The following is a 441,374-nucleotide window of genomic DNA, read 5'->3' on the forward strand; positions in this document are numbered from 1 at the left end:
AGTTTTTCATTGCCGCCCAAGCGGGGAGGGCGCACGGTGGTTTTCCAGCCCTGTGCCAGGTTTTGGTGAAAGCTGAACAGTAGCCACAGATGGGAATACTGCTCCAGCCCGCGTACGGCGTCCAGATGATTGTAAGGCGGCACCAACTCCACATGGCCGCGGACAAAGTCCACCAGCCCCGGCTGCCTTGGAATGCCAAACTTCTGTTTATAGGGCGTATGGCAAACTGCAACGGCTTCAATACGACTGTGAAACTGCATCAATGTGGCTCAGTCCTGTACCTGTAAGCGGATGGCTTGCCCTACGCAAACGGCACTACTGTAGCAACCGGCTTCCGGTTCTTTCAACTGGGTGCAGCTTTTGATAATCAAGCCGTTGGCCTTGATGTCGGCCGCTTTGCGACGGGCATCGGTGCGGGCATTTGCCAGCGAGGCCGGGGTGCTGTTGGCCACGCTCTGACAGGCAGTGCCCTGCACCAGCCCCAGCACATCATAGGGCACGGTTGGCTGTGTGTGGTCAAACAGTTTGACTTCTGAGGGTTTGAAGTATTCCTTGAATGCCTTTTTATTCAGGTTGGAGTTAAACGTGTAGTTGCTGCCACAAGCGCCAAGCAGTACGGCCAGTGGTAAAAAAACCAGATGTTTCATGGTTGTACCTTATGAATGATGAAGGCTGATAGCGCCCCGCGACCTTGCGGGGCCAAGTGTTGATTCTATCGCTTGAGGTACTTTTGATAAAGCTGACGGTGGCGATTATTCAGATCCACTTGCCGTCCATCAATATATACCGCTTCTATTTTAGTGGTTAGCGGATCCAGGATATCTCCGCTGCTGATGACCAAGCTGGCATCAAACCCCACGGCAATGGCTCCCAGCCCCGGAGCGCCGATAATTTGTGCCGCATCATAGGTAATGGCCTTGAGGGCCTCTTGTGGGGTTAATCCCCAAGCCACGGTTTGGGCGGCAGCCAAGGGTAAATTGCGGCTGTTCCAATCGCTGCTGAATCCCAGTGCAAAGGGAATGCCTGCCTGCTTTAACAAGGCGGGGATCCGAAAAGCCTGCCCGATGGGCTCATCCCCGCGCAGGGGCAGATCCAGGGTGTGGGTATAAATGACTGCGGCATTTTGCTCGTTCAATACGTCTGCCAGACGCCAGGCATCGTAACCGCCCACAATCACCAGCGGTAATTTGTGCGCTCTTGCCAGCGCCGCGGCTTCTTCTATGGCTTGTTGGGTGTCGGCATGGACAAAGAGTTTTCCCTCGCCCCGTAACAGCGGTAACAGTGCCTGCCAGCGGATATCTTCCTTGATGTGCTGTTGGCTGTCCGCCCCGAGGCGATAGCGCTGGGCCGCGGTGAAATAGTCCTCGATGCGTGCAACGGCCTGTTGATAGCGACTGCGGGCCTTGGCGGTTTTTTCTTTATCCGCGTAACGCTTTGGCAGGGTGGGCCAGTACAGATGAAACTGGCGGCTGGCAGGATGGGCGGCATCCTCAACGGTCCAGGCATCCAGGGATACCAACAGCGATTGCCCGGCCAATCCCTTGCCGCGGGGAGTGCTTTGGGCATGGGTAATGCCATGCACCCGCACGGTGGGCAGTAGCTCCGAGTCCGGGTTATAAGCGGTGCTGGCCTGTAATTGGGGGTTATCGTCACCCACATCCCGGGTATCGTTGGTGGCGCGGACCATGGAAATCTCCGTCAGCCCCAGGGTGGTGTCCAATGCAATCAGCCCCGGATACAGGTGTTTGCCGCTAAGGTCGATGATGTTGGCATCAGCATGGGTCAATTTAGGCCCGATTGCCGTGATTTTGCCCTGTTCCAGCAGCACATCGGTGTGGGGTTGTACCCCATGCAATACGGAATGCACGGTGGCATTTTGCAATAAGATGGCGCCGGTTTGCTGCGGGGCAGGGATCATGTCATGGGCGCGGGCGGCACCGGTGCCGATAAGCAGTCCTAACAATAACATTAAGCGAAGATGGCTCACTGTGAGATCTCCTTATGGCTCCAGGCATTGTAGTGGGTGTCGCAGTGCCACATGGGCTCTGGTGTTACGCTGAGGGGTTCGCCTTGCTGGCGCTTGGCGCTGCTGCGCAGTATTTTCTGAATGAGTGCTTGCCGTTCATTGGCAATGGCCTGTGTTTTCTTGGCATCCAGCGTACGATCAAAATAACGCTTGCCCTTGATCCATACCGCTTCGGTTTTGGCATAGGCCGATAACGGGTTTTGATCCCACAGCACTAAATCCGCCTGCTTGCCCGGTTCAATGGAACCGGTGATGGCATCCACCCCCAGCTGCTTGGCAGGATTGATGGTTATCATGTTCCAGGCATCCTGCTGGCTCATGTCACAGTACTGCACTGATTTGGCAGCTTCCTGATTCAATCGCCGCTGCATTTCATAGTCATCAGAATTGATGGAGGTTAATACCCCGTGTTGCTGCATCAAACAGGCGTTTTGCGCAATGGCATCGTAAACCTCAAATTTATAGGCCCACCAATCGGCAAAGGTCGAGGCGCCGGCCCCGTGCGCGGCCAGCTCGGGGGCCACCTTGTAGCCTTCCAGTACATGGGTAAAGGTTTTAACCTGAAAATCATAGGCTTCTGCCAAGCGCAAAAACATCAGGATTTCTGATTGCACATAGGAATGAATATGCACATCGCGCTCACCCTTGACCACTTGTGCGACAGCATCCAGGCGGTAATCCGGCCGTGGTTCCGGGGTGCGGCGTTTATTGCGCGAGCGCAGTTCGGCATACTCCTGGCGCTGGTTGTCATATTCCAGTGCGGCATTGAAGGTGTCGGCAAACAGGGCTTTCACCCCCATGCGGCTTTGGGGAAAGCGTTGTTTGAAGTTGTCCCCCCAGTTGCTCTGTTTGACATTTTCGCCCAAGGCAAATTTTATTCCGGGATTGGCTTCCTTGAATTTCAGGCCGTCGGCGGTTTCGCCCCAACGCAGCTGGATTACCTGGGCCTGGCCACCAATGGGATTGGCACTGCCATGGAGCAGGTTGGCGGTAGTTACGCCGCCAGCCAAAGAGCGATAAATTTCAACGGCATCCGGGTTGATGACATCCCCAATGCGCACCTCGGCGGTGACGGCTTCAGTGCCTTCATTCACGCCGCCATTAATGGCAATGTGAGAGTGTTCATCAATAATGCCGGCCGTCAGGTACTTGCCCTTGGCATCAATCACCTGATAGCCGGAGGGCGTGCTGAGCTGTTGGCCGATGCGGGTGATTTTACCGTTGGCAATCAGCACATCCGTATCCGGCAGGTTGCCTGAACTGGCTGAGGTCCAGACCATGGCGTTTTTGATGTGCAGCTTTTCCGTGGCGGGTAGCGTTGCCACCCCAAAAGCCTGCTGGGGGGTGACCTGCTGGCTGATATAGGTGTTTGGGGGAGCAGTTGACGCCTCAGCCTGATGGTCAACAGGGGCTATGCTGACGCCATTGACCGGCTCAATGCGGCCGTCGGCCAGCAACAAGCGGCCGCGCAGGCCTTCATCATCGCGCCATAACGTAAAGCGGCTGATACCTGCAATGCCGGCAGCGCTGAGCTCCGCACTGAAGTGAATGCGTTTTTTATCGGCGCTGATATTGGTAATGGCGACTTCATCATCGCCACTATTAAAGGTGCCGTGAGGCTCACCATCCGTGCCAGTGGCCATTTTCAGTGACAAATCAAGTTCAAGCTGGGCAAAATTGAGCTTGTAGTCACCTTGCCAGACATGATTTTCAGGGCGCAATTGATGGGCTTTGCCTTGCAGCCAGACGCCGACGATTTCACCGTTGGTGAACGGGCTGCCTTTGGTTATCACCAGGTCAGCCATGTACCCGGGGGCTAATTTGCCCGCCATGTGGCTGATGCCTGCCAGCTCTGCTGCTTGGGTGGTCAGTGCGGTTAATGCCTGTTGTTCACTCAACCCGGCGCTAACGGCCATTTTCAATCGGGGCCAGAACGCTTTGGCATCAATACCGTATTGGGTCAGCGCAAAGGGAATTTGCTGCCGGGCCACCACCGCCGGATTGCCCGGTGCGCGCTCCCAGTGACGCAGTTGTGACAGGGAAACATTGGCGGCATCCGCTTCATTATCTACTGCTGGTGCGGCAGGATAATTCAAGGGCAAAATGAGCTGAGGATGGTATTGGGCCAACTCATCGATACGGGCATATTCATGGCCGGTTCCTAATAACTGTACCGACAGTCCTTGTTGTTTCAATAACTTGGCTGCACGTAATTCATTATTAAGATTGTCAGTATTAAAGATAACCCCTTGAGCTTTAATATCCTTTAAACGTTCCAGGGCAATATTAAATTCGGGTTTCGACACGGTTTCCGGATAATCGGCAGCCTTGCTGATGGTGTCATTATACCAACGGGCATCGCTGAAAGTTTGCCGAATAAGTGCCATGCTCCCCATGAGGGAAGTGGGATAATCTTGTACGGAACTGCCTTTATTAAAAGACATAAACTGTTTGCCACGGGATTTATAAATGATGTCGTTGGCTTTTTTATCCGCGAGCGATAATGTCACGGATGTCCCTTGGAATATTCCGTCCATATGGGCGCTTTGTACGCTGGTAAATCCGTTCTTTATCCATTTCTGCGCACTTTTGCTATCGGGTGATACCTGAGAAAACCATTCTTTTTCTGCGTGAATGGCACCATTGGCAGCATTTCCACCGATACGGTCAATTTTATATACCGGTGGTTTTTTAGTGTTAACTTTAGCTTGTTCTGTTATTGCGTATTCAGCGTAAGGGTCGATAAAACCGGCATAAACGCGATAGCCTTCCAGATTTATCTCATAAGCATCTTGCGGAATATTACCGTGGCTGATGATTTCCAGAATTTTATTATTTTCTATCACCAGCGTGGCATTGGGTAATGTCTTTTCCGGCGACAGAACCAAGGTGGCATGGGTAAGTGCGGTTTTGCGCGGCGTGTTGTCTGTCAGCTGGCTTTCGCCGGCCTGAATGCTGAAACAGGCCAAGGTCAGGAAACCTGCGGTGAAAGTCTGCAATTTCATAAACGGATGAACCTTTCTTGAGCTGAAGGGCAAAACTAACGGTATCGCAGATAGAGTGTAAATACCAATAATGAATTGTAAGTAAGGTTGGAAAGTTATGTTTCTGACAATTTGCTGACAGAAACAAAACAGCCCTGTTAAAAAACAGGGCTGTTAAAAATGACTCCGGGCTTACTCGATAAGGAAGTCATCCATGGAGCTGCCATTTTCCACTGCATTTTTAAATACAGTGGGCATGCGACCCTGGCCTGTCCAAGTGATGGTTTCACCATTTACTTCAATTTTGTATTTGGGTGGACGTGGCGCACGTTTTTTAGTCGGCTTAGGTGCAACTACTGCGCCCAAGTCTTCAACAGACAGGCCAACAGATTCCATCTGTTGACGGATCTCTTCAATTTTAGCCAAGCGTTCTTTTTGTGCCTGTGCTTCCTCTGCGGCTTCCTCTTCGCGTTCAGCCACAATCTTTTCAAGTTTATTTAATATATCGCGCAGCTCTTCCACGCTTAAATCTTTGATAGCAGCCTTAAAGCGACGGGCGTGAGTCAATATTTCGAGAAATTCGCTCATATTATTTTGATTCCAGTCTCTATATATAACTTTGGTTTAAAATAATGTTCCCACGAATAATAGAAACATTATTTATCCGGATCAAATGAAATTCACTTTATCCGCGTTTTTTTTATTTTTAAGCAAACTTAATCAAGCCTAGGACCCTTTTTTATGGGCAACAGTTCCCTTTATATAAAACTTTAGGCAAACGCTCGTTTAAAAAGTTTGACGTGAACGTAAACGTAGCTTAGAGTTGCTTCGAGTACAACACCTTGCTGGTGAGTGCCGCAAGTTCTGATTTCTGTTACGAGTGCAGCGAAGGAAGCCCTATGAAAGTATTAGTGCCCGTTAAAAGGGTGGTGGATGCCAACGTCAAAATTCGTGTCAACGCAGAGCACTCTGCCGTGGACACTGCCAATCTCAAGATGGCACTGAACCCGTTTTGTGAAATTGCCGTGGAAGAAGCGGTCAGATTGAAAGAAGCCGGTAAAGCCACTGAAATCGTTGTGGTAAGCATTGGTCCCAAAGTCGCCCAGGAGCAATTGCGCACGGCAATGGCGCTAGGTGCTGATCGCGCGATTCTGGTGGAAACCGATGATGCGTTGCCCCCACTTTCCATTGCAAAAATCCTGCAAGCGGTACAAGCACGAGAGCAGGCGCAGCTGATTTTGATGGGTAAGCAATCCATTGATGGCGATAACAATCAGACAGGACAGATGTTGGCGGCACTGACCGACATGCCCCAGGCCACTTTTGCTTCAGCCGTGGATATTGACGGAGAAAAACTGTTGGTCACACGGGAAGTGGACGGTGGTTTGCAGCAGCTGAGCATGTCACTGCCAGCGGTTGTCACTACGGATTTACGCCTGAATGAACCCCGCTATGCCTCATTGCCCAATATCATGAAGGCCAAACGCAAGCCACTTGAGACGCTCACGCTGGCAGAGCTGGAGGTAAGCCTGAAACCCCATCAGCAGATATTGTCGGTAACGCCGCCCGCGGAGCGTCAGGGCGGGGTAATGGTATCTTCTATCGAAGAGCTGGTGGATAAACTGAAAAATGAAGCAAAGGTGATCTGACATGGCCGTTTTAGTAATCGCAGAACATGATAATGTCAGCCTGAAGGCTGAAACCGCTAAGGTAGTGGCTGCTGCAGCGAGCATGAACGATAACATTGACGTGCTGGTGGCCGGCAGTGATTGCGCCGCTGTGGCGCAAGCCGCGCAGCAGTTGCACGGTGTCAAGCAGGTCCTGCTGGCCGACAATGCCGTATACCAGGGGCAACTGGCAGACAACCTGGCCAAGCTGGTGGTGAGTGTGGCCTCGGACTATAGCCACATTGTGGCCGCGGCATCTTCAGCGGGGAAAGACTTGTTACCCAGGGTTGCCGCCTTGCTGGATGTGGCCATGGTGTCTGAAATTGTCTCGGTGGTGGATGCGGATACCTTTGTACACCCCATTTATGCCGGTAATGCGCTGGAAACCGTGAAAACGCTGGATGACGTGAAAGTTGCCACTGTGCGCGCCAGTGCTTTTGACGGCGTGGCGAATGACGGCAACGGGGCAATTATTTCGCTGGATGCGGTAATCCCTTCCGCATGCACTGAAGTGTCTCATACGGTTGTGGCATCCGAGCGGCCGGAGCTGGGCAGTGCCCGCGTGGTTATCTCCGGTGGCCGGGCATTGGGTAGCGCCGAGAATTTTGCCTTGTTGGAAACACTGGCAGATAAGCTGGGCGGCGCCGTGGGCGCGTCGCGGGCAGCCGTGGATGCCGGTTATATCAGCAACGACCTGCAGGTGGGACAGACCGGAAAAATCGTGGCTCCGGAACTTTATATCGCCGTGGGCATATCCGGTGCCATCCAACATCTGGCAGGCATGAAAGATTCCAAAGTGATTGTTGCCATTAATAAAGATCCGCAAGCGCCCATTTTTCAGGTGGCAGATTATGGCCTGGAAGCGGATTTGTTTGAAGCATTACCGCAGTTGGCAGAGTTGATTTAATTCGGCAACTGCGTCAGGATAGGCAGCAACGGGCAGCACCCTTGCTGCCTTTTTTGTTTTCTGCCTCACGCCATATGGTGTTCTGAGAAGTAGAGGCGCACCTGATATGAGTAACGACAAGCAGGGTGATACCGTTTGATGTGTCGTGAAAGGATCCGGTGCCGAAGTAGCTGAAACCATCAATTTCGCTGCTGGGGCTGTTCCCGAATAGGGGCAGCACTGCCATGGTAGGCTAGCAATAGCCAGGTTAACTGCCGTGGAGCGCTACTGAAAGACGTCGGTCTGTCATGATCGGCTGGCATCACGGGACGTTGTGTCTCTTGTATGCCGTTTTATGCCTCCCGCCGGTCACATTAGAATATATTAAAAATGACAGTACTTAGTTATGCCGATTCGGCACTTTCATTATTGCCACCCGTAGTGGCTATCCTGCTCGCCATTGTTACCCGCAAGGTGTTGTTGTCCCTTGGGGTGGGCATTCTTATGGGTACCCTGTTACTGAATCAGTGGTCTGTCACGGATTCGGCATGGTATCTGGGCAGCCGTATTACCGCACTTGTGTGGGACGATGGCGCGCCCAATGCCTGGAACCTGTATATCCTGGGCTTTTTGATGCTACTGGGGATGATCACCGCATTAATCACCGTCAGCGGCTCCGCCCGTGCTTTTGCTGATTGGGCCAGACAGCATATCCGCAACCGGCGGGATGCAAAATTGCTTACCATGTTCCTGGGATGTGTGGTCTTTATCGATGACTATTTCAACAGCCTGGTGGTGGGCAGCATTGCCCGGCCGCTAACCGACCGTTATTACATTTCCCGCGCAAAACTGGCCTATTTGCTGGACTCCACCGCCGCTCCGGTGTGCGTGATCTCGCCCATTTCCAGTTGGGGGGCCTATATCATCGCCCTGATTGGCGGGATCCTTACCAGTCACGGGATGAGTGATGGCGGTCATCTCAATGCGTTCATGCAGATGATCCCGATGAACTTCTATGCCATTTTTGCCCTGCTGTTGCTGCTGTGCGTGGCATTTATGGAACTGGACATCGGGGCCATGCGGCGCCATGAGCTCAGTGCCCGTAAAGGCCATCTTTATGATGATGCCAAGGGGTTGCCGCCTGGTGCCAACGGGGATTTGCCGGAAGCGGAAAGCGGGCAGGTGCGAGGCCTGTTTTTACCGATTACCAGTTTGGTGATTGCCACTTTTTATTTCATGGTCGACAGTGGCGCTAAGGCACTGGCCCAGGAGCAACTGCCGTTTAGCCTGATTGGTGCCTTTGAAAAAACCGATGTGGGTTCGTCATTGTTTTTCGGTGCGCTGGTAGGACTAGGGGTGACACTGCTGTTGGCCTTTACCCAAAAAATTGCCCCAGAGATGATCCTCAAGGCGCTTACCGCCGGGGCCCGCTCCATGTTACCGGCCATCTACATCTTGATGTTTGCCTGGACCATCGCCGGCATTATCGGCGCACTGGAAACCGGCAAGTTCATGGCCAGTTTGGCAACCGGTAACATTCCGTTTGCGTTGTTGCCGGCGGTGCTGTTCATTTTGGCGGGGTTAACGGCATTTTCCACCGGCACCAGTTGGGGCACTTTCGGCATCATGCTGCCCATTGCTGCCGACATGGCCATGGGCAGTCATCAGGGCATGATGTTGCCCATGCTGGCGTCCGTGTTGGCGGGGGCGGTATTTGGCGATCATTGCTCGCCGATTTCAGATACCACCATCCTGTCGTCCACCGGTGCCAGCTGCCATCATATTGACCATGTGTTGACCCAGTTGCCTTATGCGGTGCTGGTGGCGCTTATCTCTTTGGGCGGTTACGTGGTGCTGGGCTTTACCGAATCCGTGTGGTTGGGATTGCTGGCCAGTACCTTGTTGTTCCTTTGCGGCTTGTTGTGGTTGAAATGGCAACAGGCCCGTTATCGGGCGGCGTGAGACACACTATAAACAAAAGCGTTGACATTCAACGCTTTTTTATTGCCTATACTGTATTGGCCATCTGTTTTCGGAGCTAATATCACAGTGAATATCCCGGAAAAATATCGTATAGAAGTGCGGGAACGTTTCCTGAAAGATTTGCGTTGGCGCATGATGTCCGGCTCGGTGGTCTATCTGTTTTGCTGGGTGTTTTTTCTGATCCCTTTCAATGGCTTGTTAGCCATGCCCATTGAACAGGGCAAAATGTGGCAAGGGGCGTTGCTGTTATGGGTGGCCGCGGGTGCCCGGGCGCTGGGAATTTGGCATTTTATGGCGCAGGCACTCAAGACACAATCATTGTCGGTGGTGGCGCCTATTGACTGGCGTATTGCGCTCGGGTTGGCGTTGAATGCCTTGAGCTGGTCATTTTTGATGGCGATGATTTTGCACGTGGAAGAATTTGCGGTATTGCGAGAACCCGCCTTAATGATTTGCGGCATTCTTTACGCCTTTATCAGCATTTCCCTCTCGATTGATTTACAGCAGCTACGACTGTTTTTAATGACTTTTACCCTGCCCATCGGCCTGGCAATTGTGACTCAGTGGCGGCCTCATGACATATTGGCGGGCGGATTGCTGGTGATATCACTCTATCCGGTTTATCGCTTTTGTCGTTTGCATCATCGGGAATACTGGCGGCAGTTATTGACCCGCTTCCAGCTGAAAGACTCCGCCGAACGTCTGGATCTGATGAGCCGCACCGATGTGTTAACCGGATTGTTTAATCGTCGCCATTTCAATCTTCAGCTGCAGCGGTTACGTTTACAGGGCCCTTTGGGGATCTTATTGCTGGATTTGGATCACTTTAAACAAATCAATGATAAACAGGGACATCCAGCGGGTGATTTGTGTCTGACCCGCATAGGGCAATTGCTGCAAAGCTGTTTGCCTTCATGGGCATTTGCTGCCCGTTATGGTGGCGAAGAGTTTGCCATTTTGTTGCCAGAGGCCGATGTTGAACAAACTCTGGCAATCGCCCAGCGCATACGGGGGGAGGTAGAAGAATTACGTCTGGTGTATCAGAACCAGTCCTTTGGAGTGACGGTCAGTATCGGGGCAAGCTGGTGTCTTGCCGGTGAATTATCGGCAGCTGAAATATTGCAACAGGTGGATGGTGCATTGTATGTGGCCAAAGCGCAAGGGCGTAACTGCATCCGTTTGGTGACAAAAGACAACCAGCGCGACGCAGCCAGTGAACACGGGTGTTCGCAGCCAGGTGACCTCCATCCTGATACCAATAAAAAGGCCTCTTTGCCATTGGGCTAAGAGGCCTGACTGTTGGTTCGTTACATGGACAAGGCTGGTGCCTTTTGCCATGTCATCCCATTTTTACAGCAAACCGCGGCGTTTCAGCAGCGCATCCGTGGTGGGTTCTTTTCCGCGGAAATTACGGTAGGCCTCCATGGGGGGCACGCTGTTGCCCACTTCGCGGATGGCCTTGCGAAACTTCATGCCAATATCCCGCTCCAGCCCGCCTTGGGTTTGCACATAGGCAAAGGCATCGGCCGCCAAGATTTCACTCCACATGTAGGCGTAGTAGCTGGCGCTATAGCCGCCGGGAAAAGCATGGGCAAAATAGCTGGAACGGTAACGTGGTGCCACTGCCGCCAAATTCACGCCATGCTTTGCCAGCGCGCTGGCCTCAAATTGCGCCACATTTTGTAACGGGGCATCGGCGCTCAAGCTGTGCCATTCCAAATCCAGCAGGGCGGCAGACATGTATTCCAAGGTATCAAACCCCATGTTGAAACTGCGTGAGCGCAGTAACTTGTCGAGCATGTCTGCCGGCAGTGGCTCACCGGTTTTATAGTGCTTGGCATAGTTTGCCAGCACTTTGGGATGGGCTGCCCAGTCTTCTTCGAAAGTGGAGGGAAATTCAACAAAATCCCGGGATACGGCAGTGCCTGACAGGCTGGGGTAGGTGACTTTGGAGAACATGCCATGGGTGCCGTGTCCCAGCTCGTGGAACATGGTGGTGACCTGATCATAGCTGACAAACGTGGGTTCACCGTCCGGAGCTTTTTGGATGTTCATCACATTGACCACCACGGGCTTTTGCTCGAGCAGGCCACTTTGGCGCACGAATGAGTTCATCCAGGCTCCGCCGCGTTTGCCTTCACGGGCAAAATAGTCACCGTAAAAAATGGCCAGGCTGCTGCCATCGGCATCAAATACTTCCCAGGCCTTGACGTCCGGGTGATATACCGGCAGATCCGGGCGCGGCTTAAAGGTGACACCATAGAGCTGGTTCAGGGTATAAAAGACACCGTCTTGCAGCACCCGGTTGAATTCGAAATAGGGCTTGAGGCTGCTCTCATCCAGATTGTACTGTTGCTGGCGGACTTTTTCGGCGTAGTAAGCCCAGTCCCAGGGTTGCAGTTTGAAGTCAGCGCCGGTTTTGCGGATCATGGCCTGGATGGCATCGGCTTCTTTTTTGGTATTGGCCACCACGGCTGGCACCATGGAGCTGAACATTTCAAAAACGGCTTCTGGCGTTTTGGCCATTTGTGGTGCCAAACGGTAGCTGGCCCAGTTATCAAACCCCAGCAGTTTGGCTTTTTCTGCCCGCAACTGAGCCAGGCGGGCCACCAATGAGACGGTTTCATCATCGCCACTCAAGCCGCGGTTGGCCGAAGCCTGCCAAATTTTCTGGCGCAGTTCCCGGTTATGCAGTTGGGCCAGCACTGGCTGACGGGTGGTATTGGTGATGCTGATTAAGAATTTACCGGCATGACCGGCAGCGGTGGCCGCATTGGCGGCCGTGCGAATGGCCGACTCGGAAAGGCCGCTGAGCTGGGCAATATCATCCACCATGACAGCGCTGGATTTGCTCAGGCGCATCAGCCGCTGCTGGAATTCATTGGTGAGTTTGGATTGTTCTTCATTCAGCAGCCGGATTTGGGCTTTTTGGGCATCGTTGAGCTTGGCACCTGCCAATACAAAGCGCTGGTGATACACTTCAATCAGTCGGATTTGCTCTGGGTTGAGCCCTAACTGCTGGCGTTGCTGATACAGTTTGTCGATACGGGCAAACAACTTGGCATTGAGATTGATGTTGTCGGTATGCGCCGCCATTTTGGGTGCCATCTCACTTTGAATGCGGCGGATGTCCCCGTTGCTGTTAGCACTGCTGAGGTTATAAAACACGGATGAGGCGCGGCTAAGCAGAGCGCCTGATTTTTCCAGTGCCACAATGGTGTTGTCAAACGTTGGCGCCGCCCATTGGCTGGCAATGGCCTGGATCTCTTTGTCGTGGGCCTTGATGCCCGCTTCCAGTGCCGGCTGGAAGTGTTCTGTGCGGATAATGCTGAAATCCGGTGCCTGATACTGTAACCGACTTACGTGAAACAGCGGGTTTTGCTGTGTGGCCTGTGCGGTGGTGTCTGTTACTGACAGGTTATCGGTGCCGGTACAACCTGTCAGTAACAGAGCTTGCCCTAGTGCTATGGCTAAAAAAGTCTTTCTCATATTGTTATTCTTCCGTAGTCGTTTGCAGGTAAACGCCGCACGCTAACAATCGCCACTTAATCGAAACTGAAAAAGGGCGTTGCGCCGAGGCATAAAAACGGATCAAATTGTAACAAGTTGATTGCATTTAAGCTGCAATGGCAACGTCATAGAGTGATGCATGACCGCTGATTTTTGCCGGTAAATGCAGTAATATGCCGCCATTCATATTCAGGGAGCGGCAGTTTTGGCTCAGCTTTACTTTTACTATTCGGCAATGAACGCCGGAAAATCCACCTCGTTACTCCAGTCTTCCTATAACTATCGTGAACGGGGCATGAATACCCTGGTCATGACACCTGCGATAGATGACAGATTCGGCACCGGTAAAGTGGCTTCCCGCATAGGGCTGGAAAGTGAAGCGCTGATTTTTCATGAACAGGACAACCTGACAACCATTATTGATGCCGAGCGCCAGCGGCACCCCCTTCATTGCGTATTGGTGGATGAATCCCAGTTCCTCAGTAAGGAACAGGTGAAGCAGCTGGCGTTTGTGGTGGATAAGTGGGACATCCCGGTGCTGTGCTACGGTTTGCGCACGGATTTTCAAGGGGAGCTGTTTTGTGGCAGTCAGTACCTGTTGGCCTGGGCCGATAAATTAGTGGAGCTGAAAACCATCTGTTTTTGCGGCCGCAAAGCCAATATGGTCATTCGGCGAGACAGCGAGGGGCGGCCGGTGCGCCAAGGGGCACAGGTGGCCATTGGTGGCAATGAAAGTTACGAGTCTGTCTGTCGCAAGCATTTTCGGGAGCTTATTTGGGATTAACCCACATTTTCCCTGAAGCACGCCTGATGGCGTGCTTTTATCAGTCCGAATGCCAAACCTTGCATGCCTTCGCCCGGTTTAGGCGTTTGAGGGTGGCTGCTTGACGTTTTTTTCCTTAATGGCCTTATGCAGCAAAAATTGCCGCCGTTCGTAGGCTTTTTCCAAACGGTCGAATTGTTCATTGATGGCCAGCAGGGCCAATGCCAGTTGGTAAATCAGCCAGCTGTAACCGTTATGGGCAAAATGCTGATAGGCCGCCAATTCATCATCCAGGGTGGGCAGCGGCTGCTGCTCTGACAACAACTGCTGTTGCAGTTGTTGATCCAGTTTTTCCGGCAACTGGGGACGTTCGCAGGTGTTGCCGGTGACATAATCCGCCAAAATGGCAAAATCCTGTTGCAAGTGCACCGCTACCCGTTTTATGCGGTCGTAGGCTTCATTTTCTTCCTCTTTCCAGCGGGTCATCAGCAGCAGTTCCAGCAGGGTTATCACCCGGATTTGCCCATTGGCCAACTCGGTTAGAATTTGCGGATGCTTTTTCAGGGTCTGGCTTTCCCACTCCAGCGAGAAAAACAGTTTCTTTTGTGCCAGCACGGCTTTCATGGCGTTTTCCAGCTTGACCCGTTCGCAGGGCAACTGGGTATCGGACGAAGCCTGGACATGATTGCCGAGCACTTCAGACATCAGGGAAAAGGATTTGCCCAGCTGGGCGCGCCAGTCCTGCTTGGCCTTGATGGGCAAGACACACAGGGATACCAGCATGGCGATAATGCAGCCCATCAGGATGTTGGCACTGCGCCACAGTGCTTCTGAGGTGTCATGATCCGCATCACCAATGACAATGATCATGGTGAACCCGGTCACAAGGTAGGCATAGCTGTAACGGCCGGCGTTAAGCAATACCACCACGCAGACCCCTAAAATCAACAACCCCATAAGGCCCCAGTAGCTGTCCATGAAAATCACCAGACAAACGCCATAGGCCGAACCTATCAGGGTGCCCACCGCCCGCTGCAAAGACTTTTCAATGGCGCCGCCTACCTGCGGTAGCCCCATCATGATGATGACAATGGTGACCATGGCCCAGATGAAGTGCGGCACCGGCCATATGGCATTTAACAGCGCCACGATATAGAGCGCCAGGGCGATTTTCAGCGTATGAATGGTGCGGGCGTTACGATATATGAAACTGGCAAAAATACCGGGTTTTGCAAATAAGGGGATCATTTGGCCTGAATTTAAAACTTATGTCACTGAAACGAATTATCGCAGAATTTAGGGGGGCGCTTGTTGCCCCTGAGGCATAAAAGCTGAAAAATGCGATGTTTGTGGTGATTTTACTACAGCCAGGATGATAAAGCTCACAAATAAGTTTGTGACGCATTGGAAGCCGTGCAATCCCTTTCGATTAACCGCCAATGGGCACGTGGCGACGGCGGCTTGTTTGGCGGGTTTATTATTCGGGGAATTGCAGTTGAGGTGATTGTTTGGCAATCACGCCATTATTTTTATATAACAATACAAATAAGAGTCTTTATTATCACTATTTGTTGTTCCAGGTTTTATATCAAGATGGATTTTTTGTGATTCAAAACTTTTTTATTAATGTTTAACAGTGAGATAAAACACAATTGTTGTGTCATGGATAGGCGTTTCAGTATTTCAGACAAATGGCTTTTTTACCCATAAACGTGAATTGCCTTGGCACCAAAAAGGTCATTCTTGTATTGCGCTTCTATATCATGGCCATTACGGCAGTAGCGTTATCAGGCGGCTATTTGCCAGCCAGCTTTGTGGCGGTTTTGAAATAAGGCTCGCGGTTTTTGCCATGTGCTGAACATTTTTTCTTTGATGATGATTTTACAATTTTACCGGTTGTGATGTGTCGAGAAAGCTGCTAGGGATAATTGCTCACAACTATTTGATTTGTATGCCCTGTTATGAAGAGAGGTCGTACCAATGACCAACAGGGTTAGACCATGTTTCATGGCGTTACGATGTTTTTTTTCATCACTTTCCTTATTTTTTATAACGTGTGTCCCATTTTTAAAAACCATCTAATAAAAAATGTGCTATGCGTCCCGACTATGTGCCTTAGCCACGGCTATATTAGGGGCGGAATTTATTAAAGGAGAGTTGGGCTCGTTATGAATATAGAATTAATGCAACAGCGAGCAGACCAGGCGGTCGTATTGCTGAAGGCAATTGCCAATGAGAGGCGCTTATTTATTTTGTGTTATCTCTTGAATGAAGGGGAAATGTGCGTCGGGGACATGAACAAAAAACTCGGGTTGAGTCAGTCGGCACTGTCGCAACACCTGGCTTGGTTGCGCAAAGACAATCTGGTGGCAACCCGTAAGGAAGCCCAGACCGTTTACTATTCCTTGAAAAGTGAAGAAGTCAAAGAGATTATCCGGTTACTCGATAATATCTATTGTCATTAAATGCTCATCATGTGATGAGTTGGCAGGCACATGTGGCTGGTGATCGCTAAGGTTGCCTGGCACGGATGTGCGTGGCAATGCTGCCTGTAGTAAACATACTGTGATTGTGACGAGTTGTACTCTTTTAGATGGACTTGACTCTGTTGTTATTGGGTAGCGGATTGCTACCCTTTTTTATTTGCCGTTACATGGCATGCTGAACTGCCGCGCCATGAAAATGAGGCAATAAAAAACCGGCTTTCGCCGGTTTTTTTCATAAGTGCTGAATTAGGCAGCCAATGCTTTGATGCGGGCGTTCAGACGAGCCTTATGACGTGCAGCCTTGTTCTTGTGGATCAGGCCTTTGGTTGCCATACGATCAAGAATAGGCTGTGCTGCAGCGAATGCTTCAACAGCAGCTTTATGGTCACCAGCGCGGATAGCGGCGATAACTTTTTTAACATAAGTACGCATCATAGAGCGACGGCTTGCATTGTGTTGACGGCGCTTTTCAGACTGTAGCGCGCGTTTCTTTGCAGTCTTGCTATTAGCCAAGGTGCAACTCCTAAAAACTGGGAATTAAGACTTTTAAAGGCCGAGGAGGATGCCCGTTTTTTACCTTTTTGTCAACGACAATGATGGAATATCCGCCACAAAAGCAAATAAATCCCAGGCGATTTGGCTTTCCTCAACCCAACTCGTGTAAGATGGGGCGCATTCTAACAGTTATTGCCGCTATGTGACAGGGCTCCTATGGAAATTTTGAGAGTTGTCCCGCTTGCCGGTCTTTGGCTTTCGGGGGAGTCTGATTGAGCAGAAAATTGGTGCGTTCAGGGTTGATTGTCAGTGTTATGACCCTGATGTCGCGTATTTTGGGATTAATCCGGGATGTGGTGGTTGCCAACCTGATGGGCGCTGGGGTCAGTGCCGACGTGTTTTTCTTTGCCAATAAAATTCCCAATTTTTTAAGGCGGCTGTTTGCCGAGGGCGCATTTGCCCAGGCTTTTGTACCGGTACTGACCGAGTATCAGGAGACCAAAACTGATGACGAGGTGCGGCAACTGCTGGCAAAAGTGGCAGGCACCTTGGGCGTGGTGGTGACGTGTGTGACCCTTATCGGGGTGGTGGCATCGCCGCTGCTGACGGCATTGTTCGGTGCGGGCTGGTTTGTGGCTTGGCTGAATCAGGAGCCCGATGGCGCCAAATTCGAGCAGGCATCGCTGATGCTTAAAATCACCTTTCCCTATTTGTGGTTCATCACCTTTACCGCGTTATCCGGTTCCATTTTGAATACCCGCGGCCGTTTTGCCGTATCTGCATTTACGCCGGTATTTTTGAATGTGGCGATTATTGCGGCGGCCATCTGGCTGAGTCCACAACTGGCACGGCCGGAAATCGGGTTGGCTTGGGGGGTGTTTGCCGGCGGCATTATCCAGTTTTTGTTTCAAATTCCGTTTTTGTGGCGTGAGCGGGTGTTGGTCAGGCCCCGCTGGGGCTGGCATGAACCGGGCGTGAGCAAAATTCGCAAATTGATGCTGCCAGCGCTGTTCGGGGTGTCGGTATCACAAATCAACCTGTTGCTGGATACCTTTATTGCCAGTTTCTTGATGACGGGCTCCATCAGTTGGCTGTATTACTCTGACCGGTTACTGGAATTTCCACTGGGATTGTTTGGCATTGCCATTGCCACGGTGATCCTCCCCACGCTTTCCCGCAAGCATGTGAATGCACAAAGTGCCGAATTCAGTCACACCATGGACTGGGGCATTCGCGCGGTGATTTTATTGGGGGTTCCGGCCATGGCCGGATTGATTGTGCTGGCCAAACCCATGTTGATGGTGCTGTTCATGCGGGGGGCGTTTGATATTGAGGATGTCAACATGGCCTCGGTCTCTTTGGTGGCTTACGGCTGCGGTTTACTGAGTTTCATGCTGATTAAGGTGCTGGCACCTGGGTATTATGCCCGGCAAGACACCAAAACGCCGGTCAAAATCGGCATCATCGCCATGGTGAGCAATATGGGGTTCAACATCATCCTGGCGTTTCCCTTCGGTTATGTGGGGCTGGCCATTGCCACCTCCATGTCGGCCCTGTTGAATGCGGGCTTGCTGTACCGCGGATTGCACTTGGCCGGAGTGTACCGGGTAACCCGTCAGACGCTGGTATTCCTGCTCAAGGTGTTATTTGCCGTTGCGCTGATGGTGCTGCTGTTAGTGTGGTTTTCTCCAACCATTGACACCTGGCAGCAATGGTCGCTGCATCTTCGGGTGTGGCATTTGCTGCAACTCATTGCAGGCGGCGCCGGCAGTTATTTTCTGGTAATTTTATTGCTGGCCGGCAAGGTATGGCGTAAACCGGCGTTCAAGGGCTGATTATGCACGGCAGCTGGTATATAATCCGCCAATTTCCTTGTGTGCAGTTATTTGATTGATGGAACTGATTCGCGGAATACATAACATTCAGCCACGCCATCGCGGTTGTGTGCTGACTATCGGCAACTTTGACGGTGTTCATCGCGGGCATGCCGAAGTCATTGGCAATCTGGTCAAAAAAGCCCGGCAACTGGGGCTGCCAGCTACCTTGATGACTTTCGAGCCTCAGCCCCAAGAGCTGTTTGCCGGGCAAAACGCACCTGCACGGCTGAGTTTGCTGCGGGATAAAATCGCCTTGTTGGCTGAGCTGGGGGTGGATCGTCTGTTATGTGTGCGCTTCAACAAGCACTTTGCCCAGTTGCCGCCGGAACAGTTTATTGAATCCCTGCTGGTCAATAAACTGGGGGTTCGCTATCTGGTGGTGGGCGATGATTTCCGTTTCGGCCAGCAGCGCCGGGGCAACTTTGACATGTTGCGAGATGCCGGCTTGCACCATGGCTTTGCGGTGGTGAATACCGAAAGTTTTCTGGTGGGCGATCAGCGGGTCAGCTCCACCATGGTGCGTGAGGCGTTGTCCAAGGGTAACCTGGTGCTTGCCAGACGCCTGCTGGGACATCCGTGCACCTTGTCGGGACGGGTGGTGCACGGTCAGCAATTGGGGCGCACGCTTGGATTTCCCACTGCCAACATCTTGCTCAAACGTCAGGTCGTACCGGTTCGCGGGGTGTTTGCGGTCAGGCTGTGGTGGCAAGGCAGCGAAAAATATGATGGGGTGGCCAATATCGGGTTTCGCCCTACGGTAAAAGGTCAAAACTGCCTGTTGGAAGTCAATCTGTTTGATTTTTCCGCAGACATTTACGGGCTGAGAGTGGATGTGGAACTGGTGGCAAAAATCCGGGACGAAAAACCGTTTCAGTCTCTGGATGCACTGCAAAAACAAATTATGAATGATGCTGACGAAGCAAGAGCTTTACTCAGCAATGATGCGGGCTGAGTTATCAGCCAAACGAATGGTAAAGGATCAATGAGCGACTATAAATCAACTTTGAATCTGCCGGAAACTGAGTTTCCGATGCGCGGGAATCTGGCCAACCGTGAGCCACAGATGCTGAAACGCTGGAGTGATGACCAGTTGTACCAGCAGATCCGTAACAGCCGTAGTGGCCGTGACATGTTTATTCTGCACGATGGCCCTCCTTATGCGAACGGCAGCATTCATATTGGTCACTCAGTCAATAAGATTCTCAAGGACATTATCATCAAGTCCAAAACCCTGTCGGGTTTTGATGCACCCTACGTGCCGGGGTGGGACTGCCACGGTTTGCCCATTGAACTGAAAGTCGAACAGAAAGTGGGCAAGCCCGGGAAAAAGATTTCCGCTGCCGAATTTCGTGAAAAATGCCGTCAGTATGCGGCCACCCAAGTGGATGGACAGCGGCAGGACTTTATCCGGTTGGGGGTTCTGGGCGACTGGTTCAATCCTTACCTCACCATGAACTATCACACTGAAGCCAACATTGTCCGTTCATTGGCGAAAGTGATCAGCAATGGTCACCTGCAAAAAGGGGTCAAGCCGGTGCACTGGTGTACCGACTGTGGCTCGGCGCTGGCAGAAGCCGAAGTGGAATATGAAGACCGCACTTCACCGGCCATTGACGTGGCATTTACCGCTGCCGAACCTGCCAAAGTGGCTGCAGCCTTTGGGGTAAGTGATGGAACCGGTGCTGCCATGGTCATCTGGACCACCACGCCTTGGACCATGCCCGCCAACCGCGCTTTGTGCGTCAGTCCAGAGCTTGAGTACGTGCTGGTGGCGGCAGAGTTGCCACAGGGCAAGCAAACACTGGTACTGGCCGAAGCGCTTTATGAAGAATGTCTGCAACGTTACGGCGCCACCTCCTTTAGCGTGCTCGGTCGCTGCAAGGGCGAAGCACTGGAGCTTATCCGTTTCCAGCATCCGTTTTATGATTTCACTGTGCCGGTGGTACTGGGCGACCATGTGACCACTGATTCGGGTACTGGTGTGGTGCATACCGCGCCTGGCCATGGTCAGGACGACTTTGTTGTCGGCCAGAAATATGGCCTGGAAGTGGCCAACCCGGTAGGGGATAACGGCGTTTATAAAGACGACACGCCACTGTTTGCCGGCAAACACGTATTCAAAGCCAACGATGATGTGGTGGCCGAGCTGCAAGCGCGCGGTGCCTTGTTGCATCATGAGGCTTATCGTCACAGCTATCCGCACTGCTGGCGCCATAAAACGCCCATTATCTTCCGGGCCACACCTCAGTGGTTTATCTCCATGGATAATAATGGCTTGCGTCAGGATGCCCTGCACGAAATCGAACGCACCCAGTGGATCCCTGACTGGGGTGAAGGCCGTATTGAGAAAATGGTGGCCAACCGTCCTGACTGGTGTATTTCCCGCCAGCGTACCTGGGGCGTGCCCATTACCCTGTTTGTACATAAAGATACCGATGAACTGCACCCTGACAGTGTGGCGCTGATGGAAAAAGTGGCAGAGCGCATTGAGCAGCACGGCATTCAGGCATGGTGGGATCTGGACGTGGCCGAGCTGCTGGGCGCGGATGCGGACAACTACCGTAAAGTGTCTGACACCCTGGATGTGTGGTATGACTCTGGCTCCACTTTTTCCACTGTGGTGGCCACTCGTCCAGAGTTTCATGGTCAGGCGGCGGACTTGTACCTGGAAGGGTCAGATCAACACCGCGGCTGGTTCATGTCATCCCTGATGTTATCTACCGCCATGAATGGCAAGGCCCCTTACAAACAGGTGCTGACCCATGGTTTTACCGTCGATGCCAAAGGCCGCAAGATGTCCAAGTCCTTGGGCAATGTGGTCGCGCCCATGGAAGTGATTAACAAACTGGGGGCGGACATTTTACGGCTGTGGGTAGCCTCTACCGATTACAGTGGTGAGATGACCGTTTCTGACGAAATTCTCAAACGCAGTGCTGATGCCTATCGCCGCATTCGCAATACCGCCCGCTTCCTGCTGGCCAACCTCAACGGCTTTGATCCGAAAACCGATACCATCGCCATTGAAGACATGGTGGCACTGGATCGCTGGGTGGTTCGCCGGGCCAGTGCACTGCAGCAGGAGTTGCTGGAAGCCTACAACAGTTACAGTTTCCATGTGGTGGTACAAAAACTGATGCAGTTCTGCTCTGTAGAACTGGGCAGTTTCTATCTGGACATCATCAAGGATCGCCAATACACCGCCAAGGGCGATGGTCATGCCCGTCGCAGTTGTCAGTCGGCCCTGTTCCTGATTGCCGAAGCCATGGTGCGCTGGATTGCGCCAATCCTCAGCTTTACCGCCGATGAAATCTGGCAGTTGTTGCCGGGTGAACGTGACACTTATGTCTTTACCCAAGAGTGGTATGAAGGTTTACGTGCCGTCACGCTGGAAAATGATCTCAGCGACAGCTACTGGCAACAGTTGCAGCAGGTGCGTAATGAAGTGAACAAGGCTCTGGAGCAGGCGCGTCGCGAGCAGCTGATTGGCGGTGCCTTGGAAGCCGAAGTGGTGCTGTTTGCCGATGAAGCCCTGCAGGCTGCGCTGACAACCCTTGGGGATGAACTGCGCTTCGTGCTGCTGACATCCACCGCTAGCGTGCAGCCGCTTGCCGATGCACCAACAGATGCCAGCGAGACTGAATTGGCCGCCCTGAAACTGCAGGTGCGTAAATCCGCTGCCGAAAAATGTGAACGTTGCTGGCATCATCGTGAAGATGTTGGCGTAAATCCTGCGCATCCCCATCTTTGTGGGCGTTGTGTCACTAACATTGAAGGAGAAGGCGAACAACGTCAGTTCGCTTAAGGTCTTCTATGCCTGCAGACTGGAAACAGAGCGGCCTGCGCTGGTACTGGATAGTTGTGTTGGCCTTTGTGGCTGACCAACTGTCCAAACAGTGGGTATTGGCTAATTTTGAGTTATACGAATCGGTGCAGTTACTGCCGTTTTTCAACCTCACCTATGTGCGCAATTACGGCGCGGCATTCAGCTTCTTGCATGATGCCGGCGGTTGGCAGCGCTGGCTGTTCACCCTGATAGCCGTGGGTTTTAGCATCGTGCTCACCGTATGGCTGCGGCGTTTGTCTGCCAACGAGCGGCGTTTGTCAGCGGCCTATACCCTGGTTATCGGCGGCGCGCTGGGTAATCTGGTGGATAGACTGGTTCATGGCTTTGTGGTGGATTTTTTGGATTTTCACTGGCAAGGCAGCCACTATCCGGCGTTTAACATTGCGGACTCTGCCATTTGTGTCGGAGCGGTGCTCATTGTTTGGGCCGCCTTTACAGAAGATAAGGCGCAGGAAAAGCCAACCCGGAATTAAGGAATAACATGCGATCTCTTTTGTGTCATATGCTGATCCAGTTACAGGATGGATCAACCGCGGAAAATACCCGTGCCAGCAATAAACCTGTGCGACTGAATCTGGGTGATAACAGTTTGAGCCCGGCTTTTGAGGCGCAATTGGCCGACTTGAAAAGCGGGGATAAACACAGCTTTACCTTGGCGCCACAGGATGCCTTCGGTGAGGTGAATCCTGACAATGTCTACCATATGGACAGGGCACGCTTTCCGGCGGATATGACACTGGAACCCGGCGTTATCGTGGGGTTCTCCGGTGCCAATGGGACAGAAATCCCCGGCATCGTGCGGGAGGTGGCCGGAGACTCGGTAACCGTGGACATGAACCATCCGCTGGCCGGGCAAACACTGACTTTTCAACTGGAAGTGCTGCAGGAGCTTGCTGATGACTGATAAAACCCCGCCATCTGGCTTACAAATTCTGTTGGCCAATCCCCGCGGTTTTTGTGCCGGTGTTGACCGGGCCATCAGTATTGTGGAGCGGGCGCTGGAACTGTTTTCTCCGCCAATCTACGTGCGCCATGAAGTGGTGCACAACCGTTACGTGGTGGAAGACTTGAAAAGCCGTGGTGCCATTTTCGTGGATGAGCTGGATCAGGTCCCGGATGACAGCATTGTGATTTTTAGCGCTCATGGCGTTTCGCAAGCGGTGCGCAGCGAAGCCAAACAGCGGGGCTTGAAGGTGTTTGATGCCACCTGTCCCTTGGTGACCAAAGTGCACCTGCAAGTCACCAGAGCCAGCCGTAAAGGGGTTGAATGCATCCTGGTGGGCCATGCCGGGCACCCGGAAGTGGAAGGCACCATGGGGCAGTACAACAACCCTGAAGGCGGTGTGTATTTGGTGGAGTCGGTGGAAGATGTGGCCAAACTGCAGGTAAAACATCCCGACAAGCTGTGTTTCGTTACCCAGACGACCCTGTCGGTGGATGACACCATCAATATCATTGCCGCACTGCAACAGCGTTTCCCTTGCATTGAAGGCCCTCGCAAAGACGATATCTGTTATGCCACACAGAACCGTCAGGATGCGGTACGAAAAATGGCCTCGGACGTGGAACTGTTGATTGTGGTGGGTTCCCGTAACAGCTCCAACTCCAACCGGCTTAAAGAACTGGCGCAGAAATCCGGCACCCGTGCTTACCTGCTGGATAATGCGGATGACATTGATACCGCCTGGTTTGATGGCGTGAGCAAGGTAGCCGTTAGCGCAGGCGCATCAGCTCCGGAAGTGCTGGTACAGCAGGTAGTTGAAGCCATTGCCAAACTGGCCCCCAGTGTGGTGACAGAAGTGGCAGGGCGTGAAGAAGACACGGTATTTGCCGTGCCTGCGGAATTGCGCTGATTGTTGACAAGCCTAACGTTATGCCCGGACACGCCCCATGTGCTGGGCAACAAAAAAGGCCAGGGGATTAACCTTGGCCTTTCTTTTTCAGCATACTAAATCAGGAGTGTATCCAGGTCGGCATCAAAGCTGCTGTCGATTTCCTTAAGCTCCCGCATCAAGCGGTGTTTTTCCTTTAACGCTTCAATTTCCCGCCATTTGCGTTTTTTGGAACCACGAGAACGGCTGGGTCTTTCTTCCACTTGCTCAAGCGCACTACCATAATCCAAATGATCCATGGCAACCTCCCGTTTTGTATGTTTTGTCAGCATTTAAATAACATATTTGCTAAACAGGGTGCAAGTTTAATGTTTCATCCTTGTTAAATAGACAAGACGGTTAAGTTACAAAAAAGCGGAGGCCATCATGAAAAAACCGGCCAAAGGCCGGTTGGATTTCAGGATGATGCGCCGTTATAGGCGGCCTTTGCGGAACAGGTTTATCAGGGCGTTACTGGAGCTGTCCAGTGCGTTGCATTCCTGCTCGGCCGCAAGCCTTGAGAGCACATCATTTCCCAAGGTTTTACCCAGCTCCACGCCCCATTGATCGAAGGAGTTGATGTCCCATATGGCGCCTTGCACAAAGGTTCGGTGCTCATACAGGGCAATGAGCGCTCCAAGGCTGGTGGGGGTCAGCTGCTCCATCAGGATGGTGTTGCTGGGCTTGTTGCCTTCCATCACCTTGTGGCGGGCAATGCGTTGTTGCTCCTCGGGGCTGAGCTTGCAGCCTGCCAGCTCAGCCAAGGCCTCGTCATAGGTGCGGCCCTGCATTAAGGCCTGGGTTTGCCCGAAACAATTGGAGGCCAGTTGGGCATGATGTTGTCCCAGTGGATTATGGCTTTGGAGTGGCAGGATAAAGTCCGCCGGAATAAGCGCGGTGCCCTGGTGCAGCAGTTGATGGTAAGCATGTTGGCCATTGGTGCCTTCTCCGCCCCAGATCACCGGCCCCGTGGTGTAATCCACGGGGTTCCCCTCTTGGGTAACGGATTTGCCGTTACTTTCCATGTCCAGCTGCTGAATGTAAGCCGGAAGTCCCCTCAGATAGTGATCATAGGTCAGGATCACATGGGATTGGGCACCTTGAAAATTGTTATACAAAAGTGACAGTAGCCCCATGATGACCGGCATGTTTTGCGCCAGCGGAGCCGATGCAAAATGTTGGTCCATGGCGTGAGCCCCCTGCAAAAGGGCGTGGAAATTATCCATGCCTATCAGCAGGGCAATGGGTAAGCCGATGGCGGACCACAGCGAATAACGGCCGCCGACCCAATCCCACATGGGGAAAATGTTGGCGGGGTTAATGCCAAACTCGGTTGCCTTGGCCACATTGGAGGTAATGGCGGCAAAGTGTTGTGCCACATCGGCTTGGGTATGGCCATGGGCCAAAAACCATGCCTTGGCCGAGAGGGTGTTGCTCAGGGTTTCCTGGGTGCCAAAGGATTTGGACGACATCAGGAACAGCGTGGTTTCCGGCTGCAGCGTTTTCAGTTTGTCACTCAGGCTGCTGCCATCCACATTGGCCACAAAATGGCAGTTAAGCTTACCGTTCCAGTAGGGTTTCAGTGCTTCCGAGATGATTTTGGGGCCAAGGAACGAACCACCAATGCCAATGGCAACCACATCGGTAATGGTTTTTCCGGTGCAGCCGCGCCATTGCCCCTGATATAAGGCCTCTACAAAGTGGCGCATTTGGGCCAATGTCTCATGGACTTTTGGCACCACATTGACGCCGTCTACATTAATGACTGCATCGGCCGGAGCCCTGAGCGCGGTATGCAGCACGGCACGCTGCTCGGTGGTGTTAATCGCCTCGCCGGCAAACATGGCGGCAATTTTGGCGGGTAAACCGGTTTCCTGTGCCAGTTGCAGCAACTGCTGCATTAGCGGTTCGTTCACACGGTTTTTGGAATAATCCAGCAGCAGGCCACATTGTTTGATGGAAAACTTGTTAAAACGCAGGGGGTCGGCGGCAAATAACTGCCTCATATGGGGCAGTTGCCCGCTGACGTCTGCCAGCGCTTGCCACGTGGGTGATTGTGTCAGTTTGCTCATGCTAACCTTATAATCCTTTATCGGGTTTTCAGCCGAGTCTTGCACTCAGGAGTTGTTCAAGCTTGCGTTGATCCACGGCAAAATTACGAATGCCTTCAGCGAGTTTTTCCACTGCCATGGGATCTTCATTCAATGCCCAGCGAAATTCCGCTTCCGTCATTGGCGCTGGCGCCGGCAGGATTGTGGTCTCTGGTTGCAGCTTGCGTGAAATCTGCTGATCACTGTGGCTCAGTTCTTCCAGTAGTGATGGCCCGATGGTCAGGCGGTCACATCCTGCCAATGCCAGAATTTCGCCAATATTGCGAAAGCTGGCTCCCATGACCACAGTGCTATAGCCGTGGGTTTTGTAGTATTGATAAATCTTGCTGACAGACAATACGCCCGGATCGTCACTGGCCTGATACTCTTGCCCTGTATGGTTTTTATACCAGTCCAGAATGCGTCCGACAAAGGGGGAAATCAGAAATACCCCGGCTTCAGCACAAGCGCGGGCCTGGGCAAAATTGAACAACAAGGTGAGGTTACAGTTAATGCCCTGTTGTTCCAGTTCTCTTGCAGCGCAGATGCCTTCCCAGGTGGCTGCCAGCTTGATGAGAATGCGGGATTTATCAATGCCGGCATCCTGATACAGCTGAATTAAACGCTGGGCTTTTTTGACGGAGGCTACCTGGTCAAAGGACAAGCGGGCATCCACTTCGGTAGAGATGCGCCCGGGGATAAGTTTCAATACCTCAAGCCCGATATTGACGGCCAGTTTGTCGGCGGCATCAGTCAGTTGGCTGGCCGGGTCTTGGCTCTGCTGTTTTGCCCAGAGGATGGCATTATCAATCAGGCTGGCATACTCAGGAATTTGTGCGGCTTTGAGGATCAGCGACGGATTGGTGGTGGCGTCTTCGGGGTGATAGCGTTTTATGGCCGTGATATCGCCGGTATCTGCAACTATGGTGGTCATGGATTTCAGTTGCTCAAGTGTATTTCCCATAGGTAACGTCCTTTACTCCGTGTTTTGCCCTTATTCGCGTATTACCTATTAGAAGTGATTTTGCGGCATCTTGCCAATTGCACAATGAAAAATCATTGCTTGTTGGTTAAATATTAATCAATGGTTGCAATAATATGTCAATTTAATGGGAGTCGGGGATGATTTTTAGCGGATATGTAATAAAAAAAGCCGCTGACTTCAGCGGCTTTAATCAACACCAGACTTATTTCAGCATGGGTTGCTTGTCTTTGAAGGTGATTTTGGCTTCAATGCGGCGGTTGGCAGCATTGGCTTCTGCAGAACTGCCTTGCATCAGCGGCTGAGATTCACCATAGCCCTTGGCGGTAATGCGGGAAGCTGAAATGCCGTATTTGTCAACCAGCATGTTAGCTACGGTATCCGCACGTTTCTGGGACAACCATTGGTTGTAACTGGCTTTGCCTGGCAATGAGGCGTGGCCGGAAATTTCCAGATCGGCATTAGGATACTTGTTCATGTAGTGTGCCACTTTTTCCACATCTTCCAGAGAGTGGGATGTCAACATGGAAGAGTTGTTGTTGAACTGGGTGGCAATTTCCAGGGTTTCCATTTTTTCCATGTAAACGGAACAACCGTTTGCATCAACTTTGTGATCTGCCGGAGTGTTCGGGCATTGATCCATATCGTCGTTAACACCGTCCATATCACTGTCAACGGGTGCCATGACAGGTTCCGGTGCCGGTGTGGCAACCATTGGCTTGCTATGACCGAAGCGATAGCTCAGTTCCAGCCCCCAATAGTTGCTTTCCATGTTGAGGGTATTCCACTTTTCCTCATCCAGGTTTTCGTAACGGCGATATTTGGCCTGCAGTTTCAGGTTTTCAGTGAGGTTATAACCCACACCCATACCCAAATAAGGGGCATATCCCTTGTCACTGTAGTAGTTGGTGCCCCATTGGCGTTTGTTGGAAATCAGGTAGTTCATTGCACCAGCTTCAGCAGACAGGCTCCAGTCCTGGGCAAAAGGCCAAAAGCCTACCAGCCCCAGAGTGGCACCACGCACGCCTGCGTCATTCTGAATGTCGTTATAGTCAGTCCATTGGGCGCGGCCCAGATTGCGATAACCCAGTTCTACGCCAAAGTAATCATTAAACATGTAACCACCGAAGACATCCCATGCATATGGGTCATCATCGCCACAGGTTTTCATGGTTTTCTGATCACAGTTGGGTTGGTAGTTGTTGATGCCAACACCGGCACCTACATACCAGGGGGTCAGCTCCTGTTCTGTAGCAGCAGCAGTTAATGGCAGCGCTGACAGCAGTAACAAAGAAGTTAATTTTGCGTTCATCATTTTCTCCACGTCCTTTGAAGTTGTTGGCCGTATGGCTCAGCCTTAGAAGAGATCTTCCTATAGCTATCTAACTATAAGCATTATCTAACTTAGGAAAGGAACTTTCCACTAATACCATAAAAACCCTCATGTTTGTGGTTAGTATGTTTAGCAGAAGTAAATATAGAGTAAATTCAAAAGATGTGTTGAGTTAATTTCATCCATGATCCCGCGCAATAAATCTCAGGAAAATTATCCCATTAAAAAGAAATGCGGATAACCGCTTATTTTTGGGAAATGTCACGGGGACGACAATGTTTTAAATCCAGAACTGTATGTGGGGTACAGGTCTTGTTGTTGCCAATATGTTGCTTATATATTAATCATTATGATGTTATGGATTATCTCTATATTTTCGGTTTAATACCTGATGAAAATTCATAATAACTGTTATTTCCTTGATGATTAATCATAAAGATGATATTGATCTGTAATATGCCTTTAACAGGTTTGTATTAAGGCGTTTGTTTCGGTTAGATTGGGGAGTCTGCCTAATAGGGTAGTTGATGGTAAATCGCCCGTTTTTACATGCAAACAGTGGTGATTTCGTGCCATCTACAAACGAAATGGAAATTTGTACATACAAGTAAAATTATAAGAAAAACAATAAGGTGGTTGCGATGCTGCTGAGCCTTGTGTCGGCGTGGGTTACTGGAACCCCACTGCGCTGTCGCGAGTATTGTCGATAATTCGCACCCGTTGTCTATTTTGTGTTTATTGGGAGGGATCTTTGGTTGCGTCGGTGGTGTTCGTTTGGAATGCTTGCTGTTGTCGCCATTGAGTTACACTCATGGTTGAAACTATTGTTAATTTCCTAAATTCCCTGCTGTGGGGAAAATTATTGGTATATGCGCTGGTAGGCGCGGGTCTGTATTTCACGGTCAGATTACTGTTTATTCAAATCACGCATTTTGGTCATTCCGCCAAACTTATGGTGACCAGCCGTGAAGGTTGTGAAAGTGGTTTGTCTTCATTTCAGGTATTTTGCACCAGTATGGCGGCCCGTGTGGGTGCGGGCAATATGGCCGGTGTGGCAGTGGCGGTAAGCACGGCAGGGCCGGGCGCTGTTTTCTGGATGTGGGTCATTGCGCTGCTGGGGATGGCGACCGCCATGGTTGAATCCACCCTGGCACAGGTCTATAAGGTGCGGGACAAGGACGGTCAGTTCCGTGGTGGTCCCTCTTATTACATGGAAAAGGGATTGGGACAACGCTGGATGGGCGTGCTGTTTGCCATTTTCCTTATCATCTCTTTCGGGCTGGTCTTTAATGCGGTGCAGGCCAATACCATTACCGGCGCGTTTAGCGGTGTGTTTGGTTGGCAGCCAGAATGGATTGGCGTTTTCCTGGTGGTTGCCAGTGCGTTGGTGATCATGGGGGGCTTGCGTAAAGTGGCCCGGGTATCAGAAGTGATTGTGCCCATTATGGCGCTGGCCTACATTGCGATAGCCTTTGTGGTGGTCGCCATGAACATCAGCCAATTGCCCGGCATTATTGTCTTGATTGTCAAAAGCGCTTTCGGCTGGCAAGAAGTGGCGGCGGGCGGCGTGGCCTATACTGCCTCCCAGGCATTGCAGGCGGGGATTGCCAGAGGCTTGTTTTCCAATGAAGCCGGCATGGGCAGTGCGGCCAACGTGGCCGCCAGTGCCTCTCCCACCCCCAATCATCCGGCATCCCAAGGGTTTGTGCAGATGGTAGGCGTGTTCATGGATACCATTGTCATCTGTAGTGCCACTGCGGCCATCATTCTGCTTTCGGGGGAATGGGGCACGGCCACGTCTGAAGACGGCATTCAACTGACCATTAGCGCCTTGACCCATCATGTGGGCACTTGGGGCGGATTGTTTGTTGCTGGCTCCATTTTGCTGTTTTGCTTTACCTCCATCATTGCCAACTACTCTTACGCGGAAACCAACGTGCTGTTCCTTACCGGTAACAGCCGCAAAGCCATTTTGATCTTCAAATTGCTGGTGTTGTGCATGGTGATGTTTGGCGCGGTGGCCAAGATTTCCGTGGTTTGGCACCTGGCCGACTTGTCCATGGGCTTGATGGCGCTGGTGAACATTCTGGCGCTGGTATTGTTGTCCGGTGTGGCCATGCGGGTAATTAATGATTACCGCGAGCAGCTCTATGCCGGTGTGACGCCGGTATTTGATAAGCGCAAGTTTCCAGATCTGCAGGCGCAGATTGCTGAAGACATCTGGAACGGTGAACCGGCAAAAACAGTGGAAGAGGCCGTACCGGTTAAAGCCAACATCTGAAACCGTTTAACCCCATCGAAAAAACCACGCGTTTAGTGCGTGGTTTTTTTATTATGGATCAGTATTATAGTTGGCAAATAATCCATATGGAGTCGCTGATGTTAATTCTGATCTCCCCTGCAAAAACCCTCGACTTTGAACAGCCTGCAGCAGTGACTGATTATTCCCAGCCGGAATATCTGACCTATAGCGAAGCCCTGATGGCGGTATGTCGCAAGCTTACACCGGCAGACATCGCCTCGTTGATGAAAGTGAGCGATAAAATTGCCGGGCTCAATGCCGCAAGGTTTGCCCAGTGGCGGCCGCCGTTTTCCCTGTCGAATGCAAAACAGGCGTTATATGCCTTTCGTGGTGACGTTTACACAGGGCTTGATGCCGATGGCATGTCTGCCGAGGTAGTGCAGGCGGCACAGCAGCATTTGCGCATATTGTCAGGGCTTTACGGAATATTAAGGCCGCTTGACTTGATGCAGCCCTACCGCCTGGAAATGGGGCGGCCATTGGTGACGGACAAGGGGGCAAATCTGTATCAATTCTGGGGGGATGTGATTACGGATGGCATCAATCAGGCTTTGGCCGCGCAAGAGGATGACTTGCTGATAAACCTGGCATCCAATGAGTATTTCAAGGCGGTGCGCCCAGCCAAGCTGCAGGGGCGCTTGGTGTCTCCCGTGTTCAAGGATGAAAAAAACGGCCAATACAAAATCATCAGTTTTTATGCAAAAAAAGCCCGGGGCATGATGGCGCGTTATTTGCTCGAACATAACATCACCACGCTGGATGGCGTATTGCAGTTCAATGAAGCCGGCTATTACTATTGTGCTGAGCAGTCCACCGCAAAGGCGCCGGTCTTTTTGCGTGATGCACAATAAGCGTTCGTCACGAAAACTCCTTAGCGGAAACCGGGGGCAAGGTTAGCAGCCGGAAAAGTCTTCGGTAAGCACCGGCGGGGTATTGGCATCCACGGCCTGCAGGTAAGCCACATAACAACGACTGGGCGTTGGCGTACCCTTGGGGGATATTTTGACTTTGTCCGTACCTGTATGGCTGATCACATCCTCATATTGCAGGTGGTACTCATCGGGTTTTATGCCCGCCAGTACAATAATGCCAGGCCGGTCTCTGGCATTGTTTCTGACATGGGGATAGCCCCAGTGATTCCAGTAGCCAACGCCATCAAGGGCTAGCGGTACAGATTGTTTTTCAATGCCCAGTGTTAGCGTTTTGCTGTGGAACAGCTGCATGGTGGTCACAACGGCCGCCCGTGCCTGTTTTAAACTGGCAATGTGCGCCTCACGGGACAACCCCATAAAGCGCGGGGTTGCAATGACGGCCAGTAGCCCGATGATAATCATCACCATGACCAGTTCCAGCAGTGTGAATCCACGGTGTTTGCGTAAGGTCGTCATCAGTGGCAGGCCATCTTCACATCAGGTTTTGGCTTAAGGGCGTCGTTGGTTCTGGCAGTGTAAATAGCGCGGCGGGATACAGTCAACACCATGATTTACCAACATGATGATGTTGATAAATCATTCCGTACTTGGCTGCCTTCGTCATGGCGCGAGTGTTTCAACGCCATTGGGTATCGGTTTTCTCATATTTAACAATTTGATATATCGCAATATTTTGCATACTGAGCAATTTTGCAATGTCCGGCACGCACTGTATGGGTAAATCCAGTTCATAACCAAAAGGCAAGGTAACGATGCGTTTGGCATGGTGGCTGCCCACAAACGCACTGATAATCCCCAGGGCTTTTCCCTGAAATTCCCCCACTTCAAAATAAAAACGGTAGGTTTGCTCACTGTAATCCCTGGGCGTTCCTTCATGAGGGATGGCATTATCGCGGGTGTCATGGGTCATGAGTGGCTCCTTGAATGGTTGCCTCAGGGTGAGGTTAAACGGTCGCTATAAGCCCCATCAGTCCGTTTTCAAAACCGATGGGGCAAAAATATCACAATCCGGCGAAGGTGAACGGTTTGGCATCGTTAAATTGTGCCAGTGCATTGCCTGCGTACACGCTCTTGTGATTAACCACCAGCTTTTTAACGGGTTGCCCTTGGCTGAAGTCGATGTCTTTCATCTCCACCCAGAAGGTGTTGGGGGTTAATGCGGTTTCAAAATAATACACCAGATGCTTGTGATCCGAGACCGTGCGCCAGCGAGTTGACGAGATGTTGGGCTCGGTGGCTGATGAAATGCCAAATGGCACGGAAGCGTTACGGATCACGCTAAAGGCACTGGCAACCGCAATGCGGGTGTCGGCGGTTTTGGGAATGGCATCCATGTAAAAGGAGGCTCTCACAAAACGGTCGGCGGCGCGGTTGGTGCCGGGTAGCATGGTAAGACCGCCAATCTGTTGCCAGTAATCATCCAGCGCCAACTGCTTTTCAAAAATGGGAGAGTTGGTCATCACTCGGTATTCAGGACTGTGATGGATGACCAGCTTGCCGTCAATGTATTCAAAAATGGCGCTATCACCACTGGCATCGGAAATGGACAGATGCAAGGTGGCAAAACGGTCTGTACCCGGAATGTTGGCGGAAACCACCACAAACGGCTCATCACGCATCGCCTCTACCGCTTCGGTGACGGTGGCAAAGTTATCCAGCACATACTGCACCCAGGCGGCAACCGACAGCCCCTTTTGGGCACCGGTGTACGCCGGATAACGGGATTCGGCCAACCACAACAGATTGGCCACCAAGCCCTTTTCATTCATGCCATCGGTGCTGGCAATATCAAAAGCGCTGGTCACCAGGCTGCCGTAGCGGGAGGTCCAGGTAACGGAGTTGTCACCTACCGCACCGTGGCGCTGCATCCCTCTGGGGAACAGCCACAGGTTTGCCGGAATTTCATCGCGCCAGTCCATGGAGCGAGCGGTGAGCACCAGTTGTTGCTCACCCACATACACCGCTCTGGTGCAGGCTTGTGCCGCATTGGCGAGCAGCACCATGACGAGTGCGCTGATTAACACAATGACTTTATGATTCATAATCACATCCTTGTTTACAACTCGGGCGGATTAATCGCGCCCCATTATTGATGTTGGGTTATTTGAATTCACAGCGGGCGGCGGGTGGAAACAAAATCACCATCATCCCAGACCAGTGCCCGGTAACAGGGCGCAACGGTATCGCTGCATTGGGAAAAGTAGACCGACAGCAGCAATATGGGTTGCTTGTCCATGTGTACCACTTTCCAGCGTTGGGCCAAAAACTGATGGGCTTTGCCATCCACTATGACCCACAATGGCGAGCCACCGCTGCCTCGCCACATGATGGCGCTGGAGCAGGAAAACTGTGAACCGTCCACAAACTCTTCCGGGCGGCCATCGCCGGTAATGTCATGGAGGGTGATGGTGTGTTCCGAGGTGGCAAACTGGCCGTTATTGATGGCTGCACACTCAGCTTTGGCTTGTTGTACCAACTGGGTGGCCAGCGGCATCGGATTGGCGGCCTCCGTTACCGGCGCTGCTGCCATGGCAGGTTGCAACATGGCACTGGATAATACCATTCCCAGCCATGGCAAAATTTTGCTCCGGCAGCGCGGCTGACACAACGTCATAAAAGTCATGGGCATCTCTCCTATATCAATCAGGGTGCGCAGGCTATGGGCTCTCGCCGGCGCGGTATTTTCAATGCCTTATTGCTGTTTTGCCAAACGGTAATGGGCAGCCAGATTGCCCTCAATGCGCTGGCCGTTTTGATCCAGCATAAACAGCTGGTTTTCGCCCACCATAAATTGGCTGCCGTCCATCAAGGTGATTTTACTGCCACTGGCATCCCAACGGATATTGCCAACATCCTGGTGAGCCGGTTGCTCCCGTCCCAGGTAGCGTTGCTGCAATTGATAACTGCCATCAAGATTCAAGGTCAGGCTGGTTTCAATGCCTTCACAGTCCGCACAGGGCAGTGTGCCCTGATAGCGGCCGTTCCAGTCCAGTGCATTTTGGCTGGTATCCCCGCTGGCTATCGGTGCTGCGGTTTTTTCAACCTCGGCTTGGGCCGATGTATCAGCAGGTTTGTTACAGGCACTGACGCCCAAGCTGAGCAGGGCGGCCATTAACAGCGGGAAACAATTGGTTTTTTTCATCATCTTTTCATCCTTGCAGACGTGAGCGGCATGCAGTGCCAGATGAACCATGGCGGCAATGCATATAAAATCTTTAAAAAAGGTGCCGAGCAATCAAATAGATAACGCAACAATGCCAGCTATGTGTGACATCAGTTCGCGTCATCATACACCCAATCACCTGTTTCAACTGCCGTATATTGGCGCAGGCTCCCTGTACTTTAGCTGTATCGGTAGTTATCAGCCTAATCAATGACATGATACAGCACAAGGCGCACTGTGGCGGTATGGAAACAGCCGTTGCATGGGGTATGATGGGGCATGACGGCCGGGGATTGTCAGCCGCAGCGCACTACCCGCTGCGGCCTTAACCGGGGAGGTTGCAGCTTATAACTGCATTTCCGGCACCTGCTCTGGGATGATGAGCTTGCCTGCGGTTTTGGCCACAATCTCCTCAACGCTTACTCCAGGCGCCCGTTCCAGCAGGTGAAAGGCACCGTCTTTTATCTCGATAAAGGCCAAGTCTGTCAATACCCGCTTGATGCAGCCATAACCGGTAAGCGGCAATTCGCATTTGCTCAGCAGCTTGGAGTTGCCCTGCTTGTCGGCGTGCATCATGGTGACAATGATGTTATCGGCTCCGGCCACCAAATCCATGGCGCCGCCCATGCCTTTAATCAATTTCCCGGGCACCATCCAGGAGGCGATGGAGCCTTCAACATCCACCTCAAAAGCGCCCAGTACGGTAAGATCCACATGGCCGCCGCGGATCATGGCAAAACTCTCGGCGCTGGAGAAGAAAGATGCGCCTTTCACCGCGGTAACGGTCTGTTTGCCGGCATTGATGAGATCCGGATCCAGCGTCTCCTCGGTGGGAAACTCGCCCATGCCCAAAAGGCCGTTTTCCGATTGCAGCATTACCTGCATGCCCTCGGGGATGTAGTTGGCCACCAGTGTGGGAATGCCGATGCCCAGATTCACGTAGTAACCGTCTTTCAGTTCCTTGGCGACCCGCTGGGCCAGTTGTTCTCTTGAAAGTGCCATGTTGCTCTCCTGCCTTTAGGCCTGTTTGACGGTGCGTTGCTCGATACGTTTTTCGAACACGCCCTTGATGACCCTGTCCACATAAATGCCCGGTGTATGGATGTCATTGGGGTCCAGCGCTCCCGGCTCGACTATCTCTTCCACCTCGGCCACGGTGATTTTACCGGCGGTGGCCATCATGGGGTTGAAGTTGGCGGCGGTCTTGCGAAATATCAGGTTGCCCATGGTATCGGCCTTCCAGGCGCGGATCAGGGCAAAATCCGCCGTCAGGGATTCTTCCAGCACATAGTGGCGGCCATGGATTTCCCGGGTTTCCTTGCCTTCAGCCACTGGCGTACCGTAACCGGTAGCGGTGAAAAAGGCCGGAATGCCGGCGCCGCCAGCACGGATTTTCTCGGCCAGCGTGCCCTGGGGGGTCAGGATCACATTGAGCTCGCCAGAGATCATCTGCCGCTCAAAGGTGGCATTTTCGCCCACGTAAGAGGCTATCATGGTGCCGATTTGCCGGTGTTGTAGCAGCAGCCCCAGACCGAAATCGTCCACCCCGGCATTATTGGAAATGGCGGTCAGCCCGCTAACGCCCATTTTGACCATGTGCGCGATAAGTCCTTCGGGAATGCCGCACAGGCCAAAACCGCCCACCATGATGGTCATGTTGCTGGTGAGCCCGGCCAGTGCCGCCTCGTAACTGCCGACGACTTTATTGAGTCCTGCCATTGTGATGTCCTTGTGGTGATTGATGGTTACCTGTTTGGCTTGTGCCGCCGGGCACCAAGCCACCAAGCCTGGCGGGCGGTTAAAAGCCCATGGCACAGGCCACCCTGGAAGCGGTTGTGCGGCCAAGGGCCCGGTTTATCTGCTGTCCGGCACTGGCGAGTTTTCTAAGGTCTATGCCGGTACTGATGCCCATGCCGTGCAACATGTAAACAAGGTCTTCACTGGCCAGATTGCCCGAAGCGCCCTTGGCATAGGGGCAACCGCCAAGGCCTGCCACCGAGGTGTCTATCACGCGCACGCCGGCCTCCAGGCAGGCAAGGATGTTGGCCAGTGCCTGACCATAAGTGTTGTGAAAATGCAGGGCCAGTTGCGGCATCGGTACCCGCTGTGCCACGGTTTCCAGCATCTGGCGCGCTTTGATGGGGGTGCCTACGCCTATGGTGTCGCCAAGGGAAATTTCATAACAGCCCAACTGGTGCAGGATTTCGGCAACCCGCGCCACTTCGCTCGGGGCAATGTCGCCATCATAAGGGCACCCCAGCACGCAGGACACATAGCCACGCACCCGTACACCGGCTTTTTTTGCCCGGTTCAGCAAGGGTTCAAAGCGGGCAATGGACTCATCAATGGAGCAGTTGATGTTCTTCTGGCTGAAACCTTCCGAGGCAGCCGCAAATACCGCCACTTCATCGGCGCCAGCTTCCAGCGCCAGCTCCAACCCCTTGATGTTGGGGGTCAGGGCGCTGTAACGCACCCCCGGTCGGCGGTCAATGCCCCGCAGCACCTCGCCGGAATCCGCCATTTGCGGCACCCATTTGGGGGACACAAAACTGGCCGCTTCGATGCGGCTCACTCCCGCATCTGCCAGCGCATCAATCAAGGCTATTTTGGCTTCGGTGCTGACCGGTTGCTCATTTTGCAGACCATCCCTTGGCCCCACTTCAAACAGGCTTACACTGGTTGGCAACATGATTAAGCCTCCGTCGCTTGAATGAGCTCTAGCAACTGCACGCCATCGCTGACCAGTTCCCCTGGATGGAAGAAAAATTCACTCACGGTGCCATCAAAAGGCGCCGCTATGGTGTATTCCATCTTCATGGCTTCCATCACCATCAGCCCCTGACCTGCCTGGACGTTGTCGCCTACGGCCACCAGATGGGTGACGATGGTGCCGTTCATCGGTGCCTTGAGCTGGTCTGCATAGTTGCCTTGTTCCTCTTCCAGTTCATGCTGCAGGGCGCGAAAATGACAGGCGCGAAGCTCGCCGGAGTGGCCAAACAGGGTAAAATCCCCGTCTTGCCGGCTGACAAATTGGGTACTGACATGGCCTTGCACCACACTGCACAGTGTGTCGCCACCTGCTTCATCGCAGCTCAACTTGCCGTCAAGCACCAGGGTTTGGCCATTCAGCGTCAGTTGCCAGCCCTCGGCATTGGCACGTTCGGTCAGTTGCAGGTGGTGCACCTGATGTTCATCGTCCATCAGGGCGATATCATGGCGCTTGGCGCCGTTAAGGCGAAAACCGTTGGCGCTGCCCCAGGGGGAGGTGGGGTCAATGCTTGTTGCCTGCTGGCGGATTGACTCGCGTTTGCGCCACAGCATCTCGTAGAGGGCCGCTTGTGCCAGCAGCGGCAAGGGCAGGGCGCTGTTTTTGACCTGAGACAGCAGTTGCCCTTGATAACGCTCGATAAAATCGGTGCTGAAATCAGCCTTGGTAAAGGCCGGATGGGCGGCGATTTTGCCAAGAAAGCCGATATTGTGCTTCAGGCCCGTGAGTTGATACTCCTCCAGCGCCCGCTGTAAGCGTTGCAGTGCCCGAGGGCGCGATACATCCCAAACAATCAGCTTGGCGATCATGGGGTCGTAAAAATTGGAAATTTCATCCCCCTCACGCACCCCAGAGTCGATGCGTACATGGGCTGACGGCTTGGGCTCCCGCAGGAAATTGAGTCTGCCGCTAGCGGGCAGGAAGTCGTTATCCGGGTCTTCGGCGTAAATCCGCGCTTCAAAGGCATGACCGGCAATACTTACTTGCTCTTGCGTCTGTGGCAGTGGCTCACCGGCGGCCACCAGCAACTGCCAGTGCACCAGATCCGTCCCGGTCACCAGTTCGGTAACCGGATGCTCCACCTGCAAGCGGGTATTCATCTCCATAAAAAAGAAGCTGCCATCTTCCGCTGTTGCCTGGGTGTCCAGCAAAAACTCCACCGTGCCGGCGCCCACATAATCGATGGCGCGGGCAGCGGCCACGGCAGCTTCCCCCATGCGGCGGCGCAAGGCGTCACCAAGGCCCGGGGCCGGGGCCTCTTCCACCACTTTTTGATGGCGACGCTGAATGGAGCAGTCCCGGTCTGACAGATAGATGGTGTTGCCATGGGTATCGGCAAATACTTGCACTTCCACATGGCGCGGCTGCTCCAGATAGCGCTCCAGCAACAGTTTGTCGTTGCCAAAACTGGAAGCGGCTTCGCGGCGGGCCGAGTGGATGGCCGATTTGACCTCTGCCATCTGGCGGACAATGCGCATGCCTTTGCCGCCGCCGCCGAAAGCGGCCTTGATGAGCAGCGGAAAACCGATTTTTTCCGCTTCACTGAGCAGCACTTCATCGCTTTGCTCATCGCCGTGATAACCCGGCACCAGCGGCACGCCGGCATTACCCATGATGATTTTGGCGGCGCTCTTGCTGCCCATGGCTTCAATGGCGTGCGCCTTTGGGCCAATAAACACAATGCCTGCCTGTTCACAGGCAGCGGCAAAAGCGGCGTTTTCCGACAGAAAGCCGTAACCGGGATGAATCGCCTTGGCACCACATTGTTTGGCAATCCCAATGATGACGTCGCCCTTAAGGTAGGAGTCAGCGGGTGCCGAACCGCCCAGATAAAAGGCTTCATCGGCCATGGCAACATGGGCGGCGTGGCGGTCGGCATCGGAATAAAGTGCCACGGTACGCACGCCGAGCTTGTTGGCGCTGCGGATGATGCGACAGGCAATTTCGCCGCGGTTGGCTATCAGGATTTTGTTAAACATCTTGCGTCCTTCCTTGGTCACGGCTTTGGGGGCGGTCATGGGCGGTGCTGGCATCATGTGCCTGCTGCCAGCCGGGTTGGCGTTTTTCGAAAAAGGCATTCAGTCCTTCCTGGCCCTCTTCCGATACCCGAATGCGGGCGATGGCGCGACTGGTGAGGGTTTGGGTGCCTTCATCGGTCAGCCCGTGGCGAATTTCCCCCAGCAGCTGCTTGCAGCAGCCCAGTGCCTGAGGGCTGTTTGCCAGCAGGGCATCCACAAGCGGGGCGGCCGCGGCATCCAGGTTGTCTGTTACCTCATGGACAACCTGCAGTGCCTTGGCCGTATGGGCATCAAAACGCTCGGCGGTGAGCATGTAGCGCCGTGCCTGACGCTCCCCCATGGCGCGGCGCACATAGGGGCTGATAACTGCCGGAATGAGGCCAATTTTTACCTCCGACAGGCAAAAACTGGCATTGGGGGTTGCCATGGCAATATCGCAGCAGCACACCAACCCCAGCGCACCGCCAAAAGCGGCACCTTGCACCAGTGCCAGTGACGGCTTGGGAAATTTGTCCAGGGTGGCCATCAGCCGCGCCAGCTCGGCGGCATCCCTGAGGTTGTCATCCACATTCATTGCGGCTTGTTTGCGCATCCAGTTAAGATCGGCGCCGGCACTGAAATGCTTGCCGCTGGCTTTCAGCAGCAGCACCCGGCAAGCGGGGTCCCGGCCAAGGGACTCCAGCGCATGGATAAGCTCGGCAATCATCACCTCATCAAAGGCATTGGCCAGTTGCGGGCGATTCATGACCAGGGATGACACGCCACGGGTATCGGTTGTTACTGTCAGGTATTGATAATCCATAGTTGCCATCCTTACATGCGGAACACGCCAAAGCGGGTGTCTTCGATGGGGGCGTTCAATGCGGCTGACAGTGCCAGCCCCACCACATCCCGGGTCTGGGCCGGGTCGATAATGCCGTCATCCCACAAGCGGGCACTGGCATGATAGGGGTGCCCCTCTTTGTCGTACTGGGCAATCACGGGAGCCTTGAAGGCGGCTTCCTCTTCGGCGCTCATGGTTTGCCCCTTGCGGGCGAGGCCATCTTTACGCACCGTGGCCAGTACGCCTGCAGCCTGTTCGCCGCCCATCACGGAGATGCGGGCATTGGGCCACATCCACATCATGGTGGGGTCAAAGGCGCGGCCGCACATGCCATAGTTGCCGGCGCCGTAAGAGCCGCCAATCAACACGGTGAATTTGGGCACGGTGGCGCAAGAGACGGCGGTGACCATCTTGGCGCCGTGTTTGGCAATGCCTTCGTGCTCGTATTTTTTGCCCACCATGAAGCCGGTGATGTTCTGCAAAAACAGCAGCGGGATTTTGCGTTGGCAGCAAAGCTCGATAAAGTGCGCGCCTTTTTGCGCCGACTCGGAAAACAGGATGCCATTGTTGGCCACTATTCCCACCGGGTAGCCATGAATACGGGCAAAGCCGCACACCAGCGTGGCACCGTAACCGGCCTTGAATTCGTCGAAATCGGAATCATCCACAAGGCGGGCAATCACCTCTTTGACATCGAAGGGCTTTTTCAAATCGGTGCCGACAATGCCGTAGATCTCCTGAATGTCGTACTTGGGCGGCTTTGCCTGGCTCAGGTGCTGGGCAATCTGTTTTTGGTGGTTGAGGCGGGCGACGGCATTGCGGGCCAGCGTCAGTGCATGCTCATCGTTTTGCGCCAGGTGATCGGCCACCCCGCTGATTTTGGTGTGCACCTCGGCGCCGCCGAGCTCTTCGGCACTGACCTCTTCCCCGGTGGCGGCTTTCACCAGTGGCGGGCCGGCCAGAAAAATCGTGCCCTGTTCGCGGACGATAATCGATTCATCCGCCATGGCCGGGACATAGGCGCCTCCGGCGGTGCAAAGCCCCATGACCACGGCAATCTGCGGAATGCCCTTGGCAGACATGCGCGCCTGGTTAAAGAAAATACGGCCAAAATGCTCCCGGTCAGGGAAGACTTCATCCTGGCGCGGCAGGTTGGCACCGCCCGAGTCCACCAGATAGATGCAGGGCAGGTGGCAGCGCTCGGCTATCTCCTGGGCCCGCAGGTGTTTTTTTACCGTCAGTGGGTAGTAAGTGCCGCCTTTGACCGTGGCGTCGTTGGCGATAATCATGCACTCAACGCCGCTAACCCGGCCGATGCCGGCGATGATACCGGCGGCAGGCACATCTTCGCCATAAACCTCAAAGGCAGCAAACTGGCTCAGTTCCAGAAATGGCGAACCCGGGTCCAGCAGTTTTTCCACCCGGCTGCGCGGGGCCAGTTTGTTGCGGGCCAGATGGCGCTCCATGGCCAGTGCGCCACCGCCTTGGGTGATCTCGGCAAGTTTTTGTTGCAAATCGGCCACAAGTGCTGCCATGGCCGTGTGTTTTTGGCGAAACTCATCGCTGCGAGCATTGATTTTACTGTTAATTTGAGGCACGGCTTGTCATCCTTTTCAACGGGGTGCAACAGGCAAGCGCAAGGCTTCCTGCGGTTGCCTTACTTGGTTTCGTTAAACAGCTCGCGGCCGATGAGCATGCGGCGGATTTCCGAGGTGCCAGCGCCGATTTCATAGAGCTTGGCATCCCGCAGCAGGCGGCCGGTGGCGTACTCGTTGATGTAACCGTTGCCGCCCAGCAGCTGAATGGCATCCAGCGCCATTTTGGTGGCCAGCTCAGCGCTGTAAAGGATGGCGCCCGCTGCATCTTTGCGGGTGGTTTCACCGCGATCGCAGGCTTTGGCCACATTGTAGATGTAGGATTTGGCGGCATTCATGGCGGTATACATGTCGGCCAGTTTGCCCTGTACCAGCTGGAATTCGCCGATGGATTTGCCAAATTGCACCCGCTCGTGCATATAAGGCAGCACAATGTCCATGCAGGCACTCATAATCCCCAACGGGCCGCCGCTGAGCACCACCCGTTCATAGTCAAGGCCGCTCATCAGCACTTTCACGCCTTGATTGAGGCCACCCAGAATATTTTCCTCCGGTACTTCACAGTCTTCAAATACCAGTTCACAGGTGTTGGAGCCGCGCATTCCCAGCTTGTCGAGTTTTTGCGCTTGGGAAAACCCCTTGAAGCCGCGCTCCACAATAAAGGCGGTGATCCCGTGAGGCCCCTTGTCCAAGTCGGTTTTGGCATAAATCACATAGGTGTGGGCATCCGGGCCATTGGTGATCCACATCTTGTTGCCATTTAGGATGTAACGGTCACCTTCCTTGCGGGCGTGCAGTTTCATGGAGACCACATCCGAGCCGGCATTGGGCTCACTCATGGCCAGCGCCCCGATGTGTTCGCCGCTGACCAGCTTTGGCAGGTATTTCTCTTTTTGGGCCTGGTTGCCGTTACGGTTGATCTGGTTAACGCACAGGTTGGAGTGGGCCCCATAGGACAGGCCAATGGAGGCGGAGGCACGGGACAGCTCTTCCATGGCCACAACATGCGCCAGATACCCCATGTTCGCACCGCCAAACGCTTCACTGATGGTGATCCCCAGTAGCCCCATGTGGCCAAAACGGGGCCAGAGCTGATTGGGAAAGGCGTTGTCTTTGTCCACCTGGGCAGCAATGGGGGCAATTTCGTTGTCGGCAAAAGCAGACACTGCATCCCGCAGCATTTCAATGTCTTCACCTAGGCCAAAATTGAGACTGGAATAGCATGGGTTCATGGGGTTGATATCCTTATGGTTGATGAATCGTTATCAGGATGACGTGGGCGACAGCTCTGCGTGTTCCTGAGCCATCTCCTCCAGCGCCTGATGACACTGCACTTCAGCGGAGTTCAGTTCCATCAGCACCACCTTGATGTCGTCCATTTGCTGTTGCAGTGAGGTTTTTTTCTCTTCAATCAATGCCAGCATGGTATTGAGCTGGGCTCGGCTGCTTTTGTCGGCATCGTACAGTTCAAACAGGCGCCGGGTTTCCGCCAGTGAGAACCCCAAACGCTTGCCGCGCAGGATGAGTTTCAGTCGCACCTTGTCTTTCAAGCTGTAGATGCGGGTTTGCCCACGGCGCTTGGGCTTGAGCAGCCCCTGATCCTCATAGAAGCGGATGCTACGGGTGGTAATGTCAAATTCACGTGATAAATCACTGATGGAATAAGTGGTTTGGGGGGTTGGTCGAATCGTCATTGGGTAACACTCAGTTAGCATTGATAACAGCAAGATATATGAAGTTTACGTAAAGGTAAAGTTATCAAATGTGTGAAGTTGAACAAATTTTAAGGGGTGAAATGGTGAAAATATGGCCAAACGGTTAGGCGCAACCTAGGGCTAAACCGCAGTGGCAGCGTGGTTTTAGGCTAACGTCTAATAGGGTCAGATTATAAAAGGGTCTATTAATGAAAACAGAAGGAAGGGGAGTGTAATGCCGAGAGGCGGTCCTTGGGGAGGACAGTTAGATGACAGAACCGGGTTTAGCCCTGTACCAGAAGTCGATTGAAGATAAAGCGACGTTCTGGGGAGAATGTGCCAACGCCATTGACTGGTATCAGCCGTGGGAACAGGTACTGGACGAAAGTAATGCGCCATTCTACCGGTGGTTCAGTAAAGGAACGCTGAATACATGCTATAACGCGGTGGACCGCCACGTAGAAGCGGGCAGAGGGGAACAATTTGCAATCCGTTATTTCAGCCCGGTGACCGACACCGAATACGGGGTGACTTATGCGGAGTTACAGGCTCAGGTGAGCCGGCTTGCAGGCTACATGGCCTCGATAGGTATCACCAAAGGCGACCGGGTGGTCATTTACATGCCCATGGTGCCGGAAACCTTGTACGCCATGTTGGCCTGTGCCCGTCTTGGGGCCATTCACTCGGTGGTGTTTGGCGGTTTTGCCGCCAATGAGCTGGCCACCCGCATCAACGATGCCAAGCCCAAGCTGGTGCTGAGCGCATCTTGTGGCGTGGAGCCATCACGGGTAGTGCCTTACAAGCCGCTGCTGGATAAAGCGCTAGAACAATCAAATCATAAAGTCGAAAGTTGCCTCATCTTGGGGCGCAGCCAATATGCGGCCCAATTGCAGGAAGGGCGTGATTACGACTGGCAACAGGCCATCAAGGATGCCGAACCCGCGCCATGCGTGCCGGTAGAAGCCACCGATCCGTTATACATTCTGTATACCTCGGGCACTACCGGGCAACCCAAAGGGGTTGTCAGGGATAACGGCGGCCATGCAGTGGCTTTGGCCTGGTCCATGAAGCACATCTATAACGTGGAACCCGGCGATGTGTTCTGGGCCGCATCCGATGTGGGTTGGGTGGTTGGGCACTCTTATATTGTCTATGCCCCATTGCTGGTGGGTGCCACCACCGTGCTGTATGAAGGCAAGCCCGTGGGCACACCGGATCCCGGCATTTTCTGGCGCACCATTAAGAAGTATGACGTGAAGTGCTTCTTTACCGCACCTACGGCCATTCGCGCCATCAAGCGTGAAGATCCCAATGGTGATTACATCAACGGGGTGGATTTAAGCGGACTTGAAACCGTCTTCCTTGCCGGGGAGCGTTGCGATCCCGATACCCTGCAATGGGCTGGTAGCCATCTGCAAAAACCGGTGATTGATCACTGGTGGCAGACCGAAACCGGCTGGGCCATTGCCGCCAACCTGATGGGGGTTCAGCCATTACCCATCAAGGCCGGTTCACCCGCACGGGCCGTGCCGGGGTTTCAGGTGGAGGTCGTGGATGAGGCCGGCGAGCAGGTGCCTGCCGGGCAGTCCGGTAACGTGGTGATCAAACTGCCTTTGCCACCGGGTACCCTGACCACCTTGTGGCAGAACGATCAGCGCTACAAGGACAGTTATCTGAGCATGTATCCCGGCTACTATCTGTCAGGTGATGCGGGCTATATGGATGAAGACGGTTATCTGTACATCATGAGCCGTATTGACGACATCATCAATGTGGCAGGACACCGCTTGTCCACCGGCCGCTTTGAAGAGGTGTTGTGCCAGCATCCGGCAGTGGCAGAAGCCGCGGTTATCGGGGTGGATGACAAACTCAAAGGGCAGGTGCCGCTGGGGCTGGTAGTGCTGAAAAACGGCATTGATATCAGTGAGCAGCAGCTGCACGCCGAGCTGGTAACCAAAGTCCGTCAGGAAATTGGCCCGGTGGGAGCATTCAAGCTGGTCAGTGCAGTGCCCAAGCTGCCCAAGACCCGTTCCGGTAAAATTTTGCGGGGCACCATGCGCAAAATTGCCGATAACCAGTCTTACACGCCACCAGCCACGATTGAAGATCCCCAGACACTGGATCTGGTGCGTGATGCCCTGACCCGCATGGGGTATGCAGATGCCTTGCTGCTGCGCCATGCCTGACATCGGCAAATAACGTGTTAACAAAGCCCACAGTAATGTGGGCTTTTTTGTTTTTAAATTTCATTATTTTCAAAAATTTGCGCCAGCTTTCGCTATCTTAATGACAGTTTGTTGGAAAAAAACAACAAAATCTCAGTATAATAGGCCAAATTATGGTGATGAGTCGTGCGCTGACAAAAAGCTCAAGCGCGGTAATTGGTGAGAGTAATGAAGAATTTTGCTGATATTGGGGTTATCGGCCTGGGGGTAATGGGTAAAAACCTGGCCCTCAATATTGTGGATAACGGCTACAAGGTGGCCGCGTTTGATCTGGATGCTGAAAAGGTCAGCGCCGCTGAGCAGCAGGCCCTGAACGAAGTGCCTGCACGGGAGCAGATGCTGCAGGGTCATGATTCCATGCAGGGATTGTTGCAGTCGTTAAGCAAACCCCGGCTGTTGCTGCTGTCCGTGCCGGCGGGCAAGCCCGTGGACGGGGTTTGCCAAGCGCTGATTGAGGCGGGCATTGAGGCGGATGACATTGTCATCGACACCGGCAACAGTTTATGGACCGATACCATTGCCCGGGAGCAGCACTACCGCGGGCAGTTCGTTTTCTTCAGCTCTGCCGTGTCCGGCGGAGAAGTCGGCGCCCGCTTCGGGCCGTCGCTCATGCCCAGTGGCGACCGGGCCGCTTGGGATCATATCGCCCCCATCTGGCAAGCCATTGCCGCCAAAGTGGACAGTCACAGCGGGCAACCCCTTGAGCGCTCGCAACCGGGAGAGATTAATACCGCCGGCGAGCCTTGCACCACTTATATCGGGCCTGCGGGCTCGGGCCATTACGTTAAAATGGTGCACAACGGCATTGAATACGCCGACATGCAGTTAATTTGCGAGGCCTACCAGATTTTGCATCAGGGGCTGGGGCTTGCCGAAAACGAGATAGCAGCGGTTTTTGAGCGCTGGAACCAAGGCGAGCTCAACAGCTACCTGATGGAGATCAGTGCCGAAGTGTTGCGCCAGCATGATCCATTGACCGGCAAGCCGCTGGTTAGCATGATCCTGGACAAGGCCGGACAAAAAGGCACCGGCCTGTGGACTGCGGTCAGCAGTTTGCAAATGGGCTGTCCCGCCCCCACCATTGCCGAGGCGGTGTATGCCCGGGCCATGAGTACGCAAAAAGGTTTGCGCATGCAATTGAGCGGGCAACTGGCAGGCCCTGAAATCCAGGTGGATGACGTCACCCGCAGCGAACTGATTGATGGGCTGGAAGCGGCGCTTTATTGTGCCAAGGTATCGGCTTATGCCCAGGGGTTCCAGCTGATGGCCATGACGGCCAAAGAGCAGGGGTGGCAACTGGACTTTGCCGCCATTGCCCGCATTTGGCGCGCTGGCTGCATTATCCGGGCCGGGTTCCTGCAGACCATTACCGACGCCTATCATGCGGCGCCGGCGCTGGATAACCTGTTGCAGGATAAACACTTTGCCGATGCATTGTCCCAGCAGCAGCCCAAGTGGCGTAAGGTGGTGGCGGTGGCGGTGCTCAATGGCATTTCCGTGCCCTGTATCAGCTCGGCACTGGCCTATTACGATGGCTTTCGCACTAAGGTATTGCCGGCCAACCTGTTGCAGGGGCAACGGGATTTCTTTGGCGCTCACACCTTTGAGCGCACCGACAAGCCCACCGGAGAAAAATATCACCTGAACTGGAGCCTGCCGCAACGCAGCCTGATTAAGGTGGGGTGAAACCCAATAAGGGGCGTGTCATGGCTCATGCCCCTTTTCGGGCAGGCATTGTTAACGCCGTGGCGCTAGACCCATTGCCTGGCAAGAAAAAAGGCTTATCGCGTAAAAAGCGGTAAGCCTTTTTCATTACGGATGGCACAAGCGGCGAGCGCGTTAATGAAGCCCTTTTAGCTGATAACCAATAACACCCTGGCTAACCAATGCGCCTTTGCGGCATTTGATGTCACCTTGGGATGTTCTCTGCAGGCGTTAGAACATCAAACCCACACTGAAAAGGGCGCTGAACATCATGGTCAGTTTGGCCGTTTTGCCCAGTAGCGGGTTAAGGGCTGCGCCGGACTCCTGATAAAAATCAGAGGATAACTTGCGCGCCATAATCAGCGACAAGCCCGCCAGCAATACCGGAAATCCCGGCAGTTGTCCCAGCAGGAAACCGGCAATAATCAACCCGAAAGGGATGTACAGCAGCGCCTGGTACAGCACCCGTGCCTGGGCTTCACCAATGCGTACCGCCAGGGTTTTTTTCCCGGCTTTGGTATCGGTGCGGATATCGCGGGTATTGTTTACCAGCATGATGGCGGCATTCAGCAGCCCCACCGCACAGCCCAGCAGCCAAGCGGCAGTGGTGGTATCGCCGGCCTGCAGATAATAACTGCCCACCACGGCCACCAAACCGAAAAACACAAAGGCGGCCAGTTCGCCAAGACCGTGGGAAGCCAGCGGGTAAGGGCCGCCGCTGTAACCCAATGCGGCCAACATGGACGCGGCAGCCAGCAAGCCGATGGGCCAGCCACCGTGCCCGATAAGATAGGCGCCAACGGCCAGAGACAACAACAGGCATAACGTCATGGCGTTACGCACTTTCACCGGGGAGAGCATGCCGCTTTGGGTAACCCGGGTCGGCCCTACTCGCTCTGGCGTATCAATGCCGTTTTTGAAATCAAAATAATCATTTGCCAGATTAACGGCAATTTGCAGCAACAGTGCGCAGGCCATGGAGGCAATGGCCACTGGCCAACTGAATTTTTCCAGAGGCAGTGCCAGCATATTGCCAACCAACAAGGGACCGGCTGCAGCGGGCAGCGTCCGGGGGCGTATAGCCAGAAACCAAGGATTCATTTTTATCGTTCACATCAACAGACTTACTACTGTTTATAGAATACCAAGAAGCAGTGGCAAAGTTAGCACAATCGGATTAATGCATGTAAAAGAGTTTGAAATAGCGCACATTTGTTGGCCGCCCTTCCAAGAAAAATAGAGTCATAGTAAATCTAGGATGGATGCAAACTAAGTACAACCACGCCGTAAATCTATCCAGGCATCAACATGCTGAGGAGATTGACATGATGCGTTTCCAACATAAGACCGCTGTAGTGACCGGAGGGGCCTCGGGAATAGGCCGGGCTTTTGCCATCGCTCTGGCACAACGTGGGGCAAGGATCATCTTAATTGACAATCGGGATTGTCGGGAAACCGCTGCTGCCATTGCCGCCATGGGGGCAGACGTCAAACATTACCATTGTGATGTGGCTGACGCCGGGCAGGTCACCGATGTATGCACGCAAATTCTGGGGGCATTTCCCAAGGTGGATTTTTTGCTGCTGTGCGCCAATAGGCACCACTCAGCACCACTGGAAAAAATAACCCTGGATGACTGGCAGCGGCAAATGGCGGTCAATGTCACCGGCAGCTTTCTGTTTTGTCAGGCGTTCTGGCCAGTGATGCGTCAGCAGGCCTTCGGCAGGGTGTTAATGCTGACCTGCGCCAGCGGCCTGTTTGGCGATCAGTTTGAAGCGGCCTGTGCCAGCAGCAAGATGGCGTTAATCGGTTTGGTGAACAGCCTGAGCCTGGAAGGGCAGAGCTATAACATCTGTGTCAACAGCCTGTGTACCCAGGTTTCCAATGGCATGGCAGAGTGCCATCTGGCGGATGATGTGGGGGCGCTGTTCTCCATTGAAATGCCGGTAGCCGCCGCCATTTACCTTTTGGGAGACAAAGCGCCATCAGGCCAGCATGTGTTGGCCGCCGCCGGTAGCATCAGTTGCTTGCGGCTGGCCGAAACCCATCCCTGTTACTTTTCGGCCGAAGACTGCACCCCTGAGTCGGTCAGTAAAAACTGGCCAAAATTCAGTCGTGGCCGCCCGCTAAGTTTTCAGAAAAGCGGTGAGGAACAAATGGTTAAGTGGGCCCGTAACGCCAGTCGCGAACACGGCGTGCTACTGGAATAATCCGCTGGCTACTGTATTTACCCTTGGCTCTGGGTTACTCTTGGACGTTACCGATTCACAGTCAATGGGATGATATGAGCCAGGTATTGGATGAACTGTTATCTCTGTTAACGCTGGAACCCATTGAAATGGGGTTATTCCGGGGACAGAGTCAGGATTTGGGTTTTGGGCATGTGTTCGGGGGCCAGGTGATGGGGCAGGCGCTCAGCGCTGCCAGACAAACGGTTCCCCTTGAGCGGCAAGTGCATTCGTTGCATTCCTATTTCTTGCGCGCCGGCGATGAAACCTTGCCGATTGTTTATGATGTGGAAAACATGCGCGACGGTGGCAGTTTTAGCGCCCGTCGGGTAAAAGCCATTCAAAAGGGGCGGCCGATTTTTTATATGGCGTGCTCGTTTCAGGAGCCGGAAGACGGCTTTGATCACCAGGCACTGATGCCTGACGTACCGGGCCCCGAAGGGTTGATGAACCAACAGGCGCTGGCCATGACCATGCGCGACAAGGTACCGGCAAAAATTCTGGAAAAGTTTCTTGCCGATGCCCCCATTGAAATGCGCATGGTCAATCCCTTGAATCCGCTATCGCCCAACGCCAGCGACCCTACCCGTTACATCTGGATCCGGGCCAATGGTGCCTTACCGCCCCAGCATTGCATGCACGATTACCTGTTGGCCTATGCGTCTGATTTTAATTTTCTGGTTACGGCGGTTCAGCCTCATGGGGTTTCGTTCTTGACCCCGGGCATTCGCATGGCCACCATCGATCATTCCATGTGGTTTCACCGGCCGGTGGATCTCAATGAATGGATATTGTATGCGGTGGATAGTCCCAATGCCTACGGTGCCCGTGGTTATGTGCGGGGACAGTTTTTTAATCAACAGGGCACGCTGATAGCGTCAGCCGCGCAGGAAGGGCTGATCCGCATGACCTCGGTGAAAAAGGAAAATTAATGCATGCGAATATGGAATAAATTGCTGATAGCCGCCGGATTCCTGGGGCTGGCAGGGTGTGTGACGGTAGAGCCGGCCACGCCTGTGGTGGTCAATGGCGCGGCGTCCTATCGTGAACGGATAATGTTGCCCGAAGGCTGCCGCATTACCATGGCGATTATTGATTTGGATACGCCCGGTGCCATTGTGGCCCAAAAATCTTTTAATGTTGCCAGGGTGCCGGTGCCTTTCAAGTTCATTCTGCCGGCAGAAAGCATCAATGACAAAATCAATTACGGTGTGGTGGCCATGATCCAGTATCAGGGGCGGGTGATTTTCCAGACCTATGACCGCTACCCGGTGATCAATAACGGCAAACAGACCACGGAAGTGATCATGAAAGCGGTGCCGTTGGAGAACCTGCAACGTTAATCCCGATGTGCACGCACTTAGTGTTACATGACTGGGTTAATCATCATGGGCGAAGCTCGTGGATAGCGCCCGTGGATAAAAATGGTAGAGAACGTGCGTAGGTAACATTTGCGGGTTCAGCCCAGTGATAAGGTTGAGAAATAAAAAAGAGGTGCCAGCTGGCACCTCTTTTTTTATCCGGGGCAATGCTTACCTGCATCATGTGTTGTCTGCATCATTGCCGGGCAGGGGCTTGATGGCCTCTTGCTTGCCCGGCGGCACTTTTGCCTGCGTTTTCAAAGGTGGTTACACCCGGAACACTTCAATTTGCTGTTTCAGGGCGGCGGCCACATCCGCCAGCTCTTTGGCGGCATTAACCGTGTCATTGGCACGGATATCGCCCTCTTTTGCCAGCTCGGTTATCTGATGCAGGTTGCGGGTGACCTCTTCTGCCACGGCGCTTTGCTGCTCGGTGGCGCTGGCAATGCTGCTCACCGAGATGGCCAACGCGGCGATGCGATCGGTAATGGCACTAAGCTGCTCGTTGGCGGCATCCCCTTGCTCGGCAGAGCTGCACCCCAACTGATGGCTTTGGGTCATGCGCTCTGTGGTGTCTTTCACTTTTGCCTGCAGGTGTACAATGGTCTGGCTGATTTCGGAAATGGAGGCCTGGGTGCGGCTGGCCAGGGTGCGCACTTCATCGGCCACCACCGCAAAGCCACGGCCTTGTTCACCGGCGCGGGCGGCTTCAATGGCGGCGTTAAGGGCCAGCAGGTTGGTTTGCTCGGCAATGCTGTTAATCACATCGGTAACGGTATTAATGGCTTCGCTTTCTTTGGCCACCTCTTCTACCGCTTGCTGGCTTTGGCTGAGCTGTTGCTCCAATGTATTGAGGCTGTTGACCACTGCCAGCAGTTGCTGGTGGCCTTCCCGTGAGGCGTTATCCACTTCGTTGCTTTGCTCGGCACTTTGCCCTGCGTGGTTGGCCACATCCCGGATGGAGGTGGACATCTCTTCAATGGCGGTGGCAATCTGATCGGTCTGCCCCATCAGCGCTTTGGCTTCCTCGCCGTTGAGCTGGGCTATCTGCTGCGCTTGCTCGGCCTGATAATCCAGCGCCTTGACCGAGTTCAGCAGTTCGGTGATTAAGGTGCGCAGGTTCAGCGTCATCTGGTGCACGCTGGCGGTGATGCGGCTCACTTCATTCTGACTGTGGGCATCGGTAGCCGGCGGGTCAATGCTCAAATCGCCTTGTCCCAGTTGCTGCATGTGTTGCTGCAGGCGGCGCAGGGGCTTGACCGTATTCACCAACACCATGGATAACAGCGCGGTAATGGCAATGATGCTGACAACCGAAATGGCCACATTGATTTGTAGCAGCGTGTTACTTTCCTCGTTCAGCTCTGCCGCATCCACCTTGCCTACCAACAACCAGTCCCAGCCGGGGATGTCATCGCTGAGCGCCACCATATTCGTGCCGTCATTTTGCTGGTAGTGCTCAAAGTCGTGATGGGTTTTCATGCTGTCAAGCGGCATGCCGGCCAACTGGGCAGCGCTGGGGATGGTGCCGGGGGCGAGGGCCTTGTCGGCCACCACCGAAAGATCGCGCAGTTTGAGCAGCATGTAACTGCCGGTTTCTTCAATGCTCAGGTGGTTAACGGTTTGCTGGATTTTTTTCATGGCTTCGCTGATATCAAAGCCGATATAGAGGATCCCGACCACATTTCCCTGAGGGTCTTTCAGCGGGTTATATACCGTCATGTAGTCGCTGCCGAACAAGGTGGCATAGCCTTCGTAGGTTTCGCCCCGGAGCAGTTTTTGGTAGCCGGGATGGTTTTTGCCAAGATAGGTGCCCAGCGCCCGTTTGCCGTCGGCCTTTTTCAGCGAGGTGGAAATACGCAGGAAATCATCGCCATCTTTCACAAATACCGTGGCGGTACCGCCGGAGAGCTTGGCAAAGCGGTCCACTTTGCTGATGGATGAGTTGATCATCTCAGACTCATGTTTCAGTGCCGGGGTAGCGTTCCCGAGCACGGTAACCGTTTGCCCTTCGGGTTTGTAAAATTTGCCTGGATACATGGCCCGGAATACCTGGGCGTTACGCTGGGCAATCACCAGCAGTGACTGGTATTGCAATGCCAGTAACTCGTTGACACTGTGCATCTGCTTGGTCATGGCCGACAAAGCCTTATCTTTCAGCGCGGTGGCGGCGGTGTGATAGGAGATGGTGCCCACTATGCCAAGCACCAGCACCGTGAGTATGAATGCCAGTGTCCCAATCTGTTTTGCTATAGGCCAGTTGCGATAGTTCATCTTGTTATCTCTAGTTATGGATAGTAATGGCCCACTTTAATTTCCCCGATGCACATTACTGAATGTAATGCATTAAAGCGGGTGGTTGCTCAAGAACGAAAACAATACCGTTATAATTGTTATCGGCGATATTTTTATTTTCTTGGATCAAAAAATGCAAAATTATTGTTAATTGATAATTTAATGGGCAGATTTTATGGATTTATGAAATGGAACTGAATATTGAATGTATAACATTAAATTGGCAGTACGTCGGTTAATTGACGCTGCAAGCACGATAGAGGATGACTGATGGGCGGGAGTTAACACCAGGCGTATCACGGTCATGCCGGGGCACGCCTGGTGTTCACTTTCTTTTATGGCGCGATTATTGGCCGAGCAGTTGTTGTTTCAGGCTGTTCTGCGCCGGATGCTGCCCAAGCCAGATATTCAATAACGCTGCACGAAAGGCTTCGCCCTTGATGGGGGCGCTGGCCACGCCATTTTTGTAGGCGGTAACCCCTTGCTGTTTGTCTGCCACCAGTAAAAAGGTGTCGCCCACCTGGATTTCGGCATCAAACAACCCGATGAAATGCTGGATGTCAGCGGCAATTTCCTGGGTGTGGCCGTCAGTGGCATCTTCAAACCCTTCCTCAATGGTGCTGCGCATTTTTTCTGCGGTGATAAGGCCTGAGAGAATGTGCAAACTGACCACGGCCACATCTTGCTGTAGTACCTTCGCCGTTGTGCTGGCGGGGCGTGGCAGGTACAACGCGCCTACATACAAGTCCATGAAAAACTTGCTGCGAACACCGGCGCCATTGAGCTGTAGCGGTGGTTGCGACAGGGTTAACTGGTCGGGAACATCCACCCCGGCAACCTCTTTGGCCGCTGCGTTGCCGCTAAACAATAAAAACAGTGCTAACCAGATAAAATGCTTCATATTCATTCCTGATGTTTAACCTCTGAGTCCCAGGCGATAGTTGCCATCCTGAGTGAACCATATGGCCTGTCGATGCTTGGCGTGAATTAACATAGGGCCATCATCGCAGAACAGAAAACATTTCCAGTGTTGCTTGAATATGCCCCAGCGGGTTTCGAGAATGTCGTACTTTTCAATGCAGAAAAACACCGGTTCGTCATCATCCCAGCCGATAAATTCGCTGATGGGGAGGGGCAGCTCGGGAGCATCGCTGTCCCAGGCATTTTGCCAGTTGTCGGTGAGGTGCCAGCTGGCACTGCGGATGGCCCAATCGCCTTTGGTAAACTCCTCGGCGCAGCTGCTTTTGTTGCTAATCCAGCGATTCCAGACTTCCATGGCGCTTTTGGCGCTCAGTGGGTGGATGTGGGCTTTGTCCTCATCCGCAACCGGCATTTCGTGGTGATTGAACATCCACTGGCGACGATAGTCGCTAAGGGGCATATAACGATAAGACAAACAATTTCTCCGGCGCACCACAATGAAGGCAAGGATTATAACCTTGCCGTTGCCGTTAAACCAACTCCGGGGCACAGGCGTGGACTCCGGGCGACAATCCTGAGGTCAAAGGGCGCGAGGCGATATCTGGCTGGCGGCGTTTACGGCAAGGATGGTTAAGGTTTTTGGGGGAGCGAATTTGGCGCTGGCTCGCGCTGGTTGAGAGTGGTTGGTTGCTTGATGACGATTTTCAAGGGTTGGCAATGAAGGGGTAAGCGGCCTTGAGGGAGCATCAAGGCCGCAGATTTAACAGACTTTGGCGATATTAAAACAGGTAGCGGTAAATCAGCTGGGCGGTGCGCGGTGCGCCCAATGTGGGAATGGGGTATTCCGCCTTGTGCCCGTGCTTGAAGATGGAGCTGGTATTGTCGCTGTCAAACAGGTTATCCACCCTGAGGGTCAGTTGCTGATCCTGGCTGTTTGACAACCACCACTGCACGCCCAGACTGGTCACCACGTAGTCACCGGCCTTCATGTCATAATCGGTAAATTCACCAATATAGCGGCCTTGCAGCCACAGGTTGACGCTGTTGCTGGCATCCCAGGCCACTTTGGCAAAGCCCATGTATTCGGGAATGCGTTCAATCTGTTCATCCTGGCCCTTTTCCCGTGAGCGGTTATAGCTGCCGGACAACTCCAGATGCCAGTCTTTTACCGGCTGCACCTGATATTGCACGTCTACGCCCTGACTGCGAACCTTGCCGTCCAGATTGGCGTATTGCCATACGTTGGTGCTTATCTCACGCTTGTCTACCAGGTTGTCGGTTTCGCGCCAGTAGGCTTCAATGCTGAGGGTTGAGTCACCTTGATAAAACAGGGTCAGGTTGGTGTTGATGCTTTGCTCGCTTTCCAGATCAGGGTTCCCAAGCGTACCTACTTTGGCCCACAATTCGGCGGCGGTGGGTTGTCTGAAACCGTTACCCACCGCGGCTTTCAGTTGCCATTGCTGGTTGAGTTGCTGCTCCAGCCCCAGCGATGCCACCCATTTGTTTTCGCCGTTAGCCAGATGGTTATACCTTACCCCCAGCGCCAGTGCGGTATCCGGCAGTGCGGTAAAACGGGGTTTGTATTGCACAAAGGCGGCTTGGGTTTCATCTGTGGGCGCAACCAGCTCCATCACCTCATCGGCGCCATAATAACTTTGCCACTCCACCCCGGATAACAGGGTGTCGCCCTCGGCCGATTCATAATGGGCGCTGATGCGGGCGCCTTTGTCGGTAAAGCCCCAGTATGCGTCACGATAGGGAAGGGCGGTGGTGCCGTCCGCTTCTTGGGTCACTTCCGAATAGTAAGAGTCCCAGTTTTGATAGTGCACCCGGGTATCCAGTGTCAGGCGCTCGCTCAGCTGGTAGTTCCAGCCAAGCCATGCCAGTGTCTGTTTGCGTTCGTTTTCCGACACAATGGCGCTGTACGCCAACGGACGCTCCAGCACGCCGTTGTTGTACTGGGTAAACAGGGTGAATTTGTGCTGTTCACTGGGGCGCCAGTTGATTTTGCCCCCCAGGTTCATCATGCGGTAGCCCCGGTCTTTGTCCATGGCGGCTACCGGTGAGTATTCTTCATCATCCCAGAAGGCGTATCCCTGAGACTGGCTGCTGCTGCCGCTCAGACTGTAGTTGAGCTCGTCATTGCCGCCACTGAGCCAGGTGCCCAAATCGTAACTGGAGAGGGTATCTGCCGACAGGTTGATTTCACCGGCCGCTTCATTGCGGCTGTCCCGGGTGATGATGTTGACCACCCCGGCAATGGCATCCGAGCCATAAATCAGCCCTTGTGCCCCTTTAATCACCTCAATGCGCTCAATCATCATGGGGTTGATGCTGTCGGTATAGGTGGAGCCATACAGGCGATTGTTCAGGCGGTTGCCATCCACCAGCCAGAGAATGTCCACCGGGCGGCTTCCTTGCAGGGAGTAATCCGTATCCGTATGGCGGCCATTGCGGCCATTGGCATAAAGGCCCGGCACAAACTGATTGAGGATCTCGTTAATGTCCACCGCACCGGCTTCCACAATCATGTCGTGACTTATCACTGTCAGGCTTTGGCCGGTATGACTGCCTGCCACAATGGAGTCATCCTGATAACGGTTGCCGTTAATGGAGATGATTTCCATGGCCTCATCGGCGAAAACGGCAGGGGTGCTCATGGTGCCAAGAATAATGGCAATGGTGCTCACCAGTTTGTGGTTGGCATGCTGCACTGTGCAGTGGCTTTGGCCCATCTCGTAAGTTCCTTTATGCTGCGTATCCATTTGAATTTAAATGGATAAATAAATATTCAGAGGGTGTGAACAGAACGCTGAGTCACCCATGGGTTACCATGTCTTTTCAGAATGGTGGCTTCAGAAAGTGGGCAGATTATAAAAATCCCGCAGATGATTTTGGTGAGGGAGATCAAAGTTTTGCTGATCAGTATGAAAAAATTAAAATTCGTAATACTTGTGGGTGTGGATGTGACAATGAAAATCGTGCGCATGGTGGGCGGTGGTTTCAGCCCGCATGACTTGGGCATGATTTGGGCATGATTTTGGGGTGGCTTTGAGGTGTTAGGGGCACAACACTTGCTGGCAACCGGTAGTGTGCATCCCAAGATTGTTAACAAAAAATGCTGAGATAACAAAGAGAAAACATCTTTACATACCGATAATGAAAAGGCGGAGTCCATCCCTTAACATGTGCATGCAACCTTGCGTGATCCAGTGCAAGTTTTATCGGTGTGATGTGCTTTGGCGCTGTTTTTCATCCGGGGTCTCAGGTAGTATTACGCAAAATTTATTAGTAATACTCTTGCCGTGTCTCATTCTTCGACGTTACTCCATGTACTGCTGATGCCGCTCAGGCAGTTGGTGTCTTACAAACCGCAAACCTTTACAGGCGGGCGCCAGTGGCTGACCGCTGCGTTACTGGGGCTGCTGCTGATACCGGGCGCGGCCAGTGCCACCGATGCCTCTTCCCAACTGGTGATGGTATTGGGGGCGGAGCCTGACGGCGGCTTTGACCCCATTATGGGCTGGGGCAAATACAACCATCCGTTAATTCAGTCCACACTGCTTAAACGGGGCCGTGACAGCCGCATGATTGGCGATTTGGCCACCAGTTGGCAATTAAGTGACAACCGGCGCCAGTGGCACGTTACCCTGCGCAGCGGCGTGCGTTTTAGCGACGGTAGCCCCCTTACCAGTGCGGATGTGGCCTTTACCTTCAATACCGCCAAAAAGGCCGCAGGTGTGCAGGATTTGTCAAACCTGCAGCAGGTGAGCGTAGTGTCGGACACCGAGCTGGTATTTACCTTGGCGCAGCCGGATTTGGGATTTTTAGATACCTTGGCGGAACTGGGCATTGTGCCCCGCCACGGTTACGGCCCCAGGTACGGCCAGCATCCCGTGGGCTCGGGCCCCTTCAAGCTGGTGCGCTGGGATAAAGGACAGCAACTGGTACTGGAAGCCAACCCTTATTACCGCAGCGCAGATGCCGGGCAGTCCTTGCTGAAAACGCCTTTTTTCAAGCGCTTGGTGATTGTGTTTGCCGATGAAGACAGCCGTTTTGCCCTGCTGCGCACCGGGCAACTGCAACTGGCGGCGCTGGCCCCCCGCTATGCCAGTGGTGTGGAGCAACTGGGGCAATATCGTTTATGGCCGCTGCAGAGCGTGGATAATCGCGGCATTGCCTGGCCCATGGCACCACAACGTAACGAGATAACCGCCGAGCCGGTGGTGAGGCAGGCGTTTGACTTGGCGCTGGACCGGCAACAGCTGGTGCAGGCGCTGTTGGGCGGTTTCGCTTCCTCCGCCTGGTCGATTGCCGACGGTTTGCCCTGGGGCGGCGTAGCACCTGATTGGGCGGCCATGCCCATGGCAGAGCGTTATGTCAAGGCGAAGCAGTTGCTGGCACAACAGGGCTGGCAGATGGCCGCTGATGGCGTGCGTTACAAAAAGGGTACGGCGCTGCGTTTTTCGCTTTATTATCTGGCGGGTGACAGCATTCGCGAGCAGTTGGCACTGGCCTGTGCCCAAATGGTGCGCCCCTTGGGATTTGACGTGCAGGTGCATGGCGACAGCTGGGAAAACATCTACAAGGTGATGCACCACTCGCCGGTGCTGTTCGGTTTTGGCAGTTTGTCGGCCAACGAGCTGCGCCTTACCCACCTTGGCGCCCAGGGCGGCAAGGGCTATTTCAATTCGGGCTATTACGCCAACCCCTTGGTGGACAAAGCGCTGGCGCAAGCCCGTGAAGCCGTATCCGTTGCGGATGCCAAGCCCTATTGGCAACAGGCACAAATGCTGATTGCCCAAGATCGCCCATGGAGCTGGCTGGTGAATTTGCAGCACCTTTATGCCACCGCCCCCTGCCTGGATTTGGGCAAACCGCTGATAGAACCCCACGGGCATGGCTGGCCCATCACCAATAACATCAGTGAGTGGCGTTGGCAGTGCCGGTAACGTCCCCATTGGCCGTGCCATCGCCACGGTTGCGCGTTTTGCTGGGGCATTCGGGCCGGTTGGCGTTATTGCTGTTGCTGTCCTGCGTGCTGGCCTTTGGCCTGTTGTCCCTGTCGCCCCTTGACCCCATTATTCATTATCTTGGGGGAAACCTGCTGTCGGTGTCGGAGCAGCAACGGCTGCAGATGGCACGGGAGCTGGGGCTGGATGCGGGCTTTACCGAGCAGTTGCTGAACTATTTGCAAAGCCTTGCCAACGGTGAACTGGGGCAAAGCCTGGTGTATCGCCAGCCGGTGTCAGAGGTGATTGCCGAGCGCTTGCCGCTGTCGCTGATGTTGATGGGCGCCTCATGGGTACTGGCCATGATACTGGGGTACGTGCTGGGCGTGATGGCGGCGCTTAACCCCCATTCTTGGTTGGATAATGGCATTCGCCGCAGCGCCTGGGTGCTGGCAAGCATGCCGCCGTTCTGGCTGGCCATGCTGTTAATCAGCGTGTTTTCCGTCAGTTTGAGCTTAACTCCCGTATGCTGCGCCGCGCCGCTGGGGCAGGGGTTTTGGCAGCAATCTTTTGGCAGCATGCTGCAGCATCTGCTGCTGCCGGTGTGTACCCTTACCCTGAGCCAGTTGCCGCCGTTAATCCTGCATACCCGGGAAAAGGTGCTGGACATTCTGCAAAGTGATTATGTGACCTACGCCCGCTTGCATCATCGCAGCGGTTATCAGATTTTTGCCAAGCATGTGTTTGGCAATAGCCTCAAGCCAGTATTGATTTTGCATTTTGCCTCTTTTGCCGAGCTGTTTGGCGGTTCAGTACTGGCAGAAACCGTGTTTAATTTTCCGGGGCTTGGCAGTGCGCTGGTGAAAGCCGGATTGGGCAATGATGCCCCGTTAATGATGGGTATCACGCTGTTTTCCGCCCTGTTTGTGTTTGTGGGCAATGTACTGGCCGAGGTGGGCAGCCAGTATCTGCAGCAGGGGCGGCTCAGCGCCACAAAAGGAGCGGCCCATTGATGGCATGGCATAACCGGCGCTTTTGGTGGCCATTATCAGGCTTGTTGCTGCTGAGCCTTTATTGTCTTTGGCAGGGGAGTTTGCCCATTTCGCTGGATTTGCTGGCAAAAAGCCAGGCACCCTCATGGGCGCATTGGTTGGGCACCGACTGGCTGGGGCGGGACATGGCTCGGCGCAGTGCAGCGGCCATGCTGAAAAGTTTATGGGTGGGCATTTTTGCCGTGGTGCTAAGCAGCACCTTGGCCCTGTGTCTGGCCTTGTTGGCACAACTTGGCAAGCAGGGGCGCCGCTGGGTACTACTGGCGTGCGATTTGTGCATGTCTTTGCCCCACTTGTTGCTGCTGATTTTACTGGCGCTGGCCTTTGGCGGGCAGGCCTGGGGAGTGATTGCGGCGCTGAGCCTTACTCACTGGCCACGTTTGACCCGGCTGTTGCTGTTTGAAATGGAAGAAGTGCTGGCACAGCCTTATGTCACCACGGCATTGTCTTTTGGCGGCAATCCGCTGCTATGCCGCCTGCGGCATTTGTGGCCCCATGTGCTACCCCAATGGTTTATCGGCACGCTGAGCATGTTTCCTCATGCCTTGCTGCATGTGGCGGCGCTGAGCTTTTTGGGCTTCGGCCTCGACAGCCAGTCGCCCTCCATGGGAGAACTGCTGGCAGAAGCCAACCGTTACCTGTTATTGGGACAATGGTGGCTGGCGCTGTTTCCCGGGCTGTTGTTGGTGTTGTATGTGCTGCTGTTTTCCGCCTTGGCAGAATGCCTGATAGACAAGCAACGCCCGCACCCATGCCGGTTTTCAGCACCGGATGAGGCCCCAGCGGTGGCCTCAGTGGCCAATGATGCTGAAAAAACCTCTGCGCCTTTGGCGGTGATTGAAGATCTCACCCTCACGGATGCAACGGGGCAACCGCTGATTGAGCATCTGCAGCTGACCCTCAACCCGGGCAAGATGTATTGCCTGCTGGGCGAGAGCGGCGGCGGTAAGAGTTTGTTGGCGCTGGCCATGCTGGGCGCGGTGCCCCAAGGGCTCAAATTGTGTTGCAAGCGGCGCCTGTTGCCACCTGGCACCGTGCTCTGCCCCCAAAGCGGTAGCTCGCTGGATGCCAATTTAACCGTTGGCGCGGTACTGGACTGGTACTGCGCGGCAGCGCTCAAACCCCATAAGTCGCGGATATTGCAGCAGCTTGGCCTAAGTGCCTTACTGCATCACTATCCGCCCATGCTCTCTGGCGGGCAAACCAAACGGGTATTGCTGGCACTGGCACTGTTGCAAGAGCCTCGCTTGCTGGTGGCCGATGAACCCTGCTGCGGGCTGGATGAAACCGCAGCAAGGGAGGTTTATCATCTGCTGCAGGCCTTTGCCACCGGCGACTGGCAACGGCAATGGCAACCGTCCAAGGCGGGCTCACGGGGCATGAGCCATGATGACCCCGGCCATGAGCCGCATCATGATAACCGTAGCGTGCTGGTTATCAGCCACAACCTGCAGGCAGTGCTGGCCACTCACAGCCAGGTGTTATTCATGCACTCGGGGCGGATTAAAGAGCAATGCCCAGCACACCGGTTAAACGCTGCCCCTGAGGGCAGTTACGCCCGCTTGCTGTATCAGGCGCTGCCCGATAACTGGCCGTTGGCCGAAGAGGGCTTATCCTCCACACAAGCGCCCCGGGAGCGGCAATGTCAATCCATGTAACCCCATTGCAGGCCGTGCCTGCCACATTGAAAGCCGAGCCGCCCGTATTGCTGCAACTGCAAGCGGCCAGTGTGCGCCGGGGTCGGCAAACCATCACATTGCCGGATATCACCCTGTACCAAGGGCAACGGCTGGGGCTGTTCGGCCCCAGTGGTTGCGGCAAATCCACCTTGGCAAGCGTGTTGGCAGGGCAGCAACCCTTGGCAAGCGGCCAACTGCAACTGGCAACGGAATTGCAACGCAAACCAGGGCACAGCAACCCGGTGCAGTGGATTATCCAGCAGCCGGAACTGGCCTTTAACCCCAGGCTGACAATGGCGGATGCATTGGCAGAAAGCTGGCGCGGCCGGGATTTTTCAGCGCTGTTGCCGTTACTTGGGGTTCCGGCCAAAGAAATATCACGCTGGTATCACTCCCGCCCCGGCAATCTTTCCGGCGGCGAGCTGCAGCGGCTTAACATCCTGCGGGCACTGGTGCCAGAAACCCGGTTGCTCATTTGCGATGAAATTACCGCCCAGCTGGACATGCTGACCCAGCAAAGCGTGTGGCAGGAACTGCGCCACTGCGCCAGCCAGCAAGGGTTAACACTGCTGGTGATTTCCCACGACCGTCACCTGCTGCAACAACTCTGCGACCCTATCCTGCAGTTTTAAATCTCATTGGCAGAACGTTCAGGCAGGTACAACTTTTGGCGCCAGCATTACTGCAAACGCAGGTCTGTGCGGTGGCAGGTGGCGGTGATTGTGTATCTTGAGACAGACAACCATTTACACAGATTTTTTACACTCTCTAGTGGGGGCAACTACAGGTATTTATGGCTAACGCCCGGCTTTGGGGCTGACTTGTAGCTGCGAAGCAGCGGAAAGGCAGTCCCAGCCACGTAGTGGCGACAACAGCCGCTTGTTATACGATGCTTCAAATTGGGCCTTGCAGAGCATTAAAAAACACACCGTTCTTCTTGTCTATTATTCCGAGATCCAGCCCGTCAAGATGCCACTCTAGTTTGAATTTATTTGGCCTAGATAATTTACCTTGGTCGTAAATATCATTAACGAATTCTCTCTTCTCTAACTGCGGATCAGTATTCTTCACAACATCTGCATAGTGATCTGCCATTCTTATAAGATACATTGGATGGCCAGAACTCATTATCATATTGCTCATGTATGCTGTTCCGGGCTCCATACCAATCGTCACATGCTTCTCATGAATCTTCCACATTCGCTCTCGCTCATCATTCAGGCTGCCACCGTCACTAGCGGATTCGAATACAGAGTGATTAAATATGCCAACAGCATGAAAAGAATCCCGTGTTACATAAGCAAATAAAACATCATCAGTGCGCTTAGAAAGACCTGACGCTTCGAGCTCCATGTCGAGATGAAAGTGATGGAAACCCTTGGTGTTCAGAATTTGATCTTTGTCATCCCATGCATCGGCTTCGCCATCAACTATGCGCTGCCTAGGCGTATAGCCATTCTTGTGTGCTCGTTTAGACAAATATGGTGATAAGTCTTCACCATTACGAACCTTGTCGAGAAGACTGTTAATATTTCCTTTTAAATCTTTCCATCTACGATCAGATGTAACTTCGGGAGCGATTTGAACACTCCTTACTCTTGTTGGAACCTGCCTTGTTTTCCAGTGCAAGTAATGTATGAGCACATTATTTAGATCCTGACTCTTGAGTTCTTCAAGCGTTTCTTTTTCGTTTGGGAAAAATGGCAGCTCTTTTATCAGGTTATCCTTGAGCCTTTTAATTCTTCCTGATATTTCCATGAATATATAGACCAACTCAGATTATTAGTTCGTATAACGCCTGCTTCAGGGGTGCCGCAGCGCGGCGTCCCGTGGAGGGAGAAGCCCGGAACAAACTTAAAGCACTTGTTATGCGCGTTTGAATTCAATAAATTCTTTTAGAACTTTTAAAATATTACTCCCAAAATCTAATATTGCCTTCGCTAGACTATGCACACTAATATATGATGTTGCAGCCCAAGTTCCATACCCAGAGTTTACATTAGAAAAGTCCGCATATTTTTTGAAGTCATATTGCTTCATTACATCTAGAAATGAATCGCTAACGCTTTCGAGAATGTGTTCATAAACTTTTTCGTTAACAGGCTTTGCGAACCTCAGTTCTCTTTCATCTATATGGGGAAATACATTTTCTCCAAAAAACTTTCTCAATGTGCCGCCTACGTGAGCACCTCTGGTTACTTTACGAGTTGCATAAAGAGTTGTGATTACAGCAATGATAGAGCAGATTGTATCCTTATCCCTCACCACTGATGTATTAATGGCCAAAGTGATACTTTCTACAGTAGTTCGCCTGTTAATTTTCCCTCTCTTTTCTTGTAGCCAGTCATCAATATTTTGGGCACCTTCAAGAATTGAGCTTCTCAACTCTTGATTTTTAGCAATTTCTTCTAAAGCTCTCTCCATCAAAGAAATGATGAGAAGCGCAAGTTTAATTTCTGCTTCCATAGCACATCACTACCTATAAAGCGGATTACTTTACGAGTTTTCAAATAATTACCGCAAGCGTATAACGCCCAAAGCAGCGGCGCGCGTTAGCGCGTCCAGCCCGCAGGGAGTTGCTGCCTTTGTTTGTTATGTTTATTTTCCTGTGGTGCGCTCAATTTTCTGCTTGCCGCTATAAATACACATTGCACTGTTGTAGTCGTTGTAAGCAATTTCATAATTAAAATCACAAAAATATGCAGGATGCTTAGTTGCAATAGCATCTCCTGCTTTACATTTATCTTGCATCCCCTCTACTAGCGAATCATTGTTGGCCCCCAAGCATGCCTGCCCTGTTGTTCCGTCTTTACAGCCTGACAAAGCTAATAGAGCAAGCAATGTTAAAGATATTTTTTTCATATTTATATTCCCTTATAGGTTTGAGTGATGAGTAAACATAACGCAAAGCATACGGGCGACGAGCCGCGCAAGCGGGTTGGCGTCTCAGCGGCCATAGGCCGCGAGTGATGCGTATTGTTAGCCATTATTTGTTTACACCGACGATGTACTATTTATTAATTCTAGAGTAAGCATCTAAATCTATCAGACTTATTAAGAGGTTATCGATTACAGCTGTGCCATTGCGATCAATATTGATTGACTCATCGTCAACATAAACTTTTACGATTGGCATCTTGGTCTTCTCATCAATTGATGTATTAAATTTGACTTCAATCTCTTTCCCGTCTGAACGCTGATATGTCTTTGCGGCGCTTCCGTTAAAACTTTCAAAATCCTCAGATAGCTGAGACTTTATTTCGTAGACATAAAAGGAAATATCCTTTTGTTCTAGACTGTTTAATTTAGGGCCACTATCGCCTATGTAATTAAGGGCATAGCCTATGAAAATCCCTGCTATCAATATCACTGAATGTAAAATGAACTTCTTCATTGTATTTCTCCTTGTGAATGGCTAACGCCTTGCTCACCGGTAAATTAGGAGCGCAGCGAGTAATTTATCCGTGTGCAGCAACTTGTTAAATTTTACTGAGCGCACTACTCCATTTCTCTCAAATATTTCTCGGTGAGCAGTTCATTTAGTATCCAAGCGGCGGTCAGACGTAGGAGAACTTTTAAGTCACTAAGATCCTTCTCTTCCCATTTTCGAACATAGTGGGTTTCGTCGTTTCCTATCCATGCTGCCCGAGATGCACACGCTTTTACATTGGCGTCGCTGCAGTATTCGTTAATACAGGCACCAAGCATTTTCTTTTTAATAGCGCTAGCATCATCTGGATGCTTATGCATTGCATAGTCTTTTATCAGAAATTCTAGAGCCTTACGAAAACCACAACCAGCGATTTGATCAAGCTGAAAACCCTCTGCGGCGGAGCTTTGAGCCAAAACTTTATGATAACTGGGGGACAATTCCTTTAGCTCATCAGCTGTATCTGGCTCAACCGACTTGCGCGGAAGACAGCTTCTTAGGTAGTAGTCCCCTTGAGGGTAATGGGTCCGATAATCTCTATTTTGAGTATAAGATGCGATGAAAGCCCACTGACATTCATTGCGGGGGCAGGAATAGAGAATCTGAAGAGTGTTTCCTCCATCAAGATCAGATCTTGAAATCAGATTACTCCCTATATTTGAGGGACTTACACCGTGGTGGCATATCGGGCACTCGTCAGGATCCCGATCATATGTGAAAGACTGTTCAAATATCTGTATCCGCGGCATTCCTTCTCCCTTTAACATTTGTATATTGAGACCCTGCAAGGTAGCTTACCTTGCAAGCTTGATCTACCTTCTAAGGAAGGAGGTGTTTTCATGTATCGGCGAAGCAAGAAGTACCAACAGCAGGTTGCTTATTTGGCTGCTGTGCGGGCCGACAGAGAACGAAAGCAGCTCGATGTTGCCATTCCCGTTGTTCAAACAAACCTCCCTGAACTTAGACGGATCATCGAGATCACTGACTTCGATTCAGGCACCCCGGTGACTCATCGCATAGAACTGTACCGGAGTGACCGAATCGATTGTTATAACGTCAACATCGATGGCCAACCGTGGATGCAGCGTATGGGGTGGAGCCGTATCTTAGCGGCGCTTAGAAAGGCCCTTCCCCGACTCAGGCAGTTTGATTGAGCCTCGCTATAAGCTGTTATTGCTATAGGACTGACAGATGCGAGTCGCTTCCCTTCAGGGCAAGATTTGCTTCATTTTTGGCAGTTGATTACGTTGCTTTTGCAAACGCTACCGATTATTCCGCACATCCTGTGTTTCACCCTTCGGGACAGCTAAAGCTGTTCAAAAATGTTCCCGACATTTTGTCGCGTGGCGGGCCAGACGCCTTTCGGCTCCTGCTAAGAGACAGAAATTGTTCTGTCTCTTGTCCTTCGGACACGCTACCGCCCATGGATTTAGGATTCCAGCGTTCCTTCTGTCCCCTAAGGGTCTGATTGTATAGGACAAGTGTTCCTCTTAGCTCGAACGTACCGCAGCACTTTTAGATCATCTGTAGGACTTTTGCTCTTTCTTACAAAAAGTTGCGTTTGCTCAACTAACTAGTTGGCGGACATCTCGTTGTCCGATTACCACCGTGCCAAATTGTCCTCTTCCGTTACTTTGCCTCAGCACAGATTTTATCTCGGCGTTTAGCCAATTCAGGGCTGCTATCCTGCATCGGTTTTAGTATGAGCTGATTGCATTCCTTCTCCTTAATCTGCTGCTCTGTTTGACGTACGGGTTCGCCTCCGGTGCCTGTTTTTGGTTCGAACAGAAATGATTTCCCAATCTTTGCGCTCGGTTCGCCTATTTGGGCTCTCACGGGTTTGTAATTTAGGGATGCATTGCAATACATTCGCAATAAGCTGCGGCCTTTTGAGTTCAGGTTTTTCATGCTGGATAGCTGATTGCACAAATCTGTGAACATGGCTTTGGCTTGTTGGGTGCACTTGGAATAAGACGCTGCTTGCTGCTTAAGGTTTGCACAGATACTTTCTTGCTTTACCTTCCATAGAAAGTGCTGGAATCGAATGTCGGTGCCCTTGTAGGTGAGCGTTTGGGCTGTGACAGTGGTGTTTGTCGCATCAACATAGGCGCTAGTGATGTTATTGCTCACCATTTCCAGATAGGCGGCGAACAGTTGCGACAATGGATCCATGACTCATCCTTAAGTAACTGGCTGGGTTCCCTTTAGTTAGTCAAAGATATTACCGTCTTTCATCTGGCTTTTAAATGGTTTGTGTCACCGCTGATTTTTGGTTTTTATATGGTCTGTACACTTATTGACAGAAATCCAAGTTAGAGCGGTCGGTGCCAACTGAACGCGATAGTGTCCATTCGTGGGTGCGGGTGATCACTTGAACCCCAAAGCTCACGATCCCTTTGATCCTAGTTAGTACTTCATCGCCGTAGCGGTTGGTTTTGTGCTGACGGAACTTGCCGGAATGTTCGCAAAGGCTGGTGGCAATTTTGCTGCATTTGCTTGCCAGCGTTTAAAGCGCTTGAGTGGAGGATGAGTGAGAACGGCTGAGCATGGCATTTGCCGATGTGAGGCACGGTAAATGGAATGGTCTCCCCACAGGGACTCGAACCCCGATCGGTCGCTTAGGAGGCGACTGCTCTATCCTGTTGAGCTATGAGGAGACGGCAGTGATTATACTGGATTTTGCTCCCAATAAAAGATTTGAAATCTAACCGCTTATTTCTTAATCGCTATATCGTTCAACTGGATGTTAATGGCGGCGTTTTCACCATCAAGCAGGGCGGTGGCGGTATGTTCAGATAGCTGATCGATTGTCACCTTGGCTGGTGTCAGGTTGGCAATGGCATGGGGCTTGTTGAGTTTGTCGGCAATGTTGCGTTGCAGCACAATGACAAAGGTATCACCTTTTTTAACGCCATTCTGGCGGCCGATATTAAGGATGATGCGGTTGTTGTCGCGGGCGATAATCTGGGCCAGTAGCGGGCGGCGGTTAAGGGCTTTATCCATGTCGCTGACGGCTTGTGTCAGCACTTGGGTAATGTGCTTACCGTAAGCGGATTGCCAGAAACTGTCAGAGGCCGGATTGACCATGGCGGTTTTGTCAAATTCCCACTCGGCGCTGCCGTTGTAATCCTGCTGCCAGATGATTTCGCCGCTGATGCCATGATACAGGGTTAGCCGCAGCTGAAACTGGCGCTCGGGTGTATTGGCCCACATGCCGAGCATGGAGGCGGTTGCTGGGGCGACCGAAACATCCATGAGTTCGGGTAGCAGCAAATACTGGCTGTTGGTCATTTCGCTGACAACAGCAGGAACGCTGTTGCCAGTGGTGGTCAGTTGCGGTACCTGCAGCGATTGCGTTGCCAGTAATACGGGAAAGCCGGATACGGCTTGTTGCAGGTGCTGGGCAAGGTGCTGCGACAGCACTTGTGGCAGCTTGTCCAGGCGCCCGTAGCGCAGTTGGCTGCGATCGCCAATAAGGGTTTGCGGAACGAGCACCGCCGCTTTCAGGCCTTGGGCGGCGTTATCGAATGCCGTGGTACTGGCCTGAACATCGGCGCGAATGGTGACGCTCAGGCGATTGCCCTGGCGTTGTTCGTTCAGCAGCTCCACAGCGGCAATATGGCTGGCGGCAGACAACGCCAGTTGTGATGTGAGGTTGCCGTTATTGACGGTTTGGCTGGCCTGAAAATTGCCGCCGTTTTGCAGTAATACCATGCTGATTGCATTGTTGATGGCACTTTCGCGAGCCTTGCTTGTATCACCGTTGATGATGGTGGCTTCACCACTTGCTTCTAGCCACTGAGCCTGGCAAGAAAAGCTAAGGCCTAGTAATGCTAATACGCCAAGCAGTTGTTTCATGGTGATGTTTCCCAATGCTGAAATTGCCAAAAATCCGTTGAGCCAAAAATCCGTCTGGATAGGGTGGCGCTTGAAGAAACATTCAAATTTTATGCCATGGCTACGGATGTATCCGCCCGCATAGCAATGCGTTCATGTCACTGGGGGATGCCAAGCCGCAGGCATGCAATGGCTATATGCCGTATCTTGCAAGTTCATTTTAAACGGGCGATACGGCATAGCCTCTTTTATCGCGGTATTGACGGTAAAACCGCTTAAGTGTGGCGGCATCATGCCGATAAAAAGAAAAGTGAATGCAAATGCTGGCGGATGCCAACTGCCGTGGGGCAGGCGGGTTGCGCCAATGGGATTGATATGAAACTTGCCATCATGTTTTCGATGATACTGTTAGCCGGTTGCAGCCATTCGATGGCCTCGGCGCCGGCCCCATCAACGCCTGCCATCGATAACGCCCTCAGCAATGACCATGGCGTTATCGGTATGAGTGGCTTGTTGGCTCAGCAACTGGTGCAAAGCGGTGATGATGCCAATCGGCAGCTGCCTTTGTTGGTGGCAACGCCGGTAATGGTGGAAGACCTGCAAAGCAGCGACAAACTGGCGGCGCAATTGCAACAGGGGTTGATGACCCAAATGCAGCAGGCCGGGTTTACCTTGGTGGATTTGAATGTGGCCGATGCGGTGCGGGTAACGCCAACAGGGGATTTTTTGCTGAGCCGTGACTGGCAAAAAGTGCCGGCCAATATTGAGGTGGCGCAGGTATTGGTGTCCACGGTGAGCAAATCCCGCACGGGGTTGTTGATTAACAGCCGCATTGTGCTGTTATCGGGCAATCAGGTGGTGGCCAGTGCCCAGCTGTATGTGTCCCAGCAAGCGTTGCCTGAGTATGTGGCCTTGTCACCCCGGGTGGTTTCCCAAAATGGGCTGCTGTACCGCAACGATGCTGCAGGTAAAGGCCAGGTACAGGTACTGGGAGAGATGAAATGAAACTATGGAGCATATTGGCGCTATTGGTGTTGCTTGGCGGGTGCAGTACCCGCGACCGTTACGTTACCTGGGAAACCGTAGCGCCCGAATCCTTCCCGAAAATCACCGCCATTGGTTACGCGCCGCTGGCAACCCAACCGGCCAAGGATGCTGCCGGGCGGGTATTGATGGCCATGCAGGCATCAAAAATTGCCGCCTACCGGGAGCTGGCAGAGCAGGTGTATGGCCAGCAGCTATCGGCCAGCAGCAATGTGAACGACTGGATGATGAAATCCGATGAGGTGAAGGTGTCGGTATCTGGGGTTATCCGTGGTGCCAAAGTGGTGCGCAGCTACCCGGCAGGCGATCATTACGTTACCGAGCTGGAGCTGGATTTTGCCCATGTATGGCAGTTATACCAGCAGCAACATCGCCCGCAACGGGTAAAAGAGATCACCTATTTTTAAGTGCCGATGCAGATGCGCTGGCAGCGCTTGATCCATGCCGGCGCCATGTATTTTATCCGAGGCGGTTTGCCTGAGCGTCATTCTCCTAATCCCTTGAGGGCTTTTAAGCGGTAATGTGCTGAGCGCCGCTTGGGTTTGTTTCCCTCCACCCTTACATGCCCGTATATCACCTGGCTCCCGTTTATTTGGCGTGTGCGTTTTCGGGCGTGTCTGCCGCTGGTGGTTGCAGCATTTGTTGTCGTCGGTTTCAGTGGCTGTTTTGCTGGCAGTTTTGTTGCAGTGGCAGATGTAAGGCAATGAGGTGCATGGTAATGGATGCAGCTTTAGCGGGGTGTAGTTGAATGTTTTAGCCGGGTTTTATGGGTAACGGATGGGAACTTGCAACTATAAAGAGACAATAAGCAGCCGTTATCAGGCTTCCACGTCATTACCCAGAGTGGAAATGGTGGAGGTTTTTCCTTTGCCGTCGTAAGTGAGGCTGCTGGCATTGCGGCTCACCTGCAGTGCTTGCGCCAGGCGGTTAACGCTGGCCGCGCACAACTCGATGAGTTTGCCGTTGGACTGGTTTTTTAATTGGCACTGCGCTAGCAGCTGCTGTGCCTGACTCACCTGTTCAGCCAAGGGCGGCGCTTTTAGCTGCGCTTTTTGCGGATGCTGGGACAATAGCTTGTCTGTTTGGGCAAGTTGCTGCAGCAATTGCTGTTTGTCTCCGGCCAGTTGCAGCAAGGTGTCGGCATTACGCTCCACCAGGGCGGTTGTTTCCTGTTCGATTAAGGCCAACAGTTGCCCCAGGGTGCCCTGTTGCTGTTGCAGCAGTTGTGACAGTGCTTGCTCTTGCGCGTGCGGCATTAAGACTCCTGGGTGAGATCTGCCATGGCGTTTTCAAACAGGCTGATGTTATTGGCCAGTTTTTCCGGATCCACTTTATAGCGACCTTCAGAAATCGCCTGTTTTATTTCAGCAATCTTTTGCATATCCATATCTGGCATGGATGCAATCCGATTTTGCATCCCCTGTAATTGTTTGGCCTGGGCGGACACAACAATGGAATCATCATCATGGGTAACAGTGGCGGCATCTGCCTGTTTGGCGGCTTTACCGTTACTCTGATTCACCGAGGCCGTTGTTTGTATCCGAGGCTGATTTTGCAGTTGTTTTATGTCCATAGCCGTATGGCTCCAGCACAGGTGTATAAGTATCTACTACTGATATCGGCAAGTTGCAGGCAGGCTTGAGCCTTTTTTTACATTTTTACCCGCACTTCTCCCACTTTGGTGATGGTGGCTTCTATCATTTTGTTTGAACGGGTGTTTTTTACCCGGATCTGTTCGCCAAGGTTACCATCTTCTGTTGCCTCACCAACAGTTTTTATCTGAAATTTTTCAGTGCGGGCAATAATGGACACCGCATCGCCCTTGCACACAAAACAGATGTTACTGCCAAAAATGGGGTAATCCTTGGGCACCCGCCGTTTTAACCGGGTGCCTATCAATTGGGCTGTGGCGTCAAACTGCTCGCCGTTTACGCTGTACTGGTCCACGTAACGCACCGCCATTTGAGCGGCAGACAGCAAAGTGCCCGGTGCCAGGGTTTCCCTGGCCACCACCACGGGATAACTGATGCTGACCCGCACCGACAAATAAAGCTGCCAAGGGTAGTCAAGATCGGGGCTTGTGCAACTCACGCGCACGGTGTTGTTGCGGCTTATCTCTCGCTCGGAGGCCAGCGCTGCTGTGAGTGGCGAGCTGCAACGGGGGATCACCAAGCGGTTGTCCAGCGTTTGCGGAATGATGCTCACTCGGGCATTGGGTGCGGGCTGAATTTTTTTTGCAACTGTCTCTTTAGCCAGGGTTTCTATGGCCGATATATCAGGAGCTACAGGTTCCTGCGCCATGGATGCGGCTGACCACAACCCTAATGTAAGATAAAAAATGTATGCTAAATTGGGTTTCATCATTTGCACGCTGGTTTGATTTGCCTATTTACACTTATACTTCAGCAGTCCAGACAGGTTGAACGAATCATGGTTGTCCGGCGTCAGAAGTTTGACTGATATGCCATATGCACAACCTCCAGCAAGTTATATGCCTTTCCGCCAAAACGAGAGGTACGTTTATTTTCCCAAGATACATAAGGCAGGCTTATGTCAGGCATTCTTGAATCAGTTAACAAGAGAACCCAACTGGTAGGGCAAAACCGCCTTGAATTGTTGTTATTCAAATTAAACGGGCGTCAGCGGTTTGGCATTAACGTGTTTAAGGTGAAAGAGGTATTGCAGTGCCCGCCGTTAACCTCGCTGCCAAAGCTCAACCCCTATGTGCGGGGTGTAGCGCACATCCGGGGCACCACCATCTCCATCATCGATTTAAGCGCAGCTACCGGCGGTCAGCCCATTGAGGATCTGAAAAACTGTTTCATTATCATCTCTGAATATAACCGCAGCATTCAGGGCTTTTTGGTGCAGTCGGTGGAACGCATCATCAACATGAACTGGTCTGCCATCATGCCACCGCCCCAGGGGGCTGGCCGATACTCCTACCTGACGGCAGTGACCGAAATTGACAATGAACTGGTGGAAATTCTCGATGTGGAGAAAATCCTCGATGAGATTTCTCCGGCCAAAACCGAAATCAGCAAAGAAGTGGACAGCGCCATCAACATCGACCGGGAGCAGAATTTCCATATCATGGTGGTGGATGATTCCGCCGTGGCCCGCAAGCAGATAGTCCGCGCCCTGTCATCACTGAACCTGCAGATTGATACCGCTAAAAATGGCAAAGAGGCGCTGGATAAACTGAAAGTCATGGCCTCAGAGGTGGATAATGTGGCTTCGGAGTTGTCGTTGATCATCTCGGATATTGAAATGCCGGAAATGGACGGTTACACCCTGACGGCAGAAATTCGTGATGATCCCAAACTGAAAGACATCAAAGTGGTCTTGCATACCTCGTTAAGCGGGGTGTTTAATCAGGCCATGGTGCAAAAAGTGGGCGCCAATGATTTTATTGCCAAATTCAATCCGGATGAGCTGGCAGCTGTTGTAGATAAATACCTGACGCTTTAATCGGTTAGGTTAAGTACAAATAATACAAAGAGAGTTGTCAGGTGACTTGTGTTGCCGGCAACGCTGAGGTATAACGCAGCGTTTGTGTGTTTATAGCGCGTGGTTATACGGCAGTATGTTTGATGGAAAACGGGATACCAAGGTGCTAGATAAATCTCTTGCAGAAACCGAGTACAATCAGTTCCGCCTATTTCTGGAACAACATAGCGGCATTGTGCTGGGAGAGAACAAGCAATATCTGGTACGCAGTCGCCTGGCGCCTTTGATGGGCAAACACGGACTGCCGTCGTTATCTGAAGTGGTAAAGCAGTCAATGCGCCCCACGGAGCGACAGTTGCGGGCAGAAGTGATAGATGCCATGACCACCAACGAAACCCTGTGGTTTCGCGATCGTTACCCCTTTGAATTGCTCTATGGCAATATCCTGCCGCAGTATAACCGCTTGGGGCGGCCGCTTAAAATCTGGTCGGCTGCCTGCTCCTCCGGTCAGGAGCCGTACTCACTGGCCATGACCATCTTGGAATACCAGCAGCGCCGTTTGGGCGCGTTGGCCGATGGCGCGTCCATTTTGGCGACCGATTTGTCTCCTTCCATGCTGGAGCGCTGCAAGCAGGCGGAGTATGACAGCCTTGCCCTTGGCCGCGGCTTGTCTGATGAGCGCAAGCGTCAGTTTTTTGATGCCCTGCCCAACGGCAATATGCGGGTGAAGGATAATGTGAAACGGTTGGTGAACTTCAGGGCGCACAATTTGCTGGAAAGCTACAGCCTGCTGGGCAAGTTTGACATCATCTTTTGCCGCAACGTGCTGATTTATTTCTCACCGGAAGCCAAAACCAAAATCCTGCGGCAATTTGCTGCCGCCCTTAACCCCAAAGGCATCCTGTTTTTGGGGGCGTCAGAGTCCATTGCCGGGCTGTCTGATGATTTTGACATGGTGCGTTGCAACCCGGGCATTTATTTCCAGCGTAAAAATTAAAAATAACATACTGATTATCAAACAATTAAAAATGCCAGCTTTTAATGCTGGCATTTTTATTGCCTGTGTTTTGCCAAATGCCGTTGGGGGTTCCGGCTTGAGGCAATATCCACAAATAGTTGACTCTTATTTGGCACATAGTTTGCTTTGTTTTGACAAACCATCCGGCGAGAGGCGTTTTTATGGCGATAAGTTTTGACAAGGCGTTGGGGATCCACCAATACACGTTAGGCATTCGGGCCCAGCGTGCAGAGGTGCTGTCCGGCAATATTGCCAATGCCGACACCCCGAATTATCGCGCTAAGGATGTGGATTTTTCCGCCGCACTGCAAAGTGCCCGAAGCCAGCAGCAGGGACGGCAAATGGTGACCACCTCGGAAAAACATTTCGATATGAAATCCCTGGTGCAGGAAAACGTCAAGTTTCGCATCCCCAATCAACCGGATACCGGCGATGGCAACACGGTGGACATGCAGGAAGAGCAACAGGCCTTCATGCAAAATGCGCTGGAGTACCAGATGTCGCTCGGGTTTCTCAGCGGTAAGTTTTCCGGCATGAAAAAAGCCATCAGAGGAGATTGATAATGGGATTATTCAATATCTTTAACATTGCCGGCTCCGGCATGTCGGCCCAGTCTGTGCGGCTTAACACCACCGCCAGCAACATTGCCAATGCCGATGCGGTATCCAGCAGCGTTGATAAAACCTACAAGGCGCGCCATCCCGTTTTTGAAGCGGAGCTGGCCAAGGCAACCAGTGGCCAGCAGCAGCCCGAAAGCGCTGCGGTCAGAGTTGCGGGAATTGTGGAAAGTGATAAACCGTTGGTGAAGGAATATGCCCCGGATCATCCGCTGGCCGATAACGACGGTTACATCTACAAGCCCAATGTTAACGTGGTGGAAGAGATGGCCGACATGATTTCCGCCTCCCGCTCCTACCAGATGAACGTGCAGGTGGCTGATGCCACCAAGTCCATGCTGCAGCAAACGCTGCGCCTTGGCGAATAAGAGGAGATAGGCAGTGGCCATAGGTTCTGTAACATCATCCACAACTGATACCAGCAGTACCAGTGCTACAGACAGTACTGCAAAGAAAACCAATAACAACTCACTGAGCCAGGAAGATTTCTTTGCCTTATTGAGTGCCCAGTTGTCCATGCAGGATCCGTCCAATCCGGTGGATAACGACCAGATGATTTCCCAGATGGCCTCGTTTTCCACAGTGGATGGCATTAATAAGCTCAATGATGAAATCACCAACCTCAATACGGTGATGACCTCCAGCCAGGCATTGCAGGCATCAGGCCTTATTGGCCAGAAAGTGCTGGTGCCCTCGGGCAGCGCGTACATTTCGGCCACCGAGCCTACCGTGCGCGGGGTGATAAGTACCACCGAACCCATTAACGCCATCAAGATGTCGGTGGAGGATGCCAGTGGCCAGGTGGTGCGTACCTTTACCGTAGACGGCAGCAATGGCGGCAATATCGACGTGGAATGGGATGGCCTGGATGATAGTGGCAATACCATGGCACCGGGCACGTACACCCTTAAAGCCAACGGGGTGGTGGACGGGGTTTCTGAAGATCTTTACGTGAGCACTTACGGCCATGTCAGCAGTGTGTCGCTGAATTCGACTACGGGCGCCGTGGTGAACATTCGGGGAATTGGTGGCGTATCGCTGTCGGATGTTTTAGCCGTTTCTGAAAGTTAAGTTTTGCGCCGGGTCAGGCCGGACAACAGTATTTATAAAAGAGGTGGATTATGTCTTTCAATATTGCTCTGAGTGGGATCAATGCGGCGCAAAAAGATCTCAATACAACCGCAAATAACATCGCGAACGTCAATACCGTGGGCTTTAAGGAGTCTCGGGCCGAGTTTGCCGATGTGTATGCCAGCTCTATTTTCTCCAACAGCAAAACCGCCGTGGGTGGCGGGGTGACCACCACCCAGGTGGCACAGCAGTTCCATGAGGGCAATCTTAAGTCCACCAGCAATGCGCTGGACATGGCCATTAGCGGCAACGGTTTTTTTGTCACCTCATCATCCATTGATGCCCAGGATTTCTCCTTTACCCGTGCCGGTGCCTTCAAGCGCGACCCCAACGGCTTTTTGGTTGACTCCCAGGACAACTATCTGCAGTGTTTTCAGGTGGATTCAGACGGTAATTCCGCATCGGTGAGCCTGAGTACCACCAAACCCGTACAGGTGCCGGATACCGCCGGTAGCCCGCAGGCAACCCAGAATGTGGCCATGAGCATGAACCTGAACTCCAACGCTGACGCGCTGGACCCGGCCGCGTTTAATCCGGCAGATTCTTCCACCTTCAATAACTCCACTGCGGTGACCATTTATGATTCGCTGGGTGAGTCCCATACCCTGACGTCCTATTTTGTGAAACCCGAAAATGGTGCCTATACCGGCGAAAGCAACTGGGTGGTGTTTTACGCGGTGGATGGCAAACAGGTGGATCTGGACGGCAGCGCCGGAACTTATCAGACCGACACCGACGGTGACGGTACTCCGGATAACAGCGGTACGGCGCAAACCACCGGCGGTTGGGTGGGCTCGGTGCTGACCTTTGATGCCACCGGTGCTTATAAGGGGTCTGATCCGGCCATACTGACCACTGCCCAGTTGGGGATTGGCGGTGCCAACGTGTTGAGCGCTTCGGCAGACGGCTCCCAGCAAATTTCCATCAGCTTTAACAAGCCCACCCAGTATGCGGAAAGTTTTGGCACCACGGAAATGACTCAAGACGGCATTACCGTTGGGCGCCTGACCAATGTGGAAGTGGGCAGCGATGGCTTGATATCCGCCAAATACAGTAACGGTTCCACCGTGCCATTGGCCCGGGTGGCGCTGGTGCGTTTTGCCAACGAGCAGGGGCTTACCCAGGTGGGCAACACCTCCTGGAAAGCCAGTCTGGAATCCGGCGAAGCCCTGGCCGGTGAAGCCAACAGCGGCGTATTCGGCTCCATCAAATCCTCCTATCTGGAAGGCTCCAACGTGGATTTGACCACCGAGCTGGTGGATCTTATCTCTGCCCAGCGTAACTTCCAGGCCAACTCCCGAACTCTGGAAGTGAACAATACCCTGCAACAGACCGTATTGCAGATCCGTTAATGGGTTTCACCCAACGGTAAAGCTTGGTTTAAAGCGGCAACTTCTTGCCGCTTTTCTTTTGTTGTTTCCCCAATCACCTGTTTTCCCTGCCGTTCTTTTTCCATGGAGCAGAAAATCTGCTGGCATGGAGTTTGCTTAATTGAGCATAAGCGCATTTTTTGACGGGGCAACTGGTGGACAAATTCCTCTACATCGCAATGACCGGCGCCAAGCAGAACATGGATGCACTGGCGGTACGGGCAAATAACCTGGCCAATGCCAATACCGATGGTTTCAAGGCGGATATGGCGCAGGCCCGCTCCATGCAGGCTTTTGGCGAAGGGTTGCCCTCTCGGGTATTTGCCATGACCGAACTGCCATCATCGGATTTCTCCTCCGGAGCATTGCATACCACCGGGCGGGATCTGGACATTGCTGTTAAAGACCAGGGCTGGATTGCGGTGCAGGCAGATGATGGCCGCGAGGCCTATACCCGCGCCGGGAGCCTGAATATTGACGTTAACGGCATGCTGCGTAACAGCAGCGGCCATGCGGTGATGGGGGATAACGGCCCCATTGTGTTACCGCTGCCCATTGAAAAACTGGAGATTGCCGCCAACGGTACCATTTCCGTGAGGCCCCAAGGTGCCACGCCGGAAGTGATTGAAGAGGTGGGGCGGATAAAACTGGTCAATCCCGGCAATAACAATTTGATGCGCGGCGAAGACGGGCTGTTTCACACCCTTTATGGGGAGCCCGCTGCTGCCGATGCCGACGTTAATGTGGTCAGCGGCGCGGTGGAGAGCAGTAACGTTAGCGCCGTGGATGAGATGGTCAACATGATCAGCTTGCAACGCCAGTTTGAACTGCAAGTAAAAATGATGAAAACCGCAGAAGACAACGACAAGTCTGCTGCTGCATTGGTACGCATTAGCTAGGAGTAACGATTATGCATCCTGCTTTATGGATTAGTAAAACCGGGCTCGACGCCCAGCAGACCGACATATCGGTAATTTCCAACAATATCGCTAATGCCAGCACCGTGGGTTACAAAAAATCCCGGGCAGTGTTTGAAGATTTGCTGTACCAGACGGTGAATCAGGCCGGGGGCATCAGTGCATCCAACACCAAACTGCCCAACGGGCTGAATCTGGGGGCGGGCACCAAAGTGGTATCCACCCAGAAGCTGTTTTCCCAGGGCAATATGGAAACTACCGATAACGCGCTGGACTTGATGATCCAGGGCCCGGGCTTTTTTGAAATTCAGATGCCGGATGGCACTACCGCCTATACCCGCAACGGCCAGTTCACTATGGATGACAGCGGCCAGATGGTAACCTCCGGTGAAGGCTATGTGCTGCAACCCGGCATTACCCTGCCAGCCAATGCCACCTCGATTACCGTGTCTTCCGAAGGGGAAGTGTCAGTGAAAATGCCCGGCGAAGCTGAAAATCAGGTGGTAGGACAGTTAACCATGTCTGACTTCATCAATCCGTCCGGTCTTGACCCCATTGGCCAGAATCTCTATCTGGAAACCGGTGCCAGTGGCGCACCGGTGCAGGGCACGCCAGCGCTGGATGGTATGGGCAGTATCCGTCAGGGTTCTTTGGAAACTTCCAACGTCAACGTGACCGAAGAGCTGGTCAATCTGATTGAAAGCCAGCGGGTATACGAGATGAATTCCAAGGTCATCTCGGCGGTGGATCAGATGCTGAGTTATGTAAACCAGAATCTGTAACGGGGTAAGGTTATGAAGGTATTACTGACACTATTGCCGCTTTTGTTCCTGGGGGCCTGTGCCTCCAGTCAGCACAAGCCGATTGCCGACGATCCTTACTATGCGCCTGTATATCCGGATGACAGCAGCGAAACCGCGCTGGTGCCCACCGGCTCCATTTACACCAATAACCGGGCCACGGCGCTGTTTTCCGATCTTAAAGCCCATCGGGTTGGGGACATTGTCACCATTGAACTGGTGGAATCCACCCAAGCGAAAAAAAGCGCGGGCAACCAGATTTCCAAAGGTTCCAACCTGTCGGTAAATCCACTGATGGCCGCCGGGCGCAATGTCACCATTAACGGCAACTCGCTGGATGTGGGATATAGCGACAGCATGGATACCGCCCGTTCGGCGGATACGGACCAAAGCAACAGCTTGTCCGGCGAGATTTCCGCCAACGTCATTCAGGTGCTGGGCAACGGCAACCTGGTGGTGCGGGGAGAAAAATGGATCACCATCAATAACGGTGACGAGTTCATCCGCATTACCGGCATTGTGCGACCTCAGGACATTACCACCGAAAATACCGTGCAATCCCCCCGTGTGGCCAACGCCCGCATCCAGTACAGCGGTACCGGTACCTTTGCCGACTCGCAAAAAGTGGGCTGGCTCAGCAAATTCTTTATGTCTGACTGGTGGCCGTTTTAAGGAGTCATGATGATGAAAACCCAATGGTGGCTATTGCTGGGACTGTTAATGTGCCTGCCCGCACAGGCTGAACGCATCAAGGATATTGCCGATGTGCAGGGGGTGCGTGAAAACCAGCTGATTGGTTACGGGCTGGTGGTGGGCTTGCCGGGCACCGGGGAAAAAACCCGTTATACCGAACAAACCTTTAAAACCATGCTGAAGAATTTTGGCATCAATTTGCCGGACAGCGTGCGTCCCAAGATTAAAAACAGCGCCGTGGTGGCCGTGCATGCCGAAATGCCCGCATTCATTAAGCCGGGGCAGACCATGGATGTTACCGTGTCGAGCCTGGGGGAAGCCAAAAGCCTGCGGGGCGGCAGTTTGTTGCAAACCTTTTTGCGCGGGGTTGATGGCAACGTGTATGCCATTGCCCAGGGCAGCCTGGTGGTGAGCGGTTTCAGCGCCGATGGCATGGACGGCTCCAAAGTGATTAACAACACGCCCACCGTGGGGCGCATTCCCAATGGCGCGATTGTGGAGCGGGAAGTGGCAAACCCCTTTGCCCGCGGCGATTATTTGACATTCAACTTGCGAAGCGCCGATTTTGACACGGCCAAAAGAACCGCCGATGCCATCAACAACCTGCTGGGCCCCGGCATGGCAAGGCCGCTGGATGCGGCGTCCATTCAGGTAAATGCCCCGCGGGATCCGGCGCAGCGGGTATCGTTTTTGGCCACACTGGAGAACATTCAGGTGGAGCCTGCCAGCGAATCTGCCAAAGTCATCGTGAACTCCCGTACCGGCACCATTGTGGTAGGTAAAGATGTGCGCTTGCTGCCTGCTGCCATTACCCATGGCGGCCTGACCGTCACCATTGCCGAAAACCCGCAGGTGTCCCAGCCCAACCCGTTGGCCGGGGGCAATACGGTGGTGGTGCCCAACAGCAGCATTGATGTGACTCAGGAAAACCGCCGCATGTTCCTGTTCAACCCCGGCACCACGCTGGATGAACTGGTACGGGCGGTCAATATGGTCGGGGCGGCACCATCGGATGTACTGGCTATTCTGGAAGCGTTAAAAGTGGCCGGTGCTTTGCATGGTGAGCTTATCGTGATCTGATTTATGACGGTTACAGGTAGCACCATGGATCAACTTGCAAATTCTTCCCATTTTCTGGACTTGGCCGGTTTGGATAACCTGCGCGCCAAGGCCCAGACCGATCAAAAAGCCGCGCTTAAAGAAGTGGCACGGCAATTTGAAGGGATTTTTGTGCAGATGTTGATGAAAAGCATGCGTGATGCCAATCAGGCCTTTGAAGCGGATAGCCCGCTGAATTCCCAGTACACCAAGTTTTACGAGCAGATGCACGATCAGCAGCTGTCGGTGGATTTGTCCAAAAAAGGCATGTTGGGCTTGGCAGACTTGATGGTGCAACAGCTGGACCCACAGCATTCCGGCATAACCCCCGCCTCCGTGATGCGCAGCGACTCTGCCATGGCATTTGTGGCGCCAAGGGGTGCTGGTGTAACCCCTGCGGCAGCTCCGGCAACGGATGACAGCGCCGATGCGCCTTATGCCCCATTGCCGCTGGAGAATCCGGCGGCCGTTAATGGGCCGTTAACTGCGGCAGATGCAACGGCGGCATCCAATGGCCACCGTCATGACGCCCGCTTGCCCATGAGTGATTACGACACCCTGGACAGCATATTGAGCGGCCAGGTATTGCCGCAGGATGCCGGCAACATCGGTTCACCGGAAGATTTTGTCAAAGTGCTTTACCCCTACGCCAAAGAGGCGGCCGCCCAATTGGGCACCTCGGCAGAGGTGCTGCTGGCACAATCCGCACTGGAAACCGGCTGGGGACAGAAAATGATCAAGACCAGCGATGGCCGCCCCAGCAACAACCTTTTTAACATCAAGGCGGACAAACGTTGGCAAGGTGGCAGTACCACGGTTGGCACCACCGAATATGAACAAGGCCGTGCGGTGCGGGAAAACGCGGCGTTCAGAGTGTACGACAACCTGAAAGACAGCTTTAACGACTATGTGGCACTGATTTCGCAGAGTGAACGTTATCAGCATGCCCGTCAGGTTGCCGCTGAACCGGCGCAGTACGTGCGCGGTTTGGCCCAGGCCGGTTATGCCACCGATCCTCAGTATGCCAATAAGGTGATGCGAGTGCTGCAAAGCATCAAGCAGGATTTCGGACAATTCTTACAAGGGGCCGGCGGCCGATAACTGCCGCCTTACAGGAGCTTGAATTATGTCGGTTGATTTATTGAATATTGCCCGCACCGGTGTGCAGGCCGCCCAATCCCAGATTGGGGTGACCGGTAATAATATCAGCAATGTCAATACCGAAGGATACAACCGGCAGGTGGCAATTCAGGCCAGTCAGGATTCCTATTACCTGGGGGGCAACTATTATGGCACCGGCACTTACGTGACGGATGTCAAACGCATTTACAACGATTTTGCGGCGCGGGAGCTGCGCATCGGCCAGACCAACTTAAGCAGCGCCGAGACCCGCTATAACAAACTCAGTGGCTTGGATGAACTGTTGTCCAATACCGGCAGCACCTTGACATCGTCACTGGATTCGTTTTTCTCCAGCATGAACAATCTGGCAAACGCCCCGTCCGACAGCGGCATCCGCCAAACCGTGTTGAGCTCGGCCCAGCAACTGGCGGCCAATTTTAACCAGATGGACAGTTATCTGGATAACCAGATGCGCCAGACCAATGACGAAATCAGCGGCATTACCGATCGCATCAACGAGATCGGCAGTGAAATGGCCAACATCAACAAGGCGTTGATGTCCACCAACGCCCCGGATGCCCAGCTGCTTGACAAGCAGGATGCCCTGATTAATGAACTGAGCCAGTACGCCCAGGTGAATGTGGTGCCGCTGGACAACGGCAGTCGCAGCATCATGATGGGCAGCGCCTTCATGCTGGTCTCAGGCGAGGTGGCCATGACCATGGGCACCACCACCGGCGATCCTTACCCCACCGAGGTGGATCTTACCTATACCGTTGGAGATACCACGTTAAAAGTTGACCCGGCCAAATTGGGGGGCCAGCTTGGCGCCCTTTATGACTACCGGGATAACACCTTGCAACCGGCCTCCATGCAACTGGGGCAGATGGCATTGGGCGTGGCGGATGCGTTCAACCGCCAACAGGCACAAGGCTTTGATTTGAAAGGGCAGGTGGGGCAAAACATTTTTACCGACATCAACAGCGCCGCCATGGTTCAGGGACGCGTGGGTGCCTATGACAGCAATGGCGGCACCGCCACATTGAGTGCCAGGATAACGGATGTAGGTGCGCTCACCGGCGACAGTTATCAGCTGCGTTACACCACCGCGGGCACCTATGAGCTGACCAACAACCAGACCGGCAACGTCACCTCGTTGGCACTCAATGGCACCACGCTGGAAGGCGCTGATGGTTTCACCCTCAATATCGATGCCGGTGCCATGGCGGCAGGGGATCGTTTTGACATTCGTCCAAGCGCCAATGCTGCCGGCAGTTTGCAGTTGACCATGACAGAGCCTCACGGCCTGGCGGCAGCCTCGGCGCACATTACGGCAGCAGGCAGTAACAGTGGCAATGCCGGGATGACGCTGGTCAGTGTTGATAACCGCGCGGCAGCCAATTTCCCGGTAACCGGCAGTGAGCTTACCTACACCATTGATTCTTCCGTGGTGCCGCCCACTTATCAGGCAACGGATGGCGACGGCAATGTGGTCAGCAGCGGCAATGTTAGCGGCAATCCGCCCCAAATAAGCGATAACGGTTTTACCGTGCGTCTGGATGCGCTTTCCGGCGGCAGTGACGTGTTCACCCTGGATTTGAGTTTTGCCGTGGGCGACAACAGCAATGCGGTGGCCATGGCCGATTTGGCCGACAGCAAAATCATGGAAGGCGGCAAAGCCACACTGGCGGACGTGTTTGCACAAACCAAGCTGCAGGTGGGCAGCCAGACCAAAGCCGCCGAAGTCAGCATGAATTCCGCCCAGAGCGTTTATAACCAGGCTTATAACCGGGTGCAGTCAGAGTCTGGGGTCAACCTTGATGAAGAAGCCGCCAATTTGATCAAGTTTCAACAGGCGTACATGGCATCGGCCAGGATTATGACTACCGCCAACAGTGTTTTTGACACCTTATTCAATGCCGTTCGATAGGAGTGATGCACATGCGTATTTCCACCGCACAGATGTTCAACCAAAACATCACTAGCCTTAATCGTGGTCAGGCACAAAAAAGCAATTTGCTGGAGCAGCTCTCCAGTGGCAAGCGGGTCAATACCGCAGGTGACGATCCGGTCGCGGCGGTGGGCATTGACAATCTTAACCAGCAAAATGCCCTGATTGAGCAGTTTCAGAAAAACATCAATGATGCCACCGGCCATCTGTCGCTGGCCGAAAGTCAACTCGGTGCAGCAGAAACCCTGGCCATGTCCATACGTGACCGGATGCTGGCGGCGGTAAACGGCACCTATACCGACGACGAGCGGCAAAGTATTGCCGATGAATTGCGCAACAGCCTGGAACAGCTGCAAAGCATTGCCAACTATCGCGACAGTGCCGGCAGCTATATTTTTGCCGGCACCAATATCGATACCGAGCCTTTTGTGACCGACGCCAGTGGCAATGTGCATTATCAGGGCAATAGCGGTGTGCGTACTGCACTGGTGGCGGCGGGTGTTGCCATGGCCACCAATGTGGCAGGGAATGCGGCATTCATGAATGCTCCCAACGCCATGGGGGATTTTGGCGTCAATTATTCGGCGGCGCAAAGCGGTGATTTTTCCGTCAGCAGCGCCAAAATCACCGACCCGTCAACCTATGTGCCCGGGGATTATCAGTTCAACTTCATGGATGACGGTAGTGGCGGGCTGGAATTGCAGATCCTGGATGCCAGCAACACATTAGTAACTACCGTTACACCGGTGGATACATCAAACCCAATATCTTTCAATGGGATAGAGGTTTCTCTTGATGGTACGCCTGCTGCTGGCGACAGTTTTTCCATCACGCCTCAGGCATCTGCCGGCATTTTTGATACCGTCGGGCAAACCATTGCCCTCTTTGAAAATGGTAATGCCATTAATACTCCCGCCGGACAGGCACAGTTGGCACAGCTCTTGAATAATTTCGATAGTGGCGTGGATCAGATCCGCATCGGCCGCAGTGAAACCGGCACCAGCCTCAGCAGCCTGGACAATTACACCAGCAATCATGGGGATGTGGCGTTAGTGAATAACACTGCCCTGTCGCTGCTGCAGGATCTGGATTATACCTCGGCGGTCTCTGAGTACCAGAAACAGCAACTGGCGATGAATGCGGTATCCACACTGTTTGGTCAGGTGGGCACAGTGTCATTGTTTGATTATTTATAAAGCGCATCGCCAGCGTGGCTGAACAAGTAAGCATGCAGCACTGGCAAATTGAACACCACAAAGACAGCACGAATTAACAAAGCTAGCCAAGCTCCGAGTCTTGGCGTGAAAACTAGGAAGAGGAACTTGACATGGCTATTACTGTTAATACCAATGTGACCTCACTGAAGTCACAGAAAAACCTGAACGGCGCCAACAATGCACTGCAAACTTCCATGGAGCGTTTGTCTTCTGGCCTGCGCATCAACAGCGCCAAGGATGATGCCGCCGGGCTGCAGATTTCCAACCGCATGACCAGTCAGATTAACGGCTTGGACGTAGCCCAGCGCAACGCCAACGACGGCATCTCCATGGCCCAGACCGCAGAAGGTGCCATGCAGGAGTCCACCAACATCCTGCAGCGCATGCGTGACTTGTCATTGCGGTCTGCCAACGGCTCCAACTCCGCTGATGACCGTGCCTCCATGCAGAAAGAAATTGCATCCCTGCAATCTGAGTTGACCCGTATTGCCGATACCACCTCTTTTGGCGGCCAGAAGCTGATCAACGGTTCTTTTGGCACTAAATCATTCCAGGTGGGTGCCAACGCCAATGAAACCATTGACGTGAGCATTTCAGACGTGTCATCCGCAGCCATTGGCCGTACTTATCAGAGCTTTGATGACAATGGCACCGTGACCACCAAAATCACCAAAGGCACTGAAGCCGCTGCCGGTTCTACCACCATCAAGGTGGGTGACAACTCTTATAATATCGCCCTGAATGCGGATATGAGCGGAGCGGATGTTCAGGCCAAGATCAATAACATTGATGGCCTGAGTGGTGTTACCGTCAAAGAAAACAACCAGGTCACCTTGAGTGATTTCACCGGGCTGGTAGAAGACACCACCCATACCGTCAAGCTGTCGGGTTATACAGCGGCCTCCGATGCCAATGAAACCATGACGTTAAGCATTGGGGGTAATGATGTTGTCATTACGGGCGCAGCGGATTTGTCCGAAGTGGCCGATTTGATTAACAACGATGCGACCGTAGGGGCGGATTATACCGCCACGTATGATGCGGATGCTGGTGAAGTGTCCATCAGCAGTAATGCCGGCACGACATTCAACGTCAAAGCAACGGGGGGAAATGGTACAGGTACTACTACAGCTGGGGATGCTGATACAGGTGCCATTACTGTAGGTGCCACTGGCTATACCAACTTGGCTGACACAACAGGTGCCGGTACCGCCGATGTAGCCTCTACCGCGGGGACTGACACCGAAACCATGACCTTGACGCTGGGGAGTCAAACCTTAACGCTGAATAAGGATAATGCTAAAGATATCAGCACCCTAGTAGGGACCATTGATGGAGTGGATGGTTTCTCCGCCGAATTGAATGATGACGGTGATAAAATCATCATCACCAGTGATGACGGCAAGGAATTTGAGGTGGGAGCCAGTGGCACTAACGCTACCGGCACCATGACAGGCGCTCTGACCCTGACTGCAGGCGCAAACACCCTGACCGTGGAAGATGGCGCGCTGACACCAACTGAGACCTTTAACTCTGCCTCTACCGACTACACCGTAGACTTTACCAATGCCCAGCTGGATGAAGGCTTGGGTGCGGTATCGGTGGCAGATGGCAGCGCTGATGCGGTAGAAATGAGCAAGGCGGCAGGTACCACCTTCAAGTCGGTGGCCGGGATTGACATCAGCACCGCCGATGGCGCCCAGTCTGCCATCAACATCATTGATGCAGCCATTGCCGGTATTGATGAGCAGCGCTCGGATCTGGGGGCCATTCAGAACCGCATGAGCTTTACCATCAACAACCTGAACAATATCTCCACCAATATGTCGGATGCCCGCAGCCGCATTCAGGATGTGGACTTTGCCAAGGAAACCGCCACCATGACCAAACAGCAGATTTTGTCGCAGACGTCATCGTCCATGCTGGCACAGGCCAACCAGCTGCCTCAGGTGGCATTGCAATTATTGCAGGGTTGATATTCAAAACTCTCGTAACAGCGCTCATTAAGGCGTCTTTTCACTCACAAACGGGTCGGCATTAGCCGGCCCGTTTGCGGTATTGGCCTGTGTTTTTACGGCATGTTTTACCCGGTTTCCCTCGCTGCCAAAAATTTTAAAAATTAGCCTAAAGTTTACCTTCCCCACGCCGTTACAGTGAGTGTATTAGAAAAGCTCCGCCTGGCTGGATGGCTCAGGCAGCAGTCAACCAGGTAATAATGAGGAATCCAACATGGCTATTACTGTAAATACCAACGTGACCTCCTTGAGTTCACAAAAGAACCTGAACAAAGCAAACAGTGCTCTGCAGACCTCAATGGAGCGTTTGTCCTCTGGCCTGCGCATCAACAGCGCCAAGGATGATGCCGCCGGGTTGCAGATTTCCAACCGCTTGACCAGTCAGATTAACGGCTTGGACGTAGCCCAGCGCAACGCCAACGACGGCATCTCCATGGCCCAGACCGCAGAAGGTGCCATGCAGGAGTCCACCAACATCCTGCAGCGCATGCGTGACTTGTCATTGCGGTCTGCCAACGGCTCCAACTCCGCCGATGACCGCGCCTCCATGCAGAAAGAAATTGCATCCCTGCAATCTGAGTTGACCCGTATTGCCGATACCACCTCTTTTGGTGGCCAGAAGCTGATCAACGGTTCTTTTGGCACTAAATCATTCCAGGTGGGTGCCAACGCCAATGAAACCATTGACGTGAGCATTTCAGACGTGTCATCCGCTGCCATTGGCCGTACTTATCAGAGCTTTGATGACAATGGCACCGTGACCACCAAAATCACCAAAGGCACTGAAGCTGCTGCCGGTTCTACCACCATCAAGGTGGGTGAAAACTCTTACAATATTGCCCTGAATGCGGATATGAGCGGGGCGGATGTTCAGGCCAAGATCAATAACATTGATGGCCTGAGCGGTGTTACCGTCAAAGAAAACAACCAGGTCACCTTGAGTGATTTCACCGGGTTGGTAGAAGACACCACCAATACCGTCAAGCTGTCGGGTTATACAGCGGCCTCTGATGCCAATGAAGAAATGACGTTAACGGTTGGTGCGACGAATATTGACATTACCAGTGCGGCAGATCTGTCTGCAGTGGCCGATTTGATTAACAACGATGCGACCGTAGGGGCAAGTTATACCGCCACGTATGATGCGGATGCCGGTGAAGTGTCCATCACCAGTAATGACGGCTCGTCATTCAACGTCAAAGCGCTGGCGACTAATGGTGATGGTGCTTCAGGTGGGGCAGCCGGGGATTCTGATACAGCTAAAATTACCGTTGGTACCACTACCTATGATAACTCGGCTGACAGTGCTACTGCCGGTACTGCTATCGATGTAGCCTCTACCGCGGGGACTGAAACCGAAACCATGACCTTGACGCTGGGGAGTCAAACCTTAACGCTGAACAAGGATAATGCTAAAGATATCAGCACCCTAGTAGGGACCATTGATGGATTGGATGGTTTCTCCGCCGAATTGAATGATGACGGTGATAAAATCATCATTACCAGCGATGACGGCAAGGAATTTGACGTGGGAGCCAGTGGCACCAACGCTACCGACACCATGACAGGCGCTCTGACCCTGACTGCAGGCGCAAACACCCTGACCGTGGAAGATAACGCGCTGACACCGGGTAACAGTTTTAAATCTGCCTCTATCGATTACACCGTAGACTTTACCAATGCTCAGCTGGATGAAGGCTTGGGTGCGGTATCGGTGGCAGATGGCAGCGCTGATGCAGTAGAAATGAGCAAGGCGGCAGGCACCACCTTCAAGTCGGTGGCTGGGATTGATATCAGCACCGCCGATGGCGCCCAGTCTGCGGTTAGCATCATTGATGCGGCCATTGCCACCATCGACAGCAACCGTGCTGACCTTGGTGCGGTGCAAAACCGTATGGACTTTACCATCAGCAACTTGAGCAACATCTCCACTAACGTGTCTGATGCCCGTAGCCGGGTACAGGATGTGGACTTTGCCAAGGAAACCGCCACCATGACCAAACAGCAGATTTTGTCGCAGACGTCATCTGCCATGCTGGCTCAGGCGAACCAGTTGCCACAGGTGGCCCTGTCCTTGCTGTAATGCCCGTGGATACGGCTAACTTAGAATGAGCAAAGGGGAGGCGCATTTGATGCACTCCCCTTTATTGCTTAAGCTGATGTTAAACATGAGTATCCAAGTCATGGAATGCTTGGGTATGCAAAAGTGGGACGCAGACGAATGAACAGTGAATTATCATTTAATGCAGCGCCGGGCTTGCAGGCAACTGCGGGTATGGCCAACAATAAGGCCCCACAGACAGAAGTCCTGTCAGGTAATGATAACGGGGTGGCTACCGCCGTTAACGTTACTCATGGCATGGTTGTTGCTGGGAATGAAACCACTGTGTTACCGGCGTCAGAATCACCGGTAACCGGGAATGAAGATGAACAAAATCCGGATACGCTGCAACAGGTAACCGAAGAACTGACCGCCACGATGACCATGATGCGTAAAGGGTTGCAGTTTCGGGTGGATGAACAGGCCGGCCTGCCGGTGGTGAGTGTCATAGATGTGGACTCTGGTGATCTCATCAGACAGATCCCGTCCCAGGATGCGTTGGAACTGGCGGAGAAAATGTCAGAAATTGCCGGATTATTGATGAAAACGGAAGCCTGATACAGGCTTTTGTGCGCCTGTGTTAACCGGCATACGGTTAACACAGGCATATGGTTAACCAACCGGAGGTAACAATGGCGAGTTTAACGGCCAATGGTCTGGGGTCAGGGCTTGATATCAGCAGTATTGTCACTGCATTGGTCAATGCGGAAAAGTCCCCCAAAACGACGGCACTGAATGCGGATGAAGCGGTAATCACCGCCAAAGTCTCCGCCATTGGCTCCTTGAAAAGTGCCATCTCCGAGTTTGTGGACAAATTATCCCCGCTGACAAAAGCCACGACCTTTAACGGCTATACAACCAAGTTGTCCAACAGCGATTTTATGAGTGCCACTGTGGCTGATGATGCAGTTGCGGGCAGTTATAAAGTGGTGGTGGAGCAACTGGCTGAAAGCCAGAAATTGGGCAGCAGCGCCGTTCAGGATGCAACGGCAGGCATAGGCAGCGGCACATTGGCGCTCACCGTAAACGACGACAGCTTTAATGTGGATGTGGCAGCTGACGACTCGCTGCAGGATATTGTCAAGAAAATCAATGCTGCAAAAGATAACGTCGGGGTGACGGCCACCATCATTAACAGTGATGAGGGCGCCAGGCTGGTGCTTACCTCCGATGACACGGGCACGGACAACCAAATCCAGCTCACCGCCACCGACAACAGTGGCAGCGCACTGGCTGACACCTTCACCATGACCGAATTGCAAGCCGCCAAGGATGCGGTTATCACGGTGGATGGCCTTAAAATCACCTCTGGCGCCAACAAGGTGGAAGATGCCATTGCCGGGGTGACGCTCAATCTCACCGATGCGGATGTGGACAAGTCCACCATGCTCACCGTGGCCCAGGATACCGCCAAGCCTAAAAATGCCATCAAGGCGTTTGTTTCGGCTTACAACACCATGATGTCCACCGTTGGCAGTCTGTCCAGTTATAACGCCGAAACCGAAACCGCCGCCGTGTTGTTGGGGGATGCCACCGTGCGCAGCATCCAGTCCCAGTTCCGTACTGCCATCTCCTCCATGTTTGATGCCGGGGACGGCAACAGTACCGCGCTGACCAATTTGGGCATTAGCACCACCCGGGAAGGCACTCTGGAAATTGACGATGACAAGCTGTCTGCCGCACTGGCCAATAATTCAACCCAGGTGAAAGCCTTCTTTACCACCGAAGACACCGGCTTTGCGGCAAAACTGCAAAGCATTGGTAAATCCTATACGCAGGCTGGCGGCATTCTGGATAGTCGCAATGACTCGTTGAGCAATCAACTGGAACGCATCGATGCCCAGCGGGAGCAGCTGGAAACCCGCATGCAGGCTTATCAGGCGCGTTTGACCAAACAATACAACGCCATGGATTTGCTGGTGGGGCAGCTTAATTCCCAAAGCACCATGATCACTGAACGTATCGAGTCGTTACCCGGTCTGGTATCGTCCAGCAAAAAATAATGTACGCTAGCCGTGGATGAGCCCGTGGATAAACAACAGCTATACACCGCACTGGACAGTGTTAACCGGCAAATTGACACCAACTTGCAGCAGCTCAAGCTACAGGTGCGTGAGGATTTAACCGGTGCTGAAAACCTGGTGCAGATTTTGCAAAACCTGTTACTGCAGCGTCAAAATCTGTTGCAGCCCTGGTTGTTACTGACCTCAAGCGAAGACGGTAAACAACTGCAAACGCAACAGCAACTGACGCAAGATTACGCGCGCCGGATGGTCGCTTTCAGGCAATATTACGGGGATTCCCTGGTGACCAGAAAACGTAACGAGCGCAAATTGGATGTATATAAAACTCTGGATGCACAAAGGTAGGGTCACAAAATGAGAGGCTCCATACAGTCTTACCGCAAAGTATCACTTGAAAGCCAGTTGGCAGATGCTTCTCCCCATAAAATCACACAGATGTTATTTAACGGGGCGCTGGAGCGTATTGCCCAGTCAAAGGCCGCAATGGAACAGCGCAACTATGCCCAGAAAGGGATTTTAATCGGCAAGGCCATTGGCATTATTCAAGGGCTCAATAATTCTCTGGTGATGGAAGAGGGCGGCGACATTGCGGCAAATTTGCGGCAATTGTACGACTTCATGCTGCGGCGCATTACCGAGGCCAACATCAATAACGATGTTCAGGCACTGGATGATGTTTCCTCGCTGCTGCGGGAGATTAAAGAAGCGTGGGATGCCATACCGGCAGAACAACACTACCTGACAGGCAATCAAGAGTAGTTGCAGCTTCATTGACAGTCATCATACAGGCGCCAAATTGGGCGCCTGTATTCTAACATCCGTCATGATTTTGACGCTTATCCGGTAAGCATGACAAATTTGATCTAAAATCTTCCTGTTTGAGACATAAAATCACTCACGGGGTTGCTTATGCCCGGCCGATAATACAATATTCTGCATGGCTGTGGCTTTTGTTATAAACGTGAATAATAAGTGCTGTTTCGTGCCGTTTTTTGGACAAACAAAAACAATTAGATTAAATAATTAAACGATAATTATCAGACCGTAGCGGCCTACTGAATGATGCAAATAGATCAACGAATTTTACTTGTCGGCAATCCATCCGAACGTGCTAACCGCCTTGCCTGTGTCCTGGAGTTCATTGGGGAACAGGTGGAGTTTGTTGCGGTTGAGGCAGCGGAAAAACTGACCCCTGAGTTACGTTGCAGAGCTTTGATCTTACTGCCCGAGTGTCTGATTGCACCACAGATACAACCCCTGATTAGCCGGCTTCCCTGGCAACCCATTCTCAGTTGCGGCAGACTCGATAACAGCGCTTCCAATGTGCTGGGGCATATTGACGAGCCGTTAAATTATGCGCAGGTCACTGAACTGCTGCACTACTGCCAGGTTTTTGGTCAAATCAAACGGCCACAGGTACCTACCAGTGCCAATCAAACCAAACTGTTTCGCAGCCTGGTGGGGCGCAGCGAAGGCATTGCCCATGTGCGCCATTTAATCAATCAAGTGGCAGAATCCGGTGCCACCGTACTGGTTACCGGCCCCTCCGGTACCGGCAAAGAGGTGGTGGCGCGCAATATCCATTATTTGTCCGATCGCCGTGAAGGCCCGTTCATTCCGGTCAACTGTGGCGCCATTCCGGCAGAACTGCTGGAAAGTGAACTGTTCGGCCATGAAAAAGGCTCGTTTACCGGTGCCATCAGCGCCCGTAAGGGCCGTTTTGAATTGGCGGAAGGCGGCACCCTGTTTCTGGATGAAATCGGCGACATGCCGTTGCAGATGCAGGTGAAATTATTGCGTGTTCTGCAAGAGCGGGTGTTTGAACGGGTAGGGGGCACCAAGGCCATTCAGTCCAATGTGCGGGTGATTGCCGCCACCCACCGTAATCTGGAAACCATGATTGACGCTGGCGACTTCCGGGAAGATCTCTTCTACCGTCTGAACGTTTTCCCCATCGAGATGCCGCCCCTGACCGAACGGCGGGATGACATCCCCTTGCTGCTGCAAGAGCTGGTAAGCCGGGTCTTTAATGAAGGCAAGGGCCGGGTGCGCTTTACCCAGCGGGCCATTGATTCATTGAAGGAACACAGCTGGGCCGGAAACGTGCGGGAGCTGTCCAATCTGGTGGAGCGCCTGACCATCCTTTATCCGGGCGGTTTGGTGGATGTGAACGACCTGCCGGTGAAATATCGCCATATTGACGTGCCTGAGTATTCGCTGGATATCAGCGAAGAGATGCAGGAGCGCGATGCGCTGGCCTCCATCTTCAGTGACGACGAGCCGGTGGAAATCCCTGAAACCCGCTTCCCAAGCGAATTGCCACCAGAAGGGGTTAACCTTAAAGACTTGCTGGCGGAGCTGGAGATTGACATGATCCGCCAGGCGCTGGACCAACAGGATAACGTGGTGGCTCGTGCCGCCGAGATGCTGGGCATTCGCCGCACCACACTGGTGGAAAAAATGCGCAAGTATGGCATGAACAAAGATTAACCTTCATTTACTTGATTCTTAAAGAAAATCTTTTGGCATAAAATCTGCTTTATCCCCGTCAAGGCTATTTTTTTGACGGGGTGTTCATGGCGGCGCAATCTCTTGCTCAGCTGGAAACCATTTCACATCGCGGGCATCAGTGGATTCAGGTTAAAGAAGCCGCCAACATGTCCAATCGCATGGAGCACATTCTGCAGGCCATGCCATCCGGGGTGGTGATCCTCAACGGTGATGGCATGGTGACCGATGCCAATCCGGTTGCAGAATCACTGCTGGATGTACCGCTGGTGGGCGAACGTTGGCTGCATATCATCAACCGCGCCTTTGCTCCCCGCAAGGATGACGGCCATGAGGTTTCCTTGCGTAACGGTCGCCGGGTGAAACTGGCCATTACCCCGCTGACGCCGGAACCCGGGCAACTCATCATGCTCACCGATCTTACCGAAACCCGCTTGCTGCAGCAAAACCTTTCCCATTTGCAGCGGTTGTCTGCACTGGGCAAAATGGTGGCCAATCTGGCACACCAAATTCGTACCCCCCTCTCTGCCGCATTGCTGTATGCCGCCAATCTGGGCAATCCTCGCTTGGCGGCACCGGCCCGTCAGCGTTTTCAGGATAAATTGCTGGAGCGCTTGGGTGAACTGGAGCGGCAGGTGAACGATATGCTGCTGATTGCCAAAGGGCGCCAGGAGCAGGTGGGCGAGCGCATATTGATGTCTGAGGTGGTGCGGCAGGTCATCATTAATTGCGATGCCCTCTGTGAAAAAAGGCAGGTACGGCTGGAGATGCAGCTTGTGGCTGACGGCATGGTGTTTGCCAATCTTCATGGCTTGAGCTCGGCCATCAACAATCTGGTAATGAACAGCGCAGAAGCCCAGGCGAGCCACATAGTGCTGCGATTGACCCGGGAGGCGCAGCAGATGGTGCTTACCGTCAGTGACAATGGCCACGGACTGGATGAAAAACAGCAGCAACAGGTGCTGGAGCCTTTTTATACCACCAAACCCCATGGCACCGGCCTGGGCTTGGCCGTGGTGCAGTCAGTGGTCAACAGCCATGGCGGCCAGTTGTCCCTTGACTGCATGGTGGGCAAGGGCTGCTGCATTACACTGAAATTGCCCATGGTAGCGCAGCCTGCTGGCGCCGGAGAGCATGACCTATGAACGATATCAGGATTTTGTTGGTCGAGGACGATGCGTCTTTGCGAGAGGCGCTGCTCGACACCTTGCTGCTTGCCAGCTACCAGTGTGTGGATGTGGCCAACGGGGAAGAAGCCATTGTGGCGCTGAAAAAATGCCAGTTCGACATGGTGATAAGTGATGTGCAGATGCCCGGCATCGGTGGCATGGGGCTGCTGGATTACCTCAAGCAGCAGCATCCCCAGTTGCCGGTGCTGCTGATGACCGCATACGCCACCATTGACAGTGCCGTGAGTGCCATCAAGCTGGGAGCGGTGGATTATCTGGCCAAACCGTTTTCGCCTGAAGTGCTGCTCAATCAGGTCAGCCGTTATTTGCGGCCAAAAGCCAATACGGGGGCTCCGGTCGTAGCTGATGAGAAAAGCATCGCGTTGCTGGAACTTGCCGAACGGGTGGCCGCATCAGAAGCCTCAGTAATGATTTTAGGCCCCAGCGGCTCCGGTAAAGAGGTGCTGGCGCGTTATATCCATCAAAAAAGCCCGCGATTGCATGGGCCATTCATTGCCATCAACTGTGCCGCCATTCCGGAAAACATGCTGGAAGCCACCCTGTTCGGCTATGAAAAAGGCGCGTTTACTGGCGCTTATCAGGCTTGTCCGGGGAAATTTGAACAGGCCCAAACCGGCACCTTGCTGCTGGATGAAATCTCTGAAATGGACTTGGCACTGCAGGCTAAACTGCTGCGGGTGCTGCAGGAGCGGGAGGTGGAACGCTTAGGGGGCCGCAAAACCATCAAGCTGGATGTGCGGGTGCTGGCAACCTCCAACCGGGATCTCAAGGAGATGGTGGCCCAAGGGGATTTCCGTGAAGACCTATACTACCGTATCAATGTGTTCCCGCTGGCCTGGCCGGCACTTTGCCAGCGTCCGGGCGACATCATTCCCCTGGCTCGGCACCTGTTACGCCGTCATGCCGATAACAGCGGCATTCACCCGGTACCTGAACTGTCTGACAGTGCCGTGCGTCGCTTACTGGGCCATTCCTGGCCCGGCAATGTGCGTGAGCTGGACAACGTTATCCAGCGGGCGCTGATTTTGCACCGCAACCAACGGATTGATGCCAACGATATCGTGATTGATTTGCAGGATGTGGCCCTCAGCCGGGAGGCACCTGCAGTGCAACCCACGGAAGGCTTGGGGGATGAGCTGAAAGCCCAGGAACACATGATCATTCTGGAAACCCTTAACCAGTGTAACGGCAGCCGCAAGCAAGTGGCCGAGAAACTGGGGATCAGCGCCAGAACCTTGCGCTACAAAATGGCCAAAATGCGGGAAATGGGCATTGAACTGCCTGCATGATGTTTTTTGAGTGACATCCCTTTGTTGCACCTGCCCGTTATCTTGTGCCGTAAAATCTACTGGCGATAACGGGCAGGCCCATCACCTTTCATCCCAACCCTTATGGCTCCGTCATTCATGACGGCATAAATCTTTGGCAACCTTTTTGCATTACCCTGTTTATCGATGATTATGCGTCAAACCGCTGACGATGGGAGATAACACTATGCAGATTAATGGCAATCCGTTGCTGCAGGAATTGCAGGCACTGAAAGGTGAAATCACCCCCAATGCCATATCCTCCTCGCCTTTACGCCAGGTGAACAACACCAGCGGCGCTGATTTTTCCCAGTTACTGACCCAGGCTATCGGCCAGGTGAGCGAGCTGCAATCAACCTCCGCCAATCTGGCCACCCGGCTGGAAATGGGCGACACCAGCGTGACGCTGTCAGATACCGTCATTGCCCGGGAAAAAGCCAGTGTCGCCTTTGATGCCACCATTCAGGTGCGCAACAAGCTGGTTGAGGCATACAAAGAAATCATGAGCATGCCGGTATAACTTAACATCAGCACGATAGCGGGAATTTAACGTGAGTACAGAATTAGTTGCAGAAAACGGCGGCACACTCGCTTCTTCAGCCAATGGCACCCAGCAGGAAAACAAGTCCGGCGTCATGGGCATGCTTGGCAGTGTGGATATGTTGCGGCAGGTCAGCATGATCCTGGTGCTGGCCATCTGTCTGGCGCTGGCGGTGTTCATCATGATCTGGGCCCAGGAGCCCGAATACCGACCCTTGGGAAAAATGGACACGGATCAGCAGGTGCAGGTGCTGGATGTGCTGGACAAAAGCCGCATTCCCTACAAGCTGGATGTGGATGTGATCAAGGTGCCCGAAGATCAGTACCAACAGGTGAAGTTGCTACTCAGCCGCGCCGGGGTCTCTACCAGTGCCGAATCCAAGGATTTTCTCAATCAGGACTCGGGCTTCGGGGTGAGCCAGCGCATGGAGCAGGCACGCCTGAAGCAAAGCCAGGAAATGAACCTGGCCCGGGCCATTGAAGAGCTTAACAGTGTCAGCCGCGCCAAGGTGATTTTGGCGTTGCCAAAAGAAAACGTGTTTGCCCGCACCCGCTCGGCCCCCAGTGCCACCGTGGTGGTGACCACCCGCAAAGGCGGATTGGGGCAGGAGGAAGTGGATGCCATTGTGGATATTGTGGCCTCTGCCGTGCATGGCATGGAACCTGGCAAGGTAACCGTCACCGATGCCAATGGCCGCTTGCTCAACTCCGGCAGTCAGGATGCCGTCTCTGCCAGAGCCCGCCGTGAAATTGAAATCGTGCAGCAAAAAGAGCAGGAATACCGTAACAAGATTGACTCCATACTCATCCCCATCCTCGGCCCGGAAAACTTCACCTCCCAGGTGGATGTGAATATGGACTTTACTGCCGTGGAGCAAACCGCCAAGCGCTTTAATCCCGATTTGCCGGCACTGCGCAGTGAAATGGTGGTGGACAATAAATCGGTCAATGGCAGCAGCAATGGCGGCGTGCCGGGCGCGTTGAGCAATCAGCCGCCCATGGCAGCCAACATCCCGCAGCAGGCCACGGGCGATAGTGGCGACAAAACCATGGCCAGCAGCAGCCACAACGAAGCCACCCGCAACTATGAACTGGACACCACCATCAGCCACACCAAGCAGCAGGTGGGCAATGTGCGGCGGGTGAGCGTATCGGTGGCCGTTGATTTCAAATCCGGTGCGGCAGGTGCCGATGGGCAAACCACCCGGGTGCCGCGCACCGAAGAGGAGATGGCCAATATCCGCCGGTTGCTGGAAGGCGCCATAGGCTTTAATACCCAGCGGGGCGATGTAATTGAAGTGGTTACCGTACCCTTTATGGATCAACTGCTTGAAGAGTTGCCACCCACCCCCATGTGGGAGCAGGAGTGGTTCTGGCGCGCCGTGAAAATGATCCTTGCCGGACTGGCCATATTGCTGCTGGTGCTGTTTGTGGTCAAACCCGTGGTGAAACGGCTGATTTTCCCCGAAGAAGCCAAAATGCCCGATGAACCGCAACTGGGGCATGAATTGGCGGATATTGAAGATCAATACGCTGCTGACACCCTGGGGATGCTGCACAAACATGATGCGGAATACAGCTATGCTGAAGACGGCTCAATCCTCATCCCCACGCTGCACAAAGATGATGATATGATTAAAGCCATCCGTGCCCTGGTGGCTAACGAACCCGAACTCTCCACGCAAGTCGTGAAAAACTGGTTACAAGACGATGGCAAATAACGAAGAGGCCAAAGCGCCGGCTAATAATTTTGATGTCAGCTCCCTCAGCGGGGTGGAAAAAACCGCCATCTTGCTGCTGAGCCTGAGCGAAGCTGATGCGGCATCCATCCTCAAGCACCTGGAACCCAAGCAGGTGCAAAAGGTGGGGATGACCATGGCCAGCATGCAGGAGTTCGGCCAGGAGCGGGTTACCGCCGTGCACAAGCTGTTTCTGGATGACATACAGAAGTTTTCCTCCATTGGCTTTAACAGTCAGGAGTTTATCCGCAAAGCCCTGACCACCGCGCTGGGGGAAGACAAAGCCGGCAACCTGATTGAGCAGATTGTGATGGGCAGCGGCGCCAAGGGGCTCGATTCGCTGAAATGGATGGATGCCCGTCAGGTGGCCAGCATCATCCAGAATGAACATCCCCAAATTCAAACCATTGTCCTGTCTTACCTGGAGCCGGATCAGGCCGCGCAGATTTTTGCCCAGTTTCCGGAAAACACCCGTCTTGACCTGATGATGCGCATTGCCAACCTGGAAGAGGTGCAACCGGCGGCGCTGCAGGAACTCAACGACATCATGGAAAAACAGTTTGCCGGTCAGGGCGGTGCCCAAGCGGCGAAAATGGGCGGCCTGAAAGCCGCAGCCAATATCATGAACTACCTGGATACCTCCGTGGAAAGCCAATTGATGGAAACCCTGCGGGAATCTGACGAAGAAATGGCGCAGCAAATCCAGGACTTGATGTTCGTCTTTGAAAATCTTATCGATGTGGACGATCGCGGCATACAGAGCTTGCTGCGTGAAGTGCAGCAGGATGTATTGATGAAGGCCCTCAAGGGGGCGGACGATCAGCTGCGTGAAAAAATCTTTGCCAACATGTCCAAACGGGCGGCAGAGCTGATGCGCGATGATCTGGAAGCCATGGGGCCCATCCGCGTCAGCGAAGTGGAAGTGGCACAAAAAGAGATCCTGTCCATTGCCCGTCGCCTGTCGGATGCCGGCGAAATCATGCTGGGCGGTGGTGGCAGCGAAGAATTCTTGTAAAAGCATCGTAAGAGCATCGCCCTATGGCTGAACATATCACCTCAAAAAACATCATTCCTCCGGAAGATGCCACCGCCTTTGACGAGTGGGCGCTGCCAGATGTGAGTGCTTCCTTACCGCCTCGGCAGGAAACCAACCTGTTCGGGCATAAAAATCCCGAGCCGCAAAAAACCGTGGCCCCCCAGCCGGTGGTGGCGCCGCCCACCATGGCGGAGATTGAAGCCATCAGGGCGGATGCCGAGCGGGAAGGTTTTGAAGAGGGCAACGCCGCAGGTTTTAAAGAGGGCATGGAAAAAGGCCGTCAGGAAGGGATTAAACAAGGACATGCTGAAGGACTGGCCCAAGGGCAGGCGCAGGGCAAAAGCCAGGGATTAACACAGGCCAAGGCCCTGCTCGACAGATTTGAGCGGTTAATGGCGCAGTTTTGCCAGCCGCTGGCATTGCTGGATGTGGAAATAGAACAATCACTGCTGGCAGTGGTGGAGCAACTCAGCCGTAGCGTAATAGGCCATGAGCTGCAGACCCATCCGGAGCAGATCCTGGCAGCGCTGCGTCAGGGCATTGACGCCCTGCCCATGAAAGAGCAGAAAATCACCATCCGCATGCATCCCCAGGATGTGACGCTGGTGCAATCCCTTTATGGGGATGAACAGCTGAGCCATAATCAATGGCAACTGGAAAAAGACCCCGGCCTCAAACAGGGGGATTGCCTTATCAGCTGCCAGCGTTCACAAGTGGACATGCGCCTGGAGCCGCGTTTGCAGGAGGTGTTCAGCAGTGTATTGGCCCAGCGCCAGCAGCTGGAAAAAACTGCGCAGCAGCTCGCACCTGCAGCGCCGGCGGATACAGGCACTGAGCAACATCCACAAGGTGAGCCTACCGAATCCTCCGCATCAGCAGCGCAGATTACAGGAGCGGCAGATGGAAGCACGCAAGCACCATCTTCTTAATCAACTCAGCCAACTGCAGCAGCATATTACCCCTTATCATCCCATTGCCAGCGGCCAATTGGTGCGGGTAGTGGGGCTGACGCTGGAAGCCACCGGTTGCCGGGCACCGGTGGGGAGTCTGTGTGCCATTGACACCATTTCCGGCACCTTGGTGGCCGAGGTGGTGGGGTTTGACGATGACCTGTTATACCTGATGCCCGTAGAGGAATTACGAGGCGTGGTCCCCGGTGCCAGGGTCATCCCCTTAGGGGAACAAACCGGTTTGCAGGTGGGCATGAAACTGCTTGGCCGGGTGCTTGATGGCAATGGCCAGCCACTGGATGGTCTGGGTGCGCTTGCCGAGCTGGAGCCGGTTTCCCGTTACAGTGAACCCATGAATCCGCTGGCAAGACGCGCCATTACCGAACCCTTGGATGTGGGGGTGCGGGCCATCAACGCCATGCTGACCGTGGGCAAGGGTCAGCGCATGGGGCTGTTTGCCGGCTCCGGCGTGGGGAAAAGCGTGCTGCTTGGCATGATGACCCGCGGCACCACCGCCGACATCATCGTGGTGGGGCTGGTGGGGGAACGTGGCCGGGAAGTGAAAGAATTCATTGAGGAAATTCTCGGCAGTGAAGGTCGTGCCCGCTCCGTGGTGATTGCCGCACCGGCTGATACCTCCCCCTTGATGCGTTTGCGCGCCTGTGAAACCTCCACCCGTATTGCCGAATATTTTCGCGACTTGGGATATGACGTCCTGTTATTGATGGACAGCCTCACCCGTTATGCCCAGGCCCAGCGTGAAATTGCCCTGGCCGTGGGCGAGCCGCCGGCCACCAAAGGCTATCCGCCATCGGTGTTTGCCCGCTTGCCACGGCTGGTGGAACGGGCCGGTAACGGCGGTGGCCAGCAGGGGTCAATCACCGCTTTTTACACCGTACTGACCGAAGGGGATGATCAGCAAGACCCCATTGCCGATGCGTCAAGGGCCATTCTCGACGGGCACATCGTGTTGTCCCGTGCGTTGGCCGACTCGGGGCATTATCCGGCGATTGATATTGAAGCCTCCATCAGCCGTGTGGCGCCCATGGTGATTTCTGCCGAACACCTGGAAGCCATGCGCCGGGTAAAACAGGTGTATTCGTTATATCAGCAAAACCGGGATCTTATCTCCATTGGCGCCTATTCACAGGGCAGTGACCCCAGAATCGATAACGCCATTCGCCTGCAACCGGCCATGAACGCCTTTTTGCGCCAGCGGTTGCACGAGTCGGTCAGCTTTGCCGACAGTGAACAGATGCTGCAGCAGCTCTCTGGGCAGTGTCGGGTATAGGGAGTAACTTGTGGCAAAATCTGATCCGTTGTACACCGTACTGAAGCTTGCGAAAGAGGCGGAAGAACAGGCGGCCTTGCGCCTCAAGGCGGCACAGTTCGAGCATCAAAAACGCGCCAATCAGCTGCAATCCCTGCAGGATTACCGTCTGGATTACATGCGTCAGCTCTCCGCCCAGCAGGGGCAACAGATCCGCGCTGATTATTACCAGCAATTTCACCGCTTTGTGCAGCAAGTGGATGGCGCCATCACGCAGCAGCTGGCGGTGGTGGCAGATGCCCGGCAACAACAGCAGTACCGGCAGCAGCACTGGATGGAGAAACAGCAAAAACGCAAAGCCGTGGAGCTGTTGCTGGAGAAAAAGGCCCAGCAGCAGCAACAGCGGGAGAACAAGCAAGAGCAAAAGATGATTGATGAATTTGCCTCGCAGCAGTTTTTCCGTAAAAAATCGGGTTAGGGCTGCCAATCCCGCGCTGGCGCGACGTTTTTTCTTCCCACCGGGCATTTAGCCTTTCATTGAGGAGCCATTAGCCATTATTTAATGGCCTGTTTTTTGCTTTGATTCTTACCAATAACGGATATCGCCAAATTCAGGTCGTGTCAGCCAGTTGCGATGTTTCACGGCAGGCGCACCCATAACGCTGGAGAAGTGCATGCAGCAGCTCGCCAATAACGCTTTACTGATAATGCAGGAAAGCCCCGGCCAGACAGTGCAAAATACGGTAAAACTTACTGAAAACAAGGGGTTTTCAGATGCCTTTCAGCAGGCGCAGGCTAAGGTGCAGCCCGCGGGCGATAATGCCCTGGGGCAACAACAGTACCATGCGGCCAATGCCGCCTCGCAGCATCCCGCCAGTGAAACGGCATCAGGAGACAAGGTGGCATCGGTACTGGGGCAGATTTCCATGGGCAAAAAATTGCCGCCGGCCGAGCGTTTGCAACAAGCACTTGTCAATGTGGGCAAATTGTGCGGCTTAACGCCCACGCAGCTGCAGCAAATTGCCCAAATGGAGCCGCAAACGTTGCAGCAACAGTTTGGCAATCTACTGCAGCAGCAATTGCAGGGCCAACCTCCTGAAAGCGGCGAGGCAGAAAAGGCCTCAGATGCGGATGCCAAAGCGGATGATGCGGACAGCGAACTTGACGCCTTTGCATCCTTGACGGCGTTATTCGAATCCCTTGGCAACTTGTTGCAACACACCATGCAGTCTGGGCAGGCAAACGCTGCCCAAGCCTCTTTGGATGAGGAGGGCGATGCAGCATTGCAGGCACTGCTACTGCAATTGCAAGCGCCGGCATCTGGTGAAAACACCGAATTGGAAGTGGATGCCGAGGCGGATATGGATACGGACGCACCGCTGCCTGATGCCGAGGATGGCAACATGGCAACGCAAACCGCCGCGGTATTGGCCCAGTTACTCACCGCCTTGCAGGCATTCTCTGCCGCTACCGATGCGGCCGGCACGCCGCCAACGGATGACGGGCAGACCGCAGCCCCGTCGGCAGTGGCATCGCTCAGTCAGTTACAACAGTTATTGGCCCAATGGCAGGCGGATAAACCCGTCGCTGCAAACACCGGCACCGTTGCCGATACGGATATTGGTAACCGTACCCCACAGGCCGCCTCCTCGTTATCATCACTGCTTGGGCAAAAAAACGAGTCTGGCTTGCCGCCGGCAACTGCTGTTGCCAATGCAGCGCCTGAAACCAGCCCGTTGGCCGCATCTGCTGACATGGCAAAAATGGCAAGCATGATGACGGATACCACCCCCTCTGCTGAAAAAACCGATAAAACACCCGCCTTGCAATCCTTGGTGATGGCAGCGCAGGAGCGGGCCGAGAGCGCATCATCTTTTAATACGCTATTATCTGCGTCGGCCAATGAGCTGCGCAGCGAGCCGGCACACTATCAGTTGTCCCTGCGCACCGCAGGCGGGGCAACGCCCAATGGCCAAGAGTTATTGCAACGTTTTGCCCCTGCCATGCGCCAGCAGTTGCTCACCATGGTCAATAACGGCATTCAGCATGCTGAAATCCGGCTCGATCCGCCGGATTTGGGGGCGATGACCGTAAAGCTGCAGGTGCAGGGCGAGCATACCCAGGTGCAGTTTCATGTTACCCAGACCCACACTCGGGAGCTGCTGGAGCAGTCAATGCCGCGTTTACGGGATTTATTACAGCAACAGGGCATGCAGTTGGCTGATGGTCAGGTATCCCAGGGAGGTGGACAGCAAAGCCATGCCCGGCAACAGGCGGAGCAGGGCGGCTTTGGTAACGGGACATCTGGCGAAATTTCCGGCGAAGAGACGACTGTGGGTGCAGAACCGCTGTTAACTTCGACATCCGCTATAGATTATTATGCGTGAGTCGGTAACCTATTAGCGTTGTGGCAGAAAATGGTATTGGATGGGGTAACAGGGATTATCAATGGCTGAAGAAGATGAACTGCAGTTGCAAGAAACGCAACCAGGTCGCAACCGCAAAAAATGGCTGATATGGGGCGGTATCGGTGTCGGCGTGTTACTGATCATTGCCGTGGTGTTGTGGTGGCTGTTAAGCGGGAGTGAAACCGCCCCGGCGGAAAATCCTGCCAGCACGCCTGCCACTCAGGCGGACACGTCAAAAGAGGCCTTTTATGTGGCCATGCCCCGGCCGTTTTTGTTCAACCTGCCGGGCAATAACGTGACCCGGCTGGTGGAAATCAAAGTGCAACTGATGGTGCGTGGCAGTGATGACGGCGTATTGCTGAAAAAACATATTCCACTGGTGGAAGATGCACTGCTCACCACCTTCAGCAGTGCCAGTGTGGACAAACTCGGCACTCAGGCGGGTAAGGATGAACTGCGTCAGTTGGCGCTGCTGAATGTGCAAAATACCCTGCAACCCATCACCGGCCGTAAAGTGGTGGAAAAAGTGCTGTTTACCGGTTTTGTGATGCAATAGCCCGGATTTGACCAGATAGAGGCGGTATTGTGAGCGATTTATTAAGCCAGGACGAAATTGACGCGCTGCTCCACGGCGTGGATGACATTGACGAAGAAGAGGTGGAAGAGTCCAGCCTTGAGGCCAAGAGCTACGACTTTTCTTCACAGGATCGTATCGTCCGCGGGCGCATGCCCACGCTGGAGATTGTTAACGAACGCTTTGCCCGGCATTTGCGGATCAGCATGTTCAACATGATGCGGCGTACCGCCGAAGTGTCCATCAACGGCGTGCAAATGCTGAAATTTGGTGAGTACGTACATACCCTGTTTGTGCCTACCAGCCTGAACATGGTGCGTTTCAATCCGCTCAAGGGGACGGCGCTCATCACCATGGAGGCCCGCTTGGTATTCATTCTGGTGGACAACTTCTTTGGTGGCGACGGCCGTTTCCATGCCAAGATTGAGGGGCGGGAATTCACCCCGACCGAGCGGCGCATCATCCAGTTACTGATGAAAATCATCTTTGAGGATTACAAAGATGCTTGGGCGCCTGTCATGGATGTGGAGTTTGATTTTCTTGATTCGGAAGTCAACCCGGCCATGGCCAATATTGTCAGCCCCACCGAAGTGGTGGTGGTGAACTCATTTCACATTGAGGTGGACGGCGGTGGCGGTGATTTTCATATCACCATGCCCTATGCCATGATTGAGCCCATTCGAGAACTCTTGGACGCCGGTGTGCAAAGCGACAAGCAGGACACCGACATGCGCTGGTCCCAGGCACTGAAAGATGAAATCATGGATGTCAAAGTGGGCTTTGATGCCACCGTGGTGGAAAAAGAGCTGAGTTTGAGGGAAGTGAGCGAATTCAAGGCCGGCGACGTGATCCCGGTGGAATTGCCGGAATATCTGGTAATGCGCATTGAAGATTTGCCGACCTACCGCTGCAAATTGGGTAAAGTGCAGGATAACCTGGCGTTGCAGATTGCAACGAAAATTCCGCGGCCGGAAACGGTGAAAACCGAGCTGCAACTGGTTACGCATAAAAACAAATCAAAAGATCTCTCTGAAATATAAGGTGCAATACGCATGAGTAATGACGAGATGGACGACTGGGCTGCTGCCATGGCAGAGCAAGCCGGAGAAGAGGCCAAAGCCGTGGCGCTGGATGAGCTGAAAAGCACCGCCAAAGCCGGCGGCAGTGCCGAGGATGCCAAGCTGGATACCATTCTGGACATTCCGGTGACCATTTCCATGGAAGTGGGGCGCAGTTTTATCAGTATCCGCAACCTGCTGCAATTGAACCAGGGGTCGGTGGTGGAACTGGACCGGGTAGCCGGTGAACCGCTGGATGTCATGGTAAACGGCACCTTGATTGCTCACGGTGAAGTGGTGGTGGTTAACGACAAATTCGGCATCCGCCTGACCGATGTGATCAGCCAGACCGAACGCATCAAGAAACTCAAGTGAGCCGGATATGAGCCAGACACTTACCACCGTTGCAGATACCACGCAGGTCGTGACCGGCAAAAGTGCCATGGACTTTTCCAGCCTGGCCAGCATGTTTGGCGGCCTGGCGCTGGTATTGCTGGTGATTTTTGCCTTGGCCTATCTGCTGAAGCGGCTCAATCTTGTCAGCGGCAATCAATCGGTCATTAAAACCCTGGCGCAAACCCCGCTGGGGCCCAAAGAGCGCCTGGTGCTGGCCGAGCTCGATGGGCAGCAGTATTTGCTGGGCGTAACCGCCGGGCAAATCACCTTGCTGGATAAGTTGTCCCAGCCGGTTGCCGTGCCCAGTAACACCTTCGCCAGCAGGCTTAAAACGGCAAAGCAGGAGCAGCAATGAAGTGGTTCGGGATCATCATGACACTGGCGCTGATGTGCTTGCCCTCACTGGCGCAGGCACAGGATGGCTTGTTCCCCGCCGTTACCGTTACCACGGGCGCCAACGGCAGTACCGAATATTCGGTGACCATGCAGATTTTGTTGCTGATGACCGCCCTCAGCTTCCTGCCTGCCATGGTGATTATGCTCACCTCGTTTACCCGCATCATTGTGGTGCTGGCCATTTTGCGTCAGGCCATTGGCTTGCAGCAAACCCCGTCCAATCAGGTGCTTATCGGCATCAGTCTGTTCATGACCTTTTTCGTGATGGCGCCGGTATTTGACAAAATCCATGAGGATGCGGTGCAGCCGTACATGAACGAAACCCTGACGCTGCAACAGGCATTAAGCGCCGGTGAAGGGCCGCTGAAAAAATTCATGCTGGCTCAGACCCGCAATACGGATTTGAACTCTTTCATTGAAATTGCCGGCTACAAGAATATTCAGACCCCGGAAGAGACACCCATGACGGTGGTGATCCCGGCTTTCATCACCAGCGAGCTGAAAACCGCGTTCCAGATTGGTTTTATGCTGTTTATCCCCTTCTTGGTACTGGATTTGGTGGTGGCCAGCATTTTGATGGCCATGGGGATGATGATGCTGTCGCCCATGATTGTGTCGCTGCCGTTTAAAATCATGCTGTTTGTGCTGGTGGATGGCTGGACGCTGGTGATGGGCACACTGGCCAACAGTTTCGGATAGCAGGAGGCAGCACATGGCACCAGAAGCGTTTGTCGATGTATTGCGCGAGGCGTTATCCGTTATCGTGATCATCGTGTCCGCCATTATCGTGCCCAGCTTGATAGTGGGGCTGGTGGTGTCGGTATTTCAGGCGGCCACCTCCATTAACGAGCAAACCCTGAGTTTTCTGCCCCGCTTGCTGACCACCCTGTTTGCCCTGATGTTTTTGGGGCACTGGCTGGTGCAGACACTGATGGATTTCTTCATGGAAATGGTGCAGCGGATCCCGCAAGTGGTGGGCTAGTCCATGGAAATCCTGTTCGATTCCATTCAACAGGTGCTGGCATCCTACCTGTGGCCGCTGTTTCGCATTTCCAGCATGTTGATGGTCATGGCCATTTTCGGTGCCAGCACCACGCCCACACGGGTACGCCTGATGATGGCGGTGGCCATTACCGTGGCCGTGGCACCGGTGTTGCCCCCCATGCCCCAGGTGGAACTGCTGTCACTGACCTCAGTGCTCATCACCTTGCAACAGTTGTTGATTGGCTCGGCCATGGGCTTTGTCACCTTGCTGCTGATGCAGACCTTTGTGCTGACCGGACAGATTATCGGCATGCAAACCAGTTTGGGCTTTGCCTCCATGGTGGATCCGTCCTCCGGCCAGCAAACGCCGGTGGTGGGCAATTTCTTTCTGGTATTGACCACACTGGTCTTTCTCAGCGTTGACGGGCATCTGGTGCTTATCCGCATGCTGGTGGCCAGCTTTGACAGCATTCCGGTGTCCACCCGGGGAATTAACATTGCCAATTACCGCAGCCTGGCCGCTTGGGGCAGTTATATGTTCGGCGCGGCGCTGACCATGTCCATTTCGGCCATTGTGGCCTTGCTCACGGTGAATCTGGCCTTTGGGGTCATGACCCGGGCATCTCCCCAGCTCAATATCTTTTCCATCGGTTTTCCGGTCACCATGATTGGTGGCCTTTTGGTGTTGTGGCTGACATTGGGGCCGGTAATGGCCCATTTTGATGAAGTGTGGCAACAGGCGCAGATATTGCTGTGCAACATGGCCGAGTTGCAATGCAAGATTAACGGGAGGCCCTGATGGCAGAAAATCAGGACGGCCAGGAAAAGACCGAACAGGCGACGTCGAGGCGCCTGGAACAGGCGCGTAAAAAAGGGCAGGTTGCCCGCTCCCGGGAATTGGGCACTTCGGCGGTGTTACTGGCCGCCGCCATGGGGTTTTTAATTATTGGGCCGAGTTTGGCCAACAGCCTGATGGAGCTGATGAAAAAAGTTTATGCCATGGACCGGGCACAGATTTTTGACACCAACAGCATGCTCACCGTATGGCAGCTGGTGGGGGCTGAGCTGGCCTGGCCGGTGCTGGGGTTTATTGTGTTTCTGGCCGCTGTGGCATTTGTGGGCAATATCGTCCTTGGTGGCGTGACCTTTTCTTCCGAGGCCATCATGCCCAAAGGCAACAAGATGAACCCCTTGAATGGCCTGAAACGGATGTTTGGCATTCAGGCGGTGGTGGAACTCACCAAGGGCATTGCCAAATTTTCCGTGGTGGCGTTGGCGGCGTATTTTCTGCTGACCTTTTATTTTCCTGACATTCTCAACCTGTCCCGGGATCACTTGCCCGGGAATATCGGCCATGGGCTCAAGTTGCTTATCTGGCTGTTTATTTTGTTATGCGCTTCCACTTTATTGATAGTGGTGATTGATGTGCCTTATCAGATCTGGAATCACAACAAGCAACTGCGCATGACCAAGCAAGAGGTGAAGGACGAATACAAGGACACGGAAGGCAAGCCCGAAGTCAAGGGCCGCATGCGCCAGTTGCAGCGGGAAATGGCCCAGCGGCGGATGATGTCAGAGGTGCCCAAGGCCGATGTGATTGTGGTCAACCCGGAGCATTTTGCGGTGGCGCTGAAATACGATGCGGACAAATCCCCCGCGCCTTATCTGGTGGCCAAGGGAACGGATGAGGTGGCCTTCAAAATCCGCGAAATCGCCCGGGAATACCAAGTGCCGATTGTTGCCGCCCCCTTGCTGGCCCGCGCCATCTACCACACCACCAAACTGGAGCAGCAGATCCCCGACGGGCTGTTTACCGCCGTGGCCCAGGTGTTGGCTTACGTGTTCCAGCTGCGCCAGTACCAGAAAGGGCGTGGTCGCAAACCCACGCCATTGCCGCTTAATCAACCCATCCCCGATGAGTTCAAACAATACTGAGGTTGATTGGCCTGATTTTTGCTGACCTTCTGCCAAAGTGTCAAAACTCAGGCTGAAAAATGGATGTAAGAGCAACCTTCGGGCAGTTGCGTCAAATCAAACCGGCTTCTCTCAAGGGCATTGGTACACCGCTGCTGGTGTTGGCGGTTTTGGCCATGATTGTCTTGCCCATGCCGGCATTTTTGCTGGATATTCTGTTTTCTTTCAATATTGCGCTGGCGTTGGTGGTGCTGCTGGTGGCGGTTTATACCCGCCGGCCGCTGGATTTTGCCGCGTTTCCCACCGTGTTGCTGGTGGCAACCCTGCTGCGGCTGGCACTTAACGTAGCGTCTACCCGGGTAGTGTTGCTCGAAGGCCATAACGGCGCCGATGCTGCCGGTAAGGTGATTGAAGCGTTCGGCTCGGTGGTGATTGGCGGTAACTATGCCGTTGGTTTGGTGGTGTTCCTCATCCTTATCATCATCAACTTTGCGGTGGTAACCAAAGGTGCCGGACGCATTTCAGAAGTGAGTGCCCGCTTTACGCTGGATGCCATGCCCGGCAAACAGATGGCGATTGATGCCGACCTTAACGCCGGCATCATCAATCAGGAACAAGCCAGGCTGCGCCGGTCTGAAGTGACCAGCGAAGCGGATTTCTATGGCTCCATGGACGGTGCGTCCAAATTCGTCAAAGGCGATGCCATTGCCGGCATCCTCATTCTTTGCATCAATATTGTCGGTGGTTTCATTATCGGGATGGTGCAGCACGGCTTGAGCTTCTCCCAAGCGGTGGAAATCTACACCTTGCTGACCATTGGTGACGGTTTGGTGGCGCAAATTCCCGGATTGTTGCTCTCTATTGCCGCAGCCTTGATGGTCACCCGCCAGAATGAATCCGGTGATATGGGGCAGCAGGTGGTGCAGCAGATGTTTGACAACCCCAAGTCACTCATCATTGCCGCCGCGGTACTGTTTGTGATGGGAATAGTGCCGGGCATGCCGCATCTGGCGTTTCTCAGTTTTGCCTTGCTGGCGGCCACCGGTGCTTTTTTCATTTTCAAACGTAACGAACAAAACAAACAGCAGGCACTGGAACAGGCCAAAAACGGCCCCACACAAGCTCAGCTCAAAGAACCCAAAGAGCTGAGCTGGGATGATGTGCGCCCCATTGACACCATCGGGCTAGAAGTGGGCTACCGCCTGATCCCGCTGGTGGATAAAGGGCAGGGCGGCGAGCTGCTAAGCCGGATTAAAGGCGTGCGCAAAAAGCTCTCCCAGGAGCTGGGTTTTTTGGTGCCGGCAGTGCATATTCGCGACAACCTGGACTTGTCTCCCACCGCATACCGCATCTCACTGATGGGGGTGGCTTGCGGCGAGGCCGATGTGCGGCACGACTGTGAACTGGCCATTAATCCCGGGCAGGTATTTGGCAAGCTTGACGGAGTGGAAACCAAAGACCCGGCTTTTGGGCTGGATGCGGTGTGGATTGCCCCTGAGTTACGGGAACACGCACAAACCCTTGGTTACACCGTGGTGGATACCTCCACCGTGATTGCCACCCACTTGAGCCAGCTGCTGACCAACAACGCCGCCAAACTGCTGGGCTATGAGGAGGTGCAGCAACTGCTGGACATGCTGGGCAAACGGGCGCCTAAACTGGTGGACGGTTTTGTACCGGACGTCTTGCCATTGGGCACCGTGGTGAAAGTGATGCAAAACCTGCTGAACGAGGGGGTATCGGTACGGGATCTGCGCACCATTGTGCAAACTCTGCTGGAATACGGGCCCAAGAGTAACGATGCCGAAGTGCTCACTGCTGCGGTGCGTATCGCCCTGAAGCGCATGATCGTACAGGAAATCGCCGGGCCCGAGGCGGAAATTCCTGTCATTACTTTGGCGCCAGAGCTGGAACAGATGTTGCATCAGTCCATGCAGGCAACAGGGGGCGATGGCCCGAATATTGAACCGGGGCTGGCCGAGCGCATGCAAAAATCGCTGGCCAGTGCGGCGCAGAATCAGGAAATGGTCGGGCAACCGGCAATTCTGCTGACATCCGGCATGCTGCGCGCTACCCTGTCACGCTTCGTGAAACATACGATCCCGAATCTGCGGGTCATCTCTTATCAGGAAGTGCCGGATGAAAAACAGATCCGTATCGTATCCGCTGTGGGCCAGTAGGAGTAAGCAAAAGTGAAAATCAAACGTTTTTTTGCCAAAGATATGCGCGCCGCCCTGGCGCAGGTGAAAGAAACCCTCGGCGCCGATGCGGTGATCATGTCTAACAAAAAAGTCACCGGTGGCATCGAGATTGTGGCTGCGGTGGATTACGATGAGCCCCAGCCCAATGTGGCACCGGCGCCGGTATTCAGTGATTTGAGCGAAGACAAGGTATCGCTTGGCCATGTGCGCAGCCAGAGCAAAAGCAAACCGGAACCCGCCGCCGACTCCCTGCAGGCATTGCTGGAGCGCCAGCATACCCGCCTGACCCAGCAATTATCCAAACAAGCTGCTGGCAGTGCCAAAACGGCACAAGACAATGAACTGCCGGCCTGGGCCCGGGGGCTGGATTCACAAACTCCGGCCAAAAGCAAAACCGCAGAAGCGCCCGCCGCCTTTAACCAGGGTAAAAACAATCAGGCCAGGCAATCCCAGGAGCTGGAGGCCATGCGACAGGAGCTGGCCTCTCTGCGCAATTTGCTGACCCACCAGATGAACACGTTGCTGAGCGAGCAGAAAAACCGGCAGGATCCGGTAGGCGCCATGCTTGAAAGTAAACTGCTGGAAGCGGAATTTGCACCACAGGTCGCAGCGCAGTTGGCCGAATTGTCGCAACATTACACGCCAGCGGATTTGGTCAAAGCCTTGCCACAATCTTTGGCTAACCTGCTCAGCAATCAGGGTGATGATATTGTGCGCCAAGGAGGCGTGGTGGCATTGGTGGGGCCAACCGGTGTGGGAAAAACCACCACATTGGCGAAAATTGCAGCCAGATTCATTGCCCATCACGGTCCGGATTCCGTGGTATTGATCACCACCGATCATTATCGAATCGGAGCCTTTGAGCAATTGGCAACTTATGGCAAGATAATGGGATGCCCAGTGAAACAGGCGCAGGATCTCAATGAGTTGGAACAGATTGTGTACCAGTTCCGCAACCGTAAATTGGTGTTGATTGATACCGCCGGCATGGGGCAACGGGATTTGCGCCTGTGTCAACAACTTGACAGCCTTACTGCCAATAGTCGTTTGCCCATACGCAGTTTCCTGGTGTTGTCAGCCACCGGGCAGCGGCGGGTGCTTGAAGATGCCATCAGCCAGTTCAAGCGCATTCCGTTGGCAGGCGCTATATTAACCAAACTGGATGAATCCGTATCTTTGGGCGCGGCGTTAAGTGTGTTAATCCAAAGTGGTTTATCATTGAGTTACACTACGGATGGCCAACGGGTGCCGGAAGATATGCAGGTGGCCGATACTTTGGGCCTGGCGCAGCAGGCACTGGCGGTTTTGAATCGCACCGGCACGACAGAATTTAACCCAGAAGTCAGATCAGCTGACATGACCTATGCATTTGAGTAGTAAAGCGATGACCCGGGATCAAGCGAGTGGTTTACGAATGATAAATCAACAACAAAACGAAAAAGTGAAAGTAATTGCCGTTACCGGTGGCAAAGGCGGCGTAGGTAAAACCAGCGTGGCCATCAACACCGCCGTGGCGCTCGCAGAAAAAGGCAAACGGGTGATGGTGCTGGATGCCGACCTGGGATTGGCCAATATTGACGTGATGCTGGGATTGCGCGCCGAGCGCAACCTGTCCCATGTCCTGTCGGGTGAAGCGGATTTGGACGATATTATCGTGCGCGGCCCCAAAGGCGTGGGGATTATTCCGGCCACATCAGGCACCCAGGCCATGGTGGAGCTGAGCCCGGCCCAGCATGCCGGTCTTATCCGAGCCTTCAGCGAAATGAAAACCCAGTTTGACGTGTTGATAGTGGACACCGCTGCAGGCATTTCCGACATGGTGCTGAGCTTTTCCCGTGCATCCCAGGATGTCTTGGTGGTGGTGTGCGATGAACCCACCTCCATTACCGATGCCTATGCCCTGATTAAAATCCTTAGCCGCGAGCATGGCGTATTTCGTTTCAAAATCGTGGCCAACATGGTGCGCAGCCTGCGTGAAGGCATGGAGCTGTTTGCCAAATTGAGTAAAGTCACCGACCGGTTCCTTGATGTGGCACTGGAGTTGGTGGCCACCATTCCTTACGACGAAAATCTTCGTAAATCCGTACGTAAACAGAAACTTATCATTGAAGCCTTTCCCAAATCCCCTGCCAGTATTGCCTACCACGGCCTTGCCAACAAAGTGATTAGCTGGCCCATTCCACAACAGCCCGGCGGCCATCTGGAATTTTTTGTTGAGCGACTGGTGCAAAAGCCAGAATACTCAGAGGATAACGCCAGTGAATAAAATCGCTGCGTATACCGGGTTTGACGATAAAAGCTTGATCGTTAATCAGTATGCGCCGCTGGTAAAACGAATTGCGCACCATCTTCTGGCGCGTTTACCGGCATCGGTGCAGCTGGATGATCTGCTACAGGCCGGCATGATGGGACTGCTGGAAGCCGCCGCCAAGTTTGACGGCAGCAAGGGTGCCAAATTTGAAACCTTTGCCGGCATCCGCATCCGCGGGGCCATGATTGACGAAATCCGCCGGGGAGACTGGTTACCGCGCTCGGTACACCGCAATCAGCGGCGCATTGCCCAAGCCATTGACGAATTGGAACAAACCTTGGGCCGAGATGCCCGGGATACGGAAATCGCCACACATCTGGAGATGTCACTTGATGAATACCATCACATCTTGAGTGACGTATCGATGGGTAAAATAGTCGGCATCGAAGATTTGGGCGGCGCCCCTGATGCACTGTTTGCCGATGAGATGGCCGCCAACAATACTTATGACAATTTGCTTAACGATCAGTTTCGCGAAGCATTGGCAGATGCCATCAAGCACTTGCCCGAAAGGGATGCGCTGGTGCTGTCACTTTATTATGACGAAGCGCTCAACTTGAAAGAGATTGGCGCCATACTCGATGTGAGTGAGTCACGGGTGAGCCAGATCCACAGTCAGGCCATGCTCAGGCTCAAAGCAAAACTCAGGCATTGGACACAGAACTGAACAGTTTTTTGAGTGACCTTAAAAATGTATCTCTTCGGAGGAAACTTTGGATAAAAACATGAAGATTCTCATTGTTGATGATTTCTCAACAATGAGAAGAATAATCAAGAACCTGTTACGGGACTTGGGATTTAACAATACCCAGGAAGCCGACGATGGGTCCACTGCATTGCCCATGTTGCAAAAAGGTGATTTTGACTTTGTGATCACCGACTGGAACATGCCGGGCATGCAGGGCATCGACCTGTTAAAGGCCATCCGTGCCGATGAGAACCTTAAGAATATTCCGGTGTTGATGGTGACGGCCGAAGCCAAACGGGAACAGATTATTGCTGCCGCCCAAGCTGGGGTGAACGGTTATGTAGTCAAGCCGTTTACCGCTGCCACCCTGAAGGAAAAACTGGACAAAATCTTTGAACGTCTGGGTTGATGCCGGGGAGTTATGATGACAGAAAACACCGGGCTCATCACGCTGGAGCAGGCGCAGGAGTTAGTGGCGTTATTGTCTGCAGGCCAGCAGCAGCAAGCCGATGATCTGCTGCGTGAGCTGTGCCAACCCATTCAGCAGGAACTCTTTGCCGAAGTGGGCAAGCTCACCCGGCAATTACACAATGCGTTAAATGATTTTCAGCTGGACAACCGCTTGGTAGAGCTGGCAAACAACGATATTCCGGATGCAAAAGAGCGCCTGAGCTTTGTGATTGACATTACCGAACAGGCCGCCAACAAAACCATGGACGCGGTAGAGGAGTGTTTGCCGCTGTCGGATGCATTGACCACCAGTCTGGCCAATATCAAGCCCACCTGGGACAGGTTGATGCGCCGGAATCTGCCGTTGAACGAATTCAAGACCCTCTGCCACGATGTGCAGCATTTTATGGGGCAAACCGGCGCGGACTCCCGGCGCTTGCACGAATTGCTCAACCAAATCCTGCTGGCGCAGGATTTTCAGGATCTGACCGGGCAGATGATCCGCCGGGTGATTGATTTAGTCAAAGAAGTGGAAAGTAATCTCGTGTCACTGTTGACCATGTTCGGCGCCCAGCCCAATGACGGTCTTATCAGTAACCAAGAAAATAACATAGATGCTGAAGGCCCCATTCATAATGCCGGAGTCCGACAGGATGTGGTGACCGGACAGGATGAAGTAGACGATTTACTCTCAAGTCTGGGGTTCTGATAAGGAGTCATATTGATGGCCTTTGATGTTGATGAAGAGATCCTGCAGGATTTTTTAATCGAAGCCGGAGAGATCCTGGAGCTGCTGCAGGAACAGCTGGTTCAGTTGGAAAACAATCCGGAAGATACGGATCTGCTGAATGCCATTTTCCGCGGATTCCACACCGTCAAAGGCGGTGCGGGATTCCTTGGGCTGGCACCCATGGTGGATGTGTGTCATGAAGCGGAAAACACCTTCGATTTGCTGCGTACCGGCAAACGGCGTGTCAGCGCCGAACTGATGGACATTATTCTGCAGGCGCTGGATGCCATCAATGTGATGTTTGAGCAAACACAAGCCGGGGAAGAACAGCAACCGGCAGATGCGCAGCTGCTGGCAAAACTCAAATTGCTCAGCTCCGGTGCGCCGTTACCGTCAGAAGGCGGCGTTGAGGCCACATCAGCTGATGTCAGCACGCAAGGCAACGAGCAAGCCCCAAGCGAGGCGGATGACAACGCGGATGCCCTGTTTGATGAAATGCTGGAGTCTGTGTCCAACGCGCCCGCTGATGACGCGCCAGCAGGTACTGGTACGGATACCGCTACGCCAAATGCTACAGATGGCAGTATTGACGATATCGATGAAGCGGAATTCGAAGCCCTGCTGGATGCCTTGCATGGCAAGGGCAAAGGCCCGTCATCCACGGCAGCTGCTGACACCGCCGCCAAGCCCGTGGTAACGGCCTCCGGCGAAGATATCACTGACGATGAATTTGAAGCCTTGCTGGATGAGCTCCATGGCAAGGGGAAATTTTCTGCTCATCCGGATGCCAAAGCGGTACCTGCCGAAAGCCGAGAACATGCGGTGGATAGTGATGAAATCAGCGATGATGAATTTGAATCCCTGCTGGATGAGCTGCATGGCAAAGGCAAAGCCCCAGGCACTGAAACCGGCAAAACGTCGGCACCTGCTGCAGCGGTCAGCCATGGCAGCGCCGCAAAACCGGTAGATAAAACGGCAAAAGCCGCACCGACGCCAGTGCATAACACACCTGCGCAAAATACGGCGGCAGCCGGGCATGTGGCGCCAACCAAAAGTGGGGCTAAAGTGGCCGCCCATGGCGCTCATGGCGGCACGCCCCAGGGCGAAACCACTGTGCGGGTGGATACCGCGCGGCTTGATCAGATCATGAACATGGTTGGTGAACTGGTACTGGTGCGTAATCGCTTGGTGAGCCTGGGCATTTCCCGGGAAGATGAAGAGATGAGCAAGGCTCTGGCAAATCTGGATTTGGTCACATCGGATTTGCAAGGCGCGGTGATGAAAACCCGTATGCAGCCCATCAAGAAAGTGTTCGGTCGTTTCCCCCGGGTGGTGCGGGATCTGGCGCGCAGCCTGAATAAAGACATTGAATTGCGCATGATTGGTGAAGAGACCGATCTGGACAAAAACCTGGTGGAAGCGTTGGCCGACCCCTTGGTGCACCTGGTGCGCAACTCGGTGGACCACGGTATTGAAATGCCGGATGTGCGGGAGTCCGTGGGTAAACCCAGAACCGGGGTGATTACCCTGGCAGCCAGTCAGGAAGGTGACCACATCCTGCTGAATATTGAGGATGATGGCGCCGGGATGGATCCGGAAAAACTCAAAGGCATTGCCATCAAGCGGGGGGTGCTGGATGAAGATGCGGCGGCCAGAATGTCGGATCAGGATGCCTACAATCTGATTTTTGCCCCGGGGTTTTCCACCAAAACCGAAATTTCTGATATTTCCGGCCGTGGTGTGGGCATGGATGTGGTGAAAACCCGCATCACCCAGCTCAACGGCTCGGTGCATATTGATTCTGAGCAAGGCAAGGGCACCCGGCTGGAAATCAAGGTACCGTTAACGCTGGCCATTATGCCAACGCTGATGGTGGAAGTGGCCAAGCAGGTATTTGCCTTGCCCTTATCCAGCGTTAATGAAATCTTTCATCTGGATCTTGGCAAAACCAATGTGGTCGATGGCCAGTTAACCGTGATTGTCAGAGAAAAAGCCATTCCGTTATTCTATCTGGAACAATGGCTTAGCCGGCATCCCCGTGATATCCAACTGCGGGAGCAACGTTTGGGGCATGTTGTGATTGTGCAGCTGGGATTAAAGCAGATTGGCTTTGTGGTGGATGCACTGATAGGACAGGAAGAGGTGGTGATTAAGCCTTTGGGGGCTTTATTGCATGGAACGCCCGGCATGGCCGGAGCCACAATTACTTCTGACGGGGGCATAGCGTTAATTCTTGATGTACCGGGACTTCTTAAATATTACGGCTCCCGCGCAAGACGCTGAATCTCGATTAAGGATTTGAATGGGTATTAAAGTGTTAGTGGTCGACGACTCTGGATTCTTTCGTCGGCGCGTAAGTGAAATTGTAAATCAGGATCCGGAACTGGAAGTGATTGGTCAGGCTGCCAATGGGCTGGAAGCCGTGCGCATGGCTGCTGAACTCAAACCCAATGTCATCACCATGGATATTGAAATGCCGGTGATGGATGGCATTACGGCGGTGCGTAAAATCATGCAAAGCACGCCTACGCCCATTTTGATGTTTTCATCCCTGACCCATGAAGGCGCCAAAGCCACGCTGGATGCACTGGATGCAGGCGCGTTGGACTTTTTACCCAAGCGCTTTGAAGATATTGCCACCAATAAAGACACCGCCATTGCCTTGTTGCAGCAACGGGTCAAAGCACTGGGACGGCGGCGGGTGTTTCGGCCCTTGCCCCGCGCCGCTGCACCGGCGCATGGGCGCCCGTTAAGCCCCCGTGGGGAGTTGCATCCCAAGCGGGAAATGGCGGAGACCAGGGAGAGCGTTGTTGCGGAGCGCCCGGTAAGCCGTAGTGGCGTGCCTGCTCGTGCCAGTGGCAAGTCCTACAAACTGCTGCTTATCGGCACCTCTACCGGTGGGCCGGTGGCGCTGCAACGCATTCTTACCCGTTTCCCGGCCAACTATCCGTTGCCGATAGTGTTAATCCAGCACATGCCGGCTGCCTTTACTCCGGCGTTTGCGGCGCGGCTTAACAGCTTGTGCCAGATACAGGTGAAAGAAGCCGCATCCGCAGACGTGATGCGCCCGGGCTGCGCTTATTTGGCGCCGGGGGGCATGCAGATGATGGTGGAGCGCATGGGCACCGGTGGCCGCATCAAGATTGTGGCAGGCAGTGCCGAGATGAATTACAAGCCCTCAGTGGACATAACCTTTGCCTCGGCCGCCAAAGCGTTTGGCGGCGATGTTCTGGCAACGATTCTGACTGGCATGGGCGCTGATGGCCGGGAGGGTGCTCGGCTATTGAAAAATGCCGGTGCCACCATCTGGGCACAGGATGAAGCTTCATGTGTGGTCTATGGCATGCCCCAAGCCGTTACCGTTGCCGGGATCTCCAGTCACTCCATTCCCTTGGACAGCATGGCTGATGCCATATTACGGGAAACCCAAAGTGGCTGAGCATAAAGGGGCGGGGCACACCACGGCATACCAGCTGGGGCTTTTTTTGCTGCTGCTGTTGTTGGTGGTGCTGTCGGCCCTGAGCTGGCAGTTTTATCAGAAAAACCAGGCGCTGCAGCAACAGGTGTTGCAGTTGCAGGATGCTCAAGTGGTATTAATGGTGCCGGATGAACAAGCCGCGACCATTGCCGACTGGATGGTGGCCCATCCGGAACAGACCGCTGCCTTGCTGGATGTGGTAAAACCGGCGCAAACCGGAGAAAAATCACTGCAGCAAGTGCTGGATGAACAACAGCGTCATGAGGGAAAAACGCCGCCTCAGCAGGCAAACCGCCCGGTAGCGGCGGATGGGAAATCATTATCCGTGCCTGAGTCACCAAATGCACCGGTAATGGTGGAACAGTTGCAAGATGGCGTTAAAGTAATACGTTTACCGCATGGTGGCATCCGGGTAACCACTCGGGATGTCAATGAGGAGTGATGACTGACAGGGCCGTGTGCCCGCCAAAAAGGGGTGGCTAGTGAGAGTCTGGACCATTGCAAATCAAAAAGGTGGCGTGGGTAAAACTACCACCGTGGCCAGTCTCGCCGGCGTGCTGACCCAGCATGGCCAGCGGGTGTTGGTGATTGATACCGACCCTCATGCCTCGCTTGGCTACTATCTGGGCATCGATTCCGAAGAGGTGCCTGCATCACTGTATAACGTATTTGTGGCCCATGATCATCTCACCAAGCCACTGGTGCAAAAACACATAGTGCCGACCGCCGTTGACGGATTGCATCTGCTGCCGGCCACCATGGCGCTGGCAACGCTGGACCGGGCCCTTGGGCACCACGAGGGCATGGGGCTGGTGTTGCGTAATCTGCTGCAATTGCTGGATGATGATTACGATGTGGCCTTGGTGGACTGCCCGCCGGTACTGGGGGTGCTGATGGTCAATGCCCTGGCAGCCAGCCAACATGTTATTGTGCCGGTACAAACCGAGTTTCTTGCCATCAAGGGGCTGGAGCGAATGATTAAAACCATGGAGCTGATGGGGCGGGCCAAGCACACCCGATACAGTTACTCCATTGTGCCCACCATGTATGATCGGCGCACCAAGGCCTCTGCGGCCGCATTGCAGTTTTTAAGCGACAGTTATGGCCAGCACCTGTGGCCGGATGTGATCCCCATTGACACCAAATTCCGTGATGCCAGCCTGGCTCACCTGCCTATCAGTTATTATGCCCGGAAATCCCGGGGCATTCAGGCTTACAAACGATTGCTGGATTTCCTGATGAAGAGCGAGTTTTCCCATGCCAAAATCAGTTGATGAAACTGTTTTTGACTATTTCAGTACGCTGCTGAGTGAGCCTGTGGCCGCATCATCTGAAGCGTTGGCTATGGCCCAGAAAGCAAGGACTCCTGAGAAAGAAAAAGCCCCTGAAAACGTACAAGACACCCCCGCGCGAGTTGCCGAGCCCTCCCGGACAGTGCTGGATAAAGCCGCACTGCAACAACTGTTGGCGCCGGTAATGGCCGGTAGCAACACGATTGCCGCAGAAACGGCGCCCAAGGTGGAACTAGCGCCAGCACCTGCCATTATTTCCTCTTCTGAGGCTATAATCGCGCAGGCAGAAAACTGCCCATACAAGGTACCAGAAGATGCGCCAGCATTAAGTGCTGAGGGCATGCAGGCAGACGCCCCGCCTGCGGCGCGTCCGCCTTTGGCGGAGCTGCTGGATGACGAATTTCAGGTGCTTTTTTTCAAGGTGGCCGGGCTAACGCTGGCGGTACCCCTGCTGAGTTTGGGGGGCATTGTGCAAATTGCCCATATCAATCATATTATTGGCCGGCCACAGTGGTATAAAGGGGTACAGAATTATCGGGGCACCCAGTTGAACGTGGTGGATACCGCCCGTTGGGTGATGCCGGAAAAATATCATGATAATTTGGCGCAACCGCTAAACTATCAATATGTTGTAGTATTGGAAAACAGTAACTGGGGCTTGGCCTGTGAGGCATTGGTCAATACCGTAAAAGTGAATAAATCCCAGGTTAGCTGGCGCGGGGCTGCAGGCAAGCGCCCTTGGCTGGCAGGCGTGGTAAAAGAACAGATGTGTGGCATTTTGCATGTCCGGGCTCTGATTGAAATGCTCAATGCCGGGTTGGGATGTCAGGATCCGATAGACTGAGGTAAATATGACAGAATCAAGAAATGTAACTGCGGTGTCTACAGACAAAGACGATGCGGTGCTGCAATGGGTGACGTTCAAGCTGGACCATGAAACCTATGGCATTAACGTGATGCAGGTACAGGAAGTGCTGCGTTACACCGAAATTGCACCTGTGCCGGGGGCTCCCCATTATGTGCTGGGGATCATTAACTTGCGTGGCAATGTGGTCACCGTGATTGATACCCGTTGTCGTTTCGGATTGCCCGCCGCCGAGGTGGATGATGCCACGCGCATCGTGATTATCGAAGCGGAAAAACAGGTCATTGGCATTTTGGTGGATAGCGTGGCTGAAGTAGTGTATTTGCGCCGCTCCGAAATTGACAACGCACCTAATGTGGGCACGGAAGAAAGCGCCAAATTTATCCAGGGCGTGAGTAACCGGGGGGATGAACTGCTGATTTTGGTGGATTTGGACAAACTGCTGTCAGATGAAGAGTGGGCTGAGCTGTCCCAGATGTAATCATCCCATGGGAATGGCATATAGACGTGATGGCACAAGGGAGTAAACACACATGATGGGCGATGCTTTTTTAATCGCAGCGTTGGTTTATATTGTCGCCTGTCTGGGGTTGGTGCTTTTTTTGCAAAAACAGGGCAACCGTCTGCGCAATAAAGTGGAGGCGCTGACGGTGCTGGTTAAAGAGGGCGACCGGCAACGTGAAGGGTTGAAACGGGAGTTGCAGGAGTTGCGCAGCGGTACTATTGGCGTTGGGCGCCGGGTGCTGGCATTGGAGCACAAACTGGCAGAGCAGGCCCAAAAACTGGATGAATCCGTGCAACAAGAGCCCCAGGCCAAGCTGTATAGCCGCGCCATTAAAATGGTGCATTTGGGCGCGGGAGTTGATGAGTTAATCCAGGAATGCGAGTTGCCAAAAGCGGAAGCCGAGCTGTTAATTCGGCTGCATAGCAAGCGTTAACATGCCGACGTACCGATAAAAAAGAGGCAGCGCCTCTTTTTTTTATGCCTGGGCGGCAATTTTTTTATGCATGTTGTCCCATTGTTCGGGAAACTTTCCATCCAGCATGTACACAAATGCAATCAACTCCGCTATCAGCAAGTACAATTCTTTGGGAATTTCCTCCCCTACCTCAAGCAGCTGTAAAAAATTGCTTAAGTGTTCATCCTGATGCACCGGCACGCCGGCCGCTGTTGCAAGGGCAATGATTTCCTCTGCCAGCAAATCTTTTCCCTTGGCGGTGACTTGCGGAGCGCTCTTGCCGTCGTAATGCAAGGCTACCGCTTGCGTGGATTTTTTTGGCGTAGCGTTATCGGTCATGGGCATACCTTCTTATCATGCTTGCATCTGTACCAAATAATGATCGCCCGGCAACAATGTGGCCGGTACCGGTGCCACATGAGCGCTGATTTCACGGGGCGGCAGGCCAAGTTGGGTTAATTTCTTGGACAGTGGCGCCAGCTGTCCTTTCAATTTGTCTACCAGTTGCTGCTGGCTGCCAATAAAGTGCAGGGTTATTCCTTGAGGCTGTAACCGGGCCTTTGCCAGTAAACTGCCGTCACTGAGATTGAATTTCAATTGCAACTGCCACAAGCGGCGTTTATCTGCGGCATTGTCACTCTCTGGCAGATATTCAAACTTGGCTTCCAGTTGCTCTTGACGCTGATCAAGATAATAGGGCAGCGTGGCATACCAACACTGACCAATGCTGTCAGCCCCCGCTTGCTGATAAAGCCGAATGCCTTGGCTCATGCGGCTGACATGCTCCAGGGCATCTTGTTCCTGTAATGTTTGCAAGAGTTGCGGCCCAATGCCACTGCGGTTTTGCAAGGTCTGCAAGTATTGGCGCAATTTGGTGCTGAGGGGCAATTTATGGGCAATGGCTTTTACCCCAATCAACAGTTGCAACAGGGTGCTGATACCATCGGTTTGGGTGTTGTGTCCCGTACTTGACGGGGCGGTGGGCTGGAATCGCAAAAAAGCGCTTAACTCCGCTTGCAAAATATCAGGCAGGGCCAAGTGGCTTAATGGCTTGGCCTGTAAGTGCGGCAGTTGTTTTAGCAGCGCCGATGCCACATTTTGCTGCAATGCCATGTGGCGTAATTCTCCCCGGGGCACTGCGCCCAGTTTATTAAAGGCTTTTTGCAGGTAATTCAACCCGGATGTATTCAGCAGTTGCTGGGCGGCGGGCGGGACTGTTTCCTTGGCGGCGTTATGCAAGGTGCCGGGCATTTGTTGGGATGTGCTGCCAGGCGTTGCGTTTTTTGTTGTCGTGCTGGCATCCGTGGTGTGAGGCGTAGCACTTGCCCTGTAGCGGTTTATCCCCTGAGCTAAAGGCTTGGCTGCATCAAGCGCGGGCCGGGGGGCTGTTGCTGCTATGTTTTTGGCAGTAGATGGCGTGGCACCTTGTGGTTGTGCTTGTGGTAATCCCGGCGCAAACGTGCCGGCGGTTGCGGCCGTTTTGCCTGTTGTCAGGGGAAGCTGCTCCAGTGTTTTTAGCCACTGGCTGATAATGTTGCCGGTGTCTGCCTTGGTGATTAACCTGGGCGCAGTGGCACTGGCAGCCTTCAGGGGCGCTGACTCAGGGGGTTGGCTTAGTGAGGGGTGAGGGGATAGCGTGACTTCTTGTCGGCTAATCACCGGTTGCAACTGCAGTAACAGGGTTTGCCCTTGGGTGATGACCCTTGCCAAATACTGACCTTGGGGCAGTTTTACATCAGGCGGAAGGGAAAGGCTGACCCCTTCGCTAAATGACAGTGTGCGCTTGTTGACAGTAAGCGGCGGCAACGGATATCCCTGGGGGCGACTGGCCAGTTGCTGCAACTGTTGCAGTGAAATGCCGTTTTGTGAAGCCAGCTGAGTCAATGCATCCGGTAAGCGAAACTGCACGGCATTGGCCAATAACAACAAGTGGCTGACGGCCTTGCCTTGCAACACCGCTGGTAATGAGTGCTGCAGTTCAAGGGCGGCAGCCGTTGTTTGCACCGGTAGGGATTGTAATGTTGTTGATGGTTTAATACTTTGTATTAAAAAAGATTTATCCTGAATATTTAACTGTAATTGTTCCCCGTTGGCATCCAGTGTTACCGGCAATACTGTGGCTGTTCCCGGCATGGGGGGAACCGAAGAAAGGATGCTGTTCTGTATTGTGCCATTTATTGGGTTCATTGTTGCACTTGATGGTATCCAGGGGCATATCTGCACGATTGTTACAAAATATCGATTTGATCTATTTTTTTTGCGCAGTATCCTTACAGTCAGAAACTGGGTCAACGGATGGGTTTTTGACGGTTACTGCACGCTTTGATCACCACTATATCGACCTGAACAGCGTTATTCTTTAGTCAATTCCGACAATATATCTGATGATATGACAGCAAAAGAGACTGACATGAAGTATTCGTGGCATTTATTGATTTTTGCACTGATGTGTTCCTTTGCCGTAACGGCGAAGGCGAGTGCGCCCAGCCCTGAAGATTCTGAGGCGGATAATGCCCTGCCTGTCAGCATCAGCTATCAGGACCCCCGAGATCCCTGGGAAGGGTTCAACCGGGTGATGTGGGATTTCAATTACCAGTATCTTGATAAGTACGTTGCCCGCCCCGTGGCCCACGGCTATCGGGATTATGTGCCGGAGCCCATGAAAACCGGCGTTGATAATTTTGTGCAGAACCTCGATGAGCCCCACAGCGTGGTCAACAACGTGTTGCAGGGCAAATGGTCTTGGGCACTGAATGCCAGCGGGCGGTTTGTGGTTAACTCCACCGTGGGCATTTTGGGTTTCATTGATGTGGCAGACATGATGGGCATGCCGCGAAAACTGGATGATTTTAACGAAGTGCTGGGATATTACGGCATGCCCAATGGCCCCTATTTCATGGCACCTTTTGCCGGCCCTTATGTGACCCGTGAGATAACAACAGACTGGGTGGATGATCTATACTTCCCCTTGGCGGAGTTGACCATCTGGCAGCGCGTACTCAAATGGGGGGTTAAAAGCCTCAATGCCCGCGCGGCAGCCATTGAACAAGAACGATTGGTTGATAATTCCCTGGACCCGTACAGCTTTGTCAAGGATGCCTATATCCAGTATGTGGATTACAAAGTGTACGACGGAAAAGTTCCATCAAAAAAGGATGATGATGAGTTACTTGATGAATACATGCAGGAGCTGGAGTAGCCTTTAACCGATAGTGTGCAGGCGGATAAACGGCCAATAGCTTTCTGATGTTGGTACCAGCGTAGTTGTACTTGTTGGGAAGTTTATATGGCGCTTGATGTGTTGAATATCTTATTGGTGGAAGATGATCCGGTATTTCGTCAGTTGCTTGCCGGATTTTTGCGCTCTCGCGGTGCTTTGGTCACCGAAGCCGATGACGGTCGGGAGGGCCTAGCGCAATTCGTAAAAAAGCGTTTTGATATCATCCTGGCAGATGTGTTTATGCCCAACATGGATGGTTTGACCATGTTGCGCAATATCTATCAGACCGGTTCTTCCATTCCCTCCATCATATTGTCCGGTAATCAACGTATGGCACTGGTAACAGAAGCCTTGCGTCTTGGTGCCAGTGATTATCTGGTCAAACCGCTGGATGATCTATATGCGGTTGAATACGCCATCAACCAATGCCTTATTGCAACAGGGGCATCACCTAGCAATGTGGATAGCCACATTGATGAATTGTCTTATCTGGAGCTAAATGAAAACCTGGCGCTTTTGGAGCAAAACACCGAAGCGGCCAAATGCGTGCAACAACAGCTGTTCCCCGGTTCTGCCATTGATTACCCCAAAATACATGTAGATTACACCTTATTGACCCATAACCGGGTAAGCCCGTTTTTTATTGACTCCGCCATGATAGGTGCCGAGCATTTCATCATGTATCTGGCGCATTTTCATCCGGAAGACAATCGGGCGGCATTTGCGGGCGTTTTATTGAAAAGTTTCGTCAATCAAAAGGTCAAGGACTGCAATAACCAGCTTGATGATACGGTAACCAATCCTGATGTAATGCTGAAATACCTCAACGAGCGTTTGGTGAGTGCGGGATTGGACTTGCATTGTGACATTATTTACGGGGCGGTTAATCTATCGACGCGTATGTTACAAATCGCCCAGGCAGGAAGGGGGCTTAGTTGTTATTTGCGCCACGGGCAGCAGTTAGTGGCCCTGCCGTTACCAGAAAGCATGCGTTTGGGGCTATATGCCTGGGCACAACCCAGCATGCAGGTGCAGCCTCTAAATGGTAATAATATTCTGTGTTTAAGTACCAGCATTGCAGAGCATCAAGTCATGCTCAGGGCCAATGATTTTCAGGGGTTACTGTATGCGCCTCACACCCCAGAAGGCGGATTTGTTCAAATGCAGATAAACTAGTTGTTTCTAATAAAGTTTTTTGTATAACACATAACGTGAGCATCCAACAAGACCACTCACAAAAGCGTTACCCCTGCATATGCTTGTGGATGAAGATTACCCATCCGTTACACACTCTGCCTTTTATGAACATGCACGTTTAAATTTTCTGCAACTGTTCATCATTATCTCCCTCATGTATGGGGAAACGGCATTTAATTTTTGATGTGGTTTTGCTATGATTGCCGGCCGTGACAGGATGTCACTTCATGAGGAAGTTGAGACTCAGTATGAAAGCCTGGTATTTACTCTACTGCAAGCCCCGTAGTGAACTGCGCGCACAGCAGCATCTCTCTATGCAGCAGTTAGAAACATACCTGCCTATGCTTCGGTCAGAAAAAAAGGAAAAGGGCCAGAGCGTTATCAAGAAATCTCCGTTGTTTCCCAATTATCTGTTTATCCGGTTTGATCCTTCTGAGACCAGCGTCCGCCAGATCCACTCTACTCGTGGCGTTGCCCGGTTGGTGAACTGTTCTGAGGACATGACCCCCATTGATGATCTGCTAATTTCCCGCCTTAAACGCCGAGAAATGGGTGAGCCGCTAGTGAAAGCTAAAGTACTGGGCACCGGCGATAAGGTCCGTTTTTGTGACGGCCCCTTTGCTGAACTGGAAGGCATTTTTCAAGAGCCATGCGGGGATACTCGTTGCAGAATTTTATTCAACTTTCTGGGTAAAATGCAGTCAGTTGTGGTCGATAATCATGCGGTGGTTGCTGATACGCATGCGTAGTTGTTTCGAGGATAGCATTAGTGACAAGTGGTTAAGGAACAACGCCATTTCTTCATTTTGTCATAAAAAATTCCAGTGCCTGTTGTAAATTGCAATGTGATTGTTTCACATTCGGCAAAAACTGCTGTTTTTGTTATGGGATTGCAAAAGTAAGCCGGTTTGTGGGATATTTTGGACTGGCTTAGGTAAAGCTGGTATGGGTGACGTAAAACTCATCTAACTGGTTGAGTTTATTTTATTTAGAATCAGTTGTTTAGAAAAATTTAGCGTTCCATGGGCAATCTGGAAGCCATAATCCATGGGCGGTAGCGTGCCTGAAACAAGATTTTACCAGTGATTTCATAAAATTAATGTTTTGGGCATTTCAAGCTCATACCGGGCGATAGTGGGCAATATATACAATCAACCACTCCAGTCAGCCATCAAAATGACTAGTGTCATTTTTTTGTCGTACATATATTAATCAATAAAGATGTAATGATGTGTGTTTATGCGCACATTATTGGGTTTATGGAGAATTTTGAGTGTCATTCATGAAAAGAAAGATAATATTCGCGCTGGCAATACTGGTGTCTTTCAGCTTCGCCCAGGTTCATGGGATGGCGATTTCACCGCAAATGGTGGAACAGTTCAAAAATTTGCCCCAGTCAGAGCAAATGCGGTTGGCACGGCAATATGGCATAGACCCCTCAAAACTTACATCAAGTCAGCAAAATGCTGCATCATCAAGCAATAATCCCAACTATAACACTGATGTTGTGCAGTCCCGGCCGGTTGAGCAAGATACTCCGCAAAGTACTCCTAAAGATGAGCTGAGTTTTTTTAAAGATGAGCAAAATCAGACTCTAAAGCGTTTTGGGTATGACATGTTCGCAGGTTCTCCGAGCACTTTTGCCCCGTTGTCAGATGTACCGGTTCCTGCCGATTATTTGGTGGGGCCAGGAGATACCATCAAAGTACAGTTATATGGGAAAGATAATCAGCAATATGATTTAACCATTACCCGTGATGGCGTATTGCAGTTCCCGGGGCTTGGACCAATCAATGTCAATGGCTTGTCTTTTTCTGCTTTGCGAGAGGTGTTAACCAAACAGATCCATCAGCAAATTATTGGGGTTGACAGCAACATCACCATGGGGGAATTGCGCTCCATCAGGATTTTTGTTGCCGGCGATGCCTACAAGCCTGGGTCATACACAGTATCGAGCCTTTCAACTATTACCCAAGCGTTGTTTGTGTCTGGTGGTGTGAATGATATTGGTTCATTACGTAATATTCAGCTCAAGCGTCGCGGTAAAGTGATTGCCCATTTTGACCTTTACGATCTTTTGCTAAACGGGGATTCCTCCAAAGATTTACCCCTGCGCTCCGGGGACGTGGTATTCATCCCTACCATGGGGGCGACCGTGAGTGTAGCAGGCGATGTACAGCGCCCAGCAATCTATGAGCTAAAACCCCGCGAAACCTTGGGTGATGTGGTGAATATGGCGGCTGGGCTTAAGCCAGGTGCCTACCCTAAAAGCAGCACGGTTGAACGTTATAATGTCGATGGCCTTAAATCCGTGGTGAATGTGGATTTAACAACCGTTGCGGGGAGAAAATTGGCCGCTAAAGATGGTGATTATTTACGGGTGAAAAGCGCTTCTGCCGAATATGATAATGCCATTACTCTTGTCGGTGCTGCAGTGCGACCTGGAATTTACCAATGGGTGAAAGGGCAAAAAATCAGTGACGTTTTACCCACTTTGCACGGTGATTTTTTACCGGGCGCCGATCTGAAGTATGCACTGGTGGTACGTCAGGTGAATGATATTGGTGATGTTAAAGTGTTGCAGTTTTCTCCAGCCAATGCGGTTAGCCATCTTAACGGGGAAGACAATCTACAGTTACAGCCGAAAGACCGGATTGTTATTTTCAATGCCTTGGATAACAGCCGTAGCCGTTACCGTCTGAATCGTTTGGTTAAAGAGCGCCTGTACAAGCTTCAAAAAATCAATAATGCATTTTATGCTCAAATAAAAACCGATATTAGCAACCGCACAACCCAACTGGGTGAAGAACATGCTGGCACTAATGAGCGCGATTCATTAATTAATGTGGATTTGTTCCAATCCGGTTTTACCCAGTTATCCAAGAGCACCATTGTTAAACGTACCCAGCTTGCTGGTGTGGCTATTGGCAGTGATGAAGTGTTGCATGAACCCAATATCGTTGCCAGTGAAGTGGAAAAGATGTTGCTGCAGCTTTTCAATGACAGAGGGCTGATAAAACTGAGTTCTGAGTTGAACCGTCAGGAGTTGTTATATCCTATTATCGCCAAACTGAAGGCGCAAAGTCAGGCGGGGGATGAAGCAAAAGTCATTGCCGTAAAAGGGCAAGTTCGCTACGAGGGCATTTATCCGTTATCCGAAGAAGCCAATATCAGCGACCTTATCGCTGCCGCCGGAGGATTGAAAGAAGGCGCTTATACACAGCGGGCGGAACTGACCCGCACCATCACCGATGATATGTCCTCCACCATTTCACATATTAATGTGGACATTCAACAAGCACTTAGCTTGAGAGAAGACGCGGATATTGTATTGCAGCCACGGGATGTGCTGACGGTTATGAAAACCCCTGAGTGGCAGGAAACCCAAACTATTGAAATTCGGGGTGAGGTTAAGTTTCCTGGGGTTTACAGCATTAGCCGGGGAGAAACCCTGGAGCAGGTGTTAATGCGTGCCGGCGGCTTTACTGATAATGCTTATTTGCCTTCAGCCGTATTCGTGCGTGACTCCATTAAAAAGCAAGAAGAGATTGATATCAAAAAATTGGCAGATCAGCTGCGGCGCGATATTGCGACCCGGGGCATCTCCAAAGATGGCACGGTGGTAAATTATGACGATGCTGAAAAAATGCTTGGTGATTTGGAGCATATCACAGCCGTTGGCCGTTTGGTTATTGACCTCCCTGCCATTGCCATGGGAGTAAAACAAGCGGATTTACAACTGGAAAATAAAGATGTGTTGTATGTGCCCGGGCAGAAACAAACCATTTCTGTAGTAGGCGAGGTACAACACCCATCAACACACCGCTTCAAGTCTGGGTTAACACTAAAACAATATTTGAAGATGGCAGGTGGTGCCAGAAAACGTGCCGATACAGACCGCATCTATGTAGTGAAAGCCGATGGCTCAGTGATGATGCCGTATGATTCTTTTTGGTTTTCACATGAAGATAGCCTGACCGCTGGTGATACCATTGTTGTACCACTGGATACGGAATATAAAGATAGCTTGAGTTTGTGGTCACAGGTTACATCTATTTTCTATAATTCTGCGATTGCGCTGGCAGCTATTGCCAACTTGTAACAAGAATAAAGATGATACAACAAGTGTTTGTTCTGATATGAAATTTATCCATTCATGTCATTACAACGCTTGTTGTGCTTTTAAAGTTTTATAATAATTGCGACGTTTGAAACTACTTAATCTTCGATAAATACCACTTTTATGACAAATACAATTACCAATCCAAAGGATGCCGAGTTTTCATCGTCAAATAACAATTATGATGATGAGATTGATCTTAGAGAGTTATTCGCAGTTTTATGGGTAGGGAAAAAGCTCATTATTCTTATCACCCTTTTATTCGCTGTAAGCTCTGTGGCGTTAGCCTTGTGGATGCCTAATATCTATAAATCTGAAGTATTGCTGGCACCTGCAGAAGAAACCCAAGGTGGTGGCTTGTCAGGCATTGCCAGTCAGTTTGGTGGACTGGCAAGCTTAGCAGGGATTAACTTAGGTAAAAGCGGTACTGATAAAACCGCTCTTGCTATGGAAGTGATGAAGTCACGGCAGTTCACGTCAGATTTTATTAACAATCATCACCTGCTACCGGATTTAATGGCAGTGGATAAATGGAATATGAGTGACAATAGCATCACTTATGATCCTGACATCTATATTGCAGAATCTCAAGAATGGGTGCGGGAAGTCAAGCCACCAAAGCAGCCTAAACCTTCCATGCAAGAAGCTTACAAAGCGTTTTCCGAGATATTTTCCGTAAGCAGTGATAAAGAAACAGGGCTGGTTACGGTTTCTATTGAACATAAATCGCCATTTGTTGCCCAGCAATGGCTTATATGGTTAATTACTGATATTAATGCTGTTATGAAACAGCGTGATGTTACTGAAGCCGAACGCAGCACCAAGTATTTACAGCAGCAAATAGAACAAACCAATGTGGCGGATATTCGTGCCGTGCTTTATAAGTTGGTGGAAGAACAGGTTAAAACCATCATGTTTGCTGAAGTGCGTGATGAATATATTTTTAAAACAGTAGATCCGGCAGTTGTTCCGGAGGAAAAATTCAAACCCAAGCGGGCACTTATCTGTGTGCTTGGTACCCTATTGGGGGGGATGTTAGCCGTATTTATTGTGCTAGTAAGGTATTTTGTGAAAAAGGAAAACTGAGTTTTCATCTGTTTTAGATGTATATAAGAGAGAGGCCTATTGGTACCATTTTCGAAAAATGGTAAAACTTAGGAAGGCGTGGTTTTATTTCCTAAGTCAGTTGAACTAAAGCGGTAGTCGCTAATCTGACTAACACAACTTATCAACTTATCCATTAACTGTGCCAAAACATCGCTATAAATAGCTAACTGGAAGCAGTACAACCAAGCCCTTCAATACTCCCTAGAGACGAATATTGCAGCCATTCGTCAAGGGTAACGAGAATGTTCGTAATGATGCTTTCGTTATTACCGAGGCAGCTCGACGACCTGAACTCAAGTGAGTAACACCAAAAATGCTGGAACAGACGGATATACAAATTCACACATTCAATCAAGCAATGCCACGTTGCCAATCGCACTGCCGTTATTAACCAAATACGCGGATGTATGAGCGAATACGGTCTAGTAGCCGCACAAGAAGACGCATTACGCGCAGCTCTGGAGGAGCCCCTCATAATTCTGGCCTCCCAGAGGTGTTAACCAGTTTAAGGAATTCACCCCAAGCCCAACGAAAATGCGATTCTTTGATTGAGTATTCCGGACGTCGTCTCACTTCTTTGCCGAGCCGGAGGACAGATAGCACGTTTCTGTCACGTATCGTATTGGCTTGAAACTTCCGCTGCCATCCCAGATGCCGGGCGGCCAGGCCGATACACCAAAGCAGTATTTCTGCCAACAACGCTATCAGCAACAACACATCATAACGGCGTGGACAACGGCTGCGGCTTTGTCTAAGTCCCATGCCGTATTGGGGACTCTTGAGATCGCGAAAGGTTTCTTCTATCTGCATCCGTCTAGCATAAAGCTTGACCACCTGCGTTGCAGAGAACACCTCTGTGGGCAAGTTGGTTGCCAGTAACCAGGGCTCTTTACTGCTAAGACGGTAACTTTGCTGTGCCGTATGATTGCGCCCGGCCTTGGATGACCGCTTGTCGGCTCGATATTTCGGCGCAGCCTTGTACAGATGTAAATGACAAGGGAGCGGAGATTTTCGTCCCAGTTTTACGTAACCAACATGCTGCGCTTTCGTCGTGGCGGAGGGATACAGAGACTTATTCGACTGCCATTGGGCATGATTGTCTTGAAGAAAACCGACATCCCCACGGACACGGCCAAGCCAAAACCAACCATGGCGTTCCACCTCCCGAAACCAGGTATTGCGGTAACCTGCATCGGTGACAATCAGCGGACAAACATGAGATGGCAGTACCCGCGCCAACTCAGCAAGGAAGGCGTTATGACTGCGGGGAGCGTTGTAGTCGGCAAACTTGAAAGTGCGCTCATACAGGGTAACCGAGCGCTCTTGCACACTCACAGAGGCTCACAATGTCATCAGGCGCAATTGTTCACGGACATCAGCCCAATCAACCAAGATAACGGGCATTGGGTTGGCAGCACACAGCAGTTTGGCATGCCATTGATAAATTGTAATTTTATCGGTATGGAGATGTGTATTGCCGAGCAATCTATCTATCCGCTTTATGTTGTGCTTTGGCGCTACGGGGCCAGAGATATTGCGGCCAAGTTGAGTCAGTGATAGTTGATTGCCATTAAGCAATGCTTCTGTGGCAACCATCAGAGCATTAAGTCGTTTTTGGTGTATTTCGGGACATTGTTTTTTGAGTAAATCGTGTAAGATGTGGATATCACGCATGGTGTTGGATCTGGTAGTTTTTTGGCGAAATCAATTAGATCAATCAACACCATGTGTGTCTACAAAATTGAATAAAAAGGGAATTATCTGGGGATTCCCTAGCGCGCAGCGTTACCTAATATTCTCTAAGACGCTGGCAACGAACTGACGGCGAAGGCTCGCCAATATCTGGCTGGGTTGCTGGATGAGTGGCGCGCTCTTAATAAGCTCACCAAAGACGATGACTGAGAAATAAAGCTACATGCCCGAGAAAACGATCTCATTCAGCGACTAACCACTGTATGAAGTATGGGTGAACAGACGGTATCAGCATTATTTGCATATGCGGGCGATGGATGGTAGTGGTTATAAAAATAGTCGCCAATTAACAGCGAGTTTAGTGCTTGTGCCAAAAGACTATTCCAGCGGGGGTAAACAAAGTTCCAGCGGCATAACTAAACGGGGTAATCCTTACATTTGATGTTTTCTTACCCAGTGTGCCTAGTTGGTAATCTGGCATCTGCAGAGCAGAAGCAGAAACAGACAAACTCTCAGTTTTTACCAGTAAACTTATTGAGCGACGTGGTGTACATAAAGCAGCAATTGCAGTCGCAAACAAAATCGCACGGATAGCTTGGGTGATTATTTATCACCAAACATCATACAGCCCCGTCTAAGTAAAGAGGTTCTAATCAAGAAAGGCTGAAGATTCAGTAATGATGTAACAGGTAAGATCAGCTCTGGAAAATGCTGATAAATAACTCGGAACATAAATTCCAAAGGATCGATAAGTAACCAGAGCACGGTACTCATTAGGACTAGAGCAGACAGTAATTGCTCACAAATAGGGCAGATATACGTTTGTAATCTTATCCTTGTTATTCAAAACTGAAATATCGACAAGAGGTGTAAATATAAGTTATTTAGGCATATTTTTTTAACATTTAAATTTGGAATTTTATGAGTTATTTTTTATATGGTTATAATGGATTAGGTAATATCGGTGATGATTTAATGTATCTTAGCTTGATTAACTCTCTGCCTAATGATGCACTTAAGTTTTCTAATGATAAGCAATATGAAATGCCTGGTGGAATACGATGTAGAGGCTTTAATTTGCTTGGTCGAATAATCTTTTCTGATGTATTTATGATCATAGGTGGCAATGTGTTCTCATATGAGCGTAAGAAGTCATATTTGAAATTACTTTTTTTTGTTGTAGTTTTTGCTGTGAGAAAAATTTCCGGGAAAAAAAATGAAATTGATTCTGTAGGATTAGACTTAAAAGAAGGAAAATTTTGGCGTGCTATTGTTTTAGTTTGTCTAAGCTTTGTCAATGAAATTTCTTTAAGAGATAAACTGTCATATCGTTATTCTAGACGGTATTTGAAATTAAATAAAATATCTTTAAAATTTGATAGGGTATTTAGAGAATCTAAATTTATTAAAGGATTAACTTGCGAAGCATTAGCTGGGAATATGGATAATGCTCATAAATTTCACTGTGATATTATTTGGTGGGTTTCTGCGCCGGCTTATAAAAAAAGTAAAAGAACAGAATTGTTGCCAAATGACTTATCTAAATATAAAAGTGAATGTAAAGGGAAAATGGTTGTTTTCTTCTGTCAAGGTGAAGAAGATATGAGCCGTGCTGATTTGATTATAGCGAATTTAAATTTAGAGAATTTTAAAGTCTTTAATTACAATTTCGATAATCTTAATGAGTCATTATTGTATATGTGGAATGCCAAAAAAGTAATTACTGAACGATATCATGGTGCAGTATTGGCTGAAGTTTTTGATACTAAGTGGGCTTCAGTTTCTTTTACTGAAAAACTCAGTCGAGTAAAACCGGATTTTAATAAGGTTTTGTTATAAATGTTTCTGTTTGTCATTAGTCTTGGTTTTGCAATTTTTTTTCCATTATTAAAGCTTAATTTAACTAACTACGTAACAGAATATGAATATACATTATTAGTCACCGTTTGGAGTTTGTCATCTTTACTTGGTTCACAATTAATTGGTTCTTATCCAAGGCTATACCCTAAAGATATAAATAATTTTAAAAAAATCACATTTGATTTTTTTAGTGTCTGTATTTCGCTGTTGTTTTTTTTAATCTTTGTTCTTTACTATAGGTCTTTTTTTGCAACAATTATGTTTTTTAGTTGCATATTAATTTTGGGCGTGTATGAATTATATTCATATTTGAATTCGATAAATAGAAATTATAAAGGTTTGTTTGCATGTGAATTCGCAAATATATTGCCTTTATTAAGCATAATTACTTGCTTATCGATTTTTCACTCTTTTGATAGTATTAGTATTGTTACTTCTGTATATCTCCTTTTCGGTTTTTTATTTTTTGGTTTTGTTATTCGTAAGTTTTCATTTTCTTTTAAAGGTTTTGACTGGAGTGATGACTATAGTCGGACTAAATTAGCCTTGTTTTTTTCACAAGCAAACGCTCATCTTATTCCCGTAATTGTTGGTATCTTATATATTCCTGAAGTTGCCGCTAAATTACTTGTTTTATATTATTTGCTTAGCCTTCCAGCATCTTTGAATCAGCTTTTAATTAATCGAGTCATGTATTCTGCGAGAAATGACTCAATAAAAAGATTGATAGCAGTTATTATATTAGTCGCTATAGAATCTATTGTTTTAGATATAGCATTTCAATACTCTTTGTTCGAACGTTTAATCCCATATGAATTTTCATTGGATTTTTTTGCAATTTTTGTTTTTTTACAATCTAGAATTTTCTATACAATATTATTTATTCGATCTAGATTTCTTAAAGTTTCAGGAACTGTCTTAAATAAGTTTGAAGTTATTCGTTTGTGTTTTATGGTACTATCTCTTTTTGCTGGGAAGTTTTTTTACTTTAGTTACGATGCCTTTTTATATTATTTATCTTCTAGTATAGTTTTGTTTTGTTTTATATTTTCTATCTTTATCTTTAAAAAAAATAACTTATGGTGAGCTTGTGGTAAAAAATATTGCTATATGTATTCTAACGTTAAATGAGTCTCATAATATTAAATTATGTATTGAATCTTTAAAACGTAATGACTTTTTTGATATTCACGTTATCGATTCCGGTAGTAAAGATGAAACAGTTAAAATTGCTCAGGAATTAGACGTAAAAGTGTATGTTAATATTCAAAGTGGTGTTTATTCTGCTGCGGAACAAAGAAATTGGGCTTTGATTAATGTTGAAAGTCCTTCAGATTATTTGCTTTTTGTTGATGCTGATGAAATTCTTCCGATTGAGTTTGGTTCCAAGTTGTTAAAATTTTTTGACGACGAAAGTAATGCCAAATATGATGTGTATAGTATTCCACTTCTGTATCATTTTCATGGTAAAAAAATCAAATCTATGGGGTACCCTAATTGGCATGATCGATTGATCTCTAGGAATGTCCACTTTGTTTCTTCTGTTGGGGAGTTTGTTCCAACTGATAATAGAAGGAATGTAGAGTCAATCTATATTGTTCATAACTTTAATTCATTAGGTATGAGACGTTTTATAGAAAAGCAAGCTAGATATGCAGAGTATATTGGTTCTGAAACTTTTAGATTTAGAAATGGAGAAACAGTTAGCTATTTTGAAAAATCCGATCACAATGGAAGGCTAAAACGTAGTATTGCTAAGTTGAATTTTAGTCGCCCATTTTTACGTTTTTGTTATCTATATTTTTATAAAGGTGGGATTTTCGAAGGAAGGGAAGGGTTTATTGTTGCATTTTATATGTCTGTTTTTGAGTTTATGGTTGTGTTGTCTGCTCTGGAATGTGAGAGAGTTTATAAAGGACAAACTTTGTAAAATATGAAAATCATTGTTATCTTTAATAGATTCTTATGGTTAGTTGCTTTAATATCTTTTTTTGTGTTTGCAACACAAGTTGATTATCGTTTTCTTGTTGATCCAGTTTACTATGTTGAAGCTTCACAATTATCAATAAATTTTTTTGAAGCTATCAAACAAGGTGAAAGATGGTCAACAGACATATTTTTTATTATCTATTCATTTTTATTAGGAGTAATTTCAAATGATTTTAATACAATTGCTATTTTATTTGTGACATCATTGATAATGTTATTGTTTTCTGCACTATATAAATACACTAAATCAGTTATATTTATTTTACTATTGTTTTCAGTTACTGTTTCATTCTCTACTTTTGGCTTATTCTTCAACGTTTGGAGACAAGGTTTTGCTGTTTTGTTGATAACACTGACAGCTGTTTATTTTAACAGGTTATCTATTTATTTCCTTTTTTTTGCTGTAGGATTTCACTTGAATTCTGCCATTTTCTTCTTGCCAGCATACTTTTTTAAAAAAATAAAAGATAACATTAATATTTTTTTGCCATTAACTATTTTAATTCTTGTTCCATTAGTGTTATTTTTAGTTGTAAATGTTAATTTATTTATTAATTCTTTTTTGGTTTATGCAAATGTTGAAGCTAAGATAGCTTTACTTAGGAATATGTTTGGTAATGTTTTATTACTTTGTTTTCTCCTTAATGTTAAATTTTTTGTAAAAAAGTCAATGAGGTTGAGAGATTCGTTGATTTTCAAATTCACCTTGTCTTGTTTAGTTTTTTCTACTATTTTTTTAATTATTGCTCCATCTGCGTCTGAACGACTTATGTATTATTTTTTTATGATTTATCCTTTTCTTTTGTGTGAGTTTTATCGGAATTTTAATATTTATGGTCGTTCAGTTGTCATATTAATTTTTTTAATTTTTATTTCAGTTTCCATGTACTTTCTATTCAGGAGTCAAACTTGGAATAATTTAGTCCTCTTTTCTGTATTTTGAGTGAACTGTTAATGAAATTTTCTGTGTTGATGTCATTGTATTATAAAGAAAATCCTGATTACTTAAATGATTGCTTGGCTAGCCTTTTTAATCAAACGGTTAGAGCAGATGAAGTGATTATAGTTTTTGATGGACCTGTTTCGGCGGATTTAACATCAGTTGTTGACTTGTGGCTTAGTAAATTAAATATAATAATTGTGCCTATTGATGTAAATGTTGGGTTAGGTAACGCGCTGAATATTGGTTTAAAACATTGCACCTTTGATTTAGTTGCCAGAATGGACACTGATGATATTTGTTTGCCAGAAAGATTTGAGCAGCAGTTGTCAATTTTTGATAGAAATGAAGACATCTCAATCTGTGGATCTAGTATTGATGAATTTGACGAATCTATGTCTTTTTTATTAGGTCACCGACGCGTAAGTGTTAGCAATATTGACATTGTAAGAGATTTGCCAAGAAAAAATCCATTTAATCATATGACTGTTATGTACAGAAAGAATCATATTATATCTGTTGGTGGTTATAAACACCTACCTTGGATGGAAGATTGGTATCTTTGGATTAGATTGTTATCTCATGGTTTTAAAGGTATGAACATATACTCTTCACTTGTTTTTGCTAGAACTGGTGACTCAATGATTGGTAGGCGTATTGGACTAGATTACGTTCGCAGTGAATGGCGATTGACTAAGATAAAAATATCTCTAGGAGTCGTTTCACCATTTGTTGCGTATTTTATTTTTTTGAAAAGGTCTATTCCTAGGTTATTACCTAAACCTATCCTTAGATTTGTTTATTCTATAAGTCGTAAATGTGGGTAGTAACATGAAATTATTGTTGACTGGTGCTAGAGGTTTCATTGGATCGGCTCTTTGTGATTCTTTGGATAATTGTAAATCGGTAAAGGTATTTAAAGTTGTTAGGGGGAATGTGCAAAGATCAAATGATGATATTTTTTATATCGATGATCTTTTTACTGCTGATTGGAATTCTGTTTTATCAAGCAGAGATTTTGATTGTGTTGTGCATTTAGCAGCGTTAGCGCACTCTCAGAATATAGATTCTGATAAATTATTTCAAACTAATACTCAAGCAACAATAAGACTAGCAAAAAAAGCAGCCGAGTTTGGAGTATCAAGATTTGTCTTTGTTAGTTCAATCGGTGTAAATGGTACGTCAACTGATTTAATCCCTTTTGCTGATAATTCAATTCCAAGTCCGCACAATGAGTATGCTCAATCAAAGTATGAAGCCGAACTTGGATTAAAAAAAATTTCCGATGAAACTGGGCTCGAAGTCGTTATTGTAAGGCCTACCTTGGTTTATGGGCCTAATGCTCCAGGTAATTTTGGCTTGCTAACAAAGCTAGTTAAACAGCTTCCAGTATTACCGTTTGGTTTGGCTACCAACAAACGTGACTTTATTGCGGTCCAAAATCTTGCAGATCTTCTTGTAACCTGTGCTGTTCATCCTAATGCAGCAGGTCAAACATTCTTAGCATCTGATATGGAAACGATATCAATTAAGGATTTTACGAATTGTATAGCAGAGGGATTGGGCAAGAAAGTTATTCAGTTGCCAATACCCGTTACTCTGATGAGATTCTTAGGTCGACTAACTGGAAAATCAGTTGTAATTGAGCAACTGTTTGGAAATTTGCAGGTCAACTCCTCTAATTTAAAAGAGAAGCTTGACTGGATTCCCCCTTACACAATGCAGCAAGCAATGGCTAGGCTACTTAATTCAGGTAATAACTAAATATGATTCGTGTTATTGATTTTTTGGCAGCCTTCTTCGGCTTGCTATTGCTTTGGCCAATTTTACTTGTCGTTACGATTATTGGTTTATTTGATACCGGCTCTCCAATATTTATCCAAACACGAGTTGGAAAAAATCAAAAGCCATTCAAACTAATTAAGTTTCGCACGATGTCCGTTGACACAAAGTCAGTTGCCAGTCATCTTGCAAGTAACGCTTCAATCACCAAACTGGGTACCTTTCTGCGTAAAACTAAAATTGACGAATTGCCGCAGTTGATTAATGTTGTGAAAGGTGAAATGAGTCTGGTTGGCCCACGACCAAACTTGTTTAATCAAGAAGAGTTAATCAAAGAGCGTGATGCTCAAGGCGTGTATGAGGTTTTACCTGGCATAACAGGCTTAGCTCAAGTGCAAAACATTGATATGTCGACACCTAAGTTGTTAGCTGAAACTGATAAGCAGATGATTGATACGTTAAATATCAAAAGCTATTTCAAGTATATCTTGATGACGGTTACAGGTAGTGGCAGTGGAGATGCTGTAAAGTAGATCAATATCTGTTGGATGAGACACTGTGTTACCTTGATTTAGCAGCAAAGGTGCCGATGTAAATCATCTCAATTTACTATCAAATTACTATCAAAAATTGATTCAGTGTCTCATGAGATGTTTTAAACTCGGTAAGGTATTGTTTTCTAAGTCGGTTGAATTAAAGTGGTAATGGTTTCTCTGAATATCATCACTATTTACGTCCCCTGTGACTACTACTAATTGTCATTGTTACCCTACTATGGATTTTTCTCACACTCCCCTTACTTTTTATAATGGTGAGGTTTACTATGCTTGTCACATTAGAAACATTGAGATTTATCATTTCGGAGTATAAATGAATGGACTTCGTGCAATATATATTCAGAATAAAGCGTACAAATAAACGTATTATCAGCGTTTTTATTGACGCACTTTTTTTGAGTTTTTCCTTTGGAATGTCGTTATTCATTCTTGGTGATGATATTTCTTTGTTGGCAAACCCTCAGCATTGGATGTTACTTGGCGTTGTGCTCCCTCTGAGCATTTTAGCTTTTGTAAAGCTAGGTTTATATCGCGCGGTATTGCGCTACATGGGGTTTCAGGTGCTTGCAGCCATTGTCGTGGGCGTCTTCTTCTCCACTGGCATTCTAGTGCTGTTAAGCTACGTCATAGATTCACAACTTCCTCGTGCTGTACCGGTAGTTTACGCTGCTTTTTCGCTGGTATTAGTCGGTGGTTCCCGTGAGTTACTACGCTCCATGGTCGGAACCGGTATAAAGAAGGTTGGGGAACCCGTCATCATATACGGAGCCGGTGTCAGTGGAAGGCAAACCGCAATGGCGTTGGCTCAGAGTCGTGAATATCATGTGGTTGCATTTGTAGACGATGACAGTTCATTGCATGGTAGTGCTATCCAAGGACTTTATGTGCATTCGCCTGCGAGTTTGTCGATGTTGTTAAAACAAAAAGGAGCCACTAAAGTCTTACTCGCGCTTCCGAGTGCCAGTCGTGCCAGGAGACAAGCGATTCTTCATAGTCTAGAGCCCCTGCCAGTGAAAGTGTTGACGCTACCGGCTATGGCAGATTTGGTTAGTGGAAACAAATTATTCAGTGATATCAAAGAAGTTGAGATTGAGGATCTACTTGGGAGGGATGCTGTTAGCCCTAATCCTGAATTAATGCAGGCTAACATTACAGGTAAGATCGTTATGGTAACAGGTGCTGGGGGTTCTATCGGCTCTGAGTTATGCCGGCAGATCTTACGGCTATTCCCAAAGAAATTAGTGCTTTTTGAACTCTCAGAATATGGATTGTATGCCATTGAAAGAGAGTTAATTTTGATGAAAAAAGAACTTGAAATTGAAGTCGATATCTATCCTATGTTGGGTTCTGTGCAGCGTCAAAATCGAGTACAGGCAGTCATGGATGCTTTTAAGGTACAAACGGTTTATCACGCTGCGGCTTATAAGCATGTGCCTTTGGTTGAGTATAATGTCGTTGAGGGTGTACGGAATAATATATTTGGTACCTTGTTTACCGCGCAGGCAGCTATTGCAACAGGTGTTGAGACTTTCGTATTGATTTCTACCGATAAAGCGGTACGGCCGACCAACACTATGGGCACTACAAAGCGTATGGCTGAATTGGTATTGCAAGCATTGACAAGAACTAATACTACAACCCGTTTTTGCATGGTGCGATTTGGTAATGTGCTTGGTTCTAGTGGTTCGGTGGTACCCTTGTTTCGCAATCAAATTGCCAATGGTGGACCTGTTACTGTTACCCATCCGGAGATTACCCGCTTTTTCATGACAATCCCTGAAGCATCTCAATTGGTTATTCAGGCCGGTGCAATGGGAAAAGGGGGGGATGTTTTTGTATTGGATATGGGGAAATCGGTAAAAATTATTGATCTTGCTAGGAAAATGATCCGTCTAAGTGGCCTTGACATTAAGGATGAAAATAATCCGGATGGGGATATAGAAATTCAATTTTCTGGGTTAAGACCGGGTGAAAAGTTATATGAAGAGTTGCTGATTGGAGATAATGTCGAGGGGACAAGTCATGAGCGGATCATGACTGCACGTGAAATTTCCCTGACTTGGGAAAAACTTAAACCTATTCTCGATAAGTTAGATGTTGCTTGTCACGATTTTGATCATCAAACAATTCGTGACTTACTTCTGGCCGCACCAACAGGCTTCAACCCTACGGATGATATTTGCGATTTAGTGTGGCGGAATAAACAAAAAAATGAGAAGCCATCCTTGGTGTCAAAAGTAGTTTCAATTAATGGCACTACTGGTTCATAAATATCAGCTCATGATCTAATTGGTGACGTGTGTTGTGGAACAAAAGGCCATCTTCAGATAAAGATGGCCTTTTTGCTTAGAGATACTAAAGAATATGTTTGTTGATTTGCTGCTTGTAGGTGCTAATGGCCAAATAGGATGCCATTTATATGAACGGGCGAAAGCTGCTGGGCTTTCGGTTATCGCTTATTCTCATGAGCAACTGGATATTTGTCATGAAGCAGTATTGGCGGTGAAAATCCGTCAGTATCAGCCTAAATGTATTATCAATGCCGCGGCCTATACCCAGGTGGATAACGCTGAAATTGAGCAAGAAACCGCGTATGCGGTAAATGCTCAGGGGGTAGAATACCTTGCCAAATGCGCGGCTGAAATCGGGGCTGTTCTTATACATATTTCCACGGATTATGTGTTTGATGGCATGAAGACAGCGTCTTACCTTGAATCGGATGAACCACGGCCATTATCTGTTTATGGTGCCTCAAAATTAACTGGGGAGCTTGCGATTGCTCATTGTTGTCAACATCACCTGATTTTACGTACGGGTTGGGTGTTTGGCGAACATGGCAATAATTTTGTGAAAACCATGCTGGAGGTAGCTGCACAGCACAATGACTTAACGGTGGTGGCAGATCAATTCGGTAGCCCTACTTATGCGGGCGATGTTGCCCATGCATTATTAACCATGATGCAGCAGGCTTTAGCATCAGATTTTCATGGATGGGGGATTTATCATTATTCCGGTGCCCCATATATCAGCTGGTACGGTTTCGCTTCACGGATTTTTACTCAAGCGGTTGAGCAACAGTTATTTCCTCAACGTCCTCATTTACACCCCGTCACTTCTGCTCAGTATCCCTCTGTAGCCAAACGCCCCGCGAATTCACGGCTGGATTGCGCTAAAATCCAATCGGTATTTAATATCACTCCTAGTGATTGGCAGGCTGCACTCTCAAATTTATTGCCTTATATGCCTGTTTGAATCTTCTCATGCAAATAGCCAAAGAGACGTTGAATGAAAGGTATTATTCTTGCCGGTGGTAGCGGTAGCCGTTTGCATCCGGCAACTTTAGGTGTGAACAAGCAACTACTGCCAGTTTACGATAAGCCACTGATTTACTACCCTCTGACTACACTGATGCTGGCAGGTATTCGGGAAATATTGCTGATTTGCACCCCCAATGACTTAGGCACTTATCAGCGGATTTTGGGGAATGGCCATCAATGGGGTATTCAACTGGATTATGCGGTACAACCTAGCCCTGACGGTATTGCCCAAGCATTCATGATTGCAGAAAGCTTCATTGGCAAAGAGGCTGTCTGTTTGATCTTGGGGGATAATATTTTCCATGGCCATGGTTTAACCAAAACGCTACAGCAGGCGGCCGGCCAAAAAGATGGGGCAACAGTGTTCGGCTATTATGTGCAAGACCCCGAGCGTTACGGCGTGGTTGAGTTTGATAAAGCGGGTAATGCCTTGTCTATTGAAGAAAAGCCCCTGCGGCCGAAGTCTAATTATGTGGTTACCGGGTTGTATTTTTACGATAACGATGTGGTAAATATCGCCCGGCAAATCAAGCCTTCTGCTCGTGGTGAATTGGAGATTACCGACATTAATAATGCCTATTTGCAACGTGGGAGATTGCGGGTTGAAAAACTCAGTCGGGGAGCTGCCTGGCTTGATACCGGGACTCACGATTCATTGCTGGATGCCGCCATTTTTATCCGGGTGCTTGAAAAACGGCAAGGACAAAAGGTGGCATCGCCTGAAGAAACCGCGTTTCGCATGGGGTTTATTGATAAAATGCAGTTGCAAGCCTTGGCTAAGCCGTTGCTCAAGAGCGGTTATGGTGCTTATTTGATGCGAATTGTGCAAGAAAGTGAATGGGACGGCCATGAGAGTTGTTGATACTGAAATCCCGGATGTCAAAATCATCGAACCACAAGTGTTTGGTGATGAACGCGGTTTTTTTATGGAAACCTGGCGGGAGGACTGGTTTAACGAAAACGTGTGTGAACGTCGTTTCCTGCAAGATAACCATTCTTGCTCCCATCAAGGTACGTTGCGAGGGCTGCACTACCAGATTGAACATGCTCAGGGCAAACTGGTGCGGTCAGTGGCCGGTACCATGTTTGATGTGGCCGTGGATATGCGCAAAGCCTCGCCTACATTCGGGCGGTGGGTTGGAGTGCAGCTTTCAGCGGAAAACAAGCGGCAATTGTGGATACCTGAAGGGTTTGCCCATGGATTTTATGCGCTAACATCGCGGGTGGAATGTGTTTACCGTTGCACCGATTATTATCATCCGGCAGCAGAACAAAGCGTGCGCTGGAACGACCCTGATCTTGCCATAAACTGGCCTTTGCTGCATGGACAGTTGCCATTCTTATCAGAAAAAGATGGCAACGCGCAATGGTTTAAAAACGCCATTACCTGCTGATTGAACGTCTTGGAATATATTGATGAAAAAATTGCTGGTAACAGGCGGTGCCGGTTTTATCGGGGCAAATTTTGTCCATTACTGGTTAACCCTCCATCCGAACGATAACGTGACAGTACTGGATGCGCTGACCTATGCCGGTAATTTGGGCTCATTAATGCCGGTAATGGCTAATCCTCATTTTCGGTTTGTGAAAGGTGACATTGCCAATACGGCCTTGGTTGAGCAGCTGCTGCTGGAAGAAAGGATTGATACGGTAGTGCATTTTGCGGCAGAGTCGCATGTGGATCGCTCCATTCTCGGCCCTGATGCCTTTGTGCAAACCAATGTGGTCGGGGCTCACAGCCTGTTAAAGGCTGCCAGAAACGTGTGGCTGAAGGAACCTGCTCATCCGTTATCCCATCGTTTTCACCATGTTTCAACGGATGAAGTGTACGGCTCGCTTGAGTCCGATGAGCCTGCATTCACCGAGGCCACGCCTTACCAGCCTAATTCACCTTATGCAGCGTCCAAGGCGGCATCGGATCACATGGTGCGCGCTTATTATCAGACTTATGGTTTGCAGGTAACCCTGAGTCACTGTTCCAATAACTACGGTTATTATCAGTATCCAGAAAAATTAATTCCTTTGTGTATTCATCATATTTTGCAAGGTAAACCGTTGCCGATTTATGGCGATGGCAAGCAAATCCGGGACTGGTTGTTTGTGGAAGATCACTGTCGTGGCATTGAGCTTATCCTGCAACAAGGGCATGTGGGTGAAAGCTACAATATTGGTGGTATGAATGAATGGCAAAATATCGATATTGTCACCTTGTTATGTGATTTAGTAGATGCCGAATTTGCCGCAGCACCAGTGTTGACCAAGCGTTATCCCAATGCGCCTTATGCCAAAGGCATTAGTGCCCGGTCGCTTATCACCCATGTGCAGGATAGGGCTGGCCATGATCGGCGTTACGCCATTGATTGCACAAAAATTGAAAAAACGCTTGGATTCAAACCCACTGAAAGCTTTGCTTCTGGCATTCGCAAAACTCTGCATTGGTATTTGGATAACCAGAGATGGGTTGAAGAGGCGGAAAACCGTGATTATCAAACTTGGCTGAGCCAACAATATGACAATCGCAGCTAAGCACTAAAAAGATTATGTGGGGCGTTTCTTTGGCGGGGTTCTTAGCAGTGCTATCATCAGCAGCATGAGCTGGCATAACAACATCATGATTCGAAAATCCTGTAAATACTCCAATATGGATTTGTTGGGTGGTAATCCCCCCATCTTTAATGGTTGTTTGGCTTCTATTTTTAACTGCAGTTAAAAAGGGAGGATTACCGCTGCCAGAGTAGCGTCATATGGGTGGCGGTAAAGATTAATTGCAAGCATTTTGCACCTATGGGTGGCAAGCGTCGCACTATCATGAGGCTTGATGGGCAATAAGTGGCATTATGTGGGGGTCTGTCATAGCGTCTTGGAGGCTCTGCTAGTATAGTGATGGCCCTTGATCTTGGAATCGAATAGTAGAGCATAGGGAATATAACGTATATGAAGATTGTCGTGGTGGGAACTGGTTATGTGGGCCTTTCCAATGCCGTATTGCTGGCTCAGCATCATGAGGTGATTGCATTAGATATCGTACCTGAAAGGGTGGAATCAGTTAACCGGCATCACTCTCCTATTGTTGATGAAATGATCCAAGAATATCTTGCCAGCAATACGTTACATCTATCCGCCACGTTAGATAAAGCAGCATATGAAGGTGCTGATTTTATCATCATCGCCACCCCTACCGATTATGACCCTAAAACCAATTATTTTAACACCAGTTCGGTTGAGTCAGTGATAACTGATGTTCTTCAGGTTAACCCAGATGCGTGCATCGTGATTAAGTCAACCATTCCCGTTGGTTTTACTGAACAAATGCGGCAACAGACTGGTTCTGAAAACATTATTTTTTCTCCGGAATTTCTGCGCGAAGGTAAAGCCCTGTACGACAATTTGTATCCATCTCGCATCATTGTGGGGGAGCGTTCGGCTCGTGCTGAAAAATTCGCCAAATTGTTGGCATCTTGCGCCTTAAAACAAGACATTCCCGTCCTTTTTACCGACAGTACCGAAGCTGAAGCCATTAAGCTGTTTGCCAATACATTCCTGGCCATGCGGGTGGCATTTTTCAATGAACTGGATACCTATGCGGATTCCCGCGGTCTGGATACCCAGCAGATTATCGATGGCGTGTGTCTGGACCCACGCATCGGTAGCCATTACAACAACCCGTCGTTTGGTTATGGCGGTTATTGTTTGCCGAAAGACACCAAACAGTTGCTGGCCAACTATAACGATGTGCCCAACAACCTGATTGCTGCCATTGTGGACTCCAACCGCACCCGCAAGGATTACATTGCCGATTCCATCATCAGCAACAAGCCGAAAATCGTCGGCGTTTATCGGCTGATTATGAAAAGTGGCTCCGATAATTTCCGTGCATCGGCCATTCAGGGGGTTATGAAACGGATTAAGGCCAAGGGCATTGAAGTGGTGGTCTATGAGCCGGTGTTAAAAGAAGAGCAGTTCTTTAACTCGCGGGTTGTTCGTAATCTTGATGAATTCAAAGCCATGTCTGATGTGATTGTATCCAACCGGATGATGGAAGAACTGAAAGACGTTGCGGATAAAGTCTATACCCGGGATTTGTTCGGGCAGGATTAATACTGCTAAACCATTTTGGTGATACTAGGCTAGATATATCAGTGACAGCTCCCTTTGGGCATCCAGTGGGGGCTGTGCTGTTAATGATCCTCTAAAAATAAGACGGCAGATGGGAATTTGCATGAGCACGCCCCTATAAGTCCGTCGCACTTATAATAAGTACAGTTTTCCCTGAGGTTTTTGGATATGAAATATTTAGTCACTGGCGCTGCCGGGTTTATTGGCGCTCGGGTATCGGAAAAGTTATGCCAAGCCGGGCATCAGGTGGTGGGCATTGATAATCTCAATGACTATTACGATGTAAGCCTGAAACAGTCCCGGTTGGATAAACTGGCGGCGTTTGCCTCGTTTCGTTTTCAGAAGCTGGATTTGGCTGACCGGGAGGGCATGGCCAAACTGTTCGCCGATGAGCAGTTCCAGCGGGTCATTCACCTAGGCGCTCAGGCTGGGGTTCGGTATTCCATTACCAATCCTTTTGCCTATGCAGACAGCAATCTGGTGGGCACCTTGTGTGTGCTGGAAGGGTGTCGTCATAACAAGGTGGAGCATTTGGTTTTTGCATCGTCCAGCTCCACGTATGGCCTGAATAAAAAAATGCCGTTTGCGACCTGTGACTCGGTGGATCATCCGGTGTCTTTTTATGCTGCCACCAAAAAAGCCAACGAGATGATGGCGCATAGTTATGCGCATCTTTACGGACTTCCTACCACAGGGCTGCGCTTTTTTACCGTTTATGGCCCTTGGGGCCGGCCGGATATGGCGCCTATGCTGTTTGCCTCGGCAATTAGCGCCGATAAGCCCATCAAGGTGTTCAATCACGGTGATATGAGCCGGGATTTCACCTTTATTGATGATATTGTGGCGGGCATTTTATTGTGCGCCGATAATGTGCCAAAGCCAGATCCCAACTGGACGGTGGAGCAGGGCACACCTGCCAGCAGCAGCGCCCCTTATCGCGTTTACAATATCGGCAATGGCAGCCCGGTGCGGCTGATGGACTTTATTGCCGAGTTGGAAAATGCCTTGGGTAAAACCGCAGAAAAAATCATGATGCCCATGCAAGATGGTGATGTTAAGGCCACGTGGGCGGATACGGACGATTTGTTTAAAGCGGTAGGGTACAAACCCCAGGTTGGCATTAAAGAAGGGGTGAAAGCCTTTGCCGACTGGTACCGTGGTTATTATGGTCAGTCTTAGATTTTCATATTAACGGAAAAATCACGGCCAATTTTCAATATTAGCCGTGATTTTTTTATCCCGTTGCATCATAAAAAAGCCAGATGAAGGCCATGCCATTTGGCCTTTACCACCCTCTTTATGACTGCATGCCTGTCAGCCTGAACGCCCGAAAAATGCAGCGGTCATTTTAACCATCGCATTAAGGCTGACTTTAGCTGGGTTTGCGGGCGGTTAGCCACTCAGTTTCTGCCAGGGGTTTGGCTGTCATGCGAATTTCGCCAATGTTGCCATAGAAAGGGTCACAGTCAGCGCCATCCCAATAGCCACCCCCCACTTTCCATACCCCGCCATTGGTTGCCAGCCCCACGGTATTGATACTGTTGCGCAAAATGGGGGCGCCTTCCACATACATGACGGTTTTACGTGTTTCAGGGTTGTTGACTACCGCAACATGTAGCCAGGTATCCGGCATCACCTCACCAGACCAGTTGGCCGGGCTCCCGCCATTGTTATCTATGACTTCCCATTGGATTTCACGCAAGCTGGAAATTGCAAAGAGTACGGAGCTTGCTTCCGGATCGCCGCCAGCAAAACCGTTTAAGCCGCCACGATTTCCGGCACGGGCCAGCATGTTTATCCAGGAGTTGGCTCCTTCCGTCCAATCACGACCAATTTTAATGAAAGCCTCGATGGTATAGCCATTTTCAAAGGTTTCTTGATTAGCCGGCGCGCTTTCATTTGTGGCGAGGAATGATGGTTGTGCCACATTTTTATTGGGATAATTGAAAAACACCGAACCGGAGTTTGCGGACAAATAGTGGTGCTCCTTGCTCCAGAGAATATCGCCATCAGTGCCACCCTGGCGGTACAAATCGTTGCCATTGCCCGAGATATCCTGCACCACGATGTCACCTGTTGCGACAGAACCTTCGTTGGCTTCCATATTGAAACGCCAGTGTGCCACGGTTTCAGCAATCACCGGGTAATCATCCGCGTTTGTCGCCGGGCGTTTTTCAACAACTTCAGGGCTTTCGTAAGCCGCGTTGATTTGTGACAGCACGAGGCTTGCAAAAGACTCATGGGTTTCTGGTGCGGTTATTTTTGATGCAAAATCGGCGTCAAAGCCCTTGAAACGCTCAGCAAAGTTGATATCCAGGGTAAATTGGTTATTTTCATCTGACAGCACGGCAATATCAAAGCTGTTCACCTGGTTATACGGCTTTTGTGGCACCCAGGGCGAGAAGGAGATGACGTTCACCTTGTTGTTGGTGAGATCAAACTCATAGTAACGCATCAAGCTGTTACCGCCTTGATAGGCCATTTGGTAGTCAACAACCATTTGTTCCACTTTATTGCCCGCATCATTGACTTTGGTCAAACGAGCCGCGCCGTGGTGATGACCATTCAGTGTCATGAATATTTGGTCATTTTTACGGATGAGATTTTCCCACAGATATACGCCATGTTCAGTTTCAAGCGGATTCTTGCCGTCTTTATCGATGTTCAGTAATTGGTGAGTCGACAGGATGACCGGCAGCTCTGGATGTTCGGCAATGACCTGATTGGCCCATAGCATATCCTGGTCGTCCGCATACATGGATAGCGACAGCACCATGAATGCCACCCCTTGGGCTTCAAAAATATGATATTCATGGTAACCAGAAGGGTCTCGCGCTTGAAAGGTGGCTTGCTTGGCAGCCCTTTCCGGAGAGAAGTGTTTGAGATAGGCATCATCTCCCCCCATATCGTGGTTACCGGCAAGCACTGAGTACGGGCAACCATAAAACTCAAGTACTCCCATGGCTTCATTGGCCACATCCCACTGCTGGGGATGATTTGCCTGGTCAACCACGTCGCCTAAGTGAATGGTAAACGGAATGTTGAACCGGCGGGCGTTTTGGGCAATCCAGGTTGTTTGGCTATTGAAAGGTTCGCTTAAATACTGATCATAGAACTGGTTGCCTGTTTCTTGTGTGGCATAGCGGGCGTAAAACTGGGTATCCGGGAGAACCGCAATGCCAAAACTTGAGGTTGCATCTGGCGCTGCACGCTCCATCGGTACGTCAGTAACCGCATCATCGTCTTTGGTTTTACAACCAAACGCGACAGCACTTGCCGAACTCACCAATCCCATTCTTATAAATTTTCTTCTATCAATAGCCATTCTATTTACCTATTACAATATGTTGGAAACATCTTTTGGGTTGTTTGTTGTGTCGCTATTCCATGCCGCTTGAACCATAGGAAATCTTGATGACATATTTATGGAGTTTGTATAAAAAATAGGTTTCATTGTCTATATGAGATATTTCTACTTAATATCTATAAAGAAATGTGGTGTTAGACGGCAATATAAAATTAAGTAAGCAAATGTGTTTATTTTTAACTTAATGATTTTCATTGTTTTTATCTTTGATTTGTAATTGCGGTTTTTATTTGAAAACAATATAAAATTTCAATATTTAACAAGATATCATCATGTAAAAATGCATTAATCCTCTTTTTAAAATGGACAAAATAGGCAGCTTAATGATGCTTGAATGCAACTTGTGGCATATTTTAAGATTTCAGGGTGTTTTATTGACAGGATTAGGATTTGAACTGTGCTCATCAAGCCACCTGTTTGCAAAAGCCATATGCGCGTGTCCATGCTGACGGGGACTGTGTGGCTCCCGGTATTGCGACTGGCCTTGGCGGGTTCCTTTCGGTAAAGTGGCATCCTATCAAGACTCATTTGCAGGGATTGCCATGTTTCCGGTTGATACCCACACCCATACTGTTGCATCCACACATGCTTACAGCACCGTTCACGATTACCTTCATGTGGCAAAGCAGCGCGGCATACGCCTGTTCGCGCTGACCGATCATGGCCCGGCCATGGCCGATGCGCCCCATTTCTGGCATTTCGTGAATATGCGGGTATTGCCGCGGGTGGTGGATGATGTGGCGATTTTGCGCGGCATTGAAGCCAACATCTGTAATGCCCAAGGGGAGATTGACTATTACGGTGACTATTTGGCTGAGCTGGACATGGTGCAGGCCGGGTTTCATGAGCCGGTATTCCCGCCGGCAGACATTGCTCTTCATACCGAAGCGATGCTGGCCTGCATTCGTAGTGGCGTTGTGGATATCATCACTCATCCAGGGAACCCCCGTTACCCCATCGAACAGGAACTGATTGTCAAAACTGCAGCCCAATGCAATGTGGCACTGGAAATCAATAACTCCTCGTTTATCGCTTCTCGCCGGGGCAGTGAACCCAGTTGTCTGTCGATTGCCCAACTGGCCAGGCAATATGATGCCCAGTTGGTCATGGGCTCTGATTCTCATATTGCATTCACCCTCGGGCAATTTGATAAAGCGCTGGAGATAATTGATGCCGCCGGTTACCCTCGGGAGCGTTTGCTGAATAATTCACCCATGCAGCTGCTGCGTTTTTTGCAGGCGCGCGGCCATAACACCGTGGATGATTTGCTGGATTATTTTCAGCACGGGTAAACCTTGGTTTTGGACGAAATAGCGTGCAAGACGGTTGGAAAATGTTAATGGATCAAGTATTGTCGCTCTCCGTTAATCGAGGGGGCTTGTGAGCCAAGAGGCATCATTACCCCGAGCCCTATTTGGGGCGTGATGATTGCCTTTGCAGACATAAAGCTCAAGCAAGATAAGGTGCCGCATCTGTAGCGGCATTTTGCCAGTCACTGGCGTTTTTATTTTAAACCGATAGTTGGATGACCAGTTCCCAGGACTTTATTGGTCATCGTTTCCAGCAGAAATCTCCGGGGAGACAGCATGATCAGATTTGGGATTGATTTGGGTGGCACTAAGATTGAATTAGTGGCGTTGGATGAAGCGGGCAATGAGCTTTATCGGCAGCGTGTTACCACCCCTAAAAATTATCCCGGCACCCTGGATGCCATTTGCAACCTGGTGCATGAGGCAGAAGCCGCGTTGGGACAGCCGGGCACGGTTGGCGTTGGGATCCCCGGGGTGGTGTCACCTTTTACCGGCGCGGTTAAAAACGGCAATTCGGTATGGCTCCATGGACACCCGCTGGATAAGGACCTGGGTGAACGTCTGGCGCGGGACGTGCGGGTGGCAAATGATGCCAACTGCTTTGCGGTGTCTGAAGCCGTGGATGGCGCCGGTGCGGGTAAGCGGTTGGTCTTTGGCGTCATTCTGGGAACCGGCGTGGGTGGTGGTCTTGCGGTGGATGGGAAAATTCATGCGGGTGGTAATGGCATTGCCGGCGAATGGGGTCATACCCCGTTACCTTGGATGCAACCGGATGAGTTCCGCTCAGTACAGTGTTTTTGCGGCAATTATGATTGTACCGAGAGTTATATCTCCGGCACCGGTTTTTTGCGGGATTACAATCAAAGCACCCATGGCAATGTGTCTTCAGGAAGCGACGTGATGCAATTGGTCGCGCAAGGGGATGCCATGGCCAGCGCTGCCTTTGAGCGGTATCTGGATCGCCTTGCCCGTTCTTTGGCCTCCATGATCAATATACTTGATCCAGACGTGATTGTGCTGGGGGGCGGCATGTCCCATGTGGATGCCATTTATGCCCGGTTGCCGGCGCTGTTACAGCATTATGTGCTGGGCCGTGAATGCGAAACCCCAGTGGTAAAAAACGTACATGGCAGTTCCTCTGGCGTGCGGGGCGCTGCCTGGTTATGGCCTTTATAGGATCTGTAACCACCCGCAGGACATCTCATTTTATGGATGTGTGTCCGTCGGGTGGTTGCCGTTATTGAGTATGGATGTCATTTCCCATGTTTTTGCTTAAAAAAATCATTTCACAACTTTTCATGCCTGTTCCACTCAGTTTGCTGCTGCTGGCGCTGGCGTTGTGGTATTGGCAGCGTCGCCCCAAACTCGCCAAGGGGTTAGTGCTGGGGGTCATGAGCGGCTGGCTGTTTCTTAGCAGCAGTTTTGGCAGTTTCTGGTTGGTGTGGCCGTTGGAGCAGCAGTATCCGGTTAGCCGCGATATACCGCCGCACTCCTGTGTGGTGATGGTACTGGGCTCGGGGCATGATGATGCGCTCACTGGCGATGCCCGCCATAAACTGTCGGCTACGGCGCTTGCCAGGTTAACCGAAGGGGTGGCTCAGATGAAACGGGCCGCCAGCCGGGATTGCCTGTTAGCGGTCAGTGGCTGGAGCGGCGGCCTGAATAGCACCTCCCATGCCCAGCAGATGCACGATGCGGCCATCGCGCTGGGGGCTGATGCTGACCGGATCCTGGTATTACCATCTCCCCGGGATACCATTGAAGAAGCGTTGATGCTGCGTCGCGCTTTTGGTGCCGATGCTGATGACAAGGGCGCGGATGCCATTGGTGGCCGGCAGTTGCTGTTGGTGACATCCGCCACGCATATGCCCCGGGCCATGAAGATTTTTCAGATGGCCCAGTTGGCTCCTGTGGCAGCGCCCACCGATTTTTTGGCCCGCCGGGATCATTGGTGGCGTTTAAGCACGGCTAATCTGGATGCTTCTGCCAAAGCCATTCATGAATATGTGGGCATGACCTGGCTTAATATCCGTATTATGCTGGGGTTCTGATTGCCCATAATGTTCAGTCATCCGCTGGTTTTATCATGAAATGTGAACCCGTAGTCATTCCCACCAATGGCAAGCGCAATGCCATGACGTTGACCGTTGCCGGTATTGTGGGCGTTTTTCTTGGGATGGTGCTGTTTATCGGTTGGCGGGAGCTATTTGCCGTGGCACTGCTATGTTTTGCTGCCGGGTTGATATCGCTGCTGTTGGGAATTGCCAAACAGCTGGAGCCGGAAGTGATGCTGCGACTGGATGATAGCGGCTTGACCTATTTTCATCGTCGCGGGCAACTGCGCATTGGCTGGGATAACATTCAGCGGCTGGACCTATTGCGTATTCAGCGAGGGCTGGAATGGTTGACCTTGCCCTATATGGGTGTGAAAGTTGTGGCGGTCAACCCTGTGCTTGATGAAATCTCGCCAAGACTGGCAACTGGTTTGCTTTCAGAGCAGCGTGCCTTGATGATGACGGCAGTGGCCAATGATGAGGCATTGCAGCACCTGGAGCATTATCTGTCAGCAGAGTTTGAGCCTTTACTGGTCAATGGGGAGCGCTACCGGGGCTTACTGGCCATGTTTGGCCGCCGCTGTCTGACACTGGATGAGCATTTGGGCTTTCACCTGTATATTCCGCTGGAATTTTTGCCCATGGCGCCGGAGGTGCTGTTAAAAAGGCTAAGGGCATTTAAGCAACAACAGTTGCTAGAGAAAGACTCATAAGCCGCTGGCGTTAAACCGGCGTCCATCATGTTGTTACCGAACATCAACCCTGTTCACTATCTCCTATCACACATTACTCGTGGCCGTGAGCATGACAATCTCACGAGTCTTTGAGATGTGGCCTTAATGAATTTCCGGTAAAGCCCCAAAGTATATGGGGCGGTAATGTGCACGTTAAAACAAAGGCATTTATGACCCGTTGCCACTCCTATTTAAGCGCCGCCGGACTGCTGCAATGCCTGTTTTTTATATTCTCGGTCATGAAGGGGGAGCGTTGGCTGTATGGTGATAAATCAAGCATAAAAGTAAAAGGGACCCAAAGGGTCCCTTGCTTTAGCGTGAGCGGACATTGCAGGGATGCCCGTTCAACCGCTTATTTGATGGTGTGGAACTTGTCGATACCAAAGGACTTGCCTTCAGCATGACAGGTAGCACATGACTCTACTGGCAGATCCGCAGTGGTGTCTGGTGCATCAGTTGTTGTTGCACCATTGGACTGGAAGTGTGCCAGCGCCGCGTCACTGGTGTGACAGCTACGGCAGGATTCTGCCACAGGGCTGATAAAGCCACCGGTTACCGCAATGGCACGTTTCCCTGATGTTAAGCCACCATCAGCCGCGAAGAAGGTGGCGCCTTCTTTGTGACAAGCGGAGCAATCATTGGACACACCCGGATAACCCATGACATTGCCTTTGGCATCTTTATAGATCCCTTCTATAACATCGAAGTTACCAGAGTGGAAGCGGTGGGTCACAGTAACCAAATCACGGTTGGTGAAGGTCACCCCTGAACTCACGGCATTGCCGTCAGCATCCTTGTATACCGCATTTGGATGATAGGAGCCGGCATAATCGTTGTTGTGGCAATCCATGCATTGATCGAAGGTGTACACCCCATGGCTGGCACCTTTGGTGATATCCAAAGAGGTATGGCAGGCTTCGCACTTGCTTTCGGCAACAGTGATGCGCTCCGGTACGGTAAAGCGTGCCGGCACGCCTTCGTCATCAGCCGCCGCAGTGTCTAAATCAAAGAATTTAGTCTGGGTGGTGACGCCGATGGCGGTAGAGAACACGTCTCTGCCATGGACTGAGGCAACCGGGTTACCATAAGCCAGGTCAGCTTTTTCATCACAAGTTGCCGCTTTGCCTGTTTTGTCCACACAGAAGGTGGCTTCAGTGCCTACATACAGGGTGCCCATTGCCTGTGCATCAGAGATGGATTGGGTCAGGGTCAGTTTGCCAGTGCCCGCATCAAAGTTGCCACTGGTCAAGGCGGGACGGGATCCCCAGCGGTGGATTTCGCCTTTGCTGTCCACATTTCCCATCAGGGTATTGGTCACGCCCAACACAGACAGGTCTGAGGACAGGGCGCCATTCACCATCACATCCGCTGTAACGGTTAATACCTTGGCTCCTGCATCACCGGCAACGCTGGCACCGGTAAAGTCGATATTCACCAGACTGGCGTATTCAGCGCGTTCACCCACTTTATGCGCTTCCATTGGCGACAGTGCCCCGGTGCCGTGGCAGGCAACGCACTGAGCGTCATCAGCCTGTGCCAGGTTGAAGTCAGAGTGGCCTTCGCCGGTGGCAAAGTTGATGTTGGAGTGACAGCCACCACAGGAAACACGGGTTGGCTCATCTTTCCAGGTGGTTTTCCCTTCGTCCGTGCTATGGCACTTGGTACAGTTGTCCAGTGGTGACGGATAGGCAATTTCCGCCCATTCTTCAGCCTGCTTGAAACCATACTGGGCCAGTGCTGCCAGGTGTTCACCGCCATGGATGCGGTGGATCATGGCTGGCAAATCAAAGACATATCCTTCGGCAGCATCTTCAGCACTTGGCTGAGTGGCCGGATTATGACAGGCAATACAGTTTTTAACGCTCTGGTAGTTACCATGAGCGCCGATATTGGCAATATTGCCGGTGGTTGTACTTTCACCGTGACACTGTTTACAGGCAGCATCGGCCACCGTGTCTTTACCTGTGGTATCGACGGTTTCGCCTGTGGCAGGAATATAATCCAGTGGTGTGGATAACACTTTGCCGCTGATGGAGTTGCCGTCAGCGTCTTTCAGGTTGTAAACCCGCAGCATGATGCGGTGGGGCGCAGACAGGTCATCATCGGCATACATGATAGGTGCGCTGCCATCATGTTCCCAAGTGCCGGTATAAGTTCCGGGGTTAGCTGGATCTTCTACCAGGGTACAGGCATCGCCAGTGGTGCCACGAGAAGAGTAGGTGCCGTCCAGCGTACAGTACATGGAGGTGCCGTTGCCAGCGGCTTTGGCATTATTTTGCCAGTAAACGGAAGGGCCATCGCTGGTGGCATTACTCATGGCAGTGACTGAGTAAATCGCTACCTGGTTCAGGCCTGACAGGGGTTTTTCTTGCCCCGCCTGATCTTTGGCACTGACCTGGAATTTCAATGCAAAGGTGTTGCTGCCCGCAAGTGTGTTGTCTGCGGGGTCAATAGTGAAACTGACATCTCCAGCTTGATAGATGGTTGAGACAACCACTCCGGCAGGTTGTCCGTCCTGTCCATCCTGACCGTCAGCACCTGGGGTGCCCGGTGCTCCATCTGCGCCGTCTTTCCCGTCGCTGCCACAGGCGGATAGCCCGAACAGGCCCAACAGGATCAACGCGAGCAATGATTTATTATGAGTTTTCATTATTGCGTCCCTTGTTAAAATTGTGTTTACTGCTTTTGCAGTAAGGTAAATATACGCATTTTTAAGGAGGGATTAAGGTAAAGGATGTGTAAATTGTGAATCGTGGGTTAATAACGTTGCGGCGAAATTTCAAAAACAGAAATCCGCAATTTCAGAAAATGTTTGTTGAGAAAAAAGGCTGTCATTTCCGGTAAATGTGACGCATGAATGGCAAGGAAATGACAGAAAAAATAATGAATTATCCTGACAACAAACAGCATGTTGAAACAATATGCTGCCGGTGCAGGGTATCATACAGGTGGTTTACGGCTGCTGCATTCAGGTGCCGAATTTACGTTCAGGCAATGTGATGGGCTGCACCAGCCGGGTGATCATGTCCATGATAAATTGTCGCTGATCTTCCGTGTAACGCCTGTATTCACTTGTTTTTTCGATAAGTTGATAACAAGGAAGTGAAAGTGTTCGCTGTAGTTTCTCAACTTCGTTCAGGGACAGCAGGCTACATCTTAGCTCACTGATCCGGTCAGTCTGACAAAGCTCGGTGGCAGGGGCAAAACCGATACTGTCCATGGTCAGTAAGTGGGCATGCCATTCTTCCAAATCGGCTACACGATCCATTTCTGGAGAAGGCAGGTTTTCTTGCTGGCAGTAAAGCTCCAGCGGGTTAATGCGCTCATTGAAATTTTTGATTGAGATATACACATGGGGGTAACGGGCAATCTCTTCCAGTGTAATGTGGGGATAATGTTGCCAGATGGCATGATCTTTACGGCAAATCAAGCCAATTTCCCGGCATTCTCCCACAGGGGTATATTCCAGTTCCTGATTTTCCGGTAACTCCAAGCTTATCCCCAAATCCAGCTTGCCACTGTGGATCAACTCGGCGGAATCGTTTTGCCACTTGTGCAGTCGTACTTTTCCCAATTGTTCCGCAACGTCTTTTTGCCCGAAAATTTTGGATAAGGCGCCCAAAAGGCCATAACCCACCGCAATTTGCAGATAACCGTCAGCACGAACATCTCGGCCGTTATTGGCATGTTGTTCAAGCTGGTATACGGATTGGATGAAATCACACACCGGTTGATACAGGTTTTCAGCCAGTGGTGTTGCCTTGAGCTTTTGTTGGCGCCGGTAAAAAAGTTCATCATCAAATGCCAGCCTCAGCGCGCTGAGGCAACGGCTGATCTTGGGCGCAGATACCGACAACTCCCGGGCAGTAATATTGGCATGTTCTGTTTCATAAATGGTTTTGAAAACCATGAGTGTGAAAATATCCAATTCACATAGTTGCTTTAAAAGTCGGCTGGTCATAGAGATGTCTACTCAAAAGCTGAAATGCTGGTAAAGTTAATAAAGTTACAAAAGCAATGCCAGTTTAACTATAAGCCCTTACTATAGCTGTGACAATTTGCATGCATATGGCTAATTCAGCAATTCATGTAATAAGTTTGTGATCTCTATCCCGTTTCTTGTGGTGCGTATATTGATAGGCAAGCGGTTGCCGCCATTAATCCGCTTGTAGTTCCAGTCCATCAAATAACTTGTTTTTATTAAGGTTATTATCTGTTTTCAGCTCCTGTAACAGATTAACTTCCTCTTTTACCCTTGCGCCAATAAACTGGCCACCCTCAAAGATTTCCATGGTCTTACTGGCCACGTCGCCTTCTACCGTCCCGGTTGCCGTAATCACTAATCTTTCGCATTGCAGCTGCCCTTTGAACAGTCCAGATACGGTTAATTCCTGGCAGCAAAGCTGTCCTTCAATAGCCCCTTCAGGTTCGATGGTGATTTGTTGGGCAGCGGTGATGTTGCCCTGAAGTGTGCCTCCGATCAGGGCGCTACCGGTAAATGCCGTTTCACCGGTAATGCTGCAACCTGACGCAATGTAAGTAATGTCTGTCGTTTTCATTTTTTTGTTTTTGCCAAACATGGGGCTCTCCTGAACCATTGGTTCGCATAAAGGATGTTGCCTGATGTTAGCGATAAAAATTGCTGAAAAAAACCACAAAAATTTGACGCGTGACATAAAAACACTACGCATTCAGTAACCGTGCTGATTTGATGAGTGCATGAGTACAAACGGGGAAGAACGTGGTAGGCAGATGTTCTTTTTAGTGTGTAATTATAAAAAGTCAATATTATCAAGTAGATGAAATTGAAAGTTTTCAATCACGTTGCAGTTTTTAACCACGCTGATAAACCACATGTTGCCTGTAAACACCAGCCTGCCAATGGATGTCCATAAGGAAGATGACAGACTGGTCAGTTGCAAGGGGGGATGAGTGCGTGATGCACTGTTTGCCCCTGGGGTTACAAGATTTTAGGCATTATGGTAGCCATTGGGATTTTGCGATTGCCAGCGCCAACTGGAATCCACCATGTCCTGCAGGGTATGAACCGCGTGCCAGCCGAGCTCATTAAGTGCATACCCGGGATCGGCATAGCATGCTGCCACATCGCCTGCCCGTCGCGGTGCTATCCGGTAGGGAATGGTTTTTCCGCAGGCCTTTTCAAAGGCGTGTACCATGTCCAGTACGCTATAGCCTTGACCCGTGCCCAGGTTATAGGTCATCAATCCGGGATTGGTTTGCAATTTCTGCAAGGCTTTTACATGGCCCCGTGCCAAATCCACCACATGAATATAGTCTCTGACTCCCGTACCATCAGGGGTGGGATAGTCATCTCCAAACACGTTGAGGCAAGGCCGTTTGCCAATGGCCACCTGGGCAATATAAGGCATGAGATTATTGGGAATATCGTTCGGGTCTTCACCAATCATGCCACTTTCATGGGCCCCTACCGGGTTGAAATAACGCAGCCGGGCAATATTCCACTGAGGATTGGCTTTTTGAAAATCTGCCAGAATGGTTTCCACCATCAGTTTTGACTGACCATAAGGGTTAGTGGCACTGGTGGGAAAATCTTCTTTAATGGGCAGGCTTGCCGGGTCACCGTAAACCGTGGCGGAAGAGCTGAACACCAGGTTATGCACGCCCGCCTCTTGCATGACTTCGCATAACACCAAAGTGCCACTCACGTTATTTTGATAGTATTTCAACGGCTTTGCTACTGATTCGCCAACAGCCTTGAGCCCGGCAAAGTGGATCACGGCATCAAATTGATGGTCGGCAAAAATTTTGTGCAGCAAGGGCTTGTTTAAAATGTCACCTTGATAAAAAGCGACGGATTTTCCGGTGAGTTGTTGCACCCGTTGCAGGGATTCAACAGAAGAGTTGCAAAGGTTATCCACCACCACTGCGTCCATGCCGGCGTTTAACATCTCTACCAGCGTATGGCTGCCAATATAACCGGCACCGCCGGTCACGAGTACTTTCATCAATCCAGCTCCTTGACGAATTGCTTCAGGTAATCCGTAAAATCGGCGCCTAGCTGCTTATGGCGCACGGCATGTTCCACAATCGCCTGCATGTATCCCAGTTTATTGCCGCAATCATGGCTTTTGCCCAGCATGTAATAGGCATTAACCTGCTGCTGCTGCATCAACATGGCAATGGCATCGGTGAGCTGAATCTCATCGCCTGCGCCGCTGGGGGTTTTGGCCAGCAGGGGCCAGATGTCAGCGGGCAGGACATAGCGCCCTACCACGGCCAGATTGGATGGCGCTTCATCAAGTGGCGGTTTCTCAACCAGCTCTTTTAGCGGTACCGAACCGCCGGGTTGCAAGTCATGGCCATTGATATCGGCAATGCCGTATTGATCCACCAGAGCGTGTGGCACTCCTTCCACCATAATCTGTGGTGTGGCGGTGTCACGGTAAAGCTGCACCATGGCAGCCATGTTCTCTTGCTTTAGATTGCAACTGGCGCTATCAATCAACACATCGGGTAACAGCACCGCAAAGGGGTTGTCACCCACCACGGGTCTGGCACACAAAATGGCATGGCCCAAGCCTTTGGCTTCAGACTGGCGAACACTGATAACGGTCACGTCTTTAGGGCAGATGGACTGCACCTCATTTAACAGCTGGCGTTTGACACGTTTTTCCAACTGGGCTTCCAGCTCGAAACTGGTATCAAAATGGTTTTCAATGGAGTTTTTACTGGCGTGGGTCACCAGGACAATCTCTTTAATGCCGGCATCAATGGCCTCATTAACCACATATTGGATTAATGGCCGATCCACTACAGGTAACATCTCCTTGGGGATCGCTTTGGTGGCTGGCAACATGCGGGTGCCAAGTCCGGCAACGGGGATTACTGCTTTACGAATAATGCCTGGTTTCATAGGCGTCCTTTTCCTTACTGATAAGCCGTCTGAAAGTGCTTCATTGTAAACAAACAACCGACAATTACCACGCAGACGGTGAGGGGATTGGCGGATATTTTCATCTGTACAACCTGTCATTAACCTGAATGCCGCGCTTTTTTATAAAATCTGACCAATTCTTCCCGATGCTTTTTCCCGCTAAGTGGATGGAGCTCCGCTATTTATGACAAGACTGTAAAGAAGACTTGCCACCTTGTTCAGAACCCTCTAACTTAGGAGGCGCCTTCGTGTCTGGCTATCAATTCATGGCACGAAGCCTGTCATCAATAATGAACATAATAAAGGGCTGCGGGTGTTATGCGTCTGGAGATCAGTTGTCAGGATCGGGTCGGTTTGGCCAAGGATATATTAAGTGTACTGGAAACATATGACATCAATTTGATGTCCATTGATGCCAGTAATAAAGGCTTCTTCTTCTTGCAGTTTGCGGATGTGCCTTTTGATGTATTGAGCGCATTGATGCCGCAACTTCGGAAAATTGAAGCGGTTCATGACGTCAGAACCGTGGCGTTCATGCCTTCCGAACAGGAACATTACTCGCTGAAAACCTTGTTGAAAACCCTGCCAGATGGCGTGTTTTCCCTTGATGCCAAAGGACGGATACGCATTGCCAATGATGCCGCACAGTTTATGTTGGGTATGCAATTGCATGAAATCCTTGATGAATCGTTAAATCACTGGGTTCAGGGATTTAATTTTGGCCGGTGGCTCAGTGAGCCGCAGCTATTGGCACAGGCTGCCCGGGTCAGGATTGGCAGCAGCGAATATCTGGCAGAAATGCTGCCGGTGCTGTTGCCTGATGGCAGTGATGGTGAAATCCGTGCCGGCGCTGTTGTCACCTTGAAAAGTCCTGCCAGGGTGGGGCAGCAATTTAATGCCTTGCAAAGTCAGAACAAGGGCTTTGCCAACGTGCTGGCCATTAGCGACAGCATGCGGCAAGTCGTGCAGCATGCGGAAAAAATGGCGCAGCTGGATGCACCCTTACTGATAAGCGGTGAAACCGGTACCGGTAAAGAGATGATGGCGCGTGCCTGCCATGATGCCAGTATGCGCCGGGAAAAACCGTTTATTGCCATCAACTGCGCGGCCATTCCGGACGATGCCGTGGAAGAGCAGCTGTTTGGTTATGCCGAACATGGCACGCTGATAAAGCGCGGTTTTTTTGAAGAAGCACAGGGCGGCACGGTATTTCTGGATGAAGTGGCCGAAATGTCCTTGGCGGCTCAAGTGAAGTTGTTACGGTTGCTGGAAGATGGCAGCTTTCGGCGGGTTGGCGGCGAAGAGGATGTGCGTCCTGGCGTGCGGATTATCTGTTCTACCCAGGAAGATTTGCTTGCCCTTTGCCAACAAAGGCGTTTTCGGGAAGATCTTTACTACCGTATTCATGTGTTGGCGTTTCATCTGCCGCCGCTGCGGGAGCGAAAAGTGGATATCTTGCCGTTGGCCGAGATGTTTTTGGCCCATTATTGTGCCCAACTGGCTTGCCCTGTGCGGCGCATTTCACCCAAGTGTCGCAGTTTCATGCAGTCCTATGCTTGGCCTGGCAATGTCAGACAGTTGAAAAATGCCATTTTCAGGGCGGTTTCCATGTGGAATGGTGCAGGTGAGCTTTCCATCGAACAACTGAAACTCCCAAGTTACGATGAAAGCGTGGGCTTTTTTGAACAGCAGTTTGAAGGCACCTTAGAGCAAGCCATGAAACAGTATGAAGCCAACCTGCTCAGACGGCTTTACCCTGCATATCCTTCCACCCGGCAGTTGGCGAAAAAGCTGGGCGTATCCCATACGGCCATTGCCAACAAGTTAAGGGATTACGGAATTAACAAAGAAAATTGAGGAATCCATTAAAAAAATCTTGTTAAGTAAAAATAAATGCAAATTTATTAGCAAGATAAAACCATATATTTAAATTTAACATCATTAACAAAGTGTAAAATTATATTTCATTATCAATACACTTAATAAAACTACTGTTTTTTAAATTTACAAATAATATCAGCATGTTACTGGAAAGATATTATTATAATTGATAAAAATAAGAACAGTATATTTATAATGCAACTTTAAAGTCAGTCTATTTTATAAACGATGGTATTGGCAGGTTGTTGCGGTAAATGCTCTGTGTGTTAAAAATGTTTCCTTCTTGTTTGTGAAAGGTGGCTTTATCTTTTCACCGTCAAGAACAATGGAAGAATAATAAATCTAAACATTGTCGTTGGGATGCTAGTCCTCAATGATGATTTATCTCCAGAAGGAAACTGCAGTATGCATAAGTCATTCATCGCATTAAGCGTTGCTGCTGTCTTATTGACAGGATGTGGCAGCGATAATAATCCCCCCGAAGTGGTAAATACTCCGCCACAAAGTGTTGATGTCACCTTTGATGCAAGCCAGTCCATGGTTTTGTCCGCAAAACTGGACGGCACTGATGCTGAAGGTGGCATGAGCTTTTCATTCGTTGACCCCTCAGAAGCCAAACTGGGTAAATTACGTTTGCAAGATGCTTCCACTGGTGCCTTTACTTACCAGAGTGATGCTGCCGAAGGCACGGAAGTGGTGCATTTTAAAGTAAGCGATGGTGAGTACGAGTCAGTGTCCACCCTGACCATCAATATTGCACAAGGGGATACGCTCTATCCCTACCAGTGGCACCTTAAAAATACCGGACAAAATGCCTTTGCTGCCAAGCGCGGTGTGGCCGGAGAAGACTTGAACGTGGAAGCGGCCATTGCTTCTGGCGTCAAGGGTCAGGGCGTGGTTGTTGCCGTGGTGGATGATGGCCTTGAAATCGCGCACCCCGATCTGGCGGCCAATGTGGTGCCGGGGGGCTCTTATAACCTGATCACCGGTACCGTGGACCCAACGCCGTTCTCGGATGAAAGTGCCCATGGCACGGCGGTGGGGGGCATTATTGCGGCAGCCGGATGGAACGGCATCGGTGGCCGCGGTGTGGCGCCAGAAGCCAAACTCATCGGTTTCAATTATCTTGATGTGGATCCCACCGGCGAAGTGAAAAATACGCAAACCTTTGAAAACTTTGCCAAATCACATGGCGCCACTGCATATAGCGATAGCGCTCGGGTCTTTAACCAAAGTTATGGTTACAACTTGCCATTTCCTCACGGCTTTGACGAAGATGAAAATGACGTCTATGCCGATATCGCCCAGCATAGTGCGGATGGTAAAGGCAGCGTGTTTGTAAAATCTGCCGGGAATGGTTTTGAGTATTTCCGGTGGAGCAATTTATACTGGTTACCCGGGGACTTTCTCACTGTTGCTGATGGGGAAAAAGCCAACTTTGGCCTGCCATTCCATCATGCCAACATGTCTACCGACAATGCCAACGTTTACAACCTGGTCGTTTCTGCCGTTAACGCTAAAGGTGAACTTTCCAGCTACTCATCCGTGGGGGCCAACGTGTTTGTCACCGCTCCTGGTGGAGAATACGGTGTGGATGACCCGGCCATTGTCACCACTGATCGCGCCGGTTGTGAAAAGGGCTGGAGTGTTGCTGAGGACCGTCCAGACACCCCTTTTGCCGGTGGTCAGCATCCGCTTAATTTGAGCTGCGATTACACGTCAACCATGAACGGCACTTCGTCTGCTGCGCCAAACACCTCTGGTGCGGTGGCCATGATAATGAGCGCCAATCCAAATCTAAGCTGGCGTGATGTGCGCTACATCCTGGCCTCGACAGCCCAGCAAGTTCAGCCTGAGATTGCGCCTATCGTGGTGCCAGTCGGAACAGGTGATGATGCCGTTGAATTTGAAGCCGTGCCGGGCTGGACGGAAAATGCCGCCGGCTTCCATTTCCATGACTTCTTCGGCTTTGGCCGTGTGGATGTCAGTGCCGCTGTGGCCGCGGCAAAAAGCTATACCCAGAAACTGGGCACTTATGAAGTAACCGACTGGCAAACTCACGATGCCGTTGATGCAGCGATTCCCGATGAAAATCTGGTCGGGGCCAGCGATGGCATTGCCGTGGAAGATGACCTGGTGATTGAAGCGGTACAGGTAGAGCTGACAGCGGATCATTTACGTCTGCCAGACTTGGCTGTGGAGCTGATTTCGCCTGCCGGTACCCGTAGCGTGCTGATGACGCCATATAACGGCATGGTGTATCAGGGAATCATGGATGCTAATGACCCGAAGGATTTTGTCCCTGGATTTGAAAACACCCCTATGATGTCCAATGCTTTTTACGGTGAAAGCACTCAGGGCACATGGACACTTAAGGTCACTGACGTTAATGGCGGGGAATTCAAATTCCAAATCTACAAAGTGGGTGAGTTCCCGATTCCAAACGAAGCGCTGGGCGTATTAAAAGGCTGGTCAATTCGATTCCACGGTCACAAAGTGGCTGCAGCATCTTAAGGAGTAAGAGATGAAATTATCTAATCTAATGATGGCGATGGGTTTGGGCTTACTTTCACTGTCTGCCGTTGCCGCCGGGAAATTGCCTGACAGCGTCGAGCCAACGAATGCCGTGACCTCAGGCTTGAAAGCTGATTTTATGGGGGCTGCCTATAACGGCCAGTATTATGTGAAAACCGACAAAGGCGTGCAAAAAGCCAAGCGTTTGGTGAAAGGGCTGCAAGTGGTGACAGCGACGGGTGAACCATTGGCGGTGCTGACCGGAAAACTGGTGGTGAAACTGCAACCTGATGTGGATGCTGCAGGCTTTGCCGAGCGCTATGGCTTGCGCCTGGATTGGCAGGGTGGCAACAATTTGGTGATTTTGGCCGCCAAAGCGGATGCTGAGCTGTTGTCTGTTCTGGCACAAGTGGCCAACGACGGACAAGTGATCCGGGCAAAACTGGATCATGCCACCAACAAACAGGTACCCATGTAAGTTGCCTGCTGCTTAATGTGGTGATTGTAGACGAGGCCCCGCACATGCGGGGCCTATTTATTTGCCAGTAAGAACTGTACAAATGCTTGATCTGCCTGACTTAACGGGCGCTGTTTTTGCCAGGCAATATGTAGCTCCAAATATACTGGCGGCGAAAACGGCAGCGCCAAAATGGCATCATTGGGCGTGATGACCATTTCCAGTACGGTGGTAATGGCATACCCCTGATGCACCACCTGCTTAATCAGGTTAATCAGGTTGGTTTCAAAGGCGATTTGTGGCTGTAGTCCAAGTTTTTCTGCCTGTTGCAGTATCCACTCCCGGTGATAATAGCCCCGTTTGAACATCACCAGTTCATGTTCAAAAAACTGTGGCAACGTGACCTGTGTTTGTTCCGCCAACGGATGATCCAGTGAAGTGGCCACCACCATCTGTTCATTCACCAGAATTTTGGAGTCAAATTCCGGTTGCAGATCCTGGGCGGTAATAATGGCAATGTCCACTTCCTGCTGCTGTAACATGCGCAGCGCATCGCGAGTGCCCCCTTCAAACAGGGACAGCTTTAAACCGGGATATTGATGGCGGAATGCCATTAAGCGGCTGGGAAGATAAAAAGAGCCCAACATTCCCGGCACTGCCACCCGCACTTCACCTTTTGACAATTCGGCCATGGCGCGAATGTGGTTTTCTGCCTGTTGTAGCTGTTTGAGGATCAGCACAGCATATTGGTGCAAGGTTTCGCCTTCGGCAGTGAGCTTCAACCCCCGTTCACCTTTTCGTTGGCGTCTGTCTACCAGGGTGACCCCCAGGGATTGCTCCAGTCGTTTAATGCTCTGGCTCAGTGCCGGCTGTGCCAGGTTGAGCTTATTGGCCGCACGGGTAAAGCTGCCATGGCGAACCAAGGCATCCAGATAACGCAATTGCTTGAGATCCACATCATTCTCCGTGAACACGCTGCATCGTTAGCATAACAAAAAACAATGAATGTTATATTTTTTATCTATTATTGTTATGTTTTAGTGCGTGCTAATCTTTAACTCACAAGGATAAAAGTTTGAGGTGTGTCACATCATGGGAAAGGATACGCTGGCTCGCATGACCCGGGATAATCGTCTGATTTGGGCGTTGTGTGTGGCGTCAGTGGTTATATATATCAATTTATATATGATGCAAGGGATGTTGCCGCTGATTGCCGAGCAGTTTCAGGTGTCCATGGCCCGCTCGGCGCTGGTACTGTCGGTCACCAGCTTTACGCTGGCATTTTCATTACTGATTTATGCGGTGGTGTCAGATCGCATTGGTCGGCATAAGCCGATTGTCTGGAGCCTGTGGGGGCTGGCGCTCTCCAATATTTTACTGATTTATGTCAGCAGCTTTGAGGCCTTGGTGGCGGTGCGTTTATTGCAGGGCGTGTTATTGGCCTCTCTGCCCGCGATTGCCATGGCATATTTTAAAGAGCAGCTGCAGCCGCAAACCATGTTGAAAGCCGCTGCGGTGTACATTACCGCCAACAGTTGTGGTGGTATTGCCGGGCGTTTGCTGGGGGGCGCGTTGTCCCAGTACCTTAACTGGCAGGGGGCCATGTGGCTCCTGTTAGCGGTAAGCCTGTTGGGGGTAATGCTGACCAGCTGGTTACTGCCAAGCGCCAGCAACGCCACCAAGCATGAGCACCGGGCACGGCATTGGCAGTTTGGCCAAAAAAGCCGTATTGATTTGCGGGGCTTTTTACGGCATCTGCAGGATCACCAGATGCGGCTGGCGTACATCATCGGTGGCGTGACGTTCATGATGATGGTCAATCAGTACAGTTTCATTCAGTTGCGGTTGATGGCAGAGCCTTATTCCTGGGGGCGTTTTCAGGCCACGCTGATCTTTTTGTGTTACAGCAGTGGCACCATTGCTTCGTATTTCTCTGCCCGCTGGATTATCCGTTACGGGCAGCTGCCCCTGTTCAAAGTGTCGCTGTTGTTGATGCTGGCGGGCACCTTGCTGACCTTGATGGAAAATCAAGTGGCCATCTGTCTGGGATTTTTGCTGAGCAGTTGCGGCTTTTTTGTGACCCACAGCTGCTGCAACTCGTTTGTGGCCATGCGGGCCAATCGGCATCGGGCCAAAGCCACCTCCTTGTACCTGTGTTTTTATTATTTGGGCGCGGCGGTGGGGGGCCCGTATTTGATGTGGTTTTGGCAACACAGCGCCTGGCAGGGCATTGTGGCGGGCTCCATGCTGTTGCTGGTGGCCATTTCCGTGGCGGTGTGGCGCCTGGGCTGCGAGCAGCGCCAGGCACCGCTAACCCCGCCGCTGGCTAAAGCTCATCATTGATGAAGTCTTTACGCTCAAGATGATATTTGCGCATTTTGTCGTAAAGGGTTTTGCGAGGCAGCTCCAGCTGCTCCATGGTGTGCTTGATGGAGCCCTTGTTATGGCTGAGGGCATCCTCAATCAACAGGCGCTCAAAAAACTCGACGCGCTGGGTGAGCGACATGCCGCTATGAAGCAAATCACCGCTGGTCATGGCGCCAAAGGCCGCATCGCTGCCCAGCAGTACGTAACGCTCTGCCAGATTGCGCAGCTCACGCACGTTACCCGGCCAGTCGTAAGTGCATAAGCGTACGGACTGGGAGGCATCAAGGGCGATAAGTTCTTTGTGGTAACGGGCAGAGGCCACCCGGGCAAAATGTAAAAACAGCAGCGCAATATCTTCCCGGCGCTCCCGCAGCGGCGGAATTTCAATGGTGACCAAATTCAGCCGATAGAAGAGGTCATGGCGAAATTCCCCTTTATCGCACAAGGCCTTCAAATCCACTTTGGTGGCCGCAATGATACGGATATCCAACGGGATGCTTTTGTTGGAGCCAAGGCGCACCACCTTGCGATCTTCCAGTACCCGCAGCAGTTTTACCTGCAGTGACATGGGGGTGCTTTCAATTTCATCCAGAAACAGCGTGCCGCCATTGGCATATTCAAATTTGCCAATGCGGGTTTTGTCCGCCCCGGTAAAGGCACCGGCCTCTGCGCCAAAAAGCTCGCTCTCGATGATGGTTTCCGGAATGGCACCACAGTTAATGGCCACAAAGTTGGCCGCGCCCCGGGGGCTGTGATCGTGCAGGTAGCGGGCAACCAGTTCTTTGCCTGTGCCGGTTTCGCCGTGCACCAGAATGTCTGCAGGGGTATCCAGCACCTGATGGATGATATGGCGCATCTGGCAAATGCCCGGACTATTACCGAGGATCCTGGGGCCCGGCAGCCGCTGGGATTCCAGCTCCTGTTTCAGTTTGCGGTTTTCCAGGGTCAGGGCGCGTTTTTCCAGTGCCCGTTTGACCACATCCAGAATATGTTCATTGTTGAAGGGTTTTTCCAGAAAATCATAGGCCCCTTGTTTTACCGCGCTTACCGCCATGGCAATGTCGCCAAAGCCGGTGATTAGGATCACCGGTACATCCGGGTCTTGTTGCTGGATTTGCTGCATCACGCTGATGCCATCCATCCCCGGCATGTTAACGTCGGTTATCACCACGCCCATCCAGTTGCGGTCCAGTAACCGCAGAATGTCCTGGGGGTGGGTGCTGGCTTTGGCGGGAATGCCTTCCAGCTCAAACAGCTGGGTCAATACGGTGCCTATGTGGGGTTCATCATCCAGGATGAGTACGGTCGCCTCTTCATGGCTCATAGCAGATCCTCCTGCGGGCATAACGGCAGCAGGATTTTAAATTCGGCGCCGCCGCCAGCGGCATTGGCAACACTGATGCTGCCATTCATGGATTCTACTATCCGGCGGGAAATCGACAGACCGAGCCCCAGTCCTTGGCGTTGGCTGGTGGTGAAATAGGGTTCAAAAATCTTTTCCATTTGGCTTTCATTGACTCCAGGGCCTGAATCGCGGATCTGAATACAAAGCTGTTCATCGGCACTGATGGTAATGGTGAGTAATCGTTCCGCTGATTGCTGCATGGCGGTAATGGCATTGCTGATAAGATTTACCAGTACCTGTTGTAGCCTTACTTTATCACCAAAAAAGCGTAACGGGGCATCCGGCAGTTGCAATTGCAGCTGTACCTGATGTTTTTCAATGGCGGGCGCCACAATGGTGAGTGCATCCTCTATGGTGTTGCGTATCAGCGTGGGTTTGTCCAGCCCCTTGCTCTTGCGGGTAAAACTCTTGAACTGAGAGACAATCTCAGCCAGCCGATCGCTCAGGCTGATAATGGTGGTGAGGTTTTCCTGTGCCTTGTCCTGCATCTGACGGTTGAGTAACACCTGGGTGTTTTGGGCATAGCTGCGAAGGGCCGCCAGTGGCTGGTTGATTTCGTGATTGATACTGGCCGACAGACTGCCGATAACGGTCAGTTTGGCGGCCTGTACCAGTTCATCCTGGGTGTCTTGCAGTTTCTGGTTGGCATCCTGCAATTCCCGGGTGCGCTCTTGCACCCGGTATTCCAGCAGTTGTTGCGCCTGTTGCATCCGCCGCATGTTTTTACGGCGCTCCAGACTGAACAATAAGGCCAATGCCCCCAGCAGGTACACACAGGTGGACAGTAACAGCAGGGGCGGCAGGGCGCTGTACAGGGGTTTTACCGGGGTCATGACATGCACATGCCAACCGGCCTTGGTCATTTCACTGCAGGTGTCAATGAACTGGGCTTCACCGTAGGAGGTGGGAAATTGGTAAATGGGCGGTTTTTCCGGATTGATGTCTGGCGAGTAGGGCGGTTGCAACGGCAAGGCACTGATCACCCGGTTGGCATAGCGGCGGCTTTTACTGATGTCTTGGTGGCGGGCATCATCCAGCGGTACCAGTGACTTAAGGCGCCAGTTCGGCATGCTGGCCGCAAAAATCACCTGATCATCGCCGCTGATGGACAGTTCATATTGGCCGGATTGGGCCAGCCCGGTAAGCTGGACTTCAATGTCGGCAATATCCACTTTGACCACAATGACCCCGAGCACGGTGCCTTGCTCCTGAACCGGATAAGCGAAATAAAATCCCCGGGTGTCAGAGGAGGTGCCCACGGCGTAATAGCTGCCAAGCCGGCCGGCCATGGCCTCGGTATAGTAGGGACGAAAACCGTAATTTTGTCCGATGAAAGAGTAGGTTTCCTGCCAGTTGCTGGCGGCCACCGCATCACCGTGCTGGTTCAGCAGATAGATGTCGGAGGCTTCGGTCACATACTGGATCTCTTCAAAGTAGCGATTGATCAACTGGATTTCTTTGGCGTCATCACTGTGTTGCAAGGCTTTTGCCAGCACCGGGTTGGTGGATAGCACCTGCGGAATGCTTTCATAGCGGATAAGCGCGCCATCAATGAAGTTAATCACCTCTTTGAGCTGTTTTTGGGCCAGGGGTTGCGCTTGGGCGAATCCCTGTTGCAGGTGATACCAATAGGTAAGCTTGAGGGTGATTAAGAGTCCGCCAATCAACAAAATGCTGATCAGCAGACGTTTACTAAGCAAAGAGTGTGTCTGCATGTCTGGCCATTGCTCTAAATTTCGGCGAGTCTGGCCTAGACTCGCCGATACGGCCGGATTTTTCAAGCTAACGTGTGCGCAGACTGTCCAGATATTCTGGCAATGCCAGTGATACCTGCGGCACGTAGGTGATGATAATCAGGAAGGACAACAGCAACAGCAACCAAGGCAGACAAGCCTGGATAACCCAGCCGATACTACGGTTGGTGATCCCCGACGTCACAAACAAGTTAAGCCCCACCGGCGGCGTTAACATGCCGATTTCCATGTTGACCACCATGATGATCCCCAAGTGGATGGGGTCAATGCCAAGCTGGGTGGCAATGGGAAACAAAATGGGTGCCATAATCAGCAAAATGGCTGAAGGCTCCATGAAGTTGCCCGCCGCCAGCAACAGCAGGTTGACGATAATCAAAAAGCCCCAAGCCGGTAAGCCCCAGTTCACAATGATTTCGGCAATGGTGTGGGGGATGCGCTCGGTGGTCAGCACATGGGCAAACAGCATGGCATTGCCGATGATAAACAGCAGCATGATGGACACCTTGGCGCCATCATTCACTACGGTGCGCACCTCTTTATCAATGGGGGTTTTTATCAGCCCCAGCACCATGTGCCACAAATTGCGTCCAGCGGCGGCAATCAGGTTTTCACCGGGATTGCGCCAGGCCACATTTTTCAGCGGGCCGATGTCACGGTAACCAAACACCGCCACCAGATAGGCATAGACACAGGCCACCGCTGCAGCTTCTGTGGGGCTGGCAATCCCGCCATAAATGGAGCCCAGCACAATTACAATCAGCATCAGCCCGCCCATGGCCTTGGCAAAGGAGACGGTCAGCTTGCGTACGCCCGGGAAGGGCTGCGATGGCAAGCCTTTGATCCTGGCGGTAATGTAAATGGCCAGCATCAGCAAGCCGCCCATCATCAGGCCGGGGATAAGCCCTGCCATGAACATTCTGGCGGCCGAGACTTCTGTAGCGGCAGCATAAACCAGCATCACGATGGAGGGCGGGATCAATATCCCCAAGGTGCCGGAGGTGGTAATCACCCCTGCGGCAAATTTTTCCGGATAGCCCGCTCGCACCATGCCCACAATCACGATGGAGCCAATGGCGGCGACCGTGGCAGGGGAGGAGCCGGAAACCGCCGCAAACAGCATGCAGGCCATTACCGAGGCCATGGCCAGCCCGCCGCGAATGTGCCCCACACTGTCCATGGCAAAATCAATGATGCGCCGGGCCACGCCACCGGTAGACAAAAACGCCGATGACAAAATGAAAAAAGGGATGGCCAGCAGCGTGTAGTGCTCGGAGGTGGAGGCGTAAAGTTTCAGCGCAATGGAGGCCAGCGAATCCGTGGAAAACAGCAAGATGGTCAGCATGCTGGAAAATCCCAACGCAATCGCAATGGGCATGCCCAGTAACATGCAAACGAACAGGGTAATAAACAGCGTGGCAATGGTCATGGCTTCACCTGCGGATCCGAATGGTTATTGTTATGGGATTTTCCGTGGCTGACGGCTTCCTCGGCCAGCTGCATGCTTTCTTTGGCTTCGTCATGAAAACTAAAACCCTGGGACTGGTTGCGCAAAATGGCGATGAACAGCTCCACAAAACGCCAGGTCAGCATGATGAAACCAAACAGCAGAATGCTTTGGGACATCCAGACCGGCACCCGAGGGTCTTCCACGTCAATGCGCCATAAGTCCCACAGCTTGTCTGCATCCAGCCCCGCCACCCAGGCGACAGGAAACTTGATGTCCTCCATGGGAACGCCAATGTGATACATCTGTTTCAGGTAGTCCCAGCTGCCCACCAGAAACAGTGAGCAGTACACCAGACACACACTGATGGCCAGCAGCGCGGTGTATTTGCGGGTGGTGGGCGGCAGTTTTTTAACCAGCGCATCCACGCCGATGTGAGCGCCCACTTTCACGCCGTAGGACATGCCAAACAGCACGAACCAGCCGGCAATGGTCAAGGTCAGTTCCTGTATCCATAAGAAACCCACATTGAAAAAGAAGCGCGCAATCACCTCTGCGAACACCAGAATGGTCATGGCAGAGATCAGGATATTGAGAAAACTTTCTTCGAAGTAATTGAAAAATCGCGTTAGCATAAGTGCATCCCCAGTGGCAAAAGGGGGCGTTGCCGCCCCCGGACAACGTTACTGGTTGGCTGACTCCGCAGCCTTGATGGTGTCCTTACCGATTTGGTCTTCGAATTTTTTCCAGACGGGCTTCATGGCATTAACCCAAGCCTGGCGCTGCTCTGGGGTTAACTCAACCACTTTGGAGATTTTGGAATCAATAATGGCCTGACGGTCCTGTGCATTTTTGTCGGCTGCCATTTTGTTACCGTAAGCAATGGCTTCATCCAGGCATTGCTTGATCACCTCGCGTTTGTCAGCCGGCAGGTTTTTCCAGAACGTGTCAGAGGTCACCACCATGTAATCCAGCACGCCGTGATTACTTTCAGTGATGTAAGACTGCACTTCATAGAATTTTTTGGAGTAGATATTGGACCAGGTGTTTTCCTGGCCATCAATGGCGCGGGTTTGCAACAGGGTGAACACTTCCGAGAAGGGTTTTTTCACGGCAATGGCATCAAGGGTCTGGAACTGGGCTGCCAGTACGTCAGAGGCCATGACGCGGAATTTCTTGCCGGAGGCGTCAGTGGGCAACAACAGCGGATGGTTAGCGGTAAACTGCTTCATGCCGTTATGCAGATAGCCCATGCCGATAATGCCTTTGCGTTTCATTGCCCCCAGCAGTTTTTGTCCTTCAGGGCTTTGCTGAAAACGCTCTACCGCGGCCATGTCCTGAAACAGGAACGGCAGATCAAACAGCTGCAGTTTTTTGGTGTAACGCTCGAATTTTGACAGCGACGGTGCCACAAACTGTACGTCGTTCAGCAGCAGTGCCGCCAGCTCATTGTTGTCACCGAAAAGCTGTGAATTGGGAAATACGCTGACTTTGTATTCGCCCGGCAGACGCTGCTCCACCAAGGCCTTGAACTTTAATGCCGCCTGCCCCTTCGGAGTGTTTTCGGCCACCACGTGAGAGAACTTGATCTCCACCGGCGCTGCACTGGCAAGAAAACTGGTCGCCATGACGCCCCCCACCAGTGCGAGTTTGGCCAGCGTTTTCAGTGGCTGAGATAACATACTGAAGTGCTTAATACTTTTTATAGTCATCTTGGATTCCTTTTAATTTATAGTCATTGCAGATACGAGCCCCATAAATACGTATCTGAGCCAGGGGAACACAGCGTTAATTTCCCCGAAGGTTATTTTAGTCAAGGCAAGTTATGCGCCAGTTTGGTAATTATTTTGTAACTTGTTGGTTATTAAAGTGTGTTGAGTTTGATGTTTGTCACGTTCGTTTTTGTAATGTGTGAGAAATGGCTCACATTATTTACCTTGATGGGCGGAAATCCACCCATTTTGCAGGTGGCATTTCGGGGCGATTTGTGACCGCGTCATGACATGCCGCAGAATGGGCGGGCTTGCGGTTAACCCTTTCCCCCTGGCGGCCATGGCTGGTAGAATGAACGTTCTTTTTTTCACTCGCCTGTGAACAGGCTCCTTATCAATAAGGTTAGTGTTCGATTATGACCATCAAGACGCGTTTTGCTCCTAGCCCAACCGGCTATTTACATGTGGGCGGTGCCCGTACAGCTCTTTATTCCTGGCTTCATGCCCGTTCGAATAACGGTGAGTTTGTACTGCGTATTGAAGATACGGATCTGGAGCGTTCAACCCAGGCAGCAGTGGATGCCATTCTTGAAGGTATGGAATGGCTTGGCCTGAACTGGGACGAAGGCCCTTATTACCAGACCAAGCGTTTTGACCGTTACAATGAAGTGATTGCAAAACTGCTGGAAGAGGGTAAAGCCTATAAGTGTTACTGTTCTAAAGCGCGGCTGGAAACGCTGCGGGAAGAACAGGCCGCTAAAGGTGAACGCCAAAAATACGATGGCTGCTGCCGTGATGCCGCCCCCCGCGACACTGATGAGCCCTATGTCATCCGTTTTAAAATGCCGCAAGAGGGCAGCGTGGTATTTGATGACCACGTGCGTGGCCGCATTGAAATTGCCAACGAAGAGCTGGACGATTTGATTATTGCCCGTAGCGATGGCACCCCTACCTATAACTTCTGCGTGGTGGTGGATGACTGGGACATGGGGATCACTTGCGTGATCCGCGGCGAAGACCATATCAACAATACGCCAAAACAGATCAACATCTTAAAAGCCCTGGGCGCACCAATCCCTGAATATGCCCATGTGGCCATGATCCTCGGGGATGATGGCGCCAAATTGTCCAAACGTCACGGGGCTGTCAGCGTGATGCAGTACCGGGATGACGGTTATCTGCCGGAAGCCCTGCTGAACTATCTGGTGCGTTTGGGCTGGTCCCATGGGGATCAGGAAATCTTCTCCATGGAAGAGATGGTGCAGTTCTTCAAGCTGGATGACATCAACAAAGCCGCTTCTGCCTTTAATACGGAAAAACTGCAGTGGCTGAACCAGCACTACCTCAAAACCCTGGATCCTGAATATGTTGCCAAATTCCTGGCCTGGCATATGGCGGATCAGAAAATTGATACCAGCAATGGCCCTGCACTGTCACAAATTGTGACCGCATTGGCCGAGCGCAGCAAAACCCTTAAGGAGATGGCGGAGCACAGTCGCTATTTTTATGAGGATTTTGCAGAGTTTGAAGCCACCGCTGCCAAGAAGCATTTGCGCGGTGTGGCAATGGAACCCTTAAAGCTGGTGCAACAAAAGCTGGCCGCGTTGCCTGAATGGACGCTGGAAGCCATTCATGGCGCCATTGAAGCCACTGCCACCGAACTGGAGGTAGGCATGGGCAAAGTGGGCATGCCGCTGCGGGTTGCCGTGACCGGGGTAGGGCAGTCACCCTCTTTGGATATTACGCTGTTTCTTATCGGGAAAGCCCGTTGCGAGCAAAGAATCTCCAAAGCGGTGGAATTTGTAGCAGCTAGAATAAATTCCTAAAAAATGCGTTGACACATTTGGGTGCGCTGCATAGAATGCGCCACGCACTTGAGACATGGGGTGGCAGTTTACTGTTGCTCACTCAAATGTGATAAGCGGTTCGGGGCTATAGCTCAGCTGGGAGAGCGCTTGCATGGCATGCAAGAGGTCTGCGGTTCGATCCCGCATAGCTCCACCAATTTCTGCCAAAGCGATTGTTTGATTGGTTTGGCTGACACCGGCAGCGGTGTAAAACACAGGTCCAGGGTCCCCTTCGTCTAGAGGCCTAGGACACCGCCCTTTCACGGCGGTAACAGGGGTTCGAATCCCCTAGGGGATGCCAATTTCAATCGCACTGCCTTATGTGGTTGGAATGAAAGAGTCAGCAGGTTTCATACCGCCTCGGGAAACAGAGTCAGGTTTCAGTCCAGGGTCCCCTTCGTCTAGAGGCCTAGGACACCGCCCTTTCACGGCGGTAACAGGGGTTCGAATCCCCTAGGGGATGCCAATTTCAATCGCACTGCCTTATGTGGTTGGAATGAAAGAGTCAGCAGGTTTCATACCGCCTCGGGAAACAGAGTCAGGTTTCAGTCCAAGGGTCCCCTTCGTCTAGAGGCCTAGGACACCGCCCTTTCACGGCGGTAACAGGGGTTCGAATCCCCTAGGGGATGCCAATTTCAATCGCACTGCCTTATGTGGTTGGAATGAAAGAGTCAGCAGGTTTCATACCGCCTCGGGAAACAGAGTCAGGTTTCAGTCCAAGGGTCCCCTTCGTCTAGAGGCCTAGGACACCGCCCTTTCACGGCGGTAACAGGGGTTCGAATCCCCTAGGGGATGCCATTTCCGATTTTCGGATAAAGAATTTCGGGGCTATAGCTCAGCTGGGAGAGCGCTTGCATGGCATGCAAGAGGTCTGCGGTTCGATCCCGCATAGCTCCACCATTTTCGTCAGGCTGTTATATTTTAACGGGTTGGCAAACACCGGCTGCGGTGTAAAATACAGGTCCAGGGTCCCCTTCGTCTAGAGGCCTAGGACACCGCCCTTTCACGGCGGTAACAGGGGTTCGAATCCCCTAGGGGATGCCATTTCCAATATTAAGCGTAATCTTGGGAATGAAAATTGGGGCTATAGCTCAGCTGGGAGAGCGCTTGCATGGCATGCAAGAGGTCTGCGGTTCGATCCCGCATAGCTCCACCAATTCTTTAAAAACCGCCTGTTGGCGGTTTTTTTGTAGGCAAAATTCACCGGTAACTCAGAAAACGGGTTATTCCTTTAGATTTTAGCGCTGGCATAAGCCCGAAGTTTGCACCTATGCCAGCCATGATGGCGTTGTCCCCTAATCCATTGCTAAGAAACCGCCGGTCTGATGGGCCCATAAATGGGCATAAATGCCTTGGTGTTGCAGCAGTTCAAGATGGTTTCCCTGTTCTACCACCCGGCCTTTATCCAGCACGATGAGGCGATCCATGGCGGCAATGGTCGATAGCCTGTGGGCAATGGCGATGACGGTTTTGCCTTCCATCAACTGGTAAAGACTTTCCTGAATGGCCGCTTCCACTTCCGAGTCCAGCGCCGAGGTAGCTTCATCCAGCACAAGAATGGGTGCATCTTTCAGCAGTACCCTGGCAATGGCAATGCGCTGGCGTTGCCCGCCCGAAAGTTTCACGCCTCGCTCACCCACTTGTGCATCGAGCCCGTAATTGCCCTTGGGATCGGTCAATGTAGCAATAAATTCCTTGGCCTGGGCTTTTTCAATGGCTTGTTGCAGTTCTTCTTCTGTGGCATCCGGGCGCCCGTAAAGGATGTTATCGCGGATGGAGCGGTGCAGCAGCGAGGTATCCTGGGTCACCATGCCAATATTGCGCCGCAGGCTATCCTGGGTCACTTGCTGAATGTTTTGCCCGTCAATGCAGATACTGCCGTCTTCCACATCGTAAAAACGCATCAGCAGGTTCACCATGGTGGATTTGCCGGCGCCGGAGCGTCCTACCAAGCCGATTTTTTCGCCGGGCTTGATATGCAGATCCAGTTGGTTCAGCACACCGCTTTGTTCGCCGTAATGGAAGTTCACCCGGTTAAAATCGATAGCCCCATGGGGGATCTGCAGGGGTTTGGCGTCGGGCATGTCGTTAATCAATGCCGGTTGGGACAAGGTGTGCATGCCGTCGGTAACGGTACCGATATTTTCAAACAGGGCGCTGACTTCCCACATGATCCACTGGGACATGCCATTGAGCCGCAAGGCCAGACTGACGGCAATGGCTATGGCGCCCACGGTGATGGCGCTGCCCATCCACAACCAGATGGCAAGCGCGGCCACGGTAAAGGCCAGCAGGTAATTGAGTACTTGCACGCTGACGTTGATGCCGGTAACCAGCCGCATCTGGCGATATACGGTATCGAGAAAGCCCGACATGCTGTTGCGGGCATAATCCGCTTCCTGACGGTTATGGGCAAACAACTTGACCGTGGCGATATTGGTGTAACTGTCCACAATGCGTCCGGTCATGGTGGAGCGGGCATCCGCCTGCTCACTGGCCACCCGTTTCAGACGGGGGACAAAGTGCCACTGCAAGCCGATATAAAGTGCCAGCCACAGCAACATGGGCAGCATCATGCGCCAGTCTGCCTGGGCCATCATCACCAGCATGGAGGTGAAATACACCAGAATGTACACCAGCACATCGAGCAATTTCATCACGGTTTCGCGAATGGCCAAGGAGGTTTGCATCACTTTGGTGGCAATGCGCCCGGCAAAATCATTCTGATAAAAAGAGACGCTCTGTTTGAGCAGGTATTTGTGGGCCAGCCAGCGGATGGACATGGGATAGTTGCCCAGCAGGCTTTGATACACAATCAGTGCATGGGCCAGTGTGAGCAGCGGGATCAGCACCAACACCATCAGCGACATGCCCAGCAGTGTCATCCCTTCCTGCGCCAGTAACGTGGCGGGATCTTTGGTCACCAGCCAGTCCACCAGTTGCCCCATAAAGCCGAATAATGAAACTTCCAGCACCGCCAGTGTTGCGGTCAGCAGCGACATGATCAGCAATGGCCGCTCAAAGCCTTGGGTGTAATGACGACAAAACGCGTATAAGCCACGGGGTGGCTGGGCCGGGTCGATATCGGGTAACGGCTTGGTCCAGCCTTCGAAAACGGCAAACAACTTGTGCAACATGATGGTGTCTTGTTGGAAATGATTGCCGATAGCTTACCTGATTTATCACAAGGTGTGGCACTGTAGGCATCCATGCGTGCAGATAATCGTACTGTTGCCACAGGCCATGCTGGTTAGCCTTGGCGGTTTTTCAGGTTTGCTGCAGTGAATGGCTCTGAGATGTTGTGTCTTGCATGCAATGGCACAAGGCTGCACGAAAGAAGATGCATGGTGATGCACAACAGCAAGATGACTTTTGTTTTATCCCGGCGTGCCCACAGGCTAAACTGGCAGGGTGTAATCATTGGGTCACATTCGGAGCCACAGATGAGCGAGAGCATTGCCAATACCCCGGCGACACTGCTGGTATCAGCATCGCCAGCCCCCATTGCCGAGGCCATTGTGGACACGCCTTGCGGTGCTCTGTGGCTGGCGGCCAACGCTGATGGATTATGTTATCTGCGGCCATTGAGCCGCCGGTTGGCGCTGGTTGGCGAGGGCGTTAATTTGCGCCATGGCTCTGCACAGCGGTGCTTGCAACAGGCCACATGGCAGTTACAGGCATATTTTGCCGGTGAGCTGCACGAGTTTTCGGTGCCACTGGCACCCGCTGGCACCCCATTTCAGCGGCAGGTTTGGCAGCAATTGCTACAGATACCCTATGGCCGCCACAGCAGTTATGGCGAGCTGGCAGCCAGGCTGCAAAAACCGGGTGCCGCCAGAGCGGTGGGCAATGCCAACGGTGCCAACCCCATTGCCATTATGATCCCGTGCCACCGGGTGATTGGCAAAAATGGGACGCTCAGGGGGTATGCTTGGGGGGAGGCGATGAAACGGCAACTGCTGGCACTGGAAGGGGCTGATGCCTGATTTTTTGCTGAATATCACCGATTACCAACGGGGGTTGCGCTATTGTCATCGCCGATTTTTGCGTTGTTGGGTGGTATGTCAGTGAAACTTATCTGGTTGAATGAAAATATAGCGGCACTGCGTGTGGCGTCTCCCTTGGTCTGGCAAGACGAGTTACAACCGCACGGTTTGTCGGCCTTGTTGCAGTTACAGTCGCTGCCGCAGCCATTACCGGCGGAAATCATTCATTTGCAGCTGGCATTACCCGGCGCTTTAGTGCCCGATGATGGCCTGTTGGCAGCGCTCACCCGGCAATTGCCGCTTGCCAGCGGTTTTATCAGCGATCAGTTGCAGCAGGGGCATAAATTGTTGATGACCGCCGCCGATGGGGGGCTACTCGGTGTCATGATGGCGCAGTGGCTTGTCTGCGAAGGAACTGCTCCCGTGCATGCGGTGGCGCAGGTGCGGACACTGTATGATGATGCCTTTAGTGTGGATGGCTGGGATCAGTTCATTTTTGATGTGTTATACCGATTGCAGGCATGAAGCACTTGCCGGTAAAAATTGCCAGGGTGCGACACAGACCGGCAGCATCAGGGCTAAGACATGTTATGCTAAATTATCTTCCCCCAGGGTTTAACGGCTAATACCTTATGAAAAACAAGGCAAATCAGTCTCAGGGATTACTGCTTTTCCGATTGTCGGCACGTCAGTTGTTTGCCATGGGAACGCTGAAAATTCGTGAGCTGGTGCCGTTTCAGCCGCTTAATCAGTTGCCCAATAGCCACCCCTCCATCGTCGGTGCCGCCATGGTGCGGGGAAACACCATTCCCATCGTGGATATGGCGGCGGCGGTAGGGTACAAACCCTTAACGGCAGAGGAGCGGCAGTCGGCTTATATCATCATTACCGACTGCCAGCGAATGGTCATCGGTTTTCTGGTGCGGGGCATCGAAAGAATCATTGAATGCAACTGGCATGACATTGAAGCCCCACCCTCAAATTTAGGCAAAAATGCCTTTCTGACCGGTGTTACCCGTTATGAAAATCAGCTGATCCAGCTACTGGATTTGGAGTTGCTGCTGGCCAACACTTTCCCAGAAGCTGCCCAGCAGTTGGCCAGTGTGACCGATATTCAGCGCGAATTGTTGCGACCACTGCGGATTTTGCTGGTGGATGATTCCAAAGTGGCCCGCAAGCAGTTAAGTGATGCACTGGATGCGCTGAACATTCCTTATGATGTGACCTCCAACGGCCAGCAGGCGTTATCCATGATGGAGGATTGGGCCGCAGAAAAACGCCCGGTGGACATCTTGGTGAGCGATATCGAAATGCCCGGACTCGATGGCTATGAACTGGCGTTCGCTGTACGTGACAATCCATTGCTGCGCCATGCCTACATTATTTTGCACACCTCCCTGTCCAGTGAAATTAGTGTGGGACAGGCCCATCAAGTGGGCGCCAATGAAGCCTTAACCAAGTTTGACGCCCGGGAATTGGTGGAAGCCATGTTGCGAGGAGCACAGGCGTTGTCACAAAAGTGACCGGTTATTATTGCAAATTCGGCGATTTTACCTGTGGGTGGCTGGACAAGCCGGCGCATCTCCGATAAAAACGTAGCGTCAATGGCGTTCGCCATCATGCATAATAACGATAGGTCAAGCAATGAATCCATCTCCCTCCCTGTTGTTGAAGCGCCTGCTTCACACCAGTTTAGTGTTACAAATCTTTGTGGGTATCGTGGCAGGTATTCTGCTGGCGGTGTTGGCCCCCCAGTGGGCAATCAATACCGCATTTCTAGGCGAGCTGTTTGTGGGCGCCCTGAAAGCCATCGCCCCCATACTGGTATTCGTGCTGGTTGCGGCATCCATTGCCAACCAGAAAAAAAATACCCAGACCAACATGCGGCCCATAGTGATCCTCTACCTTGTGGGTACCTTTGCCGCCGCGCTCACCTCCGTGATTGCCAGCTTTATGTTTCCCTCCATGCTGGAGTTGCAAACCTCCCAGCAGCAATTAATGCCGCCACAGAATATTGTGGAGGTGTTGCACACGGTATTGTTCCGCCTTATTGATAACCCGGTAAATGCACTGCTTACCGGTAACTATATCGGCATTTTGGTCTGGGCGCTGGGCCTTGGGCTGACACTGCGCCACGGTACTGATGCCAGTAAACAGGTGTTCTGGGATGTTGCCCATGGTTTGTCCCAGATGGTGCGTTTTGTGATCCGTTTTGCGCCTTTGGGGGTGTTCGGGCTGGTGGCCGTATCCGTGGCCAAAACCGGTTTTGGCGTATTGGCGGGCTATGCCCATCTGCTGGGGGTATTGCTGGGGGTCATGCTGTTTATCGCCCTGGTGGTCAATCCGCTGCTGGTTTACATCAAAATCCGTCGCAATCCGTATCCCTTGGTGCTGACCTGTTTGCGGGAAAGTGGCGTGACGGCATTTTTCACCCGCTCCAGTGCAGCCAACATTCCGGTGAACATGGCGTTGTGTGAGCGCCTGAAACTCCATGAGGACACCTACTCGGTATCCATTCCGCTGGGGGCTACCGTCAACATGGGCGGTGCTGCCATTACCATTACCGTGCTCACATTGGCGGCGGTGCATACCCTGGGGATCCCGGTGGATATGCCTACGGCACTGCTATTGAGCATCATGGCGGCGGTGTCTGCCTGCGGCGCCTCCGGGGTGGCCGGCGGTTCTTTGTTGTTAATTCCGTTGGCTTGCAGTTTGTTTGGCATCGATAACGATACCGCCATGCAAGTGGTGGCGGTGGGCATGATTATCGGTGTGATCCAGGATTCGGCGGAAACGGCGCTGAACTCCTCTACCGATGTGGTGTTTACCGCGGCTGCTTGCATGGCAGCAGAGCGCCAGCAATCATAATCCGCTCATGAGTGTTTATACAGAAGGCAGCCTTATGGCTGCCTTCTGTTTTGTCCGCAAAATCCACTACCGTTGTGAAACATATCACCAATTACTGAAATAGTCCGCTGACCGTGATTTTGATCGCGCTTTTGCATAGCCAATGGGTTACACTGCGCACAGTTGGTCAAATAGTGACTAACCATTTGCTTTGTAAATAAATTGTTGTTTTTGTCAAAGTCATGATCACGGTTTGCTTGGGGGCAAAAGTATTATGGGGTTACTGCTGGATATTCAGGGCAAACTCCCCGTGCAGCTGCACGGTTTGAGTAAATTGTCGGGTGTCTCCGCATTAGAGAAACGGCGCAAGTTGCAACGTCTACGTCACAGCGATAAACGCCTGATTGGCTGCTGGCGCGATCCACGCCAGAATCTGAACGACGATGTGTTGTTGTATCAACACAACGGCCGCTGGTTTATGGAAACCTGGTTCAGTGACGGCTGCCATAGCCTGGATGAAATGACCGCACGGGACACGGCTGACGGGGTGCGGCTGGAAGAGCTGGACGGTAACCTTTTTGGCGAGTACCTGCTATTGCAAGAGGGTCATGCCTTGTGTTTCTGTAACGATAACGGCAGTTGCGTGGTCGCCAGCAACCAGGCTGACGACAAAGCGGTTAACGGTTAGTCATGGTGACGTTATGCCTGACGGTGTAACGTCCCCTCACTTAAAATCCCGCCACACTGACAAAGTGCATCTCTTTGCCTGACCATGGATGGTTGAACATCAGGCTGGCAGCATGCAGGCACAAGCGTGGCCGCGCCTGCTGTATGTGTTCATCGCCATAAAAATCATCCCCCAGAATGGGGTGCCCCAATGCCAGCATGTGTACCCTTAACTGATGGGTGCGCCCGGTTTCCGGTTGCAGGGCCACCAGTGTGGAATGGGCCCGGCGCTCCAGCACCCGGTAATGGGTGATGGCTTTGCGGCCGTCATCATCCACCTTTTGCAGCGGCGGGTGTTCTTTATCCGCTGCCAGCGGCAAATCCACCGTGCCTTCCTCCAGTGCCATATGGCCGTCTACCTCGGCAATGTAAAGCTTGTCATTACGGCGCTCCTGAAATTGGGTTTTCAGGTTGGACTCCGCTTTTTTGCTGCGGGCAAACACCATGATGCCGGAAGTGGCGCAGTCCAGACGGTGCACCAGCAGGGTTTCAGGGTAACGTTGTTGCAGGCGGGTGAGGGCGCAATCATGGGTGGCTTCCGCCCGTCCCGGATTGGACAGCAAACCGGCGGGTTTGTTAATCACAATGATGTCACGGTCACGATAACGGATATCCAGCCACGGCAATACGGGGGGATGATAGTGGAACTTCTGCATAAAGCCTCCTTGAGCGGGCGGGCATTTTACCAGAAACCGCTGCTCAGGGCAGGTATGGTTCCGGTGTTTTACGGGCCAGAATGCGGCTATAGGCCATCAATTGTGGATACAGGGTACGAAAGCTGATTTCAATTTCCCTATCCAGTTGCTGCAGCACCTTGTCGGTGCCTTTAAACAGCTGCGGGGTGGTGGAGAGGCGCGCGGCCTGTTGCAGCATGGCATTGAGCCCGTTACGGCTGCTCAATGCCTGCAGCCAGTTGTCCCGCTGCATTCGGGGCAACAACTGTGGCAAGGGCTGTGGCAACTCAGTGGCCGCGGCCAGTTGCTGATAAGCCTTAGGGCAAAATGCCGCCAATGGCTGTGAATGGTACTCCTCCCAGCAGCGGGCCAGCATATGATCAAATGCCAGGGCGATTAAGGTGGTGCTGATGGGCCCCAGGGCTTTGGCAAACTGCGCTCGCAGCTCTTGGGTGAGCTCGTGCTCTGCACTTAACTGATGAATTTGTTGGCCAAGCCACATCCCTTGCCGGTAGGGTTTTGGCTGGGCGTCAATATCGCCCTTGATAAACTGGGCGGCCAGGTGCCCGGGCAACGAGGTGTTACTGATATCGGCCAGATGCAGCGGGGCCAGAAAGTTCATAATTTGTACTTGCGCGATTTTGTCATCGGGCTATTATGTCGCACGATAGCCTGAAAAGCATCCCGGATGCACAGGTAAACCATGACGAGCGTGACGCTCTGGTAAATTTTCCAATGTATCGGTTTTAAGGATCAAGGATGATGTGGAACTGGCTTGGTAAACTGATGGGTAAACCCCAACCTTCCCGGCGTAAACGGGTACAGGTTGACATCCCGTTTGAACAGATTTTAGCCACCCCGCTGGCAACGGCACAATTCAAGCGCAAAAATCTCACCAGAGCAGCGTCCAAGGATTCTTGATCTTGTTCTGAGCAGCCCCTAGACTAGCGGTCGTTTTTCGCTATGCAGAGGCGCCTCGATGCGAGTTGCAGATTTTGCTTTCGATCTTCCTGAAGAGTTGATCGCCAAATTCCCCATGCCTGAACGCAGTGCTTCCAGACTTTTAACCCTGGAAGGAAACAGTGGTGCGCTCAGCGACCTTCATTTCACCGATATTCTGGATCTGGTGCAAGAAGGCGACTTGATGATCTTCAACAATACCCGGGTGGTACCAGCGCGGGTATTCGGCCACAAAGCCAGTGGCGGCAAGCTGGAAATCTTGCTGGAGCGCATGCTGGATGACAAGCGCATGCTGGCACATGTCCGCAGTTCAAAATCCCCCAAACCCGGCGCTGACATCGTGCTTGATGGCGGTTACAAACTGACCATGCTGGCACGCCATGACGCCCTGTTTGAGCTGGAATTGCAAGGCGATGGCACCATTCTTGGCATGCTGGAAGCGGTGGGGCACATGCCGTTGCCGCCTTATATTGACCGTCCTGATGAAGATGCGGACAAAGAACGTTATCAGACGGTTTACAGCAAAAATCCCGGCGCCGTGGCAGCCCCTACCGCAGGCCTGCACTTTGATCAGGCATTGCTGCAAAAACTGCAGGCCAAAGGGGTCAAGCAGGCTTTTGTCACCTTGCATGTGGGCGCGGGTACTTTTCAGCCGGTACGGGTGGATGACGTGCTACAACACCATATGCACTCGGAGTGGGCCAATGTGCCCGCCGAGGTGGTGGATGCCATTCGCGCCACCAAGGCGGCCGGTAAGCGGGTGATTGCCGTGGGTACCACCTCGGTGCGGTCGCTGGAAAGTGCGGCCAAATTCAATGGCGGTGAGCTGCAGCCTTTTTGCGGTGACACCGATATCTTCATCTATCCCGGGTATGATTTCAAAGTGGTCGATGCCATGGTCACCAACTTCCATCTGCCCGAGTCCACGCTCATCATGCTGGTGAGCGCTTTTGCCGGTTATGAACATGTGATGAAAGCCTACCAGCATGCCGTGGCGGAGAAATATCGTTTCTTCAGCTATGGCGATGCCATGTTTGTGACCAAAAAAATAAACTGAAAGGCCGCTCTGCGATACACTGCGCCATAAAAATTGCGCAGCCTAACCGGGGTAACAGCCTGCGGTTTGGCTGCTGATGTTACGGGTCTGCCGCTTGATGCGGTGGACTGAAGGGTCGGACTGTTTCTCTGACGAGGTAAATAATGAAATTTGAACTAGATACCACCGACGGCCGCGCCCGTCGTGGCCGCTTGATATTTGACCGTGGCACGGTGGAAACCCCGGCCTTCATGCCGGTAGGTACTTACGGCACTGTTAAAGGCATGACCCCTGAAGAAGTGCGGGCCACCGGTGCGGATATTCTGCTGGGTAATACCTTTCATCTGTGGTTGCGCCCCGGTGAAGAAATCATGCGCAAGCATGGCGATTTGCATGACTTCATGAACTGGCCGCGCCCCATCCTGACAGACTCCGGCGGCTTTCAGGTGTTCAGCCTGGGGGATATCCGCAAAATCACCGAAGAAGGGGTGCACTTCCGCTCGCCCATCAACGGCGAAAAAATCTTTCTCGATCCGGAAAAATCCATGCAAATCCAGCACTCGCTGGGCTCGGATATCGTGATGATTTTTGATGAATGCACGCCATATCCGGCCACACCGGATGAAGCCCGCAAATCCATGGAGATGTCGCTGCGCTGGGCCAAACGCTCCCGGGATGAGTTTGACCGGCTGGAAAATCCCAACTCCCTGTTTGGCATCATCCAGGGCAGCATTTATGAAACCCTGCGGGATGAAAGCCTCAAAGGCCTGGTGGATATTGGCTTTGACGGCTATGCCATCGGCGGTTTGGCTGTGGGTGAACCCAAAGCGGACATGCACCGTATTTTGGAGCATGTTTGCCCGCAAATCCCCGCTGACAAACCCCGTTACCTGATGGGAGTGGGCAAGCCGGAAGATTTGGTGGAAGGCGTGCGCCGTGGCGTAGACATGTTCGACTGCGTGATGCCAACCCGCAACGCCCGCAATGGCCACCTGTTTACCAGTGACGGCGTGATAAAAATTCGTAACGCCCGTCACAGGGATGACACATCGCCATTGGATCCTGAATGTGATTGTTATACATGCAAACACTATTCCCGGGCCTATTTGCATCATCTGGACCGTTGTAACGAGATGCTCGGTGCCCGGTTGAATACCATTCACAATCTGCGTTATTACCAAAGATTGATGGAAGGTTTGCGTGGCGCTATCGAGACAGGTACATTAGACGCCTTTGTTACGGATTTTTATAGCCGTCAGGGGCGTGAAGTTCCTGCACCGATTGATTGAATCCAACGTTAATAAGAAGAGAAAACTATGTTTATTTCAAATGCTTATGCAAGTGCCGGGACTCCCCCTCAATCCGGCGGCACCATGGAACTGGTGTTCATGCTGGTTATTTTTGCACTGATTTTCTATTTCATGATTTTCCGTCCCCAGTCCAAACGCGTGAAAGAACACAAAAACCTGATGGCTTCTCTGGGCAAGGGTGATGAAGTGCTGACCAGCGGCGGACTTGTGGGCAAGATTGCCAAGATTGCCGATGACAATGATTACGTGCTGATTAGCCTTAACGATGACACTCAAATCACCATCAAAAAAGACTATATTGCGGCGGTATTGCCTAAAGGCTCTATGCAGTCGCTGTAAGCCAAGGGAGCTGAGGCGTGTTAAATAAGTATCCTATGTGGAAGAACCTGATGGTGATTATTATCATCGCCATCGGGGCTTTCTATGCTGTGCCCAACCTCTTTGGTGAGGATCATGCGGTGCAGGTGGTGGGCACTCGCGGTAGTGCGGTCACCCCGACCACCCAGAGCCAGGTCAACGATCTGCTCACCAGCAAAGGCATCAAAATCAAACGCTCAGAACTGGAAAATGGCCAGTTGCTGGTGCGGGTGAGCAATGCCGAAGAGCAGTTGCTGGCCAAAGAAACCATTGCCGCAACCCTGGGCGATAAATTTACCGTGGCGCTTAACCTTGCGCCAGCCACGCCAAAATGGCTGGAAAATCTCGGTGCCAACCCCATGAAACTGGGGCTTGATTTGCGTGGCGGCGTGCACTTCCTGATGGAAGTGGACATGAGCGAAGCCATTCGCAAAATGCAAGAAGCCAAGGTGGCTGATTTTCGCAGTCAATTGCGGGAGCAGAAAATCCGTTACGCAGGCGCCAAGGCTACGGCCAGAGGCATTGAAGTGCGTTTTCGTGATAGTGAAACCCTGGTTAAGGCCGAGCAGTATCTGAAAACCCATTCCAACAACGAAATGGTGTTCACCGACGCATCAAGCGGGGATAACTATGTATTGTTGGCGGCGATGAGCGAGCAGTATCTGCGCCAGATCAAGGAAGATGCACTGACACAGAACATCACCACTATCCGTAACCGTGTAAACGAGTTGGGTGTGGCCGAGCCTGTGGTGCAGCGCCAGGGTGCCGAGCGGATTATTGTCGAGTTGCCAGGCGTGCAGGATACTGCCCGTGCCAAGGAAATTCTGGGGGCTACGGCGTCCATTGAATTTCACATGGTGGATCAGAAAACCGATTTGGCTGCAGCAAAAGCCGGACGGGTACCTGCGGGGTCTGAGGTTTACAAGCGCCGTGAAGGTGGTGAGGTTGTCATGTATAAAGAGGTTATGCTGACCGGTGATCATATTACCGGCGCCCAGCCTAGCTTTGACCAATACAGCCGGCCACAGGTGAGTATCAACCTGGATGCCAAAGGCGGCAGCATTTTCTCTGATGTGACCAAAGACAACATCGGTAAGCCCATGGCCACCCTGTTCATTGAGTACAAGGATAGCGGTGAGCGCAATCCTGATGGCTCTGTGAAAATGAACAAAGTGGAAGAGGTGATTTCCGTGGCCACCATCCAGGCCCGGCTTGGACGCAACTTTGTCATCACCGGCCTTAGCCATGGTGAAGCGCAGAATCTGGCATTGCTGTTACGTGCCGGTGCTTTGATTGCGCCTGTCTCCATTGTGGAAGAACGCACCATTGGCCCGAGCCTGGGGGCTGAAAACATCCAGAACGGCTTGCAGGCCATGCTGTGGGGCTTGGTGGTGGTACTGGTCTTCATGATGATTTACTACCGGGCATTCGGGGTGATTGCCAACCTGGCACTGACCGCCAACCTGGTAATGGTCGTCGGCGTGATGTCCATGATCCCTGGTGCGGTACTGACCTTGCCCGGCATTGCCGGCATGGTGTTGACCGTAGGGATGGCTGTGGATGGTAACGTGTTGATTAACGAACGTATTCGTGAAGAATTACGCGGCGGTCGTTCTATTCAGCAAGCTATCCATGAAGGCTACGCCAACGCATTCTCCACCATTGCAGATGCCAACATTACCACATTCATCACCGCCTTGATTTTGTTTGCGGTGGGTACCGGCGCCATTAAAGGTTTTGCCGTGACCCTGATGATTGGTATTGCCACATCCATGTTTACCGCCATTGTCGGTACCCGTGCGATTGTGAACGCCCTTTGGGGTGGCAAGCGTCTGAAAAAGCTGTCTATATAAGGAGAACGTGGATATGTTGCAGATTTTATCCTTTAAAGGCTCAGTCAACTTTCTCCGCTATGCTCTGCCCATCAGCATCATGTCGATGATTCTGGTGGTGTTGTCCGTGGTGTCTTTGGCAACCAAAGGAATTAACTGGGGGCTGGACTTTACCGGTGGTACCTCCATTGTACTGACCTTTAGCCAGCCGGCAGATTTGAACACACTGCGTGGAAAACTCGACACTGACATTGTGTCTGGCGCGGTAGTGCAAAACTTCGGTTCCAGCCGCGACGTTGTGGTGCGCTTGCAGACCAAAGACGGTGTAAAAAGCGATGACCAGGTAAAACTGGTGTTGAATGCCGCCAAAGCGCAAGACCCGCAGGTTGAGCAGAAAAGCGTGGAGTTTGTAGGGCCACAGGTAGGGCAGGAGTTGGCAGAGCAGGGGGGACTGGCGGTACTGGTAGCGCTGATCTGTATTCTGCTTTATGTGACTTTCCGGTTTGAATGGCGTTTGTCACTGGGGGCGGTTGCGGCGTTGGCCCATGACGTGACGGTGACACTGGGGCTGTTTTCATTCCTGCAGCTGGAGTTCGATTTGACCGTTCTGGCAGGGGTGCTCACCGTGGTGGGGTATTCTCTTAACGATACCATCGTGGTGTTTGACCGCATCCGGGAAAACTTCCTGAAAATGCGTAAAGCCACGCCGGTAGAGGTTGTGAACGCCTCCATTACCCAAACCATGAGCCGTACCATTATTACCACAGGTACCACCATGATTACCGTGATTGCCCTGTTCCTGAAAGGGGGCACACTCATTCACGGGTTTGCTACATCATTGTTGATGGGGATAACCGTGGGGACTTACTCATCCATCTATGTGGCCAGTTTCCTGGCGATTAAGTTGGGTGTGTGTCGTGAACACATGATGCCGGTCCAGGTGGAAAAAGAGGGCGCTGATCAGCCTTCTATCATGCCATAAGAGTTGGCGGACAAACCTAAAAAGCCATCTTCGGATGGCTTTTTTTATGTGCGTTCTCGGGGGAGGAGGCGCATCCAGTGTCTGTAAATGTTGACAAAAAGTAAAATTTTGCATGGTGTAACTCGACAGACCCCCTCTTGAGGCAGTAGCATGTGCCCTGACAAAATTTGTACAGTCGTTTTTTTGTCCTGATGAATTATTCCTGATATTTCTTTGTCCGAACGGTAAAGATAGGTGGTAGGAAATCCCATGGAAGAACGTAAAGTATTGGTTGCCGGTGGAAATTTGCTTCAAGCTCATACATGGAAAGGTATGTTGGAGACGTGCGGGATCACCGTAGAATTACGGGGCGAAGCCCTGATGGGCGGTGTTGGCGAGCTGCCGGTGGATATGCAGACGGTGGAACTTTGGGTCGCGGAGTCCCAACTGGAGCAGGCGCAGACGCAACTGGCCTTGCTGGATGCTGAGCAGCCACAATGGCAGTGCCTGCAATGCCATGAATGTAATGAGGCCAGCTTTGAATTGTGCTGGAATTGCGGCGCCGAGCGCAGTGAATCCCATCATTGATACCCCCATGAACGCGATGCTGACATGAGATGAAGATTGTCGGCCATTGCCGTTGTTCTTGTTATGGCCGTGTGGCCTGTTTATGCCCTGTCTGCCGTTTTTGGATGGCATAGGGAACTGATTGATTTTAGCCTGTTTGCCTCAGCCACTTTACCTGATGATAATTGCGGCATTCACGTTGCCTTGTCGTTTATCCCTTGCCATAAATGCCCGCTCTGTCACGCCACTGCCGTGATACGGTAGCGCATCATAAGCCATAAATAAAAAACAGGTCTGCAGCAGGCACAGTGTTTTTTGTCATGCCTGTTGGTGCGGTGCTGCGAACGGTCAGCCTCTGCATTAAAGGGCTGGGCGTGGAGCATGGCGGCGTTTTTATCCCGCTGGAGGATAAATGGAGGTTGAGGGATTACAATTTACAGATGAAACGTAGCCACCGTACCCGCAAGTATTTGTTTTTGTAGTGATGAAAACCACAATGTTCCACATGATTTCAAGCAGTTTACGTGCCACACCACGATACCAAGATGGGATCAATCCTACCAGCATGCGGCGGGTGATAATGAGAAAAGAGGCTTACTCATATGGTAAAAACTCAATATAAAAAGGGGCTCGGCAGGACGGCCATTGTCTTGCTAATCACTTTTTTTTCGGTGTGCATTTCCGTATTAATCACGTTCGTCATCATGGAAAATTTTGGTAATGGCATTAGTGGCGTCAGTTTTGCCAATGCGGTTATTGCGCCATTATTAATCGCACCATCCGTTAGTTGGTACATCATTGGTTTGTTGGTAAAGATATCCTGCTTGGAAGAAGAGCAAAGAATTATTGCCACTTATGATACGTTAACCCACTTATTAAACCGTCGTCCGTTTTTGGATAAATTTGAAAGGTTATTGCGCCTTGCCCGCAAGAAAGGACAACTGTTATCCGTCGCCTATATAGACATTGATAACTTTAAAAAAATCAATGATACCCATGGCCATGTGGGTGGCGATGCGGTTTTGGCCGCCTTTGGCGCCCTGATTGTTAACAACGTCAGAAAGGGCGATTTGGCTGGGCGTATTGGCGGCGAAGAGTTCATTATCGTGTTTCCGGATATTGACGTGAAACAGTCGGTCATCATTTTAAATAAAATACAGGGGTTGATAAACGCGCAGGTAGTGGCCACTCAAGCCGGCAGTGTTGCTTACACCATCAGCGTGGGGGTAACTGAACTTAATCAATATAATGATGTATCCCTGGATGAGTTGATTAATCAGTCAGACACCGCACTTTATAAAGCCAAAGCGGCAGGAAAGAATTGCATCGTAAATTATTTTTACAACGATTGAAAAACAAAGGATAACAGGTGGCTAACCACCCGTTACCCATGAAAAAAGCCAGTCCTGTGGACTGGCTTTGAGGTCTTCATGTTGCGTTTATTTTTTAATAATTAAGCTTCTTCAATATCGGAGGCGGCAAGTTCTTGCGCTTTGCCTTTGGCGATATACATGACCAGTACGGCAATGCATACGGTGGTGATGGTGCCGGCGATGGTGGCCACTGTCATTGGCAGGCCTGCCCCCAGGGTGCTGGAGCTCAGCAGGAAGCTGATCACCACATCGGTCATGAACATGGCGGGCACGGTACAAATCCAGTGCAGCTTGTTATGACGGATGAGATAAGCGGATGCAGTCCACAGCATCATTACCGCAGTTGCCTGGTTGGCAACACCGAAGTAGCGCCAGATGATGCCAAAGTCTACTTGGGTCAGTATCGCGCCGATGACGAACAGCGGGATGGCCAGTACCAGACGTTTGGAGATTTTCACCTGTGGCATGTTGAAGTATTCAGACAAGATCAGACGGGCTGAACGGAATGCTGTGTCGCCAGAGGTGATAGGCAGTACGATAACCCCCAGTACCGCCATGAAGCCGCCAACCGCACCCAGCAAGCCTGTAGATGCACCGTATACCACGTTAGCAGGGTTGCCACCCATGGAGTCGTTCAGGCCTTGTACGCCATCGTAGAAAGACAGGGCAATGGCACACCAGATTAACGCAATGATCCCTTCGCCAATCATGGCACCGTAGAATACAAAGCGTCCGTTGGATTCATTTTCCACACAGCGAGCCATCAGCGGTGACTGAGTGGCATGGAAACCGGATACCGCACCACAGGCAATGGTGATGAACAGTGCTGGCCACAGTGGAGCATCTTTAGGGTTCAGGTTTTGCAGGAAGTCACCCGGGGTGAAACCAGGCAGCAGGGTGTGTTGATCAGATACCATGATGGCAATGGTCAGCCCTACGGACATGAACATCAGCAAAGCCCCGAAGAAGGGATACAGACGGCCGATGATTTTGTCTACCGGAACGATAGTGGCAATCAGGTAATAGACGAAAATGATCCCCACAAACATGGTAACGCTCATGCCGGTGAGTTTACCCAGCAGTCCGGCCGGGGCAGAGATAAACACCACGCCTACCAGCAGCAGCAGGATGATGGCGAAAATGTTCATGAAGTTTTTCGCCCCTTTACCCAGATACTTGCCTGCCAGGTTAGGAACGGATTGACCATTGTTGCGTACCGACAGCATGCCGGAGAAGTAATCGTGCACTGCACCGGCAAAAATACAACCGATAACAATCCACAGCATGGCTGCAGGACCGTACAACGCCCCCAGGATAGGGCCAAAGATGGGACCTACACCGGCAATGTTCAGCAGTTGGATCAGGTATACCTTGCCTTTTGACATGGGCACATAGTCCACACCGTCAGTTTGGGTATACGCTGGCGTTTTGCGTTGAGTATTAATACCAAAAACTTTTTCTACGAAAGCGCCGTAGATAAAGTAACCGCCGATCAGCAGACCGACACAGATCAGGAACCATAACATAGGTTTGTCTCCCCCCAATTAGAATCGTAGCAAGTGTAAGGGATTGGCTGCTGAGGCCAAGTGGTGTTTGGGTGAGCGGTCAAAAGCGGGGGGTGAACGGTTTCATCTGCAGGTTAGCGGTTTTGGCAAACGGCCAAGGGTTATGGCTATCAAGGGGCCGATGAACGGAAAACGCCATCAGCCCCTTGCATTACTGAAAGCCGAATGCCTGCTTGAGGGGCTTTAAAAAGCGCCTGGACACCGGCACTTTGGCACCGCTGTGAGTGGTGACTTCGGCGCCGGTATCCAGTACTTCAATTTCGGCAATGGCCGTGGGGGCTATCAGGTATTGCCGGTGGCAACGCAGCAGCGGCGTTTTTTCTTCCAGCACTTTCAAGGTAAGCTCGGTATGCACCTTTTCTTTGGCTGTGGCCACATGAATGCCGCAAAGATCGCTGAACACGTATTCCACATCCTTGACGGCAATAATCTTCAAACGATTGCCGCTAAAGCAGGGCAGGTGTTCCAGATAGCTGGGCACGATGGCATCCATGGCTTTGGGGCGTAAATCCCGCCGCACTTTTTCCAGGGTTTGTTGCAGGCGCTTTTCATCCAATGGCTTAAGCAGATAGTCAAAGGCATGATTATCAAAGGCCCGCACCGCAAACTCGTCATAGGCGGTGACAAATACCACCCGCGGCATGGTTTCCGGATCCAGCATGGCTATCAGCTCCATGCCACTGATGCGCGGCATCTGAATATCCAGAAAAAGCAAGTCCGGTTTGTATTTGCTGATGGCCTGCATGGCTTCTATGGCGTTGCTGCACTGGCCTACAATCTGTAAATCTCCGGCCTGACTCAGCAAGTCCGCCAGTTCCTGACGGGCATAGGGCTCATCATCAACAATCAGACAGCTAATCATGGCTTGATCCTTTATTGGGCAGGTGAATTTTAACCGTGGTGAAAACATCCGGCTCGTATTCTACGGTAACGCCGTATTCATCGCCGTACAGATTTTGGATCCGTTTGTGTACCAGATTCATCCCCAGCCCGTCCGAGTGGGATGATGGTTGATACAGGCCCGCGTTATCGGTCACCTCCAGATAGACGTCCTGCCCCTTTTTAAAGGCCTTTACCTCAATGATGCCGGTTTCCATCATGTGAGAGGTGCCGTGCTTTACCGCATTTTCAATAATGGGCTGCAGGGTGAAGGTGGGCAATTGCATGGCATATAACGCTTTGGGTATCTCAATGTGAACCTGGAGTTTATCGATGAAGCGGGCTTTTTCAATGGTCAGGTAAGATTCTATATGCTCCAGCTCATCCGCCAGGGAAACCAGCCCCGTGGTGCGTTTCAGGTTAATGCGCAAAAACTGGCTCAGCTGCTGCAATAACTGCCGGGCCTTGTCGGGATCCCGGCGGATGATGGCGCTGATGGTATTTAAGGCATTGAACAGAAAATGGGGATTGACTTGGGCCTGGAGCAGTTTGAGCTCAGCTTGCGTCAGCAGGTTTTGCTGTTGCTCAAAGCGGCCATAGAGGATTTGGTTTGACAACAAGCGGGCAATGCCTTCCCCCAACGTCCGGTTGATGTTGAGGAATAATTTGTTTTTGGGCTCATACAGTTTGATGGTGCCAATGACCTCATTATCGCTGCGCAGCGGGATGACCAGACTGGAGCCCAGCTTGCAGTTGGGTGAAATCGAGCAGGCGTAGGGAAGCTCCACGCCATCGGCAAACATCACTTTATTCTGGTGAATGGCATCCATGGTGATTTGCGATGAAATCGGAGTACCTGGCAGATGGTGATCGGCGCCAATGCCGATAAATGCCATCAGTTTTTCGCGGTCGGTAATGGCCACTGCACCCACTTTGGTTTCTTCGATCACAATCTGGGCAACCTGGGTACTGGTGACTTCATTGAAGCCTTTGCTCAGCAGCCCCACGCTGCGCTCTGCAATTTTCAATGCCTTGGTGGAAAAAGTGGAAGATAGCTTGTCAAACATGGTTTTTTGATCGCGCACCATGCTCATGAACAGCGCGGCCCCTAGGGAGTTGATCACCAGCATGGGCGGGGCGATTTGTCGCACCAGCTCCAGTGCCTCTTCAAACGGGTGGGCCAGCAGCAAGATAATGCACATTTGCATCATTTCGGCATAAAAGGTCACCAGTCCTACCAATAGCGGGTTGAAAACCTGCTCACTTTTGCCATGGCGCCTCAGGTAAAGATTGATCATGCCGGCGGTCAGGCCCTCCATGGTGGTTGATACCGCGCAGGCAATATCGGTAAAGCCCCCAAGGGTGTAACGATGCAGCCCTCCGGTCAGTCCTACCAGCAAGCCTGTGGTGGGGCCACCAAGCAATCCCCCCAATACCGCCCCCATGGCCCGGGTATTGGCAATGGCACCATGAGCCTGCTCACCAAAGTAAGTGGCCATGATGCAGAAGGCGGAAAACACCAGATAGATAAAAATCTTGTGGGGTAGGCGGGTGGAGTTTTCGGTAAATAGCTTGAATAGCGGCGTCTTACTGGTGAGGTAAACAATCACCAGATACAGGCACATCTGTTGGGTTAACGCGAGAATAAGTGGCATGGCAAACCTGCTCCGTCAGCGAACGTCACAATTTTCCCATATTGTGGATAAGAATCCTATATTGGCAGCATTATTGGGGTAAATTCGTGCCATTTTAAAATAAACATATAAAATACATCTATTGATGATTATTGAGATACGAACAGTGGGGATGCATATGAACGATTCTGTACACGGGCATGACGTACTGGCTTTATTGCTGGAGTACCCTCAGGGCATAAGCCTGCCAGACTTGCTGACGGCAATGGCCAAGCATTTTGGGGCCAATGCGCGCTATCACACCTGCAGTGCCCAGGACATGACCGCAGAAGCACTGGTGACGTTTTTGGCTAAAAAAGGGAAATTTGTTGAAACAGGAAAAGGCATTACGACAGACAGTAGCCTTATTTGCCAGCATTAACCGGGCTTTTTGGCAGGGGCTTGCTCCTGGCTCAGCAAGGCTTGCTGCTCCTCTTCTGACAACTCGCTGTAATAACGGATGAACATGCGCAGCAGCCGGGATTTTGCCAGCCCGGTAGCCTGCGCTACCTCTTCAAGTTTCTGGATGCTGGTTTCATTGAGGCTAAATGTGGCGTGGCGAAATTTACGGGATGAAGGCTTGTTACTTGACGCCAAATGTTGCAGGCGACTGGGTTTTCCGGCCGCATAACGTGTGGCCTCTTCAATAAAGTCTTCCACGGAGACCGGCTGGCGAGCCGGTTTTTTCCGCTTGCGTTTGAGATCAGTTAAGCTCATAGGAATTTTCCGGTGCAATGGCCAACAATTCATCTGCAATGGCACGAATTTCCTCTGCGGCTTTGCCCTCAGGATCCAGTTCAATCACGGAGGAGCCTTTTTCCTCGCTGTCATCATAAATGTTACGGTTGAAAGTCACCGCGTTCAGTACCCGCAAACCAAAAGACTGCACAACCTCTTTTGCCTCCAGAATGCGTTTGGCCTGGGTGGGCAGCGCCGGGCATTGGGTTAACACGATGGTTGACACCATTTTGGGATTTACCATCTTGCAGGTGCTGAGCATATCTTCCATGTGGGGCAGGGTTTTCAGATCCCGCCTTTTGGGACGTAACGGAATAACCACATAAGTTGCCACCGACATGGCCGCGCGCATGGCCAGATTGTCCTGGCCGCCACAGTCCACCACCACATAGTCAAAGCGTTGATCCAGGCTTAGCAGGTCGTTGCGGATTTTACCGTAGAGCTGGATGCAGTTGATGGCCGGCAAGGATGGGTCATTGTTGCGGGCCTGGATCCAATCGGAAGTGGTGCGCTGGGGATCACAGTCCACCATCAGCACATTGGCATTGAATTTCTGGGTAATGTGCACCGCCAGATTTTGCGCCAGGCAGCTTTTGCCGCTGCCGCCTTTTTCTCCCCCCACAAGCAGTATCATAAATCTTCCCCCTGATTAGATACTTGATTGCTAAAGTATAGAGCAGCCGGAACAACGTGATGATGTTTACAGTAACTGCATGGCAATATGGTAGCCTGCTGGATGTTCCGTGCAGCGGCAAACTTGGCCCTTGACGGTATTTTGTGCGTGACTGCCGTTGTTAAACGTCACGGCGACCAAGGCGCCAATCACAAAGGGTTTAGGATATTCAAACAATAACCCCTTGCGGGATAGGTCTATGCAGATTGCCGCATCCGAACAGTGCTTTTCGGTGTTGTCTTGCCAGTCGATGCGGATCTCCTCCGATTCTAAATCGACCCTTAGCGAGCCCCGCCGTTCCTTAAAATTTTCCTCATGATCATGACTCATAGGTTATCCCGGTAATAATGGTGTAAGACACCTTCGCAGCTAAAGAAGAGCATTCATGTTATCGCCAGTTAACCATAGCACAGAACCCTGTCACGCCAAGTGGTTGGGGGTTATGGGCACGATAAAAAAGCCCGGCAATTTGCCGGGCCAGGTGCTTAGCTGTCGTAATCCTGATTCTTGGGATAAGGCATCTTGATTTGCCCCCAGCGGATCACCACCACTGTGGTGGCCACTATGAGGGTTGACAGTGATACCGCCAGTACCCGCCAGTCTTCCATGGCTTTCATGTCAAGGATCAGGTAACGGGCCAATGCCACAATGGCGATGTACAACGGCATCCGTACCGGTAATTTGCCGGATTCGGCATAATTGGCCACCATGGCCAGTACTTCCAAATAGATGAACAGCAGCAGCAGATCGGCTAATTCCACCGCCATTTTGTCGACGAGATGAAATACTTCCTGTCCAATCGCCACAATGGTGGCAATGGCAATCAATAGCAATACAACGTGTTCAACTGCCTTCAGACTTTTGGAGCCGTATTTTCGATATAATTCCATGAAAACTCCGATAAAAAAGATACAGCTCTATTATCGACAAAAGCCCTTATTTATGGCATGGGAATATGCGTGATCTGTTTCACAAATTCGTCTTCGGTTATGTTTTTGTCATGGTAAAGCACGGCACGGTTTCAGCGGGTTCCCCTAAAAGGCATGGCTTCACAAGTCATCCGTAGCGTCATCCCCATCATGCAGGCAATTGGCACCGCGGGCGATTAACCGCGGTTTTAAGGGAGGCATGAAAGGATAAAGCGGGTGTTGCAATGTGCCATATCCAGCAAAAATGAACGGGTATGAGTGAAGCGACATTGACAAAAATGCCCTCAGCTTGTGGGGCATGAGGGCATTTGCTTTCGCGCCACAACGTGGCCGGGTATGTTTACTTCAGGGAGTCGCTCAGCAAGGGGCGGAAGCTTTTCACCAGCAGTGAAGTGGCTTTGGGGCCGCCAGCGACAACATTGCCTGATGCCAGGTATTTATAACCGCCTGACAGGTCCGTTACCGTACCGCCTGCTTCCCGTACAATCAGATCGCCTGCCGCGATGTCCCATGGTTTGAGACCAATTTCAAAAAAGGCATCCACACGTCCTGCTGCCACATAGCACATATCCAATGCGGCAGAGCCGGCACGGCGAATATCGGCACACAAAGAGAAGGCTTCTGCAAACAGTTGCAGGTAAGTATCGGTGTGTTGTCTTGCCTTGAAAGGAAAACCGGTTGCAACCAGGCTCAGGCGCAAATCGTTGGGATTGTTCACCCGCAGGCGGAAGTCATTCAGTTTGGCGCCCTGGCCACGGGTGGCGGTGAACAATTCGTCACGCACAGGATCGTAAACCACAGCGACTTCGGTTTTGCCTTTGTGTTGCAGGGCGATGGAAACGGCGAAATGGGGCAGGCCTTTGACAAAGTTATTGGTGCCATCCAGAGGGTCTACAATCCACAGATAATCCTGATTCTCACCGCGATTTTCACCGTTTTCCTCACCTACGATGGTATGGTCAGGATAAGATTTGCGGATCTGGTACACGATAGCGGCTTCAGCTTCTTTATCGATATTGGACACAAAGTCGTTCAGACCCTTGCTGTCCACTTGGATCCGGTCCAATTCAGTAAAACCACGCATAATAACCTGGCCCGCGGCACGTGCTGCGCGCACACCAATAGTGAGCATCGGATGCATTGCAATCCCCTGGATGTAAAAGAACGAAAAATGACCGGCGCATTATACTCTGACCAGCGAAGATGGCAACCGCCGAATTTTTTATCTTAAAAAATCACCCGCTATGTTAAGATTCGCCACCTGTTTTTCTGATGTGACATACGTTTCATGCTCAGCAATATTCGTGTGGTGCTGGTGGGTACCACTCATCCGGGTAATATCGGATCTGTGGCCAGGGCCATGAAAACCATGGGATTGTCTTCCCTGTACCTTGTCGATCCCCAAGTAGAGCCTGACGGCCAATCCATTGCCTTGGCGGCCGGGGCGTCTGATATCCTGAAAAGTCTGGTCAAAGTCGATACGTTGGATCAAGCTATTCATGACTGCGATCTGGTGATTGCCACCAGTGCCCGCAGTCGCACGCTGGAATGGCCGGTTGTGGAACCTCGGGAAGCGGCTGAAAAACTGGCCTTGCAAAGTCAGAGTAGCCCGGTGGCCATGGTCTTTGGACGTGAACGCAACGGCCTGAGCAATGAGGAATTGCAGAAATGCAATTATCACCTGCTGATCCCCGCCAATCCAGAGTACAGCTCACTGAATCTGGCCCAAGCCGTACAAATTGTCTGCTATGAAACCCGTATGGCCCATTTAAGCCAGCTGCAACAGGCACAGCAAACACCGGTGGCATATCCTTGTGCGGAAGATCACGAGCGTTTTTATGAGCACCTGCAGCGCACATTGCAAAAAACCGGTTTTATCATCAAGAATCATCCGGGGCAGGTGATGCAAAAACTGCGGCGGTTGTTTGCCAAGGCGCAAATTGAGACGCAGGAGCTGAATATCCTCCGGGGCATTCTGACCTCAATTGAAAAGAATGTGGTTGATAAGGACAGTAAAGAGTAGCCGAGGAACAGATATGGGTGCGATTTCAAGAATGAAAGAGGATATTCAGTCCATCTACCATCGGGACCCCGCTGCCCGCAGTGCATTGGAGATCCTGCTGAATTACCCTGGCATGCATGCCATCTGGATGCATCGCGTCAGCCATAAACTGTGGCGTGGCAAGTTTTATTTCCTGGCCCGCTGCCTGTCCACCTTTTCCCGCTGGGCTACTGGGGTGGAAATTCATCCCGGTGCGGTGATTGGCCGTCGTTTCTTCATTGACCACGGTATGGGCGTGGTTATCGGTGAAACCGCAGAAATCGGTGACGACTGCACGCTTTATCATGGGGTTACGCTAGGGGGAACCACCTGGAAAGCCGGCAAGCGCCATCCCACACTGGGCAACAACGTGGTGATTGGTGCCGGCGCCAAAGTGCTGGGGCCCATTGTCATGCACGACGGTGCCCGGGTGGGCTCCAACTCGGTGGTGGTAAAGGATGTTCCCAAAGACACCACGGTGGTGGGTATTCCTGGCCGGGCGGTAACGGCCGCCACACCACAGTCGAAAGAGAAAAGCGCCCGGCGCAGCGCCATGGCGAAAAAATATGGCTTTGATGCCTATGCGGTATCACCGGATAATCCAGATCCGGTTGCCAACGCCATCGGACAGATGCTGGATCATATGCACCTGATGGATTCCAAAGTGGCTGAATTGTGCCTGGCCGTGCAGAATATGGGCGGTTCGGTGTGTACCGAAAGGCTGCCACAACTGGATGTGGGCGATTTTTGTGAAGCGGAATTGGCCGCTGCGGAAAAACGTCAACAGGCACTGGATGCTTTTGATCCGGAAATCTAATTTTTTGTAGTTAAATGTGAACTCACAGCATTGAATCCTGACGGCTAAAAATGTTAAATACCCTACCAAGCCGTCAGGGTATTATCCATAAAGAAAGTAAGCCATTACCCGAGTAATAAATAGGGTCTTATACTTGACTAAATTACTAGGTTATGGTGGAATTTAAACATCTCCAATCAAGAGCTGTGGTGTTTTCATGAAACTGACATCTAAAGGTCGTTACGCAGTCACTGCAATGTTGGATGTGGCCATCCACTCGACTCAGGGACCTGTCCCTCTGGCAGATATCTCCGAGCGCCAAGGCATTTCTTTATCTTATCTGGAACAACTTTTTGCCAAACTGAGAAAGCAGGGGCTGGTGGCCAGTGTTCGTGGCCCTGGGGGCGGTTATCGTCTTGGGCGCGAAGCTGCTGAAATTTCAGTGGGCATGGTGGTTAACGCCGTGGATGAATCGGTGGATGCCACTAAATGTCAGGGGCGTTCCAATTGCCAAAGCGGCACCCGTTGCCTGACCCATTCCCTCTGGGGTGACTTGAGTAAACAGATTTCCGATTTTTTAAACGGTATCAGTCTTGCTGCATTAATGCATAAGCGGGATGTGCAGTATATTTCCGTGAAACAAGACCAGGTACACCAGGAGCAAGAACGGATAAGTGCCTGAGCGCTTTCCCCTTGCTTAAACAAATAATGATAATTGTACGTTGTATGTAGCCTCAACAGAGACTGCGCAGTACGGAGTGTGTAATGAAGCTTCCTATTTATTTGGATTATGCCGCAACAACCCCGGTTGACCCGAGAGTTGCTGCAAAAATGGCACAGTACATGACAATGGACGGTATTTTCGGTAATCCCGCATCCCGTTCTCACCGTTACGGTTGGCAGGCTGAAGAGGCCGTTGATGTGGCACGTAATCAGGTTGCAGACCTGATTAATGCCGACCCCCGCGAGATTGTATTTACCTCCGGGGCCACCGAATCTGACAATCTGGCGATTAAAGGCGCTGCTTATTTTTATCAGAAAAAAGGCAAGCACATCATCACCAGCAAAACCGAACATAAAGCCGTACTGGATACCTGCCGTCATCTGGAGCGCGATGGTTTTGAAGTCACTTATCTGGACCCAGACAGCAACGGCTTGATCCCTTTGGAGCGCATTGAAGCCGCCATGCGTGATGACACCATTCTGGTCAGCATCATGTTCGTGAATAACGAAATCGGTGTGGTGCAGGATATTGATGCCATTGGCGAACTTTGTCGCAGCAAGGGGATCGTCTTCCACGTGGATGCCGCTCAGGGCGCTGGTAAACTGCCGCTGGATGTGCAGCAAACCAAAGTGGATCTGATTTCCATCTCCGGCCACAAAATGTATGGCCCTAAAGGCATCGGGGCACTGTATGTGCGCCGTAAACCCCGTATCCGCCTGGAAGCCCAAATGCACGGTGGCGGTCATGAACGGGGCATGCGCAGCGGTACCTTGCCAACCCACCAGATTGTGGGCATGGGCGAAGCCGCCGCCATTGCCAAAGCCGAAATGGCCACTGAAAATCAGCGCATTCGCCACCTGCGGGACAAACTGTGGAACGGCATCAAGGATATTGAAGAAACTTATGTCAATGGTGACATGGAACACCGGGTTTACGGCAGTTTGAATGTGAGCTTCGCCTATGTGGAAGGCGAGTCACTGATGATGGCCCTGAAAGATCTGGCCGTGTCTTCAGGCTCTGCCTGTACTTCTGCCAGTCTGGAGCCCAGCTACGTACTGCGGGCACTGGGGCTGAACGATGAAATGGCACACAGTTCCATTCGTTTCACCATTGGCCGTTACACCACAGAAGAAGAGATTGATTACGCGATAGAAACCATCAAGAACTCTATCGGCAAGCTGAGGGAAATGTCTCCTTTGTGGGAGATGTTCAAGGATGGGGTAGACCTCAATCAGGTGCAGTGGGCAGCCCACTAACTTCCCAGCAGACAGATGAATTTGGAGCAGTATTATGGCTTACAGTGAAAAAGTAATTGACCACTACGAGAATCCTCGCAATGTGGGCTCATTTGACAAGAACGATCCTTCCGTTGTCACCGGCATGGTGGGCGCGCCCGCCTGCGGTGACGTGATGAAACTGCAGCTGAAGATCAACAACAGCGGCATTATTGAAGATGCCAAATTCAAAACCTATGGCTGTGGCAGCGCCATCGCGTCCAGCTCACTGGTGACCGAATGGGTGAAAGGCAAATCCGTAGAGGAAGCCGCCACCATCAAAAACAGTGACATTGCTGAAGAACTGGCATTGCCACCGGTTAAGATCCACTGTTCAATCTTGGCTGAAGACGCCATCAAGGCGGCATTGGAAGAATACAAATCCAAAACACAGAAGTAAGCCGGGAGTTTGACATGGCTGCAATATCAATGACGTCGGCAGCGGCGGACAGGGTACGTACTTTTTTGCAAAACCGTGGTAAGGGATTGGGCCTGCGTTTGGGCCTGAAAACCTCCGGCTGCAGCGGTATGGCCTATGTCCTGGAGTTTGTTGATGAACTCAATGAAGATGATGAAGTCTTTGAGATCGACGGCGTTAAGATAATCGTTGATGCCAAGAGTCTGATTTATTTGCAGGGGATTGAACTGGATTTTGTCAAAGAAGGCCTTAATGAGGGCTTCAGGTTCAATAACCCGAATGCTAAAGGGGAGTGTGGTTGCGGCGAGAGCTTTACCGTTTAAGCTCCCTGCAACCGTAGTACGCTTATGAACTATTTTGAGTTGTTTGAGATCCCTCAGACTTTTGAAGTTGACACCGCTGAACTGGCAGAACGCTACCGGGAGCTGCAAAAAGCAGTGCATCCGGACAAATTTGCCAATGCCAGTGAACAGCAAAAACTGCTGGCAATTTCTAAAACCGCCCAGGTCAATGACGCTTTCCAGACGCTAAAGGATCCCATCCGCCGCGCCGAGCATATGCTGTCATTGCGGGGCGTCGATATGAACAACGAATCCACCACCATGAAAGACACTGGCTTTTTGATGCAGCAGATGGAGTGGCGTGAGGCGTTGGCAGACATCCGTGACAATGCCGATCCAGAGCAGGAAATTAATGCGCTGGAACAGGCGTTTGCGGCTTATCGCCAGCAGTTGCTGGACAGTCTTAAGCAGTTGTTAGCCGATGAGCAAAGCGCTGCGGTAACTTTAGCGGCAGATCAAGTCAGAAAACTGAAGTTTATGGCAAAATTGCGCGACGAGTTAATTCGCATTCAGGATGCTTTGTACGATTAGCTTCGGGATTTTTGACGCGAAGGTAACTGAAATTGGCTCAATCTGATTGGGCCAATTTTTTAACGAAGAATGGAACATTATGGCACTTTTGCAAATTGCTGAACCTGGCCAGATGGCGGCACCCCATCAACACAAATTGGCAGCCGGGATTGACCTTGGCACAACCAATTCGTTGGTGGCCTCGGTGCGTAGTGGTCAGGCAACAACCTTACCAGATGAAACGGGTCATCACGCCTTGCCCTCGGTTGTGCACTATGGCACCGAATCCCTGACCGTGGGAGCCGCGGCGCTGACCCAATCAGCGCAGGATCCGGAAAACACCATTGTTTCCGTTAAGCGCTTCATGGGGCGCTCACTGGCCGATATACAAAAGGGTGAACAGCGGTTCCCCTATCAGTTTGAAGCCAGCGACAACGGCCTGCCCATTTTTGTTACTGCCAGCGGCAAGGTCAATCCGGTGCAGGTGTCGGCAGAAATCCTGCGGCCATTGATTGCCCGGGCAGAAGCCACGCTAGGGGGCGATCTCGAAGGCGTGGTGATAACCGTGCCGGCCTATTTTGATGATGCGCAGCGCCAGGGCACCAAAGATGCCGCCAGTTTATTGGGGATAAAAGTGCTGCGCTTGCTCAATGAGCCTACTGCCGCAGCCATTGCCTATGGCCTGGACTCAGGACAAGAGGGTGTCATTGCCGTGTATGATCTGGGCGGCGGCACTTTTGATATCTCCATTTTGCGCCTTAATCGCGGGGTGTTTGAAGTGCTGGCCACCGGCGGGGATTCCCGTCTGGGGGGCGATGATTTTGATCACCTGCTTGCCAACGCATTGCGGCAACGTTTGGGATGCAGCGAACTGAACCGGCAACAGGAGCGCCAATTGCTGATGGAAGCGCGCCGGGTCAAAGAAGCGTTGAGTCAGGCAGACAGTGTTGAGGCATCACTGACCGTGGATGGTAAGACACTGCAAGGCAGTATCAGCCGCAGCGAATTTGATGCACTGATTTTACCTTTGGTACGCAAAACCATCAGCAGTTGTCGCAAAGCCTTGCGAGATGCCGGGGTTGATGCCGCTGAAGTCCTGGAAACCGTCATGGTCGGCGGTTCCACCCGTGTGCCTTTGGTACGTGAGCAAGTGGGCGACTTTTTTGGCAAAGTGCCCCTGACCAGTATTGACCCTGATCGGGTGGTTGCCATTGGCGCTGCGGTTCAGGCCGACATTCTGGTGGGTAACAAACCGGATTCAGAACTGCTGTTGCTGGATGTGATCCCACTGTCCCTTGGCATTGAAACCATGGGTGGGCTGGTGGAAAAAGTGGTACCGCGCAACACCACCATCCCGGTTGCCAGAGCCCAGGAATTTACCACCTTCAAGGATGGCCAGACCGCCATGGCCATTCATGTGGTGCAAGGGGAGCGGGAACTGGTCAGCGATTGCCGCTCATTGGCCCGCTTTACCCTGAAAGGCATTCCGCCAATGGCTGCCGGTGCCGCCCATATCCGGGTGACCTTCCAGGTGGATGCCGATGGGCTGTTAAGCGTATCGGCCATGGAAAAATCCACCGGCGTGCAGTCCAGCATTCAGGTAAAACCTTCATTCGGGCTGTCTGAAAACGAGATTGCCGGCATGATCAAGGACTCCATGACCTACGCCAAAGCGGATATTGAATTGCGGATGCTGACCGAACAGCGGGTAGAAGCTGCCCGGGTGATTGAGTCACTGGGCTCCGCCTTGCAGCAAGATGGCGGGTTACTCACAGCAGATGAGCGCGCAGTGATAGACAATGCCATGCAGGCATTGGCAAACGCTGCTGCCGGAACGGATGCCGATGCAATTGAAACGGCGATTGCCAGAGTGGATGGTGTCACCCAGGATTTTGCTGCCAAAAGGATGGATAATTCAATCAAGGCCGCACTGAAGGGTCAGTCGGTTGACAAAATATAGGTGAAATCATGCCTCAGATAGTGTTTTTGCCCCATGAGGACTTATGTCCTGATGGTGCCGTGGTAGAAGCCCAAACCGGAGAGTCCATTCTGGATGCCGCTTTGCGTAATGGTATTCAGATAGAACATGCTTGTGAAAAATCCTGTGCTTGCACCACATGTCATGTCATCATTCGTGAAGGTTTCGATAATCTTGAGCCCAGCGATGATTTGGAAGATGACATGCTGGATAAGGCCTGGGGATTGGAACCCGACAGTCGTCTTTCTTGCCAGGCTAAAGTCGCCGATGAAGATCTGGTGGTGGAAATTCCCAAATATACCGTAAACCAGGTAAGTGAAGGCTAACAGGGAAAGACAGGCACAATCCCCGGCGGCTTGCGGATGAACCGTCTGCAGCGTTAACGGGGGTGGCGACCGGTCATTTTGTAATTGGAGGACCTATGTCTTTGAAATGGGTTGACTCTTTGGATGTGGCACTGGAATTGCTGGAAGCACATCCGGATGTTGAACCGCAAAATGTGCGCTTTACCGATCTGTATGAATGGATTTTGGCGCTAGATGCGTTTGATGATGATCCACAACGTTGTAACGAGCAGATCCTGGAAGCGATTTTACAATGCTGGTTGGATGAAAAATAAGCGCCAAGGCGCAGCATGAAAGGGTGGCTTTGGCCGCCCTTTGTTATCTTTAGCACATTATGATTAACTCATTATGTGGCAACTTCGCATAAAGCGCGCGCTTTGTGAGATTGAATTAGGATTTGTCACATTTATTACGTATAATCCGCGCGAATTTCGAAAACTCGCAGATTAAGGATCTAGTCATGGCGATTGAACGTACTTTTTCTATCATCAAGCCCGATGCCGTTGCCAAAAACCACATTGGCGCTATCTATAACCGTTTTGAAAGCGCCGGTTTGAAAATCGTTGCCTCCAAAATGGTACACCTGACCAAAGAGCAGGCTGAAGGTTTTTACGCTGAACACGCCGAACGTCCTTTCTTTGGCGCATTGGTAAGCTTCATGACTTCAGGCCCCATCATGGTGCAGGTACTGGAAGGTGAAAATGCCGTAATGGCAAACCGTGAAATCATGGGCGCAACCAACCCAGCTGACGCTGCCCGCGGTACTCTGCGTGCAGATTATGCCAACAGCATTGATGAAAACGCCGTGCATGGCTCTGATGCCCTGGCATCTGCCGAGCGTGAAATCGCATATTTCTTTGCTGCTGATGAAATCTGCCCACGCACTCGCTAATAAGCCTTTACTGCGGCGCAAGTCGCAGCGCATCGCTTAGACAGAAATAGGCAAGAAATGGACAAGAAATCCGGTGATTGATGTCACCGGATTTTTTTGCCCAGATTTTTCATCATCTGCCAGCGTCAGTGCATGTTACCTTGCGAGCATGTGGCTCGTGCTCGCAGCTAGGTTATTCACCATTGAAAAACGGGCAAGGGGGCTTGGCGCTGTTGATGATGGCGTTTTGCCTCTGGGGGGGATTATTGCAGGTAAGGCCCTGGATCATTTTCATGCAGAATGCTGATGGCATAAAAAACGCCTGCTGGGTAAATGGCAGGCGTTTTTTTGCACCGGCAACCAGGTACCGGTGATTACCCTGGCAGGGGTTAATGACTGAGCCGCAACTCTTGCCGGTGTTCGTGGGCGTAGTGCTCAGAACAATGCTGGCATCGCTGCTCTGTCGGATCCATCGCCAACCGTTCCGGTTCAATCTCATTTTCGCAATCGGCACATAAGCCATACAGCCCGAGGTCCAGCTGACATTGTGCAGCATCCAAACGGTTGAGCCTGTTATACAGGGGATGATGGCACAGTTCAGCCTTGACCATGGCATCAATGATCTCGCTAATGGACCTTGTTGCCCAGTCGGCATTAAGCTCAGTGATTGCGTGTCTGAGTTCCGTCTCTATGGCCGACAATCTTTGTCTTATCTGGGAACCACTCACTCTTTACCGCCTTTCGCTTGCTTATGGACTTATTAGTCTAATTGGCACTAATGGCTCAACTATGATGCGGATCAAATCCTGTTGAGATTTCCGATGATGCAAATCAAAAGCTTGGCAAAGAGGCCATTACGGCCCGAATGACCGCTGCTCAAGTGGCGTTTAACAGTGTATCCACAATGGCTTTGGTGGTTTTATGCACACGCAGCTCGCGAAACAGCACGTCGGCTTGCGGGTACTGGCGGTTAAGATAACTGAACCACTGTTTTATGCGACCGGGGAAATAATCCTGTCGGGGTTGGCGTTGCTGCTGGCGGGTGTATTCCAGCAATAATGCCAGGGTTTGCGGCCAGTCATAGGGGGACTGGTCATCTTTAATGTGCGCTGCCAGATTGGGCAGGGTAATGGCACCGCGCCCCACCATCACGCTGTCGCAGCCGGTCTGTGCCATGCAGCGCAGGGCATCTTCCCGGTTCCAGATTTCACCATTGGCAATAATCGGAATGGGCAGTCGTTGGCGAATTTCGGTAATGTATTCCCAGTAGGCAGGCGGACGGTAACCGTCCACTTTGCTGCGGGCATGGACAGCAAGTTCATTGGCGCCAGCTTCATAAATGGCCAGTGCATTTTCCATGAATAACGCTTTGTCGTTATATCCCAGACGGATTTTGGCGGTAACCGGATGTTCAGCAGGCACCGCCTGGCGCATGGCTTTCACAATCCGGTAGATTTGTTCCGGCTCTTGCAGCAATACGGCGCCGCCCTTGCTGCGGTTCACCATTTTTGCCGGACAGCCAAAATTGGCATCCACGCCATGTGAGCCAAGTTCAATGGCTCGCTGCGCATTTTCTGCCATCCATTGGGGATTTTGCCCCAATAGCTGTATGCGAACGGGGGTGCCGCTTTGGGTGTAACCGCCGTGGGCCAGCTCCGGGCACATCCGCAAAAAGACTTTTTCAGGCAGCAGCTGATCCACAATGCGGATAAACTCGGTCACCATCAAATCATAAGGATTGATGGCTGACAGCAGGTCTCGCATCAGGTGATCGACTACCCCTTCCATCGGGGCCAGAATGACTCGCATGTATTGTTTCATGGTGGTGATGACAGGCGCGCATTCTACCTGATAGTGATGATTTGCCCAACGTGCTTTTGATGGTGAGTGGCACCCTGGCAGCGCCTGTTGCTAAGATATTAATCCGGCTTTCTTTTTTATAGGGTTGAGCATCTTTAATGATTAAACGCGGCCTGCTGTCTGTGGCGGGCATTCTCAGTTTGTTATTGGGCATACTGGGCATGGCGCTCCCCGTATTACCCACCGTGCCGTTTGTGTTGCTGGCAGGGTTTTGTTTTGCCCGTTCAAGCCCTGCATTGCACAACTGGTTGTTACGGCATCCGTGGTTTGCTCAGTCCTTGAGCGATTGGCAGCGGCAGCGGGCCATGCGCTCCGCCCTGAAACGTCGTGCTTTACTGCTTAGCGTGTGCAGTTTCAGTCTCAGTTTATGGTGGGTGTCCAGCTACTGGGTTAAAGGGGTATTGTTTCTTATCTTTATGATCTTAATTGTCTTTTTATGGCGAATTCCGGTTGTGGATCCCTCCCGGAAAACGCTGGCTGATGACGGCGAATAAGGGATATTGCGCCCAGGCACACAATGGGATAATGGCAGTTGCAACTGGCTGCAAAGGGGCTTAAGCTTGAGCCGGATTTTGAAGACGCGGTCCACCTCGGTGTGGACCTTTTTGTTGTATAAGCCGGTATTGCCGGAAGATTAAGTAATAAAACTATGGCCATTAACCCCGACAGCCTAGCGCTGATAAAGCAAAGCATAAAAACTATTCCTGACTATCCCAAAGCCGGAATTTTGTTTCGTGATGTGACCAGTTTACTGGAAGACCCGGTAGCGTATCAGGCGACCATTCGCGCCTTCGTGGAACATTACAAAGATGGCGGCTTTACCAAAGTGGTGGGCACAGAAGCCCGCGGTTTTCTGTTCGGGGCGCCGCTGGCGCTGGAACTTGGCGTAGGTTTTGTGCCGGTGCGCAAGCCCGGCAAATTGCCCCGCGAAACCATCAGCGAAACCTATGAGCTGGAATATGGCCACGACACGCTGGAAATGCATGTGGATGCCATTGTGGATGGCGACAAGGTCCTGGTTGTGGACGACTTGCTGGCGACCGGCGGCACCATTGAAGCCACGGTTAAACTGATCCGGCGTCTTGGCGGCGAAGTCAGCCACGGCGCATTTGTCATTTCCCTGCCGGATATCGGCGGTGGCACACGCCTGCAGTCCTTGGGGTTGGAAGTCATGACCCTGTGCGAATTTGAAGGCGAATAATCGTCTTTGTCTCCAGTGCGGGATCGCCGGGTAGCATGTCACTCTGGCACATGTTATTGTTTGGCGATCCACGGAGCTTGCTCCCGTCATACGAAGTTTTTTTATTCTGGGGAGTTTCATGTCCTATCAGGTATTGGCCCGCAAGTGGCGACCTGCCAGTTTTGAACAGATGGTCGGGCAGTCTCATGTGCTGCACGCCCTGACGAACGCCTTAAATCAGCAACGATTGCACCACGCCTATCTGTTTACCGGCACCCGTGGGGTGGGTAAAACCAGTTTGGCGCGCCTGTTTGCCAAAGGGCTCAACTGCGAGCAGGGCATTACCGCCACGCCTTGTGGCAAATGCAGCGCCTGTCAGGAGATTGCCCAAGGGCGTTTTGTGGATTTGATAGAGGTGGACGCCGCCTCCCGCACCAAGGTGGACGACACTCGGGAATTATTGGATAACGTGCAGTACCGTCCCACCCGGGGCCGCTTTAAAGTCTACCTGATAGACGAAGTGCACATGTTGTCTCGCAGCAGTTTCAACGCGCTGCTGAAAACCCTGGAAGAGCCGCCTGAACACGTAAAATTCCTGCTGGCCACTACCGACCCGCAAAAACTGCCGGTTACCGTGTTATCCCGCTGTTTGCAATTCAATCTCAAAAGCCTGACACAAGACGAGATAACCCGGCAGCTGAACCATATCCTTACCGCGGAAAAACTGCCCTTTGAGTCCCCGGCGCTGACACTGCTGGCCAAGGCGGCCAATGGCAGTATGCGTGACGCCCTGAGCCTGACAGATCAGGCCATTGCCTTTGGTGCGGGGCAGATACAGCTGCAACAAGTACAGACCATGCTGGGCGCCATTGACGAGCGGCAGGTCATCTCGTTATTGCAGGCGCTGGTGGCCGCAGACATTGAACCCCTGATGCTGGAAGCCGGACGGATTTTGGCCTTTGGCGCCGATGCCAATGAAGTGCTGCGCAGTTTGTTGGAGCTGCTGCATCAGGTCGCCCTGACCCAGTTTGCGCCGGCGGCATCCCAGTTGTCCCTGTATGCCACGCAAATCCAGGAATTTGCAGAACAGTTATCGGCAGAGCAGGTGCAGCTTTATTACCAGCTATTGCTGCAGGGGCGCAAAGACCTGCCATTTGCGCCAGACCCGAAATCCGGGCTGGAGATGGCATTGCTGCGCTGTGTGGCATTTCGGCCGGAAACGCCGCCGAAACGCTGGGGTGATGTACCGTCAACAAAGGTACCGCCAACAAAAGTGCCGTCAACCAATCAAGTGTCGCCAACAAAGGTGCAGATGACGCCTGTCATGGCAGCCCAAGACCACGTTGTGCCATCCCCCGTTACCGCGCAGGCGCCAGACAGCCAAGCGTCAGCCCATCATGGGGCAATGCCGGCAACCGCCGGTGAAAGTACCGTGGCTTCTGAACCGGCCCCCATTGCCACCGAGGCTGATGCCTTGGCCGCTGAGCAGGCATTGATCCTGTCCCAGGCCCAGAGCATGGGGCATGGCTATCAGGCAGCTGATGCTCGAGCGGCTGAGCCTCATTACACCTCCGGTGATGAGACAAGCGCCGGCGATGATGGCCCGTTAGCGGATGTCGGCGATGTCTTGACCGGCGATATGTTTGCCACAACACAGACCGTATCCCCTGGGGCGAAGCCCGCGCCTGCTGCCGGGCCGCAGGATGACGAACCAGCGTGCCCGCCAAGTGAAGCTGATGCGCCCTTGTTTGGCGATGCCATGCTGGATCAGGTGCTGGCCACCCGCGAGCAACTGTTGCAGGATATTGATGCGTTAACCATTGATGATGAAGCCCCAGTAGCCGTGCTGCCCGAGGGCAAGCACCCAAAGCGGCATGCCGATAGTGGCGAATCCCTGTCAGGTGAGGGAAATAGTCATCACGCCGGGGTGCCTTCAGACAGTCAGGACCTCTCAAAAAAAAACGCTGAAACTGAGGAGCCCCTCGTCGATGCAGGCCCTTTAGCGGTATTTGACCAGGCACCTGCAGATGAAGGATTATCGCCAGATGGCAGTTTGGTCGCACCGGCCCGTGATTCTGATGATGCATCCCCATCACCCATGGCGGCCACGGGCAATCATTTGCAAAAGGCGCCAGCCGAGCCTGAGGTTGAGGCAATGCCTGACAGCGATGCCATCGCTGCAACAGGTGAAGCAATGTCGCCGGAATGTCACGCTTCTGACTCAGAGATGGTTAATGCAACAAGTGCCGGGGCGTTATCTTCGGCAACCTTGGCATCCCCCCAGGGAAATGCCGCGGATTTGGGCTGGTACAAACTGGTGTCATCGCTTCCCATCCGGGGCAGGGTAAGGCAGCTGGCCGCCCATTGTGTGTGCCTGTCGCTGAACGAAAGCTGCCAGTTATTGCTAAAACCTGATCAGAAACATCTGGCCGCCAGCGCCGCCGTGGCCACCTTGCAACAAGCCGTGGCCGAGGCGTTACAGCAGCCGGTACAGGTGGAATTCAGTGTGGGGAGCGACCCCTCACGGGAAACGCCGCAGGAAATTCGCCAGCGTTTCAAGCAGGAACTGCTGGCGCATGCGGCGCAAAAAATACAGGATGATGAGCATGTGCGCTGGTTGGCAGAGCACATGGGCGCCACACTGGAGCCGGACTCTGTCAGTTATAACCCGGAGCAACTGGCGCAAAAAACCGCACTTATTGCCGATGGCACGTTACCTAAGTGATACAAGGCGGTTTGTATGGCCTCATGGATTGCCAAGTGCAATTATTTGGGTAAGATCAGCAGACTTTAACCTGTCACTCACTGTTAATTAAAGAGATCACATATATGTTTGGAAAAGGTGGAATGGGCAACCTGATGAAGCAAGCCCAAATGATGCAGGAACGTATGGCCAAAATGCAGGAAGAGATCGCCCGCATGGAAGTCACCGGTGAGTCAGGTGCTGGACTTGTGAAAGTGACCATGACCGGCAGTCACAATGTCCGCAAGGTTGAGATTGACCCCAGCCTGCTGGAAGATGACAAAGAGATGCTGGAAGACCTGATCGCCGCAGCCTGCAACGATGCCGCCCGCCGAGTGGAAGAAACCCAGAAAGAAAAAATGGCCCAAGTGACCGGTGGCATGCAGTTGCCGCCAGGAATGAAAATGCCGTTTTAAGCATGATGGCACGGATGAAACGATGAAATTCAGTCCATTGGTGGATGAGCTTATCCAGTCCCTGCGCTGTTTGCCCGGCGTTGGCCCCAAGTCGGCCCAGCGCATGGCGTTTCAGTTATTGGAGCGGGACCGCAAATCCGGGTTGCAGCTGGCGGATGCGCTGGATAAAGCCATGAAGGATGTGGGGCACTGCCAGTGTTGCCGCACCTTTACCGAAGAGCCGTTGTGCCCCATTTGCAGCAGCGCCAAACGGGGACATGCCGACACCATTTGTGTGGTGGAAACCCCGGCGGATGTGCTGGCCATTGAAGCTGGCGGCTATTACAGTGGCCGTTACTTTGTCCTGCTGGGGCATTTGTCACCCCTGGATGGCATCGGGCCGGACGAGTTGGGGTTGTCCTTGTTGGAGCAGCATCTGGCAGGTGGCAATATTCACGAACTCATCCTGGCCACCAATCCCACCGTGGAAGGGGATGCCACCGCGCATTTCATTGCGGATATTGCCCACCGTTATCAGGTGAGTGTGAGCCGTATTGCCCATGGGGTGCCTGTGGGCGGCGAGCTGGAATATGTAGACAGCACCACGCTGGCCTTGTCGTTCAACGGCCGTTTGCCCCTTTAACTGTCGGTTTGCGTGCCATTTTTGCGAAGAAAGCCCTGCCTGTGCGGGGCTTTCCTGTTTTCGTTTTCGGCTTTTATAACGCCTTCCCCTTGAAAAAAATACCCTTGGCCCCATGTTAAGCAACAGGTCCAATTTTGGTGTGTTTTTACCATTAGTTAGCGATAAACGAAGGAACAATTCATGTCACAACAAGAAACTCTTGGTTTTCAGGCTGAAGTGAAGCAGCTTTTGCATTTGATGATCCACTCTTTGTATTCCAACAAAGAGATTTTCTTGCGTGAACTGGTGTCTAACGCCGCAGACGCTGCCGACAAGTTGCGTTATCTGGCGTTGACTGATGATTCACTGTACGAAGGTGATGGCGAACTGCGGGTGCGCATTACCACCGATAAAGACAAAGGCACAGTGACCATTGAGGATAACGGCATCGGTATGAGCCGCGATGGGGTGATTGAACATCTGGGCACCATTGCCAAATCCGGCACGGCCGAATTCTTTAAAAACCTGTCCGGGGATGCCGCCAAGGACTCCCAGTTGATTGGTCAGTTCGGGGTGGGCTTCTACTCAGCCTTCATCGTGGCTGACAAAGTGGTGGTTCGCACCCGTGCGGCAGGCGCGAAGGCTGAGGATGCCGTGCAATGGGAATCCAGCGGTGAAGGCAGCTTCACCATTGAAAACATTGTCAAACAAGACCGCGGTACGCAAATCGTGCTGTACCTGCGTGAAGAGGAAAAAGAGTTTGCGGATGACTGGCGCCTGAAGTCCATCATCACCAAATACTCCGATCACATCTCCATTCCGGTAGAAATGTGGCAAGAAGGCACTGAGGAAAAAGACGGGCCTGACGGTGAAAAAATTCCTGCGACAGAAGGCCATTGGCAGGTAATGAACAAAGCCACCGCGTTGTGGAACCGTAACAAATCCGAGATTTCTGATGAAGAATATCAGGAGTTTTACAAGCACATTTCCCACGATTTCACCGACCCATTGCTGTGGAGTCATAACAAGGTGGAAGGTAAGCAGGAATACACCAGCTTGCTGTACATCCCTGCCAAAGCGCCTTGGGACTTGTGGAACCGCGATTACAAGCACGGGCTGAAACTGTTTGTGCAGCGGGTTTTCATCATGGATGACGCCGAGCAGTTCATGCCGTCTTACCTGCGCTTCGTAAAAGGCCTGATTGACTCCAATGATCTGCCGTTGAACGTTTCCCGGGAAATCCTGCAGGATAACAAAATCACTCAGTCACTGCGCAGCTCCCTGACCAAACGGGTACTGGGCATGCTGGAAAAACTGGCCAAGGACGACAGCGAAAAATACCAGCAGTTCTGGACCGAGTTCGGTCAGGTACTGAAAGAAGGCCCGGCGGAAGACTGGAGCAACAAAGAGCGCATTGCCGGTTTGTTGCGCTTTGCGTCAACCCACAACGACAATGCCGAGCAGAATGTATCGCTGGATGCCTACATTGAGCGCATGAAAGAAGGCCAGCAGCATATTTATTACATTGCGGCTGACAGCTACGAAGCCGCCGCCCACAGCCCCCATCTGGAACAGCTACGCAAAAAAGGCGTGGAAGTGCTGTTGCTGTCTGACCGTATCGACGAATGGCTGATTAGCCATTTGACTGAATACAAAGAAAAACAGCTGCATTCCGTTACTCGTGGCGACTTGGATTTGGGTGAGCTGGAAGATGCGGAAGAAAAGGCCGAAAAAGAGAAGCTGGTCAGTGAATCCGAAGGTTTGGTAAAACGCCTGCAGGATGCATTGGGTGACAAGGTGCAGGAAGTGCGCATTACCACCCGTCTGACCGACACCCCGGCATGTGTGGTGGTGGGTGAGGGTGAAATGTCCACCCAGATGATAAAATTGATGCAGGCTGCCGGGCAGCCGGTACCGGAAGTGAAACCGATTTTTGAAATCAACCCGGCACATCCGCTGGTGCAGCGCTTGAATGACGAACAGGATGAAGCCCGTTTTGCTGACTGGAGTCAGCTGTTACTGCAGCAGTCCTTGTTGTCGGAAAAAGGCAGCTTGTCAGATCCGTCAGCCTTTGTGGGGCTGGTGAACAGGATGTTGTTGGACAGTTTTAAATAATCCACAAGAACAGGGCCTTTTCGGCCCTTTCTTTATGGCAGGTGATGCCCGGCTTATTTGTGCGGCGCGCCGGAATCACCCACGATGACCGCCCGGAAACACACTCCGGCAATCAGGATGAAAAGCACTATGGAACTCACCCGCGATAATATCCAGCAGGTACTGGAACTCTCCAATCAGCAGCTGGTGGCTGTGGTTTTTTGGGCTGAGCAGATGCCTGAAAGCAAAACCCTATTGCAAACCATGACACAACTGGCCACCGCATTTCCCGGTCAGTTGTCTGTGGCCTCGGTAAACTGTGAAACTCAACTGGAGCTGGCTTCTTACTTTCAAATTCGCAGCTTGCCCACCACGTTGTTATTGAGTCAGGGGCAACCATTGGATGGTTTTGCCGGCGTGCAGCCCAAAGAGCAGATTATGGAAATGCTGCAAAAACATCTGCCGGCGGCGTGGGAGCTCAAACTCAAAGAAGCCCAGGGCTTATTGCAGCAAGGTGATTTTCAGGCCGCACTGCCACTGCTAAAAGAGGCGTATGCCGAGGAAACCGACGCCCCTGTAGCGCTGGCTTATGCGGATGCCAGCTTGCAAAGTGGCGATTTAACCGGGGCCAAAACCCTGCTGGCCACCATTAAGCTTGCCGATCAGGACAGTTACTATAACTCATTGATGGCACAGCTGGATTTGGCAGAAAAAGCCGCTGACACCCCGGAAATCCGGGCCCTGCAACAGGCCTTGGCCGCCCAGCCGGATGATTTGGCGCTGGTGCAGAAACTGGCGACCGCCCTGCATCAGGCGCACCGTGACGAAGAAGCGCTGGCATTGTTATTCCATCCGTTATCAGCGGATCTTAATGCCGCTGATGGCGCCATAAAACAGCAGTTGCTGACACTGTTGTCAGCATTGGGGCAGGGCAATGCCCTGGCGGGGCAGTACCGCCGTAAACTTTACAGCTTATTGTACTAATGATTGTATTGTTTTAAGCCAATATGGCCGCAGAACCTTCAGCATAATCCCATGTTAACTGAAGAATTTATTGCCGTATTGTGACCTTGTTACGGCGAAGGTCGAAGCCAAAAACCTTCTCAACGGTGCACATTTGTGCGAAGATCGCCGCCCTGACAATAAATACAGATGCGAACAGAGGAATCTTAATATGCGCATTATCCTATTGGGCGCCCCTGGTGCCGGTAAAGGTACCCAGGCTCAGTTCATCATGGAAAAATATGGTATTCCACAGATCTCCACCGGCGACATGCTGCGGGCGGCGGTAAAAGCCGGTACCCCATTGGGACAGGAAGCCAAAAAGGTAATGGATGCCGGACAGCTGGTATCTGACGAGCTGATCATTGAACTGGTGAAAGAACGTATTGCTCAGGATGACTGTGCCAAAGGTTTCCTGCTCGACGGTTTCCCCCGTACCATCCCCCAAGCGGATGCCATGGTCAGCAACGGCATTAACATCGATCATGTGATTGAAATCGATGTGCCTGACGAAGAAATCGTGAAACGCATGAGTGGTCGCCGGGTGCATCCGGGGTCAGGCCGGGTATACCATGTAGTGTTCAATCCACCCAAGGTGGAAGGCAAGGATGACGTGTCAGGCGAAGACTTGGTGATCCGTCCTGATGATGAAGAAACCACCGTGCGCAAACGCCTGGCTATTTATCACGAACAGACCGAGCCGCTGGTCAGTTACTACAATGCCATGGCTGCCAAGGGCGAAACCAAGTACAGCAAGTTTGACGGCACCCAGAGCGTGGCAAGCGTTAGTGGCGCCATAGCGTCTGCGCTGGCTTAAGCCATTGACTGTATTCGCTTAATAAATGTAAAAGTCCGCCATTGCGGACTTTTTTTATATGGCCGGCAGTGTTACCTTGAGCCCATGTCTGGAAAACCGGAATCTTGCCGTGTCACATTCTCATCCGCCATTTGGCGTTCTATTGGTCAATCTGGGCACGCCTGCCGCGCCAACCAAAGCGGCCGTTCGGGCGTTTCTGAAACAGTTTTTAAGTGATCCCCGTGTGGTGGATTTGCCCGCCTGGCAATGGCAACCCATTTTGCAAGGGATAATCCTGAATGTGCGTCCGGCAAAAGTGGCCAAACTTTACCAGTCCATCTGGTGGGAGGAGGGGTCACCGTTAATGGTCATCAGCCAGCGCCAGCAACAGGCACTGGCCACCCAGTTGGCTTCTCGGCTGGGCGTGTCCATTCCCGTGGCCTTGGGCATGAGTTACGGCAGTCCCTCCCTGGACGAAGGCTTGGCCAAATTACGCAACGCTGGTGTGGAAAAAGTGCTGGTGCTGCCACTTTACCCCCAATACTCCTGCTCAACCGTGGCCAGCGTGTTTGATGGCGTGGCCGCCGCATTGAAAGGACAGCGAAACCTGCCCGAATTGCGCTTCATCCGGGATTATCACGACAAGTCCGGTTATATCCATGCACTGGCCGACAGTATCCGGGAGCACTGGCAACAGCAGGGCAAGGCAGACAAGTTGCTGTTTTCCTTCCATGGCGTGCCTGAGCGTTACATTACAGAAGGCGACCCATACCAAGGCCAGTGTCTGGCAACCGCCGCGCTGGTAGCCGAAGCTCTGGCATTGCCAGAAGACCAATGGCAGGTGTGCTTTCAGTCCCGCTTTGGCAAAGAGCCGTGGCTAACGCCTTATACCGATGAATTGCTGGCGAGCCTGCCGGGGCAAGGGGTGAAGTCGGTTGATATCATCAGCCCGGCTTTTGCGGCTGACTGCCTGGAAACCCTTGAAGAGATTGCCCAAGGGGGTAAGGAAACTTTCCTGCATGCCGGTGGCGAACAGTACCGGTTTGTGCCCTGTTTGAATGACGGGGCTGCACACATGGCGTTTTTGGCCGATTTGGTGGTGGCGCATACCGAAAATTGGCGTTAGCACTACTGGTTGCCCATGGGTGATGTGCTAAAATCTGCTCCCATTTCACTGCCGCAACTGCTTGCTGCGGCAGTTTTATTTAGCCTGCAGGGCGTAAAGCAGAGAGTCATCATGAAGTTTCCCGGACAACGCAAATCCAAACACTATTTCCCGGTTAAAGATCGTGACCCATTACTGGCGAAGCTAACCACGCCTCCATTGCCGGTAAATACCTGGATTTGCGGTATCGATCAGACGCTGGTGGACATTGAAGCCCAGGTGAGCGAGCAATTACTGGCCGAGTACCATCTGCCCAAGGGCGACTCCACCCTGATTGATGATGCGGCCGCTCAGCGTCTGTATCAGCACTTGCAGCAACAGCAGTTGATTACCGGCGAATTTGCCGGCGGCACCATTGGCAACACCCTGCACAATTATTCGGTGCTGGCAGATGACCGCTCGGTTTTGTTTGGGGTCATGAGCCAGCAAATCGAAGTGGGCAGTTACGCCTATCGTTACTTGTGCCATACCTCCTCCAAAGTGGATTTGGATCACCTGCAGCCGGTGAACGGGCCGATTGGCCGTTGTTTTACATTGATTTCTGCTGAAGGGGAGCGAACCTTTGCTATCAGTAAAGGGGCCATGGACAAGCTGACGCCGGAACACATCAGCAAACCATTGGTGCAGGGGGCTGCCGCGCTGGTATTGACCGCTTATTTGATGCGGGCCCATGCCGGTGACGGGATGAGTGCTGCGGCCATGCAGGCCATTGAATATGCCAAAGCCGCCAATGTGCCGGTGGTGCTCACGCTGGGTACCCGTTTTTTGATTGAAGAAGACCCACAGTTCTGGCAGCAATTTATTGCGCAGCATGTCACCGTATTGGCCATGAACGAGGATGAGGGCGTGGCCTTGACCGGACTTGATGACCCTTTGCAGGCATCAGCCAAAGCGCTGGAGTGGTGCGACATGGTGTTGACAACGGCTGGCGCCAATGGCCTGTATACCGCAGGTTATGCCGAAGAAACGGAAAAACGCGAAACCGCCCATCTGTTGTTGCCCGGCAGCATTCCCGAATTTAACCGCTATGAATTTTCCCGCCCAAAACGCAAGCAGGATTGTGACAACCCCATCAAGGTGTTTGCCCATATTTCCCCTTACATGGGCGGGCCGGAAAAAATTCGCAATACCAATGGTGCCGGCGATGGGGCCTTGGCGGCGCTGCTGCATGATTTGGCGGCCAACAGTTACCACAAAGCGCGGATGCCGGGCTCAATAAAACATGCACGGGGCGGTTTGTGTTACTCCTCGTTTTCCCAGATTTGTAAATATGCCAACCGGGTTGCTTATGAAGTGTTGGCACAAAACAGCCCCCGGTTGTCCCGTGGCTTGCCCGAGCGGGAAGACAGTCTGGAAGAGGCCTATTGGGAACGCTAATCGCTTGATGTGTAAACCCGCTTCCCATCCAAAAAGCCAGCATGATTGCTGGCTTTTTGGACATGCCGATAGCGGTACTTATTTTTCTTCAGCTTCAGGAATGAAACTGCTCACCTTACCGGCATTGATGTCGTTATAGGTTTTCAGGTTCAGGGATTTCTCACTTTTTGCCACAATCAGGGTGGCCACACTGTCACCGGTAATGTTAACGGCGGTGCGCACCATATCCAGCAAGCGATCCACCCCCAGAATCAACGCAATGCCTTCTACCGGCAGACCCACCTGTTTGAGCACCATGGCCAGCATCACCAGCCCCACCCCGGGGACCCCGGCCGTACCAATCGATGCCAGCGTAGCGGTAACCACTACAGAAAAATAATCTTGGATGGACAGGTTAATGCCATACACCTGGGCAATGAATACGGTGGCGACCCCTTGCATAATTGCGGTGCCGTCCATGTTGATGGTGGCGCCTAACGGCAGGGTAAAAGATGCCACCCGGTTATCAACCCCCAACCTGTGTTCTGACACCTCCATATTCACCGGCAGCGTGGCGTTGGAGCTGGCGGTGCTAAATGCAAACAGCTGGGCATCCCGCATCTTACGCAGGAAGGTTATCGGATTGAGGCCGGTGAACAACTTGAGCAATAGGGGATAAACCACAAATCCGTGCAGCAATAGCACCCCTAGCACCACGGCAAAATATTTGACCACATCGCCAAAAGTGCCCAGTCCCAGCGTCAGCGCCAATTTGCCCATCAGGGCAAAAACCCCGTAAGGTGCCAGATACATGACCAGGGTGACCACGCGCATGATCACTTCATTGAGATCTTCAAATACGGCGGCCACCCGGCGGCCCTTTTCTCCCACATGGGCCACGGCGAAACCGAAAATCACCGCAAAGATGATGATTTGCAACATGTTCCCGTCAGTCATGGCCTTGACGGGATTGGTTGGCACTATATTGATGATGACCTGTGCCAGACTGGGGGCATCTTTGGCATCATAAGCCAGCCCCATGGTGGAAAGGGTATTGCTGCCGGGGTGGATGAGTACGGCCACAAAAATTGCCAGCACCAGTGCCACGGCGGTGGTCAACAGATAAAAGGCCAGGGTTTTGCCGCCGAGCCGCCCGAGTTTGGAGGGCTCGCTCAGGGAACTGGTACCACAGACCAACGAAATAAATACCAGCGGTACCACCAGCATCTTCAAGCAATTGATGAAAATGGTCCCGACAACATTAAACACGCCATCCGTGATGTATTCTTGTACAAAGGGACTGCCGGGAAAAAGGTTACGTAATGCAAGACCCACCAAAATGCCCAGCGCCATAGCAATTAAGATTTTGCTGGTAAGCCCTAACTTCCTCTTCATAAACGCCATAATTATTCCTGTTAATTTATAGATTTTATTCTTGGCGCCTTTAGCCTATCAAGAAAGTGTAATCCAGGAAACACGAGGAAAAAATATAATGGGCATCGAGACTGGTTTAAATGATGATAAAATTGAATTTATTGTGTGAAGAATATGTTTACTCTAAGCTGTAGCATAGCTATAAACCCTAAGGTCATATGAATAACAAGGAGGCTGACAATGCGGTCAGCATTTAAGTTTTTTGGCGCACTGTTGTGCAGTTTCGTTCTGACCGCGTGTGGCGGTGGGGGCAGTGCCTTGTCGGAGGCTGACGGCGGCGGCTCCACACCTGCAGGCACCAACTCGGTTTCGCTGACCATCTCCAATAGCGAGATAGGTGCAGACACCCCCGCAACCCTTAGCGCCAAGGTGACAAACAGTGCCAGCGGCCCCGTGCGCGGCGCATTGGTTACCTTTACGCTGGATAACACGGCATTGGGCACCTTTGTGCCCGCCATTGGTACTGCGCTGACCGATGACAGTGGTATTGCCACCGTCACCCTGGCCACCTCCAACGTGGCTGGCTCTGGCATTGTCACCGCCTCCATTGCCGCAGGGGCTTCAGCCACCGTTGGCTTTACCATGGTGGGCAATGGCGGTGGTAGCAATAGTGGCATTAGCGTTGTTTTGAGCCTTACGGACAAAGATGGAAATGCATTGCCGAATGGGACAATTTCCGACGCGACCCCCGGCAAGTTAACGGCTGTTTTATCTCAAAATGGCGCTCCATTATCAGGAAAGCGCATTACTTTCAGTTTGACCGGCGAAGGGGTTCTGAGCCCGGACAGTCGTGCCACTGACGCACAAGGCCAAGCCTCCATTGACTTGTTACCAGGGACGCAAGTGGGCTCGGGTTCTGTTACTGCATCTTATGCGGTAGACGGTGGCGAAACCGTTACCAGCCAAAGTGTTGCGTTTAATACCAAAGGCGATGGTGGTGATGTGGGGGGCTCTTCTTATTCCCTGTCATTGTCGTTGACGGATGCTTCAGGGCAAGCGCTTAGCAAGGTGTCCAAAGCGGTTCCAGGTGTTTTAAAAGCCGCATTGACACGTGATGGACAGGCCATCTCGGGAGCCCGCATTACGTTTGCGCTCGAAGGACAAGGGCAACTGGCTCAGGACAGTAAAGTCACTGATGCGGCAGGCATTGCTCAAATAGCGTTGTTGGCCGGGGAGCAGATGGGGTCTGGCTCTGTAATTGCAACGTATACCAATGGTACGGAGCAGACAAAAAGCACACCGATCAGCTTTGATACCCAAGGTGATTTAAATCCGATTAAGGCATATCAACTTGATGTTGCGGTTGTTGATTCATCCAATCAGGAGTTGCGTAACATTGCTTATGCCACGCCTGGCAATGCGGTAGCAACATTGTTGAAAGACGGTAATCCCGCCCCATATGAGAGAATTGATTTTGCCATTGGTGGACAAGGGGTTATTAACCCTTCATCCGGCATGGCGCTGACCGATAGCAATGGCCAGGCGAAGGTGACCTTGCTGACGGGAAATGATGCCGGTGCTGGCACTCTTACCGCCAGCTATACGCTTGATGAACAGCAAATATCCGATGAGTTCAACTATCAGGTGGCAGGTGATGCTCCTGGTGGTGATGGCGAGGATTATGATCTGAATCTGGTCATGATGAATGCCCAGACTAACCTTGTAACGTCAGAGGTGGATGTTGCTAACCCTGCACAGTTGACCGCGACACTCACCGATGGTGAGGGGATGCCCGTTGCGGGTAAAGTCATCAGCTTTAGCAGTACCTTGGGTAATTTCATTCCTAATCTCGGTACGGCGCTGACTGATAATACCGGTGTAGCGACCATCAAACTGACAGCGGGCAGTGTGGAGGGCGCAGGTGAAATCACGGCCTCTTATGGTAATGATTTCAATACAAATATAGGCTTTTTCACTGCTGGTGACGAGATTGATCTCGTAGAAGCCAGCCCGGTTGTGAGTTTTGAGCTTTACGATTGCTCGTCTGCCGCAGGATGGGACAGGGCACTCAAAAACTTTGAAGCATGTACACCAACCAGCAATATCTCCAATGATCGCCCTGGCATTATTGGCGCCAGGGTGTTGCGTGCGGGTAGCGACCAGCCACTGAAACAATTGTTAGTGAATGCTTCTACCACTATTGGTGCAGTGAGTCCCCAATCCGGTACTGCCATTACCAATGATGATGGCAAAGCCATTTTTGACCTGTATGCCAATGGGGATGTGGGCGCAGGTGAGGTATCTCTGAAGGTGAAAGATGCCCAGAGTACCAAAGCTTTTGAAATCGGCCGGGTGGACATCAAGTTGGAACTGCAGTCTGCCATTGGTAGCAATGTGTTACCGGCCGGTGGCTCCACTGTGTTGGAAGCGACAGTGTTTAACCCTGATGATACCTTGGCAGCAGGGCAACCTTTTGCGTTGTCTTTCACCTCTGAGTGTGCGGTGGCGGGAAAGGCCGTTATTGACTCACCCGTGGTGACCAATGGCGGTAAAGGTTATGCCACCTACCGGAGTACCGGTTGTGAAGGCAGCGACACCATTACGGTTTCTGCCATCAGCGGCGCCAGTACGGTGACGGCATCTACTACCATGACCATTGATGCGGTGAATGTGGGTTCGTTGCAATACTTGTCAGCATCTCCCATCCAGATGGCGTTAAAAGGCTCTGGCGGGATTGATGGCGCTGGTGCAAGAACGGAAACCTCAGTAGTAAAATTCAAGTTATTGGATGAAACCGGTGAACCGGCGGGTACCGAGAAAGTCTGTATGGAGCTCAGCACTGATGTCGGCGGATTAATCCTGAGCCCTGCACCATTGGCTGCGGATTTCCTTGACTGCCCCGGGTTTCCCAAACCCGGAGATGCCGAATACCCGGCGGATCTCAGCCAACCCAATAAATATGCAGTGGCATATACCAATGCCAGCGGTGAGGTAACGGCCACGGTAACGGCAGGTTCAGTGCCAACACCCGTTAAGGTATTTGCTGCATGGAATGGCTCGCAGGTAGATGGCAGGGTGATTGCCAATGTATCTGATCAGTTGGTGGTGAGTACCGGTTTGGCAGACCAAGGCAGTTTTTCTGTATCCGCCAGTCAGTTTAATCCGGAAGGGTGGAACTTTGATGGGGAGACTGTGGACATTACCGTGATGGCGGCGGATCATTTTAATAATCTTGTGCCTGCCGGTACCCGCATTGCCTTCCGTACAGAAGGCGGTGCAGTGGGTAGCTCATGTGAAACAGGGGGCTCGGTGGATAAGCCGGACGGCACTTGCTCTGTTGAATGGCGCAGCCAGGACGACCGGCCGTTTGCATCAACGCCTGTTGTGTGTCCCAACAATGGTTATAACGGTGACTTGACGCCTCCATGTACCGGCACCTCATGGGCGGGCTTCATGGATAACAGCAATTCACAGCTGCCGGAACCGCGCCCAGGCCGGGCAACAGTTACTGCCTATGCGATTGGTGAAGAAAGCTTTGTGGATTTAAACGGTAATGGCTTGTTTGACAGTAACGAACCCTATACTGATATCTCCGAAGCCTTTACTGACCATAACGAAGATGGCCACTATCGCAAGACTGCTCCGGTAGGCACGACTGATTTGTCAGTTGAGCCAGCAGGTGCGGCTAATGAAGAGTTTATTGACTTTAATGGCAATAACGCTTTTGACAAGGCAGATGGCAAGTATACCGGGCTGCTTTGCTCCGCTGCGGCGATGCTGGCAGGGGATTGTACCAACACCGGCATGGACACCATGGGGGCTCAGCTCAATGTGTTCCGTAACCTGACCATTGTGATGTCAGGCAGTGTGCCACAACTGCGGTTATTACGACTGGCTGCTGATAATGACACCCTGTTGCCTGTAAGTGAAATTGACTTGGTGGATAGAACCGACCCATCAAATCCGGTGGTAAAAACACAAGCAGAAGTGGTAAGGCTATTTGTTTCCGATGTGAACAACAACACCTTACCATATGGTACTTCCATCACTGCCACCACCGATAATGGCAAGCTGGTGTATGGCGAAAAATATGAGGTGTTGAGTAACACTTCATCCCGGCCATTGGTTTATGCATTTGCGGTGGGTCAGGAAGATCAGCCTAACCAGAAAACCAGTGGTAACCTGACCATTACCGTGAAAACGCCCAAAGGTTCGCCGGTGCATATTGTGGTACCCGTGAAAGACAATGGTTAATTTTCGTTAGCGGTAAATAAAAAATCCGATGGTTGACGCCATCGGATTTTTTTATGGCGGGATACCTCACCGCTGAAACTGGTAAATACTGCCAAGCTTCATGATTTGAGTCAGTTCATCCAGCGCGGTGCGGCATTCGATTAACAGTTGGGGATCGGCCAAATCTTGGGGGGTTAGCCGGTCCCGATAATGTTTGTCCACCCAGGCGTTAAGGCGGGTAAACAATCTATCATCCAGCATCACGTGCGGGTTAACCGCTGCCAGCTCCACATCATTCATGGCTACCCGCAGGCGTAAACAGGCAGGGCCCCCGCCGTTTTGCATGCTCTGCTTCACGTCAAAATAATGTACCTGGCGGATGGGGGTGTCCAGGGTTAAAAGCTCATCCAGATAGGCTTTCACTGCGGGATTTTCTTCACAATCCGTTGGCGCGATGATGGCCATGTCGCCATTGGGCAAGGTGACTATCTGGGTATTGAAAAGGTAAGTGCTAACGGCATCTTGCACGCTTACCTGTTGGCTGGACACTTTCACCAAATGCAGCGGGCCCTCCAGCTTGGCGCGTAATTCCGCCAGCTTTTTATCGGCATCCCAGAAGGCCTGTTCATGGAAAAACAGCACATTCTGGTTACCCACCGCAATCACATCGTTGTGGAATACGCCCTGATCAATCACCGCCGGGTTCTGCTGGATAAACACGGTGTTGTCATCATCCAGCCGGTGTAGCCTGGCAATGGCTTGCGAGGCTTCCAGGGTTTGCCTTGCCGGATACTTTTGCGGTTTTGGACGCAGGTGATCGGTACTGGCATGTCCGAAAACGAAGAGCTCCACCCCCGCACGGTCATAGGCCTGGCACAAGCGGGTATGGTTGGCCGCGCCCTCATCGGCAAAAGTGGGGTGAGCGGGTAACGGTTGGTGATGCACAAAATGATGACTGTCGCTGAACATTGCTTGCAGTATGTTGCCGGTGGTTTGTGGCTCTATGCTCCGGTGCAGTTTGTTCATCAAATTGGCCGGGGTAAAATGAACCTTGCCATCGTGGGTATCAACACTGGGGGAGACGGTGGCCGCGTTGGCTGCCCACATGCTGGAGGCACTGGCACATACCTGCAGTAAAGCCGGGGCCTGACGGGCGGCTTTTTGCAGCACGTCCGCATCGGTACCGGTAAAGCCCAGGTGGCGCAAGGTGTGCACATCAGGACGCTCCTGTGGTGCCAGTATGCCCTGCACCAGCCCCATATCGGCCAGGGCTTTGGCTTTGTTCAAGCCTTGCTTGGCGGCGGCGCGGGGGTTGGAAGGGTGGCTGGCATGGCTTTGGGAGGCCACATTGCCAAAAGAAAGTCCGGCGTAATTGTGGGTCGGACCAACCAGTCCGTCAAAATTGGCTTCAAATTGTTTCATGGCGATTCCTGTGGCTGTGATGCAGGGCGTCATCGTAAAAGGCTGATGCCAGTATACTGATGTTCCATTGGCCCACAAGCAGTGCAGGGCAACAGGTAAAACCATTCTTTGTCACAATTGCATAACTATTTCTTGCTTGAAGGCTGAATATGAAATATTAGTTTTTAATATCGCAATATTATTTTTTTAAAATATTTTTTCATTGCTTAAAAAGTGAGTCGCCGTTGCATTTAAAATGGGGATTGACTTGCAAGTCGATAGACAACCCTCTATATATGAGGGCAATTTTACCTTTCAGAGATTTTTTGGCGCTAATCACACTATGGGAAAATCGCTAGTTATTGTCGAATCACCGGCTAAAGCCAAGACCATTAACAAATATCTTGGTAAAGAATTTATCGTTAAGTCGAGTGTGGGTCATATTCGGGACCTGCCGACTTCCTCTTCTGCCGAGCTGAATGGCAAGACTAAGTCCGCTGCAGATGTGCGCAAAATGTCGCCAGAAGAGAAAGCCGTTTACAAGAAAGCCAAAGAGCACTCTGCCTTGATCTCCCGCATGGGGGTTGATCCGGAACATGGCTGGACAGCCAATTACCAGATCCTGCCAGGGAAGGAAAAAGTCGTTAAAGAGCTGAAATCATTAGCGGAATCTGCTGATAAAATCTATCTCGCAACCGACTTGGACCGTGAAGGGGAAGCCATTGCCTGGCACCTGCAACAGGTTATCGGTGGTGATGATGAGCGCTTTAAACGGGTTGTGTTCAACGAAATCACCAAAAGTGCCATTCAGGATGCCTTTAGCCATCCTGGTGAACTCAACAACAACATGGTGAATGCCCAACAGGCACGCCGTTTTCTTGACCGCGTAGTCGGGTTCATGGTGTCGCCGCTGCTGTGGAAAAAAGTGGCCCGTGGGTTATCCGCTGGCCGGGTGCAGTCGGTGGCAGTGCGTTTGGTGGTTGAGCGGGAAGCCGAAATCAAAGCCTTTGTGCCGGAAGAGTTCTGGGATGTGCATGCCGACGTGACCACCTTGGCCGAAGAACCATTATCCTTGGAAGTGGTAAAACAGGCAGGCAAGGCGTTTTCACCACACAATGAAGCCGAGGCCATGGCGGCGGTTAAGCAGTTGCAAAATGCGACTTATACCGTTACCGCCCGAGACGTCAAGGCCACCCAAAGCAAAGCCAGCGCCCCCTTTATTACCTCCACGTTGCAGCAGGCTGCCAGTACCCGGCTGGGCTTTGGGGTGAAGAAAACCATGATGCTGGCACAGCGCCTGTATGAAGCCGGCCACATTACCTACATGCGTACCGACTCCACCAATTTGAGCCAGGAAGCACTGGAGAGTGTGCGCGGCATGATTGCCCAGGAATTTGGCGACAAATACCTGCCAGAAAGTCCCAATCATTACGGTAACAAAGAAGGCGCCCAAGAGGCCCATGAGGCCATTCGCCCTTCCAATGTCAACGTTCACGCCGCCACCCTTACCGATATGGAGCGTGATGCCCAGCGGCTCTATGAGCTGATTTGGCGCCAGTTCGTTTCTTGCCAGATGACGCCCGCCCAGTATGATGCCACCCGCCTTACGGTTACCGCCGGTGATTTTGAGTTGCGTGCCAGCGGCCGTACCTTGAAATTTGATGGTTGGACCAAGGTGCAACCGGCACTGAAGAAGAAAAACGAAGAGGAAGTGACCTTGCCTTTGGTGACGCAAGGGGAGTCGTTATCACTGACAACCCTAGTGCCCAAACAGCACTTTACCAAGCCGCCAGCCCGTTACAGCGAGGCATCCTTGGTCAAGGAACTGGAAAAACGCGGCATCGGTCGTCCTTCCACCTATGCCACCATTATTTCCACCATTCAGGACCGGGGATATGTGCGGGTGGAAAACCGTCGCTTCTTTGCTGAAAAAATGGGTGAGATTGTCAGCAAGCGCTTGCTGGATAACTTCTCCGATTTGATGAGCTACGATTTCACCGCCGATATGGAGCGGACACTGGATAACGTGGCCCAGGGGCAACTGGAATGGAAAAAGGTACTGGACAGCTTTTACAGCGAATTCAGTGATACCCTTGAAAAAGCCAGCCTTCCACCGGAAGAGGGGGGCATGCGTCCCAACCAGATGATCCTGACGGACATTCAATGCCCTTCCTGTGGCCGTCCCATGGGGATCCGTACCGGCTCTACCGGTGTTTTCTTGGGCTGCTCGGGTTATGAGCTGCCACCTAAGGAGCGTTGTAAAACCACGTTGAACCTGACCCCAGGCGAGGAAGCCATCAGCGATGGTGAAGATGCCGAAACCGATGCATTGCGGGCCAAACATCGTTGCGAGCTATGTGGCACCGCCATGGACAGCTACCTGCTGGATGAAACCCGTAAATTGCATGTTTGCGGTAATAACCCCAGCTGTCCCGGGTATGAGGTGGAACACGGCCACTTTAAGATCAAGGGCTATGAAGGGCCGCTGATCGAGTGCGATCGCTGTGGTGCCAATATGGAGCTGAAAAACGGGCGTTTTGGCAAATACTTCGGGTGCGTGAACCCGGAATGTAAAAATACCCGCAAGTTGCTGAAAAACGGCGAAGTTGCACCGCCAAAAGAAGACCCCATCCATTTACCGGAGCTCAAGTGCAGTAAGTCTGATGCCTACTTTGTGCTGCGTGACGGCGCGGCGGGGATTTTCCTGGCCGCCAGTACGTTCCCCAAATCACGGGAAACCCGGGCGCCCTTGGTGGCTGAGTTGGTAAAATACCGCGATGTGCTGTGGCCTAAGTATCAGTATCTGGCGGATGCACCGGTAAAAGATGATGAAGGTAACCCGACGGTTGTGAAATTTAGCCGTAAAACCAAAGAGCAATATGTGGCCAGCGAAGTAAACGGCAAGGCAACAGGCTGGGCGGCGCATTTTGTCGAGGGGAAATGGCAGGCCAGCCACAGCAAGAAAAAGAGCTGAGTGCTGTTGCTGACAGTTCCGATGTACATGAAAACGCCCTGCAATGCAGGGCGTTTTTTGATTTTATGGCAGGAAAAACGGCAATGCGTGCCGGATTAGCCCAGCCATGCGCGGGTTTTGGCTTCATCGCTAATAAGCAGTGACACGGTATCTCGTGGCGCTGCTCTGATGGTCAGTGTTCCGCTCATCAGCACGTCGTCACGGAACCAGTGCAGGTTGATTTGCTCCCCTTCCCGGTACTGCTGTAATGTTTGCTCCCACTGGGCATTGACCTGTAGCCCATCGGCGGCAATCAACAGATCTTTGGCACAAAGGCCCGCTTCATGAGCGGCCAGTCCATTGACGATATTGGTGATGCGCACCCCCAGCGGCTCAGCCTTATAACGGGCGCCCACAGCGAATTTCAGCCCGTCAACACGGCCGCCGCCCAAATCGTCACTGCCGGCACTGGGGCGCACTACCATCTCCACCCCAAAGGCTGCAAGAAGCGAGGCCAGTGGCAGATCTTCCGTTTTGTCCAGCCAGGCAAACTCGGCACTGGCATCCCGCCCCAGCAGTTCGGCATAAAGTTGCTGGTGGCTGTTGTCCTGGGTTCCCACGCCGGTCAACCCAAAGCGTTGCCACAGCATGCGCATCAAGTCATCCAGCGATTTTTCCCCATGGCTTTCCCGCCGGAGGGTTAAATCCAGGTAAAGGGCAAACAGCGCGCCTTTGGTGTAGTAGCTGACAATGGCATTGGCGGCGTTTTCATCCTGTTTGTAGAATTTGGTCCAGGCATTGAAGCTCGACTCACTGAGACTTTGCACCCATCGCCCCGGTGCCCGGTATACCCGGGTAAAGGTCTGGCTGAGCAGTGCCAGATAAGACTTTTTATCAATGCGGCCGCTGCGGTAAGTCATCAAGTCATCATAATAAGAGGTGATCCCCTCATAGGCCCACAGCTGCGGGGTGTAGCTTTCGGCTGCCAACTGGTAAGGAATGAATGCCGCCGGTTTAATGCGTTTAACGTTCCAGCTGTGAAAATACTCATGGCTGCAAAGGGTCAGGTAGTTGCGGTAATCTTGGGTCACCGCCGCATCCCTGTCTTGGGGAAGCTCGTGACGTGAGCAGTGCAGGGCGGTGGATGCGCGGTGCTCCAGCCCGCCAAAACCGTTCTTTAACACCTGGGTCATGAACAGGTAGCGCTTGAACGGCGCCGGCGTGCCGAACAGGTGGATTTGACTTTCGCAGATGGCTTTGAGGTCATCCAGTAACCGGGGCATGCAGCAGTGATGGCGACCGGTGAGCACCACATCATGGCGAATGCCGCAGGCATCAAAACTGCCCAGGGTAAAGTTGCCCATTTCTACCGGATGGTCGATTAATTCGTCATAATCCGTTGCGAGAAAACTGCCAAACCCAAACTCATCGCCTTGGGTGCGTGGCAACATGGTGGCCAGTTGCCAGTGACTGACATGTTTTGGGGGCAGGATTTCCACTTCATGGGGGTGTTGTTCCCGGCCTGCCACTGCCAGGAACACACTGCTGCCATTAAAAAAGCCGTGGGTCTGATCAAGATGGGCGGTGCGCACGGACAGATCCCAGGCATACACCTGATAACGCAGGTGCAGCACCTTGGCGGCTGCATTCACCTGCCAGCGCTGTTTGTCGAGTTGCTGCAAGGGCAGTGGCCGGTTGATTTCGTCAAAGGCACGAATATCAATAATGTTTTTGGCAAAATCCCGCACCATATAACTACCGGGCAGCCAGGCGGGTAACCATAATTGCTGTTGGGGCGCCGGGTTATCAATACGCAGCGCAATTTCAAACAGATGCGCCACCGGATCAATGGCAGTTATCTGATAATGGATCATAAAAAGGAGCATCATGGTGAAAGAAGGTGCGCCCATGCTGCCAAAAATGCGGTGCTGCGGCAATCATTGTCGTGGATTTCCTGTGGCAGGAACTGTCCGTCAGCCGTGCCAAGGCTAAGGTGTTATGGCGGCTTTACAACCCCGGTACAACAATTATGACAATGGGCATATTGGGCTGCTCCATCTGCAACGGCTTCAGTTATAATGGGCAAACGATGAGAGATTGTGCTATTAAGGCATTAAAAGCATACACCGGAGAGTGGACTATGGCCGAAGAAACCCTATTTAGTAAAATTGTACGTCGAGAAATTCCCGCCGATATCGTGTACCAGGATCATCTGGTGACAGCCTTTCGGGATATCGCCCCCCAAGCACCCACCCATTTATTGATTGTGCCCAATCACGTGATCCCCACCATCAATGATGTGAAAGCTTCTGATGAAAAAGCGCTGGGGCGGATGTTCACCGTGGCAGCCAAGCTGGCAGAGGAAGCGGGCATTGCCGAAGATGGCTACCGTTTAATCGTCAATTGTAACGAATACGCCGGACAGGAAGTGTTCCATGTGCATATGCACCTGTTGGGCGGCGAGCCTTTGGGGCCAATGCTGAGCGGTAATCACAGCGATAAGAGTGAAGCATGAAAACCAACCCGGATTTTTTCCCCATGACAGGCTTGGCCACCCGATTTGTCAATCAGTTGGCCCAGTGTCGTCGTCTGGGGCTGAAAGTGCATGAGGCCAGTGAACACCATGTGCTGATAGAGCTGCCCTACAATGAAGCCCTGATTGGTTATCCAGACACCGGGGTGCTGCACGGCGGCGTCATCACCACACTGATGGATACCACCAGTGGCTGTGCGGTGGTCTGTGCCATCAAGCAAAAATTCAAGTCACTTGAAATTTCCCCCACGCTGGATTTGCGGGTGGATTACATGAAACCCGCCCAGCCCCACAAGCCCATTTTTGGCTTGGCGGAGTGTTATCGCCTGTCATCCACGGTGGCGTTTACCCGCGGGATTGCCTATCAGGACAGCATTGATGATCCCATTGCCCATGCAGTAGGCAGTTTTATGCGGATAAGTCCGGAAATGATAGGCGACACTTTCCGTAACGCACTGATGGGAGATGAACAGCCATCATGAGTAAGTCAACCAATAGCGCCAGTGACGTGAAAACCCTGGTGGCCAAAGTGGCTGAAACCAATGATTTCAGCTATCTGCTGGAGCATGTGCCTTATGCCCGCTTTATCGGCATGCAAGTCAATCGCTTTGGCGATGAACTGGTGTTTCGCCTGCCCGCCAATGATGACAATATCGGCAATCCGGTATTGCCCGCCCTGCATGGCGGGGTGATTGCCGGTTTTATGGAGATGTCGGCCATTATCCAGCTCATGGTGTTCATGCAAACCAGCAAGGTGCCCAAAGTGGTGGATTTTGCCATCGATTATCTGCGCGCCGGTTATCATAAAGACTCCTTTGCCGAGTGTTACATTACCCGCCAGGGGAGACGGGTGGCCAATGTGCACATCAATTGCTGGCAAACCAACCGCAAACAGCTGATTGCCACGGCAAGAGCGCATTTTTTGATTGATTGACAAGGAGCAAGCAAAATGAAAACAGCAGGGCTGATAATGGCGGCGTTGCTCACGTTGGGCGCTTGTGTCACCAATACCGCCGGCATTTATGCAACATCTCAGGGGGCGGTTCAGCAAGATGGCAACGCCCTGAAGCGCCATGTGAGCCTTGATGGGATTAAAGCATATCCTGATGGCGGACAGTTAAGCGGTTATGCCACGCTGCGCAGCCATGTTGCTTATGATCAACACCTGCAATACCGTGTCACCTGGTACGATGCCAATGATAACGCCATTGACGGGGAAAACATGAGCTGGACACCGGTGACATTGCACGGATTCCAGCATCTGCAGCTGAAAACCACAGCGCCCAACCGTCGCGCCAGCTGGTTTGGGCTGCATGTGAGAGAGATTATCGCCCACTGAGTTGGTGTTAGGCCCACCCATTATGGCCTTGGGATTTATTATCCCTTGGCCCCTTTCAGCTACGGGAGCCGTTGGTTTGTCGAAGTATGATGAAGAAGTGCTGGAGCATCTGGGCGATACGGCCAAGTTGCTGTTTGAGCCGTTTTTGCTGAAATATTTCCTGTTACTGGCATTGCCCACGCTGGTATTTTACAAAATCGGTAGCGGCGTGTTGTTTGTGCTGTTTTTACTGGGAATTTGTTTATGGGCGCGCAGCGGCAAACTGGGCGGGTTGCTGGGTTGGTTTGTGGTGAGCCTGACCATTTTCAGTTTTTACTGCCAACCGGAAATGAACCATTTCATCGAATACCTGTTGCGAGCCCCGGCCCGGGTCAGCTCCAACGACATCAGTTCACTCCAGGTGCACAACGCCATTCCGGAGAGTTTGTCATCCAAACTGTTCTGGTCGTTGGTCTTCGGGCTGCGTGGCGGTTTCATTATCGGTGTGGGGATAGGCTTGCTTGGGCGCAAAATCTGGGGTTATCACCCGCGCATTGCACCATGATGCGTATCAACGCCATCATGACCGCCATGGTGAATGCCATTGCACTCTTATAGGCGGTAGCGCTGCTTGCGCTCGGCGGTGTAATGCCACCAAGGGGCTGGCTCGGCACCATCGGCAAAGCGGGTGATGGCCATAAACACATCCAGCACGCAAGGGTCCTGGCGCTCGCCGGTCAATTCACATAGCGCCAGATACAACTCGTAAGGGTCTCGTCCTTGTAACTGTTTGGGTGAGATGATCCCCAGCCGCTGCAGATCTGCAGCCATCGCCTTGCCAATGTTCGGCAGGTCGGTCAGTTGATGCACTTGTTCGCGCTTCACCTTGCTGGGGTTCATAAGGCTCCTTAACGGTTATCAGGCATTCAGTGCCTGATCCAAATCCGCCAGAATGTCGTCAATATGTTCAATGCCCACAGACAGACGGATCATCTCCGGTTTTACGCCGGCCTGTAACTGTTCCTGGGGCGCCATTTGCCGGTGAGTGGTGGATGCGGGGTGGCAGGCAAGGGTTTTGGCATCGCCAATATTCACCAGCCGCTTGATCATCTTCAAGGCATCATAAAAGCGTACCCCGCCTTCATAGCCCTGTTTCAGCCCGAAGGACAAAATGGCAGATGGCGTGCCCTGCATGTACTTTTGCGCCAAGGGATAATAGGGCGACTCTTCCAGCCCGCCATAACTGACCCAACTGACTTTATCGTGTGCTTTGAGGAACTGTGCCACTTTGCCTGCATTATAACAATGGCGCTCCATTCGCAGCGGCAGGGTTTCCAGCCCCTGCAACAGCAAGAAGGCATTCATGGGTGACAGGGTGGAGCCGGTATTGCGCAGCGGTACCGTGCGGGCCCGGCCGATAAATGCGGCATTACCAAAGGCTTCGGCATAGATAACGCCGTGGTAGGAGGGCTCCGGTTCGTTAAACTGGGGAAAACGCGCCTTGTGCTGTGCCCAGGGAAATTTACCCGAATCCACAATCACGCCACCAAGGGAGGTGCCGTGTCCACCCACATATTTAGTGATGGAATGCACCACAATATCGGCACCAAAACTGATGGGTTTGCACAGGACCGGGCTGGCGACCGTATTGTCTACAATCACCGGAACCCCTTGGGCATGGGCCAGCGTGGCAATCTGCTCCAGATCCGCAATATTGCCGGCCGGATTGCCAATGGACTCGCAATATACCGCCTTGGTGTTTTCATCAATCAGCGCCGCCAGGCTTTCTGGCTTGTCGTCCTTGGCAAATTTCACCTGAATGCCAAGGCCCGGCAGCATATGGGCAAACAGGGTGTAAGTGCCACCATAGAGCTGGGGCGTGGAAACAATGTTATCCCCGGCCTTTGCCAATGTGAGAATGGCGTAGTTAATGGCCGCGGCACCGGCACTGACCACCAATGCGCCCACACCGCCTTCCAATGCGGCCAGACGTTGCTCCAGCACATCATTGGTCGGGTTCATCAGCCGGGTGTAGATGTTGCCGGGAACGGCCAGATTGAAAAGATCCGCCCCATGCTGGGCATCGTCAAATTCATAGGCGACTGTCTGGAAAATGGGCACGGCGGCAGATTTGGTTGTAGGGTCACTTTGGTAGCCATAGTGAATGGCAATGGTTTCATCTTTCATTGGGTTGCGTCCTTAACAATAATCCTTCTATCAAACCATATAAGGATCTGCACGAAAAGGGCAGCAAGATAAAAAATCAACAACTATGAATAAAAATCAACACAAGCATGTAACAAATTGACATTCCATCATATTTGCCTGTCGTCATCAGTGCTTGAGCTTTGGGGGGCGGTTGTTCTAAGGTGGAGGGAATGAGTTGCCATAACAGAGGATAGCAATGGACAGTCGATTGGCAATGCAACTGAATGCCTGGTTGGCGATGGACCCAGACCCGAAAACCCGTCAGGAACTGCAACAACTGCAGCAGCAGGGAAAGGATGATGAATTGGCGGCCCGCTTTGCCGGGCGTTTGGCATTCGGCACCGCCGGATTACGGGGGAAGGTGGGCGCCGGCCCCACGTGCATGAACCAGCTGGTGATCCGCCAGACCGCTGCCGGGCTTGGGCAATATTTGCAGCGCCAATTGGCGGATGCCGATAAGCGGGGCGTGGTCATCGGTTATGATGGCCGTTTGGACTCCCGGCGTTTTGCCCATGATACCGCCGCAGTGCTGGCAGCATTGGGGATAAAGGTACGGTTGACCCGGGAGGTTTGCCCCACGCCATTGGTGGCTTATGGCGTCAAATTGTTTCAGGCGGCTGCCGGGATTGTGGTCACGGCCAGCCATAATCCGCCCCAATACAACGGCTTTAAAGTGTATTGGGAAAATGGCGCGCAGATTATCCCTCCCCACGATAGCGGTATTGCCGCGGCCATCTTGCAGGCATCCACCACTAACATCGCGGTCATGTCATTGACAGATGCCCAGCAGCAGGGGTTGTTGCAATGGCTTGATGAGGATTTTCATCAGCATTACCGCAAGGCGGTGCAGAACTCGCCGTTATTGCAGGCTTCTTTTGTAAATGCGTCATCGCCAACAGCCCCATCCAACGCGGCAGCGCTCAAGATTGCCTACAGCGCCATGCACGGCGTTGGTGCGCCCATGGCCAAAGCGTTGCTGGCGGATGCGGGGTTTCATCAGGTGTATTCTGTGGCCGCGCAAGAACAGCCGGACGGGCATTTCCCCACGGTTAACTTTCCCAATCCGGAAGAACCGGGCGCCATGGCGTTGGTGATTGATGAAGCCAAGCGTCATGGCGCCTTGCTGGCCTGCGCCAATGACCCGGATGCCGACCGTTTTGCGGTGGCGGTAAAGCGGGGTGACGATTACCAGATGCTGAGCGGCGATCAGGTTGGGGCCTTGTTGGGGCATTACCTGTTACAAAAAGCGCCGCTAACGCAGCGTCTTGTGGGCACCACCATTGTCTCTTCCTCATTGCTGGCAAAAATTGCCGAGGCGGCCGGGGGAGCGTGTTACACCACGCTTACCGGCTTTAAGTGGTTGACGAATGTGGCCATGGCAAAGCAAGGCCCACAGCAGCGTTTTTTGTTCGCGTATGAGGAAGCGCTGGGGTACACCATAGGCGATTTGGTTTGGGATAAAGACGGCCTGTCGGCCCTGCTGGCATTTGCCCAGATGACCGCCCAACTAACTGCGCAAGGCAGCAGCATTTGGCAGCAACTGGAGCGGCTTTATCGAGCCCATGGCTTGCACCTTAACCGTCAGGTAAGCCTGGCGCTGCAGCCCGAGTCTCCGGCCATTGGCAACTGGCTGCGGCAGCATGTGCCGCGCACCATTGCCAGCATGGAGGTGTTATCGGTTACCGACTTGCAATGCGGCCAGCGGCGCTTTGCCGATGGCCGGGTTGACAGCATTGCCTTGCCTGCCAGTGACGTCCTGATTTATCAGCTGTCACAAGGGGGGCGGGTGGTGGTGCGTCCTTCGGGTACCGAGCCTAAAATCAAATGTTACTATCAGTTGGTGGAGCCTCTGGCCGCAGAAGAAAGCCTGGCGCAGGCCCAAACAAGGGCGGATGCCCGTATGGATGCGTTTATCCGCCAGCATCAGGCATCACTGCCATAGTTGCGCATGTAGGGTGATATCGTCTGGCGTGATGGCCTCAGCCCTGCATGCAAGCGAGCATGACGGACACCATGGCCAATCATGCCAAGAGAACAATCGCAGACTGAGATAAGGGAATATTCATGATGTGTGTTTGTTGTGGTGAAAAGTTAAATGTGGGTATGATCCATAAAGTGGATCCCCAAACGGGGCAAAGGTTCAAGTCATGTCCCCATTGCTCGGCGGCCAATGGCAAAGAGCATGTGTTTCATCCCTATCCCGGGGCATTCGGAAAAACCCCTGCCCGCCAAAGTGCCAGAAATCCGGAAGGTTACCAGAGTTATTGTTACGATTGCAGAAGCCTGACAAAAGGGGAGGTTTCCAGGGTTTATCTGGCCGGCAGCGTGTGCAGCAGTTTGAAATAGAGGTTTAATGCAGTTATTTAAAGACGATGCCGTCTCATGGTTGTCAACGCTGGCGGATGCGAGCGTTGACCTTGTGATCACCGACCCACCTTATGAATCGTTGGAAAAACACCGCAAAATAGGCACCACCACCCGGTTAAAAGTGAGCAAGGCCTCCAGTAACCCATGGTTTGACATTTTTCCCAACGCCCGTTTTACCGAGTTATTGCAAGCGATATTTCGGGTGCTTAAGCCCAATGCCCATTTTTACCTGTTTTGCGATCAGGAAACGATGTTTGTCATCAAGCCCCTTGCTGAAAAAGTGGGTTTTACATTCTGGAAACCCATCGTGTGGGACAAGATGTGCATAGGCATGGGGTATCACTATCGGGCACGATACGAATTCATTTTGTTTTTTGAAAAAGGCAAAAGAAAACTGAATGATTTGGCCGTGCCGGATATTCTCGAATTCAAAAGGGTCTATCGGGGCTATCCCACAGAAAAACCGGTGCCGTTGCTGGCGCAGTTAATCGCCCAAAGCTCCAATGCGGGGGAGTTGGTGGTTGACCCGTTTTTTGGCTCCGGAGCCACATTAATCGCTGCCACTGAGCTTGAGCGGCGGGCCATGGGCTGCGATATTGCCGACGATGCCCACGCAACTGCCCGCCAGCGTTATTTGGCAGTTACGGGGGAATGATTAGAGAGACGTACACAATAAAACGCCGACAAACATGCCGGCGTTTTGCAGGACCAAGGGTTATTTTTTATGCGTGGATATGCCCAAGGGCACATATAACGGACACCAGCCAAGTGCTGCGGTAAGCAGCGGAATAACCCCAATAATGCCCCACCAGGACTGATAATAATAGCCTGCCAGCATGATCCCCAGTCCAATGATCAGCCGGATGATTTTATCGGTTTTTCCCACATTGCATTGCATCGCTATTTCCCTCTCGCATACGGCTCATTCCATGAATGGGCAGATTGATGTGTTGCTCAATTATGCGCCAGACGACAAGGATAATCTATGGCTTTGTATTTTATGGGGGATTACCGGATGTTCTGCCCACTCAATGGATGCACACTGGCAACACCATTTTTCAGATGATTAACATGAATCAGGCCTTGGGTTAAATCAATCTGTGACCATTTCAGGTTTACCAGTTCCCGTAAATTCCGTCAGTTAATCTGGCGCTATCGCTTAACGCAAAGCATGAGTCGCAGAGGAAATTGTTGGGACAATAGCCCTATGGAACGCTTCTTCAGAAGCCTTAATTCCAACGACAGGTTACGGGAGCTTTACGGAAGCAAAGCAGAAGATAGGTGATTATATTCATGGCTATTACAGCCGACTGAGACCGCATTCGTACAACGGTGGTTTAACGCCAAATGAATCGGAAAAACGTTACTGGAATAGCTACAACTATGTGGCCAAAATGACTTGACCACTACAGAGGTGCTGCACAGTATACGCAGCACCTTTGGGGTTCCTAAATTAAAGGCGCTTATCCCCCTTACTGCCCCTTCCGGAAAGGATTGCAAAATAAAATAAGCAGAAACCTGCAACAGTAACACTTACAGCACTCTGAGGAATCACTTCGATTATCAGAAGGAGTAAAGGTGCTGTTGCGCCCAAATAGCACAGTAGATAATAAGACTTTTTACCCTTGAATTTGGGTAGTATAAACCTAAGAGCTACTGCGGCAATAATCATCATTAGAAGTATCATACCTTCTCCTTTAGTTCTGCTTGAGCTTCATCAGCGCATCAGCTACTGTCGTCGTTGCTGTTGCAGCTTCCACCGTTAAGGCTGTGGTGGTCGCCTGCCTAACTGATGCCTCAGTCAAGGTCGGGTCTTTTCTCATTAGGTGTCTCATGGGCTGTCCTAGCTCATTTATCTTCGGTGTTGCCCTCATGAGTCCGATAGCTGACGTACTTATATCCAAACCTGCATTGATTAAGGTGCCAGTTGTTTTACTTCCCGTAGCTCTTTGGAGGAGATTTTCTGATACAGACTGATTGCCTGATAGTCCTGAGTATATATTATCCCCGCCTTTTGCAACTATTACAGCCCCTGCGGCACAAGCCAATCCTCCGCTTCCATAGCAAATAGCGCCGCCAAGTAAAACCTGACCGGCCTGTTGGCCGAGTCATGAGAGGGTATCAGTATGGCATCAGCAGGTTGCCAGCAGGCGTTGCAGCAGTTCTGGCTGCCGTGCTGCCAGTTGCTGCTCTTCGGTCAACACATCCCGCAGGATTTGCTCGGTGGTTAATGGATTGGCCAGTACCACCCGCAAGACGGTGACGGTTTGGCGCTGGTAGCGGGCAGGTTGCAGCCGGGTACGGGACACAAAGGATTTTCCCTGTTCCCGCTGGCTTTTCTGGATGAGCAAGGTGAGTTCATTCAATAGCGCATTGATGCGGTTCACCTTGTCCCAGTCATGTTGGGCGATGGCTGCCGTGAGCGCTTGCTGTACGCGTTGCGGCACATAACGGTAGGTCAGCAGGCACAACTCGGGTTCGCTTATCAGTTCAAAATCCCCGTGCTGCTTGATTAATCCGGCAAAAAAGCGGGCTTTTTCCAGGGAGTTGTTAATCAGGATTTCGTAACCGTGATGGCCGATGATGTTCAGGCAGGCATGTACCAGCATGGCCATGCCAGGGCGGGAGCCTTCCAGGGTTTGCGACCCCAAATCCTTGGAGCCGCGGCGCAAGATATACTCTGCATGGTGGATAATGGCCCGGGCCAGTGTGGGATCGCGAAACAGCACCATCCCGGCCCCCATGGGCGCATACAGCTGTTTGTGGGCATCAATGGTGACTGAATCCGCCCGTTCAATGCCCGCTAGCAGGTAACGGTATTTGGACGACATCAGGCTGGCGCCGCCCCAGGCACCATCCACATGGAAGTGACACTGGTATTCTGCTGCCAAATCCGCCAGTTGGGGCAACGGGTCGATATTGCCGGTTTCGGTGGTGCCTGCCACCCCAACAATGGCCATAATCCGGATCCCGGCAGCGGTGAGGCTGGCGGCTTTCTCGCGCATTTTGGCCACATCCACCTTGTTGTTGGCATCGGTGGGGATGGTCACAATGTTTTGCCGGCCAATGCCCAGCAGATCGGCCGCTTTACCCAGAGAGTAATGGCCCCGTTCCGAGACCAGAATGGCCAGATCCTGCCAACCATAATGGCGCAGGGCGGCCATTAATCCGGCGCTGCCAACACCGGGAAAATCCCCGTCGGCTTTCAGCAGTTGGTTGCGGGCAATCCACAAGGCGGTAATGTTGGCTACCGTGCCGCCGGAGCAAAAGGCCCCCAGGGAATGATTGGCGCTGTGCATCCACTGTTGGTAAAAATGGGCATCGGCGCCGTATACCAGATGATGCATCATGCCCAGTACTTGCCGCTCCAACGGGGTAAAGGCTTTGGAGGTTTCAATTTTCACCAGATTCTGGTTGAGTCCCACCATCATTTTGGATAACGGCAGTACAAAGTAGGGCATGGCGGATGTCATGTGGCCGATGAAGCTGGGGGCGGCGGTATGCACTGAATGGGCCACCAGATTTTGCATCATCTCTTCGGTGTAATCCGACACAAACGTGGGCTCGGCAGGAATTTCATGGGCCTGAAAATCCTCTTCAATTGCACTTAACGGTTTTTCCAGCGCCACAATGTTTTGTGTCAAAAAGCCTGCTAAATCTTCAGATAAGGCATGTTCGATTTTGCTTAATGTGGATTCAGGCGCTTCCGGCACGGTGAAAATGCGCATGATGCTTTGCGCGGAGGCCGTTGCCTTGCGAGGCTTATTGGTCATGGATGCTTCGGTTCTCACATTACAAACGCTCGCCGGTGGCGGGCAAAGACTTTAATGGGGTGCTCACTTTACTGCAAGCAGGATAAGGCGACAAGCCGCAGGCGCTGCCGTATTGGCCAAAGTAGCAGCCGAACGGCAGACCCCAACCCCACCAAACCTTGGTAAATACAAGGGGTGGGGCGGCTGATGAGATTATGCGGGCGTTTTGGGGTGCTGCAGTCCGAGACACCAGATGGCGGCAATATTGCTGGCCGTCTGGTGCAGATTGGTACGGGCGTGCTGCAGGGCATGCTCCAGCGCCGTGGCGGCCGGAATAATGTCGAAAATGGCGCTCATGCCATGTTCCAGCACTTTTTCCGCGCCATCACCCAAACAGCCGGCAATGCCAATCACCGGGATCTGGCGCGCTTTGGCAAGGCGCAGTACGCCCATGGGGGTTTTGCCAAAAATGGTCTGGCCGTCAATGCGCCCTTCACCGGTGATCACCAGACTGGCACCGGCAAGTTTTTCATCCAGTTTGACGGCTTCCATCACGATATCAATGCCGGGACGCAGTTTCCCGCCCAGAAATGCCATGACGCCAAGACCCATGCCGCCGGCGGCGCCAGCGCCCGCTTGGTGACGCAGCTCCGTAAAACCACTGCTGACCAGAACATCGGCATAGTGGCCCAGTGCATTATCCAGCAGGGTGACCATCTCGGGGGTGGCCCCTTTTTGCGGGCCAAATACCGCCGAAGCGCCCCGTGTGCCACACAGTGGGTTATCCACATCGCAAGCCACTTCAAAGGTGCATTCTGCCAACAGTGGCTGCACCTGAGATAACTCAATGCGGGAAAGCTGTGCCAGTGCGCCGCCGCCAGGTGGCAGCTCTGCCCCGCTGTTGTCCAGCAATTTGACGCCCAGCGCCTGAGCCATCCCTGCGCCGCCGTCATTGGTGGCACTGCCGCCCAGCCCCAGAATGATGTGACGAATGCCACGGGACAGGGCGTCGTTAATCAGCTCGCCGGTGCCATAGGTGGTGGTGATAAGCGGATTGCGTTTTGCCGGGATGACATGATGCAGCCCCGATGCGGCGGCCATTTCAATGACGGCGGTAGGCGGCGCGTCAGCCGTGCGGCCCAAAATGCCGTAATGGGCATTTACCGGATCGCCCAGAGGCCCGGTTACCTGACGTTCAATGATGTTGCCATGGGTGGCATCCACCATGGATTGCACTGTGCCTTCGCCGCCATCGGCCACGGGTACGGTCAGGTATTCAGCATGGGGTAGGTGCCGTTTGAAGGCGGCCTCAATTACTGCGGCGACTTCCATAGCGCTCAGACTTTCTTTGAAGGAATCCGGAGCGATGACTATTTTCATGAGTTGTTCCTGTTACAGCATGGCTGCCGCCCGCGAGGCGGCAGCAAATCGGAATGGGTCGTTACAGCAGTACCAGGCTTAGCAACCATACAAAGGTAATGGTGACCAGCCCCTGCACCAGGGTTGCCATGGTCTGCGCTTTATAGGCCTGGGATACGCTCATGCGGCTGAACTGGGTGACAACCCAAAAGAAGCTGTCATTGGCGTGAGACACGGTCATGGCGCCAGCGCCAATGGCCATGACGGTCAGTACATGGCCCATTTCCGACCCCAACCCAATGGACTCCAGCATGGGCGCTACCATGGCCGAGGTGGTTACCAGTGCCACGGTGGACGAGCCCTGTGCGGATTTTAGCGCCGCAGCCACGATAAACGGCATGAAAATCCCGATACCCAGTGCCGAGAGGGTGGTTCCCAGGTAATCGCCAATGGGGGTTGCCTTGATGACCGCGCCAAAAGCGCCACCGGCACCGGTGATCAGCAAAATGGGGGCGGCGCTGGTAAGGCCTTCCGAAATCCTTTGGGAAAACTCCTGCATGCGTTTTTCCGGTTTCAGCAGCAGTAATGACAGGAACAAGCCTACCATCAGTGCATTTAATGGCTGACCGGCAAAGTGCAGCAAGGCAAAGAGGTTATCCGTACCAAAGGGTTTGGAGGGGAAATTAGCCACTGAGCCGACACAGATCAGCAAAATGGGGACGAAAATAGGGGCAAACGATGCCGCGGCGCTGGGTAATTTACCGTAAGCGGCTTTGACTTTTTCAAACTCTTCCGCCTGATGCAGCAACTCTTCCGCCCCTTCGCCCTGGGGTTCATCATTCATGAAGCGGTTGGCCCATAACAGGCCGGCAATGGCAGCCACGATGGCTACCACCAATCCGATGGCAATCACCAGTCCCAGACTGTTTTCCAGCCCTAAATTACCGGCTGCGGCAATGGGACCGGGTGTGGGCGGCACAAAGGTATGGGTGGCATATAAGCCGGTGGCTAGAGCCACACTCATGGCGACGCTGGACACTTTCATGCGGCTGGCCATGGATTGTTTCAGGCTGTTGAGAATGACATAGCCGGAATCACAAAATACCGGAATGGAGACCATGTAACCGATGATGGACATGGTAAGGGTGGGGAAACGGTTGCCCAACAACTTGATAACGGAGTCAGCCATGGTGATGGCCGCGCCGCTTTTTTCCAGGATGGTACCGATGATTGTCCCCAACACAATCACCAGACCGATATATCCCAAAATGCCGCCAAAACCTGTCCCGATGGTTTTGGCAATATCTTTCAGGGGTAAGCCGAAGCACAGCGCCGCAATGAAGGTGGCCAGCAACAGCGTTAAAAATGGGTGAAGCTTGAGTTTAGAGGTAGCGATCACGATGAAAATGATCACCCCCAGTAAGATTAATACCAGGTTCATGATGTGCCCTTAATTTTTTGTTATGTGGGTGGGTCTTCAGGCGCTTTTTATACCGGCAATCCGCATAAAGACTCGGTTATTATGCGGGATTGTGGCTGGATGAGGCTTTGGGGATGGGTACGGAAATAAGCCCGTAACCGGACAATTTTTTGTGCGTTTGCACAAAATTGCTAATGCTGTAAACGCCCGAGAACCTCGCCCAAATAAAGTTGTAGCAGGCCATCGAGTGAATTGAGCTCAATACCGGTGATTTGGGTGATTTTTTCCAGCCGGTAACGCAGGGTGTTGCGGTGAATGTACAAGGCATCAGCGCAGCGTTGCTGATCGCCAAAGTGCTGTAAATACACCCGTAACGTCTTGGTGAGCACGCCCCGGCGATCCCGCTGTTGTAACAGCTTAAATGGCGCGGCCAGCTCCTGGCCCCGCCAATCGTCCCCCAAACCGGACAGTAACACGGGCAACACGTAATGCTGGTACAGGTATTTGGTTTGCTCTGGCGCCCGCTGTTTGCCCTGCGCCAGGGTTTCGCATGCCGTTTGATAGGATTTGATAATGCCGCCATCGCCCGGGAAATAATGTCCCAGGGCAATTTTCAACACGCCCTTGGTATCGGCAGGCAAGCGCGCCAGCAGTTTTTCAATGCGCAGATCTTCCAGTGACGGGTTCCAGCAATGGCCATCCAGAAAAGCGGGCTTGAGGATCACCAACTGATCCAGCGCAGTCAGTGCCACCAGGTTATTACGCTGGGGGTATTCCAGTAATAGCTGAATATCCCGCAGATTGGTATGGGGAGTTGCTTGCGCCGGTAACTCGATGACTGCGGCGACTCTTGGCATGTTCAGGTCGATTTGCAGCTGTTTGGCCCAGGTGTGCATTTCGTCCGGATAAGGGCCTTGGTGGCGAATGAGCTGCAAAATGAACTCTTCCCGCTGGCGTTTTCGCCATTGTTCCAGCTCCATGGAGCTGGCTTGCTCCACCATCATCTCAGCGGTCATTTTGAGCAGTTCACCATATTGGGTGAGTTGCGCCGGGCTGCCGGTAATGCCTACCACGCCAATAATCTGCCCATGATAATGCAGCGGCAGATTAATGCCGGGTTTGACACCATGAAGGCTTTGCAGGCTGCCTTCGTCAATAATCACCGTACGATTTTGGCTGATGGCCAGCAGTGCACCCTCGTGAATGGAGTTGATGCGGCTACTGTCGCCTGACCCCAGGATCACGCCTTGGCTATTCATCACATTGATATTGTGATCAATGATGCGCATGGTGCGATCCACTATTTGTTGTGCGGTGGCGGCATCAAGGAAGTACATGGTTAAGGCTCGTTGATCAACATGGCAACACGTTGCTGCAGTATAGGTAACAGGGTTTGTTCAAACAATGGATGCTGCTTTAGCCACAAGCGGTTACGGGGACTGGGGTGGGGCAATACCATCATGTGAGGCCACAGTGTTTCCCAGTGGTTCACGGCCTGGGTAAGGGGCGCGCGGGCGAGCGGTGTACCGGCCAAATGCCAAGCCATGGCGTATTTCCCGAGCAGCAAGGTCAGCTGGATATTGGGCAGTGCCTGCAATAACTGCTGGCGCCAGTGGGTTGCGCATTCTGTCCGTGGTGGCAGGTCGCCCTGTGGTCGGCCGTTTTTTTGCTGGCTGCCCGGATAGCAAAATCCCATGGGCACCACGGCAAACAGTGACGGATCATAAAACTGCTCGCGGCTGACACCCAGCCACAATCGCAGTCTGTCGCCACTCATGTCATCGAAAGGTTGCCCCCGCTCATGGGTGATGCGTCCAGGCGCCTGGCCTGCAATCAGGATTTTTGCACCGGGCGCCGCTTGCAAAATGGGTTTGGGTGCCAGAGGGAGAGATGCTTGACATAAATGGCATTGGCGGATTTGCTGCAAGAGCATTGGCAGCGGCGTGGTGTGCATTGCCACTATTGTCCCTGTAGCCATTGCCACAGTTTGGCGAGGTTATACAAACACCAGGCGGTTGCCAGAAGCAGTAACAGCGCGCGGCCAACATGAAAAAAGGCTGGTTGTCGTGGTTGACGATTGATGGCAAACCAACTGATAAATAACGCTAAAATGGCCAGTGGCCACACAGAGGCTGACAGCAGCAGCAACAGTAGCGCTGCCCCAAGCAATATCCAGCCGGCATGGAGGCCACTGCGGTGCGCCGAGTTTTTAAGCTGCAAGGGCAGTAGTGTCAGCGCAGCGGCAATGATCACCAATCCCAGGTTGAGTGTCAGGTAGGCGCCAGAGCTGTTATCGGCCAGCAGCATGGCCGCTGCGATTAACGGCATGAGCAGGGATAGCAGGGTATGGCCAAGGGCAAACCGTTCACTGCTGTACTGTCCATTGAAGTAAAACAGCAGCTGTAATCCCAGATTAACCAGCGTGAAGCCCCCCAAACCGAGAATGACAAAAACACTGGCAAGTACGCCATTGGGTTGATCGGCAAACACGGGGAGCACGACGATCATCAGAGTTGCACCTAGCGTCAGGCGAGCACATAAAGAGGAGCTGAAGGTCATATCGCGGCTGTTCATGGTAAATAATCCGCCATACCATGTCGTAAACCGCAGCCAGTTGCAAGCATTGTTTCCGGCCCATGGCACCTGATGGCTGGCCGGAAAAATATCAGGTGGCTCCCTCCACCCAAGTATCGCAAGGTAACTGTGGTTTGGTATTTTACAAGATTGGCAGGCGGAATGTTAAAAATATGTGAATATCATAAAGGGCTGACGGTTGCCATACAAGTAAAATTTGCAAGGGTTTGCATGGATATGCGAGGGGATGGTGCCAGGGATTAAAAAGCCCGTTAACAGGTAACGGGCTTTGGGCGTTCAGGCTATATCAGAGCCGTATCAGAGCTTGTAATTGACGCTGAGCATTACCAGATGGGCATTATAGTCATGACTGGTATCACCAATGCTTAGCAGGTTCCAAATACCGTCAATGGCCAGATCGTTGGCGCTGTCATTGTCTTCATACTTGACCATTTTGTAATCAAGGCGCAGTGCCACCTTTTCTGATGCCTGATATTGGGCATACAGGTTGATGTCATGCTCTTTTGCAAAATAGTCACCGTAGTCGCCGGTGATCCCTTGGCGTACTTTGGTGGAAGAGTCAGATTTGGCGTAGGTGTAATCCAGCCCTAAACGGAGTTTCTTCTCCAATAGGTTATCGTAGTACGCTCCGGCACCGAACACATCCACCTTGTCATCCGTGTTGGCAAACCAGTTGGCCACGGTGCTGAAGTTGGCCGCGCCGGCCTGTTCATTTTTAATCAACTGGTGGTTGTAAAACAGATTCAGGTTCAAATCTGTCAACAGTTGATAGTTCACGTTGGCATCGTAGCTGAGCTCGCGGGATTCTGTCAGGCCGATTTTCGTGTCCTGATAATCATCCAGCGCATAGCGGCCACCAAAGTCGATGGTCAGCTTGTCAATGGGCGTATGGGTTACACGGGCTTCCACCATCTTGCGGTCGCGGTTGGCCAGATAGTATTTGCGCAGCAGCGGGTTGGCTTCTGAAGAGGTCCATTGTGAGACTTCATAATCAGAGCCGTCACGACTGCCATAGCTGCCTTTCAACCACATGTTCCAGTGTTCAAACGTGCTGACACCCAAGCGGGCCCACACGGTATGTTCATCGGTGACTTCACGGTCGCTATAGTTGCGTTCATCACGACGATAATCATAACCACCATTGAGTTTTACGCCGGTGGTGATGCGGTAGTCCGCCGCCAACTTGGCCCGTTGCACCGTGTTGTCATACGGTGTGTTGTACACGGTGTTGCCGGTAACGTTGTTAATGCTGACCTGGGTCCATTCATAGACGTCGGTCTGGTTGTCCCGGTCATAGTAGTTGTAGCTGGCAGACAGGCGCAGATCCCGGTTCAGCCGTTTCACCGCCCGGATATCCATGGCGGTAATGGCCACTTCGGCATCAAGATTACCTTCTGGCAGCGTGTAGCCGTAGCCTGTGGTGACAAAGTCCTGATCCTGGGTCATGCGTCCCATCATCATCCGGCCACTGACAACACTGCCTGCAGCGGCGTATTGGCCACTGAGTGATACGGTATGGGCATTATTGTCAGGATCCAGTGCCTTGTAACCCGTAGTGGCTGCGCCAAAGGTCGGGGAAAAGGCACTGTCAAATCCTAGGCTTTGATCATCATTACGGAAAAACGAGCCATTGTAGGTGAGGGCGGTAAACCAGTGATCACCGGTTAACTGTAGCCCTGCCTCCAGGGTGTCCGTACGGTAATCCACGGGCTCTGGCAGCATGGTTGCTTGGTTGAAAATGGTGCCGGTAGTGGTTTTGATACCGGTTTTGTCTTCACGCTGATAGCTGACAAAGGTTTTCCACAGTGTTTCGCCCTGAAACTCGAGGCCAATGCCGTAACGTTTGCGTTTCATGGACTGTTCAAAGGGCGATAAACTGGAGGACAGTTGGGTCATGTCATGGCTGCTGCCCGCGTTCACCCAGTTGGCTGGCAGTGACAAATAGTCAGAACCCACTCCCAGATAAGGGGTTTGTGCGCTATCGCCGTCGTAAGTGGTGATTTGGCGAAAATCCATCACTATCTTGTGCTGGCCGATTTTGCTGGAAGAAACGGCAGCCCGGCCGTTGTCCATCCCCAGGTTGCTGGTGGTAATGGCGGCCTGGTAGCCGTTTTTACCCCGGTAGCGGATGTCCGCATCCAGTTTGCCCACGGTTTCGTTGGCCGTTCCCATGGCATTGGCAGCGTGCATGTCATCGGCATTGTGATAGCCGACACTCGCGCCAATGTTGCCACTTACCCCAGTGTCGATTTTACAGGCACTGCATTTCCATTTTGTCAGATTAATGTTGGCGGTATTGGCATCGGCAATGCCATAGCCGTCAGCAGCCATGGCCGCACCAGCATTTGCCAGTAAAGCAATGGTGATCAAATTGATTTTAAATTTCATCTTCCTGCTCCCTTAGCGCTGCAGCAATTTACCAGACGGATGGTTGGAGCCATGTACCTGACTGTGACAGTTCAAACAGCTCTTGCCACCGGTAAAGGCGTTACCGTTTACAGTTGATCCCAAACCGGTATTGCCCATGTAGGCGTTGCTGGTATGGCCGTCGCTGGCATGGCATTGCTGGCACAGTTGTGGTGCGCGGGTTTTCAGCATGGCGTCATTTACGGTGCCGTGCGGGTTATGGCAGGTCACACAGTTTTCGGTGACCGGGGCATGTTCCCACAGTTTCGGGCCACGTTTTTCCGCATGGCAGCTGTAGCAGGTTTCATTGACGGATGGCTTCACAAGGTCGCTCTGGCTACTGGTGCCATGGGGATTGTGACAGTCGGTACACGTCATCTGGTTCCATTTCAGCGGATGGGCAGAGCGCTTGTTCATATCCGCTTTTTGTTTGGTATGGCAACTGGTACACACGGCCACTTCGGTGGTTTTTGACAGCACCGGATCTTTGGCTGCGTGAATGGTATGGCATGAAGCACAGGCCACATCGGCGTTGTCATGGTGACTGTCACTCCAGTTCATGCGTTTATCGTCCTGGTGACAGCTTAAGCAAACACTGTTTTGCTTTTCTGCGGATAACGTGGAGCTTTTGCCAAAGGCAATCATGGGCTCTTTGCCACCGCGGTTATGTTTACCCATTGGTCCGTGGCAGGCTTCGCATTGCAGGCCTGCCATGGGGCTTTTACTGGAGTCCACGGCACCGTGCACGCCCTGGAAAATGTCCATGACGTGTTCGGTTCTGCGGTGGCACATCAGGCAGCTATCTGCGCCTTTGGGGGAGTAATGGCCTTCGGCAAATTTTGTATCCAGCGTGGCTTCCACCTCTGCTGGTGTCATTTTGTCGTCCCATTTGGCAGCATGCGCCACCTGAGACAGCCCGAAAGACAACACAGTCGCCATCAGCGTGGTGCTGAGCACTGTTTTCATCTGTTGCTTTATATTCATTGTTGGCATCCTTGATTTGTCCAAACTTAACGGAAAGCAGGGAGGTTGATTAACCTCCCTGTGGTTCGGGCAAATTACATGTTCACCACGGTATGATCTGCTGCGGTGGGTTTATGGCAGTAGAAACAGCTTTCGGTTTGAGCAGCCTGGTTGGCGGGGACATAGTCACCGTCGATAATCGCACCATAGCTTTCCAGTGTTGCCTGAGAGTGGAAACCTTCGGAGCCCATGACGTGGCAAGAGGTACACACGGCGGTGATGGGCGTGGTGTATTTACCGGCGCTGGTCGCCAGTGCACCCTTGTGTTTGAAGGCATCCAGATTCAGGTTTGTGTGACACTGGGTACACTCAGTGATAACGCCCACCTGGTTATGCAGTACGTGCAGCTTCATTTCCAGGGCGCCTTTTTTGGCTCCGCTTGCATAAGTGCCATCAGGAGTATGGCAGGTAACGCAGGCATCCAGCCCCACGGTCAGTTTGCCATTGACTTCCCGCCCCATCTGTTCGCTCAGCACAAATCCGGTATGGTAGCCCTTATGCAGCTGGAGGGTGTCACCATGACAGTTCTGACAAGCGGTAGCGTTGACAGAGTCAATATGGCGCTGGCTTGCTGCCTGGCCTGACTTGGTGGCAAACGCCAGTTGTGACTTCATGCTGGTGGTGTCGCCATCGGCAGTACAATTCACCAGTGCATTGCCACTACTGCACATTTCCAGGCCTACCAGCGTGAAGGCGGTATCGGCATCATCACTGCCAAAGGGCAGTGCCGGAATGGTATAGACCAACTTGCCGTCGGCTACGGTCACACCTGCTTGCAGTGCACTGTCTTTCACCAAATCAGCGTCTTTATGAGCCTCGCCTGTGGCTGGATTTGGGTTATAGCCCATGACCGGGAAGTTAGGCCCTACGTTGGTGATGGCTTCCAGCCGCTTGATTTTGCCAAGTTCAGCGTTGGCATCCAGGGCGTTGCCATTCGCATCCAGGAGGGTCACGGTTAAGGTAACGGTGTTATCGGTGTTGGCCACCATGGTTGCCGCCATGCCGCGTTGGGCAATCACCGCTTTGCGATCCTGAATTCCACTGGTATGGATTTGCTCGGTCCATTCACTGTTGTGGCAAGCAACACAGTTGGCGTTATCCGGCTGCTGGCTGTGACCCTGGCCTTTGGCAAAGTCGATGTTGCTATGGCAGCTGCCACATGACTGGGCGGTAGGCACTTTGGACCAGTTGCCCCAATCCGGTGTTGCTTCACCCTGATCGTTATGGCAGCTACTGCAAGTGTCCAAGGCATCGGAGACATAGACCGGTGACAGTTTGCCGTCTTCCATTTTAAAGTGTTTGGCGTGAATGAGGGCGCTGAACTGGTTGCCCTCGCTAACACGTCCGGGCGTATGACAGCTGGCACACATGTTCACGTCTTTATAGGCACCGCGATGGTGAGAAGTGCTGACATCACCGTGGCATTTGTTGCAGCTCTCGGTGGCTACCACTTTGCGGGAATAACCTGGCTCGTTACCGCTAATGGTGTAATCCACGATGCTATTGGCAGTAGGCACGGCGGTGCCATCTGGCAATGGGGTGTTGTAAGCGCGGATCATGAAGCGCTGGGCCAGTTCCGGGTTGAATGCGGTGCGGGTGGCGGCTTCATCGTTGAAGTCGGCAGCAAAGGTGTAGGTGTAAACACCGTTTTTCTTGTCTACCAGCGTGCCGGGGCAGGTGCTGGTAAGATCGCAGGTTTCATCCACAATGTATTGCCATTGTGAAGCATTACCCGCGCCAGTTGCGCCTTGTGGCAGCAACTGCAGTGCATAAAAGCGCAATTTTTGCAGGCCAACCACGGCCTCATCATTTTGGTTGGTTACTTGAAAGCGAAGACTGGCAACACCATCCTGAACCGTTGTGTCATAGAAGGCAAAGTTCAGGCTTTCGAGTGTCATCGCGGGACTGCCTCCAGCAGTGCCATCCGATCCTTTTGCTCCATCTTCTCCATCGCTGCCACCACAGCCGCCTAGGGCCATGGATAACGCACCGGCAGCTAGCATAAGTGCGTATTTCGATTTGCTTGCGTTCATCATTATTTTCCCTGCAATGTGGAAGCACTCGGTCAACATCCCGCCGGTTTGTCCGGTAGTTAGGTGTTGTAATCAGCTTGTTGACTCCATGCTGGATAAAGTATCTCCCGCCAAAAAGGCTAACTCAGAAAGTTTGTAAATGCTTCTAACCGTACATTAATGTGTGACTTGGATCTTTCTATTTTTAAAGGATTATTTTTGTAATTCAGGATTTACTGCAGCATATTATTGAATAACTTATATACAGTATATAACGTATTGTTAACATAAAGTAAAAGGGGCTGGTGGCCCCTTTCACTGGTTAATACCTAACGCTTCTGTCAGTTGCCGTGAATTTTCATCAGTTGTGCCGGGGTATGGCAGGTGGCGCAGTTTTCCGCCGCCCGTTGCTTCACGTCATCAGCATCGGTGCCGTTCAAAATCCCGCCGTTGGTTTCGATGTGGGATTTGCCCGCATCAGACAGGTATTTCTGGTGACAACTCAGGCAGGCACCGGTATCGGACGACACCCAGATTTCGGCACCGTTGTTGGTTGTGTCGCCGTAGCGCCATACCCGTTCAGGGGCCCTGCCAAGCGTGATGCCATCACTGGTGTGACAGGTTTGGCAATCAGTCTTCAGTACGGTGCCAGAGCCTACGCCGGCATACTTCAGGTAATGGCCTTCCCGCTCATGGGCCTTGAAGGCAAAGCTGGTGGGGATTTTGCCACCCGGGTAAGTGCTGTCGGTTTTCAAGGTTTTATCCGGTGTATGGCAAGTCTGGCAGTTGACGCCATTATCGTAATGGTAAATCTCCTGCCCATGGCAGCCCTGACATTTCGCCGCATCGATAATGTTGCGTCTGACGGCTACTTCGGCAGTTGTTGCCGGACTGTTATCCCCCCAGACAAACCGGTAAGGTTCCTGCTGGATATACACGGAGCGGCTGCCATCGGTGCTGCAGTCAGTCAGTGCTATATCGGTCACGCCATAGCCACCATTATTGAAACAGGCCTGCAGCGAGGACCAGATTTCAAAGGTTTTACCGGTTGCATCGGCCGGCACCTGCATGTTGTCCATGGTTAGGGTATAGGTGTTGCTGGCATCATCGTAGCTGCCTTCGCTAAGACGTATCCGGCGATTGCTGTAGGACGCTTCACTGTTGCTGGGGAAATCCTTATCAATGTCCCATCCCACTACCATGCGGCTGCTTTGGTTCACGTAAGGCTGCGTCACCGCACTGCCGTCAGCATTTTGCACCTGTACCTTAAAGGTGAATTTGCCGGTGTCATCCAGGCCAATGTCGCTGACAGCCACATGCATTTGTTCCGCCAGGGAATAGGCTTTGAGTACATCACCATGACGCTTGCTTGCACTGCCGGTCCCGTTATAAGGGGAGTCGGTATTGTGGCACGCCATGCAATTGGCGCTGATATGGCGAGCTGACGGTTTTTCCGAGTGGCAGGCAATACAGGCCGTATTGCTTTTTTCTGCCGTAAACAGTGCGGCATCCGCCGGGGCTGAATTGCCTTGCACATGGCACACCGCGCAATCTGCAGCAGGCGCCCGAGGGAACTCTACCTTGCCGTAGTCTGCCAGACTGCCTTTATAACCAACGATTTTGTATGGCGCGGCCACTTGGGCACCCTCGTCATCGTAGCTATGGCGCTCGGCACCACGGTGAATGGCATGGATCATGTAGGTGAAATCGATACTGTTTCCCGATTCAGGGTCACCGGATGTAGCGGTATGGCAGGTTACGCAGTTTTCCAGTGCCAACCGGCGGCCACCATGCGCCTTGAGGCTGTCTGGCTGATGGCAGGTATAGCAGCTGTCGATGGAAACCACGTCACGGGTTTGAATGCCCTGGCTCATGCCGCTGGCAGGCTGCCAGTCAAAATGGGCATTGACTACGGCAGAAGTGAGTTTCAGCTCCAGCGTGGCTCGCTGGGTATCCTCGGCATCATAAGCGACAACCAGCGGCTCGGTAATATTGGCAATGTTGGTCTGGTAGGTGTAGGTGTAAGTGCCATCCCCATTGTCTTTCAGGCAATCATCACAGTTTTTAGCCACTTCCAGACTGGCCTGGACTTGGGTGGACGGATTGAGGTTATCCACGTTGGCGGGAACATCCGTGGGCGCCACGGTCACATTCAGATAGGATTGCCACTGGTAGCCGTGGTCAAATTCGGCGCGAATGTCGGTGGCGGGCTCCACCACATGGGTCAATTGGGCAATGCCGAAACGCAAATCCTGATCTTTCGTCAGTCCCACAACGGCAACACCGTTGGCATTGGTCAGTGAAAAATTCACCGTAACCTGGCCGTCGGTGACGGACGCGTCAGTGAAATCCGCTTTCAGCGTACTGGCGTTGTTGATATTGATGGTGGCCAGCCCGGGTTCTCCCGGTGCTCCATCCTGCCCGTCTTTGCCATCACTGCCACAACCGGCAAGCACGAGTGATAGCAGACCTGCACCCAGCAGCGTTTTGCTGGTGGCATTGAACTTAAACCGTTTCATCATTGTGTATCCCTGCAAGATTTGTTGTGCTCTCTGTTGCGGACGTTATATAGGAGTTTTCGTAACAGAAAGTGGCGAGATAGCGCCATACATAAGGCTATCCAAATATATAGAATGCTGCAGTTAATTTAACCAGTTTATGTGACTGATGTCTGACAATTCAGCAAAAATTTTTATGGTCTTTTTAGACTAAAGTTTAATGTTGTTTTTCAAATAGATAGATTGTTGGCTTAAGCCAAAAACTATGGACAAAAACCGTCAGTGATGAGTTGGTAGTGTGTTTGAAAATCAATCAAACGATGCCTGCCAACATCAAAAAAACAGCATGTATATCAAGCATTACTGATGTTTTCTATGAAGTATAAGCGGTATATTGCATGCCTTAAAAAGAGGCTCCATAAAGGCAACTCCCAGAGGTAAAAATGCGGGTAAAAAAACGGCGGGCATCACGTGTGTTTTGCGGCAGGATTGGCCATTCATTCCGGTTTTTCTGACCCAACACACAAAGTTGTTCGAAACCCTGGTTTATTTTCTCCAAGCCGTTTATTCCTGAGTGAATTTGGCACATAATACAGACATAAGTGAAAATTATTATCGTTTACAGCTTGCGGTAGTAACCTATGCAGTAACCATCGATTTGTGGTTGTAAGGCAGTCAAATTGGTAAAGACAATGAAGTTAAGTGAATTAACCCCCGGCGATCGCGCACAGATATTGGATATTGGACAATTGGAACTTCCAGCCGCAGTGAAGCGCAAGCTCTTGTCTTTGGGGATCACTCCCAATACCCGTTTTATGCTTATTCGCCGGGCGCCAATGGGCTCTGGCCTGGAGCTTGAAATCCGCGGTAGTAAATTGTGTGTACGCCAGGAGTTGGCGCAGATTATCGAAGTGGAGAAGGTCAATGATTAAACAGTTTCATTGTGTCACCGTGGGTAACCCCAATGCGGGCAAATCCACACTGTTTAATGCGCTGACCGGCGCAAATCAGCAGGTGGGTAACTGGGCAGGGGTAACGGTTGAGAAAAAAACCGGGCTGTTCACCCTCAACGGTGTTGACGTGTACCTGACGGATCTCCCCGGCATTTACGATATTTTGCCCTCCGAGAGCGATTGTGACTGCTCGTTGGATGAACAGATAGCACAACAGTTTTTGGCCACCCAGAAAATGGACGGCATCATCAACATGGTGGATGCCACCAACATTGAACGGCATCTTTATTTAACCGTGCAATTGCGGGAACTGGGCATTCCCATGGTGGTGGTGCTCAATAAACTGGATGCGGCCAGCAAACGCGGCATTAAAGTTGACACTGAAGCCATGAGCCAGAAATTGAACTGTCCGGTGATTGGTGTGACATCCCGCAACATGCAGGATGTGGAGAAAGTCAAAGCGCTGGTGGTGAAATTCTTTGAAGGGCAGGTGTCTGCCGACCCTTTGTTGCTGGATTATGGCCCGGAAATAGAAGCCGGCGTGGCCGCACTGCAAGCGGCTGACGGTGATTTGTCCCGTGGCCGGGCATTGGCAAAACTGGCCAATGCCAAGGGCTGCAACAGCTGCCGCCGGGGCAGCAGCGATGAAACCGTGGATCAATGTGCGGCCCAGCTGGCCCGTGACGGCAAAGACATTGAAGTTCACGCTGCCACCACCCGTTTCAACTTTGTGGAATCCCTGTACCAGGCGGCCATTAAAACGGAAGACAAACCCACGTTCAGTGATTATCTGGACAAGATAGTGCTGCATCCGGTACTGGGGGTGCCCATTTTCTTGCTGGTGATGTATCTCACCTTCATGTTCGCCATCAATATCGGCAGTGCCTTTATCGATTTCTTTGATATCGCCGCAGGCGCCCTGTTTGTGGATCACCTCGGTGCCTGGCTGCATGGCGTCAATGCGCCGGAATGGGTCGTGACCATTCTGGCCGGTGGCGTAGGGCAGGGGATCCAAACGGTTTGTACGTTCATTCCAGTGATTGCTGCGCTATTTTTGGCCCTGTCGGTGCTGGAAGGCTCAGGTTACATGGCCCGTGCCGCCTTTGTGGTGGATGGCCTGATGCGCCGCATCGGCCTGCCCGGCAAAGCTTTTGTCCCCATGATTGTGGGGTTTGGCTGCTCAGTGCCGGCCATTATGGCAACCCGCACCCTGGGCAGTGAGCGTGAGCGCATCGTGACCGGCATGATGGCGCCTTTCATGTCCTGTGGGGCGAGATTGCCCGTGTATGCATTATTTGCCGCGGCATTTTTCCCTGAATCCGGGCAGAACCTGGTATTTTTGCTGTATGTCATCGGCATTTTCGCCGCCATCGGTACCGGCATCATGTTGCGCAAAACCTTGTTGCCGGGTAGCAGTACTGCGGTGATGATGGAACTGCCCAGTTATGAGTTACCCAAGTTTCGCATGGTGTTCGGCCGTACCGGCAAGCGTACCAAAAGCTTTATTCTGGGGGCCGGCAAAACCATCGTGTTGGTGGTAACGGTACTGAATTTTGTGAATGCCATCGGCACCGATGGCAGTTTTGGCCACGAAGACAGCAAAGAATCGCTGTTGAGCGTTGCCAGCCAGAAAATCACCCCGGTGTTTGCACCCATGGGGCTGCAACAGGAAAACTGGCAAGCCACGGTGGGTATTCTTACCGGGATTTTTGCCAAAGAGGCGGTAGTGGGAACACTGAACAACCTCTACAGCGAGCAGGCACAGGATGATGCCGAGTTAACACCGCTGGCTGACAGTTTCAAAGAGGCGTTGGCAACCATTCCGCAAAATCTGTTTGGCATCAATCCTGGCGATCCGCTGTCGTTATCGGTCGGTCATGTGGATGATCTTAGCGAAGCCGCGGCGGAGCAGGGCGTACAGCAAACCACCTTTAGCGCCTTGCAAGCCGGTTTCAGCGGACAACTCTCCGCTTTTACCTATCTGCTGTTTATCTTGCTGTATACCCCATGCGTTGCGGCAATGGGGGCTTTGGTGAATGAGTTCGGCCCGCGCTGGGCCGGGTTTGCGGCCAGCTGGACACTGGCTTTGGCCTATGGCACATCCACCGTGGTGTATCAGGCGGCAACCTTCACCCAGCATCCGCTGCTGTCCGCGTCCTGGATAGGCTTCTTTGTGGCGGCGCTGGTGGGATTCTATGCCTGGCTGAAACGCAAGGCCAAACGTACCCAGCAAATTATTCCCGGGATCAAGGTGATCACCGAATAAGGTGGTTGTGATCTTCGTTGAAAAGCAGCGTAAATCGCTGCTTTTTCTTTTGGTGGCAACGTTGACGGACGTTACGACAGTTTTTATCCTAAGGGCATTGTCAGCGGGCATGATCTGTAGGATCATGCCCGTTTTATAAAAATTGCACGGTTCGCAAAGAGGAATTACATGAGTCAGGTGGACACTGAAGTACGTCCGAGTAACTTCATTCGCAATATCATTGATGAGGATTTGGCCAGTGGCAAGCACACAAGCGTGCACACGCGTTTTCCGCCAGAGCCCAACGGTTTCCTCCATATCGGTCATGCAAAATCCATATGCCTGAACTTTGGTATTGCCCGGGACTACCAGGGACAGTGCAATCTGCGTTTTGATGACACCAATCCGGAAAAAGAAAACATCGATTACGTGAATTCCATCAAGGAAGACGTGCGTTGGTTAGGTTTTCAGTGGAGCGGCGACATCCACTATTCATCCGATTATTTTGACGCGCTTTACGGTTACGCGATTGAACTGATTAAAAAAGGGTTGGCCTACGTGTGTTTCCTTAATGGGGAGCAGATGCGGGAATACCGCGGCACGCTAAAAGAGCCCGGTAAAAACAGTCCGTACCGTGACACCAGCGTTGAAGAAAACCTGGCACTGTTTGAAAAAATGCGTGCCGGTGAGTTTAAAGAGGGCGAATGCAGCCTGCGGGCCAAAATCGACATGGCATCATCATTCATGTGCATGCGTGACCCGGTGTTGTACCGCATCAAGTTTGCTCATCACCATCAGACCGGTGACAAGTGGTGCATCTATCCGATGTATGATTTCACTCACTGCATTTCCGATGCCCTGGAACACATCACCCACAGCTTGTGTACCCTGGAGTTTCAGGATAACCGCCGTTTGTATGATTGGGTGCTGGATCATCTGGATGACTTTAATTATCCGGGCCGTACCCATCAGTATGAATTTTCACGGTTGAATCTGGAATATACCGTGATGTCCAAGCGTAAGCTGAACGAGCTGGTGACCCGTCAGCTGGTCAATGGCTGGGATGACCCCAGAATGCCCACCATTGCCGGGTTGCGCCGCCGTGGCTACACCCCCGCATCCATCCGTGAGTTCTGTGAGCGTATCGGGATCACCAAGCAGGACAACCTGGTTGAAATCGGCATGCTGGAAGCCTGTATCCGGGAAGAGTTGAATGACAATGCTCCCCGTGCCATGGCCGTGATTAATCCCATCCGTTTGGTGATTGAAAACTATCCGCAAGGGCAGCAGGAAACCATTCATGCGCCCGTGCATCCTAACAAACCGGAGCTGGGCGAGCGAGAATTGCCTTTTGGTGGCGAGCTATACATTGACGCCGAGGATTTCCGTGAAAGTGCCAACAAGCATTACAAGCGTCTGGTGTTGGGCAAAGAGGTGCGCTTGCGCAATGCTTACATTGTCAAAGCCGAGCGCTGCGACAAGGATGATGACGGCAATGTGACCACGGTTTACTGCAGCTACGATGCCGACACCAAAGGCAGCAATCCCGCTGATGGACGGAAAGTCAAAGGCGTTATTCACTGGGTGGAAAAAACCACCGCGCTAGCGGCACAATTCCGCTTGTATGATCGCCTGTTCAGCGCGGCCAATCCGGCTTCAGCAGCAACATTGGATGAAGCATTGAATCCTGATTCACTGCAGGTGCGTCACGGTTTTGTGGAAGCGGGTCTTGCTGCTGCCGAGGCTGAAAAAGCCTATCAGTTTGAGCGTGAAGGGTATTTCTGTGCCGACAGTAAAGATTCCACTGCCGAGCAGTTGGTGTTTAACCGCACGGTTGCCTTGCGTGATTCTTTTGCGTGATTAGCCGCTGGCGCTGATAATCCCTGCATTATCCCAAAGCCCGGCCTTCAAGTGATTGCTGCTGCAGTTCACTTAAGGCCGGGCTTTGTTGTCTGTCCTATCGGGGCGGTGCTGTATTGGTTTGATGTTTTTCCACCCCACGAGTAGTGGTTTCCCCTCCCATTAATCCTGCTGTATTTGCGTGGTTGCAATGCCATCATTGCCTTGGCAACAGGTGCGACAATATGTCACATTATATGTGATCTTGCTCACGCTATAATGCGGCAACTTTCTACAAGTGATTAACATTGAAGGTGATCATTGTGAGCAGATATACCCAAAAGCATGTGTACGACTTTCGCAGGAAGCCATCAGCCGTTGCATTGGCGGTGGGATTGATATGGAGCCCCCAGTTACTGGCAGACAACACCGCCCCTCAACCTCAAATCGAACGGTTGCAGGTGTTGGGTGAACATCCGGAGCACAGTGGCGTATTGGGCGCCGTGGATGGATTGTTGCAGCAACAAGGGGTGGATTTTTCCGCTGCGGGGGGAATGTCTGCCCTGCCGGTGATCAACGGCATGATGGGCGATCGCATCAAGGTGCTGATTGATGGCAGTGATGTCACCGCCTCTTGTGCCAACCAGATGAATCCGCCACTGTCCTACATTTCTGCCAACCAGGTGAGCACCGCCGAAGTGATTGCCGGCATATCGCCTGTCAGCATGGGCGGTGACAACATCGCCGGGGTGATCAAAATCAGCAGTCTGGAGCCGCAATTTGCAGACGATGAAGCCCTGACATGGCAGGGCGGGTATCTGTCTGCCGGTTATCGCAGTATCAGTGACGCACTTTTGTTGGGCGCCGGTGCTCGGGTTGCCAGTGAGCATTTTAGCCTGGATTATCAAGGCGCTTATGAGGATGCCAACAGCTACAAGGATGGCAACGGCGATAAAGTGCTTGATACCCTCTACCGGGCACAGAATCATGCATTAACGGCCGCCTGGCGCAATGAGCAGCGACAGTTTGCCCTGAAACTGACCCACCAGTACATTCCGTTCCAGGGATTTGCCAACCAGTACATGGACATGACCGATAACCAGAGTTACGGCGTGTTGGCCCGTTATCAGCAGTGGCTGGAGAACGACGGTGAATTCAGTGCTCAGGCCAACTGGCACAGCGTGCAGCACAAAATGGGTTTTTTCACTCCTGAAAAAACCGGCAAAATGCCCATGAATACGGACGGGGATGATTACAGTTACCAGTTGCACTGGCGTTTGCCCATGAGCGAGCAAAGCACACTGTTGCTGGGACAGGAAACCTACGATTACCGCTTGGATGACATATGGCCTGCCGTGGCCGGCTCCAGCATGATGGGGCCAAAAGACTATGTCAACATCAACGATGGCCGGCGTTTTCGAACCGCGGCATTTGCCGAATGGCAGCAATCTCTCAGCCAGCGTTGGTGGTTGTCGGTCGGCGCCCGCTATGAGTACGTGATGACCAACAGCGGCCAGGTGCAGTCTTATAACACCATGGCAATGATGGGCAAGCCGAACATGGATGCCGCCGCGGCAACGGCCTTCAACGGGCAATCGCGCAAGCGCAGCGATCATCTACTGGATGCCACCTTGCTGGCGCGTTATCAGTTGTCTGACACCCAGCGGCTGGAGCTGGGGCTGGCGCGCAAAAACCGGGCACCCAACCTGTATGAACGCTACAGTTGGGGCCGCAGTGCCATGGCCACCTCCATGGTGGGTTGGTTTGGCGATGGCAACGGCTATGTGGGTGACATTGATCTAGCGCCGGAAACCGCCCATACATTAAGCTTGGCCTACAAACTGAGCAACGATGACTGGCAAGTGTCTGCCAGCACCTGGTACAGCCGCGTGCAGGATTACATTGATGCCACCCCCATGGGCACTTTCAACAAGAGTGGCACTCCGGGCGGGCAGCGCAACATCCTGAAATTCACCAATGTGGATGCCACCCTGTATGGCGCCAATCTGGAGATGGGCTACCGATTGGCAGATAACCAAAGCGGACTTTGGCGGTTGAATGCCAGTGTGGGCACCACCCATGGTGAGCAGGATGACAGCAATTCACCCTTGTATCAGATAAAACCCCTGCAAACCGCCTTGACATTGCAACAACAGTTGGGCGATTGGCAACAGAGCCTCAATTGGCAATGGGTGGCGGTAAAAGACCGGGTGGATGCGCATCGCCTGGAAAATGAAACCGCGGCCTATTCGCTGCTCAACTGGAACAGCCGTATCAAATGGCAAGCACTGACGTTGACCTTGGCAGTCAATAACCTGTTGGATCATGATTATGCCCTGCCGTTGGGCGGTGTCAGCGTTGCCGCTTATAAAGCCGACAGCAGCGCAGGATTCCAGCAGATTGCCGCACCGGGTCGCTCACTGGAGTTTGGTGTTAGCTATGCCTTTTAAGGTATGCTGTTAGCACAATCCAGGGTGGAATAAACAACATATGATATTGCTGCTGGTGATGCTGCTGTGGCAACGGCCGTCACCACGATGGATGCTAGGGCTGCTGTTAGCCGAAGTATTGCTGATGAACGGCATTATGGCGGCCAATGGCGCTGCCAGCAATCCTTTCAACGTGGTGTTGTTATTGCCGGTGGTACTGGCATTCATGTTGCTGTCTGCGCCCTTTGCGCTCAGTGTGTTGCTGCTGAGCATCGGTGCGCAGGTCGGGCAGTTATGGTTGTTGCCTCCCCATGACGGGCACGGGTCGCTGATGACCAGCCACTACTACGGCATGGTGGTGGGGTTCGTACTGGCCGCCATGCTGGTGGCCGTGGTGGTATGGTACCTGCGAAAGCAGCTGGCCCAGCGCGAAGCGGCCATACATCAGCTGCGGGAGAGGCAATTGCGCAATGAGCAACTGCTGGCCATTGGCACGGCAGCCGCCCAGCTTACCCATGATATGGCCACCCCGGTGCAATCCATGCAGTTACTGATTGATGAAGTGATGGAGCAGCATCCCCCGGGACCTGCGCTGACTGAGCTGAACCGGCAATTGCAGCGGGTGGTGGCGCAATTGCAAAACTGGCGCGGCATTGCCGATGATGTGCGTGAGGCCAGGTTACGCCGGTATGATACCCAGCAGTTGTGGCGCGCATTGCAGCACCTGGTTTTGCTGGCCCGCCCGGAGGCGCATATCTCCTGGCAAAGCCATGCCCCTGAAAGACAACTCAGCGCCGACGGCACCTTGCTGCCAGCGCTGACCAACATCATTGTCAATGCCTGTGAAGCCGCTGGCGCCCAATCCCATCCCTGGGTCAATGTACAGAGCATCATTGTGGATGATCTCTGGCAGTTACGCATCGAAAATCCCGCGGCTGGCGTACCCGAATCCCTACTGACACAACTGGGGTTCAAGCTGCAGCCCAGCGAAGCCGGACACGGAATGGGGGCGGTGTTGAGTAATGCCACCATTGAGAAATTCCATGGAAGGGTTAACTGGTATCGCCCCGATAACCGCAAGAATGCCCCCGAGTCGTCAGGTGACATGTCCTATAAGCATGACGCCTCCGGCCATGTCACTATCGTCACACTCGTTGAATTACCGCTGGAGCCCCATGCTGAAAATCATAGTGATTGATGATGACCGCACCTATCTGGAGGTGTTGCAGCGCCGGCTGCAACAAGCCATTGGGTGTGACGTGCAAACCCACACATCGGTTGCGACCGCATTGCAGCAACCCCCACAGCCGGTGGATGCCATCTTGCTCGACATGATGCTGGAGCAAGGCTCAAGCTTGGACAGCATCGCGTCACTCAAGCACCATTTTTGTCCCAAACAGCTGATTATGCTGACAGGCTATGCCAGCATTGCCACCACCGTGGAAGCCATGCGCCGGGGCGCCACGGATTATCTGGCCAAACCGGTGGGGCTTAACGAGATATTGCAGCGGTTGGACCCGGGGCCACAAGCTAATCAGGCCCAAGCCGTGGACAACAAACCCTTGACCCCCGCCCAGGTGGAATGGGAACACATTCAACGCATTTTACTGGCACATGATGGCAATATTTCCGCCACGGCCAAAGCCCTTGGTTTGCATCGGCGCACTTTGCAGCGCAAGCTGCAAAAGCATTCCCCGGGGCGTGGTTGATTGCATCTGCGTACATTGTCGCGTCATGGCAATGGGTATCTGCCGCCAAAATGGCAGCGTTAACGGCTCGGCCGCACTGAGTGTTGCGGTTTGTGTTATCCGGCTTCATGGCGTTTCTTTGGACATCTGTTATCTCAATCTCCCCGGCATACCTTTCATGGACATTCCCCCGCTTTGCGCCTTTCATTTGCCAGTATTACTCAAATAAAAAAAATATTATTAAGTATGACTTTGATCAAATTTCGTAATACTCAAACTTTTTATACTGAGCGCCACTTATTCATTCTCCCGCTGTATTAATCGATATGAAATTGACTTCAACCGCGATTGTTGCCGTACCAGCACTGTTTGTGGCTGCCATGGCGCAAGCTGATGATGCCGGACAAACCCAAGGGCAGTCCGCTGCATCCATTGAACGAGTGACGGTATTTGGCCGCCAGCTGAACCTGTTGGGCCAAAGTAGCTCGGCTTCTGAAGGGATTGTGGGGGCCGGTGAAATTGATGCACGCCCTTTGTTGCGTACCGGTGAGGTGCTGGAATTTGTGCCGGGGATGCTGGTGACTCAGCATAGTGGCTCAGGCAAGGCTAACCAGTATTTCCTGCGGGGATTCAACCTTGACCACGGCACCGACTTTGCCACCAGTGTGGATGGCATGCCCATCAACATGCGCAGCCACGGGCATGGTCAGGGGTATACGGATCTTAACTTCCTGATCCCGGAGATGATTGGACAAATCCATTATTACAAAGGGGCTTACTATCCGGAAATCGGCGACTTTTCCGGCGCGGGCTCTGCGGACATTTCACTGACGGACAATCTGCCTTATCGCCAGTTGGCGCTGACCTTGGGAGAATACGGTTATCAACGGCTGCTGGCCACCGGACAGCAGCAGTGGCAGGACAATAAATTCATTTTCGGCGGCGAGCTGCAGCGTTACAACGGCCCGTGGCAGGATGTGGATGAAGATGTCAAAAAAATAAATGCCATGGGGCGTTACCTTACCCATGTGGGCGACGGGGAATTGGCCTTGACCGCCATGGCCTATAGCAACGACTGGAACTCGGCCGATCAGATCCCCGAACGTGCGGTAACCTCCGGCCTGATTGATGAATATGGCTCGCTGGACCCGGATTTGGGCGGCGATTCCAGCCGTTACAGTTTATCTGCCAGCTATGTGGACAGCGATTGGCAAGCCAGTGCCTATGTGATCCGCTCACGCCTGAACCTGTTTTCCAACTTTACCTACTATCTGGACAATCCCGTGGATGGCGATGAGTTTCAGCAAGTGGACAACCGGGAGATCTGGGGCGGTAAATTGGGTCGGGACTGGCATGTGGCGCCTTTTGGCATTACCACGGATGTCACCGCCGGTGCGGATGTGCGTTATGACCACATCGGCAAGGTGGCGCTGTATCATACCCGGGACTTACAGCCCATAGGCACGGTGCGCAACGATGCCGTGAATGAGTTTTCCAGCGGACTTTTTGGCAAGCTCGATGCCCAGTTAACCGATAGCCTCAAGTTCCGTTTGGGCGCAAGATACGACTATTACAATGCGGATGTCACCAGTGACATGGCGCAAAACAGCGGCAATGCCCATGACGGGATCTGGAGCCTGAAAGGGGGCTTGTCCTATCTGGTCAATGACGAGCTGGAACTGTACGCCAGTGCCGGTCAGGGATTCCACTCCAACGATGCCCGCGGCGCCACCATCACCATTGACCCCAGCAGCGGCGAGGCACTGGACAAGGTGGACTTGCTGGTTCGTTCCACCGGCGCAGAGCTGGGCTTTCGTTACTATGATCGGGAATACATAAACTTCTCCACCGCCCTTTGGTATCTGGATTTGGACTCGGAACTGCTCTATGTGGGGGATGCGGGAACCACTGAACCCAGCCGGGCATCAGAACGTTACGGTATCGAAATGTCAGCCTATTATTGGCTCAACGATTCTCTCAGCATTGATACTGAACTGGCACTGACCCGGGCACGCTTTACCGAGGCGGAAACACTGGAAGGCAAATACGTGGACGGCACCGTACCTTGGGTGGCCAGCGCCGGTATTAACTACCAGCCGGAAGCCGAAGGCATTCATGCCGCATTGCGGGTGCGTTATCTGGGCAAACGGGTACTGGACAGCTTTAAGGAGCACGAAGCTGACGCCACCACCTTGGTGAATCTGTCCCTGGGGTATGGCTACCGTGACTGGGATGTCAAAGCTGAAATCCTGAACCTGTTTGACAGCAACGAACACGATATTGATTATTGGTATGCCTCCCGCCTGCCGGGTGAAGCCGCCGATGGGGTGGAAGATTTGCACTACCATCCGGTAGAACCCAGAATGCTGCGTTTAAGCATCAGCTATCGCTATTAACAAACAACATGTATGTGTGTCCAAGCCTGCTGCGGATGGCTGCCCAGCAGGCTTTTTTTTGTGATGAATCCTGCTTTATGGCACGTTTTTGCTGCCAGCTTTCTAAAATGACAGTTTGTTACGCTTAGGTCATAAAACCACAGTCTCAGTTAGTACAGTGCAACGTAATTCTGCTATACATAACATGGTTTTTTCGCAAACAGGCATATCATGGGCGACAAGCGTTTCGGGCTGCTCCTACTGTTGTTATTCACTTGTGCCACATGGGCAAAACCTCCGGTTGTGCTTCGGGCGGATTTTCGACTGCGCCCTCCCTTCATGGTTTATGATCAGACAACCCATGGTTTCAGCGGACAACTGGTAACGATACTGGAACTTGCCTGTAAACATGCAGGCTGCCGGATACAGTGGCAGGAGATGCCGTTTCAGCGCTCGCTGTACCGGCTGCAGACAGGCGCAGTGCATCTGGTGCCCCGCTTGTATCACACAACTGAGCGTGAGGCTTATGTGCATTACATTGGCCCTGTTGCCCTGGAAAACGAACCCATCTTTTTCATTACCCACAAACAGGTGCCACTGGATACGGAGCAGCAATTGCTATCGGGCACGCTGGGCGTGAAGCTTGGCAGTTATTACTCGCCATTCATCAATCATGATCCCCGCCTGAAAAAATACCCGGCAGCGGATGACATCAATCTGGCCAAAATGTTTATTGCCGGCCGTTTTGACTATATCGCCGTACTGGATAAAGAAAGCATTGATGCGGCATTTCACCAGCTAGGGTTTAGCGATTATGTTTATGGCGGTTTGACTTATGATCATAACTTTCCGGTTTATTACGGTTTTTCGCGCCATAGCAGTCACGGCGAATTTGTGGGAAAGCTGCAACGGGCCATTGACCGGATGATTGTCAGCGGTGAAATCCACAGCTTGTTGCCGGTTGGCATGTACCCGCCGCTGGATGAATGAGAACACCGTCATAACGGTGACAGTCCTCACACTTAGCACGTTTTTTTATGACAAATTGATGTATACTGGCGGCCGCCAAGGGGTGTTCGGCGGTCACCGCCGGACTGAGATGTCCATGACAAACCCTTAGAACCTGATCCGGCTAGTACCGGCGTAGGAATGGGCCACACCCGTGCACTTATCACTTCGCTTATCTGATGCCGGATCTCAAACGTGCCAATATTTGAGGTCCATATGTCTCGTCTTTTTTATCCGGCGGCCATTGCCACTGCCGTGCAACTGGCGCTGAGCGCCCCTGTATTTGCTGCTGACCCCACTCAAAACCCTGCCAGCGCCACCGATGATCAACCCATGGAGGTGATTGTGGTGAGCGCCGATTTTCGCGGCACGGCTGTGGAAAACATGCCATCCAGTGTGACGGTAATCGACCAGCAACGCATTGAAGAGCAGGCGGCCGAGCACTTTGAAGACATGATGAACAATGTCGCCAACTTTAACTGGTCTGGCGCCACCTCGCGCCCCCGCTATTTTCAAATTCGTGGGGTAGGGGAGCAGGAAGATTACAAAGGCGCACCCAACTCGTCGGTGGGTTTCATTGTTGACGACATTGATCTGTCCGGGCTGGGAATGGTGTCCAGCATGTACGACTTGCAGCAGTTTGAAGTGCTGCGAGGTCCCCAGGGCACCCGTTATGGCGCCAATGCACTGGCGGGGCTGATTTACCTGAAAAGCAATGATCCCACCCTGGTGCCAGAGCACGGACTGGAAGTGTCTGTGGGAGATGATGCACTGCGCACCGTCAGTGGCTACAGCTCCGGGCCATTGACCGATTCCGGCAAATTGCTGTACCGGCTGGCGCTGCAGCAACATCAGCAAAATGGCTACATGGATAACCTTTACCTGCAACAGGATGACACCAACCAGCGGGATGAATTCACCGGCCGTTTGAAACTGCGCTGGTATGCCACCGATAACCTGCAGGCGGATGTTACCGTGCTGCATGCTGATTTCGATAACGGCTATGATGCCTGGACACTGGATAATAACGGCGAAAACACCCTGACCGATCAGCCGGGTGTGGACAGCCAGCGCACCACGGGTGCCAGCTTGAAACTCAGCTACAGCGGCTTTGAGGCATTTGAGCTGGTATCGTTAAGCAGTTGGGCCAAAACCCATTTTGATAACGGTTACGATGGCGACTGGGCCAACCCTGGCTATTGGGCGGCACGGGACTGTGAAGGCAGCGCCTGTGAGTACAGTTACTGGTGGGACAAAAAAGGTGACCGGCGCACGGTGACCCAGGAATTTCGCATTGCATCCAATGAATCAGGGCGGATTTTTGGCGGCAGCACCGACTGGCTTGCCGGGGTGTACCTGATGGATTTAACCGAAGATAACGACCTTTACTCTGAATACAACGGTTGGCCGGATGAGGTGCTGCAATCCCAATACAGTGCCAATAATTACGCCGTTTTTGGCCAGCTGGATGCGGAATTGGCCCGGGGCTACCGCTTGTCTGCCGGGGTAAGGCTGGAGCGGCGCAGCAGCGATTACAGCGACAGCAACCGTGATGATTTCAGCCCCTCTGAAAACATGTGGGGCGGCCATGTCGCCTTGTCCAAAGCGTTGGCCCAAGGGCAGGAAGCCTATCTGCGCATTGCCCGTGGTTACAAGGCCGGCGGTTTTAACATGACCTTGCCAACGTCATTGGCAGATAAAAAACAGTTCGATACGGAAACCTTGTATAACTACGAGCTGGGGCTGAAATCCCAGTGGCTGGACGGTGCTGCCAGCAGCCGTTTGGCGCTGTTTTACATGGACAGGCATGATCAGCAAGTGTCAGCCTCATTACAAGACCCTGTGGATCAGCAACGCTTCATTTTGTTCACTGACAATGCCGGCGGCTCCAAAAATTACGGTGCGGAGCTGGAAGCTAACTGGTATGTCACCGATGCACTGGAACTGTACGGCAGTGTAGGATATCTGCAAACCGAATACGGCACTTATATCTACAACGATAAATACGGCACGCCGGTGAACCTCAGTGGCCGCGAGCTGGCCCACTCCCCCCGTTGGACCCATAATCTTGGCGCCAGCTGGCATGGGGATAACGGCTGGTTTGCCAATATCAATGCCAGTGGTAAAAGCAAATTCTACTATTCTGACAGCAACGAGTCCCAATCCAAACCCTATAGCATTGTCAGTGCCAAGGTTGGTTATGATGCTGAAAACTGGGCACTTTATCTGTGGGGGCGTAACCTGTTTGACAAACAGTACGGGGTGCGCGGCTTCTATTTCGGTAACGAGCCCGATCAGGACTGGGCCAGCAAGCAATATATCCGCTACGGCGACCCTCGTCAGTTAGGGGTTACGTTCAAGCTGAAATTCATGTAACCAAAGGGGGCCGGCCCCGGTGTCGGCCCATTCAAGGGAGAGAGAAGAGATGATGCTTACTGTCGATATCAGCATGTATCCGTTACACGACAACTATAAAGACCCCATCCGCTGGCTGATTAAGCGTCTTGACGGTTATGCGGGCGTCACCCGGGTGACCAATTCCCTGTCAACCCAGGTCAGCGGTGAGTTTGATGTGGTGATGCAGATGCTGTCCACCGAGATGAAAGCCGCCTATGAACAGTTTGGCAAGGCCATTTTTGTGTGCAAGTTTCTTGAAGGCGAATTTGACCTTCAGCGCAGGACCTGAACATGGCGGAGATGTGGCAACTGTTAAGCCAGGCATTCAGCGAAGCCCAGGGGATGAACCTGTGGGAAGGCATCGCCGTGTTACTGGCGCTGGCTTACCTGCTGCTGGCCATGAAAGCCAGTGTGTGGTGCTGGGGCGCGGCACTGGCGAGCACCGCCATTTACACCGTGCTGTTTTGGCAAGTTTCATTGCTGATGGAGTCCGTCCTTAATGTGTATTACATGGCCATGGCGGTTTACGGTTATTGGCTGTGGCGCAGGGGCGGCGATAAACAGCAGGGCATTGCGGTATGCACTTGGCACTGGCAACGCCATCTGGCATTGATTGGCATCACCGCATTGGCATCCTTGGGTGTCGGTTGGTTGATGGCCAATAACACCACGGCGGCATTTCCCTATCTGGACGCCGCCACCACCTGTTTTGCGGTCATGACCACCTGGCTGGTGGCTCAAAAGGTCTTGGAAAACTGGCTCTATTGGGTGGTGATTGATTCGGTCTCCATCTACCTGTACCTCAGTAAAGGGCTGATGCTGACCTCTTTGCTGTTCGTGCTGTATGTCATTCTGGCGGTGAGTGGTTACTTTCTGTGGCGTGCCGATTGGCAGGCATCCCGGCAACCGTTGGCTGAGGGCCACTGATGCTGGCATCACTGGCCAAAGACTGCGGGATTTCCCAATCCCTTGCCGAGGCGATAGCGCAGGCATTAAGGCAATTGGCCCTGCCTGCACCCGAGCGTATCGCACCGCAGAGCCTGGGGCTGAGTAACCAGAGCTTTCGGCTGCAGTTTCAGCATAACGCCCTGTTGCTGCGGCTGAACTCACCGGTAACCGATAAGATTTGCAATCGGGACAATGAAATTGCCTGTTGGCAGGCGGCGCAACATGCCGGGCTGGCGCCGGAAATTTACTGGGTAGACCCGCAAAAGCGGTTTTACCTGAGTGAATGGATCAGCGAATCCGCCAGTGGCCTTGGCGCTGGATTCCTGCCTTGGCAGCAACTGCAAATGACCGAAAAATGTGGCACCGCATCCCTGATGCAGCTAGCGGTTGATACGTGCAATGCCCGTGCACTATATCCCGCTCAAAAACTGCTGCAGTTGTTGCAGGGGTTGCAGCAACTTGCGCCACCAAAACTTGATATCAGTTTGCAAAAGCAGTGGCGGATTTACCTCACACGCCTGCAAAAAATGGCAGACGCAGCGCAATATGCCGGCGCAGGCAGCCCCGCGGCAAGCGCCTGGCTGACACGATTGCAGTGGCTGGAGCAGGTAGCGCTGGATGGCCGTTTTAACAGGCTCGATGACTGTTTGCTGGCCCATCAGTATTGCCATAGGGATCTCAGTGCCCACAATCTGCTGCTGCATAATGACCAACTGTATTGCATCGATTTTGAATATTGCTGCAGCTCCCACCCCCTGTTTGAATTGGCCGGGGTGATTGCCTGTCATCAATTGCAGCCTGCCGCGCGGCAATGGTTGGTGGATGAGTATCTTACCCACCATCCCCACCTGCGGGCTGATGCCAAAAGCGCCTTGCCTGCAGCACTGGATATTTTCTGGTTATATTCCTGTGCCTGGGCATTGCAGATGGCTGATTCCCCGAGCACTGACGGACAGGTGTTTTTCAGCTGGTTTGACAATTACCGGCAACTGCTTGGCAAAGGTTAATCAACGCCAGATTATCTAACTGGCGTAGCGGCTTTTTCAACGGGAGTGACGGAGTTATCAGCAGTCAGTCCCTGGCCCATTTCCATTCCGCCGGGATTTGATATTCTATCCAGACTAGGGTATCTGTTTTAAAGGACATTATTTTGGATGCTTTAACACTTCTTTTAACCCGTCAATCCTGCCCCCGCTTGGCAGCACCGGCACCGGATGAGGCTCAGTTGAAGGTGATTCTGGATGCTGCAGCCAGAGTGCCCGATCACGGTGGATTGACACCATGGGAATTTATCATTGCAACCGGTGAAGGGCTGAATCGTTTAGCGGACGTATTTGTTGCCGCCGCTACCGAGGCCGGTGAAGACGAGGCATTTATTGCCAAAGCGGCCCATATGCCACAGCGGGCGCCCATGGTGATTACCGTGGTGGCCAAAACCCGCAGCGATATTAGAAAAGTGCCGGAACTGGAGCAACAGCTGGCCGCCGGATGTGCAGTGATGGCCATGCAACAGGCCGCATTTGCCCAAGGTCTAGGCGGGATCTGGCGTACAGGCAGTTTTGCATTTGATGCAACGGTCAATCAGGCATTGGGTCTGGCCGAAACAGATCAGATTGTGGGTTTTTTGTATTTGGGTACACCCGCCATTGATATGCCATTAAAACCACAAAAAGATGCCAGCGCCTTTGTGCGTTACCTGTAAGTTTTTTTGATGGTTTTAACATCGTCCATGCCGGCAACATTGCCGGCATTTATTTTGCCATTTATCTGAAATTCCCGCCTGAACACACGCCATTCAAAGCTATTTGATTTATAAAAACAACAAGTTAAAAACAAAAAATAAAAACAAGTTAGATTTGTAATAATTACTGCTATAACTATTTGATTTGAAACAGTAAAAAATTGAAAACTTTACTCATTCCCATTAGCTTGTTGCCTGGCGTCATTTTTGAATATCAGGGGCAAGCCGTGCTGGACATGGGCAGTGAAACGTTTTTTGACAAGGTGGCCGATGGCATTGCGCAGTCTGGCTATTTGGTGTTGCCGCAGGTATTGGCGCCATCCTTGGTGGGGCAGTTGCAACAGCGTTTGGGTCAACATGCCAGCCTGACATTTCATGAAGCATCCATTGGCAGGGGGCGTCAGCAGCAAAAGAATCAGGCGATTCGCGGCGATCGCATTTGTTGGCTGGATGGGGAAAACCCCATTGACCATCAATGGCTCAGCTTGATGGAACAGTTGCGTTTGGGCCTTAATCAGCGGCTTTTCATGGGGTTGTTTGATTATGAGGGGCATTATGCCTGGTATCCTCCCGGCACTTTCTATCGCAAACATGTGGATGCGTTGCCCGGTAGCCGTAACCGCATTTTAACGACCGTGCTGTTTCTCAATCACCAATGGGGTGATGATGATGGTGGTGAACTGCGGATGTTTGATGCACAGCATCAACTGTTGCAAACCATATCCCCCCAAGCCGGTACTTTGGTGATCTTTCTCAGCGAACGCTTTCCTCATGAAGTGCTGCCCACTTTTCGGGATCGGGGCAGCATTGCCGGCTGGTTTCGTGTCAGCAACAGTCATTACGGTTTCTGATTTCGCTAAGTCCCTGAATTTGTATCTCAAGTGTTGCTTCTTTCTGCCGGGTTTCATGCTAGTCTGGTGCATAAAGGTTCACCGATGACGATGGTTGTTAGGTGAGCTTTCATCAAGATGAGCCAAGGGGATAAGGAGAAGCATGGTGGGACAAGAGGGTTATTTATCCGGTGAGTACGTCATTCTTGAACCGTTGAGCATGGATCACCTGCCTGCGCTGTCACTGGCAGTGGCCGATGGTGAACTGTGGAACCTGTGGTATAGCCGTGTGCCCCATGCGGATGACATGAAAGGGTACATTCAAGCCGCACTGGATGCCGAACAGCGGGGAGAAGCCTTGGCCTATGCGGTGCGTTACCGCGAAAGTGGCGCCATTGTGGGCTGTACCCGTTTGTGCCATTGGGATCAACCCAACCGCCATATCGAGATTGGCTATACCTGGTACAGCAAGAGCGTGCAGCGCAGCGCCGTGAACACGGAAAGCAAACTGTTACTGCTGAGCTATGCCTTTGAAACCCTGGATGTGATTGCCGTGGAGTTTCGCACCCATTTTCACAATGAAGCCAGCCGCCAGGCCATTGCCCGTTTGGGTGCCAAGCAGGACGGCATTTTACGCAACCATCAACTGTTAAAGGATGGTACGGTGCGCGACACCGTGGTGTATTCCATTATCGACAGTGAATGGCCCGAGGTGAAATCCAACCTGAAACTCCTGTTGCAGCAATATCAACCCCAGTAAAGGGCATTCATTGCCAATGATGACGGCTTTTAGGGGTCTCACTCCATGGCAAAAGCCGTTTTCATGACAACCCCTTGAAATTCATTTTTGACTAAAGTAGTTTTTCATCATCCATTTAAAAAGGAAGCTTGGGATGATGGTCAAAAAAAGCATATGGGCGGCATTCGCCATGGGGATGAGCCTTTCTGCCATGGCAGAAGAGGCGCCGCAGGCGTTCGTGTCTGAGCTGCACCAGTGTGCGGCGTATTACCAGTTAGGTTCACAAATGGTGGCCGCCATGAATGCCCCGCAAATGGCGGCGGTGGGCGATCGTTTGGCCAACAATGCCAAAACCGCGAAACGGTTGGCCGCGAAATACATGCCAGCACCAGCTGTGGAGCAAGCGGTAAACAGCGAAACCGAACGGATGATGCAGTCTACCGGTGGTCAGGGAATGGGCGCCTTGATGCGCCAATACAAAGACAAGTGTCAGAGCCTGCTGGATGATCCGCAAAAGCGCCTGGATTATTGGGTGATGGCAACCATGTAGCCGGTTGCCATGGCGAGGTCTGGCATGTTACCGGGGGAACAGATCGGTCAGTGCCGCTGCCAACCGGGGAAATTGAAACGTAAACCCTTCATTAATGGCCTTTGCGGGGATCACATATTGGCCGGTAATGAGCAGGTGTGCCATTTCCCCAAATAACAGCTGCAGCATAAATGCCGGCGTTGTTAACAGGGCCGGACGTTGCAGGGCACAGCCCAGAGAGCGGCTGAACTCCCGATTACTGACAGGGTAAGGGGCGGTGCCATTATAAACGCCTTGGGTTTTCGGGGTGGTGAGCAAAAACAGGATCAACCTCACCAGGTCGGTCAGATGAATCCAGCTCATGCCCTGCTGGCCATCAGCAATGGGACCGCCCAGCCCCAGACGAAAGGCCGGTAACATTTTTGCCAATGCCCCGCCGCGGCGCGCCAGCACAATGCCGGTGCGGATCACGCAAACACGGGTGCGGGCAGACTGGGCATTCAGTGCCAGTTGTTCCCATTTGGCGCATATGTCATGGCTGAACTCCTCATGGGGTTTGGCATCCTCCTCCAGTAAACTTTCATCCTGGGCACCGTAATAGCCAATGGCCGAGCCACTGATAAAACAGTGGGGCGGGGTGTCGGAGGCGGCAATTAACTGGGTAAGTCGTGAGGTGATATCCCAGCGACTGCGGCAAATCCGTTGCTTTTGCCGTGCATTCCAGCGTTTACCCACAATGGGTTCCCCTGCCAGATTGATCACGGCATCAATATCGTTGAGCTCGGTAAGATTATCCAGGGATGACAGATATTGATGTTCGCTCCCCAGTTTTTGCCGGGCCAGTAACGGCTTGCGACTGACAATGACCAGCTGGTGAGCAGTTTCCAAACTTGCCACCAGCGCGGTTCCCACTAACCCCGTTGCCCCGGTTATCAGGATTTTCATGACGCCTCCGCGAATCAACCATTATCTACTGATGAGTATAGGCTCGGAGAAATTTTTTGTCGTAAAATCAATCCTGTCGCCGATAACTGAGCTGCAAAGACACTGAATCGGCAAAACGCAACGCATGGGGTTTATCCACCTCTGCCGAGGCGTATTCCACCCACGGGTGGGCACTGGCAATTTCCAGCACCTTGCCGGTTAAGTGCTCCAGCAGGGCAAAGCGGTTTTCTTCAACCTGGGCAATAATGGCCTTGGTGATGGTGCGGTAGTTGAGGGCGTGCTCCATGTCATCTGTCTGCCTTGCTTTGGCGGCACAATAGTGGATGACCACATTAATGATGACATCCTGTCGGTTGTTGATCTCTTCATCCTTAATGCCAATAAATGTACGCAACCTGAGATTTTTAATGCGTATAATAGCCAGCTCTGAATTCATTATGTGATTACTTATTGTTTGCTATGTAGTTTTAGCAAGGTTAGCAACTTTAGCGGATAACAAGAAGGATATTTCATCATGCTGCAATCTTACCGTCTGTCGATGACATTGCGCACTTTTGCCTTAATGGCCTGCATTGTGGTGGTGCTGGCGGGAATTAAGGCCGCCGCCAGCATTGCCGTGCCTTTTGTGTTATCGGCATTTATTGCGGTGATTTGCAGCCCGGCCATTGCGGCCATGACCCGTTACCATTTGCCCCGCTGGTTGTCGGTGTTGCTGTTGATGGGGCTGATTGTACTGATTGGCTTGTGGCTGGCATCGGTGGTGGGCAGTTCCATCAACGAGTTTTCCACTCAGTTGCCGGTATACCGGGCGCAGCTGGTGGAGCAGTTCTCCTGGGTGCTGGACAAACTGCAGCAGTTTAATATCCAGATCTCCAAAGACAAGGTGCTGGCCTATTTTGACCCCGGCATGGCCTTATCACTCACCACCAATACGCTTTCTGGCGTGGGTAACGTGATGGCCAACCTGTTGCTGATTATCCTGACCATCGTTTTCATGTTGTTTGAGGCGGAATCTTTGCCCCATAAACTGCATATGGCGCTGGATGATCCGGACATGCGGTTATCACAAATTGACCGTTTTTTGCACTCGGTCAATCGCTACATGGTGATTAAAACGTTGGTGAGCCTGGCAACCGGCGCCATTGTGGGCGTCGGCTTATGGCTGATGGGGGTGGATTACCCGCTGTTATGGGCCGTGGTGGCATTTCTGTTTAACTACATTCCCAATATCGGCTCCATTATTGCCGCTTTACCGGCAGTATTGCTGGCTTTTGTGCAGTTAGGCCCCGCCGGTGCCGGTGGCGTCGTGTTGCTGTATCTGGCCGTGAACATGGTGATGGGCAACCTGATTGAACCGCGCTTTATGGGGCGCGGGTTGGGGCTGTCCACCCTGGTGGTGTTTTTGTCATTGATTTTTTGGGGGTGGCTCTTGGGGTCGGTGGGCATGTTGCTGTCGGTGCCACTTACCATGATTGTGAAAATCGCCCTGGAGTCCGGTAATCAGAGCAGCCGTAAACTGGCCATTTTGCTGGCAGATGATGCCAGTGCCTTTGCCGCCGTTTCATCGTCGGCGCTGGATAACCGTGATGCAGAATCCCAGCCTAAATAAAAGGAAATCCCGTTAGATGCAGTTGTTACTGGAAACCATTGCCACCATACATTTACCTGATGATGCCGCCCGTTTGTTCCATGGCCGGGGCGGCTTGTACCCCGGAAGCGAGCACCTGAATCTGGACTGGTTCTCCCCGGTGCTATTGCTGACCTCCTTCAAAGCGCTCACCGAGTCTGAGCTGCACACCGTGCAACAGGCGCTGGTGCAGCGCATGACGGCACTGGGGCAACCCTGCAACCTGGTTTATCAGTACCGGGCAGGGCTTCAGAGTGACACCCGGCTGCTCTGCGGTGAAGTGCCATCGCCCCATATCGTGACGGAAAATGGTTGCCGTTTTCAGGTGCACCTGCTGCAGGGGCAAAATCACGGATTGTTTCTAGACATGGCCAATGGCCGCGCTTGGGTAAAAGCCCATGGGGCTCAGTGCAAGGTGCTGAACCTGTTTGCATACACCTGCGGTTTTTCGGTGGCTGCCTTGCTTGGCGGTGCCGATGAAGTGGTCAACATGGACATGAGCAAAGGCGCGCTGGCCATTGGCAAGCAAAACCATTTGCTCAATAACCTGCCTGTGGGCGCCCGTTTTCTGGGGCACGACATTTTTAAATCCTGGGGCAAGCTGAAAAAGCTCGGCCCTTATGATTTGTTGATTGCCGATCCGCCCAGCAACCAAAAGGGCAGCTTTGTGGCCAGCAAGGATTATCTGCGGCTATTACGCCATTTGCCGGAGTTGCTGACGCCCGGAGCCCGCGTGCTATTGTGCCTGAATGCACCGGAGTTGGACCGGGCGTTCTTGCAGCAACAGGTGCAAACGGCCGCGCCGCAGCTGACCTTTTTGCAACAACTGGAAAACCCTGCCGTTTTTGCTGACAAAACCCCGGAGCGGGCACTGAAAGTATTGCTATACCGTTTTGATGGCGAGCCTAAAACCGTGTAATTCAGCACAGTAAGGGATTTTGTTGAATTAATCTCCCTGCAGGGCAGGGTTTTCTCCGTTATATTCATCAGTAGATGAATTTAAGGATGATGCCATGACCAGCAAACCGGGACGTCCCAAAGGTGAATCGCAAACCCGCGCCGCATTGATAACGGCTGCCAGAGAGTGTTTCTTGCACAATACCTATGAACGGGTGTCAATCAGGGAGCTGGCTCGGCGGGCCCGGGTGGATGCGGCGATGATCCGTTACTATTTCGGCTCCAAAGCGGGACTTTTTGAAACCATGGTGCGGGAAACCATTGCTCCGGTGGCGCAAATCCTCACCCAGCAATTTCATGGCGCGCTGCACTCTCCCGAAGCCCTGATGCAGGCTTACTACCACATGATGTCGGCAAATCCGGCATTGCCGCGGCTGATTTTTCAGGTGTTGAACAATCAGGGCGACAACGAAGCTTTCACCATTCTTTCAGCGGTATTTCGCGAGATGCTGGGCAACGCCAGTGATTGGGTGCAGCAACTGGCGGCGCAGCAACAACTGAATCCGGTGTTGGACCCGCAGATGGTTCGCCTCAGTTTTGTGAGTTTAATGGTGTTTCCGCTAATCGCCCCCCGGGTGCTGATGCAGGAGTTTGGCATGACATTAACCGACGAGTGGCTAACAAAACTGCTGGCGCATAACCGCATCGTGATGCGAGAAGGGCTGTTTAATCCGCAAGCGCTGTCGCCGCGGGGAAAGGAGAAAAAGGATGCATAAGTACGTTTTCTGCTTGCTGCTGTTACTGGTGGGCTGCTCGGATGGCGCATCAGAGCGGGCCATGGGCACATTGGAGCGGGATCGCATGATATTGGTGGCGCCGGTGGCAGAGCAAATCAGCCAGGTTGCCGTCACGGAAGGGCAGCGTGTGCATCGTGGCGAGCTGTTACTGCAGCTTGATGATCGCCAGGCCAGGGCGCTGGTTGCCCAGCGCCGGGCCAGTCTGGCAAGCGTCAGGGCACAACTGCAGGAACTGCAACAAGGCGCGCGGGATGAACAGCTGGCCGCAGCCCAGGCAGCGGCTCAGGCAGCGGCCGCCAAGGCTAAAAATGCCGCGCAACAGTACCAACGTACCCAATCGCTTTATCAGGCCAAGATGCTTGGCAAAGCGGAGCTCGATAGTGCCAACGCCTTGCAACAGCAAACCCAGGCCCTGAGCGAGCAAGCCAGGCAGCAATGGCTGGAGTTGCAACACGGCAGTCGCAGTGAGGTGCTGGCCAGGGCCAGTGCTCAGGTGGACGGGGCTTTTGCCGCCTTGATGGCGGCAGAGAAGTCGCTGGAAGACTTGAGCCTGAAAGCGCCCAAGGATGGGGTGGTGGACATCTTGCCCTGGAAAACCGGCGACCGAGTGGCAGCGGGCGTGCAGTTGGTGAGTTTGCTGGCAACGGATCGCAGTTATGCAAGGGTGTACCTGCCGCAAACGGCCCTCACCCGAGTGCACCGTGGCGATACGGTTAAGGTGTGGGTTGATGGCATGGACACGCCTCTTAACGGCGTTATCCGCAATATTCGCAGCCAGCCGGCATTTACCCCCTATTTTGCCCTTAATGAGCGGGACAGGGCCCGCCTGATGTATCTCACCGACATTGACCTGCCAGACGCCCATGACCTGCCGGTGGGGGTGGCACTGGAGGTACGGTTGCCATGAGCCGACATGATGGGCTGGGAGTATCAGGGCCGATAGCCATTCAAACCCGGGGATTAACCCGGCGATTCGGTGATTTGATTGCGGTAAATGAGTTGGACCTCACCATCGAACAGGGCACCATCTTTGGTTTTCTTGGGCCCAACGGCAGCGGCAAGTCCACGGTCATCCGCTTGCTGACCGGGTTACTGGAACCCAGTGCCGGAGACATCACCATTATGGGGCAGCCCCAGCGGGGACACGAAGAGGCCCTTAAAAGCCGCATCGGTTATATGACCCAGAAATTTTCGTTATACGACAATCTGTCCGTGCTGGAGAATCTGCAGTTTGTGGCCGCCATTTATGGCGTGCACCGGCGCCAGGCCAAAACGCGCATTGCCGAGCTGTTGCAGCGCTATGGGCTGGAGGAAAAACAGCGGCAGCTGGCCGGCACGCTCAGCGGCGGGCAGAAGCAGCGTCTGGCATTGGCCTGCGCCACATTGCACCAGCCGGAGTTGCTGTTTTTGGATGAACCCACCTCTGCGGTGGATCCGCAAAACCGCCGGGACTTTTGGGAGCAGCTGTTTGATCTCAGTGCTGCCGGCACCACCATTTTGGTGTCCACTCACTACATGGATGAAGCGGAGCGTTGCCACCGGTTGGCCATCTTGGAGCACGGCATCAAGCGGGCTGACGATACGCCTCTGGCACTGATGCAATCCATGGGCGCTTCGGTGGTGGAAGTGGACGGAGACGGGCTTAGGCCGCTCAAACAGCAGCTGATAACGCTGCCCGGGGTGATTTCTGCCTCCCAGGCCGGCAGCAGGCTGCGGGTGCTGGTGAAAGACAGCGAGCACAACCCATTGCAACTGTTATCCCCTTTTTGTCACGGCCATCAACTGCAACAGGTGCGCCCCAGTCTGGAAGATGTATTTGTTTCCTGTACCGGAGGCCGCCATGTGGGCTAGATTGCTGGCGATTATGACCAAGGAGCTGAAACAGCTGGCACGGGATCGCATGACCTTTGGCATGATTGTCATGATCCCGCTATTGCAGCTGATGCTGTTCGGGTATGCCATCAATACCGATGTGCGCCATGTGCCTGCCGGGATTGTGGATTTGAGCCAAAACAGCTATAGCCGGGCGCTGGTGCAGGCTCTGGAGGCATCACAGGTGGTCAGTTTCAAGCGGCAGTACCCATCCGTTGCCGAGGCGGAAAAAGCCATTACCAATGGCGAGGTAAAAGCCGTGTTGTATCTGCCGGTGGATTTTGCCGAGCGTTTGGTGACGCACCGTGCCTTTGATAAGCAGCAGGCTTCTGCCGCGCTTAGCCGGCCTCTGGCCCAGTGGCTGGTGGATGGCTCCGATACCATGGTGGCCGCCAGTATCCGGGCATTGCGCAGCATGCCCCTGGATGCGCTGGCCAACCGCAATAGCGTGACTGCAGTGCCCAGCTTTGAGGTGGTGCAGTATTTCAATCCGGAGCAGCGCTCCGTGGTCAATATCGTGCCCGGTTTGCTGGCCGTGATTTTAACCATGACCATGATCATGTTCACCTCTGCCGCCATTGTGCGGGAGCGGGAGCAGGGCAACATGGAGTTCTTGATAGTCACCCCGGTGACACCACTGGAGCTGATGCTGGGGAAAATCATCCCCTATGTGCTGGTGGGATTGGTGCAGGTGGCCATTATTCTCAGTGTGGGCCATTGGGTGTTTGCGGTGCCGGTGCGCGGTGGGCTGGACTCCTTGCTGCTGGCTTCGTTACTGTTTATTTGTGCCAGTTTGACGCTGGGGCTGGTGATAAGCACCATTGCCCGCACCCAACTGCAGGCCATGCAGATGACGGTGTTTGTGCTGATGCCCTCCATTTTGCTGTCAGGCTTCATGTTCCCTTATGAGGCCATGCCCGTGGCGGCGCAGTGGGTGGCGGAGGCTTTCCCTGCCACCCATTTCATGCGCATGGTGCGTGGGGTGGTGTTGCGTCAGGCCGAGGTGCTTTCCCTGGGACAGGACGCCCTGTGGTTACTGGGATTTACCTGTATCGGGGTGTTGCTGGCATCCAAACGCTTTCATAAACGTTTGGGGTAACATCCCTGGCCATTGTGCCAATTGTGCAATGAAAACGCCGGCAAGTTGCCGGCGTTTTCATTGGGCGTGCTATTTAAGATGGCCCGCATTATGTAACTGCCGCTGCGCCTTGGCAGGTGGGTCCCATTGGTAGAGCCAGGTTTCGGATAACGGTTGTCCGTCCGCTTCCAGGTACAGGCGAATGTTGATGGGCTCGGTGCCTTCATCCGGCGGCACCAGATCAAACATGGCCCGATAGCCGTCAATGGCATGCAGCGGACGGGCAGATTCAATCTCGGTGCGCCCGCGGGAAACCGAAATCACCGCTTTCACCTGGGCATTCTTGCCAAGCATGGGCAGTGTGCCGCCAGCAAAGTCCACCACAAAGCGTTTGCTGTAGTAGGCGCGTTTTTTGCCTATCACTCCGCCAAGGCCGGTGAAGGTATCCACCACCCGGGCTTTGGGCGACATGTGCGGCGGCAGTCCGCCCCAGTACATGTTGTAGCTGTAAAGCAGCTCCTGGCCTGGGGTAACAGGCTGCGCCGGATGCCAAAAGGCCACAATGTTATCGAAAGTTTCATCCAGCGTGGGGATTTCTACCAGCTGTACGGACCCTGCGCCCCAGTTGCCGGTGGGCTCAATCCACAAGCTCGGGCGTTTTTCATAAAACACGCCGTCATCCTGGTAGTGGTCAAAGTTGCGGTCCCGCTGCAACAGCCCAAATCCCTTGGGGTTATTGTCGCTGTAGGCATTGAAACGCAGGTGCTCCGGATTGTTCAGTGGTCGCCAAATCCACTCCCCATTGCCGGTGTGCAGTGCCAGTCCGTCGGAGTCGTGAATTTCAGGGCGCCAGTCATAATGGGTGCGCCGGTCATTTTCGCCCACCATGTACATGCTGGTCAGGGGCGCAATGCCCAAACGCTCGATGTTTTTGCGCGGATAAATGGCCGCATCCACTTTCATGATCAGATGGGCGCCGGGTTGTATCTCAAAACGGTAGGCCCCGGTAACGCTTGGTGAGTCCATCAGGGCATAAATGGTGGTGTTATCCGCATCATGTTGCGGGCGCTGCAGCCAAAACTCGGTGAACATGGGGAACTCTTCCGGATGATCCGTGGCAGTATCCACCGCCAGACCCCGAGCCGACAATCCGTATTGCATCTCCTGGCCCACGGCCCGGAAATAGCTGGCACCCAGAAACGCAATCACATCCCGCTCCCAATCGGTGTGATATTGCATCCTGAAACCGGCAAACCCGAGATCCTTGGGCAGCGCTTTCCCGTTAACCTTGGATTTGCCGTAGTCAAACATGGCCGAGGAGTACTTAACGGGAATGGCGTCGCCCTGTTGCAACTCATAGATTTTGATGGGGGTGTCGAAATACAGCCCCAGGTGAAACAGCTCCGCCCTGAAACGGGTATCGTCGTTGCGCCATAACGCGGCCTTTTTCTTGAAATGCAGTTGCTGGTAATCGTCCCAGTCAAGATGTTTCAGGCTGTCGGGTAATTCCCCCTTGTGACTCACGTAAGGCTGGCTGGCCTGATGGCGGGCATGGCCTTTTAACCAGGCATAACTAAAGGGCTCTGCAACCGGCGGTGAGCGGCGTAATTCGTCGGCACTGACAGATACACTGCACAGCAGTGCCCAGATCAGCAATATGGGTGCCATGGGATTGGCAGATGATAAATTGAATTGCATAAATGGACTCTGAATTAGGTGATATTTCCGTATCTCCCGCATCGGCGGGCGCCCTGACTCTGATTGCGTACGAAAAGACCTGCTACAGCAAAGGCGTGTAAGGTGGTGCCTTCAGTGCCTGTCAGGCTTCGTGTTTGAGAATCTAGCATAAATTTTCCCAAATGGAATGACTGCCATCGTTGGGTTCAGGAAAAAGCCTTTTCATATCAGCATTGTAAATGGGTATGTGTCAATGTGATGATTTTGTAACGGCAAATGGTAGGCAAAAAAAAGCCACCTCCGAAGAGGTGGCGACAGGTTGGGAAAACAAACTAGTGAATATCAATCTGGTGTTTGGTATCGGCTTTTTCTGCAATCTTAGGCAGCGTCAGATACAGCATGCCATCGTCAAACTTCGCATCGATGGCATCTTCATTCACATTGTCCGGTAACTGGAAGCGGCGGACAAACTGGCCGTAAAATCTTTCAGTCAGATGTTGTTTATCATCGGTGTGTTCCTGTTTACGCTCGCCGCTGAGGACCAGGCAACCATCTTCAATATTGAGGTTGATGTCCTCTTTTTTCATTTCCGGCAACTCGACTTTCAACTGATAGCTGTCAGCATTCTCGCTGATGTCTGTTGCCGGTAACCAACGACGTTCGCCGGCCATGAACGGGCTTGGCCAGTTAACAATGGAACCGAAACGGCTGAACAAGTTATCGAATTCTTCTGCAGGATTCCAAGGACGTAATTTCATAATGACCTCCTTATGCAATATGCTCCTAAGTTCATTCAACATCTCGGTAATCCTCGATTACCTATCACCTAATATGGTATTGGTTCGGGCGTTTTCAAGGGTAAAACCCCATTTTCTTTATGGTATTTCGTACGCAAAAATTGCGGCTTATAAAAAAACCAAGGCAGGGGTTTTTCTGCCTTGGTTTTTAAGCGGTTAGCGTGACGCCTTTATTGGGCGGCGGCTTTCATGGCACTCACGAAAGCGGCCAGCTCCTCCAGCATCCGCTGGGGTTCGTCCTGATGGGCGGCAATGATTTTCACGACGGCGGAGCCGGAAATCGCCCCTGCAGCGCCGGCGGCAATGGCGGCTTTCACCTGTGCGGGCTCTGCAATCCCGAATCCCAAGAGTGCCGGTGCGGCATTGCATTGGGTCAAGGTGGTGAGCACTTCCTCGATGGGCATGCCGGCCTTGGTATCGGTGCCGGTGACGCCGGCCCGGGACAGTAAATAGGTATAGCCGGCACCATGACGGGCCACCTTGGCCAGGGTGTCTTTATCCGCATTGGGCGGCGCGATGAAAATCGGGGCAATGCCCACACTGTTGGCGGCGGTAATGAAGGGGGCGGACTCTTCCATGGGCACATCGGCAATCAGTACCGAGTCCACGCCGGCGGCCTTGGCTCGCTGGTAGAAATTGAGCACGCCGTTGGCATACACCAGGTTGGCGTACAGCAGCAAACCTATGGGCGTATGGGGATGTTTGGCGCGAATTTGGCTTATCATCTCAAAACAGCGGCTGGGCGTGGTGCCGCTGTGCAGGGCCCGCAGGTTTGCGCCTTGGATCACCGGGCCGTCTGCCAGTGGATCGGAAAACGGAAAGCCCAGCTCCAGGCAGTCTGCACCATTGGCAATGAGGGTATCAATGATGGCCAGGGATTGTTCTGGATTGGGATCGCCCAAGGTGACAAAGGGGACAAACGCGCCGCGTTTTTCTGCGGCAAGCCTGGCAAAACAGTGTTGATAGCGTTCGCTCATTTTAAGCCTCCTGGCTGGCTTCTCTGGCAGCCAGTATGTCTGAAACGGTAAAAATATCCTTGTCGCCACGGCCGGAAAGGTTGACCACCAGCAGGGTGTCTTCGGTGCATTCCTTGGCATAACGCAGGGCATAGGCAATGGCATGGGCGGATTCCAGTGCCGGAATGATGCCTTCATGGCGTGCCAGTAACTGGAAGGCTTCCAGTGCTTCTTCGTCGGTGGCCGACTCATAATTGGCGCGCCCGGACGCATAGAGATAAGCATGCTGTGGCCCCACGGATGGGAAGTCCAGCCCCGCGGAGATGGAGTAAGACTCTTCAATCTGTCCTTCGCTATCCTGCATCAACGGCGCTTTCATGCCGAAGAAAATGCCGGTTTTACCATGTCGCAGCGGCGCACCATGCAGGTGGGTTTCAATCCCTTTGCCTGCGGGTTCCACCCCAATGAGTTTGACAGACGGTTCATCAATGAAATCGGTGAACATGCCGATGGCATTGGAGCCGCCGCCCACACAGGCAATGACCGCATCCGGCAGTCGGCCTTCCTGTTCCAGTATCTGGCGTTTGGTTTCTTCGCCAATCATCTTTTGGAATTCGCGCACGATGGTGGGAAACGGATGGGGGCCTGCGGCCGTACCTAGCAGGTAATGGGCGCGCTCGTAACTGCCGGACCAGTCACGCATGGCTTCGTTGCAGGCATCCTTGAGGGTGGAGGAGCCGGAATGCACCGGGATCACCTCGGCGCCCATCAGCCGCATGCGAAATACGTTAGGGCTTTGGCGGGCCACGTCTTTGGCCCCCATGTAAATGCGGCATTTAAGCCCCAGCAGGGCACAGGCGAGTGCGGTAGCCACGCCGTGTTGTCCGGCGCCGGTTTCTGCAATGATCTCCTTTTTGCCCATGCGTTTGGCCAGCAGTGCCTGACCCAGCACCTGATTGGTTTTGTGGGCACCGCCGTGGAGCAAGTCTTCCCGCTTCAGGTAGATTTTAACCTTGGGATTGGGTGATAGATTGCGGGTCAGCGTCAGGGCGGTGGGACGGCCGGCGTAGTTTTTCAGCAAATCCTGAAATTCGGCTTGAAATGCGGCGTCATCACGGGCTTCCACAAAGGCTTTTTCCAGCTGTTTCAAGGCCGGCATCAGAATTTGCGGCACGTACATGCCGCCATATTCCCCAAAGTAGGGGTTGAGTAACATCTCGCTCATACTGTTTTCCTTTCAGCGGTCATGCCGCTCAATCTGTTGATTACGCCCTGACCGCTGCCAGCACGTCGTAAATTTTGTCACTGTCCTTGATGCCGGGGGCCACTTCCACGCCTGAATTGAAATCCAGTCCGAAAAAGCCCTGCATGGCCGCCAGCCGGGCATTTTCCGGCCCCAGCCCGCCCGCCAGCATGGCTTCATTCTTACGGGGCAGGGGTTGTTGCCAGTCAAAGGTTTTGCCCGTGCCACCAAAACCGCTGCCAGCCTTGCTGTCGTAAAGGATGCGCCCTGCGTGTGCAGGCGGGGTAAGCGGCTCGGATGTGCTGTCGGTATTGACCGGCAGCGCTTTCCAGATTTCGATGGCTGTCATGCCTTGGTGATCCAGTGCCCGTCGCAACTTGGCTAGGGTTTTATCATCTTCGTTACCGTGCAGTTGTACGGCATGCAGTTGCAATTCTGTGGCAATGGCGACAATTTCGCTCACGGGGGCATCCACAAACACGCCAACCAGCAGCAGGCGTTTGGCTTGTTGTCGGTTGTCATCTGCCAGCACGCGGGCTTGCTCCAGTGACACTTGCCGGGCGGAGTGAGCGGCAAAAATCAGTCCGCCATAGACCGCACCAGCTTCTGCGGCAGCGTGCAAATCGCCACAGCGGGTAAGTCCGCAAATTTTGGTATGGCCAAATATCAGTTTGCGACAGGCCAAATCCAGGTCCGCTTCTGCCATCAGTGAGCTGCCCACCAGAAAGCCGTTTACCAGCGGCGCCAGGCGGCGTACATCCGTATGGGTATAAATGCCGGACTCGCTGATGACCAGCATGCCTTTGGGCAGCTTGGGCGCCAGTCTTTCTGTAGTGGCAATGTGGGTGCTCAAATCCCGCAGGTTGCGGTTGTTAATGCCCACCAGCGGCGCCCCCAGGGTAATGGCCCGCTGCAGTTCCTCTTCATTGGAAACCTCGGTCAGAATATCCAGCTGATATTTGGCGGCTTCGGCGGCCAGTTGCCGGTATTGCACGTTATCCAGCACCGACAGCATCAGCAAAATGGCATCTGCACCATGATGGGCCGCCAGTTTTACCTGATAGGACGAGATGAAAAAGTCTTTGCAGAGAATGGGCTGGTCCACCTTGCTGCGCACCAAAGGGATAAAATCAAAGCTGCCCTGGAAAAACTGTTCATCGGTTAATACGGACACCGCACTGGCGTAATGGCTGTAGGTGGCCGCAATGGTTTGGGGATCAAAATCATCCCGGATCAGCCCCTTGGAAGGGCTGGCCTTTTTGCATTCCAGAATGAAACTGGCTTTGGGGCCACTAAGGGCGCGGTATAAGCTGCGATGAGAGCGTTGGGGTTGCAGGCTTTGTTCCGGGTAACGCTGTTGCAGCTGGGCAATATGAGCCGCTTTGCTGTCAATGATGCGCGTTAACACATTACTCATGGGGTATCTCCAATTGACTCTCTGCGGCCAGTTGTTGCACTAATGTCGCCGCGCGGCCAGAGTCCAGTGTGTGCAGTGCCAGTTCGGTTGCGGTGGGTAAATCTGCAGCCTGTCCGCTGATGTAAAGGGCGCAGGCGGCGTTGACGGCAACCGCATTGCGTTGCGCCTGTGTGCCTTGCCCCCGCAGTATCGCTTGGGTGATGGCGGCATTGTCTTGGGGGGTGCCCCCTACCAGATCATTGATGCTGGCACTGGCCACACCAAAACTTGACGGTGTCAGGCCATACTCCCGGATGTGGCCCTGTTGCAGCTCTGCTACCAGGGTTTCGCCATGAATGGCCACTTCATCAAGTCCGGCGCCATGTACCACCATGGCCCGTTTCACCCCCAGCGCTTGTAGCACCCCGGCGATGGGGGTAACCAACTCGGGGCTGTAAACCCCCAGCAGCATGTAATCCGGGCGCGACGGGTTGATAAGCGGCCCCAATACATTGAACAGGGTGCGGGTTTTCAGTACCTGGCGCACTGGCACCACATGGCGTACACCGCCGTGATAATGGGGGGCAAACAAAAAGCAGATCCCCAATTGCCGCAAACAGCGGGCTGCAGTATCAGGAGACATAGTGAGCTTTATTCCCAGTGCTGACAATAGGTCTGATGCCCCGGATTTGCTGGAAACGCCGCGATTGCCGTGTTTGGCCACTTTGGCACCGGCAGCGGCTGCCACAAAACAGGCAGTGGTGGAAATGTTAATGGTGTTATGGCCATCGCCACCGGTACCCACAATGTCAATCACACCGCTACCGCTTTGGGGAAAGGGTTTGGCCGCTGCCAGCAGGGCATCGGCCGCGCCGCTGATTTCATCTATGGTTTCGCCCTTGATTTTCAAGGCCACCAGCAGGGCGCTGATGGCCGCTTCACTGAGCTCGCCGGCAATCAGCGGGGTAAACAGCGCCTGGGTTTGCCGACGGCTTAAAGAGTGTCCGGCATAGAGTTGTTCCAGCAGGGGATGAATATCAGTCATGGGTGCTCTCCCGGCGATCGAGGGTTAAATACTGCAGGGTTTGCACCAACAATGTACTGCCCTGGGTGGTGAGAATGGACTCTGGATGAAACTGGAAGCCCACGCAGGCATGTTGCCGGTGCTGTATGGCCATGGGCATGGCATCAAAACTGGCGATAACCTCCAGGCATTCTGGCACCTTTGTGGCCACCAGCGAATGGTAACGGGCCACCGGCAGCGGGGATGGCAGTCCGGCAAACACGCCGCTGGCGTTATGGATAACCGGACTGGACTTGCCGTGCACAATCTGTGGCGCCCGGGCCACGGTGCCGCCGTAATGTTCCACCAGCGCCTGATGCCCCAGGCAGATGCCGAGGATGGGCAACTTGCCTGCCACTTTGTCTATCAGTGCCAGCATGCATCCGGCTTCGGCTGGGGCGCCGGGGCCGGGGGACAATACCAGCGCCGCCTTGGCCGGTTCGGTCAGCATCAGGTTGGCCAGATAATCCGCATCGATGTCGTTACGGTAAATCACCACCTCAAATCCCAGACTGCGGAATTGATCCACCAGGTTATAGGTAAAAGAGTCAAAGTTATCGAGCAGATAGATTTTCACAGGCCACCTCCCATCTTGATAGCACTGATAACGGCCTGGGCTTTTTGGCGGGTTTCTTCGGCTTCAGACAGCGGGTCTGAGTCATTCACAACTCCGGCACCGGCCTGGATATAGGCACTGTTGTTGCTGACAAACGCCGAGCGGATCACGATGCAGGTGTCCATATCGCCAAGCCCGTTGATATAGCCAATGGCGCCGCCGTAACTGCCCCGGCGTTTTTGCTCCACTTCGCGGATGAGCTGGGCGGCACGGACTTTGGGGGCGCCCACCAGCGTGCCCATGTTCATGCAGGCTTGATAGGCATGCAGCGCATCCAGATCATGGCGCAGCTTGCCGGTGACCCGGCTTACCAGGTGCATCACGTGGGAATAGCGGTCCACCTTGAGCAGATCGGCCACCCGGCGGCTGCCGCTTTCGCTAATGCGGGCAATGTCATTACGGGCCAAGTCCACCAGCATGATGTGTTCCGCCAGCTCTTTTTTATCCAGGCGCAGCTCCAGCTCAATGCGACCATCAAGATCCGCATCGATATTGCCATCCGCATCCTTGCCGCGCTTGCGGGTGCCGGCAATGGGGTACATTTCCACCTGATTGCTGCTGGCTTCGTATTTCACCGCGCTTTCAGGCGATGCGCCAAACAGGGTGAAATCCGCTCCGCGAAGATAAAACATGTAAGGGCTGGGGTTGGTCAGGCGCAGGGCCCGGTAAGCGCCCAGGGTGTTGGGGCAGGGCAGGCTGAAACTGCGGGAGGGCACCACCTGAAAAATGTCCCCGGCCCGGATATGTTCCTGCAGTCTGATAACATTGGCTGCATATTGCGTATCGCTGATGTCGGTGACAGCATCGGCCCGCACCCCTTTTAACTGGGGAATGTCTCCGGTATGGGCGCATTGCTCGGTGATGTGGGCCACCCGCTGCTGCAAGGCTTTCTTGACCCGGCCGTTATCGGTAAAGGCATGGGTGACGATATCGGCGCTTTGGCGTTGATGATCCACCACAATCAGGGTCTCAGCGAGATAAAACAGGTAATCGGGACAATGGTTGGCGCTGTTGGCAACGGTGGGTAAGGGCTCTACGGCGGCAATCAGGTCATACCCCAGCACGCCGCCCATAAACAGCCCTTCCTCACATGGGGTGCCATTGATGTGAATGCCCTGTTGCAGCAGCCGCAATCCCTCCAGTGGCGACAGGGCTTTTAGCCGGGCATCTTCATCCATGTCACCGCTTACCCGTTCAAAGCTGACAATCAGCATGCGGTTGCTGGCAGTGACCTTGGCCAAGGGCTGAAAATAATTGGCAATGGCGGGTAACAGGGACGCGCCATTATCAGACAGTGCCTGAAAACTCACGGTTTGCCCCATGCAGGTGACGCTGAGCGCCGCGTGGGTGAGAATGAAGCTTCTCAGGTGATCCTTGCTGTCGACCTCTGCCGATTCCAGCAACATGCTGTGTGGCTGGTCATCCGTCAGTTGTTGGTATAACCGCAAAGGATCATCCTGATACGGCAACGGATGCCGGTGGTAGGTGACTGTCGCGATGGGCGTGAGTCTGTTCATATGCTTTATCCTGTATCGCCTTATTGCCTGCCTGCGGGTTATTCCGTGCCAGAAACGAAAGAAGCCCGCAAATTTTGCGGGCTTCTTTGTTGAATCTTGCTGCTTTGGTTAAGACACAGCGTTTCACACCACCCGCGTTAAGGGAAGTGCCACCACCATACGATGCTGAGAGAAACGTTGTAAGACATAACAAAAGCGTCCTGTTCGGTAATTGGTTATAGAAAACCGCAGATGGCCGGTAATGTCAACGACTTATTGGCAACTTTTTACAAATATCCAGTGGCGATAACAAGATAAATCGCTTTTGCCCGGTAAACTCAAGTACAATAACGCCATGATTACAGAACAAACATGTATTGACCTGCATTGTCACAGCCGGGCATCTGACGGTGCGTTGTCTCCCAGTGAACTGCTTGCCAGGGCCATTGCCAACGGGGTGGATGTATTGGCACTCACCGATCACGATACCGTGGACGGCTTGGCACAAGCCCGGCAGTTCAATGCGCAGCAGGCCACGCCGTTGCAACTGATTAACGGGGTGGAGATTTCCACCCATTGGCATGCTTACGACATCCATATCGTGGGCTTGGCATTTGACTGTCATTATCCGCCGTTACTGGCGTTTTTGGCGCAGCAGCGCCTGTTGCGGGAACAGCGGGCGCAAGAAATTGGTTACCGTCTGGAAAAAGCCGGCATTGAAGGGGCTTACCAGGGCGCTAAGGCATTGGCCGGAGATGCTGCCATCAGCCGCGGACACTATGCCCGTTACCTGGTGGCGGCGGGCATCGTGGAAGATGTGGGCAAGGTGTTCAAGCGTTACCTTGCCCGCGGCAAAACCGGATACGTCCCCAACAAGTGGGGCGACATGCAAAACGCCATCGAGGTGATCCATGCCGCCGGTGGCCTTGCGGTTCTGGCCCATCCCAGCGGTTACCAGTTAAAAGGCAAATGGCTGAAAAAACTGGTGAGGGAATTTACCCAGGCTGGCGGGGATGCCATGGAAGTGGTGCTTGGGCAGCAGTCACCGGATGAACGCATTCAGTTGGCGCAATTGGCAAACCTCAATGGGTTAAAGGCCTCAGTGGGCAGCGATTTCCATTTTCCCGGACGCTGGCTGGAACTGGGCAAGAATTTACGTCGGCCCCAGGGACTGGACTGGGTCTGGCAGACAGAGCAATGGACAGTTGAACAATGAGTCAGTTTTTTTATATTCACGAGGTGAACCCTCAACCACGGTTGATTAATCAGGCCGTAAACATCCTGCAAAATGGCGGCGTGATTGTGTATCCCACGGATTCCGGTTATGCCCTGGGCTGCATGATTGGCAACAAGGATGCCATGACCCGTATCGCCCGCATCCGTCAGTTTGGGGACAACCATGAATTTTCACTGGTATGCCGGGATTTATCGGAGTTGTCTACCTATGCACGGGTGGATAATCAGGCATTTCGGGTGCTGAAAAACAACACCCCCGGCCCCTATACGTTTATTTTCAAGGCCACCAAAGAGGTGCCGCGGCGCTTGCAAAACGAGAAAAAGCGTACCATCGGTATTCGTGTGCCGGATAACGTGATTGCTCTGGCGCTGCTGGATGCATTGGGCGAGCCTTTGATGTCAACCACGTTAATCCTGCCGGGCAACGAAATTGCCGAGTCCGATCCGGAAAACATCCGTGACGAGCTGGAGCACCATGTGGATGCCATTATTGCCGGTGGCTATCTGGGTGAAAAGCCCACAACGGTAATTGACATGTCTGAAGATCACATTGAAGTGGTGCGTGAAGGCGCCGGTGATATTACGCCGTTTCTTTAACCGCCATTACCCGCTATAATCGCGCGCCTGCATTACGGCTGGACGGCTGGGCTATATACGTGACGTGGATGCTGTTGCCGACAGGTTACTCGGGGCCGTTGTCTATATCGCCATGGCAGCGGTCATGGCAGTGTTAATAACGGGACTGCAAAAGGAGTCCGGATGACAGAGGGCGTGCAACAAAGCCTGCCGCTGGCCATTGTCCGCGGTAAGGTGCTGCAGGAGTTTCCGGTGGATTTATTTATTCCGCCAGAGGCGCTTGCGGTATTTCTGGAGGCCTTTGAAGGCCCGCTGGACTTGTTGCTCTATCTTATCCGCAAACAAAAGCTGGATGTGGTGGATTTGCCCATTACCCAAATCACGGCGCAATATCTGGACTATATCGAGATGCTGCAGGGCGCCAGGGTTGAACTGGCTGCCGATTATCTGGTGATGGCCGCAACATTGGCGGAAATAAAATCACGTTTGCTGTTGCCAAAACCCGTGCTGGAAGCCGAAGAAGAGGAAGACCCGAGAACGGTGCTCATCCGTCAGCTCAAGGCTTACGAAACTATCAAGGCGGCAGCCTTGCAGCTGGATGGTTTGCCCAGACTGGAGCGGGATGTGTTTCAGGCCCATGCCCAGCTGGCGCCGGATGTGCAGCCGGTGTTGTTGCCGCCCGATGTTAGCTTGCAGGCGCTGGCTCATGCCTTTGGTCAGGTGCTCAAACGCGCCGAGGCCTATGGTGAGCATCAGGTGCGCAGTGAGCAGTTGTCGACCCGGGAGCGCATGAGCCAAATCCTGGCCCGGCTTTCCTGCGAGCACTACACCCCGTTCAGTGCGCTGTTTAGCCCCAGTGAGGGGCGCGCCGGGGTAGTGGTGAGCTTTTTGGCATTGATGGAGCTGGTAAAGGGGTTATTGGTTGAGCTGGTACAAACCGAACCTTTTGCCCCGATTTATCTGAAAGCGTTTTAAGGTAACGGAGTGCAAGCATTGGCACAGATTAACGACTTACAACTCAAACAGCTGGTGGAAGCCACGTTGTTTGTGGCCGGTAAGCCGATGTCGCCCAAAGCGTTGCGGGAAACCGTGCTGGCGAATTTTAGCGTGTCAGCGTCCCGGCTCCGGGCGGTGCTGGAAGCGCTGATGCAGGATTATCAGGAGCGGGGCGTGCAGTTGGTGCAGGTGGCGGGCGGTTATCGTTTCCAGAGCCGTGACAGCCTGAGCCACATTCTGCAAATGCTGCAACAGGAACAAGCCCCGAAATATTCACGGGCGACCCTGGAAACCCTGGCGGTGATTGCCTATCGGCAACCGGTTACCCGGGGTGAAATCGAAGCGGTACGTGGTGTGACGGTGAGCAGCCAGATCATCAAGAATTTAACTGATCGCGGCTGGATCCGTGTGGTCGGGCATAAAGAAGTGCCGGGAAGGCCGGCATTATTTGCCACAACCACAGAGTTTTTGGCTTACTTTGGCCTCGATAAACTGGCGGAACTGCCGCCGTTGACCGATGCCGAATCATTAGCGGCAATATTTTCAGGAATGAAAACCATGCCGGAAACCATAGAAGAGTCTATTAATGAGTGAAAAATTGCAGAAAATCTTGGCCCGTGCTGGCCATGGCTCCCGTCGTGAGATGGAGGCATGGATAGCTGCAGGCCGGGTGAGTGTCGATGGTATCATTGCCAATCTGGGTGACCGCATTGAAGCGGATGCCAAAGTGCGGATCGACGGTCGCCAGGTATCGCTCAAGTCAGCCGACGAGGTCATCTGTCGGGTACTGGCTTACCATAAACCGGAAGGGGAAATTTGTTCCCGCAAGGATCCGGAAGGTCGCCCGACGGTATTCGACCGTCTGCCCCGCACCCGCGACAGCCGCTGGGTAGCTGTGGGGCGCCTGGACATTAACACCTCAGGGTTGTTGCTGTTTACATCCGATGGGGAACTGGCCAACCGCCTGATGCACCCGTCAAATGAAGTGGACCGGGAATATGCCGTGCGCACCTTTGGTGAAGTCAATGACATGATGCTGCAAAAACTGCGTACCGGCGTGATGCTGGAAGACGGCCCTGCCCAGTTTGACCAGGTGAAATCTGCCGGCGGTGAGGGGATAAACCAGTGGTGGCACGTGGCCTTGCGTGAAGGCCGCAACCGTGAAGTGCGCCGTCTGTGGGAAGCGGTGGAGGTACAGGTAAGCCGTCTTATCCGGGTACGTTACGGCATGATTGAATTGCCCAAGACCCTGCCCCGTGGCGGCTGGATGGAATTGCCGCTGGAACAGGTCAACTATTTGCGGCAGCTGGCCGGGCTGGCGCCGGAAACCCGCTCCATGCTGGGGATGGATAAACACAGCGTGGCTCGGGCAAAAGTGCGCAGCGCCAAGGTTCGCCGCGCTGTGCGCAAACAAAAAACCACTCAGGGCAAGCCTGCCCGTTAAGCGGTGTTTCCCGTTGGCGGGAAAGGTTTATACAGGTACGCACAAACCAAAAGGCCACATTCAATGTGGCCTTTTGCATGGCTGCATTGCCAAGGCGGGCGTTAACCGGCGTGTTGTTGCAGGTAATCCAGTGCGCCGCAAACGGCGGCTACCTGGGCCCGGTTACAGATGTCATCCGTGGCTTTGGGGCTGTCGGGGTACACCTCCGTGGTGCAGGTATAGGGCGCGCCGGTCACGCTGGCACATAGCCCCAGCTCTTTAAGGGCGTATTCAATCACCCCGGGTTGCACCACTTTTGAGCCGATAATGTTGCCGTCCTTGTCTGCCGGGGCAATATGGGTCACGTTGGCCACCGATTCAATAATGGCTTTTTGGAATGCGGCTTGGGGTTTGGCGCTGTCATCCACCACGTAAAAACCGTCGGGGATTTCGCCGGGGGCGTACGCTTTGCCATCACGCGCTGACAACGCGGGACGAAATTCGCTTTCGTCCGTATCGGTGGTTTCATGCAAATCGATATGGGCCAAAAAGTCGCCAGGTTCAGACGCCACCAGCGCCATCAGGGCGGCGGCTTCTTCTGCCGGGCTGTTGGCGTAAAATGAGCGGTTGGGATCGATGGCCAGCGGATTCCAGCGGTTGATGACTTCATAGCCCCAGGGGCTGACACATGGTGCAATCAGCAAATTAAACGTTTGGCTGTAATGTTTGGCGGCCTGCTCGGCAAACAGCAAGGCGCCTTGTACGCCACTGGTTTCGTAACCATGCACGCCGCCTGTGATCAGCACGCAAGGTTTGTCTGCCTGCCAGTTCTTGGACTTGAGCGCCCACAGCGGGTAACGGGCCGGATCGTAACTGAGCGCGCCATATTGCAAGGATTCAAACTGGTCACTCAGCAAAGGCAATTTATCCAGCACCTGTTGCCGATAGCTGCGTTGAATGACTCTGGACTCCCGCCATTGTTTTTTTTCACTGTCACCCCAAGGGGTTCCCGGTGTGCCAATGGGGTAATGAGATGCCTGATGCATCATCTGCTCCTTATGTTTTCAAGATAAATGGGATGCCGGCCGTTTGGGCTGGGCACTGAATGCCTGAGCGTTTTCATGGCGGCTGTCATCTCCCATCAAGTAGAGGTACAGGGGCATAAGTTGTTCAGGTGTTTTTAGGGTGAGGGGATCTTCCGCGGGGAAGGCCTCCGCGCGCATGGCCGTGCGGGTGGCGCCGGGATTAAGGCTGTTGCAGCGCACGGAGCTGCCGTCACATTCATCTGCCAGCACCTGCATCATGCCTTCGGTGGCAAACTTGGAGATGGCATAAGCTCCCCAATATGCGCGCCCCTTACGGCCTACACTGCTGCTGGTAAAAATGATGGACGCTGCCGGAGCCTGCCTTAATACCGGCAGTAGTGCTTGTGTCAGTGCCAACTGGGCGACGACATTAACCTGTAGCAGTTGCTCCAGCGTGGCAATGGGTAATTGCTCCAGAGGCATCAAACTGCCCAGCAGGCCCGCATTATGCAACAGGCCATCAAGATGACCGAACTGCAGTGTGACAAGCCTTGCCATATGCTGGTAGTCATTTTCCGTGGCCGTAGCCAAATCCAATGGCATGATGACGGGCTCCGGAGCATTTCTGGCCATGATTTCATCATATACGGCTTCAAGTTTGGCCTGGGTGCGCCCCAGCAGGATAACCGTGGCACCATGGTTTGCGTAGCTGATGGCCGCAGCGCGGCCAATGCCATCCCCTGCGCCGGTCACTAGAATAATCTTGTGCTGTAATAAATCTTTTTTTGCTTGGTAGTCCAACATCAGTGCCGTTTCCATTTTCTGATAACCCCGCGTCCGGATTGACCTTGGCAGAGCCTGGTTAAACTGTTTTAAACAAATGACTGATTAGCATTGTAATACATTGGTTTGATTTGTTTATGTTTGGTAGCTAAATCACCACTTTTGCATTAACTTGATAAGGATTGAGACTTGGGTCTCATCCCTGCGGTTGCTGTATTTGGGGTATTGTGACCAATTTGTCAGGGAAACAAAACTACTACAACAAGACTTGGGGTTACAAATATGAACAGACTGATAGTGGTCACTGCAATAACTGCAGCCTTCGGACTCACAGCCTGCGGTGGTGACAGTTATGATGATATTAAAGACAATACGGTGCCATTGACACCACAAACCCATCTGGTGTTTGATCCTGCCAACGCTGCCGTCCCGTTGCCTAATGACTTGCTGTTAAGCGGCACGCTTGATGGTACGCTCAACATCCCTGGAGAGGAGAGCGGCGATTATACTGACCCACAACTGGCGCTGGGGGCGCTGGATGGCTGGTCAACAACCCAGCCCATCACCATAACGTTCGCTCCGGCGACTGACAGCAATGGCGAGTCCATCGGGCTGTTGGCATCATCGGTAACGCAGCCAGGGGCGGTGAGGGTGTTTGAGGCGGTCAGTGGCGGTCCGTTGTCTACCCAGCCACGTTGCCAGTCACAGGCGTCAGTCAGTGCCTGTGAGATAGGCGATGAGCTGACCTGGGGAGAGGATTTCATTACGCAGGTGGCGGGTAACAAAATCGTCGTCGTCCCCTTAAAACCCTTAAAGCCTGCCCAGTCTTACGTTTACGCGGCCACCTCATTGATTAAAGACAGCGAAGGACGCAGCGTGGCACCATCCAGCACTTACGCCTTACTGAAAATGGATATCAACAGCCAGCCGTTGGCAACTGCTGAACAACGGATGCTGCAATCCTTGGTTAACGGCTATGAAAGCATGTTGGGCAGCAGCCATGGCCTGGATGGCGACAGCATCATTTACGCCGGGCTGTTTACCACACAATCCGTGAGCGATGTGTATGAAACCGTTAAATTGTTAATGTTGCAAAGTGACTCGCCCTATGCTCCGAGCTGGGTGCAATCACCAACGCCTGCCGGTTATAGTGTGGCAACGGCAGCCGGGTTGAGCGCGGTCGATGGTGCAGCCTACGTGCTGGCCGACTTGGCCGACGTTTATACCGCCGCCATTAAGTTACCCATTTATGGCGATTGCTCCTCTGGCGCTTGCAGTGGCATAGATGGGCACTGGCAAGCCCAGGGGGATAGCCCGGTGGCCGTATTGCAGGCATTACAAAACGGCAGCCTGAGCCAGGGGAATTTTGTCATGCAGGCAACGGATTACGGCATAGACCCCACAGCGGCACTGGCGAATCCCGCGTTATTGGCAGGCAAAAACTGGAAACTGGATGATGGCAGCAATGCGGATGCCACACGGCATCTGACCCGCTTCAATCCCATTCCCGCCATCAAGGGCTACGAAACGGTGCCGTTGCTGATAAGCGTGCCCAACGCCAGTAAACTGGCAGCATTTTATGCCAGTCAGGGTAAAAGCTTTACCGCTCCCACCAATGGCTGGCCCAGCACCATTGCCATGCACGGCCTGGGTGGAGGCAAAGAGATGGCGCTGGCATATGCCGGCAGTTATGCCGCCGCTGGCGTGGCAGTGATTGCCATGGATATGCCTTTGCATGGTGCCCGCTCTTATGATGCTAACGGCGACGGCATTTATGAAGTGTCTGCCACAGACCCCGCCTTTGGCGCAGTGGTCGGTCAGCCCCACGCCTTTGATAATGGCACGGCACTGGCATTTGTGAATATCGGCAGTACATTATCGGTGCGGGACAATTTCCGTCAGGCCACCGTTGATCATTTGGCGCTGCGCCTGGCACTTGGCGGCCTGAGTGCCGCGCAGGCAGCAGCGGGCAGTACGCCTTTGTTTGATGCCAACAAAATCACCACGCAAGGCTTGAGTCTGGGGGCTATTGTGGGCACTGATTTTGCCAGCTATGCCAGCAGCGGATTGGCGGATCCCGCTTCCGGAAGCCCATTGCCCAACTATTATGCCATTCAGGGGGCATCTCTTGTGGCGCCCAGCGGCGGCCTTGCCGGCAGTTTTGCCGGCTCGGCAACCTTTGCGCCGGTGCTTTATGCCAGCATTACCGCATCCGATGCCTTTAAAGCGCTGGTGGCCAATAGCAATAGTGCCGGATATCCCGAGGATTCAGCCGAATATGCCGCCTTGGTGGATGCGGTGTACCAGGAATTCGTGCCCACCTTTGCCTTTGCCGTGCAAACCGCCATTGATAGCAGTGACCCTCTGAATCATGCTGCCATGTTACAGGCATCAGGGTTGCCGGTGCACCTGATTGAAGTGGTGGGGGATGGTGCCGGAAACAAGCCGGATCAGGTATTGCCGAATCAGGTCACAGGCTTCCCCTTGTCGGGAACGGAACCGTTAATTCGCCAACTGGGGCTGCCATGCGTGGATGGCGCGGCAACTGCAGGGGCGGTGCGCTTTGCCAAGGGGCATCATAGCTCCATTGTGAGCCCGGCAGAAATCAGCGGTGTTACCGATGGCATGGCGGCTGCAGCCACGGCAGAGATGCAGTCGCAGGTTGCCGTTTTTGCCGCCGGTGCGGCTGCGGGAACGCCAATGATCATGATAAGTAATGATCAGGTTATCCAACACTGCGGCGGCTGATGCCACCACTGCCTTGATATAAAAAATGCCCGGTAATTTACCGGGCATTTTCATTGACGATGGGGGGCTACTGGCAACCGTTAGTCACCACAGGCGAACGTGCTCCAGATGGGAGCATGATCTGACGGTTTTTCCATGGCGCGCAGCGCATAGTCCACATCGGCTTCTTTCAGCCGGGTAGCAAGCGATGCCGTGGCTAAAATGGTGTCAATCCGCAAACCGCGATTTTCATCAAATCCCCGGCTACGGTAGTCAAACCAGGAGTAACGCTCTTCTTGTTGGGGATGCAGTTGCCTGAAGGTATCAACCAGTCCCCATTGCAACAGGGTTGCAAACCATTGGCGCTCTTCAGGCTGGAAGCTGCACTTTCCGGTTTTTAGCCAGCGCTTTGCATTGGCGGCGCCAATGCCGATATCCAGATCCACGGGGGATATGTTCATATCCCCGATGATGGCGATGTCCTGCTCGGGAGAGAAGCTGTGATCAAGCCATTGCATCAAATCCGCATAAAATTTGCGTTTGGCCGGATATTTCACCTCATGGGCGATATTTTCCCCCTGAGGGAAATAACCGTTAATCACGGTCAGCGGACGACCGTTCGCCTGCATGAACTCCCCGGCAATCAGCCGGCGCTGGGCATCTTCACTGTCTGTCGGGAAGCCTTTCTGGATGTTCAATGGCACATTTTTGGAGAGCAGGGCCACACCGTAATGGGCTTTGCCACCAAAATAGTTTACCTGATATCCCATGGCTTCCACTGCCGCCAGCGGAAAGGCTTCGTCATGAACCTTGGTTTCCTGCAGCCCGATGATGTCAGGCTGATGCTGATCAATCAGTGCCTGCAATTGATGCAGTCTTGCGCGGAGTCCATTGATATTAAAAGAAACGATTTTCATGTTATGGCAAAACCGGCTTGAAAGGCTTCACAACTACAGCGGCATATACCCCGGCAGCCACATAAGGATCGGCATCAGCCCAGGCTTTGGCAGCGTCCAGTGATTCAAATTCAGCAACCACCAATGAGCCGGTAAATCCCGCTTCGCCGGGATTTTCGCTGTCAATGGCCGGATGGGGACCTGCCACCATTAAGCGACCGTCATCGGCAAGCAATTGCAGGCGGGCGAGGTGAGCCGGTCTGACCGACAAGCGATTTTCCAAGCTGTTTTCAACGTCTTGAGCTGAGATCATGTACCACATTATTTAAGTTCCTTCCGCTGTTCTTCTGGGATGTGTTTAAACAGATACAATACGGTAATCACCGTGTTTATCAGCGTTACCGCCGTTAAACCGAATACTTTGAAGTTGACCCAGGTTTCCTGGCTTAAATTGAACGCCACATAAACGTTGGCGCCGCTGCACAGGAGAAAAAAGCCAACCCAATACCAAGTGAGCCTTGCCCAGATATGATCCCCCACCTGCAGTTCATTGCCCAGCATGGATTTCAATACCGGGCGCTTGAGCCACTGACTGATCACCAGCGCCAGGGCCATGAGGGCATAAACAATGGTCACTTTCCATTTAATGAACACATCATCATGCAGGAACAGGGTCAGTGAACCGAACACGGCCACCACCACAAAGGTGATAATGTGCATTTTTTCAAGTTTGCGATAAATGGCGTAAGTGATGATGAGCTGTAGCGCGGTGGCGGCAACCAGTACGCCACTGGCAATATAAATGTCGTAAAACTTGTAAACGGCAAAAAAGACAACGAGCGGGAGAAAGTCCAGTAACTGCTTCATAATTGACCAGAGAATTCCAAAAACTTCGCTGAGTGTAGCACGCCACCGGGGAAGGATAAATTAAAACCCGCCCACATTGGTTTTACCGGTTTCCGGCACAATTTCCACGATTATCCAGCTCTCACCGCGTTTTTTCAGCCGCAGGGTGCGGTCATCAACCCACTTCTTTCCAGCTCGTTTGCCCGCTAATTTCACCACTACGGTTGTTTCATTGGAGAATTTACGGAAAAAATCGATATCGATATCTTCTATCGATAAGGTGACGTCGGTCATCGATAGCGCCAGCATGTAGCGTTGCACCGAGGCGGCAATGTAATAGCTGCGCAGTACTTCCTTAATGGGCTCATCCACGTATTGCGTGGCCTGCTCGACATTTCTGTCAACATAGATGGCCTGAAAAAAGCCAAGGGCGATTTGTTCGGGAGTGGCGGCACCTTCCTTGATGGCATCGCTACAACCAAAAATGCATAAGGTGCAGAAAAATAAGATATATTTCATAACTTGATGAATGAAGACTGGTAACGTCAGTATCTATTTTTTCGGTAACGGCCGCAAGCGGGTTTGGGGATAACTGGGCGCGACACCAGCAATGCTTCAGCGGCGGACAGCCGCACGAGGTTATCCACAAAATCTGTGGACAACTTTGTTGAATACTCACAGAGCACTATCTAACAGTTTGAAATAACACTTGAATTACTAATGGTCAATTTTTGTCGGCCATACTGTTAAATCCCTCCCAGCATATAACATCAATAAAAAAGGCGCCATACGCGGCGCCTTTTGAAATCCACAAAACCTATCAGTTCTGAGTCGCCTGAATGGCGGTCAGGGCGATGGTGTAGACGATATCATCCACCAAGGCACCACGGGACAGGTCATTGACCGGCTTGCGCATCCCCTGCAGCATCGGGCCGATGCTGATCAGATCCGCACTACGCTGTACCGCTTTGTAAGTGGTGTTACCGGTATTCAAGTCAGGGAACACGAATACGGTGGCTTTACCGGCAACCGGGCTGTTAGGCGCTTTGGAGCGCGCAACATTCGGCATTACGGCAGCGTCATACTGCAGTGGGCCATCAATCACCAGATCCGGGCGTTTTTCCTGGGCAATGCGGGTGGCTTCGCGAACTTTATCCACATCAGAACCACTGCCGGAAGTTCCGGTGGAGTAACTGATCATGGCAACGCGAGGCTCAATCCCAAAGGCTTTGGCTGATTCGGCAGACTGGATGGCAATATCCGCCAGCTGTTCTGCATTAGGATCCGGGTTAATGGCGCAGTCGCCATAAACCAGTACCTGATCCGGCATCAGCATGAAGAAAATGGAAGACACCAGGCTGGAGCCAGGCGCGGTTTTGATCAGCTGCAGCGGTGGGCGAATGGTGTTGGCAGTGGTATGCACCGCACCGGATACAATCCCGTCAACTTCATTCTGTGCCAGCATCATGGTACCCAGTACCATGTTGTCTTCCAGCTGTTCGCGGGCGACAATTTCCGTCATGCCCTTGCTGCGGCGCAACTCAACCATTGGCTCAACGTAACGTTCACGCACTTCATCCGGGTCAACAATTTCAATGCCTTCGCCCAGGGTGACACCTTGCAGGTTGGCAATACGCATAATCTCGTCGCGTTTACCCAGCAGCACGCACTTGGCAATGCCGCGTTCGGCACAAATGGCTGCCGCCTTGATGGTACGTGGCTCGTCGCCTTCTGGCAGCACCACGGATTTTTTCGCTGCGCGGGCCAGTTCGGTCAGCTTGTAACGGAAGGCGGGTGGTGACAGGCGGTTCTCGCGAGGAGAGCTTTCAGTCACGCTTTCAATCCAGTTCTGATCGATATGACTGGCCACATATTCCTGTACCAAATCAATGCGTACCGCATCATCAACCGGCACTTCATGGTCAAAGCGCTGGATATTGAGGGATGTTTGCCAGGTGTTGGATTCAATCAGGAAAACCGGCAGACCGGTTTCAAAGGCCTGTTCGCAAAGATCCATGATGGCAGGCTCTGGCTCGTAGCCACCGCCGAGCAGCAAGGCGCCAATCTTGACGCCATTCATGGCGGCCAGACAGGCGGAGACAATCACGTCAGAACGGTCGCCAGAGGTCACCAGCAAGGAGTCGGGCTTGATGTGGGGAACCATGTTGGGCAGCGAGCGGGCGCAGAAGGTGACTTTGCGCAGGCGGCGAGTATTCATTTCGCCGGCATTCAGAATGCGGGCGCTGAGGTGTTTGGCCAGATCCGAGGCGCGAGGTGACACCAGATCCAGGTTGTAAGGCACGCTGCCAAGAATGCGCAGGGTACTTTTGCCGGGTAGCTGGAACATGCCGGCAGTATCGGACGGCTGACCCTGTTCGTGATCGAACATTTCAGACAGATCCGGGCGGGTGCGGCCGGCTTCATCAACAGGCGCACCGATTTTGTTAACAATGGCGCCGATCAGGCGTTTGTTTTCAACGCCGCCCCATGCATGGTAAGCGATTTCCAGACGGTTCATTAAGCCGTTGGGCGTGTCGTTACCCGGGGTGGCCACAAAAATCACGTCTGCATCCAAGGCTTTGGCAACCGCGTAGTTGATATCATCGGCAAAATGATGGTTGCGGGTATGCACCAGACCTTCAACAATCAACGTTTCAGTGTCGCCCACGGACTCAGATACCCGGGCAATGATCTGTTCCATCAGGATATCGGTTTGATCCGCGCTGATAAGGCTTTCGGCATGGGCCATGTCGAAGGGTTCGAGCGGATTAACGGTGGGAGACTTGCTGAGAATGGTGGTTGAGCGTTCTGGGCCGTTATCATCAGGCCGCAACTGTGCGATGGGTTTGAAAAAACGGACTTTTACGCCGTGGCGTTCCAGTGCACGAACCATCCCCAGACTGATGGAGGTGAGGCCTACGCCTGTACCAATGGGGATCAACATAATATTTCGGGACATAAAAACCTCTTCTAAAAATCACTGCGGGTTGATTACCGCTATTCGCAGGATTTTGTTGCTTGTCCGGATGCTGCGTTGCCAATCACTCACTGGCAACGCAGTACAACACAATTGTTGATTACTCTTCTTCGATGAGTTTCAGCACATCGGCAGCAATCACCCACTCTTCGTTGGTTGGAATGACCATCGCAACCGGACTGTTGTCCGCGGTGATGATGCCTTCGTTACCAAAGCGGGCGGCCTTGTTGCGCTCATCATCAACCTGGAAGTTGAAGATAGCCAGGTTTTCCAGCACTTTGCGACGAACGAGTTCAGAGTTTTCACCGATGCCGCCGGTAAATACCACTGCATCCAGACTGCCCAATGGCACGGTGTAGGAGGCAATGTATTTCGCCAGGCGGTAGCAGAAGATTTCCAGTGCCAAAGTGGCGCCTTTATGGCCTTCAGCATAACCTTCTTCAATACCGCGGCAGTCGCTGGTCAGTTCTGAAATCCCCAACAAGCCACTCTGCTTGTTGAGCATGGAGTTCACTTCGTCCACGGTGTAGCCCAGTTGGTGCACCAGGTGATAGACGATGGACGGATCCATGTCACCACTACGGGTTCCCATGACCAGACCTTCCAGCGGCGTCAAGCCCATGGAGGTGTCTACACTCTTGCCACCTTTTACTGCGGTAACGGAGGCGCCATTACCCAGGTGGGCTGAGATCAGGTTCACTTCTTCCAGTGGTTTACCCAGCATTTGGGCAGCCTGACGGCTTACAAACAGGTGGCTGGTGCCGTGCATGCCATAACGGCGGATGCTGTGCTCACGATACAGTTTGTAAGGCAGCGCGTAGATATAGGCTTTTTCAGGCATCGATTGGTGAAAGGCGGTGTCAAACACAGTCACTTGTGGCAGATGCGGGAAAGAAGCGATGGCAGCACGAATACCGATGAGGTGAGCCGGGTTGTGCAGTGGCGCCAAGGAGGCACATTCTTCAATACCATCAATGACAGAGTCATCAACGATAACGGAATGGGTGAATTTCTCACCACCGTGAACGATGCGGTGACCGATACCCAGAATTTTTGAAGACAATTCCGGTAAGGGACCTAAAATGTTTTCTACAATGAATTCAACGGCTTCACGGTGTGCTGTATAAGCACCCAGAGACATTTCGTGTTTTTCGCCGTTGTATTTCCACTTGATGCGAGAATCTTTGAGACCAAAGCATTCTGCCAGACCTGAAATTTCAGCTTCGCCAGTCAGGGCGTCAATTACCGCAAATTTCAGAGAAGAACTGCCGCAGTTTAAAACTAATACCAGTTTATTTGACATCTTAATAAACCTTATGCCGTTTTATTAACTGATCCGGAAAGCCAGCTTCCGAACCGGTGTTTACTTAGTATTTCCGTTGTCAGCGCCCGTTTCTGTGTTGGGGCGTTTTTTGGAAATATGCTAAGGTAGAAGCATTCAATCAAAAGCAGGGGCGTTCCTTGAATTCTGGCATCCTGAAAACCCTGGGTGATGGTCAACGCTACATGAAGACCTGGCCCTTGGTTCGGCAACTGGGTTATCACTTTCCCGAGTTTCGCGTCATTCGCGCTACCCGTTTGGCCACTACCCTTATGCCTGGTTTGGCCCTGCTCGCTGGCGGTAGCCAGCTTTATTTGTATGGATGGGCATATTTGCCACAGGCGCTTGCCACCATCCTGTTTTTCATCAGCATGCCGCTCCAGGGGATGTTTTGGCTGGGATGGCGAGCTCGTCATCCTCTACCCTTATCACTGCTGGAGTGGGGCAATCAACTCAACGCCAGACTGATAGAGCAGGGCGCCGGGTCGCGTCCACTTGGCGCTAAGGCCTGTTATATGGACATGGCGGTGATTCTGAAATTGGCGTTTGAACGTCTTGATGCCAGTTTCTGGGACGAGATTTAGCCTTAGTAACTGGCGTTGATCCCGCGCTTGGTGAATACCGCTTTGATCTTTTCCATTGTGTCGTGGCTAGGAGGTGAAACACCTTCCAGTTCGTAGGCTTCTCCCATCGCCTCCCACTTGTGTTTTCCCAGTTCATGGTAGGGGAGGAGTTCCACTTTTTCCACATTCTGCATGGGCTGAATGAACTCGGCGAGTAACTCGGCAGAGGCTTCATCCTCAGTGTATCCGTTGACCACTACGTAACGAATCCAGGTCTTTTGTCCCCGCTGGGCGAGGTATCTTGCAAATTGCAAGGTTCTCTGGTTGCTCACTTTGGTCAAATCGATGTGCTTGGCATCATCCATCTGTTTTATGTCGAGCATGACCAGATCAGTGTTATCCAACAATGCATCAATAACCGGTGTGTACTTGCGGACAAAACCGTTGGTATCGAGACAGGTATGGATACCGTGTTGCTTACAGGCTTTGAACCATTCGGCGACAAACTCTGCCTGCAACACTGCTTCACCACCGCTGGCAGTTACACCACCACCGCTGGATTCATAAAACGGCCGATAACTGAGGATCTGCTCCATCAACTCATCGACCGTTACACTCTTGCCATCATCTAAATCCCAGGTGTCGCGGTTGTGACAGTATTTGCAGCGCATCAAGCACCCTTGCATGAAAGCGATAAAGCGAATGCCCGGGCCATCTACGGTGCCAAAAGATTCAATGGAATGAACTTTTCCGGTAACTGTCATCAATGCTCCTGAAAAGGCTGCAATGTTGCCATTGCAGCCAGCGATATTTAGATAGATTTAGTGAAAGTACGGGTAATAACATCCTGCTGCTGTTCAGGCGTCAGGGAGTTAAAGCGTACTGCATAACCGGATACGCGGATGGTCAGCTGAGGATATTTCTCAGGGTGTACCATGGCGTCTTCCAGCATTTCACGGTTCATCACGTTAACGTTCAGGTGCTGACCGCCTTCATGGCCTGGTTTGTGGGAGAAGTAACCGTCCATCAGCGCAGCCAGGTTGGCGCGGCGGGCGTCATCTTCTTTACCCAGTGCGTTAGGCACAATAGAGAAGGTGTAAGAGATACCGTCCTGAGCGTGGGCAAACGGAAGTTTAGCCACAGAAGTCAGGGAGGCTACCGCACCTTGCTCGTCACGGCCGTGCATTGGGTTTGCACCTGGTGCAAATGGCGCACCGGCGCGACGACCGTCAGGGGTGTTACCTGTTTTCTTACCATAAACCACGTTAGAGGTGATGGTCAGAATTGACTGAGTCGGGATTGCGTTACGATACATCTGCTTGTGACGGATTTTATCCATGAAGCGCTGTACCAGGTCGCAAGCGATTTCGTCAACGCGGGCGTCGTTGTTACCGAATTTCGGATATTCGCCTTCGATTTCGAAATCAACGGCGATGCCGTCTTCGTCACGTACTGGTTTAACAGTGGCGTACTTGATGGCAGACAGTGAGTCGGCAGCAATGGACAGACCGGCAATACCACATGCCATGGTGCGACGTACATCACGGTCATGCAAAGCCATCAGGGCGGCTTCGTAAGAGTACTTGTCGTGCATGAAGTGGATGGTGTTCAGGGCAGTCACATATTGAGTGGCCAACCAGTCCATCATGTTGTCCAGACGGCCCATCACTTCATCGAAGGTCAGCACGTCAGCAGTGATTGGTTCGTTTTTCGGACCAACTTGCTTTTTCAGTTTTTCGTCAACACCACCGTTGATGGAGTACAACAGGGTTTTTGCCAGGTTGGCACGAGCGCCGAAGAACTGCATCTGCTTACCGATCACCATTGGGCTTACGCAGCAGGCGATACCGTAATCGTCTGATTCGAAATCAGGACGCATCAGGTCATCGTTTTCATACTGGATGGAGCTGGTGTCAATAGATACTTTGGCGCAGTATTTCTTGAATGCTTCTGGCAGGGATTCTGACCACAGTACAGTGATGTTTGGCTCTGGGCTAGGGCCCATGTTGTACAGGGTGTGCAGGAAGCGGAAGCTGGTTTTGCTTACCAGGGTACGACCGTCAAGGCCCATACCGCCGATAGATTCTGTTGCCCAGATTGGGTCACCAGAGAACAGCTCATCGTATTCAGGGGTACGCAGGAAGCGAACCATACGCAGCTTCATGACGAAGTGGTCGATCATTTCCTGAGCCTGTTCTTCAGTCAGCAGGCCTTTTTTCAGGTCACGCTCAATGTAGATGTCCAGGAAGGTAGAAGTACGACCCAGAGACATTGCCGCACCGTTCTGGCTCTTCACTGCAGCCAGATAACCGAAGTAAGTCCACTGGATGGCTTCTTTGGCATTGGTGGCAGGACCAGAGATGTCAATACCGTACTTGGCGGCCATGTTTTTCATCTGGGCCAGGGCACGATGCTGTTCAGCAATTTCTTCACGCAGCTGGATGACGTCATTCAGGTTTTCACCTTCTTCCATCTGAGTCTGCAAAGAGGTGAACTGAGCGAACTTGTCTTTCATCAGGTAGTCGATACCGTACAGGGCAACACGACGGTAGTCACCGATGATACGGCCGCGGCCGTAGGCATCTGGCAAACCGGTCAGAACGCCTGATTTACGACAAGCAAGAATTTCTGGGGTGTAAACATCGAAAACGCCCTGGTTATGGGTTTTTCTCAGTTCGCTGTAGATGTAGCTGATTTGTGGATCCAGTTCACGGCCATAAGCCTTGCATGAACCTTCAACCATGCGTACACCACCGTTAGGCAACAGGGCCCGTTTCAGTGGTGCATCAGTTTGTAAACCAACAATGCTTTCGAGACCCTGGTCAATGTAACCGGCGTCATGAGAATCGATGGTGGAGACTTTGTCGGTGTCAAAATCGACAGGGGCATGAGTGCTGTTTTCCTGCTTGATGCCCTCCATCACTTTTTCCCACAAAGTGTTGGTGGCCGCAGTTGGACCAGCTAGGAATGTTTCGTCACCCTCGTAAGGGGCGTAGTTGTTCTGGATAAAGTCACGCAGGTTGACCTCAGATTTCCAGTCACCGGGTACAAAACCTTCCCAAGCTTTTTGGAACAGATCAGTTGTGTCGGTCATCATACTTCACCTTTTGTTTGATAAAGTGGGCGGGATTAGTGTCCTGTCTGTTTCCTCGGGACGTTAACCCCTGTTCAGTTTGTTGCCTAGCTATCTGGTCGGATGGCTAAGCACCAGCTACCAATGCAATCGGTCTTTTACCGATTGAAGAATATCTGTAAATGCCCTTAACCTTGAATTGGTAAGACCAATTGTCCAGAAAGATATTAACATAAGATTCATATTGGTCACACCACTTCACGACTTTGCGAATTAAGTTAATCCTAAAATTGCTACTGAGTTATCAAATTTCAGACAATTACGATCTATGTCAGCCAGTTAAATTCGCTGTTGAACCGCTAAAGTACAGATAACTTGTGTGGCGAAATGGCGAGTAATTACTCTAATCAATTGATAACCTGCTGTTTAAATTAATCTTTGAGCAAGGCCACAGACATATATGCTATTGCGTTATCCTTTTGCTAACCGACACCCCCTCTGAAGTGGTGCCCCGTTTTATCATAAAAAACATGATATGGGTCACTGAACCGCCATGAATTTATGTTATGAAACGCGACATGTTAATCATTACTAATTAATAACCCTGCCATGTAACAGTTTGGTTACGTAATGTGACAAGCTTCTTGTTGGTTAATTATTGACCGCAAAAACTACCGGGTAAAGGTGCTGAATTAAGGTTATGAGAGATGGCAATGGGCCATTACATTTAAAATTTGAACTGGCATTGATTAATCAGATGATCTGCGAGATAGCGCGCATCTTTTACAGCAGGAATTGATTCTGAATAGCTAAATAAGGCATAAATACATCACCGCTAGAGTATGTTCGTAATTTTTTCTTAAAAATCAAATAGTTCTATTCTTTGCGATTCTTGGGTCGAAAATTAATCAATGTTTTTGGCAGACCGAAGCATTCATGGCCTGTTCGCTGATCAGATCTTCGGCTAGGGGTTCTGGGGCTGCCCAATTAGGTGAAAAAATGAAACTGTTTTCTGAGCATTTGCAAACCGTCATCGCCAGTGGTGAAGGTAAAGTCAACAAGCCCTCACTCTTTCGTTTTATACAAGCAATTTATGCGGGATTTTTCATTGGTCTGGCGTTTGTCTTTTATGTCACGGTAACCACCGGCAATGCTGATGCTCATTGGGGGGCGGTGCATCTGATGGGGGGCACTGTATTCAGTTTGGGCTTGATGCTGGTTGTGCTGTTCGGGATGGAGCTGTTTACCAGTACCGTATTGTCGGCCGTGGCATGTGCCCAGGGGCGGGTCAGTCTTGGCAGAATGTTATGCTGCTGGGGTGAAGTTTACATAGGTAATGCCATTGGGGCGTTAATTCTGGTCGGTTTGGTGTGCGCCGGCGGTTTGTACATGACTGCCGGTGGCCAATGGGGCTTGAATGTGATTGGCATTGCACTGCATAAGGTGCATCACACTTGGACCCAGGCTTTTGTGCTGGGCATGATGTGTAACATCATGGTGTGTCTGGCGGTATGGTTTGCCTACATGAGCAAGGAAATCAGCGCCAAGGTGTTGCTCATGGTGATGCCGGTAGCCTTGTTCGTCTCGACCGGATTTGAGCACAGTATCGCCAATATGTTCATGTTGCCGGTAGGTGTGGCATTCTCTTATCTGTTGCCGCAAGAATTGCTGTTGAGCCATGGTTACACCCCTGAAGTGCTGGAAGCGCTGAGTGTGGGCCACATTATCAGTGCCAATTTAATTCCCGTCACTTTGGGCAATATCGTGGGCGGTGCCGGGTTTATCGGCTTGGGCATTTGGGCTACGGAAAAAGCGTCTGGTGCCAAAGATGCCAATGCCATTTCCCGTGACTGATTAACCCGTTGCGGCACCCAATAAAAAAACGGCTTGTGGCCGTTTTTTTATTGGGGATCACCGGTGTTACGGCTATTTATCCGCCAGGGCTTTGGCACGCTGCAATTTTTCATAAGCCTGCAGCAGGCTTTGATGTTTATCAAAGCCCAGCAGCCCTTGTGGCAGGGGCAAATCATAGGCGGCCTGCCGCCCTTGTATGTGAGCCTGTGCCAGTGCCACATATGGTGTGGTAAACAAGCGCTGCAGTTTGCCTACATATTCCTGTTCATCCGAACCTTCCCCCTGGATTTGCAATAACGCCAGCAAGGCATGATAAAAGCGTAAACGTTGTTGTTTGTTACCGGCAATGCCATAGGCGTTGAAGTCAATGGTCCACTGGGCCCATTCCTGGGCTTCTTCATGGTCGCCACTGGCGAGGGCCAGCAAGCAGCGCAGCTCCCCTATCCGTAAGGTGGCCCAAGGGCTGTCCCCATCCACGGCAATGCACAGCAGTTGATCAAGCGGTTGAAATTCATCCACGTCCAGGGCGTTGACTTCTTGCAGCACTTGGTTTGCCAGTGCCTGCTCGGTTGGGTTTTGCAGCCACTGTTGCAGCAGGTTACGCAGCTGCATGCCGCGATTATTGTTGGCGTAGGACAGGTCATCCACCGGATAGATTTCAGAGTAACCCGGCACCAGTACCCGGCAGGCGGGGAAGCCTAAATGCTGGTAATCGGCAATGTAAACCTCGGCGCCCTCATCGTGGAAAATGGCCAGCAAATGGGCAAATTCTTCTTCTGTCGTGCCACGGAAATCCCATTCATTGAAAAGGAAATCCGGGGTTTGCTTAAACAGATCCCACGAAACCAGTCCTGATGAGTCAATGAAATGGGTTTCTAAGTTGTTATGATCGGCCACTTCATCATTGTTGAAACTGGGGGATGGGAAAATATCCAGATCTTTTAGGCTGCGCCCTTGCAACAGCTCGGTTACCGTACGCTCCAGGGCCACTTCAAATCGGGGATGGGCACCAAAGGAGGCAAAACAGCCACTGTTTTGCGGATTGAACAGGGTAACACACACCACGGGATAACGGCCCCCTAACGAGGCATCAAAGCAGGTGATGGGAAAGCCTTCCTGCTCCAGTGCACTAATGGCTTGCTGGATTTTCGGAAAGCGGGCAATCACTTGTGCCGGAATTTCCGGTAATGAAATGGCATCGGCAATAATTTGGTTTTTAACATAGCGCTCAAAGCATTCTGACAATGCCTGGGTGCGGGCTTCGGTTTTACTGTTACCGGCAGACATGCCATTGCTTACATAAAGGTTGCCAATGATGTTCATGGGAATGTACACCCGCTCACCGTCTGATTGCCGCTCAAACGGCAGGGCGCAAATGCCCCGCTGTGCATTGGCTGATTGCACGTCCACCAATGTTTCCGGTTCCAGTTGCTGCTCCGGATCGTAATATTGCCATAACTCGTCGTTCAGCAAGCCTTTTGGCCGTTGGCCGTTTAGCGCAAACCATTTTTCATCGGGATAATGCACGTAATCGGCATTGGCCAGTGTGTCACCCAGATAAAAATCGGCAAAAAAGTAATTGCAGCTAAGCCGTTCAATGAATTCACCAAGAGCACTGGCCAGTGCGGCTTCCCGGCTGGCACCTTTGCCGTTGCTAAAGCATGCCGGGCAGTGACTGTCACGGATATGCACTGACCACACGTTAGGCACCGGGTTTAACCAAGACACCTGTTCAATATCAAAACCAAGTGTTGCGAGTTGCTGTTGCATGGTGCGGATGGAAACCTCAAGGGCTGCATCCTTGCCGGGGATATATGTCAGAGTCATGGAAAACCTTAAACGACGACCAGTGTGTTGGGGGCGCATATTAGCATAATCGCTGTTAATGCCAGCAATAATTATCCGGTATGCCCGGGAGCCTTGCGGTGGTTTGCCGGTTTTAATCCCCTTGGCATGTAGAGGTTTTTAATCAACATCTTGGCTGCTAGAATGAGCGTCATTTTTGATATGTTGCAGCGACAGGCTGCCAAGGTCAGATAACGTGGAATTTTTATACGATTACGGATTGTTTTTGGCAAAAGCCATTACCATTGTGGTGGCTGTGGCTGCCGTTGTAGTGGTCATTGTTGCCGCATCCATGAAACAAAAACATGAACGGGGTGAACTGAAACTGACCCACATCAGCGATGAGCTGCAGTCATTGCGTCAGCACCTGATGGCGGAATTGCTGGATAAAAAAGCGTTAAAAAAATATCAGAAAACCCAGAAAGCAGAGCAAAAAGCCAAAGAAAAACAAGCGGGTGAGTCTCCTCGTCAGCGTGTGTTTGTGCTGGAATTTAAAGGCGGCATTGAGGCGGCGGAGGTGGCGTCACTTCGAGAGGAGATTTCGGCGGTGTTGGCCATTGCCAACCCGGATGACCAAGTGGTACTGAACCTGGAAAGCGGCGGCGGCATGGTGCATGGCTACGGGTTGGCGGCCAGCCAGCTGGAGCGGATCAGGCGGGCCGGACTGCCTTTGACCGTGTGTGTGGATAAAGTGGCGGCCAGTGGCGGCTACATGATGGCTTGTGTGGCCAACCACATTGTGGCGGCACCCTTTGCCATCGTGGGTTCCATTGGTGTTGTTGCGCAAATACCCAACTTTAACCGGTTGCTGCGAAAACACGACATTGATTATGAGCAGCACACTGCCGGGGAATACAAGCGCACGTTAACGCTATTTGGTGAAAATACCGATGAGGGCAGGGCCAAGTTCCGGGAAGAGCTGGAGCAGACGCACCAGCTGTTTAAAGGATTTGTCAGCAATTTCAGGCCCCAACTGGTGTTATCCGATGTGGCGACCGGTGAACACTGGTACGGGCAACAAGCCCTGGACTTGCATCTGGTAGACGAGATTGGCACCAGTGATGATCTGCTTATGACGTTGGCGGATGAAAAACAGGTGATCCGGGTACGGTATCAAATCCGCAAGAAGATCACAGACAAACTGGCGCACAGTGCCGCCTTGATGCTGAATGAATGCTACGACCGGTTACTGCAGAAAAACCGCCCGATGTAGCGGGTTGTCGGTGAACTGAAAAGGCAAGGTTTGTGACCTTGCCTTTTTTACGCCTGATGGATAAGCGATAGAGTTGGCAGTGTTACAGCGGGTAACTGATGTGCTGATAAAACCCGACCATCATCTCTTGGGTTTTCGGATCAAGGCCTATGGCTTTGGCAAATTCTTTCAGTGCGGCTTCCACCTGATTCATGTAACGGCAATAACCCGGCTCAGAGTAATCATCATGGGTGGCCACCAAGATGAAATCCACGGCTTCCACCTGCTTTTTCCCATCCCAGTGCTGTAAAAATTTGGGTTCATTGTCGTTGGGGTTAAAACCGATAAGCACGGTTTCTTTGGTGGTGCCCAACTCTTCATATTTACTGTTACGCACCAAGGGGGTCAGGCCGTTACCCACCATGGCCACGTGTTTCAGATGCTTTTGTTTGACGGCCGCCAGAAAGCGGTCTTCCAGGTATTGATAAAGTGCAGAATAATCACCTGTATTTTCTTTCAATACTGATGTTTTCAACTGACGACTCAGGGGCAGCGTCACTTTTACATGGGCCGTAGAGGTGTAGTTGGATGGCAGTTCGCACTGTCTGGACTTATAGCGCATGTAAATGTTGCGCAGCTTGTAGCCGTAAGTTTTATTTTCGCCTTTGGCCGCGGCAAACAAATCATAAGTCATGTGCTGGTGATCGCGCACTTTCACCGCTAACTGGGGTTCGGGTAACAACGGCAACAAATCGTTAATCACCGCCCGTACACGATTGTGGAAATTGGCGGCATTCGCGCGAATATCACTGCCTGTGGCCAAAAACAGGAAGCGCAGTTTGCGCGCTTGATAGCCTGGCTCAAAATACAGGCTCTGGGCTTCATGGTATGCCGGGTTATAGAAAAACAGGATCTGCTCAGTGGTTTGCAGGGTGTACGCCTCTGAGTGATAGCGCACGATGGGCAGTTTATCGTTGGCGATAACATGCACGTTAAACAGTGCCTGCTCTTCGGCTAATTTGAAAAACTGTTCACTGATGCTGCGATAGCAATGCTCCAGGCTGTCGTAATGTGCCAGTAAAGCGTCAGTGATTTTGACGTCGGCCATAATGTATTGGTTGGTGCGCGTAGCCAGAGGTACGTATAGTTTTTGCAGCAACATAAAGGATTCCTTGTAGAACGCTGTTCAACGAATGAGGATATTTTAATCGTTTTTGCCATGGGGAAATATAGCTGACAAGCGGCTTTCTGCACGACATTTATTAATGCTAAGTTACCGTTTTTATGAATAAAACTAATCTGAAATTTTTAAAAAAACGTGATCGTTGACCAACTTGTTGACATGGCGCCATTTTTAGATGCCCACGCTCCGTAAACATGTGGTTTCAGATGAGATAACCCGATGGACAACATGCGTGCAAAAGGGCTTTCAACGCCGTTGGAAATGTTGTTGGCAGTTGTTGAGGTGCCATTTGCTCCCCATGGTTAACTGGCAAATAGCATGGTAGCGAATAATTCTGTAATCAAGCTTAAATGTTGGCATTATTCACTATGGGTTTGGGTGATTTTAAATGCCGTGGCGGTGGTGCTTGCCGCTTGCATCGACCTTACTGTAAGGCTTGCTGCACCCAAGGCAACATAAACTGGGTGATTTTGTCCTGTGCCTGTTCGTTGGGGTGTATTCCGTCACGTTGCATCAGCTCGGGGTAAGGAGCGATGATGGTCATAAAAAACGGGATCAAGGTAACATGGGGCTGTTGCGCCAGCCGATCATATACCGCCATAAAGGCTTTTTCGTAGCGGGGCCCATAATTGGGTGGCACCATTACCTGAGACAGTAGTATCTTGGTGTTGCTTTTATCGGCAAGCGCAATGATGCTTTTCAGGTTTTTTTCCAGCACTGCCGGAGGAAATCCCCGCAGTCCGTCATTGCCGCCAAGCTCCACCAATAACACATCAGGATGCACGGATTGCAACAAGGCGGGTAACCGTCTCAGCCCCCCGGCACTGGTTTCACCACTGACGGAGGCATTAACAATGGTATGCTCTGGCAAGGCTTGCCGCAGCCCCTCAACCCAGCCTTTTTGCTCGGCAACGCCATAACTGGCGCCAAGGCTGTCACCCAATACCAGCAGTGTGGCTGCCTGCAATGGGGTGGACAACACCAACAGCAATAAAGGCAGCCCAAGCAACAGACGATATAAGGAAGCGATTTTGAACCACAGTGCCATAAAAGTTTCCCAGTTAGTGAAAACGGTAACCACCCAGGAAGGTGAACTGACTATCCTGAAAGGCATCAATTTGGATGTCAAGCCGGGACAGAGTGTGGCCATCCTGGGGCCGTCCGGTTCGGGCAAATCCACATTGTTGGGCTTGTTGGCCGCGCTGGATACGCCCACATCCGGTGAGATTTGGCTCGACGGTACGCCATTGTCAGGGTTGAATGAAGAACAAAAAGCGGCGCTGCGCAAGCAGAAGGTGAGTTTCATTTTCCAGTCATTCATGCTGGTGGATACGCTGACGGCGCTGGAGAACGTAATGCTGCCGGCGGAATTGGCCGGCATGCAGGATGTTCGCAATCTCGCCAAGAAGATGCTGCAGCGGGTAGGGTTGGCACACCGATTATCCCACTACCCCAAGCAGTTGTCCGGTGGTGAGCAACAGCGGGTTGCCATTGCCAGAGCTTTCATTTGTGCGCCTAAGGTATTGTTTGCCGATGAACCGACCGGGAATCTGGACAAGCAAAATGCCGACAGAGTGGCAGACATGTTGTTTGCCCTGAACCAGGAAAGCGCTACCACACTGATTCTGGTGACCCACGATCTGCAATTGGCCCATCGTTGTGAGCGCCAGCTCCTGATGGCTGACGGCCAATTGTCCGAGCCCACCCGGACCCCGGTATCTTAGGAGATTTGACGATGGCATGGATGTTGGCCTGGCGGCTTTTTTTGCGAGAACTCAAACAAGGGCAACTGCTGCTGATTATTCTGGCACTGGCTTTGGCCGTGTTGTCGGTGACGGGCCTTGCACGGGTGAGCGAGCGGTTGCAGGTGGCAATTAACGGTCAGGCCAGTCAATTCATTGCGGCTGACCGGGTCATCAATTCACCGGTGCCACTGGATGATGCCTTATTGCAAAAAGCCACGGATTTTGGGCTGAAACTGTCAAAAAACCTGCAATTTAACTCCATGGTTTATAGCGCAGACGCTTTTCAGTTGGTGACCGTAAGGGCCGTGGATGACGCCTACCCCCTTAAGGGCAACATTGAGCTTCTTTCTGGTAAAACAGATAAATTGCCAGCGCGTGGGAGCCTTTGGTATGAAAGCCGCTTAGGCGCTTTGCTGGGGCAGCCATCCCAGGTTGAATTGGGCAATGGCACGTTTAGGCTGCAATCGGCACTTAGCCGTTTGCCTGATGCAGGATTTAATATTTTTGCATCGGCGCCGCTGGTGCTGATGCGGCTGGAAGATGTGGCCGCTACCGGTGTTATCCGGCCGGGGAGCCGGGTGACGTATCTTTATCAGCTGGCGGGTAGCAAAGCGCAATTGCAGGCATTTGCCGCTTATGCCAAGCCCTTGTTGAGCAGCAGTCAGCGTTGGGTTGACGTGCAGTCCGGCGACTCGCCCATTGCCAGTGCGGTGCAGCGTGCCGAGCGTTTTTTGTTGCTGTCGAGTTTGTTGGGAATTGCCTTGGCTTGTGCTGCCATTGGCATTGCCGCGCAGCGCTATTGCCAACGCCATTATGATGTGGTCGCCATGATGAAAACCTTTGGCGCCAGCACTCAACAGTTACGCACATTATTTGGCCTGCACTTGCTGTTGGTGACCGTTGTAGGGGTGGTGTTGGGACTGATGGGCGGTTTTTTGCTGGATGCCGCCATTAGCCTGACATTACCTGCAGAAATTGCCGCATATTCCGCTCCGGTTTTAAGGCCATTGTGGTTGGGTGTTGCTACCGGCATGGTCAGTGCCTTTATGTTTTCCGCTTACCCGCTGTTGCGTTTATTGAACATTCCGCCTTTGCGGGTGCTGCAGCGGCAATTGGAAGGCTCCGGCTGGGGGGCATGGTTACATTTTTTGTTGAGTCTATGTGCCATGGGGCTGTTGGGTTGGCTGTATTCACGGTCATTAACCCTGACGTTGAGCGTGATGGCCGGCGTTGTATTGTTAGGCGCCTTGTTGGGCATTATGGGATTATTGATGCTGCGTCTGGGGCAAACGGTGGGCATGAAAACCACCAATCCCTTGGCGCTTGCCCTTGCCGGCTTGCGACGCAGGGCCAGGCAAAACACATTGCAGCTGGTGGGCTTTTCCAGTGCTTTGGTGCTGTTACTTATTATTCTCGCGTTACGACAGGATTTGCTGGAAGAATGGCAACAGCAGTTGCCAAAGAATGCTCCCAACTACTTTCTGGTTAACATTGCGCCGGAAGATGTGGCAGCCGTGCAGGATTTTTTGCAGCAGCATCATTTGAATGCAACCGCCATTTATCCGGTGATCCGCGGGCGTTTGAGTACGGTCAATGGTGAAGCGGTGATTAACACCGAGCAGCAAACACAAGGGCAGCAGGGACGATTGGGGATCTCCCGGGAGCTTAACCTGACATGGCGGCATGATTTACCGCCCTATAACCAGTTATTGCAGGGGCAGTTTAACCAGATGGCGGATGAGGTGTCTGTGGAGTCAGGACTGGCAGAACGTCTGGGACTGAAATTGGGCGATCATCTGGGGTTTACCATCGATAACCAAAAGATTGATGTACGGGTAAGCAGTATTCGCAAAGTGCAGTGGGAAACCATGCAACCCAATTTTTTCATGATTTTTACCCAAGAGATGTTGGCTCCTTTTGCTTATACCTCAATGGCCAGTTTTCATCTGGAGGCGGCACAACAAGATGTCATTCTGGATTTTATCCGCCAATTCCCAACCGTCTCCATCATTGATGTGGGTGCCATTCTTCAGCAATTAAAGGGGATTGTTTCCCAGGTGTCGTTGGCATTAACACTGGTGTTATTACTGGTGGTGATGGGGAGTTGTCTGGTGATGCTGGCCCAAACCGAAGCCGGTATGGCAAGCCGCCAGCGAGAATTGGCAGTGCTCAGGACCTTTGGCGCACCAAGCCGGTTGCTTACTTGGGCCACCGCCGGTGAGTTTGCTTTATTGGGAGCGGTATCGGGTGTATTAGCAGTGATAGTGACAGAGTGTGCTGTTTGGCTTCTTAAAACCCAGGTATTTGAACTACAAGTCTATTTTCATTGGCTGTGGTGGTGGCTGGCACCGCTTAGTGGCGCCTTGTTGGTGGCTTTTTTAGGATTATGGCGTTGCCGGCAATTATTGCAAAAATCGTGTGCTGAATTACTGCAGCGGGCTTAGGTGTGAATCAGCACCAGGCAAATTATTGCCTGATGCTTAAGCGAAAAGGCAATTATTCGCCGCTTACATTCAGAATAATGTCGCCATTGATTATTGGCATCGTTATTTTTGACGGTGAATGATTGCTTGGAGATTACGCTTCTGGCTTTAATGGGTTATGGAAAATAAGAAAGAGAGCATGGCTCTCTTTCTTTATTTCATCACGTTTAAGTGTATGACTCTTAATTCCACCAGCCTTTAGCTGTCACCACTTCCAAGTGCTGCAGTCCTTCAGGCAATTGGGCTTTTTTACGTTGAGGCTTAGAAAAACCCAGGATTTTTTTGATTGAGTTGATCATGGTGTGTTACCTCGTTAAGCGATTGCAATAGGTTGCATGCGGATATAAGGCACGGCGGCAGTTTCCATGGGCTGCATGCGGATATAAGGCACGGCGGCAGTTTCCATGGGCTGCATGCGGATGTAAGGCACGGCAGCAGTTTCCATGGGCTGCATGCGGATATAAGGCACGGCGGCAGTTTCCATGGACTGCATGCGGATATAAGGCACGGCAGCAGTTTCCATGGGCTGCATGCGGATGTAAGGCACGGCAGCAGTGTCCATGGGCTGCATGCGGATGTAAGGCACGGCGGCAGTTTCCATGGGCTGCATGCGGATGTAAGGCACGGCGGCAGTGTCCATAGGCTGCATGCGAATGTAAGGCACCGCAGCAGTTTCTGTTGTGTGAGACTCAAGTAGGTACTTGTCTGTTGATGTGTTGACATTGGCAAAAGCTGAAACACTTAAAAGCGTCATAGCTGTAACAATTATTCCTTTCATCATCTCTTTATCTCTCTTAGGCAGTAGGTTACATGGATAGCGATGGACTTCGGCGCTAGACCAGAGAGATGAAGCAGATGTTATGCCAACATTCTTTTGACACTGGGTATATCTATCTTTCCTTGATGGTGGTATCGGGAGAGGTTTTCATGGCATGTTGTGTTAGATATTGGGTGAAATCAGCTTCAGATATGGCTTTGCTGTATATAAAACCTTGTATTTCTTCGCAATCTAAAGCTCGCAAGATATTGAGCTGTGTGGTTTGCTCAACCCCTTCCCCGACTACGGACAGCCCCATGTTATGAGCAATGGTGATGATGGAGTCCACCATTTTGAGATCCCGGTCTGATTTATCAATATCATCGATAAAAGCCTTATCTATTTTGAGGGTATGGATTGGGAAACGTTTTAAATAAGACAATGATGAATAACCAGTACCAAAGTCATCCAGAGCCAAATTAATCCCCATACGTGCAAGTTGCTGCATTACTTTTATGGCTTTTTCCGGCTGTTTGATCACGGTACCTTCGGTAATCTCCAGTTCTAAATTATTAGCAGGTAGTTTTGTCAGACGTAAAATTGACTCAATTCTGCTTTGTAAATCGGGCAGGGCAAACTGTCGTGACGATAAATTGACGGCAATTCTGCCAGAGAATAATCCTGCTTCACGCCATTTCTGTGCGGCAAAACAAGCTTTTTTCAATACAACATCACCAATTTCAACAATTAATCCGGTATCTTCTGCCAGCGGAATGAACTCACTAGGCGAGATAAGCCCGTGTTGTGGATGGTTGAGCCTTACCAATGCTTCCATGCCGGCCAGTCTTTCAGTGCGCAGATGGATTTTAGGTTGAAAATATACCTCAAAATAATCACTCTTTAATGCTTCCCGAATAAGGCTTTCAACCTCTAATTGTCTTAGCGCATTGCGATTAAGCGACTCCGAGTAAAATTGATAACGATTACCGCCTGCCGATTTCGCATGGTACATGGCAATATCGGCTTTACGTAATAATGCCTGTTCATTTTGTTCATCTTCTGGATAAAGTACGATACCAATACTCACACCTATCACCAGATTTTCTCCAGACAGTAAGAATGGTCCACGAAATGCGTCAATGACGTCATTGGCAATTAAGGCGCTGGAGCCAATATCCGGATTTTGATCTACCAAAATGGCAAATTCATCACCACCCAATCGATAAAGGTTCGTATGTTTAGGAATAATGTTTAAGAGACGGGTGGAGACTTGGCAAAGTAAGTCATCGCCAACTTGATGACCAAGAGAATCATTGATTTTTTTAAAATTATCCAAGTCCAAGATCATCAACGTGTGGTGATGATCTTTTTTCACTAAATTCTCCAGTGTCACCTGTAAGCTGGAACGGTTGGGTAAGCCAGTTAGCAAATCATTGTTGGTTAGCCGACGCAATTCTTCTTCTTGTTGTTTTCTCTGCGAAATATCAGAAAAAACACCTACATAATGCGTTAATAATCCTTGTTCATCGTAAATGGCATCAATGGTGAGTTCCATTAAAAACATGGAGCCATCTCCACGAATTGCTTCGATTTCAGTATTCCATTTACCTTGTTGTTTCAAGAGTTGTTTAATTTGGTTGTTATATTCATCAGAATATCTATTAAAGTTGAGAACATCCCCTAAAATATTTTTCTTTGAATGGCGCGTGATGTCACATGCAGCATCATTTAATTCAACAAAAATGAATTCAGTGTTGAGAATGAATACACCTTCAGAAATATTCTCAATGGCACGCTCAAACAACCTTAATTGTTCTTCAGCCGTTTTGAAACTACTGATGTTTTTTATTGTGCCGGTCATTCGAAGTGGACGATCTTTATCATCTCTTTCGACTATTTTTGCACGATCCAGAATCCATAACCATTCACCGGTTTTACTTCTTACGCGATAAGTCGCTTCAAAATGATCTGTTTCGCCATAAAAATGATGGTGTAATGCTTCTTTTACCCGTTCTTGATCTTGTGGATGAATGTTACTTTCCTCTCCAGCCTTGCCAGAACGTTGTCCATCGCGAGGGAATTCCAATGAACCCCAGATATTTGAACGATAAATTTTACCTGCTTCAATATCCCAGTCCCACATTTCATCACCACTTCCCCAGAGTGATAGTTTTAACCGTTCTTCACTTAATGCAATTTGGTGTTGAATTTCTCTTCTTCTGAGTAATACTTTTATAAATGCTAATGTTAATAATGACGCAATAATAATATATGCTGATTTTGCTATGATTGATAACCACCAAGGAGGGGTTATTCGAATTTTTAAATTGTTAATGGTTCCATTTTCTAATGTGATAGGATTGATTGCATATACACTAAAAATATACTCACCAGGAGATAAGTTTGTATATGTGGCAGAGTTAGTGCCTTTGGATGATATCCAGGTATCTGATAACCCATGCATTCTATATTTATATTCAAGCTTGTCCTTTTTAATGTCAGTTGATGGAGAGTTGAACACTAATGTAAATGGGTAGTCTGAGTATTTTAAAGTTATATTTTTTGTTTTGCTTATTGCAGCTTCTAATATTTTGTTGTCGACTGGTTGTGGAATGTTAAAAATAAGAAGGTCGCTGATTAATGTTTTTATTTTTACACTGTTCAAAATAGTATTTTTAACTTCTTCAATATTGAAGTAACTAATTCCTTCGCTTCCTCCAATAAAATAATCATCTTGTTTTTTTATAATTCCCTGAGTGTTGTACTCAAACTGTGAACCGTAATTTCTATCCAAAATTATAGGGTTATGTTTCCCATGTAAGATTATTATCTTTTCTATAGATGATGCCACTATCAATCCATCTTCATTGTCAATATTTAATGAAAAAATTGGGAGATTGTTTGTGTATATGGTTTTTAATTTTCCATCGCTTGTTTTTAGTATTTTATTTTTTGTTCCAAAATAAATTTCATTTTTATATTCCGAAATGCAAAAAACCAAGTCATCATTATAGATATTTAATGATTTGTTGTTATTTATCAAAAACAAACCACCTTGTGAGGCGATATAAATATTCTCTTTTTCAGGGCTTAAATATATGTCAAAAATCGGGTTTAACTCATCAATAACTATCTTTTTCGTTATACTGCCATTTAACTTGTTTATTTGGTAGAAAATGCCATTGGCCGTTCCAACAAAAACATAATCTTGAGATTCAGACATGGCAGAAACGGGACTGTCTATTATATGATATTTTTCATCATTTTTTATGTTGATAATATCTAATCCAGTTTTTGTTCCAACGTACAGATTTTCTTTTGCAAGAATTGCTGACTTGGCTCCTATATCATTAGTGTTATATGTATATATTAGATTATAACTTTTATCATATATATTTATGTTTTTGTTTTGTGATGAAACAACAATTTCTTCATTGTTTGACTTTAATGCCCATATGGTATCGAGATTTTCATTGATCGTCTTAATTATATTTTTCGAATTTCTAATGTATACAAACCCATCACTTAAATTGGCAAGCACTATTCCATTTTTTACTTTTTCATAAATGACTAAATTTGAAACATCTATGTTATTTTCTATGTAACCTATTGTTTCTTTTTTATTATTTTTAAATTTGAAAAGCTCTTTGTTATTGTAGCCATATAGAGTGTCTTTATCGTTAAATATATGTTCTACGTTTCCTTTTTTATAGATATAACTTGTTGAGTTTTTTGTTGATAAAATGTCACCGTTTTTAACAAAGAAAATTTCATTTCCAAATCTAGTAAAATCTGTAATGCCATTGTCAATAATAGAATTATTTAGATATAATTCTTTGCTATGCGTTAGTGTGTAAATTTCTCCATTTAAAAGGATGCTTTTTTTTATTTTTTTTGGTTCTATTAATAGATTTATTTCATGTTGTGACTGTGCATTAAAAAAATATTGGCCGTTGTTTGTTGTGATGAGTAGATTATCATCTTGTTCATCAATCCCAATGATTGAATCATCTATTGATAATTCTTTGAATTTATCGGTGTAATTATTATATTCGTATAGACCATTATCCGTTCCGATTAATAATCTATTATTTTTTTTATCGAAAAAAGTGGCTGTGATATATGAACTTTTTAGCCCAGATCCATCGTTACTGAAAAAGTGCTTGAACTCTTTACCATCAAAGCGATTTAGGCCATTGAGGGTTCCTATCCAGATGTAGCCATCATCATCTTCCGCGATGGAGGTCACGGTGCTTTGGGATAGCCCATCAGATACGCCATAACTCTCGGCGTTCAGGAGAACTGGGGGCTGGTGGGGTTCCGAGGTGTCTTCTGCCTGGGCGGTGGCAGCGAGAAAAAAGGCCGTGAACGTGAACAGATAGAGTAACTTTGCAAGAAAATGTGCAGGCATAATGTGGTCTTTTTATAGTGGATGCCAAGTCTCTGATGGTCACTTTTTCAGAAAGTAACCGCTTTGTCAAAGTTTAACATTTTTGTGATTTATCGTAACCTGAGTCTGAATGGTAACATCAGGAATTATAGTAAAGAAACCAAGACAATATGCGCCTGATGGGAATTTATGCTATTTCAAACACAAGCATTCAAAATATTAATTGAATGTGAATAAATGTGTTTTTTTGTAATGTATGATGTACGGATTATGCATTGAATTTATGAGCATTAATTTTAAATGAACGTAAATCAGTAATCATGTTGTGGGCTATCAGCGGTGCTTGTTGCTGATGTTGTTCTCCGGTACTGAATAAAACCAATCGATCGCTGTGTTTGGTGCGCATCTTTTTCATCATGAACTTGATTAAATCCGCGCGTGTCAGGGTTTCAAGTGTGCTAACAACTTGTTGACGTTGATTAAAGTTGTAGTCTTTGTTGCCAATGCTTACCCAATACCTTTGTCCGCGTGTTTTAAGATTGGCATCATGTTCCATGATCTGGTTAATCAACCCTTCTTTGGTGGCTTCCCATTGCTCATTGGTTATCTGCATGACGGCATAGTTAAAGTCGGCAATGAATTGGTCAATGGTTTCCAATAATTGGCGTGGCCCGGCGACGGGTGATTGTACGTAAAAAATCATGCCGGGATGGCGGTTAAGGGGCAGGTAACCTGTGCCCACCATGTAGCCCAGTTGTTTCTGCGTTCTTAATTCATGAAAAAACGGTGAGGACATGGCGTGGTTAAGCAGGCTAAACAATGCCATATGGCTTGGCTCGGCAATCTCCGATTGGTAGTAAACCACAATGGCGCTATCCGGGTGCTTGATGGCAAGTTCCCGCATCAGCGTGCCTTTATGCTGCAAATCTATCAGTTCCCGGGCTGACTCTTCGCTGGGTTTCGAAAAGAGTGACAGAATGTGCTGCAAGCGCTTGGCCAGGATTTTGGCTTCACTGTCGAGCCAATCGCCATATACCAATCCTTCAAGATAGATACGCTGGTAAAACTGTTGGATGTGTTGGTAGAGATCATCAAGGGTGCAGCTCTCCAGCGCTTCTGCCATTTTCAGCGGCTCGTAACTCCGGCGTTGCAGTGTGACCGTAAGGGCGGTAAACAGTTGCGATATGGGTTTGGCTTGAGCGCTGTTGTGCCAACTACGCAATAGCTGCCGTTTAATGTTGTCAAACCGTTGTTGGGTAAAATCTTGGTTTTTCGCTTTATCAATCAGCAATGCCAGTAAGGTTTCCTGCTTGCCGGTGTAGCCGGCAAGATGCAGGGTGATTCCGCCTTGATGGGGGTAGATGTTGTAGCTGAGCCCAGCGACTTCCGCTTGGTAGGTGTATTCGGTCAGGTAGTCCAGCAACATCTCCACATACAACCGGGTGAGGGCGGCATGCCGGACGGTGAGGCTGGCCTGTTCAGAGTCCAGCGACAGGTAGAGATGCCCTTTGGGCACATGAAATTCATCATCCTTGCGGTGCCAGAGGCGATAACCTGCGGTTTCCGCCACGATAGAGGGCACAGGTGAGGCAGATTGATGAGGACGGGCAACGCAATTGGCCACAATAAACGGATTGGGCGCCGGCAATTGCAATCCGGACAGAACATCAACGTGCTGCCACAGCGCCAAACGTTGCGGTGATATTGCTTGCATGCCATAGGGCGTGTGGTACCAGGCGGCTTGTTGTTGGGTTTCCAGTTCCGGAGCCACCAACTGAATGCGCATGTTTTCCGGTGTCATCAATGCCAGCAGTGCTTGCATTTGCGTGACATCTTGGCCATCCATGCGATAGTCACCAAAAATCACGTCCTCGGCAGGGTAGTGCTGCATGTTGATACTGAGATGGCTGGCCAGATCCAGTGGCTGGATTTGTTCCTGGTAACGAAAAGCCAGTTGCAGCAAATTGGCCCGCTCCTGGTAACGCCATGGCGACAGCCCCTCTTGCGCGATGAGTTTGATATAGGAAAAGCAGGCCGCAATGATTTGATCCAGTCGGGATAAACCGCTGTCCGTCAGCTGGATGCTGATGTTGTATTCCTTGAAGTTATACCCGTCAAGCCCGCCGCCGGCGGAGAGGTTGCTGGCCCATCCCTTGCTTTTTAGCCATGCCAGCAAGCTGCCGGCGCTTTCGTTACCCAGCAAGTGGCTAATGCAGGTTAACGGCTTGCTGCGGTAATATTGGTTTACTGGCGGCAAATTGAAGCTGATGCTCACCCGCTTTTGGGCTTTCAATGGCAATATGTGCACTTGGCAGGGCAACTGCTGCTGGCTGAACAGCGGTACGTCAGGGTAGTGTTTTTGTAATTTTCTATCCTGGACAGCAGCAAAAAATGTCTGGGCAAGCTGCTGGAGTGTTGTCAATGGCAGCGGTGCCACCAAGCACAGGGTCATTAAATTCGCACTGTAGTGCGTTTGGTAAAACGTTAATAGCTCTTGCTGCAACAAGGCTTCATCACCGCCGAGGGTTTGCAGGTTGCCCACGGAAAACTTGGCAAACGGATGCTCAGGATTGACGGTCTCTTTTAATACCTGATAAATCCGCCGGATATCATCTTTTTGTTTTAAGCGAAATTCCGACTCAATTGCATGCCGCTCGCGTTCTACCAGCTCCAGGTTAAAGGTGGGCGCAATGAAAAACTGGCTGAACCTGTCCAGGGATTCCGTAAACACCGATACGGGTACCGTGTAGAAAAAATTGGTGAGCTCCGTACCGGTCCAGGCGTTGTTGTTACCGCCGTGCTGATTAATGAAAGCGGAAAAACTGCCGGCATCGGGATACTTTTCCGTTCCCAGAAACAGCATGTGCTCTAAAAAGTGTGCCATCCCCGGGCGGTTGACAGGGTCGTCAAAATGGCCCACATTGACCGCCATTGATGCCGCAGCCAGTGTTGCTTGGGGATCATTGACCAACAATACCTTCAAGCCGTTGGCCAACAGTAGATATTGGTAATGGCGATGATCATTCGGGCTGACGGTAATGGATGGCATTGGGGGCAAGGGATGAATCCTCGGGGGAAGTGAATTCCTATATATTGATGGTCATTGGCTTTTTTGGCAAATGCAAATGTTGCCTTTGAGCATTTATGCCGGGATTGCGGGGTGATGCGGTTTTTCTGCCGGTAGCGATAGGGCTACAATAGGCACATAATCAGAATAATATCTTCTGTAGTGAGTGATGTATGCAGCTATATTTGATGCGCCACGGGGAAGCTATCCGTCATGCAAGACATGATCGGGAACGGCCATTAACCGTATCGGGGGTACGTCATACTGCCCAAATGAGTGAATGGTTAAAAACGTCTGTTGCGCAGTTTCAGTTGGTGCTGGTCAGCCCTTATCTGCGGGCGCAGCAAACCTGGGAAGAGGTGTCCCGCCACTTCCCTCACGTCAAGCATTGCCAGATATTGGATGAGTTGGTGCCGGCGGCAGATCCTGAATTGGCCGCCCGGGTGATTTTGGCCTATGCCGCCCAGTACCAGGCAGAAAACGTCTTGGTGATTTCCCATATGCCATTACTGGGATACATGGTGAGTGAACTGGTACCAGGCGTTGAAGCGCCGTTGTTTGCCACTTCTTCCGTGGCGCTGGTGGATATCATGGGCCGCCATGGTGAATTGATGTGGCAACAAGCGGCCCAAAGCATCAGTTGATGCTTTACTGGCTGACAGCCATCCGGAAAACGATAAAAGCGCCTTAGTGGCGCTTTTATCGTTTGTTATGCGGGTTAACGCCGGTGGGGGCGGTCACCAATATCCACCAACACCAGGAGCGCAGCATCGCCGCCCCATTCTTTGGGCGCTTGGTGAAAGGCTTTAATCTGCGGGTGTTGTGCCAGCCACATGGGCACTTGTTGCTTGAGTACGCCACTGCCGTGCCCGTGCATGACACAACAACACAACAGGTGTGACTGGATACAGGCATGAATGAGCGCGGCAATTTCCAGCTTGGCTTCGGTTTGGCGGTATCCATGAAGATCCAGCAGCAGCTCCGGAATGTAATCTCCCCGGCGCAACCGCTTGGTTTCCATGGCATCCACATCTTCACGACACCAACGCATTGGCCCCTGCACCGGCAGTAAGGGTTGATAGATATCTGAAAAATAACTATCTGCCTGAATTTGCACCTCTTTGACCTCCAGCTGCTTGCGGCTGGTCGCCGGCGGGCGAAAATGGCGCTTGTCCTGGGTCAGGGGGGTAATGCCCTCAACGAATTGTTGAAATTCAGCCAGTTCGTCTTTGTTTAATTCTTTGTTCATGGGGGCATTTTATTGAATTCTGTTTCTTCTGGATAGAGTTCAGTTACAATGGGACAGTTTTGGTTAAGCCGGAGTGCGATTTTGGACAAGATTTTTGTTGACGAAGTAGTCACTGAAATGAGAACTGTAGGTGACATGTTGCGCTGGGCCGTCAGTCGTTTTAATGATGCGGGCATCTATTATGGTCACGGTACTGATAATGCCTGGGATGAAGCGGTGTCTTTGGTTTTTCATGCCTTGCATCTGCCCGATGAAATTGGTCAGCAGGTCATCCATGCCAACCTGACCAGCAGCGAAAAACACAAAATTGTGGAGCTTATTATCCGCCGGGTACGCGAGCGCCTGCCGGTGCCTTACTTAACCCACCGGGCCACCTTCGCCGGGCTGGACTTTTACGTGGATGAGCGGGTTTTGGTGCCCCGTTCCCCCATTGCCGAAATGATTGAAAACCGTTTTAGCCCTTGGCTTTACAACAAGCCGGTCAACCGCATTCTGGATTTGTGTACCGGCAGCGGCTGCATTGCCGTGGCATGTGCATATGCCTTTGACAATGCTGAAGTTGACGCCTTGGACATCAGTGGCGATGCGCTGGAAGTGGCCCAAATCAATATTGAAACCCTCGGGGTGATGGACCGGGTTTACCCCATGCAGTCCGACTTGTTCAGCGCCATTCCCAAAGGCCCGCAGTATGACTTGATTGTGTCCAACCCTCCTTATGTGGATGCGGTGGATTTGGCTTCCATGCCGGAAGAGTACCAGCACGAGCCCGAGCTGGGGCTGGCCTCCGGTAACGATGGGCTGGATCTCACCAAACAAATCATTGCCAACGCTGCCGATTACTTGACCGATACCGGCCTGCTGGTGGTGGAAGTGGGCAACTCCATGGTACACCTGATGGAACAATTCCCCCAGGTGCCATTTACCTGGGTGAGCCTGCAGCGGGGCGGTGATGGGGTATTCGTGCTGACCAAAGATCAGTTACTGGCCGTGCAGGATGTATTTGCCCCCTGGCATCACGGGGATCAGCAGGGCGATAACTAAGTTACATTGACAGAAAACAGGAGCAGAACAATTCGATGTCGGGAAACAGCATAGGTCAGAATTTTGTGGTTACCAGTTTTGGCGAAAGTCACGGCCCGGCATTGGGTTGCATTGTGGACGGCTGCCCTCCGGGGCTGGCGTTGACCGAAGCCGACATGCAGCGGGATTTGGACCGGCGTCGTCCGGGTGCCTCCCGCTATACCACTGCACGGCGTGAAGCGGACGAAGTCAAAATTCTGTCTGGTGTTTTTGAGGGTAAAACTACCGGCACCGCCATTGGTTTGTTGATCCAAAACACCGACCAACGCAGCCAGGATTATTCCAACATCAAGGATTTGTTCCGGCCGGGACATGCGGATTACACCTATCAGCAAAAATACGGCACCCGGGATTATCGGGGCGGCGGACGCTCATCTGCCCGGGAAACCGCCATGCGGGTAGCTGCTGGCGCCATTGCCAAGAAATACCTGGCGCAGCAGTTCGGCATTGAGATCCGGGGCTATCTGTCGCAACTTGGCCCCATTACCGCCGATATCGTGGACTGGGATGAAATTGAGCGTAATGACTTTTTCTTTCCGGATGCCAGCAAGCTGGCAGCGCTTGATGACTACATGCGGGAGCTAAAAAAGTCCGGTGACTCCATCGGCGCCAAAGTCAGCGTGATGGCCACAAATGTGCCCGTGGGATTGGGTGAGCCGGTTTTTGATCGCCTGGATGCAGACATCGCCCATGCGATGATGGGCATCAATGCCGTGAAAGGGGTGGAAATTGGCGATGGTTTTGCCGTGGTCACCCAGCACGGCTCGGTGCACCGTGACTTGATGTCACCTGAGGGCTTCATGTCAAATCACGCCGGCGGCGTGTTGGGGGGCATTTCATCCGGGCAACCGATTTTGGCCCATATGGCCCTTAAACCCACCTCCAGCATCAGCATTCCCGGTAACAGCATTACCCGCCAGGGCGAGGAAGTGGAAATGGTCACCAAAGGACGGCATGACCCGTGTGTGGGGATCCGTGCGGTGCCCATTGCCGAAGCCATGCTGGCCATTGTGCTGATGGATCACCTGTTACGCCACCGTGCGCAGAATATGGATGTGAACAGTCCTACCCCAGTATTGAGTATGCGTTAATCATCATGATGAATGCCTGGATCCCGGAGGGGCAGCTGCGCTGGCTCTCCGGTTGCTATTTCTTCTTCTTTGCCATTCTTGGCGCATTAATCCCCTATTTGGGCGTGTTTTTGGAGTATCGCGGTTTTAACGCTGCCGAAATTGGCTTTTTGATGGCGATTTTGATGGGCACTCGCATCATCGCTCCCAACATTTGGGCAATGGTGGCAGATCGCACCGGGCGCCGCACCGAGTTAATCAAGGTGGGCAGTTTTACTGCGGCGGTGGGCTATCTCAGTTTTTTTTATGATGGCGGCTTTTTCTACCTTGCGTTGAGCCTGACCTTTTTCACGTTTTTCTGGAACGCCATTTTGGCGCAGATGGAAGTGATCACCCTGGAAACCCTGGGAGATAAATCCAACCGTTATGGCAGTATCCGCAGTTTTGGCAGTGTGGGATATATTGTCTGGGTGATAGTCACCGGGGCGGCTGTGAACTGGTGTGGCCCGCAGGCGGTATTATTTGTGGGCATGGTGTTGTTTGCCGGGTTGTTTGTCTGTTGCTTGCCTCTGTCGGCCAGCAACGGTATCAAGGAGAGCAACCGCAGCGCTGTGCCGTTGAAACTCAGTAAACCCATCATCTGGTTTTTGTTGTCGGCCATGTTGCTGCAAGCAAGCGTTGGCCCCTTTTACGGCTTTTTTGTGCTGTATCTCAAACAGGCGGGCTACAGCGAAGCCATGGCCGGTTTCTTTGTGGCCTTGGGAGCTTTTTCGGAAATTTTCATGTTTGCGGTCGCTCCCAAATTATTGCGGCGTTTTTCGGTGCGCATCTTGCTGATGACGGGCATGGGCGTGACCGCGCTGCGCTGGTTATTGGTGGCTTTCGCACCGGAAGACATGGCATTGCTGGCATTGAGCCAGGTGATGCACGCATTTACTTTCGGGCTGGTGCATGCAGCCTCCATCCAGTTTGTGCACCGGCATTTTGCCCAGCAGCACCGCAGCAAAGGCCAGGCATTGTACGCCAGCCTCAGCTTCGGCGTGGGCGGCGCCCTGGGGAACTGGATTAGCGGTCACCTCTGGGGGGATGGCAGCCAGACCTGGCTGGTATGGGTGTTTGCGGCGGCGTGTGCGGTTTTGGCCATGCTGGTAGTGCTGGCATTGCCTGAAGAGCGCTCATCGTCTTCCCGCCAACGCCCGCTGACGGCCACGGAGTAGGGAGGCTTATCATGCAGCAGATATTACGTATAGGACTGATTATCAACCCGTTGGCCGGACTGGGGGGCAGTGTGGCCCTCAAGGGCAGTGACGGGGTGGCAGCGCAAGCTTTGGCGCTGGGGGCCGTGCCCAAAGCCAACCAGCGGATGCAGCAGGCCTTGGCGTTGCTGCAGCCTTATGCCCAGCGGGTGCAACTGATTACGGCAGGCGGTGACATGGGATTGCAACTGGCCCAAGCAATGGGATTTACCGCCCACAGTTGTTATCAGCCTGCAACCCCCAGCACTGCTGATGACACCCGTAATGCGGCCAAGGCGATTTTGGCGCAGCAGCCGCACCTGTTGCTGTTTGCCGGTGGCGATGGCACGGCGCGGGACATTTACAGTGTGGTGCAGGATGCCTGCCCGGTGCTGGGCGTACCGGCCGGCGTTAAAATTCACTCCGGCGTGTACGGCATCACGCCTCACGCCGCCGGGCGGGTATTGCAGCAACTGCTTGACGGGCAGTTGGTGAGTCTGATGGCCGCCGATGTGATGGATATCGATGAAGAGGCTTTTCGTCAGGGGCAGGTGCATGCCCGCTGTTTTGGCGAAATGATGGTGCCTGCCGAACCCCGTTACATCCAGTCGGTGAAAATGGGGGGCCGGGAAGTGGATGAGCTGGTGCTGGCAGATATTGCGGCCGAGGTCATCGAACAGATGGATGATGAACTGTACGTCATGGGTTCAGGCTCCACGGTGGCGGCCATCATGGACGAGATGGGGCTGGACAATACCTTGTTGGGGGTGGACCTCATACAGCATCAGCGGTTATTGGCACAGGATCTTGGTGCTGCGGAGCTACTGGCTGCCACCGCTGGCAAGCCTTGCAAGCTGGTCATTACCCTGATTGGCGGCCAGGGACACATACTGGGGCGGGGCAATCAGCAGTTGTCGGCAGAATTCATCCGCCGTATCGGCAAAGACAACATCATCATTGTTGCCACCAAAACCAAGCTCAAAGCACTTGCAGGACGGCCGCTTATCGTAGATAGTGGCGACCCGTCGCTGGATCTTGCACTCAGCGGTTATTATCGAATCATTACCGGCTACCGTGATTACGTGATGTATCCGGTGGCTAACCCGGATCTCGTGGAGTAAAACATGCTGCAACACTATGAACAGGCACTGGAACACTGGCTGGCAGAAATTGTGGCCAACGGCGATGATGATGCATTGTTTGCCAGTGGTTATCTGCAGGGACATTTTGCCGTGGTACTGGCAGAGCTGGAGATGGAAGCCGAGCAGGGCACTGATGCATTGGCGGCCAAAATGCAGGAATGCCTGAAACAGGCTGCCAAGGAGCTGGAAGATCCGGATTACCGCTTGGTGGAAAACGCCTGGCATGAACTGCAGGGCCGTATTGGCGCTTAATCATCCTGTTTCCCAGACATGGCTCAACCTCAGGTTTAATGCCATGGCATGAGCCCTTGTGATCAGCATGTTATGCCAATGATTACAGGGGCTTTCCTTTCAAAAGCTTACGCGACCACATACGGTGGGCGCTGAGCCGTTCCAGTTCATCTGCGGATAATGGCAATGGCTGGTGGGTAAGTTCCGCCGCCAGCATCTCTGCTGCTAAAGGGCCGCTGCACAATCCCCGGGAACCCAAGGCGCCCAGTACATAAAGTCCTGAATGGCATGGTGCGGCCGTTTGCTGCCAAAAATGGCTGTCCCTTGCGGAGGCGGCCAGGGTCTTGAGGGCCGGGACATCCGGCACTGCGCCCACCATGGGCAGGTGATCGCGGGTGACCATGCGAATGCCCACGCGGGCGCGGCTGCCAATGGCAATATACTGTGGCCATGTGGCATCAGGGTAGCTTTGCTGGATTTTGCTCAGGTTGTCCTGTTGTTCGGTCTCGCTGTAATGGCGGGCGTCGCCATCCTTGACATAGCTGGCCCCAAGGCAGTGCACTTGTTGCCAGGCAGGGGTGAGATACCCTTTGTTGCAGAGTACGGTTTTAATGCCCGCCAGGCTGGGCTGGGTTGGCACTTCACTTACCTGGCCGCGAAACGCCGTGGCCTGCAGTTGTGCCGTTTGATGATAACGGGTCATGCCGTTGCCACTGGCAATGACCACCGCCGCAAACGGGCCGTAGCACTGGCCTTGGGCATCCTGCACTTGCCACTGTGCATTGTGTGGCTTCAGCGCTGTAATCTTGCTATTAACGGCAATGCGGGTGTGGCCCAACACCTGGGCACGCTGCAACGCAGCCTGGGTCAGCTTGGGTGGGCAAACCCAGCCCCCCAGCGGATAATAAAGGCTGGCTTCATTCAGGGGCACGCCGGCAACGGCGTTTGCCTCGCTGGGTGACAATAACCGTAGCAGCTGTTCAGACCAAGGCTGTCCGGTGGCAATTTTGTGCAGTTTGGCTCGGCTGCGTGGGTCAAATCCGCTTTGCAACACGCCGCAAAAATCGTGGGGAATATCGTATCCCTGTGCTGCCAGCTGCTCAATTCGCTGCCGACTAAAAAGGAATCCTTGCTGGAAAAAGTCGTTTTGTGGCCCGGCATCCGGTGCCAGCAATGGATAAAGGGCGCCTTGGCGATTGCCGCTGGCGCCTTCACCGGGACACTCATCGGCGCAGAATACCTGATTTGCAATGCCACGTTCTGCCAGCGACAGCGCCAGCATGCTGCCGGCAATTCCCGCCCCGATAATGGCGACCGGGTGTTTGGGGGCGATGGGCGGCAGGCTGTAGCGGGGGAAGGGCAAACAGCGCTCTGATGCCTGATGGTTCAGTGCCCGGCGCTCCATGGTCGCAATGCTATCTGCCGCCGGGGTTGTGGGTTGGTCCGCAGCTGGTGCTGATGTCAGAGACTGGCAGTGAAATCCGGCGGTCATAAACTTTTGTTTCAATGCGCTCAGGCGGGAGACGGGTGCGTGAGCAAGCTGCAGGTCAATCACGGCGTCATCCAGGCTTAGCCTTGCCAGTTGCCAAACCCACGCCATCTCGGGCATGAACGGGGCACCCCAGTACCAGCGACTTATCCAGGGGTGACCAACCTTGGGGTTGGGTACCACCATGGCGGCGAGTACAGCCTGCTGGCAACTTAAGTAAATATCCAGCGTTAATTGCCCGCCTTCCAGCAGTATGCGCTGGCAACCGGCCAGCGGTAGCAACGGTTGCTGCATTAAGGCGGCTATCAAAGGCAGGTGGTGATAAGGCGCCAACTGCACATGCAGTTGTTGCAGATGACTTGCCGCATCATCCGTTGTATCGTCAGCAGCAAACATCAGCACATGAATGCGGCGATGGGGCGCTTTTGTCAGTGCCGCGGCGCAATCTTGCAGCAGCCTGGGCAATGCCGCCGTACCACAGCCTCCCAGGTAAAGCGTTGTGACGTTGTTTGTGCTTGCTGTAGCGCTATTGGTAATGGACAAGGGCGGATAAATCTCCTGTAATTGGCCGTGAGCTGCCACTTAGGGGCGTAAACGGGCATTATTTTATCTATATTTATGGAAAGCTGACCACTTCAGAGTGCTAAAACCGCTAACATTGCGTCAGCAAATCGAAAGTACTGACAGTACGGATGGATAGTTAAACATGAAAAGAGTTGTAATCACCGGTATCGGCATTGTTTCCAGCATCGGCAATAATCAGCAGGAAGTGGTTGAATCCCTGCGTGCTGGTCGCAGTGGTATCACCCACTCTGCACAGTTTGAAGAAATGCAGCTGCGCAGCCAGGTTTGGGGCAATGTGAAACTTGATCCCAGTGAACTTATCGATCGTAAGGCATATCGCTTTATGGGTGATGCAGCCGCATACGCCTATCTTGCAATGAAAGAAGCGATTGAAGATGCCAACCTGACCGAGGAGCAATATTCTGATCCGCGGGTAGGGCTGATTGTGGGTTCAGGTGGCGCATCTTCTGCCAACCAGGTACAAGCCGCTGACACCTTGCGTAGCAAAGGGGTAAAGCGCGTTGGCCCCTATATTGTGCCTCGAATTATGTCCAGCACTACCAGCGCATGTCTGGCAACCCCATTTAAAATCAAGGGGACGAGTTATTCCATCAGCTCCGCTTGTGCCACCAGTGCCCATTGTATCGGTCATTCTGTCGAGCTTATCCAGCTGGGCAAGCAGGACATGGTCTTTGCCGGCGGCGCAGAAGAGATCAACTGGACACTGACCATGGGGTTTGACGCCATGGGCGCTTTGTCTACCAAGTACAATGATGATCCTGAAAAAGCCTCCCGTACTTACGATGCAGACCGTGATGGTTTTGTGATCTCCGGTGGCGGCGGTATCGTGGTCTTGGAAGAGCTGGAACACGCACTGGCTCGCGGCGCCAAGATTTACGCTGAAGTCGTAGGATACGGTGCTTCTTCTGACGGCTATGACATGGTGGCCCCAAGCGGTGAAGGTGCCATGCGCTGCATGCAGATGGCACTGCAGGATGTGGATACCCCCATTGATTACATCAATACCCATGGGACATCCACCCAAGTGGGCGATGTGCGTGAGCTGGACGCCATTCGTGAAGTCTTTAGCGATCACATTCCTCCCATTGCCTCAACCAAGTCACTGACCGGCCATGCGCTGGGTGCTGCAGGTGCCCACGAAGCCATTTACAGCTTGCTGATGCTGCAAAACGGTTTCATTGCCCCGTCCATCAACATTGAGAATCTTGATGAACACGCTGAGGGCTTACCCATTGTACGGGAATGCCGTGATGCGGAGCTGAACACCGTCATGAGTAACAGCTTCGGGTTCGGTGGCACCAATGCCACGTTGGTAATGCGTAAATACCGCGGTTAATCAGTCGGTTGTTACAGATGAAAAGGAAGCTTCGGCTTCCTTTTTTTGTGGCGGGATCTGCGCTGGGCAACGGACGTCAGCCGTGAATTGGGGTAAACTAACCGCTTTACAGTGTTACTCGCCGGAAAGCGCCATGAAGTTGGTTGTAGATGAAAACATGCCTTATGTCTCCCAGTTGTTTGCCCCGCTGGGGGAGATAGTCCCTGTCAATGGGCGGCAACTGGATGCCGCCTCGGTGGCTGATGCCGACATATTGCTGGTACGTTCTGTCACCCGGGTGGACGAAGCGCTCCTTGGCGGCAATGCCCAACTGAAATTTGTGGGCAGTGCCACCATCGGCACGGATCATGTGGATGTGGATTATCTCGCCGCCAGAGGCGTGCCTTTTAGCAATGCGCCGGGATGCAATGCTACCTCCGTGGGGGAATACGTGTTTATTGCCCTGCTGGAGCTGGCGGCAAAATATGGCACGTCGCTCAAGCAGCGCAAAGTCGGCATTGTGGGTGCGGGTAATACCGGCACGGCGGTGGCGAAATGCCTTAATGCCTATGGCGTCAGCACCTTATTGTGCGATCCGCCTAAGGCCCGGCAGCATGATGCCCGCCAGTTTCACCCGCTGGACACCTTGCTGCAGGAATGTGACGTGATTACCCTGCATGTGCCGCTGACACACGGCGGGGCGGATGCCACCCATTACCTGCTTAATGAAGCGCGCCTGCAAGCATTGCGCCCCGGCTGCTGGCTGGTGAATGCCTGTCGTGGCGAGGTGATTGATAATCAGGCCTTGATACGGGTAAAACGGCAGCGCCCGGATTTGGCCTTGGTGCTGGATGTCTGGGAAGGTGAGCCCAATCCCATGCCTGAATTGGTGGCGTTGGCGGATATTGCCACCCCCCATATTGCCGGTTACAGCCTAGAAGGGCGGGCAAATGGCACCTTGATGTTATACCGCCAGCTACAGCGGATGCTGGGATTGCCCCTGACCAAAACGCTTGAGGATTTACTGCCGCGCCGCTGGAGTTCCCGGCTGGTGCTGAATGGCGCCCCCAGCGAATATGAGCTGCTGACCTTGTGCCGTTTTATTTATGACCTGCGTGATGACGACAGGAAATTCAGGAAAATTCATCAAATTCCTGGAGAATTTGACAATATGAGAAAAAATCACCGTTATCGGCGGGAGTTCAGTGCGGTAGCGCTGGAAAATGTTGCAGGTTATGGGGTAGATTGGTTATCTGAATTAGGATTTTCTGGAGTCAAAGGGTAAATGTCGCAAGAATATAATGTTGTAGTGTTGGGTGCTTCCGGGGCAGTAGGTCAGACAATGATCGAAATCCTTGAAGAACGTAATTTCCCGGTCGCCAATCTGTATCCTCTCGCCAGCAGTCGCAGTGCCGGCAATACGGTCACTTTCCACGGTAAACAGCTGGACATTATTGACGTGGAAACCTTTGACTGGAGCCAGGCCCAGATTGGTTTCTTTTCTGCCGGTGGCGATGTGTCTGCCAAGTGGGCTCCCATTGCGGCAGATGCGGGCTGTGTGGTGATTGATAACACCTCGAATTTCCGTTACGACGCCGACATTCCGTTGGTGGTTCCCGAGGTGAACCCCGGCGCCATTGCGGACTTCCGTAACCGCAATATCATTGCCAACCCCAACTGCTCCACCATCCAGATGCTGGTGGCCTTGAAACCGATTTACGATAACTTCGGCATTTCGCGCATCAATGTGGCTACCTATCAGTCAGTCTCCGGTACCGGGAAAAAAGCCATTGAAGAGCTGGCACAGCAAAGCGCCCAGCTGTTGTCCGGCAGACCGGCTGACGCCAAAGTGTATCCCAAGCAGATTGCCTTTAACGTGTTGCCCCACATCGACAAGTTCATGGACAACGGCTACACCAAGGAAGAGATGAAAATGGTGTGGGAAACCCACAAGATTTTTGGTGACAACAGCATTTTGGTTAACCCTACCGCCGTGCGGGTTCCGGTGTTTTACGGCCACTCAGAAGCGGTACACATTGAAACCATGCAACCTGCCGATGCCGCATCGGTCAAGGCGGTGCTGCGGGATGCCCCCGGCGTGGTGCTGTTTGAAGATGATGACGACTATCCTACAGCCGTGACTGAAGGTGCCGGTACCGATCCCGTTTATGTGGGGCGCATCCGCAAGGATATTTCCCATGAATATGGCATCAACCTGTGGGTGGTGTCTGACAATATCCGTAAAGGCGCGGCACTTAACAGCGTGCAAATCGGTGAATTGTTAATCAGGGATTACCTGTAACAGAACGCCATTCATCCGTTTTTTGCGTAAGGCCTGCATCCGTGCAGGCTTTTTTTGTTTTATAAATGTGAATGGTAGCAGCTCCAACATTTCTGGTTTATAGTAATCCCAATAAATACAATGCCTAAAGCCAGTCATTTACGGGCAATTCTCGGTGCTTGCAAGGGAATAGTTGATGAACTTTCGCACTTCATATCTCACAGGCCTGACGGCCGCTTTTTTTGCCCTGAGCTTACAGTGCGTAAGCTTGCCGGTGCAGTCGCAATCGCTCAAGGTAACAGGCCCGGAGGGCCAAAGCCGGGAGCAGCCCAGGCAGTATGGCCCCACCACCCCCAGAGATACCTTCTGGAGCATTGCCAATCAGGTAAGGCCGGATCCCAGCGTCAGCATCTATCAGGTGATGGCGGCCATTTTTGAAGCCAATCCCCACGCATTTTCCGGCAATAATTACAACAGCCTTGAAAAAGGCATGATTTTGTTAATCCCCTCCAAAGCCACCATGCTGGCCATTCCCAAGAGTCTGGCGCAAGAGCGGGCCCAACGGGATGACAGCCACTGGAAGCAACAGCTTGCCGCCGCCAAAAAACAAAAACCGCTGGCTGAACCCACACGCACGGCCCCTGCTGCCGCTACAAAACCCTCCGCTACCCAATCCACCGCCACCACAGATGCCGAAATCCCCGCGCTGAATGTGGAAAATCTGCAGATGGTCAATCTGAAACTCAGTAATGAGCTGAGCCAGACCAAAGAGCAACTATTGCGGGCGGATACGGAAAACAAAGAGCTGCAGTCGCAGATTGAGTCCTTGCAGCAGCGGGTCACCGTACTGGAAGAATCATTGAAAGCGGCGCGGGAACAGGTGGCGCAACTGCAGCAGCACCATCCTGAGCAAGAAAGCGCCAACGGGGCGACACCGGTTGCGGACCCCATGGTGGCAGACAGTGCAGAAAACGCCCCCGTTGCCGCTGATGAGGCGGTCACAGCCGCGCAATCAGCGGCCGAAGACACGCCAGCTTCCGTTACTGATGCGGCCGACACCCGTACTGCCCCTGAGCCTGCTGCCGGCAATGATGCCCCTGCAGCAGCGCAGGAGCCGGTGCCGGCACCCAGTAATTTCTGGCGCACCCTCATGGCCAATCCGCTGCTGTTCGGCATTGGCGCGTTAGTGCCATTGGCGTTGCTTTTATTCTTCCTCGGACGTTACTTCATCCGCCGCAAATCTCCGGCCGAAGCGGCGAGTGGCAATGAAAGCGATACCACAGCACCTGCTGAAACCCATGATGATGCCAACGATTTGGCTCAGGATGATGTGGGGGCAATCCGCTTGGACGGGGATGATGAGCTGGGTGAGCAACTGAAGGATTTACAACAGTTGCAGCCTGAGCCTGACAGCCTGCCGGATGATGCGGCGGTTGCTGACATGCCTCAGCATGAAATGTTTGTGGATGAGGGCGACACCAAAGCCAATGACGGTTTTTCTGCCGATGATGCCCAGTCACTGGATGACCTGTGGGCGGAAGCCATGGGTGAGCAGGCGGCGGATAGTCCGGCATCGGCCAAAGAAGAGGATTTCGATGCACTGCTCGATGGTCTGGAGCCGCAGGAAGAGGCTGACGATACCGCAGTGGATACCGCGGCTCTTGCCGATGAAGTGCCTGTTAGCCAGGCTGCAGAGCCAGAGCCAGAGCCAGAGCCAGAGCCAGAAAATGACTTCATCATTGATTTTGAATCCGATCCCGCATTTGCCAGCACGGATACCCGTGTTGATGATGTAGCGCCGGCCGATAACGCCTCGGCAGAAGACTTGAGTGCCGAGATTGCGGCAGCGCTGGATGATGACAGTGTGGCGGATGCCCAGGAAGTGGATGATGTGGATGCCTTGCTGGCTGCACTGGAAGCCAGTCCGGCAGATGCTCCTGACACAGCGCTTGATGCCGAAACGGCTGATGACATGCCTGAGCGCGCAGCGCCGGTGGCTGAAGACGCAAAAGATGAGCCGCGGGCCTCTGATGCCGCAACCGTAGTCCCTGTCATAGCGCCCGGTGATGAGCCGTCAAATGATGTGACCACAACAGATGCGGTGCGGGCAACGGCCGATATGGCAGCAGATGCTGATGTTACCATCAGCGCCGCAGATGCATTGGAAAGCGGCGCTTCCCAAGCTTTCGCGGCGGATGCTGAAGTGGAAGAAAAGGCGCTTGAGAGTGAGGCAACACCGGAGTTTTCCCTGGAAGATGAACTGGCCAAGCCCGATGAAGACGATGACCTGGATGCCTTGCTGGCGGAGCTGACCGCGGCCGAGCAGACATCCAACGCTGCTGCGCCAAAGGATGTGCCATCCGAGGATACGGCCACACCCGCCAATGCCATCAAAGAGAAAGAGCTGGGCTTTTTTGATGATTTAAAAGCGCCCAAGCATGGTGTGGATGACGCGTCAGCGCCAGCACCAGATCTCAAGGACGAGCTCAGTGACGATGAACTGCTGAAAAACTTTGCCGAGCATGAGCCTGCAGTGCCGGAAGACGAGGTTTACGATCTGCATTTTGATGAGGATGATAACAGCAAGCTTACGGTGGATCAGGCGCTTGCGGCACTGGATGCCGATGCCATTGCCCAAAAACCGCTGCGCCCGGTATCGGATGCTGATTTGTCCGCGTTCCAAAAGGAAAACGGTTTTATCGACATCGATAAATTACTCAATGACGCCAGTGAAGACACCCCGGAGGCTGACCCTTATAAATCCGTTGATGTGGACATGGGCGATCTGGACGGCCTAGTGGGGCAGCAGGGGATGGTGGATGTGGATGACGAGGAAAACTCGGTGAATGCCAAGTTGGATTTGGCCCGCGCCTACATTGAAATTGATGACCGGGATGCCGCCCGAGCCTTGCTAAAAGAGGTGCAGATAGACGGTAATTCGCGTCAGCAGCAAGAAGCCCAATCCCTGCTCAAGGACATTGACTAAATTCCCATGACCATGATGGCACCTGCGGGTGCCATTTTTTATGGAAAAATCCCGCAGCCACAGATGGCTTGCCGCTATTTGTTTGGCGGATTTCCAGCGGTTTCTGCCGTGGTGATGTGGTAAAATTCGCGGCCTTAACAATAGCGGAGAACATGATGCGAATTGCGTTGGGCGTGGAGTATGACGGCAATGGCTATTTTGGTTGGCAAAAGCAGGCCGAGGTAGACTCTGTACAGGCACAACTGGAACGGGCCCTATCTGTTGTGGCGAATGAGACTGTTGAATTGCAGTGCGCCGGACGTACCGATGCCGGCGTTCACGCCACCGGACAAGTGGTGCATTTTGACACCAACGCCGTGCGTAATCCCGGCGCCTGGACCATGGGCGTCAATGCCAATCTGCCCGACAATATTGCCGTGCGCTGGGTAAAAGAGGTGGAAGCGGATTTTCATGCCCGTTTTTCCGCTACTGCCCGGCGCTACCGCTATATCATTTACAATCACAATTTCCGCCCGGGCATCATGCGTCATGGGGTCAGCCATTATCATGGCGAACTCAATGTGGCACTGATGCATCAGGCGGCCCAGTATTTACTGGGGGAAAATGACTTCACCAGTTTTCGGGCCGTACAGTGCCAGTCCAAAACGCCATTTCGCAATCTGCACCGCATCAGCGTTACCCGCCAGGGGCTGTATGTCATCGTGGATGTGGAAGCCAATGCCTTTTTGCATCACATGGTGCGTAACATTGTGGGTTCCCTGCTGGAAGTGGGGCTGGGGCGCCAGCCCGTGGACTGGCTGGGGCAACTTTTGGCGCTGAAAGATCGCACTCAGGCGGCCGCTACCGCCAAACCCCACGGCTTGTATCTGGTGCATGTGACCTATCCGGCCCACTTTGGCTTACCCGAAGTTCCCCCCGGCCCGCTTTTTCTCGCGGATTGATAGGCACGGTAATAATGCGTAAAACTAAGTGAATGCTTAGCACGAACAAGGACTTATCTTAAATGGTTGAGCAAGTATTGGTACCCGGGAGCAACGCAGGGTTGCAACAATGGCTGGATTATCAGCTGGCCATCCATCCGCAGGAGATTGAACTGGGGCTGGCGCGGGTAGCGACGGTCGCGGACAGGCTGCAGTTGCGGGATCTGGCGCCGGCCAAAGTGATCACCGTTGCCGGTACCAATGGCAAGGGCACCACCTGCCGCATGCTGGAATTAATCTTACAGCAGGCAGGCTATCGGGTGGGGGTGTACAGCTCGCCCCATTTGTTGCATTACAACGAACGGGTGCGTATCCAGGGCCATGATGCCTCCGATGGGGATTTCATTGCGGCTTTTGCAAAGATTGAACGGCAACGGGGGGATGTCTCCTTAAGTTTCTTTGAATACGGCACGCTGGCAGCCCTGATGCTATTCAAACAGGCCGCGCTGGATGTGGTGATTTTGGAAGTGGGTCTGGGCGGGCGGCTGGATGCCACCAATATCATTGATGCTGACGTAAGCGTGATTACCGCCGTTGACCTGGATCACCAAGCGTATTTGGGCAACACCCGCGAGCAGGTGGGCTACGAAAAGGCCGGCATTTTCCGCCAGGGCCGTCCTGCCGTGGTGGGCGATCCGCAAATGCCCGCCTCCGTGGCAGAGGTTGCCACCGAAAAAGGGGCCGCACTTAAACGGGTTGGCCAGGCGTTTTCATGGCAAGTGACCGACGCCACACACTGGCGTTTTACCGGCAGCCGTTGGCAGCTGGAGGGGCTTCCCAAACCCACATTGCCCTTGCCCAACGCCGCTACCGCGCTGGCCGCGCTGGAATCACTGGTGGACGAGTTGCCCGAGCGCGCCATCGCCCAGGGATTGCAACAAGCCACACTGACCGGGCGCATGGAGCATTTTTCCGAGCAGCCGCTCATTTTACTGGACGTGGCGCATAACCCCCATGCCGCCCGCTATCTGGCCAGCCAATTGCAACAGCTTCCCCGGCACGGTAAGTTGTATGCCATCTGCGGAATGCTCAAAGACAAGGACATTCACGGTGTGCTGCAGGTCTTGTCGCCCTTGGTGGATGACTGGCAATTGGTCAGCCTGCATAACGAGCGGGGCGCTACGGCAGGGGTGTTGCGCCAGGCGTTGGCAACAGATGCCCGCACTCAGCAGTTTGACACCATGGCTGCGGCCTGGCAGGCGTTGTCTCCCCGTTTGCAGCACTCGGATGTGGTAATTGTCTTTGGCTCCTTTTACACTGTGTCAGGATTTAAAGAAGCGGTGCAATCTACTGGCAAGGAATAAAGGTTTGTCGTCTCAATTTCACAATCGTTTGGTGGGCACTGTGGTGCTGATGGCACTGGGGGTGATTTTTTTACCGGATATTCTGGACGGTAAAAAAGAGCGCCAGCAGGAGCAATTTACTGAAATTCCGTTACGGCCCCAGGTCGCGGCAGCGACGAGCCCTGAGCTGGACAGTGTCGTCCTGGATGAACCGGACTCCGCGGCTGCCATGCTGGCCAACACGGCAGCTAAAGCCCCCCCAACCACGCTTGATGTGAGTCCGGCAGACACGTCCGAGCGCAGCGTAACTCCCACAGAAAACAGTGTTCCAAAGAATGTACAGCCTCAGCCAAAGGCCGTGGAAAAACCCCAAACTGCAGCCCAGGTAAGCTGGACGATTCAGCTGGGGGCCTTTAGCAATGCCGCCAATGTCAAAGCACTGGTGCAGCGTCTTAGAAAAAACGGTTATGCCGCTTATACGCTGCCACAGAAGCCGGTTGAGGGGAAATTGACCCGGGTGTTCGTGGGGCCGGAGGTGTCGCTGGAGCGCTTGAAAACCCAGCAGCAAAAGGTGGAAACACTGACCAAGCTCAAAGGCAAAATCGTGCATTTCAATCCGCTGGAAAACTGAGCCCTGGCCTTTTGAACGGCGCAAATAATTGTACTGCCGGGGGTGAGAATCGGCTCACTCTCTGGTAGAATCCCCGCGAAATCAATCACTGCTGGACACTTCTACCCATGGCTTGGATAGATTACGCCATCATCTTTATTATTGGCCTTTCAACCCTGATCAGCCTGATCCGCGGGTTTGCCAAAGAAGCCATCTCTCTGGTGGTCTGGTTCGCGGCTTTTTTTATCGCCAGCCAGTTTTATCAGGAACTTGCCGTTCATCTCACCCAAATCAATGACCAAGTGCTGCGTAATGGTGTGGCGATTGCCATTCTGTTTGTGGCAACGTTGATTATCGGTGCCATGATTAACTATCTGCTGGGACAACTGGTGAATAAAACCGGGCTTTCCGGCACCGACCGTTTGCTGGGTGCCTGTTTTGGCATCTTGCGGGGCGTGCTGGTGGTGAGTGCCATTTTGTTCTTTCTGGATGCCTTTACCGGCGCGCCGGATACACAGTGGTGGAAAAGCTCCCAGTTGGTGCCCGAATTCGGGGTGGTGATCCAGTGGTTTTTCAATTACATGGAGCATGCCTCCAGCTTTGTACCCAAAATATAAAAATACCGTCATCAGAACATCTTACAGTGAGGAAAGTTACCCATGTGTGGTATCGTCGGAATAGTTGGCCGCTCATCGGTTAATCAAACCATTTATGATGCACTCACCGTGCTTCAGCATCGTGGCCAGGATGCGGCGGGGATTGTCACCGTGGATCAACAGGCCTTTCGCCTGCGAAAAGCCAACGGGTTGGTCAAGGATGTGTTTGAGCCCAAACACATGCAGCGTTTGCAGGGCAATGCCGGTATCGGACATTGTCGCTATCCTACCGCGGGCAGCTCCAGTGCCTCGGAAGCGCAGCCTTTTTACGTAAACTCCCCCTTTGGCATCGCCTTGGCCCATAACGGCAATCTCACCAATACGCTGGAACTGAGCGAAGGATTGCTGCAAAAGCGCCGCCATATCAATACCACGTCCGATTCAGAGGTGTTGTTGAACCTGCTGGCGGATGAACTGGATAAAACCGACAGCCTGAAACTGTCTGCCGATGAAGTGTTCGATGCGGTCACGCGCGTGCATAACCAGACCCGTGGTGCCTATGCGGTAACGGCGATGATTATCGGCAATGGCCTGCTGGCATTTCGCGATCCGTTCGGTATCCGGCCATTGATTTTGGGCAAGCATGAAACCGCTGAGGGCACCGAATACATGGTGGCCTCCGAAAGCGTGGCACTGGATGCCGTAGGGTTTGAAGTGATGCGCGATGTGGCGCCTGGTGAAGCCGTTTACATCACGCTTGATGGTGAGCTTTACACCCGTCAGTGCGCTGAATCACCCGTGTATGCCCCGTGCATTTTCGAGTTTGTTTACTTTGCCCGGCCAGATTCGACCATTGACAAGATTTCCGTGTATGCCAGCCGGGTGCACATGGGCACCAAGCTTGGCGAAAAAATCAAAAAAGAATGGTATGACCATGACATTGACGTGGTAATCCCCATTCCGGAAACTTCGGTGGACGTGGCGCTGGAAATCGCCCGTTGCATGGACTTGCCATACCGCCAGGGCTTTGTGAAAAACCGCTATATCGGCCGTACGTTCATCATGCCGGGGCAGCAGCAGCGGAAAAAATCCGTGCGCCGCAAGCTCAATGCCATCAGTGCCGAGTTCAAAGGGAAAAATGTGCTGCTGGTGGATGACTCCATCGTGCGGGGCACCACTTCAGAGCAGATTATTGAAATGGCCCGTGAAGCGGGTGCCAAAAAGGTTTACTTTGCCTCGGCAGCGCCGGAAATCCGTTTCCCCAATGTGTACGGCATTGACATGCCCACTTCCAATGAGTTGATTGCCTATGGCCGGGAAGCGGATGAAATTGCCAAAATCATTGGTGCCGACGGCATTATCTTCCAGGGACTGGATGATTTGATTGAAGCGGTGCGCATGGAAAATCCTGACATCAAGCGCTTTGAAACCTCGGTTTTTGACGGCCATTACATCACCAAGGATGTGGATCAGGCGTATCTGGATCATCTTACCCAGCTGCGTAACGATGACTCCAAAGCCAATCGCAACCGGGATTTGGGCACCAATCTGGAATTGCACAACGTTTGCCATCCGTAACGATTGCGCCATTTGCACATCATCTCTCCCCGTTGCGGTAACGTGACGGGGATTTTTTTATCCATAACGCCTACCTGAACGGTTAAACGTCCGTGGGGTTGGCTTAGGCGTATGTGCTGTACTACGCCATGGCATGTTGCGCCATCAGGTAGCAATCGGCAATATTCTTGAGGTTTTACCGCAGGATGCAGTGTGATTGCCGGAATAGTACCGGCATAGATTGCCCCATAAAAAAAACGGCGCCGCAGCGCCGTTTTTCATTTGGGTTGAACAGCGGTTATTTACCGGCGTTCTGGTGCAGTTTTATCACATCGTAGCTCTGGCCTTCTGCATGGCAGTAGGCACAGGTTTCGCCACCGACCTGATAAGTGCGGCCACCAGAGGCATCCGGCGCATATACCCCACCGTATTTAATGGCGTGGCCGGCCCAGTGCGCAACGTCGTTGTGACAAGCCGCACAGGCTGCAACGGTAGGTGACAGCTCGGATATCTGGCCTACAGTATCCTGCTCGGCGTCTTCAGCGGCAACCAGCTGGGAGTTTTCCTGTTTTAACTGGGTGAACTTCAACTGGCCTTCACTGTGGCAAGCCTGACAGTTGCTGGCAGATTGCGGATAGGTTACGGCACCGTTGGGAGCCCCCATGGCGCTGACCGTGCGGGTACCGGCATGCAGGGCATGCACCATGTCACGGTAGTTCAGGGAGTTGTTGATGGTGCGTATGGCCTTGATGTGATCCGCGCCGGCAACGTGGTAAGTGTTATCTGCATTCAGATACGCCACGGTGTCGTTATTGTGACAACTGTTACAGCTGCCGTCGGTCAATGCGGTGGCACTTACCGGATTATGGCAAGAGTCACAGCTTTGTCCGCTAACGGTCACATTCGGAGTGGTGTGGGCACTCATGATCCGCTGCTGCATTTCGCCATCGTGGCAGGATTGACACCCTTGCTCAGAGGCAATGACAGGACGTTTGCTAACGGCGCCGGTGAGATCCAGTGCATTGGCGGAAATCACTTCCACTTCACTGCTGGCATCTTCACTGTTGCAGCCAACGGCCAATACCGCATCCTGATTGGCGCAGACCAGCATTTTCGCTTTAACCACGGCTTTGGAGACATCGCCCAGCGCGGCTACATCCACATTGCTGATGGTGGCGGTCAGTTTATGGCCATCCATGCTGAGGCTGACATTATCACCCGCCTTGCTGATATCCCACATCTGGTGCTGGCCGTTGTTCAGCGGCCGGTTCAACAGATCAGGCTGACCGTTGACTACCAGCAGCAGTTTGCTGATGGCCGGTTCCTGGGCCGGGAAGTTGACGAGTTTGTCAAACTCAACGCTTACCTTCAGGCTGTCATTGCCAAGGGTCACGTCGCTCAGCGACATGCCGTACAAATCCTTCAGGGTCTGACGGGTTTGCACAAGCTTATCGTGGAACAGGTTGGCCCCTTGAGGGTTACTGCTGTCTGGGTGACAACCGGCGCAGCCATTATTCCAGGCTTTGGGGAAAAGCTCCCGGTCATGGAACAGGGCGGCAGCGGTACCATCCCAAGTGTCAGGTGCCTGGCTTATCTTGTCCTTGTGGCAGCTCAGGCAGCTGTTGTTACCGGGGATGGTGTACTGACTGGCCTGAGCGGTTGCATCACTGATGTGACAACTCTGACAATCGGCCACTTCACCGGGATATTGCACGTTGCTGTAATCGTGCAGATGACTGCCATACCCCACGATTTTATAATCCGCCTGGTGGATTTTATGTACCAGCGTGGCCATATCAATGGCATTACCGGTTTCCGGATCGCCAGAGTAGGTGGTATGGCACATGACGCAACCGTCAAAGTTGAAGCGTTTGTCGCCGTGCATCAATAACCGGTGTTCCTCATTGCCAAGGTCGGCAGTATGGCACCGGTAACAGCTTTGTTGCGGATCAACAAGTTGACGGCCTTCATCAGTGGCCACCATTTTGCCGGTAGCGGGGATAAAGTCGTAAGTGGTGTTCACCAGCGTTTTGCTCACATCACCGTATTTATCGGCTAACAGCTCCAGATAGATGCGTGTGGGAGCATTGGCATCATATTGGGTGTCCAATCCGGTAAATTGCGGATAGTCCGCCAGCGTCTTGCTAAAGGTGTAACGATAGTGACCGCTGCCAAGGTTGGTCAGGCAATCCTGTTTACAACTGCTTTCAATGCCAGCTTGCCATTGGGTTGCCGCTTTGGTGCTAGCGCCTGCACCGGGAGCGACTTCCTTATTGATGTAACTGATCCATTGTTTACCCTCGGCCATTTGGTTCTTGCTGTTGTACTCGGCAACCGCGGCGCGGTTGGGCAGCATGGGCTGTTGTGCGCCCAATTTTGCAATGCCCACGCCAAGCGCGGCAAGACTGTCAAGGGTATCCAGTCCGGTAACCGCCACACCGTTATCATTGCTCAGATAAAAATCCACGGTAACCTGGGTTTTTTCGTCAATATTGACGTTTTCAATTTGAGCCTTTAAAGTTGCGGCTTTACTAATATTAATTCCCACATCGCTTACTGGCGGTGTGGGAACATCCACTTGGTCATTTTTATTATCATTATTGTCATCAGAACACCCTGCTAATATTCCGAAATTCAATGATAATAATGCCAACCATAAAACATGGTGTTTGGTTTTCATATATTTCCATTCCTTGTTTAGAAAAGTGTCGGGCTCTAATAGGAATGCACTCGCCAATATAATCCATTTATTTACCGGTAGTTGTGTGTGATGCATCTCAGGTATTTATCTTATTGATTTTAATGAATGCACTATGGATAACATATTCGCTTCTTGGAATTGATAATTTCACTTTTAGCAAAACTGAAAAAGCAAATTTGACTGGATATGCAAAGCATTTTTTAAAATGGTTTAAATTCTACTAAGTGTGACTTGGGTAAGGAAAAACAAGGTTCCAATCTATTTATGATTACTCGTCGGGATATATCAGGATGCATAAATTAATTATATTTCTTTAGCTTATTAAGGGAAATAAGATGATCACCAGACGAGGAATGCTGAAAGGTAGCATGGGCGTCGCTGTTGGGACAGTATACAGCGGAACGCTTGTTAGCTTTTTAACAGGTTGTGGTAGCGATAACAATAATGACAACGGCAAAGACGACAACGGCGGTTCCGTCGTGGTTATGCCAGGCGGATTAATGGTTGTAAATCCAATACTGTGTGTTGGTTGCCGCCGCTGTGAAGCAGCTTGTGGCTGGAGCCATGAAGGCGATTGCGGACCAACAATTGCCAGGATTAAAGTCGCAAGCAACATGAATTATGGCCCTCACCATGTGCAGGCCAATTATTATGACCAACGTGGTGAAGCGGGTGATTTCACCGTCGTACCGCAAACATGCCATCAATGTAATGTTTGCATGGAAGTTTGCCCACAAAATGCCATTTCCATCAATGAAAAAACCGGCGCAAGAGAAGTGGATGAAAACCTTTGCGTGGGTTGTGGTTATTGTGAAGACAAATGTCCTCAACAAACCATTAAAGTCGTGCGCAGCAAAATGAAATCAGTTAAATGCGACTTGTGTCAAGGTGAACCCAACTGTGCACAGGTTTGTGCTACCGGCGCGCTGAAATTCTATACATGGGAAGAAGCGGAAGAAGCGCTAGAAGTTTATGAAAACTATACCAGTTTGGTCGGATAAGAGGTAAAAACAATGACTATGAATTTCGGCGGATGGGCTGGTAAGGTTTTGTGGGTCGATTTGACCACTAATGAAATTTGGACTGAGCCCACAGAAAAATATATCAAATGCCTTGGCGGTTCAGGTATCGGTTATAAAATCCTTTGGGATCACGATGCCGTTGGACGGACAGGCTTGGATCCTGAAAACGTTATCGTTTACTCCGTTGGGCCATTGACCGGCTCAGGCGCGATTTGCTCCGGCCGTATGACCGTGACATCCAGAAGCCCTGCTACTCCTGGGCACCTTATCACTGATGGTCACATTGGTGGCCATATCGGCCCAGAACTCAAATATGCCGGTTACGATGCGCTTGCCGTTGTGGGGGCTGCCCAGTCTCCCGTGTGGATCCGCATTGAAGATGACAAGGTTCGCATTGAATCCGCTACCGGTATCTGGGGTAAAGGCACTTACGACAGTAACGCGGCCATCACCCAGGCAATGGCGCAGGGCGCTCAGGTATTTGCCATCGGTCAGGCCGGTGAAAACCTGGTACCCATGTCAGGCTTCATGTGCCCAGGTGGCCATGCTTCAGGCGGCCACGGTGCGGTAATGGGTGCCAAAAAACTGAAAGGTGTGGGCATTAAGGGTACCGGTGTTTGCCCCATTGTTGCCAGCAATGAAGAAATGCGTCAACTTGACGACCACATCCTGGGGATTATCGGCTCCAACAATAACCACGTGGTGCCATCCACTCCACAGAGCTGGGCTGAATACTATTGCTCCAGCAGCCGTTGGAAAGCCCGTGATGAAATTACCTGGGGCGCTGCTGATGAGCCGGTAGAGCTGGGCGAAGTGGCCTGGGATCAAAAAAACCGTATCGGCTACCGCTGCTCCATGGCAGAAATGTACGTAGGGGTGGAATACACCAATAAATGGCTGAAACGTATGGGGGGCTGCCATGCTTGCCCAATCCGTTGCTATTGTGAACTGAAAGTGCCAGAGCTGAAGAGTCGTTTCCACTTCAAATCTGAATACTTCACCAACACTTGCGGCGGCTTTATCTGGAGTAACTATTTGTTGCCCACAGAAAAAAACACCGAAGAATATGCCTTGGCGGCCACAGCAGGCGGCTACCTGCGTGATGACTACGGCATCTTCTGCGGCTATGGCATGACCCATCATATGTTCAAAGCCATGAAGAAAGCCGGTTTGTTTGAAAAACTGCTTTCCAAAGAAGAGTTTGACGACATTCCTTGGAAACTCTGGGAAGACAAACAGCCTGAATTCCTGGTGGATCTGTATAAACGCGTGGCGTTCCCTAACGACTATTCTCACGAGAATATCGTCGGCAAGATGATGGGCGACCCCGTCAGTTACATTGTTAAGTTGGGCCTTGAAGGCAACAACCCTGCCATTGATAACTGGAACATCTATGCCGAACACGGCGTGCACCTGTTTAACCGCAGCATGCGCCATGCATTGCACCACGCCAGCGAAACCGCCGGCCAGGTAGGGGCACTGATTAACGTCATCTTCAACCGCGACCCTATGTGTCACTCCCATATCAATATCGTCAATGCCGGTCTGCCGCATGACATGCTGTCTGACATGTGTGACGAGATGTTTGGTGAAGGCGCCTTTGATCCGGTGAAATGGTACTCCCCCATCAACCTGGGCAAGGTAAGGTTCGCCAAATGGAGTGTGGTCAAGAACATGCTGCATGATTCACTGACCATCTGTAACTGGGTATTCCCGCTGGTTACTTCACCCGATAAAAACAAAAAATATCGTGGTGACACCACCATCGAGGCGCAAATGTACTCGTTGATCACCGGTGACAAAGTGACCGAAGAAGAATTGGACTTCAAGGCAGAACGCATCGTGCAATGGCACCGCGCCTTTACCGCATGGGAAATGCAGTCCAATAACCTGCGTCGTGATCACGATGTCTTGTCTGACTGGGTTTATGACATGGACTCAGATAAAAACTTCGGTGATCAAGGCACCATCAAGATGGACCGTGAAGACATTCAGACCGCGCTGACCATGTTCTATAAAGAATGGGGCTGGAATGAAGACACCGGTGTACCAACCCGTGCCACCCTGGAAAAATTCGATCTGAAAGAAGTTGCGGACAGACTGGAAGCCAGTGGTTTGTTATCGGAGTAGTAGAGAATGCAGGATCTGGTGAAATACATCAGACTCTTTAGCCAACACGGACGACTGGTCACCCTGCCGCAACTGGCAGCGGTGATCGGCCAGGAGGCAGAGCCTGAAGAGGACGATGTGGTTGGGCAGTATATTCAGTTGATTCTGGCGCCTGAATTTGCCGATATCTGCATGCGACCCTCCGTGGAGGAACATTATTTTTTCTCCAGCAAACATATTGTTGAAAGTTATGCCGATCGTTGGCTGGCCATCCGGCGGGGGGAAACCCTTGCCACACTGGCCAGCCAGGTCCGTGAGGCAAGCTGTCGCCACAATGCGGTACTGGAAGCGTCAGTGCTGGGCTACAAGCCTTATGAACTGGACAGGGAAGGACAGGACGCATTACGGGAACAGCTGGCTGCCGATCCGGATTATTGCGATGTGGCTTATGCCACCAACGCTGCCGGTGAAGGCTATTTTTATTCTACCCGTGGTTTAAATGCCGGATACGCAAAAGTTCTGGCCGACTACGACCCGGATGAGTGGTCGTGTTGAAGTGATACCTTTTTCACATCGTTGTAATTGTTAATCAGGGACGATACTTATATCTTTGGCCGCTCATTGAGCGGCCTTTTTTCATTGGGTGATTTGTGGTGACTGGCAGCCTTGTCATGTAAATCATCATGTGCATTGCAATGTTATCTTTAGGCTGGTTTGAACCATATCTTTCAGGCTACTTAGCGTATTCCATCAACTCAACAGGAGCGCCATTCACTTCAATAAACGCTACCATTAAACCTTTACTTGGCGAATTGGGTGCAATAATCACTTTTTTGCCTTTGATTTCTGCCAATAAATCATCAACTTCAAAAGCCACATGCGGAATGGTTTTTACCAACTCAGGATATGGCGCATCAGCCCAGTAGCGTTGCCACTGAATGCCATAAGGATTATTTTCATGATCCGATACGGTCATCTTTAAGTGAGGCAAGTCTATTTCGCCCTCGAACCGTTCAGTTGTTGGTATACCTAAATGATTGAACTTCATTGAATATCTGATACCTCCGGCTACCCGATTATGCGTTTTTGCATTTGCTGTGTTCATGGCCGCCACTTGCTTTTAGGTGAACATCTTTAACTGAAGGGTTGGCATTTGCAAGTGCTACATAAACCCCAACAACCATAACGGAGCCCGCACAATAATCAACATTTAACGTGACCAATGACAACTTGAGTTGTTTCAGCTTGCTTTCCAATTCGGCTGAGTTCAGCGCTTCATCCGAGGTGTTGATTGAATAGCCGTTTTCCGTTACAAAAATCGTGACAGCTTGCGGAGTCGATCGATAAGCTGGTCTGATATTGGCATTCGTCATTCCTTTGAAGTACATGGGAAGAATGCCACTTACACAGATTTTTTTATACTCTCGGTTTTCAAAGTCGATGCCGGTGTGCTTTTAGTGATGCTTCTGTTTATCTGACCAATTCGATTACCCAAGTCACTCTCTTTTTTTGTTTCTAAGCTGATCTTGTGGTGAAGGTCTGCTATTTCTTTTTGAATCCTTGTAATAGAACTGCTTATTGTTGAAATTGACATTGAAACTCCGTTTCAGATTCATTGAGAAGGCTTAAAATTTTATAGTGCGCATATATTTTGCAAAATACGCATGCCCATTGCATAAATCCATTATCTCGGTTGCGCTTTTAGCAAGCTGTTGATTGATAAACACGCTGGCAAAATGATGCCGAGAGCACGAGCACGGTTAATCGAAAAATGCCCATGGATAACACCTCCCACCCGCAAGGGCGCTTGCACAAGCCCTTGCATCCGTGCATTTAATCGACCCGGTTGCCGTACTCAAATCCCCGTTCCTGATCACCATGATGGTCGCGCAAGCATTAGGGTTGCCGTTTTTCAATCAAATCCAGTTGGGCTTGCTGCGGGTCTGTTTGCATGGCGGTTACCCCCAGGCGGTTAATGGATAAAATATTGTCCTTGGCGCTGTTATAGGGCTGCCATGTGGGCAAGGTGTCACCGTTGGGGTCGCCGTTTTTGGCAAAGTTGACCCAGTATTGCAACAACATATGGGCAAGTTGTTGGTCATGTTCTGATACCTGCTTGCTGACGCTTGGCAGGGTGTTGAAAATGAACGGCAGCGCGCCGAGAGAATTGGTTGCAAGATGTTCAGGTTGATAGGCAAAGCGGTATTGCCATACCGGGGTTTGGCGGTTGGCAAAGGTGCGCGCCACAAAACGGGTGGGTTCCAGTTGCGTTTTCTGCAGGGCAATCCGCTGCGCCAGGGTATGGTCATCCTCAATGGCGCCATAGGCGCGGCTGGCGGCAGTGCTATCGGCAGCAAATTGCGCCAGCAGTGTTTGCCGATCAGTGGTTATGGGGGCTGGCGTCATCCGGTTGCCAGCCATGCGGCCATCGGTGCCGATTAACAGCGGCACCCGGGCAAAATCCCCTTTGCGGTAAGCATCCTGGGGGGATTTTTCCACTACCTGACCGTCAATCATCGGCCCGGAGTAGGTCAGGCGATTTTTCGCCAGGGTTTGCAGGTTGAGATCTCCGGTTATCACGTTGGCCGGTAACTTACGTAAGGCTTGCAGCGCAATTTTATCGCTGCCGTTAATCTGCTGGCGTTGGGAAAAGGCCATGCCTGCGGCTTTTGCCTGCTCCCAGCTTTGTGCGCCTGCCGGGCTGTAGCGGCCGTTGCCAGACTGGATAATGGCTTTTTGAAACAGATCCCGGCCAAAGCGGCTGCTGAGCAGTGCATGCACCGCATAGCCTCCGGCTTCGTCACCAAACAGGGTGATGTTACGGGGATTGCCCCCAAACTGGATGATATTGTCCTGCACCCAGCGCAGGGCTTTAATCTGGTCGGTATAACCAAAATTACCCACAAACATGTTGCCGTCCATGGCCGGATGGGCAAAAAAGCCAAGGCGCCCAAGGCGATAGTTAATGCTGACAAACATGACCCCCGCCCGGGCAAAGGCGCTGCCGTCATATTGGGGGGCTGCACTGCCGCCATTGACCAAACCGCCGCCATGAAACCAGACCATTACCGGTGCGGGGCCTTTTGAGTGGCTCGGGCGCCACACATTCAGTGTCAGGCAGTCTTCGCTGTAATTGCCGGGCAAAGTGACGCCCGGTGTGGCTGCTGGCGCCTGCATGCAGCTTGGGCCGAAGGCAACGGCTTTTTTGATGCCGCGCCAGGCAACGGCGGTTAATGGGCGTTGCCAGCGCAGATCTCCCAACGGGGCTTTGGCGTAGGGAATGCCCAGAAACGCATCCACATTGTGCTGTTGCATCCCTTCAATACGGCCTGACTGGATTTGTACTATCGGGCCGGGTTTGGCACTGGCCACGGCAGCTGCGGCTAAACAGCAAAGTGCTGCCGTCCATTTCAGCAGATTCATGCAATCACCTCTTACGGGCGTATCACCCACATCTAAAAAAATCGTCCAATCATACAATAAACGGACAAAAGATGCCGGATTCTCCCGTGACGGCGTTAGCCGCGGCTGGCCAGCGCCAGTTTGACCCCCAAGGAGACAAACAAGGTACCCACCAGTTTGTTGAGCACGTTGGCCAGTTGCTGCCGGCCCTGAAAACGTCGGCTGGCCATATCGGCAATCACTGCCAGCAACATGCAGTAAATCATGCTGTTGAACTCAAAAATCAGTCCGAGCAGCAAAAATGCCAACGCTTTTTGTTCGGCATCCTGGCTGATGAATTGGGGCATGAATGCCAGGAAAAACAGCGCGATTTTGGGGTTCAGCGCGTTGGTCAGCACTCCTTGCATGTAGGTTTTTCGCAAACTGACCGGGGCGCATTTGGCAACCGACAGTCCATCATCCGCTTGCTTGGATTTTGCCAGCAAGGCCTTGACGCCAATGTAAATCAGGTAGGCAGCGCCAACAACTTTCACCAAGGTGAACGCGGTGGCAGAACTGGCCAGAATGGCAGACAGCCCCAGTGCGGCGGCGGTAATGTGCAGCAGCACGCCACTGGCAATGCCCAGTGCCGCCATGCATCCGGCCCGCCAGCCCTGGGCGGCGCTCTTGCTGACAATCAACAGGTTATCCGGGCCGGGCGTCAGGTTGAGCAACAAGCCTGACAGCATAAAAAGCGCAATATCATGTGTACCAAACATCATCTTTTCCTTGACGATTCTTCGCCGGGTGCAGGCGGTTAAGGGGTGGGTGTTTCCAGGGCAAATGCCACGGCCTTGGCGGCATGGATTTCCGTGGTGTCCAGCAGGGGAATGGCCGTGTCTTGCTGCTGCACCAACAGGCCGATTTCGGTGCAGCCCAAAATCACGGCTTCGGCGCCACGGGCTGCCAGCGCATCCATGATCTGCAGATAGGCGGTTTTGGAAGCCGGAACAATCTTGCCGGCACATAACTCGTCGTAAATGATGCGATGCACGGTTTGGCGCTGCTCGGCAGGGGGCACGAGTACCTCAAGGCCGAATTTTTGCTGCAATCTGGCACGGTAAAAATCCTGCTCCATGGTAAAGGCGGTACCCAGCAGTCCGACGGTTTTCACTCCACGTTGCTGCAGTATTTCACCGGTGGCATCGGCAATGTGCAGTAATGGAATGCGGATGGCGCTTGCAATCTCATCCGCCACCTTGTGCATGGTGTTGGTACAGATGAGCAAGGCATCCGCCCCGGCTTTTTCTATTTGCTGGGCGCCATGGCTCAGTAATGCAGCGGTCTGGGCCCACTCGCCCTGGTGCTGCAATTTTTCAATGGGGGCAAAATCCACGCTGTAAAGCACCAATTCGGCCGAATGCAGGCCGCCGAGCCGGGCATTCACCCCCTGGTTGATTAAACGGTAATAGCTTTGCGTACTTTCCCAGCTCATGCCGCCGAGTAACCCGATAGTTTTCATTTGTTTCCTGTCAGACTGCAATGGTGTGGCATGGCAACCCCGGGCCGGTGCGAGGGTTGCCTCTGCCGCCATCGGTTGCCATAAGTGGCATGACACCGTATTTCGGGGATAAAAAGCAAGGGGTATGATGAAAAATCAGTGAAATTGTTTGTATTGATCAGTAAATATCAGTGAAAACAACCGTTATTTTGCATATTTTTTAGCGCTATCGTTAAATGCAACGCCTTTTTGCCAGTTTTTAATATGGCAAAAGTGTGGCGTGAGTGATTGTGATGTGACTTTGTTAGGGGCATCACGGGGTATGGCCATGGGTGATGGCCATCATGGGTGGTGTTGTTATGGGATGATGTTTCACTGTTGGTGCCACACGGTTGCCGCCATAACGCTAAGCCATTGCGCTGGCAGGTAACGCGGGGGATGAATTTATGCCAGGGATGATGCCTGTGGCAGCGTGATGCGGTAAATATCAACCGGCACACTATTGCCCTGACTGTCTGGGCGACGCTCTTCTGCCACATGATGCATGCCGGCGCGGCGCATGACATGGCCGGATGCGGGGTTGCTGCGCAAATGTACGGCACTGACCGTTTGCAACCGGTATGTGCTGGCGGCAGTACTTAGCAGTGCTTGCAGCGCTTCTGAGCAATATCCCTGGCGCCGGTATGCCTGGCCAATCCAATAGCCGGTTTCTGCCTGTTGGTGCCCAAGGGAGGTCAGGCTGATGGCGCCAATCAGGCGCTGGTCATCCCGCAAGGTGATGGCCCAGCTGTAACTGTCGCCGCATTGGGCCAGTTGGCTGAGCAACTCTAGCCAAATGCGGGCATCCTCTTGGCCATAAGGGTAGGGAATGTTCAGGGTGTTATCGGCAATTTCCCTGTCATTGGCCAAGTAGGCAACGGTGGTAATGTCGCTGTGCTCAAAAGGCCGCAATAACAGGCGTTGGCTGGAAATGCGGGGCTGCTGTTTGACCATGAACATATGAATCACTCCCAAGCAACAGGCAAGGTGTCAATCGTTGATGCCGGTGAGCAGGAATACCGGGTAATCGCCGTGGGGCTTGCGGGCCACACTGACATTGCTTACCCGTACCTGGCTGAATCCGGCATGGTGTGCGGCATTGGCAATCTCGTCATGTTCAAAACCGAAATGCTGCACACCGGTATCATCAGTGTGGAAACTGCCATCCTCTTTGTCCAGATCGGCAATGGCAATAAAGCCGCCCGGCACCAGCATGCGCCGGAATTTGGCAAACATGGCGTCAATATCCGTAATGTGGTGCATGGTCATTGAAGAAATAATGCCGTCAAAGCGGCCGGGAATATCCGCATGTTCCAGATTGGTTTGAATGATGGTGAGTTCACAGGGTAACTGGGCGCGTTTTTGGGCCAATTGCCGATTCATCGAGGCTGATATGTCCACCGCCGTTATCCGGGCCACTTTGGGCGCAATGCGGGCCAGCAGCAAACCGGTGCCGGCACCAAAATCCAGCAGCTGCATCTCGGGGGTAAGTGTCAGCTGGCGGCAGATGGCATCGGCAATGTTCCCCACGTTGTCAACCCGGTGATTGTCCTGCTCATAGAGGTGCGCTTTGTGGGAAAAGTAATCTTGACTCATTTTGGCCTGTCCTTTTGTGGCTTGTCCTTGAGGGGCGGAACCACGGCATGATATTCCGCGCCATGCCTTTGTTATAACAGCGCCGGGTTGGCGCAGACAAGCCTTGATAAGGATTTATCTGAGTTTGTTGGGCAGCGCTGCAATTTCCGGCAAGCTGGCTAACTGCTGATCCCAGTGGGCTTTGCTGTCGGTATAAATATGGGCTTCAGGGGTGATGTCTGGCACGCTGTCAAGGCAACCGGCCGGCACCACCAGTAATTTGCCGTGCATTTGCCGCATGGGGAGCGCCGAACCGCAATGGCGACAAAAACTCTTGCCGTGGAGTGTGCCTGGCAACTGGAAATGGGTGACGGCATCTTCGCCGCTCAACCAATGCAATTGGGCACTGAAAGAATACAGATTGGCCGCATGGGCTGAGCCGCTGTCTTTGCGGCAACGGCTGCAGTGACATAATAAAAAGCGGTCATAATGGCCGGTGATTTCAAAAGTGACGGTACCACACAAACAGGCGCCACGGCTGACTGTCATTGCAAACTCCTTGTAATAGATGATAAATCCGCTAAGGCCATACACGAACGGTTGATGCGGTTTCAGGCAGCGTCACTGCCCAACGGGGCGGGCCGCATCAGAGGCTGGCCAGTATAGCAACGACAGTGCCTGCCAAAGAAGAGGGTTGGTTTGAAATCCTTGAATTATTACAGGCATTCTGGCTACCGCATCAGGATATACGGCGATACCCGTCAGGCGGGGTTAGTCTGCTTTGTGCGTTGCCGGGGCCACCAGGCCCCGAGCATACGTTGCGGGCGCTTCAGGCAAAGCGGTATTGCAGGTCGAATCCCACGTTGGCAAGCTGCTTTTGCTCCCGCTGCAAGTCTTTGACAAACAGGCTGATGCGGTGTTTGGGCTCTTTGAGCGCCAGTTTCAGGCCGTTGTCGGTGGCGGTGACACTGCTGATGTGAATGCTGCTGGCAATACGTCCCAGATTTAACAATACCGCCAGTCTTATCAAGGCAATCAGGCGAATGGACAGGTGTTTTTCCCCATCATCCAGCAGTTCCAGGCGTTCCAGATCCAGCTTTTTGCGGTGGTTGCCAATCAGGCGAGCCAGCAATTGTTGCTGCTGCTCACCAAAGCCGGGCATGTCACTGTTGGCTATGATGTAGGCGCCGTGTTTATGGTGGGCGCGGGAGCTGATGTGAATGCCGGTTTCATGCAAAATGGCGGCATATTCCAGGGTGTGCCGGTGTTCTTTGAGCTTCCAGCTGTCAGCTACCCCGTCAAACAGCGTCATGGCGGTAAGCCGCACTTTTTCGGCGTGTTGCCAGTCGATGTGGTAAAGCTGGGCCATGCTGTCTACCGTGCGCTGACGCACGTCGCTGTATGTGCCGATGCCCGCCAGTTCATATAACACCCCTTCACGCAGGGCACCGCTGGCAAATTCCAGTGAGCTCACCGGCAGGCGGCGGAAGAAACTGATGAGGATGGCAAGCCCGGCGGGCAGCAACGGCGAGCGCTTGCTGTCCACGTTATCCAGCTGGATGTTATGGATGTGACCCCAGCTTATCATCTTCTGTTTCAGCTGCTTGAGTCGGGGCAGGGTAACGGTATCGTCACCAAAGTGCTGCAGCAGGGCTTCGCAAATGGCCTTGACGGTTCCCGAGCTTCCCAGGGTGAGATCCCAGTTACTCGTGAAATACTCTTTTGACAGCGAGGCAAACTGTTTGTCAGCCGCACTGAGCGCGGCATTAAAGGACTCGGCGGTAATGATGCCATCCTTGAAAAAACGCTGGTTGTAACTGACACAGCCGCAACGCAGGCTTGAGAGGGAACTGGCACGGGTGCGGCTGCCAAGTACCACCTCGGTGGAGCCGCCGCCAATGTCGATAACCAGGTTTTGCCCGGCCAGTACCTGGGTATGGGCAATACCGCTATAGATAAGACGCGCCTCTTCATGGCCGGAGACCACCTCGATGGGATAGGGAATAATCTCCTTGGCCGCTTCCAGAAAGGCTTCGCGGTTTTTGGCCACCCTGAGCGTGTAGGTGGCCACCATGCGCACCTGGGGCAGGGGCAGGTCAGAAAAGCGTTGCTTGAATTCCAGCAAGCAACCCAGGCCGCGCTTTATTGCCGCATCATTGAGCACATTGTTGTTATCCAGTCCGTCGGCCAACTGCACGAGTTGTTTTTCTTTGTGCAGGATTTGAATGCTGCCGTCCTGTTCTCTGGCAATCACCAGATGAAAACTGTTGGATCCCATGTCCACGGCAACAAAGTGTTGTGCAACCTCGCTCAATTTCTCCACTCCCGTTAGGTGTTTGGTTCGTTAGCTGTCTGTTGGTCAATCAGTTGTTGGCATTTTTTTTCATAATTCACCAGATACTGGTAAACCGCAATCTGCGATCTCACCTTACGCCGGTTACCCCGGGTACGGTAGGGGTTGGATTGATCTTTGTTAATCATCCGGGCCTTGGTGTTATCCCGGAACTGGATGGCCAGCATCTCCATCAGCATTTTTTTCAGGGCAGGGTCGTTGATTTTCACGCTGACTTCCACCCGGTTATCAATGTTGCGGGTCATCCAGTCGGCTGAGCACAAATACAAGTGCTGCTCTCCGCCGGCATGGAACAGCATCAGGCGCGAGTGCTCCAGAAACCTGTCCACAATACTGATGACAAAAATGTTGTCGCTGATCCCGGGAATTTGCGGAATTAACGAGCACATGCCGCGGATAAGCAAACGGATTTTCACCCCGGCAGCAGAGGCTTCGTAGAGCTTCTGGATCAGCATTTCATCCACCAGGTTGTTGAGCTTCAAGGTGATGCCGGCCTTGCGGTTGGACTTGGCCTGCTTGATTTCATCATCAATCAGCGACAGGATTTTACTGCGGGCGTTATAGGGCGACACCACCAGTTGCTTGAAGTCAAAGCGCCGATAGGGATGTTCAATCAGTTCAAACACCTGTGCCACTTCCCGTCCTACATGTTGATCGGCGGTAAACAGCGAAATGTCGGTGTAAATCTTGGCAGTGCTTTCGTTGAAGTTACCGGAACCGATATGGCTGTATAACTTCATTTCCCCTTGTTCTTCCCGGCCCACCAAAAACAGCTTGGAGTGGATTTTCAAACTCGGAATGCCGTGGTGTACCCGCACGCCAGCTTCCGCCAGGACTTTGCTCCATTCAATGTTGGCCTGTTCATCAAAACGGGCGCGCAGCTCAATGACCGCCGTCACTTTCTTGCCGTTTTTCACCGCATCTATCAGCGACTGGATCACCCGGGATTTTTTGGCGGCCCGGTACAGGTTGATTTTGATGGACTTCACGGCCGGGTCATAGGCGGCCTGGCGCACCAGCTCCGTAAAGTGGGAAAACTTGTGGTACGGGTAGCACAACATGATGTCTTGCTGGCGAATGGCCTCAAAATAGTTATGACAGCGGTTGAAGTGCACACTGTCCAGCGCTGGCACCGGGGTGTTTTCCAGGTATTTGCGGCCAGGGTTGGGAAAGCCGATAAAATCCTTGAAACTGTGGTAACGGCCGCCGGGGATCACGCATTCGGTATTGGAGATGTTGAGCTGTTCGGTCAGCATGGCCAGCATGTGTTCCGGCATGTCCCGGTCGTAAACCAGCCGTACCGGCTCAGCGGTCAAACGCTGTTTCAGGCCCTTGGTGAGTTTTTCCAGCTGGCTTTGTTCCAGCTCGTCATTGATGTCGAAATCCGCATCCCGGGTGAACTTCATGGAATACACATCCATGCTGTCGTATTGGAAGAAGGGGGAAAACAGATCATCCATGCAGTGGCGGATAATATTGTCCAGCAAGATTAAGTGCTTGCGGGCTTTAGTTTTTTCCGGCGGTAACTGAACAAAGCGTTCCACGTTTTTGGTGGGCACTTCCACCAAGGCGTACTGGCGCTGGGTTTTAGTGTAAAAGCACACCGCCAGATAGGTGGTGTCGTCGTTGATGTGTTTTATCAAATCGGAATTTTTATGCACAATCAACGGGGTAATGTGGCGCTTGAGGTGATCCCGGAAGTATTTTTTCAGCCACTGGCTGTGGAATTCACTCAGTTGCTGCTCGTTAATCAGGAAAATGTTGCGCCGCGCCAGTTCACGCATCAGCTCAACGTAAATGGCATCAAAGCGCTCTTGCAGCAACAGCACTTTGGTCTGGATTTTGGCCATCAGGTGGCGGCTGTCGCTACGGCCGTCCTTGAGGCTGGATAACAGAGTGGCGCGGCGCACTTCTGCCACCCGCACCCGGAAAAACTCATCCATGTTATTGGAGTAGATGCCGAGAAAACGCACTCGCTCCACCAGCGGGACGGAATTATCCGCAGCCTCTTGCAATACGCGTTCGTTGAAAGACAGCCAAGATAGTTCTTTATCCAGAGAAAACTTTTCAGTGGAAGGGGACACCGCAGACTCCTTAAGGGCATAATTCCGGCCGGGCGATAGCCACTTCCAACTGCCGGATTAAATGAACATAGTAATACCATCCGGGATGGGCGTCTTGAACACAGATTGGCGGGACGTCGGCATGGCACCGGATGCAGCATCGCAAGGCTAGCAAGCTTTTGTGAATGAAAAATGACAAATAGCGTCTAAATGACATTTTTATTGCGACAATATGACATTGCGACAGGATAACCGCAGAGAATTATGGCAGTGAGGTCATTATCTGTAAACGTGTAACCCAAAAGCATATAACAATTTTCAAACAATCGGCCATGGCATAAACCGGAGGGAAATCATGAACAAAGGCATATTTGTAACGGGCGGGCTGTTATCGCTGGCACTGCTTGTTAGCGGTTGTGGCGACAATGTGGGCGAGGTCAGCCTGGGATGGTTTACCACCAAGGATGTGGTGATTGATGCCGTGACCGATCCGAAAGTGCCGGGGGTGACCTGTCACATTAGCCGGGTGGAAGCCAATCTGGATTTGGCCGATCCGTCAGACATGAGCATTGCCTGTCGCCAAACCGGCCCGATTACCGCGGCGGATATTGCCACCATTGACAAGCGCAAGGCGGGCGAGGTGGTGTTCAGTGAATCGTTAAGCGTGTTGTTCAAGCGCCTCAAGGTAAGACGGATTTATGACAGTGCACATCAAACCCTGTTATATCTGTCATATTCCACCAAAGAAGTGAAAGGCAGCCACAAGCATGCGCTTTCCAGTGTGCCGTTATGGGGCACTGCCGCCTGGGAGCCGCGCCCCCATGCGGCCGCGGGTGGCAGTTCGGCCGTGACACCACGTTAGCTGGCATGCACTTGCATGGGCTGAGAATGTGACCTGGGTTGGATTCTGCCATGTTACTGTTGCTACAGACATCGCTGATGGATGACGCTTGTCAGTGCTCGGTGGTATTGTGTGTTACGAATCTCATTTTTGTAATATCGGTGTGTTGTCGGCCCGTATCAATTCCCGGAGTTTTTGATGTTAAAACCTCTCTTGCAGACGTTGTCTGTGGCCACTTTGCTGTTTTCCCTAGGTAGCCAGGCACATTTTCAAACACTGATCCCCTCCCATGATATTGTTTCTGAACCATCGCAGCGCCAGTTGGGGTTAACCCTGCAATTTACCCACCCCATGTCGCAAGGCCCCTTGATGCAGATGGCCATGCCAACACGGTTTGGCGTGCTGGGCCCTGATGGCAACACGGATTTGCGCGCGTCCCTGAACCCGGTGCAGCAGCAGGGCGTGCAGATGTTCAATGCCACCTATCAGATTAAACGCCCGGGGGATTACCTGTTCTATCTGGAGCCGGCGCCTTATTGGGAACCGGCGGAAGGGAAAATGATTGTGCATTACACCAAAGTGGTGGTGGATGCCTTCGGCATGGAAGACAACTGGGATGCCCCGGTGGGCCTCCCGGTGGAGATTATCCCGCTGACCCGGCCGTTCGGCCTGTGGAGCGGCAATTTGTTTCAAGGGATTGTGACCCATCACGGTAAGGCGGTGCCCTTTGCCGAGGTGGAAGTGGAATGGATGAATGACGGCAGCGTAACGCCGCCGGCTGACCCCTATATCACCCAGGTGGTGCGCGCAGATGCCAATGGCACTTTCAGTTATGTCATGCCCAAAGCCGGATGGTGGGGCTTTGCGGCATTGCTGGAAGATGATCAGCCGATGAAAAATCCCCAGGGGCAGGACGTGCCGGTTGAGCGCGGTGGCCTTATCTGGGTATTCACCCGCGACATGCATTAGGAGCTGGCAGTTATGGCACATATTCCGGAAGGGGTGTTGTCGGCACCGGTATTGATTTCCGGCGCTGTCATCACCGTGGCGGCGGTAGGGTATGCCATGCGCCGCCTTGACTATGAGCGCTTGCCCCAAGCGGCAGTGCTGGCGGCCTGTTTTTTCATTGCCTCGCTGGTGGCGGTGCCCGTAGGGCCCAGTAGTGTGCACTTGCTGCTCAACGGTTTGATGGGGTTGATGTTGGGGTGGCTGGCCCTGCCGGCATTACTGGTGGCATTGCTGCTGCAAGCCATTTTTTTCGGTTATGGCGGGTTGCTGGTGCTGGGCGTGAACTGCCTGAACATGGCCCTGCCGGCATTACTCAGTTATTACCTAGTGTCACCTTGGTTGTCCAAAGCGCTGCAGGCCCGTCAGCCCCGGCAACTGTTTGCCTGCGGTGTGGCCGCCGGGGGGATTGGGGTGGCGGGTACCGGTGGCATGGTTTGTTTGGCCTTGATGTTGAGCGGTAGCGAATACCTGCTAGCAGGTAAAATCATTTTGATCACCTATTTGCCGTTGTTGCTGGTGGAAGCGTTAATCACCGGTGCCATTATCGGTTTTATTGCCAAGGTGGCGCCGGAAGCGTTATTGCAGAAATTACCGGCCACGATGAATGCAGAGGAAACCCATGCGATTAATTAACTCATGTGGTGGACGGTGCGCCACGGTTTTGCTGAGCGTCTTGCTGGCATTCAGCACACCGGCAACCGCCCATTTACTCAAAGTGTTTGCCTGGGTGGAGGGGAACCAGATTGTGGGCAATGCCTATTTTGCCGGCGGTGTTGCGGCGGCGGGCACTGAGATAACCGTGCTGGATGACCAGGGACAGTTGATTGCCAAGGCAAATCCGGATGAACATGGCGAGTTTCGCATTACCATTCCCGGCGCTGCCAATTATCGCATAGAGGCGGATACCGGGGACGGACATGTGGCACACTGGGATATCAAGGCGGCGGAGATAGCGGCCGTGCCAGAGACCAAGCCTGCAGCCGTGGCTGAACATGCTCACCCCCATCCCGCTTCTGTAACCCCCGAAGCCGCTGTTGCCCCATCTTCTGCATCATCACTGGATGCCGAGGCATTGGCACGGGTGGTGCAAACCGCCGTGGCAAAAGAAGTGGGGCCGTTGCGCCAGGAAGTGCAACAATATGCTGACCGGGTACGCTTATCCGATGTGCTGGGTGGCATAGGGTTTATTTTCGGCATTACCGGCCTCGCCCTGTGGTGGCGCAGTCGCAAGTTATCCAAATGAGTGGCTTTGTACTGCAGCACCGGGCGCTGGAGCCTGCCTGGTTTTCGGCACTCGACCCCCGTGCGCGCATGCTTGCCGCGCTGTTTTTTACCCTGGCAGCCCTGTGCTTGCACACGTTGGCGCCGTTAGGCTTGATGCTGGCCATGGCATTGTTGCTGACGTTGCTACTGGGTTGCCAGTGGCGGCTTATCATCAAGCGGTTGCTGGCGTTTGAAGGCTTCATGCTGCTGGTGTTGCTGTTTTTACCCTTTACGGTGACAGGCGAACGCTGGTTTAGCGTGGCGGGTTTGCCGGTCAGCCATCAGGGGGTGGCGCAGGCGCTAATCATCCTGTTGCGGGGCAATGCGGTCGTGCTTGCCTTGCTGGCTCTGGTGGGCTCCATGGAGCCGGTAAAACTCGGTTATGCCTTGGCGGGGTTGGGCCTGCCAGACAAGCTGGTGCAGCTGTTCATGATGACGGTGCGTTACATCGGGGTGTTATTTGATGAATACCAGCGTTTGCGCACTGCCATGAAAGCCCGGGGCTTTGTGGCCGGCAGCAATCTGCACAGCTGGCACAGTTTTGCCTATCTTTTGGGCATGCTGCTGGTACGCAGTATGGATCGGGCTCAGCGCATCAGCGGTGCCATGCGTTGCAGGGGCTTTAACGGCACGTTTCATTTACTGAGCCCGGTACGTTGGCAGCGCCGCGACAGCGCGGTGCTGAGCCTGGCATTTCTGCTGTTTTTGCTGCCCTTGTTATGGCAGTGGTGGCAATATGGCGGTTAGCTGACCGCATCAATGGAATCGATTTGTGACACAACAACATCCCCCTTTATTCTCGGTTGCCGGGCTGGATTTTGCCTATGGCGACAAGCCGGTGCTCAGCAACGTCAATTTTGAGCTTTTCAGTGGCGATCGGCTGGCACTGATAGGCGCCAACGGTGCCGGAAAATCCACCTTGTTGCGGTTGCTGGTGGGGCTTGCCAAACCCCAACGCGGCACCATTACGGCGTTTGGGCAGCGCTGCGCCAGCGAGCAAAGTTTTCAGCAGGTGCGGCAACGGGTGGGGTTGCTGTTTCAGGATTCCGATGATCAGCTGTTTTGTCCCACGGTGCTGGAGGATGTGGCCTTTGGCCCGCTGAATCTGGGGCAAAGTGCGCCCCAGGCGCTGGCAACGGCCAGGCAGACGCTGGATTCTCTGGGGATGGCCGCATTTGAAGATCGGGTGACTTACCGGTTGTCTGGCGGTGAAAAACGCATGGTGGCGCTGGCCACGGTGCTGGCCATGGCGCCGCAAGTCCTGCTGCTGGATGAACCCACCAATGGCCTTGATGCCGATGCCGAGGAGCGCCTGCTCAGCCATTTGCAGGCATTGCCCCAGGCCATGGTGATTGTGTCGCACGATAAGGCGGTACTGGAGCGCTTGGCCAACCGGGCGGTGATTTTACAGGCCGGGCAGCTCGACAGCGCGGTGATGCACCGCCATCCCCATCACCACACTCACGAGCATCTGCACGTGCATCCCGGCAGCGAGCTGCAAAACGGGCAACATGCGGACGATGACGAACATCACTGAGCGCCCGGCACAACAGGTATTGGCCGGAAACCCCAGTGTTGCATGATAAAAAAACCAGTCCATTAGGACTGGTTTTTTCAATCATCCGGCAGGACGTTCCGTTTAACGTCCCTCAGGGATTTGCTGGGTAATGCAGTGAATGTTGCCGCCGCCCAGCAAAATTTCCCGGGCAGCCACGCCTATCACTTCATGGTCCGGGAAAATCTGCTGCAGTTTGGCCTTGGCAATGTCATCGGTGGCCTCATCCAGCAGCGGAAAGATGATCCGCTGGTTACTGATGAGGAAATTCACGTAAGAACCCGCCAGCCGATCGCCTGCCTGTCGTGGCACGCCCGTGCCCTGGGTGACACCGGCCGCTTCTGCTTCGGTGCAATACAGTGGCCCGGGTTGGGGCAGTTTGTGAATGGTCAGTTTACGGCCTTTGGCATCCACGGCGTTTTGCAGCACCTCATAGGCCGCCTGTGAGCGGGCATACTGAGGGTCATTTTCATCATCGCACCAGTGCAGAATGACTTCCCCCGGCCGGGCAAAGCAGCACATGTTGTCAATATGGCCGTCGGTTTCGTCCATATAAACGCCTTCAGGTAGCCAGATAAAGTGGCTGACCCCAAGATATTCCGCCAGACAGGCTTCAATCTGTGCCTGACTCAGATGCGGGTTGCGATTGGGGTTGAGCAGGCATTCTGCGCTGGTGAGCAGGGTGCCTTCGCCGTCCACATGAATGGAGCCGCCTTCCAGAATGAGCGGTGCGGCATAACGGTCAAAACCATGCACGGCCAGCATCTGCTGGGCCACCAGTTCATCCTGATCCCAAGGGGAATACAAACCGCCGTTGTCACCGCCCCAGGCATTAAAGCCCCAGTCGATGCCGCGGCATTCGCCTGCTGCGTTTATCACCACGGTCGGGCCGGTATCCCGCGCCCAGCAATCATCGCTGTCCATGGGGATGAGGGTGACACAGTCGGGCATGAGCGCCCGTGCCTTGGCCATGCTGGTGTTGGGCACGGCCATGTAAATCGGTGTCACCGCGCCAATGGCGGATGCGACCTCGGCAAATGTGGCTTGGGCATGGCAGCCGGCGTCACGCCAGTTGTCCGGGCGATAAGGCCAAATCATCCATACCGCCTGTTGCGGCGCCCACTCGGCGGGCATGTGAAAACCGTGTTGCTGTGGTGCGCCTTGTAAGGTATTGCTGCTCATGGGGGTTTCCTTACCAGACATGTTCGCCGTCGGAGGTCAGCAATGTTTCATACATGGCTGGCCGGCGGTCACGGAACAATCCCCAGCTGATCCGCTGTTTGTCGATTTCCGCCAGATCAAATTCGTGTACCAGCACGCATTCACTGGTTTTATCGGCCTGCGCCACCAGGGCACCGGTCTGATCCGCAATGAACGAGGAGCCGTAAAACGTCATTTCCAGCCCTTCCACGTATTTGCTCTTTTCGGTTCCGATGCGATTGGAGGCGATAACCGGCACCAAGTTGGCGGCGGCGTGGCCCTGTTGTACCCGGGTCCAGTGAGGCTGGGAGTCGATTTCCGGATAGGCCGGCTCTGAGCCGATGGCGGTAGGGAAGAAAATCAGCTCGGCACCCATCAGCGCCAGACTGCGGGCGGTTTCCGGGAACCATTGATCCCAGCAAATGCCCACCCCGATTTTGGCATAACGGGTCTGCCACACCATGAAACCGGTATCCCCGGGGGTGAAAAACTGCTTTTCCTGATAGGCAGGGCCATTGGGAATATGGGTTTTGCGGTACACGTCCAGCAGGCTGCCGTCAGCATCAATCACTACCAGCGAGTTGTAATGGGCATTACCCCGGCGTTCAAAGAATGACAGTGGCAGCACCACTTCCAGCTCTTTGGCCACATTCTGGAAATATTTAATCAGGGTGCTGTCTTCTACCGATTGGGCCAGTGCAAAATGCTCCGGGCTCTGGTCAATGCAAAAATAGGGGGCTTCGAACAGTTCCTGGATCAGGATAATCTGTGCACCTTCAGCGGCTGCCTGCCGGATGAGTTTCTCAGCACGGATCACATTGGACTCAATATCCCAGAAACACGCCATTTGCGTGGCTGCAACTTTCACTTTTGCCATAGCAAGCATCCTTTTAATAAGAGAGAGGCGGGGCGGTGTTTAAACCACTCCAGAATAGCGCAAAGTGTATGTAGTTGTGATATATCCATCAAATGAATATTATAAATCCAGTTATTCATGTCGTGAATGTAAGATGAAACTGAACCAACTGGATCTCAACCTGCTGCTTGCCTTTGACGCACTGATGCTGGAGCGCAATGTCACCCGGGCGGCGGAGCGGCTGTTCATCAGCCAGCCGGCCATGAGCCATGCCCTTAACCGGCTGCGCACGGCGTTTAACGATCCCTTGCTGGTACGCACCCCCCAAGGGATGCTGCCAAGCCCCCGGGCGGAAAAACTGCACCGGGGCGTGCAACAGGCGCTGAAGTTGCTGGAGCAGCAGTTCAGTGAGCCGGAACCGTTTGAGCCAGCCCATTCCCAGCGGCGCTTTGTGATAAGCACCACCGATTATGTGGAGTGCGTCTTGATCCCGCCGCTGATAGCCCAACTGGGCAAACTGGCGCCGGGGGTGCGGATTGAAATTCTCATCCTGCGGGACCAACTGCCGGAAGCGGAGCTGGCCAGTGGTGAGATTGATTTGGTGCTGGGCTTTGATGAATACATGAAAGTGCCCCCCCACTTGAGCCGGGAAACCTGGCTGACCGAGCCGTTAAGCGGCGTGGTGCGCCGGGGGCACCCGACTATTGGGCATGAGGTGAGCCTGGCCCAGCTGGTGAGCACCCCCCATGTGTTTCATTCGCCGCTGGGCACCCGGGACTCCATTGTGGATGGTTTTTTGGCCGCCCAAGGCCTGAGTCGGCAGATTTATGTGAACAGTCAGAGTTACATGTCGGCTGCGGCGGTGGTGAGCCAAACGGATCATTTGCTGGTGTTGCCCCGGCGGGTGGCCGCCATGCTGGCCGGTCATTGGCCGTTGCAACAGGTGCAACTGCCCGTAGCCATGCCCAGCTATCATCTCAACTGTGTCTGGCATCCGGTGCAGCAGGCGCAGCCTGCCTTGCAGTGGTTAAAGGCATTGATGCAGCAGCTGGTGACGGCGTAAAGTGTGAGTGATTATCCATAATGACAACAGGAGAAATATTGTGGCAGAGCTAGCGGCGGCAACGGATTTTGAGATTGTACTGGCGGATTACCATAACCCCCGTCATGAGGCTGCCATTATCGCGCTGATGAAGCATTACGTGGCAGAGCCCACCGGTGGCGGTGAAGCGCTGCCAGCGGAGGTGATCAAGCAACTGGTGCCGGCCATGGCCCAACTGGATTATGTGTTCAGCCTGCTGGTTTTTGCCGGCAAGCAACCGGTGGCACTGGCCAACTGCGTGCTGGGATTTTCCACCTTCAAGTGCGCCAAGTTGCTGAATATCCATGATTTGGTGGTACACAGTGACTGGCGTGGCAACGGCTTGAGCCAGAAATTGCTTAATGCCATTGAGCAGCAGGCCCGGCAACGACAGTGCTGTAAAGTGACGTTGGAAGTGCTGGAAGGCAATCTGGTGGCTCGTCATGCATATTTGAAAGCGGGCTTTGTTCCCTATCAGCTGCAGCCGGAAACCGGTATCGCCCAGTTCTGGCAAAAACCATTGTGATCCCTGTGCGGCGTTAACCGTGGGGTGGTGGGGAGAACCACTGCTTCAGGGAAGGCGCCGCGCAGGCAAAAAAAAGCCTCCACATACGCAAGGAGGCAAAATAAAAGCACTTCAGAGGTAAGCATTCTTACCCATAGTGGCTGAAATTGCTCATGAATTAAAACCATGGCCCCATGCGGATAAGGCATGGGGCCATGATGGCCAACAATGGCTTTTGTGCATGGCAATGGCGGTTATTTCTTTATCCACCTGCCGCTGTTGTCCTGGATCATGTGGCCTTTTTCCGCCCGGGCAATGGCTTTTTCAGCCGCCAGTTTGGCCACATCATTCACGGCAATGCCATTTTGTTTGGCAATCTTTTCGTAATGGGCCTGGCGTTTGGCATTGATTTCTTTTACCAGTGCAGCAATGCCGGGGGCGTTTTTTACCACGGCCAGATAGCCGTTTTGTTGCTCGCCCACCAACCCTTGGTGCTTGGCGTCCTGTAAGCTCATGGCAAAACTGGAAAAACCCAGCAGCAGGCCACAAAGCAGAATGATTATGCGGTTTGTCATCGGTCAGTTCCTCATACCGGCTTAAAAGAGTTCTTCATTTGACACCAGGTCATCCAGTGCCTTATCCACCTTGATGCGGATTTCATGTTCGATTTTAACGTTCAGGTTAATCACGATGGGCTTATCCGGCGGCGCTATTTTCACCGTGGGAGTACAGCCGCCGAGCATGATGCCCAGCAATAAACAACATCCTGTTACGCGGGGGAGATGATTCATGGCCTGTTCCTGTATCACTGCATGGATGCTTCAAGCTGCGTTTGCAACCGGTCACCAATGGACAGGCTGCGCAGCAGTTGTAGCAGATTTTCTTCATGACGGTAGTTTAACTCAATTGGCCTTTCAACGCCTTTGCCATGGCCTTTGATGGCCATGTTGAGCAGCGCTTCACCGTCGGGCGCCATGTCAAAGGTGCTGTTAATTTCGCGGTATTGCAACTCCTCCAAGGTGGAAAACACAAAATCCAGATAAGGCTGGCTTTGGCGCATCTGCAGCACTGCCGGATTGTCGCCCACATGAATGACCCCTCCCGGTGCCCGGGATGCCAGATGCCCGCCACTGACCGATAACCTGTTATCGGTGATGGCCAGCGGCAGCACGCCGTCAAACAAGCCGGTGGCGGCAATGCCCTGTTGGGGGTTGGCCTGTAGCAGTTGCTGCAAATCCAGCCCCAGCAACATCAGGTACGCATCAGAGGGCTGATTGAGCCGCAGGCGGAAACGGGGCAGGGACAGGCGTCCGCCCAACGTGTTGGCTTCAGCGGCCAGCTGGATGTCGGCGTCATTGAAACCGGGCAAGAGCCAGTTGCCGGCGCGCTGGCGTTTTTCTGCATCCAGCTCTGGCGTCAGTGAAATATCACCGTTAATGCGCACGTTATCGAGCAGCACCCCGGGGTTGAATGCGGCCATTTGCAGCGCCAGTTGCTGGCAGTTGAGCGCCGCCGTGGCCGGATGCCTGGCAGGTTTGTCCACCACAAAACGGCAAAGGCTGCTGGCCTGCAATCCTTCAAACGGCAGTTGTTGATAGCTGCCGTGGGCGTCATGCAGTCGGGGTGAAATCTCGCCGCTGAGCGTCAGTGCCGTGCCCCGTTGTTGCAGGGCGATATCGGCCTCGATGGCGGCCTGGCCATAAAGTTGCCAATGGCCGGAGAGCACCAGGTTTTTGGCGGCCTGTGCCCGGATGTCTGCCAGGGGAGCCTGCAGCTGCCAGTGGCCGGTAAGATCGTAGCCCTGCAGTGGATATGGGGAAAAGGGCGCGCTGGCAAAATGGGGGCGCAGCAGGTGTTCACTGGTCAATTGCAGTTTGTCCAATTGCCATTGCTCCTTGCTGGCAAGCTGGTTGCCATCCCAGTGCCATTGCTCCTTGAGCCCTGCCTGATTGAGATTCAGCAGAGTCTCGGTGTGCTGCCCCAATCGGGTTTGCCGGGTCTTGCTGACATGAATTTGCCGGGCATTGAACATGAGCTGCTGTTTTAGTGTCAGGCGCTGCAACTGCTGCAAGGCCGGAAATATTGTCCATTGCCAGGATGGCAGCGTTAATTCCGGCAACGTGGCATGCAGCTCGTTGATACTGGCCTGCATGGTTGGTTGACGCCATTCCACGGCGCTGAGCTGCTGCTCCAGTGCCGGCAGTTGCAGTTGTAACTGCCGGGGAGACAACCGCAGCTGCCATGGCCCGCGGGCATGGCTGTCCAGTTGCTGGATGTTAAGTGTCATGTGGGGCTGCTGTAATGACAATTCCCGCCCTTGTAAGCGGGCATCCCGGTTTATCTGTAACTCAAGGGTTTGTGTGGCGCCATTAAGCTGCAGTGTTCCATCAAGCTGCAGCTTGGCACTTTGGCCGTAAAACTGCGTGTCGGCAGTTTGCCAGTGAAACCCAGATGGCAGGTCAAGCTGCAGTTGCCAGTCACTGTGTAGCACCAGTGCCGGAATGCGTGCGAGCGCCTGTTGCAGGGATTGTTGCAGCATTACATCATGAGGCGCCGGAGAATAGGCGTTATCTGAAGGCGCATGGGGCAGGGAGGGCACAGTCTGGGCTGGCAGTCTGCCAGTGGCGGCAATGGCCGTCGGCATTGTGGTTAATTGCAGGTTATGCAGTGACAGGGTTAGCCACTGGCGTTGCCCGGCAACGGCTGGGCTCAGTTGTACTTGTGGCAGGGTTATGCTGCCTTTGGCCATGTTTGCATTGGCGCCCTGCGTCAGGGTTAGGGTCAGCCCCGCCTCGTCGTTGGCGGCATTTGGCTGCCCCAGTGCCTTGGCAAGGCGCTCTAGCACTGGTGTCAGCGCCGCATTGGCATCCTCGGCCTGATGGCTTTGGCGCCAGTTATCCCACCACTGTGCTAGCGCTTGGCGCTGCCGGACATTGCCGTGCCATTGCAGTTGCACCGGCTGCAGCTTTAGATGTTGCCCGCGGGCATTGTTGTTAAGCGACAACCCTATGGCATCTGGCAGGCAATGGCTGGGGTTTTCTTGTGTCTCGGGCGCTTGAGCCGTGATGACCGGGGGTAATGGGGTGATGTGCAAGCGGCTGTTGGGGACCACCGGAAATTTCACGGCAGGCGCCTGCCAGCACAGCGTCAGTGCACTGTCGCCTTGTTGCAATCCCAATTGCAGCTGCAATTGCAGCGTGCCTTGCAGTTGTGGTAATTGGCGTAAAAAATCCGTGGTCAGCCAGGGATAAGCCCGGGTCAGCACCGCCGTCTCGGTATTGGCGGCCAGTTGTGTGGCGGCTTGCAGCAGTTGCTGCGGCATTAACTGCACTTGTGCCTGCCAGGCGTGTTGCTCGGATGAATGCTGCGCCGGCATTGTTGCCTTAAGGTTGCCGCTTAGCTGCAGTAATGGCTGCCAGCTTGCCTTGGTGTGCGCTGCTGCCTGTTGCCACAAAACTTGGCTGGCAAATTGCCCGTCTGGCAGCAATTGCAGTTGTGGCAGGTACAGGCTGAAGGGGCGCTCCCGGGAAGGATGCTCACCCAGCAGGGATAGGGTGGTGTGCTCAAGGTGGATTTTGGGCAGCACGTCGGTCAGTGGCAGCGCTAACGGGGCACTGCTGTCACCGGGCAGCAGCTGCTGGGCGGTAAGTTGCAAACGGGCACGCTGATAACTGACGCTCTGCAGATTTTGCAGTAACCATTGCTGGCTGCCAATGGCCAGCTGGGGTGCAGGCTGCTGATACCATTGCCATAGGCGGGTGAGTGTCAGCGGCTGTTTCAGGCGTAGCTGCAGTTGTTCAAAGGCCAGTTTGCTGCCCTGATAATCCAGGATCAGTTGGGGGAGCAGCAGGGTTTGCCTGTCAGGAATTTGCCACTCCAGCGTGGTCAGGTTGATGTTTTGCGCCTGGAGTTGCCGGTTTAACTGGGGGAGCCACCAGTCCTGTTTTTGTACCAGCAGCCACCCAAGGCTGCAAAGCAGCAGTAACAGCACCAGTACGCCCCACAGCGCTAGCCGCAGGCACCGGGCAACAACGGACCGATAACGGCGGGGAAGCCGGGCTGCAGGTGATGAAGGGGCTGGTGCGGTCATGAAGGGATTACCGTGGCTGCTCGCCGGGCGCTAGCCAGCTGATTTCGGTAACAAGCTCATGGCGTGCTCCCGGCGCCAGGGTGATGGCATCCTCCCTCACATTGGCGGCTTCCAGGCACACCATACGCAGGTAGTCATCGTCATTGAAACGGGATAAACGCCGGGATTTTTCAATCCACGGATTCCATAATACCGCCGAGCTGCTGTGCTCGCGCCTGACCACGATGGTGCCATTGGGGGTGTGGAGTCGTTGCTGGCCAGCCAGTGCGTTGTATACCCGGTCGGTTTCCCGGTCAAAGTGCACATCGTCGGTTGTTTGCGCGTAAGGGCCTTTGGCAAATTCAATGTAGTGCGCCGAGCTGAAGCCACTGGCTATCAGTTGGTGAATGTCTCCAATGGGAAAATAACTGTGCAGCGCCTGGGTCAGGGTCACGGGGTGATGGTCCAGATTGACATTAATCAGGCTGACCCGGAGCGTTTGGCTCAGGCGGCAATGCAGTTCCAGCCGGGTGTCGTGGGGCCAGTAGATGCGGTCTTCATCAGTGATGGGCAGCAGGAACTTGAGGGTGACCACTTCATCCTGCACTTCACTGCCGATATGTTGCCAGCGGCGGTTGCGGGCAAAGCCATGCTGGGGCCAGCCGTGAGTGTCATGCTGGCCAAACCAGGGCCAGCATACCGGTATGCCGCCCCGGATGCCGTTGCCCGGCAGATAGTCATCCGCGGTTGATACCCACAGCAGCGGCGCTTGTCCGCGGGGGATAAAACGCTCCAGCTGGGCGCCTTGCAAAAAAATGCGGGCATCGCACAGCTTGCTGTGCACCTCTATGTATTCCAGTCCGTTTCCGTGGACACCGGTTGTGATCACCGCCATAAAATCCTCATGAAGCATGGCGCACATGTTTGGCGCCAAGTGACAGATACTGATGCTGTGCCCCGATGCTACCGTAATGCAAGCCAAGCGACACAGGCATGATTGCCCTATAGCTTACCGATTTTTAGCAAAAGCTTTAAGCATTTGATCTTTATGGACTGGGCAAAGCAGGGCAGATCTGGTACATCTGCCATCACGGATCATTAATGGAGCTTGCCAAGATGGATTTGAATTATGACCCCAACAATGTTTTTGCCCGTATTCTCCGGGGCGAATTGCCCTGCATAAGGGTGTATGAAGACGACGATACTCTGGCTTTTATGGATATCATGCCGCAAATGCCGGGGCACTTGCTGGTGTTGCCAAAAGCGCCAGCCGTGACGCTGTATCAGTTGCCGGACGAGGCCGCCTTGGCCTGCATGCGCACCCTCAAGAAAGTGGGCATGGCCTTGCAGCAAGCGCTCAATGTAGAGGGAACCACCGTGGTGCAGCATAATGGCAGTTTTGCCGGGCAAAGTGTGCCCCATGTGCATTTTCACCTGTTACCCGGGCCGCTAAAAGGGCTTAAACCCCATGCCCAAATCAGCGGTGATCAACAGCAAATGGCCGCGATTGCCGAGCGCATCCGGCATTACCTCAATGAATGACAGCAGGCGGCGCCGGCTTTTTTGTAACAGAACCTGACAGATTACCGCCGCAAGCCTGTTATTTATCCAAAAAGCGTGCTGTTTTTAAAACATAAAACTGAAAAAAAGCAGAATTTGGCACAATCTGCTAATTGGCTCGGTGGTCGCCTGTTTTCCCCGCAGGCGAAAAAATTTCTTGCCGCGCAGCGATTGTTCCTGCTTTGCAAAAATTGGTAAGGTTGATAGGAAATCCCATCAGGGCTGTCGCTCCCCGTTATCCGCCGTCGGGCGGATGATAATCATAACCATAAGCGGCGACAGAATCATGAAAAACGGAGTCATAATGCATAAAACACTAATTGCTACTGCCATTGGCGCAGCGCTGCTTTTGGGCGCTTGCAGTGAGCAGAAATCCCAGGAAGCAACCCCGAAGGTTGCCCAGCAGCAAACCGCTGATGCGGGTAACATGACCGCAGCGGCCACAGCAAAAGATACCAAAAAAGTGGAAAACGTCTTACTTGAACCCAGCCGGCTGACCTTCCAGGCACCGCAATATGATCTGCTCACCAAAGCCGATTTCATGCCTGCCTTCAAGGCCGGCATTGCCGAGCACAATGCCCAGATTGCGGCTATTACCAATAACAGCGAAGCGCCTACCTTTGCCAATACCATTGTGGCCATGGAAAAAATCGGTGCCATTCTGGATCGCACCACCCGTGCTTTCTTCCTGTATTCCGGTTTACTGGCAGATGATGATGTCCAGAAAATGGAAGAGCAGGTGATGCCCATGCTCACCGAGCATTCAGACAACATCTACATGGATCCCAAGCTGTTTGCCCGGGTGCAAGCGGTTTATGACGCCAAGGACACGCTGACCGATCCGGTGGATCAGCGCCTGCTGCAACATTACTACGATCAATTTGTACGTGCCGGCGCCAAACTGAGCGATCAGGACAAAGCCCAACTGCGCGACTTGAATGGCCAGTTATCCAAACTGGGCACCGAATTCTCCCAAAACATCCTCAAGTCCTTTAAAAATGACACCATTCTGGTGACCGACAAAGCCCAGCTCAAAGGCCTTGGCGAAGATGAAATCGACGGCTTGGCCGCCGCTGCCAAAGCCGCAGGCAAGGAAGGGTATTTGATCTCCCTGGTGAACACCACCCGCCAGCCAATCTTGATGCACCTGGATAACCGCGAGCTGCGGCAAAAGATTTGGGAAACCTCCGCCAACCGTGCCCAAGGCAGCAACGGCCCACTGGTACTGCAGTTGGCTCAATTGCGCGCCGAAAAAGCTAAACTGCTGGGGTATGACACCTGGGCAGCTTATGTACTGGCTGACCAGATGGCAGGCAAGCCGGATGCGGTTTACAGCATGCTGGACAACCTGGCGCCCATGGCCGTAGCCAAGGCCAAGCTGGAAGCTGCCGACATCCAGAAAGAGATCAAGGCCGCTGGCGGTGATTTTGAACTCAAGCCCTGGGACTGGAACTACTACGCCGAAAAAGTGCGCAAAGTGAAATACGATTTGGATGAAGCCCAGATCAAACCTTACTTTGAATTTGACCGGGTGCTGAATGACGGTTTGTTCTTTGCCATGGGCAAATTGTACGGCATTACCTTCAAGCCCCGCACCGATCTGCCGGTATGGCATGAAGACGTGAAGGTATGGCAGGTATTCAACAAGGACGGCAGCCCGCTGGCATTGTTCTATTTGGACCCTTACGCCCGTGTGGGTAAAAACGGCGGCGCCTGGATGGATGAAATTGTCACCCAGAACTATCTGATGGATGGCAAGCCAGTAGTGTATAACGCCCTGAACATTCCAAAACCTGCTGCCGGACAGCCCACATTGCTGACCTTCGATGAAGTGATCACCATGTTCCATGAATTCGGGCATGCGGTACACGGGATGTTCTCAAAAGTGAAATACCCAAGCCTGGCCGGCACCTCCACTTCCCGTGACTTTGTGGAGTTCCCTTCACAGTTTAACGAAGATTGGGCCATCAACCCTGAAGTGCTGGCCAACTACGCCAAGAATTACCAGACAGGCGAGCCCATCCCGACTCAATTGCTGCAGAAAATCCGTGCGGCGGCCACCTTTAACCAGGGCTTCAACACCGTTGAATACTTGGGCTCGGCACTGCTGGACATGGAATGGCACTCCGTGAAAGCCGGCAGCAAAATCACGGATGTGAACGCTTTTGAAAAAGCCGCATTGGAAAAACACGGCATCTATTATGCGCCAGTGATGCCGCGTTATCGCTCCTGCTATTTCAGCCACGCTTTTGCCGGTGGCTATTCTGCCGGTTACTACGCTTACCTGTGGACAGAAGTCTTTGCTGCTGATGCCTTTGCCTACATGGGCGAGCATGGCGGCATGACCCAGAAAAATGGCGATAAATTCCGTGAAGACGTGCTCTCCAAAGGCAACAGCCAGGATTTGATGCAGGATTATCTTAACTTCCGCGGTAAAGAGCCGACCATTGATGCCCTGCTGAAGCGTCGTGGTTTAGTGGAGTAATCCATGCCTGACAAGGCTTTTTAGCATTGATGAACACCCGCCTTGTGCGGGTGTTTTTTTATGGCTAACCCGGGTGCCAGGTAATCCCTCAATTGGCTTTCTATGCCGTGCCGCTTGCATGTTGGCAGAGGCAAAATCCCCGTTCATTTTCATATGCTCTGCGCTGTGGCTTCCGCTGTTCAAATAATCTTGCATTGCATCTAACATTCGAGATGCTTAATAAACGTTATTTTTATCAATGCGTTGGCGCAATTTTTTGCAGGTGGGCAGACTTTTTTGAAATTTTTTTAAAAAAATGTGTAAGAAATGGCGGGCTTTTCACGACTACTTTTATGAACACTGACAAATGTGCTGGTTACCAGTGTTCACCTTAATCGTCGGAGCGGCATTTTCAGGATGACCGCGCTCCTTTAGGGCATGGATGCCGTGAATGAAAACAATCAAAAATCCAGATGATGATGTGATCTGTTAACGGAAAGCCCCGTCAACGTTTACATCCAGGTTAGTCCTTGAAGGAGTCAACATGAAAAAGTTAATCAGTCTTTGTCTGTTCGCCATGGTCAGTTTTGCCGCCAGTGCCGAAAAAATGCCGTTTACGGAAGCCCTGTATCAGCAGTATCAACAAAATGATGAAGTCTATCTGGTGGATGTGTTCGCCACCTGGTGCCCCACCTGCAAAAAACAGCAGCACATTCTTAATGAGTATTTCAAGGCACATCCAGACAGCCACATTAAAACGCTGGTGGTGGATTTTGATACTCAGAAATCCTGGGTTTCCCATTTTCGCGCCCCGCGGCAATCCACCTTGTTGCTTTACAAAGGCTCTGAGCAGTTATGGTTTTCCGTGGCAGAAACCAGCAAGCAGAAAATTTTTGACGCCTTGATGTCTGCTGACAACATGATGCCGGCCAAAGGGATGATGGACTCGGGCCACATGATGGAAAAAGGGCAGATGATGGAGAAAGGGAAGATGATGGAGAAAGGGAAGATGATGCCGGCCGACACCATGGCGGATAAAAAAATGATGTCGGAACACAACACCATGACAATGGAGAAACGATAACCATGGAATTTACGGCAGTTCCTTTAGCGTTTCTGGCGGGCATATTGAGTCTGGTATCGCCTTGTGTCTTGCCCATGATCCCGGCGGTCGCCGCCTCGGCCATGCAGTCTACCCGTTGGGGGCTGGTGACATTGTCTCTGGGGATCAGTGTGGCCTTTGCCCTGGCGGGTACCGTACTGACATTCCTGTTGCTAAACCTTGGCATTTCTACGGAGTGGTTGCGTTATTTCTCGGTGGCGCTGTTGCTGTTGATGGGGGCGACCTTGTTGTTGCCAAGCCTGGCGGACAAACTGGCATTCGGATTGTCACGGCTGACCAGCAAAGCTGCCAGCATCCAGATTGAGGGCACCTCCGCTGCCATGCAGTTTGTGATTGGCGCCTCGTTGGGATTGGTTTGGCTCCCTTGTGTGGGGCCAACGCTGGGAACTGCCATTGCCTTGGCATCCACCGGGCAAAACATGTTGATGGCCTTTGTGGTGATGTTGTCCTTTGGCATTGGCACGGCCATACCGCTGGTGGCATTGGGCTATTTTTCCGGTCATCAGTTAACCAAACTCAAAACATCAGGCAAGTTTGGTAAATATTTTCTCGGGATCACCCTGATATTGTTGGCACTGGTGATTATCACCGGCGTGGACCGGGTGCTGGAAACCTGGGCGCTGAATATTCTGCCGGACTGGGTCACCTCCATTTAAGCGGTGCTGGCCCGTTAAGTGTCATGCAAGCCAATGCCCTGTGAGAACAGGGCATTGTTTTTTGTGCAGCGCATCAACGGGGGAGTTATTTGGGTTCATCTTTCGGGGGATTGGCGGGGGGCTCTGTGGGTTCACCTTGGGCAAATTGCCGGCTGAGATGACGGATAACGCCCATCTGCTTGCCAAAATGGCGGCAGGCGGAGCACAAGGTGGTATGCACGCTCAGGGCCATTTTCTCTTTCAGTGATAACGGTCGCTCCTGGGCATCAGATAACAGCCGGGTTGCCTGTTTGCAGTTCATCATGATTGCTCTCCTTCACGAAACCATCTGTTTTCCAGACATTCCCGTAATCTCAGCCTGGCCCGATATAGCACCACATGCAGGTTGCTGGTGGAAATGTGCAGCGTTTGGCAAATTTCATCGCTATCCAGCTCAATGAATTCCCGCATCATGAACACACGCCCCATATGTTCCGGCAAGCCGTCAAGGCAGGCCTCGAACATCCGCCAGAAATGATCATCCTTGACCGATGACATGGGGGCAGACCAACTGCCGGGATGCTCATCGGCATGCCAAAATCCCCGCTCGTTGAATAACATGTCGGAAATGTCATCGGCCGTTTCATCACCCATGGCAGCGGTGTGGCCTTTACGCAAAACATCCACAATCTTGTGCTTTAAAATGGCAAATACCCAGGTTTTAAATGCGGCTTTTCGGCCAAAAGAGGCGATGTTTTGATGGGCGGCCATCAGGGCTTCCTGTACGGCATCTTCTGCCAGTGCGCCATCTTGCAGCTGCAATGTGGCAAAGCGCAGCATATCCCGCCGGATCTGGCTGATAAACGCAGGATCATCAAATCCCGCTAAATTGGGGGGCGTTGGGGCGGCGTTCGCGCTATTCAATTCCATTCACCGGGTCCTCTTCTGTCTGGGGTACTCTTCTGTATGGGATAATTGTCACGCCATGGGACATCAGCTCATAAGGTACACGAAATCGCCTGTAATTCATCCAAAAATCATCTTGGGCTGCATACTGTTCAGTATCGGCCATGGTGACATCCTGCCAAGCTGATGGCGTTGCCACCGTACCATTGATGGCGTCATTTTTTACGCATTTTTTACGGATGAGGCTTTCCCTGTTTGCTAAAGTAGCGCGGGTGACAATAAAAACATGACACAAAGAATGGCAACATTTGCGCAACATGCAACATCTTCGGCCAGATTGTTGGCGATTACCGGCAGTGCCCTGCTCATGGCTTATGCGCTGGATGTGTGGATGCAGTCTTCAATTGCCATCTTATTGATTTTGCAGTTGGCTGTTGCGTTGGTGGCGCTGTATTTGGGGGCCAGGTACGCTTATGTTTCGGCTTTCATCCAAGCTTTGGCGTTTAATTTCCTGTTTACCCATCCCCGCTATACATTGCAAATGCAGGCATCGGAGGACATGGTGAACCTGCTGGTGTTTTTACTGGTGGCCATCATTACCACCAAGTTGTCTGAACGCTACTACTTGCAGCAACAGAATTTAAGGCAGGAACAACTGCGCAACCGGATATTGCTGTCTGTATCCCATGATCTTCGCACGCCGTTATCTGCCATTATCGGCACATTGACCACCCTGAAAGCATATGATCAAAAACTGGTCAGCACGGAAAAGGACGAGCTGTTAACCAGTGCCATATCGGAAAGCCACCGTTTGCACCAGTATATTGAAAACCTGTTGCATGCCACCAAACTGCAATACGGCACCTTGAAGTGCCATAAAACCGAGCAGTCTTTGGTGAATATCGTAAAAAACATGCTGTCACGCTTTAAAGAGGACCGCGGGAGAATCGCATTTGATTATCCGGACAATATGCCACTGGTGAATGTTAGCGGCACGCTTGTTGAACAGGCACTGTTTAATGTGGTTGATAATGCCATTCGTTATTCGGCCAAAAACAGCAAAGTCCACATCGTCGCACTGTACGAAAACGGGCAGGTTACGGTGGCGGTCACGAATCAGGGCGACATGATCGCCGAAAGCCAAAAAGATAAAATATTCACGCTGTTTTACTCCAATAACCGGGATAGCGGCTCCGGTTTGGGCTTGTCCGTTGCCAAGGGGATTGTCAATGCCCATGGCGGTGATATTGACGTGCACTCATCCCCAAACGGCAATGTATTCAGGATAACGTTGCCCGTCCGTCAACCGGACTTGCTATCAGGCAAGGGCGCCGTGCCTGATGTTGGCCATCATTCAGCGCAAGGGTCGGATCTCAAGTGAGGTAAACATGGCTCACAATATATTGATTGTTGATGATGAACCCCAGATCCATAAATTTATCAGGATCTCCTTATTTGCAGAGGAGCTTGAATATCTGGGGGCCTACTCCATGGCAACCGCATATGAGATTTTTGACGCGCAAGCCGTGGATGTGATCGTGCTGGATTTGGGACTGCCAGACGGTGATGGCGCCAGTTTTTTACAGAAAATTCGTCAGCGAAGTAAAGTGCCGTGCTTGATTTTAACAGCCAGGGACGAAGAGGAGGAAAAAATCCGTTTGCTTGAGGTGGGCGCCAATGATTACCTGAGCAAACCTTTTGGCATCGGGGAGCTGATTGCCCGGATTAAAGTGTTAATCCGTGATTTGCCGGTCAGCGCCGAGACGGTGACTGACGAGTTGCAAGCCGGTCACATCCGCATGAAAAAAAGCACCAATCAGGTTTGGCTTGATGGCCGCGAAATTGACCTGACCCATAAAGAATTCGCTTGCCTTGAAATTTTGCTGAGCAATAAAAACAAACTGGTAAAACATACGGATTTAATCACCTTGGTTTGGGGCGATACCCATCAGGACGACACCCATTACAGCCGTATTATCATTCGTCAATTAAGGAAAAAACTGGGTGACAGTGCCGATAATCAAAGCATTATAAAAACTGAGCCGGGCATCGGATATCGGCTTATTTGTGAACCGCACAAATAAGGGCATTGATAATGAGTCTTGCCAAAAAAATCAGTAATCCAAGATTTACCACGATTATTCACCTGAGCAGTTTTTTGGTGATCATTTACAGCCTGACCATGTTTCCGCCCATTCTGGTGTCGTTGATATTCAAGGATTATCACGTATTTCCGTTTCTGGTGACATTCGCGATTGCCCTGTTCACCGGGGTGTTAGGCTGGTTATGGACCAGACGGAAAAGCCAATATTTGCAAAATCGTGACGGTTTTATGGTGGCTTGCCTGTTCTGGCTGATATTTTCCTTAATGAGCGCTTTGCCTTTTTATCTGGATCAGCGCCTGGAGATGAGCCTGACCGATGCGTTTTTTGAAGGGGTTTCCGGGATCACGACCACAGGCGCTTCCGTATTTTCCCATATCGACACGCTCCCCAAAGCCGTACTCTACTATCGCGCCCAGCTGAATTTTCTAGGGGGCTTGGGCATTATCGTCTTGGCAGTGGCCATCATGCCCTTTTTGGGCATTGGCGGTGCCAAACTTTATCAGTCGGAAATGCCAGGGCCCATGAAAGAGGAAAAAATGACGCCCAGACTGGTGGATACGGCCAGGGGGCTATGGGGGCTTTACAGCGCATTGGCGGTGGGCTGCGCTTTATCTTATTACATAACCGGCATGAGTGGTTTTGATGCCATATGCCACAGCCTGTCCACGGTGTCACTGGGCGGATTTTCCACCCATGGAGACAGCCTTGGCTACTATGACAGCCTGTCCATAGAGATGGTTGCCGGCATATTCTCCATCCTTGCCGCAATCAACTTTTCCCTGTATTACGTTGCATTGATTTCCAGAAGCCTGAAACCCATCTCCCAAAACGCCGAGTTCCGTTTTTTCCTGGTGATCTTATCCATCGTGGTGAGCATCAGCTGTGTGGAATTGCTCAGAAGTGAAGGGTTCGTCTCTCACGAAGCGTTGGTGCATGGTTTTTTTCAGGCCATTTCCGTGATGACGGACAACGGGCTGGGGGCGGCGGGTTACCCCAATGAAAATTGGCCGCGCCATGTGGTGTTGCTGTTGTTGGGGGCCAGCTTTTTTGGGGGGTGTTTCGGCTCCACCTGCGGTGGCATTAAAGCCGTGCGGTTTTTAATCCTTTATCGGCAGGGCAATATTGAAATCAGCCAATTGGTGCATCCCAATGCGGTGCTGAAAAACAAGCTGAACGGCCAGATGGTGTCTGAGCGGGTGGTGCGCTCCGTGTGGGGGCTGTTTTTTCTTTACGTGTTTTTTAGCTGCGTGTTCATCTGGGGACTGGTAGCCATCGGAAATGATTTGCAAACCGCTTTTGGTACGGTAGCGGCCTGCATCAATAACATGGGGATTGGCTATGGGGATACCTCTTCCGGGTTTGGCGGCTTACAGGATGGGGCCAAATGGCTCATGTGCGTGGCCATGCTGTTTGGGCGTCTGGAGGTGTTTCCCATTTTGATTGTGTTTTCCAAAGCTTACTGGGGTTACTAACGGGTGTGTTGCCAAGGTGAACCTGACTGCTGCCATTGTGCGCGGTTTTGATGGCAGGGGCTGCCAGGTTTTGTTGTCCTTACACTCTTGTGCACAAGCCGTTAACAATTTGATTAGTGGATAACTTAAAGTTGTGTATGATGGGAAAGATGCAGGCGCGGGCGTCAATTATCTGCGCGCCATGGCATCGGGTTTGATATGATTGTTCGGCCTAAAAAACAACTAGAATGCCAATTTCAATACGGATTTGGATACTGGGCGTTAACGCGGGCACCACGGATTTTCCCATCAAGAATGGATGCAAAAAGGTAGGAATCGTTCATCAATGAAGTGTTGGAAGCATTGGTTGGCATTGTTCGCGCTGATAGTGATTTCTGGCATACCGTCATCAAGGGTGCTAGCAGCGGATGCTGGCAGCATCGCGCCGCTAAATCGTTATTTCAAAGAGATCTGGACAACCCGTCAGGGGCTTCCCCATAACACCATCAACAGCATTAATCAGACGCCAGAAGGGTATTTGTGGCTTACCAGTTGGGAAGGGGTAGCCCGCTTTAACGGCTATAAATTCAAAATGTTCGGGCGCGACAACACCACAGGCTTGCCGGATGTGGGCACCCGAAGCTCCTACCTTGATCGTCACGGCCGCCTGATTATTGGCGGTGCCAGAGGCGGGCTTACCTCCATCAAAGACGGCATATGGCACCCGCTTGCGCCCGGTGGGGTGCTTATCAATGCCATTTGGGTTGATGATACGGACACCATGTGGTTTGGCACCGAAGGCGGCGGCATGTTTTGCCAGCGTCCAGACGGCTCGCGCCAAACCTGGGGCACGGCCCAGGGACTCCCCAGCAATACCATTTACGGCTTTGCCAAAGCGGCGGACAACGGCATGTGGATTGGTACGGCCAAAGGCTTGGTCTTGTGGCAGCATGGCCGTTTTCAGCGGGTATCAGCCCTCCATGAAACCCCGGTGTTTGATCTGCTAAATACCCCAGACGGGCTGATTATTGCCGGTGAAAATGGCGTCTGGCAGCAACAGGCCAACACCATTACGGCGCTGCATCCCCAATTGCATAATGTGGCGGTATCTCAGCTGATGCGTGATCATCAGGGCAGTTTATGGATGGGCACGGTGCAAAAAGGGGTGTTTCGGCTCAGTCACCGCTATGGGCTTGAGCATCTGGATGTGAATCACGGCATGCCCAGCAACCGGGTGCTGGATATATTTGAGGACAAAGAGCGCAGTGTCTGGATTGGCACCAATGGCGGCTTGTTCCGTTTGCGTGACGCGCCATTTTCCACCATTACCACCGAGCAGGGGCTGGCAGGCAATTATGTGCGGGCACTATTGGCGGCAGATAACGGCGATATCTGGGTTGGCACTTCCCGGGGCCTAAGCCGCTATTCTCCAACGGTTGGCAAAGTGACCGAGCAGGTGCTTGGGGGCGAGTCCATTCTCAGTTTGGCTCCCATGGATAAGAATCGGTTATTGATTGGCACCTACACCTCCGGGGTTTTTCTGTATGAAAACGGCCAAACCCGGCTGTTGGTAGACCGGGACTCCGGGCTTATTTCCAATGAGGTGCGGGCCTTGTTGCAGGCGCCGGATGGCAGTGTCTGGATAGGCACAGCCCAGGGGCTGGCCCATTGGCAGCATGGCAAAATTCGCAACCTCACCACCCTTAACGGTTTACCAGGCAACTTTGTGGTGGCCCTGCATTATGGTAAGCAGCAGCTGTGGGTGGGTACCGGCACTGGCATTGCCAGTTATCGACAGGGCAAGTTTACGCCAATTCCCTTGCAGTCGTTTGATGAAGCGGAATACGTGTTTGGGTTTTACGCCCAGCCCGATAAGGGGTTGCTGTGGGCGGCAACGGACAGGGGATTGCTGCGTCACCGGCTGGATAACGGCCAGACGGCATTGATTGGGCGTCGTAACGGCTTGCCGTTTGACAAATATTTCCAGCTGCAGATTGACGGTTTTGGCAATATCTGGATGACCAGTAACCGGGGCGTATTGCGATTTAGCGAAGCGGATGCCAACGCGGTGGCTGACGGGCAAATCAGCCAGTTGCCCACCGTGCTCTACGGTGAAAGCGATGGCATGTTGAGCGCTCAGGCCAATGGCGGCTCCAATCCTACCATGATCCAGCAACGCAACGGCACCGTATGGATGGCCACGGCCATGGGGGTGGCATCGGTAAAACCCCAGCGGTTGCAGCAGTTTAATGAATACATCCCCCAAGTGGTGGTGGAACGTATCTTGTTGGATGATCAAGCGGTACCGCTTAGCGGCCACCTCACGCTGGGGCCACAGGTACAACGGTTGCAAATCCAGTACGCCGGCTTGAGCTTTATCATGCCTACCCGATTGCAATACCGCACCATGCTGGAGGGATTCGAGCAAGAATGGCGGGACAAATCTGGGCAAAATCAGGTGGAATTCACCAACCTGGCACCGGGGCAATACCGGCTGAACATTGAATCCGCCAATCCCGGTGGTCGCTGGAGCAAAGCGGCCTATCTGGTGATTGAAAAACAGCCCTATTGGTGGCAAACCTTATGGGCAAAATATATGGCGGTGGTGGTAATGCTGCTGCTGGTGATAGGGTTTACCTACTGGCGCACTGCCAGTTTGCGCCGCTCCGAGCAGTTGCTGTTGCGGCAGGTGGCGCATAAAACCGCCAAGTTGCAACAACAGGCCGCAGTGCTGGAAAATGCCAATCAGGAAAAATCCCAGTTATTGGTGCAATTGCAGCAGCAAGCACTGGCACTGGAAGTGCAGGCCAAACAGGATGCGCTGACAGGTTTGGCCAATCGCCGCGCATTTGATGAATATTTCGCCCGGGAATTCACCCGCGCCAAACACCTGTTGCAACCGTTAAGCCTGGTGTTTATCGATATTGACCATTTCAAGCGGGTCAATGACAAATACTCCCATGGCATTGGCGATCAGGTATTGATCCGTTTGGCGCAGCAATTGAAAAAACATTGCCGGGCCACCGATTCAGCCGCCCGCTGGGGCGGAGAGGAGTTTGCCTTATTGTTGCCAAATACCAGCCGTGAGCAAGCCATGCAGTATTGTGAGCGGCTGCGTCAGGGGATTGCCATGATGGATTGCAGTGATATTGCCATGGGGTTGAGCCTGACCGTCAGTATCGGCCTTGCCTGCTCTGATGATGTGGCAGAATCCTGGCAGTTATTAAACGCGGTGGACAATACCCTGTATAGCGCCAAAAACAATGGCCGCAATCGGGTGGAATGCTACCAGTGTCCCGCCGGGTAACGGCATTGTGCGGGCAAAGGGTGAAAAAGGGCAAATCACACATGATTTGCCCTTGATGTAACAAGGCCAAGCGCCGGTTTGTTATCCCCAACGCTCATCAACGATGGGTTTCAGGCCGTTTTGGATGGTTGCTTGCGGCATAACCACAACGCCAACACCATGAAAATGCAGCCCAGCAGCAGCCGGGGCCAGTCTTGCAAGTGTCCGTGCCAGAACATCACATTGACTAAAATGCCTGCCGGGATCAGCATGTTGTTCATTACCGCCAACTGCTGGGCATTGACCTGGGTGGAGCCGTAACTCCAGCCAAGGTATCCCAAACCGGAGGTGATGATCCCCAGCCACAGCAATACGCCCCATTGCAGGGGTGTGGCGGGTAACTTTGTCCAGTCCGCCCACAGCAGCATGGCACCGGCACTCATCACTGCCGCCCCCAGAAAAAACCAGAAAAACCGGCTGCGATGGGGCAGCGGATTACTGCGGCTTTGGTGGCGATACCACACTTGTCCAAAAGCAAAACAGGCATTGGCAGCTTGGATCAACATGAACCCTTTCCAGTAACCATCGCTCAACTCTGTCCAGCGGATCACGGCCGCACCCGCCACTGCCAAGAGTGCCGGTGCCCATAGCCTTTTAGGCCAGCGCCTGGCAAGTACATCGGCAAACAGGCTCACATACAGCGGGGTGAAAATGGTAAACAGCAATAGCTCCGGCACCGTCAGGTAGTGGTAACTCTGGTAAAGAAACAGGTAGGTCATGCCTATTTCAATGGCGCCGGTCGCCATCATCATGCTGGCCTGGCGCCAGGGAACAGCGCGAAAGAATGGCACGAATATCAGCAGTGCCAATAACATGCGAGACGTGACGGCTACATAGTCATCCACCTGCCCAGAAAGGTAAGCCCCAATAAGGGAAAAGGAAAATGCCCAAAGAAGCGTGATAATCCAAAGCAGTGGCATGGTGAGTTCCTGAGGTAACCACCTTTCGCATGGCAAGGTGGGCAAGTGATACATAATGATGGCGCAATGAAAACGCTGGCAGTTTATCAGGTATCTGTCATGCTGGTGGTTGACTGATGGTTAAATTGCATACTTCCTGTTGTAACGGTGCTATTGGCCTGGGCATGGCAGAGGCCTTTCTGACGATGGCAGCGCTGCATTTTGGGTAGGCGTTGTATGAGGCCAATGCGAGTTTGGTATGTTGCCCTTACAGTTGCATGGCTGTGGTAAACACCTCAAATATGTGAGCTGGCTCCTGAAAGAGCGCTCATAACCACAATGGTTCAATGGCTTTTTTTAAGGCGTGGATGCTAAGATCGAAAATTAAGGCGTTATGGCGAAAAAACCGCAAAGGTTGTAGATAACGTACATCAGGTCACAGCCGGGAATTGGAGGTAGCAGTGCAGGCGTATGAATGCCTATGTTGCTGCTTTCCCGACGGTGAGGCTGCCGGTATCCGGTGCTCGGGTACCGGCAGTTTTTTTATGGGTGTGCCCATGATTGCGATGATGGGGATGGCGCCAGGTTTAACGGCATGCGACAGGGCAAAATGCCGGACATTTCCTGCTGGCGCTGGACAGCGGACAGTACATTTTCAATAATGCCTTTTTCATTAACACGGCTTTGGGCCGTGTCGCTGCAGGTTATCATGCCAATCATTTCCAACATACATCACCTGCAGTCATTACCGGCGCGGCTGTTGCGGCGGCTATCAGAAGAGGACATTTCATGAAAAAATCCCTAATTGCATTGGCGCTGGGCGGGTTACTCACATTGCCCATGCTCCCGGCCGGTGCGGCCAATTCTCCCGTTGCCACATATAACCTGCAACAACAGCGCAATAAAATTGTACCGGTACAGATGCAGGTGAATACGGCATTTTTGAGCGATGAGCAAAAACAGGTGGTCAACAAGCTGATCCAGGCCGCCCGCTTGATGAGTGACATTTATCTGCGTCAGGTAAATGAAAAAAATCCACACATTCGCCAGCAAATTGCCAGCAGTCACCTGCCGGAAAAAGCCTTGCTGCTGGAGATGTTTGATGAGCATTTTGGCCCGTGGGATAATCTGGCAGCAGGGCATCCCTTTTTTGGCGGCAAAAAGAATGCGCCCGGTGCCGGTTTTTATCCCCAGGATTTGACCAAAGCCGAATTTAACGCCTGGCTGGCACAGCACCCCCAGGATAAAGCCGCCTTCACCAGCCTGTATACGGTGATCCGTCGGCAAGGTGAGCGGCTGGTGGCCATTCCCTACAGCGAATATTACCGCCAGTGGTTGGCACCTGCAGCTGAATTGCTGCAAGAGGCTGCGGCCATCACCACCAACCCCAGTTTGAAAAAGTTTTTGCAGCTGCGGGCTGAAGCGTTTCTCAGTGATGATTATTTTGCCTCTGAAATTGCCTGGATGGAGTTGAAAGACACACCCATTGAAGTGGCTATTGGCCCCTATGAAACCTATACCGACGGTTTGTTTGGCAATAAAACCGCCTTTGAAGCCTTTGTGACCATTAAGGATCCGCAGGCATCCGCCAAACTGGATCGCTTCAAAAAATACCTGCGGGATATGGAAGCCAACCTGCCGGTGCCTGACAGTTATAAAAATTTCAAACGGGGTTTTGCATCACCCATTGCCGTGGCCGATCAGATCCAGGGCGGCGGCGACAATGTGCCTGGCGTGCAGACCATCGCCTTTAACTTGCCCAATGATGAGCGGGTCAGGGAAGCCAAAGGGGCAAAAAAGGTATTGCTGAACAATGTGATGGCAGCAAAATTCGAACGCATCATGAAACCCATGGCCGCTCATATCCTGATCCCGGAACAGGCAAAGTTGCTGGATCAGCAATATTTCGGGTATGAAACCCTGTTTCATGAGCTGTCCCATTCATTGGGGCCTGGCTCGATTGTGAAAAATGGCCAGCCCACAACCGTGGCAGCCCAGTTACAGGAGCTTTATTCCGGTATTGAAGAGGGTAAAGCGGATGTAATGGGGGCTTATAACATCTTGTTTTTGATGCACAAAGGCGAGCTGCCGCTGGCGGAGAAAAATAATCTGCTGGCCACTTACATTGCCGGACTATTTCGCTCCATGCGTTTTGGGGTGCACGAAGCCCATGGCATCGGGGCGGCATATCAGTACCGTTATTTCCGGGACAAAGGGGCATTGATGCTGCATGCCGACGGACTGTACCAGATAGACTTTGCCAAACTGGAGCAGGCCATCGGGGCGCTGGTACATGATGTGGTGGTGCTGCAGGGGGACGGGGATTATCAGGCAGCCAAGGCATTTTTACAGAAATATGGCCAGCTTGATGATGGGGTGCGTCAGGTAAATGCCCGTTTGGAGAAGGTGCCCGTGGATATTCAGCCGATTTATCCCGCCAGGATTTGATGTGTTGGGCCATCGGACTGCCATTGGATATGTGCACTGAAAATAAAACCGGGCGCTCATCATCACGCCCGGTTTTCTGTTGCAAGCAGTTTTCTGTTCGGTAAGCCCAAGGTATGGGGTTTCGGGGCTTAACTGATCACGTCCCCGGTTAAAAACTGTAGGTAACCGATACCCCGACATTTCTCGGGTCGGCAACGGCCACATAACCTGTGGGGTAGGCCCGGCTGACGGCGCCGCGATTCACTATCGCCTGGGTATCAAACAGGTTATTGATAAAACCGGTAATCTGCCAATTGGCGGTTTTATAGCTGGCTTTCCAGCGCACCAGGGTGTAATCGCCGGCTTTTTGTGCCTGGGTGTTTTCAAAATCACCATAATATTCACCCACATAATTGGCACTGATAGCCGTGCTCAGCTCATTGGTGAGCCAATAGGTGAGCCCAAGATTACCGGTGAATGTGGGTGCGGAGTTAAGCTTGTTGCCATTGACGCCGGCATAGTCCGTACCGGCATTTTTAATGTCGCTATGGAGTAATCCTGCGGCGGTATTCAGCTCCAAATCCTCGGTCAGATTGGCATGTACGCTAAATTCAGCGCCGTAGGTGGCCACGTCATCCAGGTTGGTAATGTAACGGCTGGAGCTTAATGCCTGATAGCCGTCATAACGGTTGTAAAACAGGTTGGCACTGACGAACACCTTGTTGTCAGCCAGCGCGCTGCGGCTGCTCAGTTCATAGGTGGTGACCTTTTCTTCATCGTAATGGTAGTAGTTTTGCGCCGTGAAATTGAGTGCCCCACCGGCGGCGTTATAGCCCTGGCGAGCACTGAGCGCCAAGGTGGTGTCATCGGATGCATGGTATTGCAGGGCGACTTTGGGCAAAAAGATATGGGTTGTTTTATCCAGGTCGGCGTCAATGGCACCATAAATGAAATGCCGTGCCTGGTTTTCCCGCTCAAAACGGGCACCGGTAAGCAGGGTGAAACGGTCGCTCAGGACAACATTGACTTCACCATAGGCAGATAATGAATCACTGTCATCATCGCCGTGATAAGGATAGGCTCCGGTACTTAAAATATCGTGATCCCGCTGGAAGTAGGCCATGCCGATAAATCCGAAAATGTCACGGCTGTTTTTCCCGAAAGACAGTTTACTGTCCAGGGTATAGTTTTTTTCATCAAAGGAGAGTTGTTGCTGATCTGCCACCGTAGGCTCATAGCTGTCAAATCCCCATTGATAATCCATTACGGCAGCCAGTATTTCCAATTCCATATCATCATTGATGCGGTAATTGCTTTTTAAGCTGGTGGTAGCAACGTCGTTATTGATATTCCTGAAATAAAGTTTATTGAATTGGTCAATATTATCCGCTTTGTAATAACTGCGGCCAATATCGCCTTTTTCATCATTATCGGCATGGCTGAGCAAGAAGGTGAGTTTATCGCTCGGCGTCCATTTTAATTTGGCATTTATTCGGGTGGATTTTATCCCGTTCAAATTATACGTTGGCGGGTTGGTTGCATAGCCGCTGTCGTCGGTGAGGGTTTCACCATCCAGATGTTGTGCACTAAGGCGAAATGACAGGGTATTGTCAATCAACGGGCCAGAGACCACGGCGGCCGTATCCAGGTATTGTGCCTGATTGCGGTAACCCACACGCACGGCTCCTTCCCAGTCATCCGTAGGGTCCTTGGTCTTGATGTAAATGGCACCGGCAATGCTGTTACGGCCATTACTGGTGGATTGGGCGCCCCGATACACCTCCACCTGTTGGACATCCCATATGCCGCTATCGCCCGTATTGTCAGCCACAAAGGGCTGTGCCACGCCATCAACCAAAATGGCCACACGCCCTTTGGCACCGCCGGAAATGGAGTTGAAGCCCCCGGCAGAACCATTACCGCTCACGCCGCGGATATCCGGCAACACGCCAGCAACTGACACCACATTGGGGATGTCGGCAATGGCTTCGGTAAGGGATTTGAATTCGGTACTGTTAAGGACTTCTTCTGAAAGTACCGCCACGGAGGAGGTGGTGTCTTTCAATGATTTTTCGGTTTTTTCACCCACCACCACAATGCGTTCTATTTTGCTGGCATCCAGGGCTGCATCATCAGCAATGGCGTAGTGGGCGGTGAGTGCTGTGGAAATGGCAATGGCCAGGGGTAATTTGGCTGACTGTAGAAAGGTTATCATCATTATTCTCCGGAACTGTATTTTTAAGTATCGGGTGATGTTGGTTAATTTAACGTTATGTTTTTATTGAATTCGATTATGCTTTTTTATAAAAAAGCTTATTAAAACGGCTGCATTTCCGGTCAAATTTTCAATGGCAATGAACATTGATGAAATAAATGCCAATATCAAAAAATGCGGCTGGTAATATTGCCTTTGGCATCAGAAACATTCTTTTTGGCGAAAAAATCCCGTAGCTGACAATTACATCAGCCAAGTCATTTGGCGCGCTGTATTAATCTCTGGATATTCGGTATTCGGGGCTATGTGATATGACCGTTACCTGTCGCTGTGTTTTGCGCTAATCTAACGGCTTTTAAAATCAATTACAAATGATATTTATTTTCATTTGTAATTGATTGAGTGTGTGGGCGTGATTTGTATAAGAGATAAAAATTAAAGTTCAATAAAACAATAAGTTATATCAATTTTGGGCAGGGTGTTGATGCGGGTGGCCAGCAGGTGTCAGGGGGCTGCGCAATGGCAGCAGTAAAGCATGCATCATCATGGTGGTAGGCAAAATGGGGATTATGTGACTGGCACGGCTCGTTCCAGTGCATCTTGGCAGGGGCGTTGCGCCGGATGAAATGTGACGGGGCATTATCCGGCATTTGAGTTGTTACTGTTTCCAGATACCCGCATTCACCCTTTGGGAAGAGGTGGTCGCGTTAGCACTTTTTTGGGGCGCTTTGGCCGGCTCGGGAGCTTGTCGCAGGTAATCCGGAATGGCAATGCCTTTCATGGTGAGGTACAAGCGTTCCGCCTTGGCGCGGGCCCATGGGGTTTTGCGCAGAAATTTCAAGCTGGATTTGAGGCTTGGCTCATGGCTGAAACAACGAACGCGGATGTGCTGCGCCAGTCCGTCAAAGCCATAGTGGGCAATCAGGGCTTTGAGAATGTTCTCAAGGGTAAGCCCGTGCAGGGGATCTTTACTGGCGGCCTGATTGTCAGGGGGTGTTGTCAAAAGAAAAACCTCACATCAAGGGGAAACTGCGCACATGGTAGCATGATTCACCGGTTAACATGAGGTTTTAGGTGGCCGCTTATGGTATCGGCACCAAGCGCAGGCTTAGTTAAGCTGCGCCTTGAACGTTGTCAGTTGCTGATAGCCCCCGGCGTTGTAAACATGGATATAGCCCGCTTTTTCCAGCGCGGCCTTGGCCACATCGGCCCGGCGGCCACTGCGGCAATACAGCACCAGTGACTGCTGGGCATTTACACCCAGTTGTTGCAGCATGGGCACAATGTTCTCGTAGGGAATGTTGTGCGCTTGAGGCAAATGCCCGGTGGCAAATTCCTCTGCAGTGCGCACATCAATCACCATGGCGCCTTTGGCAATCTTGCCATAGGCCACACCGGCATCCGCCGTGGTGTTACTGGCCAATGCCTGGGGGGCGAGCAATAACAAGGCCGCCAGCAAGGCGGCACAGTTGATTTTCAACATGACTTAAAATGTCCGGTTATTTCCCTTGGGCGATTTCCGCTTCGGTTTTCATGCCCAGTTTGCGCATCAACATGCTGGCAGGGCAGAAGCGGGTAAACGCACTTTGGAACAGGTTGGCACCGACAAACAGTGTCAACCAGAAAAAAGCATGGTGAACGGTGGCGGTTAACAGCATCGACAACATTACCATAAAACCGGCAAACGCCATAGTGGCACGTTCTACAGACATATTCAGCTCCTTCGGCCTATTGAGCCATTTGGGTTAAATGTGCAATACGGTTACGCATTGCAGCGTAATAGAGTACGGGGATCACCACCAGGGTCAGCAAGGTGGAGATGAAAATACCAAAGATTAAACTGATGGCCAGCCCATTGAAGATGGGATCATCCAGAATGAACAGGGCGCCAATCATGGCCGCCAGCGCGGTGAGGATAATTGGCTTGGCACGCACGGCGCCTGAGTGGATGACTGCCTCCTCAAAAGGTTTGCCTGCGGCGGTTTCCAGATTGATAAAGTCCACCAACAATATGGAGTTACGCACGATAATCCCTGCTAGGGCAATCATCCCAATCATAGATGTGGCGGTAAACTGGGCACCCAGCAAGGCATGGCCCGGCATTACGCCGATAATGGTCAGCGGAATGGGCGCCATGATAATCAAGGGCACCAGATAGGAGCGGAAATGGGCCACTACCAGCAGATAGATGGCTATCATGCCCACGCCGTAGGCAATGCCCATGTCGCGGAAGGTTTCGTAGGTGATTTTCCACTCACCGTCCCATTTCACGCTTACCGCATTCAAGCCGTCCGGTTGCTGCACGTAGTACTGGCTGAATCCCAGCCCCTCTGGACTGTCGATATCCGCCGCCATTTCAAACATGCCGTACAAGGGGCTGTCAAACGGGCCGGCCATGTCTGCCACCACCATGATCATGGGCACCATGTTCTTGTGGATGATGGGCATGTCGATGCTGCCTTTATGGATGGATACCAGCTCTGACAGGGGCACGGTACCGCCAAACTGGCTGTCGAGTTTCATCGACAATACCTGGGTCAGGTTGGGTTTGTCGGCATCATGCAACTCCAAACGGATGGGCACAGGCGATTTTTGCATCCCTTTGTGCAGTACATTCACATCCTTGCCGCCCACGGAGGTGGCCACCATATCCACGATGTTGGCATAGGGCACGCCGAGCAGGCTGGCCTTGCTGCGATCAATGTTCACCTGCCATTTTTCCTGTTGGGCCGGCAAGTAAATGTCAATGTCCACCACATGCTGGGTTTTATGGAACAGTGCCATTAACTCTTGTGCGGCTTGCTCCCGGATGGATTCGCTGGGGCCGTAAACTTCCGCCACAATCGGCGCCCATACCGGTGGACCTGGAGGCACTTCCACCACCTTCACGTTGGCATTGAATTTTTTGCCTATCTCTTGCAGTGGGCCGCGTACCGCCAATGAAATATCATGGCTGGCCCGATCCCGGTGATGCTTGTCGGTAAGGTTCACCTGGATATCACCGGCTTCCTGGGTGCTGCGCTGGAAGTAATGCCGCACCAGACCGTTAAAGTTGATGGGCGCATGAGTGCCGGCATAAAGCTGCATGTTGCGCACTTCCGGTACGGTGGCAAGATAGCCCGATAACGCTTTAAGCACTTTCTCGGTTTGTTCTACTGGCGTACCTTCCGGCATGTCGACAATCACCTGAAACTCGGATTTGTTGTCAAAAGGCATCATTTTCAGCACAACCAGCTGAACCACCGGTAGTGCCACGGCAATCATGATCAGCGCTGCCACCCCGCCGGCCAGCCCCACCCGCGCCTTGCGGCTTTCGAGGAAGGGCTTGATGAGCCGGGTAAAAATGCTCAGCATTTTGGGGTTTACCGCATCGGGATTATGGGTTTCACCTTCATGATGGTTTTTCAGTAGATGGCGACTCAGCCAAGGGGTGACCACAAATGCCACACACAGGGAAATGAGCATGCCCATACTGGCGTTGATGGGAATGGGGCTCATGTAAGGCCCCATCAGCCCGGAAACGAAAGCCATGGGCAGCAGGGCGGCAATCACGGTGAAGGTTGCCAAAATGGTGGGGCCGCCGACTTCATCCACGGCAACGGGAATGAGCTCTTTAAAGGAGCGTTTGCCCATGGCCATGTGCCGGTGGATGTTTTCCACCACCACAATGGCGTCGTCCACCAGGATCCCAATGGAGAATATCAAGGCAAACAGCGATACCCGGTTGAGGGTGAAACCATAGGCCCAGGAGGCAAACAGGGTAATGGCCAAGGTGATGCCAATGGCGACGCCCACCACTAACGCTTCACGCATGCCCATGGTAAACAGCACCAAGATAACCACGGCGGTGGTGGCAAATATCAGTTTGAATATCAACGTATTGGATTTGTCTGCCGCGGTAACGCCATAGTTGCGGGATACGGTGATGTTCACTTTTTCCGGGATCAGCACATTGCGGGTCTGGGCCACTTTTGCCAGCACCGCATCCGCCACATCCACGGCGTTCTCTCCGGGCTTTTTGCCAATGGCAATGGTGACGGCGGGGAACAGCCCTTGTTGCAGCTGGTTGCCATCACGCTCGGTATTGTAGTGCCAGGCGCTGGCGGTAGGCACATCGGCTTTCAGGCTGATATCCGCCAGATCCGACAGATACACCGGCACACCATGGCCGCTGCTGTCGGTGTTGACGGCAATGACCAGTTGCTTGACATCATCAATGGATTGCAAAAACTGCCCGGCCTGAACCTTGATTTCCTGGTTTCCCTGAATGAGCGATACGGGCATGGACACGGCATTGTTGGCGGTTAATGCGCTGCGGATCTTGTCGTAACTCACGCCGTAGTGGTTCATCCGTTGCGGGTCAATGCGTACATTGAGCACCAGGTCGTGGGGCGCCACGGTAGATACTTCACGGGTTCCGGGAATGCGTTTCAGCTCGGTTTCCAGCCCGTGTGCCACATGGGTCAGTTGCTGGGCCGACAGTTGGGGGTCTTCCGACCACAAGGTCAGGCTGACAATAGGCACATCATCAATGCCCATGGGCTTGATTTGGGGCTGGCCCACGCCGGCGGCCGCCGGCAACTTATCCAGATTGGAATAAATCTGGTTATAGAGTTTGACGATGGCTTCATTGCGGGGGATGCCCACTTTAAAAATCACGACGATAAGGGCGCCGTCAGGGCGGGAAAATGAATAGAGGGTGTCAATTCCCTTTATTTGGGAAATCACTTCCTCAGCAGGAAGCGTGACCAGTTGTTCCACCTCGGCGGGTTTGGCACCGGGGAAGGGGATGTACACGTCCGCAAAGGTGACATCAATCTGCGGCTCTTCCTCCTTTGGGGTGATCATGATGGCAAACAGCCCCATCAACAGCCCCAGCAGCGCCAGCAATGGCGTGATGGCACTGTCCTGGAACATGGCCGCAATCCGGCCGGAAATGCCGACTCCTGATGTTTTACTCATAACCTTGACTCCTGCTTACTGCTGCACAGGGTGGGAGAGCAATACCTGATAGGCATTGGCGGCAATCACGTCACCGGCACTCAAGCCTGCCTGCACTTCCACTTCATCGCCGCGGGTGGCACCCAGACGCACTTGCTGCAGGATGAAGTGATCTCCCTGCTGCAGATAAACGCCCGACAACTCGTTGACACTGTACAGCGCGCTGAGGGGAATGAAGGTGATTTCCCGCTCAGCTACCGGAAAACGGGCTTTTATCCAGCTGCCGGGCAGCAAGGCGGGCGTATTTTCCGGCAGCGGCAGACGCACTTTATAGGCATGGCTCTGGGTGTCGGTAAAGCCGAAGATGACAGGTTCCGTGACATGAAACTTGCGGCCGTCACTGAGGGAGACATCCACCGCACCAGCCTTGATCAAGGCTTCACGGTAACGCTGGGGCACTTCAATCACCGCCCGCATTTTACCGGTGGCAAAACCGGAGAGCAGCGGTTGCCCGGGGGCTACCGCTTCACCCACTTCCACATGGCGGGCGGTTACCACCCCGGCATAAGGGGCCGACACCACGGTGTACTTCAATGATTCACGGGCCTTGGTGATTTGAGCCAAAGCGGCACTGGCGGCCTGCTGGGCGGATTTGGCATTGGCTACCGCCTGATCCATGGCACCTTTGGAAATGGCGCCTTGGGGAAACAGGGTTTGGTAACGGGCAAGGGTTTTCTGGGCTTCCACATTCAGTGCCTGGGCCCGGGCATAACCGGCTTCAGCCGCGGCCAGTTCGGCTCCCTGCTCCTTGCTGGTGATTTCCAGCAAGGGGGCACCGGCCGGCACCAAGTCGTTCACGTCAAAATTGAGTTTGACGATGCGGCCACTGGTTTGGGCTGAAACCGTGGCGGATTTCACGGCTTCGAGGGTACCGTCCAGCACCAGCATATGAGGTGCTTTCTGGGAGACAACAGTCACAGTGGCGACATCTTTTGTCGCTGCTTTAAGTGTCGGGCTGGTAAGCAGTCCCAATCCCACCATCAGGGTGGTTAACAACAGTCCTCGCATAGGATTTATCTCTCAGAAACATATCTATGAGAAAATTCTAATGGAGTGGCGTTCAATACGCAACAGTGTACGTAAAAAATAAACCATTAGTAACACCTCAATTAATCAGCAAAAATTGGCCGGAAGCCCCGACCCGGGATTAATCTTTCAGGTAGTAGGTAAGGGTGGAAACCACTCTGACCTTTTTGATGTAAGGGGTGTTACTGTCCCGGTCGTTAATGGAAAACGTGCCCTGGCTGGCGGTCTTGATTTTGCCAATGGAGGATTGGGAATCCCGGGCAAATTTTTCCGCCACTTCACGGGCATTTTCGGTGGCCTGTTGCACCATTTGGGGTTTGATGCTGTTGAGCTGGGTATAGAGAAACTCCGTGCGATTGTCATAATCCTGAGCCACGGCAATGCCGTCTTTGGCAAGTTCCAGCAGCTTTTTACGGCTCTCCAGCACCTTGTTTATCTGATGGGTATAGACGGACAAGGTTACTTTGGCCTTGTAACGGTATTTTACGTTAGGGTCTGCATAGCCCTGGGCTTGCCGGTCCTGGGTAGAGGGTTGGGAGATGGTGATTTCTTCGGGGGTGAACCCTTGAGCCAGCAAAAACTGTTTTACCCGTTCGGTTTTCTGCTGCACCGATTCGTACAGGGTATTGAGGTTATTATCCACTTCATTGAAGCTCACCGGCCAAATCGCCACGTCGGCAGTGACTTCCTGCTCAGCCAGACCCTTTACGGTAACCACCCGGTCCATGGCCTTTATGGTGAGCAGGCTGTTGCCAATGCCACTGGCCAGCAGGTACAGCCCGCCACAGATAAATGCTCCCAGCAGCGCAGCGGCCAATACGGATTGCTTGTTCATCCCGGACTCCTTGTATGCGGAAAATAGGCAGAAATGTTGTATGCAGAAGGGATACGACAGCACGCCCTTCACGGAGATTGCCAAAGCAATATAGCAAAAAGCGAGTGACAGGGTCACTCGCTTTCATGGTTATCGCACTTATTGTCATCTGCCAGCGCAGTGGCACAGCGGTCAGGCAATGTTAGAAACGGTAGTTGAACTGCATGGAGTAATACGTGGCTTTTGACTGGGTTTTGGCATTGACATCACCCACCAGGGCACTGTGCTCGATAAGTGATTCTTCAGTGCCACATACCTGGGCAACCCCCAGGTCAATGGTCATGGCATCAGACAGCTGGTAGCTGGCGCCTACGGTATACCAGTGACGGTCAGAATCCGGAATGGACAGTGAGCTCAGCTCATCCACTACGCCGTTGTCAAACATGTAACCGGCGCGTAATGCCAGGGCATCGCTTAGCTGATAAGTGCCCCCCAAACTGAATAGCCAGGAGTTTTTCCAGTGATATTTTTTCAGTGGTGCAGTGACATCCGTGGCGGCTTGCACACCGGCATAATCGCCACTGGCAATGGTGGCCGTTCCCTGTTTGGTGGTGATCTGATCGAAATGCCCCCAGAAGGTGTACTGGGCAGTGTAATGCAGGGCAAAACGTTCTGTCAGCTGATGATAACCGGCAAACTGGGCAATATCTGCCAATGGCACTTCCAGTTTGTTGAAATCAATGGCCAGTTGCTGGGTGCCCAAGCCCGGAAGCTCCTGGTTGTTGATGACATTGATATCCCCTTTTACCGTCACGGTTGGGCTGAAACGGTAGCTCAGGCCAAAGCGGTGCTGCGGGTTAAGCTCCAGCGTGGCGCCCACAATGCCGCCAAATCCCATGCCGTCGGCATCCACATTGACCAGCGGGATATTACCGGCATCACGGGTCAGCTTGCCTTTCCCGTAAATGGTGTCCAGCCCGGCGCCAATGCTTAACATGTCATTGACACGGTAAGATACGCTGGTGTTAAGGGTGACGGTGGTCACTTCCGTTTTGCCAATCAGATCATAAGGGGCGATGCTGGCACCGTTTAACAATGAGCTGGTGTCTGTCCCGGTACCGAAATTGGAGAATGCGGCCACCCCAACGGCCCATTTGTCATTCAGCGGATGCACATAATAAAAATTGGGGATCAGCTTGGTGCTGCCCGCATCCTCAATGCCCCCGAGATCAATTTGTCCGCCGGCAAAATTCACGTCCTTTACATCCACTTGAATGTCTACATACGTGAGGCCGGCAGACAGGGTCGGCCGGTCAAACAAGGCCATGGCGGCAGGGTTGCGGGATAACACGGATGCGTTATCGGCAATGACCGCATCACCGGCAAAGGCGCGGCCCATGCCGCTGGCAGACTGGCTGTTCAGCTGAAAACCGGCAGCGTGTGTTTGTGTTGCAGCCAACAACAGGCTGACCGTCAGAAGCGATTTTTTAAAATGATTCATCTGATAATGGTGCTCTTGATAGTGTTGTTTTTATTTGTTGGCTGACACCAACTCCCCCGAAAATTAGCTGGCATGTTAGGGGGATGTTTCTGAGGGAACAAGTCCGACCAGATGCGTACACTTGTTCCACTTAATGCTTTCGGCATTTGTGTGCGCCAGTTCGCTAAAAAAATCCGCTGTTAACAAACGTCTTGTGCGGAAAATTTTCCAATAGTTGATTGATTTTAAGGTATAAATTAAAAATTATGCTTTGCAGGGGATAGCGGCCAAGGCCCTTGGCTTATCCATTACCCGTTAAAAGAGGTTAGCGAACAGCTGTACGCTTTGTTGGTCAAGCGTTGGGGAAGGAGCTGCCGTCAGGTTGCCGGGCTGTAACATAAAAACATTTGATAACAGCAGGATAGTGGTAGATGCTGACGCCGGTTTTGCCTTGGCGTCATGAGAATGTTTTACCGTGTTAATCTGTTTGTCACTGGCGCATACCATATATAACGCTGGCGGCTTGGCCGGGATTTTATCCATGACCGATACAGGGGATGTTTGATGAAACTGAATAAACTAGAACGTTATGTGGTGCGTCATCCGGCACGGCAATGGTTGCAATTGCAACTGGAGCAGCCGTTATTGCTGGGGCTTTTCAACCATAACCTGCCGGCGGTGGAACATGCCCTGGAAATCGGCTGTGGGTTTGGCCAGGGGATCACCTTGTTGCGTAAGGGCTTTGGCGCGGCGGCGGTGACCGCCGTGGATTTGGATGAGCAGATGCTGCATTACTGCGCTGCCCGTTATGCCGGAAAATCCTGGCTGCAGTTGACCCAGGCGGACGGCAGCCAGTTACCGTTCATGGATAACCGCTTTGATCTGGTGTGCGATTTTGCCGTATTCCATCATATTCCTGATTGGCAGCGCGCCGTATCGGAGGTTTTTCGCGTGCTCAAGCCCGGCGGCGCATTTGTGGTGGAAGAGTTGTACCGGGCCGCGATTTGCAATCCGCTGAGCCGCCGCCTGTTTGAGCATCCCCAGCAAAACCGTTTCAATCATCATCAATTGCATCAGTGCTTGCGCGCCGCGGGCTTTGATATTGCCAACAGCCGCCATGTGTGGGGGCTGGCCGGGGTAACCTTGGCCATAAAACCGGCAGGTACGTTTCAGTAAGTCTGTGGCTTGCCCAGGCATGACCCATGCCGCCCTTGCACAAGGGCGGCAGTCGGATTGCATCAACGGCGTTGCGAGGTGCGGTTACAAGGCTGCTTGGGTTTTGTGCAATTTCAGCCAAAAGGCTTCCTGGCAATGATTGGTGAAGTTTTTCACCATGGGCGTAATGTGCAAATGCTCAGGCTTGGCAATAATCCGGTAGCTAATCCAGCACTCTTCACACACTTGATCATCGGCAACGTCAATGTGGTCGCGCTCAAGCTGTTTTTGTAACGTGACTCCGTTGGCAAATTCCACCACCCACTCATGATGTTCAATGACCACGCCATCATCTTCGCTGTAGGTTTCAGAAGCGGTTTGTGCCGCGATGGCCGGGCCGTTTTGGGCATCCTCAAGGGCTAATGCATAGGTAAAAAGGTGATTCATTCCGTGTGACCGTTTGTGTGATGGCAGTTTTCCCGCCAGCCTTTTCCCGCCCGATATGGGCTAAAGGCTGTATGCCGGATGTCTGCAGGAGGGGCATCATAACACAATAAAAATATTCATGAAGTGGTTGGAACGTCTGGTGCCAAACCTGGTGATTCACCTTAAGGTTTTGGCGATTGCACTACCCATATGAGCTGTGATGGCGCCACCTCCAGTTGTTGAGCCAGGTTTACAAAGCGTTGTTTGATGGCGTCATCCACCTGGGGCTGGCGTGACAGCAACCATAAATATTGGTTACTGGGTCCCATCACCACCGCATGTTGATATTGGCCGGCCACCGGCGACTGGGGGATCAGGGCATGGATTTGGTAAGCCCCGTAAAAAGGCCGGAAAAAACTGACCCGCAAGCGGCCGCGCTTTTCCCCTTCCATGAAATAGGCAACGCCCTTTGCGGTTTGCCATGCTTGTGTCTTGGGGTTATAGCCCGTGTTGGTCACCCGAATGGCATCGCCATCCAGACGGTAATGGGCTTGCACGTGGGTTAAATCACGCTCAAAACCATGATCAAGCCTAGCAATTTCATACCATTGCCCCAGATAAGCCTGAGTTTGAAAATCCTCCACCACGGCAATTTTTTGCGCCATCAGTGTGCAGCCGCTCAGTAACAGGCAGCCCCATAGCCACCCGCGGCTGGCGAGACAACGTAACATGCTTGGTAACGGTGACAGTTTCATGTTCAGGCTCCTTCATCGGGGCATCAGGCATCAGGCATCAGGCATCAGGCAGCAACAGGGGCTGTATGACAACATTATGGCGCATGGGAAAAATTTGGGGTGGCGCATGCTGCTGTAGGCGTTATGTCGTTATAATCCTTGGCTGTATCACACCTTTTAGCAGTATTAACGGGAAGTCTTGGTTATGGCAAATATTCTGGAGTCCGTGGATCAGCACACGCAGCTGGTGGGTGAAAACCGCCTGGAGCTGCTGCTGTTTCGCATCAATTCGCTGCAACTGTTTGCCATCAACGTGTTTAAAGTGAAAGAGGTGGTCAAGCTGCCTCGGTTATCCCAAATGCCCGGCAGCCATCCCGCCATTTGTGGTGTGGCCAATATCCGCGGCACCTCCATTCCGGTCATCAACCTGCGCCAAGCCATTGGCTTTAAACCCATGGACCCAACCGCGGCGGATGCCAATTTGATCATTACCGAATACAACCGCACGGTGCAGGGTTTTTTGGTGGGCAAGGTGGAGCACATCATCAACATCAACTGGAAAGATGTGATGCCGCCACCACAAAATGCCGGGCACAACCATTATTTGACCGCCATTACCAAAGTGCAGTATCAGGAACGCACCGAGCTGGTATCCATTATTGATGTGGAAAAGGTGCTGGCGGAAATCATCCATTACGACGTGCAGCTGGATGCCGACCTGCTGGATGAAACGCTGTTGCTGCAAATGCAGGGGCGCAAGGTGTTGATTGTGGATGACTCGCCCACCGCCCGTCATCAAATTCGCGACACCTTGAGCCAGATTGGGTTGGAGGTCATTCAGGCACGGGACGGCCAGCAGGCACTGGACATGCTGCGCAGCTGGTGCGACAGCGGCAAACAGCCCACCGATGAAATCCTGATGATGATTACCGATGCGGAAATGCCGAAAATGGACGGTTATCGGCTGACCCATGAAATCCGCAGCGATAAACGGATGAGCCAGCTGTTTATCGTGCTTAATACTTCGCTAAGCGGCAGTTTCAACCATGCCATGGTGCAAAAGGTGGGTTGCGATCGCTTTATTTCCAAGTTCCAGCCGGATTTGCTGGTGTCGGCAGTGCAGGAGCGGATGCGTCAGTTACTGGCACAGTGATCGGCCATGAGCTCGCGCATCACCTGCCGCTTGCAGGCGGCAGGTGATGCAATATGTAATCTGGCCAGACGCACGGCATAGGCAAAGCGCTGCTTGCCCAGCAGGGCCACAATGCCGCTGAGAAAGCCTTTGTCCAGTGTCATGGCCTTGCTGTAGTGCTCAATGGCGGCAAATACCGAGCTGTAACTTACCCCGTCAAACATAAAGCGGGTATCCGCTTGGGTATGTGTCAGGGCCACGCCATCAAGCTGTAACGGCCAGCCGGCAAAATTCAGCCGTCCTTTGGCCACCTCATACATGAACCAGGCACTGCGCTGAAAACACTGCAGGGTTTTGCAGGTGAAATCCGCCTCTGCCAGCTCTTCTTGAGTCCAGTTAAGGCCAATGGCCAGATGCTTGCTGTAGCGGCGCATCAGCGCATCCTTTACTGCGATGCGGCATTCTTGCAGTGACGTGAGCGGCTGTTTTTTGGCAAGTTCCCGACACTCTTTGCAGGCCGGTACCGCCAACGCGGGATGGGGCGCATGGGGCTGGGCATGATATTCAAACAATAAATGACAAGGCTCGCCACAAAACCAGCAATGGTGGCGAGCCTCAAAGGGAACATCAATGACGGGTAACGGCATTACGCTTCAGCGGCTTCCACATCCGCCAGCAACTGCCCCAGCTCGAAGGCTTCCAGCTCGGTGCAGTCATCTTCATCACGCCAGTCAATGCCCACCAGTACATCGTCCTGATTCAGGTCTTCCACCCAGTATTCCAAAAACTCATCCATGCTGATGGTGGTTGGCACGAACCCCGCCCACTCTTCATTGCAATGGCTTTTTGCCAGTTCGGCCTCTGACCATAACGGCATCACGTCAGCGTCTTCATATTCGCTGGAGTCACACACCAGCCACTCTTCGTTGGTCGGATCCTGTAACCCCCATAATTGTGCGGTTTCACTGATGTTGGCGATAAAGCGTTGTACTACCGGACTGACTTCACTCATGACTAGATTTCCCAAATAAGATGACGTGGTTCATTATACGTTATCACCGGCACCATCCAAGCAGCTTATTTGCAAGATGGCGCAATCGTTTAAAATTCGGCTAATTGACCCATGATAGGCTGCCGGGGGCTTAAAAAATGGTAAACCTCTGGGTAGGATGTCCTTTGGTACCCAACAACAGCACAAGGAGTCTGTTCGTGGTCAAAATTATTCCCTGGTTATCTTTGGCATGGGCATTTCAGGCGGCTGCCGCGCCTGCAACCGCCGACATCGACGGCGCCGTGTCACAGGTGGCGGCCGATTTCCCCCAATGCATCGTGACATTTTCCGAGCAGGCCCGCCGCGAAGGCATCTCGGAGGCCATCATTCAATCCCATGTGCAGCCACTGCAGTTTGTGAAGCGTGTCATTGAGCTGGATCGCCAGCAACCGGAATTCACCCAGACCTTTGCCGGTTATTTTGACAAGCGGGTCACCGATTGGCGTGTGAGCAAAGGCCGGGAGCTGTTGGCCGCGCATCGGCCCTTTTTGCAACAATTGACCGCGCAATACGGCATTCCGCCCCAATACCTGCTGGCATTCTGGGGCATGGAAACCAACTATGGCGGCTATAAAGGCAAAATGCCGGTGCTGGACTCCTTGGCAACGCTGGCCTGCGATCATCGCCGCAGCGCATTTTTTACCAAAGAGTTGATGACCGCCTTGAAACTCAGTCAGCGTTACGGCTTTGCTGCTGCAGACATGCAGGGTTCCTGGGCCGGGGCCATGGGCCATACCCAGTTCATGCCCAGTGCCTATGCCCGTTATGCCGTGGATGCCAACGGTGACGGCAAGGCCGATTTGTGGAACAGCACTGAAGATGCCTTGGCATCCGCAGCCAATTTCTTGCAGCATCTGGGCTGGCAACGTAACGAACGCTGGGGCAGGGAGGTAAGACTGCCCAAAGGGTTTGACTACACCCTGCTCAATGAACAACTGCCCTTGGCGCGCTGGCAACAACTGGGGTTAACCAGTGCCAGCGGTCAGCTGCTGCCACAGGCACAGATGCAGGCCAGACTCTATCTTCCCGCTGGGCATCAGGGCCCGGCCTTTCTCGGCTACCAGAATTTTGACGTGATTAAACGCTGGAACCGCTCCAATTTTTACGCCATCAGCGTGGGACATCTGGCGGATCGCATTGCCGGTGCCGGGAAACTGCACACCCCGGCACCGCAACAACCCAGGCTGAGCCATCAGCAAATAAAGGCGCTGCAGCAACAGCTCAACGCCTTGGGGTTTGACAGCGGCACTCCGGATGGCATCCTTGGCAGCAACTCCCGCAACAGCTTGCGGGCATTTCAGGCCAGCAAAGGCCTGATTGCCGATGGATTCCCGGATGAAGCCACCTTTAAAGCCCTTGGCTTGAACCCCTGATGCCGCCTGTCAGGCGGATAAGCCGTTAATGAGGCCCATCACATGAAATATGCATTATTTAACGCGTCGCACACTCAGGAAGTGATCAGGCTGTTTCACGGCGTATTTCAGGCATCAGAAGGCTCGGCATCGGCGCAGGTGATGAGGGATTTTGTCACCCGCCTGATTGCAACCACTGCCGATGATGAACTCATCGGCTGCATTGCAACAGATGATGACTGCATTGTGGCCAGCATCTTTTTCAGCCGTTTTGACGTGCCCAGTCAGCAAGTGGCATTCATTTTGTCACCGGTTGCAGTACTGACCGAGGTGCAGCGCCGCGGTATCGGCCAGCAGCTCATCCGTTACGGCCTTGAGCATCTGCGCGCCCTCAACGTCGAGTTGGTGTTTACCTACGGCGACCCTGCCTATTATGCCAAAACGGGGTTCATGCCGCTCAGTGAAAAACAGATAAAAGCGCCCTATCCATTGACGCAGCCCATCGGCTGGCAGGCGCAAATGCTTGATGGCAGCCCGCTGCAAGGGATGCAGGGCAAGACCCAATGTGTGGCTGCCTTGGATGACCCCGCATTATGGTAGGTGGCCTCGTGGCGTAAATGTGAAACCTGCTGCTGCGGATGCCATCCCTTTCTGTGAATATCACACCGGAAGGGATAGCCGATGGGCAAATCTAGGTACCGGATCACCCATCGGCCGGAATACAACAGCGCCCAGCGCCATTGATAGAGTGAACCCCAATGGGATTCGGCTGACCGGATTGATTTTGTCAACAAGGTCCTCTTACCGTTAACGACAATGGGATGTATTTTGGTTTAGGAAATTTAACAAGTCCTGCCTCCCACAGTAGCCGCTCTTTGTCCGTCTATTCCACCATGAACTCGATGGGTGTGCCGTCACAATATGGGAGTAGTCCATAATTAGAGGTCTCACCAGTTTTCCCGCTTTTTTAGAGACAACGGCAATCATTTTGGGTTGCAGTATGACCAAAATCTTATTTAAGGTTTTTGCCGCAATTTCTTTATCTTTTTCATGGAGTATGATGCTCTTTCCCGGAAATTCTGCTGGACGTTGGAAATAGTTGAAATAGGCAATAAAGTCGATGGTGTCTCGATAGTCATCCAGCTTAAACATTGACGCTGTATTGAACGTGGAAAAAAGGTTGCGATATATAGCGTGTCCTTTTGCGCTGAATTTTTTTCGTTCACCTGTAGCCATGTCGGTAGATCTTCGTCTGAGAATGCCGGATGTGTCTATCCAGTTAATTCCGTTTTCATCTGGGCAAGCGGCGGCTAGGTGTTTACGAAGTGCCGTTTCACAGCCATTATACCAAGCAGCTGCCTCGTGCTGATATGTGGCGCCCTTTGGCAGGTAATGGCTCTCACCAATCACCAAGATTCTATGTTTGAGGTATTTTGCGCCTATCCATGGCATAAGTCTTGGGTATTTCATGAAGTGGGTTACTTCAGCCAGTGCTGACGTCATTTCTTCTCTGGTACTCATTAGATTTCTTTATGGTTAGCCAAAACTTATGTAAGGCGTTGAACTTTATTGTCTGAATTTGGGTGTTGTAGCCAAATAAAATTGGCCACATTTTTATATGGCCAGCCCGCGATGACGCAATGTTACGGTGCCTGCAGCAGGGGAGCGATACTGCTGATGGTCAGCGGGTGATAGGCGCTTTTGGCCCGGTTGAACAGCTGTAATGCCCAGGGCTTTTCTGACGAGGTGGCCAGTTTTTCATACAAGGGCTGCACCAGGCGCAAGCGGCCGATGCGGCCAAGGTAATCCCCCAGGGCAGGTTTTACGGCAAAATATTGGTAATCCAGCGCCAGTGAAAACCAGGCGAAGGCGATTTCGTCATTGGCAGTGTGGCTGAAATCAAATTGCCTATCCAGCGCCTTTAACTGGGCGCTTGTCAGCGGATTGCCGCTGGTGGGGGCGGGCATTTGCTGCAGGAAATGCAGCCATTGCTGGGCATTCCAGGTGCTGGTGGCAAGCTGTGAAAGTGTTTTCTGTTCGGATAACCATTGTGCTCTGGCTGCATCCACCGGCATGAAAGCGGCGGAGGTGGGCACTGGCGTGAAATCCGCCAATCCCTGGCCATACAGCCACACATGGATGTCTTTTTGGCTGACAATACCCGGATAACGCTGTAGCAGGTGTTGTTGCAGGTATTGCTCAAAACGTTCCGTATCAATGCTGCCAAAGGCAAAGTGGTCAAAATACTGCTTCACGAAGGCGTCAAAATGTTCCCGCCCGAATTTTTGCTCAAGGTACAGTAAAAACAGCTGTCCCTTGGTATAGGGAATGCCGCTAAAGGCGCTGTCCGGGTCGGTGCCGTGCAAATCCACGTACAAGGAGGTGAGTGCGGGTGGCAGTGTTTGCATCTCTTCGCGCAATTCGCCATAGGCGATGGCCCGTTCCATCTGGGCGCGGGGTTTGCCGTAAAGATCTTCCACCACCCGGTTTTCCACGTAGCTGGTAAAGCCTTCATTGAGCCACAGATCCTGCCAACTGGCGTTGGTGACCAGATTGCCGGACCAAGAGTGGGCCAGTTCATGGGCAATCACGCTAACCAGACTGCGATCGCCGGCAATGACCGTGGGGGTGATGAAAGACAGTTTGGGGTTTTCCATGCCGCCAAAGGGGAAGCTGGGGGGCAGGATGAGCAGATCATAACGCCCCCAGCGATAGTTACCGTAACGCTGCTCCACGGTGTGGATCATCTTTGGGGTATCGGCAAATTCATATTGTGCCTTGGCCAGCTGCTCCGGCTCAGCCCACACGCCGGAGCGGGCGTCAAACGGGCTAAAGGCCAGCCGTCCGGCGGCAATGGCAATCAGGTAAGAGGGGATGGCCTGTGGCATGTCAAAGCGGGTCACGGTATCACTCACGGGCTGGCGTTCAGCGCTCATCAGCACTGTCAGTCCTTTGGGCGCCGTTACGGTGGCGCTGTAACTGGCGCGGATTGACGGTGTGTCCTGCAGCGGCAGCCAACTGCGGGCATGAATGGCTTCATTCTGGCTGAACATGAACGGCTGCTTTTTGCCCAGTGTCTGGGCGGCGCTGAGCCACTGCAAACCGCTGGCATGGGCGGCACTTACATGACTTATGCGTACCTGTGAAGGTTGCCGGTTTTCGGTGTGAATGGTGAGCTTTTGCCCGAGCACGGCATCATGGGCCGCCAGCGAAAAGGGCAGGGGGTGCCAGTCACCTTGAGCATTGCGCCCTTCCACTTTCTGGATGGTAAGCTCGCGGGTATCGAGCAATAACGGCGCATTGGCGTGCAGCCAGCGTAAATCGAGGGTGGTAACGCCAAGCACCTGCCGGGCGCCAAAGTCCAGTGTCAGTTGCAAATCGATATGGGTGGTTTGTACATCAGCCGTATTGGCATAACTGAAATGATCCGTAGCCGCTTGCAGTTGGGGTGAGACGAGCAGCCATAAAGCCAGCAGCCCTTGCAGCAGATGCTTGTGAAAAGAGAACAACAAAATCAGACTTCCTTTAACATAACCTTCAAAAAACCGGCAGGGGCTGTTTTGCCCTCTGCCAATGGAATGCGCCAGCCATTATAATCCTGCATCCCGCACCAAGGTACATCATGGTGTAAAGTCCCGGGGGATTGAATCTGGAAAATGTAAGGAACTGTCACAATGAAAATAGAATGCGCCGCAGCCCGCTTGCTACTGACCCCAAGAGAATTGCAGGTGCGGCTGCAAAACGCGCCGGTGGTGATGTCGGTATTGGTTGACGATATCCGCTTGCTGGCAACGGCCAACCTGTTGTTGGCAGATGCAGGTGCGGTGCGCTGGCAGTTAACGCTGGACACCCCGGAGCAGCTGCAAATCATTGGGCAATTTTACGGCATAACACCGGAATGACGGCCTGAACTCCCCCCGCATCGCCAATTCGCGGCGGGCAATTGCATCGCTTATCGCATAAAAATCACACAAACAGAAAATTCCCCCTTGAAAAGCCCTTGGCCGCCCTTATCTGATAACTGTCGGCGATAAGGGTTTATGGCTGACACAGACCGCGCCATCGGGCGGTCGTGATACTCAGGGTGCGAAATGGTTCGGCCCGTGAATTTGCATATTGCTTACGAGGATATGACTATGCGTAACTATGATTTAACTCCCCTTTACCGCAGTGCCATTGGTTTTGATCGCTTTGCCCGTTTAGCCGAACTGGCTGCCAACAATAACGGCAACGCAGGTTACCCCCCTTACAACATTGAGCTGCTGGGCGAAAACCATTACCGCATCACCATGGCCGTGGCCGGTTTTGCCATGAGTGAGTTGGAAATCACCAGCGAAGGTGAAAAACTGGTGATTAAAGGCACCAAAACCGCCGAACAGCCGGAGCGCCAATACCTGTATCAGGGCATTGCCGAGCGCGGATTCGAACGTACTTTCCAGTTGGCGGATTTTGTCACCGTAGAAGGTGCCCATCTGGAAAACGGCTTGCTGAACATCGATTTGGTACGGGAAATCCCCGAAGCCATGAAACCCCGCAAAATCGCCATCGGTTCCGGTAACAACATGCTGGAAGGGGAACGCAGCCAAGATGCTGCGGCGGTTACGGCAGATAGTGCTGAATAATTAAACCGCAACTGATAACAAAGCCAGTCTCAATGACTGGCTTTGTGTTTTTGAAGGTGTTATTGATGCCTTACTGACATTAACAAGGGATGCTCATGGAATCGTTGATGTGTTACAAAACCCTGCCGTTATGGCATCAGGATTCGCTGCCGCAAGGGTTCAGGCAGCGCCACAATACCCAGCCCGGCACTTGGGCGCAATTGCAGGTGCTGCAAGGCAGACTCAGCCTGGAATGGCTTGATGACAACGGCGAGGTGACAGGCTGCGAGCACTTTGACAGCGCCCACCAGCCTCCCATGATTGCGCCGCAGCACTGGCACAGGATTAGCGCCGTATCCGATGACATTGCCTGTCAGCTGCATTTTTACTGCAAAGCGGAAGAGTTCTACATCAAGAAAAATTACGAATTGAGCAAAACCCACTCGGAGGTGGTGGCCGCCATGCCATACCTGCAAGGGGGCAAGGCGCTGGATTTGGGCTGTGGTCGGGGTCGCAACAGCCTGTACCTTAACCTGCAAGGGTTTGATGTGACCGGTTATGATTATAACAGTAGCAGTATTGCCAGTTTGCAGCAGGTGATTGCCCAAGAGTGCCTCAGCGGCATCCGCGCCAGCGAGCAGGATTTGACTCAGTTGCAGCTTGAGGGCGAATTTGATTTTATTTTATCCACGGTGGTGATGATGTTCTTGCCTGCCGACACGGTGCCTGGACTGCTCCGGCAGATGCAGCAGCACACCAAGGCGGGCGGCGTCAACCTGATTGTGTCTGCCATGGACACGGAAGATTTTCCCTGCACGGTAGGCTTTCCCTTTACCTTCAAGGCCAATGAGTTGCTTAACACTTACGCTGGCTGGGACATCCTCAAATACAACGAAAATGTCGGCGAGCTGCACAAGCGGGACGCGCAGGGCAATTTCATCAAGCTGCGTTTTGCCACCTTGCTGGCCCGTAAGCGTGACGACTAAGCGGCTGTGTCACCCTTATGGCGCAGCTAGCGTTGTTGTCTTGGGGATTGCCCCCATCATGACCAATAAGCGCTCATAAAAACACCCGCATGATGCGGGTGTTTGTGTTTAAGCATCAATCATCCTGGTTGGAGGGACTATCCCTGTCGCAACATCACTGCATGTTTTCCTGATCGCCAAACTGGCCCACAAACAGCGGTGATGACAGGTAACGCTCTGCCGCTGATGGCAGGATGGCTACAATGGTCTTGTCCTTGAATTCCGGCAGCTCGGCCAAACGCGCCGCGGCCACCACGGCAGCACCGGATGAAATCCCCACCAGAATCCCTTCTTCGCGCATCAGCCGATGGGCCATGGCAATGGCATCATCCGAGGTAACGGTTTCCACCCGGTCCAGCAATGATAAGTCCAGGTTGCCCGGAATGAACCCGGCGCCAATCCCCTGGATTTTGTGCGGGCCTGGCTGAATGGGCTCGCCCGCCAGTGTTTGGGTGATGACCGGCGATTCAGCAGGCTCCACCGCAACAGAGGTAATGGCTTTGCCTTGGGTGTTTTTGATGTAGCGGCTGATCCCGGTAATGGTGCCACCGGTGCCCACCCCGGCCACAACCACATCCACTTCACCGTCCGTGTCATTCCAGATTTCAGGCCCGGTGGTCTTTTCATGGATTTCCGGGTTGGTCGGGTTGGAAAACTGCTGGGGAATGATGTATTTGTCCGGATCTGACTGGCGGATTTCCTCAGCCTTTTCAATGGCCCCTTTCATCCCCTTGGCGCCATCGGTCAACACCAGATTGGCTCCCAGCGCTTTTAGCAGCTTGCGCCTCTCAAGACTCATGGAGCTGGGCATGGTCAATGTCAGCTTGTAGCCCCGGGCCGCTGCCACATAGGCCAGTGCAATACCGGTATTACCGGATGTCGGCTCAATCAGTTCTTTGTCTTTGGTGAGCAAACCTTTCTTTTCTGCATCCCAAATCATGTTGGCGCCGATGCGGCATTTGACGCTGAAACTGGGATTGCGTGACTCAACCTTGGCCAGAATGTTGCCGTTACCAATGTGGTTAAGGCGTACCAACGGGGTATTACCAATTGAATAAGAGTTGTCTTGGAAGATTTTGCTCATGGCTTGTTTAGCTCCTTGTTTAGCATCCCTCAAGCATAATTCCCCTGATGCCAAAGAGAAGTGAATCTTTGTTATGCATTATGCAATTTAGTTATTAAAAATGGCATCTATGTATTACACAGTTATCAGTTTCGGGGGGTGAAAGCTGTGACCTGTATGGCAGGCAGGCGTAAAAAAGCCCACGGCACAGGGCGGTGGGCCAGGGTGTGACCTTGGCAGGGGTTACTCGGGAGCCACATTGGGGTTACGGTAACTGTCCCGGTAACGGGAAACCCACATGGCGGTGGCACCGCAAATGGCAACCGGCATCACAATAAAGTTCAGCACCGGGATCATGGAAAACAGCGTGACCGCCACCCCGAAACTGACACTAGTGCCCTTGGTTTGTTTCAAGGCGAATTTCATGTCATGAAAAGGCACCTTGTGGTTGTCAAAGGGATAGTCGCAATACTGGATGGCCATCATCCAGGCGCTGAAGAAAAACCAGACAACCGGAAACACGGTCTGGCCTGCTACCGGTACGAAAAACAGCAGCAACACGATAATGGCCCGGGGCAGATAGTATTTGAATTTCTGCCATTCCCGGCCGAAAATCCGCGGCAAATCCTTGACCAAATCCATGGCACCGCCGGTATTTAACGGCTTGCCGGTAAGCAACTGCTCGGTTTTTTCTGCCAGCAACCCGTTAAAGGGCGCGGCTATCCAGTTCATCACCGAACTGAAAACGAAAGACAGCAGCACCAGCAGGGTAATGACCGCCAGTGGCCAGAGAATGACATTCAGCCAGCCCAGATATTCCGGCAGGTGATTCTGGATCCAGCCAAACATCACGTCCAGCTGCTGCACTGCAAAATAGATGGCAACCCCGAAAAGCACCAGGTTCACCAGTAACGGGATCAGCACGAAACGGCGCAATCCCGGGCGATTGATCAGGCTGAAACCTTCAATAAAGTAGCTGACGCCACTTTTTTTCAGGTCAAGGGAAGATGGCATAACAAAGCCCTCACACATGAATGATATGATGGAAACAATTTTGAGTAACCCGCCGCACGAAAACAAGCAAAAAACGCCGATAAGTATATAAAAAGCGTTACAAAATGCATGGGGCTTTGTTAAAGTTAACCGTCTTTCCCAGGCTGCGGCACCTGCGGGCAAATACCCATAATCTTCGTTATTTTTCAATCGATTGGCATCGGAAACAGATGAAACTCAAACAGATAAAACTGGCAGGCTTTAAATCGTTTGTCGATGCCACCAAAATTCCGTTCCTGCAACCGCTCAGTGCGATAATCGGCCCCAATGGCTGCGGCAAGTCCAACGTGATTGATGCGGTGCGCTGGGTACTGGGGGAAAGCTCTGCCAAGAATTTGCGGGGCGATGCCTGGACCGACGTGATTTTCAACGGGGCCAATGGCCGCAAACCGGTATCGCTGGCCAGCGTGGAGCTGGTGTTTGACAACAGTGAGGGACGCATTGGCGGTGCTTATGCCAGTTATAACGAGCTGGCGGTACGGCGCCAAATCTCCCGGGACGGGGAAAACCTGTACTTTTTGAACGGGCAGAAATGCCGCCGCAAGGACATTACCGACATTTTCATGGGGACCGGCCTTGGGCCGCGCAGTTATGCCATTATCGGCCAAGGCACCATTTCCCGGCTGATTGAATGTAAACCCCAGGAGTTGCGGGTGTTTATTGAAGAGGCCGCCGGGATTTCCCGTTATAAAGAGCGTCGCCGCGACACGGAAAACCGCATCCGCCACACTCGGGAAAACCTGGAGCGCTTGGGGGACATTCGGGCGGAACTGGCCAAGCAGCTGGAAAAACTGACCTTGCAGGCCCAGGCAGCCAAGCGCTACCGGGAATACAAACAGCAGGAGCGGCAGTTGCAGGCCCAGCTGTTGGTGATGCGTTATCTGGCATTGCAGCAACAGGCCGATGGTGATAACAGCGAGATTGGCCGTCTGGAAACCGAACTGGCCAGATTGCAGGCGGCTGATAGCCATTTGTCGCGGCAACTGACGGAACTCAAGCTGCAACAGGATGAACTGGAAGATTTGGAGCAGCGCCAGCTGGCTGATTACTATCAGGCCAATACGGACATTGCCAAAACCGAACAACAATTGGCATTTTTGCAAACGCAAGATCAGCAGCGGTTAAGCCAGCAGCAACAATTGCAAAGCCGCTTGCAGCAACTGCAACAGCAATTGCAGGAGATTACCGCCAAAGAGCGGCAAACCAGCACGTTGGTGGCTGAGTTGTTGCCGTGCCAGCAACAGCTGGATGAGACCCACTGGGAACTTGCCGAGCAACTGGAAACCCTGGAAACCCAGTGGCAGCAGGCATCGGACAATGCCCGTCAGGCGGCGCTGGCGCTGAGTGAGTTGCGCCACCGGCAAGCGCTGGCCGCCACCCAGGAGCAGCATCTCAAACAGCAGTTGGCACAAGACCGCCAGCAATTACAGCAACTGGATAGCCGTTTCAGTGACGATGCCCCGGACGAACCCGCCATGGCAACACTGCAACAGCAACTGCAAGAGAGCCACAACATGTTGCAACAACTGCAGCAGCAGTCGGCACCGCTCATGCAGCAACAGCAGTTGCAACAGCGCCGGGTAACGGAAGCGCAGCACACGTTACAGGCGCGCCAGCAGCAGTTGTCAGCCTTGCAGGCCCGCCAGCAACTGATCAGCCAATGGCTGAGCGCCCAGCAGTCCAAAGCCGAGGATGTTGCACAATCCCAGCGCGCCATCACGCCCCTTTGGCAGACGCTGACGATTGCTGCAGGTTGGGAGCAAACCGTGGAGCAATGGCTGCAGCCGTTACTGACCAAAGCGGTTGCTGCCAGCGGCAGCGAAGGATTTGGCTCGGGCCAACTGCAGCAGTGGGGGCCGGTGTCGGCCCCGGTGAATTTAAGCCCCTGGCTGGCCCGGGTGAAATGGGCCAAAACCGCTAATGACGCCAACGTGTTACTGGCTCAGTTGGCGGCAGATGAAATCATTCTTTGCGCCGAAGGTTCGGTGTGGGGGCAGGGGTTTTGCTGGCCGCTGCACCCGACCGAGGACTCTTTGCTGATGATGGCGGCAGAGCAGCAAACGCTCACCGATGCCATCAATGCCTGTGAGGTCACGGTTTCGGAGGCAAACACCGAGTGGGTGCAGGCACAAAATGCCGCCAGCGCCGCCCAGGCGGCAAAAGAGCAGTGGCAACAGCAATGCCAGCAGCAGCAACTGCAACACGCCAAAATCCAGATGACACTGGATAACGCCAAGGCCCGGGAGCAACAGGCCGCCAAACGGCACAGGCAGTTACAGGCAGACAAATCCGCGCTAACCGAGCGCATTGCCTCGCGGGAGCTGGATTTGGAAGCCCTGATTGAAAGCCAGTTTTCCCTTGATGAGGCACTGGCGTTGCAGCAACAGCATGAACGTGGCAGCAGTGATCAGTTGCAAACCTTCAGTGCCCAGCGCACCGCCCTCAAACGCCGGTTGGCAGAGGGGGAGCGCCAATTGCAGGAAACCGGCCGTCAGCTCACCCAACAGCAAACGGCCCAAGCGCTGTTAAGGCAGCAAATGGAGCAGTTGCAATCCCAGCAACAACGCGGGCAGCAGCAATTAACGGCGTTGCAGCATCAGGCGCCAGCAAATGGCAAAGATGGCGATGCCATCGACGGGCTGCGCCAACAACTGGCACAGTTACTGGCACGGCAGCAACAGCTGCGAGAGGCGCTGGAGGGGACCCGAGCACGACTCGCCGAGCAGCACCAACAAAGCGATAGTATAACTTTAAAGCAAAAACAACAGCTTGCAGAGATAGGAGACTTGACTCAGTCTATCAGCACGCTAAAGTTACGTCGTGAAGGGTTCAAGGGGCAAGCCGAAAGCCAGCTGGCCCTGCTGCAAGAGCAGCAGCTGAGGCTAGCGGACATTGCTGCCAGCCTGCCTGCAGATGCCAGCACGGAAACCTGGCAGGATGCGCTGGATAAAGTGCGTAACCGGATCAGCCGCTTGGGCGCCATTAACCTGGCGGCCATTGACGAGTTTGAGCAGCAGCAGGCCCGCAAGACTTATCTGGATGCGCAAAACGAGGATCTTGAACAAGCCTTGTCCAGCCTTGAAGATGCCATCAAGCGGATTGATCGGGAAACCCGCAGCCGCTTCAAGGCCACATTTGATGAGGTGAACCAGGGGCTGGGCGAGTTGTTTCCGAAAGTTTTCGGCGGCGGCAGTGCTTATCTGGCTCTGACCGATGAGGATTTACTGGAGACAGGCGTCACCATCATGGCCCGCCCTCCAGGGAAAAAGAACAGCACAATCCACCTACTTTCCGGTGGAGAAAAGGCGTTGACCGCTTTATCATTGGTATTTGCAATCTTCAGGCTTAATCCGGCGCCTTTTTGCATGCTGGATGAAGTGGATGCACCACTGGACGACGCTAACGTTGACCGCTTCTGCCGACTGTTGCAGGAGATGTCACACAATGTACAGTTTATCTATATCAGTCATAACAAGATCACCATGGAAATGGCCGATCAGCTGATAGGGGTAACAATGCATGAACCGGGTGTATCGCGCATTGTTGCAGTTAATATTGAACAAGCAGTGGCTATGGCCGACGCAGGATAACAACAGGAATAACAGGTAACCAATGGAAGATTTTCGACTGGTATTGGCCGTTTTGGCTGCAATCGCCATTATTGCCGTTTTGATCCACGGGTTCTGGTCTATTCGCAGACAGCAAGTCAAGCCTTTGAAAGAAAAGCCCATGACCGGTTTTTACCGGGAGCAGGCCGCCCGTCGGGATTCGGATGGTTTTGATGCGGATGGCATCGGAGAGGTAAGGATTCGCAAAACCACCGCCGAGGACAAACCGCCCCAACTCAAACCCGGCCGTGGCAGGCGTGGCCCTCTGGCGGCCAAGGCGGAAGCCGCTGCCGCTGAGCCACAGGATGCCTTGGATCATGAAGCCGGGGACTTTGCCCTGTCTCATAGTGCGCCGGAAGATAAACCAGGCCGCAACAAGCCCAAAATGCAGCGCCAAGAACCCGTCATTCACGATGAAATGTTGAATGAAGGGGATTTGCAGATGGAGCTGGGGCTGGCGGCGGAAGCGTCGGCCACAAGCGTGGCAGACACCGATGAAGACATGCCTCGCGAGCCTGAATTGCAGCCCCAGCCAGTTGCTACCGATAACGCCCCAAGCGCCCAACAGCCCCAGGCGGTGAGCGAGCCAACCGATGTATTGATACTGCACGTGGTGGCCCGTCCCGGCCAAACCCTTAATGGCGCAGAGCTGCTGCCTTGCCTGCTGGCGCTGAATTTTAAATTCGGTGACATGCAGATTTTCCACCGCCATGAAGATCATGCAGGAAATGGCAAAGTGCTGTTTTCCCTGGCCAACATGCTCAAACCCGGTACGTTTGACCCGGATAATATGGAGCAATTCACCACCCAGGGTGTGGTGCTGTTCATGACCTTGCCCAGTGCCACCGATGGGGTGATGAGCTTTTCCATCATGCTGAACTCCGCATCGCAGCTGGCAGATGATTTGGACGGATTGTTACTGGATGGCGAACGTAATCCGTGGCAATTGTCCACGAAAAAGGAATATCTGGACAGGATCAAGGCAAGTTGCTGATTTGCCTTATTTGATACCAGAACGCGCTTATGCGCCAATAACACCATATTAAGAGGGGCCGCAGATGCGGCCCTTGTTTTCAGCGGACTTTTTTATGCAACTCACCATCGAACAAGAAATTGATCAACTGATCCGCGAGATCAACGAACACAACATCCGTTATTACGTGGATGACAACCCGTCCATTCCCGATGCGGAATACGACCGCCTGATGCGACGCTTGCAAACGCTGGAAGCACAAAATCCCCAATGGCAGCGAGCCGATTCCCCCAGCCGCCGGGTCGGCGGGGCTGCATTGTCAAAATTCGAGCAGGTCACCCACCTCAAACCCATGCTGAGCCTGGACAATGTGTTTGACGATACGGAATTTGCCGCATTTCATAAGCGGGTGAGCGACCGGGTGGGCGATGTGCAATACTGCTGCGAACCCAAGCTGGATGGGCTGGCGGTGAGCTTGTTGTACCGTAACGGGGTACTGGAGCGGGCGGCTACCCGTGGCGACGGCGCAGTGGGTGAGAACATTACCGAAAATGTCCGTACCATCAAATCCATTCCGCTGAAACTGCGGGGGGCTGGTTATCCCGCTTTGCTTGAAGTGCGCGGTGAAGTGTTCATGCCTCGCGCCGCATTTGATACCCTGAACGAGCGGGCCAGGGTCAGAAACGAAAAACTGTTTGTTAACCCCCGCAATGCTGCCGCTGGCAGCTTGCGTCAGCTGGACAGCAAAATTACCGCTGCCCGTTCACTGGCGTTTTATGCCTATGCACTGGGCGTGGTGGAGCCGGAGGATTTTGCCATGGCAGATACCCACCGAGCGCAGCTGGCACAGTTTCAGCAGTGGGGTTTTCCCGTCAGCAGCGAAATCCGCCTGGCCGATTCCTTGGCAGAGGTGCAGCACTATTATCAGCAGATCATGACAAGACGGCCGGATTTGGCCTTTGACATTGACGGTGTGGTGTTCAAGGTGAACAGCATTGCCGCCCAACAAACCCTGGGGTTTGTTGCCAGGGCACCCCGCTGGGCCATTGCCTACAAGTTCCCGGCGCAGGAAGAGATGACCGTGCTGGAAGGCGTGGATTTTCAGGTGGGACGCACCGGCGCCGTCACCCCGGTGGCCCGGCTAAAACCCGTATTTGTGGGTGGCGTGACGGTTTCCAACGCCACACTGCATAACGCCGATGAAATTGACCGTCTGGGCGTTAAGGTGGGAGATACGGTGATTATCCGCCGCGCCGGTGATGTGATTCCGCAGGTGGTGGCGGTGGTGCCGGAAAAACGCCCCGCAGATGCCAAACCCATAGCGTTTCCGAGCCAATGCCCAGTGTGTGGCTCACTGGTGGAGCGTATTGAAGGAGAAGCCGTGGCCCGTTGTAGCGGCGGCTTGTTCTGCAAGGCGCAGCGCAAAGAGGCGATTAAGCATTTTGCCTCCCGTAAAGCCATGGATGTGGATGGACTGGGGGATAAAATCGTGGAGCAGTTAATCGACAAGGAACTGATTGAAAGCCCTGCGGATCTGTTTCGGCTTAGTGTGTCCACGCTGGCCTCCCTTGAGCGCATGGGCATCAAGTCGGCAGAAAACCTGAAAGCCGCATTAATGGCCGCCAAAACCACCACATTGCCCAAATTTTTATACGCACTGGGCATTCGCGAAGTGGGCGAAGCCACCGCGGCCAATCTGGCCAACCACTTTAAAACCCTGCCGGCGCTGCAACAGGCAACGGTGGAGCAGTTAATGGCGGTAGAAGATGTGGGCAATGTAGTGGCCCAGCACGTGGTGCATTTTTTCGCCCAGCCCCACAATCAACAGGTGATTGCGGCGTTGCTCAGTGATGAAATCGCCATTCATTGGCCGGACATCATCACCCCAGATGCTGACACCCTGCCGTTAAAAGGGCAAACCTGGGTACTGACCGGCACGTTGACCCAATTCAGCCGCAGCGATGCCAAAGCCAAGCTGGAAGCCCTGGGCGCCAAAGTGGCGGGCAGCGTCTCCAAAAACACCCACTGCGTGGTGGCAGGCGAAGCCGCCGGCTCCAAGCTGGCCAAAGCCAGCGAACTGGGGATCCGGGTGATTGATGAAAACGCATTGCTGGCATTGTTGCAGGCGCATTAAAAGCGGTCTTGATTATAGGGGATGTTAACGACATCTGTGGGCTTGTCGCTCATAACTGGGATGTTAAAAAATGTATGTTTGGAAAGCTGTAAAACAAAGGCAATGGAATGTTTAAAATAGGAACAATTTATAAAAGAAAAGAAGAAATCCATCATATTTATGGGGGACAATCTCAAGGTGGGATCAGTACACCATCAGGGTGGCCGATGGTGCTGGTTTTTACCAGTAATACAGCTGAAAGTTATGGTTATCAGGATCAATTTCGCCCTGATGGGCTATTTTGGTACACCGGTGAAGGGCAAGTGGGTCCTATGACGATGACGCGAGGTAATGCCGCCATTCGAGATCACCTGAAATACGGTAAAAAATTACATTTATTTAAATATATAAAGAGTGCGCACGTTCGTTACATTGGTGAAGCGCAGTATGTTGGACACCATATTGAACAGCGGCTGGATAGAGAAGGTAATATGAGGGATGCAATTATTTTTCATCTTGCATTATTACCTACCCAGTTTTTTGAAATTAGAGAACCTATAAATCAATATGGTGATGCAAAAATGCCAGGTAAGCATCTCTCACTATCGGAATTACGCATGTTGGCGTTAGGTTCAGTAACGGATAATTTATCAATTAAACAAATAATACATAATGTAGCGATTCGTTCTGCCGCTATTCGTCGATACGCGTTAAAACGTGCTCAAGGTGTTTGTGAAGGGTGTTTGGCTCCTGCGCCATTTCAAGGGAAAGCGGGCCCATTCCTTGAGGTCCATCACCTGTTGATGTTAGGTGATGGTGGGCCGGATCATCCGCAAAACGTGATTGCCTTATGTCCTAATTGCCACCGTAGAGCTCATTTAAGTAAAGATGCGGAAAGCTACAATCAGGAGCTGATTGAAAAGGTGATAAAGCTTGAAAACGGTTCATTCCATGCCCATCTTCATTAATTCGGGAAATCACATGCGAACGCAAGATGTTCAGAATTGAAGATGTGCATTGGCTGGATGAGCAGGGGCATGTGCGCCCGCCAAGGGTGCTGTACCTTTTATTGCTGTTTCTGGCCCGTGGTTGGGTGATTTTCATCATGTCGTTAACCATCTCCTCTGATCGTGCGGAGCTGGTGCGTTTGTTTTATCCCGAGCGTGCCGATTTTTTAACGGCTCTGGTGGCGGGCAGCGGTGCGGTGCTGGCATTTTTTTTGATAATGGCCGAACGGCGCCGAAAACCGCTGTGGTTAAGTGGCGCTTTTGTCCGCTTGCGGTTGCTGTTGCTGCTTTTTTTGCTGCTGGATGCCATTTTGCTGTTTGCCAGGTTGAGTCACGCCCATTTCATGTTTGACTGGGCAACGGCTCTGGATGGTTTGTTACTGTTCTGGTCGCTGCTTTATTTATATCACTCAAGGCAGCTTAAAGCGTATGTGGCTGATTGGCCGAAACAGCGCTAGCACTGGTACAAAACATGCGTTTTTTGCCGTTTTTTACAGCAAAAGTGTAGCGGTATCATATTTTTATTGCAGAATGATTTCCTCTCCAATCCCTTGCACTATAGTGATAAAGTACCTGAGTGCCTATAAGTGTGGTGCGCCAACACTATAAGCCTTGTCTGATAGGGGAGTTACGTGGAAAAAACCGAAGAGATCCGTCTGTCGCTGTCGCAGCTGCAGAAGGGGATTACGGTTAAATTACCGCTGTCGTGGACGGATCATCCTTTCCTGTTCAATAAAATTGAAATCATCTCCGATGCCCAGATCAACATGATCCGCCAGTTGGGGGTGCCTTACGTCATTCTGTTATCCGGTACGCTAGAAAATGCCGCCGAACCCCTTGTCGCAGAATCAAACGTCAGTCAGCCAGCGGAGATACTGCCGGCGCTGGACAAATTGGCCCGTAAACATTTACGGCAAAGTCAGTCCCAGTTCATCAATGCCCTGAATGGCATTCGCGGCGGTTTTGGCAAAGTGGTCAGTGATCCGGAAGGTGCCAGCCGGGAAATCTCCGTGCTGGTGGAAACCATGCTGACGCAGTTGCTGGATGCGGATACGGCTCATCTGGCGCTGGTGATTTCTGGTGAATCCCGTCCAACCGCTACCCAGCACGGTGTGTCCGTGGCGGTATTGTCCATGATGATGGGTAAAGCCTTGCAACTGCCCAAACCGGCATTGCGCACACTGGCAACCGGTGCGCTGTTACATGATATCGGTAAACTCAGGATCCCCCCGGCCATTCGCAATAAACGCGGCGCCCTTACCACCCCGGAGAAGAATTTCATTGCCATGCATCCTACCTATGGCCATGAATTGCTTAAACGTGGCGGCATGTTCAGTGACGAGGTACTGGATATTGTGTGGCACCATCATGAGTTCATGGATGGCAGTGGCTATCCGGACGGGCTGGACAGTGGCAAATTGCCGCTGACCACTCAGATTGTGGCGCTGGTGAATGATTACGACAATCTGTTGTGGCGGGATGAAATGGTGTCGCCCCAGGTGGCACTGGGTTACCTGTTTAAAAACCGCGTGAAACAGCACAGCGATACCCTCATTCAGGCGCTGGTAAAAATTTTGGGCGTTTATCCCCCCGGTACATTGGTGCAATTGACCGATGATTCCTTGGCCAAGGTGGTGGTGACTACAAATAATGTCATGCAGCCTTTGGTATGGTGTTGTCAGCGGGATGGCAAAAAGGGGTGTTACCGCATTCTGTCAGAAGAGGAAACCAGCATTGCGCGGGCATTGAAGGTTGAAGAGCTCAGTGAAAACGCCAAAAAAACCTTGCGTTTGGATGCCGGCATAAGTTTTTATTTTTGTCAGTCAGGGACGTGTTAGCATCAATAACAACCAAATCGGGAATGGGAGAATTGTCGTGAAGCATATTGCGGTATTCGGTTGCGGGTGGTTTGGTTTGCCACTGGCGCAGGCATTGCAGCAGCAAGATTTTCAGGTGAAGGGCAGTAAAACCACAGAAGATGGCGTGGCAGCCCTTACTGCAGCGGGCATTGATGGCGTGCTGCTTAATTTGCCCGGTGCTGAACCGCTGCCTGCCACGTTGCTGGCAGGGTGTGATGGGTTGGTGGTGAACATTCCCCCCGGTTTACGCCATGGCAATGATGACCTCCTGTTGCAGAAATTATCCCGCCTTACCGACGCCGTGACACAAAGCGCATTGCAACGGGTGATTTTTATCAGTAGCACCGGTGCTTATTCGCAAACCTCCGGCGTGTTGGCCGAGCAGGATCTTACTGTGGCCAAAGAGGGAAGTTGCGCCATGTTACAGCAGGCCGAACAGCTGTTTTTGCAATTGGCCAGTAACACCTTGCAAGTGACCGTGCTGCGCTTTGCCGGTCTGGTGGGGCCAGGGCGCCATCCCGGTCGCTTCATGGCGGGGCGCTGCGAACTCAGCGGTGCCAATCAACCGGTGAATTTGGTGCACCTAAATGATTGCATCGCTGCCGTCATGGCCGTGCTCAGGGCTGATAACCCAGGAGAGGTATATAACCTGTGCGCCCCATTCACCATGGATAAAAAAACCTTTTACGGGTTGTCTGCCACCCAATTGGGGTTGCCGTTGCCACAGTTTCAGCCGGTGTCACGCCATGATCCATCAGGCAAGAAAATTGACGGCAGCCTAATTTGCCGGGAATTGGGCTTTCACTATCAGCATGCTGATGCCTATGCCTTGCTGCCGGCCTGTGCAGGTTAATCACAAGGGTTACCTATTATGCAGGTGATTGAAAACGGGGAGATATTCATCCCCGTTTGTCTATCCATGCCCCAGACATTTCCAATATGGCCGCTACTTGGGTGACGAAGGCTTTCAGCTACAATCAGGTTATGCGGAAGGCTTTATTTAAATCATCATATTTTTAATGCATAAGCCAGATTAATCCCCCTCAACTTGGTAAAAAACACCTTATTTCATACTGTTTATTGATTAGAGCAATTATTCTTATCCTTCGACATTGGTCTAAAATCCCACCCCTTTTTGGCTTCACAATAATTTGCTAATACCTTTTTTAGTAAATGATTAATAATGATTTTTTCAATTTGTTACCGTCGTGTTACCCGCTTTATAGACTAATGTCTTGATTGTGAGCAAAGTCCCGGTTGCTAGATTAAATGTGACTTAATAGCAATTTAGTGATGGGGAGTCGCAAAATGAGCTTTGAAAATAACGAAAAGGCACTGAATTACTGGCGTGAAAATTTGCGCCTGGTGCTGAGCTTGCTAGCGGTCTGGTTTGTGGTGTCTTACGGTTGCGGGATCTTATTGGCGGATATGCTCAATAACATTCATTTTATGGGATTCAAGCTGGGATTCTGGTTTGCGCAACAAGGTTCCATTTATGTATTCGTGGCGCTGATCTTTGTATATGCCTACAAAGCCAATGCGCTGGATAAAAAATATAACGTACATGAAGAATAAGAGGAACTGACGATGGATGTTCAAGCACTGACATTTCTGATCGTAGGGGTTTCGTTTGCGCTCTACATTGGCATTGCCATCTGGTCTCGTGCCGGATCGACCAAGGATTTTTACGTGGCTGGCGGTGGGGTCCCGCCAGTAATGAATGGCATGGCAACCGCGGCTGACTGGATGTCGGCGGCATCATTCATTTCCATGGCGGGCATTATCTCCTTTGTGGGATATGACGGCAGCGTCTATTTGATGGGCTGGACCGGTGGCTATGTGCTGCTGGCCTTGTGTATCGCGCCGTACCTGCGCAAATTCGGCAAATTTACCGTACCGGATTTTATTGGCGAGCGTTACTACTCGCAAACCGCCCGGGTTGTCGCGGTGGTGTGTGCCATTTTCATCTGTTTTACCTATATTGCCGGGCAGATGCGCGGTGTGGGCGTGGTATTTTCCCGCTTCCTTGAAGTGGACGTTGATACCGGGGTGTATATCGGGATGGCCGTGGTGTTCTTTTATGCGGTGCTGGGCGGCATGAAAGGCATTACTTACACCCAGGTGGCACAGTATTGCGTGCTGATTTTCGCCTTCATGGTGCCTGCCATTTTCATCTCCATGATGATGACCGGGCATGTGCTGCCCCAGATAGGCTTTGGCTCAACCGTGGTGGATGCTGCCGGTAATGATACCGGGGTGTACCTGTTGCAAAAACTTGATGGATTGTCTACCCAGCTGGGATTCAATGCTTACACCGAAGGCACAAAAAGCACCATTGACGTGTTTGCCATTACTGCGGCGCTGATGGTGGGAACCGCCGGTTTACCCCATGTGATAGTGCGCTTTTTTACCGTGCCCAAGGTAAAGGATGCCCGTACCAGTACCGGTTGGGCCTTGGTGTTTATTGCCATTTTGTACACCACGGTGCCGGCATTGTCGGTGTTTTCCCGGGTGAACATGATAGAAACCATTAACGGCACCGATGGTCAAGGGGTGGTCCACGAGACCGCGCCATCCTGGATTAAAAACTGGGAACAGACCGGGCTTATCAAATGGAACGATAAAAATGGCGATGGCAAGATGTATTACGCCAAAGGCAAAATTACCGATCCGGATAACGCCAACGAAATGGATGTGGACCGTGACATCATGGTGTTGGCAACCCCCGAGATTGCCAATCTGCCTGCTTGGGTGATTGCACTGGTAGCCGCAGGTGGCCTGGCGGCTGCGTTATCCACCTCTGCCGGGTTGCTGCTGGTTATCTCCACTTCGGTTTCCCATGACTTGCTGAAAAAGAACTTCATGCCGGATATTTCCGACAAGAAGGAGCTGATGTTTGCACGCATGGCGGCTGCCATCGGGATTGTGATTGCCGGATATTTCGGGATTAATCCGCCCGGCTTTGTGGCGGCGGTGGTGGCTTTTGCCTTCGGTCTTGCTGCCGCGTCGTTATTCCCGGCCATCATCATGGGGATCTTCTCCAAGACCATGAATAAAGAAGGCGCCATTGCCGGGATGGTGTTGGGGCTGGGGTTCACTGCCGTTTACATCATTTACTTCAAGTTTGTGAATCCTGCGGCCAACGTGGCGGATAACTGGCTCTTTGGGATCTCGCCTGAAGGGATTGGCATGGTGGGCATGGTGGTGAACTTTGTGGTGGCGATTCTCGTCAGCAAGGTAACTGCTGCCGTGCCGGCAGAAGTGCAGCAGATGGTGGACTCCATTCGCTTCCCCAAAGGTGCCGGAGGTGCACAGGATCATTAATCTGCTCACCTGAAAGGCGCTTCATGCGCCTTTTTTATTCGACCAAAGATAGCTGGCTGGGAAAATGCCCAGCCATCATCATTAAGCTATCACTTGCCAAACGGTAATCAGGTGTATGGACGAAAGTGAATTATTGCCCATTCGTAATTTTCTGGCCGAAATAGCGCCATTTAATGAGTTACCGCCAAACTTACTGGATGAGTGCTGCCGTAATCTCGGGATTGGTTATTACAGCAATACCATGAAGGCCGTGCCTCTCAGTTCGGAAAACCCGGAGTTGTATATCGTGCGCAGCGGGGCGTTTGAGGTGCGCAATGCCCAAGGCGAGTTATTGGATCGGCTGGGCGCCGGGGATTATTTCGGTTTTCCGTCCTTGATGTCGGGTGAAACCATCAGCAATCAGGTGTTGATTCTGGAAGACGGGCTGGTGTACCACCTGGGCTTGCCGTTATTTGACAAGCTGCGTCAGGGCTGCCGGGCCTTTGATCGCTTTTTCAATAAGGCCTATGCCAAACGCCTGCGCCATCAGGAGGATTATCGGCACAATGCGCTGTTAACGGCCAATCGGATTAACAGCCTGATGGCGACGGCACCTGTCAGTGTGGATCACAAAACCTCGGTCAATGAAGCGGCCAAACTGATGCGAAAGCATCGGGTGTCATCGGTATTGATTATGGATAACCATAAGCTGGTGGGCATTTTAACCGACCGGGATTTGCGTAACCGGGTGCTGGCAGAGGGACACGGTGGCGACATTGCGGTGCATCAGGCCATGACGGCCACCCCGGAAACCATTGAGGCCAATGCCTTGGTATTTGAAGCCATGCTGCAGATGAGCCAGCACAACATTCACCATTTGCCGGTGCTGGATAACGGCCATCCTGTAGGCATGGTCACCAGTACGGACATTATCCGCAGCCAGTCATCCCAGCCGATTTTGCTGATTGGCGAAATAGAGCGCCAGCATGATGTGCCAAGCCTTATCCATGTAAGTAAGCAAATTCCGTTATTACTGCAGAATCTTATCAGCGCCGATGCTAGGGCTGAAGAGATAGGACGCATTCTGACCAGTGTCACTGATGCCCTGACAAGGCGTTTAATCCAGTTGCATCAGGCATTGCTGGGGGAGCCGCCCATGGCATTTTGCTGGTTGGCTTTTGGCAGTCAGGGGCGGCAGGATCAGATGGCCTGTTCTGATCAGGACAACGGTTTGCTGCTGGCGCAAGCCCCCGATACCGAGGCAAGCGCTTATTTTGAGGCTTTAACCCATGCCGTGTGCCGGGGGCTTAACGAGTGTGGTTATGTTTTCTGCCCCGGCGATATCATGGCGCAAAACCCGGCGTGGCGGATGTCACTGAGCCAGTGGCAGCAAACATTTTCTGACTGGGTCAATACGCCAGACCCCAAAGCCTTGATGCACGCCAGCATTTTTTTTGATATGCGCTGTGTTTACGGCCCGGCGCCCCTGTTTGCATCGTTGCAGGAAAATGTGCTGGCGCACACCCGGGATAACGATATTTTTCTGGCGGCACTGACGGGCAATGCATTAAGTGAATCACCACCCTTGGGTTTTTTCCGGCAATTTGTGTTGGAGCGCGATGGTACGGAAGAAAAAGGCATTGATTTAAAACACCGGGGAAGCGTGCTGATTAACGACATTGCCAGGGTGTATGCCTTGTCTGCCGGCATTCATGAGGTGAATACGGCCAAAAGGATCCGGACACTGATTGCCAACGGCATCCTCACCCGCAAGGACGGTTTGAATCTGGCAGACGCCTTGGAATTCATTGCCCATATGCGCCTGGCCAATCAAGGGCGGCAATATGAAAATCAGGAGCCACTGAGCAATTATCTCAAGCCCCAGGCATTGTCGTCGCTCATGCGTCACCAACTGCGAGATGCCTTTAAAGTGGTGCATGACGCCCAAGCGGCCTTGAAACTGAAATTCATGCGGAGTTTTTAGGATGTCGCTATGGCAGCCGCTTTATTTGCGCTGGTTATCCTATCGGGCATTGCCTGTTGTGCGGGATTACTATCAAAGCCTGCTGCCCTTGTTGCAGCAACCATTGGCGCAAGTGCCCTTGATTGCCGTGGATATGGAGATGACCGGCCTGAAACCGGAGCAGCACCAGATTATTTCCGTGGGGCTGGTGCCCATTGTACAGCGGCAGTTACGCCTTGCGGCGGCGCAGCATCAATTGGTGGGCATCGCGGGCAGTGTCGGCCAAAGCGCCACTATCCATGGCATTGTGGACCGTCACTTGCAATCGCCGGCCTTGAGTCAGCAGGACCTGCTACCTTGGCTGTTGCAACAGGCAATGGGCAAGTTGATGATTTTCCATCACGCCCCACTGGATCTGGCTTTTTTAACGGCATTGGCTCAGCTACAGGGGGACAAGCGCTTGCACTTTCCGGTTGTGGATACGCTGCAAATCGAGCGCCGCCGGTTATTGCGAGAGCGCCATATACTGCCGCAGGGCAGTTTGCGTCTGGGAGCCTGTCGGCAGCGCTACGGCTTGCCCGTGTACATGGCTCATTCAGCCCTGATGGATGCCATTGCCTGTGGCGAGTTGTTTCTGGCCCAAACCGCTGCCATTAATCCTGCCGTGGCCGTTAACGAATTCCTCTGGTGGCCATGAGCGGCTGCGTTGCTTGCGCTTGTTGGTATCTTCACCAAAAAAAACGCCCCTATGTGGGGGCGTTTTGCAATCAAGCGCTAGATAACAAGCGGCTGATTAGCGCTGAGGGCCGAAAAATTTCACGGCTTTCTCAATCAGCTGCAGTCCGGTTTCATCGCAAGGGGGGAGGGCGGCATCAGAGGTTGCCAACGGTGTCACCCGGTCACCCCATTTCACCAATAACGCGGCACTGGTAAGCCCGGCACCAAAGGCACAGGACAAAATGTGTTGCCCGGGCTGGATCACCCCTTTAGCCAGTGCATCACAAATGGCAATGGGAATGGTGGCCGCTGAAGTATTGCCATATTCTTCAATGTTAACGAAGGCTTTTTCCGCCGGGATTTTCATTTTATGTACCAGCGTATCAATAATGCGCTCGTTGGCTTGATGGGGGATCACCAAATCCACATCGTCTTTATCAAGCCCGCATTTTTCCAATACCTTGCTGCTAAGGCTGCTCATGCCATGAATGGCACGCTTGAAAATCTCCTTGCCGTCAAACTGGATGTAAAAGTGCAGTGATTCTGCATCATAACGATCCATGGATGTCCCGAAACTGGCTTTGAGAATTTCCCGGCCTGCGGGATCATTGCTCATCTCATATCCCAGAACGCCGCCTGCCACATCAGAGGCTTCCAGCACCACGGCACCGGCCCCATCTCCAAACAGTACGGCAGTTTCCCGGCGTGACCAGTCGATGTAAAAGCTCAGGCGTTCGGCACCCACCACCAACACTTTTTTGCACTGGCCACTTTTAATCTGGGCGGTGGCCAGTCCCATGCCATACAAAAAGCCGCTACAGGCCGCATTGATGTCAAATGCGGCGCAGTGGGCACCGATATTGGCCTGAACGGTAGACGCAATATTGGGGATCAAGGTGTCAGGGCTGGCAGTGGCCAGAATGATCATGTCTAGTTCACTGCCATCAATACCTGCGGCGGCCAGGGCATGTTTTGCCGCGACACTGGCCATTTCTGAGGTGGCAACATGGCTGATATGGCGCCGACTGATGCCGGTTCTGGGTTTAATCCATTCATCGGATGTTTCCATAAAGGTGGCCAGATCATCATTGCTTAAGGTTGCTGGAGGTACACATTTGCCCCAGCCGGTAATAGTTGCATACTGCATGGAAAATCTCTCGTTAAGAAACCACCCGAGATGGCGCTTTCAATTGCTAGTTATGGTTTTGTTGGCGTAACAGCTGCGCGGGTTGCGGCGCTTGTAAATCTCCTGCCGCTAATACGGGAGGGATGGCGTCATCATGGGGTTGATGTTGCTTGGCTTGAAAATAAGCGGCATCGGTTCCACAGATATCAGGCATGATGCGCACCTGTCATAAATGCTGTGGCTAAGATTACCCTTAGTCCGCCTATAAATAAAGCATGTCGCAGTGGAATTGGCTTTGCCAGGGTGTTGATGACGGGATTTCCCCACACCAGTGATTAATTTTGCCATTATGTGTGGCAATCGCGTATCGGCCGATGCAATTTCTCCGGAGGAATGAAATAATATCCCGATTCAAATATCGGGAGAGTCAGCGTGAAGCGAGCCGTGTTTCTTGACCGGGATGGCGTTATTAACGTCGATCATGGTTATGTCCATCAAATAGACGATTTTCAATATATTGAAGGCGTGTTTGACGCCTGCCGTGCCTTAAAACAGCAGGGATACAAATTGGTGGTGATCACCAATCAGGCCGGTATTGCCCGGGGCCTGTACACCGAAGAGCAGTTTCAGCAACTCACTGAATGGATGGACTGGAATTTTGCCGATAAAGGCGTAGATCTGGACGGTATCTATTATTGTCCCCATCATCCGGAAAAGGGTATCGGTGAATACAAGCAGGAGTGTGATTGTCGCAAACCCAAACCGGGGATGATCATCAGTGCCCAACGCTTTTTGAAACTGGAGTTGTCGCAAAGCGTTCTGGTAGGCGATAAAGCCGATGACATGCGAGCAGCCAAAGCGGCAGGCATTCCGGTACGCATTTTGGTGCGCAGTGGTAAGCCCGTGACCCAGGAAGCCATCAATGAAGCCACCATGGTGCTCGATTCCATAGCCGATGTGCCTGCATATCTGGCCGGTTTGTCCGATTAATCCGCATTTTGTAGAAAAACTAGGCGCTCGTGCCCAAAGTGGCAAAATTAGTGGATTTAGCTATTGCATAAAAAAGTCGTTTCCCTATAATGCGCACCCACTGGCCGACGATGCAGTCGCCAAAGTTGATGACAAACATTCAGACAACATGCTGGTGTTGATAGACAACTTACGCTCTTTAACAAAATATCAAGCAATCTGTGTGGGCACTCACAGTGAAGATACATCGACAACGATTTATCTCATTGAAGAGTGTTCTATATAAGAACAGTCATTCATAGAGTCGCTTCTTAGGAAGCAAAAAAACTTTCAATTGAAGAGTTTGATCATGGCTCAGATTGAACGCTGGCGGCAGGCCTAACACATGCAAGTCGAGCGGTAACATTTCAAAAGCTTGCTTTTGAAGATGACGAGCGGCGGACGGGTG

At 52.3% G+C, this 441,374-nt stretch carries 392 protein-coding genes, 9 tRNA genes, 1 rRNA gene, 2 pseudogenes, 2 riboswitches and 1 other annotated feature (1 of these 407 cut by a window edge); of the genes and pseudogenes, 249 read left to right on the plus strand and 155 right to left on the minus strand.

Annotated features, from left to right (window positions below; all coding sequences use genetic code 11):
• The 5 genes from tsaA to ACIDEJ_RS00755 form a co-directional block, all read right to left on the minus strand.
• Positions 1 to 260, minus strand: partial view of a tRNA (N6-threonylcarbamoyladenosine(37)-N6)-methyltransferase TrmO gene (gene tsaA, locus ACIDEJ_RS00735; RefSeq protein WP_411986177.1) — the 5' portion only. 466 nt of this gene lie to the left of the window's left edge; the window shows 260 of its 726 coding nt (coding positions 1–260); it begins with the start codon at positions 258 to 260; its stop codon lies beyond the left edge, outside the window.
• A 9-nt stretch (positions 261 to 269) separates the two neighbouring features.
• On the minus strand, positions 270 to 647 hold the full coding sequence (rcsF, locus tag ACIDEJ_RS00740) for an Rcs stress response system protein RcsF (protein ID WP_411986178.1): 378 nt from the start codon (positions 645 to 647) through the stop codon (positions 270 to 272).
• Between the two features lie 65 nt (positions 648 to 712).
• Positions 713 to 1,987 (minus strand): amidohydrolase family protein, encoded by a 1,275-nt coding sequence (locus ACIDEJ_RS00745; RefSeq protein ID WP_411986179.1) that lies wholly within the window; start codon positions 1,985 to 1,987, stop codon positions 713 to 715.
• Entirely contained in the window at positions 1,984 to 5,031 is a 3,048-nt protein-coding gene (locus ACIDEJ_RS00750; RefSeq protein ID WP_411986180.1) for an amidohydrolase family protein, read from the minus strand. Before ACIDEJ_RS00750 ends, ACIDEJ_RS00745 begins: the two co-directional genes overlap by 4 nt.
• Positions 5,032 to 5,202: 171 nt before the next feature.
• Positions 5,203 to 5,598 (minus strand): H-NS histone family protein, encoded by a 396-nt coding sequence (locus ACIDEJ_RS00755; protein ID WP_411986181.1) that lies wholly within the window; start codon positions 5,596 to 5,598, stop codon positions 5,203 to 5,205.
• Between the two features lie 311 nt (positions 5,599 to 5,909).
• On the opposite strand from ACIDEJ_RS00755, the gene ACIDEJ_RS00760 reads away from it, so the two are divergent.
• The 4 genes from ACIDEJ_RS00760 to ACIDEJ_RS00775 all read left to right on the plus strand — a co-directional run bounded on the left by ACIDEJ_RS00760 (position 5,910) and on the right by ACIDEJ_RS00775 (position 10,833).
• Positions 5,910 to 6,659: an electron transfer flavoprotein subunit beta/FixA family protein gene (locus tag ACIDEJ_RS00760; protein ID WP_411986182.1), complete on the plus strand. Its 750-nt coding sequence runs from the start codon at positions 5,910 to 5,912 to the stop codon at positions 6,657 to 6,659.
• A 1-nt stretch (position 6,660) separates the two neighbouring features.
• Positions 6,661 to 7,584 (plus strand): electron transfer flavoprotein subunit alpha/FixB family protein, encoded by a 924-nt coding sequence (locus ACIDEJ_RS00765; RefSeq protein ID WP_411986183.1) that lies wholly within the window; start codon positions 6,661 to 6,663, stop codon positions 7,582 to 7,584.
• An 82-nt stretch (positions 7,585 to 7,666) separates the two neighbouring features.
• A riboswitch (Lysine riboswitch) is annotated at positions 7,667 to 7,859 on the plus strand.
• Positions 7,860 to 7,953: 94 nt separating this feature from the next.
• Positions 7,954 to 9,525, plus strand: a complete 1,572-nt coding sequence (locus ACIDEJ_RS00770; protein WP_411986184.1) for a Na+/H+ antiporter NhaC family protein — start codon at positions 7,954 to 7,956, stop codon at positions 9,523 to 9,525.
• A gap of 87 nt (positions 9,526 to 9,612) precedes the next feature.
• The gene (locus tag ACIDEJ_RS00775) at positions 9,613 to 10,833 is read left to right on the plus strand and encodes a GGDEF domain-containing protein (RefSeq protein WP_411986185.1); all 1,221 of its coding nucleotides are present in this window, start codon (positions 9,613 to 9,615) and stop codon (positions 10,831 to 10,833) included.
• A gap of 63 nt (positions 10,834 to 10,896) precedes the next feature.
• Here the strand turns inward: ACIDEJ_RS00775 and ACIDEJ_RS00780 are convergent, their stop codons facing one another.
• Positions 10,897 to 13,035 carry a M3 family metallopeptidase gene (locus ACIDEJ_RS00780; RefSeq protein WP_411986186.1) on the minus strand — a complete coding sequence of 713 codons (2,139 nt, stop codon included), beginning with the start codon at positions 13,033 to 13,035 and terminating at the stop codon, positions 10,897 to 10,899.
• 226 nt (positions 13,036 to 13,261) lie between these two features.
• On the opposite strand from ACIDEJ_RS00780, the gene ACIDEJ_RS00785 reads away from it, so the two are divergent.
• Entirely contained in the window at positions 13,262 to 13,840 is a 579-nt protein-coding gene (locus ACIDEJ_RS00785) for a thymidine kinase (RefSeq protein WP_411986187.1), read from the plus strand.
• A 78-nt stretch (positions 13,841 to 13,918) separates the two neighbouring features.
• Here the strand turns inward: ACIDEJ_RS00785 and ACIDEJ_RS00790 are convergent, their stop codons facing one another.
• Positions 13,919 to 15,064, minus strand: a complete 1,146-nt coding sequence (locus ACIDEJ_RS00790; protein WP_411986559.1) for an FUSC family protein — start codon at positions 15,062 to 15,064, stop codon at positions 13,919 to 13,921.
• A gap of 923 nt (positions 15,065 to 15,987) precedes the next feature.
• Between ACIDEJ_RS00790 and ACIDEJ_RS00795 the strand changes: the two genes are divergently transcribed.
• Positions 15,988 to 16,284 (plus strand): ArsR/SmtB family transcription factor, encoded by a 297-nt coding sequence (locus tag ACIDEJ_RS00795; protein WP_411986188.1) that lies wholly within the window; start codon positions 15,988 to 15,990, stop codon positions 16,282 to 16,284.
• Positions 16,285 to 16,551: 267 nt separating this feature from the next.
• Here ACIDEJ_RS00795 and rpsT read toward each other — a convergent pair whose 3' ends face one another.
• Positions 16,552 to 16,818 (minus strand): 30S ribosomal protein S20, encoded by a 267-nt coding sequence (rpsT, locus tag ACIDEJ_RS00800; protein WP_411986189.1) that lies wholly within the window; start codon positions 16,816 to 16,818, stop codon positions 16,552 to 16,554.
• Between the two features lie 254 nt (positions 16,819 to 17,072).
• On the opposite strand from rpsT, the gene murJ reads away from it, so the two are divergent.
• From murJ to ispH, 6 genes are read left to right on the plus strand one after another with little or no spacing between them, the layout of a single operon-like run.
• Complete coding sequence (gene murJ, locus ACIDEJ_RS00805) at positions 17,073 to 18,635, plus strand: murein biosynthesis integral membrane protein MurJ (RefSeq protein WP_411986190.1); 1,563 nt, start codon at positions 17,073 to 17,075, stop codon at positions 18,633 to 18,635.
• A 58-nt stretch (positions 18,636 to 18,693) separates the two neighbouring features.
• Positions 18,694 to 19,629 carry a bifunctional riboflavin kinase/FAD synthetase gene (gene ribF / locus ACIDEJ_RS00810; RefSeq protein ID WP_411986191.1) on the plus strand — a complete coding sequence of 312 codons (936 nt, stop codon included), beginning with the start codon at positions 18,694 to 18,696 and terminating at the stop codon, positions 19,627 to 19,629.
• A gap of 30 nt (positions 19,630 to 19,659) precedes the next feature.
• Entirely contained in the window at positions 19,660 to 22,479 is a 2,820-nt protein-coding gene (ileS, locus tag ACIDEJ_RS00815) for an isoleucine--tRNA ligase (protein WP_411986192.1), read from the plus strand.
• Between the two features lie 8 nt (positions 22,480 to 22,487).
• On the plus strand, positions 22,488 to 22,994 hold the full coding sequence (gene lspA / locus ACIDEJ_RS00820) for a signal peptidase II (RefSeq protein ID WP_411986193.1): 507 nt from the start codon (positions 22,488 to 22,490) through the stop codon (positions 22,992 to 22,994).
• 8 nt (positions 22,995 to 23,002) lie between these two features.
• On the plus strand, positions 23,003 to 23,425 hold the full coding sequence (fkpB, locus tag ACIDEJ_RS00825) for an FKBP-type peptidyl-prolyl cis-trans isomerase (RefSeq protein ID WP_411986194.1): 423 nt from the start codon (positions 23,003 to 23,005) through the stop codon (positions 23,423 to 23,425).
• Entirely contained in the window at positions 23,418 to 24,374 is a 957-nt protein-coding gene (ispH, locus tag ACIDEJ_RS00830; protein WP_411986195.1) for a 4-hydroxy-3-methylbut-2-enyl diphosphate reductase, read from the plus strand. Before fkpB ends, ispH begins: the two co-directional genes overlap by 8 nt.
• Positions 24,375 to 24,469: 95 nt before the next feature.
• Here ispH and ACIDEJ_RS00835 read toward each other — a convergent pair whose 3' ends face one another.
• The 4 genes from ACIDEJ_RS00835 to ACIDEJ_RS00850 all read right to left on the minus strand — a co-directional run bounded on the left by ACIDEJ_RS00835 (position 24,470) and on the right by ACIDEJ_RS00850 (position 28,779).
• A complete protein-coding gene (locus tag ACIDEJ_RS00835; protein ID WP_411986196.1) occupies positions 24,470 to 24,652 on the minus strand; it encodes a DUF3545 family protein in 183 nt (60 codons plus the stop codon).
• Between the two features lie 174 nt (positions 24,653 to 24,826).
• The gene (pgi, locus tag ACIDEJ_RS00840) at positions 24,827 to 26,464 is read right to left on the minus strand and encodes a glucose-6-phosphate isomerase (protein WP_411986197.1); all 1,638 of its coding nucleotides are present in this window, start codon (positions 26,462 to 26,464) and stop codon (positions 24,827 to 24,829) included.
• 28 nt (positions 26,465 to 26,492) lie between these two features.
• Positions 26,493 to 27,446 carry a transaldolase gene (gene tal / locus ACIDEJ_RS00845; RefSeq protein ID WP_411986198.1) on the minus strand — a complete coding sequence of 318 codons (954 nt, stop codon included), beginning with the start codon at positions 27,444 to 27,446 and terminating at the stop codon, positions 26,493 to 26,495.
• A gap of 223 nt (positions 27,447 to 27,669) precedes the next feature.
• Positions 27,670 to 28,779: an OmpA family protein gene (locus ACIDEJ_RS00850; protein WP_411986199.1), complete on the minus strand. Its 1,110-nt coding sequence runs from the start codon at positions 28,777 to 28,779 to the stop codon at positions 27,670 to 27,672.
• A gap of 829 nt (positions 28,780 to 29,608) precedes the next feature.
• Here ACIDEJ_RS00850 and ACIDEJ_RS00855 point away from each other — a divergent pair.
• Entirely contained in the window at positions 29,609 to 31,078 is a 1,470-nt protein-coding gene (locus ACIDEJ_RS00855; RefSeq protein WP_411986200.1) for an alanine/glycine:cation symporter family protein, read from the plus strand.
• A 98-nt stretch (positions 31,079 to 31,176) separates the two neighbouring features.
• Positions 31,177 to 31,950, plus strand: a complete 774-nt coding sequence (yaaA, locus tag ACIDEJ_RS00860; protein WP_411986201.1) for a peroxide stress protein YaaA — start codon at positions 31,177 to 31,179, stop codon at positions 31,948 to 31,950.
• A gap of 42 nt (positions 31,951 to 31,992) precedes the next feature.
• On the opposite strand, the gene ACIDEJ_RS00865 is transcribed toward yaaA, so the two are convergent.
• The 13 genes from ACIDEJ_RS00865 to ACIDEJ_RS00925 all read right to left on the minus strand — a co-directional run bounded on the left by ACIDEJ_RS00865 (position 31,993) and on the right by ACIDEJ_RS00925 (position 44,091).
• Positions 31,993 to 32,487, minus strand: coding sequence for a type II secretion system protein (locus ACIDEJ_RS00865; RefSeq protein WP_411986202.1), 495 nt, complete (start codon positions 32,485 to 32,487; stop codon positions 31,993 to 31,995).
• Positions 32,488 to 32,647: 160 nt separating this feature from the next.
• The gene (locus ACIDEJ_RS00870) at positions 32,648 to 32,941 is read right to left on the minus strand and encodes a hypothetical protein (protein WP_411986203.1); all 294 of its coding nucleotides are present in this window, start codon (positions 32,939 to 32,941) and stop codon (positions 32,648 to 32,650) included.
• Positions 32,942 to 33,032: 91 nt separating this feature from the next.
• The gene (locus ACIDEJ_RS00875; protein ID WP_411986204.1) at positions 33,033 to 34,073 is read right to left on the minus strand and encodes a linear amide C-N hydrolase; all 1,041 of its coding nucleotides are present in this window, start codon (positions 34,071 to 34,073) and stop codon (positions 33,033 to 33,035) included.
• A gap of 68 nt (positions 34,074 to 34,141) precedes the next feature.
• Complete coding sequence (locus ACIDEJ_RS00880; protein WP_411986205.1) at positions 34,142 to 34,594, minus strand: hypothetical protein; 453 nt, start codon at positions 34,592 to 34,594, stop codon at positions 34,142 to 34,144.
• A 129-nt stretch (positions 34,595 to 34,723) separates the two neighbouring features.
• Complete coding sequence (locus tag ACIDEJ_RS00885; RefSeq protein WP_411986206.1) at positions 34,724 to 35,176, minus strand: copper resistance protein NlpE; 453 nt, start codon at positions 35,174 to 35,176, stop codon at positions 34,724 to 34,726.
• Between the two features lie 363 nt (positions 35,177 to 35,539).
• Complete coding sequence (locus tag ACIDEJ_RS00890) at positions 35,540 to 36,196, minus strand: CoA transferase subunit B (RefSeq protein WP_411986207.1); 657 nt, start codon at positions 36,194 to 36,196, stop codon at positions 35,540 to 35,542.
• Positions 36,197 to 36,211: 15 nt separating this feature from the next.
• A complete protein-coding gene (locus ACIDEJ_RS00895) occupies positions 36,212 to 36,913 on the minus strand; it encodes a CoA transferase subunit A (protein WP_411986208.1) in 702 nt (233 codons plus the stop codon).
• A 79-nt stretch (positions 36,914 to 36,992) separates the two neighbouring features.
• Positions 36,993 to 37,883 (minus strand): hydroxymethylglutaryl-CoA lyase, encoded by an 891-nt coding sequence (locus ACIDEJ_RS00900; RefSeq protein WP_411986209.1) that lies wholly within the window; start codon positions 37,881 to 37,883, stop codon positions 36,993 to 36,995.
• Between the two features lie 2 nt (positions 37,884 to 37,885).
• The gene (locus tag ACIDEJ_RS00905) at positions 37,886 to 39,940 is read right to left on the minus strand and encodes an acetyl/propionyl/methylcrotonyl-CoA carboxylase subunit alpha (RefSeq protein WP_411986560.1); all 2,055 of its coding nucleotides are present in this window, start codon (positions 39,938 to 39,940) and stop codon (positions 37,886 to 37,888) included.
• Complete coding sequence (locus ACIDEJ_RS00910) at positions 39,933 to 40,790, minus strand: enoyl-CoA hydratase-related protein (RefSeq protein ID WP_411986210.1); 858 nt, start codon at positions 40,788 to 40,790, stop codon at positions 39,933 to 39,935. The genes ACIDEJ_RS00905 and ACIDEJ_RS00910 overlap by 8 nt, the downstream gene beginning before the upstream one ends.
• A 2-nt stretch (positions 40,791 to 40,792) precedes the next feature.
• The gene (locus tag ACIDEJ_RS00915; protein WP_411986211.1) at positions 40,793 to 42,400 is read right to left on the minus strand and encodes a carboxyl transferase domain-containing protein; all 1,608 of its coding nucleotides are present in this window, start codon (positions 42,398 to 42,400) and stop codon (positions 40,793 to 40,795) included.
• A gap of 59 nt (positions 42,401 to 42,459) precedes the next feature.
• Positions 42,460 to 43,629 carry an isovaleryl-CoA dehydrogenase gene (locus ACIDEJ_RS00920; protein WP_411986212.1) on the minus strand — a complete coding sequence of 390 codons (1,170 nt, stop codon included), beginning with the start codon at positions 43,627 to 43,629 and terminating at the stop codon, positions 42,460 to 42,462.
• A gap of 33 nt (positions 43,630 to 43,662) precedes the next feature.
• On the minus strand, positions 43,663 to 44,091 hold the full coding sequence (locus ACIDEJ_RS00925) for a MerR family transcriptional regulator (RefSeq protein WP_411986213.1): 429 nt from the start codon (positions 44,089 to 44,091) through the stop codon (positions 43,663 to 43,665).
• A gap of 269 nt (positions 44,092 to 44,360) precedes the next feature.
• Between ACIDEJ_RS00925 and ACIDEJ_RS00930 the strand changes: the two genes are divergently transcribed.
• Entirely contained in the window at positions 44,361 to 46,277 is a 1,917-nt protein-coding gene (locus tag ACIDEJ_RS00930; protein WP_411986214.1) for a propionyl-CoA synthetase, read from the plus strand.
• A 207-nt stretch (positions 46,278 to 46,484) separates the two neighbouring features.
• Complete coding sequence (gene gndA / locus ACIDEJ_RS00935; protein WP_411986215.1) at positions 46,485 to 48,002, plus strand: NADP-dependent phosphogluconate dehydrogenase; 1,518 nt, start codon at positions 46,485 to 46,487, stop codon at positions 48,000 to 48,002.
• Between the two features lie 249 nt (positions 48,003 to 48,251).
• On the opposite strand, the gene ACIDEJ_RS00940 is transcribed toward gndA, so the two are convergent.
• Positions 48,252 to 49,121 (minus strand): 1,4-dihydroxy-2-naphthoate polyprenyltransferase, encoded by an 870-nt coding sequence (locus ACIDEJ_RS00940; protein WP_411986216.1) that lies wholly within the window; start codon positions 49,119 to 49,121, stop codon positions 48,252 to 48,254.
• A gap of 224 nt (positions 49,122 to 49,345) precedes the next feature.
• Between ACIDEJ_RS00940 and ACIDEJ_RS00945 the strand changes: the two genes are divergently transcribed.
• From ACIDEJ_RS00945 to ACIDEJ_RS00955, 3 genes are all read left to right on the plus strand, one after another.
• Positions 49,346 to 50,230, plus strand: a complete 885-nt coding sequence (locus tag ACIDEJ_RS00945; RefSeq protein ID WP_411986217.1) for an SDR family NAD(P)-dependent oxidoreductase — start codon at positions 49,346 to 49,348, stop codon at positions 50,228 to 50,230.
• Between the two features lie 74 nt (positions 50,231 to 50,304).
• The gene (gene tesB / locus ACIDEJ_RS00950; RefSeq protein ID WP_411986218.1) at positions 50,305 to 51,180 is read left to right on the plus strand and encodes an acyl-CoA thioesterase II; all 876 of its coding nucleotides are present in this window, start codon (positions 50,305 to 50,307) and stop codon (positions 51,178 to 51,180) included.
• A gap of 3 nt (positions 51,181 to 51,183) precedes the next feature.
• Entirely contained in the window at positions 51,184 to 51,591 is a 408-nt protein-coding gene (locus ACIDEJ_RS00955; RefSeq protein ID WP_411986219.1) for a YbaY family lipoprotein, read from the plus strand.
• A gap of 285 nt (positions 51,592 to 51,876) precedes the next feature.
• Here the strand turns inward: ACIDEJ_RS00955 and ACIDEJ_RS00960 are convergent, their stop codons facing one another.
• The 4 genes from ACIDEJ_RS00960 to ACIDEJ_RS00975 form a co-directional block, all read right to left on the minus strand.
• Positions 51,877 to 53,883, minus strand: a complete 2,007-nt coding sequence (locus ACIDEJ_RS00960; protein ID WP_411986220.1) for a methyl-accepting chemotaxis protein — start codon at positions 53,881 to 53,883, stop codon at positions 51,877 to 51,879.
• A gap of 367 nt (positions 53,884 to 54,250) precedes the next feature.
• Complete coding sequence (locus ACIDEJ_RS00965; RefSeq protein WP_411986221.1) at positions 54,251 to 54,811, minus strand: chalcone isomerase family protein; 561 nt, start codon at positions 54,809 to 54,811, stop codon at positions 54,251 to 54,253.
• Positions 54,812 to 54,820: 9 nt separating this feature from the next.
• A complete protein-coding gene (locus ACIDEJ_RS00970) occupies positions 54,821 to 55,300 on the minus strand; it encodes a DUF2947 domain-containing protein (protein ID WP_411986222.1) in 480 nt (159 codons plus the stop codon).
• Between the two features lie 304 nt (positions 55,301 to 55,604).
• Entirely contained in the window at positions 55,605 to 57,560 is a 1,956-nt protein-coding gene (locus tag ACIDEJ_RS00975; RefSeq protein ID WP_411986223.1) for a TonB-dependent receptor plug domain-containing protein, read from the minus strand.
• 111 nt (positions 57,561 to 57,671) lie between these two features.
• On the opposite strand from ACIDEJ_RS00975, the gene ACIDEJ_RS00980 reads away from it, so the two are divergent.
• From ACIDEJ_RS00980 to ACIDEJ_RS01000, 5 genes are all read left to right on the plus strand, one after another.
• The gene (locus ACIDEJ_RS00980) at positions 57,672 to 57,863 is read left to right on the plus strand and encodes a hypothetical protein (RefSeq protein WP_411986224.1); all 192 of its coding nucleotides are present in this window, start codon (positions 57,672 to 57,674) and stop codon (positions 57,861 to 57,863) included.
• A gap of 267 nt (positions 57,864 to 58,130) precedes the next feature.
• Positions 58,131 to 59,777 carry an ABC transporter substrate-binding protein gene (locus tag ACIDEJ_RS00985; RefSeq protein ID WP_411986225.1) on the plus strand — a complete coding sequence of 549 codons (1,647 nt, stop codon included), beginning with the start codon at positions 58,131 to 58,133 and terminating at the stop codon, positions 59,775 to 59,777.
• Positions 59,768 to 60,790 (plus strand): ABC transporter permease, encoded by a 1,023-nt coding sequence (locus ACIDEJ_RS00990; protein WP_411986226.1) that lies wholly within the window; start codon positions 59,768 to 59,770, stop codon positions 60,788 to 60,790. Before ACIDEJ_RS00985 ends, ACIDEJ_RS00990 begins: the two co-directional genes overlap by 10 nt.
• The gene (locus ACIDEJ_RS00995) at positions 60,790 to 62,487 is read left to right on the plus strand and encodes an ABC transporter permease subunit (RefSeq protein ID WP_411986227.1); all 1,698 of its coding nucleotides are present in this window, start codon (positions 60,790 to 60,792) and stop codon (positions 62,485 to 62,487) included. Before ACIDEJ_RS00990 ends, ACIDEJ_RS00995 begins: the two co-directional genes overlap by 1 nt.
• Complete coding sequence (locus ACIDEJ_RS01000; protein WP_411986228.1) at positions 62,472 to 63,140, plus strand: ATP-binding cassette domain-containing protein; 669 nt, start codon at positions 62,472 to 62,474, stop codon at positions 63,138 to 63,140. The genes ACIDEJ_RS00995 and ACIDEJ_RS01000 overlap by 16 nt, the downstream gene beginning before the upstream one ends.
• 262 nt (positions 63,141 to 63,402) lie before the next feature.
• Here ACIDEJ_RS01000 and ACIDEJ_RS01005 read toward each other — a convergent pair whose 3' ends face one another.
• The 5 genes from ACIDEJ_RS01005 to ACIDEJ_RS01025 form a co-directional block, all read right to left on the minus strand.
• Positions 63,403 to 64,266, minus strand: a complete 864-nt coding sequence (locus tag ACIDEJ_RS01005; protein ID WP_411986229.1) for a hypothetical protein — start codon at positions 64,264 to 64,266, stop codon at positions 63,403 to 63,405.
• Between the two features lie 108 nt (positions 64,267 to 64,374).
• Complete coding sequence (locus ACIDEJ_RS01010; protein WP_345880988.1) at positions 64,375 to 64,974, minus strand: hypothetical protein; 600 nt, start codon at positions 64,972 to 64,974, stop codon at positions 64,375 to 64,377.
• 132 nt (positions 64,975 to 65,106) lie between these two features.
• Positions 65,107 to 65,370 carry a hypothetical protein gene (locus ACIDEJ_RS01015; protein WP_411986230.1) on the minus strand — a complete coding sequence of 88 codons (264 nt, stop codon included), beginning with the start codon at positions 65,368 to 65,370 and terminating at the stop codon, positions 65,107 to 65,109.
• Positions 65,371 to 65,518: 148 nt separating this feature from the next.
• On the minus strand, positions 65,519 to 65,902 hold the full coding sequence (locus tag ACIDEJ_RS01020) for a hypothetical protein (protein WP_411986231.1): 384 nt from the start codon (positions 65,900 to 65,902) through the stop codon (positions 65,519 to 65,521).
• 104 nt (positions 65,903 to 66,006) lie between these two features.
• The gene (locus tag ACIDEJ_RS01025) at positions 66,007 to 66,705 is read right to left on the minus strand and encodes a hypothetical protein (RefSeq protein WP_411986232.1); all 699 of its coding nucleotides are present in this window, start codon (positions 66,703 to 66,705) and stop codon (positions 66,007 to 66,009) included.
• A gap of 72 nt (positions 66,706 to 66,777) precedes the next feature.
• Here ACIDEJ_RS01025 and ACIDEJ_RS01030 point away from each other — a divergent pair, with 72 nt between their 5' ends.
• Entirely contained in the window at positions 66,778 to 67,092 is a 315-nt protein-coding gene (locus tag ACIDEJ_RS01030; RefSeq protein WP_411986233.1) for a hypothetical protein, read from the plus strand.
• Between the two features lie 475 nt (positions 67,093 to 67,567).
• On the opposite strand, the gene ACIDEJ_RS01035 is transcribed toward ACIDEJ_RS01030, so the two are convergent.
• From ACIDEJ_RS01035 to ACIDEJ_RS01045, 3 genes are all read right to left on the minus strand, one after another.
• On the minus strand, positions 67,568 to 68,110 hold the full coding sequence (locus tag ACIDEJ_RS01035; RefSeq protein ID WP_411986234.1) for a hypothetical protein: 543 nt from the start codon (positions 68,108 to 68,110) through the stop codon (positions 67,568 to 67,570).
• Positions 68,111 to 68,519: 409 nt separating this feature from the next.
• Positions 68,520 to 68,595: transfer RNA gene (locus ACIDEJ_RS01040), tRNA-Arg, on the minus strand.
• A 55-nt stretch (positions 68,596 to 68,650) separates the two neighbouring features.
• Positions 68,651 to 69,796 (minus strand): flagellar assembly protein T N-terminal domain-containing protein, encoded by a 1,146-nt coding sequence (locus ACIDEJ_RS01045; RefSeq protein WP_411986235.1) that lies wholly within the window; start codon positions 69,794 to 69,796, stop codon positions 68,651 to 68,653.
• Between the two features lie 354 nt (positions 69,797 to 70,150).
• Here ACIDEJ_RS01045 and ACIDEJ_RS01050 point away from each other — a divergent pair, with 354 nt between their 5' ends.
• The gene (locus ACIDEJ_RS01050) at positions 70,151 to 70,780 is read left to right on the plus strand and encodes a FlgO family outer membrane protein (RefSeq protein WP_411986236.1); all 630 of its coding nucleotides are present in this window, start codon (positions 70,151 to 70,153) and stop codon (positions 70,778 to 70,780) included.
• Complete coding sequence (locus ACIDEJ_RS01055; protein WP_411986237.1) at positions 70,777 to 71,226, plus strand: LPP20 family lipoprotein; 450 nt, start codon at positions 70,777 to 70,779, stop codon at positions 71,224 to 71,226. The genes ACIDEJ_RS01050 and ACIDEJ_RS01055 overlap by 4 nt, the downstream gene beginning before the upstream one ends.
• 411 nt (positions 71,227 to 71,637) lie before the next feature.
• Here the strand turns inward: ACIDEJ_RS01055 and flgN are convergent, their stop codons facing one another.
• The 3 genes from flgN to flgA form a co-directional block, all read right to left on the minus strand.
• Positions 71,638 to 72,075, minus strand: a complete 438-nt coding sequence (gene flgN, locus ACIDEJ_RS01060; RefSeq protein WP_411986238.1) for a flagellar export chaperone FlgN — start codon at positions 72,073 to 72,075, stop codon at positions 71,638 to 71,640.
• On the minus strand, positions 72,075 to 72,392 hold the full coding sequence (flgM, locus tag ACIDEJ_RS01065) for a flagellar biosynthesis anti-sigma factor FlgM (protein WP_411986239.1): 318 nt from the start codon (positions 72,390 to 72,392) through the stop codon (positions 72,075 to 72,077). Before flgM ends, flgN begins: the two co-directional genes overlap by 1 nt.
• A gap of 77 nt (positions 72,393 to 72,469) precedes the next feature.
• A complete protein-coding gene (gene flgA, locus ACIDEJ_RS01070) occupies positions 72,470 to 73,180 on the minus strand; it encodes a flagellar basal body P-ring formation chaperone FlgA (protein WP_411986240.1) in 711 nt (236 codons plus the stop codon).
• Between the two features lie 189 nt (positions 73,181 to 73,369).
• Here flgA and ACIDEJ_RS01075 point away from each other — a divergent pair, with 189 nt between their 5' ends.
• From ACIDEJ_RS01075 to ACIDEJ_RS01320, 50 genes are all read left to right on the plus strand, one after another.
• Positions 73,370 to 74,290, plus strand: coding sequence for a chemotaxis protein CheV (locus ACIDEJ_RS01075; protein ID WP_411986241.1), 921 nt, complete (start codon positions 73,370 to 73,372; stop codon positions 74,288 to 74,290).
• Positions 74,291 to 74,405: 115 nt separating this feature from the next.
• The gene (locus ACIDEJ_RS01080; RefSeq protein WP_411986242.1) at positions 74,406 to 75,266 is read left to right on the plus strand and encodes a CheR family methyltransferase; all 861 of its coding nucleotides are present in this window, start codon (positions 74,406 to 74,408) and stop codon (positions 75,264 to 75,266) included.
• A 182-nt stretch (positions 75,267 to 75,448) separates the two neighbouring features.
• Positions 75,449 to 75,847 (plus strand): flagellar basal body rod protein FlgB, encoded by a 399-nt coding sequence (flgB, locus tag ACIDEJ_RS01085; RefSeq protein WP_411986243.1) that lies wholly within the window; start codon positions 75,449 to 75,451, stop codon positions 75,845 to 75,847.
• A 2-nt stretch (positions 75,848 to 75,849) separates the two neighbouring features.
• Positions 75,850 to 76,272, plus strand: a complete 423-nt coding sequence (gene flgC, locus ACIDEJ_RS01090) for a flagellar basal body rod protein FlgC (RefSeq protein ID WP_411986244.1) — start codon at positions 75,850 to 75,852, stop codon at positions 76,270 to 76,272.
• Positions 76,273 to 76,285: 13 nt separating this feature from the next.
• A complete protein-coding gene (locus ACIDEJ_RS01095; RefSeq protein ID WP_411986245.1) occupies positions 76,286 to 76,975 on the plus strand; it encodes a flagellar hook assembly protein FlgD in 690 nt (229 codons plus the stop codon).
• A 50-nt stretch (positions 76,976 to 77,025) separates the two neighbouring features.
• Complete coding sequence (flgE, locus tag ACIDEJ_RS01100) at positions 77,026 to 78,387, plus strand: flagellar hook protein FlgE (protein ID WP_411986246.1); 1,362 nt, start codon at positions 77,026 to 77,028, stop codon at positions 78,385 to 78,387.
• Between the two features lie 173 nt (positions 78,388 to 78,560).
• A complete protein-coding gene (gene flgF / locus ACIDEJ_RS01105) occupies positions 78,561 to 79,304 on the plus strand; it encodes a flagellar basal-body rod protein FlgF (RefSeq protein WP_411986247.1) in 744 nt (247 codons plus the stop codon).
• A gap of 11 nt (positions 79,305 to 79,315) precedes the next feature.
• A complete protein-coding gene (flgG, locus tag ACIDEJ_RS01110; RefSeq protein WP_411986248.1) occupies positions 79,316 to 80,104 on the plus strand; it encodes a flagellar basal-body rod protein FlgG in 789 nt (262 codons plus the stop codon).
• 12 nt (positions 80,105 to 80,116) lie between these two features.
• Complete coding sequence (gene flgH / locus ACIDEJ_RS01115; RefSeq protein WP_411986249.1) at positions 80,117 to 80,794, plus strand: flagellar basal body L-ring protein FlgH; 678 nt, start codon at positions 80,117 to 80,119, stop codon at positions 80,792 to 80,794.
• Between the two features lie 9 nt (positions 80,795 to 80,803).
• A complete protein-coding gene (locus tag ACIDEJ_RS01120; RefSeq protein WP_411986250.1) occupies positions 80,804 to 81,895 on the plus strand; it encodes a flagellar basal body P-ring protein FlgI in 1,092 nt (363 codons plus the stop codon).
• Between the two features lie 24 nt (positions 81,896 to 81,919).
• Entirely contained in the window at positions 81,920 to 83,014 is a 1,095-nt protein-coding gene (gene flgJ, locus ACIDEJ_RS01125; protein WP_411986251.1) for a flagellar assembly peptidoglycan hydrolase FlgJ, read from the plus strand.
• 25 nt (positions 83,015 to 83,039) lie between these two features.
• On the plus strand, positions 83,040 to 84,965 hold the full coding sequence (gene flgK / locus ACIDEJ_RS01130; RefSeq protein ID WP_411986252.1) for a flagellar hook-associated protein FlgK: 1,926 nt from the start codon (positions 83,040 to 83,042) through the stop codon (positions 84,963 to 84,965).
• 11 nt (positions 84,966 to 84,976) lie between these two features.
• Positions 84,977 to 86,182 (plus strand): flagellar hook-associated protein FlgL, encoded by a 1,206-nt coding sequence (gene flgL, locus ACIDEJ_RS01135; protein ID WP_411986253.1) that lies wholly within the window; start codon positions 84,977 to 84,979, stop codon positions 86,180 to 86,182.
• Between the two features lie 131 nt (positions 86,183 to 86,313).
• Positions 86,314 to 88,179, plus strand: coding sequence for a flagellin N-terminal helical domain-containing protein (locus tag ACIDEJ_RS01140; protein WP_411986254.1), 1,866 nt, complete (start codon positions 86,314 to 86,316; stop codon positions 88,177 to 88,179).
• Positions 88,180 to 88,432: 253 nt separating this feature from the next.
• Positions 88,433 to 90,301, plus strand: a complete 1,869-nt coding sequence (locus ACIDEJ_RS01145) for a flagellin N-terminal helical domain-containing protein (protein WP_411986255.1) — start codon at positions 88,433 to 88,435, stop codon at positions 90,299 to 90,301.
• Positions 90,302 to 90,439: 138 nt separating this feature from the next.
• Positions 90,440 to 90,877 (plus strand): flagellar protein FlaG, encoded by a 438-nt coding sequence (locus tag ACIDEJ_RS01150; RefSeq protein ID WP_411986256.1) that lies wholly within the window; start codon positions 90,440 to 90,442, stop codon positions 90,875 to 90,877.
• A gap of 74 nt (positions 90,878 to 90,951) precedes the next feature.
• The gene (fliD, locus tag ACIDEJ_RS01155; protein ID WP_411986257.1) at positions 90,952 to 92,322 is read left to right on the plus strand and encodes a flagellar filament capping protein FliD; all 1,371 of its coding nucleotides are present in this window, start codon (positions 90,952 to 90,954) and stop codon (positions 92,320 to 92,322) included.
• A gap of 24 nt (positions 92,323 to 92,346) precedes the next feature.
• The gene (locus ACIDEJ_RS01160; protein ID WP_411986258.1) at positions 92,347 to 92,688 is read left to right on the plus strand and encodes a hypothetical protein; all 342 of its coding nucleotides are present in this window, start codon (positions 92,347 to 92,349) and stop codon (positions 92,686 to 92,688) included.
• A 9-nt stretch (positions 92,689 to 92,697) separates the two neighbouring features.
• The gene (fliS, locus tag ACIDEJ_RS01165) at positions 92,698 to 93,102 is read left to right on the plus strand and encodes a flagellar export chaperone FliS (protein ID WP_411986259.1); all 405 of its coding nucleotides are present in this window, start codon (positions 92,698 to 92,700) and stop codon (positions 93,100 to 93,102) included.
• A 300-nt stretch (positions 93,103 to 93,402) separates the two neighbouring features.
• A complete protein-coding gene (locus ACIDEJ_RS01170) occupies positions 93,403 to 94,833 on the plus strand; it encodes a sigma-54 dependent transcriptional regulator (RefSeq protein WP_411986260.1) in 1,431 nt (476 codons plus the stop codon).
• An 86-nt stretch (positions 94,834 to 94,919) separates the two neighbouring features.
• A complete protein-coding gene (locus tag ACIDEJ_RS01175; RefSeq protein WP_411986261.1) occupies positions 94,920 to 95,996 on the plus strand; it encodes a sensor histidine kinase in 1,077 nt (358 codons plus the stop codon).
• Positions 95,993 to 97,330: a sigma-54-dependent transcriptional regulator gene (locus ACIDEJ_RS01180; protein WP_411986262.1), complete on the plus strand. Its 1,338-nt coding sequence runs from the start codon at positions 95,993 to 95,995 to the stop codon at positions 97,328 to 97,330. The genes ACIDEJ_RS01175 and ACIDEJ_RS01180 overlap by 4 nt, the downstream gene beginning before the upstream one ends.
• A gap of 205 nt (positions 97,331 to 97,535) precedes the next feature.
• Positions 97,536 to 97,868: a flagellar hook-basal body complex protein FliE gene (fliE, locus tag ACIDEJ_RS01185; protein ID WP_411986263.1), complete on the plus strand. Its 333-nt coding sequence runs from the start codon at positions 97,536 to 97,538 to the stop codon at positions 97,866 to 97,868.
• A gap of 31 nt (positions 97,869 to 97,899) precedes the next feature.
• A complete protein-coding gene (fliF, locus tag ACIDEJ_RS01190) occupies positions 97,900 to 99,609 on the plus strand; it encodes a flagellar basal-body MS-ring/collar protein FliF (RefSeq protein ID WP_411986264.1) in 1,710 nt (569 codons plus the stop codon).
• Positions 99,599 to 100,642, plus strand: coding sequence for a flagellar motor switch protein FliG (gene fliG / locus ACIDEJ_RS01195; RefSeq protein ID WP_411986265.1), 1,044 nt, complete (start codon positions 99,599 to 99,601; stop codon positions 100,640 to 100,642). Before fliF ends, fliG begins: the two co-directional genes overlap by 11 nt.
• Before the next feature lie 23 nt (positions 100,643 to 100,665).
• Entirely contained in the window at positions 100,666 to 101,592 is a 927-nt protein-coding gene (gene fliH / locus ACIDEJ_RS01200) for a flagellar assembly protein FliH (RefSeq protein WP_411986266.1), read from the plus strand.
• Positions 101,564 to 102,904, plus strand: coding sequence for a flagellar protein export ATPase FliI (fliI, locus tag ACIDEJ_RS01205; RefSeq protein WP_411986267.1), 1,341 nt, complete (start codon positions 101,564 to 101,566; stop codon positions 102,902 to 102,904). Before fliH ends, fliI begins: the two co-directional genes overlap by 29 nt.
• A gap of 10 nt (positions 102,905 to 102,914) precedes the next feature.
• Positions 102,915 to 103,361, plus strand: coding sequence for a flagellar export protein FliJ (gene fliJ / locus ACIDEJ_RS01210; RefSeq protein WP_411986268.1), 447 nt, complete (start codon positions 102,915 to 102,917; stop codon positions 103,359 to 103,361).
• Between the two features lie 196 nt (positions 103,362 to 103,557).
• The gene (locus ACIDEJ_RS01215; protein WP_411986269.1) at positions 103,558 to 105,270 is read left to right on the plus strand and encodes a flagellar hook-length control protein FliK; all 1,713 of its coding nucleotides are present in this window, start codon (positions 103,558 to 103,560) and stop codon (positions 105,268 to 105,270) included.
• Between the two features lie 61 nt (positions 105,271 to 105,331).
• Complete coding sequence (gene fliL, locus ACIDEJ_RS01220) at positions 105,332 to 105,847, plus strand: flagellar basal body-associated protein FliL (RefSeq protein WP_411986270.1); 516 nt, start codon at positions 105,332 to 105,334, stop codon at positions 105,845 to 105,847.
• A gap of 29 nt (positions 105,848 to 105,876) precedes the next feature.
• Positions 105,877 to 106,905, plus strand: a complete 1,029-nt coding sequence (gene fliM, locus ACIDEJ_RS01225) for a flagellar motor switch protein FliM (protein ID WP_411986271.1) — start codon at positions 105,877 to 105,879, stop codon at positions 106,903 to 106,905.
• 12 nt (positions 106,906 to 106,917) lie between these two features.
• Positions 106,918 to 107,298: a flagellar motor switch protein FliN gene (fliN, locus tag ACIDEJ_RS01230; protein WP_411986272.1), complete on the plus strand. Its 381-nt coding sequence runs from the start codon at positions 106,918 to 106,920 to the stop codon at positions 107,296 to 107,298.
• Positions 107,299 to 107,305: 7 nt separating this feature from the next.
• On the plus strand, positions 107,306 to 107,674 hold the full coding sequence (gene fliO / locus ACIDEJ_RS01235; protein ID WP_411986273.1) for a flagellar biosynthetic protein FliO: 369 nt from the start codon (positions 107,306 to 107,308) through the stop codon (positions 107,672 to 107,674).
• A complete protein-coding gene (gene fliP, locus ACIDEJ_RS01240) occupies positions 107,671 to 108,414 on the plus strand; it encodes a flagellar type III secretion system pore protein FliP (RefSeq protein WP_411986274.1) in 744 nt (247 codons plus the stop codon). Before fliO ends, fliP begins: the two co-directional genes overlap by 4 nt.
• A gap of 13 nt (positions 108,415 to 108,427) precedes the next feature.
• Positions 108,428 to 108,697: a flagellar biosynthesis protein FliQ gene (fliQ, locus tag ACIDEJ_RS01245; protein ID WP_411986275.1), complete on the plus strand. Its 270-nt coding sequence runs from the start codon at positions 108,428 to 108,430 to the stop codon at positions 108,695 to 108,697.
• A gap of 3 nt (positions 108,698 to 108,700) precedes the next feature.
• Entirely contained in the window at positions 108,701 to 109,498 is a 798-nt protein-coding gene (fliR, locus tag ACIDEJ_RS01250; RefSeq protein ID WP_411986276.1) for a flagellar biosynthetic protein FliR, read from the plus strand.
• Positions 109,498 to 110,634 (plus strand): flagellar biosynthesis protein FlhB, encoded by a 1,137-nt coding sequence (gene flhB, locus ACIDEJ_RS01255; RefSeq protein ID WP_411986277.1) that lies wholly within the window; start codon positions 109,498 to 109,500, stop codon positions 110,632 to 110,634. The genes fliR and flhB overlap by 1 nt, the downstream gene beginning before the upstream one ends.
• Positions 110,635 to 110,693: 59 nt before the next feature.
• A complete protein-coding gene (flhA, locus tag ACIDEJ_RS01260) occupies positions 110,694 to 112,793 on the plus strand; it encodes a flagellar biosynthesis protein FlhA (protein ID WP_411986278.1) in 2,100 nt (699 codons plus the stop codon).
• A gap of 12 nt (positions 112,794 to 112,805) precedes the next feature.
• Positions 112,806 to 114,191: a flagellar biosynthesis protein FlhF gene (flhF, locus tag ACIDEJ_RS01265; RefSeq protein ID WP_411986279.1), complete on the plus strand. Its 1,386-nt coding sequence runs from the start codon at positions 112,806 to 112,808 to the stop codon at positions 114,189 to 114,191.
• Positions 114,192 to 114,198: 7 nt separating this feature from the next.
• Positions 114,199 to 115,080, plus strand: coding sequence for a MinD/ParA family protein (locus ACIDEJ_RS01270; RefSeq protein WP_411986561.1), 882 nt, complete (start codon positions 114,199 to 114,201; stop codon positions 115,078 to 115,080).
• Complete coding sequence (locus ACIDEJ_RS01275; RefSeq protein ID WP_411986280.1) at positions 115,073 to 115,792, plus strand: RNA polymerase sigma factor FliA; 720 nt, start codon at positions 115,073 to 115,075, stop codon at positions 115,790 to 115,792. Before ACIDEJ_RS01270 ends, ACIDEJ_RS01275 begins: the two co-directional genes overlap by 8 nt.
• A 46-nt stretch (positions 115,793 to 115,838) precedes the next feature.
• Positions 115,839 to 116,222: a chemotaxis response regulator CheY gene (gene cheY, locus ACIDEJ_RS01280; RefSeq protein ID WP_411986281.1), complete on the plus strand. Its 384-nt coding sequence runs from the start codon at positions 115,839 to 115,841 to the stop codon at positions 116,220 to 116,222.
• A gap of 12 nt (positions 116,223 to 116,234) precedes the next feature.
• On the plus strand, positions 116,235 to 116,972 hold the full coding sequence (locus ACIDEJ_RS01285) for a protein phosphatase CheZ (RefSeq protein WP_411986282.1): 738 nt from the start codon (positions 116,235 to 116,237) through the stop codon (positions 116,970 to 116,972).
• Between the two features lie 15 nt (positions 116,973 to 116,987).
• Positions 116,988 to 119,276: a chemotaxis protein CheA gene (locus tag ACIDEJ_RS01290; RefSeq protein WP_411986283.1), complete on the plus strand. Its 2,289-nt coding sequence runs from the start codon at positions 116,988 to 116,990 to the stop codon at positions 119,274 to 119,276.
• 19 nt (positions 119,277 to 119,295) lie between these two features.
• Positions 119,296 to 120,432: a protein-glutamate methylesterase/protein-glutamine glutaminase gene (locus tag ACIDEJ_RS01295; protein ID WP_411986284.1), complete on the plus strand. Its 1,137-nt coding sequence runs from the start codon at positions 119,296 to 119,298 to the stop codon at positions 120,430 to 120,432.
• The gene (locus ACIDEJ_RS01300) at positions 120,425 to 120,913 is read left to right on the plus strand and encodes a hypothetical protein (protein ID WP_411986285.1); all 489 of its coding nucleotides are present in this window, start codon (positions 120,425 to 120,427) and stop codon (positions 120,911 to 120,913) included. Before ACIDEJ_RS01295 ends, ACIDEJ_RS01300 begins: the two co-directional genes overlap by 8 nt.
• A 40-nt stretch (positions 120,914 to 120,953) precedes the next feature.
• Positions 120,954 to 121,745 (plus strand): ParA family protein, encoded by a 792-nt coding sequence (locus ACIDEJ_RS01305; RefSeq protein WP_411986286.1) that lies wholly within the window; start codon positions 120,954 to 120,956, stop codon positions 121,743 to 121,745.
• Complete coding sequence (locus ACIDEJ_RS01310) at positions 121,729 to 122,607, plus strand: chemotaxis protein CheW (RefSeq protein ID WP_411986287.1); 879 nt, start codon at positions 121,729 to 121,731, stop codon at positions 122,605 to 122,607. Before ACIDEJ_RS01305 ends, ACIDEJ_RS01310 begins: the two co-directional genes overlap by 17 nt.
• Before the next feature lie 7 nt (positions 122,608 to 122,614).
• Positions 122,615 to 123,109, plus strand: a complete 495-nt coding sequence (locus ACIDEJ_RS01315; RefSeq protein WP_411986288.1) for a chemotaxis protein CheW — start codon at positions 122,615 to 122,617, stop codon at positions 123,107 to 123,109.
• A 55-nt stretch (positions 123,110 to 123,164) separates the two neighbouring features.
• A complete protein-coding gene (locus ACIDEJ_RS01320; protein WP_411986562.1) occupies positions 123,165 to 123,566 on the plus strand; it encodes a DUF2802 domain-containing protein in 402 nt (133 codons plus the stop codon).
• A gap of 42 nt (positions 123,567 to 123,608) precedes the next feature.
• Here the strand turns inward: ACIDEJ_RS01320 and ACIDEJ_RS01325 are convergent, their stop codons facing one another.
• Both ACIDEJ_RS01325 and ACIDEJ_RS01330 read right to left on the minus strand, forming a co-directional pair.
• Positions 123,609 to 123,926 carry an EscU/YscU/HrcU family type III secretion system export apparatus switch protein gene (locus ACIDEJ_RS01325; RefSeq protein ID WP_411986289.1) on the minus strand — a complete coding sequence of 106 codons (318 nt, stop codon included), beginning with the start codon at positions 123,924 to 123,926 and terminating at the stop codon, positions 123,609 to 123,611.
• A 15-nt stretch (positions 123,927 to 123,941) separates the two neighbouring features.
• Positions 123,942 to 125,591: a hypothetical protein gene (locus tag ACIDEJ_RS01330; protein WP_411986290.1), complete on the minus strand. Its 1,650-nt coding sequence runs from the start codon at positions 125,589 to 125,591 to the stop codon at positions 123,942 to 123,944.
• Between the two features lie 406 nt (positions 125,592 to 125,997).
• On the opposite strand from ACIDEJ_RS01330, the gene ACIDEJ_RS01335 reads away from it, so the two are divergent.
• From ACIDEJ_RS01335 to ACIDEJ_RS01355, 5 genes are all read left to right on the plus strand, one after another.
• Positions 125,998 to 126,786 (plus strand): MlaA family lipoprotein, encoded by a 789-nt coding sequence (locus ACIDEJ_RS01335; protein ID WP_411986291.1) that lies wholly within the window; start codon positions 125,998 to 126,000, stop codon positions 126,784 to 126,786.
• Between the two features lie 87 nt (positions 126,787 to 126,873).
• Complete coding sequence (locus ACIDEJ_RS01340; protein WP_411986292.1) at positions 126,874 to 127,983, plus strand: response regulator; 1,110 nt, start codon at positions 126,874 to 126,876, stop codon at positions 127,981 to 127,983.
• Between the two features lie 269 nt (positions 127,984 to 128,252).
• Positions 128,253 to 128,753, plus strand: a complete 501-nt coding sequence (gene rfaH, locus ACIDEJ_RS01345) for a transcription/translation regulatory transformer protein RfaH (protein WP_411986293.1) — start codon at positions 128,253 to 128,255, stop codon at positions 128,751 to 128,753.
• A 533-nt stretch (positions 128,754 to 129,286) separates the two neighbouring features.
• A complete protein-coding gene (locus tag ACIDEJ_RS01350) occupies positions 129,287 to 132,106 on the plus strand; it encodes an SLBB domain-containing protein (protein WP_411986294.1) in 2,820 nt (939 codons plus the stop codon).
• Between the two features lie 141 nt (positions 132,107 to 132,247).
• Complete coding sequence (locus ACIDEJ_RS01355; RefSeq protein WP_411986295.1) at positions 132,248 to 133,210, plus strand: Wzz/FepE/Etk N-terminal domain-containing protein; 963 nt, start codon at positions 132,248 to 132,250, stop codon at positions 133,208 to 133,210.
• 492 nt (positions 133,211 to 133,702) lie between these two features.
• Here ACIDEJ_RS01355 and ACIDEJ_RS01360 read toward each other — a convergent pair.
• Positions 133,703 to 134,905, minus strand: a pseudogene (locus tag ACIDEJ_RS01360) (IS4 family transposase).
• A 331-nt stretch (positions 134,906 to 135,236) separates the two neighbouring features.
• Here ACIDEJ_RS01360 and ACIDEJ_RS01365 point away from each other — a divergent pair.
• From ACIDEJ_RS01365 to ACIDEJ_RS01435, 15 genes are all read left to right on the plus strand, one after another.
• Positions 135,237 to 135,365 (plus strand): transposase, encoded by a 129-nt coding sequence (locus ACIDEJ_RS01365; RefSeq protein WP_411986563.1) that lies wholly within the window; start codon positions 135,237 to 135,239, stop codon positions 135,363 to 135,365.
• Positions 135,366 to 135,844: 479 nt separating this feature from the next.
• Positions 135,845 to 136,762 (plus strand): hypothetical protein, encoded by a 918-nt coding sequence (locus tag ACIDEJ_RS01370; protein WP_411986296.1) that lies wholly within the window; start codon positions 135,845 to 135,847, stop codon positions 136,760 to 136,762.
• Positions 136,763 to 137,869 (plus strand): hypothetical protein, encoded by a 1,107-nt coding sequence (locus ACIDEJ_RS01375; RefSeq protein ID WP_411986297.1) that lies wholly within the window; start codon positions 136,763 to 136,765, stop codon positions 137,867 to 137,869.
• 4 nt (positions 137,870 to 137,873) lie between these two features.
• Positions 137,874 to 138,713 (plus strand): glycosyltransferase family 2 protein, encoded by an 840-nt coding sequence (locus ACIDEJ_RS01380; RefSeq protein ID WP_411986298.1) that lies wholly within the window; start codon positions 137,874 to 137,876, stop codon positions 138,711 to 138,713.
• A 3-nt stretch (positions 138,714 to 138,716) separates the two neighbouring features.
• Complete coding sequence (locus ACIDEJ_RS01385; protein WP_411986299.1) at positions 138,717 to 139,715, plus strand: EpsG family protein; 999 nt, start codon at positions 138,717 to 138,719, stop codon at positions 139,713 to 139,715.
• A gap of 11 nt (positions 139,716 to 139,726) precedes the next feature.
• The gene (locus ACIDEJ_RS01390) at positions 139,727 to 140,539 is read left to right on the plus strand and encodes a glycosyltransferase (RefSeq protein WP_411986300.1); all 813 of its coding nucleotides are present in this window, start codon (positions 139,727 to 139,729) and stop codon (positions 140,537 to 140,539) included.
• A gap of 4 nt (positions 140,540 to 140,543) precedes the next feature.
• Positions 140,544 to 141,476: an NAD-dependent epimerase/dehydratase family protein gene (locus ACIDEJ_RS01395; RefSeq protein WP_411986301.1), complete on the plus strand. Its 933-nt coding sequence runs from the start codon at positions 140,544 to 140,546 to the stop codon at positions 141,474 to 141,476.
• Positions 141,477 to 141,478: 2 nt separating this feature from the next.
• A complete protein-coding gene (locus tag ACIDEJ_RS01400; protein WP_411986302.1) occupies positions 141,479 to 142,027 on the plus strand; it encodes a sugar transferase in 549 nt (182 codons plus the stop codon).
• 341 nt (positions 142,028 to 142,368) lie between these two features.
• Positions 142,369 to 144,321 carry a polysaccharide biosynthesis protein gene (locus ACIDEJ_RS01405; RefSeq protein WP_411986303.1) on the plus strand — a complete coding sequence of 651 codons (1,953 nt, stop codon included), beginning with the start codon at positions 142,369 to 142,371 and terminating at the stop codon, positions 144,319 to 144,321.
• A 94-nt stretch (positions 144,322 to 144,415) separates the two neighbouring features.
• Positions 144,416 to 145,303: a dTDP-4-dehydrorhamnose reductase gene (gene rfbD / locus ACIDEJ_RS01410; RefSeq protein ID WP_411986304.1), complete on the plus strand. Its 888-nt coding sequence runs from the start codon at positions 144,416 to 144,418 to the stop codon at positions 145,301 to 145,303.
• A 33-nt stretch (positions 145,304 to 145,336) separates the two neighbouring features.
• Positions 145,337 to 146,230 (plus strand): glucose-1-phosphate thymidylyltransferase RfbA, encoded by an 894-nt coding sequence (rfbA, locus tag ACIDEJ_RS01415; protein WP_411986305.1) that lies wholly within the window; start codon positions 145,337 to 145,339, stop codon positions 146,228 to 146,230.
• Positions 146,217 to 146,762 carry a dTDP-4-dehydrorhamnose 3,5-epimerase gene (gene rfbC / locus ACIDEJ_RS01420; RefSeq protein WP_411986306.1) on the plus strand — a complete coding sequence of 182 codons (546 nt, stop codon included), beginning with the start codon at positions 146,217 to 146,219 and terminating at the stop codon, positions 146,760 to 146,762. The genes rfbA and rfbC overlap by 14 nt, the downstream gene beginning before the upstream one ends.
• Before the next feature lie 22 nt (positions 146,763 to 146,784).
• Positions 146,785 to 147,894: a dTDP-glucose 4,6-dehydratase gene (gene rfbB / locus ACIDEJ_RS01425; RefSeq protein WP_411986307.1), complete on the plus strand. Its 1,110-nt coding sequence runs from the start codon at positions 146,785 to 146,787 to the stop codon at positions 147,892 to 147,894.
• A gap of 408 nt (positions 147,895 to 148,302) precedes the next feature.
• Positions 148,303 to 149,466, plus strand: coding sequence for a nucleotide sugar dehydrogenase (locus ACIDEJ_RS01430; protein WP_411986308.1), 1,164 nt, complete (start codon positions 148,303 to 148,305; stop codon positions 149,464 to 149,466).
• A 186-nt stretch (positions 149,467 to 149,652) separates the two neighbouring features.
• Positions 149,653 to 150,663, plus strand: coding sequence for an NAD-dependent epimerase (locus ACIDEJ_RS01435; protein WP_411986309.1), 1,011 nt, complete (start codon positions 149,653 to 149,655; stop codon positions 150,661 to 150,663).
• A 193-nt stretch (positions 150,664 to 150,856) separates the two neighbouring features.
• Here ACIDEJ_RS01435 and ACIDEJ_RS01440 read toward each other — a convergent pair whose 3' ends face one another.
• Complete coding sequence (locus ACIDEJ_RS01440) at positions 150,857 to 152,770, minus strand: LamG-like jellyroll fold domain-containing protein (RefSeq protein WP_411986310.1); 1,914 nt, start codon at positions 152,768 to 152,770, stop codon at positions 150,857 to 150,859.
• 623 nt (positions 152,771 to 153,393) lie between these two features.
• Between ACIDEJ_RS01440 and ACIDEJ_RS01445 the strand changes: the two genes are divergently transcribed.
• The 4 genes from ACIDEJ_RS01445 (at position 153,394) to ACIDEJ_RS01460 (ending at position 156,928) form a co-directional block, all read left to right on the plus strand.
• Entirely contained in the window at positions 153,394 to 154,143 is a 750-nt protein-coding gene (locus ACIDEJ_RS01445; RefSeq protein WP_411986311.1) for a phosphatase, read from the plus strand.
• Positions 154,144 to 154,437: 294 nt separating this feature from the next.
• Complete coding sequence (gene mak / locus ACIDEJ_RS01450) at positions 154,438 to 155,337, plus strand: fructokinase (protein ID WP_411986312.1); 900 nt, start codon at positions 154,438 to 154,440, stop codon at positions 155,335 to 155,337.
• 122 nt (positions 155,338 to 155,459) lie between these two features.
• Complete coding sequence (locus ACIDEJ_RS01455; protein ID WP_411986313.1) at positions 155,460 to 156,212, plus strand: YdcF family protein; 753 nt, start codon at positions 155,460 to 155,462, stop codon at positions 156,210 to 156,212.
• A 35-nt stretch (positions 156,213 to 156,247) separates the two neighbouring features.
• On the plus strand, positions 156,248 to 156,928 hold the full coding sequence (locus ACIDEJ_RS01460) for a DUF2982 domain-containing protein (protein WP_411986314.1): 681 nt from the start codon (positions 156,248 to 156,250) through the stop codon (positions 156,926 to 156,928).
• 373 nt (positions 156,929 to 157,301) lie between these two features.
• Here ACIDEJ_RS01460 and ACIDEJ_RS01465 read toward each other — a convergent pair whose 3' ends face one another.
• The 5 genes from ACIDEJ_RS01465 to galU all read right to left on the minus strand — a co-directional run bounded on the left by ACIDEJ_RS01465 (position 157,302) and on the right by galU (position 163,844).
• Positions 157,302 to 159,602, minus strand: coding sequence for an OmcA/MtrC family decaheme c-type cytochrome (locus ACIDEJ_RS01465; protein ID WP_411986564.1), 2,301 nt, complete (start codon positions 159,600 to 159,602; stop codon positions 157,302 to 157,304).
• 315 nt (positions 159,603 to 159,917) lie between these two features.
• Positions 159,918 to 160,859 carry a LysR family transcriptional regulator gene (locus ACIDEJ_RS01470; protein WP_411986315.1) on the minus strand — a complete coding sequence of 314 codons (942 nt, stop codon included), beginning with the start codon at positions 160,857 to 160,859 and terminating at the stop codon, positions 159,918 to 159,920.
• 247 nt (positions 160,860 to 161,106) lie between these two features.
• Positions 161,107 to 161,529 (minus strand): bactofilin family protein, encoded by a 423-nt coding sequence (locus ACIDEJ_RS01475; RefSeq protein ID WP_411986316.1) that lies wholly within the window; start codon positions 161,527 to 161,529, stop codon positions 161,107 to 161,109.
• 390 nt (positions 161,530 to 161,919) lie between these two features.
• Entirely contained in the window at positions 161,920 to 162,936 is a 1,017-nt protein-coding gene (galE, locus tag ACIDEJ_RS01480) for a UDP-glucose 4-epimerase GalE (RefSeq protein ID WP_411986317.1), read from the minus strand.
• Complete coding sequence (gene galU, locus ACIDEJ_RS01485) at positions 162,936 to 163,844, minus strand: UTP--glucose-1-phosphate uridylyltransferase GalU (protein WP_411986318.1); 909 nt, start codon at positions 163,842 to 163,844, stop codon at positions 162,936 to 162,938. The genes galE and galU overlap by 1 nt, the downstream gene beginning before the upstream one ends.
• A gap of 339 nt (positions 163,845 to 164,183) precedes the next feature.
• Between galU and tyrR the strand changes: the two genes are divergently transcribed.
• The 3 genes from tyrR (at position 164,184) to ACIDEJ_RS01500 (ending at position 168,738) form a co-directional block, all read left to right on the plus strand.
• A complete protein-coding gene (gene tyrR, locus ACIDEJ_RS01490; protein WP_411986319.1) occupies positions 164,184 to 165,722 on the plus strand; it encodes a transcriptional regulator TyrR in 1,539 nt (512 codons plus the stop codon).
• 429 nt (positions 165,723 to 166,151) lie between these two features.
• Positions 166,152 to 168,260: a S8 family peptidase gene (locus ACIDEJ_RS01495; protein ID WP_411986320.1), complete on the plus strand. Its 2,109-nt coding sequence runs from the start codon at positions 166,152 to 166,154 to the stop codon at positions 168,258 to 168,260.
• Between the two features lie 10 nt (positions 168,261 to 168,270).
• Positions 168,271 to 168,738, plus strand: coding sequence for a hypothetical protein (locus ACIDEJ_RS01500; protein WP_411986321.1), 468 nt, complete (start codon positions 168,271 to 168,273; stop codon positions 168,736 to 168,738).
• Positions 168,739 to 168,791: 53 nt separating this feature from the next.
• On the opposite strand, the gene ACIDEJ_RS01505 is transcribed toward ACIDEJ_RS01500, so the two are convergent.
• Positions 168,792 to 169,673 carry a LysR family transcriptional regulator gene (locus ACIDEJ_RS01505; RefSeq protein ID WP_411986322.1) on the minus strand — a complete coding sequence of 294 codons (882 nt, stop codon included), beginning with the start codon at positions 169,671 to 169,673 and terminating at the stop codon, positions 168,792 to 168,794.
• A 136-nt stretch (positions 169,674 to 169,809) separates the two neighbouring features.
• Between ACIDEJ_RS01505 and ACIDEJ_RS01510 the strand changes: the two genes are divergently transcribed.
• Positions 169,810 to 171,060, plus strand: a complete 1,251-nt coding sequence (locus tag ACIDEJ_RS01510) for an MFS transporter (RefSeq protein WP_411986323.1) — start codon at positions 169,810 to 169,812, stop codon at positions 171,058 to 171,060.
• On the opposite strand, the gene ACIDEJ_RS01515 is transcribed toward ACIDEJ_RS01510, so the two are convergent.
• From ACIDEJ_RS01515 to ACIDEJ_RS01535, 5 genes are all read right to left on the minus strand, one after another.
• Entirely contained in the window at positions 171,044 to 172,408 is a 1,365-nt protein-coding gene (locus tag ACIDEJ_RS01515) for a sigma-54-dependent transcriptional regulator (protein ID WP_411986324.1), read from the minus strand. The genes ACIDEJ_RS01510 and ACIDEJ_RS01515 overlap by 17 nt on opposite strands.
• The gene (locus ACIDEJ_RS01520; protein WP_411986325.1) at positions 172,405 to 174,204 is read right to left on the minus strand and encodes a sensor histidine kinase; all 1,800 of its coding nucleotides are present in this window, start codon (positions 174,202 to 174,204) and stop codon (positions 172,405 to 172,407) included. The genes ACIDEJ_RS01515 and ACIDEJ_RS01520 overlap by 4 nt, the downstream gene beginning before the upstream one ends.
• Before the next feature lie 67 nt (positions 174,205 to 174,271).
• Entirely contained in the window at positions 174,272 to 175,669 is a 1,398-nt protein-coding gene (locus tag ACIDEJ_RS01525; RefSeq protein ID WP_411986326.1) for a TRAP transporter large permease, read from the minus strand.
• The gene (locus tag ACIDEJ_RS01530) at positions 175,666 to 176,322 is read right to left on the minus strand and encodes a TRAP transporter small permease (RefSeq protein ID WP_411986327.1); all 657 of its coding nucleotides are present in this window, start codon (positions 176,320 to 176,322) and stop codon (positions 175,666 to 175,668) included. The genes ACIDEJ_RS01525 and ACIDEJ_RS01530 overlap by 4 nt, the downstream gene beginning before the upstream one ends.
• A gap of 48 nt (positions 176,323 to 176,370) precedes the next feature.
• Entirely contained in the window at positions 176,371 to 177,399 is a 1,029-nt protein-coding gene (locus tag ACIDEJ_RS01535) for a TRAP transporter substrate-binding protein (protein WP_411986328.1), read from the minus strand.
• Between the two features lie 416 nt (positions 177,400 to 177,815).
• Here ACIDEJ_RS01535 and gltX point away from each other — a divergent pair, with 416 nt between their 5' ends.
• The 9 genes from gltX (at position 177,816) to ACIDEJ_RS01580 (ending at position 180,402) form a co-directional block, all read left to right on the plus strand.
• Positions 177,816 to 179,225 carry a glutamate--tRNA ligase gene (gene gltX, locus ACIDEJ_RS01540; RefSeq protein ID WP_411986329.1) on the plus strand — a complete coding sequence of 470 codons (1,410 nt, stop codon included), beginning with the start codon at positions 177,816 to 177,818 and terminating at the stop codon, positions 179,223 to 179,225.
• A 102-nt stretch (positions 179,226 to 179,327) separates the two neighbouring features.
• Positions 179,328 to 179,403 (plus strand) — tRNA-Ala (locus tag ACIDEJ_RS01545).
• A 68-nt stretch (positions 179,404 to 179,471) separates the two neighbouring features.
• Positions 179,472 to 179,547 (plus strand) — tRNA-Glu (locus ACIDEJ_RS01550).
• Between the two features lie 89 nt (positions 179,548 to 179,636).
• Positions 179,637 to 179,712, plus strand: a tRNA-Glu gene (locus ACIDEJ_RS01555).
• A gap of 90 nt (positions 179,713 to 179,802) precedes the next feature.
• Positions 179,803 to 179,878 (plus strand) — tRNA-Glu (locus tag ACIDEJ_RS01560).
• A 90-nt stretch (positions 179,879 to 179,968) separates the two neighbouring features.
• Positions 179,969 to 180,044: transfer RNA gene (locus tag ACIDEJ_RS01565), tRNA-Glu, on the plus strand.
• A 26-nt stretch (positions 180,045 to 180,070) separates the two neighbouring features.
• A tRNA-Ala gene (locus ACIDEJ_RS01570) sits at positions 180,071 to 180,146 on the plus strand.
• 68 nt (positions 180,147 to 180,214) lie between these two features.
• A tRNA-Glu gene (locus ACIDEJ_RS01575) sits at positions 180,215 to 180,290 on the plus strand.
• A 36-nt stretch (positions 180,291 to 180,326) separates the two neighbouring features.
• Positions 180,327 to 180,402: transfer RNA gene (locus tag ACIDEJ_RS01580), tRNA-Ala, on the plus strand.
• Between the two features lie 139 nt (positions 180,403 to 180,541).
• On the opposite strand, the gene ACIDEJ_RS01585 is transcribed toward ACIDEJ_RS01580, so the two are convergent.
• Positions 180,542 to 182,371, minus strand: a complete 1,830-nt coding sequence (locus tag ACIDEJ_RS01585; RefSeq protein ID WP_411986565.1) for an ABC transporter ATP-binding protein — start codon at positions 182,369 to 182,371, stop codon at positions 180,542 to 180,544.
• 318 nt (positions 182,372 to 182,689) lie between these two features.
• Here ACIDEJ_RS01585 and ACIDEJ_RS01590 point away from each other — a divergent pair, with 318 nt between their 5' ends.
• From ACIDEJ_RS01590 to ACIDEJ_RS01610, 5 genes are all read left to right on the plus strand, one after another.
• Entirely contained in the window at positions 182,690 to 183,232 is a 543-nt protein-coding gene (locus tag ACIDEJ_RS01590; RefSeq protein WP_411986330.1) for a methylated-DNA--[protein]-cysteine S-methyltransferase, read from the plus strand.
• Positions 183,233 to 183,313: 81 nt separating this feature from the next.
• Positions 183,314 to 183,757, plus strand: a complete 444-nt coding sequence (locus ACIDEJ_RS01595; protein WP_411986331.1) for a hypothetical protein — start codon at positions 183,314 to 183,316, stop codon at positions 183,755 to 183,757.
• Positions 183,758 to 183,864: 107 nt separating this feature from the next.
• Entirely contained in the window at positions 183,865 to 184,755 is an 891-nt protein-coding gene (locus ACIDEJ_RS01600) for a chemotaxis protein CheV (RefSeq protein WP_411986332.1), read from the plus strand.
• Between the two features lie 121 nt (positions 184,756 to 184,876).
• Entirely contained in the window at positions 184,877 to 186,100 is a 1,224-nt protein-coding gene (sstT, locus tag ACIDEJ_RS01605; RefSeq protein WP_411986333.1) for a serine/threonine transporter SstT, read from the plus strand.
• A 253-nt stretch (positions 186,101 to 186,353) separates the two neighbouring features.
• Positions 186,354 to 186,767: a hypothetical protein gene (locus ACIDEJ_RS01610; RefSeq protein WP_411986334.1), complete on the plus strand. Its 414-nt coding sequence runs from the start codon at positions 186,354 to 186,356 to the stop codon at positions 186,765 to 186,767.
• A gap of 40 nt (positions 186,768 to 186,807) precedes the next feature.
• Here the strand turns inward: ACIDEJ_RS01610 and ACIDEJ_RS01615 are convergent, their stop codons facing one another.
• The gene (locus tag ACIDEJ_RS01615) at positions 186,808 to 187,461 is read right to left on the minus strand and encodes an RluA family pseudouridine synthase (RefSeq protein ID WP_411986335.1); all 654 of its coding nucleotides are present in this window, start codon (positions 187,459 to 187,461) and stop codon (positions 186,808 to 186,810) included.
• Positions 187,462 to 187,504: 43 nt separating this feature from the next.
• A complete protein-coding gene (locus ACIDEJ_RS01620) occupies positions 187,505 to 188,101 on the minus strand; it encodes an ACP phosphodiesterase (protein ID WP_411986336.1) in 597 nt (198 codons plus the stop codon).
• A gap of 137 nt (positions 188,102 to 188,238) precedes the next feature.
• On the opposite strand from ACIDEJ_RS01620, the gene ACIDEJ_RS01625 reads away from it, so the two are divergent.
• The 8 genes from ACIDEJ_RS01625 (at position 188,239) to ACIDEJ_RS01660 (ending at position 195,854) form a co-directional block, all read left to right on the plus strand.
• Positions 188,239 to 188,400, plus strand: coding sequence for a hypothetical protein (locus tag ACIDEJ_RS01625; protein WP_411986337.1), 162 nt, complete (start codon positions 188,239 to 188,241; stop codon positions 188,398 to 188,400).
• A 58-nt stretch (positions 188,401 to 188,458) separates the two neighbouring features.
• The gene (gene queA, locus ACIDEJ_RS01630) at positions 188,459 to 189,496 is read left to right on the plus strand and encodes a tRNA preQ1(34) S-adenosylmethionine ribosyltransferase-isomerase QueA (RefSeq protein WP_411986338.1); all 1,038 of its coding nucleotides are present in this window, start codon (positions 188,459 to 188,461) and stop codon (positions 189,494 to 189,496) included.
• Between the two features lie 143 nt (positions 189,497 to 189,639).
• On the plus strand, positions 189,640 to 190,764 hold the full coding sequence (tgt, locus tag ACIDEJ_RS01635) for a tRNA guanosine(34) transglycosylase Tgt (RefSeq protein WP_411986339.1): 1,125 nt from the start codon (positions 189,640 to 189,642) through the stop codon (positions 190,762 to 190,764).
• Between the two features lie 27 nt (positions 190,765 to 190,791).
• Complete coding sequence (gene yajC, locus ACIDEJ_RS01640) at positions 190,792 to 191,124, plus strand: preprotein translocase subunit YajC (protein WP_411986340.1); 333 nt, start codon at positions 190,792 to 190,794, stop codon at positions 191,122 to 191,124.
• 17 nt (positions 191,125 to 191,141) lie between these two features.
• Positions 191,142 to 192,995 (plus strand): protein translocase subunit SecD, encoded by a 1,854-nt coding sequence (gene secD / locus ACIDEJ_RS01645; protein WP_411986341.1) that lies wholly within the window; start codon positions 191,142 to 191,144, stop codon positions 192,993 to 192,995.
• 13 nt (positions 192,996 to 193,008) lie between these two features.
• Positions 193,009 to 193,956 (plus strand): protein translocase subunit SecF, encoded by a 948-nt coding sequence (secF, locus tag ACIDEJ_RS01650; protein WP_411986342.1) that lies wholly within the window; start codon positions 193,009 to 193,011, stop codon positions 193,954 to 193,956.
• A 249-nt stretch (positions 193,957 to 194,205) separates the two neighbouring features.
• Entirely contained in the window at positions 194,206 to 194,523 is a 318-nt protein-coding gene (locus ACIDEJ_RS01655; RefSeq protein WP_411986343.1) for a putative signal transducing protein, read from the plus strand.
• A 581-nt stretch (positions 194,524 to 195,104) separates the two neighbouring features.
• Positions 195,105 to 195,854 (plus strand): GGDEF domain-containing protein, encoded by a 750-nt coding sequence (locus tag ACIDEJ_RS01660; protein WP_411986344.1) that lies wholly within the window; start codon positions 195,105 to 195,107, stop codon positions 195,852 to 195,854.
• A 101-nt stretch (positions 195,855 to 195,955) separates the two neighbouring features.
• On the opposite strand, the gene ACIDEJ_RS01665 is transcribed toward ACIDEJ_RS01660, so the two are convergent.
• The 3 genes from ACIDEJ_RS01665 to ACIDEJ_RS01675 form a co-directional block, all read right to left on the minus strand.
• A complete protein-coding gene (locus ACIDEJ_RS01665; RefSeq protein ID WP_411986345.1) occupies positions 195,956 to 197,401 on the minus strand; it encodes a carbon starvation CstA family protein in 1,446 nt (481 codons plus the stop codon).
• Between the two features lie 190 nt (positions 197,402 to 197,591).
• Entirely contained in the window at positions 197,592 to 198,302 is a 711-nt protein-coding gene (gene btsR, locus ACIDEJ_RS01670) for a two-component system response regulator BtsR (RefSeq protein WP_411986346.1), read from the minus strand.
• Positions 198,295 to 199,974, minus strand: coding sequence for a LytS/YhcK type 5TM receptor domain-containing protein (locus tag ACIDEJ_RS01675; RefSeq protein ID WP_411986347.1), 1,680 nt, complete (start codon positions 199,972 to 199,974; stop codon positions 198,295 to 198,297). The genes btsR and ACIDEJ_RS01675 overlap by 8 nt, the downstream gene beginning before the upstream one ends.
• Positions 199,975 to 200,131: 157 nt before the next feature.
• Here ACIDEJ_RS01675 and ACIDEJ_RS01680 point away from each other — a divergent pair, with 157 nt between their 5' ends.
• Positions 200,132 to 200,374: a YecH family metal-binding protein gene (locus tag ACIDEJ_RS01680; RefSeq protein WP_411986348.1), complete on the plus strand. Its 243-nt coding sequence runs from the start codon at positions 200,132 to 200,134 to the stop codon at positions 200,372 to 200,374.
• Here ACIDEJ_RS01680 and ACIDEJ_RS01685 read toward each other — a convergent pair.
• The 5 genes from ACIDEJ_RS01685 to suhB all read right to left on the minus strand — a co-directional run bounded on the left by ACIDEJ_RS01685 (position 200,371) and on the right by suhB (position 203,473).
• Positions 200,371 to 200,709 (minus strand): replication protein RepA, encoded by a 339-nt coding sequence (locus tag ACIDEJ_RS01685; protein WP_411986349.1) that lies wholly within the window; start codon positions 200,707 to 200,709, stop codon positions 200,371 to 200,373. The two genes, ACIDEJ_RS01680 and ACIDEJ_RS01685, sit on opposite strands and share 4 nt — an antisense overlap.
• The gene (locus ACIDEJ_RS01690) at positions 200,696 to 201,364 is read right to left on the minus strand and encodes an AAA family ATPase (protein WP_411986350.1); all 669 of its coding nucleotides are present in this window, start codon (positions 201,362 to 201,364) and stop codon (positions 200,696 to 200,698) included. Before ACIDEJ_RS01690 ends, ACIDEJ_RS01685 begins: the two co-directional genes overlap by 14 nt.
• Before the next feature lie 66 nt (positions 201,365 to 201,430).
• Entirely contained in the window at positions 201,431 to 201,733 is a 303-nt protein-coding gene (locus tag ACIDEJ_RS01695) for a PilZ domain-containing protein (protein WP_411986351.1), read from the minus strand.
• A 155-nt stretch (positions 201,734 to 201,888) separates the two neighbouring features.
• Complete coding sequence (locus tag ACIDEJ_RS01700; protein WP_411986352.1) at positions 201,889 to 202,293, minus strand: phosphate-starvation-inducible protein PsiE; 405 nt, start codon at positions 202,291 to 202,293, stop codon at positions 201,889 to 201,891.
• A gap of 379 nt (positions 202,294 to 202,672) precedes the next feature.
• Positions 202,673 to 203,473: an inositol-1-monophosphatase gene (gene suhB, locus ACIDEJ_RS01705; protein ID WP_411986353.1), complete on the minus strand. Its 801-nt coding sequence runs from the start codon at positions 203,471 to 203,473 to the stop codon at positions 202,673 to 202,675.
• Between the two features lie 147 nt (positions 203,474 to 203,620).
• Here suhB and trmJ point away from each other — a divergent pair, with 147 nt between their 5' ends.
• From trmJ to ACIDEJ_RS01765, 12 genes are all read left to right on the plus strand, one after another.
• Positions 203,621 to 204,355 (plus strand): tRNA (cytosine(32)/uridine(32)-2'-O)-methyltransferase TrmJ, encoded by a 735-nt coding sequence (trmJ, locus tag ACIDEJ_RS01710; protein WP_411986354.1) that lies wholly within the window; start codon positions 203,621 to 203,623, stop codon positions 204,353 to 204,355.
• A gap of 13 nt (positions 204,356 to 204,368) precedes the next feature.
• Positions 204,369 to 205,190: a serine O-acetyltransferase gene (cysE, locus tag ACIDEJ_RS01715; RefSeq protein WP_411986355.1), complete on the plus strand. Its 822-nt coding sequence runs from the start codon at positions 204,369 to 204,371 to the stop codon at positions 205,188 to 205,190.
• A 196-nt stretch (positions 205,191 to 205,386) separates the two neighbouring features.
• On the plus strand, positions 205,387 to 205,851 hold the full coding sequence (iscR, locus tag ACIDEJ_RS01720) for a Fe-S cluster assembly transcriptional regulator IscR (protein ID WP_411986356.1): 465 nt from the start codon (positions 205,387 to 205,389) through the stop codon (positions 205,849 to 205,851).
• A gap of 83 nt (positions 205,852 to 205,934) precedes the next feature.
• A complete protein-coding gene (locus ACIDEJ_RS01725) occupies positions 205,935 to 207,149 on the plus strand; it encodes an IscS subfamily cysteine desulfurase (RefSeq protein WP_411986357.1) in 1,215 nt (404 codons plus the stop codon).
• Between the two features lie 34 nt (positions 207,150 to 207,183).
• Entirely contained in the window at positions 207,184 to 207,567 is a 384-nt protein-coding gene (iscU, locus tag ACIDEJ_RS01730) for a Fe-S cluster assembly scaffold IscU (RefSeq protein WP_411986358.1), read from the plus strand.
• A gap of 14 nt (positions 207,568 to 207,581) precedes the next feature.
• Entirely contained in the window at positions 207,582 to 207,908 is a 327-nt protein-coding gene (gene iscA, locus ACIDEJ_RS01735; protein WP_411986359.1) for an iron-sulfur cluster assembly protein IscA, read from the plus strand.
• Between the two features lie 24 nt (positions 207,909 to 207,932).
• A complete protein-coding gene (gene hscB / locus ACIDEJ_RS01740; RefSeq protein ID WP_411986360.1) occupies positions 207,933 to 208,457 on the plus strand; it encodes a co-chaperone HscB in 525 nt (174 codons plus the stop codon).
• Between the two features lie 79 nt (positions 208,458 to 208,536).
• Positions 208,537 to 210,396, plus strand: coding sequence for a Fe-S protein assembly chaperone HscA (gene hscA, locus ACIDEJ_RS01745; RefSeq protein ID WP_411986361.1), 1,860 nt, complete (start codon positions 208,537 to 208,539; stop codon positions 210,394 to 210,396).
• Positions 210,397 to 210,404: 8 nt separating this feature from the next.
• Positions 210,405 to 210,740, plus strand: coding sequence for an ISC system 2Fe-2S type ferredoxin (gene fdx, locus ACIDEJ_RS01750; RefSeq protein ID WP_411986362.1), 336 nt, complete (start codon positions 210,405 to 210,407; stop codon positions 210,738 to 210,740).
• A gap of 95 nt (positions 210,741 to 210,835) precedes the next feature.
• Positions 210,836 to 211,033, plus strand: coding sequence for a Fe-S cluster assembly protein IscX (iscX, locus tag ACIDEJ_RS01755; protein ID WP_411986363.1), 198 nt, complete (start codon positions 210,836 to 210,838; stop codon positions 211,031 to 211,033).
• A 185-nt stretch (positions 211,034 to 211,218) separates the two neighbouring features.
• Positions 211,219 to 211,650, plus strand: a complete 432-nt coding sequence (ndk, locus tag ACIDEJ_RS01760; RefSeq protein WP_411986364.1) for a nucleoside-diphosphate kinase — start codon at positions 211,219 to 211,221, stop codon at positions 211,648 to 211,650.
• A 73-nt stretch (positions 211,651 to 211,723) separates the two neighbouring features.
• On the plus strand, positions 211,724 to 211,936 hold the full coding sequence (locus ACIDEJ_RS01765) for a hypothetical protein (RefSeq protein WP_411986365.1): 213 nt from the start codon (positions 211,724 to 211,726) through the stop codon (positions 211,934 to 211,936).
• An 82-nt stretch (positions 211,937 to 212,018) separates the two neighbouring features.
• On the opposite strand, the gene ACIDEJ_RS01770 is transcribed toward ACIDEJ_RS01765, so the two are convergent.
• Both ACIDEJ_RS01770 and dusC read right to left on the minus strand, forming a co-directional pair.
• Positions 212,019 to 212,357: a TraR/DksA C4-type zinc finger protein gene (locus tag ACIDEJ_RS01770; protein WP_411986366.1), complete on the minus strand. Its 339-nt coding sequence runs from the start codon at positions 212,355 to 212,357 to the stop codon at positions 212,019 to 212,021.
• 148 nt (positions 212,358 to 212,505) lie between these two features.
• Positions 212,506 to 213,438 carry a tRNA dihydrouridine(16) synthase DusC gene (dusC, locus tag ACIDEJ_RS01775; protein WP_411986367.1) on the minus strand — a complete coding sequence of 311 codons (933 nt, stop codon included), beginning with the start codon at positions 213,436 to 213,438 and terminating at the stop codon, positions 212,506 to 212,508.
• A gap of 149 nt (positions 213,439 to 213,587) precedes the next feature.
• Between dusC and ACIDEJ_RS01780 the strand changes: the two genes are divergently transcribed.
• The 10 genes from ACIDEJ_RS01780 to ACIDEJ_RS01825 all read left to right on the plus strand — a co-directional run bounded on the left by ACIDEJ_RS01780 (position 213,588) and on the right by ACIDEJ_RS01825 (position 224,863).
• A complete protein-coding gene (locus ACIDEJ_RS01780; RefSeq protein ID WP_411986368.1) occupies positions 213,588 to 213,983 on the plus strand; it encodes a YbaN family protein in 396 nt (131 codons plus the stop codon).
• A gap of 155 nt (positions 213,984 to 214,138) precedes the next feature.
• Positions 214,139 to 214,690 carry an adenine phosphoribosyltransferase gene (gene apt / locus ACIDEJ_RS01785; RefSeq protein ID WP_411986369.1) on the plus strand — a complete coding sequence of 184 codons (552 nt, stop codon included), beginning with the start codon at positions 214,139 to 214,141 and terminating at the stop codon, positions 214,688 to 214,690.
• A gap of 118 nt (positions 214,691 to 214,808) precedes the next feature.
• A complete protein-coding gene (gene dnaX / locus ACIDEJ_RS01790) occupies positions 214,809 to 217,394 on the plus strand; it encodes a DNA polymerase III subunit gamma/tau (RefSeq protein WP_411986370.1) in 2,586 nt (861 codons plus the stop codon).
• Between the two features lie 104 nt (positions 217,395 to 217,498).
• Positions 217,499 to 217,828: a YbaB/EbfC family nucleoid-associated protein gene (locus ACIDEJ_RS01795; RefSeq protein WP_411986371.1), complete on the plus strand. Its 330-nt coding sequence runs from the start codon at positions 217,499 to 217,501 to the stop codon at positions 217,826 to 217,828.
• A 22-nt stretch (positions 217,829 to 217,850) separates the two neighbouring features.
• On the plus strand, positions 217,851 to 218,450 hold the full coding sequence (recR, locus tag ACIDEJ_RS01800; protein WP_411986372.1) for a recombination mediator RecR: 600 nt from the start codon (positions 217,851 to 217,853) through the stop codon (positions 218,448 to 218,450).
• 180 nt (positions 218,451 to 218,630) lie between these two features.
• Complete coding sequence (htpG, locus tag ACIDEJ_RS01805; RefSeq protein WP_411986373.1) at positions 218,631 to 220,544, plus strand: molecular chaperone HtpG; 1,914 nt, start codon at positions 218,631 to 218,633, stop codon at positions 220,542 to 220,544.
• A gap of 117 nt (positions 220,545 to 220,661) precedes the next feature.
• Positions 220,662 to 221,507, plus strand: a complete 846-nt coding sequence (locus ACIDEJ_RS01810; RefSeq protein WP_411986374.1) for a tetratricopeptide repeat protein — start codon at positions 220,662 to 220,664, stop codon at positions 221,505 to 221,507.
• A gap of 190 nt (positions 221,508 to 221,697) precedes the next feature.
• The gene (adk, locus tag ACIDEJ_RS01815; protein ID WP_411986375.1) at positions 221,698 to 222,342 is read left to right on the plus strand and encodes an adenylate kinase; all 645 of its coding nucleotides are present in this window, start codon (positions 221,698 to 221,700) and stop codon (positions 222,340 to 222,342) included.
• Between the two features lie 109 nt (positions 222,343 to 222,451).
• Positions 222,452 to 223,447 carry a ferrochelatase gene (gene hemH / locus ACIDEJ_RS01820; protein ID WP_411986376.1) on the plus strand — a complete coding sequence of 332 codons (996 nt, stop codon included), beginning with the start codon at positions 222,452 to 222,454 and terminating at the stop codon, positions 223,445 to 223,447.
• Between the two features lie 111 nt (positions 223,448 to 223,558).
• On the plus strand, positions 223,559 to 224,863 hold the full coding sequence (locus ACIDEJ_RS01825) for an inosine/guanosine kinase (protein WP_411986377.1): 1,305 nt from the start codon (positions 223,559 to 223,561) through the stop codon (positions 224,861 to 224,863).
• 78 nt (positions 224,864 to 224,941) lie between these two features.
• Here the strand turns inward: ACIDEJ_RS01825 and ACIDEJ_RS01830 are convergent, their stop codons facing one another.
• Entirely contained in the window at positions 224,942 to 226,246 is a 1,305-nt protein-coding gene (locus ACIDEJ_RS01830) for a dicarboxylate/amino acid:cation symporter (RefSeq protein WP_411986378.1), read from the minus strand.
• Positions 226,247 to 226,456: 210 nt separating this feature from the next.
• On the opposite strand from ACIDEJ_RS01830, the gene ACIDEJ_RS01835 reads away from it, so the two are divergent.
• The gene (locus ACIDEJ_RS01835; RefSeq protein ID WP_411986379.1) at positions 226,457 to 230,470 is read left to right on the plus strand and encodes an invasin; all 4,014 of its coding nucleotides are present in this window, start codon (positions 226,457 to 226,459) and stop codon (positions 230,468 to 230,470) included.
• Positions 230,471 to 230,536: 66 nt separating this feature from the next.
• On the opposite strand, the gene astB is transcribed toward ACIDEJ_RS01835, so the two are convergent.
• Complete coding sequence (astB, locus tag ACIDEJ_RS01840; protein ID WP_411986380.1) at positions 230,537 to 231,871, minus strand: N-succinylarginine dihydrolase; 1,335 nt, start codon at positions 231,869 to 231,871, stop codon at positions 230,537 to 230,539.
• 322 nt (positions 231,872 to 232,193) lie between these two features.
• Between astB and topA the strand changes: the two genes are divergently transcribed.
• Positions 232,194 to 234,824: a type I DNA topoisomerase gene (topA, locus tag ACIDEJ_RS01845; RefSeq protein ID WP_411986381.1), complete on the plus strand. Its 2,631-nt coding sequence runs from the start codon at positions 232,194 to 232,196 to the stop codon at positions 234,822 to 234,824.
• A 95-nt stretch (positions 234,825 to 234,919) separates the two neighbouring features.
• Here the strand turns inward: topA and ACIDEJ_RS01850 are convergent, their stop codons facing one another.
• The gene (locus ACIDEJ_RS01850; protein ID WP_411986382.1) at positions 234,920 to 236,677 is read right to left on the minus strand and encodes a M61 family metallopeptidase; all 1,758 of its coding nucleotides are present in this window, start codon (positions 236,675 to 236,677) and stop codon (positions 234,920 to 234,922) included.
• Positions 236,678 to 236,943: 266 nt separating this feature from the next.
• Between ACIDEJ_RS01850 and hinT the strand changes: the two genes are divergently transcribed.
• The 5 genes from hinT to ACIDEJ_RS01875 all read left to right on the plus strand — a co-directional run bounded on the left by hinT (position 236,944) and on the right by ACIDEJ_RS01875 (position 239,219).
• A complete protein-coding gene (gene hinT / locus ACIDEJ_RS01855; protein ID WP_411986383.1) occupies positions 236,944 to 237,318 on the plus strand; it encodes a purine nucleoside phosphoramidase in 375 nt (124 codons plus the stop codon).
• Positions 237,315 to 237,818 carry a PaaI family thioesterase gene (locus ACIDEJ_RS01860; RefSeq protein ID WP_411986384.1) on the plus strand — a complete coding sequence of 168 codons (504 nt, stop codon included), beginning with the start codon at positions 237,315 to 237,317 and terminating at the stop codon, positions 237,816 to 237,818. The genes hinT and ACIDEJ_RS01860 overlap by 4 nt, the downstream gene beginning before the upstream one ends.
• Entirely contained in the window at positions 237,815 to 238,270 is a 456-nt protein-coding gene (locus ACIDEJ_RS01865; RefSeq protein WP_411986385.1) for a PaaI family thioesterase, read from the plus strand. Before ACIDEJ_RS01860 ends, ACIDEJ_RS01865 begins: the two co-directional genes overlap by 4 nt.
• Positions 238,271 to 238,285: 15 nt before the next feature.
• Positions 238,286 to 238,675: a DUF1425 domain-containing protein gene (locus ACIDEJ_RS01870; RefSeq protein ID WP_411986386.1), complete on the plus strand. Its 390-nt coding sequence runs from the start codon at positions 238,286 to 238,288 to the stop codon at positions 238,673 to 238,675.
• 76 nt (positions 238,676 to 238,751) lie between these two features.
• Positions 238,752 to 239,219 carry a hypothetical protein gene (locus ACIDEJ_RS01875; protein ID WP_411986387.1) on the plus strand — a complete coding sequence of 156 codons (468 nt, stop codon included), beginning with the start codon at positions 238,752 to 238,754 and terminating at the stop codon, positions 239,217 to 239,219.
• A 47-nt stretch (positions 239,220 to 239,266) separates the two neighbouring features.
• Here the strand turns inward: ACIDEJ_RS01875 and ACIDEJ_RS01880 are convergent, their stop codons facing one another.
• Positions 239,267 to 239,554, minus strand: a complete 288-nt coding sequence (locus tag ACIDEJ_RS01880) for a helix-hairpin-helix domain-containing protein (protein WP_411986388.1) — start codon at positions 239,552 to 239,554, stop codon at positions 239,267 to 239,269.
• Positions 239,555 to 239,572: 18 nt separating this feature from the next.
• Positions 239,573 to 240,841 carry an O-acetylhomoserine aminocarboxypropyltransferase/cysteine synthase family protein gene (locus tag ACIDEJ_RS01885; protein WP_411986389.1) on the minus strand — a complete coding sequence of 423 codons (1,269 nt, stop codon included), beginning with the start codon at positions 240,839 to 240,841 and terminating at the stop codon, positions 239,573 to 239,575.
• A gap of 217 nt (positions 240,842 to 241,058) precedes the next feature.
• Between ACIDEJ_RS01885 and ACIDEJ_RS01890 the strand changes: the two genes are divergently transcribed.
• The 3 genes from ACIDEJ_RS01890 to ACIDEJ_RS01900 all read left to right on the plus strand — a co-directional run bounded on the left by ACIDEJ_RS01890 (position 241,059) and on the right by ACIDEJ_RS01900 (position 243,884).
• Positions 241,059 to 242,804 carry a phospho-sugar mutase gene (locus ACIDEJ_RS01890; RefSeq protein ID WP_411986390.1) on the plus strand — a complete coding sequence of 582 codons (1,746 nt, stop codon included), beginning with the start codon at positions 241,059 to 241,061 and terminating at the stop codon, positions 242,802 to 242,804.
• A 122-nt stretch (positions 242,805 to 242,926) separates the two neighbouring features.
• Entirely contained in the window at positions 242,927 to 243,208 is a 282-nt protein-coding gene (locus tag ACIDEJ_RS01895) for a hypothetical protein (protein ID WP_411986391.1), read from the plus strand.
• Positions 243,209 to 243,215: 7 nt separating this feature from the next.
• Complete coding sequence (locus ACIDEJ_RS01900; protein WP_411986392.1) at positions 243,216 to 243,884, plus strand: DNA-methyltransferase; 669 nt, start codon at positions 243,216 to 243,218, stop codon at positions 243,882 to 243,884.
• A 60-nt stretch (positions 243,885 to 243,944) separates the two neighbouring features.
• Here ACIDEJ_RS01900 and ACIDEJ_RS01905 read toward each other — a convergent pair whose 3' ends face one another.
• Positions 243,945 to 244,127, minus strand: a complete 183-nt coding sequence (locus ACIDEJ_RS01905; protein ID WP_411986393.1) for a YgaP family membrane protein — start codon at positions 244,125 to 244,127, stop codon at positions 243,945 to 243,947.
• A 222-nt stretch (positions 244,128 to 244,349) separates the two neighbouring features.
• On the opposite strand from ACIDEJ_RS01905, the pseudogene ACIDEJ_RS01910 reads away from it, so the two are divergent.
• Positions 244,350 to 244,632 (plus strand): annotated as a pseudogene (locus ACIDEJ_RS01910) (integrase core domain-containing protein); the annotation flags it as partial.
• Positions 244,633 to 244,926: 294 nt separating this feature from the next.
• Here ACIDEJ_RS01910 and ACIDEJ_RS01915 read toward each other — a convergent pair.
• The 11 genes from ACIDEJ_RS01915 to ACIDEJ_RS01965 all read right to left on the minus strand — a co-directional run bounded on the left by ACIDEJ_RS01915 (position 244,927) and on the right by ACIDEJ_RS01965 (position 260,318).
• On the minus strand, positions 244,927 to 245,052 hold the full coding sequence (locus ACIDEJ_RS01915; protein ID WP_411986394.1) for a hypothetical protein: 126 nt from the start codon (positions 245,050 to 245,052) through the stop codon (positions 244,927 to 244,929).
• Positions 245,053 to 245,361: 309 nt separating this feature from the next.
• Entirely contained in the window at positions 245,362 to 247,002 is a 1,641-nt protein-coding gene (panP, locus tag ACIDEJ_RS01920) for a pyridoxal-dependent aspartate 1-decarboxylase PanP (protein ID WP_411986395.1), read from the minus strand.
• Between the two features lie 192 nt (positions 247,003 to 247,194).
• Positions 247,195 to 248,361 carry a glycerate kinase gene (locus ACIDEJ_RS01925; RefSeq protein WP_411986396.1) on the minus strand — a complete coding sequence of 389 codons (1,167 nt, stop codon included), beginning with the start codon at positions 248,359 to 248,361 and terminating at the stop codon, positions 247,195 to 247,197.
• Between the two features lie 61 nt (positions 248,362 to 248,422).
• Positions 248,423 to 249,781 (minus strand): GntP family permease, encoded by a 1,359-nt coding sequence (locus ACIDEJ_RS01930; protein WP_411986397.1) that lies wholly within the window; start codon positions 249,779 to 249,781, stop codon positions 248,423 to 248,425.
• A 170-nt stretch (positions 249,782 to 249,951) separates the two neighbouring features.
• Complete coding sequence (locus ACIDEJ_RS01935) at positions 249,952 to 251,097, minus strand: sugar diacid recognition domain-containing protein (protein ID WP_411986398.1); 1,146 nt, start codon at positions 251,095 to 251,097, stop codon at positions 249,952 to 249,954.
• Positions 251,098 to 251,099: 2 nt separating this feature from the next.
• Entirely contained in the window at positions 251,100 to 251,714 is a 615-nt protein-coding gene (locus ACIDEJ_RS01940; protein ID WP_411986566.1) for a uracil-DNA glycosylase family protein, read from the minus strand.
• A gap of 5 nt (positions 251,715 to 251,719) precedes the next feature.
• Positions 251,720 to 252,334 (minus strand): hypothetical protein, encoded by a 615-nt coding sequence (locus tag ACIDEJ_RS01945; protein WP_411986399.1) that lies wholly within the window; start codon positions 252,332 to 252,334, stop codon positions 251,720 to 251,722.
• Between the two features lie 318 nt (positions 252,335 to 252,652).
• Complete coding sequence (locus ACIDEJ_RS01950; RefSeq protein ID WP_411986400.1) at positions 252,653 to 254,743, minus strand: MtrB/PioB family decaheme-associated outer membrane protein; 2,091 nt, start codon at positions 254,741 to 254,743, stop codon at positions 252,653 to 252,655.
• A gap of 12 nt (positions 254,744 to 254,755) precedes the next feature.
• Positions 254,756 to 255,745, minus strand: a complete 990-nt coding sequence (locus tag ACIDEJ_RS01955) for a DmsE family decaheme c-type cytochrome (RefSeq protein ID WP_411986401.1) — start codon at positions 255,743 to 255,745, stop codon at positions 254,756 to 254,758.
• A gap of 74 nt (positions 255,746 to 255,819) precedes the next feature.
• Positions 255,820 to 257,820 carry an OmcA/MtrC family decaheme c-type cytochrome gene (locus ACIDEJ_RS01960; RefSeq protein ID WP_411986402.1) on the minus strand — a complete coding sequence of 667 codons (2,001 nt, stop codon included), beginning with the start codon at positions 257,818 to 257,820 and terminating at the stop codon, positions 255,820 to 255,822.
• A gap of 317 nt (positions 257,821 to 258,137) precedes the next feature.
• Positions 258,138 to 260,318: an OmcA/MtrC family decaheme c-type cytochrome gene (locus ACIDEJ_RS01965; protein WP_411986403.1), complete on the minus strand. Its 2,181-nt coding sequence runs from the start codon at positions 260,316 to 260,318 to the stop codon at positions 258,138 to 258,140.
• A gap of 668 nt (positions 260,319 to 260,986) precedes the next feature.
• Between ACIDEJ_RS01965 and ACIDEJ_RS01970 the strand changes: the two genes are divergently transcribed.
• The 16 genes from ACIDEJ_RS01970 (at position 260,987) to ACIDEJ_RS02045 (ending at position 280,036) form a co-directional block, all read left to right on the plus strand.
• Positions 260,987 to 261,226 carry a FeoA family protein gene (locus ACIDEJ_RS01970; RefSeq protein WP_411986404.1) on the plus strand — a complete coding sequence of 80 codons (240 nt, stop codon included), beginning with the start codon at positions 260,987 to 260,989 and terminating at the stop codon, positions 261,224 to 261,226.
• Complete coding sequence (gene feoB, locus ACIDEJ_RS01975) at positions 261,219 to 263,513, plus strand: Fe(2+) transporter permease subunit FeoB (RefSeq protein WP_411986405.1); 2,295 nt, start codon at positions 261,219 to 261,221, stop codon at positions 263,511 to 263,513. Before ACIDEJ_RS01970 ends, feoB begins: the two co-directional genes overlap by 8 nt.
• A 168-nt stretch (positions 263,514 to 263,681) precedes the next feature.
• Positions 263,682 to 265,352, plus strand: coding sequence for a glutamine--tRNA ligase (glnS, locus tag ACIDEJ_RS01980; protein ID WP_411986406.1), 1,671 nt, complete (start codon positions 263,682 to 263,684; stop codon positions 265,350 to 265,352).
• A gap of 302 nt (positions 265,353 to 265,654) precedes the next feature.
• Entirely contained in the window at positions 265,655 to 267,781 is a 2,127-nt protein-coding gene (locus ACIDEJ_RS01985; RefSeq protein WP_411986407.1) for a TonB-dependent receptor, read from the plus strand.
• Between the two features lie 40 nt (positions 267,782 to 267,821).
• Positions 267,822 to 268,958 (plus strand): sensor histidine kinase, encoded by a 1,137-nt coding sequence (locus ACIDEJ_RS01990; RefSeq protein ID WP_411986408.1) that lies wholly within the window; start codon positions 267,822 to 267,824, stop codon positions 268,956 to 268,958.
• Positions 268,936 to 269,469: a response regulator transcription factor gene (locus ACIDEJ_RS01995; RefSeq protein ID WP_411986409.1), complete on the plus strand. Its 534-nt coding sequence runs from the start codon at positions 268,936 to 268,938 to the stop codon at positions 269,467 to 269,469. The genes ACIDEJ_RS01990 and ACIDEJ_RS01995 overlap by 23 nt, the downstream gene beginning before the upstream one ends.
• 305 nt (positions 269,470 to 269,774) lie before the next feature.
• Complete coding sequence (locus ACIDEJ_RS02000) at positions 269,775 to 271,844, plus strand: TonB-dependent receptor (protein WP_411986410.1); 2,070 nt, start codon at positions 269,775 to 269,777, stop codon at positions 271,842 to 271,844.
• 318 nt (positions 271,845 to 272,162) lie between these two features.
• A complete protein-coding gene (locus ACIDEJ_RS02005) occupies positions 272,163 to 272,813 on the plus strand; it encodes a substrate-binding periplasmic protein (protein ID WP_411986411.1) in 651 nt (216 codons plus the stop codon).
• A 68-nt stretch (positions 272,814 to 272,881) separates the two neighbouring features.
• Positions 272,882 to 272,990, plus strand: a riboswitch (TPP riboswitch).
• 57 nt (positions 272,991 to 273,047) lie between these two features.
• Entirely contained in the window at positions 273,048 to 275,207 is a 2,160-nt protein-coding gene (locus ACIDEJ_RS02010; RefSeq protein ID WP_411986412.1) for a TonB-dependent receptor, read from the plus strand.
• A gap of 49 nt (positions 275,208 to 275,256) precedes the next feature.
• Positions 275,257 to 275,517, plus strand: a complete 261-nt coding sequence (locus ACIDEJ_RS02015) for a hypothetical protein (protein WP_411986413.1) — start codon at positions 275,257 to 275,259, stop codon at positions 275,515 to 275,517.
• 2 nt (positions 275,518 to 275,519) lie between these two features.
• Positions 275,520 to 276,155, plus strand: a complete 636-nt coding sequence (gene pnuC / locus ACIDEJ_RS02020; protein ID WP_411986414.1) for a nicotinamide riboside transporter PnuC — start codon at positions 275,520 to 275,522, stop codon at positions 276,153 to 276,155.
• Entirely contained in the window at positions 276,155 to 277,183 is a 1,029-nt protein-coding gene (locus ACIDEJ_RS02025) for a phosphotransferase (RefSeq protein WP_411986415.1), read from the plus strand. The genes pnuC and ACIDEJ_RS02025 overlap by 1 nt, the downstream gene beginning before the upstream one ends.
• Positions 277,184 to 277,326: 143 nt before the next feature.
• On the plus strand, positions 277,327 to 277,878 hold the full coding sequence (locus ACIDEJ_RS02030; RefSeq protein WP_411986416.1) for an NAD(P)H nitroreductase: 552 nt from the start codon (positions 277,327 to 277,329) through the stop codon (positions 277,876 to 277,878).
• 266 nt (positions 277,879 to 278,144) lie between these two features.
• Positions 278,145 to 278,768, plus strand: coding sequence for a 2OG-Fe(II) oxygenase (locus ACIDEJ_RS02035; protein WP_411986567.1), 624 nt, complete (start codon positions 278,145 to 278,147; stop codon positions 278,766 to 278,768).
• A gap of 142 nt (positions 278,769 to 278,910) precedes the next feature.
• Positions 278,911 to 279,507, plus strand: coding sequence for a GNAT family N-acetyltransferase (locus tag ACIDEJ_RS02040; RefSeq protein ID WP_411986417.1), 597 nt, complete (start codon positions 278,911 to 278,913; stop codon positions 279,505 to 279,507).
• 133 nt (positions 279,508 to 279,640) lie between these two features.
• Positions 279,641 to 280,036 (plus strand): hypothetical protein, encoded by a 396-nt coding sequence (locus tag ACIDEJ_RS02045; RefSeq protein ID WP_411986418.1) that lies wholly within the window; start codon positions 279,641 to 279,643, stop codon positions 280,034 to 280,036.
• Between the two features lie 27 nt (positions 280,037 to 280,063).
• Here the strand turns inward: ACIDEJ_RS02045 and ACIDEJ_RS02050 are convergent, their stop codons facing one another.
• Together ACIDEJ_RS02050 and folX are read right to left on the minus strand one after the other, a co-directional pair.
• A complete protein-coding gene (locus ACIDEJ_RS02050) occupies positions 280,064 to 280,960 on the minus strand; it encodes a TIGR01777 family oxidoreductase (RefSeq protein ID WP_411986419.1) in 897 nt (298 codons plus the stop codon).
• 67 nt (positions 280,961 to 281,027) lie between these two features.
• The gene (folX, locus tag ACIDEJ_RS02055; protein WP_411986420.1) at positions 281,028 to 281,396 is read right to left on the minus strand and encodes a dihydroneopterin triphosphate 2'-epimerase; all 369 of its coding nucleotides are present in this window, start codon (positions 281,394 to 281,396) and stop codon (positions 281,028 to 281,030) included.
• Between the two features lie 78 nt (positions 281,397 to 281,474).
• On the opposite strand from folX, the gene ACIDEJ_RS02060 reads away from it, so the two are divergent.
• The 6 genes from ACIDEJ_RS02060 (at position 281,475) to ACIDEJ_RS02085 (ending at position 287,252) form a co-directional block, all read left to right on the plus strand.
• A complete protein-coding gene (locus ACIDEJ_RS02060; protein ID WP_411986421.1) occupies positions 281,475 to 282,569 on the plus strand; it encodes an AI-2E family transporter in 1,095 nt (364 codons plus the stop codon).
• Between the two features lie 16 nt (positions 282,570 to 282,585).
• The gene (locus tag ACIDEJ_RS02065; RefSeq protein WP_411986422.1) at positions 282,586 to 283,506 is read left to right on the plus strand and encodes a class I SAM-dependent methyltransferase; all 921 of its coding nucleotides are present in this window, start codon (positions 282,586 to 282,588) and stop codon (positions 283,504 to 283,506) included.
• Positions 283,507 to 283,600: 94 nt separating this feature from the next.
• On the plus strand, positions 283,601 to 284,260 hold the full coding sequence (locus ACIDEJ_RS02070) for a TetR/AcrR family transcriptional regulator (RefSeq protein WP_411986423.1): 660 nt from the start codon (positions 283,601 to 283,603) through the stop codon (positions 284,258 to 284,260).
• On the plus strand, positions 284,253 to 285,188 hold the full coding sequence (locus tag ACIDEJ_RS02075) for an HlyD family secretion protein (protein WP_411986424.1): 936 nt from the start codon (positions 284,253 to 284,255) through the stop codon (positions 285,186 to 285,188). Before ACIDEJ_RS02070 ends, ACIDEJ_RS02075 begins: the two co-directional genes overlap by 8 nt.
• Positions 285,185 to 286,132 (plus strand): ABC transporter ATP-binding protein, encoded by a 948-nt coding sequence (locus ACIDEJ_RS02080; RefSeq protein ID WP_411986425.1) that lies wholly within the window; start codon positions 285,185 to 285,187, stop codon positions 286,130 to 286,132. The genes ACIDEJ_RS02075 and ACIDEJ_RS02080 overlap by 4 nt, the downstream gene beginning before the upstream one ends.
• Entirely contained in the window at positions 286,122 to 287,252 is a 1,131-nt protein-coding gene (locus tag ACIDEJ_RS02085; protein WP_411986426.1) for an ABC transporter permease, read from the plus strand. The genes ACIDEJ_RS02080 and ACIDEJ_RS02085 overlap by 11 nt, the downstream gene beginning before the upstream one ends.
• Before the next feature lie 69 nt (positions 287,253 to 287,321).
• Here ACIDEJ_RS02085 and ACIDEJ_RS02090 read toward each other — a convergent pair whose 3' ends face one another.
• From ACIDEJ_RS02090 to ACIDEJ_RS02125, 8 genes are all read right to left on the minus strand, one after another.
• Complete coding sequence (locus tag ACIDEJ_RS02090) at positions 287,322 to 288,929, minus strand: OpgD/OpgG family glucan biosynthesis protein (RefSeq protein WP_411986427.1); 1,608 nt, start codon at positions 288,927 to 288,929, stop codon at positions 287,322 to 287,324.
• Between the two features lie 311 nt (positions 288,930 to 289,240).
• Positions 289,241 to 289,666 carry an Hsp20/alpha crystallin family protein gene (locus tag ACIDEJ_RS02095; RefSeq protein WP_411986428.1) on the minus strand — a complete coding sequence of 142 codons (426 nt, stop codon included), beginning with the start codon at positions 289,664 to 289,666 and terminating at the stop codon, positions 289,241 to 289,243.
• 209 nt (positions 289,667 to 289,875) lie between these two features.
• Entirely contained in the window at positions 289,876 to 290,682 is an 807-nt protein-coding gene (gene trpA, locus ACIDEJ_RS02100; protein WP_411986429.1) for a tryptophan synthase subunit alpha, read from the minus strand.
• Position 290,683: 1 nt separating this feature from the next.
• The gene (gene trpB, locus ACIDEJ_RS02105; RefSeq protein ID WP_411986430.1) at positions 290,684 to 291,886 is read right to left on the minus strand and encodes a tryptophan synthase subunit beta; all 1,203 of its coding nucleotides are present in this window, start codon (positions 291,884 to 291,886) and stop codon (positions 290,684 to 290,686) included.
• A 40-nt stretch (positions 291,887 to 291,926) separates the two neighbouring features.
• Positions 291,927 to 293,321: a bifunctional indole-3-glycerol-phosphate synthase TrpC/phosphoribosylanthranilate isomerase TrpF gene (gene trpCF, locus ACIDEJ_RS02110; RefSeq protein WP_411986431.1), complete on the minus strand. Its 1,395-nt coding sequence runs from the start codon at positions 293,319 to 293,321 to the stop codon at positions 291,927 to 291,929.
• Positions 293,314 to 294,345, minus strand: coding sequence for an anthranilate phosphoribosyltransferase (gene trpD / locus ACIDEJ_RS02115; RefSeq protein ID WP_411986432.1), 1,032 nt, complete (start codon positions 294,343 to 294,345; stop codon positions 293,314 to 293,316). Before trpD ends, trpCF begins: the two co-directional genes overlap by 8 nt.
• A complete protein-coding gene (locus ACIDEJ_RS02120; RefSeq protein ID WP_411986433.1) occupies positions 294,338 to 294,940 on the minus strand; it encodes an aminodeoxychorismate/anthranilate synthase component II in 603 nt (200 codons plus the stop codon). Before ACIDEJ_RS02120 ends, trpD begins: the two co-directional genes overlap by 8 nt.
• Complete coding sequence (locus ACIDEJ_RS02125) at positions 294,937 to 296,496, minus strand: anthranilate synthase component 1 (protein WP_411986434.1); 1,560 nt, start codon at positions 296,494 to 296,496, stop codon at positions 294,937 to 294,939. The genes ACIDEJ_RS02120 and ACIDEJ_RS02125 overlap by 4 nt, the downstream gene beginning before the upstream one ends.
• A 55-nt stretch (positions 296,497 to 296,551) precedes the next feature.
• Positions 296,552 to 296,660 (minus strand) — a sequence feature (Trp leader region).
• Positions 296,661 to 296,830: 170 nt separating this feature from the next.
• Here ACIDEJ_RS02125 and rnm point away from each other — a divergent pair.
• The 5 genes from rnm to rluB all read left to right on the plus strand — a co-directional run bounded on the left by rnm (position 296,831) and on the right by rluB (position 300,727).
• Entirely contained in the window at positions 296,831 to 297,691 is an 861-nt protein-coding gene (gene rnm / locus ACIDEJ_RS02130) for an RNase RNM (protein WP_411986435.1), read from the plus strand.
• Positions 297,688 to 298,308, plus strand: coding sequence for an L-threonylcarbamoyladenylate synthase (locus ACIDEJ_RS02135; RefSeq protein ID WP_411986436.1), 621 nt, complete (start codon positions 297,688 to 297,690; stop codon positions 298,306 to 298,308). Before rnm ends, ACIDEJ_RS02135 begins: the two co-directional genes overlap by 4 nt.
• A gap of 162 nt (positions 298,309 to 298,470) precedes the next feature.
• Positions 298,471 to 299,262, plus strand: a complete 792-nt coding sequence (locus ACIDEJ_RS02140) for a segregation and condensation protein A (protein WP_411986437.1) — start codon at positions 298,471 to 298,473, stop codon at positions 299,260 to 299,262.
• 18 nt (positions 299,263 to 299,280) lie between these two features.
• The gene (gene scpB, locus ACIDEJ_RS02145; RefSeq protein ID WP_411986568.1) at positions 299,281 to 299,877 is read left to right on the plus strand and encodes an SMC-Scp complex subunit ScpB; all 597 of its coding nucleotides are present in this window, start codon (positions 299,281 to 299,283) and stop codon (positions 299,875 to 299,877) included.
• Positions 299,870 to 300,727 (plus strand): 23S rRNA pseudouridine(2605) synthase RluB, encoded by an 858-nt coding sequence (gene rluB, locus ACIDEJ_RS02150; protein WP_411986438.1) that lies wholly within the window; start codon positions 299,870 to 299,872, stop codon positions 300,725 to 300,727. Before scpB ends, rluB begins: the two co-directional genes overlap by 8 nt.
• A 101-nt stretch (positions 300,728 to 300,828) precedes the next feature.
• Here rluB and ACIDEJ_RS02155 read toward each other — a convergent pair whose 3' ends face one another.
• Together ACIDEJ_RS02155 and ACIDEJ_RS02160 are read right to left on the minus strand one after the other, a co-directional pair.
• A complete protein-coding gene (locus ACIDEJ_RS02155) occupies positions 300,829 to 301,752 on the minus strand; it encodes a M14 family metallopeptidase (RefSeq protein WP_411986439.1) in 924 nt (307 codons plus the stop codon).
• A gap of 18 nt (positions 301,753 to 301,770) precedes the next feature.
• Complete coding sequence (locus ACIDEJ_RS02160) at positions 301,771 to 302,535, minus strand: YciK family oxidoreductase (protein WP_411986440.1); 765 nt, start codon at positions 302,533 to 302,535, stop codon at positions 301,771 to 301,773.
• A 261-nt stretch (positions 302,536 to 302,796) separates the two neighbouring features.
• Between ACIDEJ_RS02160 and ACIDEJ_RS02165 the strand changes: the two genes are divergently transcribed.
• The gene (locus ACIDEJ_RS02165; RefSeq protein WP_411986441.1) at positions 302,797 to 305,262 is read left to right on the plus strand and encodes a VolA/Pla-1 family phospholipase; all 2,466 of its coding nucleotides are present in this window, start codon (positions 302,797 to 302,799) and stop codon (positions 305,260 to 305,262) included.
• A gap of 80 nt (positions 305,263 to 305,342) precedes the next feature.
• On the opposite strand, the gene xthA is transcribed toward ACIDEJ_RS02165, so the two are convergent.
• The 6 genes from xthA to ackA all read right to left on the minus strand — a co-directional run bounded on the left by xthA (position 305,343) and on the right by ackA (position 311,263).
• On the minus strand, positions 305,343 to 306,158 hold the full coding sequence (gene xthA, locus ACIDEJ_RS02170) for an exodeoxyribonuclease III (RefSeq protein WP_411986442.1): 816 nt from the start codon (positions 306,156 to 306,158) through the stop codon (positions 305,343 to 305,345).
• A 1-nt stretch (position 306,159) separates the two neighbouring features.
• Positions 306,160 to 306,459, minus strand: coding sequence for a YciI family protein (locus tag ACIDEJ_RS02175; protein ID WP_411986443.1), 300 nt, complete (start codon positions 306,457 to 306,459; stop codon positions 306,160 to 306,162).
• On the minus strand, positions 306,459 to 307,004 hold the full coding sequence (locus ACIDEJ_RS02180; protein WP_411986444.1) for a septation protein A: 546 nt from the start codon (positions 307,002 to 307,004) through the stop codon (positions 306,459 to 306,461). Before ACIDEJ_RS02180 ends, ACIDEJ_RS02175 begins: the two co-directional genes overlap by 1 nt.
• 60 nt (positions 307,005 to 307,064) lie before the next feature.
• Positions 307,065 to 307,502: a hypothetical protein gene (locus ACIDEJ_RS02185; protein ID WP_411986445.1), complete on the minus strand. Its 438-nt coding sequence runs from the start codon at positions 307,500 to 307,502 to the stop codon at positions 307,065 to 307,067.
• Positions 307,503 to 307,803: 301 nt separating this feature from the next.
• Positions 307,804 to 309,942: a phosphate acetyltransferase gene (gene pta / locus ACIDEJ_RS02190; protein WP_411986446.1), complete on the minus strand. Its 2,139-nt coding sequence runs from the start codon at positions 309,940 to 309,942 to the stop codon at positions 307,804 to 307,806.
• 118 nt (positions 309,943 to 310,060) lie between these two features.
• A complete protein-coding gene (gene ackA, locus ACIDEJ_RS02195; protein WP_411986447.1) occupies positions 310,061 to 311,263 on the minus strand; it encodes an acetate kinase in 1,203 nt (400 codons plus the stop codon).
• Positions 311,264 to 311,421: 158 nt separating this feature from the next.
• On the opposite strand from ackA, the gene yfbV reads away from it, so the two are divergent.
• Positions 311,422 to 311,865: a terminus macrodomain insulation protein YfbV gene (gene yfbV, locus ACIDEJ_RS02200; RefSeq protein ID WP_411986448.1), complete on the plus strand. Its 444-nt coding sequence runs from the start codon at positions 311,422 to 311,424 to the stop codon at positions 311,863 to 311,865.
• A gap of 2 nt (positions 311,866 to 311,867) precedes the next feature.
• Here the strand turns inward: yfbV and pflA are convergent, their stop codons facing one another.
• Positions 311,868 to 312,608, minus strand: a complete 741-nt coding sequence (gene pflA / locus ACIDEJ_RS02205) for a pyruvate formate lyase 1-activating protein (protein WP_411986449.1) — start codon at positions 312,606 to 312,608, stop codon at positions 311,868 to 311,870.
• 47 nt (positions 312,609 to 312,655) lie between these two features.
• Positions 312,656 to 314,938: a formate C-acetyltransferase gene (pflB, locus tag ACIDEJ_RS02210; RefSeq protein ID WP_411986569.1), complete on the minus strand. Its 2,283-nt coding sequence runs from the start codon at positions 314,936 to 314,938 to the stop codon at positions 312,656 to 312,658.
• A gap of 978 nt (positions 314,939 to 315,916) precedes the next feature.
• Here pflB and focA point away from each other — a divergent pair.
• Positions 315,917 to 316,771 (plus strand): formate transporter FocA, encoded by an 855-nt coding sequence (gene focA, locus ACIDEJ_RS02215; RefSeq protein WP_411986450.1) that lies wholly within the window; start codon positions 315,917 to 315,919, stop codon positions 316,769 to 316,771.
• A gap of 72 nt (positions 316,772 to 316,843) precedes the next feature.
• On the opposite strand, the gene ycaO is transcribed toward focA, so the two are convergent.
• Positions 316,844 to 318,598: a 30S ribosomal protein S12 methylthiotransferase accessory factor YcaO gene (gene ycaO / locus ACIDEJ_RS02220; RefSeq protein WP_411986451.1), complete on the minus strand. Its 1,755-nt coding sequence runs from the start codon at positions 318,596 to 318,598 to the stop codon at positions 316,844 to 316,846.
• Positions 318,599 to 318,812: 214 nt separating this feature from the next.
• On the opposite strand from ycaO, the gene sohB reads away from it, so the two are divergent.
• On the plus strand, positions 318,813 to 319,829 hold the full coding sequence (gene sohB, locus ACIDEJ_RS02225; protein ID WP_411986452.1) for a protease SohB: 1,017 nt from the start codon (positions 318,813 to 318,815) through the stop codon (positions 319,827 to 319,829).
• Between the two features lie 82 nt (positions 319,830 to 319,911).
• On the opposite strand, the gene ACIDEJ_RS02230 is transcribed toward sohB, so the two are convergent.
• Both ACIDEJ_RS02230 and ACIDEJ_RS02235 read right to left on the minus strand, forming a co-directional pair.
• Positions 319,912 to 320,970, minus strand: coding sequence for a DUF3083 family protein (locus tag ACIDEJ_RS02230; protein WP_411986453.1), 1,059 nt, complete (start codon positions 320,968 to 320,970; stop codon positions 319,912 to 319,914).
• Positions 320,971 to 321,415: 445 nt separating this feature from the next.
• Complete coding sequence (locus ACIDEJ_RS02235) at positions 321,416 to 322,039, minus strand: arylesterase (protein WP_411986454.1); 624 nt, start codon at positions 322,037 to 322,039, stop codon at positions 321,416 to 321,418.
• Here ACIDEJ_RS02235 and ACIDEJ_RS02240 point away from each other — a divergent pair.
• Together ACIDEJ_RS02240 and ACIDEJ_RS02245 are read left to right on the plus strand one after the other, a co-directional pair.
• Positions 322,020 to 322,715 carry an ABC transporter ATP-binding protein gene (locus ACIDEJ_RS02240; protein WP_411986570.1) on the plus strand — a complete coding sequence of 232 codons (696 nt, stop codon included), beginning with the start codon at positions 322,020 to 322,022 and terminating at the stop codon, positions 322,713 to 322,715. The two genes, ACIDEJ_RS02235 and ACIDEJ_RS02240, sit on opposite strands and share 20 nt — an antisense overlap.
• 11 nt (positions 322,716 to 322,726) lie before the next feature.
• Positions 322,727 to 325,180, plus strand: coding sequence for an ABC transporter permease (locus ACIDEJ_RS02245; protein ID WP_411986455.1), 2,454 nt, complete (start codon positions 322,727 to 322,729; stop codon positions 325,178 to 325,180).
• A 352-nt stretch (positions 325,181 to 325,532) separates the two neighbouring features.
• Here ACIDEJ_RS02245 and ACIDEJ_RS02250 read toward each other — a convergent pair whose 3' ends face one another.
• The 3 genes from ACIDEJ_RS02250 to ACIDEJ_RS02260 form a co-directional block, all read right to left on the minus strand.
• Positions 325,533 to 325,973 (minus strand): hypothetical protein, encoded by a 441-nt coding sequence (locus ACIDEJ_RS02250; protein ID WP_411986456.1) that lies wholly within the window; start codon positions 325,971 to 325,973, stop codon positions 325,533 to 325,535.
• Between the two features lie 136 nt (positions 325,974 to 326,109).
• Complete coding sequence (locus tag ACIDEJ_RS02255) at positions 326,110 to 330,387, minus strand: EAL domain-containing protein (RefSeq protein WP_411986457.1); 4,278 nt, start codon at positions 330,385 to 330,387, stop codon at positions 326,110 to 326,112.
• Between the two features lie 247 nt (positions 330,388 to 330,634).
• Positions 330,635 to 333,415 (minus strand): insulinase family protein, encoded by a 2,781-nt coding sequence (locus ACIDEJ_RS02260; RefSeq protein ID WP_411986571.1) that lies wholly within the window; start codon positions 333,413 to 333,415, stop codon positions 330,635 to 330,637.
• A gap of 191 nt (positions 333,416 to 333,606) precedes the next feature.
• Here ACIDEJ_RS02260 and sixA point away from each other — a divergent pair, with 191 nt between their 5' ends.
• Complete coding sequence (gene sixA / locus ACIDEJ_RS02265) at positions 333,607 to 334,077, plus strand: phosphohistidine phosphatase SixA (RefSeq protein WP_411986458.1); 471 nt, start codon at positions 333,607 to 333,609, stop codon at positions 334,075 to 334,077.
• Between the two features lie 74 nt (positions 334,078 to 334,151).
• Here sixA and smrB read toward each other — a convergent pair whose 3' ends face one another.
• The gene (gene smrB / locus ACIDEJ_RS02270; protein WP_411986459.1) at positions 334,152 to 334,682 is read right to left on the minus strand and encodes an endonuclease SmrB; all 531 of its coding nucleotides are present in this window, start codon (positions 334,680 to 334,682) and stop codon (positions 334,152 to 334,154) included.
• An 81-nt stretch (positions 334,683 to 334,763) separates the two neighbouring features.
• Between smrB and prmB the strand changes: the two genes are divergently transcribed.
• The 5 genes from prmB to ACIDEJ_RS02295 are packed head-to-tail and all read left to right on the plus strand — an operon-like array spanning position 334,764 to position 339,461.
• Positions 334,764 to 335,723: a 50S ribosomal protein L3 N(5)-glutamine methyltransferase gene (gene prmB, locus ACIDEJ_RS02275; protein WP_411986460.1), complete on the plus strand. Its 960-nt coding sequence runs from the start codon at positions 334,764 to 334,766 to the stop codon at positions 335,721 to 335,723.
• 35 nt (positions 335,724 to 335,758) lie between these two features.
• Positions 335,759 to 336,853, plus strand: coding sequence for a chorismate synthase (gene aroC, locus ACIDEJ_RS02280; protein ID WP_411986461.1), 1,095 nt, complete (start codon positions 335,759 to 335,761; stop codon positions 336,851 to 336,853).
• A gap of 5 nt (positions 336,854 to 336,858) precedes the next feature.
• Positions 336,859 to 338,049, plus strand: a complete 1,191-nt coding sequence (locus tag ACIDEJ_RS02285; RefSeq protein ID WP_411986462.1) for an MFS transporter — start codon at positions 336,859 to 336,861, stop codon at positions 338,047 to 338,049.
• Between the two features lie 11 nt (positions 338,050 to 338,060).
• Positions 338,061 to 339,188: an ATP-NAD kinase family protein gene (locus tag ACIDEJ_RS02290; protein WP_411986463.1), complete on the plus strand. Its 1,128-nt coding sequence runs from the start codon at positions 338,061 to 338,063 to the stop codon at positions 339,186 to 339,188.
• 3 nt (positions 339,189 to 339,191) lie between these two features.
• The gene (locus ACIDEJ_RS02295) at positions 339,192 to 339,461 is read left to right on the plus strand and encodes a YfcL family protein (RefSeq protein ID WP_411986464.1); all 270 of its coding nucleotides are present in this window, start codon (positions 339,192 to 339,194) and stop codon (positions 339,459 to 339,461) included.
• A gap of 82 nt (positions 339,462 to 339,543) precedes the next feature.
• Here ACIDEJ_RS02295 and mnmC read toward each other — a convergent pair whose 3' ends face one another.
• Positions 339,544 to 341,472: an FAD-dependent 5-carboxymethylaminomethyl-2-thiouridine(34) oxidoreductase MnmC gene (gene mnmC / locus ACIDEJ_RS02300; protein ID WP_411986465.1), complete on the minus strand. Its 1,929-nt coding sequence runs from the start codon at positions 341,470 to 341,472 to the stop codon at positions 339,544 to 339,546.
• A 163-nt stretch (positions 341,473 to 341,635) separates the two neighbouring features.
• Between mnmC and fabB the strand changes: the two genes are divergently transcribed.
• The 9 genes from fabB to purF all read left to right on the plus strand — a co-directional run bounded on the left by fabB (position 341,636) and on the right by purF (position 353,143).
• A complete protein-coding gene (gene fabB / locus ACIDEJ_RS02305; protein WP_411986466.1) occupies positions 341,636 to 342,850 on the plus strand; it encodes a beta-ketoacyl-ACP synthase I in 1,215 nt (404 codons plus the stop codon).
• Between the two features lie 133 nt (positions 342,851 to 342,983).
• Complete coding sequence (locus ACIDEJ_RS02310) at positions 342,984 to 344,114, plus strand: 4-phosphoerythronate dehydrogenase (protein WP_411986467.1); 1,131 nt, start codon at positions 342,984 to 342,986, stop codon at positions 344,112 to 344,114.
• Entirely contained in the window at positions 344,115 to 345,131 is a 1,017-nt protein-coding gene (locus ACIDEJ_RS02315) for an aspartate-semialdehyde dehydrogenase (protein WP_411986468.1), read from the plus strand. It begins immediately after the preceding gene.
• Between the two features lie 175 nt (positions 345,132 to 345,306).
• On the plus strand, positions 345,307 to 348,096 hold the full coding sequence (locus ACIDEJ_RS02320; protein WP_411986469.1) for a FimV/HubP family polar landmark protein: 2,790 nt from the start codon (positions 345,307 to 345,309) through the stop codon (positions 348,094 to 348,096).
• A 155-nt stretch (positions 348,097 to 348,251) separates the two neighbouring features.
• Positions 348,252 to 349,037, plus strand: a complete 786-nt coding sequence (truA, locus tag ACIDEJ_RS02325; RefSeq protein ID WP_411986470.1) for a tRNA pseudouridine(38-40) synthase TruA — start codon at positions 348,252 to 348,254, stop codon at positions 349,035 to 349,037.
• Positions 349,038 to 349,099: 62 nt separating this feature from the next.
• Positions 349,100 to 350,380, plus strand: a complete 1,281-nt coding sequence (gene folC, locus ACIDEJ_RS02330; protein WP_411986471.1) for a bifunctional tetrahydrofolate synthase/dihydrofolate synthase — start codon at positions 349,100 to 349,102, stop codon at positions 350,378 to 350,380.
• 4 nt (positions 350,381 to 350,384) lie between these two features.
• On the plus strand, positions 350,385 to 350,990 hold the full coding sequence (locus ACIDEJ_RS02335; RefSeq protein WP_411986472.1) for an SPOR domain-containing protein: 606 nt from the start codon (positions 350,385 to 350,387) through the stop codon (positions 350,988 to 350,990).
• Between the two features lie 107 nt (positions 350,991 to 351,097).
• Complete coding sequence (locus ACIDEJ_RS02340) at positions 351,098 to 351,586, plus strand: CvpA family protein (protein WP_411986473.1); 489 nt, start codon at positions 351,098 to 351,100, stop codon at positions 351,584 to 351,586.
• A 42-nt stretch (positions 351,587 to 351,628) separates the two neighbouring features.
• On the plus strand, positions 351,629 to 353,143 hold the full coding sequence (gene purF / locus ACIDEJ_RS02345) for an amidophosphoribosyltransferase (protein ID WP_411986474.1): 1,515 nt from the start codon (positions 351,629 to 351,631) through the stop codon (positions 353,141 to 353,143).
• Between the two features lie 277 nt (positions 353,144 to 353,420).
• On the opposite strand, the gene ACIDEJ_RS02350 is transcribed toward purF, so the two are convergent.
• Positions 353,421 to 355,670: an OmcA/MtrC family decaheme c-type cytochrome gene (locus ACIDEJ_RS02350; RefSeq protein WP_411986475.1), complete on the minus strand. Its 2,250-nt coding sequence runs from the start codon at positions 355,668 to 355,670 to the stop codon at positions 353,421 to 353,423.
• A gap of 488 nt (positions 355,671 to 356,158) precedes the next feature.
• On the opposite strand from ACIDEJ_RS02350, the gene ACIDEJ_RS02355 reads away from it, so the two are divergent.
• The 3 genes from ACIDEJ_RS02355 to ACIDEJ_RS02365 are packed head-to-tail and all read left to right on the plus strand — an operon-like array spanning position 356,159 to position 359,509.
• Positions 356,159 to 356,824: a 4Fe-4S dicluster domain-containing protein gene (locus ACIDEJ_RS02355; RefSeq protein ID WP_411986476.1), complete on the plus strand. Its 666-nt coding sequence runs from the start codon at positions 356,159 to 356,161 to the stop codon at positions 356,822 to 356,824.
• Positions 356,825 to 356,836: 12 nt separating this feature from the next.
• Positions 356,837 to 358,975, plus strand: a complete 2,139-nt coding sequence (locus ACIDEJ_RS02360; protein WP_411986477.1) for an aldehyde ferredoxin oxidoreductase — start codon at positions 356,837 to 356,839, stop codon at positions 358,973 to 358,975.
• A gap of 18 nt (positions 358,976 to 358,993) precedes the next feature.
• Positions 358,994 to 359,509 carry a hypothetical protein gene (locus ACIDEJ_RS02365; protein ID WP_411986478.1) on the plus strand — a complete coding sequence of 172 codons (516 nt, stop codon included), beginning with the start codon at positions 358,994 to 358,996 and terminating at the stop codon, positions 359,507 to 359,509.
• 178 nt (positions 359,510 to 359,687) lie between these two features.
• Here ACIDEJ_RS02365 and ACIDEJ_RS02370 read toward each other — a convergent pair whose 3' ends face one another.
• The 11 genes from ACIDEJ_RS02370 to ppk1 form a co-directional block, all read right to left on the minus strand.
• Positions 359,688 to 360,059, minus strand: coding sequence for a VOC family protein (locus ACIDEJ_RS02370; protein WP_411986479.1), 372 nt, complete (start codon positions 360,057 to 360,059; stop codon positions 359,688 to 359,690).
• On the minus strand, positions 360,031 to 360,342 hold the full coding sequence (locus ACIDEJ_RS02375) for a hypothetical protein (protein ID WP_411986480.1): 312 nt from the start codon (positions 360,340 to 360,342) through the stop codon (positions 360,031 to 360,033). The genes ACIDEJ_RS02370 and ACIDEJ_RS02375 overlap by 29 nt, the downstream gene beginning before the upstream one ends.
• Positions 360,343 to 360,356: 14 nt before the next feature.
• Positions 360,357 to 360,548 carry a hypothetical protein gene (locus ACIDEJ_RS02380; protein WP_411986481.1) on the minus strand — a complete coding sequence of 64 codons (192 nt, stop codon included), beginning with the start codon at positions 360,546 to 360,548 and terminating at the stop codon, positions 360,357 to 360,359.
• A gap of 302 nt (positions 360,549 to 360,850) precedes the next feature.
• Entirely contained in the window at positions 360,851 to 362,377 is a 1,527-nt protein-coding gene (locus tag ACIDEJ_RS02385) for a carboxylesterase/lipase family protein (protein ID WP_411986482.1), read from the minus strand.
• Positions 362,378 to 362,472: 95 nt separating this feature from the next.
• Positions 362,473 to 363,114 carry a LysE family translocator gene (locus tag ACIDEJ_RS02390; RefSeq protein ID WP_411986483.1) on the minus strand — a complete coding sequence of 214 codons (642 nt, stop codon included), beginning with the start codon at positions 363,112 to 363,114 and terminating at the stop codon, positions 362,473 to 362,475.
• A gap of 38 nt (positions 363,115 to 363,152) precedes the next feature.
• The gene (locus ACIDEJ_RS02395; RefSeq protein ID WP_411986484.1) at positions 363,153 to 363,857 is read right to left on the minus strand and encodes an aspartate/glutamate racemase family protein; all 705 of its coding nucleotides are present in this window, start codon (positions 363,855 to 363,857) and stop codon (positions 363,153 to 363,155) included.
• A gap of 423 nt (positions 363,858 to 364,280) precedes the next feature.
• Positions 364,281 to 364,835, minus strand: coding sequence for a GNAT family N-acetyltransferase (locus ACIDEJ_RS02400; RefSeq protein WP_411986485.1), 555 nt, complete (start codon positions 364,833 to 364,835; stop codon positions 364,281 to 364,283).
• Positions 364,836 to 364,865: 30 nt separating this feature from the next.
• Entirely contained in the window at positions 364,866 to 365,471 is a 606-nt protein-coding gene (locus ACIDEJ_RS02405) for a class I SAM-dependent methyltransferase (RefSeq protein ID WP_411986486.1), read from the minus strand.
• 114 nt (positions 365,472 to 365,585) lie between these two features.
• A complete protein-coding gene (locus ACIDEJ_RS02410) occupies positions 365,586 to 365,999 on the minus strand; it encodes a GFA family protein (protein ID WP_411986487.1) in 414 nt (137 codons plus the stop codon).
• Positions 366,000 to 366,279: 280 nt separating this feature from the next.
• Positions 366,280 to 367,728: a Ppx/GppA phosphatase family protein gene (locus ACIDEJ_RS02415; protein WP_411986572.1), complete on the minus strand. Its 1,449-nt coding sequence runs from the start codon at positions 367,726 to 367,728 to the stop codon at positions 366,280 to 366,282.
• Positions 367,729 to 367,778: 50 nt separating this feature from the next.
• Complete coding sequence (ppk1, locus tag ACIDEJ_RS02420) at positions 367,779 to 369,887, minus strand: polyphosphate kinase 1 (RefSeq protein ID WP_411986488.1); 2,109 nt, start codon at positions 369,885 to 369,887, stop codon at positions 367,779 to 367,781.
• 334 nt (positions 369,888 to 370,221) lie between these two features.
• On the opposite strand from ppk1, the gene ACIDEJ_RS02425 reads away from it, so the two are divergent.
• From ACIDEJ_RS02425 to ACIDEJ_RS02450, 6 genes are all read left to right on the plus strand, one after another.
• Complete coding sequence (locus ACIDEJ_RS02425) at positions 370,222 to 370,728, plus strand: CreA family protein (RefSeq protein ID WP_411986489.1); 507 nt, start codon at positions 370,222 to 370,224, stop codon at positions 370,726 to 370,728.
• A 177-nt stretch (positions 370,729 to 370,905) separates the two neighbouring features.
• Entirely contained in the window at positions 370,906 to 371,676 is a 771-nt protein-coding gene (locus tag ACIDEJ_RS02430; RefSeq protein WP_411986490.1) for a DUF4198 domain-containing protein, read from the plus strand.
• Between the two features lie 12 nt (positions 371,677 to 371,688).
• A complete protein-coding gene (gene cbiM / locus ACIDEJ_RS02435) occupies positions 371,689 to 372,348 on the plus strand; it encodes a cobalt transporter CbiM (RefSeq protein ID WP_411986491.1) in 660 nt (219 codons plus the stop codon).
• A complete protein-coding gene (locus ACIDEJ_RS02440) occupies positions 372,335 to 372,958 on the plus strand; it encodes a hypothetical protein (protein WP_411986492.1) in 624 nt (207 codons plus the stop codon). Before cbiM ends, ACIDEJ_RS02440 begins: the two co-directional genes overlap by 14 nt.
• Positions 372,955 to 373,725 carry a cobalt ECF transporter T component CbiQ gene (cbiQ, locus tag ACIDEJ_RS02445; protein ID WP_411986493.1) on the plus strand — a complete coding sequence of 257 codons (771 nt, stop codon included), beginning with the start codon at positions 372,955 to 372,957 and terminating at the stop codon, positions 373,723 to 373,725. Before ACIDEJ_RS02440 ends, cbiQ begins: the two co-directional genes overlap by 4 nt.
• A 25-nt stretch (positions 373,726 to 373,750) precedes the next feature.
• Positions 373,751 to 374,515 carry an energy-coupling factor ABC transporter ATP-binding protein gene (locus tag ACIDEJ_RS02450; protein WP_411986494.1) on the plus strand — a complete coding sequence of 255 codons (765 nt, stop codon included), beginning with the start codon at positions 373,751 to 373,753 and terminating at the stop codon, positions 374,513 to 374,515.
• 102 nt (positions 374,516 to 374,617) lie between these two features.
• Here ACIDEJ_RS02450 and aguA read toward each other — a convergent pair whose 3' ends face one another.
• Entirely contained in the window at positions 374,618 to 375,715 is a 1,098-nt protein-coding gene (gene aguA / locus ACIDEJ_RS02455; protein ID WP_411986495.1) for an agmatine deiminase, read from the minus strand.
• Positions 375,716 to 375,725: 10 nt separating this feature from the next.
• Positions 375,726 to 376,610 (minus strand): N-carbamoylputrescine amidase, encoded by an 885-nt coding sequence (aguB, locus tag ACIDEJ_RS02460; protein WP_411986496.1) that lies wholly within the window; start codon positions 376,608 to 376,610, stop codon positions 375,726 to 375,728.
• Between the two features lie 133 nt (positions 376,611 to 376,743).
• On the opposite strand from aguB, the gene ACIDEJ_RS02465 reads away from it, so the two are divergent.
• Complete coding sequence (locus ACIDEJ_RS02465) at positions 376,744 to 377,652, plus strand: LysR family transcriptional regulator (RefSeq protein WP_411986497.1); 909 nt, start codon at positions 376,744 to 376,746, stop codon at positions 377,650 to 377,652.
• 40 nt (positions 377,653 to 377,692) lie between these two features.
• Positions 377,693 to 378,196 carry a GNAT family N-acetyltransferase gene (locus ACIDEJ_RS02470; protein ID WP_411986498.1) on the plus strand — a complete coding sequence of 168 codons (504 nt, stop codon included), beginning with the start codon at positions 377,693 to 377,695 and terminating at the stop codon, positions 378,194 to 378,196.
• Between the two features lie 233 nt (positions 378,197 to 378,429).
• On the opposite strand, the gene ACIDEJ_RS02475 is transcribed toward ACIDEJ_RS02470, so the two are convergent.
• From ACIDEJ_RS02475 to ACIDEJ_RS02490, 4 genes are read right to left on the minus strand one after another with little or no spacing between them, the layout of a single operon-like run.
• Entirely contained in the window at positions 378,430 to 378,750 is a 321-nt protein-coding gene (locus tag ACIDEJ_RS02475; RefSeq protein ID WP_411986499.1) for a YdbL family probable chaperone protein, read from the minus strand.
• A gap of 21 nt (positions 378,751 to 378,771) precedes the next feature.
• Positions 378,772 to 378,966, minus strand: coding sequence for a YnbE family lipoprotein (locus tag ACIDEJ_RS02480; RefSeq protein ID WP_411986500.1), 195 nt, complete (start codon positions 378,964 to 378,966; stop codon positions 378,772 to 378,774).
• Positions 378,967 to 378,980: 14 nt separating this feature from the next.
• On the minus strand, positions 378,981 to 382,265 hold the full coding sequence (locus ACIDEJ_RS02485; protein WP_411986501.1) for an intermembrane phospholipid transport protein YdbH family protein: 3,285 nt from the start codon (positions 382,263 to 382,265) through the stop codon (positions 378,981 to 378,983).
• 7 nt (positions 382,266 to 382,272) lie between these two features.
• The gene (locus tag ACIDEJ_RS02490) at positions 382,273 to 383,139 is read right to left on the minus strand and encodes a D-hexose-6-phosphate mutarotase (RefSeq protein WP_411986502.1); all 867 of its coding nucleotides are present in this window, start codon (positions 383,137 to 383,139) and stop codon (positions 382,273 to 382,275) included.
• Between the two features lie 221 nt (positions 383,140 to 383,360).
• Between ACIDEJ_RS02490 and ACIDEJ_RS02495 the strand changes: the two genes are divergently transcribed.
• The 4 genes from ACIDEJ_RS02495 (at position 383,361) to ACIDEJ_RS02510 (ending at position 388,047) form a co-directional block, all read left to right on the plus strand.
• On the plus strand, positions 383,361 to 383,786 hold the full coding sequence (locus tag ACIDEJ_RS02495) for an HIT family protein (RefSeq protein WP_411986503.1): 426 nt from the start codon (positions 383,361 to 383,363) through the stop codon (positions 383,784 to 383,786).
• Positions 383,787 to 384,108: 322 nt separating this feature from the next.
• The gene (locus ACIDEJ_RS02500) at positions 384,109 to 386,289 is read left to right on the plus strand and encodes a M3 family metallopeptidase (protein ID WP_411986504.1); all 2,181 of its coding nucleotides are present in this window, start codon (positions 384,109 to 384,111) and stop codon (positions 386,287 to 386,289) included.
• Between the two features lie 523 nt (positions 386,290 to 386,812).
• The gene (locus tag ACIDEJ_RS02505; RefSeq protein WP_411986505.1) at positions 386,813 to 387,352 is read left to right on the plus strand and encodes a thioredoxin family protein; all 540 of its coding nucleotides are present in this window, start codon (positions 386,813 to 386,815) and stop codon (positions 387,350 to 387,352) included.
• A gap of 2 nt (positions 387,353 to 387,354) precedes the next feature.
• Positions 387,355 to 388,047 (plus strand): cytochrome c biogenesis CcdA family protein, encoded by a 693-nt coding sequence (locus ACIDEJ_RS02510; RefSeq protein ID WP_411986506.1) that lies wholly within the window; start codon positions 387,355 to 387,357, stop codon positions 388,045 to 388,047.
• A gap of 85 nt (positions 388,048 to 388,132) precedes the next feature.
• Here ACIDEJ_RS02510 and ACIDEJ_RS02515 read toward each other — a convergent pair whose 3' ends face one another.
• The 3 genes from ACIDEJ_RS02515 to ACIDEJ_RS02525 are packed head-to-tail and all read right to left on the minus strand — an operon-like array spanning position 388,133 to position 389,251.
• Positions 388,133 to 388,351 (minus strand): zf-HC2 domain-containing protein, encoded by a 219-nt coding sequence (locus ACIDEJ_RS02515; protein WP_411986507.1) that lies wholly within the window; start codon positions 388,349 to 388,351, stop codon positions 388,133 to 388,135.
• Positions 388,348 to 388,956, minus strand: a complete 609-nt coding sequence (locus ACIDEJ_RS02520) for a sigma-70 family RNA polymerase sigma factor (RefSeq protein WP_411986508.1) — start codon at positions 388,954 to 388,956, stop codon at positions 388,348 to 388,350. The genes ACIDEJ_RS02515 and ACIDEJ_RS02520 overlap by 4 nt, the downstream gene beginning before the upstream one ends.
• A complete protein-coding gene (locus ACIDEJ_RS02525) occupies positions 388,943 to 389,251 on the minus strand; it encodes a hypothetical protein (protein WP_411986509.1) in 309 nt (102 codons plus the stop codon). The genes ACIDEJ_RS02520 and ACIDEJ_RS02525 overlap by 14 nt, the downstream gene beginning before the upstream one ends.
• Between ACIDEJ_RS02525 and ACIDEJ_RS02530 the strand changes: the two genes are divergently transcribed.
• The 4 genes from ACIDEJ_RS02530 to ACIDEJ_RS02545 all read left to right on the plus strand — a co-directional run bounded on the left by ACIDEJ_RS02530 (position 389,231) and on the right by ACIDEJ_RS02545 (position 395,795).
• Positions 389,231 to 390,313, plus strand: coding sequence for a sensor histidine kinase (locus tag ACIDEJ_RS02530; protein WP_411986510.1), 1,083 nt, complete (start codon positions 389,231 to 389,233; stop codon positions 390,311 to 390,313). The two genes, ACIDEJ_RS02525 and ACIDEJ_RS02530, sit on opposite strands and share 21 nt — an antisense overlap.
• 7 nt (positions 390,314 to 390,320) lie before the next feature.
• Positions 390,321 to 391,016 carry a response regulator transcription factor gene (locus tag ACIDEJ_RS02535; RefSeq protein ID WP_411986511.1) on the plus strand — a complete coding sequence of 232 codons (696 nt, stop codon included), beginning with the start codon at positions 390,321 to 390,323 and terminating at the stop codon, positions 391,014 to 391,016.
• Positions 391,017 to 391,027: 11 nt separating this feature from the next.
• Positions 391,028 to 392,509: a potassium transporter TrkG gene (locus ACIDEJ_RS02540; protein ID WP_411986512.1), complete on the plus strand. Its 1,482-nt coding sequence runs from the start codon at positions 391,028 to 391,030 to the stop codon at positions 392,507 to 392,509.
• A 325-nt stretch (positions 392,510 to 392,834) separates the two neighbouring features.
• Positions 392,835 to 395,795, plus strand: coding sequence for a ligand-binding sensor domain-containing diguanylate cyclase (locus ACIDEJ_RS02545; protein WP_411986513.1), 2,961 nt, complete (start codon positions 392,835 to 392,837; stop codon positions 395,793 to 395,795).
• Between the two features lie 110 nt (positions 395,796 to 395,905).
• Here the strand turns inward: ACIDEJ_RS02545 and ACIDEJ_RS02550 are convergent, their stop codons facing one another.
• A complete protein-coding gene (locus ACIDEJ_RS02550; protein ID WP_411986514.1) occupies positions 395,906 to 396,754 on the minus strand; it encodes an EamA family transporter in 849 nt (282 codons plus the stop codon).
• A 768-nt stretch (positions 396,755 to 397,522) separates the two neighbouring features.
• Between ACIDEJ_RS02550 and ACIDEJ_RS02555 the strand changes: the two genes are divergently transcribed.
• On the plus strand, positions 397,523 to 399,181 hold the full coding sequence (locus ACIDEJ_RS02555) for a dipeptidyl-peptidase 3 family protein (protein WP_411986515.1): 1,659 nt from the start codon (positions 397,523 to 397,525) through the stop codon (positions 399,179 to 399,181).
• 148 nt (positions 399,182 to 399,329) lie between these two features.
• Here the strand turns inward: ACIDEJ_RS02555 and ACIDEJ_RS02560 are convergent, their stop codons facing one another.
• From ACIDEJ_RS02560 to ACIDEJ_RS02600, 9 genes are all read right to left on the minus strand, one after another.
• Positions 399,330 to 401,378: a TonB-dependent receptor gene (locus ACIDEJ_RS02560; protein WP_411986516.1), complete on the minus strand. Its 2,049-nt coding sequence runs from the start codon at positions 401,376 to 401,378 to the stop codon at positions 399,330 to 399,332.
• A gap of 655 nt (positions 401,379 to 402,033) precedes the next feature.
• A complete protein-coding gene (locus ACIDEJ_RS02565) occupies positions 402,034 to 402,378 on the minus strand; it encodes a VF530 family protein (protein WP_411986517.1) in 345 nt (114 codons plus the stop codon).
• A 105-nt stretch (positions 402,379 to 402,483) separates the two neighbouring features.
• A complete protein-coding gene (locus ACIDEJ_RS02570) occupies positions 402,484 to 402,858 on the minus strand; it encodes a rhodanese-like domain-containing protein (protein WP_411986518.1) in 375 nt (124 codons plus the stop codon).
• Between the two features lie 16 nt (positions 402,859 to 402,874).
• Complete coding sequence (locus tag ACIDEJ_RS02575) at positions 402,875 to 403,087, minus strand: YgaP family membrane protein (protein WP_411986519.1); 213 nt, start codon at positions 403,085 to 403,087, stop codon at positions 402,875 to 402,877.
• A gap of 16 nt (positions 403,088 to 403,103) precedes the next feature.
• Positions 403,104 to 406,337 (minus strand): efflux RND transporter permease subunit, encoded by a 3,234-nt coding sequence (locus ACIDEJ_RS02580; protein ID WP_411986520.1) that lies wholly within the window; start codon positions 406,335 to 406,337, stop codon positions 403,104 to 403,106.
• Positions 406,338 to 406,352: 15 nt separating this feature from the next.
• Complete coding sequence (locus ACIDEJ_RS02585) at positions 406,353 to 407,384, minus strand: efflux RND transporter periplasmic adaptor subunit (protein WP_411986521.1); 1,032 nt, start codon at positions 407,382 to 407,384, stop codon at positions 406,353 to 406,355.
• Positions 407,385 to 407,523: 139 nt separating this feature from the next.
• Positions 407,524 to 408,237 carry an SIMPL domain-containing protein gene (locus ACIDEJ_RS02590; protein ID WP_411986522.1) on the minus strand — a complete coding sequence of 238 codons (714 nt, stop codon included), beginning with the start codon at positions 408,235 to 408,237 and terminating at the stop codon, positions 407,524 to 407,526.
• Between the two features lie 181 nt (positions 408,238 to 408,418).
• Positions 408,419 to 409,717: an OmpP1/FadL family transporter gene (locus tag ACIDEJ_RS02595; RefSeq protein WP_411986523.1), complete on the minus strand. Its 1,299-nt coding sequence runs from the start codon at positions 409,715 to 409,717 to the stop codon at positions 408,419 to 408,421.
• 294 nt (positions 409,718 to 410,011) lie between these two features.
• The gene (locus tag ACIDEJ_RS02600; protein ID WP_411986524.1) at positions 410,012 to 410,239 is read right to left on the minus strand and encodes a hypothetical protein; all 228 of its coding nucleotides are present in this window, start codon (positions 410,237 to 410,239) and stop codon (positions 410,012 to 410,014) included.
• 21 nt (positions 410,240 to 410,260) lie between these two features.
• On the opposite strand from ACIDEJ_RS02600, the gene ACIDEJ_RS02605 reads away from it, so the two are divergent.
• Positions 410,261 to 410,872, plus strand: a complete 612-nt coding sequence (locus ACIDEJ_RS02605; protein WP_411986525.1) for a class I SAM-dependent methyltransferase — start codon at positions 410,261 to 410,263, stop codon at positions 410,870 to 410,872.
• Positions 410,873 to 410,956: 84 nt separating this feature from the next.
• On the opposite strand, the gene ACIDEJ_RS02610 is transcribed toward ACIDEJ_RS02605, so the two are convergent.
• Positions 410,957 to 411,298: a hypothetical protein gene (locus ACIDEJ_RS02610; RefSeq protein ID WP_411986526.1), complete on the minus strand. Its 342-nt coding sequence runs from the start codon at positions 411,296 to 411,298 to the stop codon at positions 410,957 to 410,959.
• A 161-nt stretch (positions 411,299 to 411,459) separates the two neighbouring features.
• Positions 411,460 to 412,032, minus strand: a complete 573-nt coding sequence (locus ACIDEJ_RS02615) for a lipocalin family protein (protein ID WP_411986527.1) — start codon at positions 412,030 to 412,032, stop codon at positions 411,460 to 411,462.
• Between the two features lie 184 nt (positions 412,033 to 412,216).
• Between ACIDEJ_RS02615 and ACIDEJ_RS02620 the strand changes: the two genes are divergently transcribed.
• Positions 412,217 to 413,164: a chemotaxis protein CheV gene (locus ACIDEJ_RS02620; protein WP_411986528.1), complete on the plus strand. Its 948-nt coding sequence runs from the start codon at positions 412,217 to 412,219 to the stop codon at positions 413,162 to 413,164.
• Here the strand turns inward: ACIDEJ_RS02620 and ACIDEJ_RS02625 are convergent.
• Positions 413,146 to 413,790: a hypothetical protein gene (locus tag ACIDEJ_RS02625; protein WP_411986529.1), complete on the minus strand. Its 645-nt coding sequence runs from the start codon at positions 413,788 to 413,790 to the stop codon at positions 413,146 to 413,148. The genes ACIDEJ_RS02620 and ACIDEJ_RS02625 overlap by 19 nt on opposite strands.
• Positions 413,790 to 414,155 carry a DUF2750 domain-containing protein gene (locus ACIDEJ_RS02630; RefSeq protein ID WP_411986530.1) on the minus strand — a complete coding sequence of 122 codons (366 nt, stop codon included), beginning with the start codon at positions 414,153 to 414,155 and terminating at the stop codon, positions 413,790 to 413,792. The genes ACIDEJ_RS02625 and ACIDEJ_RS02630 overlap by 1 nt, the downstream gene beginning before the upstream one ends.
• Before the next feature lie 197 nt (positions 414,156 to 414,352).
• Between ACIDEJ_RS02630 and ACIDEJ_RS02635 the strand changes: the two genes are divergently transcribed.
• Together ACIDEJ_RS02635 and ACIDEJ_RS02640 are read left to right on the plus strand one after the other, a co-directional pair.
• Positions 414,353 to 415,567: a lytic murein transglycosylase gene (locus ACIDEJ_RS02635; RefSeq protein WP_411986531.1), complete on the plus strand. Its 1,215-nt coding sequence runs from the start codon at positions 414,353 to 414,355 to the stop codon at positions 415,565 to 415,567.
• 42 nt (positions 415,568 to 415,609) lie between these two features.
• Positions 415,610 to 416,146, plus strand: a complete 537-nt coding sequence (locus ACIDEJ_RS02640; protein ID WP_411986532.1) for a GNAT family N-acetyltransferase — start codon at positions 415,610 to 415,612, stop codon at positions 416,144 to 416,146.
• 207 nt (positions 416,147 to 416,353) lie between these two features.
• Here ACIDEJ_RS02640 and ACIDEJ_RS02645 read toward each other — a convergent pair whose 3' ends face one another.
• Together ACIDEJ_RS02645 and ACIDEJ_RS02650 are read right to left on the minus strand one after the other, a co-directional pair.
• Positions 416,354 to 417,067: a hypothetical protein gene (locus ACIDEJ_RS02645; RefSeq protein WP_411986533.1), complete on the minus strand. Its 714-nt coding sequence runs from the start codon at positions 417,065 to 417,067 to the stop codon at positions 416,354 to 416,356.
• Positions 417,068 to 417,189: 122 nt separating this feature from the next.
• Positions 417,190 to 419,058 carry a M1 family metallopeptidase gene (locus tag ACIDEJ_RS02650; protein ID WP_411986534.1) on the minus strand — a complete coding sequence of 623 codons (1,869 nt, stop codon included), beginning with the start codon at positions 419,056 to 419,058 and terminating at the stop codon, positions 417,190 to 417,192.
• Between the two features lie 162 nt (positions 419,059 to 419,220).
• Here ACIDEJ_RS02650 and ACIDEJ_RS02655 point away from each other — a divergent pair, with 162 nt between their 5' ends.
• From ACIDEJ_RS02655 to tehB, 3 genes are all read left to right on the plus strand, one after another.
• Positions 419,221 to 419,448: a DUF3389 family protein gene (locus tag ACIDEJ_RS02655; RefSeq protein ID WP_411986535.1), complete on the plus strand. Its 228-nt coding sequence runs from the start codon at positions 419,221 to 419,223 to the stop codon at positions 419,446 to 419,448.
• 234 nt (positions 419,449 to 419,682) lie between these two features.
• The gene (locus tag ACIDEJ_RS02660) at positions 419,683 to 420,168 is read left to right on the plus strand and encodes an Hsp20 family protein (protein WP_411986536.1); all 486 of its coding nucleotides are present in this window, start codon (positions 419,683 to 419,685) and stop codon (positions 420,166 to 420,168) included.
• Between the two features lie 95 nt (positions 420,169 to 420,263).
• On the plus strand, positions 420,264 to 421,133 hold the full coding sequence (tehB, locus tag ACIDEJ_RS02665) for an SAM-dependent methyltransferase TehB (RefSeq protein ID WP_411986537.1): 870 nt from the start codon (positions 420,264 to 420,266) through the stop codon (positions 421,131 to 421,133).
• Positions 421,134 to 421,287: 154 nt separating this feature from the next.
• Here the strand turns inward: tehB and cysK are convergent, their stop codons facing one another.
• Both cysK and cysZ read right to left on the minus strand, forming a co-directional pair.
• Positions 421,288 to 422,256, minus strand: a complete 969-nt coding sequence (gene cysK, locus ACIDEJ_RS02670) for a cysteine synthase A (protein ID WP_411986538.1) — start codon at positions 422,254 to 422,256, stop codon at positions 421,288 to 421,290.
• 222 nt (positions 422,257 to 422,478) lie between these two features.
• The gene (cysZ, locus tag ACIDEJ_RS02675) at positions 422,479 to 423,249 is read right to left on the minus strand and encodes a sulfate transporter CysZ (protein ID WP_411986539.1); all 771 of its coding nucleotides are present in this window, start codon (positions 423,247 to 423,249) and stop codon (positions 422,479 to 422,481) included.
• A gap of 209 nt (positions 423,250 to 423,458) precedes the next feature.
• On the opposite strand from cysZ, the gene ACIDEJ_RS02680 reads away from it, so the two are divergent.
• The 11 genes from ACIDEJ_RS02680 to ACIDEJ_RS02730 all read left to right on the plus strand — a co-directional run bounded on the left by ACIDEJ_RS02680 (position 423,459) and on the right by ACIDEJ_RS02730 (position 438,811).
• Positions 423,459 to 426,878: a chromosome segregation protein SMC gene (locus ACIDEJ_RS02680; RefSeq protein ID WP_411986540.1), complete on the plus strand. Its 3,420-nt coding sequence runs from the start codon at positions 423,459 to 423,461 to the stop codon at positions 426,876 to 426,878.
• A gap of 22 nt (positions 426,879 to 426,900) precedes the next feature.
• Positions 426,901 to 427,890, plus strand: a complete 990-nt coding sequence (gene zipA / locus ACIDEJ_RS02685) for a cell division protein ZipA (protein ID WP_411986541.1) — start codon at positions 426,901 to 426,903, stop codon at positions 427,888 to 427,890.
• A 94-nt stretch (positions 427,891 to 427,984) separates the two neighbouring features.
• Entirely contained in the window at positions 427,985 to 430,003 is a 2,019-nt protein-coding gene (gene ligA / locus ACIDEJ_RS02690; RefSeq protein ID WP_411986542.1) for an NAD-dependent DNA ligase LigA, read from the plus strand.
• Positions 430,004 to 430,110: 107 nt separating this feature from the next.
• Positions 430,111 to 430,950 (plus strand): HNH endonuclease, encoded by an 840-nt coding sequence (locus ACIDEJ_RS02695; protein ID WP_411986543.1) that lies wholly within the window; start codon positions 430,111 to 430,113, stop codon positions 430,948 to 430,950.
• A gap of 26 nt (positions 430,951 to 430,976) precedes the next feature.
• A complete protein-coding gene (locus ACIDEJ_RS02700; protein ID WP_411986544.1) occupies positions 430,977 to 431,447 on the plus strand; it encodes a DUF2919 family protein in 471 nt (156 codons plus the stop codon).
• A 174-nt stretch (positions 431,448 to 431,621) separates the two neighbouring features.
• Complete coding sequence (locus ACIDEJ_RS02705; protein WP_411986545.1) at positions 431,622 to 432,827, plus strand: HD-GYP domain-containing protein; 1,206 nt, start codon at positions 431,622 to 431,624, stop codon at positions 432,825 to 432,827.
• Between the two features lie 37 nt (positions 432,828 to 432,864).
• Positions 432,865 to 433,701 (plus strand): SDR family oxidoreductase, encoded by an 837-nt coding sequence (locus ACIDEJ_RS02710; protein WP_411986546.1) that lies wholly within the window; start codon positions 432,865 to 432,867, stop codon positions 433,699 to 433,701.
• A gap of 455 nt (positions 433,702 to 434,156) precedes the next feature.
• Positions 434,157 to 434,423 carry a DUF4212 domain-containing protein gene (locus ACIDEJ_RS02715; protein ID WP_411986547.1) on the plus strand — a complete coding sequence of 89 codons (267 nt, stop codon included), beginning with the start codon at positions 434,157 to 434,159 and terminating at the stop codon, positions 434,421 to 434,423.
• 12 nt (positions 434,424 to 434,435) lie between these two features.
• On the plus strand, positions 434,436 to 436,172 hold the full coding sequence (locus ACIDEJ_RS02720) for a sodium:solute symporter family protein (protein ID WP_411986548.1): 1,737 nt from the start codon (positions 434,436 to 434,438) through the stop codon (positions 436,170 to 436,172).
• A gap of 115 nt (positions 436,173 to 436,287) precedes the next feature.
• Positions 436,288 to 438,135 carry a DUF294 nucleotidyltransferase-like domain-containing protein gene (locus ACIDEJ_RS02725; RefSeq protein WP_411986549.1) on the plus strand — a complete coding sequence of 616 codons (1,848 nt, stop codon included), beginning with the start codon at positions 436,288 to 436,290 and terminating at the stop codon, positions 438,133 to 438,135.
• 1 nt (position 438,136) lies between these two features.
• On the plus strand, positions 438,137 to 438,811 hold the full coding sequence (locus ACIDEJ_RS02730; protein ID WP_411986550.1) for an exonuclease domain-containing protein: 675 nt from the start codon (positions 438,137 to 438,139) through the stop codon (positions 438,809 to 438,811).
• 96 nt (positions 438,812 to 438,907) lie between these two features.
• On the opposite strand, the gene ACIDEJ_RS02735 is transcribed toward ACIDEJ_RS02730, so the two are convergent.
• Both ACIDEJ_RS02735 and ACIDEJ_RS02740 read right to left on the minus strand, forming a co-directional pair.
• Positions 438,908 to 439,978 carry a ketoacyl-ACP synthase III gene (locus ACIDEJ_RS02735; RefSeq protein ID WP_411986551.1) on the minus strand — a complete coding sequence of 357 codons (1,071 nt, stop codon included), beginning with the start codon at positions 439,976 to 439,978 and terminating at the stop codon, positions 438,908 to 438,910.
• 46 nt (positions 439,979 to 440,024) lie between these two features.
• A complete protein-coding gene (locus ACIDEJ_RS02740) occupies positions 440,025 to 440,171 on the minus strand; it encodes a hypothetical protein (protein ID WP_411986552.1) in 147 nt (48 codons plus the stop codon).
• Positions 440,172 to 440,389: 218 nt separating this feature from the next.
• Between ACIDEJ_RS02740 and gmhB the strand changes: the two genes are divergently transcribed.
• Complete coding sequence (gene gmhB, locus ACIDEJ_RS02745) at positions 440,390 to 440,947, plus strand: D-glycero-beta-D-manno-heptose 1,7-bisphosphate 7-phosphatase (protein WP_411986553.1); 558 nt, start codon at positions 440,390 to 440,392, stop codon at positions 440,945 to 440,947.
• Between the two features lie 310 nt (positions 440,948 to 441,257).
• Positions 441,258 to 441,374: ribosomal RNA gene (locus ACIDEJ_RS02750) — 16S ribosomal RNA — on the plus strand; the annotation flags it as partial.

This window comes from Shewanella mytili, assembly GCF_046765975.1.
Taxonomy (GTDB): Bacteria; Pseudomonadota; Gammaproteobacteria; order Enterobacterales; family Shewanellaceae; genus Shewanella; species Shewanella mytili.

Coding starts and splice junctions, on each gene's coding strand:
- hscA (WP_411986361.1), top strand. CDS start 208,537: ATGGCACTTTTGCAAATTGCTGAACCTGGCCAGATGGCGGCACCCCAT.
- ACIDEJ_RS01535 (WP_411986328.1), bottom strand. CDS start 177,399: ATGACTATAAAAAGTATTAAGCACTTCAGTATGTTATCTCAGCCACTG.
- ACIDEJ_RS02010 (WP_411986412.1), top strand. CDS start 273,048: ATGTCTCGTCTTTTTTATCCGGCGGCCATTGCCACTGCCGTGCAACTG.
- ACIDEJ_RS00855 (WP_411986200.1), top strand. CDS start 29,609: ATGGTTGAAACTATTGTTAATTTCCTAAATTCCCTGCTGTGGGGAAAA.
- ACIDEJ_RS02000 (WP_411986410.1), top strand. CDS start 269,775: ATGAAATTGACTTCAACCGCGATTGTTGCCGTACCAGCACTGTTTGTG.
- ACIDEJ_RS02075 (WP_411986424.1), top strand. CDS start 284,253: ATGCATAAGTACGTTTTCTGCTTGCTGCTGTTACTGGTGGGCTGCTCG.
- ACIDEJ_RS00765 (WP_411986183.1), top strand. CDS start 6,661: ATGGCCGTTTTAGTAATCGCAGAACATGATAATGTCAGCCTGAAGGCT.
- ACIDEJ_RS01015 (WP_411986230.1), bottom strand. CDS start 65,370: ATGAAAAAAATATCTTTAACATTGCTTGCTCTATTAGCTTTGTCAGGC.
- flgK (WP_411986252.1), top strand. CDS start 83,040: ATGTCGGTTGATTTATTGAATATTGCCCGCACCGGTGTGCAGGCCGCC.
- ACIDEJ_RS02440 (WP_411986492.1), top strand. CDS start 372,335: ATGCGATTAATTAACTCATGTGGTGGACGGTGCGCCACGGTTTTGCTG.
- ACIDEJ_RS01600 (WP_411986332.1), top strand. CDS start 183,865: ATGAAAAACAAGGCAAATCAGTCTCAGGGATTACTGCTTTTCCGATTG.
- iscR (WP_411986356.1), top strand. CDS start 205,387: ATGAAACTGACATCTAAAGGTCGTTACGCAGTCACTGCAATGTTGGAT.
- ACIDEJ_RS00750 (WP_411986180.1), bottom strand. CDS start 5,031: ATGAAATTGCAGACTTTCACCGCAGGTTTCCTGACCTTGGCCTGTTTC.
- ACIDEJ_RS02340 (WP_411986473.1), top strand. CDS start 351,098: ATGGCTTGGATAGATTACGCCATCATCTTTATTATTGGCCTTTCAACC.
- flgE (WP_411986246.1), top strand. CDS start 77,026: ATGTCTTTCAATATTGCTCTGAGTGGGATCAATGCGGCGCAAAAAGAT.
- ACIDEJ_RS01150 (WP_411986256.1), top strand. CDS start 90,440: ATGAACAGTGAATTATCATTTAATGCAGCGCCGGGCTTGCAGGCAACT.
- ACIDEJ_RS02465 (WP_411986497.1), top strand. CDS start 376,744: ATGAAACTGAACCAACTGGATCTCAACCTGCTGCTTGCCTTTGACGCA.
- ACIDEJ_RS00755 (WP_411986181.1), bottom strand. CDS start 5,598: ATGAGCGAATTTCTCGAAATATTGACTCACGCCCGTCGCTTTAAGGCT.
- ACIDEJ_RS02570 (WP_411986518.1), bottom strand. CDS start 402,858: ATGTTGAAAATCAACTGTGCCGCCTTGCTGGCGGCCTTGTTATTGCTC.
- ACIDEJ_RS00910 (WP_411986210.1), bottom strand. CDS start 40,790: ATGGCAACTATGGATTATCAATACCTGACAGTAACAACCGATACCCGT.
- ACIDEJ_RS01475 (WP_411986316.1), bottom strand. CDS start 161,529: ATGTTTGGCAAAAACAAAAAAATGAAAACGACAGACATTACTTACATT.
- glnS (WP_411986406.1), top strand. CDS start 263,682: ATGAGTCAGGTGGACACTGAAGTACGTCCGAGTAACTTCATTCGCAAT.
- cbiM (WP_411986491.1), top strand. CDS start 371,689: ATGGCACATATTCCGGAAGGGGTGTTGTCGGCACCGGTATTGATTTCC.
- ACIDEJ_RS01810 (WP_411986374.1), top strand. CDS start 220,662: ATGAAAAGCACTATGGAACTCACCCGCGATAATATCCAGCAGGTACTG.
- ligA (WP_411986542.1), top strand. CDS start 427,985: ATGCAACTCACCATCGAACAAGAAATTGATCAACTGATCCGCGAGATC.
- ACIDEJ_RS00770 (WP_411986184.1), top strand. CDS start 7,954: ATGACAGTACTTAGTTATGCCGATTCGGCACTTTCATTATTGCCACCC.
- ACIDEJ_RS02610 (WP_411986526.1), bottom strand. CDS start 411,298: ATGAATCACCTTTTTACCTATGCATTAGCCCTTGAGGATGCCCAAAAC.
- ACIDEJ_RS01655 (WP_411986343.1), top strand. CDS start 194,206: ATGGAAGAACGTAAAGTATTGGTTGCCGGTGGAAATTTGCTTCAAGCT.
- ACIDEJ_RS02630 (WP_411986530.1), bottom strand. CDS start 414,155: ATGAGTGAAGTCAGTCCGGTAGTACAACGCTTTATCGCCAACATCAGT.
- ACIDEJ_RS01310 (WP_411986287.1), top strand. CDS start 121,729: ATGCCAAAATCAGTTGATGAAACTGTTTTTGACTATTTCAGTACGCTG.
- ACIDEJ_RS02680 (WP_411986540.1), top strand. CDS start 423,459: ATGAAACTCAAACAGATAAAACTGGCAGGCTTTAAATCGTTTGTCGAT.
- ACIDEJ_RS01455 (WP_411986313.1), top strand. CDS start 155,460: ATGCCTGTTCCACTCAGTTTGCTGCTGCTGGCGCTGGCGTTGTGGTAT.
- ACIDEJ_RS01825 (WP_411986377.1), top strand. CDS start 223,559: ATGAAGTTTCCCGGACAACGCAAATCCAAACACTATTTCCCGGTTAAA.
- ACIDEJ_RS01945 (WP_411986399.1), bottom strand. CDS start 252,334: ATGAACAGCCGCGATATGACCTTCAGCTCCTCTTTATGTGCTCGCCTG.
- aroC (WP_411986461.1), top strand. CDS start 335,759: ATGTCGGGAAACAGCATAGGTCAGAATTTTGTGGTTACCAGTTTTGGC.
- panP (WP_411986395.1), bottom strand. CDS start 247,002: ATGACCAATAAGCCTCGCAAGGCAACGGCCTCCGCGCAAAGCATCATG.
- tehB (WP_411986537.1), top strand. CDS start 420,264: ATGGAATCGTTGATGTGTTACAAAACCCTGCCGTTATGGCATCAGGAT.
- zipA (WP_411986541.1), top strand. CDS start 426,901: ATGGAAGATTTTCGACTGGTATTGGCCGTTTTGGCTGCAATCGCCATT.
- ACIDEJ_RS02360 (WP_411986477.1), top strand. CDS start 356,837: ATGACTATGAATTTCGGCGGATGGGCTGGTAAGGTTTTGTGGGTCGAT.
- ACIDEJ_RS02090 (WP_411986427.1), bottom strand. CDS start 288,929: ATGCAATTCAATTTATCATCTGCCAATCCCATGGCACCCATATTGCTG.
- ACIDEJ_RS02095 (WP_411986428.1), bottom strand. CDS start 289,666: ATGAAATTACGTCCTTGGAATCCTGCAGAAGAATTCGATAACTTGTTC.
- ACIDEJ_RS00875 (WP_411986204.1), bottom strand. CDS start 34,073: ATGAATCATAAAGTCATTGTGTTAATCAGCGCACTCGTCATGGTGCTG.
- ACIDEJ_RS02230 (WP_411986453.1), bottom strand. CDS start 320,970: ATGTTGCTGCAAAAACTATACGTACCTCTGGCTACGCGCACCAACCAA.
- ACIDEJ_RS00835 (WP_411986196.1), bottom strand. CDS start 24,652: ATGGATCATTTGGATTATGGTAGTGCGCTTGAGCAAGTGGAAGAAAGA.
- ACIDEJ_RS02400 (WP_411986485.1), bottom strand. CDS start 364,835: ATGTTCATGGTCAAACAGCAGCCCCGCATTTCCAGCCAACGCCTGTTA.
- ACIDEJ_RS02065 (WP_411986422.1), top strand. CDS start 282,586: ATGCAGTTGTTACTGGAAACCATTGCCACCATACATTTACCTGATGAT.
- astB (WP_411986380.1), bottom strand. CDS start 231,871: ATGAAACAATTTGAAGCCAATTTTGACGGACTGGTTGGTCCGACCCAC.
- ACIDEJ_RS02155 (WP_411986439.1), bottom strand. CDS start 301,752: ATGCATCAGGCATCTCATTACCCCATTGGCACACCGGGAACCCCTTGG.
- trmJ (WP_411986354.1), top strand. CDS start 203,621: ATGCTCAGCAATATTCGTGTGGTGCTGGTGGGTACCACTCATCCGGGT.
- ACIDEJ_RS01950 (WP_411986400.1), bottom strand. CDS start 254,743: ATGAAATTTAAAATCAATTTGATCACCATTGCTTTACTGGCAAATGCT.
- ACIDEJ_RS00885 (WP_411986206.1), bottom strand. CDS start 35,176: ATGATGAAAAAAACCAATTGTTTCCCGCTGTTAATGGCCGCCCTGCTC.
- flgM (WP_411986239.1), bottom strand. CDS start 72,392: ATGGACATAAAACAACTGCAAAATCAGCCTCGGATACAAACAACGGCC.
- ACIDEJ_RS02720 (WP_411986548.1), top strand. CDS start 434,436: ATGGATGTTCAAGCACTGACATTTCTGATCGTAGGGGTTTCGTTTGCG.
- ACIDEJ_RS00880 (WP_411986205.1), bottom strand. CDS start 34,594: ATGGTATTATCCAGTGCCATGTTGCAACCTGCCATGGCAGCAGCGCCG.
- ACIDEJ_RS01625 (WP_411986337.1), top strand. CDS start 188,239: ATGATGTGGAACTGGCTTGGTAAACTGATGGGTAAACCCCAACCTTCC.
- ACIDEJ_RS02295 (WP_411986464.1), top strand. CDS start 339,192: ATGCTGCAACACTATGAACAGGCACTGGAACACTGGCTGGCAGAAATT.
- ACIDEJ_RS02370 (WP_411986479.1), bottom strand. CDS start 360,059: ATGAACACAGCAAATGCAAAAACGCATAATCGGGTAGCCGGAGGTATC.
- ACIDEJ_RS01665 (WP_411986345.1), bottom strand. CDS start 197,401: ATGTTATGGTTCCTGATCTGTGTCGGTCTGCTGATCGGCGGTTACTTT.
- rluB (WP_411986438.1), top strand. CDS start 299,870: ATGAGTGAAAAATTGCAGAAAATCTTGGCCCGTGCTGGCCATGGCTCC.
- ACIDEJ_RS00945 (WP_411986217.1), top strand. CDS start 49,346: ATGATGCGTTTCCAACATAAGACCGCTGTAGTGACCGGAGGGGCCTCG.
- ACIDEJ_RS01020 (WP_411986231.1), bottom strand. CDS start 65,902: ATGAAGAAGTTCATTTTACATTCAGTGATATTGATAGCAGGGATTTTC.
- ACIDEJ_RS02660 (WP_411986536.1), top strand. CDS start 419,683: ATGCGTAACTATGATTTAACTCCCCTTTACCGCAGTGCCATTGGTTTT.
- ileS (WP_411986192.1), top strand. CDS start 19,660: ATGAGCGACTATAAATCAACTTTGAATCTGCCGGAAACTGAGTTTCCG.
- fliG (WP_411986265.1), top strand. CDS start 99,599: ATGGCAAATAACGAAGAGGCCAAAGCGCCGGCTAATAATTTTGATGTC.
- ACIDEJ_RS02490 (WP_411986502.1), bottom strand. CDS start 383,139: ATGGCGGTGATCACAACCGGTGTCCACGGAAACGGACTGGAATACATA.
- ACIDEJ_RS01030 (WP_411986233.1), top strand. CDS start 66,778: ATGTATCGGCGAAGCAAGAAGTACCAACAGCAGGTTGCTTATTTGGCT.
- ACIDEJ_RS01005 (WP_411986229.1), bottom strand. CDS start 64,266: ATGGAAATATCAGGAAGAATTAAAAGGCTCAAGGATAACCTGATAAAA.
- gltX (WP_411986329.1), top strand. CDS start 177,816: ATGACCATCAAGACGCGTTTTGCTCCTAGCCCAACCGGCTATTTACAT.
- ACIDEJ_RS02375 (WP_411986480.1), bottom strand. CDS start 360,342: ATGTACTTCAAAGGAATGACGAATGCCAATATCAGACCAGCTTATCGA.
- ACIDEJ_RS01050 (WP_411986236.1), top strand. CDS start 70,151: ATGAAACTTGCCATCATGTTTTCGATGATACTGTTAGCCGGTTGCAGC.
- pflB (WP_411986569.1), bottom strand. CDS start 314,938: ATGACCGACACAACTGATCTGTTCCAAAAAGCTTGGGAAGGTTTTGTA.
- iscU (WP_411986358.1), top strand. CDS start 207,184: ATGGCTTACAGTGAAAAAGTAATTGACCACTACGAGAATCCTCGCAAT.
- ACIDEJ_RS02580 (WP_411986520.1), bottom strand. CDS start 406,337: ATGAGTAAAACATCAGGAGTCGGCATTTCCGGCCGGATTGCGGCCATG.
- ACIDEJ_RS00850 (WP_411986199.1), bottom strand. CDS start 28,779: ATGATGAACGCAAAATTAACTTCTTTGTTACTGCTGTCAGCGCTGCCA.
- ACIDEJ_RS00890 (WP_411986207.1), bottom strand. CDS start 36,196: ATGGCACTTTCAAGAGAACAACTGGCCCAGCGGGTCGCCAAGGAACTG.
- ACIDEJ_RS01075 (WP_411986241.1), top strand. CDS start 73,370: ATGTCAGGCATTCTTGAATCAGTTAACAAGAGAACCCAACTGGTAGGG.
- rfbD (WP_411986304.1), top strand. CDS start 144,416: ATGTTTGTTGATTTGCTGCTTGTAGGTGCTAATGGCCAAATAGGATGC.
- rfbB (WP_411986307.1), top strand. CDS start 146,785: ATGAAAAAATTGCTGGTAACAGGCGGTGCCGGTTTTATCGGGGCAAAT.
- rfbA (WP_411986305.1), top strand. CDS start 145,337: ATGAAAGGTATTATTCTTGCCGGTGGTAGCGGTAGCCGTTTGCATCCG.
- ACIDEJ_RS01180 (WP_411986262.1), top strand. CDS start 95,993: ATGAACGATATCAGGATTTTGTTGGTCGAGGACGATGCGTCTTTGCGA.
- pnuC (WP_411986414.1), top strand. CDS start 275,520: ATGGCGGAGATGTGGCAACTGTTAAGCCAGGCATTCAGCGAAGCCCAG.
- ACIDEJ_RS02625 (WP_411986529.1), bottom strand. CDS start 413,790: ATGCCGTTACCCGTCATTGATGTTCCCTTTGAGGCTCGCCACCATTGC.
- ACIDEJ_RS01935 (WP_411986398.1), bottom strand. CDS start 251,097: ATGTACTTCCTTGATGCCGCCACCGCACAACAAATAGTGGATCGCACC.
- ACIDEJ_RS01215 (WP_411986269.1), top strand. CDS start 103,558: ATGCAGCAGCTCGCCAATAACGCTTTACTGATAATGCAGGAAAGCCCC.
- mak (WP_411986312.1), top strand. CDS start 154,438: ATGATCAGATTTGGGATTGATTTGGGTGGCACTAAGATTGAATTAGTG.
- ycaO (WP_411986451.1), bottom strand. CDS start 318,598: ATGACTCTGACATATATCCCCGGCAAGGATGCAGCCCTTGAGGTTTCC.
- ACIDEJ_RS01325 (WP_411986289.1), bottom strand. CDS start 123,926: ATGACCGATAACGCTACGCCAAAAAAATCCACGCAAGCGGTAGCCTTG.
- ACIDEJ_RS02160 (WP_411986440.1), bottom strand. CDS start 302,535: ATGTTGGACTACCAAGCAAAAAAAGATTTATTACAGCACAAGATTATT.
- pgi (WP_411986197.1), bottom strand. CDS start 26,464: ATGAGCAAACTGACACAATCACCCACGTGGCAAGCGCTGGCAGACGTC.
- ACIDEJ_RS01675 (WP_411986347.1), bottom strand. CDS start 199,974: ATGCCACTTATTCTCGCGTTAACCCAACAGATGTGCCTGTATCTGGTG.
- apt (WP_411986369.1), top strand. CDS start 214,139: ATGGCCATTAACCCCGACAGCCTAGCGCTGATAAAGCAAAGCATAAAA.
- ACIDEJ_RS02050 (WP_411986419.1), bottom strand. CDS start 280,960: ATGAAAATCCTGATAACCGGGGCAACGGGGTTAGTGGGAACCGCGCTG.
- ACIDEJ_RS01880 (WP_411986388.1), bottom strand. CDS start 239,554: ATGAACCCCAGCAAGGTGAAGCGCGAACAAGTGCATCAACTGACCGAC.
- flgG (WP_411986248.1), top strand. CDS start 79,316: ATGCATCCTGCTTTATGGATTAGTAAAACCGGGCTCGACGCCCAGCAG.
- ACIDEJ_RS00930 (WP_411986214.1), top strand. CDS start 44,361: ATGACAGAACCGGGTTTAGCCCTGTACCAGAAGTCGATTGAAGATAAA.
- ACIDEJ_RS02245 (WP_411986455.1), top strand. CDS start 322,727: ATGGCATGGATGTTGGCCTGGCGGCTTTTTTTGCGAGAACTCAAACAA.
- ACIDEJ_RS02585 (WP_411986521.1), bottom strand. CDS start 407,384: ATGCGAGGACTGTTGTTAACCACCCTGATGGTGGGATTGGGACTGCTT.
- ACIDEJ_RS02025 (WP_411986415.1), top strand. CDS start 276,155: ATGCTGGCATCACTGGCCAAAGACTGCGGGATTTCCCAATCCCTTGCC.
- ACIDEJ_RS02425 (WP_411986489.1), top strand. CDS start 370,222: ATGAACAAAGGCATATTTGTAACGGGCGGGCTGTTATCGCTGGCACTG.
- ACIDEJ_RS00965 (WP_411986221.1), bottom strand. CDS start 54,811: ATGAATATGAAGCATTTTATCTGGTTAGCACTGTTTTTATTGTTTAGC.
- ACIDEJ_RS01970 (WP_411986404.1), top strand. CDS start 260,987: ATGAAGTTAAGTGAATTAACCCCCGGCGATCGCGCACAGATATTGGAT.
- xthA (WP_411986442.1), bottom strand. CDS start 306,158: ATGAAAATCGTTTCTTTTAATATCAATGGACTCCGCGCAAGACTGCAT.
- ACIDEJ_RS02140 (WP_411986437.1), top strand. CDS start 298,471: ATGACAGAGGGCGTGCAACAAAGCCTGCCGCTGGCCATTGTCCGCGGT.
- ACIDEJ_RS01355 (WP_411986295.1), top strand. CDS start 132,248: ATGACAAATACAATTACCAATCCAAAGGATGCCGAGTTTTCATCGTCA.
- fliD (WP_411986257.1), top strand. CDS start 90,952: ATGGCGAGTTTAACGGCCAATGGTCTGGGGTCAGGGCTTGATATCAGC.
- ACIDEJ_RS01495 (WP_411986320.1), top strand. CDS start 166,152: ATGCATAAGTCATTCATCGCATTAAGCGTTGCTGCTGTCTTATTGACA.
- ACIDEJ_RS01700 (WP_411986352.1), bottom strand. CDS start 202,293: ATGGAATTATATCGAAAATACGGCTCCAAAAGTCTGAAGGCAGTTGAA.
- queA (WP_411986338.1), top strand. CDS start 188,459: ATGCGAGTTGCAGATTTTGCTTTCGATCTTCCTGAAGAGTTGATCGCC.
- ACIDEJ_RS01140 (WP_411986254.1), top strand. CDS start 86,314: ATGGCTATTACTGTTAATACCAATGTGACCTCACTGAAGTCACAGAAA.
- ACIDEJ_RS02600 (WP_411986524.1), bottom strand. CDS start 410,239: ATGGATAAAATCCCGGCCAAGCCGCCAGCGTTATATATGGTATGCGCC.
- aguB (WP_411986496.1), bottom strand. CDS start 376,610: ATGGCAAAAGTGAAAGTTGCAGCCACGCAAATGGCGTGTTTCTGGGAT.
- ACIDEJ_RS02165 (WP_411986441.1), top strand. CDS start 302,797: ATGAACAGACTGATAGTGGTCACTGCAATAACTGCAGCCTTCGGACTC.
- flgA (WP_411986240.1), bottom strand. CDS start 73,180: ATGAAACCCAATTTAGCATACATTTTTTATCTTACATTAGGGTTGTGG.
- ACIDEJ_RS01000 (WP_411986228.1), top strand. CDS start 62,472: ATGTCAATCCATGTAACCCCATTGCAGGCCGTGCCTGCCACATTGAAA.
- ACIDEJ_RS01120 (WP_411986250.1), top strand. CDS start 80,804: ATGATGAAAACCCAATGGTGGCTATTGCTGGGACTGTTAATGTGCCTG.
- ACIDEJ_RS02235 (WP_411986454.1), bottom strand. CDS start 322,039: ATGGCACTGTGGTTCAAAATCGCTTCCTTATATCGTCTGTTGCTTGGG.
- ACIDEJ_RS02015 (WP_411986413.1), top strand. CDS start 275,257: ATGATGCTTACTGTCGATATCAGCATGTATCCGTTACACGACAACTAT.
- ACIDEJ_RS02480 (WP_411986500.1), bottom strand. CDS start 378,966: ATGAATCATCTCCCCCGCGTAACAGGATGTTGTTTATTGCTGGGCATC.
- ACIDEJ_RS02085 (WP_411986426.1), top strand. CDS start 286,122: ATGTGGGCTAGATTGCTGGCGATTATGACCAAGGAGCTGAAACAGCTG.
- fliQ (WP_411986275.1), top strand. CDS start 108,428: ATGGCACCAGAAGCGTTTGTCGATGTATTGCGCGAGGCGTTATCCGTT.
- ACIDEJ_RS02060 (WP_411986421.1), top strand. CDS start 281,475: ATGCTGCAATCTTACCGTCTGTCGATGACATTGCGCACTTTTGCCTTA.
- ACIDEJ_RS02715 (WP_411986547.1), top strand. CDS start 434,157: ATGAGCTTTGAAAATAACGAAAAGGCACTGAATTACTGGCGTGAAAAT.
- ACIDEJ_RS02180 (WP_411986444.1), bottom strand. CDS start 307,004: ATGAAGCAGTTACTGGACTTTCTCCCGCTCGTTGTCTTTTTTGCCGTT.
- ACIDEJ_RS02505 (WP_411986505.1), top strand. CDS start 386,813: ATGAAAAAGTTAATCAGTCTTTGTCTGTTCGCCATGGTCAGTTTTGCC.
- ACIDEJ_RS01885 (WP_411986389.1), bottom strand. CDS start 240,841: ATGAAAGATGAAACCATTGCCATTCACTATGGCTACCAAAGTGACCCT.
- ACIDEJ_RS01865 (WP_411986385.1), top strand. CDS start 237,815: ATGAGTAAGTCAACCAATAGCGCCAGTGACGTGAAAACCCTGGTGGCC.
- ACIDEJ_RS01905 (WP_411986393.1), bottom strand. CDS start 244,127: ATGCAATGCAATGTGGGAAAAACCGATAAAATCATCCGGCTGATCATT.
- ACIDEJ_RS02645 (WP_411986533.1), bottom strand. CDS start 417,067: ATGAGTACCAGAGAAGAAATGACGTCAGCACTGGCTGAAGTAACCCAC.
- folC (WP_411986471.1), top strand. CDS start 349,100: ATGGTTGAGCAAGTATTGGTACCCGGGAGCAACGCAGGGTTGCAACAA.
- ACIDEJ_RS01350 (WP_411986294.1), top strand. CDS start 129,287: ATGAAAAGAAAGATAATATTCGCGCTGGCAATACTGGTGTCTTTCAGC.
- ACIDEJ_RS01375 (WP_411986297.1), top strand. CDS start 136,763: ATGTTTCTGTTTGTCATTAGTCTTGGTTTTGCAATTTTTTTTCCATTA.
- ACIDEJ_RS01055 (WP_411986237.1), top strand. CDS start 70,777: ATGAAACTATGGAGCATATTGGCGCTATTGGTGTTGCTTGGCGGGTGC.
- ACIDEJ_RS01620 (WP_411986336.1), bottom strand. CDS start 188,101: ATGAACTTTCTGGCCCCGCTGCATCTGGCCGATATCAGTAACACCTCG.
- cbiQ (WP_411986493.1), top strand. CDS start 372,955: ATGAGTGGCTTTGTACTGCAGCACCGGGCGCTGGAGCCTGCCTGGTTT.
- ACIDEJ_RS01400 (WP_411986302.1), top strand. CDS start 141,479: ATGATTCGTGTTATTGATTTTTTGGCAGCCTTCTTCGGCTTGCTATTG.
- ACIDEJ_RS01340 (WP_411986292.1), top strand. CDS start 126,874: ATGGCGCTTGATGTGTTGAATATCTTATTGGTGGAAGATGATCCGGTA.
- dnaX (WP_411986370.1), top strand. CDS start 214,809: ATGTCCTATCAGGTATTGGCCCGCAAGTGGCGACCTGCCAGTTTTGAA.
- ACIDEJ_RS02125 (WP_411986434.1), bottom strand. CDS start 296,496: ATGAACAGACTCACGCCCATCGCGACAGTCACCTACCACCGGCATCCG.
- htpG (WP_411986373.1), top strand. CDS start 218,631: ATGTCACAACAAGAAACTCTTGGTTTTCAGGCTGAAGTGAAGCAGCTT.
- ACIDEJ_RS02740 (WP_411986552.1), bottom strand. CDS start 440,171: ATGCCTGATATCTGTGGAACCGATGCCGCTTATTTTCAAGCCAAGCAA.
- cysK (WP_411986538.1), bottom strand. CDS start 422,256: ATGAGCAAAATCTTCCAAGACAACTCTTATTCAATTGGTAATACCCCG.
- ACIDEJ_RS02260 (WP_411986571.1), bottom strand. CDS start 333,415: ATGCCATCCATTACCGTCAGCCCGAATGATCATCGCCATTACCAATAT.
- flgB (WP_411986243.1), top strand. CDS start 75,449: ATGGCGATAAGTTTTGACAAGGCGTTGGGGATCCACCAATACACGTTA.
- fliR (WP_411986276.1), top strand. CDS start 108,701: ATGGAAATCCTGTTCGATTCCATTCAACAGGTGCTGGCATCCTACCTG.
- ACIDEJ_RS01445 (WP_411986311.1), top strand. CDS start 153,394: ATGTTTCCGGTTGATACCCACACCCATACTGTTGCATCCACACATGCT.
- dusC (WP_411986367.1), bottom strand. CDS start 213,438: ATGCGAGTCATTCTGGCCCCGATGGAAGGGGTAGTCGATCACCTGATG.
- ACIDEJ_RS02735 (WP_411986551.1), bottom strand. CDS start 439,978: ATGCAGTATGCAACTATTACCGGCTGGGGCAAATGTGTACCTCCAGCA.
- ACIDEJ_RS01695 (WP_411986351.1), bottom strand. CDS start 201,733: ATGAGTCATGATCATGAGGAAAATTTTAAGGAACGGCGGGGCTCGCTA.
- ACIDEJ_RS01525 (WP_411986326.1), bottom strand. CDS start 175,669: ATGACCATTGCCACGCTGTTTATTACCCTGTTCGTTTGCATGTTACTG.
- ACIDEJ_RS02255 (WP_411986457.1), bottom strand. CDS start 330,387: ATGCCTGCACATTTTCTTGCAAAGTTACTCTATCTGTTCACGTTCACG.
- fliP (WP_411986274.1), top strand. CDS start 107,671: ATGAAGTGGTTCGGGATCATCATGACACTGGCGCTGATGTGCTTGCCC.
- cysZ (WP_411986539.1), bottom strand. CDS start 423,249: ATGCCATCTTCCCTTGACCTGAAAAAAAGTGGCGTCAGCTACTTTATT.
- ACIDEJ_RS00870 (WP_411986203.1), bottom strand. CDS start 32,941: ATGACCCATGACACCCGCGATAATGCCATCCCTCATGAAGGAACGCCC.
- iscA (WP_411986359.1), top strand. CDS start 207,582: ATGGCTGCAATATCAATGACGTCGGCAGCGGCGGACAGGGTACGTACT.
- purF (WP_411986474.1), top strand. CDS start 351,629: ATGTGTGGTATCGTCGGAATAGTTGGCCGCTCATCGGTTAATCAAACC.
- fliO (WP_411986273.1), top strand. CDS start 107,306: ATGAGCCAGACACTTACCACCGTTGCAGATACCACGCAGGTCGTGACC.
- ribF (WP_411986191.1), top strand. CDS start 18,694: ATGGAACTGATTCGCGGAATACATAACATTCAGCCACGCCATCGCGGT.
- ACIDEJ_RS01460 (WP_411986314.1), top strand. CDS start 156,248: ATGAAATGTGAACCCGTAGTCATTCCCACCAATGGCAAGCGCAATGCC.
- ACIDEJ_RS00895 (WP_411986208.1), bottom strand. CDS start 36,913: ATGGCAGGACTCAATAAAGTCGTCGGCAGTTACGAGGCGGCACTGGCC.
- ACIDEJ_RS01405 (WP_411986303.1), top strand. CDS start 142,369: ATGGACTTCGTGCAATATATATTCAGAATAAAGCGTACAAATAAACGT.
- ACIDEJ_RS02485 (WP_411986501.1), bottom strand. CDS start 382,265: ATGACCGCACCAGCCCCTTCATCACCTGCAGCCCGGCTTCCCCGCCGT.
- lspA (WP_411986193.1), top strand. CDS start 22,488: ATGCCTGCAGACTGGAAACAGAGCGGCCTGCGCTGGTACTGGATAGTT.
- ACIDEJ_RS00920 (WP_411986212.1), bottom strand. CDS start 43,629: ATGAACCCATGCTATTCCAGTCTCAATTTTGGCCTAGGTGAAGACATT.
- ACIDEJ_RS01520 (WP_411986325.1), bottom strand. CDS start 174,204: ATGCAGACACACTCTTTGCTTAGTAAACGTCTGCTGATCAGCATTTTG.
- ACIDEJ_RS00780 (WP_411986186.1), bottom strand. CDS start 13,035: ATGAGAAAGACTTTTTTAGCCATAGCACTAGGGCAAGCTCTGTTACTG.
- ACIDEJ_RS01295 (WP_411986284.1), top strand. CDS start 119,296: ATGGGTATTAAAGTGTTAGTGGTCGACGACTCTGGATTCTTTCGTCGG.
- ACIDEJ_RS01390 (WP_411986300.1), top strand. CDS start 139,727: ATGAAATTTTCTGTGTTGATGTCATTGTATTATAAAGAAAATCCTGAT.
- flgN (WP_411986238.1), bottom strand. CDS start 72,075: ATGCCGCACGCGCAAGAGCAAGCACTGTCACAACTGCTGCAACAGCAA.
- fdx (WP_411986362.1), top strand. CDS start 210,405: ATGCCTCAGATAGTGTTTTTGCCCCATGAGGACTTATGTCCTGATGGT.
- rfaH (WP_411986293.1), top strand. CDS start 128,253: ATGAAAGCCTGGTATTTACTCTACTGCAAGCCCCGTAGTGAACTGCGC.
- ACIDEJ_RS01610 (WP_411986334.1), top strand. CDS start 186,354: ATGGGGTTACTGCTGGATATTCAGGGCAAACTCCCCGTGCAGCTGCAC.
- ACIDEJ_RS01025 (WP_411986232.1), bottom strand. CDS start 66,705: ATGTTAAAGGGAGAAGGAATGCCGCGGATACAGATATTTGAACAGTCT.
- ACIDEJ_RS01680 (WP_411986348.1), top strand. CDS start 200,132: ATGAACGATTCTGTACACGGGCATGACGTACTGGCTTTATTGCTGGAG.
- ACIDEJ_RS02510 (WP_411986506.1), top strand. CDS start 387,355: ATGGAATTTACGGCAGTTCCTTTAGCGTTTCTGGCGGGCATATTGAGT.
- ACIDEJ_RS02475 (WP_411986499.1), bottom strand. CDS start 378,750: ATGACAAACCGCATAATCATTCTGCTTTGTGGCCTGCTGCTGGGTTTT.
- flgJ (WP_411986251.1), top strand. CDS start 81,920: ATGGATCAACTTGCAAATTCTTCCCATTTTCTGGACTTGGCCGGTTTG.
- ACIDEJ_RS01850 (WP_411986382.1), bottom strand. CDS start 236,677: ATGATCCATTATCAGATAACTGCCATTGATCCGGTGGCGCATCTGTTT.
- ACIDEJ_RS02640 (WP_411986532.1), top strand. CDS start 415,610: ATGAAATATGCATTATTTAACGCGTCGCACACTCAGGAAGTGATCAGG.
- ACIDEJ_RS01925 (WP_411986396.1), bottom strand. CDS start 248,361: ATGAAAATAGTCATCGCTCCGGATTCCTTCAAAGAAAGTCTGAGCGCT.
- flhA (WP_411986278.1), top strand. CDS start 110,694: ATGGATGTAAGAGCAACCTTCGGGCAGTTGCGTCAAATCAAACCGGCT.
- ACIDEJ_RS02390 (WP_411986483.1), bottom strand. CDS start 363,114: ATGTTTGGTACACATGATATTGCGCTTTTTATGCTGTCAGGCTTGTTG.
- ACIDEJ_RS01170 (WP_411986260.1), top strand. CDS start 93,403: ATGATGCAAATAGATCAACGAATTTTACTTGTCGGCAATCCATCCGAA.
- ACIDEJ_RS01045 (WP_411986235.1), bottom strand. CDS start 69,796: ATGAAACAACTGCTTGGCGTATTAGCATTACTAGGCCTTAGCTTTTCT.
- ACIDEJ_RS02515 (WP_411986507.1), bottom strand. CDS start 388,351: ATGATGAACTGCAAACAGGCAACCCGGCTGTTATCTGATGCCCAGGAG.
- ACIDEJ_RS01895 (WP_411986391.1), top strand. CDS start 242,927: ATGATGTGTGTTTGTTGTGGTGAAAAGTTAAATGTGGGTATGATCCAT.
- ACIDEJ_RS01035 (WP_411986234.1), bottom strand. CDS start 68,110: ATGGATCCATTGTCGCAACTGTTCGCCGCCTATCTGGAAATGGTGAGC.
- ACIDEJ_RS01435 (WP_411986309.1), top strand. CDS start 149,653: ATGAAATATTTAGTCACTGGCGCTGCCGGGTTTATTGGCGCTCGGGTA.
- ACIDEJ_RS01860 (WP_411986384.1), top strand. CDS start 237,315: ATGAAAACCAACCCGGATTTTTTCCCCATGACAGGCTTGGCCACCCGA.
- topA (WP_411986381.1), top strand. CDS start 232,194: ATGGGAAAATCGCTAGTTATTGTCGAATCACCGGCTAAAGCCAAGACC.
- ACIDEJ_RS01515 (WP_411986324.1), bottom strand. CDS start 172,408: ATGAGCCATGAAGAGGCGACCGTACTCATCCTGGATGATGAACCCCAC.
- ACIDEJ_RS02695 (WP_411986543.1), top strand. CDS start 430,111: ATGTTTAAAATAGGAACAATTTATAAAAGAAAAGAAGAAATCCATCAT.
- ACIDEJ_RS02355 (WP_411986476.1), top strand. CDS start 356,159: ATGATCACCAGACGAGGAATGCTGAAAGGTAGCATGGGCGTCGCTGTT.
- ACIDEJ_RS01830 (WP_411986378.1), bottom strand. CDS start 226,246: ATGGCGTTTATGAAGAGGAAGTTAGGGCTTACCAGCAAAATCTTAATT.
- ACIDEJ_RS02620 (WP_411986528.1), top strand. CDS start 412,217: ATGGCAAATATTCTGGAGTCCGTGGATCAGCACACGCAGCTGGTGGGT.
- ACIDEJ_RS02525 (WP_411986509.1), bottom strand. CDS start 389,251: ATGTTGCGCAAATGTTGCCATTCTTTGTGTCATGTTTTTATTGTCACC.
- ACIDEJ_RS02290 (WP_411986463.1), top strand. CDS start 338,061: ATGCAGCAGATATTACGTATAGGACTGATTATCAACCCGTTGGCCGGA.
- cysE (WP_411986355.1), top strand. CDS start 204,369: ATGGGTGCGATTTCAAGAATGAAAGAGGATATTCAGTCCATCTACCAT.
- fliN (WP_411986272.1), top strand. CDS start 106,918: ATGAGTAATGACGAGATGGACGACTGGGCTGCTGCCATGGCAGAGCAA.
- ACIDEJ_RS02385 (WP_411986482.1), bottom strand. CDS start 362,377: ATGAATCTGCTGAAATGGACGGCAGCACTTTGCTGTTTAGCCGCAGCT.
- fliE (WP_411986263.1), top strand. CDS start 97,536: ATGCAGATTAATGGCAATCCGTTGCTGCAGGAATTGCAGGCACTGAAA.
- iscX (WP_411986363.1), top strand. CDS start 210,836: ATGTCTTTGAAATGGGTTGACTCTTTGGATGTGGCACTGGAATTGCTG.
- ACIDEJ_RS02550 (WP_411986514.1), bottom strand. CDS start 396,754: ATGCCACTGCTTTGGATTATCACGCTTCTTTGGGCATTTTCCTTTTCC.
- ACIDEJ_RS02700 (WP_411986544.1), top strand. CDS start 430,977: ATGTTCAGAATTGAAGATGTGCATTGGCTGGATGAGCAGGGGCATGTG.
- ACIDEJ_RS01500 (WP_411986321.1), top strand. CDS start 168,271: ATGAAATTATCTAATCTAATGATGGCGATGGGTTTGGGCTTACTTTCA.
- ACIDEJ_RS01385 (WP_411986299.1), top strand. CDS start 138,717: ATGAAAATCATTGTTATCTTTAATAGATTCTTATGGTTAGTTGCTTTA.
- ACIDEJ_RS01955 (WP_411986401.1), bottom strand. CDS start 255,745: ATGAATATAAAGCAACAGATGAAAACAGTGCTCAGCACCACGCTGATG.
- ACIDEJ_RS01395 (WP_411986301.1), top strand. CDS start 140,544: ATGAAATTATTGTTGACTGGTGCTAGAGGTTTCATTGGATCGGCTCTT.
- tgt (WP_411986339.1), top strand. CDS start 189,640: ATGAAATTTGAACTAGATACCACCGACGGCCGCGCCCGTCGTGGCCGC.
- ACIDEJ_RS02655 (WP_411986535.1), top strand. CDS start 419,221: ATGAAAATAGAATGCGCCGCAGCCCGCTTGCTACTGACCCCAAGAGAA.
- ACIDEJ_RS02315 (WP_411986468.1), top strand. CDS start 344,115: ATGTCGCAAGAATATAATGTTGTAGTGTTGGGTGCTTCCGGGGCAGTA.
- ACIDEJ_RS01725 (WP_411986357.1), top strand. CDS start 205,935: ATGAAGCTTCCTATTTATTTGGATTATGCCGCAACAACCCCGGTTGAC.
- ACIDEJ_RS02575 (WP_411986519.1), bottom strand. CDS start 403,087: ATGTCTGTAGAACGTGCCACTATGGCGTTTGCCGGTTTTATGGTAATG.
- ACIDEJ_RS01010 (WP_345880988.1), bottom strand. CDS start 64,974: ATGGAAGCAGAAATTAAACTTGCGCTTCTCATCATTTCTTTGATGGAG.
- ACIDEJ_RS01780 (WP_411986368.1), top strand. CDS start 213,588: ATGATTAAACGCGGCCTGCTGTCTGTGGCGGGCATTCTCAGTTTGTTA.
- recR (WP_411986372.1), top strand. CDS start 217,851: ATGAAATTCAGTCCATTGGTGGATGAGCTTATCCAGTCCCTGCGCTGT.
- hinT (WP_411986383.1), top strand. CDS start 236,944: ATGGCCGAAGAAACCCTATTTAGTAAAATTGTACGTCGAGAAATTCCC.
- ACIDEJ_RS01320 (WP_411986562.1), top strand. CDS start 123,165: ATGGGCGATGCTTTTTTAATCGCAGCGTTGGTTTATATTGTCGCCTGT.
- ACIDEJ_RS01285 (WP_411986282.1), top strand. CDS start 116,235: ATGATGACAGAAAACACCGGGCTCATCACGCTGGAGCAGGCGCAGGAG.
- ACIDEJ_RS02545 (WP_411986513.1), top strand. CDS start 392,835: ATGAAGTGTTGGAAGCATTGGTTGGCATTGTTCGCGCTGATAGTGATT.
- galE (WP_411986317.1), bottom strand. CDS start 162,936: ATGAAAGTACTCGTGACCGGCGGTGCCGGTTATATTGGCAGCCATACG.
- tesB (WP_411986218.1), top strand. CDS start 50,305: ATGAGCCAGGTATTGGATGAACTGTTATCTCTGTTAACGCTGGAACCC.
- ACIDEJ_RS01835 (WP_411986379.1), top strand. CDS start 226,457: ATGCGGTCAGCATTTAAGTTTTTTGGCGCACTGTTGTGCAGTTTCGTT.
- ACIDEJ_RS01995 (WP_411986409.1), top strand. CDS start 268,936: ATGCTGAAAATCATAGTGATTGATGATGACCGCACCTATCTGGAGGTG.
- ACIDEJ_RS02590 (WP_411986522.1), bottom strand. CDS start 408,237: ATGAACAAGCAATCCGTATTGGCCGCTGCGCTGCTGGGAGCATTTATC.
- rcsF (WP_411986178.1), bottom strand. CDS start 647: ATGAAACATCTGGTTTTTTTACCACTGGCCGTACTGCTTGGCGCTTGT.
- flgH (WP_411986249.1), top strand. CDS start 80,117: ATGAAGGTATTACTGACACTATTGCCGCTTTTGTTCCTGGGGGCCTGT.
- ACIDEJ_RS01990 (WP_411986408.1), top strand. CDS start 267,822: ATGATATTGCTGCTGGTGATGCTGCTGTGGCAACGGCCGTCACCACGA.
- sixA (WP_411986458.1), top strand. CDS start 333,607: ATGCAGCTATATTTGATGCGCCACGGGGAAGCTATCCGTCATGCAAGA.
- ACIDEJ_RS02405 (WP_411986486.1), bottom strand. CDS start 365,471: ATGAGTCAAGATTACTTTTCCCACAAAGCGCACCTCTATGAGCAGGAC.
- ACIDEJ_RS00900 (WP_411986209.1), bottom strand. CDS start 37,883: ATGTTGCCAACCAGTGTAAGCCTGTTTGAAGTGGGGCCAAGGGATGGT.
- ACIDEJ_RS02500 (WP_411986504.1), top strand. CDS start 384,109: ATGCATAAAACACTAATTGCTACTGCCATTGGCGCAGCGCTGCTTTTG.
- ACIDEJ_RS02540 (WP_411986512.1), top strand. CDS start 391,028: ATGAGTCTTGCCAAAAAAATCAGTAATCCAAGATTTACCACGATTATT.
- fkpB (WP_411986194.1), top strand. CDS start 23,003: ATGCGATCTCTTTTGTGTCATATGCTGATCCAGTTACAGGATGGATCA.
- flgL (WP_411986253.1), top strand. CDS start 84,977: ATGCGTATTTCCACCGCACAGATGTTCAACCAAAACATCACTAGCCTT.
- ACIDEJ_RS01315 (WP_411986288.1), top strand. CDS start 122,615: ATGACAGAATCAAGAAATGTAACTGCGGTGTCTACAGACAAAGACGAT.
- ACIDEJ_RS00940 (WP_411986216.1), bottom strand. CDS start 49,121: ATGAATCCTTGGTTTCTGGCTATACGCCCCCGGACGCTGCCCGCTGCA.
- ACIDEJ_RS02040 (WP_411986417.1), top strand. CDS start 278,911: ATGGTGGGACAAGAGGGTTATTTATCCGGTGAGTACGTCATTCTTGAA.
- ACIDEJ_RS01660 (WP_411986344.1), top strand. CDS start 195,105: ATGGTAAAAACTCAATATAAAAAGGGGCTCGGCAGGACGGCCATTGTC.
- fabB (WP_411986466.1), top strand. CDS start 341,636: ATGAAAAGAGTTGTAATCACCGGTATCGGCATTGTTTCCAGCATCGGC.
- ACIDEJ_RS02285 (WP_411986462.1), top strand. CDS start 336,859: ATGATGAATGCCTGGATCCCGGAGGGGCAGCTGCGCTGGCTCTCCGGT.
- trpD (WP_411986432.1), bottom strand. CDS start 294,345: ATGACTGATATTCATCCCCTGCTGGAACAACTCTATGCCGGACACTCT.
- ACIDEJ_RS01510 (WP_411986323.1), top strand. CDS start 169,810: ATGGGAAAGGATACGCTGGCTCGCATGACCCGGGATAATCGTCTGATT.
- ACIDEJ_RS02410 (WP_411986487.1), bottom strand. CDS start 365,999: ATGACAGTCAGCCGTGGCGCCTGTTTGTGTGGTACCGTCACTTTTGAA.
- fliS (WP_411986259.1), top strand. CDS start 92,698: ATGAGAGGCTCCATACAGTCTTACCGCAAAGTATCACTTGAAAGCCAG.
- aguA (WP_411986495.1), bottom strand. CDS start 375,715: ATGAGCAGCAATACCTTACAAGGCGCACCACAGCAACACGGTTTTCAC.
- fliH (WP_411986266.1), top strand. CDS start 100,666: ATGGCTGAACATATCACCTCAAAAAACATCATTCCTCCGGAAGATGCC.
- ACIDEJ_RS00905 (WP_411986560.1), bottom strand. CDS start 39,940: ATGTTTAACAAAATCCTGATAGCCAACCGCGGCGAAATTGCCTGTCGC.
- ACIDEJ_RS00975 (WP_411986223.1), bottom strand. CDS start 57,560: ATGGGCCAAAGCCACTGCACAGTGCAGCATGCCAACCACAAACTGGTG.
- ACIDEJ_RS01615 (WP_411986335.1), bottom strand. CDS start 187,461: ATGCAGAAGTTCCACTATCATCCCCCCGTATTGCCGTGGCTGGATATC.
- secF (WP_411986342.1), top strand. CDS start 193,009: ATGTTGCAGATTTTATCCTTTAAAGGCTCAGTCAACTTTCTCCGCTAT.
- ACIDEJ_RS02320 (WP_411986469.1), top strand. CDS start 345,307: ATGAACTTTCGCACTTCATATCTCACAGGCCTGACGGCCGCTTTTTTT.
- ACIDEJ_RS01145 (WP_411986255.1), top strand. CDS start 88,433: ATGGCTATTACTGTAAATACCAACGTGACCTCCTTGAGTTCACAAAAG.
- ACIDEJ_RS02380 (WP_411986481.1), bottom strand. CDS start 360,548: ATGTCAATTTCAACAATAAGCAGTTCTATTACAAGGATTCAAAAAGAA.
- ACIDEJ_RS01530 (WP_411986327.1), bottom strand. CDS start 176,322: ATGCTAACGCGATTTTTCAATTACTTCGAAGAAAGTTTTCTCAATATC.
- ACIDEJ_RS01940 (WP_411986566.1), bottom strand. CDS start 251,714: ATGCACACCACGCCGCTGCCAATGCTCTTGCAGCAAATCCGCCAATGC.
- ACIDEJ_RS02560 (WP_411986516.1), bottom strand. CDS start 401,378: ATGATGATAACCTTTCTACAGTCAGCCAAATTACCCCTGGCCATTGCC.
- ACIDEJ_RS01470 (WP_411986315.1), bottom strand. CDS start 160,859: ATGGTTTTCAAAACCATTTATGAAACAGAACATGCCAATATTACTGCC.
- fliL (WP_411986270.1), top strand. CDS start 105,332: ATGGCTGAAGAAGATGAACTGCAGTTGCAAGAAACGCAACCAGGTCGC.
- ACIDEJ_RS02595 (WP_411986523.1), bottom strand. CDS start 409,717: ATGAATCATTTTAAAAAATCGCTTCTGACGGTCAGCCTGTTGTTGGCT.
- ACIDEJ_RS01290 (WP_411986283.1), top strand. CDS start 116,988: ATGGCCTTTGATGTTGATGAAGAGATCCTGCAGGATTTTTTAATCGAA.
- ACIDEJ_RS02495 (WP_411986503.1), top strand. CDS start 383,361: ATGGATTTGAATTATGACCCCAACAATGTTTTTGCCCGTATTCTCCGG.
- ACIDEJ_RS01365 (WP_411986563.1), top strand. CDS start 135,237: ATGGATGGTAGTGGTTATAAAAATAGTCGCCAATTAACAGCGAGTTTA.
- ACIDEJ_RS01270 (WP_411986561.1), top strand. CDS start 114,199: ATGACCCGGGATCAAGCGAGTGGTTTACGAATGATAAATCAACAACAA.
- adk (WP_411986375.1), top strand. CDS start 221,698: ATGCGCATTATCCTATTGGGCGCCCCTGGTGCCGGTAAAGGTACCCAG.
- pta (WP_411986446.1), bottom strand. CDS start 309,942: ATGTCCCGAAATATTATGTTGATCCCCATTGGTACAGGCGTAGGCCTC.
- ACIDEJ_RS02005 (WP_411986411.1), top strand. CDS start 272,163: ATGGTTTATGATCAGACAACCCATGGTTTCAGCGGACAACTGGTAACG.
- ACIDEJ_RS02310 (WP_411986467.1), top strand. CDS start 342,984: ATGAAGTTGGTTGTAGATGAAAACATGCCTTATGTCTCCCAGTTGTTT.
- ACIDEJ_RS02250 (WP_411986456.1), bottom strand. CDS start 325,973: ATGACGCTTTTAAGTGTTTCAGCTTTTGCCAATGTCAACACATCAACA.
- pflA (WP_411986449.1), bottom strand. CDS start 312,608: ATGACAGTTACCGGAAAAGTTCATTCCATTGAATCTTTTGGCACCGTA.
- feoB (WP_411986405.1), top strand. CDS start 261,219: ATGATTAAACAGTTTCATTGTGTCACCGTGGGTAACCCCAATGCGGGC.
- ACIDEJ_RS02070 (WP_411986423.1), top strand. CDS start 283,601: ATGACCAGCAAACCGGGACGTCCCAAAGGTGAATCGCAAACCCGCGCC.
- ACIDEJ_RS02415 (WP_411986572.1), bottom strand. CDS start 367,728: ATGGGATCCAACAGTTTTCATCTGGTGATTGCCAGAGAACAGGACGGC.
- tal (WP_411986198.1), bottom strand. CDS start 27,446: ATGGGAAATACACTTGAGCAACTGAAATCCATGACCACCATAGTTGCA.
- rfbC (WP_411986306.1), top strand. CDS start 146,217: ATGAGAGTTGTTGATACTGAAATCCCGGATGTCAAAATCATCGAACCA.
- folX (WP_411986420.1), bottom strand. CDS start 281,396: ATGAATTCAGAGCTGGCTATTATACGCATTAAAAATCTCAGGTTGCGT.
- fliI (WP_411986267.1), top strand. CDS start 101,564: ATGGAAGCACGCAAGCACCATCTTCTTAATCAACTCAGCCAACTGCAG.
- ACIDEJ_RS01690 (WP_411986350.1), bottom strand. CDS start 201,364: ATGATACTGCTTGTGGGGGGAGAAAAAGGCGGCAGCGGCAAAAGCTGC.
- ACIDEJ_RS02530 (WP_411986510.1), top strand. CDS start 389,231: ATGGCAACATTTGCGCAACATGCAACATCTTCGGCCAGATTGTTGGCG.
- ACIDEJ_RS01590 (WP_411986330.1), top strand. CDS start 182,690: ATGAGCGAGAGCATTGCCAATACCCCGGCGACACTGCTGGTATCAGCA.
- yajC (WP_411986340.1), top strand. CDS start 190,792: ATGTTTATTTCAAATGCTTATGCAAGTGCCGGGACTCCCCCTCAATCC.
- yaaA (WP_411986201.1), top strand. CDS start 31,177: ATGTTAATTCTGATCTCCCCTGCAAAAACCCTCGACTTTGAACAGCCT.
- hscB (WP_411986360.1), top strand. CDS start 207,933: ATGAACTATTTTGAGTTGTTTGAGATCCCTCAGACTTTTGAAGTTGAC.
- ackA (WP_411986447.1), bottom strand. CDS start 311,263: ATGTCAAATAAACTGGTATTAGTTTTAAACTGCGGCAGTTCTTCTCTG.
- trpCF (WP_411986431.1), bottom strand. CDS start 293,321: ATGAGTAATGTGTTAACGCGCATCATTGACAGCAAAGCGGCTCATATT.
- ACIDEJ_RS02520 (WP_411986508.1), bottom strand. CDS start 388,956: ATGGAATTGAATAGCGCGAACGCCGCCCCAACGCCCCCCAATTTAGCG.
- ACIDEJ_RS02605 (WP_411986525.1), top strand. CDS start 410,261: ATGAAACTGAATAAACTAGAACGTTATGTGGTGCGTCATCCGGCACGG.
- ACIDEJ_RS00955 (WP_411986219.1), top strand. CDS start 51,184: ATGCGAATATGGAATAAATTGCTGATAGCCGCCGGATTCCTGGGGCTG.
- ACIDEJ_RS02045 (WP_411986418.1), top strand. CDS start 279,641: ATGATGGTCAAAAAAAGCATATGGGCGGCATTCGCCATGGGGATGAGC.
- ACIDEJ_RS01900 (WP_411986392.1), top strand. CDS start 243,216: ATGCAGTTATTTAAAGACGATGCCGTCTCATGGTTGTCAACGCTGGCG.
- rnm (WP_411986435.1), top strand. CDS start 296,831: ATGATTACAGAACAAACATGTATTGACCTGCATTGTCACAGCCGGGCA.
- ACIDEJ_RS01685 (WP_411986349.1), bottom strand. CDS start 200,709: ATGAGCTTAACTGATCTCAAACGCAAGCGGAAAAAACCGGCTCGCCAG.
- flgC (WP_411986244.1), top strand. CDS start 75,850: ATGGGATTATTCAATATCTTTAACATTGCCGGCTCCGGCATGTCGGCC.
- ACIDEJ_RS01890 (WP_411986390.1), top strand. CDS start 241,059: ATGGACAGTCGATTGGCAATGCAACTGAATGCCTGGTTGGCGATGGAC.
- suhB (WP_411986353.1), bottom strand. CDS start 203,473: ATGCATCCGATGCTCACTATTGGTGTGCGCGCAGCACGTGCCGCGGGC.
- ACIDEJ_RS01175 (WP_411986261.1), top strand. CDS start 94,920: ATGGCGGCGCAATCTCTTGCTCAGCTGGAAACCATTTCACATCGCGGG.
- gndA (WP_411986215.1), top strand. CDS start 46,485: ATGAAGAATTTTGCTGATATTGGGGTTATCGGCCTGGGGGTAATGGGT.
- ACIDEJ_RS02395 (WP_411986484.1), bottom strand. CDS start 363,857: ATGAAAACTATCGGGTTACTCGGCGGCATGAGCTGGGAAAGTACGCAA.
- ACIDEJ_RS02730 (WP_411986550.1), top strand. CDS start 438,137: ATGTCGCTATGGCAGCCGCTTTATTTGCGCTGGTTATCCTATCGGGCA.
- ACIDEJ_RS00925 (WP_411986213.1), bottom strand. CDS start 44,091: ATGACGATTCGACCAACCCCCCAAACCACTTATTCCATCAGTGATTTA.
- ACIDEJ_RS01430 (WP_411986308.1), top strand. CDS start 148,303: ATGAAGATTGTCGTGGTGGGAACTGGTTATGTGGGCCTTTCCAATGCC.
- ACIDEJ_RS00795 (WP_411986188.1), top strand. CDS start 15,988: ATGAATATAGAATTAATGCAACAGCGAGCAGACCAGGCGGTCGTATTG.
- ACIDEJ_RS02725 (WP_411986549.1), top strand. CDS start 436,288: ATGGACGAAAGTGAATTATTGCCCATTCGTAATTTTCTGGCCGAAATA.
- ACIDEJ_RS01960 (WP_411986402.1), bottom strand. CDS start 257,820: ATGATGAACGCAAGCAAATCGAAATACGCACTTATGCTAGCTGCCGGT.
- ACIDEJ_RS02185 (WP_411986445.1), bottom strand. CDS start 307,502: ATGAAATATATCTTATTTTTCTGCACCTTATGCATTTTTGGTTGTAGC.
- sstT (WP_411986333.1), top strand. CDS start 184,877: ATGAATCCATCTCCCTCCCTGTTGTTGAAGCGCCTGCTTCACACCAGT.
- trpA (WP_411986429.1), bottom strand. CDS start 290,682: ATGAGCGAACGCTATCAACACTGTTTTGCCAGGCTTGCCGCAGAAAAA.
- trpB (WP_411986430.1), bottom strand. CDS start 291,886: ATGAGCGAGATGTTACTCAACCCCTACTTTGGGGAATATGGCGGCATG.
- ACIDEJ_RS02135 (WP_411986436.1), top strand. CDS start 297,688: ATGAGTCAGTTTTTTTATATTCACGAGGTGAACCCTCAACCACGGTTG.
- ACIDEJ_RS00980 (WP_411986224.1), top strand. CDS start 57,672: ATGGTGGCTTCAGAAAGTGGGCAGATTATAAAAATCCCGCAGATGATT.
- focA (WP_411986450.1), top strand. CDS start 315,917: ATGAAACTGTTTTCTGAGCATTTGCAAACCGTCATCGCCAGTGGTGAA.
- ACIDEJ_RS02615 (WP_411986527.1), bottom strand. CDS start 412,032: ATGAAACTGTCACCGTTACCAAGCATGTTACGTTGTCTCGCCAGCCGC.
- tyrR (WP_411986319.1), top strand. CDS start 164,184: ATGCGTCTGGAGATCAGTTGTCAGGATCGGGTCGGTTTGGCCAAGGAT.
- ACIDEJ_RS01795 (WP_411986371.1), top strand. CDS start 217,499: ATGTTTGGAAAAGGTGGAATGGGCAACCTGATGAAGCAAGCCCAAATG.
- ACIDEJ_RS01965 (WP_411986403.1), bottom strand. CDS start 260,318: ATGATGAAACGGTTTAAGTTCAATGCCACCAGCAAAACGCTGCTGGGT.
- ispH (WP_411986195.1), top strand. CDS start 23,418: ATGACTGATAAAACCCCGCCATCTGGCTTACAAATTCTGTTGGCCAAT.
- ndk (WP_411986364.1), top strand. CDS start 211,219: ATGGCGATTGAACGTACTTTTTCTATCATCAAGCCCGATGCCGTTGCC.
- ACIDEJ_RS02175 (WP_411986443.1), bottom strand. CDS start 306,459: ATGTGGTACATGATCTCAGCTCAAGACGTTGAAAACAGCTTGGAAAAT.
- ACIDEJ_RS00865 (WP_411986202.1), bottom strand. CDS start 32,487: ATGACGACCTTACGCAAACACCGTGGATTCACACTGCTGGAACTGGTC.
- btsR (WP_411986346.1), bottom strand. CDS start 198,302: ATGATTAGCTGTCTGATTGTTGATGATGAGCCCTATGCCCGTCAGGAA.
- ACIDEJ_RS01335 (WP_411986291.1), top strand. CDS start 125,998: ATGAAGTATTCGTGGCATTTATTGATTTTTGCACTGATGTGTTCCTTT.
- ACIDEJ_RS02080 (WP_411986425.1), top strand. CDS start 285,185: ATGAGCCGACATGATGGGCTGGGAGTATCAGGGCCGATAGCCATTCAA.
- smrB (WP_411986459.1), bottom strand. CDS start 334,682: ATGAACAAAGAATTAAACAAAGACGAACTGGCTGAATTTCAACAATTC.
- ACIDEJ_RS00760 (WP_411986182.1), top strand. CDS start 5,910: ATGAAAGTATTAGTGCCCGTTAAAAGGGTGGTGGATGCCAACGTCAAA.
- ACIDEJ_RS01080 (WP_411986242.1), top strand. CDS start 74,406: ATGTTTGATGGAAAACGGGATACCAAGGTGCTAGATAAATCTCTTGCA.
- flhB (WP_411986277.1), top strand. CDS start 109,498: ATGGCAGAAAATCAGGACGGCCAGGAAAAGACCGAACAGGCGACGTCG.
- ACIDEJ_RS01370 (WP_411986296.1), top strand. CDS start 135,845: ATGAGTTATTTTTTATATGGTTATAATGGATTAGGTAATATCGGTGAT.
- ACIDEJ_RS02430 (WP_411986490.1), top strand. CDS start 370,906: ATGTTAAAACCTCTCTTGCAGACGTTGTCTGTGGCCACTTTGCTGTTT.
- ACIDEJ_RS01915 (WP_411986394.1), bottom strand. CDS start 245,052: ATGAGAAAAGACCCGACCTTGACTGAGGCATCAGTTAGGCAGGCGACC.
- ACIDEJ_RS01930 (WP_411986397.1), bottom strand. CDS start 249,781: ATGAACCTGGTATTAATCTTACTGGGGGTGATCATTTTCATCGTGATC.
- ACIDEJ_RS02535 (WP_411986511.1), top strand. CDS start 390,321: ATGGCTCACAATATATTGATTGTTGATGATGAACCCCAGATCCATAAA.
- ACIDEJ_RS01870 (WP_411986386.1), top strand. CDS start 238,286: ATGAAAACAGCAGGGCTGATAATGGCGGCGTTGCTCACGTTGGGCGCT.
- galU (WP_411986318.1), bottom strand. CDS start 163,844: ATGAAACCAGGCATTATTCGTAAAGCAGTAATCCCCGTTGCCGGACTT.
- ACIDEJ_RS02555 (WP_411986515.1), top strand. CDS start 397,523: ATGAAAAAATCCCTAATTGCATTGGCGCTGGGCGGGTTACTCACATTG.
- truA (WP_411986470.1), top strand. CDS start 348,252: ATGCGAATTGCGTTGGGCGTGGAGTATGACGGCAATGGCTATTTTGGT.
- ACIDEJ_RS00995 (WP_411986227.1), top strand. CDS start 60,790: ATGGCATGGCATAACCGGCGCTTTTGGTGGCCATTATCAGGCTTGTTG.
- ACIDEJ_RS00960 (WP_411986220.1), bottom strand. CDS start 53,883: ATGAACTATCGCAACTGGCCTATAGCAAAACAGATTGGGACACTGGCA.